Origin of the sequence: Paenibacillus sp. FSL L8-0333, from assembly GCF_037965665.1 — a bacterium.
GTDB lineage: Bacteria > Bacillota > Bacilli > Paenibacillales > Paenibacillaceae > Paenibacillus_AQ > Paenibacillus_AQ odorifer.
On the sequence record NZ_CP150186.1, the window covers coordinates 1,268,773 to 1,730,145 of the forward strand.

General features: G+C 44.6%; 411 protein-coding genes, 6 tRNA genes, 7 pseudogenes, 2 riboswitches and 1 other annotated feature (2 of these 427 cut by a window edge). Of the genes and pseudogenes, 323 read left to right on the plus strand and 101 right to left on the minus strand.

The genetic code is table 11. From position 1 onward, the window contains the following. Both NYE72_RS05470 and NYE72_RS05475 read left to right on the plus strand, forming a co-directional pair. Positions 1-1,418: the 3' portion of a Tex family protein gene (locus NYE72_RS05470; RefSeq protein ID WP_076100050.1), read on the plus strand. Its footprint begins 811 nt before the window's first position; 1,418 of the gene's 2,229 nt are visible here — the last part of the coding sequence; its start codon lies beyond the left edge, outside the window; the stop codon is at positions 1,416-1,418. Positions 1,419-1,603: 185 nt separating this feature from the next. Then, complete coding sequence (locus tag NYE72_RS05475; protein WP_038569050.1) at positions 1,604-1,942, plus strand: hypothetical protein; 339 nt, start codon at positions 1,604-1,606, stop codon at positions 1,940-1,942. Positions 1,943-1,971: 29 nt separating this feature from the next. Here NYE72_RS05475 and NYE72_RS05480 read toward each other — a convergent pair whose 3' ends face one another. Together NYE72_RS05480 and NYE72_RS05485 are read right to left on the minus strand one after the other, a co-directional pair. Beyond that, complete coding sequence (locus NYE72_RS05480; RefSeq protein WP_339212130.1) at positions 1,972-2,820, minus strand: DNA helicase UvrC; 849 nt, start codon at positions 2,818-2,820, stop codon at positions 1,972-1,974. Between the two features lie 3 nt (positions 2,821-2,823). Continuing rightward, positions 2,824-3,027 (minus strand): annotated as a pseudogene (locus tag NYE72_RS05485) (GIY-YIG nuclease family protein); the annotation flags it as partial. Positions 3,028-3,196: 169 nt separating this feature from the next. Here NYE72_RS05485 and NYE72_RS05490 point away from each other — a divergent pair. Then, on the plus strand, positions 3,197-3,973 hold the full coding sequence (locus tag NYE72_RS05490) for a hypothetical protein (RefSeq protein WP_036686786.1): 777 nt from the start codon (positions 3,197-3,199) through the stop codon (positions 3,971-3,973). A gap of 286 nt (positions 3,974-4,259) precedes the next feature. On the opposite strand, the gene NYE72_RS05495 is transcribed toward NYE72_RS05490, so the two are convergent. The 5 genes from NYE72_RS05495 to NYE72_RS05515 all read right to left on the minus strand — a co-directional run bounded on the left by NYE72_RS05495 (position 4,260) and on the right by NYE72_RS05515 (position 9,778). Continuing rightward, on the minus strand, positions 4,260-4,517 hold the full coding sequence (locus NYE72_RS05495) for a hypothetical protein (protein ID WP_339211445.1): 258 nt from the start codon (positions 4,515-4,517) through the stop codon (positions 4,260-4,262). 1,002 nt (positions 4,518-5,519) lie between these two features. Then, complete coding sequence (locus NYE72_RS05500; RefSeq protein ID WP_081386716.1) at positions 5,520-6,968, minus strand: DHA2 family efflux MFS transporter permease subunit; 1,449 nt, start codon at positions 6,966-6,968, stop codon at positions 5,520-5,522. Beyond that, positions 6,937-7,251, minus strand: a complete 315-nt coding sequence (gene trxA / locus NYE72_RS05505; RefSeq protein ID WP_038569055.1) for a thioredoxin — start codon at positions 7,249-7,251, stop codon at positions 6,937-6,939. Before trxA ends, NYE72_RS05500 begins: the two co-directional genes overlap by 32 nt. Positions 7,252-7,926: 675 nt before the next feature. Then, complete coding sequence (locus NYE72_RS05510) at positions 7,927-8,901, minus strand: S-layer homology domain-containing protein (protein WP_051491481.1); 975 nt, start codon at positions 8,899-8,901, stop codon at positions 7,927-7,929. An 85-nt stretch (positions 8,902-8,986) separates the two neighbouring features. Then, positions 8,987-9,778 carry an SDR family NAD(P)-dependent oxidoreductase gene (locus tag NYE72_RS05515; RefSeq protein ID WP_036686790.1) on the minus strand — a complete coding sequence of 264 codons (792 nt, stop codon included), beginning with the start codon at positions 9,776-9,778 and terminating at the stop codon, positions 8,987-8,989. 175 nt (positions 9,779-9,953) lie between these two features. Here NYE72_RS05515 and NYE72_RS05520 point away from each other — a divergent pair, with 175 nt between their 5' ends. From NYE72_RS05520 to NYE72_RS05530, 3 genes are all read left to right on the plus strand, one after another. Then, a complete protein-coding gene (locus NYE72_RS05520; protein ID WP_339211447.1) occupies positions 9,954-11,933 on the plus strand; it encodes a translation factor GTPase family protein in 1,980 nt (659 codons plus the stop codon). Between the two features lie 359 nt (positions 11,934-12,292). Beyond that, entirely contained in the window at positions 12,293-12,817 is a 525-nt protein-coding gene (locus tag NYE72_RS05525; RefSeq protein WP_076296834.1) for a GNAT family N-acetyltransferase, read from the plus strand. 307 nt (positions 12,818-13,124) lie between these two features. After that, a complete protein-coding gene (locus tag NYE72_RS05530; RefSeq protein WP_038569064.1) occupies positions 13,125-13,604 on the plus strand; it encodes a hypothetical protein in 480 nt (159 codons plus the stop codon). Positions 13,605-13,745: 141 nt separating this feature from the next. Here the strand turns inward: NYE72_RS05530 and NYE72_RS05535 are convergent, their stop codons facing one another. Next, complete coding sequence (locus tag NYE72_RS05535; protein ID WP_038569066.1) at positions 13,746-14,309, minus strand: CGNR zinc finger domain-containing protein; 564 nt, start codon at positions 14,307-14,309, stop codon at positions 13,746-13,748. A 220-nt stretch (positions 14,310-14,529) separates the two neighbouring features. On the opposite strand from NYE72_RS05535, the gene NYE72_RS05540 reads away from it, so the two are divergent. From NYE72_RS05540 to NYE72_RS05570, 7 genes are all read left to right on the plus strand, one after another. Next, entirely contained in the window at positions 14,530-15,024 is a 495-nt protein-coding gene (locus NYE72_RS05540) for a DinB family protein (protein WP_036686798.1), read from the plus strand. A gap of 299 nt (positions 15,025-15,323) precedes the next feature. Next, the gene (locus NYE72_RS05545) at positions 15,324-17,084 is read left to right on the plus strand and encodes a sensor histidine kinase (protein ID WP_038569068.1); all 1,761 of its coding nucleotides are present in this window, start codon (positions 15,324-15,326) and stop codon (positions 17,082-17,084) included. Continuing rightward, positions 17,081-17,869 (plus strand): response regulator, encoded by a 789-nt coding sequence (locus NYE72_RS05550; RefSeq protein WP_036686801.1) that lies wholly within the window; start codon positions 17,081-17,083, stop codon positions 17,867-17,869. The genes NYE72_RS05545 and NYE72_RS05550 overlap by 4 nt, the downstream gene beginning before the upstream one ends. Before the next feature lie 111 nt (positions 17,870-17,980). Continuing rightward, the gene (locus NYE72_RS05555) at positions 17,981-19,303 is read left to right on the plus strand and encodes an extracellular solute-binding protein (protein ID WP_076100035.1); all 1,323 of its coding nucleotides are present in this window, start codon (positions 17,981-17,983) and stop codon (positions 19,301-19,303) included. A 101-nt stretch (positions 19,304-19,404) separates the two neighbouring features. Beyond that, positions 19,405-20,286, plus strand: coding sequence for a sugar ABC transporter permease (locus tag NYE72_RS05560; RefSeq protein WP_036686803.1), 882 nt, complete (start codon positions 19,405-19,407; stop codon positions 20,284-20,286). A gap of 13 nt (positions 20,287-20,299) precedes the next feature. After that, positions 20,300-21,190 carry a carbohydrate ABC transporter permease gene (locus NYE72_RS05565; RefSeq protein WP_036686804.1) on the plus strand — a complete coding sequence of 297 codons (891 nt, stop codon included), beginning with the start codon at positions 20,300-20,302 and terminating at the stop codon, positions 21,188-21,190. Between the two features lie 122 nt (positions 21,191-21,312). Further along, entirely contained in the window at positions 21,313-21,507 is a 195-nt protein-coding gene (locus NYE72_RS05570; RefSeq protein WP_036686806.1) for a hypothetical protein, read from the plus strand. A gap of 26 nt (positions 21,508-21,533) precedes the next feature. On the opposite strand, the gene NYE72_RS05575 is transcribed toward NYE72_RS05570, so the two are convergent. The 3 genes from NYE72_RS05575 to NYE72_RS05585 all read right to left on the minus strand — a co-directional run bounded on the left by NYE72_RS05575 (position 21,534) and on the right by NYE72_RS05585 (position 22,674). Then, positions 21,534-22,019 carry a hypothetical protein gene (locus tag NYE72_RS05575; RefSeq protein WP_076100033.1) on the minus strand — a complete coding sequence of 162 codons (486 nt, stop codon included), beginning with the start codon at positions 22,017-22,019 and terminating at the stop codon, positions 21,534-21,536. A 96-nt stretch (positions 22,020-22,115) separates the two neighbouring features. Further along, positions 22,116-22,247, minus strand: a complete 132-nt coding sequence (gene cmpA, locus NYE72_RS05580) for a cortex morphogenetic protein CmpA (RefSeq protein ID WP_094903512.1) — start codon at positions 22,245-22,247, stop codon at positions 22,116-22,118. Between the two features lie 64 nt (positions 22,248-22,311). Further along, complete coding sequence (locus NYE72_RS05585; RefSeq protein ID WP_036686808.1) at positions 22,312-22,674, minus strand: hypothetical protein; 363 nt, start codon at positions 22,672-22,674, stop codon at positions 22,312-22,314. A gap of 120 nt (positions 22,675-22,794) precedes the next feature. On the opposite strand from NYE72_RS05585, the gene NYE72_RS05590 reads away from it, so the two are divergent. Continuing rightward, positions 22,795-23,256, plus strand: a complete 462-nt coding sequence (locus NYE72_RS05590; RefSeq protein WP_080742673.1) for a SprT family protein — start codon at positions 22,795-22,797, stop codon at positions 23,254-23,256. On the opposite strand, the gene NYE72_RS05595 is transcribed toward NYE72_RS05590, so the two are convergent. Continuing rightward, complete coding sequence (locus NYE72_RS05595; RefSeq protein ID WP_036686811.1) at positions 23,246-23,884, minus strand: pentapeptide repeat-containing protein; 639 nt, start codon at positions 23,882-23,884, stop codon at positions 23,246-23,248. The two genes, NYE72_RS05590 and NYE72_RS05595, sit on opposite strands and share 11 nt — an antisense overlap. Before the next feature lie 203 nt (positions 23,885-24,087). On the opposite strand from NYE72_RS05595, the gene NYE72_RS05600 reads away from it, so the two are divergent. Next, positions 24,088-30,933 carry an S-layer homology domain-containing protein gene (locus tag NYE72_RS05600; protein ID WP_339211449.1) on the plus strand — a complete coding sequence of 2,282 codons (6,846 nt, stop codon included), beginning with the start codon at positions 24,088-24,090 and terminating at the stop codon, positions 30,931-30,933. Between the two features lie 421 nt (positions 30,934-31,354). Here NYE72_RS05600 and NYE72_RS05605 read toward each other — a convergent pair whose 3' ends face one another. After that, positions 31,355-31,783, minus strand: coding sequence for an Lrp/AsnC family transcriptional regulator (locus NYE72_RS05605; RefSeq protein WP_038569079.1), 429 nt, complete (start codon positions 31,781-31,783; stop codon positions 31,355-31,357). 129 nt (positions 31,784-31,912) lie between these two features. On the opposite strand from NYE72_RS05605, the gene NYE72_RS05610 reads away from it, so the two are divergent. From NYE72_RS05610 to NYE72_RS05675, 14 genes are all read left to right on the plus strand, one after another. After that, positions 31,913-32,665, plus strand: a complete 753-nt coding sequence (locus NYE72_RS05610; RefSeq protein WP_038569081.1) for an MBL fold metallo-hydrolase — start codon at positions 31,913-31,915, stop codon at positions 32,663-32,665. A gap of 143 nt (positions 32,666-32,808) precedes the next feature. Next, positions 32,809-32,884 (plus strand) — tRNA-Asn (locus NYE72_RS05615). A gap of 7 nt (positions 32,885-32,891) precedes the next feature. Further along, positions 32,892-32,980 (plus strand) — tRNA-Ser (locus NYE72_RS05620). 177 nt (positions 32,981-33,157) lie between these two features. After that, positions 33,158-33,604 (plus strand): hypothetical protein, encoded by a 447-nt coding sequence (locus NYE72_RS05625; RefSeq protein WP_038574166.1) that lies wholly within the window; start codon positions 33,158-33,160, stop codon positions 33,602-33,604. Positions 33,605-33,706: 102 nt separating this feature from the next. Then, positions 33,707-34,312: a class I SAM-dependent methyltransferase gene (locus tag NYE72_RS05630; protein ID WP_038569083.1), complete on the plus strand. Its 606-nt coding sequence runs from the start codon at positions 33,707-33,709 to the stop codon at positions 34,310-34,312. Between the two features lie 242 nt (positions 34,313-34,554). Beyond that, a complete protein-coding gene (locus NYE72_RS05635) occupies positions 34,555-35,100 on the plus strand; it encodes an O-acetyl-ADP-ribose deacetylase (protein WP_212592233.1) in 546 nt (181 codons plus the stop codon). Positions 35,101-35,134: 34 nt separating this feature from the next. Continuing rightward, complete coding sequence (locus NYE72_RS05640; protein WP_038569085.1) at positions 35,135-35,596, plus strand: DinB family protein; 462 nt, start codon at positions 35,135-35,137, stop codon at positions 35,594-35,596. Positions 35,597-36,067: 471 nt separating this feature from the next. Beyond that, on the plus strand, positions 36,068-36,973 hold the full coding sequence (locus NYE72_RS05645) for a branched-chain amino acid ABC transporter permease (RefSeq protein WP_038569087.1): 906 nt from the start codon (positions 36,068-36,070) through the stop codon (positions 36,971-36,973). Positions 36,974-36,984: 11 nt separating this feature from the next. Beyond that, a complete protein-coding gene (locus tag NYE72_RS05650) occupies positions 36,985-37,953 on the plus strand; it encodes a branched-chain amino acid ABC transporter permease (protein ID WP_036681661.1) in 969 nt (322 codons plus the stop codon). After that, complete coding sequence (locus NYE72_RS05655; protein ID WP_076106951.1) at positions 37,922-38,704, plus strand: ABC transporter ATP-binding protein; 783 nt, start codon at positions 37,922-37,924, stop codon at positions 38,702-38,704. The genes NYE72_RS05650 and NYE72_RS05655 overlap by 32 nt, the downstream gene beginning before the upstream one ends. 6 nt (positions 38,705-38,710) lie before the next feature. Then, a complete protein-coding gene (locus NYE72_RS05660; protein ID WP_076317341.1) occupies positions 38,711-39,412 on the plus strand; it encodes an ABC transporter ATP-binding protein in 702 nt (233 codons plus the stop codon). A gap of 71 nt (positions 39,413-39,483) precedes the next feature. Beyond that, positions 39,484-40,674: an ABC transporter substrate-binding protein gene (locus NYE72_RS05665; RefSeq protein ID WP_036681667.1), complete on the plus strand. Its 1,191-nt coding sequence runs from the start codon at positions 39,484-39,486 to the stop codon at positions 40,672-40,674. 138 nt (positions 40,675-40,812) lie between these two features. Then, positions 40,813-40,884 (plus strand) — tRNA-Glu (locus NYE72_RS05670). Positions 40,885-40,890: 6 nt separating this feature from the next. Continuing rightward, positions 40,891-40,973: transfer RNA gene (locus NYE72_RS05675), tRNA-Leu, on the plus strand. Positions 40,974-41,060: 87 nt separating this feature from the next. On the opposite strand, the gene NYE72_RS05680 is transcribed toward NYE72_RS05675, so the two are convergent. Next, positions 41,061-41,684, minus strand: coding sequence for a hypothetical protein (locus tag NYE72_RS05680; protein WP_051491199.1), 624 nt, complete (start codon positions 41,682-41,684; stop codon positions 41,061-41,063). A gap of 227 nt (positions 41,685-41,911) precedes the next feature. Between NYE72_RS05680 and NYE72_RS05685 the strand changes: the two genes are divergently transcribed. Together NYE72_RS05685 and NYE72_RS05690 are read left to right on the plus strand one after the other, a co-directional pair. Then, on the plus strand, positions 41,912-42,277 hold the full coding sequence (locus NYE72_RS05685) for a helix-turn-helix domain-containing protein (protein ID WP_036681672.1): 366 nt from the start codon (positions 41,912-41,914) through the stop codon (positions 42,275-42,277). A gap of 88 nt (positions 42,278-42,365) precedes the next feature. Continuing rightward, positions 42,366-42,448, plus strand: a tRNA-Leu gene (locus tag NYE72_RS05690). Positions 42,449-42,515: 67 nt separating this feature from the next. Here the strand turns inward: NYE72_RS05690 and NYE72_RS05695 are convergent. Then, a complete protein-coding gene (locus NYE72_RS05695) occupies positions 42,516-43,025 on the minus strand; it encodes a GyrI-like domain-containing protein (protein WP_339211452.1) in 510 nt (169 codons plus the stop codon). 171 nt (positions 43,026-43,196) lie between these two features. Beyond that, positions 43,197-43,676, minus strand: a complete 480-nt coding sequence (locus tag NYE72_RS05700; RefSeq protein WP_036681674.1) for a glutathione peroxidase — start codon at positions 43,674-43,676, stop codon at positions 43,197-43,199. Between the two features lie 180 nt (positions 43,677-43,856). Between NYE72_RS05700 and NYE72_RS05705 the strand changes: the two genes are divergently transcribed. The 15 genes from NYE72_RS05705 to NYE72_RS05775 all read left to right on the plus strand — a co-directional run bounded on the left by NYE72_RS05705 (position 43,857) and on the right by NYE72_RS05775 (position 57,268). Further along, positions 43,857-44,279, plus strand: coding sequence for an organic hydroperoxide resistance protein (locus NYE72_RS05705; RefSeq protein ID WP_036681676.1), 423 nt, complete (start codon positions 43,857-43,859; stop codon positions 44,277-44,279). A 190-nt stretch (positions 44,280-44,469) separates the two neighbouring features. Continuing rightward, positions 44,470-44,748, plus strand: coding sequence for a hypothetical protein (locus NYE72_RS05710; protein ID WP_036681678.1), 279 nt, complete (start codon positions 44,470-44,472; stop codon positions 44,746-44,748). Positions 44,749-44,842: 94 nt separating this feature from the next. Then, positions 44,843-45,262: a thiol-disulfide oxidoreductase DCC family protein gene (locus NYE72_RS05715; RefSeq protein ID WP_038569098.1), complete on the plus strand. Its 420-nt coding sequence runs from the start codon at positions 44,843-44,845 to the stop codon at positions 45,260-45,262. 79 nt (positions 45,263-45,341) lie between these two features. Further along, positions 45,342-46,253 (plus strand): copper amine oxidase N-terminal domain-containing protein, encoded by a 912-nt coding sequence (locus NYE72_RS05720; protein ID WP_076224657.1) that lies wholly within the window; start codon positions 45,342-45,344, stop codon positions 46,251-46,253. A 31-nt stretch (positions 46,254-46,284) separates the two neighbouring features. Then, on the plus strand, positions 46,285-46,719 hold the full coding sequence (locus tag NYE72_RS05725) for a DUF6526 family protein (protein ID WP_036681683.1): 435 nt from the start codon (positions 46,285-46,287) through the stop codon (positions 46,717-46,719). Between the two features lie 185 nt (positions 46,720-46,904). Beyond that, entirely contained in the window at positions 46,905-48,068 is a 1,164-nt protein-coding gene (locus NYE72_RS05730) for a hypothetical protein (protein ID WP_076224660.1), read from the plus strand. After that, a complete protein-coding gene (locus NYE72_RS05735) occupies positions 48,061-49,293 on the plus strand; it encodes a CpaF family protein (RefSeq protein ID WP_076224663.1) in 1,233 nt (410 codons plus the stop codon). Before NYE72_RS05730 ends, NYE72_RS05735 begins: the two co-directional genes overlap by 8 nt. Before the next feature lie 29 nt (positions 49,294-49,322). After that, complete coding sequence (locus NYE72_RS05740; RefSeq protein WP_076224665.1) at positions 49,323-50,126, plus strand: type II secretion system F family protein; 804 nt, start codon at positions 49,323-49,325, stop codon at positions 50,124-50,126. Positions 50,127-50,139: 13 nt separating this feature from the next. Further along, complete coding sequence (locus NYE72_RS05745; RefSeq protein WP_076224668.1) at positions 50,140-51,012, plus strand: type II secretion system F family protein; 873 nt, start codon at positions 50,140-50,142, stop codon at positions 51,010-51,012. A 13-nt stretch (positions 51,013-51,025) separates the two neighbouring features. Continuing rightward, the gene (locus NYE72_RS05750; protein WP_036681690.1) at positions 51,026-51,214 is read left to right on the plus strand and encodes a Flp1 family type IVb pilin; all 189 of its coding nucleotides are present in this window, start codon (positions 51,026-51,028) and stop codon (positions 51,212-51,214) included. Continuing rightward, on the plus strand, positions 51,211-51,882 hold the full coding sequence (locus NYE72_RS05755) for a TadE family protein (RefSeq protein WP_235219464.1): 672 nt from the start codon (positions 51,211-51,213) through the stop codon (positions 51,880-51,882). The genes NYE72_RS05750 and NYE72_RS05755 overlap by 4 nt, the downstream gene beginning before the upstream one ends. 27 nt (positions 51,883-51,909) lie before the next feature. After that, a complete protein-coding gene (locus NYE72_RS05760; protein WP_339211456.1) occupies positions 51,910-54,138 on the plus strand; it encodes a hypothetical protein in 2,229 nt (742 codons plus the stop codon). An 18-nt stretch (positions 54,139-54,156) separates the two neighbouring features. After that, positions 54,157-55,137: a TadE/TadG family type IV pilus assembly protein gene (locus NYE72_RS05765; RefSeq protein WP_076272060.1), complete on the plus strand. Its 981-nt coding sequence runs from the start codon at positions 54,157-54,159 to the stop codon at positions 55,135-55,137. Between the two features lie 25 nt (positions 55,138-55,162). Continuing rightward, positions 55,163-55,672 carry an A24 family peptidase gene (locus tag NYE72_RS05770; RefSeq protein ID WP_076316888.1) on the plus strand — a complete coding sequence of 170 codons (510 nt, stop codon included), beginning with the start codon at positions 55,163-55,165 and terminating at the stop codon, positions 55,670-55,672. Positions 55,673-55,690: 18 nt separating this feature from the next. Continuing rightward, positions 55,691-57,268, plus strand: coding sequence for a DUF6382 domain-containing protein (locus NYE72_RS05775; RefSeq protein ID WP_339211459.1), 1,578 nt, complete (start codon positions 55,691-55,693; stop codon positions 57,266-57,268). Positions 57,269-57,295: 27 nt separating this feature from the next. Here the strand turns inward: NYE72_RS05775 and NYE72_RS05780 are convergent, their stop codons facing one another. Both NYE72_RS05780 and NYE72_RS05785 read right to left on the minus strand, forming a co-directional pair. Then, on the minus strand, positions 57,296-58,198 hold the full coding sequence (locus NYE72_RS05780) for a TIGR01777 family oxidoreductase (protein ID WP_305953632.1): 903 nt from the start codon (positions 58,196-58,198) through the stop codon (positions 57,296-57,298). 48 nt (positions 58,199-58,246) lie between these two features. Then, positions 58,247-58,708, minus strand: coding sequence for a DUF2621 domain-containing protein (locus tag NYE72_RS05785; RefSeq protein ID WP_036681700.1), 462 nt, complete (start codon positions 58,706-58,708; stop codon positions 58,247-58,249). 172 nt (positions 58,709-58,880) lie between these two features. Between NYE72_RS05785 and NYE72_RS05790 the strand changes: the two genes are divergently transcribed. The 14 genes from NYE72_RS05790 (at position 58,881) to NYE72_RS05855 (ending at position 74,439) form a co-directional block, all read left to right on the plus strand. Beyond that, positions 58,881-59,990, plus strand: a complete 1,110-nt coding sequence (locus tag NYE72_RS05790) for a deoxyribonuclease IV (protein ID WP_038569120.1) — start codon at positions 58,881-58,883, stop codon at positions 59,988-59,990. Positions 59,991-60,055: 65 nt separating this feature from the next. Continuing rightward, entirely contained in the window at positions 60,056-60,955 is a 900-nt protein-coding gene (gene purU, locus NYE72_RS05795; protein WP_036681703.1) for a formyltetrahydrofolate deformylase, read from the plus strand. Positions 60,956-61,130: 175 nt separating this feature from the next. Then, the gene (locus tag NYE72_RS05800) at positions 61,131-61,880 is read left to right on the plus strand and encodes an SAF domain-containing protein (protein WP_339211462.1); all 750 of its coding nucleotides are present in this window, start codon (positions 61,131-61,133) and stop codon (positions 61,878-61,880) included. A gap of 12 nt (positions 61,881-61,892) precedes the next feature. Further along, entirely contained in the window at positions 61,893-62,957 is a 1,065-nt protein-coding gene (locus NYE72_RS05805; protein ID WP_038569124.1) for a hypothetical protein, read from the plus strand. After that, positions 62,954-64,399: an ATPase, T2SS/T4P/T4SS family gene (locus NYE72_RS05810; protein WP_036681708.1), complete on the plus strand. Its 1,446-nt coding sequence runs from the start codon at positions 62,954-62,956 to the stop codon at positions 64,397-64,399. The genes NYE72_RS05805 and NYE72_RS05810 overlap by 4 nt, the downstream gene beginning before the upstream one ends. 12 nt (positions 64,400-64,411) lie before the next feature. After that, positions 64,412-65,461, plus strand: coding sequence for a hypothetical protein (locus NYE72_RS05815; RefSeq protein WP_339211465.1), 1,050 nt, complete (start codon positions 64,412-64,414; stop codon positions 65,459-65,461). 11 nt (positions 65,462-65,472) lie between these two features. Further along, entirely contained in the window at positions 65,473-66,342 is an 870-nt protein-coding gene (locus tag NYE72_RS05820; RefSeq protein ID WP_076274600.1) for a hypothetical protein, read from the plus strand. A gap of 57 nt (positions 66,343-66,399) precedes the next feature. Next, positions 66,400-66,609 (plus strand): hypothetical protein, encoded by a 210-nt coding sequence (locus NYE72_RS05825; RefSeq protein ID WP_076316894.1) that lies wholly within the window; start codon positions 66,400-66,402, stop codon positions 66,607-66,609. A gap of 5 nt (positions 66,610-66,614) precedes the next feature. Next, positions 66,615-66,758: a hypothetical protein gene (locus NYE72_RS05830; RefSeq protein ID WP_155288092.1), complete on the plus strand. Its 144-nt coding sequence runs from the start codon at positions 66,615-66,617 to the stop codon at positions 66,756-66,758. Between the two features lie 15 nt (positions 66,759-66,773). Then, the gene (locus NYE72_RS05835; protein WP_339211467.1) at positions 66,774-67,154 is read left to right on the plus strand and encodes a hypothetical protein; all 381 of its coding nucleotides are present in this window, start codon (positions 66,774-66,776) and stop codon (positions 67,152-67,154) included. 20 nt (positions 67,155-67,174) lie between these two features. Continuing rightward, positions 67,175-67,672 (plus strand): hypothetical protein, encoded by a 498-nt coding sequence (locus NYE72_RS05840; RefSeq protein ID WP_339211469.1) that lies wholly within the window; start codon positions 67,175-67,177, stop codon positions 67,670-67,672. Between the two features lie 36 nt (positions 67,673-67,708). Further along, complete coding sequence (locus NYE72_RS05845) at positions 67,709-68,368, plus strand: hypothetical protein (RefSeq protein WP_339211471.1); 660 nt, start codon at positions 67,709-67,711, stop codon at positions 68,366-68,368. Positions 68,369-68,373: 5 nt separating this feature from the next. Then, entirely contained in the window at positions 68,374-70,632 is a 2,259-nt protein-coding gene (locus NYE72_RS05850) for a PKD domain-containing protein (RefSeq protein WP_339211473.1), read from the plus strand. A gap of 12 nt (positions 70,633-70,644) precedes the next feature. Then, entirely contained in the window at positions 70,645-74,439 is a 3,795-nt protein-coding gene (locus NYE72_RS05855) for a hypothetical protein (RefSeq protein WP_339211476.1), read from the plus strand. 87 nt (positions 74,440-74,526) lie between these two features. On the opposite strand, the gene NYE72_RS05860 is transcribed toward NYE72_RS05855, so the two are convergent. Continuing rightward, positions 74,527-75,159: a hypothetical protein gene (locus NYE72_RS05860; RefSeq protein WP_036681725.1), complete on the minus strand. Its 633-nt coding sequence runs from the start codon at positions 75,157-75,159 to the stop codon at positions 74,527-74,529. Between the two features lie 303 nt (positions 75,160-75,462). On the opposite strand from NYE72_RS05860, the gene tkt reads away from it, so the two are divergent. Together tkt and NYE72_RS05870 are read left to right on the plus strand one after the other, a co-directional pair. Continuing rightward, a complete protein-coding gene (gene tkt / locus NYE72_RS05865) occupies positions 75,463-77,505 on the plus strand; it encodes a transketolase (protein ID WP_036681727.1) in 2,043 nt (680 codons plus the stop codon). A gap of 33 nt (positions 77,506-77,538) precedes the next feature. After that, positions 77,539-77,856: a pyrimidine/purine nucleoside phosphorylase gene (locus NYE72_RS05870; protein WP_036681729.1), complete on the plus strand. Its 318-nt coding sequence runs from the start codon at positions 77,539-77,541 to the stop codon at positions 77,854-77,856. Positions 77,857-78,867: 1,011 nt separating this feature from the next. On the opposite strand, the gene NYE72_RS05875 is transcribed toward NYE72_RS05870, so the two are convergent. Further along, positions 78,868-79,770 carry an NAD(P)-dependent oxidoreductase gene (locus NYE72_RS05875; RefSeq protein ID WP_076215746.1) on the minus strand — a complete coding sequence of 301 codons (903 nt, stop codon included), beginning with the start codon at positions 79,768-79,770 and terminating at the stop codon, positions 78,868-78,870. Positions 79,771-80,005: 235 nt separating this feature from the next. On the opposite strand from NYE72_RS05875, the gene NYE72_RS05880 reads away from it, so the two are divergent. The 3 genes from NYE72_RS05880 to NYE72_RS05890 all read left to right on the plus strand — a co-directional run bounded on the left by NYE72_RS05880 (position 80,006) and on the right by NYE72_RS05890 (position 82,725). After that, positions 80,006-81,361: a glucose-6-phosphate isomerase gene (locus tag NYE72_RS05880; RefSeq protein ID WP_036681734.1), complete on the plus strand. Its 1,356-nt coding sequence runs from the start codon at positions 80,006-80,008 to the stop codon at positions 81,359-81,361. Positions 81,362-81,507: 146 nt separating this feature from the next. After that, positions 81,508-82,140 carry a YigZ family protein gene (locus NYE72_RS05885; RefSeq protein WP_076104841.1) on the plus strand — a complete coding sequence of 211 codons (633 nt, stop codon included), beginning with the start codon at positions 81,508-81,510 and terminating at the stop codon, positions 82,138-82,140. A 3-nt stretch (positions 82,141-82,143) separates the two neighbouring features. Then, a complete protein-coding gene (locus NYE72_RS05890; protein ID WP_036681739.1) occupies positions 82,144-82,725 on the plus strand; it encodes a TetR/AcrR family transcriptional regulator in 582 nt (193 codons plus the stop codon). A gap of 146 nt (positions 82,726-82,871) precedes the next feature. On the opposite strand, the gene NYE72_RS05895 is transcribed toward NYE72_RS05890, so the two are convergent. Then, on the minus strand, positions 82,872-83,273 hold the full coding sequence (locus NYE72_RS05895; protein WP_339211479.1) for a secondary thiamine-phosphate synthase enzyme YjbQ: 402 nt from the start codon (positions 83,271-83,273) through the stop codon (positions 82,872-82,874). Positions 83,274-83,481: 208 nt separating this feature from the next. On the opposite strand from NYE72_RS05895, the gene cysT reads away from it, so the two are divergent. The 7 genes from cysT (at position 83,482) to NYE72_RS05930 (ending at position 91,163) form a co-directional block, all read left to right on the plus strand. Beyond that, complete coding sequence (gene cysT / locus NYE72_RS05900) at positions 83,482-84,297, plus strand: sulfate ABC transporter permease subunit CysT (protein WP_038569140.1); 816 nt, start codon at positions 83,482-83,484, stop codon at positions 84,295-84,297. After that, complete coding sequence (locus NYE72_RS05905; protein WP_036681745.1) at positions 84,294-85,091, plus strand: sulfate ABC transporter permease subunit; 798 nt, start codon at positions 84,294-84,296, stop codon at positions 85,089-85,091. The genes cysT and NYE72_RS05905 overlap by 4 nt, the downstream gene beginning before the upstream one ends. 1 nt (position 85,092) lies before the next feature. Further along, entirely contained in the window at positions 85,093-86,157 is a 1,065-nt protein-coding gene (gene cysA, locus NYE72_RS05910) for a sulfate ABC transporter ATP-binding protein (protein ID WP_076104838.1), read from the plus strand. Between the two features lie 316 nt (positions 86,158-86,473). Further along, on the plus strand, positions 86,474-87,541 hold the full coding sequence (locus tag NYE72_RS05915) for a sulfate ABC transporter substrate-binding protein (protein ID WP_076099033.1): 1,068 nt from the start codon (positions 86,474-86,476) through the stop codon (positions 87,539-87,541). A 139-nt stretch (positions 87,542-87,680) separates the two neighbouring features. Continuing rightward, positions 87,681-88,466, plus strand: a complete 786-nt coding sequence (locus NYE72_RS05920; RefSeq protein ID WP_076099032.1) for an MBL fold metallo-hydrolase — start codon at positions 87,681-87,683, stop codon at positions 88,464-88,466. 313 nt (positions 88,467-88,779) lie between these two features. Next, the gene (locus tag NYE72_RS05925; RefSeq protein ID WP_076099031.1) at positions 88,780-89,361 is read left to right on the plus strand and encodes a GNAT family N-acetyltransferase; all 582 of its coding nucleotides are present in this window, start codon (positions 88,780-88,782) and stop codon (positions 89,359-89,361) included. 17 nt (positions 89,362-89,378) lie between these two features. After that, positions 89,379-91,163, plus strand: a complete 1,785-nt coding sequence (locus NYE72_RS05930) for an ABC transporter ATP-binding protein (protein ID WP_052096828.1) — start codon at positions 89,379-89,381, stop codon at positions 91,161-91,163. Between the two features lie 71 nt (positions 91,164-91,234). Here NYE72_RS05930 and NYE72_RS05935 read toward each other — a convergent pair whose 3' ends face one another. Both NYE72_RS05935 and NYE72_RS05940 read right to left on the minus strand, forming a co-directional pair. Further along, positions 91,235-92,038 (minus strand): Cof-type HAD-IIB family hydrolase, encoded by an 804-nt coding sequence (locus tag NYE72_RS05935; protein ID WP_038569149.1) that lies wholly within the window; start codon positions 92,036-92,038, stop codon positions 91,235-91,237. Positions 92,039-92,050: 12 nt separating this feature from the next. Then, complete coding sequence (locus NYE72_RS05940; RefSeq protein ID WP_339211484.1) at positions 92,051-92,998, minus strand: DMT family transporter; 948 nt, start codon at positions 92,996-92,998, stop codon at positions 92,051-92,053. Between the two features lie 228 nt (positions 92,999-93,226). Here NYE72_RS05940 and NYE72_RS05945 point away from each other — a divergent pair, with 228 nt between their 5' ends. The 6 genes from NYE72_RS05945 (at position 93,227) to NYE72_RS05970 (ending at position 100,365) form a co-directional block, all read left to right on the plus strand. Beyond that, the gene (locus NYE72_RS05945) at positions 93,227-93,940 is read left to right on the plus strand and encodes a metal-dependent hydrolase (RefSeq protein WP_038569151.1); all 714 of its coding nucleotides are present in this window, start codon (positions 93,227-93,229) and stop codon (positions 93,938-93,940) included. Positions 93,941-93,999: 59 nt separating this feature from the next. After that, the gene (locus tag NYE72_RS05950; protein WP_339211486.1) at positions 94,000-95,811 is read left to right on the plus strand and encodes a sensor histidine kinase; all 1,812 of its coding nucleotides are present in this window, start codon (positions 94,000-94,002) and stop codon (positions 95,809-95,811) included. Then, complete coding sequence (locus NYE72_RS05955; protein ID WP_051491207.1) at positions 95,804-97,003, plus strand: response regulator; 1,200 nt, start codon at positions 95,804-95,806, stop codon at positions 97,001-97,003. Before NYE72_RS05950 ends, NYE72_RS05955 begins: the two co-directional genes overlap by 8 nt. Before the next feature lie 189 nt (positions 97,004-97,192). Beyond that, complete coding sequence (locus tag NYE72_RS05960) at positions 97,193-98,524, plus strand: extracellular solute-binding protein (RefSeq protein ID WP_076104830.1); 1,332 nt, start codon at positions 97,193-97,195, stop codon at positions 98,522-98,524. A gap of 107 nt (positions 98,525-98,631) precedes the next feature. Further along, a complete protein-coding gene (locus NYE72_RS05965; RefSeq protein ID WP_339211488.1) occupies positions 98,632-99,507 on the plus strand; it encodes a sugar ABC transporter permease in 876 nt (291 codons plus the stop codon). 30 nt (positions 99,508-99,537) lie between these two features. Next, positions 99,538-100,365: a carbohydrate ABC transporter permease gene (locus NYE72_RS05970; protein ID WP_036681776.1), complete on the plus strand. Its 828-nt coding sequence runs from the start codon at positions 99,538-99,540 to the stop codon at positions 100,363-100,365. A 90-nt stretch (positions 100,366-100,455) separates the two neighbouring features. Here the strand turns inward: NYE72_RS05970 and NYE72_RS05975 are convergent, their stop codons facing one another. Next, entirely contained in the window at positions 100,456-101,457 is a 1,002-nt protein-coding gene (locus NYE72_RS05975; RefSeq protein WP_036681778.1) for a lipoate--protein ligase, read from the minus strand. A 227-nt stretch (positions 101,458-101,684) separates the two neighbouring features. Here NYE72_RS05975 and NYE72_RS05980 point away from each other — a divergent pair, with 227 nt between their 5' ends. From NYE72_RS05980 to NYE72_RS05995, 4 genes are all read left to right on the plus strand, one after another. Next, on the plus strand, positions 101,685-102,773 hold the full coding sequence (locus tag NYE72_RS05980; RefSeq protein WP_076274608.1) for a threonine-phosphate decarboxylase: 1,089 nt from the start codon (positions 101,685-101,687) through the stop codon (positions 102,771-102,773). A 124-nt stretch (positions 102,774-102,897) separates the two neighbouring features. After that, positions 102,898-103,635, plus strand: a complete 738-nt coding sequence (locus tag NYE72_RS05985; protein WP_036681780.1) for an adenosylcobinamide amidohydrolase — start codon at positions 102,898-102,900, stop codon at positions 103,633-103,635. Positions 103,636-103,684: 49 nt separating this feature from the next. Then, entirely contained in the window at positions 103,685-104,644 is a 960-nt protein-coding gene (gene cbiB, locus NYE72_RS05990) for an adenosylcobinamide-phosphate synthase CbiB (RefSeq protein WP_339211492.1), read from the plus strand. 8 nt (positions 104,645-104,652) lie between these two features. Further along, positions 104,653-105,333 carry a histidine phosphatase family protein gene (locus tag NYE72_RS05995; RefSeq protein WP_076274610.1) on the plus strand — a complete coding sequence of 227 codons (681 nt, stop codon included), beginning with the start codon at positions 104,653-104,655 and terminating at the stop codon, positions 105,331-105,333. 98 nt (positions 105,334-105,431) lie between these two features. On the opposite strand, the gene catA is transcribed toward NYE72_RS05995, so the two are convergent. After that, positions 105,432-106,091 (minus strand): type A chloramphenicol O-acetyltransferase, encoded by a 660-nt coding sequence (gene catA, locus NYE72_RS06000; RefSeq protein ID WP_038569162.1) that lies wholly within the window; start codon positions 106,089-106,091, stop codon positions 105,432-105,434. A 302-nt stretch (positions 106,092-106,393) separates the two neighbouring features. Here catA and NYE72_RS06005 point away from each other — a divergent pair, with 302 nt between their 5' ends. From NYE72_RS06005 to NYE72_RS06050, 10 genes are all read left to right on the plus strand, one after another. Further along, entirely contained in the window at positions 106,394-106,621 is a 228-nt protein-coding gene (locus NYE72_RS06005; RefSeq protein ID WP_339211494.1) for a hypothetical protein, read from the plus strand. 401 nt (positions 106,622-107,022) lie between these two features. Then, positions 107,023-107,916, plus strand: a complete 894-nt coding sequence (locus NYE72_RS06010) for a tyrosine-type recombinase/integrase (RefSeq protein WP_339211496.1) — start codon at positions 107,023-107,025, stop codon at positions 107,914-107,916. An 88-nt stretch (positions 107,917-108,004) separates the two neighbouring features. Then, complete coding sequence (locus tag NYE72_RS06015; protein ID WP_339211498.1) at positions 108,005-108,352, plus strand: hypothetical protein; 348 nt, start codon at positions 108,005-108,007, stop codon at positions 108,350-108,352. 33 nt (positions 108,353-108,385) lie between these two features. Beyond that, the gene (locus NYE72_RS06020) at positions 108,386-108,613 is read left to right on the plus strand and encodes a hypothetical protein (protein WP_339211500.1); all 228 of its coding nucleotides are present in this window, start codon (positions 108,386-108,388) and stop codon (positions 108,611-108,613) included. 36 nt (positions 108,614-108,649) lie between these two features. Then, on the plus strand, positions 108,650-108,811 hold the full coding sequence (locus tag NYE72_RS06025) for a hypothetical protein (RefSeq protein ID WP_339211502.1): 162 nt from the start codon (positions 108,650-108,652) through the stop codon (positions 108,809-108,811). A gap of 44 nt (positions 108,812-108,855) precedes the next feature. Then, the gene (locus NYE72_RS06030) at positions 108,856-109,416 is read left to right on the plus strand and encodes a hypothetical protein (RefSeq protein ID WP_339211504.1); all 561 of its coding nucleotides are present in this window, start codon (positions 108,856-108,858) and stop codon (positions 109,414-109,416) included. A 155-nt stretch (positions 109,417-109,571) separates the two neighbouring features. Continuing rightward, complete coding sequence (locus NYE72_RS06035) at positions 109,572-109,793, plus strand: hypothetical protein (RefSeq protein ID WP_339211507.1); 222 nt, start codon at positions 109,572-109,574, stop codon at positions 109,791-109,793. Between the two features lie 81 nt (positions 109,794-109,874). After that, positions 109,875-110,675 (plus strand): hypothetical protein, encoded by an 801-nt coding sequence (locus tag NYE72_RS06040; RefSeq protein ID WP_339211510.1) that lies wholly within the window; start codon positions 109,875-109,877, stop codon positions 110,673-110,675. An 88-nt stretch (positions 110,676-110,763) separates the two neighbouring features. After that, positions 110,764-111,243: a hypothetical protein gene (locus NYE72_RS06045; protein WP_339211511.1), complete on the plus strand. Its 480-nt coding sequence runs from the start codon at positions 110,764-110,766 to the stop codon at positions 111,241-111,243. A 133-nt stretch (positions 111,244-111,376) separates the two neighbouring features. Continuing rightward, positions 111,377-112,126 (plus strand): hypothetical protein, encoded by a 750-nt coding sequence (locus tag NYE72_RS06050; protein WP_339211513.1) that lies wholly within the window; start codon positions 111,377-111,379, stop codon positions 112,124-112,126. Positions 112,127-112,481: 355 nt separating this feature from the next. On the opposite strand, the gene NYE72_RS06055 is transcribed toward NYE72_RS06050, so the two are convergent. Then, positions 112,482-113,819 carry a hypothetical protein gene (locus tag NYE72_RS06055; protein ID WP_339211516.1) on the minus strand — a complete coding sequence of 446 codons (1,338 nt, stop codon included), beginning with the start codon at positions 113,817-113,819 and terminating at the stop codon, positions 112,482-112,484. Between the two features lie 333 nt (positions 113,820-114,152). On the opposite strand from NYE72_RS06055, the pseudogene NYE72_RS06060 reads away from it, so the two are divergent. From NYE72_RS06060 to NYE72_RS06110, 11 genes and pseudogenes are all read left to right on the plus strand, one after another. After that, positions 114,153-114,305: pseudogene (locus NYE72_RS06060) on the plus strand (recombinase family protein); the annotation flags it as partial. A gap of 647 nt (positions 114,306-114,952) precedes the next feature. Next, positions 114,953-115,204: a hypothetical protein gene (locus tag NYE72_RS06065; protein ID WP_339211518.1), complete on the plus strand. Its 252-nt coding sequence runs from the start codon at positions 114,953-114,955 to the stop codon at positions 115,202-115,204. Between the two features lie 76 nt (positions 115,205-115,280). Next, positions 115,281-115,445 (plus strand): hypothetical protein, encoded by a 165-nt coding sequence (locus NYE72_RS06070; RefSeq protein ID WP_339211520.1) that lies wholly within the window; start codon positions 115,281-115,283, stop codon positions 115,443-115,445. A 729-nt stretch (positions 115,446-116,174) separates the two neighbouring features. Further along, positions 116,175-116,711 (plus strand): ATP-binding protein, encoded by a 537-nt coding sequence (locus NYE72_RS06075; RefSeq protein ID WP_339211522.1) that lies wholly within the window; start codon positions 116,175-116,177, stop codon positions 116,709-116,711. A 124-nt stretch (positions 116,712-116,835) separates the two neighbouring features. Then, positions 116,836-118,287 carry a PLP-dependent aminotransferase family protein gene (locus NYE72_RS06080; protein WP_339211524.1) on the plus strand — a complete coding sequence of 484 codons (1,452 nt, stop codon included), beginning with the start codon at positions 116,836-116,838 and terminating at the stop codon, positions 118,285-118,287. 13 nt (positions 118,288-118,300) lie between these two features. Beyond that, complete coding sequence (locus NYE72_RS06085) at positions 118,301-119,233, plus strand: D-alanine--D-alanine ligase (protein ID WP_076224705.1); 933 nt, start codon at positions 118,301-118,303, stop codon at positions 119,231-119,233. Continuing rightward, entirely contained in the window at positions 119,226-120,389 is a 1,164-nt protein-coding gene (locus tag NYE72_RS06090; RefSeq protein WP_036681793.1) for an aminotransferase class I/II-fold pyridoxal phosphate-dependent enzyme, read from the plus strand. Before NYE72_RS06085 ends, NYE72_RS06090 begins: the two co-directional genes overlap by 8 nt. A gap of 95 nt (positions 120,390-120,484) precedes the next feature. Next, positions 120,485-121,546: a nicotinate-nucleotide--dimethylbenzimidazole phosphoribosyltransferase gene (gene cobT / locus NYE72_RS06095; RefSeq protein ID WP_339211527.1), complete on the plus strand. Its 1,062-nt coding sequence runs from the start codon at positions 120,485-120,487 to the stop codon at positions 121,544-121,546. Then, positions 121,543-122,091, plus strand: coding sequence for a bifunctional adenosylcobinamide kinase/adenosylcobinamide-phosphate guanylyltransferase (gene cobU, locus NYE72_RS06100; RefSeq protein WP_036681798.1), 549 nt, complete (start codon positions 121,543-121,545; stop codon positions 122,089-122,091). Before cobT ends, cobU begins: the two co-directional genes overlap by 4 nt. Then, complete coding sequence (gene cobS / locus NYE72_RS06105) at positions 122,088-122,903, plus strand: adenosylcobinamide-GDP ribazoletransferase (RefSeq protein WP_339211529.1); 816 nt, start codon at positions 122,088-122,090, stop codon at positions 122,901-122,903. Before cobU ends, cobS begins: the two co-directional genes overlap by 4 nt. A gap of 154 nt (positions 122,904-123,057) precedes the next feature. Next, complete coding sequence (locus NYE72_RS06110) at positions 123,058-123,384, plus strand: YnfA family protein (protein WP_036681801.1); 327 nt, start codon at positions 123,058-123,060, stop codon at positions 123,382-123,384. A gap of 956 nt (positions 123,385-124,340) precedes the next feature. Here NYE72_RS06110 and NYE72_RS06115 read toward each other — a convergent pair. Further along, positions 124,341-126,029: a methyl-accepting chemotaxis protein gene (locus NYE72_RS06115; RefSeq protein WP_076147460.1), complete on the minus strand. Its 1,689-nt coding sequence runs from the start codon at positions 126,027-126,029 to the stop codon at positions 124,341-124,343. A gap of 367 nt (positions 126,030-126,396) precedes the next feature. Further along, positions 126,397-126,442: riboswitch (PreQ1 riboswitch) on the plus strand. A gap of 10 nt (positions 126,443-126,452) precedes the next feature. Between NYE72_RS06115 and NYE72_RS06120 the strand changes: the two genes are divergently transcribed. The 10 genes from NYE72_RS06120 (at position 126,453) to NYE72_RS06165 (ending at position 135,023) form a co-directional block, all read left to right on the plus strand. Then, positions 126,453-127,166, plus strand: coding sequence for a queuosine precursor transporter (locus NYE72_RS06120; RefSeq protein WP_038569171.1), 714 nt, complete (start codon positions 126,453-126,455; stop codon positions 127,164-127,166). A 278-nt stretch (positions 127,167-127,444) separates the two neighbouring features. Beyond that, positions 127,445-128,926 (plus strand): AMP-binding protein, encoded by a 1,482-nt coding sequence (locus tag NYE72_RS06125; RefSeq protein WP_094902891.1) that lies wholly within the window; start codon positions 127,445-127,447, stop codon positions 128,924-128,926. Beyond that, entirely contained in the window at positions 128,923-130,074 is a 1,152-nt protein-coding gene (locus NYE72_RS06130) for a thiolase family protein (RefSeq protein ID WP_339211532.1), read from the plus strand. The genes NYE72_RS06125 and NYE72_RS06130 overlap by 4 nt, the downstream gene beginning before the upstream one ends. Next, a complete protein-coding gene (locus tag NYE72_RS06135) occupies positions 130,071-130,472 on the plus strand; it encodes a MaoC family dehydratase N-terminal domain-containing protein (protein WP_038569177.1) in 402 nt (133 codons plus the stop codon). Before NYE72_RS06130 ends, NYE72_RS06135 begins: the two co-directional genes overlap by 4 nt. After that, entirely contained in the window at positions 130,447-130,788 is a 342-nt protein-coding gene (locus NYE72_RS06140) for a MaoC family dehydratase (protein WP_094902893.1), read from the plus strand. Before NYE72_RS06135 ends, NYE72_RS06140 begins: the two co-directional genes overlap by 26 nt. A 2-nt stretch (positions 130,789-130,790) precedes the next feature. Then, the gene (locus tag NYE72_RS06145; RefSeq protein WP_080742418.1) at positions 130,791-131,612 is read left to right on the plus strand and encodes an SDR family NAD(P)-dependent oxidoreductase; all 822 of its coding nucleotides are present in this window, start codon (positions 130,791-130,793) and stop codon (positions 131,610-131,612) included. Beyond that, positions 131,613-132,413: an energy-coupling factor transporter ATPase gene (locus tag NYE72_RS06150; protein ID WP_036681818.1), complete on the plus strand. Its 801-nt coding sequence runs from the start codon at positions 131,613-131,615 to the stop codon at positions 132,411-132,413. Then, the gene (locus NYE72_RS06155; protein ID WP_038569181.1) at positions 132,398-133,255 is read left to right on the plus strand and encodes an ATP-binding cassette domain-containing protein; all 858 of its coding nucleotides are present in this window, start codon (positions 132,398-132,400) and stop codon (positions 133,253-133,255) included. The genes NYE72_RS06150 and NYE72_RS06155 overlap by 16 nt, the downstream gene beginning before the upstream one ends. Then, positions 133,248-134,051 carry an energy-coupling factor transporter transmembrane component T gene (locus NYE72_RS06160; RefSeq protein ID WP_339211538.1) on the plus strand — a complete coding sequence of 268 codons (804 nt, stop codon included), beginning with the start codon at positions 133,248-133,250 and terminating at the stop codon, positions 134,049-134,051. Before NYE72_RS06155 ends, NYE72_RS06160 begins: the two co-directional genes overlap by 8 nt. A gap of 6 nt (positions 134,052-134,057) precedes the next feature. Next, positions 134,058-135,023 (plus strand): nitronate monooxygenase family protein, encoded by a 966-nt coding sequence (locus NYE72_RS06165; RefSeq protein ID WP_038574185.1) that lies wholly within the window; start codon positions 134,058-134,060, stop codon positions 135,021-135,023. Positions 135,024-135,107: 84 nt separating this feature from the next. On the opposite strand, the gene NYE72_RS06170 is transcribed toward NYE72_RS06165, so the two are convergent. Continuing rightward, complete coding sequence (locus NYE72_RS06170; protein ID WP_036681827.1) at positions 135,108-136,202, minus strand: Xaa-Pro peptidase family protein; 1,095 nt, start codon at positions 136,200-136,202, stop codon at positions 135,108-135,110. 225 nt (positions 136,203-136,427) lie between these two features. Here NYE72_RS06170 and NYE72_RS06175 point away from each other — a divergent pair, with 225 nt between their 5' ends. Then, on the plus strand, positions 136,428-137,270 hold the full coding sequence (locus NYE72_RS06175; RefSeq protein WP_076104813.1) for an SDR family oxidoreductase: 843 nt from the start codon (positions 136,428-136,430) through the stop codon (positions 137,268-137,270). A 25-nt stretch (positions 137,271-137,295) separates the two neighbouring features. Next, positions 137,296-137,799, plus strand: coding sequence for a GNAT family N-acetyltransferase (locus NYE72_RS06180; protein WP_076104812.1), 504 nt, complete (start codon positions 137,296-137,298; stop codon positions 137,797-137,799). Positions 137,800-137,816: 17 nt separating this feature from the next. Here the strand turns inward: NYE72_RS06180 and NYE72_RS06185 are convergent, their stop codons facing one another. After that, the gene (locus tag NYE72_RS06185) at positions 137,817-138,161 is read right to left on the minus strand and encodes a helix-turn-helix domain-containing protein (RefSeq protein WP_076104811.1); all 345 of its coding nucleotides are present in this window, start codon (positions 138,159-138,161) and stop codon (positions 137,817-137,819) included. Between the two features lie 91 nt (positions 138,162-138,252). Between NYE72_RS06185 and NYE72_RS06190 the strand changes: the two genes are divergently transcribed. The 10 genes from NYE72_RS06190 to NYE72_RS06235 all read left to right on the plus strand — a co-directional run bounded on the left by NYE72_RS06190 (position 138,253) and on the right by NYE72_RS06235 (position 146,397). Next, entirely contained in the window at positions 138,253-138,513 is a 261-nt protein-coding gene (locus NYE72_RS06190) for a YqkE family protein (RefSeq protein ID WP_076104810.1), read from the plus strand. A gap of 228 nt (positions 138,514-138,741) precedes the next feature. Further along, positions 138,742-139,689, plus strand: coding sequence for an ABC transporter permease (locus NYE72_RS06195; protein ID WP_339211541.1), 948 nt, complete (start codon positions 138,742-138,744; stop codon positions 139,687-139,689). Positions 139,690-139,691: 2 nt separating this feature from the next. After that, complete coding sequence (locus NYE72_RS06200) at positions 139,692-140,636, plus strand: iron chelate uptake ABC transporter family permease subunit (protein WP_339211542.1); 945 nt, start codon at positions 139,692-139,694, stop codon at positions 140,634-140,636. Then, the gene (locus NYE72_RS06205; protein WP_339211544.1) at positions 140,630-141,385 is read left to right on the plus strand and encodes an ABC transporter ATP-binding protein; all 756 of its coding nucleotides are present in this window, start codon (positions 140,630-140,632) and stop codon (positions 141,383-141,385) included. The genes NYE72_RS06200 and NYE72_RS06205 overlap by 7 nt, the downstream gene beginning before the upstream one ends. A 122-nt stretch (positions 141,386-141,507) precedes the next feature. Then, positions 141,508-142,512 carry a siderophore ABC transporter substrate-binding protein gene (locus tag NYE72_RS06210; RefSeq protein ID WP_339211546.1) on the plus strand — a complete coding sequence of 335 codons (1,005 nt, stop codon included), beginning with the start codon at positions 141,508-141,510 and terminating at the stop codon, positions 142,510-142,512. Positions 142,513-142,678: 166 nt separating this feature from the next. After that, entirely contained in the window at positions 142,679-143,182 is a 504-nt protein-coding gene (locus NYE72_RS06215) for a sigma-70 family RNA polymerase sigma factor (RefSeq protein ID WP_038569189.1), read from the plus strand. Continuing rightward, on the plus strand, positions 143,175-144,368 hold the full coding sequence (locus NYE72_RS06220) for an anti-sigma factor (protein WP_038569190.1): 1,194 nt from the start codon (positions 143,175-143,177) through the stop codon (positions 144,366-144,368). Before NYE72_RS06215 ends, NYE72_RS06220 begins: the two co-directional genes overlap by 8 nt. Positions 144,369-144,570: 202 nt before the next feature. After that, positions 144,571-145,077, plus strand: a complete 507-nt coding sequence (locus NYE72_RS06225) for a metallophosphoesterase (RefSeq protein WP_036681852.1) — start codon at positions 144,571-144,573, stop codon at positions 145,075-145,077. 102 nt (positions 145,078-145,179) lie between these two features. Next, complete coding sequence (locus NYE72_RS06230; RefSeq protein ID WP_339211548.1) at positions 145,180-145,641, plus strand: GNAT family N-acetyltransferase; 462 nt, start codon at positions 145,180-145,182, stop codon at positions 145,639-145,641. Between the two features lie 33 nt (positions 145,642-145,674). Further along, a complete protein-coding gene (locus tag NYE72_RS06235) occupies positions 145,675-146,397 on the plus strand; it encodes an HAD family hydrolase (RefSeq protein WP_339211550.1) in 723 nt (240 codons plus the stop codon). Between the two features lie 321 nt (positions 146,398-146,718). On the opposite strand, the gene NYE72_RS06240 is transcribed toward NYE72_RS06235, so the two are convergent. Both NYE72_RS06240 and NYE72_RS06245 read right to left on the minus strand, forming a co-directional pair. Beyond that, entirely contained in the window at positions 146,719-147,825 is a 1,107-nt protein-coding gene (locus NYE72_RS06240; protein ID WP_076272021.1) for an FAD:protein FMN transferase, read from the minus strand. A 173-nt stretch (positions 147,826-147,998) separates the two neighbouring features. Further along, a complete protein-coding gene (locus NYE72_RS06245; RefSeq protein WP_036681860.1) occupies positions 147,999-148,931 on the minus strand; it encodes a glycosyltransferase family 2 protein in 933 nt (310 codons plus the stop codon). Positions 148,932-149,167: 236 nt separating this feature from the next. Between NYE72_RS06245 and NYE72_RS06250 the strand changes: the two genes are divergently transcribed. Next, positions 149,168-149,890 carry a DsbA family oxidoreductase gene (locus NYE72_RS06250; protein WP_076099013.1) on the plus strand — a complete coding sequence of 241 codons (723 nt, stop codon included), beginning with the start codon at positions 149,168-149,170 and terminating at the stop codon, positions 149,888-149,890. Between the two features lie 140 nt (positions 149,891-150,030). On the opposite strand, the gene NYE72_RS06255 is transcribed toward NYE72_RS06250, so the two are convergent. The 9 genes from NYE72_RS06255 to NYE72_RS06295 all read right to left on the minus strand — a co-directional run bounded on the left by NYE72_RS06255 (position 150,031) and on the right by NYE72_RS06295 (position 158,684). Beyond that, a complete protein-coding gene (locus NYE72_RS06255; RefSeq protein WP_339211553.1) occupies positions 150,031-151,611 on the minus strand; it encodes an oleate hydratase in 1,581 nt (526 codons plus the stop codon). 157 nt (positions 151,612-151,768) lie between these two features. Further along, on the minus strand, positions 151,769-152,338 hold the full coding sequence (locus NYE72_RS06260) for a TetR/AcrR family transcriptional regulator (RefSeq protein WP_036681438.1): 570 nt from the start codon (positions 152,336-152,338) through the stop codon (positions 151,769-151,771). A 19-nt stretch (positions 152,339-152,357) separates the two neighbouring features. Further along, positions 152,358-152,753 carry a hypothetical protein gene (locus NYE72_RS06265; protein ID WP_076099011.1) on the minus strand — a complete coding sequence of 132 codons (396 nt, stop codon included), beginning with the start codon at positions 152,751-152,753 and terminating at the stop codon, positions 152,358-152,360. Between the two features lie 47 nt (positions 152,754-152,800). Continuing rightward, positions 152,801-153,322, minus strand: a complete 522-nt coding sequence (locus NYE72_RS06270) for a hypothetical protein (RefSeq protein WP_036681441.1) — start codon at positions 153,320-153,322, stop codon at positions 152,801-152,803. A 153-nt stretch (positions 153,323-153,475) separates the two neighbouring features. Continuing rightward, entirely contained in the window at positions 153,476-154,456 is a 981-nt protein-coding gene (locus tag NYE72_RS06275) for an RluA family pseudouridine synthase (RefSeq protein ID WP_076099010.1), read from the minus strand. Between the two features lie 95 nt (positions 154,457-154,551). Then, positions 154,552-154,740 (minus strand): CLC_0170 family protein, encoded by a 189-nt coding sequence (locus tag NYE72_RS06280; RefSeq protein ID WP_038569199.1) that lies wholly within the window; start codon positions 154,738-154,740, stop codon positions 154,552-154,554. Between the two features lie 18 nt (positions 154,741-154,758). Continuing rightward, complete coding sequence (locus NYE72_RS06285) at positions 154,759-155,982, minus strand: Ger(x)C family spore germination protein (RefSeq protein ID WP_038569201.1); 1,224 nt, start codon at positions 155,980-155,982, stop codon at positions 154,759-154,761. After that, positions 155,975-157,078 (minus strand): endospore germination permease, encoded by a 1,104-nt coding sequence (locus tag NYE72_RS06290; RefSeq protein ID WP_036681452.1) that lies wholly within the window; start codon positions 157,076-157,078, stop codon positions 155,975-155,977. Before NYE72_RS06290 ends, NYE72_RS06285 begins: the two co-directional genes overlap by 8 nt. After that, positions 157,026-158,684 (minus strand): spore germination protein, encoded by a 1,659-nt coding sequence (locus tag NYE72_RS06295; RefSeq protein WP_076099009.1) that lies wholly within the window; start codon positions 158,682-158,684, stop codon positions 157,026-157,028. The genes NYE72_RS06290 and NYE72_RS06295 overlap by 53 nt, the downstream gene beginning before the upstream one ends. Positions 158,685-158,853: 169 nt before the next feature. Between NYE72_RS06295 and recQ the strand changes: the two genes are divergently transcribed. Both recQ and NYE72_RS06305 read left to right on the plus strand, forming a co-directional pair. Then, positions 158,854-160,689: a DNA helicase RecQ gene (gene recQ, locus NYE72_RS06300; protein WP_036681455.1), complete on the plus strand. Its 1,836-nt coding sequence runs from the start codon at positions 158,854-158,856 to the stop codon at positions 160,687-160,689. Positions 160,690-160,704: 15 nt separating this feature from the next. After that, positions 160,705-162,612, plus strand: a complete 1,908-nt coding sequence (locus NYE72_RS06305) for a B12-binding domain-containing radical SAM protein (RefSeq protein ID WP_339211555.1) — start codon at positions 160,705-160,707, stop codon at positions 162,610-162,612. A gap of 1,534 nt (positions 162,613-164,146) precedes the next feature. On the opposite strand, the gene NYE72_RS06310 is transcribed toward NYE72_RS06305, so the two are convergent. The 4 genes from NYE72_RS06310 to NYE72_RS06325 are packed head-to-tail and all read right to left on the minus strand — an operon-like array spanning position 164,147 to position 167,700. Next, positions 164,147-165,097 (minus strand): alpha/beta hydrolase, encoded by a 951-nt coding sequence (locus tag NYE72_RS06310; protein WP_036679539.1) that lies wholly within the window; start codon positions 165,095-165,097, stop codon positions 164,147-164,149. A gap of 27 nt (positions 165,098-165,124) precedes the next feature. After that, complete coding sequence (locus tag NYE72_RS06315; protein WP_339211557.1) at positions 165,125-166,093, minus strand: type I phosphomannose isomerase catalytic subunit; 969 nt, start codon at positions 166,091-166,093, stop codon at positions 165,125-165,127. 48 nt (positions 166,094-166,141) lie between these two features. Next, the gene (locus NYE72_RS06320) at positions 166,142-166,744 is read right to left on the minus strand and encodes a class I SAM-dependent methyltransferase (RefSeq protein WP_339211559.1); all 603 of its coding nucleotides are present in this window, start codon (positions 166,742-166,744) and stop codon (positions 166,142-166,144) included. Beyond that, positions 166,744-167,700 carry a TIGR01212 family radical SAM protein gene (locus NYE72_RS06325; protein ID WP_076107276.1) on the minus strand — a complete coding sequence of 319 codons (957 nt, stop codon included), beginning with the start codon at positions 167,698-167,700 and terminating at the stop codon, positions 166,744-166,746. Before NYE72_RS06325 ends, NYE72_RS06320 begins: the two co-directional genes overlap by 1 nt. Positions 167,701-168,024: 324 nt before the next feature. Between NYE72_RS06325 and NYE72_RS06330 the strand changes: the two genes are divergently transcribed. Both NYE72_RS06330 and trmB read left to right on the plus strand, forming a co-directional pair. Further along, positions 168,025-168,204 (plus strand): hypothetical protein, encoded by a 180-nt coding sequence (locus tag NYE72_RS06330; RefSeq protein ID WP_036679526.1) that lies wholly within the window; start codon positions 168,025-168,027, stop codon positions 168,202-168,204. A gap of 196 nt (positions 168,205-168,400) precedes the next feature. Then, positions 168,401-169,117 (plus strand): tRNA (guanosine(46)-N7)-methyltransferase TrmB, encoded by a 717-nt coding sequence (gene trmB, locus NYE72_RS06335; protein WP_036679523.1) that lies wholly within the window; start codon positions 168,401-168,403, stop codon positions 169,115-169,117. A gap of 86 nt (positions 169,118-169,203) precedes the next feature. Here trmB and NYE72_RS06340 read toward each other — a convergent pair whose 3' ends face one another. Both NYE72_RS06340 and NYE72_RS06345 read right to left on the minus strand, forming a co-directional pair. Beyond that, positions 169,204-170,319 carry a UDP-N-acetylglucosamine--LPS N-acetylglucosamine transferase gene (locus tag NYE72_RS06340; protein WP_036679519.1) on the minus strand — a complete coding sequence of 372 codons (1,116 nt, stop codon included), beginning with the start codon at positions 170,317-170,319 and terminating at the stop codon, positions 169,204-169,206. 51 nt (positions 170,320-170,370) lie between these two features. Then, on the minus strand, positions 170,371-170,898 hold the full coding sequence (locus NYE72_RS06345) for a phosphatase PAP2 family protein (RefSeq protein WP_036679516.1): 528 nt from the start codon (positions 170,896-170,898) through the stop codon (positions 170,371-170,373). Between the two features lie 405 nt (positions 170,899-171,303). On the opposite strand from NYE72_RS06345, the gene NYE72_RS06350 reads away from it, so the two are divergent. The 4 genes from NYE72_RS06350 to rplT all read left to right on the plus strand — a co-directional run bounded on the left by NYE72_RS06350 (position 171,304) and on the right by rplT (position 173,972). Continuing rightward, entirely contained in the window at positions 171,304-172,542 is a 1,239-nt protein-coding gene (locus tag NYE72_RS06350; RefSeq protein WP_036679513.1) for a glycosyltransferase family 2 protein, read from the plus strand. A 78-nt stretch (positions 172,543-172,620) separates the two neighbouring features. Next, positions 172,621-172,765, plus strand: a sequence feature (ribosomal protein L20 leader region). A 57-nt stretch (positions 172,766-172,822) separates the two neighbouring features. Beyond that, entirely contained in the window at positions 172,823-173,320 is a 498-nt protein-coding gene (gene infC, locus NYE72_RS06355; protein WP_036679510.1) for a translation initiation factor IF-3, read from the plus strand. Positions 173,321-173,380: 60 nt separating this feature from the next. Continuing rightward, positions 173,381-173,581, plus strand: coding sequence for a 50S ribosomal protein L35 (gene rpmI, locus NYE72_RS06360; protein WP_036679507.1), 201 nt, complete (start codon positions 173,381-173,383; stop codon positions 173,579-173,581). A 31-nt stretch (positions 173,582-173,612) separates the two neighbouring features. Further along, a complete protein-coding gene (gene rplT / locus NYE72_RS06365; RefSeq protein WP_036679505.1) occupies positions 173,613-173,972 on the plus strand; it encodes a 50S ribosomal protein L20 in 360 nt (119 codons plus the stop codon). A gap of 129 nt (positions 173,973-174,101) precedes the next feature. Here the strand turns inward: rplT and NYE72_RS06370 are convergent, their stop codons facing one another. Then, positions 174,102-174,644 carry an acyl-CoA thioesterase gene (locus NYE72_RS06370; protein ID WP_051491073.1) on the minus strand — a complete coding sequence of 181 codons (543 nt, stop codon included), beginning with the start codon at positions 174,642-174,644 and terminating at the stop codon, positions 174,102-174,104. A 309-nt stretch (positions 174,645-174,953) separates the two neighbouring features. Between NYE72_RS06370 and NYE72_RS06375 the strand changes: the two genes are divergently transcribed. From NYE72_RS06375 to NYE72_RS06395, 5 genes are all read left to right on the plus strand, one after another. Further along, positions 174,954-176,003 carry a BMP family ABC transporter substrate-binding protein gene (locus tag NYE72_RS06375; RefSeq protein ID WP_036679503.1) on the plus strand — a complete coding sequence of 350 codons (1,050 nt, stop codon included), beginning with the start codon at positions 174,954-174,956 and terminating at the stop codon, positions 176,001-176,003. A gap of 179 nt (positions 176,004-176,182) precedes the next feature. Continuing rightward, positions 176,183-177,721 (plus strand): ABC transporter ATP-binding protein, encoded by a 1,539-nt coding sequence (locus NYE72_RS06380; RefSeq protein ID WP_036679500.1) that lies wholly within the window; start codon positions 176,183-176,185, stop codon positions 177,719-177,721. Further along, entirely contained in the window at positions 177,714-178,787 is a 1,074-nt protein-coding gene (locus NYE72_RS06385) for an ABC transporter permease (protein ID WP_036679498.1), read from the plus strand. The genes NYE72_RS06380 and NYE72_RS06385 overlap by 8 nt, the downstream gene beginning before the upstream one ends. Next, complete coding sequence (locus NYE72_RS06390; RefSeq protein WP_036679496.1) at positions 178,788-179,744, plus strand: ABC transporter permease; 957 nt, start codon at positions 178,788-178,790, stop codon at positions 179,742-179,744. A gap of 184 nt (positions 179,745-179,928) precedes the next feature. After that, positions 179,929-180,258, plus strand: a complete 330-nt coding sequence (locus tag NYE72_RS06395) for a hypothetical protein (RefSeq protein ID WP_036679494.1) — start codon at positions 179,929-179,931, stop codon at positions 180,256-180,258. 22 nt (positions 180,259-180,280) lie between these two features. On the opposite strand, the gene NYE72_RS06400 is transcribed toward NYE72_RS06395, so the two are convergent. Then, the gene (locus NYE72_RS06400) at positions 180,281-180,727 is read right to left on the minus strand and encodes a GNAT family N-acetyltransferase (protein ID WP_036679492.1); all 447 of its coding nucleotides are present in this window, start codon (positions 180,725-180,727) and stop codon (positions 180,281-180,283) included. Positions 180,728-181,318: 591 nt separating this feature from the next. Between NYE72_RS06400 and ilvB the strand changes: the two genes are divergently transcribed. The 5 genes from ilvB to NYE72_RS06425 all read left to right on the plus strand — a co-directional run bounded on the left by ilvB (position 181,319) and on the right by NYE72_RS06425 (position 190,629). Next, on the plus strand, positions 181,319-183,061 hold the full coding sequence (ilvB, locus tag NYE72_RS06405; protein WP_036679490.1) for a biosynthetic-type acetolactate synthase large subunit: 1,743 nt from the start codon (positions 181,319-181,321) through the stop codon (positions 183,059-183,061). Next, on the plus strand, positions 183,058-183,546 hold the full coding sequence (gene ilvN, locus NYE72_RS06410; protein WP_170914191.1) for an acetolactate synthase small subunit: 489 nt from the start codon (positions 183,058-183,060) through the stop codon (positions 183,544-183,546). Before ilvB ends, ilvN begins: the two co-directional genes overlap by 4 nt. Positions 183,547-183,723: 177 nt before the next feature. Continuing rightward, a complete protein-coding gene (ilvC, locus tag NYE72_RS06415) occupies positions 183,724-184,716 on the plus strand; it encodes a ketol-acid reductoisomerase (protein ID WP_036679485.1) in 993 nt (330 codons plus the stop codon). 102 nt (positions 184,717-184,818) lie between these two features. After that, positions 184,819-186,360, plus strand: coding sequence for a 2-isopropylmalate synthase (locus tag NYE72_RS06420; protein ID WP_036679482.1), 1,542 nt, complete (start codon positions 184,819-184,821; stop codon positions 186,358-186,360). 288 nt (positions 186,361-186,648) lie between these two features. Continuing rightward, the gene (locus NYE72_RS06425) at positions 186,649-190,629 is read left to right on the plus strand and encodes a collagen binding domain-containing protein (RefSeq protein WP_339211561.1); all 3,981 of its coding nucleotides are present in this window, start codon (positions 186,649-186,651) and stop codon (positions 190,627-190,629) included. A 67-nt stretch (positions 190,630-190,696) separates the two neighbouring features. Here NYE72_RS06425 and NYE72_RS06430 read toward each other — a convergent pair whose 3' ends face one another. After that, entirely contained in the window at positions 190,697-191,842 is a 1,146-nt protein-coding gene (locus tag NYE72_RS06430) for a response regulator (RefSeq protein WP_051491105.1), read from the minus strand. Positions 191,843-191,926: 84 nt separating this feature from the next. Then, positions 191,927-194,890 carry an ATP-binding protein gene (locus tag NYE72_RS06435; RefSeq protein WP_339211563.1) on the minus strand — a complete coding sequence of 988 codons (2,964 nt, stop codon included), beginning with the start codon at positions 194,888-194,890 and terminating at the stop codon, positions 191,927-191,929. Between the two features lie 259 nt (positions 194,891-195,149). Between NYE72_RS06435 and NYE72_RS06440 the strand changes: the two genes are divergently transcribed. From NYE72_RS06440 to NYE72_RS06455, 4 genes are all read left to right on the plus strand, one after another. Then, positions 195,150-195,716 carry an RNA polymerase sigma factor gene (locus NYE72_RS06440; protein ID WP_051491104.1) on the plus strand — a complete coding sequence of 189 codons (567 nt, stop codon included), beginning with the start codon at positions 195,150-195,152 and terminating at the stop codon, positions 195,714-195,716. After that, positions 195,713-196,165 (plus strand): zf-HC2 domain-containing protein, encoded by a 453-nt coding sequence (locus tag NYE72_RS06445; protein ID WP_038569222.1) that lies wholly within the window; start codon positions 195,713-195,715, stop codon positions 196,163-196,165. Before NYE72_RS06440 ends, NYE72_RS06445 begins: the two co-directional genes overlap by 4 nt. A gap of 75 nt (positions 196,166-196,240) precedes the next feature. After that, positions 196,241-196,738 (plus strand): hypothetical protein, encoded by a 498-nt coding sequence (locus NYE72_RS06450; RefSeq protein WP_036680114.1) that lies wholly within the window; start codon positions 196,241-196,243, stop codon positions 196,736-196,738. 17 nt (positions 196,739-196,755) lie between these two features. Further along, the gene (locus NYE72_RS06455; RefSeq protein WP_038569223.1) at positions 196,756-197,847 is read left to right on the plus strand and encodes a DUF5668 domain-containing protein; all 1,092 of its coding nucleotides are present in this window, start codon (positions 196,756-196,758) and stop codon (positions 197,845-197,847) included. A 75-nt stretch (positions 197,848-197,922) separates the two neighbouring features. Here NYE72_RS06455 and NYE72_RS06460 read toward each other — a convergent pair whose 3' ends face one another. Then, complete coding sequence (locus NYE72_RS06460; protein WP_339211565.1) at positions 197,923-198,903, minus strand: aldo/keto reductase; 981 nt, start codon at positions 198,901-198,903, stop codon at positions 197,923-197,925. A gap of 226 nt (positions 198,904-199,129) precedes the next feature. On the opposite strand from NYE72_RS06460, the gene leuB reads away from it, so the two are divergent. From leuB to NYE72_RS06490, 6 genes are all read left to right on the plus strand, one after another. Further along, positions 199,130-200,212, plus strand: coding sequence for a 3-isopropylmalate dehydrogenase (leuB, locus tag NYE72_RS06465; RefSeq protein ID WP_036680106.1), 1,083 nt, complete (start codon positions 199,130-199,132; stop codon positions 200,210-200,212). 171 nt (positions 200,213-200,383) lie between these two features. Next, positions 200,384-200,923 carry a peroxiredoxin gene (locus tag NYE72_RS06470; protein ID WP_036680102.1) on the plus strand — a complete coding sequence of 180 codons (540 nt, stop codon included), beginning with the start codon at positions 200,384-200,386 and terminating at the stop codon, positions 200,921-200,923. 225 nt (positions 200,924-201,148) lie between these two features. Continuing rightward, the gene (locus tag NYE72_RS06475) at positions 201,149-201,556 is read left to right on the plus strand and encodes a hypothetical protein (protein WP_036680100.1); all 408 of its coding nucleotides are present in this window, start codon (positions 201,149-201,151) and stop codon (positions 201,554-201,556) included. Between the two features lie 391 nt (positions 201,557-201,947). Further along, positions 201,948-203,051: an ATP-binding protein gene (locus NYE72_RS06480; RefSeq protein ID WP_036680098.1), complete on the plus strand. Its 1,104-nt coding sequence runs from the start codon at positions 201,948-201,950 to the stop codon at positions 203,049-203,051. Positions 203,052-203,157: 106 nt separating this feature from the next. After that, positions 203,158-204,663: a leucyl aminopeptidase gene (locus tag NYE72_RS06485; protein WP_339211567.1), complete on the plus strand. Its 1,506-nt coding sequence runs from the start codon at positions 203,158-203,160 to the stop codon at positions 204,661-204,663. 82 nt (positions 204,664-204,745) lie between these two features. Beyond that, positions 204,746-206,322 (plus strand): IS3 family transposase gene (locus NYE72_RS06490; RefSeq protein WP_339212053.1). Its coding sequence is split into 2 segments (ribosomal slippage): positions 204,746-205,397 and positions 205,397-206,322, totalling 1,578 coding nucleotides; the frame shifts between segments, so codons are not numbered across the junction. A 102-nt stretch (positions 206,323-206,424) separates the two neighbouring features. Here the strand turns inward: NYE72_RS06490 and NYE72_RS06495 are convergent. The 4 genes from NYE72_RS06495 to NYE72_RS06510 form a co-directional block, all read right to left on the minus strand. Then, complete coding sequence (locus NYE72_RS06495; RefSeq protein ID WP_176462669.1) at positions 206,425-206,571, minus strand: hypothetical protein; 147 nt, start codon at positions 206,569-206,571, stop codon at positions 206,425-206,427. 103 nt (positions 206,572-206,674) lie between these two features. Next, the gene (locus tag NYE72_RS06500; RefSeq protein WP_038569228.1) at positions 206,675-206,854 is read right to left on the minus strand and encodes a FeoB-associated Cys-rich membrane protein; all 180 of its coding nucleotides are present in this window, start codon (positions 206,852-206,854) and stop codon (positions 206,675-206,677) included. 44 nt (positions 206,855-206,898) lie between these two features. Then, positions 206,899-208,911, minus strand: a complete 2,013-nt coding sequence (gene feoB, locus NYE72_RS06505) for a ferrous iron transport protein B (RefSeq protein WP_036680095.1) — start codon at positions 208,909-208,911, stop codon at positions 206,899-206,901. Then, positions 208,908-209,150 (minus strand): FeoA family protein, encoded by a 243-nt coding sequence (locus NYE72_RS06510; RefSeq protein WP_036680093.1) that lies wholly within the window; start codon positions 209,148-209,150, stop codon positions 208,908-208,910. The genes feoB and NYE72_RS06510 overlap by 4 nt, the downstream gene beginning before the upstream one ends. Positions 209,151-209,388: 238 nt before the next feature. Here NYE72_RS06510 and NYE72_RS06515 point away from each other — a divergent pair, with 238 nt between their 5' ends. From NYE72_RS06515 to NYE72_RS06530, 4 genes are all read left to right on the plus strand, one after another. Further along, positions 209,389-210,348: an aldolase catalytic domain-containing protein gene (locus NYE72_RS06515; RefSeq protein WP_170914180.1), complete on the plus strand. Its 960-nt coding sequence runs from the start codon at positions 209,389-209,391 to the stop codon at positions 210,346-210,348. Between the two features lie 244 nt (positions 210,349-210,592). Further along, the gene (locus NYE72_RS06520; protein WP_094903481.1) at positions 210,593-212,719 is read left to right on the plus strand and encodes an EAL domain-containing protein; all 2,127 of its coding nucleotides are present in this window, start codon (positions 210,593-210,595) and stop codon (positions 212,717-212,719) included. A 64-nt stretch (positions 212,720-212,783) separates the two neighbouring features. Next, positions 212,784-212,857, plus strand: a tRNA-Gly gene (locus NYE72_RS06525). Between the two features lie 147 nt (positions 212,858-213,004). Further along, entirely contained in the window at positions 213,005-213,895 is an 891-nt protein-coding gene (locus NYE72_RS06530; protein WP_036680071.1) for a cation diffusion facilitator family transporter, read from the plus strand. A gap of 302 nt (positions 213,896-214,197) precedes the next feature. Here the strand turns inward: NYE72_RS06530 and NYE72_RS06535 are convergent, their stop codons facing one another. Continuing rightward, on the minus strand, positions 214,198-215,553 hold the full coding sequence (locus tag NYE72_RS06535) for a dipeptidase (protein WP_036680069.1): 1,356 nt from the start codon (positions 215,551-215,553) through the stop codon (positions 214,198-214,200). A 158-nt stretch (positions 215,554-215,711) separates the two neighbouring features. Further along, on the minus strand, positions 215,712-216,395 hold the full coding sequence (locus NYE72_RS06540; protein WP_038569235.1) for an SDR family NAD(P)-dependent oxidoreductase: 684 nt from the start codon (positions 216,393-216,395) through the stop codon (positions 215,712-215,714). 115 nt (positions 216,396-216,510) lie between these two features. Here NYE72_RS06540 and NYE72_RS06545 point away from each other — a divergent pair, with 115 nt between their 5' ends. The 4 genes from NYE72_RS06545 (at position 216,511) to NYE72_RS06560 (ending at position 218,908) form a co-directional block, all read left to right on the plus strand. Next, positions 216,511-216,906, plus strand: a complete 396-nt coding sequence (locus NYE72_RS06545) for a helix-turn-helix domain-containing protein (protein ID WP_244886429.1) — start codon at positions 216,511-216,513, stop codon at positions 216,904-216,906. 42 nt (positions 216,907-216,948) lie between these two features. After that, positions 216,949-217,902 carry an RNA methyltransferase gene (locus tag NYE72_RS06550; protein ID WP_036680063.1) on the plus strand — a complete coding sequence of 318 codons (954 nt, stop codon included), beginning with the start codon at positions 216,949-216,951 and terminating at the stop codon, positions 217,900-217,902. A 33-nt stretch (positions 217,903-217,935) separates the two neighbouring features. Further along, positions 217,936-218,553 (plus strand): NUDIX hydrolase, encoded by a 618-nt coding sequence (locus NYE72_RS06555; protein WP_036680055.1) that lies wholly within the window; start codon positions 217,936-217,938, stop codon positions 218,551-218,553. 202 nt (positions 218,554-218,755) lie between these two features. After that, a complete protein-coding gene (locus tag NYE72_RS06560; protein WP_155288093.1) occupies positions 218,756-218,908 on the plus strand; it encodes a hypothetical protein in 153 nt (50 codons plus the stop codon). Positions 218,909-219,009: 101 nt separating this feature from the next. Here the strand turns inward: NYE72_RS06560 and NYE72_RS06565 are convergent, their stop codons facing one another. From NYE72_RS06565 to NYE72_RS06575, 3 genes are all read right to left on the minus strand, one after another. Further along, a complete protein-coding gene (locus NYE72_RS06565; RefSeq protein WP_036680053.1) occupies positions 219,010-219,477 on the minus strand; it encodes an ASCH domain-containing protein in 468 nt (155 codons plus the stop codon). Between the two features lie 29 nt (positions 219,478-219,506). Beyond that, positions 219,507-221,468 carry an ABC-F family ATP-binding cassette domain-containing protein gene (locus NYE72_RS06570; protein ID WP_036680051.1) on the minus strand — a complete coding sequence of 654 codons (1,962 nt, stop codon included), beginning with the start codon at positions 221,466-221,468 and terminating at the stop codon, positions 219,507-219,509. A 120-nt stretch (positions 221,469-221,588) separates the two neighbouring features. Then, positions 221,589-221,756: a hypothetical protein gene (locus NYE72_RS06575; protein ID WP_162636617.1), complete on the minus strand. Its 168-nt coding sequence runs from the start codon at positions 221,754-221,756 to the stop codon at positions 221,589-221,591. A 178-nt stretch (positions 221,757-221,934) separates the two neighbouring features. Between NYE72_RS06575 and NYE72_RS06580 the strand changes: the two genes are divergently transcribed. The 22 genes from NYE72_RS06580 (at position 221,935) to NYE72_RS06685 (ending at position 248,709) form a co-directional block, all read left to right on the plus strand. Further along, positions 221,935-222,312, plus strand: a complete 378-nt coding sequence (locus NYE72_RS06580; protein WP_036680049.1) for a PH domain-containing protein — start codon at positions 221,935-221,937, stop codon at positions 222,310-222,312. Positions 222,313-222,943: 631 nt separating this feature from the next. Continuing rightward, positions 222,944-224,521 carry a gamma-glutamyltransferase gene (gene ggt, locus NYE72_RS06585; protein ID WP_339211569.1) on the plus strand — a complete coding sequence of 526 codons (1,578 nt, stop codon included), beginning with the start codon at positions 222,944-222,946 and terminating at the stop codon, positions 224,519-224,521. A 318-nt stretch (positions 224,522-224,839) separates the two neighbouring features. Continuing rightward, the gene (locus NYE72_RS06590; RefSeq protein ID WP_326047399.1) at positions 224,840-226,276 is read left to right on the plus strand and encodes an amidase family protein; all 1,437 of its coding nucleotides are present in this window, start codon (positions 224,840-224,842) and stop codon (positions 226,274-226,276) included. Positions 226,277-226,826: 550 nt separating this feature from the next. Beyond that, positions 226,827-227,039, plus strand: coding sequence for a hypothetical protein (locus tag NYE72_RS06595; protein WP_339211572.1), 213 nt, complete (start codon positions 226,827-226,829; stop codon positions 227,037-227,039). A gap of 738 nt (positions 227,040-227,777) precedes the next feature. Continuing rightward, entirely contained in the window at positions 227,778-229,352 is a 1,575-nt protein-coding gene (locus NYE72_RS06600; protein ID WP_036680042.1) for a PucR family transcriptional regulator, read from the plus strand. Positions 229,353-229,419: 67 nt separating this feature from the next. Then, the gene (locus NYE72_RS06605; RefSeq protein WP_326047400.1) at positions 229,420-230,544 is read left to right on the plus strand and encodes an XdhC family protein; all 1,125 of its coding nucleotides are present in this window, start codon (positions 229,420-229,422) and stop codon (positions 230,542-230,544) included. Beyond that, on the plus strand, positions 230,486-231,058 hold the full coding sequence (locus tag NYE72_RS06610) for an NTP transferase domain-containing protein (protein ID WP_162164265.1): 573 nt from the start codon (positions 230,486-230,488) through the stop codon (positions 231,056-231,058). The genes NYE72_RS06605 and NYE72_RS06610 overlap by 59 nt, the downstream gene beginning before the upstream one ends. 242 nt (positions 231,059-231,300) lie before the next feature. Next, positions 231,301-232,461, plus strand: coding sequence for a BMP family ABC transporter substrate-binding protein (locus NYE72_RS06615; protein WP_036680038.1), 1,161 nt, complete (start codon positions 231,301-231,303; stop codon positions 232,459-232,461). 109 nt (positions 232,462-232,570) lie between these two features. After that, positions 232,571-234,103, plus strand: a complete 1,533-nt coding sequence (locus NYE72_RS06620; protein ID WP_339211574.1) for an ABC transporter ATP-binding protein — start codon at positions 232,571-232,573, stop codon at positions 234,101-234,103. After that, positions 234,100-235,242: an ABC transporter permease gene (locus NYE72_RS06625; RefSeq protein ID WP_326047403.1), complete on the plus strand. Its 1,143-nt coding sequence runs from the start codon at positions 234,100-234,102 to the stop codon at positions 235,240-235,242. Before NYE72_RS06620 ends, NYE72_RS06625 begins: the two co-directional genes overlap by 4 nt. A gap of 3 nt (positions 235,243-235,245) precedes the next feature. After that, on the plus strand, positions 235,246-236,175 hold the full coding sequence (locus tag NYE72_RS06630) for an ABC transporter permease (protein ID WP_038569247.1): 930 nt from the start codon (positions 235,246-235,248) through the stop codon (positions 236,173-236,175). Between the two features lie 58 nt (positions 236,176-236,233). Then, positions 236,234-237,181 carry an FAD binding domain-containing protein gene (locus tag NYE72_RS06635; protein WP_326047404.1) on the plus strand — a complete coding sequence of 316 codons (948 nt, stop codon included), beginning with the start codon at positions 236,234-236,236 and terminating at the stop codon, positions 237,179-237,181. Further along, on the plus strand, positions 237,168-239,462 hold the full coding sequence (gene pucD / locus NYE72_RS06640) for a xanthine dehydrogenase subunit D (RefSeq protein WP_339211577.1): 2,295 nt from the start codon (positions 237,168-237,170) through the stop codon (positions 239,460-239,462). Before NYE72_RS06635 ends, pucD begins: the two co-directional genes overlap by 14 nt. Continuing rightward, positions 239,449-239,985 (plus strand): (2Fe-2S)-binding protein, encoded by a 537-nt coding sequence (locus NYE72_RS06645; protein ID WP_339211579.1) that lies wholly within the window; start codon positions 239,449-239,451, stop codon positions 239,983-239,985. Before pucD ends, NYE72_RS06645 begins: the two co-directional genes overlap by 14 nt. Before the next feature lie 3 nt (positions 239,986-239,988). Then, the gene (gene uraD / locus NYE72_RS06650) at positions 239,989-240,501 is read left to right on the plus strand and encodes a 2-oxo-4-hydroxy-4-carboxy-5-ureidoimidazoline decarboxylase (RefSeq protein WP_036680026.1); all 513 of its coding nucleotides are present in this window, start codon (positions 239,989-239,991) and stop codon (positions 240,499-240,501) included. A 43-nt stretch (positions 240,502-240,544) separates the two neighbouring features. After that, positions 240,545-241,495 carry a factor-independent urate hydroxylase gene (gene pucL / locus NYE72_RS06655; protein WP_254924561.1) on the plus strand — a complete coding sequence of 317 codons (951 nt, stop codon included), beginning with the start codon at positions 240,545-240,547 and terminating at the stop codon, positions 241,493-241,495. Beyond that, a complete protein-coding gene (uraH, locus tag NYE72_RS06660) occupies positions 241,495-241,899 on the plus strand; it encodes a hydroxyisourate hydrolase (protein WP_038569253.1) in 405 nt (134 codons plus the stop codon). The genes pucL and uraH overlap by 1 nt, the downstream gene beginning before the upstream one ends. 33 nt (positions 241,900-241,932) lie before the next feature. Then, complete coding sequence (locus NYE72_RS06665; protein WP_038569254.1) at positions 241,933-243,327, plus strand: allantoinase; 1,395 nt, start codon at positions 241,933-241,935, stop codon at positions 243,325-243,327. Then, positions 243,324-244,580, plus strand: coding sequence for a M20 family metallo-hydrolase (locus NYE72_RS06670; RefSeq protein WP_339211582.1), 1,257 nt, complete (start codon positions 243,324-243,326; stop codon positions 244,578-244,580). Before NYE72_RS06665 ends, NYE72_RS06670 begins: the two co-directional genes overlap by 4 nt. A gap of 34 nt (positions 244,581-244,614) precedes the next feature. After that, complete coding sequence (locus NYE72_RS06675) at positions 244,615-245,847, plus strand: alanine--glyoxylate aminotransferase family protein (protein WP_339211584.1); 1,233 nt, start codon at positions 244,615-244,617, stop codon at positions 245,845-245,847. Positions 245,848-246,081: 234 nt separating this feature from the next. Continuing rightward, positions 246,082-247,899 (plus strand): adenine deaminase C-terminal domain-containing protein, encoded by a 1,818-nt coding sequence (locus NYE72_RS06680; RefSeq protein ID WP_038574201.1) that lies wholly within the window; start codon positions 246,082-246,084, stop codon positions 247,897-247,899. 357 nt (positions 247,900-248,256) lie between these two features. Beyond that, positions 248,257-248,709 (plus strand): IDEAL domain-containing protein, encoded by a 453-nt coding sequence (locus tag NYE72_RS06685; RefSeq protein ID WP_036680123.1) that lies wholly within the window; start codon positions 248,257-248,259, stop codon positions 248,707-248,709. Positions 248,710-248,800: 91 nt separating this feature from the next. Here NYE72_RS06685 and hemH read toward each other — a convergent pair whose 3' ends face one another. Beyond that, on the minus strand, positions 248,801-249,814 hold the full coding sequence (gene hemH / locus NYE72_RS06690) for a ferrochelatase (protein WP_179088415.1): 1,014 nt from the start codon (positions 249,812-249,814) through the stop codon (positions 248,801-248,803). A gap of 453 nt (positions 249,815-250,267) precedes the next feature. On the opposite strand from hemH, the gene NYE72_RS06695 reads away from it, so the two are divergent. Both NYE72_RS06695 and NYE72_RS06700 read left to right on the plus strand, forming a co-directional pair. Beyond that, the gene (locus NYE72_RS06695; protein ID WP_339211586.1) at positions 250,268-252,565 is read left to right on the plus strand and encodes an FMN-binding protein; all 2,298 of its coding nucleotides are present in this window, start codon (positions 250,268-250,270) and stop codon (positions 252,563-252,565) included. Between the two features lie 197 nt (positions 252,566-252,762). After that, positions 252,763-253,719, plus strand: coding sequence for an HD domain-containing protein (locus NYE72_RS06700; protein WP_036680004.1), 957 nt, complete (start codon positions 252,763-252,765; stop codon positions 253,717-253,719). Positions 253,720-253,789: 70 nt separating this feature from the next. On the opposite strand, the gene NYE72_RS06705 is transcribed toward NYE72_RS06700, so the two are convergent. Then, a complete protein-coding gene (locus tag NYE72_RS06705; RefSeq protein ID WP_036680002.1) occupies positions 253,790-254,446 on the minus strand; it encodes a 3'-5' exonuclease in 657 nt (218 codons plus the stop codon). A gap of 111 nt (positions 254,447-254,557) precedes the next feature. On the opposite strand from NYE72_RS06705, the pseudogene NYE72_RS06710 reads away from it, so the two are divergent. From NYE72_RS06710 to NYE72_RS06725, 4 genes and pseudogenes are all read left to right on the plus strand, one after another. Continuing rightward, positions 254,558-255,073, plus strand: a pseudogene (locus tag NYE72_RS06710) (TerD family protein); the annotation flags it as partial. Positions 255,074-255,184: 111 nt separating this feature from the next. Further along, a complete protein-coding gene (locus tag NYE72_RS06715) occupies positions 255,185-255,856 on the plus strand; it encodes a VWA domain-containing protein (RefSeq protein WP_256717363.1) in 672 nt (223 codons plus the stop codon). Positions 255,857-256,039: 183 nt separating this feature from the next. Beyond that, complete coding sequence (locus NYE72_RS06720; RefSeq protein WP_076099514.1) at positions 256,040-256,657, plus strand: DNA-3-methyladenine glycosylase; 618 nt, start codon at positions 256,040-256,042, stop codon at positions 256,655-256,657. 22 nt (positions 256,658-256,679) lie between these two features. Beyond that, a complete protein-coding gene (locus NYE72_RS06725; protein ID WP_036679998.1) occupies positions 256,680-257,390 on the plus strand; it encodes a DNA alkylation repair protein in 711 nt (236 codons plus the stop codon). 28 nt (positions 257,391-257,418) lie between these two features. On the opposite strand, the gene NYE72_RS06730 is transcribed toward NYE72_RS06725, so the two are convergent. Further along, a complete protein-coding gene (locus NYE72_RS06730) occupies positions 257,419-258,111 on the minus strand; it encodes a PspA/IM30 family protein (protein WP_076099515.1) in 693 nt (230 codons plus the stop codon). Between the two features lie 59 nt (positions 258,112-258,170). After that, entirely contained in the window at positions 258,171-258,389 is a 219-nt protein-coding gene (locus NYE72_RS06735) for a PspC domain-containing protein (RefSeq protein ID WP_038569266.1), read from the minus strand. A 286-nt stretch (positions 258,390-258,675) separates the two neighbouring features. Here NYE72_RS06735 and NYE72_RS06740 point away from each other — a divergent pair, with 286 nt between their 5' ends. Next, positions 258,676-259,089, plus strand: a complete 414-nt coding sequence (locus tag NYE72_RS06740) for a zinc ribbon domain-containing protein (protein ID WP_036679993.1) — start codon at positions 258,676-258,678, stop codon at positions 259,087-259,089. 557 nt (positions 259,090-259,646) lie between these two features. Here NYE72_RS06740 and NYE72_RS06745 read toward each other — a convergent pair. Next, the gene (locus tag NYE72_RS06745) at positions 259,647-260,750 is read right to left on the minus strand and encodes an endospore germination permease (RefSeq protein WP_038569268.1); all 1,104 of its coding nucleotides are present in this window, start codon (positions 260,748-260,750) and stop codon (positions 259,647-259,649) included. A 145-nt stretch (positions 260,751-260,895) separates the two neighbouring features. Here NYE72_RS06745 and NYE72_RS06750 point away from each other — a divergent pair, with 145 nt between their 5' ends. The 18 genes from NYE72_RS06750 to NYE72_RS06835 all read left to right on the plus strand — a co-directional run bounded on the left by NYE72_RS06750 (position 260,896) and on the right by NYE72_RS06835 (position 281,308). Then, complete coding sequence (locus tag NYE72_RS06750; RefSeq protein WP_076099516.1) at positions 260,896-262,410, plus strand: spore germination protein; 1,515 nt, start codon at positions 260,896-260,898, stop codon at positions 262,408-262,410. Next, on the plus strand, positions 262,407-263,630 hold the full coding sequence (locus NYE72_RS06755) for a Ger(x)C family spore germination protein (protein ID WP_038569271.1): 1,224 nt from the start codon (positions 262,407-262,409) through the stop codon (positions 263,628-263,630). Before NYE72_RS06750 ends, NYE72_RS06755 begins: the two co-directional genes overlap by 4 nt. A gap of 6 nt (positions 263,631-263,636) precedes the next feature. Then, entirely contained in the window at positions 263,637-263,867 is a 231-nt protein-coding gene (locus tag NYE72_RS06760) for a hypothetical protein (protein ID WP_036675888.1), read from the plus strand. 287 nt (positions 263,868-264,154) lie between these two features. Further along, positions 264,155-265,714: a response regulator gene (locus tag NYE72_RS06765; RefSeq protein WP_339211589.1), complete on the plus strand. Its 1,560-nt coding sequence runs from the start codon at positions 264,155-264,157 to the stop codon at positions 265,712-265,714. Continuing rightward, positions 265,711-267,501: a sensor histidine kinase gene (locus NYE72_RS06770; protein ID WP_339211591.1), complete on the plus strand. Its 1,791-nt coding sequence runs from the start codon at positions 265,711-265,713 to the stop codon at positions 267,499-267,501. The genes NYE72_RS06765 and NYE72_RS06770 overlap by 4 nt, the downstream gene beginning before the upstream one ends. A 184-nt stretch (positions 267,502-267,685) precedes the next feature. Further along, entirely contained in the window at positions 267,686-268,987 is a 1,302-nt protein-coding gene (locus NYE72_RS06775) for an extracellular solute-binding protein (protein WP_036675885.1), read from the plus strand. Positions 268,988-269,215: 228 nt separating this feature from the next. Then, the gene (locus tag NYE72_RS06780) at positions 269,216-270,028 is read left to right on the plus strand and encodes a sugar ABC transporter permease (RefSeq protein ID WP_235219373.1); all 813 of its coding nucleotides are present in this window, start codon (positions 269,216-269,218) and stop codon (positions 270,026-270,028) included. After that, entirely contained in the window at positions 270,028-270,849 is an 822-nt protein-coding gene (locus tag NYE72_RS06785; RefSeq protein ID WP_076141119.1) for a carbohydrate ABC transporter permease, read from the plus strand. Before NYE72_RS06780 ends, NYE72_RS06785 begins: the two co-directional genes overlap by 1 nt. Positions 270,850-270,886: 37 nt before the next feature. Then, a complete protein-coding gene (locus NYE72_RS06790) occupies positions 270,887-273,958 on the plus strand; it encodes a glycoside hydrolase family 2 TIM barrel-domain containing protein (RefSeq protein ID WP_326047417.1) in 3,072 nt (1,023 codons plus the stop codon). A gap of 187 nt (positions 273,959-274,145) precedes the next feature. After that, positions 274,146-274,856 carry a lantibiotic protection ABC transporter ATP-binding protein gene (locus tag NYE72_RS06795; RefSeq protein WP_326047419.1) on the plus strand — a complete coding sequence of 237 codons (711 nt, stop codon included), beginning with the start codon at positions 274,146-274,148 and terminating at the stop codon, positions 274,854-274,856. After that, the gene (locus NYE72_RS06800) at positions 274,853-275,599 is read left to right on the plus strand and encodes a lantibiotic immunity ABC transporter MutE/EpiE family permease subunit (protein WP_036675878.1); all 747 of its coding nucleotides are present in this window, start codon (positions 274,853-274,855) and stop codon (positions 275,597-275,599) included. Before NYE72_RS06795 ends, NYE72_RS06800 begins: the two co-directional genes overlap by 4 nt. Positions 275,600-275,601: 2 nt before the next feature. After that, positions 275,602-276,363 (plus strand): lantibiotic immunity ABC transporter MutG family permease subunit, encoded by a 762-nt coding sequence (locus NYE72_RS06805; RefSeq protein WP_038569276.1) that lies wholly within the window; start codon positions 275,602-275,604, stop codon positions 276,361-276,363. Positions 276,364-276,378: 15 nt separating this feature from the next. Further along, positions 276,379-277,038 (plus strand): response regulator transcription factor, encoded by a 660-nt coding sequence (locus NYE72_RS06810; protein ID WP_036675961.1) that lies wholly within the window; start codon positions 276,379-276,381, stop codon positions 277,036-277,038. Between the two features lie 101 nt (positions 277,039-277,139). Continuing rightward, positions 277,140-278,402: a HAMP domain-containing sensor histidine kinase gene (locus NYE72_RS06815; RefSeq protein ID WP_051490884.1), complete on the plus strand. Its 1,263-nt coding sequence runs from the start codon at positions 277,140-277,142 to the stop codon at positions 278,400-278,402. A 289-nt stretch (positions 278,403-278,691) separates the two neighbouring features. Then, positions 278,692-279,465: an SDR family NAD(P)-dependent oxidoreductase gene (locus NYE72_RS06820; RefSeq protein WP_036675873.1), complete on the plus strand. Its 774-nt coding sequence runs from the start codon at positions 278,692-278,694 to the stop codon at positions 279,463-279,465. A 499-nt stretch (positions 279,466-279,964) separates the two neighbouring features. Beyond that, positions 279,965-280,324 (plus strand): hypothetical protein, encoded by a 360-nt coding sequence (locus NYE72_RS06825; protein ID WP_036675871.1) that lies wholly within the window; start codon positions 279,965-279,967, stop codon positions 280,322-280,324. Positions 280,325-280,542: 218 nt separating this feature from the next. Continuing rightward, on the plus strand, positions 280,543-280,719 hold the full coding sequence (locus NYE72_RS06830; RefSeq protein ID WP_170914185.1) for a hypothetical protein: 177 nt from the start codon (positions 280,543-280,545) through the stop codon (positions 280,717-280,719). Continuing rightward, complete coding sequence (locus NYE72_RS06835) at positions 280,712-281,308, plus strand: zeta toxin family protein (RefSeq protein ID WP_036675867.1); 597 nt, start codon at positions 280,712-280,714, stop codon at positions 281,306-281,308. The genes NYE72_RS06830 and NYE72_RS06835 overlap by 8 nt, the downstream gene beginning before the upstream one ends. A gap of 124 nt (positions 281,309-281,432) precedes the next feature. On the opposite strand, the gene nrdF is transcribed toward NYE72_RS06835, so the two are convergent. From nrdF to NYE72_RS06860, 5 genes are all read right to left on the minus strand, one after another. Then, entirely contained in the window at positions 281,433-282,392 is a 960-nt protein-coding gene (nrdF, locus tag NYE72_RS06840; protein WP_076099522.1) for a class 1b ribonucleoside-diphosphate reductase subunit beta, read from the minus strand. A 39-nt stretch (positions 282,393-282,431) separates the two neighbouring features. Next, positions 282,432-284,516, minus strand: coding sequence for a class 1b ribonucleoside-diphosphate reductase subunit alpha (gene nrdE / locus NYE72_RS06845; RefSeq protein WP_076099523.1), 2,085 nt, complete (start codon positions 284,514-284,516; stop codon positions 282,432-282,434). Further along, entirely contained in the window at positions 284,503-284,862 is a 360-nt protein-coding gene (gene nrdI, locus NYE72_RS06850) for a class Ib ribonucleoside-diphosphate reductase assembly flavoprotein NrdI (RefSeq protein WP_036675861.1), read from the minus strand. The genes nrdE and nrdI overlap by 14 nt, the downstream gene beginning before the upstream one ends. Positions 284,863-285,266: 404 nt before the next feature. Next, positions 285,267-286,916 carry a helix-turn-helix domain-containing protein gene (locus NYE72_RS06855; protein ID WP_052096847.1) on the minus strand — a complete coding sequence of 550 codons (1,650 nt, stop codon included), beginning with the start codon at positions 286,914-286,916 and terminating at the stop codon, positions 285,267-285,269. A 30-nt stretch (positions 286,917-286,946) separates the two neighbouring features. Beyond that, positions 286,947-288,770: a sensor histidine kinase gene (locus tag NYE72_RS06860; protein ID WP_081382494.1), complete on the minus strand. Its 1,824-nt coding sequence runs from the start codon at positions 288,768-288,770 to the stop codon at positions 286,947-286,949. A 227-nt stretch (positions 288,771-288,997) separates the two neighbouring features. Here NYE72_RS06860 and NYE72_RS06865 point away from each other — a divergent pair, with 227 nt between their 5' ends. From NYE72_RS06865 to NYE72_RS06880, 4 genes are all read left to right on the plus strand, one after another. After that, positions 288,998-290,341 carry a sugar ABC transporter substrate-binding protein gene (locus tag NYE72_RS06865; protein WP_038569278.1) on the plus strand — a complete coding sequence of 448 codons (1,344 nt, stop codon included), beginning with the start codon at positions 288,998-289,000 and terminating at the stop codon, positions 290,339-290,341. A gap of 98 nt (positions 290,342-290,439) precedes the next feature. Beyond that, positions 290,440-291,378, plus strand: coding sequence for a sugar ABC transporter permease (locus tag NYE72_RS06870; RefSeq protein ID WP_036675858.1), 939 nt, complete (start codon positions 290,440-290,442; stop codon positions 291,376-291,378). Between the two features lie 15 nt (positions 291,379-291,393). Continuing rightward, positions 291,394-292,233 (plus strand): carbohydrate ABC transporter permease, encoded by an 840-nt coding sequence (locus NYE72_RS06875; RefSeq protein WP_080742424.1) that lies wholly within the window; start codon positions 291,394-291,396, stop codon positions 292,231-292,233. 149 nt (positions 292,234-292,382) lie between these two features. Further along, positions 292,383-299,087, plus strand: a complete 6,705-nt coding sequence (locus tag NYE72_RS06880) for an S-layer homology domain-containing protein (RefSeq protein ID WP_339211595.1) — start codon at positions 292,383-292,385, stop codon at positions 299,085-299,087. A 160-nt stretch (positions 299,088-299,247) separates the two neighbouring features. On the opposite strand, the gene NYE72_RS06885 is transcribed toward NYE72_RS06880, so the two are convergent. After that, positions 299,248-300,090: an AraC family transcriptional regulator gene (locus tag NYE72_RS06885; RefSeq protein ID WP_038569280.1), complete on the minus strand. Its 843-nt coding sequence runs from the start codon at positions 300,088-300,090 to the stop codon at positions 299,248-299,250. A gap of 180 nt (positions 300,091-300,270) precedes the next feature. On the opposite strand from NYE72_RS06885, the gene NYE72_RS06890 reads away from it, so the two are divergent. From NYE72_RS06890 to sigK (NYE72_RS06910), 5 genes are all read left to right on the plus strand, one after another. Beyond that, positions 300,271-301,413 (plus strand): DUF2264 domain-containing protein, encoded by a 1,143-nt coding sequence (locus tag NYE72_RS06890; RefSeq protein ID WP_038569282.1) that lies wholly within the window; start codon positions 300,271-300,273, stop codon positions 301,411-301,413. A 73-nt stretch (positions 301,414-301,486) separates the two neighbouring features. Then, a complete protein-coding gene (locus NYE72_RS06895; protein ID WP_038569283.1) occupies positions 301,487-303,298 on the plus strand; it encodes a heparinase II/III family protein in 1,812 nt (603 codons plus the stop codon). Positions 303,299-303,370: 72 nt separating this feature from the next. Beyond that, positions 303,371-304,507, plus strand: a complete 1,137-nt coding sequence (locus NYE72_RS06900; protein WP_038569285.1) for a glycoside hydrolase family 88 protein — start codon at positions 303,371-303,373, stop codon at positions 304,505-304,507. A 10-nt stretch (positions 304,508-304,517) separates the two neighbouring features. After that, positions 304,518-306,377, plus strand: a complete 1,860-nt coding sequence (locus tag NYE72_RS06905) for a DUF2264 domain-containing protein (protein ID WP_076178991.1) — start codon at positions 304,518-304,520, stop codon at positions 306,375-306,377. Between the two features lie 206 nt (positions 306,378-306,583). Next, on the plus strand, positions 306,584-307,285 hold the full coding sequence (sigK, locus tag NYE72_RS06910) for an RNA polymerase sporulation sigma factor SigK (RefSeq protein ID WP_036675850.1): 702 nt from the start codon (positions 306,584-306,586) through the stop codon (positions 307,283-307,285). Positions 307,286-307,504: 219 nt separating this feature from the next. Here the strand turns inward: sigK (NYE72_RS06910) and NYE72_RS06915 are convergent, their stop codons facing one another. After that, positions 307,505-310,663, minus strand: a complete 3,159-nt coding sequence (locus tag NYE72_RS06915) for an amidase family protein (RefSeq protein WP_081383551.1) — start codon at positions 310,661-310,663, stop codon at positions 307,505-307,507. Between the two features lie 909 nt (positions 310,664-311,572). Here NYE72_RS06915 and sigK (NYE72_RS06920) point away from each other — a divergent pair. Continuing rightward, a pseudogene (gene sigK, locus NYE72_RS06920) lies at positions 311,573-312,085 on the plus strand (RNA polymerase sporulation sigma factor SigK); the annotation flags it as partial. 392 nt (positions 312,086-312,477) lie between these two features. On the opposite strand, the gene NYE72_RS06925 reads toward sigK (NYE72_RS06920), so the two are convergent. After that, entirely contained in the window at positions 312,478-313,443 is a 966-nt protein-coding gene (locus tag NYE72_RS06925; RefSeq protein ID WP_076098918.1) for a nitronate monooxygenase, read from the minus strand. A gap of 309 nt (positions 313,444-313,752) precedes the next feature. Here NYE72_RS06925 and NYE72_RS06930 point away from each other — a divergent pair. From NYE72_RS06930 to NYE72_RS06960, 7 genes and pseudogenes are all read left to right on the plus strand, one after another. Further along, a pseudogene (locus NYE72_RS06930) lies at positions 313,753-313,941 on the plus strand (sigma factor); the annotation flags it as partial. A 204-nt stretch (positions 313,942-314,145) separates the two neighbouring features. Further along, the gene (locus NYE72_RS06935; RefSeq protein ID WP_179087385.1) at positions 314,146-314,298 is read left to right on the plus strand and encodes a hypothetical protein; all 153 of its coding nucleotides are present in this window, start codon (positions 314,146-314,148) and stop codon (positions 314,296-314,298) included. A 339-nt stretch (positions 314,299-314,637) separates the two neighbouring features. Then, a complete protein-coding gene (locus tag NYE72_RS06940; RefSeq protein WP_076297792.1) occupies positions 314,638-315,045 on the plus strand; it encodes a toxin C-terminal domain-containing protein in 408 nt (135 codons plus the stop codon). 1 nt (position 315,046) lies between these two features. Next, a complete protein-coding gene (locus tag NYE72_RS06945; RefSeq protein WP_036675845.1) occupies positions 315,047-315,574 on the plus strand; it encodes a hypothetical protein in 528 nt (175 codons plus the stop codon). Positions 315,575-316,522: 948 nt separating this feature from the next. Continuing rightward, positions 316,523-316,798 carry a DUF5071 domain-containing protein gene (locus NYE72_RS06950; RefSeq protein WP_076178993.1) on the plus strand — a complete coding sequence of 92 codons (276 nt, stop codon included), beginning with the start codon at positions 316,523-316,525 and terminating at the stop codon, positions 316,796-316,798. Beyond that, complete coding sequence (locus tag NYE72_RS06955) at positions 316,734-317,342, plus strand: DUF5071 domain-containing protein (RefSeq protein ID WP_143766842.1); 609 nt, start codon at positions 316,734-316,736, stop codon at positions 317,340-317,342. The genes NYE72_RS06950 and NYE72_RS06955 overlap by 65 nt, the downstream gene beginning before the upstream one ends. 101 nt (positions 317,343-317,443) lie before the next feature. After that, positions 317,444-317,599 (plus strand): annotated as a pseudogene (locus NYE72_RS06960) (sigma factor-like helix-turn-helix DNA-binding protein); the annotation flags it as partial. 470 nt (positions 317,600-318,069) lie between these two features. Here NYE72_RS06960 and NYE72_RS06965 read toward each other — a convergent pair. Continuing rightward, on the minus strand, positions 318,070-319,119 hold the full coding sequence (locus NYE72_RS06965) for a LacI family DNA-binding transcriptional regulator (protein ID WP_076178994.1): 1,050 nt from the start codon (positions 319,117-319,119) through the stop codon (positions 318,070-318,072). Between the two features lie 200 nt (positions 319,120-319,319). Here NYE72_RS06965 and NYE72_RS06970 point away from each other — a divergent pair, with 200 nt between their 5' ends. The 8 genes and pseudogenes from NYE72_RS06970 (at position 319,320) to NYE72_RS07005 (ending at position 326,014) form a co-directional block, all read left to right on the plus strand. Beyond that, positions 319,320-320,318, plus strand: coding sequence for an ATP-binding cassette domain-containing protein (locus NYE72_RS06970; RefSeq protein ID WP_051490878.1), 999 nt, complete (start codon positions 319,320-319,322; stop codon positions 320,316-320,318). Further along, the gene (locus tag NYE72_RS06975) at positions 320,318-320,980 is read left to right on the plus strand and encodes a methionine ABC transporter permease (RefSeq protein WP_036675839.1); all 663 of its coding nucleotides are present in this window, start codon (positions 320,318-320,320) and stop codon (positions 320,978-320,980) included. The genes NYE72_RS06970 and NYE72_RS06975 overlap by 1 nt, the downstream gene beginning before the upstream one ends. Before the next feature lie 24 nt (positions 320,981-321,004). Beyond that, positions 321,005-321,859, plus strand: a complete 855-nt coding sequence (locus NYE72_RS06980) for a MetQ/NlpA family ABC transporter substrate-binding protein (RefSeq protein ID WP_036675837.1) — start codon at positions 321,005-321,007, stop codon at positions 321,857-321,859. Between the two features lie 83 nt (positions 321,860-321,942). Beyond that, positions 321,943-322,320 carry a tautomerase family protein gene (locus NYE72_RS06985; protein ID WP_036675836.1) on the plus strand — a complete coding sequence of 126 codons (378 nt, stop codon included), beginning with the start codon at positions 321,943-321,945 and terminating at the stop codon, positions 322,318-322,320. A gap of 20 nt (positions 322,321-322,340) precedes the next feature. Beyond that, positions 322,341-323,336, plus strand: a complete 996-nt coding sequence (locus tag NYE72_RS06990) for an aldo/keto reductase (RefSeq protein ID WP_076178995.1) — start codon at positions 322,341-322,343, stop codon at positions 323,334-323,336. Between the two features lie 21 nt (positions 323,337-323,357). Then, positions 323,358-324,785 (plus strand): Sapep family Mn(2+)-dependent dipeptidase, encoded by a 1,428-nt coding sequence (locus tag NYE72_RS06995; protein ID WP_076178996.1) that lies wholly within the window; start codon positions 323,358-323,360, stop codon positions 324,783-324,785. Between the two features lie 171 nt (positions 324,786-324,956). Then, positions 324,957-325,220 (plus strand): annotated as a pseudogene (locus tag NYE72_RS07000) (sigma factor); the annotation flags it as partial. Positions 325,221-325,354: 134 nt separating this feature from the next. After that, positions 325,355-326,014: a hypothetical protein gene (locus NYE72_RS07005; protein WP_235219370.1), complete on the plus strand. Its 660-nt coding sequence runs from the start codon at positions 325,355-325,357 to the stop codon at positions 326,012-326,014. A 55-nt stretch (positions 326,015-326,069) separates the two neighbouring features. Here the strand turns inward: NYE72_RS07005 and NYE72_RS07010 are convergent, their stop codons facing one another. Then, positions 326,070-326,486 carry a MerR family transcriptional regulator gene (locus NYE72_RS07010; RefSeq protein ID WP_036675831.1) on the minus strand — a complete coding sequence of 139 codons (417 nt, stop codon included), beginning with the start codon at positions 326,484-326,486 and terminating at the stop codon, positions 326,070-326,072. Between the two features lie 120 nt (positions 326,487-326,606). Here NYE72_RS07010 and NYE72_RS07015 point away from each other — a divergent pair, with 120 nt between their 5' ends. From NYE72_RS07015 to NYE72_RS07040, 6 genes are all read left to right on the plus strand, one after another. After that, a complete protein-coding gene (locus NYE72_RS07015; RefSeq protein WP_036675829.1) occupies positions 326,607-327,656 on the plus strand; it encodes an NAD(P)-dependent alcohol dehydrogenase in 1,050 nt (349 codons plus the stop codon). Between the two features lie 567 nt (positions 327,657-328,223). Beyond that, on the plus strand, positions 328,224-329,627 hold the full coding sequence (locus tag NYE72_RS07020) for a sugar ABC transporter substrate-binding protein (protein WP_076178997.1): 1,404 nt from the start codon (positions 328,224-328,226) through the stop codon (positions 329,625-329,627). Positions 329,628-329,703: 76 nt separating this feature from the next. Next, on the plus strand, positions 329,704-330,627 hold the full coding sequence (locus NYE72_RS07025; RefSeq protein ID WP_036675826.1) for a sugar ABC transporter permease: 924 nt from the start codon (positions 329,704-329,706) through the stop codon (positions 330,625-330,627). Continuing rightward, complete coding sequence (locus NYE72_RS07030; RefSeq protein ID WP_076137964.1) at positions 330,624-331,493, plus strand: carbohydrate ABC transporter permease; 870 nt, start codon at positions 330,624-330,626, stop codon at positions 331,491-331,493. Before NYE72_RS07025 ends, NYE72_RS07030 begins: the two co-directional genes overlap by 4 nt. 281 nt (positions 331,494-331,774) lie before the next feature. Continuing rightward, complete coding sequence (locus NYE72_RS07035; RefSeq protein WP_036675823.1) at positions 331,775-333,172, plus strand: MATE family efflux transporter; 1,398 nt, start codon at positions 331,775-331,777, stop codon at positions 333,170-333,172. Between the two features lie 322 nt (positions 333,173-333,494). Beyond that, positions 333,495-334,301, plus strand: a complete 807-nt coding sequence (locus tag NYE72_RS07040) for an ATP-binding protein (protein ID WP_176462605.1) — start codon at positions 333,495-333,497, stop codon at positions 334,299-334,301. Positions 334,302-334,405: 104 nt separating this feature from the next. Here NYE72_RS07040 and NYE72_RS07045 read toward each other — a convergent pair whose 3' ends face one another. Continuing rightward, on the minus strand, positions 334,406-335,443 hold the full coding sequence (locus NYE72_RS07045) for a LacI family DNA-binding transcriptional regulator (protein WP_076098905.1): 1,038 nt from the start codon (positions 335,441-335,443) through the stop codon (positions 334,406-334,408). A gap of 465 nt (positions 335,444-335,908) precedes the next feature. On the opposite strand from NYE72_RS07045, the gene NYE72_RS07050 reads away from it, so the two are divergent. The 18 genes from NYE72_RS07050 to NYE72_RS07135 all read left to right on the plus strand — a co-directional run bounded on the left by NYE72_RS07050 (position 335,909) and on the right by NYE72_RS07135 (position 359,272). Beyond that, complete coding sequence (locus tag NYE72_RS07050) at positions 335,909-336,829, plus strand: ABC transporter permease subunit (protein WP_076098922.1); 921 nt, start codon at positions 335,909-335,911, stop codon at positions 336,827-336,829. 17 nt (positions 336,830-336,846) lie between these two features. Continuing rightward, entirely contained in the window at positions 336,847-337,728 is an 882-nt protein-coding gene (locus NYE72_RS07055; protein WP_036675818.1) for a carbohydrate ABC transporter permease, read from the plus strand. A gap of 61 nt (positions 337,729-337,789) precedes the next feature. Beyond that, on the plus strand, positions 337,790-339,403 hold the full coding sequence (locus NYE72_RS07060) for an ABC transporter substrate-binding protein (RefSeq protein ID WP_051490876.1): 1,614 nt from the start codon (positions 337,790-337,792) through the stop codon (positions 339,401-339,403). Between the two features lie 57 nt (positions 339,404-339,460). Next, a complete protein-coding gene (locus tag NYE72_RS07065) occupies positions 339,461-340,942 on the plus strand; it encodes a glycoside hydrolase family 32 protein (protein ID WP_076098904.1) in 1,482 nt (493 codons plus the stop codon). Positions 340,943-340,963: 21 nt separating this feature from the next. Beyond that, the gene (locus NYE72_RS07070; RefSeq protein ID WP_076098903.1) at positions 340,964-341,857 is read left to right on the plus strand and encodes an ROK family protein; all 894 of its coding nucleotides are present in this window, start codon (positions 340,964-340,966) and stop codon (positions 341,855-341,857) included. Positions 341,858-341,943: 86 nt separating this feature from the next. Beyond that, positions 341,944-345,747, plus strand: a complete 3,804-nt coding sequence (locus NYE72_RS07075) for a GH32 C-terminal domain-containing protein (protein ID WP_052096862.1) — start codon at positions 341,944-341,946, stop codon at positions 345,745-345,747. 310 nt (positions 345,748-346,057) lie between these two features. After that, positions 346,058-347,047: a LacI family DNA-binding transcriptional regulator gene (locus tag NYE72_RS07080; RefSeq protein ID WP_244886434.1), complete on the plus strand. Its 990-nt coding sequence runs from the start codon at positions 346,058-346,060 to the stop codon at positions 347,045-347,047. A 21-nt stretch (positions 347,048-347,068) separates the two neighbouring features. Beyond that, complete coding sequence (locus NYE72_RS07085) at positions 347,069-348,049, plus strand: BadF/BadG/BcrA/BcrD ATPase family protein (protein ID WP_036675810.1); 981 nt, start codon at positions 347,069-347,071, stop codon at positions 348,047-348,049. 43 nt (positions 348,050-348,092) lie between these two features. After that, entirely contained in the window at positions 348,093-349,391 is a 1,299-nt protein-coding gene (locus NYE72_RS07090) for a 6-phospho-beta-glucosidase (protein WP_038569389.1), read from the plus strand. A gap of 24 nt (positions 349,392-349,415) precedes the next feature. Continuing rightward, complete coding sequence (locus tag NYE72_RS07095) at positions 349,416-350,342, plus strand: ABC transporter permease subunit (RefSeq protein ID WP_036675807.1); 927 nt, start codon at positions 349,416-349,418, stop codon at positions 350,340-350,342. Positions 350,343-350,401: 59 nt separating this feature from the next. Continuing rightward, positions 350,402-351,292, plus strand: coding sequence for a carbohydrate ABC transporter permease (locus NYE72_RS07100; protein WP_036675805.1), 891 nt, complete (start codon positions 350,402-350,404; stop codon positions 351,290-351,292). Positions 351,293-351,325: 33 nt separating this feature from the next. Next, a complete protein-coding gene (locus tag NYE72_RS07105; protein WP_038569391.1) occupies positions 351,326-352,972 on the plus strand; it encodes an extracellular solute-binding protein in 1,647 nt (548 codons plus the stop codon). A 38-nt stretch (positions 352,973-353,010) separates the two neighbouring features. Further along, positions 353,011-354,741: a family 10 glycosylhydrolase gene (locus NYE72_RS07110; protein WP_038569392.1), complete on the plus strand. Its 1,731-nt coding sequence runs from the start codon at positions 353,011-353,013 to the stop codon at positions 354,739-354,741. A gap of 265 nt (positions 354,742-355,006) precedes the next feature. After that, positions 355,007-356,290, plus strand: a complete 1,284-nt coding sequence (locus NYE72_RS07115; RefSeq protein ID WP_038569393.1) for a hypothetical protein — start codon at positions 355,007-355,009, stop codon at positions 356,288-356,290. A 165-nt stretch (positions 356,291-356,455) separates the two neighbouring features. Beyond that, positions 356,456-356,785: a PadR family transcriptional regulator gene (locus NYE72_RS07120; RefSeq protein ID WP_036675798.1), complete on the plus strand. Its 330-nt coding sequence runs from the start codon at positions 356,456-356,458 to the stop codon at positions 356,783-356,785. Positions 356,786-356,799: 14 nt separating this feature from the next. Beyond that, a complete protein-coding gene (locus tag NYE72_RS07125) occupies positions 356,800-357,666 on the plus strand; it encodes a pentapeptide repeat-containing protein (RefSeq protein WP_038569394.1) in 867 nt (288 codons plus the stop codon). Positions 357,667-357,742: 76 nt separating this feature from the next. Then, positions 357,743-358,501, plus strand: a complete 759-nt coding sequence (locus tag NYE72_RS07130) for an ATP-binding cassette domain-containing protein (RefSeq protein WP_036675796.1) — start codon at positions 357,743-357,745, stop codon at positions 358,499-358,501. After that, on the plus strand, positions 358,502-359,272 hold the full coding sequence (locus NYE72_RS07135) for an ABC transporter permease (RefSeq protein WP_038569396.1): 771 nt from the start codon (positions 358,502-358,504) through the stop codon (positions 359,270-359,272). A gap of 66 nt (positions 359,273-359,338) precedes the next feature. On the opposite strand, the gene NYE72_RS07140 is transcribed toward NYE72_RS07135, so the two are convergent. Continuing rightward, complete coding sequence (locus NYE72_RS07140; protein ID WP_244886435.1) at positions 359,339-361,270, minus strand: ATP-dependent DNA helicase; 1,932 nt, start codon at positions 361,268-361,270, stop codon at positions 359,339-359,341. Between the two features lie 284 nt (positions 361,271-361,554). On the opposite strand from NYE72_RS07140, the gene NYE72_RS07145 reads away from it, so the two are divergent. From NYE72_RS07145 to NYE72_RS07180, 8 genes are all read left to right on the plus strand, one after another. Then, on the plus strand, positions 361,555-362,736 hold the full coding sequence (locus NYE72_RS07145; protein ID WP_038569398.1) for an ATP-binding protein: 1,182 nt from the start codon (positions 361,555-361,557) through the stop codon (positions 362,734-362,736). Positions 362,737-362,918: 182 nt separating this feature from the next. Then, a complete protein-coding gene (locus NYE72_RS07150; RefSeq protein WP_036675792.1) occupies positions 362,919-363,365 on the plus strand; it encodes a V4R domain-containing protein in 447 nt (148 codons plus the stop codon). A 149-nt stretch (positions 363,366-363,514) separates the two neighbouring features. Continuing rightward, positions 363,515-364,774 (plus strand): MFS transporter, encoded by a 1,260-nt coding sequence (locus NYE72_RS07155; RefSeq protein ID WP_038569399.1) that lies wholly within the window; start codon positions 363,515-363,517, stop codon positions 364,772-364,774. Next, a complete protein-coding gene (locus tag NYE72_RS07160; RefSeq protein WP_052096864.1) occupies positions 364,771-366,075 on the plus strand; it encodes an ectonucleotide pyrophosphatase/phosphodiesterase in 1,305 nt (434 codons plus the stop codon). The genes NYE72_RS07155 and NYE72_RS07160 overlap by 4 nt, the downstream gene beginning before the upstream one ends. 28 nt (positions 366,076-366,103) lie before the next feature. Continuing rightward, the gene (locus NYE72_RS07165; protein WP_036675789.1) at positions 366,104-366,976 is read left to right on the plus strand and encodes a YitT family protein; all 873 of its coding nucleotides are present in this window, start codon (positions 366,104-366,106) and stop codon (positions 366,974-366,976) included. A 167-nt stretch (positions 366,977-367,143) separates the two neighbouring features. Further along, positions 367,144-368,232 (plus strand): nucleotidyltransferase domain-containing protein, encoded by a 1,089-nt coding sequence (locus NYE72_RS07170; RefSeq protein ID WP_254924584.1) that lies wholly within the window; start codon positions 367,144-367,146, stop codon positions 368,230-368,232. A 129-nt stretch (positions 368,233-368,361) separates the two neighbouring features. Next, positions 368,362-368,688, plus strand: coding sequence for a DUF6442 family protein (locus tag NYE72_RS07175; protein WP_036675787.1), 327 nt, complete (start codon positions 368,362-368,364; stop codon positions 368,686-368,688). Position 368,689: 1 nt separating this feature from the next. Next, positions 368,690-368,899 (plus strand): helix-turn-helix transcriptional regulator, encoded by a 210-nt coding sequence (locus NYE72_RS07180; RefSeq protein WP_036675786.1) that lies wholly within the window; start codon positions 368,690-368,692, stop codon positions 368,897-368,899. A gap of 101 nt (positions 368,900-369,000) precedes the next feature. Here the strand turns inward: NYE72_RS07180 and NYE72_RS07185 are convergent, their stop codons facing one another. Both NYE72_RS07185 and NYE72_RS07190 read right to left on the minus strand, forming a co-directional pair. Next, positions 369,001-371,673, minus strand: coding sequence for a cation-translocating P-type ATPase (locus NYE72_RS07185; RefSeq protein ID WP_038569401.1), 2,673 nt, complete (start codon positions 371,671-371,673; stop codon positions 369,001-369,003). 344 nt (positions 371,674-372,017) lie between these two features. After that, complete coding sequence (locus NYE72_RS07190) at positions 372,018-373,424, minus strand: MFS transporter (protein WP_038569402.1); 1,407 nt, start codon at positions 373,422-373,424, stop codon at positions 372,018-372,020. Between the two features lie 111 nt (positions 373,425-373,535). On the opposite strand from NYE72_RS07190, the gene NYE72_RS07195 reads away from it, so the two are divergent. The 6 genes from NYE72_RS07195 to NYE72_RS07220 all read left to right on the plus strand — a co-directional run bounded on the left by NYE72_RS07195 (position 373,536) and on the right by NYE72_RS07220 (position 383,549). Then, positions 373,536-374,423, plus strand: a complete 888-nt coding sequence (locus tag NYE72_RS07195) for a LysR family transcriptional regulator (RefSeq protein WP_038569403.1) — start codon at positions 373,536-373,538, stop codon at positions 374,421-374,423. 405 nt (positions 374,424-374,828) lie between these two features. Beyond that, on the plus strand, positions 374,829-379,406 hold the full coding sequence (locus NYE72_RS07200) for an endo-1,4-beta-xylanase (RefSeq protein WP_038569405.1): 4,578 nt from the start codon (positions 374,829-374,831) through the stop codon (positions 379,404-379,406). A 243-nt stretch (positions 379,407-379,649) separates the two neighbouring features. After that, positions 379,650-380,207, plus strand: a complete 558-nt coding sequence (locus tag NYE72_RS07205) for an RNA polymerase sigma factor (protein ID WP_036675772.1) — start codon at positions 379,650-379,652, stop codon at positions 380,205-380,207. Beyond that, positions 380,189-381,322: a hypothetical protein gene (locus tag NYE72_RS07210; protein WP_038569407.1), complete on the plus strand. Its 1,134-nt coding sequence runs from the start codon at positions 380,189-380,191 to the stop codon at positions 381,320-381,322. The genes NYE72_RS07205 and NYE72_RS07210 overlap by 19 nt, the downstream gene beginning before the upstream one ends. Positions 381,323-381,403: 81 nt before the next feature. Then, positions 381,404-382,276, plus strand: coding sequence for a hypothetical protein (locus tag NYE72_RS07215; RefSeq protein ID WP_038569409.1), 873 nt, complete (start codon positions 381,404-381,406; stop codon positions 382,274-382,276). Between the two features lie 259 nt (positions 382,277-382,535). After that, positions 382,536-383,549 carry a stalk domain-containing protein gene (locus NYE72_RS07220; RefSeq protein ID WP_051490872.1) on the plus strand — a complete coding sequence of 338 codons (1,014 nt, stop codon included), beginning with the start codon at positions 382,536-382,538 and terminating at the stop codon, positions 383,547-383,549. A gap of 130 nt (positions 383,550-383,679) precedes the next feature. On the opposite strand, the gene NYE72_RS07225 is transcribed toward NYE72_RS07220, so the two are convergent. After that, positions 383,680-385,122 (minus strand): DHA2 family efflux MFS transporter permease subunit, encoded by a 1,443-nt coding sequence (locus NYE72_RS07225; RefSeq protein WP_235219372.1) that lies wholly within the window; start codon positions 385,120-385,122, stop codon positions 383,680-383,682. Positions 385,123-385,416: 294 nt separating this feature from the next. Here NYE72_RS07225 and NYE72_RS07230 point away from each other — a divergent pair, with 294 nt between their 5' ends. Beyond that, positions 385,417-385,998: a TetR/AcrR family transcriptional regulator gene (locus tag NYE72_RS07230; protein WP_036675766.1), complete on the plus strand. Its 582-nt coding sequence runs from the start codon at positions 385,417-385,419 to the stop codon at positions 385,996-385,998. Between the two features lie 98 nt (positions 385,999-386,096). Here NYE72_RS07230 and NYE72_RS07235 read toward each other — a convergent pair whose 3' ends face one another. Genes NYE72_RS07235 through NYE72_RS07245 form a run of 3 tightly spaced genes read right to left on the minus strand, consistent with a single transcriptional unit; the run spans position 386,097 to position 389,121 of the window. Next, positions 386,097-387,362: an ABC transporter substrate-binding protein gene (locus tag NYE72_RS07235; protein WP_038569411.1), complete on the minus strand. Its 1,266-nt coding sequence runs from the start codon at positions 387,360-387,362 to the stop codon at positions 386,097-386,099. A gap of 38 nt (positions 387,363-387,400) precedes the next feature. After that, a complete protein-coding gene (locus NYE72_RS07240; RefSeq protein WP_036675762.1) occupies positions 387,401-388,240 on the minus strand; it encodes a carbohydrate ABC transporter permease in 840 nt (279 codons plus the stop codon). Then, positions 388,240-389,121: a sugar ABC transporter permease gene (locus NYE72_RS07245; protein ID WP_038569413.1), complete on the minus strand. Its 882-nt coding sequence runs from the start codon at positions 389,119-389,121 to the stop codon at positions 388,240-388,242. Before NYE72_RS07245 ends, NYE72_RS07240 begins: the two co-directional genes overlap by 1 nt. Before the next feature lie 263 nt (positions 389,122-389,384). On the opposite strand from NYE72_RS07245, the gene NYE72_RS07250 reads away from it, so the two are divergent. The 4 genes from NYE72_RS07250 (at position 389,385) to NYE72_RS07265 (ending at position 393,001) form a co-directional block, all read left to right on the plus strand. Continuing rightward, positions 389,385-389,855 carry a VOC family protein gene (locus NYE72_RS07250; RefSeq protein WP_038569415.1) on the plus strand — a complete coding sequence of 157 codons (471 nt, stop codon included), beginning with the start codon at positions 389,385-389,387 and terminating at the stop codon, positions 389,853-389,855. Continuing rightward, on the plus strand, positions 389,855-390,553 hold the full coding sequence (locus NYE72_RS07255) for an SDR family oxidoreductase (protein ID WP_038569417.1): 699 nt from the start codon (positions 389,855-389,857) through the stop codon (positions 390,551-390,553). The genes NYE72_RS07250 and NYE72_RS07255 overlap by 1 nt, the downstream gene beginning before the upstream one ends. 303 nt (positions 390,554-390,856) lie before the next feature. Then, the gene (locus NYE72_RS07260) at positions 390,857-391,690 is read left to right on the plus strand and encodes a metallophosphoesterase (protein ID WP_038569419.1); all 834 of its coding nucleotides are present in this window, start codon (positions 390,857-390,859) and stop codon (positions 391,688-391,690) included. Between the two features lie 150 nt (positions 391,691-391,840). Next, positions 391,841-393,001: a serine hydrolase domain-containing protein gene (locus NYE72_RS07265; RefSeq protein ID WP_339211617.1), complete on the plus strand. Its 1,161-nt coding sequence runs from the start codon at positions 391,841-391,843 to the stop codon at positions 392,999-393,001. A 182-nt stretch (positions 393,002-393,183) separates the two neighbouring features. Here NYE72_RS07265 and NYE72_RS07270 read toward each other — a convergent pair whose 3' ends face one another. Continuing rightward, positions 393,184-394,392 (minus strand): MFS transporter, encoded by a 1,209-nt coding sequence (locus NYE72_RS07270; protein ID WP_052096867.1) that lies wholly within the window; start codon positions 394,390-394,392, stop codon positions 393,184-393,186. Between the two features lie 117 nt (positions 394,393-394,509). Then, positions 394,510-395,685 (minus strand): serine hydrolase domain-containing protein, encoded by a 1,176-nt coding sequence (locus NYE72_RS07275; protein ID WP_052096869.1) that lies wholly within the window; start codon positions 395,683-395,685, stop codon positions 394,510-394,512. Between the two features lie 172 nt (positions 395,686-395,857). Between NYE72_RS07275 and NYE72_RS07280 the strand changes: the two genes are divergently transcribed. Further along, positions 395,858-396,316: an Lrp/AsnC family transcriptional regulator gene (locus tag NYE72_RS07280; protein ID WP_038569421.1), complete on the plus strand. Its 459-nt coding sequence runs from the start codon at positions 395,858-395,860 to the stop codon at positions 396,314-396,316. A 123-nt stretch (positions 396,317-396,439) separates the two neighbouring features. Here NYE72_RS07280 and NYE72_RS07285 read toward each other — a convergent pair whose 3' ends face one another. Further along, positions 396,440-397,288, minus strand: a complete 849-nt coding sequence (locus tag NYE72_RS07285) for an AraC family transcriptional regulator (protein WP_036675751.1) — start codon at positions 397,286-397,288, stop codon at positions 396,440-396,442. A gap of 270 nt (positions 397,289-397,558) precedes the next feature. On the opposite strand from NYE72_RS07285, the gene NYE72_RS07290 reads away from it, so the two are divergent. The 4 genes from NYE72_RS07290 to NYE72_RS07305 all read left to right on the plus strand — a co-directional run bounded on the left by NYE72_RS07290 (position 397,559) and on the right by NYE72_RS07305 (position 401,613). Further along, the gene (locus NYE72_RS07290; RefSeq protein ID WP_339211622.1) at positions 397,559-398,938 is read left to right on the plus strand and encodes a sugar ABC transporter substrate-binding protein; all 1,380 of its coding nucleotides are present in this window, start codon (positions 397,559-397,561) and stop codon (positions 398,936-398,938) included. Positions 398,939-399,002: 64 nt separating this feature from the next. After that, positions 399,003-399,905 carry a sugar ABC transporter permease gene (locus NYE72_RS07295; protein ID WP_036675748.1) on the plus strand — a complete coding sequence of 301 codons (903 nt, stop codon included), beginning with the start codon at positions 399,003-399,005 and terminating at the stop codon, positions 399,903-399,905. Between the two features lie 14 nt (positions 399,906-399,919). Continuing rightward, the gene (locus tag NYE72_RS07300; RefSeq protein ID WP_036675746.1) at positions 399,920-400,774 is read left to right on the plus strand and encodes a carbohydrate ABC transporter permease; all 855 of its coding nucleotides are present in this window, start codon (positions 399,920-399,922) and stop codon (positions 400,772-400,774) included. A gap of 38 nt (positions 400,775-400,812) precedes the next feature. Then, positions 400,813-401,613 (plus strand): histidinol-phosphatase HisJ family protein, encoded by an 801-nt coding sequence (locus NYE72_RS07305; protein ID WP_036675745.1) that lies wholly within the window; start codon positions 400,813-400,815, stop codon positions 401,611-401,613. Between the two features lie 6 nt (positions 401,614-401,619). Here NYE72_RS07305 and NYE72_RS07310 read toward each other — a convergent pair whose 3' ends face one another. From NYE72_RS07310 to NYE72_RS07335, 6 genes are all read right to left on the minus strand, one after another. Further along, positions 401,620-402,546, minus strand: coding sequence for a HAMP domain-containing sensor histidine kinase (locus NYE72_RS07310; protein WP_256715473.1), 927 nt, complete (start codon positions 402,544-402,546; stop codon positions 401,620-401,622). A gap of 20 nt (positions 402,547-402,566) precedes the next feature. Next, a complete protein-coding gene (locus NYE72_RS07315) occupies positions 402,567-403,328 on the minus strand; it encodes an ABC transporter permease (protein WP_038569425.1) in 762 nt (253 codons plus the stop codon). Further along, positions 403,321-404,244, minus strand: coding sequence for an ABC transporter ATP-binding protein (locus NYE72_RS07320; protein WP_339211625.1), 924 nt, complete (start codon positions 404,242-404,244; stop codon positions 403,321-403,323). Before NYE72_RS07320 ends, NYE72_RS07315 begins: the two co-directional genes overlap by 8 nt. Positions 404,245-404,326: 82 nt before the next feature. Further along, positions 404,327-405,019: a response regulator transcription factor gene (locus NYE72_RS07325; protein ID WP_038569427.1), complete on the minus strand. Its 693-nt coding sequence runs from the start codon at positions 405,017-405,019 to the stop codon at positions 404,327-404,329. A 209-nt stretch (positions 405,020-405,228) separates the two neighbouring features. Next, a complete protein-coding gene (locus NYE72_RS07330) occupies positions 405,229-407,862 on the minus strand; it encodes a DsrE/DsrF/DrsH-like family protein (RefSeq protein WP_339211627.1) in 2,634 nt (877 codons plus the stop codon). A gap of 6 nt (positions 407,863-407,868) precedes the next feature. After that, on the minus strand, positions 407,869-408,153 hold the full coding sequence (locus NYE72_RS07335) for a metalloregulator ArsR/SmtB family transcription factor (protein ID WP_339211629.1): 285 nt from the start codon (positions 408,151-408,153) through the stop codon (positions 407,869-407,871). Positions 408,154-408,254: 101 nt separating this feature from the next. Between NYE72_RS07335 and NYE72_RS07340 the strand changes: the two genes are divergently transcribed. From NYE72_RS07340 to NYE72_RS07365, 6 genes are all read left to right on the plus strand, one after another. Then, positions 408,255-408,575, plus strand: coding sequence for a rhodanese-like domain-containing protein (locus tag NYE72_RS07340; RefSeq protein ID WP_038569431.1), 321 nt, complete (start codon positions 408,255-408,257; stop codon positions 408,573-408,575). A 4-nt stretch (positions 408,576-408,579) separates the two neighbouring features. Next, entirely contained in the window at positions 408,580-408,999 is a 420-nt protein-coding gene (locus NYE72_RS07345; protein ID WP_076098864.1) for a rhodanese-like domain-containing protein, read from the plus strand. 1,169 nt (positions 409,000-410,168) lie between these two features. After that, positions 410,169-410,846 carry a winged helix-turn-helix domain-containing protein gene (locus NYE72_RS07350; protein ID WP_036675732.1) on the plus strand — a complete coding sequence of 226 codons (678 nt, stop codon included), beginning with the start codon at positions 410,169-410,171 and terminating at the stop codon, positions 410,844-410,846. Between the two features lie 51 nt (positions 410,847-410,897). After that, positions 410,898-411,536, plus strand: coding sequence for a hypothetical protein (locus NYE72_RS07355; protein WP_339211632.1), 639 nt, complete (start codon positions 410,898-410,900; stop codon positions 411,534-411,536). A 160-nt stretch (positions 411,537-411,696) separates the two neighbouring features. Continuing rightward, complete coding sequence (locus tag NYE72_RS07360) at positions 411,697-414,528, plus strand: glycoside hydrolase family 3 protein (protein ID WP_094903247.1); 2,832 nt, start codon at positions 411,697-411,699, stop codon at positions 414,526-414,528. Between the two features lie 46 nt (positions 414,529-414,574). Then, positions 414,575-414,991, plus strand: coding sequence for an HIT family protein (locus NYE72_RS07365; RefSeq protein ID WP_038569451.1), 417 nt, complete (start codon positions 414,575-414,577; stop codon positions 414,989-414,991). Between the two features lie 50 nt (positions 414,992-415,041). Here NYE72_RS07365 and NYE72_RS07370 read toward each other — a convergent pair whose 3' ends face one another. Together NYE72_RS07370 and NYE72_RS07375 are read right to left on the minus strand one after the other, a co-directional pair. Then, on the minus strand, positions 415,042-415,362 hold the full coding sequence (locus tag NYE72_RS07370) for a hypothetical protein (RefSeq protein ID WP_339211634.1): 321 nt from the start codon (positions 415,360-415,362) through the stop codon (positions 415,042-415,044). Positions 415,363-415,390: 28 nt separating this feature from the next. Next, a complete protein-coding gene (locus NYE72_RS07375; protein WP_038569457.1) occupies positions 415,391-416,329 on the minus strand; it encodes an MBL fold metallo-hydrolase in 939 nt (312 codons plus the stop codon). A 148-nt stretch (positions 416,330-416,477) separates the two neighbouring features. Next, positions 416,478-416,585: riboswitch (guanidine-I (ykkC/yxkD leader) on the plus strand. Positions 416,586-416,669: 84 nt separating this feature from the next. Here NYE72_RS07375 and NYE72_RS07380 point away from each other — a divergent pair. The 3 genes from NYE72_RS07380 to NYE72_RS07390 all read left to right on the plus strand — a co-directional run bounded on the left by NYE72_RS07380 (position 416,670) and on the right by NYE72_RS07390 (position 418,382). Beyond that, complete coding sequence (locus NYE72_RS07380; protein WP_036675723.1) at positions 416,670-417,032, plus strand: multidrug efflux SMR transporter; 363 nt, start codon at positions 416,670-416,672, stop codon at positions 417,030-417,032. Beyond that, the gene (locus tag NYE72_RS07385; RefSeq protein WP_036675721.1) at positions 417,033-417,347 is read left to right on the plus strand and encodes a multidrug efflux SMR transporter; all 315 of its coding nucleotides are present in this window, start codon (positions 417,033-417,035) and stop codon (positions 417,345-417,347) included. 135 nt (positions 417,348-417,482) lie between these two features. Beyond that, on the plus strand, positions 417,483-418,382 hold the full coding sequence (locus tag NYE72_RS07390; RefSeq protein WP_038569459.1) for an aldo/keto reductase: 900 nt from the start codon (positions 417,483-417,485) through the stop codon (positions 418,380-418,382). A 544-nt stretch (positions 418,383-418,926) separates the two neighbouring features. On the opposite strand, the gene NYE72_RS07395 is transcribed toward NYE72_RS07390, so the two are convergent. After that, the gene (locus tag NYE72_RS07395; protein WP_038569461.1) at positions 418,927-420,000 is read right to left on the minus strand and encodes a M42 family metallopeptidase; all 1,074 of its coding nucleotides are present in this window, start codon (positions 419,998-420,000) and stop codon (positions 418,927-418,929) included. A 247-nt stretch (positions 420,001-420,247) separates the two neighbouring features. Here NYE72_RS07395 and NYE72_RS07400 point away from each other — a divergent pair, with 247 nt between their 5' ends. From NYE72_RS07400 to NYE72_RS07475, 16 genes are all read left to right on the plus strand, one after another. Further along, the gene (locus NYE72_RS07400; RefSeq protein ID WP_155288103.1) at positions 420,248-420,424 is read left to right on the plus strand and encodes a hypothetical protein; all 177 of its coding nucleotides are present in this window, start codon (positions 420,248-420,250) and stop codon (positions 420,422-420,424) included. A gap of 139 nt (positions 420,425-420,563) precedes the next feature. Further along, positions 420,564-421,067 (plus strand): stage V sporulation protein AC, encoded by a 504-nt coding sequence (gene spoVAC / locus NYE72_RS07405; RefSeq protein WP_036675716.1) that lies wholly within the window; start codon positions 420,564-420,566, stop codon positions 421,065-421,067. Next, positions 421,064-422,095, plus strand: coding sequence for a stage V sporulation protein AD (gene spoVAD, locus NYE72_RS07410; protein ID WP_339211637.1), 1,032 nt, complete (start codon positions 421,064-421,066; stop codon positions 422,093-422,095). Before spoVAC ends, spoVAD begins: the two co-directional genes overlap by 4 nt. 2 nt (positions 422,096-422,097) lie before the next feature. Then, entirely contained in the window at positions 422,098-422,448 is a 351-nt protein-coding gene (spoVAE, locus tag NYE72_RS07415) for a stage V sporulation protein AE (RefSeq protein WP_036675923.1), read from the plus strand. Between the two features lie 155 nt (positions 422,449-422,603). Continuing rightward, positions 422,604-423,560: a MoxR family ATPase gene (locus tag NYE72_RS07420; protein ID WP_036675712.1), complete on the plus strand. Its 957-nt coding sequence runs from the start codon at positions 422,604-422,606 to the stop codon at positions 423,558-423,560. 1 nt (position 423,561) lies between these two features. Next, positions 423,562-424,806, plus strand: a complete 1,245-nt coding sequence (locus NYE72_RS07425; RefSeq protein WP_076317308.1) for a DUF58 domain-containing protein — start codon at positions 423,562-423,564, stop codon at positions 424,804-424,806. Between the two features lies 1 nt (position 424,807). Then, positions 424,808-427,048: a transglutaminase domain-containing protein gene (locus NYE72_RS07430; RefSeq protein ID WP_339211639.1), complete on the plus strand. Its 2,241-nt coding sequence runs from the start codon at positions 424,808-424,810 to the stop codon at positions 427,046-427,048. An 87-nt stretch (positions 427,049-427,135) separates the two neighbouring features. Next, positions 427,136-427,657, plus strand: coding sequence for a YqeG family HAD IIIA-type phosphatase (locus NYE72_RS07435; RefSeq protein WP_076213420.1), 522 nt, complete (start codon positions 427,136-427,138; stop codon positions 427,655-427,657). A gap of 2 nt (positions 427,658-427,659) precedes the next feature. After that, positions 427,660-428,787, plus strand: a complete 1,128-nt coding sequence (gene yqeH, locus NYE72_RS07440; protein WP_076104718.1) for a ribosome biogenesis GTPase YqeH — start codon at positions 427,660-427,662, stop codon at positions 428,785-428,787. A 17-nt stretch (positions 428,788-428,804) separates the two neighbouring features. Then, complete coding sequence (gene aroE / locus NYE72_RS07445) at positions 428,805-429,677, plus strand: shikimate dehydrogenase (protein WP_339211641.1); 873 nt, start codon at positions 428,805-428,807, stop codon at positions 429,675-429,677. A gap of 67 nt (positions 429,678-429,744) precedes the next feature. Next, positions 429,745-430,038: a ribosome assembly RNA-binding protein YhbY gene (yhbY, locus tag NYE72_RS07450; RefSeq protein WP_036675703.1), complete on the plus strand. Its 294-nt coding sequence runs from the start codon at positions 429,745-429,747 to the stop codon at positions 430,036-430,038. A gap of 36 nt (positions 430,039-430,074) precedes the next feature. Next, complete coding sequence (locus NYE72_RS07455; RefSeq protein WP_036675702.1) at positions 430,075-430,677, plus strand: nicotinate-nucleotide adenylyltransferase; 603 nt, start codon at positions 430,075-430,077, stop codon at positions 430,675-430,677. Further along, positions 430,649-431,227 (plus strand): bis(5'-nucleosyl)-tetraphosphatase (symmetrical) YqeK, encoded by a 579-nt coding sequence (gene yqeK, locus NYE72_RS07460; protein WP_076144513.1) that lies wholly within the window; start codon positions 430,649-430,651, stop codon positions 431,225-431,227. The genes NYE72_RS07455 and yqeK overlap by 29 nt, the downstream gene beginning before the upstream one ends. Then, positions 431,224-431,571: a ribosome silencing factor gene (gene rsfS / locus NYE72_RS07465; RefSeq protein ID WP_076213395.1), complete on the plus strand. Its 348-nt coding sequence runs from the start codon at positions 431,224-431,226 to the stop codon at positions 431,569-431,571. Before yqeK ends, rsfS begins: the two co-directional genes overlap by 4 nt. Beyond that, positions 431,568-432,491, plus strand: a complete 924-nt coding sequence (locus NYE72_RS07470) for a S1-like domain-containing RNA-binding protein (protein ID WP_036675697.1) — start codon at positions 431,568-431,570, stop codon at positions 432,489-432,491. The genes rsfS and NYE72_RS07470 overlap by 4 nt, the downstream gene beginning before the upstream one ends. A 56-nt stretch (positions 432,492-432,547) precedes the next feature. Beyond that, positions 432,548-433,318 carry a class I SAM-dependent methyltransferase gene (locus NYE72_RS07475; RefSeq protein ID WP_038569469.1) on the plus strand — a complete coding sequence of 257 codons (771 nt, stop codon included), beginning with the start codon at positions 432,548-432,550 and terminating at the stop codon, positions 433,316-433,318. A gap of 737 nt (positions 433,319-434,055) precedes the next feature. Here NYE72_RS07475 and NYE72_RS07480 read toward each other — a convergent pair. Together NYE72_RS07480 and NYE72_RS07485 are read right to left on the minus strand one after the other, a co-directional pair. Beyond that, positions 434,056-434,214 (minus strand): hypothetical protein, encoded by a 159-nt coding sequence (locus NYE72_RS07480; RefSeq protein ID WP_036675694.1) that lies wholly within the window; start codon positions 434,212-434,214, stop codon positions 434,056-434,058. Between the two features lie 133 nt (positions 434,215-434,347). After that, a complete protein-coding gene (locus NYE72_RS07485; RefSeq protein ID WP_036675692.1) occupies positions 434,348-435,304 on the minus strand; it encodes a winged helix-turn-helix transcriptional regulator in 957 nt (318 codons plus the stop codon). Between the two features lie 376 nt (positions 435,305-435,680). Here NYE72_RS07485 and NYE72_RS07490 point away from each other — a divergent pair, with 376 nt between their 5' ends. The 5 genes from NYE72_RS07490 to NYE72_RS07510 are packed head-to-tail and all read left to right on the plus strand — an operon-like array spanning position 435,681 to position 441,087. Continuing rightward, entirely contained in the window at positions 435,681-437,051 is a 1,371-nt protein-coding gene (locus NYE72_RS07490; protein ID WP_094903237.1) for an arabinan endo-1,5-alpha-L-arabinosidase, read from the plus strand. After that, the gene (locus NYE72_RS07495) at positions 437,048-438,523 is read left to right on the plus strand and encodes an alpha-N-arabinofuranosidase (protein WP_339211645.1); all 1,476 of its coding nucleotides are present in this window, start codon (positions 437,048-437,050) and stop codon (positions 438,521-438,523) included. The genes NYE72_RS07490 and NYE72_RS07495 overlap by 4 nt, the downstream gene beginning before the upstream one ends. A 4-nt stretch (positions 438,524-438,527) precedes the next feature. Further along, a complete protein-coding gene (locus NYE72_RS07500) occupies positions 438,528-438,800 on the plus strand; it encodes a DUF6171 family protein (RefSeq protein ID WP_076101283.1) in 273 nt (90 codons plus the stop codon). A 31-nt stretch (positions 438,801-438,831) separates the two neighbouring features. Beyond that, positions 438,832-440,109, plus strand: coding sequence for a glycoside hydrolase family 27 protein (locus tag NYE72_RS07505; protein ID WP_076101288.1), 1,278 nt, complete (start codon positions 438,832-438,834; stop codon positions 440,107-440,109). Positions 440,110-440,121: 12 nt separating this feature from the next. Further along, positions 440,122-441,087: a family 43 glycosylhydrolase gene (locus NYE72_RS07510; RefSeq protein ID WP_036675689.1), complete on the plus strand. Its 966-nt coding sequence runs from the start codon at positions 440,122-440,124 to the stop codon at positions 441,085-441,087. An 80-nt stretch (positions 441,088-441,167) separates the two neighbouring features. Here the strand turns inward: NYE72_RS07510 and NYE72_RS07515 are convergent, their stop codons facing one another. Then, positions 441,168-441,695 (minus strand): hypothetical protein, encoded by a 528-nt coding sequence (locus NYE72_RS07515; RefSeq protein WP_036675687.1) that lies wholly within the window; start codon positions 441,693-441,695, stop codon positions 441,168-441,170. A gap of 236 nt (positions 441,696-441,931) precedes the next feature. Here NYE72_RS07515 and NYE72_RS07520 point away from each other — a divergent pair, with 236 nt between their 5' ends. After that, the gene (locus NYE72_RS07520; protein ID WP_339211648.1) at positions 441,932-444,607 is read left to right on the plus strand and encodes a YhgE/Pip domain-containing protein; all 2,676 of its coding nucleotides are present in this window, start codon (positions 441,932-441,934) and stop codon (positions 444,605-444,607) included. Between the two features lie 82 nt (positions 444,608-444,689). Here the strand turns inward: NYE72_RS07520 and NYE72_RS07525 are convergent, their stop codons facing one another. Beyond that, positions 444,690-445,664: an aldo/keto reductase family protein gene (locus NYE72_RS07525; protein ID WP_339211650.1), complete on the minus strand. Its 975-nt coding sequence runs from the start codon at positions 445,662-445,664 to the stop codon at positions 444,690-444,692. 66 nt (positions 445,665-445,730) lie between these two features. On the opposite strand from NYE72_RS07525, the gene NYE72_RS07530 reads away from it, so the two are divergent. Then, complete coding sequence (locus NYE72_RS07530) at positions 445,731-446,438, plus strand: SGNH/GDSL hydrolase family protein (RefSeq protein ID WP_051490864.1); 708 nt, start codon at positions 445,731-445,733, stop codon at positions 446,436-446,438. Positions 446,439-446,479: 41 nt separating this feature from the next. Here NYE72_RS07530 and NYE72_RS07535 read toward each other — a convergent pair whose 3' ends face one another. Beyond that, positions 446,480-447,250 carry a DeoR/GlpR family DNA-binding transcription regulator gene (locus tag NYE72_RS07535; protein WP_036675683.1) on the minus strand — a complete coding sequence of 257 codons (771 nt, stop codon included), beginning with the start codon at positions 447,248-447,250 and terminating at the stop codon, positions 446,480-446,482. A gap of 241 nt (positions 447,251-447,491) precedes the next feature. On the opposite strand from NYE72_RS07535, the gene NYE72_RS07540 reads away from it, so the two are divergent. The 4 genes from NYE72_RS07540 to fucU are packed head-to-tail and all read left to right on the plus strand — an operon-like array spanning position 447,492 to position 451,844. Next, complete coding sequence (locus NYE72_RS07540) at positions 447,492-449,258, plus strand: L-fucose isomerase (RefSeq protein WP_076215876.1); 1,767 nt, start codon at positions 447,492-447,494, stop codon at positions 449,256-449,258. 29 nt (positions 449,259-449,287) lie between these two features. Further along, the gene (locus tag NYE72_RS07545; protein ID WP_036675679.1) at positions 449,288-450,733 is read left to right on the plus strand and encodes a rhamnulokinase family protein; all 1,446 of its coding nucleotides are present in this window, start codon (positions 449,288-449,290) and stop codon (positions 450,731-450,733) included. A 20-nt stretch (positions 450,734-450,753) separates the two neighbouring features. Continuing rightward, positions 450,754-451,404 (plus strand): class II aldolase/adducin family protein, encoded by a 651-nt coding sequence (locus tag NYE72_RS07550; RefSeq protein ID WP_038569477.1) that lies wholly within the window; start codon positions 450,754-450,756, stop codon positions 451,402-451,404. An 11-nt stretch (positions 451,405-451,415) separates the two neighbouring features. Then, positions 451,416-451,844 (plus strand): L-fucose mutarotase, encoded by a 429-nt coding sequence (gene fucU / locus NYE72_RS07555; RefSeq protein WP_036675675.1) that lies wholly within the window; start codon positions 451,416-451,418, stop codon positions 451,842-451,844. 75 nt (positions 451,845-451,919) lie between these two features. Here fucU and NYE72_RS07560 read toward each other — a convergent pair whose 3' ends face one another. Then, complete coding sequence (locus tag NYE72_RS07560; RefSeq protein WP_339211653.1) at positions 451,920-453,911, minus strand: beta-galactosidase; 1,992 nt, start codon at positions 453,909-453,911, stop codon at positions 451,920-451,922. A 264-nt stretch (positions 453,912-454,175) separates the two neighbouring features. Here NYE72_RS07560 and NYE72_RS07565 point away from each other — a divergent pair, with 264 nt between their 5' ends. The 5 genes in view from NYE72_RS07565 to NYE72_RS07585 are tightly spaced (at most 51 nt apart) and all read left to right on the plus strand, a layout consistent with a single transcriptional unit that may run on beyond the window. Then, positions 454,176-455,147: a sugar ABC transporter permease gene (locus NYE72_RS07565; protein ID WP_036675672.1), complete on the plus strand. Its 972-nt coding sequence runs from the start codon at positions 454,176-454,178 to the stop codon at positions 455,145-455,147. 17 nt (positions 455,148-455,164) lie between these two features. Further along, a complete protein-coding gene (locus NYE72_RS07570; protein ID WP_036675671.1) occupies positions 455,165-456,049 on the plus strand; it encodes a carbohydrate ABC transporter permease in 885 nt (294 codons plus the stop codon). Positions 456,050-456,083: 34 nt separating this feature from the next. Further along, entirely contained in the window at positions 456,084-457,670 is a 1,587-nt protein-coding gene (locus NYE72_RS07575; protein WP_339211656.1) for an extracellular solute-binding protein, read from the plus strand. 51 nt (positions 457,671-457,721) lie between these two features. Further along, on the plus strand, positions 457,722-460,136 hold the full coding sequence (locus NYE72_RS07580) for a helix-turn-helix domain-containing protein (protein WP_081389379.1): 2,415 nt from the start codon (positions 457,722-457,724) through the stop codon (positions 460,134-460,136). Between the two features lie 37 nt (positions 460,137-460,173). After that, on the plus strand, positions 460,174-461,373 hold the 5' portion of the coding sequence (locus NYE72_RS07585; protein ID WP_339211659.1) for a hypothetical protein. It continues 1,428 nt past the right edge of the window; only the first 1,200 of its 2,628 coding nucleotides appear in the window; the start codon lies at positions 460,174-460,176; the stop codon falls past the right edge of the window.

Below are 461,373 nucleotides of genomic sequence, written 5' to 3' on the forward strand. Positions count from 1 at the left end.
TTATTAAAGGGCCATCCCCGGTGAAGGAACTGCTGGAAGCAGTGACTGAGGATGCCTACAAACGTTTGATTGCTCCTTCAGTAGAGCGCGAAGTTCGTGGAGAGATGACCGAACGTGGGGAGAACCAGGCGATTTCGATCTTCTCTGGCAATCTACGTAGCCTGCTGCTGCAACCGCCAGTCAAGGGGCGTTGTGTTCTGGGGGTTGACCCTGCATACCGTACTGGATGTAAGCTAGCCGTTGTAGACGATACTGGTAAGCTGCTAGAGGTAGCCGTGACCTATCCGACGCCGCCGAATAACAAGAAGCGCGAAGCTGCTGCTAAGTTCAAAGAGTTGATTGCTAAGTACGGCATTCAGCTCATCGTAATCGGCAATGGCACAGGCTCGCGTGAAACGGAGCAGTTTACGGCAGAAGTGATTGCCGAGATTGGCAATCCAGAGCTGGCGTACCTGATCGTTAATGAAGCGGGAGCGAGTGTCTATTCTGCTTCCAAGCTGGCGCAGGAGGAATTCCCGGATCTGGATGTAGCGGAGCGCAGCGCGGCTTCTATCGCCCGCCGTGTGCAAGACCCGCTGGCGGAGCTGGTGAAGATCGATCCGAAAGCTATAGGTGTGGGACAGTACCAGCATGACGTCTCCCAAAAGCATCTGGAGGAGAGTCTTAAAGCCGTCGTGGAATCGGCGGTTAACCATGTTGGCGTAGATGTCAATACGGCATCTCCTGCCTTGCTCTCTTATGTAGCAGGGGTTAATGGAACGATTGCTAAGAATATCGTTAAATTCCGGGAAGAGAACGGCAAGTTCACGACCCGGAAGCAGCTGCAAAAGGTTCCTCGTCTAGGTGCCAAGTCCTATGAGCAATGTATCGGCTTCTTGCGGATTCCGGGTGGAGACAACACCTTGGACCGCACGCCTATTCACCCCGAGTCCTATCCGGTGGTGGATCGTTTGTTCCGTGAGCTAAGCCTCGATGTGAATAAGCTTGGCAGCAAAGAAGTAGCCTCACAGCTTGAGGTACAAAATGCCGAGGAGCTGGCTGTGAAGCTGGATGTCGGCGTGCCTACGCTGCGCGACATCCTGGAGAGCTTGCAGCGTCCGGGCCGCGATCCGCGCGAGGAGCTGCCGCTGCCGATCTTCCGCACCGATGTGCTGAAGATCGAGGATCTGGTTCCTGGCATGGAAATGCAGGGAACCGTCCGCAACGTTATCGATTTCGGCGCATTCGTCGATATCGGCATCAAAAATGATGGGCTGGTGCATATTTCCCAGCTCAGCGGCAGCTTTGTGAAGCACCCGATGGACGTCGTCTCCGTAGGAGACAATGTCACCGTCTGGGTGATGGGTGTTGACCTGAAGAAGGGCCGGGTCAGCCTGACCATGCGTCCGCCGCGTGTTGAGGCGGGAAGCGTGAAGTAGACAGATAGCAGTGATCCTCAAAGAACGACAACAAGAAGCCAGTCTCCTATTATTGGGGACTGGCTTCTTGTTGATTATTTTCAGCTGCAACCCTTTTTGTCATTATAGTAGTGAAGGACGTGCACTCTTTGGGTAAGTTTAGAGTAACAGTTGAACTAAGCGTTTATTACTAGGAGGAGATAGATGTGGGAAATCCATTGAAAGAATTAAAGAATAGTGTGAATGGCCTAAAGCAATCCCTTGATGGAGTTAAGCAATCGGTAGAGGGATTGAAAGAACCTATAGATGAGAAGAAGGGAAATATTCAGGTCACGTTGGAGCAAGCGAAGGACAGATCTGAGGAATTTAAATCGGAGATCAGTCGTATGAAGGAATGTGTGGAGGAAACTAAGCTGGTTGTTAATGAGGCGAAGGAAACGGTAATGGAGGCGGGCGAGGTGCTATACACTCAGAAACGCTATAAAAAATTGTTGAAGCGAAACCGAAAAATGCAGCCTGCAAAGGCAGGCCGCCGTTTACTATAATCCGCCGGAAGTCCAAACACGAAATCTTTTTAATTATAGGAATGAGAGGGAAGCGCATTTAAAAAAATCTGCAACAGCTCATTTACCGAAGCCTCCATATTGGAACGTTGCTCAGCTGCAAGCCAATCCTCTTGAATGATGATGTAGCTGCAGGAGCTGCTTTTTAAATAGCTGTATATTATTTGTGCTTCGTCAATTTCATGGCGCCCGATCGCTGCCGAGGTCTGATTGGGTTCACTGTGAAAAGTGGTCATAATCGCTGACTTTATTGCCGCTTGCAGGTGGGTGATATCCGGTTGATCATATTGTAGCTTGGTATGGGACAGGATACGGTTGCCCTTGAGCAGAATGAGTTTAAGCGTCTGTTCATTCATGGCCTCAAGAACTGCAATATTCTGATTCTCCTGTGCGAATTCGATGACCTTCTCTTTGTGAATCAGGAAGCTGACAGCTCCAATATAGTCCCTGTATTTGGCGGCGGTTTCGAAGTCATAGTGCTCCGCGACCACTGCCATCCGTTGCTCCATTTCCTCAAGGATACTGGAATCTGAGCCGTTTAGTAAGCCAATGACTCGATCAATAATTTTATTATATTGAACAGCGGCATCTCCGCCTGCACACATCCCTATGCATAGGCCAAGCGAATGGTTTAGGCATAGGGAATTTTTAAAGCTAGGGTTACTGCAAAGGATTCTTGAACTTTCTTTAATGCCTTGCACGGCCCGTTCCACGGTGCTTCTGCTCGTATAGGGACCAAAAACCTGAGTGCCTTCTTTGACCGCAGGATCATAGGTAATCTCTAACGAACGTATTTTTTCATCCGCTCCTATTACGATATAGGTATAAGCCTGCGGATTTTTCATTTTTTTATTGTACATGGGTTTGATCTCTTTAATTAATTTGCATTCCAGCATAAAGGCTTCAAATTCGGTATCCGTAAGGATGATTTCCAGATCTTTAATATTTCTTACAAGCTGTTTAACCTTTGGGGAATGAGATTTTGAGTTTTGAAAATAGGATTGGACTCTCCGTTTTAACTGTTTTGCCTTGCCAACATATATAATATGACCGAGATTATCCTTCATGAGATAAACGCCGGGAGTTAGGGGAAGGCTTTTAAGTTTTTCTGTTAAATGAATAGTAACCCCGCCCTCTCATAAGAGTTGTATGATTGATAGTTTTAGTATAAGCTTGCAACCTTCATTTGTTCAAATCAGTCTAAAGAGTGAAGAATCAAAGCTAAGGAGGGATCTTATGTACTTCGCAAAAAAAATCGGTGGGCTGGCGCTTATAGCAGCTATGTTATGGCTTACAGCCTGCAGTGGAACGCCAGAAGCGGGAACGGAGCCGAAGCAGACGCCTGAGCAGTCACAAGAGCAGGCACCAGTGCAGACGCCAAAGCAGACACCAGAGCACACACAAACTGCACAGCCAGCGGCTACTACACAACCACCACAGGAGACGGAACTACCACAGGAGACGAAGACATCAAGTACGGGGCAGCCGCAGGATCTAGAGGGATTGCCGCCATTAGTTGAGGAAGCGGCGTCTACGGTAATGAACTCCATTAAGAATAAGGATATGAAGCAATTAGCGGCGTGGGTACATCGGGATAAAGGGCTACGCTTCTCTCCTTATGCATACGTGGATACAAAAAATGATCTTGTATTCACCCAGGAGGAAGTAGAAGGATTAATGAATGACTCTACCAAAAGAGTCTGGCGAACATTTGCTGGCTCCGGTGATTTAATCGAGCTTACATTCGCAGATTACTACAAGCGGTTTGTCTACGATGCGGACTTCATTCAGAAGGCCGAAATTGCTGTGAACAAGGGGCTTGGACAAGGGACGACGATCAACAACTTAAACGAAGTGTATCCAAAGGAGCAATATGATTTCGTTGAATATCATATTGCTGGAATCGATCCTTCTGTCGAGGGAATGGATTGGCGCAGCCTGCGTCTAGTTTTTGAGAAGATCGGAGAAGACCATGCATTAGTCGGCATTATTCATGATCAATGGACGCCTTAGCTTACGGACTCAGATGACGCTAATATGGACGCCTTAGCTTACGGACTCAGATGACGCTAATATGGACGCCTTAGCTTACGGACTCAGATGGCGCTATTATGGACGCTGTTTGCCTGCTTCAACTGATTATTCACATCCGTTGGCATACGCTGATCCTTACGGACCTAGATGACGCTATTCGCGTTTTTTTAGCGATTAGAGCACAGTTTCGGACTCCAGTGCAGCTATTCATCAGAAAAAGGCATATCTATGGTGCTTTTTGAGCCAATAGCGACGATGGAGTCCTTTAGTAGTCCAAATGTGCGATTATGCAACGAATAAGGTCAACTGGGTCCGATAGTAGCTGCATTCCTATCCGCTGTAGCCCCATCTGTTGCACACCTAACTGGTGCACACCTAACTGCTGGACACCTAACTGCTGCATACCTAACTGGTGCACACCTAACTGCTGGACACCTAACTGCTGCATACCTAACTGGTGCACACCTAACTGGTGCACACCTAACTGCTGCATACCTAACTGCTGCATACCTAACTGGTGCACACCTAACTGCTGTGCACCTAACTGCTGTGCACCTAACTGCTGTGCACCTAACTGCTGTGCACCTAACTGCTGTGCACCTATCTACTACACACCTATCTACTACACACCTATCTGCTGCGTTCGCATAACGCAAACATTGGAGCATCGCTGATTTGTATATTGTTTTTGGCTACCTGCTTCAGCGGATTTTCATATCCGTTGATACACGCTGATCCTTACGGACCCAGATGACGCTATTCGCGTGTTTTTAGCGATTAGAGCATAATTTCGGACTCCAGTGCAGCTATTCATTAGAAAAAGGCATATTTATGGTGCTTTTTGAGCCAATAGCGACGATGGAGTCCGATAGCATCGTAAAAGTGGCATATTTTTGCGTATAAGGTCATCTGAGTCCGATAGCTGCTGCGTCTGTGTAAATATGATCTAATCGCTCGAAGTTTGATGTTCATCACCATCAAATAGCCTCATGCACTCAAATATGATCTAATCGCACGAAGTTTGATGTTCATTACCGTCAAATAGCTTCATGCACACAAATATGATCTAATCGCTCGTAGTTTGATAATCCTCACTGCCAAGTAATCAGCATTTCTGAGCCTGAGTTAGCTTGAGGACCCAGATGACGCTATTCATATGTTTTTAGCGATTGGAGCACAGTTCGGACCCCAGTGCAGCTATTCGTTAGAAATAGGTTCATATTGGGTGTTTTTTAAAGACAATAGCGACGATGGAGTCCGATAGCTAACAACAAGTTGGATTATGAGACGATCTATGGGGAATTACCAAAGACGTCCCACCCCTGCTTAAATATGTGTCAGACCCTGGTGGGGCCTCCTCTGTAAAAGTGGGGGCAAAAATTATAATCAGTACAGCTTTTTTTTCGGGAAATATGCTTTAAGCATGGAGTCTCAAGTGCGCTTCAGGAATTTCCCCCTGCACCGGAAGCCACACCAAAAAAACCGGCAGAGGATTCTGCCGGGTAATACAGGATAGATTAAGAAATTAAATATTAGCAGGTTTAAGCTTTCTCGCTTCTTGCAGATGAAAAGACAAGTATAATCCTAATCCGGCAAGAGCCGTCAACGTCCAGAATGCAATGTGGACCCCTTTGAGCATATCCAATGGAAAGGATAAGGAACTGGCACTCGCAGTAGAAGTCATTATCGTTACAAGCAAGGCGCCTCCTATTGAACCGCTGAGCGAGCGCAGCGTGATTGTCATTGGAGAAGCATGTGCAACCATGGTGTTGGGGATACTTGCCATGGCATAGGCCGTAATTGGAGCCATAACTGCCCCTACTCCAAACATAAGCAGGGCATACATTATAACCAGTAGATTAAAGGACGTCTCAGTTGATAACGTGAGGGCAAGAGCCACTGCCATGATCAGAATGAGCAGAAATCCTCCCTGGGTTACGCGGCTAACCCCAAACCGGTCATATAGTCTGCCTGAGATCAGACCGGAGACACCAATCAGCAGTGCACCTGGCAACAACATAAGCCCGGACTCCCTTGGTGTTAAGCCTCTTATCGTCTGTGCATACAGAGGAAGAAGGAGTTCAACTCCCACCATCACCGCAAATAAGATCACCCCCACAATAGAAGAACGGGTAAAGGAGCGGTGCCGAAACAGCTTGAAATCGAGCAAAGGTGCCGTGAGCTTGAGCTGTCTTTTAATAAACAGCGCCACGATCAGGAATCCGGCCAGAAGGATGATCCCTGCGACAACAGGATTTCCCTTTTCTTCCCCGACAATGCTAAAACCATATAATATACCAGCGAATCCGAGTGAAGAGTAGATAATGGACCTGGTGTCGAGCTTGGTCTGATGAGTCTCTCCCACGTTCCGCAGCGTGAAATGCGCTAAGAATAAATTGGCGGCTGCGAGCGGAGCCACAGCATAAAACAACAGTCTCCATGAATGATTCTGAACCACGAACCCAGACAGAGTAGGCCCAAGTGCAGGAGCCAACCCCAGAACCAAACCGACTACTCCCATCGCTGCACCGATTTTCTCCTTCGGGAAGACTCTGAGTATCGTCGTCTGAAACAGAGGGAACAGCAGACCCGCACCGATGCCTTGAACCAAACGCCCCGTCAGGACTAGGGGGAAACTCCAGGCGATCCCGGCAATCAGTGTTCCTGCTGTGAACGCTCCGACAGAGGCCATGAACAAGGCCCTCGTAGTAAACTTTCCGATCAAAAATCCAGCAACAGGAACAGTTATACCTATCATCAGGTAGTACACCGTAATCAGCCACTGCGCTTGATTCTCATGAATGGCAAGATCCTGCATGACACGCGGCAACGCCGTATTTAACATCGTTTGCATTAATTGGGCTAGAAAATTGGCAACCACCAGAGAGGCTACAATAATGCTGGGTTTATTAGTCAAGCTGTCTTCACCGCTTTCAGAGGTATTATTCGGATGCAGTGAGCTGCTGCAAGGCATGTATGGATAATATCCCCACCTCTTGTTGCCGTGGTTGTCCATCCTTGAATATGAGTGTGGCCGGTATACTCATCACGTGGTATTTTCCAGTCGTCTCCGGGTTGTCATCCACATTGACCTTCACTACAGTTATTGTAGCATCCGACTCCCGCTCAAACTCTTCCAGCACAGGTGCAAACATCCGGCACGGTCCGCACCAGGGCGCCCAGAAGTTGACTACAGTTATTCCTTTCGGTTGAATGAGTTGTGCAAAAGTAGCATCTTCCGCATGGAGAACTGCCATTATGAATCATCCTTTCAAGATTAATAAAATATATTATAGATCCATTATATCTATAATTAGGATAAATAATAGACTTAGTGTATCCACAATATATCTAAATCAGTATTTTGTCAAACCGATTTTCACTTACTCCTGTGCTTGTACATATAAAACAAAAAGATCCGTTAATTGCGCTTGAAGCAGTTGATAGATCTATGATTGTAAATGATGCGGTCGAGAGGACTCGAACCTCCACGATATTGCTGCCACACGAACCTGAATCGGGCATGCAATTCGGTCACTAGCGGGTTGTGAAATCCTTGTATAATCAAGGATTTTTGCGGTTTTTCTGTTTTTCTCAAGCACAACAAGGGGATGCCGGGTTCACCCAAAACGCAGTCAATTTTGTAAGTTTGAAAGAACTCAGAGAGAACTCAGAGAGAACTAGACAAGAAACAGCTGTGTTAAGGTCATCTGAGTCCGATAGCGGCGTTACTTAATCAATTAGAGTTCGGAGTTGGGATAAAGGGGGAAGGAACAACAAACAGCAAACAAGGGATGCTTCAGCAGCCATATGATGGCTTTTGAGGCATCCCTTCTCCGTATCTCAGCCGTCATAAACGGTAGCTGGAAGTCCAAATATACACCGCAGTTGCGTTGGACTCTTAACTCTAAAACCTTCAAGTTGAATTTATATTATTGTGCCGCGCTAGAAGACGAATAAGAAGCAGAGCCAGTTACAGGTTGAGCGACAGCTTTGTATCCATCTGGCAGATAAGTGGCAACAGATGCCTTTGTGATCACCTGCGCGTACATTTTCCCTGGTTCAGGAGCAGTCACGTTAAAGTAAATCACAGCCGTATTGTCTTTACCAAATTCGATTCGCTCAATCACCAGCCCATACCCGGGGTTAGGCAGATTATTAACGGTAAGTGTGGCTTTATTTACGCCTTCACCCGCTTTGGTCAACGTAACCTCTGTTTCGTAGGTGGGAGTAGTGGGACTGCCATTAGATACAATTACACGTTTAGCAAAAGCGGCTGCATCATAGATGAGAGCGGCTGCTTCAGAGCGGGTAATAGCATCATTTGGCCGGAAATTACCGTTCTTATCGAGTGTGGCAATATGTGTATTCAGCAGGATCTGGAGACTATTTATAACCTCCGTAGAGAGTTTATCGCCATCCTTAATGTCTACATACATCAGCGTAACAGGGAAGTTACCTTTACTTTGCAGCGCTTGCGTCAATAAGTGAGCGAACTGAGCACGGGTGATGGTTCCGTTAGGATCCACTGTCCGGTCGAGTGAAAGACCATTTTGCTTGGCAGTCAGGAAAGCCGAAGCATACCAGGCTTTGTCGTTTACTTTATCGAAATAATCACTGGCTTTGGAAGAATTACTACCTACCGCTGGTTGCGGAGTCAGATTCAGACCCCCAACGATGAATTGTATCCCTTGCGCAAAGCTTACCTTAGATTTAGGGGCAAACTTATCTTTGTCTACTCCGTTTATAATCCCCTCTTTATGCAAAGAGTTGATTTTTGCTTCCGCAGGATCACCTTTCAAATCTGAAAAAGCAAAAGCGGATGCCCCAAAAGACACACTCGCTGCCAAAATGCCGCAGGCTATAGTCATTTTTTTAGCGTTATTTATGAATAATGGTTTTTTCATTTGCGTCACCTCCATACTCTTAGATGGTAGATTAGACCAAAATGTTGCATAGATTTTAAAATATTATAACGATTCGAGTAAAAACTTATCCGCGCAGGAGTGACTCGGCACCATCTACATAAATCTCAGTTCCCGTAACATGAAAAGATTCATCCGATGCGAGAAATAATACCAGATTGGCAACCTGCTCAGGCTTACCCGGTGCATTTTCCAGCGGATGATTACCTTCCGGAAATTCCACAGGAATCTTCACTTTTTGAAGATCATCGCTTTTATACGTATTATCTCCAATTTGTGTATCGATTGATCCAGGACAGATTGCATTTACACGGATGCCGTATTGCGCCAGCTCTAGTGCAGCCATTTTCATAAAAGCAACTTGTCCTGCCTTGGAAGATGAGTAAGCGGAAGCGCCAATGTTCGAGAATACTCGGTTGCCGTTAATGGAGCTGGTGATAATGATGCTGCCGCCATTTTCTTTCATATGGGGGATGGCATATTTTACTGTGGCAAAGGTGCTGCGTAGGTTGGTATCCAGTGTCTGGTCCCAATCTTCGATTTCTAGTGTTTCGATTGGAGACCATGTACCATTAATGCCAGCATTGGCAAAAACAATATCAATCTTCTCGGCCGCCTCCCCAACCTTACGAATACTTTCTTCGACCAGACCTGGATTGGAGACATCGCATTCAATTACTGTTGCTGTACCGCCAATAGATTCAATCTCACGTTTAGTTTCATAGGAATCCTCGGGAGTGCGGTCAAGCATATATACCTTAGCTCCGTGTTGGGCAAACCTTATGGCTGTAGCTTTTCCAATACCGGAACCAGCACCTGTAACCACTGCAACTTTATCCTGCAAACGTTTATCTGTCATGATGAATTTCCTCCTCGGCGTTAGATTTCTTATTAGTAATTACATACCCGGCATAGCTGAATCTAACCAATTGAACTGGAGGGTGGAACAACGTGGGTGGATATATTACTATGGAATATAAGGATGTAAATAATATAAATTCAGATAAATCTAGCTCATGATAGGGGAACTATAGATGATTCAGCAGCAGGGAGCAGAACGGATTAATGTGGGGATATTTGCCCATGTGGACGCCGGGAAGACGACAACAACGGAGCATATTTTGTATGAAAGCGGTCGCATTCGCGCGCTTGGCAGCGTAGACACTGGGACGGCATTGACGGATTCAATGGATGTGGAGCGGCAGCGGGGGATATCCGTACGGGCGGCATTGGCTTCTTTTGCTTGGAAAGGTGTGCATATTAATCTGGTCGATACCCCGGGGCACGTCGATTTTCTGTCCGAAGTTGAGCGGTCTTTGCGGGTGATGGATTGTGCGGTGCTTATCCTTACAGCCGTGGAGGGTGTGCAGGCCCAAAGTGAGATGATCTGGAACGCGCTGCGGAAGCTGGGAATCCCCACGCTTATTTTTGTGAACAAAATGGATCGCGTAGGCGCTAACCCTGAAGCTGTGCTGGCAGAAGCGCGAAATTATTTGTCTAGTGATATCATTCCAGTTCAGCAACCCATCGGCAAAGAGAAGGGGTACATAGGAGCAAGAGATTTATGGGAGAACGAAGCTGATGCTAGCGCACGAACAGAATTATTAGAGGCGTTAGCGGAACGGGACGAAGAGCTGTTGGAGAAGTATATGTCAGGTAGCACTATTGATTTGGCTGAATGGAAAAAATATATGAAAACAGCCTCCTCATCAGGCCGCTTTTTTCCGATGGTTTATGGCGTCGCCGCCAAGGGGCTTGGGATTACTGCCTTGCTGGATGCGATGGTTGAGTATTTTCCGCGCGCTGGTGGGAATGTGGAGGGGGCGGTGTCAGGCATCGTATACAATATTCAGCGTGATAAAAGTATGGGACGGATGGCGTTTGTCCGCCTTTATGAAGGGACGATCCGTAACCGCGATACGCTGATGAATTATACGCAGGATATTCAGGGGAAAGTGACCCAGATCCGCAAGGTCGAAGGTGGTCGGACCGAGGATGTCGGAGCGCTTGAAGCCGGAGATATTGCTGTTATCTATGGCCTTTCAGGGGTGCGCATCGGAGATGTGCTCGGCCATCCGGGGGCCATTCCGGAGGAGGCGAAGCTGGCTGTGCCGCTGCTAACGGTGCGTGTATTCTGGGAACCAGATGTGGATGACCATAAGGTTTTCGGAGCGCTGCAGGAACTGGCGGATGAAGATCCGCTTTTGGATGCGCAGTGGCTGCAGGATGAGCGGGAGCTGCATATCAAAGTAATGGGACCGATTCAACTGGAGATTCTGAACAGTGTTCTGGAGGAGCGATATGCGCTGAAGGTTACTTTCGGTCAGCCTTCTGTCATATATAAAGAAACGCCAGCCCGTGCCGGGGAAGGTTTTATCGCTTACACGATGCCGAAACCGTGCTGGGCGATTCTGCGCTTTCAGATTGAGCCGGGATCTCCGGGCAGTGGTTTAGTCTACGATTCGGTAGTGCGGAGTTCCGACCTGCTGCCGCAATATCAGAGCGAAACCGCACGCCGAGTACCAGAAGCCTTACAACAGGGTTTGTATGGCTGGGAGGTTACCGACCTTAAAGTGACCTTGATCGAGGGACAGCATCATGTGTGGCATACCCATCCGCTGGATTTTGCGGTGGCGACTCCGATGGGAATTATGGACGGACTCGCTCGGGTAGGCACTAAACTCCTAGAGCCGATTCTGCAGGTTCGCATCGTGGTTCCTGAGGAGAATGGCGGACGGGTGATGAACGACCTTGTGCAGATGCGTGGCACGTTCGAGCCTCCCGTGCTGCAAGGCGAGCGGATGATCATCGAAGGACGTCTGCCGCTGGCAACATCGCTCGATTATCCCGTCAGCTTAAGCTCCTACACGAAGGGGCGCAGCACGTTTACTTCTTTTTTTGCCGGCTATGAAGAATGTCCACCAGACGTATCTGCTGAGCGCACCCGCCGGGGCGTGAACCCACTTGATCAGGCGAAATATATATTAAGTGTGCGAAAGGCACTGCAAGGTTAAATTGAGCTTGAGTGTTAAATAGGCTGACGGGAAATAAAAAGCTAGAGAGTGTGCGAGGATGTTGGTACTAAGATATACTCAGAAAACTATTAGAAGATATGAAAATAGCTCCAGTAGAAGTAGAAGTAGAAGTAGAAGTAGAAGTAGAAGTAGAAGTAGAAGTAGAAGTAGAAGTAGAAGTAGAAGACATCTCCTCGTTTTTTAGTTGGCATGTGAATATTATACAGCTCAGAAAAACATATCAATTCGGTAGCCAAAAGTGATTTCAATAGTTTGTTTGAGAGGAATAAGTGGTTGAACACTAGTCAATGTTGGACTAGCTGAAGCTTTTATCGGAAATCTAAGGGGGAATTAAATTGATGATTAGAGAAGCAACAGCTAGTGATATAGACGGGATCGCTTTTGTCCACGCTACGAGTTGGAAAACCACATACAGAGGGCTAATATCAGATGAGTTTCTCGATAAAATTACAGTGGAAGCTAGAAGGAAGCTCTGGATTCGGAATTTTGAAACGCCCAATAAAGACGAGGTTATGTATGTGGCTGAAGATGAGGCTGGGACGATTATTGGTTTTGCAAATGGAGGAGCGCGAAGAGGGCCAGATCTCTCAGATCTCTATGATGCGGAGCTATATGCACTCTATTTGCTTAAGGAACAGCAAGGAAAGGGTCTTGGAAGGCAACTCATAAGAAGCGTAGCACAGAATTTATTGGAGGAAAATTATAGCTCGTTCATGACTTGGGTGGTAACAGGAAATCCCGCGATTCATTTCTATCACAAAGTGGGTGGGCAATCTGTTGCGACAAAAGAAGTGAAGATTGGGAATGAGGTCGTCGAAGAGATCATGATTGGATGGAGGGATATTGGAGTTGTTGGGGGTTAAGAGCCAAGGGGAGCGATGTACAGAAGCTTTTAACTGTATTTTGTACAACTATAATCCTGCGAATAACCCGTCAAAAAATATAACTGTATTTCGTACACCTATTTTCGTGATTTATTACTCATTGGGCACATTTTCTAGTTTTAAGTGTACAGAATACAATTAAAGTCTTGAAGATCCCATTTGGATGCGGAATAAGTGTATGAAATGCAGCTATTTCATGAGTTCATAAAGCTCCGTGCACAAAACTATCTAGAGAAGGCCAGGTTTTTTTCACTAAAAAATAGGATGAGTTAAAGGTTGTGAGAAAGTGAGTGATAAACAAGCACGGCTATTTCGTATGGAGCAACTGAAAAAAAGAGTGAAAATAGAGAACCCACTAGGTTCCCTGTACAGTGAGTGTATCGAAGCTTTAGGTCCCAACACAAGAATATATAGTTTAGAAAAGTCGTCCGAGATTGTAGCTATGATGGAGAGTATAGTTAATTTCACACAGTGGGCGCGGATTGACTGGGAATCTATTGATCAAAAGAAATCCCTTAAGACACCGGAAGAACTGAAAGACATAGAGTCTATTTTATTGCGTGATAACTATTTTATTGTGTGGAATGAGTTCAATCTTCCGGTAGTGGAGACTAATTTAAAAAATATTATAAACAATTTCAATGATGTTATTGCTGTTGGATTTGATACATGGATTGTAAATTTGGATAAAGGAATTATTATTGAAAGTCATCACGAGGGGGATTTAACAGTGGGTTGGATCTCGCCTCCTCCACTACCAGCTTAACCATAGGCTCTAATGGATGCACAGAGAGTAAAAAATGTACGTAATTCACACTGCGCTAATAACCTCAAGTTTATCCTTCATACACATAACAAGCTTATATTAAGTATAAGAGTCTTAATATGATCTATTAGCCTATAGACTTTATTCCCCCTCAGACTCAGCCTTCTTCCGCGCCCGGAAACGCCGCACCTTCATAAGGTTGCCACAGGCTTTGTCATCGCAGTACCGCTTGGAGCGGTTGCGTGTATCATCGTAATAGACCCAGAGGCAATCGGGATTCTCGCAGATACGGAATCTTGTGGGTTCTTTTTCAAGTAATGCCTCGGCAAAAGACGCTGCAATCTCCGCCATTACCTGCTCCCAGCCACTATGGAGTGGCAATAGCTTTATTTCCGCTTGCTCGTCGCTTTTCCACACAATTCGCCGTATAACAGGACCCTTGTCCATATAGACATTGAGCTGTTCCAGTATTTCTCCATACACCGAGTTTCCTTGCACAATGGCCTGTACCCAGTTCCATAGTAGTGAGCGAAGCTTTTTAAGCTGCGCCATTTCTATCGTGTTCGGCATCTGTGTTTCTAATAGAGCATACTCCTTCAGCCATTTAAAAACCCACTCTTCTTCATCGAGTCTGTCCCGGTCTTTATTCTTATCTCCTGTTCGCCAATCCCGCCAGTAACTGTTAATGAAATCCTCCCACAACACGGTCTGTTCATCCTTTCCGATTCAACGCTCATTACAAATCATTGTAACAGTTAAAAATAAGTTTAGCTAGTTACTTGAATACAATCTGGAAATATGCTACATTTCTTTTGTAACCACTATATTATGGTTTAAGTCGTTACATATTAGTTCGCTTTGAAGTAGTTCTTTTTGAAGCTACACCATGAAGTTTATGTTTACACAAATTTTTAGGAGGTTGAACATGCAAAATAAAATCAGTGAGGTCTTGCTCCAAAATTGGGATTATTGCATGGATATCGAGGATTGGGCTCCGCCGCTTAGCGATGCGCTGGAAGGTGTGGATAGCAAACAGGCTCTCTGGAAGCCAGAGGGGGGGGCGGCCAATTCTATCTGGGAAACGGTTAACCATCTAACTTATTATAAGGTGCGTTTGCTGCGAAAGCTAAAAGGGTTGCCCAAACAACCCGATGCTGAAAGCAACGATGATACCTTTACTGTAACAGCTGAAGGAGAAGAAGCATGGGCGAAAGCCGTTGCAGACCTGAAAGACGTGCATGCTGCTCTTAGAGAAATCATTGAAGCGCTGGAAGAAGGCGCGTATGATTGGGGCGGTTCGGGTCATGCGCCAGGGGAAGAGGTAATGAGCCTTATCCTACACGATTCTTACCATACTGGACAAATTATTATGCTGCGTAAATTGCAGGGTTCGTGGGTGTCCAACCGTAGTTTTAATTAGAACCTCCATATTTAAAAATATAAGCCGTACACTGCTATTCCGGTATACCCGGGTCAGCGGAGGTACGGTTTTTTTGTGCAACTCTGGTAGGCATGAGTATATATTCTATATTGCTTTTTTTGGTTGATTTGGATAAATTAAAACGCGATATGGATATGGGCTCAGAAACTAATCACTGATATCATATAATCCAAAGGCTGAATTAACAAATAACTAGAGCTGTAGATGATTCCTGAAGATTCAAGGGTCATCTTTTTTGATGAGGAATCAAGTCTATCTGGCGGAGGGGAGTGTAAAGATTGACGAGGTTTGGACAGTTAAACACATTGCGTAATCAAATTTTCCTGGGTTTTATGTTTGTCATGGTGATCGTACTCGCCACGGTTGGTTTTTTTATGTACGGGCAAGTTTCGGTTCTATTACGCAATAGTGCGGAGAAGCATATTGAACAGACTGCAGTTCAGGCAACGGGCAAATTGGATGTACTGATCCGGCAGATTAACACGTTGACGGCGCAAGTGGCAACCAACGCCTCCATTCAGCGATTACTCGCTCAAGAGGCCGAAGGAAAGCCGATCAGCTTCGCCGAACGTCAAACCATCCAGCAGGAAGTACGTAAATATGAGGCGTATGCGACAGGGATTCGTTCCATTGAGCTGTATGCAGGTGATTATCAGAAATTACTTTCTGTTGATGACGCCAGCCTGAACAATCGAGTATCAGAAGAATGGATCAGCCGGGTGGACGAGGGCAAAGGACGTCTCGTATGGTTTGGACTTGACCCGCGGAATTCGGATATCGTCATCGCGATTCGTAATATTAGACTGATTGATCATTCATTCACGAAAGCTGGCTATATTATGGTTCAAATTGAGAAAAGTTACTTCCAGCTTACGGATGAGGTGGACAGCTCACAGGCGGAAACGCGTGAATTAATGAGATTATTTGATGAAGCGGGACGGCAAATTTCTTCCGATTTTTCCGTAAATGTTAATGCAAATAAGATACTGGATCATGGAGGAGAAAAGGTTGAGGTTGGCGGTGAAGACTACATTGTGATTCAGAAGCAGTCCAAGGCAACAGGTTGGAGGCTAGTAATCCTCACTCCAGTTGACTATACGACAGAGGGGATATCTGTCCTTCGTACAGCGATCATCGTATCCGGTGTTGTTGGCAGTTTATTGTTTCTCATTTTTACTTTTATTTTATCCACGATGATTACACGTCCTATACTGAATTTGATAAAAGTGATGCGCGGTTCGCGATTTGGAACCTTGAAACCGATTTCAGTCACTTCTACCACCATGGAGATCAATGAGCTCAATAATACTTATAACCAGATGGTTCACTCTCTGAATGAACTAATTGAAGTCGTCTATCAGAAGGAGATCGTCCAGAGTCGCACAGAATTAAAGGCACTTCAGGCTCAAATCAATCCGCATTTCTTATTTAACACATTAGAAGCATTCTATTGGGCCCTCGATGAAAAGGGTGAGGAGGAATTAGCTCAAATTGTGGTTGATATGTCGGGGCTTTTTCGTTATGTCATCAATCGAACTGATGATGATGAATGGGTGACTATCGGCGATGAGCTCGACCATGCCGAAAGATATTTGAAGATTATGGAGATGCGTATGCTCGATAGGTTATCCTGGCGGATTGAGTCAGATGAAGCTTGCCGAAGTGTCCCGCTACCGAAGCTGTTAATCCAGCCTCTTGTCGAAAATGCGATTCTTCATGGCGTAGAGCAAAGGGTTGGACCGGGGACAGTCATGCTAATTGTCAGGCCCTCAAGTCGTCCGGGATATACATTGGTTACGGTAACTGACGATGGTCCAGGGATGGATGCAGCAAAGATATCGTCTATCTATCACACCATGGAGAAGGGGAGCATGAGGTCTTCCAAAGGGACTGGGATTGGTATTGCTAATATAGAGCGGAGACTGAAACTCAGTTACGTAGACAATACGGACGGGCTTGAAATACGAAGTGAAGAAGGTTATGGAACTAGCATTTCTTTTGAAATACCGAATGAACCTGGAGAGGGGAAAAACACGTGAAAACTATACTTATCGTAGATGATGAACCTAGAACAAGAGAAGGGGTTCGTAAAACATTAGAAGCCTGGTCATCCGGTCAATATCGCATCGAAACCGCAGCAAGCGGTGTTGAAGCACTGGCATGGCTGCAAAATAACGAAGTTAATCTGCTTATTACCGATGTGCGCATGCCTGAGATTGGAGGGCTAGAATTAGTTGAAAAGCTGAACGAAATGCCTCATCCTCCAGTGGTTATTGTGATCTCCGGCCATCCTGAATTTGACTATGCACAGAAAGCCTTGCAGTTTGGTGTGGTTGAATATTTACTGAAGCCACTCGACAAAACGAAGCTGGTCCGAGCAGTGGAACTGGCATTGAAACGCAAGGAGGATATATATCGAATCGAACGAATGGAGAAGCTGATCGATCCCAAGCTTATGGAAACGGTACAGCAGGAGAAAGTGTATAGCACTCAAGTGCGTGAGGCACTCCAATACTTAGACGAACATCTTCACGAATCGATATCCATGCGTGATATAGCGGATCAATTACACATGAATGCCAGCTATTTCAGCGTCCTTTTCAAAGAGCAGACGGGATTGACTTACAGTGAATATGTAACGAGAAGGAGAATACAACGAGCCAAAGAACTACTGGTGAGCACACGGCTGTCCATTGCTGAAATCGCGGAACAAGTAGGCTATCAAACGGCCAAATATTTTGTGAAGGTATTTCGTGCACTCGAAAATGTTAGTCCAGGGCAATACCGCCAGAACGTCATGACCACGGAGGAAAGAATCCAATAATAGTGGTATTAGTCCCAATCCTTATGACCTTACGACATCATGGGATCCAAGCTACAATTTAGTTAAGCGGTTACAAGGCCGCTAGACAACAATAGAAAAGGGGTTGTAAGCGTGCGCAATAAAAAATGGACAATATTGTTCTTAACGATGTGCCTCGTTCTTGTCACAGCTGGTTGTGGTCAAAAAGATAACAATGCAGGTGAATCTAAAGGTAGTGCAAATGGGGGAAGCGACAAAGTCACCGTTAACTTCATGCATTTATGGCCAGAAGGTGTTTCTGCCGGGCAAAATAAAATTGTTAATCAAATCATTAAAGAATATCAAACAGAGCATCCCAATGTTGTGATCAAGCAAGAGGTTCTGGACAACGAGCAATACAAAAATAAGCTGAAGGTATTGTCTGCTTCTAACGAATTGCCAGACGTTGGGGTAACTTGGGCCGCTGGCTTTTTACAGCCTTACGTTGAAGGAAATCTCTTCGCTCCTGTAGATGACTTGTTGAATGGTGAATTAAAAGACAAGTTCGTCGCAGGAACTACAGAAGCTTATGCTATTAACGATAAAACGTATGCGCTTCCACTTGAGTTTAACATCGCACCTATCTACTACAATAAAGCTATTTTTGAAAAATATAATCTTGAGGTCCCACAAACCTACGATCAGTTTAAGCAAGTTGTAAAAACACTATCTGAAGGGGGCATTGCACCGATTGCTCTCGGCAATAAGGATCGCTGGACAGGATCGCTTTGGTATATGTATCTGGCTGATCGGATCGCAGGCCAACAGGCACTTGCAGGTGCGATCAGTGGATCAGGCTCATTTATGGATGAAGGATTAGTAAAGGCGGCTTCTGAGGTTCAATCACTTGTTGACAGCAATGCATTTGTTAAGGGTTTCAACGGTTTATCAAATGAAGAGGCAAAATCAGAGTTCGTAAATGGCAAGGCAGCAATGTACATGATGGGATCATGGGATCTGCCAAATTTCACAACCAATGAAGAAATTCCACTGGAATTCCGTAATAGTGTTGGTTTCTTCAAATTCCCGACAGTTGAAGGCGGGAAGGGCGACATTAACAGCTGGGTAGGTGGACCAGGCGTAGGATTATTTGTTGCTGAGAACTCTGAGGTAAAAGAAGAAGCAAAATTATTCGTCGAGTATTTCGTATCCAAATGGGGAGAGCAATCCGTAACTGGAGCAGGCGTTATTCCAGCTACGAAGGTGGACACCGCCACACTGGATCTACCACAGCTGTACATCGATTTGTTTAACGAAATGAACAAGGCTAGCAGCATCACTTTATTCGCAGATGTTCAAATGCGTGCCAATGCAGCAGAAACGCATCTGAATATGATCCAGGCTCTTTTTGGCAAAGCGGTGACGCCAGAGAAGTATTCCGAGGAGCATGACGCAGCCATCTCCAAAGGCAACTAAAGCTTCGACAACTAGGTGAAGGGGACAATTAGCTTATCCGGCAGCGTGATGCCGGATAAGCCTTTCCTCAAACGGTTTATGAAGGAAAGGAGTCGGACACTTTGGATAAAGTGATGTCTAACAAAAAAATAATCGCGTTATACGTATTTCCCGCCTTGCTTCTCATTCTGGCTATTGTATATATTCCGATTGTTCTAACGGGTTATTACGGACTGAATAAATGGAATGGTATAGGCGCTCTGACTTTTATCGGATTTGATAACTATAAAGCTTTGCTAACAGACCAAACCTTCTGGAATAGTGCTTGGCACTCTCTGCAGTTAGCGTTGTTTTCTACCCTAAGTCTCATTATTTATTTGGCAATTGCTATGGTATTAGCCGCCCGGATCAAGGGAGCTAACTTGTTTCGCAAAATATATCTGATTCCGATGCTGCTATCGTCCGTTGCGATTGCGCAGCTTTGGCTAAGAATTTATCATCCGACGAACGGAATTGTGAACAGCTTATTAGTATCCATTGGTTTTGCTAATCCTCCTGCATGGCTTGCAGAGCCTACATTAGTTTTGTTTGCTTTATTTATTCCCATTCTGTGGCAATATGCTGGTTTCTATATTCTGATCTATTACGCAGCACTCAAGAATATCCCGACCTCTCTGGAAGAGGCAGCAAAGATTGACGGAGCCTCTGCCTTACAAATCGCTTGGAAAATTAAGCTTCCACTCGCAATGGAAGTCATCAAAGTTACGATTGTTCTAGCCGTTGTAGGTTCTCTGAAGTATTTTGACTTAATCTTTGTTATGACGGATGGAGGTCCTAATGGCTCTAGTGAAGTGATGGCGTCTTATATGTATCATCAGGCTTTTCGGGCTTATGATTTCGGCTACGGGAGTGCAATTGGATTCTTCCTGCTCGTCATCTGTCTCGTCATTACTTGGGTCATTCGCAAATTAACTGCTACGAAAGATTCGATCCAATACTCATAAGGAGGGGCGCTTCATGATGTCTGGAACTGCAGGAAGGCTAGAAATCGGGCCAAAGACAGGCGGCGCAGGTGCGGAGATCACACGTAAATTCGGCTACTCATTGCTATATATCGTGTTGATTGCCGTTGCTGCTCTGCAATTGTTTCCGCTTGTATGGCTGCTGTTTTTCTCATTAAAAAATAATCAGGAAGTGTTCAACCTTCCTGCTCTATCGTTGCCGATGAATCCTCACTGGGAGAATTACGCGAAGGTCTGGAATGTAGGGAACATCAACGTGTATTTCTTCAACAGCGTATGGATTACCATCGTGGCTACGGTGTTAACGGTTATCTTCGGGAGCTTGGTTACGTATGCAGTTACCAGGATGAAATGGAAGGGAAGCTCGTTCGTACTGGGTTTGTTTATGGTAGCGATGATGATTCCTGTTCACTCCACGCTTATTCCGTTATTTAGTATATTCAATAAGATTGGCTTAACGGATCACCCTTTGTCACTTATTTTGTCTTATGTCGCTTTTAACATGCCGATAACGATTATGATTTTGCTGGGTTTCTATTACGCACTGCCACGCGAAGTGGAAGAGGCCGCGGTTATTGATGGTTGTTCCGTGAACAGAATGTTTTTTAGAATTATACTTCCTATGACAAGCTCGGTGATCGCGACTACAGCCATTATTAATATGATCTATAACTGGAACGAATTTATTTTTGTAAACACATTTATTAGTTCTGATTCTTACAAGACGCTGACCGTGGGGGTGCAAAACTTCATTGGTCAATATACAACGGATTGGGGTGCGATCGGGGCAACGCTTATGATCAGTATTTTGCCTATCCTGATTACATTCCTGTTCCTCAGTAACCGTATCGTTGAGGGAATTGCGGCGGGTTCGGTTAAAGGGTAAGTAGAAAGAAGACCTGAATTTCTCAGCTCGAAAAGCTGAAGAGAATTCCGGTCTTTTTTTTTAATCCAATCTAGAATTTTGATTCAATCCTGAAAGCCTCGGGTTAATGGAGGCTATCAAAGATGAACATTCGAAAGGAGAGATTGCTGATGGAACCGGGCTATAAGGATAGAAGTGTTGAAGTGGAGCATAGGGAGGTACAACGGAAATCGGATTCCAGCGTTGTCGCATCTACCTTTATTAAATATGCTGCTTACATTATAATATTTTTTGGTTTTCTGTTCTTTTTGGTTAAATATGTATTTCCTAAGTTTTAATAAGAATTGATTCTTAAGGCGGAGTTTTATTGTTTCTCTGCGATGATCTTTTTTATTACTGCTATAGTTTCTGGTGCAGCATTCTCCAGCATAAACTCAATTGCAGCGAACTGCCGCATAACGTACCTGTGCTCAAGCTTCTCTAAAGGGTTGAAAAAGTCTTTCGGATAATCGATAATCTTCAGATCCCGCTCCGTGACCTGTCCTATGTATTCAAAGTTGTATTCGAATGTACCTTCTGAAATATATAAATCGACGACTTCTTCAATTCGCTTGCGATCAATATGATCCACGACAGTTAGATAATTAGGTGCACTCCAGTAGGCCCCATTTAGACAAGCACCACTTTGGATGTAGTCTTGTCGGATCGCTTCGATGTTCTTGAAGGTGTAGAAATCCGATGCCCAGCGGGAGCGGTCAGGGAATGTGACTATGACATAGAGATTATAATTGTCTTCTTCCTCAGTCCCACTTTCCGGAGACAGCTGTATATGTCTTGTTCTACTGATCATGATTATAAGTCCCCTTTCTTAACAAAAACGGATACCGTCTTCTTAAAAGACGATATCCGCTGCTTTAAAGATGTCCTAGATCTTAATCATCCGAGGCTATAACTTCATCTCATTACTCGATTCCGCAGAATTACGATAAAAGAACCAGCACTCATTCAGCAGCTTGATCTGACGGCGGTCTTTTTTGTAATAGGCTTTCATTAGCTGATGGCAGAGCCACTGTGGCAAGCGAATCCCTCCTCTAACAACTTACGTAAGTTAGAATATGGAGAAATAAGCCTAAAGGTGCGGATTACAGTAGGCTTTCTGCTTCCTCTTCGTACCACTGCTCCAATTGAGCCTGTAGCGCTCGGATCTCAGTAAGCAGGGAGATCAGTGGGTAGTTCTTCTGCTCTTGAACAGAGGCGAAGGCCTGTTCCAATCTATTGATATAATCCAGACCGGACTCCAGGGAGTAATCCTCACGTAACAGATCCAGCGAGTCACATTCGGCGATGGCTAAGGGCAGATCCGGAACATTATCGGCTGTCAGCTTATCGATTTCTTTGTTCAGGCGTAAATTGAGCGCACTTAGTTGGTACGCATATTCCTCAGGCATTTCCACGAATTGTAATTCTTGATTTTGCTGCAAAATTACATACCGCATTTTCGGCATTGTTCATTCTCCCTCCGTACTTGTCTTCCTTCTTGACAGTTTAGCCTATGCACAAGTTACAATTCAAGTAGAGATCTTATTTCCCGTGGAAAGGACTTGTGATAGAACGCTATGGAAACTATGAGCAACGAAGAGCTGCAGCTGTGGATTGAGCAGGTATCACGGGACAGCTTTGGCGTGCCGTTTAGACACAAGGCGAGCTTTAACAGCCGGTTGTCCTCAACGGGCGGCCGATATTTTACCAAAAGCCATAATATAGAGATTAATCCCCATCAGCTTGCCATGTTTGGCAGAGAAGAGACGGAGCGGATTATCAAGCATGAGCTCTGCCATTATCATTTGCATTTGGCTAAGCGAGGGTATATGCATCGTGACGCTGATTTCAAAAGCCTGCTGGCGCAAGTCGGCGGAAGCCGCTACTGTCAGACACTGCCGGGTGCAAAAGCTCGGAAGTCGCTGCCCTATCGATATAAGCTTGTATGCAGTGCCTGTGCCATGGAGTATCCGCGTAAGCGAAAAGTAGACCCTAAGCGTTATCGCTGCGGTAAATGTTCGGGCAAGTTGAAGTTATTTATTTTATAACCAAACCTAATAATCCGACAAAAGAAACAGCTTGCTGAGGCGAAATGATGCATCCTTCTAAATCTTTGATATCCACGATCAAGCCACTGAACTCGCAGTCACTAAGATCGATCCCATTAAGCTTTGATCCTGACAATGTGGCTTGATCCATATTACACTCGCTGAAGCTGATTTTTTGGAAATTTGACTGATAGTAGTCGGAACTCATTAATGAACTGCTCTCAAAAGCAACCTGCTTCAGATTAGCGAATCGAAACGTAGCAAAATCCCCGATACAATCTACTACACGAACATTTTGGAATCTGCCTCTTGTAAAGTCTGTGCCAATAAGCTTGCAGTTTCTAAATTCAGTTCGATGAATAATGCCATTCGTAAAATCCACATTAGATAGATCACAGCGATCAAAAATCACGTCCATAAGCTCGATCCCAGTTAGGGAGCACTCCGTAATCGTTACATTTTTAAAAATCACGCGATCAAAGCTGACCTTATTAGCCTCTTGATTATCAATAACCGTATCGCTGATGCTGCAACAGCTGAATTCGTCCTTGGTTTGCAGCGAATATATTTGCTCAGGAAGAAGAGAGTCTGGATCTGCTATTTTTGGCGAATCAATTTTGAAATTCATATGTACCTCCGTTTGTTTACTCTTTGCGGGTAGCTAAAACTAACTATCATCGCGTTAAACCGATTTGTCAATCTTCATGAAGGTTGTAGGGATTGGATATCCGTACAAATACACCTTTTTCTGGATAAAATCGCACATCGTTTTGTAAGCGTTCCCAAACTAATATGAAAAGGAAGTCCATATTAATTAGAGGGGGCACATGTATGAAACGAATCAGGTCCGCAATGGCGGGTCTGCTCGCGCTGCTGCTGATTTTTTCAAGCTTGCCTGTAATGGGAACCGGTAAAGGTTCCGTAGGAGCAGAAGGGGTTGGAGGAACAGGCGCTGAGCAAATTCCATCAGATACGGTACTCATCAAGAATAAGTGGAAAAACAACTTTTTATATGAGACATCCGCAGGAATCGTGCGTTATGGCATGACCAATCCAGCCGATACTTCAGCGCATTGGACGGTTGAGACGGTGAATGGGCTGTCACGAATCAAGAATGTGAAGACAGGCCATTACATTACAATGGATGGTAACAACGGCAAAGAGGATTCACTTAAGGCGGCAGAACGCCAAGGTTCAGGAAGTGTTGCGGATCAGTGGCTGATCGATACTTCCAATCGCAATGGATACATGATCATCCGAAGTGCGACTGTGCCAGAGGGGAAGTTGGTTATCCACGAGGAGAATCAGCTTGGTTATGCGCAAGTAAGCTCGGATATCAATGTTACGTTTGAGAGTCCGCAGTGGGCTTTTATAGATCCAAATGCAGCACCTGTACGGCTAGAGAGCCGTCTCCGCCCCGGTCAGGTAATGTATGAAAGTGAAGGGAACGTTCTTTACGGTAAACAGCCTGTCAGCAATGAAGCAGCACAGTGGTATCTTGAATCAGGGACGGATGACGGAACAGTAATGATTCGCAACCGTGCGACAGGCCATTATATTAAGCAAAATGAAGTGACCTGGGCTGGGGTTTTTTCGCAGGAAGTCGATATGGATCACGTGAAGCTAAGTGAGTGGACCCAAGAGCATGCACCAGGCCCTGATGGAACGGGCTTCATTACCCTTCGTAACAGTGGTTTAACTGAAGAGGGTAGTCCATTATGGCTAAATCCGCAATTCAGCGATGACAATAATGTGCGATCTAACAGCTGGCCGGGTTCAGCCTCTAATCCAAGTGCACAGTGGAGAATCGTGCCTATTTCCGAATTACAGCCTGTACGACTGGCAACTTATACGGATGCACAAGTGGCTACAGATTTTTTATATGAATCCGTAAACGGCGAGCTTAAGCATGGAATTATTGCGCCAGATGCCGCCAACACCTCTGACTATCTATGGTATATAGAGGATTATGACGGCAATAAGCGTATCCGTAATGCGGCAACCGATCATTATGTTTCTTATAGTGAAGGTACCGCCAAGGCCTTGCAGATTAGCGGAAGTCAGCCGTCGGATCAATGGATTTTTAATGATTCCGATGATTATGATGATTACCAGACGCTTCAGAATCTCGAAAGCACAGGCATTTATTTGTCTACATTGGGTGGAGAACAGGCTGGTGCGATTGGGGATGCGACTTCTTTGAGCGCTCAGTGGCAGCTTTTAGATCCTAACACACCGACTGACGGCACAATGCCATATTACCGGATTCAGAATGGCTGGAAGTCATTTTATTGGTATGAGAGTGTTGATGGTCTTTTAAAATATGGAAATATGCAAAAGGACGGCTCCGATCAATGGCTCGTGGAGAAATATAACGGCCGCAAGCTGTTCAAAAACAAGAAAACGGGCCATTACATGAACACGATGAACATGCCAAATGGCCACCTTCAGGTCACAGAGCTTCCAGACAGAAATCATGTGGAACGAGAATACATCTGGACAGGCAAAAATGTTGGGAACAACACCTACGTAATCAGTAGCGTTCTAGACAAGGAACTTAATAAAATCCCAGAGAAGTATATTTCACTTCAGAACCTCACTAAATATGCTGAGTACGGAGTGATCAATCCAGGTTGGGGCAGTCCGCAGTGGAGATTTGTACCGGTTACCGAGATAAAACAAGACTTGTTCCGTTTTCAGCTAGATGCTGTAAATGGAGAGGATCAATATCTTAAGGACGGTCCTTTGCTGACTTCTCCAGCTGCACTAGAGGAATTGCCAGAATCTAAGACGGTTACTGAAGCTGTCTATGCTGACCAGGACTCTGCTCACTCTAACCAAAATCTTGCACCTCTAGCAGCTGCCAACGAGGATGTAACAGTAGGCCAGGCTACTTATGGTCCACTTGATTTGAATGACGATTCCTTTGTCTGGCAGTTGCAAGAAATAGCCGGCAGCAATGGATCGGTGAAGATAAAAAATAAAGGCACTGGACGCTATCTCTCCCTTGAGCATATAGGTGGGGCTGTAGATGAGATTGATCCTAAAGTTAGCGTTCAGACTTTGCAAACAGTGTACGATGTATGGGCCAGCATTAAGTGGAAGGTTGATATGCAGGCGTCCGGTGTGACTACCATTATGAGCTCATGGGCTGGTCACTATATCTATGGTGCGCCGGATGATAACGGCAACCCAATTCTCCGAATCAGTAAAGCTGCAGATACAGCGGAAAAAAGCAGTGCACATTTTACTGCTGAAGCGGTTGAAGCGATTGCTCCGCCATTGCCTGATTACCCTGTAAGATTCAAGAATGCAAGCAGTGGAGAGTATTTATACGAAAATGAGCATGGGGTTGTTCTGTACGGGCAGCCGTCAGCAGACAATGGATTTTCGCACTGGAATGTATCTGTGCAGGAGGGTAAACAGACGATCACCAACCGGGCAACAGGTCATTTTTTAACGCTGAATGGTGATTATTCATATTTGGAGAGCAGTAGTACAGATCCTGCTGTAGACGGAGCATCCGCCTGGGAAGTGAGCTTGGCTTCCGATTATACACATTACACCATTCGTAGTCTCTTTGGAGAATACGACGATGAATTAATAAACATTGCCAATAAGACAGGATATGCTGAACGTGCGCTTTTGCTAGAAAGTGAGGGTACGGCACTATGGACACTTGAGGCGGCTCCACAGGAGTTTACTACTCCATCTGGAGAACTGCGCAATAACAATACAACAACTCCAGTTCAAAATGATACCAACATCATAACCATTGTACCGAAAGGCATGGCTGGTAAAGTATTGGCCGAAAAAGAGGGGGCTGTCCTATATGCAGATGCTTCCGATGTGGCGGCTCAATCCCAGTGGCTGGTGCAGGAGATAAACGGACGCAAACGAATTATGAATGTTCAGACACAACATTATCTTTCACTCAATGAATCGGGCCAAGTGGTCTTGTTAGCTGCTGGAGATACAGAAAGATCCCAATGGAAGCTGGAAGAGAAGTTAGGTTATGCTGTTCTGCTAAGTGCGAATGGAACAGGTCTTCTTTCTCACAGCGCATCGGCTGTTCAGCTTGGTTCTGCTGCAAATGGAACTGATAGTGAGCTCTGGAGCTTCTTACCTATCCCTGCTGATGCAATTTATGCAGGAGGAGAAGCATTCAAAGGGGAACGTGTTATACGGTTTGCAGTCAACGCCCAGCAGGCTGGGGAATACGATGCTGTTATTCGATACAAAAATACCGCTGCTGCCGCAACGGATCTGGCACTAGAGGTGAATGGATTAAACGAAGGGGGCAAGGTTAGTCTTGGCAAGTCTGCCTCTTGGAAGACTGTAGCGGTAAAACTGCAGCTTCGCGCAGGCATCAACACGGTTTCTCTAAGCAGTGACAACGTGGATTGGAGTAAAGTAACCCTTGATAGCCTGACCGTAAAAAACAGCGTAAACAAAACATACCGTGGAGCAACGGTTCCATATATCAGCTATGAAGCTGAGGATGCGGCAACAAACGGAACGTTGATTGGTTCGTCGCGGAAATATCTCAGCATGGCTTCCGAGGCTTCTGGACGACAAGCGGTGGCCTTAAAGAATACGGGAGATTATCTAGAGTTCAAGCTTGCAGAATCAGCTAACTCCATCGTTCTTCGATATTCTATTCCTGATAGTCCAGATGGGGCTGGTGCGGAAGAAACCTTGACTCTATATGTGGATGGAGTTAAGAAGCAGCTTAAGCTGACATCCAAATATGCTTGGGAATATGGCAGCTACCCATGGTCAAATGACCCTCGCCAAGGCAGTGGACACCGCTTCTTTGACGAAATCCATGCTCTGATCGGCGATGCTCCTGCCGGAGCAACTATTCGCTTAGAGAAGGGAACAGGAGACAACGCAGCTTCTTACGTCATTGACCTGGTGGATATGGAGCAGGTTGCCCCTGAGTTGGCTCGCCCGGACGGATTTATTTCCGTAACGGATTTTGGAGCGGGAGCGAATGATGAGGGAGATGATACCGCAGCCTTCAAGGCAGCCCTTGCCGAAGCGAATGCGACAGGTAAAGGTGTGTGGTTCCCGGCGGGTACCTTTAATGTCGGTGAGGGTCTGCTGGATCTGGATACCGCTGAAATACGTGGTTCCGGCATGTGGTATACAGTTCTGAATGGAGCTAAGTTTTATGGTCACGGCGGTAAGGTTGGTGTTTACGATCTGATGATTGAAGGCGGCATTAACGAACGGGATGATGAAGCGATCACCAACGCTTTCCATGGTGCTTTTGGCCAAGGTTCGATTATACAGAACGTTTGGATAGAACATACCAAAGCAGGCTTGTGGTTAACTCAGCCGATGGGTGAAAAGGCGCGTACGAATGGTCTGTACATGGCAGGTCTGCGGATCCGCAATCTTATGGCAGACGGAATTAACTTTGCCGTAGGGACTGGCAACAGCATGATGGAACAAAGTGACATCCGCTATCCAGGGGATGATGGAATCGCAATGTGGTCGTTTACTGACGGCAAGTTGACGGATGTGAATGGTACGGAACGTACACCGAGCTATAACAACACGGCACGTTTTAATACGGTATCCTTGCCTTGGTTAGCGGATAACATTGTAATCTTTGGGGGGAAAGATAACAAAGTCCAGGACAACGTGGTAAAAGACACTGTGACTAATGGAGCCGGGATTGCAGTCTCTACCCGTTTCACCGCCGAGCCCTTCCAAGGAACAACGGTTGTGGAGCGAAATACCTTGCTTAGAACTGGCAGTTACGATTCCGGTTACGGCGTGAATCTGGGTGCGTTATGGCTTTATGCTGGTGAGAGTGATCTGAAAGGAAAAGTACTCATTCGCAACAATACGGCACTGGACAGCACTTATTCGGGGTTGATTGCTCAAGGTGATCTAGAGGGAGATACTCTCACTTCCATTGATGGAGTTGTGCTGACGAATAATGTATTGGATGGCGCAGGTACAAGCGGTATAGAAGTTACGAAAAATCTGAAAGGGAGTCTGTTGGTCGACAACATGATTATTCGTGGTGAACGGATGAACCTACTGACCAATGCCTCTCCTGACTTAAGCATTAAAGAACAAAATCAAGGAATAGCCTCAGCCATTAAACCGTTCTCTATCAAACTAGCAGATGGACAGAGCGGGCCTGTGATATTAGAGCAGGGTAAGTCAGCTACGCTTAAGGTACTAGATAAAGAAGGCAGAGATCTTACCGCACAAGCTACTCTAAATATTATGAGCAGTGAGATTGCTACATTTACCAACGACAGTCTTAATGGAATTCAAGCGGGAATCACAGACTTCACGGTAACTGTGGGCAACGAGAAGAGGGGATATACAATTGAGGTGCTATCACCTGGCGGGACAGATCCTGTAGATCCGATCGATCCTGTGGACCCAACAAGTACTCCTAGTCCGACGAGTACTCCAGAACCAACAAGTACTCCTGGTCCAACAGACCCTACAGGGTCAGTGAACCCTGTTCAACCCGGCACACCGACGGCTACACCAGCACCTACGCCAGCAGCTAATCATGATGTGCAGCTAAAAGCTAAGGCGACTGCAGGGCAGGCTGTTATCGAGATTTCAGCTAACGGTGACGGCACAGCCCGGTTTAGTGCAGATGCTTTACGTAAGGCGGCGGCACTTAGCCCCAAAGCTGTGCTTGTTATTGAAAGTGGGGGGATGAGCTACCGCTTCCCGTTAGAGCTTGTGGAGAGTGTGCTCAAAGCCGCACAAATGCCGGCAGGCACACTGGAGTTCAATGTAAATTCGCTAAGCGGAAAAGGATTGGAACAACTGCTTGCCAAAGCTAAGCAGCAAGGCTTTACTGTGCAAGGAACACCGGCTAATTTCACTCTAAAGGTAACGGATGGAAAAACCTCTGTAGCAGCAAGCGGGTTCGGTACCACTTATGTAGATCGTACATTTATGCTTAAGGAGGCGCTGGATGCGAAGACAGGTGTAGTCCTTATTTACGATGAACAGACGGGTTCCTTCCGTTATGTACCTGCATTGTATGAGCTCGTTAATGGGATGACCAAGGTTACGGTTAAGAGCAGTATTGCGAGCGGTGTATTTGTCGCTGCGCTGCACCCTGTGACTTTTGGAGATATTTCCACACATTGGGCGAGAAATGAGATTGAGAGACTTGCCAGCCGACTGATCTTGACCGGACAATCCACAGATACCTTTGCACCTCAGAAATCTGTCAGTCGTGCCGAGTTCGCAGCTATGCTGATTCGATCGTTAGGTCTTGTAGCTGCGAATACGACGAAGACCTTCAGTGATGTGTCCGATTTATCTTGGTATGCAGCGGACGCCAGAGCTGCTGCAGCCTTAGGACTGGTTCAAGGCTATGAGGATGGAACCTTCCGTCCGAACGTCCCTATTACACGGGAGCAAATGGCTGTTATGGCAGCCAGAGCAATGAAGCTGCTGAATCTAGAAGCTGAAGGATCTAGAGCAATCGTTGCTACAGATGTTTTCAGAGACGCTTCAACTATTTCCTCATGGGCTAAAGAAGCAGTGTCTGACCTGGCTGCAAAAGGCATTATGAAAGGTCAACCATCAGGCAGCTTTGCACCTAGCAGTGATACTAGCCGTGCAGAAGCCGCCGTAATTCTTGTACGGTTGCTTAGAGCAGCTGAATTATTGAATTAGCTACCGTAGTAGAAGCTACAATATGGCATAAGTAAAAGGACAGCAGAGCAACGATCCTCCGGTTATTGGAGGATCGCTGCTCTGCGTTTTTGACGATGGCTGGCCTGCTATAAAAGCTTATGAGCAAGCGAAAGCTCATTGACTTTGAGTAACCCAATCACTTGCATAAACACCAACACCAACATCGCCGAGCTATCATTGGCTGAGGCTTGCGGACCCCAATGACGCTATTGGCAAGTTTTTAGCCTTTTGGGCAGGGTTTCGGACTCAAGTGATGCTATTCGTTCGAAAGAGGCTCATATTTGGTGTTTTTCGTGCCAATAGAGGCAATGGGGTCCGATAGTATGCCAAATATGCGATTATGCTGAGTATAAGGTCAACTGGGTCCGATAGTAGCTTCATATCCGATTCCGATACAGACTTATTTCAGTTTTCCCATCGATAGATTGACTCTGTAATTTCCGAACTTCAGCAGTTCGTCGAGAAAGCTATTCAACTCCTTTTGGCTTCCGGTACGAACACGTATCCAGTAGCAGCCTTCTCCGCTGACCCTATGTATTTCTTTTACACTATCATGCTGCTTTGCGAATGTCTGAAAGGCTGGGTGAACCGTATTCGAACCCAAAAAAACAGTAATAAAGGCATGAATAGTCTCCCCAACCTTATCCGGATTCCAGCGGACCGTGTAGCCTTCAATCACTCCGGTGTCCTGCATTTTGCGAATACGTGCGCCCACAGCCTGACCGGTCATATGCACTTGCTGCCCAATATCTTTGTGACTGATCGTGGAATCTTCAATTAGAAGCTGCAGGATGCGAAAATCCACATCATCTATAAAATAAGAACTCATTATTATCTAAAATCCTTTCTGCGTGAAAGTAGAACAGGCCAATCTTTTTCCAATCTCAATGTATTCTGTTTCAAGGTCCAACTATAATTAATTGTAGCAGAAGATATCTGAAAGAAAGAAGGGCTTCCGATGAAAATACAGCATATTCGCAACGCGACCCTATGGCTAGAGTATGGTGGCAGTACATTTTTAATTGATCCTATGTTGAGTGAACAGGGTGCTAATCCACCTATTTTTAATACTGACAATGATCGCCGCAATCCGCTCGTTCCTTTGCCGGGAGCCGTAGAACAATGGCTGAGTCCTAATGCAATTCTTGTCACACATCTACATCAGGATCATTGGGATGCCGCTGCTATTTCTTTGTTGCCGCATGATCTACCACTATTATGTCAGGAAGGAGATGGAGATAAATTAGCGAAGCAGGGGTTTGAGCATACCACGGAAATTAGCGGTTCACTGACGTTTAATGGAATAACTATAACACGTACTGATGGACGGCATGGCACTGGAGTGACTGGTAAACTTATGGGTAAGGTATCCGGGTTTGTGTTTCAGGCGGAAGGCGAACCTGTTCTATATGTGGCTGGGGATACGATTTGGTGTGATAAGGTGAGAATGGCATTGGAGGTTTTTAAACCTGAGGTGACCGTTGTGAATGCTGGTGGTGCGCAGTTTTTAAGCGGATGCCATATTACAATGAATGAGCAGGATGTCGTAGACCTATGTGAATATGCTCCTTCTACTAAAGTGATTGCTGTGCACATGGACGCCATTAACCATTGTTTGGTTACCCGAGATAAGCTAAAAGCTCATTTAGAGAAGGAATCGTTGGGGGATCGGGTACAGCTTCCGCAGGATGGAGAATGGTGTAATCTATAGACGGAGAGGGATGGAAATCTCTTTAAAAAATCTAGCAAGCGGCCGAATAATAGCATAAATTTGAAAACGATCACAAAAATTATTTTGCCCGCTTGACTAGACCTTGAAATCATGATAAATTAATTCATGTTCACTTGTAATGTTCCCTGATAGCTCAGTTGGTAGAGCACTCGACTGTTAATCGAGTTGTCACAGGTTCGAGTCCTGTTCGGGGAGCCATTTTCATGGAGAGATACCCAAGTGGCTATAAGGGGACCCTCTGCTAAGGGGTTAGACTGCGTAAGCGGTGCGTGGGTTCGAATCCCACTCTCTCCGTTCTGAATTACATAAGAAGAGCTTCCATTCTGGGAGCTCTTTTTTGTTGTGTGTGAATTTATTTTTCGGTTGCTATATGCGATTCTGAGAAACGGTGTATTCAATATTTTGGAAGGGGAATGGTGTGGAGGGATCGAATGTTTAATTGATAAGTGTGAAGAGTTTAAAGGAGGGAGCATGAAAACAATAAATCAAATACAAACAAAACCGTCAAGCCGATATGATAGTTTTGATCCGGATCAAGAGGGGAATAAAAATACTATTTTTGCCGACGTAATAATTGATGGTAGATCTCTTTACCAAATGTTAAAAAAATATGATAGGGTTCCTTCCCTCGGGTGGGGTAGTGAAGAGCATCAAAGGAAAATGATTAATTATTTTTTGTTAAACGAAATGCATGAATATTTGTACTACAGGTACCCAATATTAGTCTGTCCCTGGTGTGGCGATGAAGAGTGTGGCTTTATATCCGTATTTATTGAGAAAGAAGAGGATCTTATCATATGGAGAGATTTCAAATTAGAATCCGGTAATAAGACTATTGATATAGGCCCTTTTTGCTTTAAATGGGATGAATACGAAAAAGTTATTAAAGAGACATTTGGAACTGCGGGGATTCAATAAAGTAAACCTGAAAACCCATGGAAGAGATGTGCTCAAATAATTTATATGGGAAAGATCTATGAGTAAATCCAATAACTACATGGTCAAAGGAGTGGAATCAACATGGAACTGTTTAAGCAAATCCCCTTGTACAGATTTTTGGCATTATGCAATGAAAGTGGTATGGAAAAAAACATATTAGACTGCGGAGCGGGAGGGGATTCACCTCCACTAAGTTTGTTTGCGAACTATGGATACAGTACAAACGGAATTGAGATGAATGACGAACAAATTAAAAGAGCTAATCAGTTCGCAACTGAAAGGGGACAGAATCTAAATATACAACAAGGCGACATGAGACAGTTGGCGCTAAGTGATGAGTCGATGAGTTTTGTGTATTCATATAACTCTATTTTTCATATGAGAAAACAAGATGTGGAAAAAGCGATAAATGAAATGAAACGCGTTCTAAAACCTAATGGATTATTATTTGTGAATTTTTTAACCCTAAAGGATTTTAGAGTCGGCGATGGAGTTGATTTGGGGGATAATCAGTTTGAACAAATGGAAGACGATGAATTCGTAATACACTCATATTATGATTATCATGAGGCGGATTCTATGTTTGATGATTTGCAGTTATTATACAAAGAAGATCGAGTACTGGAAAGAAAGTTTGAAGGCGAATGGATACGACAAGGATTTATCGATTACATATATAAAAAATAGCTGGATGCTGAAGAACATATTAGTAGCTCCGAAAAAACTAGATATCTGCGAACAATACGTTCACGCTGTGGACCACGAGGTGTTGGTTCGATAGAAGGTAAAGGTTTGAAGAAGAGTTAGCCAGGTGGACAACCCCACGAGTCTAGTGCAAACTACTGTTTCCTAGGGTGATTTAAGCCGCTTGAATGTCAATCAGCACTTGATGCTTGTTCGCAACCATTATACTTCGGGGGGGATTTCAGATGGATGTAATTATAAATAACTCAATGATTCAGTTGATTCAAGGAGATATAACTAAATTAGATGTTGATGCTATCGTCAATGCAGCAAACACAAGCTTGATGGGTGGAGGCGGAGTAGATGGAGCTATCCATAGAGCTGGTGGAAAAGCGATATTAGAGGATTGCATGAAAATTCGTAACCAAAGGGGAGGTTGTGAGGTTGGAGAAGCGGTAATAACAACAGGAGGAAATCTGAAATGTGAATTTGTTATTCATACCGTTGGTCCTGTTTGGAATAGTGGAAAGAATAACGAAGAAGAGAAGTTAAGGAATTGCTATAAAAATTTATTAATATTAGCTGAATCTAATGAAGTAACAAGTATTGCGATACCTAATATAAGTACAGGAATATATAATTTTCCGAAAGATCTTGCTTGTAGCATAGCTATAGATGAAGTTTCAAAATATATTATAAATAATAAGTCGGAAATAAATAAGGTTATTTTTATATGTTTCGATGAAGCGAACTATGAACTATATAGGAATGAATTAAAGAGATTTTGTTAGAATTTTGATGTTTACCAGAAAAGGAGATGTGCCAATGAATAACAGATCAGATTTGCTAAATCAGTTTAAGGAATGGAATGGATTTGTTCTAGAAATTATTGATTTAGATTGGAAAACACCCATCGCTGAAGGAAAATGGACCATTCATGATGTTGTTAGTCATATTTTGTTATGGGATAAATACTTCTATGAATCGACGATCGAACCGATAGCATGCGATAAAGCGATAACACTTCAACTTATTGATTTCGATCAATTCAATAATGATGCTGTTATATATGGTAAGACAAAAACCAAAGACGAATTAATAGAATTGACTGTGAAGTATCGTAACTTAATATTAGATTGTATAAGTAGTCTTGAGGAGGGAAAATACTCAGGCAAATATGTGGACGGAAGGTTTTCCTTTGAGTCCTATTTAAAGGATTTTATATCGCATGACCTACATCATATGATGCAGATTAAAGAATTAAAAAAGAAAATGATGAGTAATTGACTCGTGACGGAAGTGCAAAGAATGGAACTGACCACCCTAATTAGCTTTCTCTCACTCGATTATTGTGTGGGACAGAGCTTTTTTTTGCGCAAAAATAGAGATACAACTTGACCAGGAACTCATAATAAACTCGAAAAACACATATCCAAAGAGACAAATGTTATATTATTTATCATTAAATGCAATCTGTAGGTAAAATCAAAGACTCCCCCTCTGAAAATCAAACTTTAAAAATCTCCATAATTCTCCTGTTTTCTTCTCTTTACCCACTTTCTATCTATATACGTCCCAAAGGATTAACTCAAAATGTTATGTAATATAACATAAAATATTGAATATTATAGTAAAAACCACAAATTTTACTGACGAATGTATAGTGCTGTGTTAATATAAGTGACATAAAATAATGAAAATGAATGTAAGCTAAAGAAAGGTGTTTTTAAAAATAAATATGGGGATTGGGGGACGGCGATGGAGTATTTCATTCAACAGTTAATTAACGGGATTTCTGTAGGGAGCATCTATGCTCTGATCGCACTTGGGTACACCATGGTTTACGGGATTATTAAATTGATCAATTTCGCCCATGGGGATGTGTTTATGGTTGGGTCGTTTATTGGATTGTTCAGTGCCAGGTACTTGGCTTCAGCAGGGCTTCCTCCGATACTGGTCTTACTTATCTCATTGGTGATCTCTATGACAATCAGTGCGTTGCTGGGGATGTCAATCGAACGGCTAGCATACAAACCTCTACGAAAAGCTTCGCGAATCGCTGTGTTGATTACTGCAATTGGCGTTTCTTTTTTACTGGAATACAGCGGAGTGTTTGTGCTTGGTCCTCAGGCTAAAGGATTTCCGGAGATTCTTAATAAGCAGCAATACAACTTGTTTGGTTCCTCGATTCAGGTGGACTCCAATCAAATCATGATCTTGGGGACGACGGTTATTTTGATGATCATCCTTCAGTATATTGTGCACCGAACAAAGATTGGTAAAGCGATGCGGGCCGTTTCCTTTGATATGGAAGCAGCACGGTTGATGGGGATTAATGTAGATCGGACCATTTCAGCCACCTTCGCGATAGGATCTGCACTTGCGGCAGCAGCAGGCGTTATTTTCGGAATGACTTACAATTCAGTGGATCCGATGATGGGGGTACTTCCGGGGCTTAAAGCTTTTGTGGCTGCGGTTTTAGGTGGCATTGGCAGTATTCCTGGTGCTCTGGTAGGGGGACTTCTGCTGGGCACAGTCGAGACAGAGGTTTCTTCTCTGGGATACTCTTCGTGGCGTGATGGTGTGGCATTTGCTGTACTCATCCTAATCCTTATCTTTAAACCATCCGGGCTATTTGGTAAAAATGTCCGCGAGAAAGTGTAGGGTGATGCCGTATGAAGAAGATAAACAAGTCATTTTGGATAGGCATTGTCTTTTCTATCATGCTATATATCGTCATTCAAGTTCTTCTAACAACGGGAATATTTGATGATGTCATGGAGTCTACGCTAATTCTAATTTGTATAAATGTCATGCTGGCGGTGTCTTTGAATCTGATTAATGGGATAACGGGACAATTCTCAATCGGGCATGCTGGATTTATGTCCATTGGTGCTTATGTTTCTTCCATTTTAACTTTGAACTTTGATATGCCATTCGTGCTGGCGCTAGTGATCTCTGGACTGGTTGCTGCATTTTTCGGTGTGCTTATCGGGATTCCGACCTTGCGGCTGAATGGAGACTATCTGGCGATTGCTACGCTGGGATTTGGTGAGATTATCCGGATTGTCCTGCTCAATACAGAATATGTGGGCGGAGCTTCAGGCCTAAGCGGCATCCCTAATCAAACGACTTGGACGATTATGTTTCTATTCACATTGGTCACGATTGTTGTGATCAATAACTTTATACGTTCCACTCACGGCCGGGCTTGTATAGCGATTCGTGAGAATGAAATTGCTGCTGAAGCGATGGGGATTAATACAACTTTGTACAAAGTCATTGCTTTTTCACTTGGAGCATTATTTGCGGGGATAGCTGGTGGTCTCTCTGCTCATAAGTTCTACGTCATCAATCCTGGAAGCTTTAATTTTCTAAAATCATTCGAAATTCTAGTCATGGTTGTGTTAGGTGGACTAGGAAGTACAAGCGGGGCCATCGTGGGTGCGATTGTACTGACGGTGCTCTTCACGGTGCTTCAGGAATATCCGGAGCTGCGGATGATTATTTACTCGGCGATTCTAATTCTGATGATGATTTTTCGGCCTAAGGGGCTGCTTGGCAGCACGGGTTTTTCTTTCTTGAAATGGTCTAAAAAGGAGGTCAAACCAAGTGACAGCATCAACAGTGGAAGTGCTTCTTGATGTTCAACAAGCAAGTCGTGCATTTGGCGGGCTTAAGGCGCTTAACGAGGTATCCCTCCATATTAATAAAGGCGAGTTGATTGGGCTCATCGGACCTAATGGCGCAGGAAAAACAACCCTTTTTAACTTGCTGACAGGTGTATACCCGCCTTCCAGTGGCGATATTATCCTCAGTAATCAGGCAGTAGGCGGGATGAAGCCTTATCGGATTAACCGAAAAGGGGCAGCACGGACATTTCAGAATATCCGTCTATTTACTTCTATGACGGTGCTGGATAACGTTAAGATCGCATTTCACCAGCATGCCAGACATTCGATGTTCACTTCCATGCTCCGCCTGCCTAAGCATTTTGCAGAAGAAAACGAAATTACGCAAAAGGCTATGGATATTCTCAAAATATTTAATCTTGCCGATCAATGTGATGAATGTGCCGGGAATCTTAGCTACGGAAATCAAAGGCGTTTGGAAATTGCGCGCGCGCTTGCAGCAGGACCTAAGCTTTTGCTATTGGATGAACCAGCCGCAGGGATGAACCCGAATGAAACTCGGGATCTAATGAATCTTATTGCCTGGATCCGTGAAGAGTTTGAGCTGACGATCCTGCTTATCGAGCACGATATGTCCCTGGTTATGGGGGTGTGTGACCGGATTTATGTGCTGGATCGCGGAATGTTGATTGCTGAAGGTACGCCCGTTGAAATACGGAATCATCCCAAAGTCATAGAAGCCTATTTGGGACAGGAGGCGTAGTGGACCATGCTTAGCGTACAGGGGATCAATGTATATTATGGGGCTATTCATGCCTTGAAGGATTTAAGTATGAATGTAAAAGAAGGCGAGATTGTAACTCTAATCGGCGCAAATGGAGCGGGTAAGTCCACATTGCTTAAGACGCTTTCGGGACTACTGAAACCCAAAACAGGCTGTATAGATTTCATGGATAAATCTATTACGAATCAGAGTGTTCAGTCCATCGTAAAACAGGGGCTTATTCATTGTCCGGAAGGCAGGCGTGTATTTGCTAATATGTCTGTGGAAGAAAATCTGGAGCTAGGAGCTTTTTTACAAGATTCGGGCAGCTTAGCTGCTGATTTTGCCAAGGTCTACTCCACCTTCCCGCGTCTTTTAGAAAGAAAAAAACAGCTTGCCGGCACATTATCCGGCGGGGAGCAGCAGATGCTTGCTATGGGGCGTGCGATGATGGGGCATCCCAAGCTTTTATTATTAGATGAACCCTCGATGGGGCTTGCTCCATTACTCGTTCAGGATATTTTTCGGATCATCCAGGAAGTAAATGCCTCTGGAACAACAGTGCTTCTTGTAGAACAAAATGCCCATCAGGCGCTTAAAATTGCTCATCGGGCTTACGTTCTTGAGACGGGCAGAGTCGTGCTTGAGGGAGATGCCAAGGAATTGGCAGATTCGGAAGAGATCAGAATGGCTTATCTGGGACATTAATTCATCGGCTAGTTCATAACAGCATCACAGAAAGAACCTATAAATTATTTATTTTGGGAGGCTGGAAGAGGATGAAGAAAATCGGGGCCATATTGCTGACTGCGTTACTGGCTGGTGGATTGCTGGCAGGCTGTGGGAACAAGACAGACAACACTACTGCTGAAGGTGGGAATGCTGGCGGAGGGACCATCAAGATTGGAGCAGACCTTGAGCTTACAGGCGGCCAGGCTTCCTTCGGTGATTCTGCACTCAAAGGGGCAAAGCTGGCGGTAAAAGAAATTAATGACGCAGGTGGAATACTAGGCAAAAAACTTGAACTGATTGAAGCGGATAATGCCTCCAAGTCAGAAGAGGCGACACGCGCAGCGCAAAAGCTGATTACTACCCATAAAGTTGTAGCTATTATCGGTGCAACTACATCTACGAATACCCTCGGGATTGTTCCCGTTGCTCAAGAAAAAGGCATCCCGCTGGTTAGCTCCTCAGCCACCAATCCCAAAGTGACAGTTGATGAACGTACTGGAGATTTGAACGAATGGGTATTCCGGGCCTCTTTTATTGATCCTTTCCAAGGTGAAGTAATGGCTAACTTTGCTAAGGATACACTTAAAGCGAAGACGGCTGTTATTTATACGGATGCTTCAAGCGATTATTCCAAAGGGCTGCAGACCTTCTTTAAAGCAACGTTTACTAAGAACGGTGGCTCTATCTTAAGCGAAGAATCCTATCAACAAAAAGATTCTGATTTTAAAGCTGTATTAACACGTATTAAAGAAGCTAATCCCGATGTTATTTATCTTCCAGGCTATTATGAGGAGGTCGGCAAAATCGTAAAGCAAGCTCGCGAAATGGGGATCACCGTTCCGTTTATGGGCGGGGATGGCTGGGATTCACCTCAACTGGCTGAGATTGCCGGAGCGGATGCCCTAAACAATACGTTTATGTCCAATCACTATTCACCTGAAGATAGTTCGCCAGAAGTAAAATCGTTCGTAGATGCCTTCAAAGCTGCTAACGGTGATCTTGTTCCAGATGGGATGGCTGCGCTTGGATATGACGCCGTGAAACTAGTGGCAGACGCCATTACACGTGCGGATTCCACAGAACCTGAGAAGCTGAAGGATGCACTGGCGGGGACGAAGGATTTACAACTGGCCACGGGTAAAATCACAATGAATGAAACGCATGACCCGGTAAAAGCAGCTGTGGTGCTAAAGTTTGTAGATGGGGTACAAACCTTTGAGGCAAAAGTAAATCCATAAGCGTTGTGATTAGAGGCGCGTACCTTTATTGGTGCGCGTTTCTTTTAGTTTAAACTTTTTTTTAAAAAAGGCTTGTCAAAATTCTTATGGTTTGATATACTCATTTTTGTTGTGACAAGAAAATAACTTGTAAAGCATGGCCCGTTGGTCAAGGGGTTAAGACACCTCCCTTTCACGGAGGTAACATGGGTTCGAATCCCATACGGGTCATATTATGCGGTAGTGGTGGAATGGCAGACACGCTATCTTGAGGGGGTAGTGGGTGTATACCCGTGGAGGTTCGAGTCCTCTCTACCGCATACAAATAAAAAGTAAGAAACCCTTTGTTCGCAGAGGATTTCTTACTTTTTTTTATAAGATCAGAAGTGAAATTCAGTGGCCTCAGGTCATCTCTTAAAAGCCCCAGCATACTGGGGATAGAGCTGTCTTATGCAGTCTGGGCAGATATCATGGGTGAATTGCAAAGAAAGCTGATGCTTTAAGAAATGTTCAATGGTGATCCATTCATCCTTGGGATTACGAATACATTTACAGGAAGCACAGATTGGGATTAGCTCAAAAGATGATGGTAAGGTTGAACGGAGGTTTATGATCTCCGGATGAAGAGGTTCTTCTTTATAGGGGCCCACATCATATAGTGAAATTATAAAAGTGGCTTCTGGGTGCGGATCTGAGAGAAATGGATAGATCTCCAAACGGAAGATTCGTTTCCCTTTATTAGCGGTTTGTATGGAGAATTCGGAAGTATAAACCTGATGCTCTCTGCGGAGTATATATTTCACTGATTCATAAAGCTTGGCCCATTGATCGGGATCGATAATCACATCTTGCATGAGCTCTGAGTAATACGCACCAATCCATTTCTTATTAGTAGAAAGACCATATTCATGACTAAAGGCCTTCCACCTACTGTTGGTGAACTGGATAATCCCATGACTGTTGATCACCACCGCATTGTGCGGTAAAGCTTCAAGTGAATGGATAATGGAAGATGATAAGCATTTTGACAAAAGTCACCGCTCCCTCCTAGAGATCATTCAGGATGATAAGTTAACAAAGGGGGCCAGACGGTATTCTAACAGATACTTGTCACCTGAGTCGCCTCTTATCGTCACTCCAGCCATATGATATAATCGGATAATACATAACAATACTAATTATATACTTATTTACGTTATTTTGCAATAGGAAATTACGTAAATAAGTAATTTATTTTTAGATGGAGGGCGATTCACCGATGCAGACCATATACGAACGTATAGAATACCTGATTAAGCAGAAAGGTTTGACCAAAAAATCATTCTGTGAGCAGTTAAATATCAGCACAGGTAATATGGGAGATTGGAAGCGGGGGAAGACTACTCCAGGAACACATAAGCTGATTGAGATCGGTGATTTTTTTCATGTTAGTCTGGACTGGCTTATTCTCGGCAAAGATACACCGGATACTGTACGAGAGAGCGGCGTAGACTATGATTTGAGTGATGTTCAGCTATCGGAAAGCCGAGTAGATGAATTGCTTCCAGCAGAAAAGAATTTTATCAAGGAATATATAGCTTTTGCTGAATATCGTAAACAGAAAATGGTCGACGAAGAATCTTAAAATCTGTATCTTTACTTTTGAGAAAAGTACATTTATAATAATGAATGTTGACCTCAAACAAATTTATGTTCTATGTTTAACACACCGCGCGGTAGTGGTGGAATGGCAGACACGCTATCTTGAGGGGGTAGTGGGTGTATACCCGTGGAGGTTCGAGTCCTCTCTACCGCATACAGAATGAAGAAAGAGGCCTTGCGATGCAAGGCTTCTTTTTTTGTACATTCCTCAATCACATAACCTACTTCTTTACAAGCGGCACGCATAGATTGGCTTCGAATCCTTCATCATCCGGACCGGACTTCTCCGTGTATTGGATGTAAAAGACTCCATCAGGGTTGAACTTATAACCGGAATCCGGCAGCCATTCATTATGTATATAATTCCAGGTGTGTTGAAAAGCCAACTGAGGGAAACCGTTTGCAGTAAATATAGCATAGGTAGACGCAGGAATTTTCTTATGAACAAGGCCTTCAGGGATACAATCTAACTGCTCGACTTCAACACCAAGGAAAAAATCAGTATCCCATGCGGTATGCTCCCACAGTTTAGGCACGGATGTACGGTTCTGAAATAGACCGAGATAACAACCGCTGCTTTGAACTTTTGTGGGTATAGCATCAAATTTTGCATCAATATCCAGCTCGCCAAAAACATATTCCCAAAGATTCGCGTATGGCTCCCCAGATGAGTTTAGATTTGCCCAGCCAATAACATTTAGTTCGGGTATATCAAGCAGTTGAACAGTCACCGATTATCCCTCCCAGAAAAAATATTCCAACAATATTATAAAATATTCCAAGAGATTAAAGGGTGCTGATATATAGCGATATTATGACGTTCTTTCAAGTTGAAAAGGATACTTTACCGCATAACAACAGGGGGGGCTGTGTGATGTGGTGAGTATCCTTTTACTAAAGAATTATTTTAAAAGCTTGGAAATATCGGATTCGATCTGCTGTGGAGTGGTTTTAGGAGCAAACCGTTTTAGAACACGGCCATCTTGGTCAACTAGAAACTTCGTAAAGTTCCATTTCACGTTTTTTGAGCCTAAGACACCAGGGGCTTCCTTAGATAAGTATTTGAATAATGGATGTGCTTCATCACCTTTTACATCAATCTTCTCGAACATAGGAAAGGTTACCCCATAATTAATCTCACAGTATTCCGCAATTTCATCACTTTCGCCAGGCTCTTGTCCAGCAAATTGATTGCTTGGAAATCCTAATACTTCGAACCCGCGGTCCTTAAACTTCTCGTACACTTCCTGAAGACCTTTATACTGGGGAGTAAATCCACATTTGCTGGCAGTATTCACAACCAGGAGTACTTTACCTTTGTACTTTGACAATGATTCCTCTTCACCCTTAAGAGTGTTGACCTCAAAATCATAAATACTCATGGATGACACCTCCATAGTTAATTTAAGTTTTTAACAATTTAATTGTACACTATTTATGGTCTGGAGCCAAATAAGAAAGTATTATGAATCATTCCTCATCTTCGTTTCAAATCATACCTGTTGTTTAAAGTATAAAGTATGAGCATGACCAATACAGCTTGATGAAGGAGAAGATGACTCATGAAAGCATTATACACAGCAACTACAACAGTCCATGGCGGTCGTGAAGGCTCCATTGAATCCTCGGATGGCGTGTTAAAGCATAATCTAAGCATGCCTAAAGAGCTTGGAGGACCGGGAGGTTCTGGTACCAATCCAGAGCAATTATTCTCGGCTGGTTATGGAGCGTGTTACGAGAGTGCACTAGCGAATATCGCTCGTAAAGAGGGCGTGAAACTCCATGACGTGGAGGTAACTTGTAATGTGTCCATTGGGAAGGATGACAGTGATGGAGGCTTTAGACTAGCTGTGAGAATGGATGTGAAGCTGCCAGGGATTGAGCATGACAAAGCAGAGGAACTGGCGAAGAAGGCTCACGAATTCTGTCCTTACTCCAAAGCAACCAGAGGTAATATCGAGGTTGAATTAAAGATTGTTGATTAAATGTATCTGTATATATTTTATGGAAATAATGGCTAAATAGAGACGTAAATCATAAAAGAGTAATAAATAGCTGCCGTGTTAGGCGTCTTTGGTTGACATCACCCTTAAAATTCTTTAATATGTCTAAGTATCTGAGAATGTGCCTGCGTGTGCAATTTACAACCAAAAATTTAAATAATGGGTGATGAAGATGTCTTACAGACCGAATATTACGAATGTGACCAAAGCCAGCAGCAACGATAAGGAAGGATTGTACGAGTTCATTATCAAGCTTGCTGATGGAACGGAGTGCCGCGCGTTTTATCATCGGTTTCCGGAATGGAAAATGACGAACATCAGCCGCCTGCTTAAAACTCCATGTCCAATTTGCCGCAAAGATTTCATCTGCAAATGCATGGAGGCATTCACTGCTGATTTCGAAGGGCAAATGATCGGGGATCAATGGATTGAGAAAGCAATCGCAGAATAATTAAAGAACGGCACTTGATGGCGCGGGAGGATATCCCGCGTTTTTGTTTACCCAAAAAAGCAGAAATTTACGCCTTTAAGACGGAGGGGGAGCCATGAACGAAGAACTGAACCTTATGAAAGATAAGTCCATTGTATTGATAGACGGAGTGTGTCATCTTTGCCAGGGGGTAGTTCGTTTCATTATCCCGCGTGACCCCGAGGCTAAATTTCTATTCGCACCTTTACAGAATGAAATTGCGGCAAATCTAATGAAAGAGTCCGGACTTCAGCCTGGACAATTAAACACGGTGATTTTACTGGAGAACGGAGTGTATTATACAGAGTCGGCCGCTGTGCTAAGAATTGCCCGTAAATTGAGATTTCCTTGGCCTGCCGCATACGTGTTCATCTTAGTACCACGCCCATTGCGCAATGCCCTTTATCGGTATGTAGCTAAGAACCGCTATCGTTGGTTCGGACGTGATGAGCAGTGTATGCTCCCTACCCCAGAGATCAAACGGAGATTTTTGTAAACCATAATCTGGGAGAATGTTATAATGAAACTATAAATTGGTATAGTTTTTTCATATTATCACTAGGGGTGAACGAATAGTGAAACGGAAAGGGCTTCTGCTTTTTATAGTCATGTTGTTATCTTTAAGTATGATCGGTACGGCCTCAGCTGCCCCCAAGCTTCGTATTATGGTGAACAATTCAAGTGTGGATGTTGGTGTGCAAATCGTGTCGGGGAAGACGCTGGTTCCGCTGAAAGCTTTTGAAAGATTCAAGAATACTTCTATTCAATGGGATGCCAATACCAAGCAAGCTACGATTGCTAGAGATTCTATGAAGATTAAGCTTACGGTTGGTTCACGGACGGCTTGGAAGAACTCGGAAGCTGTACAATTGGATGTATCGGCCAAAATAGTGGATGGAAGAGTAGCGGTACCCCTGCGATTTATTGCGGAGGCTCTTGGAGCGAGAGTAACAGTAGATGCTGCTACGAATACAGTCTGGGTTCAGGAACGGGCCAATGCTAAACTTGTGCAGAATTATAATAGTAATGACTTAGTTGTTTCCCGCATAGCTGCTTTGCAATTCCCGGTTGAAGAAAGAGAACCCTCCAAATTGACGGGTGATAATGAAGCATTGTCCATGACGTATTATTTTCCTGAAGGCAGATCTGATGGTTATTTTATAATGTATGGACATTTCGTAAAGTATTATGAGATCAAGGATAATATTGTAAAAGTAGTTTGGGAAGCTGATCTGGATATGTCCAAAGAGGCTACAAATAAAGATTTTACCGCGATATTCGGTTACCCAGTTGCGAAGGAATATGGTAAAGCACCTGTTCTAGCTCCATCTTATGCCTCTTTTTATACGAGTGTTTGGGGAAGTCAGATTATTTATGGAATGGTTCATGCGGATGGAACTACTAAAGTTTCAGGACAGTCTCTGACTTGGGACGATACTAGAAAACCATTTGTCGTGGCTATACCTGGAGAGACCAAGCTTCAGTAATATATAAGTCAAATAAATATGGAGATGAATTATGAATAAGGGGAAACCTAAAGGTTTTATGCGTTTTGATTGGCCTTATCATTTTGTAACTATGCCGCTTGCGCTGATTATATTTGTATGGTCGGGAATTTATGTCGTTCAGGTGTTACGTGATGATGGTGCTTTAACAGTGCCCTTGCTATTATTTGGTTTATCTCTATGCCTGTTATTTGCGATTACTCGAATTCGAATTTATGCGACAAAAAATCAGGATCGAGTAGTGAGGGTGGAGGAGCAGTTCCGGTATTTCCGATTGACAGGTGAAGCATTAAATCCAGAGCTTGAATTAGCTCAGATTATTGCGCTTCGGTATGCAGGAGATGAAGAGTTTCCGGCACTATGTCAGCGGGCGGTGAAGGAAAAGCTTAGTCCTGCCGATATCCGGTCTGCCATCAAGAATTGGCGCGAAGATACGATGAGAGTCTAAAAACCACTTGATGTGCGAAAAAACTTATTGCTGCCTTCTTATATATATGCTACTATAGCTGTAAATTAAAGGGATAGTAACGGAAGCACCGTTCAATGTACCGTATCCACGGTTATTGTCGGTGCTTTTTTGCTGTCTTTTTTTTGATAATATTTATAAATTTCTTACGAAAGGAGAGAGGTTTTATGGCGGCAAGGATTGTACTCGCAGTGCGTGAAAGCCAATATATCGAACCATTGCTACACTATCTTCATCATAGTGAGTATGGAGAAATGCTGCGAATTACGGCTTTTAGCCGGCTGGATGCTTTTATCGAATTTATGAGGGGAGAGGATATGCCGGATGCTGTTGTAGGTGACGTTACTTTTATCGAGGCTTGGCTTGTGGAGGGAAGAAATAAGGTGCCTTGGGCAGTTTTGAGTGAGGAGGGTGCTTATCTTAGCAGGAGTTCTAAGAGCTTGGCTGGAGGCATTATGATTGCGAAGTATCAGGCGCTGCCTTCTCTGCTGGGAGCATTTCTTCAGCTATGTGAAGTGAAACGAGCTAGAGGTTCCTCTGTATTAGATGAAACGCTGCTGCTCGGTATCGTCTCCTCAAGCGGGAACACGGGCAAAACCACAGTAGCTATGAATATGGCTAAGCAGCTAGGTGAAATGGGGCTTTCGGTATTTTATTTGAATCTTGAAAGTGTGGACAGCAGTGGATTATTTTTGCGCCCCCCTGCAGGGGATACGCCTGGACTAGAGCGGCTCCTTTATGAAATCAAAGCTAGTCGAGATAAGGGCGGAGCCGATACGATTGATTTGGGACAATACGTCATCAGGTATGATCACCTTCGAAGCGCTGCATTTAGGCCAATTATTAATGTAAAAGAAATGCTGCAGATGACTACGCAGGATACGCTAGATTTATTGGGGCTGTTGGTTGCCGAAAGGAATTTTGACGTAGTGATTGTAGATACCGGCAGTATTGAAGAAGAACGTGCCAAAGCTGTGTTACATAAATGCGGAATTCTATTGTGGGTAGTTAGAAATGATGAGGTAAGCATTCATAAGACCATGAGATGGCTATCCCATTGTAATGCTCCTAATTCTGGTATGCCCTCCCAAGTGATGGATAAAAGTAGATTTGCAGTGAATTTTGCTGCAGATGGTTTGGAGGTGTGGGCACCTCCCGAAGGGATAATCGTTGAAGGTGTACTTCCATATATCCCATCTTGGACACTGCAGCATCGTGAGGAGCTTTTTCTGAACTCACCACAATTCCAAAGGGAGATCTTACAGCTGTGCAAGCAGATTATAGAACCGTCGCTTCCGCAAGTATTCACTGGTAAGGGTTTACATGAATGAGGAAATGTTTAAGGCACTTCGTAGTGACATCCGGGCAGGATTAGATGTTACTTCTGCAGTTGGAAATCGTGAACTCACCCAATATATTGAAAGGACAATTTTGGACAGCGAAAATCTGCGTTATTTAACAGCACAGGAGAAACATGAGCTCGTGAAGAGATTGTTCGATTCTTTTCGAGGGTTGGATGTGCTTCAGCCCTTAGTGGATAATCCGTCGATCACTGAGATTATGATTAACAGCCATACTGAGATTTTTGTAGAAGAGGAGGGTCAGATTCGTCGCCTTCATTTGGAATTTGAGTCCAGCAGCAGGTTAGAGGATATTATCCAGACGGTTGTATCCGGTGTGAACAGGGTTGTAAATGACTCTTCTCCTATCGTTGACGCTCGGCTAAAAGACGGATCGCGTGTAAATATCGTGCTTCCGCCAGTAGCTCTGAAGGGCCCGGCGATGACCATTCGTAAATTCCCTGAAACACCGATGACGATGCAGGATTTAGTCCGTCGTGAAGCCTTAAGCTTGGAAGCCGCAGAGCTGCTGCAAATCTTAGTGGCTGCTAAATACAATATTTTTATTAGTGGCGGGACCGGCTCTGGGAAGACCACATTTCTTAATGCGTTATCTCAGTATATCCCCCCACAGGAGAGGGTCATTACGATAGAGGATTCCGCTGAACTCCAGATTGTTACGGTGCCGAACCTTGTTTCACTGGAGACCAGAAATGCCAACACGGAAGGTAGAGGGGAGATTTCCATCCGGGATTTGATTCGTACTTCCCTGCGAATGCGCCCAAACCGGATTGTTGTGGGGGAGGTACGGGGAGCGGAATGTCTCGATATGCTGCAGGCGATGAACACCGGACACGATGGAAGCTTGTCTTCGGGCCATAGTAACAGCGCACACGATATGGTCAGTCGACTGGAGACGATGGTGCTGAGTGCTGCGGAGCTTCCGGTAGCTGTTGTTCGCCAGCAAATTTCATCGGCAATTGATATCTTCGTACACTTATCACGTCTCCGTGATCGTTCCAGGCGGGTGATGGAGATCAGTGAGGTTGCGGGGCTGAAAGACGGGGAAGTAATCTTGAATCCTTTATATGAATTTCAAGAAGCTGGTGAACGAGAGGGACGGGTGCAAGGGGGGCTGCTTCCCTGTGGTAATCCATTGTTGCATACAACGAAGCTTAGGATGGCTGGCGTAACCTCCTATCCATTGGCTCAATAGAGATTCAAAATTCCAGAAGGGGGGAGGTCATGCTTAAGTTTAAATTTGTTGCTGCAAAGCCTGTAGAAGCGGATCCTGATGGTCCTTCTTTGTTGCCAGATTATAAGGTATACGAATTGACCTTGCTGCAGAGGATTCTGACCCTTACTGCAGGTGGACTGCTGATGTATGGAATTGGATATCTTTTTTATCATCATTGGCTGCTGTCGTTGCTGCTTATGCCATGCGGAGCTTATGCCCCGCGTATGCTGCGTAACTATTTGCTGAAAAGACGTCGAAATGCACTGAATTTACAATTTAAGCAGACGTTATTTTCGCTTTCTTCCTCCCTTTCAGCTGGGCGTTCGGTGGAGAATGCATTCCGAGAGGCGGTTCAGGATTTACGTATGCTCGACCCGGAGGGAAGCAGTGATATGATCTCCGAGTTAAACATTATCTGTGCACGCATGGAATATGGACAGCCTGTGGAAGAAGCGCTGCGGAACTTTAGTGAAAGAGCGGGAATGGAGGACATCGAGCGATTCGCGGATGTGTTCTCGGTCTGTAAACGTACTGGTGGTGATCTTGTAGAAGTGGTGCGCCGTACATCAACGATTATCGGTGAGAAGCTGGATATTCAGCAGGATATTGCTGTAAGTATTGCTCAGAAGAAATTTGAGGCTAAGGCACTGCTGATATCTCCGCTGATCATGGTGATGTTTATGAGTTTGACGGCTGGAGAATATATGCAACCTATGTATACAGGAGCGGGTATAGCCATATCGACAATAGCGCTTGTTGCTTTATTCCTATGTTATCTCTGGACTACTAAAATAATGGACATTCCACTGTGAAGGGGGTGAAAACATGCGCTGGCTATGTGCGGTGGTTACTGTTATTTTGCTGATAGTCTGGGTTCTACTGCGAATTCAATGCGGCAACAGATATGTCGCGTTACGCAGTCTTCCTATGGAAGGATTACGGCTTCGGAAGTTAGGCGAACCGTTATTACTGCTTATTGAGAAGAGTGGTATCGCCAGTCGGTTTCCCTCACTGCTGTTCAGAATTCAGCGTTCTCTACAGCGCAGTTATGGGATGCGTTATAGCGCAGAGCGGACCCTGCTGTTCATGGGTGAGATGATAAGTTACAGCTGGCTGTTGCTTGTAGGTGGAAGCTTGATCACAGCATTTAGTGGCGAACAGGCAGGTATGATATTGGGTGCTTTTTTGGCAATTGCTCTACCAACCGCTATGGTCAGTGATCTGCACAAAAAGGTGAGGGTAAGGGAGCAGAGTATTATGCTCGAATTGCCAGAGCTGCTGAACAGTATTGTGTTGTTGGTTGGCGCAGGAGAGACCGTGCAACGAGCTATTATTCGCTGTGTGGAAAGCCACCGGGGGGATACGAATCATCCTCTGTATAAGGAGCTAATGATTATGACTAGTGAATGGGAGGGCGGATATTCCTTCCAGCAGGCGTTTGAAAATTTCAGCAAGAGATGCGCTGTGCAGGAGATATCGGTATTCACAACGACAGTTCTGCTGAATTATCGCAGAGGCGGAGCGGATTTTGTGCTATCGCTACGTGATCTGTCGCGGATGCTGTGGGATAAACGAAAGGCACTTAGCCGGACGCGCGGAGAGCAGGCATCCTCCAAATTAGTTTTCCCGATGGTAGTTATCTTTTTAATAGTAATTGTACTGGTGGGAACGCCAGCATTTTTGATGTTAAAAATGTAGGAGGCTGAAGCTGATGGTATCAACAATGTTGGACAGTATGAAGAACTTTTGGGAAGACGAGGAAGGTTTAGGAACTTTGGAGATGATTTTGATTATTGCTGTCTTGATTGCGGTTGTTCTTTTGTTTAAGGACAAAATTCAAGAGGTAGTAGAAGCCTTAATTAAAACGGCGGGTGAAAAGAGCCAGGAAGTATTCGATTGAACAAGCTTAAGGGTGATCAAGGCAGCTTTACCATTGAAGCTTCACTTCTGTTGCCGATCGTCATGTTTATTACGATGCTTCTTTTGTTTTTTTGCTTGTATAGCTATCAGAAGTCCATGCTGTTGCAAGTGGCCTCAGGAGCTACTGAGCGGGCGGCTTACAACTGGGACAACAGTCACAAGGAGGTCTCTGGTTCTTACATGGCTGGTGAGTATGACTCCCTTTATTGGAGAATTGGGGATGATGCCTTGCTAGCCTCATTATTCGGTGCAGAAGCTGGCAGTGCTGGCGTGACAATAGAGTTGCCCGGTGAAGTATCAGATAAGGGTGATTTGCCAGTGCTTAAACTGGGCCATTCGTCTACCATGATTCCGGACAATATGCCAGGAACTATGCGTTATGCTCACAGCCTTACAGGACGGAGAGTAAGTGCTGAGTTAAACCGTCTACTGAGCTTACCTGTGCTTGATAAGGTTCTATCGGATGAGGCTAAACCAACTGTTGAAGCCCAGTCTATCATTGTTGAGCCTGTTGAGTTTATTCGTACGGTCGACCTGATGCGTTATTTCGGAGCTAAATTTAAAGGGGGCCCTGAGGGCAGTGGATCAGCAGTTTACATGGATAAGAAGGATGCTTCTGCTATGCTGACCAAGCTTCAGGATAAGTAAAATCTCTGCTCAAGGGAGGGGGTTTTAATGAAAAGTAAATTTACCGGTTGTCCTGCTAAGGGCAAAACAGAAGGCTCAGTTACAATTTTTCTAATCATGGTGCTGGCTTTCGTCTTTCTTTTTACTGCTGTGCTGATTGATTATGCGCGAATTGCTGCGTTCAACGTTCAGGAGGAACGATTAGCGAGAGCCAGTGTCCGCTCTGTTATGTCTTCATATCATGTTGAATTACGAGAGAAGTACGGTTTGTTTGCATTTGGTGATAGCAATGGAGATATGCTGCTGTCCAAAGTGCTCAACGAAAATTTGCATAAAAGTGGGCGGGGGGATACGTTCAATCTCTTACCCTTTGCACTGGAATCCTCCTCCTTGGAATGGAGCCGGCCGCTGGGAAGTTATGATGTTTTTCGTCATCAAATACTGGAAGAGATGAAGTATAAGGCTCCGGTAGATTTCGCCTTGGAGCTGGCAGGTAAATTCAAACCGCTGTCAGGCGTAATGGCAGAGGCCTCAAGAGCTACCGAATTACTTAGTAAGCTGCAACCTTTATATGATGAACGTGAAGAGAATTTGGATCTAATGTTAGAGCGGAGAAGCCAAGCGTCGGAGAGTGGAAGAAGAATACTGCTATGGATTATGAATCCGCCCGGGGATTCTATCTCGGCCCATTCGCTCGGAAGCATGCAAGCAGCCGCGGATATACCAGCACAGTATAGTGACTATCTCGGGAAATATTACGACGATCTGTATCGTGATAGTAAAAAGCCTGCAAAGTACACTTATCAGTTGGCACTTTATCAGAGCCGAACTTCAGAAATGTTATCGCGGCTCCCAGCCTTATTAACAACCTTTCGTGAAGAACATGGACAATCAATGGAGGAAGCGAAGGATGCGTTAAACAAGGCGCAGCAATTGAATGACGAGATGAGAGATGTTTTGGCAGCTTCCCGAATAAGTGGCGTAAATCTGGCGGACGATCCTGCTAAAGACTGGGATATTCCGGGAAGTTCAGGGGAAATAAGTGCTGAGCCACTTAAAAAGCTGCATGAACAGGAAGATGCCTTGATCCTCTCTTCGGCTGACATTAGTAGTATGGAGAATAGTTTATTTATGCAGCAAAGTGTGTACGAATCCATTGAACCGACGGTAACAGGATTGTCAGCAGAGCTGCAGGAAGCTTTGGGAGTCAACGGCGATTCCTACCAAATGATTTCCTCTGTTCTAGGGGCTTCGCATGTAGTGGACAACTATTATAAAAAATACGGTAAGAAGGGAAGTGTAATCGCTAGTGATTTGGCTTTTCTTGAACAGCATCGCAGCTCGGATAAAGCACGTAAGCAAGTAGAGTGGGAAGCTAAATCCAAGCTGGGCGAGGTTAGAGCACTGCTGGACAAGATTAGAATGCTAGGTAGCGGAGCGGCAGCTTCGATGGAACGTTATCAAATCCTTCATCAATTTTATGAGGACAATGTTTCATTTAACAACGGATTGGAGTCTCAATCCTCTGATAAATCTGAAGTATCCTCAGATCCCTATGCTGCTGGAAGTTCGGCGATGAAGGATATTGACGGGATTTATGCAGCAATGAGTGGCATTATGGGGGGCGCTAGAGACAGGCTTTTTCAAACGGAGTATTCCGCGCTTTATTTTCAGCATTTTGATGTTTCAAAGTTAGCTAGTCTGGCACTGAATTCTCTGGAAGACACTAGTGAGCTCACAGATCAGCTTGATCCTCGCGCTCAGGAGCTGGAATACATTTTATACGGATTTCATAATCCCGCGGGTAATGTGGCTGCAGCCTATGCCGAAATATTCGCGATGAGGTTGTCCATTCGCACGATGGAAGGTTTTATAGAGAAGGCAACCTTGGGAAATCCACTGGCTGTTCTAGCGGCGGCACTGTTGTATGGAATCCAGCATGCCATTCAGGATATGTTGCAGCTTTGTGAGAAGGATGCGATTCCTTTATCTAAATATATGCCGGCGCAGCTGACTTACCGTGATCATCTGCGACTGTTCATGATAATGCATGGAGGCGGGGAAGTGCAGCTGTCGCGGATGCTGGCTCTGATTCAACTGAACACAGGAATAAATCCAGAGGAAAGAAACACCTATGTATCATCGGACATTAAGCTCCAAATGCAGTTATGGTTTCTGCCAGGTGTAGTTAAAATGTTGAATTATACTGCTGGTTTTCCGGGAGATGTACAAGGAAATAAGTATCTGAGGGCAGTAAAAGCTGATTATTCTTATTAGCGGGAGGTTGGTAAGGAGATGGGGGATGGGTATGGAATCAGAGGGGAGGACAAGGAAGAAGGTAGCATGGTAGTAGAAGCGGCGATGATTCTTCCGTTCTTCCTGCTATTCGTCCTGTTCCTGATATCTATCGTACAGATGACCTTGTATTCGACAGCTTTGCAAAGTACAGCATCAGACACTGTAAAGTCTATTTCAACTCATATGTATCCTGCGGCTTTGGCGGTGCAGAAATGGGGAACATCCAGCGAAGTAAGTGATGATTCAGGGTGGGATGACAGTGATCATTCTGCTGGCCTGAATTGGACTATTCCTCGCTTGTCACTTACTGATTGGGGCAATAGTTATGCTGAGTCTTTACCCAATCCGTTAAATGAGTGGGTTATGTCCGCTTTAGAAAGTGGTGAGGGACCGTTGCAGAAGCTTCAGGCAGAGACCAGTGAAAGTGTACTTGATCTTGCGATCAAACCTTTATTGAAACCATACCTGACATCAGATTTACTGGATTATGAGCGAATTCATGTATCCAATGTTATGGTGCCGGAGCTAAAAGAGGGTACTTGTCCATACCTTGGGCTAGTGGTTAGTTATAAGCTGCCGATGAAAGTCCCCTTTCTAAACCAAAGTATTGTATTAGAAGCAAGTGCTGTTGAACGTCTCTGGATCGGGGATACAGGAGAAGGCACAACCAAGGAGGGGAACGGTACTGGCCAACCAGAAGAATTCATTGAAATCTTAGAAAAGCCGAACCCGGCTGTAGCGAATAAGCAAGGCAAGGTTCGTGCCAGAATACCGCCGGATGCTTCTGCCAGCTTGTCAGTCTTTTATAAGAGCGGGGGCAGTACTGCCAAATATTTAGGCTGGAAACAAGCGGATGCAGATGGATATATCGAGTGGGAATGGAAAATTGGCGTAAATACCACACCGGGCTCGTGGCCGTTTGTTATACAACTGGATGACGGTAGATCTGTTGAGGTTATGTTCACAGTAGTGAAGTGAAAGGGTGGAAAAAGGAGTGTAATAAATGGCAGAGTGGGCATTTTGGGGATGTCTACCGTTTTTAGCAGCGGCACTTATTACAGATTTAAAGTCGATGAGAATACCAAACTGGATCACCTTGTCAGGCTTTTTCACTGGTCTGCTCGCACAAGGGGTGATAAATAGCTGGCATGGACTGCTGAGGGCTTTCGGGGGAGCTGCTGTAGGATTTACAGTCCTTCTGATCATGCATTTAATAGGGGCGGTTGGCGCGGGGGATGTTAAGCTTTTTGCTGGAATCGGCGCGTGGACAGGGATGTTTTTTACGCTGCAAGTCGTGATGTACTCCGTACTATTTGGAGCTTTAATAGGCTGGCTAATTGTTTTAAAGAGACGGGAGGCGATCAGTCGTTCGCGTAAGATCATCAGCAGAATTTCTGGATTCATTTTATGGAAGAGTCCGTTTCTATTAAAAAATAACGATAGTGAACTGTTGAAATTCCCTTTCATGCTGGCTGTTATCCCTGGTTCCATATGCGCTTATCTATACTTTTAGTTCGGGAGCTGATGTTTGTTGTTCGGATTAACCCATGATTTTATACAACAGGATGGTATATATATGATCCTTGGTGAACCCGAAGGAATACCTGCGGAGAAGCTTAATTTGATTCAGGCACGCATGCTGATGAACACCGACATTCCTCATCATTTGAGGCTGTTACTTAGAGAAATAGATATGAAGGTTACTATGGAATACGCTGTTTTACGCAAAAAAATGCTTAGTCATCTACTCAAAGGAGAGAAGCTAAGTATGAACTCGTTTTACGGGTTATTGCTGCAAATTGCCCAAGGCATGGAAGATGGCAGGTTATATATGCTGCGGGCGGAACAGTATGCTTTGCATACAGATTACATTTTTATTGAAGGGTCGTTACAGAGCGGTAAAGTATACCTAACCTACATACCCATTCAGGAGAGTAAGTCTGTTTCAAAGCTTGGAGAGTCACTCAAGACACTGATTATGGTGTTAATGGCATCTATCACAGAGCTTACTGGCAGTGGTGTGCAAAGACTATTGCAATATTGCAGTGAAGAGGGATTTACTCCAGCTGGCTTAAAGATTCTTTTATCAGAGTTGCTGACAGAAAGAGAGCCCGTTACACCTGAAAGACAGCTTCATGAAGGTGTAAAAGAATATCTAGTGAAAGAGGCAGCAGCTCCACCATTAAGAAAAATATATGAGCATCGCGAAGATAAGGAATTGGAGCTGCAGCCGACTGCTACTCCTTGGATCAGCAGCTATCCTAATCTTAAGATAAAAGAGGAGGAGAGCCTGTCTCTAAGCTTGGAGGATGAGCAGGTAACGAATCCACAAGCCTCAAGCTCAAGAACCTATATAGTGCTAGGGTTTCTATTAGGCGATGCACTACTGTGGAAGTTTCTATATTTGGATAGTCCCAAGCCGTTATGGCTTGCCGTCTGTGGAGTTGTGACGATTGTATTGGCTGTTTTAAGCTGGATGGTTTGGAGCGGAAGGCTAAAGGTTGGTAAAGAAGATGTTGATGGCCTGGGTGAGGATTCTGAAGATACTAACTGTAATCCGAGTCGAAAAGAATTGGAGTGGAATTTTGGCAGGAACCCTGTGACTTCTACGCGTTCTCCAGCAACAATTCCAAAGATAACTCCGCAATCCTCGGATTCAGCAGCTAGCGTTCCGGCGACACGTTATGAATCACTAGCAGAGGAACAAAGTTCTGTTAAAGCACCAGAAGCAATAGCTCCAACAACCTTATTATCACAGGAGAAACCGCCTGAGCAAGGACGACAAATCGAAAAGCTGGATCGGAGTATTCCTTATCTCCAAAGAAGCGGTGAGGAGGGCGAAGAGGCAGAGATGATCGAGTTAAATCGAACTAGCTTCATTATCGGCCGATCGGCAGAGGTGGCTCAATATGTGGAAAGATCAGAAGGCGCCTCTAGAGTACACGCTGAGATATCTAGAAGCACCAGCGGATATATTCTGAAGGATCTTGACTCCAGAAATGGAACGCTTTTTCAAGGTGAAGCCATGGTCCCGTATAAAGAGTATCCACTAACAGAGGGGACCACATTTAAAATTATAAAAGGAAGCTACACATTTCATACAGTATGAAGGTGAGTTCTAACGATGAATGTGGCTCTACAATTTTTGTTTTTTCAAATCTTCTAAAGCGACTTGAAGTGTAGGGAAGGTAAAGTCAAAGCCATGATTTAATGCCGCTGCGGGCAGGACGCGCTGACCTTTAAGTAAGATTTCGGATAATTCTCCGGCTGCTGTTTTTAACAGGAAGGCTGGTAAAGGGAACCAATGTGGCCGTTTGTAGACTGTGCCGATCGTTCTGCCGAACTCTTCGTTCGTTACCGGATGTGGAGCAGTCGCATTAACAGGTCCGTTAATCGTTGGATTTTGCGTACAGAAATCAATTAGACGGATGATATCCGTCAGATGGATCCAAGAGAGCCACTGCTTTCCAGAGCCAATGTTTCCGCCAAAACCTAATAAATAAGGCAGCTTCATTTTGGGGAATGCTCCGCTCTCATTGCCGAGCACAACTCCGGTACGCAGCTTGACCACGCGGATATCATGGTAGGTTTCATCTGAAGCCTCTTCCCATGTCTTAACTACTTCTGAAGGGAAATCCATGACCTGGGCTGGTGAGGACTCATTAAAAGTATCCTCTAAAGAGGTACCGTAAATCGCCACGGCGGAAGCCTGAATGATTACGGAAGGCTTTTGCTTCATTTGATCTACTAACTTAGCTGCTGCGGAAACGGTTGCAAGTCGGGACTGCATAATCGCTTTTTTGCGACTTGGACTCCAGCGCTGGCTAAGGGAAGCTCCGGCGAGATTAATTAGGGCAGCTGCATTTTCCACTGGAGCGGGATTAGAACTTAGACTGTCCCAGGTGTGGTAACTCAGCTTAGGATGAATTGTTGTTGCGTCTTTTGGTAAATTCCGACCTACAATAGCAACTTCATTACCTGCTTGCAGCCAGTATTTTGCTAGTTCGCTACCTATAAAACCGGTGCCGCCACATATCACATATTTCAAAGGAGGGCCTCCGTTCTAAATCGTACAATTCATTAAAAATTACTTAAACAAATGCTGGTAAGCAGAGTAATCGATTTTATTCTTTTCGAGAAAATTGACAAGAAAACGGTTATCGCGCCGCGGTGTGGCAACTATGTAACCTTTAATGCAGTGATCGCGAGTAACTTCTTTTGCATTGCTCTCGACTGCGATTTTTCCGATCTCGGCAGCAATAGAATGCTTCGCAATATCACGAAATGGCCCAGGTACAGGTTGAACAAGCTGGTCCAAAAAGGCCTTTGTTTCGTCACTCCAGAGCGGGCGGCTACGTTCCACCCAGTAATTTTGCCAGTCTAGCTTTGACTTTCCATCAGCTTTGGGCAGGACCTTTAGGAATTTGCGGAACATAAAAAAACCGCCGATACACATGGAACCAAGCAGCATAAATGTCCAGAAAGCGATAGAGTTCATAAACCAATTGCTCGGTGTGGATAATAAACCAAGTCCTGATTGGATAAACATGCATACACCACCTTTTGGCAATGAGGATTCTCACACGAATTATTCTCATATTAAAGTATAGCTTATTTCCAAAGTTTTGCGAAGCAGAACCCGGCATATTGGCCTCGTCTAGATTTATTTTTCCGATCACGGTAGAATAGGGGTTAATTCGTGAAGGAAAGAGGGAAGAAGTATGCTGAAAATAGGTTCACACGTGTCTTGCTCGGACAAGGGTCTTTTGACCGCAGCAAATGAAGCAAATGAGTATGGTTCCAGCTCGTTTATGATATATACAGGAGCGCCGCAGAATACGCGCCGCAAGCCGATTGATGCCATGTATCCCAACGAAGGGAAGCAGGTTATGAAAGAGAATGGTGTAGAGGAGATTGTTGTCCATGCACCTTACATTATTAATCTCGCTTCCTATAAAGAGAATACGTATCAACTGGCTGTTGATTTCCTGCAAGAGGAAATTCGCCGTACCCATGCACTTGAGGTCAAGCATATTGTATTACATCCAGGTGCGTTCACTGATAAAGATGCTGAATATGGTATTCAGCGGATTGCAGATGGTCTGAATGAGGTGCTTGGAGGCACGAACGAAACGGAAGTGCATATCGCTTTAGAAACTATGGCTGGTAAGGGAACAGAGATCGGCCGCAGTTTTGAAGAAATCGCTTCTATTATTGCTAAGGTCGAACATAACGAACGTCTGTCGGTCTGTCTTGATACTTGCCACATTCATGATGCTGGCTATGATATCGTTAATGATTTGGACGGTGTTCTCAACAAATTTGATGAGACTATCGGATTGAACCGTCTTGGTGTAATCCACATTAATGACAGTAAAAATCCATGTGGCGCTCGCAAAGACCGTCACACTCCAATTGGCTCGGGTTGGATTGGCTTTGATACGATTAACAAAATCGTACACCATGAAAAGCTGGAAGGTCTGCCTTTCATTCTGGAGACCCCATGGATTGGTAAAGATGCTAAGACACAACGTCCGATGTATGAGGTGGAGATCGCTTTGCTGCGTGGTAATGTAGCTGAACGGTTTGGAGCGGAATTCGTGCAGGATGTTGAAACATTACGTGAATTTTTTGCCAAGCAGGAGATCGATTCCCGTCAATATGTACTTAATGTCTGGGAGCTGCTGAAGAACGATGCCAAAGCTAAAAAAGCTGATCCACGTGAACCACTGGAGCGTCTATACGATGAAGTTGTCGCTGCCCAGCTGTTCCCGCAGCTAAGCGAGGAAGCTATTAATCATCGCTTAATTGCTTGGTTAGCAGGCAAATAAGTGCTCGTGAACGCTTAAGCTATACTTCAGATTGCGTATGTAGATGAGAGGATGGGAAGAGGGTCATGGAATTACACGTAAAAAGAAACAATTCGTCAGGTGTCGAGCATTATTCCAACCGGGCACGTATGCTCATTTCCTGTCCTGACGGACCGGGAATTGTGGCGGCTGTATCACACTTTCTGTATCAGCATGGCGCAAATATTGTGCAGTCAGATCAGTATACGATGGATCCAGATGGTGGAATGTTCTTTATGAGAGTCGAGTTTGACCTACCTGAATTAGGCGATCGTCTGGAAGAGATTCGCTCTCAATTTGGCGGAGTGGCGGAGCGTTTTAAGATGGACTGGAAGATCTTTAATGTTCGTCATAAGAAGAAACTTGCCATATTCGTCTCTAAAGAAGACCATTGTCTTGTTGAACTGCTCTGGCAGTGGCAAGCGGGCGATCTCGATGCCGATATTGCCCTCGTCGTTAGTAACCATTTGGATATGAAATCTTATGTCGAGTCGTTTGGCATTCCATTTCATCATATTCCAGTCACAGCGGATACTAAGGCTGAAGCAGAAAAACGCCAGTTAGAGGTCATCGGAGACGATATCGATGTTATTATATTGGCACGGTATATGCAGATTATTTCGCCGTCCTTTATTGAGCATTATCGCCATCAGATTATTAATATTCATCACTCTTTCCTGCCTGCCTTTATTGGCGGCAATCCATACGCCCAAGCGTATCAACGTGGGGTGAAAATTATCGGGGCAACTGCTCACTATGTTACTGAAGAACTAGACGGTGGACCGATTATTGAACAGGATGTACAGCGGGTAAGCCACAGTGATGATGTTATTGAGCTGAAACGGATTGGACGTACCATTGAACGTGTTGTTCTGGCTCGTGCGGTGAAATGGCATATCGAGGACCGGATTCTCGTCCATCAGAATAAAACTGTAGTATTTAAATAAAGGTATTCTCCGGTGAAAGCAACGATTATGCCCGAGGGCTTTCACCGGAACCCTTTAATTTAATAGTTCTCTAAATCTCTATGAGGTAAAAAAGCATTTTACCAGCAGCTTGGCTATTTATGCCAAGGTGCTTTTTGTCGTTCTCAAAAATCATGTAGTTAAGGAGGTGGAAGGTTTGTCGTTACAGCGGGGACGTTTGTTAAAACGTAATTATTTCTTCGCAAGTCTCATTTTGATTACTGGATTCGGGGGATTGCTAGGTTATGATCTCTATTTCAAGCCCTACGTGCTTTCCCAAACCGTGGTCAAAGTTAAGGTGGGAGCTGGGGAGTCTCTACCTAAAAATTATGAGCTGAAAGCAAGTGATTTGTATCTGGATTCTGTTCAGACCAAGGATATACCCTCTGGTGTAATTACGGAAATCGCACAAGTGGAGCACAAAATTACGAATGTGAATCTGACTAACGGTAGTATTTTGACAGCATCACTGGTGGATGTTAGTGATTTAGAGCCTTTGCGGGATGAAGGTATATTTCCTATTCCGAAGGAGGCCATCTATGCCATTAATGGTTCGTTGCGAAGCCGGGATAAGGTAGACATTTATCTTGTAGAAGGTGATCGAGAGAAGCAGCGAGAGGCGCTCGTTTCAAATACAGGGGAAAAAGAAAACGAGGAGCAGGTGAAAGAACAAAGCTGGCTTAGCGATCCTGCTAAAGAGATCTTCTTATCTGGAGTTACCGTGAACTATGTGCGAACAGAAGACAATAATGATGTGCAGGATTCTGAGAAAGGTAACAACAATAACCGATTCACTTCTACTGGCAAGGTGGCGACACCAGAATTGAAGCTGAAGAAAAATGAGGGTCAAAGGCTAGGGAAATTTTTGGAGCAGGGCAAAATGCTGTGGATCGTACGGGTAGAGTAGGGGGAGATTGCCTTGAAAATATTTAGTCTGGGCATAGATCAGTTAACGATTAATGATATCAAAAACGCGGGATTTAATGTAGTTACACAAAACGTGTATCCCGATCCGGCGCATACCGAAGGTCATATGTTAATGGTTACTAGTGACCAGGTACCTGTTCAAGCGCTTAGCGAGCTGCGATACAAATATCCAAGCTCTATGATCCTGTATTTATATCTGCAAAAGGGAATTCGGGGCTATCAAGCTGTGCATATGTTATGTGAAAGCTTAGGTCTATATTTTATTCCTCCTCGTTCTACCTCGTCAGCAGTGATAGAGAAGATTCGTTTTATCCTGGAAGAGGATGGGGAGGAACGGAGCAATTTGGTTGGTTTTTTTGGCTCAGGTCCAGGCATTGGTTGCACAAGTGTGGCGAAGCTGTTTGCAAGACGAATTGCTGCGGCAGGTCTACGTGTTCTTGTACTTGGTTTGGATCTATATGATCCCGGGTATGAGCGCAAAGCTACGATCAGTCTAGACAAACTGCGCCCCAAGCTTACAGGGAAGATGATTCATGATGAAGATTTCCAGCAATTGATTAGACAGGATGGCTATTTGTATCTACCGGGAAATTACGACTACTTAAGTGTTCAGGATTATCTGGAGGAGGAGATCGAATATTTCTTGGCTAGAGCTGGAGCAAATGCAGATGTGGTTATTGCTGATTTCGGTTCAATTCCCGAGAGTGCTGCGTGGTATGTCGGTATGCAAAAGTCGTCGTTACGCATGATTGTCACTCATCCTAAACATGAATACAGATTAGAACCTCTTTTCGAGCTTACGGGGCATATAGATCTGCGTCCGCATGATTTCCAGCTGATCATTAACCGCAGTAATGTGGAGGAAATATCTTCGTCCAAAAATATGGCCCTTAGATTTGGTACTGAAATCTTGCTGGAGTTACCGTATTACCAGCCCTTGCAGGAAAGCTTGCCTCTAGGCAAAAAAGAGCTGCAGCATGTGGATGATAAGGTACATTCTCTATTGGTGTCGATGGGATTAGCGCCAGAGGCCAAAAAGAAAGGGATATTTCTATGATTGAAACTCTCGCGAGTCGTCCACTCTTTTCTCTAAAACAAAGCGTGTTACGCACTAGCAAACCGGGCAAGGAAGATTTTTATGCTTTTTTACAAAAAATGAAGACCGAGATGAACGAAGGATTAGAACGTGAGGATGACGCTTACTTCGAGCTAAATGCAAAGGCTTTGATTGGCGATCCGCAGGCAGTTAGTTTTTTTATGAATGAGATTGAGAAGTACTTACGAAAAACACCTTTTACTGGAAAGGTTCCAGAAGCGTACCGAACGGCGGCAGAGGCGCTGTATCACGAGTGGAAGGGCTTTGGGCCAGCGTATCGTTGGTTTACTGATCGTGCATACAGCGAGTCAACTGGATTACAAATGATTGGGAAGCAAATTTTTTATAACTATAAAGGTGAATTTATAGCTTATCCGTATGAGATGCCTTCACTGGATCGGGTGGAGCAGCTGAAGCGTTCCTTACTAAAAAGTGATCCCAATAAAAAGCTGAACAAGGATAATCCTTCGGTGGAGTTCAAAATGGATGATCCGCTCTGGCCAGGTAGATTTATTCGGCTTGCGATTTGGGTATCACCTAGGGTCTGGGAGGGTTTTACTACGATATCACTGCGGCGACAGGTTGTAGAATTCCTGGATTTGGAGGATCAAGCGGGTACGGAATGTATTCCTGCAGAGGCGGTTGAGTTCATTCGTGCTTTATCGTCCACGTTTCGCAATACCATTATTGCAGGTGCTGTAGGGTCAGGAAAAACAACCTTTGCCAATACGATCGTTGGTGAGCAACTACTTGGCTCTTCATCCTGCATGGGAGTAGTGATGATAGAGAAACATCCGGAATCCATTTTACCGTATCAAATTAAAGGCCATCGGATTATTCCAATTCAAGCTGCGAATGAGGAACTGATGGAGGTGGGAGTAGAGTCGCTGCGGCATGACCCAAATATTTTGTATATGACAGAGATGCGTTATAACGAGTGGGAATTTTATTTGTGGAGTGGGGAAAAAGGATACGACGGGATTACCGGAACCTTCCACACCGTGGATTCGGAGGACATTCCTTATCAAGGTGCGTTTGCTGTGTCGACAAGAATTGGCGGGAGTCTTAAGGGGCATTTGATCTCTGCGCTGAAATCATGCGAGCTAGTGTTTATTTTGGAGAGTGTTCCGAACGGGAAGAAGCGGCTGGCGCGAATATCAGAAATCTTTTACGAAGAGGATAGAAATTCAGTGTTTGCTAATGATCTTATGCGCTGGGAGCCGCAGGAAATGTGTTGGTCTTACAATGACAAGCTGACGAAAAATCTGATGCTGAAAATGACTAAGAAAAATGCGCAGGCTACGCAGATTGTCCAAAAAGAGCTGGGACGACTTGCTTCAACAAAGCCGATGGATCAGCCGCTTAAAGAAAGCTTGAAATCTAAGATAGTACTTAATGAGTGAGGAGGTGCAGCTATGGATTTACTATTGTATATTTTTCGTTTTGTCCTTCATTTATGGATTGCGTGGGGACTGTGGTTACTCACCAAACTGCTCATCGAAAGGCATTTACGGCAGGTAGTCCAGAAAGTGGATTTTCGAATTAAACATAAGATGAGTATTTTTGGCAAAAGAGTCAGCTCGGTTAAAAAAAGGCTGTGGCTCTACCGCCATCTGGACAAGCTTCTCTATTTCGTACACCGGAAGTATGAACCGGGCATTAGCGTTATGCGTTTTGTTATGCGTACAGCCATTTTGTTTATTGCGGTTTTCTTATCAGGACTACTGACACTTAGTGAGCTCCCTGGAAGGTTGCGTTTTAACAATCCTTTTTTGGAGGGGATTACTTTTAATGAGGGACAGCCGATTCAGGGGGCGTGGAGATTTCCGCTTTTTATAGCTGTAATATCTGCGACGATTCCTTATTTTCGTATGAGATACATCTATGCACAGCGGAAGGTACATGGAAGCTACGATCTCCTCGATGTAGTCAAAATCTCCACCAAATTCACACATTTGTCGGTAGATTCGATCCTTGATCGGACAGCGGATTTTCTTACGGATAAAAATGTACTAAAGAGCCCTCTGAAGCTGCTAGGTGCCGCATTTTCTAATTACAGTAATGAGAAGGAGCTTGTTGAGGAGGCAGGGAGATTCTCCAGCGCGATTGGCACCACCTTCGCTTTAGAGTTTATATCAGATTTGCTCTATGCCGAGAAGGAGGGAACCCGTTATTTAAAAAGCTCGCTAATGCTGTTGAATCGTTCTATGGAGCAGCAGAGAGAGACGATTTTGACTGTAAAAACAGGAAGCAGAGATGCGATCAGCCTTGGCTTATATGGGAATCTTCTGGTGCTGGTATCTACGGTTGGAACCTTTATGTATATGCTGAAGCCCGATGTCTATTTTCAACTGCAGTTCGAAACTACGGTAGGTCTTTCCTTTTTGATGGTGATCGTCTCCGGCCTTTTTATCTCTTTTGTGATCAGTACTATTCTTGCCAGACCCAAACTGGACTACCACTAAGGTGATGAACTATGGATAGATTATTACTACTAATTACAGTGATCGGGATCGTGTATATCGCATTACTTGTGTTTGTGAGCAGCAGCAGTAAGCAGGAACGATATCTTGTCCGACTGGGCATACGGTGGAATGCGCTGGGTGAACGCGTGCAGAGTGATAGATTTCAGCAATTATTGAATGAATGTGGTTTATCAATTTCAGCTCGAAAAGTTACGCTATTTCGTTATTCAGCGGCAATCATCTATTTATTTAGCCAAGTCGTCAGCAATTTCATCCGATCTGTTCCTTTTTCATTCTATGACCCTCTAATTGCTCTACTTATTCTCGTAATCAGCAGTCCGATGCGTTATCTTCCGCTTGGTTGGGTGTTGGCGTGGCTTCACCAAAAGACGAATATTCAAAAAGATGGCGAGTTGATCTCCTTCATTCGCCTCTATGAGAATAATCGCCTACGTAAGCGCGGATATGTGCAGTTTGGTGCTTTTTGTGGGAGTACAGCGGGACATTTTCAATATATACGTCAGGACTTGTATGAGCTGTCAGAACGGGCAGTAGATGAGGGTGTGGAGGGGGCGATTGAATGGTTTTGTGCCAAATTTCCGGATAACCATCACTTTATTAATGACATCCGGTCCATTTTGCTGGCTACAGAAGGTATGGATGATGATACGGAAGCTGCAAACTATTTGCGTGAACAAGGCAAAGTTATCTCCAAAATCTCCAGCGATCAGTATTTAAAAAAATGGTCATTCATCGGTGATCTATCGACGATTATTAATGTTATTCCATCGATTGCTACTTTTTTGATGATCGTTGCGATGGCGATGCAGTACATTTTGCTAATCAAAGGAAATTTTAATGGAGTCGGCATGTTCCAGTGAAAAATTGTATATTCAACCTTATTTTTAAAACCTAAAATAAAAAGGGAGAAATTAACAATGAAAAAAGACGCTATTTCTACAGGTTTGTTTATCGCTATCGGTTTTTTGTGTGTGGCCATCGTAATTGCCATTTTGATTCCTCTGGTGCGTGACGTGATTAATGCTGCCGATGATAATAGACCGACGATCCCGGGGGTATCTCTAACTCAACCGCTGGTTCCTAGCCAAACTGCTGTAACTATGTCCATGACTTACGTTTCGGTATAAATCAGATGAAAAAAGACTCTATTTCCGTCGCTATGTTTTTGGCCATTGGATTTATAATTGCGGGGATGTTTGTCACGGTAGCTACGCATATGATCGGCAGCAGTCAGGACGACATCATCTCACATACTAAGCAAGTGGAACAGTATTAGAAGGAGGCGTATCTAATGAAGGAGACCGTCCTCCGGGCATTGTTCATGTGGCTAGTCCTGTTTATTATCCTGCAGCCTATCTTCACCTACATAGATTATCTGCTAGATTTACAGGTCAAAGCTAATACGTCCTATATCACACAAAAAGCAGCAACAGAGGGGATGGTTACAGCTTCTATGCGGAATGAAGTAATTTCAAATCTGAAGGCGATTGGATTTTCTGAAGCTTCGATAGAAATTATGAGCAGTACAGACACCGTTCAAGAGCGAAAGCAACGAATTGATGTGTATGTAACCGCGCCGCGGATAAATCTGTTTCCTTATAATTTTTCTACGGTTTCGCAGCCGACTCGATATTATGGGCATGGATCAATTATGAGTGAGTATCTCGATTGACTAAGGGATGAGCGTAATTTATGGATTACATTATTAAGCTGGCATTTGTCCTACTGATCTTTATCTACTCCTGGTTCTTTCAGATCCAGAATCAGGAGTGGGACCAGCTGCGCAGCATGTTAAAAGACGCAAATAATATCGCTGTTCACGATGCCGCACAGGAATTAGATGAGACCGAATTGACTCGTGGTCGTCTGATTATAGATCCCGAAGATGCGTACGATACTTTTCAGCAAACCCTACAGAACAATCTAGGCCTTGATAGCGGCCTTTCCCCCCAAGGGGGCAGTCGTTTTAAGACACAAGTAAAGATTGTGAAGTTCGATATTATTGACGATTCCGATGGCGTGAATTTTCCACTTTTATACGAGGATAGCGAATATGGCATAACCAAATACATCGCAGGTCCTTCGGTTATTGCCGTCATTGAGACGGAGCACCCGGTTCTGATCTCCAGATCCAAAACGCAACAGCCCATCAGGGTGCCAGCAGTTCAGGAGTATAAGATCAATAAGTAGTGAAAAGCCAATTAAAGAAAAGGGAGAGATTCAGTGATGAAGAAGACCATTGTAAGGGCAGTTTTGACTACGACAATGTTACTTAGCATGGTATTGGGGCAGAACGTGATTACTAACGCAGCAGCGGTTACACCAATAGCCGCAGCTACACCAACAACTACAACTACAGTAAAATCTACTGCTACACCAGTACCTATTATGAGGGATAACTTAAGTAAATATGGTTTGAAAAAGGATTTGGAGTTACCGATTACGGTTACGGCGGGTGGGCTTAGTTATACGCTGGAGAAGTTTATGATTTATGATTTCAAGTCAAAAGATGCACAAAATCTAGTGAAACAATTTAAATATGACTCATTTGGAGGAATGGTTAGTAATCCTAAACATTTCATTTGGACAAAGATTACGATTAAGAATAACAGCAATAAAATTGTTAAAAGATCCTTAAATGATCAAAAAGATAAGTGGAGTTTAACCCTTTCCTCAAGTGGTGGGAGAATAGATGCAATTTGGCCAAAGGCAAATGTGGAAAAATTGAACAATAAAGATGCTTTTTATTATTATTCTCTTAAGCCAGGGGAACAATTAACCACTTACCAAGCCTTCTTATATGATCAGGATTTTAAATATCTTGTCATTCGTTTGTTCCATGAAGGCGGATTCGACGAGAAATTTGTAGTCAACTCACAGGAGTAGTAGGAATGAAAAAAATAATCATCTCATGTCTATGCATTATGCTAATCAATTCGTTAATGACAACCATTTCAGTAGAAGCAGCCGAGACAAAATTGACCTCGGTTGCTGTCCCTATTACTACAGGTTTACAAGGATCAAATAATGCTGCGAAAGACTTTTATTTGGAACTTCCTAATGGCGTATCTAGCTCATCAGTTAAGACAAATACTTTAAAATATAGTGGATCTAACGAAAAAAACAACCTCTCTCTTGAGAACGGAAAAATTAAGATTACATTAAAAGGGGTTGCAAATCAAAAATATATAAAGGAAGTCCAGGGTTATAGAGGCTCTTTTGAAGAACGTTATTATACTCAAATCTACAATTCGATTTGGTTATACTCAGACGGAAGAAGATGGCAAATAAATCAGTATGATGAAAAAAAAGATAGTATGGTGACAGATGATAAAGCTGCAACGGATGGCTATCCTTCAAGAAATCCACCAACATCAGTAGTAACCGCAGGACCTTATCAAGATAAAGAATACCTAAAATGGTACAACGGATCGAAAACTGAGGTCATCGATACACATGACGTTATTCAGTCTACTATTAAACCTCAAATATTTAAGAAATCTTCTTATGCTCAAGATCCAAAATTTAAAAATGGAAGAATTATTTTGAATTATACGATTCCTGCGGGAGTTCCTTGGGATCCTGAAGATAACACAGGTTTAACTGGAAAAGCAGAAGGACGAAGATATATGGCATTTACGGAGTATTATTACACAGCTGACGCCAAAGTAACCACCTACAGCTACGGGGGAACAGTCAGCTTTGAATACGGTCTCCCAGATGAAGCTACACTCACAGGTTCCGCAATTATAGAACAACCTAATCCAAACCCAATTAAGTTTGATAATAAGAACGTGCCAGTTAAAATCGCTTTGAAGGGCGAACTCGTATCCTATAAAGATACTTCGAACATTTCAGAATGGATTTTTTATGCCAAAGAAAAAGGGAATGACAGTTCACTCCAGACAAAAAAGGTGTATACCAAAACCCTAACGGCAAACGAAACTTTCAAATTTGAAATTCCAAAGGAGAAAGTGGCAGGTAAAAGTAACTACAGTCAAGAGTACGAACTAAGTATAGTAGTGAGATTTAAGAATGAAGTCGTGACCAAAAGAAGTAAGTTCGACTCGTTAAAAGAATCTTTTACAGTCAAAGCAGGAGTGTATACAACCTCAGATCCTCCGGGAGGAGGGTTTCCAGGTCCTACATCACCGCCAGAACTACCGAGAGAGTTAAAACCTCCAGTAGCTCTTATAAATGCACCCAAAACTGTAAAAGCAGGACAAGAGTTTGTAGCCAGTGCAGCAGGGTCGTATGACCCTGATGGTTATATTACGGATTACTTTTGGGATACGCCTAATGCTAAGGGAGAATTGAGCACTTTGCCAAGGGGAACGCTTTGGTATGATAAAGACCATTTGGGGGAACAAACACTTGCTTTGACTGTAATAGACGATGACAAAATGACTGGAAGTACTAGCACTGAGATCAATGTCATCGAGCCAAAACCAGATGCATCTATCAGGGTAGATGGTACATTAAAGCAAAATCGAAAGGTTATCATACAAAGTTACGTTAGTAGCCCGACTCACTATCCGTTAGTAGATGCTAAGACTAAAATCACCATCACAGCCGTATCAGGTGGAACGAATTCTGATATTAAATATAGCGGATCCCTGAACGGAGTATATAGCAAAGATGTGCTATTCAAGAAGCCAGGGAAATATAAAGCAACCATTTTTGTGGAGAATACATTAGGGCTAACTGCGAGAAACGAAACAACTTTTGATATAGCACCAGACCAGAAACCTTTTGCGTACTTTACGATGGCTGGAACTGCGTATCGTAATCCTTCAGATGGTAATCAAGCGACCATATCAATAGATGATATGTCTTACTCTCCAGATCAAGATATTGTGGTTAGTAGGCTTTGGGAATACCGCTACGATTCAGATAACAACGGTAGTTTTACAGGTGAGCCATGGGCTATTTTTAGCAATGAGAATTTAGATCGTTTGAATCTCAAGGTAAAGGAAGTCGGAAAATACGAAGTAAGACTAACTGTATTTGAAGAGTTTGGTCAGCCGACTATTGCTGAGTTTGTGACGCAGGCTGATCGGCAATCCATAGATTCGGAAGCTACACAAAATGTAATCGAACGAATCTTTACGGTTAAAAATCAAGCACCTGATGTCGATTGGTCATGGTAGAGAGGATTAGAGATGCGGAAATTAAAAAAAACAATTTCAACGTTTATGGCCCTTGTATTACTACTTCTTTCATTCCCTGAATTTTATTCGGGGAGTGTTAAGGTAGAGGCGGCAGGTGACCCAAATATCGTCAATTTTATGGATATTCGTCTTGAAGGATTTAATAAAACAACTCCTTGGGAGCCTGCTATGGGGAATATAGGATCTTTGAATTTGAATATGCCTGCTATGACCCTAACCAATATTACTTTTAATCTAACAACAAGAATACTGCGCTACGATTATGTACCTGATGCGCCTGTAGTTTTAACATCAGGGGATATTAATTGGTACTATGATACGCAGCGTACTAGATTTCTTAATATTTACAGTTATATGTACAGGACAGATGGAAGTGGTAATACTGATTATGCTACTGATGCCTCATGGAGAATTGAAGAAATGCCACCTGTGAAAAGTTCGGATAGTCTTCAGTTTAACCTTGACAGAAATACGACCGCTTTTTATGAAAGTTATGCTTATCCAACGAAGTATGGAATTCCAAAAGCTCTTAAAGTCGCACTAAGAGCAAGTGATGCGCAACACCAACCTAACGAATGGATGAATGGTTGGCATAACAACGTATATTATGATTGGGATAACATACCTCTAATAATAAATTCAGCACCTACGCTCACAGTGACTACACCAAGCGAGCAGCAGCTACTGAATGAGCCAGGATTCAGTGGTATGAACATCGAGGGATATGTTCGAGATGTGGACAATAATGATCTAGTCGTTAGTGCTGAAATCCCTAATGTGTTCTATAAACAAGTCAATATCCAACAGGCATTAAATAATAAATGGTTTTCCATCCCAATAGATGTTTTGGCAGACGGAATTCCTCCTGGACAGCACAATATCATTATCAAGGTTGTGGATCCTTATAATTATAAGGATGAGAAATCGTTGGTCGTTAATGTATCCTATAGGCTTAGGAATAAATCCTTTATATTGATCAACACTCCTATAGACATATCAACCACATACAAGGACTATGAAGGAGATTTTAAATATCAAGAACGCTATAGATACGATCATAACCCGTATTTCTTCGATAATTCGATGGGTATCATTTCGGATAGTGGGTTATGGCGTTCAGAAAGGTATACCTCCTTTCCATATAGCGGACTCTATAACGCAACCTTTCAAGCACGAGATAATCCTAAAAACGATGACCGATTCGATAACTATCGTTTATGGAGTCGAGATAATTTATCCTCAATGACCTATCATGTTCATCGGAAGCCCATTGCATTGTTTGCTGCCAAACTGGCGTGGGGATCTCTTCAGCTAACAGATAGTTCCTACGATTTGGACCACATCATGGCTGTTAATAAGGGACTTATAGCTTGGCAATGGCAGTATAAAAAAACTGATTCTGAAATATGGACAGATGGTCAACCGCCAGCTCAATTACCGAGTTCTGGACAATATGACATACGCCTTAGAGTACGTGATGTCGATGGCGAAAATGGGTTAGGGGTCTGGAGCGACTGGTGTGTAAGGACGGTGGGGGCTGCAGGTAATCTACCTCCCGTAGCGCTATTTACTGTTGATCCTAATATTGTTTCCTATCGCAAAGCTACTACCATAACAGACAAATCGTTTGATCCGGATAATGATCCATTAGATATGTATTACTGGACGGTTATCAAAGATGGTTGGAACAAAGTTTGGGAGCATTGGGGTGGAGCTACAACGCCACCTAATATCGCAGCTTTTGGAATCGGTAATTATCAAATTAGTTTACAAGTGCATGACAACCGAGGTTTATGGTCAGATTGGTATCGCCAAAATGTCCAGGTGATTAATCACCCACCTGCAGCAGCATTTAACATGCCAGCTGAAGTATATCGAGATACTGTAATTACAATGGATAATCTAACACCAGATCCTGATGAAGATGGAGATTCGCTTGCTTATTTATGGTACGCCAAACTCAACAATAGTCCTTATTATTATGCTGGCAGCAACCGCAACCAATCTTTGACGATACGAGATCTTATTGCTGGAAACGGAATTTCACCGCAACAGGCTATATCAGAAGGATGGGAAATGCGCCTTAAAGCAACAGACGTACCTAATCCCTCAAGTATTGGAGCTTTAAGTTGCAATGCAACACGTGTATTTACTGTTAAAAATCATGTTCCAACAGCTGCTATTAATGGTCCATCGGCAGTATTCCAATATGATACCCGACAATATACATCTTTTGATGAGGATGGAGATCCCTCAGATCTCGCTAGTCTGCAATACTTCTGGAAAGTAACAGATAGTGATGGCATTACGCAATGGTTTCGAACTCCTAATATTGATGTTAATTTTCCTGAGTCCGGTATCTATACATTGGAACACTGGGTTATCGATCAGATCGGTGATAAGTCTAATATAGCTACGTTGAAGGTGAATGTTACTAAGAATCTAGCGCCCTCGATGACATTGATAACCCCGTCGGGAACCGGAACCAATCCATCCGTAATAGATGCCGAAATACAAGGAGATCCATTAATTAAATGGAATTATACAGATCCAGAGAGTGATCGGCAGGAGAAGTACCGTTTAGAATTTTTTTCAAAAGACGGACTCTTAGTTAGGACAGTTGAGAACCTTGACACCACAGGTCAGCTGCGGCAATATCAACTCCCTAACCATACATTCAATCGATTTGAATACTTCACTGTATATGGGCGGGCTTATTCCAAGTTATCCTGGTCAGAAATATCTAACGAAAAAACGTTTATCATCGACAATCCGCCGCAGCCTGGATTCACATTAATCACGGATACAGGTAGAGATGCTGCCAAAGAGCCGATTTATCGGACGGATCTTCTTAATATCAAGAGCAAAGCGACGGATCCAGACCTTCCAAAAGGAGATACGATCAGCCATAAGTATGATTTGAAATCATCTAACGGGACGGAAGGATTGGCTAGTACTCAAGCTGAATTTACGAAGAAATTCACCTCAAATGGCGTCTTTACCTTGAAACAGACCGTTACGGATTCTCTAGGACTGTATCGAGAGCTATCTCTGATTATCACCGTAGCCAACCGTAAACCGACCGTAACGATAACGTACCCAACAAGTACTGACTCAAGTAAGCCTATGATCGCAAGTACGCTTACACCAATCATCAAGTGGGATTATCAAGATGAGGATGGAGATGAACAACAGCGGTATAAGGTACAAATTATCAACTTGGCGACAGGGATGGTTAAGGTTCAATCTGGCGAACAAAATTCAAGTGCCAAACAGTGGCAAGTGCCCGCGGGAATATTGGTTGAGAACGAAAAATATGCCGTGGAAGTGGAAGCTTTTGATGGTTATAACTGGAGTAATATCTCAGCGCGTAAATATTTCATGGTTAATCTGCTGAATATTAAAGGTAGGGTCCAGCACACAGAGGAATGGAATAACAACCGTAAAGGCTACAATTTGAACAAGAGCGGTAATGAGGAGAGTCCAAGAGGCTACAATGTGTTTTGGGCAGGTGAGCGATTTATATTGCAAGGGATAGCAACCGGTCTACCTGATACTGTTGAGGTAACGATGACGGGAGGTTATTTTACGCAACTAAATCCAACGAACAGTGACAAAACCTTGTGGACAGGCGAATTATATGATCCAGCATTTGTGAAACTTCCCGATGGTCCAGTGAAATTTACCTTCACAGCTAAGAATGAGTACAATACCAAAATAGATACAGTTACTGTTGTGATCGCTGGCGATTGGTCCGAATATTTTCGGAACCATCGTGTGAAGTAATGATACATCTACGACTTTATCCTTTTTCCATCTAAAAAGGGCTACGCGGAAATACGATCCGTATAGCCCTTTTTTACGAGCAACAACTTATATAACTCCTTCAGTCCGTTCTTCATTCATTCTCATCATTCTTGTCGCAACAGAAGGTGTATGTAAAGGTATATTCGTCGAACGTGCCGAGGCTCTTTGAGCTCTACGCACATAATAGGATAACTTGCCGCTGAATATTTTATGGGAACAGAGTGAAAGAGCGAAATCCTCCGGGGTAACAAAGCAGGAAGGCTTATTCACAGGCTGAACTGCGGTATTTTCAAATAAGGAAGCAACAAAATGAGAGCAGAAATAAGCGTTCTCTCGATCTATTTTAACATTTAGAAGTACGCCGATCAGGCCTAAAAGATGGTATTTATAACGTTCCTGATTTTTCATCATCCCTTGGACATGATTGTACATGGCATCGTATTCCGTGGCACTAACACGTAACTGATAAATAGAGCAATTTGCGCTGCTATAAAAAGGGTGAATGAAATTTTCTTGAATCAGACCCGCGACGAATGGATTGTGCATTTTTTTTCTTCCGAAGCTGTACACCTCACGTAGTTCACTATCAAAGGCGATCGAAGCATGGTTCAGATCAGCTTTTGTAAACCACTTAATGAAACCACTGAAGGCTGTACCTGTACCGGTAAGCACAATATAAACATCCTTTTTCGAAGTCATGTTCAGAATTCCTTTCCACTTGGAGATATTGGATAATGAATGAAAATTTTACTTGAGTAACTCCATCTTACTTTATATTCGAGCATTGTAAAACAAACTTTAGTCGCAATAGAAAACTAGACCATAGGCTAAGTAAAAACCCGTCTCATGACATAGTTACTTTTGCGTATATAAATGCGTAGATATTGCAAAACATAAGCTGTCAAACAAAGAGTTTTTAAAAACAATTGGAATTGCTTCCACACTAGTGATACAATAAGAGTCAAAATGACATTCTTGAGATTTCAGAGGAGGAACTATTAAATGAGTGAACAAGAACAAGCGATCCAGAAGGAAGAAAACTCAACAGTAGATAACCTGTCTATCACAACAATTCGTACGTTGGCTATTGATGCTATCGAAAAAGCGAATTCCGGCCATCCAGGTATGCCAATGGGTTCTGCACCAATGGGCTACCAACTGTTTGCAAAAACAATGAATCATAACCCTGATCATCCAACATGGGTAAACCGCGATCGTTTTGTATTGTCCGCTGGACATGGTTCCATGCTTCTGTACAGCTTGCTGCACCTTAGCGGCTATGATCTTCCTATGGAAGAATTGAAACAATTCCGTCAATGGGGTAGCTTGACTCCTGGTCACCCGGAAGTTGGTCACACAGCTGGTGTTGATGCAACTACAGGTCCGCTTGGACAAGGTATTGGTATGGCCGTTGGTATGGCTATGGCCGAAGCTCAATTGGGCGCAACCTACAACAAAGAAGGACATAACGTAGTTGACCACTATACTTATGCTATTTGTGGTGATGGTGACCTTATGGAAGGGATCTCTTCTGAGTCCGCTTCTCTTGCTGGTCATTTGAAACTCGGAAAATTGGTTGTATTGTATGATTCAAATGATATTTCCCTTGATGGTAAATTGAATCTTTCTTTCTCCGAAAATGTAGCTCAACGTTTTGATGCTTATGGTTGGCAAGTTCTGCGTGTAGAAGACGGAAATGACCTTCCGGCTATTGAAAAAGCTATTGCTGAGGCGCAAGCTGAGACTAGCAAACCGACTTTGATCGAAGTGAAAACAGTTATTGGTTATGGTAGCCCTAACAAACAAGGTAAAGGCGGCCATGGCGGTACTCACGGTTCCCCACTTGGAGCAGAAGAAGCTAAGCTGACCAAAGATTTCTACAAATGGGTATACGAAGAAGATTTCTATGTGCCTGACGAAGTTCGTGCACATTTTGCAGAAGTGAAGAAAAACGGAATCGCAGCTAACAAAGCTTGGGACGATAAATTTGCAGCTTACAAAAAAGCATATCCAGAGCTGGCTGCACAATTCGAAACAGTAATCAATGGCGATCTTCCAGAAGGCTGGGATGCTAACCTTCCAACTTACACTACTGAAGATAAAGCAGTATCGACTCGTGTCGCTTCCGGTAGTGCGCTTAACGGTCTGACTGCTGGCGTTCCTCAGCTAGTGGGTGGTTCCGCTGACTTGGAAAGCTCCACTATGACGCATTTGAATGGTTTGACATCTTTCACACCAGAATCTTATGATGGCCGCAACATTTATTTCGGCGTACGTGAGTTTGGTATGGCTGCTGCAATGAACGGTATTGCTCTGCACACTGGTCTTAAAGTATTCGGAGGAACATTCTTCGTATTCACAGACTACCTGCGTCCAGCAATTCGTTTGGCATCGATCATGAAATTGCCAGTAACCTATGTACTGACACATGACAGTATTGCAGTTGGTGAAGATGGTCCTACGCATGAACCAATCGAACAATTGGCTTCCTTGCGTATCATCCCAGGTCTAACTGTTATTCGTCCGGCTGATGCTAACGAAACTTCTGCAGCATGGGCTTATGCTATGGAAAACAAAGAGAATCCGGTTGCTTTGGTTCTGACCCGTCAAAACTTGCCAATTCTTGCTGGAACCGTAGATGGCGTTCGTGAAAATATCAAACGTGGTGGTTATGTTGTCTCTGATTCCAAAAATGGCACTCCACAAGCACAACTTATCGCAACTGGTTCTGAAGTACAGTTGGCAGTTAAAGCGCAAGCTGCTTTGGCAGAAGAAGGCATCGATGTTCGTGTAATCAGCTTGCCAAGCTGGGATCTGTTCGAAAAACAAGACAAAGAATATCGCGATTCCGTAATTCTTCCAGGAGTCAAAGCTCGTCTTGCTATCGAAATGGCACAAACCTTCGGCTGGGAACGTTACACTGGTGACCAAGGCGATATCCTAGGCATCACTACTTTCGGAGCTTCCGCCCCTGGCGATAGAGTTATGAAAGAATACGGCTTTACTGTAGAGAACGTAGTTAGCCGTGTGAAAGCACTTCTGTAATTAACTGAATAATCATTAGGGGGAGAACAAGTAATGAGTCAGTTTAACAACGCAACGATCGAAAAAGCAGCCAATGTATATTATGGCGGACAAGTAACCAGCCGTACGGTAATTTTGCAAGATGGATCTAAGGTGACACTGGGCATCATGTTGCCGGGTGTGTATGAATTTGGTACTGATGGTCCTGAAATTATGGAGATTCTGTCCGGCGATCTTAAAGTGCTGCTTCCCGGCACTGAGGTATGGCAGGAGATTAAGGGAGCGTCAACGTTCAATGTTCCTGGCAACTCTAAATTTGCGTTGGAAGTATTTGAAGTAACTGATTATTGCTGTTCTTACCCGGTTCTATAGAAAACAGACTTTTCTAAGGGCTGTCCTATAAGTAGCTTTTTTCATTGAGTGAGACGACCCGGATACACTTTAAAAATCGTAGAAGTCAGCAAAGCAGCGGTTCTCCCGTTATTGGAGGATCGCTGCTTTTTGTTGTGGCTGGTGATTGCTTGATGTTCAATTATGTATTCACCATTCTCTTTTGGAGCTTAAGGACTCAAATGACGTTAGAGCTGAATCGGATAATCACTAAATTAGCACTGAGTCAGCACCATTCCTACCACTTAAGGACCCAGATGACGCTATTAGCAAATTTGTAGCCTTTGGAGCAAGCTTTCGGACTCCAGTGCAGCTATTCCATAGAAACAGCCTCATAATTGGCATTTTTTATGCCAATAACGACTATGGAGTCCGATAGCATGCCAAATGTGAGATTATACTGCGAATAAGGTCAGCTGAGTCCGATAGCGCTGTGTCATCACCAACTTTAGGCACCCGGTTAGCGCCAACCCACCGCGTACGGACCCAGATGACGTTAACACTAGATCAACACCAATGTAGCACCGGGTCGACACCAATCCTACCGCTAAGGACCCAGATGACGCTATTAGCAAATTTATAGTCTTTTGAGCAAGTTTTCGGACACCAGTGCAACTATTCCATGGAAATAGGCCCATAATTGGCGCTTTTTATGCCAATAACGACTATGGAGTCCGATAGCCAGCGACTAACTAGCCTAACCAGTAACTAACCAGCATTTCACCACTAATTCAGTAACTTTTTGCGACTAACCAGTACTTCGCGACCTTCTTAGTAACTATCCCACCAACACCGCCACAACGTCCCGAGTAACTCTACAGCAACCAATATTTTCTTGCACTACAACTGTTAATTTGGTATTATAAATATACAAACAAACGTTCGTATATTTGATTTAACAATGGAATTCTCCATAAAGAAAAGACCGTATCGCAATATCATGTGCGGGGCGGTCGTAAATGTTCTTATGAAGGAGGTATTGAGTTCTTGAATTTATTTATCGGATACATTTGCACCCATCTTTTGGCCGATCCACTCTTCGTAACATTTCACTACGGCAGAGAGATCTTCTTCACCATAACCTTGGGTGAATCCAGCTTGGAACATGCTTTTAGCCAAGCCCAGCATAGGAGAAGGAACGCCTGTTGAATCGCTGTGGGCAGAGGCAAGCTTCAAATCCTTAAGCATTAGAGCGAGGGAGAATTGATTGCTGAAATCATCTTCTATGATTTTACGGCCTTTAAGCTCAGCTTGTTTGCTGCCCGCAGAACCAAGTTGTACCAGTTCCAGGAACTTGTCTGCTGGTACGCCTGATTTAACGGCAATGGCGAACCCTTCGGCTAGGGCAACATTATGAATACCTACCATAGCATTGTGAGCCAGCTTGGCCACAGCGCCGCTGCCGTTATCACCCATATGTAGCAGCTTCTTACCCAAAGTATCAAAGATATCACGATGTTGTTCTATGACCTCAGCACTACCGCCGACCATGAACACTAAGGTTCCTTCAATCGCTGCTGGTTTGCTTCCAGTTACTGGCGCGTCTAGGAAATGTCCACCGCGAGCTTCTACAGCAGCGGCAATTTCACGAACTAGTCCTGGTGAAATTGTGCTGGAATCAATAATTAGTCCACCAGGCTTCACAGCATCAAGAATACCATCTTGACCATAAAACACTTCACGAACTGAATCATCATTGCTGATCATGGTAATAATAACATCCTTACCCTCAGCCGCTTCGCGGGGCGTGAGAGCAGTCTGGGCACCTTCTGCTTCAAGAGGTTTACATTTGGCTGCCGTACGGTTGTATACCGTAACCTGAAAGCCGCCACGTAGTAAATTGGAGGCCATAGGCGCACCCATTGTTCCGAGTCCGATAAAACCGATTTGTTTCATTTATATAGCCACCTTCCGTTTTCTTTATTCTATCACGGCACTTTGTCCAGCACCACAGCACACCTATGTCTTTTGATACAGGAAACGCTTCCAAGGAACTTTGAAAAACTTGGTTCTAATGCCCTCTATGTGCCCTAAGACCTTGCCAGTCAAGGCAAATTAAAGTATCCTAATTATAAAGTTGTAACAAACGGTTTTAAATTTAAAGAGATAAAACAGGAGGTTACCATTACCGATGTCTAAGAAGATTAATTTTGACTACACAAAAGCTCTTTCGTTTTTTAACCAACAAGAAATCGACAACCTTGCCGCCCCAGTTAAGCTAGCACACGAACAGTTGCATAACAAAACTGGTGTAGGTTCTGACTACCTTGGATGGATCGATCTGCCGACAGCATATGATAAGGAAGAATTTGCTCGCATTCAACAAGCTGCTAAGAAGATCCAAAGCGATTCCGAGGTACTGATTGTAATTGGTATCGGAGGTTCTTATCTGGGAGCACGCGCAGCTATTGAGGCGTTATCGCATTCTTTCTACAATAACCTTTCTAAAGATAAACGCAAAACTCCAGAAGTTTATTTCGCTGGTAATAACATTAGCTCTACATACATCACGCATCTGCTTGATCTAGTAGAAGGTAAAGACTTCTCCGTGAACGTAATCTCCAAATCTGGAACTACTACTGAGCCAGCGATTGCTTTCCGCATTTTCCGCGCTGCTCTGGAGAAGAAATACGGCAAGGAAGAAGCTCGTAAACGCATTTACGCTACTACAGACAAGGAAAAAGGTGCCCTTAAGAAATTGGCAACTGAAGAAGGTTATGAATCCTTCATCATTCCAGACGATGTAGGCGGACGTTACTCCGTATTGACACCTGTAGGCTTGCTGCCGATTGCTGTAGCTGGCATTAACATTGAAGAAATGATGCAAGGTGCTGCTGCCGCTGCGGATGAGTTCAACAATCCAGATGTAGCTACTAACCAAGCTTATCAATATGCTGCAGTTCGTAACGCTTTATACCGTAAAGGTAAAACAACTGAAATCCTCGTCAACTATGAGCCTTCCTTACACTTTGTATCTGAGTGGTGGAAACAATTGTTTGGCGAAAGTGAAGGTAAGGACTTCAAAGGAATTTATCCTTCTTCCGTTGATTTCTCCACAGATCTACACTCCATGGGTCAATTTATCCAAGAAGGTAACCGCAACATTTTTGAAACGGTTATCCAAGTAGATCAAGTAGCTCATCATGTTACGATTGAGAATGATCCGGATGATCTGGACGGCTTGAACTTCTTAACAGGTAAGACTATGGATTTCGTGAATAAGAAAGCTTTCCAAGGTACAATGCTTGCACATACAGATGGTCAAGTACCTAACCTTATCGTTACTATTCCTGATCAAACACCATACACCTTTGGATATTTGGTGTACTTCTTTGAAAAAGCCTGCGGTATCAGCGGATACTTGCTCGGTGTTAACCCATTTGACCAACCAGGCGTAGAAGCATACAAGAAAAACATGTTCGCATTGCTTGGCAAACCAGGTTACGAAAAAGAAAAAGCAGAGCTAGAAGCAAGACTTACTGAATAGTATTGCAGTAGGTTTTACAATAGCTAGTTATCACAGAACATTCATACTAATGTAAGTCACCAGGAGCAGTCCATAGGTAATCCAATACCGGGACTGCTCCTGACATTATATGAAGACATCATATGTAAATAAGGACTGGAATAATTATGTTAGAACACTATCGAACGGTCCGCTCTTCCGGCTCAAAGGAAGTTGTGATCCGCAAATCTCGCTTCATTGGTCATGTTATGCCAGTGGAGAATGAAGAAGAAGCTTTGTTGTTTATCGAGGACATCAAGAAGAAACATTGGAACGCAACGCATAACTGTTCTGCTTATGTGATTGGGGAGAGAGACGAAATCCAGAGGCAATCGGACGACGGGGAGCCGAGTGGTACAGCCGGCAAACCGATTTTGGAAGTAATCCGCAATCAGGGAGTTAAAAATGTCGCAATCGTAGTTACCCGTTATTTCGGAGGCATTATGCTGGGTGCCGGTGGGCTGATTAGAGCTTATACGGATGGAGCAGTGCTTGCGCTTGAAGCAGGAGAAGTAATCACCCGTGTACTGAGACGAGAGGTATTCGTAGAGATCGAGTACACTTGGCTGGGCAAGGTTGAGAACGAACTTCGAGGAAGAGGGATTCAGACTGGCGAGACTTTGTTCACCGACAAAGTAACGTTGTTATGTTTGCCGCGAAATGATGAGGGTGAGACTTTTATGGCATGGATAACAGATCTAACCCAAGGGCAAGCCCTGATAACAGAAGGGCGGCGGATTTACTACAGCGAAGGGGATTAGTATATGGCAAGGAGAGCAGTGGAGCAGGAGTTGTCGAGGGAAAGGATTCTAGAGGCCGCTAGGCATCTATTTATAACCAAAGGGTATCGGGCAATTTCAATGCGAAGTATTGGTCAGCATTTGGGATATAGCCACGGCTCTCTCTATTATCATTTCAAGGAAAAGGCGGAGTTGTTCTACGCTATTGTTGTAGAGGATTTTAATCATGTGGCTGCTTTACTCAGCCAAGTAATGAATAAACCGCCTGAAGAAGGAATGACAAGGGTAGAACAGCTGATTATGGAATTTATTAGATTTGGAATAGATCATCCCTATCAATATGAAATTATGTTCATGATTCGCGATGAGGAATTGCTAGCTTATTGTAGAGCAGAACAGGGACGATGTTTTGATTTATTCTCAAGTATTGTACGCCGTCATATGAAGGAAGAGGGATATGTGTCTGAGGACTGGCAGAATGTGCCGTTAACAATGTTCTTGTCTGCACACGGATTTATTTCTTATTATATCCAGGATAAAGTATCGTTTGACGATGTGAAAGAGGCAGCGTTAGCTCATATAAAGGTTTTATGTCGCAGCCTTTAACATGCTGTTTTTTTTATAGATCTTCACTTTAAAGCTGTGCATTGGTATAACACTGCTTCTCTGCTTGATGAAAGTATTACTAGACTCTAGTTATAGTCTAAATGGCCGCTCCGTAGCGATAACGGAAGCGGCCATTTGTATGTTTATTATCCCTCTACTATTTTTAAGAAACATTGCCGGCGTCTAGGTCCATCGAACTCACAGAAATAAATACCTTGCCAACGACCGAGAATTAATTCACCTTCGTGGATGATCAGGGTCTGGGAAGGCCCGGTAGTAATAGATTTAAGATGAGAGGCAGTATTGCCTTCCGCATGCCGATACTTCGGATGCTCCCAAGGGTAGACCTCATCCAGACGCATCAGAACATCATGCTTCACATCAGGATCCGCATTTTCATTAATAGCAATACCAGCAGTGGTGTGAGGACAATAAACTACAATTAATCCGTCTTGAATTCCACTTTTTTTTACATAAGAAATGACTTCCCGAGTAATATCACGCAATTCATCCCGCTTTGTAGTAGTGATCTCCATAGTATGCAACATAATCATTCCCCTTCCTGTGAGGTGCCATTTTTTAGTGTACCTTTGATACATATATTTTAACCCAAATTCACTTGAAAGTAATTGACGGCGGTGAGAAGGATTTGGTAAAGTAGTAATAATATAAAACCAAGTATATAAATAGGAATAATTAATGAGGATTTTGGTTAGTATACCGACCGGTTATCCGGAGGTGGGAGGGCAAAAATCATTGAATTCGCTGCTTAGACACAAAGGCTGGACTTGGGGTTTCCGAACTACAATTTTGCTCTATTTTGTAGTATTGATCGTGTTGCCCATACTCGGGGTCTATTACAACTCTTTTTCTCTTGGTTTTGGCAATTTTGTGGAAAGCGTCAGCGACCCAATTGCTTGGAAGTCGGTGCTGTTAACCTTAAAGCTGGCGATTATCGCTACTTTAATTAATGTCTTGTTAGGAACTATGATTGCTTGGGTCCTTATTCGTTATCAATTTGCTGGTAAAGCGCTGCTAAACAGTCTGGTCGATTTACCTTTTGCACTGCCAACAGCTGTCGGAGGTTTGATGATTCTACTGCTGCTTGGACCAGGGAGCCTTATCGGCAAAGCAGCTGAGGCACTTGGATTTGAAATTGTTTTTCATCAACCGGCTATCGTAATTGCTATGGTGTTCGTGACGTTTCCATTCGTGATTCGAGCGGTTCAGCCCTTGCTGGAGGAGTTGGATCCATCCGAAGAGGAAGCAGCATATACAATGGGTGCCAAGGGAGCAAGGGTATTCTGGCAAGTTATTCTTCCATCTATGGCGCCTGGGATGATCAGTGGTGGGATGCTCGCATTTTCAAGGGCACTTGCGGAATTTGGTGCAGTGGTACTCGTCGCAGGTAATATTCCGGGCCGTACGCTTGTATCTTCTGTTTTTATTTTTGGTGAAGTTGAAAGTGATAATCCGGTCTCCGCCGCTGCGGTTTCTGTTATTCTCTTGACCTTATCCTTTCTCATTCTTTGGCTGATTAATATGCTGCAGATGCGGGGGAGACGCTCATGAGAAAACTATGGATTGCTCTTACTTATTTAGTGTTTTTTTTGCTGATTGCTGCTCCATTAGGAAAAATGGCTATGGGTGCTTTTAGTGAAGGATTTGGTGGTTTCTGGAATGCTCTGACTAGGCCCGAAGCGCTGCATGCGCTAATGATGACTGGGCTTGTTGTGATAGTAGTTACGTTATTAAATACATTGTTCGGTATTATGATGGCTCTGTATCTTGTTCGGGCGAACTGGATCGGCAAGCGTCTAAAAGGATTATTGAACAGTATTGTAGATTTGCCTTACGCAGTATCCCCTGTAATTGGAGGATTGATGATTGTCCTGTTGCTGGGTCCCGATAGTACCTTGGGGGCGATTTTTGAGGGGATTGGACTAAAGATCGTTTATGCGATTCCCGGAATGATCATTGCCACTTTATTTGTTACCTTTCCTTTAATGGTGCGCGAGGTGATGCCGGTGCTTCAGGAGATTGGTTCACAGCAGGAGGAAGCGGCTTCGACATTGGGCGCTCGTAGCTGGACTATTTTTTGGAAGGTAACTTGGCCTTCGATTCGTTGGGCGGTTGTGTATGGTGTCATTCTTACGGTGGCACGTTCACTTGGAGAGTTCGGTGCGGTGCTCGTGGTCTCGGGGAACATTATGAATAAAACCCAGACGGCGACAACTTTAGTCTATCAGGATGTTGAGAATTTTAATGTAACGGCTGCTGGAGGAATAGCGCTAGTTCTGGCTGCATTTTCCGCAGGTCTGCTGCTGTTGATGGAATGGACCAAGAGAAGAAAGGAAGTGCAGTAATATGCATGTAGAAGTGCGGGGGTTAAACAAGCATTTTGGAGATTTTCATGCGGTCAAGGACGTCAATTTCACCATTACAAAAGGTCACCTGATTGGATTGCTCGGCCCAAGTGGAGGCGGGAAAACCTCAATTCTACGTATGCTGGCGGGACTGGAGTCACCGGATACCGGAGAGATTATTTTTCATGGTCAAACGGTGAACAATCTTCCTCCTCAAGAACGTGGGATCGGCTTCGTCTTCCAGAACTATGCACTCTTCAAACATATGACTGTATTTGATAATATCGCTTTTGGTCTAAAGGTTAAAAAGGCTAACAAAACAGCCATCCGCGATCGTGTTATGGAACTTGTGGAGCTTACAGGGTTAAAAGGGTTCGAGAAACGTTATCCGCATCAGCTATCAGGGGGACAACGTCAGCGTGTGGCTTTTGCACGTGCGCTTGCGCCTGAACCACAGCTGCTGCTTTTAGATGAACCTTTTGCCGCTATTGATGCGAAGATCCGCCAGGAGCTGCGCGCTTGGCTGCGTGAACTGATTGAACGTGTAGGTATCACCTCTATTTTCGTAACCCATGACCAAGATGAAGCGATTGAAGTAGCGGATGAAATCATGATTATTAATCAAGGACGCTTGGAACAAAAGGGTACCCCGTGGGATATTTACAAGGAGCCTAAAACACCGTTCGTGGCAACATTTATCGGTGAATCTACGCTGATTGAGAACGCTTCTGAGGTTAAAGGCTTTACAGGTGCGGGGGACGGCAAGCCTACCAAAGCACTGATTCGTCCTGAATATATTGAAGTGGGTAACCTGCATGAGTTCAAGATGGCTTCTGCCACGGAAAAAGGTGTTGTGAAACATCTGCATTTCCGCGGAAGCGAATGGCTCGTTGAGGTTGAAGTAAATGGCCACAAGCTGGTCACCTACCGTTCGTTGGAGAAAGAAACCTTGCAGCCGGGTCAGGAAATTTCAGTACTGGTACATCGGGCTTATTTATTTAATGATGAGCGCAGCTGGATCCAGGAGAACAACCTGAAAGAAGATCCAATGCCGATTTTTATTTAAAAATAAATAAAATGATTTTCAATTTTTTTGATAGTAGCGAATGTGATGAGCTAGGATTAGAGGAACTGATGTGAAGGTAAGAAGTAATGAAGTGGAAGTTTGGAACTGTAGGAGCGGAGTGACCGCCTTTGTTTCCGGATTTAATCCGCTGAGATTATAAAATCAATAAATCTGGGAACAACAGCGGCCGAAAGTCCAAACATTCCACGTAATTACGGCAAAGACCAAACGTTGGTTACTTGAATTTTAAGTTTCAGCCATAGAGCTACTTTCAAGGAAATATTAAAAATCATTACCTCGAAGGATGTGGGCCGCAATGAATGTCAAAAGGAGCAGACAACTGCACGGATGTTTTGCTGCCCTAATGCTGGCCATACTCACGCTGACAGCAGTCGGTTGCGGGAATGTGAAGGCAGTTACGACGATGGCAGAGCCTTCGAAGCAAGGGGATGTTACGCTGGTAATTGGCGCATACAGTGTGGCTAAGGATGCAATGCAGGATATTTTGCCGTTATTTGCTGCGAAGTGGAAAGCGGATACGGGTCAGGATATTAGTTTTCAGGAGTCTTATGAGGCTTCAGGGACACAGGCACGAGCGATTGTAGGTGGATTTGAAGCGGATGTGACGCTGCTAGCCATGGAAGGTGATGTCGAGAAGCTAGTTAAGGCTGGACTCGTAGCGTCAACATGGAAAGAGCAGGGTGAACAAGGTATGGTGACACGTTCAGTAGTTGCTCTTGGTACCCGCGAGGGAAATCCCAAAGGCATTCGCGATTTTGCGGACTTAGCCAAGCCGGGGATTAAGGTGTTATATCCAAACCCGAAGACCTCTGGTGGTGCGCAATGGGATATCAACGCGATCTATGGGGCTGGTCTGAAGCTGTCAGAGGAGCAGGAGGGGGCAAAGGATCCAGCAGCAGCCAAAGCTTTTTTGGAAAGCATCCATGCCAATGTAGAGTCTCTGGATAAGAGTGGCCGCGCTTCTATGGCAGCCTTCGAGTATGGAGTGGGGGATGTAATTGTCACCTATGAGAATGAACTGCTGGCGCGGATTGCTCAGGGAGTCAAATACGAAGTCATTATTCCTAAAAATACAATTCTGATTGAGAATCCGGCGGCTGTTATAGAGAAATATGCGGATGAGCATGGGACACGCATAGCATCAGAAGCACTGGTTGATTTTTTGATAACCCCACAGGCACAAGAGATCTTTGCAAAATATGGCTTTCGTCCCGTGGATAAACAAGTCTATACTGAGCACAAAAGCGATTACCCTGATCCGGCGGGCCTCTTTGATATTAACTATTTAGGAGGCTGGGATGAGGTGCGAAGTTCACTTTATTCCAAGCGTGGAATTTGGTATCAGGTACTTGCCGGAATATAAGGTAGAGGTATAACAAAAGAGTCATCCCAGCAGTTCTTCTGTGGTGGGGATGGCTTTTTTTGGTGGGTCTCTTTAAGATAGAGAGAGGGTAATTTTGATTTATTACTTCGTTGAAGAGAACCTGAAGGAGAGATAACAGATGGATACGTTGGTGTTTTTGGGTACAGGGGATGCCATGGGGGTTCCTCGGGTATATTGCAGCTGTGAGACCTGTACAGAGGCAAGGGAACAGGGTGAAAATATTCGCCTGCGCTCTTCTGTACTTATAGATAATGGCAGTGACTTTTTAGTGATCGATTGTGGGCCTGACTGGCGGCGTCAGATGGAGGCGCAGGGAGTACGGAATATGCGCAGACTGCTGGTGACACACGCTCATTTTGATCATATTGGTGGGCTGCCGGAATGGGCGGATTCTTGCCGTTGGATGGGATATAAGGGCCAGCTCTATGCACCAGCGGAAGTGATTCCGATTATTGAGCGGCAATACCCGTGGCTGCGCAATCAGATCGAGATGATTCCTTGTGATGAAGGTATAGAGCTAGACGGCTGGACAATAGATACCTGGAAAGTGAACCATGGCAAGAATGGATACTCGTATGCTTTTCGTCTGGAGAAGGAGGGCTATGTATGGGTGTATTGTCCAGATTCCATTTCTCTTGGAGCTGAAGAGACACGCCTGATGCATGGAGCTGACTTGCTGGTATTAGGTACAAGCTTCTATTACGAAGCAGCGGAGTTATCGACTCGTTCTGTGTACGATATGACGGAAGCAGCGGAGCTGCTGCAAACTGTGAAGCCTCAAAAGGCAATCTATACCCATATGTCGCATGATGTGGATATGAGAAAATCATATATTTTACCGGAAAATGTTACGCTGGCCGAGACGGGGATGAGAATACCCTTAGGATCTTCGGAGATCAGCTGAAATTTAGATAAAAAGAAAACTCCCTTTTGCTGGAAGGAAGTTTTCATGATCCTATTTAAACCTGTTAAATTCCGCCTTGTTGAATATGTTTAATGAACTCTTCAAGCCAATAAATGGAGTGGTCCGCTTTAGTTGAGATATTCACTAAATCAAAAAGGGACATCATTCGGGCAACTTCAGCCTGTTGATGTTCCTTTTGTGATTTCTATTGCATTCAGTATTCAGATCCCGATATATACTATATAATCAAAAAGCATATCGTATTATTTTTACATATTTAGAATAATTATCATCGCCAAAGGAGGAGTACGAAGTGGCTGACTCCAAGGATCCAATCCTGCTTGATTTTCCCGAGAGTTTTGAAACAGAGAGGCTGCTCATTCGTGCCCCTTTATGGGGAGATGGAGTTAGCATGAATGAGGCTATCCGTGAAAGTATAGATGAATTGAGACCTTGGATGGCTTTTGCTCAAGTAATACCCACATTAGAAGAATCAGAGAAAGTTACTAGAGAAGGCAGACTGGAGTTTCTAAAAAGGGATAAGCTACATATGCGTATTTTTAGAAGGGATACGGAGGGTTTTATCGGCTGCATTAGCCTGCATCATCTAAACTGGGAACTCCGCAATTTTGAGATTGGTTATTGGATCCGGAGCGCCTGTGCAGGCAAAGGATATATGACAGAAGCCGTAAATGGAATCACCAATTTTGCCATACGGGAATTAGGGGCGAATCGTCTCGAAATCTTTTGTAGTGCACGAAATATCAAAAGTGCCGCGGTAGCCGAACGTGCGGGTTTTACACTGGAGGGGATCCTGCGCAGTACGAGTCTTGGGCATGATGGGGAATGGCATGACAGTAAGGTGTTCGCTAAGGTTAGAGGTATAGAATTTTAAGTGAGAGGGCTGGTTCTTTGAAGCAGAAAGGCGTATTTTCAAGATTAAGTACATATATGTTAAGGCACAAGCTCTTATATACGATTTTATTATTTACGACTTTATTTGGGATTGTTCTGGATTTAACGATTGCTTGGCTGCTCTCAGTAATTACGGATGCTGCGGTTAGACTCGATGTGAAAGCTTTTAAAGGGCTGGTTATTTTCGGATTAATCTACTTATTAGTGAGTGCAATTAACGGTTTCATCGATCGATATTTCAAAAATAAAATCTCTGCCAAGATCAGAAATGAGCTGCGGTTGGATATGATGCGGCATGCCTTAGCTCTTCCTCAGTCTTATTTTGACCGTAATCATTCTGGGGATTTATTGTCCCGCTTTACTAATGATAATCAATCTGTTGGTAATGCTGCAGGCGAGGTAATGATTGATCTAATCCGTAACCCTTTACTAGCCCTCGCGGCTTTTGGTTATTTGCTCTATATTAACTGGTTACTGGCATTGATCTGTTTTGCAATGGGGCCTTTGATGTTCCTTACGGGAAAAATCTTCGGTTCAGCGATGCGTGAGAACAGTGTGAAGATTCAGACTAATATGAGTAAGATTACTTCCTTTTTACATGACATTCTAGGCAGTAGTATGGTGTTTAAATCCTTTAGCATTGAACGCAGACTAATGAAGCAATATCAGGAGCATAGTGAGAATATTACTTCTGAAGAATTAAAACGGGGAAGAATTGAGGGAGCTACTGGCTCATTCTCCTCTTTTTTGGGAAACTTTACGTTTCTTCTGGCGCTGGTCGTGGCTGGTTATTTTGTGGCAAAAGGATCACTTGAGGTCGGTGCGATGATTGCTTTCATCCAGCTCATGAATTATTTAGTGATGCCGTTCTCGTCATTGCCGGGACTGATCAATTCGATGCAGCAATCACTTGGGGCGGCGGGACGGATCTTTGAGGTGTTGGATAGCCCGGTGGAGGTTGAGACCCTTCCAGAAGTGGAGACAAAGCAACCAGAATTTGAGAGTATGGTTATGTCGTCGATCTCTTTCTCGTATCCGGGAGCAGAGAGACAAAGTATAAACAAGATCAGCTTAGAGCTTCAAAAAGGAACACAGATGGCGGTTGTGGGACCGAGTGGTGGAGGTAAATCTACGCTTTTCAAACTATTGCTGGGATTGTATGAACCCGATGAAGGCGAAGTAATAATCAATGGGCAGCGGATCAACGAGATGAGTCTGGCTAAGCTTAGAAGTTATTTTTCCTATGTGCCGCAAGAGGCAGGTCTTTATACGGGAAGCATTCGTGATAATATCCGGAATGGAAATCCAGAGGCGGATGAGCAAGAAATTCTGGAAGCTTTGCGAAAAGCGAATGCCTATGATTTTGTAATGGAATTGCCTGAGGGACTGGATACTGATATTGGTGAGGAAGGCTCACGACTGTCCGGGGGACAACGTCAGCGGCTTTCCATTGCAAGAGCAATTCTGAGAAACGCTCCTATTCTGCTGTTGGATGAAGCTACTGCTGCACTTGACAATGAATCAGAAAAACTGGTGCAGCAGGCCATTCGTAAACTAATGGGAGACAAAACTACACTCGTTATCGCGCACCGTTTATCTACGATTCAGAACGCTGATATCATTCTCGTGATGGAGAATGGTGAAATTGTGGAGAGTGGAACGCATGATGTACTGCTTGCTGCTGAAGGAAGATATAATGATTTGTATTATTCTCAGCTAGAGCAGGAAGAAGAGAGTGGAATGGGACCCGAGAAAGTGGAATTAGCTTCTACAGGTGTTTGAGTGTTGGAATAAAAAAGGGTGCAGCAACGTCATAAAATATGGCGTTGCTGCACCCTTTTGCTTAAGGAAGTTTAGTTCACTTTATTAAGAATGAATTTATCAATCGCATATTTCACGCCATCGTCATTGTTGCTTAAGGTCACAAAATCAGCAATTTCTTTCAGAGCAGGAATAGCATTCTCCATAGCGACGCCAAGTCCGGCAGCTTCCAGCATCTCATGGTCGTTCCAAGAATCACCTACAGCGATAGTCTCGGAAAGCTCACAGCCGTAATGTTTGGCTAGGAATTCAAGTGCAATGCCCTTGGTTCCTTCATGATGCATGATTTCCAGGAAGTGTGGTTTGGATTTGGTAATATGCACGGAATCACCAAGCAATTCATGCAGGATTGGAGCCAGTTCATCCAAGAAATCAGGATCATCGATAATTAGCATTTTTGGTGTTTTTTGCGGGACAAGCTTTTCCCAGTCAGGCTCAATAAAATATTGCGTTTTATTCAAGTCCGTATAGTCTTTGATCTTTTGGTTGTCTTCACGGGCATATAGCTTGTCGTCAATGTAAGTTTGCAGATGCAGATTATGCTCCACGCAGTAAGTGAACAGCTTGCGGACTGCATCTTGCGGGACGTAACGCTCATACAGTACTTTTTCATCGAGCAAGTTCTTAACGAGTGCACCCTGGTAAGTAATGATAGGTACGTTTAGTCCAGTTTGACGGGCAATGGCTTGAGCGGAAGCGTAAGCACGGCCTGTAGCAAGGGTTACAACAACACCTGCGGCAACAGCCTCTTCAAGCGCAGTTTGGGTAGCGGGTGTTACTTCCTTGTCATCATTAATCAGAGTGTCATCAATATCAATCGCGATCAATTTGTACATTTGTCTCTCTCCTTATCTCTTTCTAAATAGATGTAATTTGGAAAAATAACTCTTCTTATGTTGATTCTGACCCGGTTCCGGGCTCAGCTCTGCCATAAGCATAGCCCCCAGAATACAACCACAACCGAGCAGAGCGGACAACCCGAGTGTTTCCCCGCCAAAGGCTAAACCCGTCAGAACGGCAAATACCGGTTCTGTGGCATAAATAATGGCTACCCGTGATGGGGTAGTATATTTCTGACAGGCGGTTTGAATCCAGAAGGCAAAAGCGCTGGTTGGCCCGATGGAGATCAGCAGAGCCCAAAGCACATCTGGGTCCTTAATCAGCTCCCCGCTGTGGGCGAGCGGTGTTGCCCCTTCAAAAATAAGCGAGGCAGCAATACTGAACAGCCCAACGAAAGCAAGCTGCAGAGTAGCTAGCGGCAACGCCGGATAATGAGGTGCATAAACGCCAGTATAGGCTACCTGTAACGCAAAAGCTATGGCACACAGAAGAATCAAGGCATCGCCTTTATTCAAGGATAATGCAGAGCCCGTGAAGGTCAACAGATAAAGCCCGATTGCGGCGAGTGCCGCACTGAACCAAGTGTATCGTGAAATCGCATGCTTCAATAAGGCTAGAGACAGAAAGGGTACTAGGACAACTGATAGCCCGGTAATAAAGCCGGTATTAGAGGTTGTTGTATATAGAAGTCCCATAGTCTGAAAGCCATAGCCCATAAACAAAAAAAGGCCAAGCAGCAGAGAATCGCGTACCATGCGGAAACTTAGCTGTTTCCAATCCTTGCGGTAAGAAATAACTGTGATTAGAGCCAGCAACAGGGCAGCGCCCATAAAGCGGATGCTATTAAACGCGAGCGGTGGCAGCACCTTGACAGCATTTTGTACAATCAGAAAGGTACATCCCCACATCATCGCCACTAATAGCAGGCTAAAATCGGCTATACGGGAACGCTTCACTACTTAGGTCATCCTTTCTTCAGCAGCTGTCGCCTCTATGTAGACGACAAGGTCAAGTTGTCCAAATTGTATCGTATATTCATGGAGAGGACAAGATAGAAATCGCGTAAAGGCTTATATACTAAGCGATTTCAGCGTTTTATGTAGACAAAAAATCCGGGTCTTGATATACTTCGATAACCGCACATTTGTTCTTGTTTTTGCATCTTAGAAAGGAGCGGTTTCACTATGATGGGCAGATCCCATTTAATTATCAGCACCGGGGTTACCCTATCTGTTATGAGTTTGATGGCCCATGAGATTACAATCCCGGTTATTGCCGTCGCGGCATTAAGTTCGCTCCTGCCAGACATTGATGAACCGAATTCGTTACTGGTACGCAAGGCGATTCCTGACTTTCTGCTCAGGATACTACAGGTTGCTTTGATAGGAGCAGCGATTTATCTTTATTTTGCAGGAATCGTTGAAAGCCCGTGGAATATTGTACTGGCCCTACTTGTGGGGAGTGTAACTTTCCTGCCGGGAAGAAAGCTGCGGCATCTGGTGATGGTACTAATCGCTACTGCGGTATTTGCATACGGAGGGGCGTATGATCCTTGGAACTACATAGTAGCTTGTATACTCGTAGTTACATCACTTGTCCCGCATCGTGGATTGACTCATACCTTATATGCTGTTGCAGGCTGGAGCACTTTATTGTATTTTGCTTCATCGGGTATACAGGATGGTGGCAGTCTATGGATAGCAGGCGGCATGTCTTATGCGCTTCATCTATTGGCCGACTCTCTCACCCAAAGGGGAATTACGCCCCTGCCGCCCATTCCATTTAAGCTGCGTCTAAAGCTAATGAGTACAGGCACGAAAAAAGGTGGAGCTGTAGAGAATGTTTTTATCCTGCTCACACTCGCCCTAGTTGTATATGTATTTATACTTTCTCCTTGAGATTTACGGATATGAAGCACATAATGAATTACCGCTAGAACACACAGGAGGCGGCTGTTATGCGGGGGGATTCCTTAGTGAAGTGGTTTGGAAGATTGCAGATTCGTAATAAAATAATCCTTATTTTTATACCGTTGATCATTTTTCCATTGCTTGCTTTAGGCTTGCTCTCAGGGCAGATGTTCAGCCGTTCGATGATCGAAAAGGCTAAGTACAATTTTAAAGATGAATCCAAGCTCATCATGCAGCAAATAGATACGATTGTAAAAAATACGGAGAGCAGTGCCAACATTATAACTACCGACATCCATCGGATGTATGCTGAACGTCCGTTGTTATCCTCGACAGTGGAGCAGACGCGGTTTCGCAATTTAATGCAGAGCCAGCTTTCTATCGATCTGATTATTTTTCCGGATGTCGATTCTGCTGTATTTGTGGATACGGAAAGCCAGATTTATTCCTCTTACGCCTACGGTAATCCTAACGAGCAGAAGGTATTTACCAGCGATATGCTGGAGAAGGCTAAAGAAAAAGGCAGCTACGGTGTCAACCGTTGGCTTCCCATGGAACAGAGAGATTATCTGGTTAGTGATCCGGCAGTTCCGGTGCTCACACTAAGTAAAGTCGTGTACAATCTTAAAACGGGCAACCTAATAGGTACATTATTTGTGAACGTAAAAGAAGATGCTCTCTCTGCTTTTCTGGAAACCGCTAGAGAAACCTCTTCGGACAAGAAATATTTTATAGTAGACGGAACGCAAAGGACCGTGTCCACCCCTGATAAATCAAAGCTTCTACTGAAGCCTGAGGACAGACTGAACGGCAGTCTTAGGAAGACGGGAAGCTCTGTCTCGGAAATTATCGGCAAGGGGAGCGGGCGAGAGCTGGTCACTGTGACGTATTATGATAAGCTGAATTGGAAGCTTGTGAATACGATTTCGCTGCAGAAGTTAACTGCGGATATTCACCGTAATATAACGTTAACTATATTCGTGGGAATAGGATGCCTGTTACTGTCTCTGCTGCTTGCAGGAAAGCTGTCACAGATTATCGTAAATCCGCTTCTTCAGGTGACGAAGGCGATGCGTAAAGTAAGGGAAGGCGATCTGAATGTCACCTCACCAGTGACTACAGAGGATGAGACGGGGCTGATCTCCACCGTATTCAATTCCATGGTTGGTCGTATTCAGGAGCTGATGCGGACGATTACGAACGAACAAGTCCGGAAACGTGAATATGAACTAGCTCTGATTCATGCCCAGATTAAACCCCATTTTCTGTATAACACACTGGATACGATTTATGTACTCAACGATTTGGAGCTTAATGAAGCAGCTCGGGATACGACCAAGGCACTGGCAGACTTCTATCGGGTTGTTCTTAGCAAAGGGAACGAGGTTATTCCACTGTCCGAGGAAGTATCAAATGCAGCTGATTATTTGGCTATTATGCAGGTTCGCAACCCCGACGTATTACGTTACGAGATTAATATCCCGAAATCTCTCGAAGGAGTCAAGGTACCCAAATTGTCCCTGCAGCCGCTCATCGAGAATGCAATCTACCATGGATTAAAAACAAAGGGAAGTCAGGGGCTAATCTCAATAGAGGCTTATACACACGGAAGAGAAGTTATCATTACCGTGGAGGATAACGGTGTTGGCATGTCCGGGGAGCAGGTGTCGCGGATTGTAGAATACCGCTCACGAGAAGGAAAACCGGCATCCATTGGCATTTACAGCGTTCATGAACGGATTAAGCTGTATTTTGGAGAACCATATGGCCTATCGGTAGAAAGTAAACTGGGAAAAGGTACTGTTATGAAAATGACGATTCCCGGTACGGAAGCGCAGGGGGGCAGCATAGATGTATAAAGTGATGGTTGTAGATGACGAGCCGCTGTTTCGTTATTATATGCGGACCAAGCTGGATTGGAGTAAATATGATTTCAGTGTCTGTGGTGAAGCGTCAAATGGCAGAGAAGCGCTGGAAGAAGCGGAACGGACGAAACCAGATTTGGCTTTAGTGGACATTAGTATGCCCTATATGGACGGTATGGAGCTGGTTACCCGGTTACAGGCCAATGCTCCTGATATGCTTATTGTTTTTGTAACAGGGCACAATGAATTTGATTATGCGCAAAAAGCGATTCGCTTAGGTGTACAAGATTATTTATTGAAACCGTTTAACCAGCAAGAGTTTAACGAGATGATGATCAAGGTGAAGCAGCGCCTTCAGTCACATAAAATAGGTGCACGCAAAGCTGGGAAGCCGGAAATAATTGCAGAAGGAACGGCTTCCAATAAGCTCTTTCCACTCCAAATGGACGAGCAGAATTCCTCTGAAGGGATAGAGGAGTTCTCCTTTCCATCCAAAGAAATCACTCATCTTGGAATTCAGGATGCCATGCTGATGGCGTTAAAGATGGGGGATGGCGATGCAGCGGCGAAGGACATAAGCAAATTAATTGAGATTCTACGACGCCAGAGAGGGGGAGGCAGCTATTCCTTTACTCTATTAATGAGTATAGTATCCCTTTGCCTTGCCTATGCTGGAGAAAGAGGGATCAATCCGGAAAGTCTCTGGAAACCAGCAGGTTCACCGGAGCAGCGGCTACGGGAGATGGATAACTGGGATGAGACTGAAAGCTGGATAAAAGGCTTGTACAGTAAAGTCATTGATCAAGGTCGTGAGCACCGCCCCTCTAAGTCGTACAATTTATTCATTGCCGCCAAAGAGTACATCCGGGAGCATTATTCCGATTGTGAGCTGACAGTTGACCAGGTGGCGAATGGCGTTTATGTAGATACCAGCTATTTACGGAAGGTTTTTCGAAAAGAAGGTGGAATCTCTGTACTTGATTTCATTACCTATACTCGTATGAAGCAGGCCAAGGAACTGCTTGCTGGAGGAAATGTGAGACTGTCTGAAATCGCCGGTAAAGTGGGCTATAATGACCCGAATTATTTCAGTAAATGCTTTAAAAAACACTATGGCATGCCGCCGTCTGAATTTGAGCAGCTGGCTGCCCGTTCCCGCCATATTGGCGTTAATAATGAAATTTAATAAACATATTTGGTGGCGGCTCTCTGGTGAGGCCGCTTTCATTTTGTCCTGTTTATTACCGATTGTGCCCGATATGGCTCTTTTTGGGTCTTCAAGGCTCAAATATAATAGAAACAGGACGATGAAAACGCTAACAAATAGCGGATTCAACTAGCTCCACTAAATAGAGCATCAGAAAGGGGATTCATTATGAGCAACAAGCTATTCAGAACACTGGGGGTTGCAACCGTTTTATCCTTAGCTTTCTCACTTACAGCCTGTGGTGGTAACAATGCCGGAAACGGTGGTTCAACCTCTGAAGGTTCCAATACGACCGCTGGGAATACCGATAAGAAAATTCAAATAAAAATTTATGCACAGCATTTTGACGAAGATACTTCAAAGCCATTTGATTATGCCGTAGAGGAATTAAAAAAGGAAATGCCGGAGGTGGAGATTGTACTGGATGAGGCTGTTCAAGATGGCTACCAGAAGCTGAAAACATATGCCGCGACTGGGAACATGCCGGATATTTATGAAACAGACTGGCCTACGCTGCAAACCTTCGCCAAATCTAAAAATGTTGAGCTGCTTGATGAATACCAAGCCACCAAAGATTTCAAAGCGAATCTAAATACAGGGAATGAATCCCGTCTGATTGCCCCAGACGGTCATGTATATGCATTCCCATATACGGGAATTGAATTCCAAATGTTGTTTTACAACAAGGATATCTTTAAAGAGGTAGGCATCGAGATGCCGATCAAGACGATCGATCAGCTGGCTGAAGCGGCTAAGAAGCTTTCTTCAGCAGGTTATACACCGCTCTCAATTTTCGCGAAAGAGAAATGGATCACTACTTCTTTTTATAGCGGACTTGTGACTCGTGAGGAGACGAAAGGGTTTGGCCCACTCGAAACGAAGGGAACGACAACATTGCCTTCGCCTTATGTAACAGCAGCAGAACAAATGAAGAAGCTGGAAGAAGCAGGCTTGTTCGACGTCAATGCTACGAATACCAATTATGATCAAGCTTCATCTTTGTTCTACCAAGGAAAAGCTGGCATGTTCGTCAACGGTCAGTGGGAAATCTACAGCAGTGCTGAGAAGCTTGGGGATAAAGTGGATTGGATGTACTGGCCAGCTAAGGACGAAGCGACTTATGAGAACAACAAAATGTACATTAACGGTGCAGGAGGTCCTGGTGGCTTTGCCGTTTCTCCAAGCAGCAAGAATGTAGAGACTGCAGTGAAAGTAGCTAGTTTCATCGCACAAAAATATAGCGAATACAAATATACACAGCTGGGTAGCCCGATCGTAGCGACTAAAGTGGATAAAGAAATGACCGGTGAAGTGCCTGCCATGATGAAAAGAATCGCTGAAGAAGTGCTGCCAAACGTGAAGGGTTACGCCAATGCGGTAAGCAGTGTTCAAATTAAAAATGCACTGGACGACAATACACAAAATATGTTGATTGAAGGATTCTCGGCTAAGCAGTTCACGGATAACATGAACCGAGTGCTGAACAAAGAAAATAAATAATTAGAGAAATAAAATAAATAAAAATTGGTCCATGCCAAGCCGCTCACCCGGATCGAGCCCTTATATCGGGTGAGCGGCTTGGCAAGGAAGGAGTGGAATCTTACCGCATGCATAAATACTTAGGTAATAAGAAAGCCATAATGCTGTTTCTGCTTCCCGCTCTGCTGATTTATAGCGTAGTGATTATCTATCCGGTGCTTCAATCCTTTTATCGTAGCTTTTTCGAGTGGGACGGGCTCAGTACGGCTACTTTTAACGGATTGTCCAACTATGTAGAGTTGTTTGATGATCCATTGCTTTTGACTTCCCTTCGTAACGGCCTTATTTTTGCACTGGTACTCGCTGTATTTCAGATCGGATTGGGAACCATTCTTGCGCTTGCCTGTGCCGATCCTCGAATCAAAGGGCGTAAATTGTTGAAAACAGCTTATTTTATTCCCGTAGTTCTGTCGGTTACGGTTGTTTGTCAGCTATGGATTGCCATCTACGATCCGAATAACGGATTGATCAATAGGCTTTTTGAAATTTTGCATATTCCTTATCAACAAAACTGGCTTACTTCTCCAACCACATCCATAATTGCGATTGCCTTTGTTAATGCCTGGCAGTTCATGGGTTACCAGTTCAGTCTTTTATATGCGGGGGTTAAATCTGTCCCTGAGCAGTACATGGAAGCTGCCACGATTGACGGTTGCTCCAAATGGATGGCGCATCGTAAGGTGACAATTCCAATGATGAAGGAGACGTTCAAATTCTGTCTGATCATTGCCATTACTTCAGGAATCGGTGCTTTTGTACAAATGTTGATTATGACTAACGGCGGACCGGGAACGAGTAACTATACGCTTACCTTTATGATTTATCGTTATGCATTCTTGGAAAGCAACTACGGCTATGCCTGTGCGGTATCGGTTGTGCTTGTCCTTCTGTCGCTTCTGGCCACCATTATTATCAACAAGACATTTGACCGAAATGAAGCATAAGGCAGTACGCCGGAAAGGAAAAGGAACGTTATGAAAAAAGTGAGAGCATTGCTCATACAGCTTCCCTTATGGATTTATTTTATCATTTCCATCTATCCGCTATTATGGATGATTTCTTATTCTCTGAAAAATAACGATGAGATTTTTGTCACCAACCCTTTCGGATTTCCGACTAATTTCCGGATTGAAAACTATGTGGCCGCTTGGTCACAGTTCAATATACCGCGATATTTTACGAATAGCTTGGTAGTCTCTACGATTTCAACGCTACTTATTATCATATTATCGCTGATGTTCTCATTCGCAATTTCCCGGCTGCGGTGGAGATTCCGTGAAGGGGTCAGATTGTATATGACGATCGGAATGTTCATGCCGCTGCAGGTAATTATGATTCCACTTGCCATACTCGTACGGGATTTACATCTGACTAATACCTACGGTGGGCTGATTGTTCCTTATGTCGCCATTGGATTGCCGTTCTCTTGTCTGGTATTCTACGGCTTTATGAAGGGTATCCCTGGGGAGCTGGAGGAATCCGCTTGTATGGACGGCGCGAATGTATACCGGATGTTTCTGCAGATTATTGTGCCGGTTGTAACGCCAGCTGTCGCAACAGTAGCCATTTTTCAATTTCTGAACAACTGGAATGAATTTTTGCTGGCTTATATTCTGATCTCTGATGAGGGGATGAAAACACTGCCGCTGGGTCTATTGTTCTTCCAAGGCCAATACAGCACAGACTGGGGTGGCATGGGGGCGGTTATGACGATGGCGAGTCTGCCAATGGTTATTGTCTATTTGTTCTTTAGTGAGCAGGTGGAACGGGCAATGACAGTTGGATCTGCTGTAAAAGGATAAAGCGAAGAGTATTAATTCATGCAAAAGAGGACTTCTGGCGAATGCGCAGGAGTCCTCTTTTTGATTCAAATCATGACCAGTGAATTCATCCTATTCCTCTAGGAAGACCAATCCGATAAAATCCTCCGGCTCAATACGACCGAAATAATGCTTCAAATCGAGATCAGCTAATGCTTCTCTAACCTCAGCCTCGTCATAACGTTTGCCACGAAGTGCATTTTCAACATCTACTACGTCACCGACTCCGAAGAAGTCACCATAGATTTTGATGTCTTTAATGAGGGAATCTTCAATATCCATCCGAATATCAATAATTCCGGCAGGGAATTTGCGCGTGTGCTTAACGTTGCTTTTTGGTGACAGACCGTAGTTCCAGTCCCAGTTCTGGTAGTGCTCCTTGGAGATCTCGTTAATTTTGTCCCAGTCGGCTTGTTGCAGCTTGTACTGAGGAACCTCAGAAGAATCCATGCCAAAGATCGAACGCAGCAGGCCGGCGCGGAACTCCTCGATCGTCATATCTGTACCCAGCAGCTCTTTGATATTCGCTACACGACTGCGTACGGATTTGGTGCTCTTTGATTTAAACTTCTCTGGATTCACTTTTAGAGAGGCTTGTACATCATCTAAATTAAGATTGAACATCAAGGTACCATGGCTGAACATACGTCCGCGTGTGGAGAACTGAGCGTTACCGGAAATCTTTTGCTCACCAACTTGCAGATCATTCCTTCCGCTTAGCTCGGCGTTAACGCCCATGCTTTGCAGGTAATCGATGACCGGTTGGGTGAATTTCAAAAAGTTATGAAAGGATTGGCCGTCATCCTTGGTAATAAAGCTGAAGTTCAAATTTCCAAGATCGTGATAAACAGCTCCACCGCCGGATAGACGACGTACGACCTGAATATTATTATCTTTTACATACTCTTGGTTAATTTCTTCGATAGTATTCTGATGTTTCCCGATGATGATGGATGGGCTGTTGATATAAAAAAGCAGGTAACTCTCGTCCATCGGCAAGTGCTTCAGCGCATATTCCTCAATCGCCAAATTGATGGATGCGTCAGTAATCCCTGTGTTATCAATAAAAAGCATAGTGAATTCCTCCGTCGCAGCAAAATTGATTACAACCTTCATTTTAAACCAAAAGCGGTTTTTTAACAAAAGAGATCACATCTTTGAGATTCATGTCGGTTTGGGGGAAGCAGGGGATTTAGCTGGTTCCTTCTGCGAAAGCATTGACGTTCTTCCGGCAAAGAGTCAATAATGGTGGCAATGACATACATATCGTGCTAGAGAAAGTAGATAGAGGGAGTGTAATTATGCTTGAAAAATATGGACATGGCGGTGATTTGCTGACGGCAGCGGAGCTCTATGGAGAAGCTGGGGGCACATTTCTCGACTATAGTGCCAACATCAATCCACTCGGTCCTCCACCGGAAGTTTTGGAGCTGCTTAGAACAGCACTGTCAACGGTGGTTACATATCCGGACCCTGGACACCGACGCTTTAAACAACTACTGGCGGAAAATCTTGGCGTAGATAGTGGCTGGTTAACCGTGGGTAACGGAGCAGCGGAATCTATGGCTTTGCTGCTGTTGGCGATAGCTCCGCAAAAGGTTGGCATCGTGGAACCTTGTTTCTCTGAGTATAGGCAGCTTTCCGGGCAATTTGGTGCTGAAGTATTGTCGGTCCAGGGGACTAGGGAACAGCATTTTCGCGCTGGAGTGGAGGAGATTGCCGGGCTGCTGGAACAGGTGGAGCTGTTATTTCTCGGACAGCCGAATAATCCCAATGGAGTTCAGTATGCTGTGGATGAACTGCGCTTGTTAGCGCAGAAGGCTGAAAGCTGCGGGACTTATTTGGCTGTGGATGAAGCTTTTATTGACTTTATCCCGGAGTCAGAGCGAAATACACTCCTGCCGGAGCTGGAGCAGTTTCCGCATACGGTTCTGGTGCGGTCGATGACGAAGTTTTATGCGATTCCCGGACTGCGTCTCGGGTTTGCGATTTCGCATCCGAAGCTGGCGAAGGCGATGAGCGGAAAGCAGGTCACCTGGAGTGTGAACGGCTTGGCGCTGCTGGCAGGGGAAGCCTGCCTTACAAGCGGACGTGACTATGAACAGCGCACGCGTGAGCTTATTGCAGCAGAACGCGAAACGCTGCGGCAGGGTCTAGTGCAGTTGGGCTGCGATGTCCCACCGGGAGAAGCCAATTTTCTGCTCTGTGGCTTGCCGTCACCGTGGAGTGCGGCTGAGCTGCAGACTAGGCTTGGCCGCGTAGGTATACTTGTGCGCAGCTGCGCTATGTATGCAGGGTTAGCTTCAGGGCATATTCGAGTTGCTGTTAAGGGACATGAGGATAATGCCCGCCTTTTGCTGCAGATGGCGGAGATTCTAGCGACTAAGTGACAGGTGCACGTATTCTTTAATGATGTGCGGAGCGAGCTGACAGCGCTATTGGCGGGGCATCCTTTCGAGGATGGTTGTAAGTATTCAATGAAAGAAATGAGCGGTGAAAGGAGCGGGATCGGCTATGGTGGAAGTGAAGATTCCATTTAATCTTGCAGGGGGAATCAGGGAGTATCGTCCGGCCGTCTGGCCAGGACTTGCTCTGCAGTGGAAGGATAAGCATCTGCTGCTGGAGCTGCCAGCAGAAGCGGATGGTTTATCGAGCGCGTTCTACGGCGGAGGAATGAACCGGCTGCAGCGGGCGGTCAATTTATATGTTGATCGCAATTACGAATGTAGTGATCCTGTCCAGGATATGGAGAATAAGCTGCGCGATTGGGGTTATCCTTTATCCGGCTGTGCCGGTCTGATGACGGCTGTACCGCTAGAGCATGCAGCGGTAGCTGAAGAGGACACGGGTTCAGCGGGGATTTTTGTTTGCGTTACAGCCGCCGCAGGAAATGCTGCGCGCTCAGGCGTGGAACGCAATGTATTGGCTGTGTATCGGCCGGGTACGATTAACATCATGCTCTGCATTGATGGCCGCCTGACACCGGCGGCCATGGTCAATGCTGTGCAGACAGCTGTCGAAGCCAAAGCTGCTGCGCTGGCAGATCTCGGGATTACCGATCCGGAGAATGGCCTAATCGCAACCGGCACAACTACGGATGCTATTGTACTCGCTGTGAGCCAAAGCGGGAGATACAGCGCCGAGCATGTCTACGCCGGAACAGCAACCGATCTCGGAGGCGCTATCGGCCGGCTTGTATATAGCGCTGTGACGGGCAGCCTGCTGTCGGTGCAGGCAAGGAAGGACAGCTAATGACAATGGATAGCTGGAGAAGTAGAAGATTGTTCAGAGGTGATTGCCTGTGACAATCGCTTTGGTGTTGCTTGCGGCTTATGTGATTGACCGGATCGTAGGTGATCCGCGTAACCTGCCTCATCCCGTAATTGGTATGGGCAAAGCAATTACGGCTCTGGAGTGGGCGATCCGTCGTTTATGGTGCCGCCCGCAAAGCCTGCGCAGAGCTGGGGTGTTACTTCCGCTATGTGTGGCGGGCGGTGCTTGGGCACTGACAGCCATCCTGCTATGGCTGCTGTCATATATCTCACCTTGGCTCGTCTGGATAGCCGAGGTTTGGTTGATTTCAACCACGATTGCCTCCAAGGGACTAAAAGATGCAGGAATGGCGGTGTACGTGGAATTGCAGAAGGGCGATCTCCCTGCTGCCCGCAAGGCTTTGGGGATGATCGTGGGACGTGATACGACTTCGCTAGACGCCCCTGAAATTGTCCGTGGAACGGTGGAGACCATAGCAGAGAATATTGTCGATGCGATTATTTCTCCACTTTTCTACGCGCTGATTGGCGGTGCGCCGCTTGCTATGGCTTATCGGGCGGTCAATACACTCGATTCAATGGTTGGTTATAAGAACGATAAATACCGTGATCTCGGCTGGGCATCTGCCCGGCTCGATGATGTTGCTAATTTCATCCCGGCACGGATTACGGCATTACTTTTGGCTCTATGTGCAGGGATGCTTCGTCTGGATTGGCGTAGTTGCCTGCAAATGGTGAAGCGGGATGCACATCTACATCCAAGCCCTAACAGCGGTTATCCAGAATCAGCTGTGGCTGGCGCACTTGGCATCCGACTCGGAGGCGAAAATGTGTATCATGGCGTCGCTTCTTTTCGGGCTTATATGGGTGATCCGGTACGTACGATGGAACCAAATGATATTATCCAGACCTCGCGGATGATGATGCTCTGCTCTTCAATATTTGTAGGTCTATGCGCGGTTGCGGCATGGATATGGATTGGAGGCTGAGCGTCGGTATGGCAATTCCCTCTATAGAGCTTGAGCTAGTGCTTATCCGACACGGGCAGACGAAATGGAATGTTGAGCATCGTTACCTGGGACATACGGATCTTCCATTGCTTCCTGACGCAAGTGAGCGGCTATCCCAACTTCAGCAGCAGATCTGCATGCAGGCTGAGTTATCAGGTGGTTTTTGGCGTGTGTTCTGTAGCAATTTGCTAAGATGTCAGGAGACCTTGGCTTTCGTAGCACCTTCACTAGAGCAGGACGCTATTTACGATCAGCGGCTTCGTGAAATGAACTTCGGAGCTTGGGAAGGCTGCACCTATGAGCAGTTGAAAGATAACTCTCTATATAGACGTTGGATTGATGATCCTTCAAAGGTTACACCGCCAGAAGGAGAATCGTGGACAGAATTCGATGCACGGTTGCGTAGTTTCCTGTTAGATCTAGGTCAAGCTGCTATGGCTGCATTTGGATGCTGTGCTATCAAGGAGAAAAAAAGTGAGGTTACATCGAATAGAGTAATGGTAGTGACGCATGGGGGGGTAATCAGGAATTTACTTGCACAGTTAGTTCCTGACCTCACATTCTACAGTGCAGTGGCTCCTTCTCCAGGGAATGTAATGGTACTAAAAATACTCTGGCAGCATGGACAATGGTCAGCTGATAAAGCTGATATTGTGGAAAAAGGATGATTACATGAAAAAAGGGTTCCACATCATTAGGAAAACCTAATAGGTGGAACCCTTTATGTTTGAACTATCGTTTGCTGTCAGCAGAATAACGTGGTTAATTAGAGGTTAGGTAACCATTCCGTATAGGTATCTGCACGTGATTGTAATTCATTATACAGCATGCTGGCATGGTAACCGTCGCACACAGCATGGTGGAATTGCCCCGAGATGGGTAATAGTATTTTTTTGTCTTGCTGAAAATATTTCCCTATCGTAAAGATGGGAAGTAGGTAGGTTCCCTCGTTATACACGTTCAGGTTAAAGCTCGTGAAGCTGACCCACGGAATGCTGGAAATAGGGAAGGTGTTCGATGGTTCGTTTGCTTTAGCGATAAATTGTTTCACACTTCCGTACATTTTCATATCATCGAGATAACGGTTATAGAAATCATTAAACTGTTCACCGTACGAAGTCCAGATGCTTGAGAAAGTTTTATCATCATCATGGAAAATTGTAAAACTAGGTGATAAGCTATCCCAATAACCTAATCTACCTTCAGAATCAAAACATGTGCGGAATTCACTATGACGGTTCACCACCGTAGTTATCATGTGGATTAGTGCTGGGTACAGCTTAATTCCCTTATGCTTAAGCTCTGACAGTAGAAGGGTGATATCAATATTTACGGTCATGCTATAGGTGCATCTGACATTGTTTAAATAATGTTCAAAATAGGGTTTTCTACTCCAGTTATCAATGACAATCGGGTTAAAAATCATTTATTATGACCTCCTAAAATTATTTCATTTTTCATTTTTAGGAGGTCTGCTGGACTGATTTCACCATAACGGTGGACATGGGTATAACGAATTCAACATTGAAAAATTCATGGTATTGCTTACTCACTTCTAAACAGTGCGCCCTTTCTGAATGCTTTGAAATACAATCTTGAATAGTAGATGGGCAAAAAAACCTTGGAGATTTCTCCAAGTGTTTTTTATTTCTTGTGATTCTTTCATTTAAATGGAAGAACGATGCTTTCTGCGGCGAACTCTGGTTTGTTGCTTCGGGGGCATTCTCCTTGACTGCACAGGAATGGGGGGGAAGGTACACTTTTTCTGCAGATGACTTAGAAGCGCTTAAAAAATTTAACCTGCTGGCTGCAAGGGTAAATATAACGCTGAGTAAGGTAATGATAGTTGGCGAACAGATAACAAAGTTGTGGCATGATTTTAACTTTTTCATTTCGTTATATTCTCTACACAAGAAAGACCACTTCAGTCATGAACTGTTTTCTTATGCTTTATGAGTTTTTGATTTTTGACCAGTACTGCAGCGTGAATGGTGAACGATATTCAATGACAATTAAATCCTCGTTATATAACTCAGTTGTACCAACAGGATACCCGTTGGGTGAATGAAATTCACCCAATTAACTACTGTCCACTTTTTATTCTAGCTTCAAGAAGACTGCTAACCTGTTAACAGTAGAAATTAAAAATAACAGAAAATAATTTCGGTAAAAACTATTATCGTGAGAGTTATGTTCTACAGAAATCATACTCGGATAGTATATCGCAACTCGTCATCTTCTCTATACAAAGGACGACGAAATGAGATATAATGGAAATGTAGAGGCCGCATTCTACCGTTTCATAACGTCGATTTATTTCGTCGTCCTCTATATTTTGAATAAAAGAGAGGTTCGCAATGTTTGAAGAATTTTTGAATCAATATAAACAACTGGGAAAAGCAGATAAGACGATTCAGAATTATTTGACAACCTGGACCACCTTTGAAAAATGGATACGGTTAAGTGATCCGGATTTGGAAGACGCAGGTTTTGCAACGCAAAAGGATATTTCAGACTATAAGAGATATCTGCTACAGTATGGCGGCAGGAATGGGGGGCCGGCCAAACCATCGACCATGCAATTAATATTTGTCCAACTAAACGCGATTTTCCGTTTTTTTGCTCAGAACAATTACATACCCGATAATCCAGTAGGACCGATCAAAAAGCCTCCTGCAGCTCGTCGTCTTCCGAAATGGCTTTCCCGGAATGAACAGAATGCTTTGCTTCGGGATGTCAGATACAGGGCAGACAAAAGGGAAAATGCAATTATACTGACTTTTCTCCGGCTCGGACTAAGGGTGCATGAGCTTTGCGATCTGCAGCTCACGGATCTAATCATGAGCGAACGGAAAGGGAGTGTATATATTCGTGGTAAAGGAGACAAGGATCGTGAGCTTCCTATTAATGCAGAGCTAAGGACCGCCTTACAAGGCTATTTAGCAGAAAGAACTTCTTCTAGTCCTTATGTGTTTGTTTCTAAGCGATCTTTAAAATGCTCTGAGCGCGGAATTCAGCATATCGTTGAGAAATATCGAGCACGAACTCGAATCAAGGATCTATCTTGTCATAGCCTCCGACATACGTTTGGCCATGATTTGGTAGCTGCCGGTAATGATCTGCAGAAGGTGGCCATGTTGATGGGTCACTATAAGGAGGACGGAACACCGAATATTGCAATGACCATGATTTACACTACGCCGGGTGTTGAGGATCTGGAGGCTGCGGTGGAGTCGATCAGCTGGACGTAATAATTCGAAATTGTGAAAAGTAGACGCATAGTGCGCAATAGAAAGGTGACACTTTGGAATTTGAATTATTTGGGAAGGTGTTGAAGTGATGCCGAAGACTGGATTGTATTATTTACGCAAGCATGTGGTTGACCCCGAGAGCTACGTAATGACTGACTTGGTTTGTTGGTGTCCGTATGAACACAAATTTACTACTGAAGAAGAATCGTATGAGAATGATATATTAACAATTCATGTTTTTAGGTATAAAGATGGTTTGCATTACCTTTCGTATAGCAATATTTTTGGGAATCGTGTCAATGTACTGATTGACAACAAAAACAAAATCAATGGAATAGGCGCTAGAACAGACAAAGAAATCATTTATAAATTCATAGAATGGTATCGTGAAAATGGTGAGGCTTACCACAAGGAATACGGCTTACAGATAGAATAGACGCATATAGCGCACAAAGGAGTGAATCACGGTATGGGATTTAAAAAGAAATTTGAATTAGATGATTTTGAGCAAACAGCCATTAGAATTGCTTTAGTAGCGCAAATTCAAACATACGAGAATATCTTAACGAATGCTACTAGTTTGCTCGATAAAAAATACTGGGAACGTGAATTAGAAAGGTCTAAAAGTGCTTTTGAAAAAATCAACGGCGAGACAATTGAGGAGTATCGTAGAATCATTGAAGAATCGAAAAAATGATTAATGCACAGTACGAAGAAAAGGAAGGTTATCCGTATGAAAAGGAAAGTTAGGTTTTTATTAGACGGCATAGACACGGTTGAAACAGTAGATGTTGATAATGATAAAGAAATAAAGGCGTATTTAGTCGAGGAACATATGACGGACGAAATTCTGATTTATCACGTTACGAATGCGAGTATGACGCATACGGCGTAATAAAGGAAAACTTAGGAGGCAAATAGGAAGGAGTAGACAATTATATGAAACATTACGAAGCATTTGAAATTAACCTGAATAAAATACGCATTACGTACCAATATCAAGAAATTGTTCGGGTTACATACATTGAAATTGGAAACACATATTGGGTTCATCCAGATAATCCATTAAAACTTAAGCATCGCGGAAAACAATGTGTAGTTACGAACTTCTATCGTAATGATCTTGGACAAGCTATTGATGCTTCTGTCCGCTTTTTGACGGACAATCGCAAAGGACGCGTCGATCTTAATGATCTTGTTGACGACGAACCTGAACATGCTGTCAAGCCATTATGCGAAAAATATAATAATACTAAACAATATTCACCTGATAAAGTTCCTGACTACTTGTTTACGAAAAATGAACTTAAACGCATGGGACGCGTGCCTATTAAAGAAGATGCGACCGCTAGTGTTTATTATTCAGATCAAAATCGATCATTCCCTTTATTTGATCTGCAGGTTACACGGGAGACCCGTAAACAGAAGGGATTATCTTTAGTTAATAAAGAGATGACTCCTGAAGATATTATTTCACGACGTAAGCGCATTTCTGGTTAGTATACAGGTGGTTCTCTATAGCAATAGTTTATCTAATATCGATGGAACACCTAAAATTGAAATGACTATGATTTACACGACTCCTGGAGTGGAGGAATTAGAAGCTGCAATGTAGTAGATCAGATGGACGTAAACAGACGAAAGGATGTATTTGAATGAGCGAAGAATTCAAACGTGCTCTTGAAGCCCAAATTCAGGAATTGGCAGCTGGTATTAAAGATGTTAAATGTCCCTGCTGTGGCGAGACAACAAGTACAGGTTCTGAAGTAAACGATCCTGAAGACGATACCCGAGGGATTGTAACTTGTGAGGTAAATGGCTGCGAATTTTATATCATTGAATACACGGACGGCACGACATTGCTTGAGCCAAGATAGGCCGCAGTGGAGTCGATCGGTTGGACCAAGAAGCGAGGCAGAGAAAAGTTGAGTAGCATTAATATAAAGGGAGGGGAAAGTTTGGGTATTACTTTGAATATTAAAGATCTAGTCCCCAAGTGGGTAGTAAGTATTTCTGGTAGGTTTACAAATGATATCCTGTTCGATCCATATTCATTGAAGGTTTGGAAAAAACTCATTATCACAGTAGGGCAGAAAAACTCTAGTTTTGAACCATGGTTTATCGAGAAGCTTGCAGGTTGTCGATCAATGACTAGATTATTATATTCTCAATTCCATCTTTCTAAAGAGTTGACCATTGACAGCATCGTTTTTACGGTTGGGATGGAAGCACTAGATCGAGGAGAACTAGCTAAGAATGAAAAAAGAGTCATTCAATATTCTCAAGCCTTATTAACGAAGTGGTACAGTGAGCTGTCGGATAACAATATTTTAAAAGAGCGGTTTGAAACTAAAATAGGGAAAACCGTACCAATAATAAGTCCTGTTGGTAAGAGAAGGGATGAAGAATTATTATCGATATTAAAAGACCCTGAGAAATTGAGAAGAGAGTTTTTCAGAACTTACTCTACTGAAAAGGCTACAGATGATAAGTTCAGAGTTTTCTTACCTAAACACGGATGCATAGATTGGAAAGATGAAAATAGTATTATTATTAGTTTAAATACCTTTGAAACCTTTGAATTGGGCTTTTTTAGAATCGGATACGACTATAATTCACTAGATGAAACGCTAGAGAAAAAAGCACATGTTAGCTGTGCAGCTGTATCTAAAGATAAACGAAAAGAAGTTGCTAATTTTTCTGATGGTGAGACGTTTGGAGATGAAATTAAAGAATCTAGAGCTATCTGGATGACATAGAGGAGATGTTTATTTGTCACTGAAACTGAAAGAGTCGTCTTATAAGATTCAATAAACAATCAAACAATGTGAAAGGTAGATTAGTACTATGATGAATGAAAATCCATTTTTAAAGGAATCACCCTACATACTTAGGGTAGATAAGTTCGTTGAACCAACGGAAAAAGAACCCTTCCAAGTTGCGGCATCCTTGGAATGTAGGGACACGCAATTCAAGGAGCGATTAGAAAATATTTTACCTGAGAGAATAATTTCCTATAGAAACCTACTATGGTTTGAAAAAACGTTTCGTCGGCAGCCACCGTATTATAAATTCATTACTACCTATGATGGCGTACTTGGGTCCTTATATGCAACACACACCCAGTCGCTTAATCAGCTTTTATCAGAAAATGGATTACGCTATAAAAGGAGAACGGACAAAGAGATCGATCTTATTCAATATGGTTTAAAACACGAACTTAACTCTTTTTTGGACATGGAATATAGATATCTAAAGAGATTAATAGACAAACAAGAGGACTATATGAATGATAATAGTATAAAGGAACGTGCCAGGATAAGATAATGATAATAGAGTCGAAAAAACTGGAAATAAGAACGGAATCCAAAGACTACACTCGTTATCTTGTGAATCGCCGGTGGGAGTGAGCTGAGATGTTGCTCAGTAATGAAACGTAATATTATTAGGAGGGAATTTTGTGCCGTCAATAGATTTTGCTAAATTGCAAGGAGTAGTTAGAGACACTACTTCATCAGCGAGAAATGTTAAAGATTCGAATCGTTGCTATCCTGAATACAATTCATTGGTTTCTAATTATATGACTAAACATAATACTTTTAAAGAAAAAGAGTCTGCTTTACATATTGTTTCGATGCAAAACTGGATTCAGAAAAAAGAAGTAATAACTTCGACTATTACCCCTGATTACGGACAAATCTGGCTTACAGATCTAGGGAGTAATTACAAGCCTGAATGTTCTTATGCCCACCCAACTGTAGTTGTTGAGATGGTAGGTAATATGGTAATGATTATTCCGACTACTACCTCACCACAATTGCTTGCTGATGCCTATCATCCAATCGATAATCCTACGGGTAATAAGTTTTTAAGAAAAGTAGGGGCAGCCGAAGGCTTTGCTAATCCAGGTGTTTTGCTTATCTCTAACATGCGTGCTATTTCAAGAGGTCGGCTACTCGATTTAAAGGGAGTTATGACAGGAGTAACCGATAAGAGCTCAGTCTTTTGGGAGATCAAAAACCGTGCATTTGAGTTTACTTTCCCTAAAAAAAACATTGAAATATACAACTTAAATCAAGCGAATCAGCAAATAACGGAGGAACGAGACAGATTACAACAAGAGAAAGAAGAATTAGATCAAAAAAATCAGGACTTAGAAAGGCAGTTAGATGATTTGAAGAAAAAGTTTGGAGAAGTATCTATTGAATAACAACTTGAAAATAGCGTCATTAAGCTGTATAATATGGTTGTAAGTTAAGTAATATAAGCCGAAATGGCAATCCTTAATTAATCGTAAGCCGAAATGGCAAGCAATACTAATAACGAAGAGAAGAGTAGTCAATCACATTTTGTGCATGGACTACTCTTTATTCGTTAAAAAACACATTAAAGTTAATTTTTTTGCGTATACTACTATTAAGCCGAAATGGCATTTGTTTTTAACGTTAAGCCGAAATGGCAAAAAGATGGCCACCAAGCATATGCTTGGTGGCCATTTCTTTTATATATGTGAGGAGCAAACTGCAAAAATAACGCTGAATTTTGCTCCTGGTGGATTACTTCTATTATATAAATGCCTCAAATATAAGTTCGAGCTTGGCAGAGATTTCTTCCTGAATTTCGTCGTGAATGTCTAGGTCGAGTTGCGTCTGATACATCTTCGGAAAACTTCCGAACAAACCTTCGTTTTCCGTTACAGCCTTGTTGACGAGTCGGTCAAACTCTTCTTGTTCAGAATCTGAGAACGCTGAATACTCTTCATAAGCTTCTGTCAATCTACCGTCCGTGTCCCAGTCTAAATCTAAATGCACAGCGAGCACGATTTTATATATCGAATGGATATTCATGGCCCCACTACTCCTTTTCATATTTTCATGAAATCGTTGAGCAACTAACTCTATAGCTATTGGAAAATCATCTGGACTATCTGCATTTTTTCGAAGAACAAGAGTATTCCGGTATGCCTCAACTGCGCGAATTAATGTGTCTTCGCTTGAGATTCGGTGAGGAATCTCCGTCTTAGAATCTATACCGCTCGGCACAAGGAGCTTGCCAAACTCTTTAATCTGCGTTTCCTCCCAAATTTCGTACATTTCTTTCTTCACTTTGGATAATGCTGAGTACTTATCTCTTGAAAAAAGGCCCGAATCTCTGAGTTGTTCGGATTCTGCTACGAGTTCTAAGTACCTGTCGTGCTTATTCAGCGCAAACTCCAGCTGAATCTGATTTTTGAGTTGGTCCTTCGCATTAGGATCCTGTCTGAATAGTTCCAATCCGATTGTTAAATCCTCTTGGCTACGATCGGAATCCATGAAGTGGAATAAGTATCGTGTTCGTTCGCGTAACGAATGCAAGTACGACCCAAGATCACTTAGCAGAACAATTGAATCCGAATAACGTATTTCATCTACTTCTTCAGCAACATCTTCTAAAATTTGATTGATGTCATCCTTGATACCTTCCATCAAGGCCTGTATCTTCTGCAGTTCCACAGCAAGCTCATAGCTTGTGTGGCGCATCATTATCTCTTTCTGCATCTTCATGACATCCGGATTGATATCCAGATGTTCGAGAAGAGTGGTAAATGTCTTCAAATAGGAACGCAGGGATTTAACAGGAACTTCGAGATACTTTCCTTTACGCATGAGGGAAAAACTATCACTTGTAAAGTCATCAAGCAGACTGAATACCAGGTGTTTATCGCATTCAGCAAACTGGTATGAACGTTTATTTTGCGGATCTTTTAAGAGAGTGGAGTCTATTCCCATGACAGCCAGGATGTCATTGAATTTTTGACGACAACCCACAATATGAACCGCCTTGCTTTTTTCCTCATCTTCGTTTTGTTGATTGCGGTATTCTACGTACTCCTCCAACAACTTTTGCAATGTGATTTTCTTCATCGTGTCACTCTCCATTCTGAACGAGGTGTCCTTCGTTGTCCCTATTATCGCCCGAGTGGTTTGGTGTTTCAATTCTAGAATTTTAGGCTTGAAAATTACTATATTAATTCTAGCTTAGAACTTAATAAAGGGTACTGTGACGGACTATCGCTATACGACAACAGCTGCCAGATGGAACACACGTTGCTGGCCGCTTACAATGACCGTAAAAGCATGCTTTTGTAGACACGTTAAAAACGCTTATTATAGTGTTCGTAAATGTCGTGTAATTACTTTAGGAACATCCCGAAAATAACAGGCATATTTTAAAACACAATAAGGAGTTTTCTGGCAATGAAAATAGCATATGGACGGGTATCGTCTAAAGATCAGAACCTGGAACGACAACTTGTGAAGTTTCGGGAGTTGGGCATCGAGAAACGGTTTATTTTTGTGGAAAAGCTAAGCGGCAAGGATTTTGAGCGGCCACGCTATCAAGCCATGCGGATGAGCTCTCACTGACATCGAATACGAACGAACTTGGTAATGAGGAAGATATATATTTACCGCATGTTTTATATCATGAAAAAATTCGTGAAATGTACAACATAATTGATACCAAATATGAGGAAACGGTAAAGGAGTGGAGACAACTACTTTTAAAGGATGGGATTATTACGGGGAGAGAGGATTCCCATTTTTACGAACAAACTATCTGCGAGAGTGATAGTCCATTTGCTGGTACAGACCGATTGATTACTAATATCCAGAATTCTGAGTTAACTCCGGAAGAGTAGGAGAGGCATATAAAGCTGGTTCAAAAGCAGCGGAGGCTACAGGAAAAGTTGAAGTCCAAAATTGTTTGTGGGACGGAGAAAAGTGTCATGTATTGTCCATTCGTAAGAAAGAAGGTTAAATAAAAATGTCTTTCAAAAGACTACCCCAATGGAAAGACGAAAATCTTATTACGTATGAAAAATGCGAATTTCAATGAAGTTGGGAAACTTGCGAAGACGACCGAATGCAGATCAGGATGAAATTAAAATTCTTGAAGAACGGTATGTAATGTTAGAAAAACAAACTTTGAAAAAAAAGTAGCTGAATGTTGCTGAAGTGAGATGCACTTTCTAATCAAGCGAATGGTGGGACAGGGAATGAAGTTACACAAAAAAAATCGTGACATGTACCAATCGGTTTTTTTTGCAAAAACGTTGTCCAATCTGGATTTACATACCGAATTCGAATCCGGATTCTGGACGGTCGGGATTGTGGGAGAAAACCTGATCTACCTCGACGAGGAGAATGCTGAGCACAATCGGACGGAATACCTTGTATCTATGGCTCCTGGTACACCGGAGGAATGTCGCTATCAAATTATCACCCTCGATCTTTTTGTACAATTTTGATGCATAGAACGAAGACACTGTCCAGTAGATAGTGAATACGACCATACATAAGAAGGAAAATCATGGGAAGAAATCTTTGGAAATAAATAATAAAGAATATAGGATGGTAAGCGAGCCAGATGAAACGGATCAAGAAAGAACTGATAATGGGTATTTAAAAGTAACAGATGCTCAGTTTGATGAAGCATTCAATTTATATACAAATGTACAGAAAAATGATATTACTTACAAGATGTTTTGAAAAAAATAGAGGTACTGTCATAAAGCAACTCGATGATTAAGTATATGAGAATAAACAATAATTTAAAAGTTTACAAATTTGATGAAGAAAAATAACGGTTTTTAAAGGATAATCCCCACAAAATAGCTTGAGATAATTTTAAAAGAGGTATAAATGATTTTCCAGATTATGCACAAATAAATAATCCAAAAAGGCAGTTCAGATTATTGGTTTTGGAGAAAATTTTTCAAGGAATTCTTTAAAACTGAGCGTTGTCAGTTTAAATTTATATTTCGCCTTATCAATTCTTTTATGATTACAGGTGAAGAGCATATTGCAACAAAATGAACTAGGAGAGTGTACTGAATGAAAAAAAGACAAATCAAAAAGAACATCAGAAAATACTTTAGATTGTATGGAGATTAAGGAAATTTAATTCTATATACACAAGAAGAATATGAGGAACCCATCGCAGCTAGAAAGAAAGAAGCAATTAGAATTGCTAAATTGGGTTATAAACGTATTAAAAGTATGGGAACAATTTCATATTTTATCGAACACCTAAAAGAGCGACACGATTCCTAACGGAAATAAGTAAGAGATCAAGAAAACAAACTATTGGATCTCATACACTGTAATACAAACACTAGATGACTTCAAACCAAGAGTAGAATAAACAACATACAATCCCTTGAGAAAGTATTTTGTAACGATGAGTATACCATCAATTGGAAGGGAGATGCATTTATAATGCTGAGCGAAAAGTTAGTTATTGAAAAATTGCTTCAGCAAAAGCGTACGAGTGTTGCTTCCATCGTAGTGATGATGTGCGGTGTAGCGGGGTCGGGTAAAACAACTTTTGCTAAAAAGCTGGAGAAAGAGGGATTCGCCAGACTTTCGATAGATGAAGATATTTGGACCACGCACGGCCGTTTCGGGGTGGATTATCCAGAGCAGAATTATGAGTTCTATAAAGAAGAGTCGGAGATAAAACTGCGGGGGGAGCTGGTGAATCTGCTTCAGGCAAAACATCATGTTGTCATCGATTTCAGCTTCTGGCAACGTCAGAGACGGAACGATTACAAGCAACTTATTGAGGATTATGCTGGCGTGTGGGAACTGATTCACTTAAAGGTTCAGCCGGATGAATTACGTCAGAGACTGCTTATCCGGAGTGAACGTTTTGACGCCAATGCCGCATTTCCGATTACTGAGGACATATTAACCCGGTTTTTAAATGGTTTTGAGATCCCTGCTGGAGAAGGGGAGCTTGTGATCGAAGCATAGATCTGTAACTTGATTTTTGGGCATTTGTCCCCTCATAGAACCACAGCCGGATTAAAATCCCATGGCTGTGGTTCTTTTTTTAAGCGAGTGATTGTGCCATGATAGTCATGGGGGCGATTGAGAGATGTTTAAGGATTTTAAGCTCATAGCCGGACGGCCGGTGTATATACAAATTAAAGACTATATGAAGCACTTAATCATAAAAGGCGGTCTGCAAGGCAATCAGAAGCTGCCTTCCACACGAGAGCTCAGCACATTGCTTAAGGTTAGCCGCAACTCCGTAATCTCTGCTTATGCAGGGCTTGAGGATGATGGCTTTGCTTATGCCGTGCAAGGGCAAGGAAGTTATGTTGCAGCTACGCCGCCCGGCAGTGAAACGATCTCTTCCTGGACGATGGACTGGAAGTCACGTCTCAATGATCACGCGGTGCTGGCAGAGGAACTGGATATCATGAAGCGCGGGATTCGAGCGGAGAAGGGGACGATCTCCTTCACCAGCATAGCGCCTGATGAGAGTCTTTTTGATCTGGATAATGTGAAGAGATCCTTTATGGATCGGATGTCGGTAGAAGGCAACGTTCTGCTAAATTACGGCTATGCCAAAGGGTATAGACCTTTAATAGACTATTTGAAGCAGTATATGGAGCACAAGGGCGTTGAAATGAGGGGCAAGGATATATTGATCACCAATGGTTTTACAGAGGGGTTCGATATTGTATTGTCTGCTCTGAGTAAAAAAAATGGTTCGGTCATTTGTGAGAATCCGACGCATCATACAGCGATCAAAAATTTGAAGCTGAACGGTTTTGAGATCACCGGGATTTCGATGGAGCGTGATGGGATTGATTTGGCGGAGCTGGAGAAAGCATTGCAACAGCAAGCTTTTGACTGTGCATACTTCGTCCCTTCTTATCATAATCCGACCGGAATTGTAATGTCTCCAGAGAAAAGACAGCGGCTAATGAAGCTGATGAATCGCTACCAAGTCCCGGTGATTGAAGATGGTTTTAACGAGGAATTACGATATTCGGGCTCACATGTGGCTCCACTTATCGCAGCAGCAGGCAGCGGCAACAGCGTGATTTATCTCGGCAGCTTCTCCAAGGTATTATTTCCGGGACTACGTGTAGGTTGGGTGCTGGCGGATCAGGAGTTGATTAATTCCCTCGAAAGCGTCAAGCGCGCCCGTACCATTCATACCTCGACGCTGGATCAATCCATTTTATATCAGTATTTATTGGGTGGCCATTTAGAGAAATATTTGAAAAAAGCCAGAGCGGAATACAAACGAAAGTATGAATTAACCCTGCAATGCTGCAAGGATTTTATTCCTTATACGGCGCTGTCAGGGGACGGTGGCCTGCATCTTTTTGTAACCTTCGCGGAGGGCTTTAATACAAGGACGCTGTTGGCGGCCTGTCATGAGCAAGGGGTTATTTTTACAGCAGGAGATATATTCTTCACAGACGGTAAAGGGCAAAATACGATACGGATCGGTTTCTCCAGAGTGACGGATGAGGATATCCGCAAGGGGATCGAGGTTATTGGCAGAACAGCTCGACAACTAATGGGATAAAGAGGTGCTTGAGATGAAAGTAGGCGTAATTATGGGCGGGGTATCCTCAGAGTATGAGGTATCCATGAATAGCGGTAGAGAAATATTGAAGAATCTAGACCCCAATAAATATGAAATTATTCCAATTGTGATCACCAAGCGTGAGGAGCTTATTGAGCAGGCAAAAGGGATCGATATCGCGCTGCTTGCACTTCATGGAGCTTACGGCGAGGATGGTACGGTTCAGGGAACGCTGGAGACGATGGGGATTCCGTATACGGGCAGCGGGGTTTTGTCTAGCAGCATTTGTATGGATAAAGATCTCTCCAAAAAGCTTATGCGCTGCGCAGGCGTCAACACAGCAGATTGGCTATGCTGGGACAGCATGAAGGATTATTCGGCTGAAGCGGTGGAACGGCTCGGATATCCGGTTATGGTGAAGCCATGTTCAGGCGGCTCGAGTATCGGAATGGAAAAAGTGAGCAGCAGCGAGGAGCTGTTGTGCGCAGTGCAGAAGGCTTTTGCCTGTGATCAGGCGATTTTGATTGAAAGCTACATTCAAGGCCAAGAAATCACCTGTTCTATTCTAAACGGAGAGCTGCTGCCTATTCTGGGAATTACCTCAGCAAATGCCGAGTGGTTCGATTACAGTGCTAAGTACGAAGAAGGCGGAGCAGATGAACGGGTCATTGAATTGCCTACTGAAGTGCATGAACGGGTACGCGAGGCTGCCTTGAGCTGTTATAAAGCACTAAAATGTAGCGTGTATGCACGGGTTGATATGCTGCTTAAAGAGGGTATTCCTTATGTGCTGGAGGTGAATACGTTACCAGGCATGACGAAGGCCAGTCTTTTACCCAAAAGCGCGCAAGCGGCAGGCTACACCTTCAGCGGACTACTGGACGAAATCATCTCCCTTTCCCTAACGGAAAAGAGTGCAAAAGAAGAGGTGTACAGCCATGCATAATGAATGGATTGCTCCACGAGTGCGGGAGATTGCGCCATCGGGGATTCGGGCTTTTTTTGACCTAAGTACGGGGAATCAGGATATTATATCGCTGGGTGTAGGGGAACCAGATTTCGTTACACCGGAGCATGTAAGAGCTGCCTGTATTCGTGCCTTGAACAATGGGGAAACGATGTATACGCCAAATTCCGGTTTACTGGAGCTTAGAGAGGAGATCGCTTCTTATCTGCACACAAGTTTCAAGCTTCGCTATGAGCCAAACGATGAGATTATGGTTACGGTGGGAAGCAGCGAGGCTGTGGACTTGGCATTACGAGCTTTCATTACACCTGGGGATGAGATTATCGTCCCTTCTCCGAGCTATATCGCATATTCGCCGATTACCCATTTGAACGGGGGGGTTACGGTGGAGGTAGAATCTTCGGCCGAGCAGGGGTTTAAGCTTACTGCTGAAGCGTTACGGAAGGTGATTACCCCGCGTTCCAAGCTTCTTATGGTGAATTTTCCGACTAATCCTACAGGTGCAGTAATGACTTATGAAGACTGGCTGCCTATTGCACAGATTGTAAAAGAGAATAACCTACTGGTCATTTCAGATGAAATTTATGCCGAGCTTACGTATGACAGTCAGCATGTCAGCATCGCCTCTCTTCCCGGGATGCTGGAAAGGACGATTGTGATTAGCGGCTTCTCCAAGGCTTTTGCAATGACTGGCTGGAGAGTGGGTTATGCTTGTGGCGATCGAGAATTAATTGCTGCGATGCTAAAAATCCATCAATACACTGCGATGTGTGCCCCGGTGCTCGGTCAAATTGCTGCGATTGAATCATTGCGCAACGGAATGCAGCATAAGGAACACATGAAGCAATGCTTCGATGAGCGGAGAAAGCTGCTGGTTAGTGGATTTCGATCCATCGGACTACCTTGCCACGAACCGGCGGGCGCTTTTTATGCCTTTCCTTCCATCGCTCATACCGGAATGAAATCAGAAGACTTCGCTTTGCAGCTGCTCAGGGAGGTCGGTGTCGCTGCGGTTCCGGGTCATGTGTTTGGAGCAGGCGGAGAGGGGTATATCCGCTGCTCCTATGCCGCTTCCTTACAAAAATTGACGGAGGCGCTGGAGAGAATCGAAGATTTTATGAAAGTGAAGTTGTAATTCTAGAAGTCCCCCTCTATCATAGATGGGGGCTTTTCTGCGAATATGAGATAGAATAGGTTATACGGATACATTTAATAGGAGGTTGTAATTTTATGTTTTCAGATATTCAAGAGGTAATTAAACAAATCATACCGGCTGATGATCAGTCCATCCTCAAGGCGGAGCATCGGCTGAACATTCTGACCAAACCTCCGGGCAGTTTGGGACAATTGGAACCTCTCGCTGTTAAGCTCGCTGGAATTTCGGGTACAGAGCAGCCTAGTTTCACCAAACGAACAGTTGTTGTGATGGCTGCTGACCACGGGGTATGCTGCGAAGGGGTTAGCGCATTTCCACAGGAAGTCACGCTGCAGATGGCCCATAACTTTCTCAGCGGTGGAGCGGCTGTGAATGTATTGGCACGTCAAGCTGGGGCAGAGGTACAGTTTGTTGATATCGGCATAAACGGCGATCTCGGTCATGTTGATCTGATTGATCGTAAAGTGCGCCGGGGAACGGATAACATGGCTGTGGGACCTGCGATGAGTCGTGAGGATGCCATGAATGCTCTTCTTGTTGGGATAAGAGTTGCGCAGGAAGCGGTTAAGAACGGAACGGAGATTTTTATAACAGGCGAAATGGGCATTGGGAATACTACGGCTAGTGCTGCCATTCTATGTGCTCTCAAAGGAATAGCCCCTGAAGTAGCTGTGGGACGAGGAACGGGAATTGATGATGAACGTTTACTACATAAAATTGCAGTGGTGGAACGCGCCTTAAAGGTAAATCAACCGAATTCAGCAGATCCGTTGGATGTATTATCTAAAGTTGGCGGACTGGAAATCGCTGGCTTGGCGGGACTGATTCTTGGTGCGGCTGCTAATCGGACACCTATCATTTTGGATGGTTTTATTTCGGGGGCGGCAGCGCTTGTGGCAAAAGCCCTTGCACCTGAATCCATCGCTTATATGATAGCCTCTCATGTATCAGGAGAACGGGGTCATAAGCTAATGCTAGAGCAGCTTGGACTTGAACCGCTGCTTAATCTCGGTCTGCGATTGGGTGAGGGAACAGGGGGAGTATTATGCCTTCATTTAATCGAGGCGATCTGCCGCATTTTGAGCGAAATGGCAACCTTTGAAAGTGCAGGCATCTCTGGAGCTGGTCAACGATGAGCATTCTTGTAACGGGAGGCGCACGTAGCGGTAAAAGTGGTTTTGCAGAAAAATTGATGCATTCACTGGCAGATCAGGCCTTCTATGTAGCAACCGGACAGGCTTTTGACGACGAAATGAAGGAACGGATTGCTCTGCATCAGCATCAACGAATGGAAAGTGGTTACGCTTGGGAGACGCTTGAGGAACCGTATGATTTACCAGATCTGCTAAAGCGATTATCGGGTGAAAAAGCGGTGCTCGTAGATTGTTTAACCTTATGGTTATCCAATGCATTATTGGCCGTGGAAGGTTTTGAAAATAGGCAAGAGCTTGTTGAGAGTGAGATAACAAGACTTGAAGACAGTGTGCGTTCTTTTCAAGGGACGCTTATTCTGGTCACTAATGAGGTTGGCGACGGGATTGTTCCGGAGTATGCGCTTGGCCGATTGTATCGTGATCTGGCGGGACGAATGAACGCCCTGATCGCTCGGCAATGCGAACAGGTCTTTCTAGTAACTGTTGGAATTCCGATTGAGCTTAAGAGCAGGGAGTATCGTTTATGAGGGAGCGTAGGGATGCGGCCGTAGCTGCCTTTCAGTTCTTATCCCGATTTCCTGTAAAAGGTGATCCGGGGTTCTCTCCTGAACTGCTGCGCCGCAGTGTGATCTTCTATCCCATGGTAGGCGCAGCAATTGGGCTGTGCGTAGCTGCTGGAGCAGCCCTGACGGGATTGCTTTTACCTGCTTGGCCAGCAGCAGTGATCACTCTGATTCTGTGGGTAAGCCTCACAGGCGGGTTGCATCTTGATGGCTGGATGGACAGCGCAGATGGTCTGCTCAGCTATCGGCCACGGGAGCGTGCCCTGGAGATTATGAAGGACAGCCGTGTGGGTGCGATGGGCGTACTCGCCTGCGTGCTGCTCCTGCTGTTTAAAGCTTCTTTGCTGGCAGCTCTAATCGAAGGCTACGCCTACTACGAGCTGCCGCTGCTCTTGGTACCAGCGGTCTGGAGCCGCTGGTATATGGTGCGGGCAATGGTGCGTTATCCCATTGCCCGTGGAGACGAGGGGCTGGCCGCGAACTTCGCCGGCCTAGCTTCCTCGCATGAGCGGCGCGCGCTGGCAGTCGCCGCGCTGCTCTCGCTGGCCGCCGCCGCTGCGCCACTGGCGCTCGGCGCTGGCTTAGCCGCGTGGCCGCTGCATCTGGCGGCAGCTCTGCTGCTGCCGGTCGCGGCTTTGGCCTGCGGCACCGCAGCTGCGCGGCGGATCAGCAGCCGGCTCGGCGGGCTCACCGGCGACGTGTACGGCGCGCTGAACGAGCTGCTGGAGGTTGTGCTGCTGCTAGTGTTATTGCTGCTCCAGTACAATTTAATGTAAGCTCCACGGATGAACCTTGAGTAGTTTGCTGTAGGTAGCTCTACGGGTGAACCTTGAGTAATTTGCTGTAGGTAGCACCACGGATGAACCTTGAGTACAATTTGTTATGAGTAACCTTTGCGTTTTTAGGAGATTGACAGGGAAGAGGGATGACATGTTATTTGCCATTCTGCTATTTATAATTGCTGGCCTTGCTGAGATCGGTGGCGGATATTTAGTGTGGTTATGGTTGAGAGAATCAAGGCCACTTTGGTACGGCTTAGTGGGGTCCTTGATTCTGATAGCGTATGGGATTATCCCTACGTTGCAGAAATTCCCTTCCTTCGGCAGAGTGTATGCGGCTTACGGCGGGGTGTTTATCGTGCTCGCGGTCTTATGGGGATGGCTTGTAGACAAGAAGACACCAGACGTATATGACTGGGTCGGAGCAGGTATTTGTGTGATCGGTGTATCGGTCATCCTCTGGGCACCGCGACACTAAGTTGAGTGATGTTTGCTTAGCCATAAAAGCTGAATGAAAGCTGAGTAACCTAGTTTTTACTGAGTGAGTAACTTGGCTTCGGACTCAGGGGACCTTATTTGCGAAAAAAGGGTTATTTTGGAGCGTTTTCGGACACCAGAGGCGCTATTTGAACAAAAAAGGCTGAGTCTGGGTTGATTATGAGGCCATAGCGTCTCTCGAGTCCGAAAAAGCCTCCAAATGGTAGTTTTTCGAGTAATAGCGGCATCTGAGTCCGCAAGCCAGCAGCAAATAGCGTGCTGAGGTCTAAGTGAGAGCTTCGCGCAAGCTAGTGCATGTAGCTGATTCTATTGCTGTAGGTAGCATCCACGGAGGAACTTTGAGTAACTTGCTGTAGGTAGCATCCACGGAGGAACTTTGAGTAATTTGCTGTAGGTAGCATCCACGGAGGAACTTAGAGTAATTAGCTGTAGGTAGCATCCACGGAGGAACTTTGAGTAATTTGCTGTAGGTAGCACCACGGATGAACTTAGAGTAATTTGCAGTAGGTAGCATCCATGGAGGAACCTTGAGTAACTTGGCTCCGGACTCAGGAGACCTTATTTGCGAAAAAAGGGTTATTTTGGAGCGTTTTCAGACACCAGAGGCGCTATTTGAACAAAAAAGGCTGAGTCTGGGTTGATTATGAGGCAATAGCATCTCTCGAGTCCGAAAAAGCCTCCAAATGGCATTTTTTCGAGTAATAGCGGCATCTGAGTCCGCAAGCCAGCAGCAAATGGCGTGATGAGTCTAAGCGAGAGCTTCGCGCAAGCCTAGCGCAAGCCTAGCGCATGCACCCTGAGTCTAAGCGAGAGCTCCGCGCAAGCCTAGCGCATGCAGCCGAGTCTAAACGAGACCTCAGCAAGCGCTAGCGAGCCATAAACTAAAAACCCCCCTTCAACACTTTCGTGTGAACGGGGGTTTTTAGTTTACAAGCGTTAAATCTTAAATTGCTGCACAGCTTCTTGGAGTTTCTTGGCTTGCTCATACAGATGTTTTACGGTTTCTGCATGGCCTTCCAGTTCGACGCGCTGCCGCTCTGAGTTAGCAGCGAGTGTGTCCGCACTTTCTTGCGATCTTGATGTAATTTGTGCAGTTTCTTCGACGGAAGCACTGACTTCTTCTGTACTTGCCGAGATTTGCTGTGTAGCCGCAGATACGGATTGGATGCTGTGATTGATGCTTTGGATAAGGATCAAGAGGTGATTAAAGGCATCACCTGCTTCTGCTACCTTGCCGACTCCAGAGGCAACCTCAGAATTCACGTGGTTCATCTCAGTAACGGAGCGGCTCATATCTTCCTGAAGGCCAAGTAGGAAGTCACGGATCTGTTCGTTTGCGTTACGGGATTGTTCAGACAGCTTGCGTACTTCTCCGGCAACAACAGCAAAGCCGCGTCCATGCTCTCCTGCGCGTGCAGCTTCGATTGAAGCATTCAGCGACAGCATTTGGATCTGTTTCGTAATTTCAGTAATGCTGTGAACGACTTCTCCGATCATTACTGAACGCTCATTCATGATTTGTAACTGATCCAGCGACTGTAGGGAAGCACGTTCAACCTGGCGCATTTGCAGCACAGCGCTTTGAGCAATTTCATTACCGCCACTTGCTTCAGCGGAAGCCTCACTGATTTGCTCCGTGACTTCATTCGCTGCTGAGGCAATACTTTGAATGCCTAAATTGATTTCTTCCATTGCTCTCGAGTTATCTGATGCACTGCTAGCGATAGTCGTACTACCTTTGCCGATTTCTACTACCGATGAGCTGGAGTGTTCTGCCATATCATTGAGAACCTCAACACGTTCTTTTAAAGAGTTGGAATCTGCAACGACAGTATTAGAGGTTACCAGTACATGTCCGATCATTTCTTTCAGGCGTTGGGTCATCGCTTGGAAGCTTACGGACAACTGTGCAACTTCGTCATTTCCTTTAATTGATAATTCTTCGGTGAAATCTCCCTCTGCGAGCCGGGCACTATAAGCTGCCAGTTTTGAGATTGGACGTGTTATACGCACACTCATAAACCATGCACCAGTTAGGCCGATGATCAACGTCAGAAGTGTGATGCCGGCACTTGTCCATAGAATGCTGTCTGTTTTTTCTTGAATGAAGCTTACGTCACTGCTTACACCGATGATCATCGTACTTCCGGGAATACCGATATAAGCTGTTTTATGTATACCATGCGCGTCGCTATATGTATCGCTTAGTCCAGTTTTTCCTTTAGAGGCTTGTTGCATTGCAGAGGATACGGTGACACTTTCTGCCCGTTGCAATTTTGCATCGTGATCTGCGGATAGAATCTCAGCTTCTTTCCCTTTCAGATTGACCAGAAAAATGGTTTCCACTCCATGTTGTTTCCTCTTATCCTGAAAATAGAACTCAAGATTGGTGGCAGATTGTTCGTTCTTATTTAGCGTTTGCTGGGCGTGCATTACGTTGAGATTCTTATATACGTCCTGAGCAGCGGCAGTAAGGATTTTGTTAATCTGTGGCATAACATAGCTGTTGAAGATATTGATGGAGATAAAGTAGAAGCTGGTGCTTAACAAAAGAGACGTGAGCAACAGAACAACAAATAATAAACGCGTGAATTTGCGACTGATCGAATGCTTGATACGAAACATATCGTTCTCTCCTTTTTTTATGGACGGTGAGGTCATTTCTTTTTTTGGTCTTCACTAGATACTCCATGCCAACTGCTGGAAATTGGCGACCCGAGATATATTCCATAGTTATGTCATATTTCTACTAAATGGATCGGGAATAAGGTGTTTGATACTATTCTATAGAATTAACCTCTGGATGAATAGTGAAAGTTTTGTCCTATAGAGCATTTTTTTCTGAAAAAAATGAATTATTGCTGACTATTTTAGATAATTGTCGAAAAAAAAGAACTGGAACTACCAATTTCATATAAAAATATTATTTTTATGGATTGTTAAGCGCTATTGTGATAGAGTATTAATGTTTTGTTCCAAAAATTTAATAATGTAAGCCGCGGTTCGTAACCATCCCGCGTAAACAAAACTAGGAGGAGTTTCAGTAATATGTTTAATTTGTTGTGGGGAGTTTTATTTGTTATTGTCAATTTTGCCTTTTTTCTACTCTGTTACCGCCTGTTCGGGAAAAGTGGAATGTATGCCTGGGTAGGTATTGCTACTGTAATTGCTAACATTCAGGTAGCTAAGACGATTGCTATGCCATTTGATATTGTGATGACACTCGGAAATACGATGTATGTCACTTTGTATATGACCAGCGATTTGCTTAATGAGAAGTACGGAAGAGCGGAAGCACGTAAAGCGGTCTGGTTTGGTTTCTTCACCTTGCTTATGACTACAGTCATTATGCAGATGGTACTAGTATTTAAGCCACAGGAGACCGATATCGCTCAGTCTTCTTTGGAGACGATTTTTGGGCTGATGCCTCGACTAGCTTTGGGTAGTCTTACTGCTTACTTCATTAGTCAGTTCCTAGATGTTCGGTTGTACTCTTGGATTCGTAAATATTACAGCACCTCAAGTCAGCTGTGGATTCGTTCCAACGGCAGTACGATGATTAGCTCCTTTGTGGATACACTTATCTTCTGCACCATTGCGTTTGCGGGCTTGTATGACTGGAATGTATGGCTTGAAATTTTGCTTACAACTTATCTAGCGAAGTTCTTACTAACCGCAGTAAGCACACCTATCTTATATATCGCCCGAACCTTTACTTTTTCTGAAGAGGGTACACCATCGACCGTTCAAAAGAAGGACTAAACAACAATACAGCCAGCGCGTACCGATCATAATCGATGCGTGCTGGCTATTTTTTTAGTTGTAAGATGGACTTAATAGTTACATGAAAATGTGTACATAAAAATAATATAAAGCTAAAATAAGCTATCATAGCAATTCTAGCGGGTTAGTTTAACAGGAGCGCCTGCGATGGCGCTTAACACATATACTTTAGTCTGGGCTGGACTTGCGGGGCAGTCCGATTGAAGAAAATGTATATAATTGGTAGTCACAGAAATTACGAACAGGTGTGATCAAGGATGAATCTAGTAGTTCCTATACTGCGTCATGCAGCACAGCAGCCCGACAGCATTGCCTTAACCCATGACCAAGCAAGTCATACCTATGCCACATTAGTAAAAACGATGCGGAGAATCGCGAATGGCTTACAGCAAAAGGGTCTGAGGCATGACAAAGTCGCGATTTTATCTACGAATCGTATTGAATTTGTTGAGGTTTTCTTGGGGGCGATTTATGCGGGCTGTGTTCCCATCCCCTTAGATCCCAAATGGAGTGCTAATGAACTGCAGGTTATTATAGAGCAGTGCCAGCCGACAATGATTTTTGCCGAGCCGGAAGCCGCAAAGAATCTGGTCTTCAAGGATCAAGCGATCCCAACATTGACCTTCTCAAATGAACGAACAGGTTCCTATGATCAGTGGCTGGCTGCCCTGAAGCCGGAGGCTGAGTTGGATGAGACGAATGAATTATTATTTATTGGCTTTACTTCAGGCACAACCGGGTTGCCCAAAGGTTATATGCGTACCCATTTATCATGGTTAAAAAGCTTTGAGGTCTCGAATATTGCTTTTGAATTGGACGCTATGAAGGATGTTTTGGCACCAGGTCCATTTGTGCATTCCCTATCCTTATTCGCCGCAATGCAGAGTCTATATTGTGGAGCAACCTTTCATATCACACAAAAATTTAGTGCCACGCAGGTGTTAGAGCTGTGCCGGCAAATTCCGGGCGTGGTGCTGTTCGTCGTACCAACAATGATCGAATCCATGATGTTGCAGGCTGTACCTGGGCAGATACAGATGGATGCGATTATTAGCTCAGGTGCAAAGTGGTCGGAGTTGTCCAAGAAAAGGGGCATGGAAGTGTTTGGTGGAGCGCGTCTTTATGAATCCTACGGTTCTTCAGAAGCGAGCTATATTAGTTATTTGGATGTTCTGACCGAGCATAATCCGACCTCTGTAGGCAAACCTTATCCCGGGGTGCAAATTTCCATTCGTGATGACCAGTTCCGGGAAGTCCCTCCTGGGGAGATTGGGCAGCTATATGTGCGTAGTGATATGATATTTTTAGGCTACCATCAATTGCCGAATGAGACAGCAGCAGCTTTTAGAGAGGGATGGCTTGTTTTAGAAGACTATGTTTATCAGGATGAAGCTGGTTATTTATATATGGCGGGACGTTTGAAGAATAAAATCATATCCGGAGGGCTGAACGTTTATCCGGAAGAAATAGAGAGGGTGCTGGAGTTTCTTCCGGAAATAGATGAAGTGATGGTGCTTGGCGTGCCTGACGATTACTGGGGAGAACAGCTGATAGCCCTCGTGAAGTGGAGCGGAGAGCAGCATTTATCTGTCGACGAAATTAAGAATTATTGCCGCCAGTATTTAGCGAGCTACAAAGCGCCGAAGCAGCTGCTAACCCTGGATGAATTTATCTATACAAGCAGTGGCAAAATTGCCCGGCAAGCGATGAAAGACTATGTGAAAAGAGCGATGGTATGATAGAAGCAGTAATTGTCATGGCAAAACGTACACCGATTGGCAGAATGGGTGGCTTATTAAGTACACTTGAGCCGGAAGCATTACTGGCGCCGCTTATTCAGCATATTGTAGCCGAAACGAACTTGCCTAAAAAACTGATCGATGATGTCATTATTGGGAATGTTGTGGGCCCAGGAGGTAATATTGCCCGGGTAGCTGCGCTTGAAGCGGGGCTGCCTGTTTCGGTTCCGGGAGTCACCGTGGATCGTCAGTGCGGATCTGGGATAGAGGCAATTAATATAGCAGCAAGACTGATTCAAAGCGGCGCTGGTGAGATTTATTTAGCGGGTGGTGTCGAAAGTACGAGCCGTGCTCCATGGAAAATGGCTAAACCACAGACGTTAATGGGGGTTCCACAGCTATATACCCGTGCACATTTTACGCCTAGCTCTTACGGTGATCCGGATATGGGAATTGCTGCAGAGAATGTAGCTAGGAAATACGGGATTTCTCGAGAAGAGCAGGATCAATATGCCTTAAAAAGCCATCAAAAGGCGGTTCATGCTCAGCAAAGTGACCGGTTTCAGCAGGAGATAGTACCTCTTCAGGTAGAGGGGCAGTGGGTGAACACCGACGAATGTCCTCGGGCAAATACGAGTCTGGACAAGCTGCAAAAGCTGCCGCCAATTTTTGAAGAAAAGGGTACCGTCACTGCTGGAAATGCCTGTCCTATTAATGATGGCGCAGCGCTTCTATTAATGATGTCTCGGGAGAAATGCCAGCAGCTTAAGCTGAAGCCTATTTTACGGGTCGTGGATGCGCAAGCTGCGGGTGTAGATCCGAACTATTTAGGGATAGGGCCTGTACCAGCTGTGCAAAAGGTGTTAAAACGCCAAAAGCTTACCGTTGCCGATTTAGATATCGTAGAGTTTAACGAGGCTTTTGCTTCACAAGTATTGGCTTCACTGAATGAGCTTCAAATTCCACAGGAAAAGGTCAATCTTGGCGGGGGGGCATTAGCAATAGGCCATCCATACGGAGCTTCCGGGGCTATTTTAATGACTCGGTTATGTGCTGAAATGCAAAATGCTCCTTACCAACGAGGGCTTGCTACTCTGGGAATCGGCGGCGGGATAGGTCTGGCAACACTCGTGGAGGTTATAGAATGAACAGTGTCCGACATCAGATCCATATGACTGCTGAATGGATTTCGGACTACGCACAGAGTATTGAAGCACCCTTGCAGACGATAAATGGAAAGCTGATCGCTCCTACGACGATGCCTATTATTTTCTGGCAAGACTTCGATATTCCTTGGTTAATCATCGGTGAACCCTTGCTTCACGGCACTCAGAAATTTTCATATCAGGCTCCGATTACGGCGGGGATGATTTTGGATTGTGAATTAGCGTTAACGGGCGAGGTGCAAAAAGAAGGAAGACAGGGTAAACTGACTTTTTACACACATACGCTGGTTTGTAGGTGTGAGGGTGAGCTTATAGTCACCGCAGAAACGGTGTTAATTCGGGTAGGTGATGATCATGATAAAAAAGTGCATAACTGCTGAGGCACTCCGGCAATATGCAGCTGCTTCCCAAGATTTGGCGCCTATACATCTAGATGCAGAGGCCGCAGCTAAGGCTGGTTTGGAGCGACCCATCGCACATGGGATGTATCTTATGGGATTAGCTCAATCCTTGTATATTGCTGAGCACCCTACACAGTGGATCACTCAATATGATATGAAATTTCATAAGCCTATAGAGGTCGATAGTGTCGTGATTTTTGATTTTGCAGCTGACGACTGCTTTGTGAAAGTGATCCTTACAACAGAAGCTGGCGATGTTATTGCTGCGGGAGCTTTTGCAGTGAAAGAGGTGTAGTGATGAATAGAGTAGCCTTAATTACTGGTGCAACAAGAGGGATCGGACGTAGTATTGCCATGCAGCTTGGCAAGTCAGGTTATATAGTGGTTGTAAATGGTACGAAACAAGTCTTAATTGATGAGGTTGTGCGCGAGATCCGCCAGGCAGGCGGAGAGGCGCTAGGGTACGCTGCTAATGTAGCCGATCCAGTCGCAGTCACTGCCATGGTAGATGAGGTCATTGCCCGATACGGTCGTATCGAGGTGTTGATAGCTAACGCGGGGATTTTGCAGGATCAGAAATGTCAGCGTATGACGGATGAACAGTGGAAGACTGTTCTGGATGTGCATTTAAATGGCACCTATTATAGCATTCAACGAGTATTACCACATATGCGTGAGACAGGTGGGGATATCCTGTTGATGACCTCTGCTGCTGGACTAGCAGGTTCCGTGGGTCAGGTGAATTATAGTGCAGCCAAGGCTGGAATACTCGGCATGATGTGGACGCTCGCAGCAGAGCTGAAACGTGACCAGATTAGGGTCAATGCGATTTCTCCAGCGGCGTTAACGGATATGACCAGACCTATAATTGACCATCTGAGGGAAAAACATGCCAGTCGGAATGAACCTTTGCCTGACTTTTGGAGAATAGGTGACCCGGAGGCTATTGCTTCCTTCGTGACTGCATTATTGAGGGAGTCCGACGCGGATTTAACCGGTGAAATCTTTGCTGTGAATGGATCAAAAGTGACAAAATGGGAGAAGCCTGCACCTGCATTTTCCGAGAACAGCATTGAGGCATTTTTTGCTGCTTGGCACCTTCAAAAGGGGAGTGAATAAATGCTTACCTTCGATCAAGTTTGTTTTTATTATAAAAAGGGACAACCTCTCCTGGAGGATATTAGCTTTACGATAGAAGCAGGGGAGTTTGTGGCGATAGTTGGCGCGAATGGTTCTGGCAAATCCACTATTGCAAAGCTCATGGACGGACTGCTGCTGCCACGAAAAGGGGCTGTACAATTTAAGAGCTTGGACACGGCAAAACCAACGGATCTTGCGGAGATCCATCAGCAAATCGGTTTTGTTTTTCAGAATCCAGAGGATCAGTTTATCACCACAACCGTTATGGATGAGGTGCTTTTTGGTTTGGAGAATATCCGTGTGCCGAGGGAGGAAATGCGCAGCCGATTGGATCATGCCTTGCAGGCCGTTCAAATGGAGGATTATCTGGAGGCTATGCCACATCAGTTATCTGGAGGTCAAAAGCAACGTGTCGCTATCGCAGCTATATTGGCGATGCGCCCGCAAGTCATTATTTTTGATGAGGCTACCTCAATGCTTGATCCTCAGGGAAGACAGCAGGTTCTTTCCATCATGCAAGAGCTGCATCGTCAAGGCCTGACCCTTATTCATATCACCCACCATATGGAGGAAGTGCTTGCAGCAGAACGCGTATTGCTCCTGCACCAAGGACGACTTGAGTTTGACGGCGATCCACTAACTTTTTTTGAAACCATGCCTGTTGCGGACTATCAATTACATCTGCCCTTCGCAGTGCGTGTACATACATTGCTCCATTCAGCAGCACCGCTAACAGCCGATTGGAAGGGGATAATTCGATCACAATGGTCTACCAATTAAAAAATCTAAGTGTGAACTATGCCGATCATGTGGCTTTGCACAATATAAACTGCACTATTCCTGAGGGCAAATGGATTTCTATTATCGGTCCAACAGGCGCAGGAAAGTCTACCTTTGTCAAAGTGCTGAAGGGCTTGATTCCCACCGTAAAAGGAGACTATTGGATTAATCAGCAGCCTGCCAGCAGAGATGCCAAAGGGCGCTTAAAGGTTGTCCCTGAGTTGGGTTTCGTTTTTCAATATCCGGAGCATCAGCTATTCGAAACAACGGTGTATAAGGAGCTTGCTTTTGCTCTGAATCAACAGGGCGCTTCACGTCAGCAAATTACAGAGGCGATTGAAACGATTTTGCCACAAGTGGGTTTGCCTGAGGGAATTCTCCCCTTAAATCCATTCCAGTTAAGCGGTGGTGAAAAGCGCCGTGTAGCTATTGCCTCTGTACTGATGACAAATCCGAAGCTGCTGATTTTGGATGAACCGACAGCGGGTCTCGATCCTGCTAGCCAAGTGTCTTTGCTGAAGCTACTAAAGGAATGGCAGCAACAAGACAATCACACGATCCTCTTCGTTTCGCATCAGATGGATGATGTTGCCGAATACTCGGATGAGGTCATTGTTTTTCATGAAGGTCAGTTAAAAGGGCATCATGATATCAGAACATTGTTTCTGGAAAAGGAAGAATTACTGCTGGAACTTGGACTATCCTTGCCTGAACCCGTACAGCTCTTGAAGCTAATGGAGGAATTATCTGACCAGAAGATTGAAGTTGCCAGCTGTAAAGAGCAGGATATCCTCGAAGCGATTTTGCCGATTTGGCATTCGAGGGGGCAAGAGCATGGCTGATTCCGTATTAGTCGGTCAATATGTGGAGACACATTCGATTTTTCATCGTTTAGATCCTCGTACAAAGCTTGTAAGTATCGTGATACTCATGCTTAGCTTTATGATGCTTGGAACGGGGATTAGTTATGTTGTTGCAACCTTTTTTGTACTGGGAATGTTGTTACTGTCGAAAGTTCCTGTGCATTTTTTTTGGCGAGGGCTGCGGCCGGTATTATTTATTTTATTGTTTACTTTTGTTTACAATGCCGTGTTCACCAAAGGGACGGTTCTCTGGTCATGGGTTTTTATCGAGGTGACTGAAGAGGGACTGCGAACAGGATTACGTTTTGTATGGCGTATTATATTGCTCATCTTGTTAGCCTCAGTTCTAACCTTAACTACTAAGCCGCTGGACTTAGCTTATGGTCTGGAAAAGCTGCTTGCCCCTCTATCCAAATTGGGGGTACCCGTAGAACAGTTCTCTTTAATGATAGTGATTGCGATCCGTTTTATCCCTACCCTCAAGGAGGAGCTTGATCGTATCTTTCTCGCACAAAAGGCTAGAGGTTATGATCTTACAGTATTGTCACTGCCTAAACGGATATACGCGTACATTCCGATCATTATTCCTCTGCTCTTCACAACGATTCAACGTGCTGAACAGCTGAGCTATGCAATTGATGCGCGTGCTTATGGTAATGGTAAAGGAAGGACTTCTTTTAAAAGACTGCAATTTCAGCAGATAGATTATCTGGCAGGGGGAGTTGCCCTTTTATTTGCCGTGATTCTGCTTTGCTTAAAGATAGGAAAGGTGTAGATGAAGATGAAATGGAACACCCGTATTACGGAGTTATTGCACATAGAATATCCTATTATTCAAGGAGGACTTGCTTATTTAGGTTATGCAGACCTCGCGGCTGCGGTTTCAAATAGCGGTGGACTGGGTCAGGTCACAGCAATGAGTCTTCCGGATGCTGAGGCCTTACGTGCAGAAATACGGCGGGTACGAACACTAACAGACAAGCCATTTGGTGTTAATTTTGCTATCGGCATGCATGGGATTGGTTATGAAGACCGGGTGCAGGTCGCCATCGACGAGCAGGTTCCCGTGGTGAGCCTCACTGGAGGGAATCCAGCCCCTATACTGGAAATGTTACTGCCCACCGATATTAAAACGCTCGTGCTCGTCTCCTCACGCAGACAAGCCCAAAAGGCCGAACAATTAGGCGCTTCTGCAGTTATTGTTGTTGGGCAAGAGGGCGGGGGTCACTTAGGGCGTGACGATGTTGGAACCATGGTGCTCGTTCCTCAAGTGGTCGATGCGGTTAATATCCCTGTGATTGCTTCAGGAGGGATCGGAGATGGCCGTGGATGGATGGCTGCTCATGCGCTTGGGGCTGAGGGAATCGAAATGGGCACTCGTTTCGTTGCTACAGTGGAATGTGTGCACGCGGCTGTTTCTTATAAAAAAGCTTTAGTAGAAAGCTCAGAGTCGGATACGGTTGTAATCAAACGTTCTATTGGAGCACCCGCACGAGTGTTGCGTAGTGACTACATTGATCAAATTCTTGAAATCGAGCGCGTGACACCGACCTATGAAGCATTAAAAGAATATATCAGTGGTGCAGCCAACAAGCGCTGGATTTATGATGGTATCAAAGAAGAGGGCATCGGCTGGGCAGGTCAAGTAACAGGAATGATCCAAGATATACCTACAGTCGCGGAGCTGGTCGGCAGGATGGTTAAAGAGGCTGGGTCGATTCGCGGGATGTGGGGAACACAGGTTTAAATAAAAACAAACACAGAGCGGTGATTCTCTCATTATTGGAGGAATCGCTGCTCTGTGTTTTTGACCGTGGCTTGTAATTCTTTTCTACAAATGAAGAATAGTCAGTTCCTTAGGGAAGCTTGTTAAGGTCTCTGCGCCTTCAGCTGTAATAATCAGATCATCTTCGATACGCACACCCGCTAGTCCAGGCACATAAATTCCTGGCTCAACGGTGAACACATTGCCGATCTCGATAATGTCATCGTTCTGTCCGTGAAGTGATGGATATTCATGAACATCCATACCCAGTCCGTGTCCGACACGGTGCAAGAAATATTCCCCGAATCCAGCTTCCTCAATTACATCACGTGCAGCTTTGTCGACTGAGCCGAAAGGTGCTCCAGGATTGGAGGCAGCGATCCCAGCTTCGTTGGCAGCCAGCACAGTGTTATAAATAGTGATTAGCTTGTCGTCCACGGATTCAATTGCAAAGGTACGTGTAATATCAGAAGCATAACCATCGGCATACACCCCGATATCAAACATCAGGAAATCGCCTGGTTGAATGACCCGGTTGCCAGGAACACCGTGAGGTAGGGCAGTTTTCGGACCAGAAAGCACCATAGTGTCGAAGGAAGGACCGGAAGCGCCAACCTTTTTCATTAGATATTCTAGCTCCGCTACTAGATCGTTTTCTGTAACGCCTGTTTTTACGTGGGTAAGAACGCGGCGCAAGGCTTCCTCAACTAGCTCAGCGGCATGTTTCATGCGCTTAACTTCATCCGGGGTCTTTTTGGAGCGCATGCTGCGCAGCAATGGACCAATATCACTAAACCGTTCAGCTGGAACAGCAGCGGTTAGGTGTTCAAAACGGGCTACTGAGAAATGTTCCTTCTCTATGCCAAGAGTTCCAAGCTTGCTGCTGCCGAAACAATCTTTAAGCAGGTTATAGGGATTATCAGTGTCACTGTGAGTTAGGATTTTGGTGACCGAAGAAGCCGCTTGAGCCGCTTCTGCATCCAATGCAGGCAGAATGAGCATAGGCTCTTCTCCGCGTATCAGCAGCAGACCCAGAAAACGTTCATGCGGATCGCTGGCGAAGCCGGTTAAGTAGTAGACATGCTTGGGATCTGTTACGAGCAGGGCATCCAGGCCTTCGCCCGCCATTTGCTGCTCTAGGCTTGTCAGAGCATTATTCATAGTTGGTGTTCCCCTTTCAACTTCACGATTAGAACTGCAATATTCCTATTATAGATCAAAAATAGACCAGACGCACCTGACGAACTATAACTATCGTTGGCTAATCATGACATGAAGCTTTTCTTAACCCTACTAGTTGGTGTAACATATCTTTAAATATACTTCTCCTAAGGTTAGGCTAAAGCTTATTCAGGTACGGTTGTTGAGAGAGGAGTGATTCTTGGAATGAGAGGAACAATCGCACTTGTTACCGGAGCGAATTCCGGTATGGGGCTGGCTACAACAGTTGAACTGGCTCGCAAGGGAGCCAAAGTCATTATGGTTTGCCGTAATCGCCAGCGGGGAGAAGAAGCACTTGCTGCCGCCAAACAAAAGAGCCACTCCGAGGATATCGAGCTCATGTTGTGTGATCTGGCTTCACTTGAGAGCATTCGCAGCTTTGCTGAGGAATTTACTATGAAATATCCGATGCTAGACATACTTATCAATAACGCCGGGGTAGTCACGATTAAGCGTCAGCTTACGAAGGACGGCTTTGAGATGGATCTTGGCGTAAATCATTTGGGGCATTTTCTACTTACAAATCTGTTACTTGAGTCGTTGCAGGCAGCAGAGCAAGGCCGTATCATTGTGGTTGCCTCCGGTGCTTACAAAATAGGTGCGCTCCATTATGAAGATCCAACCCTGGCTCGCCGTTTTAATCCTGCAAAAGCCTATGCCCGATCCAAGCTAGCCAATATTCTGTTCACGCGGGAGCTGGCTTCGCGTCTTCACGGAACAAGGGTGACGGTGAATTGCTTGCATCCAGGTGCAGTGGGGACGAATATAGGTGTAAACCGGCAGACAGGCTTCGGCAAGTCGGTACTTAAGTTACTCTCATACTTTTTCTTAACACCTGAACAAGGCGCCGATACAGCGATTTATTTGGCTACAGATCCTGATCTTGGAGAGGTAACCGGTCAATATTATTATCGAAGAAAGATTAAACAACTGTCTCCCAGAGCGCAGAATACAATAGAGGCCGAACGGCTGTGGCAATGGAGCCAGGAGCAGGTCGGCCTGAGTTAATTAACACATTTGGAGGAATTAAGGGATGAATTGGGAGAACAGCAGAATTGAAGATGCGACATCTGCAGACTTAGCAGCTATTGTAGATATTTATAACTCAACGATTGCTGGGAGGATGGTAACTGCAGATCTGGAACCCATTACTGTTGCAGACCGGGAGAAATGGTTTCTTGAGCATAACAGCCATCACCGTCCCTTATGGGTACTGAAGCAAGGAGATGAAATTGCAGCATGGTTCAGTTTTCAATCCTTCTATGGTCGTCCAGCGTATAATGTAACAGCAGAAATCAGCGTATACGTGAATGAAAAGTTCCGTGGTGGTGGTGCTGGCAGAATTCTTCTGACAGAGGCCATTGAGAAAGCTCCTAGTCTCGGAATTAAGAATCTAGTCGGCTTTGTGTTTGGACATAATGATCCAAGCCTTGGTTTGCTGAAAAAATTTGGTTTTAAAGAGTGGGGAATGCTGCCTGGTGTGGCTGAACTTGACGGTATAGAGCGCGATTTAGTCATTGTAGGCCTTAAAGTCTAAAATACCAGATAAAACGCTTACATTTTGAGAGTTGGATCTAGGTTATCGGTGTCGCAATCGACCCATTCTTTGGACCAACTCTGTAAGTCTCGGATGACTGATTCCAGGGCAAGACCTTTATCCGTCAAAGAATATTGGATTCGCACGGGGGTCTCTGGGAACACTTCTCGAAGAACGATCCCTTCCTGTTCCAGCTCTTTGAGCCGTTCGGAGAGCAGTCTTCCACTGATGGGCAATGCCGCTTCAATTACATTGAAACGTTGGGGTCCTTGAAGGAGCTGGTAGATAATTAAACCAGTCCAACGCCTGCCGATAATATCCATACTTTTTTGTAGCCGGGGACATAAATCATTGGACTTCATAGGGCTCACCTCTTAGTAAACATTATAAACGAAAAGACCAATAACTTAAACAAATTCCAATTTAATTCAGTACTAGAAAGGATGATGGACAGTGGCTAAAAAAAAGAAAATGCCTACCACACCAAGAGCCGCTACGAATGATGGTCCTGCTACGTTAAAAGACCTGCTAAGCAGTGATGTTCTAGGAAAGCTGAAGGCGCAATCTGATGCGTTGAAAGCGGAGGAAAATGACCGTAAAGAAGCTGCCCGTAAGGCAGTGGAAGATCAGCGCAAGGCTGAGCAGAAGCGGTTGGAGAATGATTTTGCACATCTGCTGGAGAACAGTAATCAGGATTGGAAGAAATTTAAATAAATCCTATGGCTTAGCGCTAAAAATATGGCAGAGATTAAAGAGGCACCCGTTAGGGTGTCTTTTTTTATGTAACTTAAGCAGATAAGCCTAAGTCTTAATTATTTTAAATTTAAGTATATGAAAGGGTTGACCCTCAAAGTGGGCTTAGGTATAATTTAAAACATTGCGAATGAAAATCATTATCATAATATCGCATTTGTAAACTATTAAACAGATAAGGAACAACTCATGAAACTAAAATATTTGTCCCTACTTCTAATAGTATTTTCATTTATTTCTTTGTTTATAGGCGTTAAAGATATATCCCCATTAGATCTCTTTCATCTTACGGAATCTCAAGCACAGACCTTGCTGGTAAGCCGGATTCCCCGGTTAGCCGCATTGATTACCGCTGGAGTCAGCATGAGTATTGCCGGATTAATTATGCAACAGCTGTCACGCAATAAATTCGTCTCACCGACTACGGCAGGGACGATGGATTCCGCAAAATTTGGTATTCTCGTATCCCTCATGTTATTCACAGGCGCAACGCCAATGCAGAAATTGCTTGTTGCTTTTGTTTTTGCGCTATTGGGCACCTTTATTTTTATGAGAATCCTGGATCGGATCAAGTTCAAGGATAGTATTTTTATCCCGCTGGTCGGACTCATGTTCGGCAACATTGTAGGCTCGATTACAACATTTTTTGCGTATAAAAATGATTTGATTCAGAATATCTCATCTTGGATGCTTGGGGATTTCTCGACGATTATCAAAGGCCAATACGAATTAATTTATATCAGCATTCCACTTGTCATTCTGGCGTACCTCTTCGCTAATAAATTTACGGTAGCCGGTATGGGCGAGGATTTCTCCGTTAATCTTGGCATGAACTACAAAGCGGTGGTCAACGTGGGATTGGTAATTGTAGCGTTAATCTCTTCTGTTGTCATTTTAACCGTAGGTACGATTCCATTTCTGGGTCTAGTAGTACCTAACATTGTAACGTTGTACATAGGGGATAACCTCAAAAAAAATCTGGCGCATACAGCCATTCTCGGAGCGGTGTTCCTCCTGTTCTGCGATATTCTGGGCAGGCTCATTATCTATCCATATGAAATATCAATCAGTCTCACGGTAGGCGTCATCGGTAGTGGTCTGTTTATCTACTTGCTGATGAGAAGAAAGGCGAACTAGAGATGAAGACAAAACTAACTATATTATCAATAAGTGCTGTCGCCCTCATCGTCTTGTTTATGACGTATCATGCTTTGGGAAATTGGGACTACGTTCTGCCCAGCCGGGGAAGAAAGCTGGCGGCCATTCTGATTACCGGAGTTGTGATAGCTGTCTCTACCGTAGTTTTTCAGAGCATCACGAACAATCGTATTTTGACACCAAGTATTCTCGGGCTCGATTCCCTGTACATGTTAATCCAGACGTTCGGTGTTTATGCCTTAGGTTCATCGAATATGACCTTTATGAATAAAAACATCAACTTCTTGTTCTCTGCGTGCCTCATGGTCCTGTTTTCAGGCGTATTGTATAAGCTAATGTTCCGTAGGGAAGGACAAAATATTTATTTCCTGCTGCTGGTAGGGCTGATCATGGGGACGATGTTCCAGAGCGCGTCTTCTTTTATGGAAGTGCTTATTGATCCGAACGAATTCCTGATTCTACAGGGGAAAATGTTCGCCAGCTTCAACAATGTCAGCAGTGACCTATTGATTCTTTCCACCATTGTTCTGACGTTAACTACGTTGTACTTCCTGCGATTTGTTAAGTATTTGGATGTTATTTCGCTTGGAAAAGACGAAGCCATTAATCTGGGGATCAATTATGACTATGTAGTCAAAAGGCTGCTAGTTATTGTATCTATCTACGTTTCGATCTCGACGGCATTAGTGGGGCCAATCACTTTCTTAGGTTTGTTGGTAGCTAATGTAGGACACCAGTTGTTCCGTACCTATAAGCATGCCTATCTGATTCCTGGAACGATTCTGCTGAGCATTGTTGCGCTTGTCGGCGGGCAGTTCCTGGTCGAACGTGTTTTTGGATTCAATACTACGGTTAGTGTGATTATCAATTTTGCAGGCGGCGTCTACTTCGTCTATCTGCTGTTAAAGGAGAATAAGTCGTGGTAGAAGTTAAAAATTTAACCAAACGTTATGGCGGAGTAACCGTCGTTGATGATGTGTCCTTGTCCATTAAAAAGGGCGCAATCACCTCGTTTATCGGACCAAATGGTGCGGGTAAAAGTACACTGCTCTCCATGATCAGCAGACTTATCTCCAAAGACGCGGGAGAGGTGCTGATCGAAGGTAAGGAAATCGGTACCTGCAAAAGTAATGAGCTTGCTCGTAAAATATCGGTATTAAAGCAGTCCAATCATATTAGCGTACGCCTCACTGTGAAGGAGCTCGTTTCTTTTGGGAGGTTCCCGTATTCACAGGGGAAGCTGAGCTCTGAAGATCGGGCGTTCGTTGACGAAGCGATTGCTTACATGGATCTCCAAGAGATGCAGGATAAATATATTGATCAGGTCAGTGGAGGGCAACGCCAGCGGGCATATATTGCCATGGTCATGGCTCAGGATACAGAGTACATTCTGCTCGACGAACCGCTCAACAACCTTGATATGAAGCATTCCGTCCAAATTATGAAGGTGCTTCGCCGCTTGGTGGACGAGAAGGGGAAGACGATTGTGCTCGTTATCCATGATATTAACTTTGCTTCTTGTTACTCTGACTACATTGTTGCGCTTAAAAATGGAAGAGTAACTTCCTCGGGTACAGCGGATGAAATTATAGATTCTGCAGTTCTTAAAGAGGTATATGACATGGACATTCCTATTGAAACTATAGGAGGCCGAAAAATCGGTGTCTATTTCTAAAAAGGTAACTATTACTATGCGGATATTATTATGACGTAACGTAAGAAGTGAAAGGCGCCAGCTTCTTAACGCATACGCGAATAATTCAAATAGCTTCACTATAAAAATTAGGGGTGAATACATTGAAGAAGAACTTATCTTTACTGATGATGACAGTATTTCTTGCGGTAATCTTGGCGGCTTGCGGCTCCAATAATGCAGCAACTTCAAATAACAACACAGCAGCGGCAGGCAATTCGGAGGCTACTACTGCACCAACAACGGAAGCAACTACAGCACCGACAGAGCTTACTTTCAAGCATGCGCTTGGCGAAACAACTATCAAAAGCAATCCGCAAAAAGTGGTTGTTTTTGACTTCGGTACACTGGATACGCTGGATAAACTGGGCGTAGAGGTGACTGGAGTGCCTCAAAGTAATGTACCGGCTTATCTCTCTAAATATAACGATGCTAAATATGAGAATGTTGGTGGTTTGAAAGAGCCTGACTTCGAAAAAATAAACAGTCTTTCTCCGGACCTGATCATCATTTCCGGCAGACAACAGGATTCTTATGAAGAATTCAGCAAAATTGCACCTACTCTGTATGTGGCTGTAGATAATGCAAACTATATGGAATCTTTTACGAATAACGTGAAAATGCTGGGTCAAATTTTTGGAAAAGAAGCAGAAGTAGAAACTGAGCTTGCGACTATCAATGATTCCATCAAAGCTTTGAATACGAAGGCAACAGCTGATGGCAAAAAAGCACTTGTTATTCTCGCGAATGAAGGAAAAATCAGTGCTTACGGTGCAGGTTCCCGTTTTGGGATTATCCATGATGTGTTCGGATTTGCACAGGCAGATGATAAAATTGAAGTATCCACTCACGGACAAAGCGTATCTTACGAATATGTAGCGGATAAGAACCCGGATTATCTGTTTGTAGTAGACAGAGATGCGGTTGTGAAGAGTGATGGCGGTGAATCCGGTTCAGCTAAAAAAGCAGTTGAAAACGATCTAGTGAAGAATACAAATGCCTTTAAAAACGGTAAGATCATCTACTTGGATCCTAACTACTGGTATTTGTCCGGTGGCGGTTTAATATCCGTTAGCGAAATGCTCAAAGAAGTTGAAGTTGTTCTGTAAGCAGAGTAACTTGGTGAATTAAAAAGCCTGTTGGCGGGAGTAATACTCCTTGCCAGCAGGCTTTTTTCGCTTTTTTCCATAGATTTACTGGTATATTCATACTAGTTGCTAAATTTATCTGTAACTTTTCAGGCTGGGATACGTGGTTAGGTTAAGGGGGGAGTGCATGAAGCGAAATTCATTGGATGAAATATATCAGATGTATGTGATGGATATTTACCGCTATTTGCGCTCCCTTTGTGGTGATCATTATGCGGCTGAAGATTTGATGCAAGAAACCTTTTATCGCGCTTATCTACATTTGGAGAATTGTAAAGAAGAGAAGATTAAACCATGGCTGTTCCGTGTCGCTTATAACGCCTTCGTAGATTACAAGCGAAAGGAAGGTCGCAGTACAGTTCAGAGTGAGGATTATTTCAAAAAGCTTGCTCATCCAGATACCACAGAAAGCACACTGCTTCATCAGGAACGTTGGGAAGAGATGAGGATAGCGGTAAGTGAGCTACCGGACAATCAGAGAAATGCACTGCTGCTGCATGATTTTCATGGGCTGAGTTATCGGGAAGCATCGGACATTATGGATGTGGGCTTGTCCCAATATAAGATATTGATCTTTCGGGCCAGACAGAAGCTGCGTGAGGCAGAGCGGAGGAGAAATGAACATGAGTGAAGAGTTTAAGGAGAAGTTAAGAAGGTATGGCGAAGGCACTCTTGCTGATGAGGATAGGGATGAGGTTGAGCGTGAGTTAGAGAAGATGGAAGCTTACCAGGCTTATCTGGATGAACTCATGGGCGAAGAAAAGCCGGCTCCAGATGAGGAGAAGAGCATAAAATTCGGAAAGGGTAAAAGAAACAGACCCGGCAAAGAAAAAAAGATCATCCGCCGTGGCAAGTGGAAAGCACGTATATCGAATACTTTAACGGTGATTTCTGCGTTTTTGATTTTTTTGATTGTCAGCAGTATCATCACAGCGGTATTTTATAGCACTGGAGAAAGAGGAGAGACTTACCGTGATGTCGTTTCTTCCGCAATTGCTGTTTCACAGCCGAATACGATCGTCCATTTGAGTAGTGATTCCGGACCGTTTTTTAGTATGAATCTGCAGGGTGAAATAATAAAACAAATTGGTGATGCGCGGATTAATGTTGGAGATTATTCGATGAAGTTTCTATTAGGCTGGCCTAGAATCTATAGTTATTCATGGACATATGAACGCAGTGGGACAGGTAATTACTTTATCTATCCCATTGAGAACCAGTCTGCAGAAAATAGGATGGATGACAGCAGTGAGTGGGAAAAACTAGAGAAGCTCCCTGAAGGTACGGTAGGAGAAGCCTATTTGTCTTTTGAACAATTTTTTACGACAGATGAGCTATTGAAGAAGTTTCAGCATAAAAATCTTGAACTTTTATGGTTCGCAGCAGATACAGGTCCAAGGACACAAGAGCCAGTAATAAATGATCCCTTAGGATTTCCAAGTATGCCTATCTGGCATGCTGATGATATGAAGGTGACACAAGAATCAAAGAAAAAGTGGGGTTGGTTTGGAGGGGTGACTAGCCGCACGAGTGTTTCTCCATCTGTTGACTCATATGGGGATGGTGAACTGCGTAATGCGAACTTCCTTAAGACACTGCACTTAATGCAGGAGCATAAATCGATCGCCAACAAGGTAATTCCGTTTATTGATCTGGATGACTCCATTAGCTATCTGGAGAAGAACGGAGTTAGGCTGTATGGAGCTGTCGTAACCGGTCCGGTTAAAGAGTTGCTCAAGTTAAAGGAAGAAAAATGGGTCAGTAATATTCATGTTGAAGAAGTAAGATTATGGAATTGGCAGGATAGAGAGAACTGAGTTGGGATGCTAAATACTGTAGAAGGTAGTAAGCGTAAATGATTTCTTCGTAATTACTTAATGGCAGTCGGATATGCCCTGTGTTAGTGGGGTGTACCCGGCTTTTCTGTGTGGGAGAAGTCACAGAACTTGCTTCTCGTTTAAGCAAATCGTACAATTATTTGAATATGAGATGAGTATGATAGATTAGGAGCTGAGTTATATGAAAGTAGGCGTGGTATCAGATACACATATGACAAGAATGGCTAAGTCTCTGCCCAAAGCGCTTGTTGCTGAATTCCGGAATGTAGACTTGATTCTGCATCTTGGAGATTGGGTGAGTATGGGAATCTACGATTTGTTGGCTGAATTAGCTCCAGTGGAAGGGATTGCTGGAAATAACGATGGAATAGAGATCATTGAGCGTTTCGGGGAGCGTAAGCTGCTAACGCTTGAGGGAGTCCGGATCGGAATGGTCCATGGGCATACGCCACACTCCCGCAAAGGAACGGACGGGAATGCGCTGCTTGCTTTTGCGAACGATAAGGTGGATTGTATTCTTTTTGGTCATTCGCATCAGCCTTTATTGCGGGAAGAGAATGGGATTCTGCTCTTTAATCCAGGATCGCCAACAGATAAACGACGTGAGAAACTGTATTCCTTCGGAATTTTGGATATCGAAGAGGGTAAAGTCAGTGCCCGGCATGTGTTCTACGATTCCAAAGAATAAGAATAATTGTCCAAATGATCTGGCGTTCGCTCCATGGTGCACGGTACGGCTGAAATATACAATAACGTTAAAACGGCCCAAGCCGGAAAGTGAGCGCTGAGGATGAACAACTATCGTATTGAACGTGTGATCTATGATGATTTGGAACGGCTTATCCCATTGTTTGATGAGTATCGGGTATTTTATGGGGCAGTCTCTGATCTGGATGGTGCACGTGCTTTTTTATCAGATCGATTGAAGCTGAACGAATCGGTAATCTTTATTGCGGTGGGGGGAGAAGGCGAGGAGAAAAGAGCGTGGGGCTTCACTCAGCTCTATCCCTCTTTTTCATCGGTTTCTATGGAGCGTCTCTGGATATTGAATGATCTATATGTAACTGCGGAACTGCGAGGCCATGGGCTCGGCTCCAAGCTGCTGGAAAGTGCCAGAGCTCATGCGCTCGCTACGAATACGAAGGGCTTGTCCATGACAACAATGACGGCGAATGTGGGGGCACAGCGTTTATATGAAGCGCATGGCTACATTCGGGATGATGATTTTTATACCTATAACCTTTTTTTCTAAAGCTAGAGAGAAAGATGAGTAAGGGGCGTTAAAGTGGATACAAGTAATAAGCTGGCAATCTTTTTTGACCTTGATGATACTTTATATGATCATTTGGTTCCTTTTAAAGAAGCGGTGCGTCAAGTGCTTAGACCGGATGAGAACAGTCTGGACTTTGCAGAATTATTTTATAAAGTAAGACATCATAGTGATGTATTATGGCCTATGTATTTACGTGGAGAAATTCCGCTGGAGGAAACTAGGGTACGCCGATTGGAGCTTGCTTTTGCAGAGTATGGTTTACAGCTTGATCGTGACCAAGCCACGGCGGTACAAGCGGCATACATTGGCCGTCAGTACACCATTCAAATGATAGATGGAGTCCGGGAGCAATTGGAAAGGTTCATTGCTGCTGGTCATAAAGTAGGCATCATTACGAATGGACCCAAAGATCATCAAATGAAAAAGATTCGCGGATTAGGTCTGGATCAGATGATCCCCGAGGAGATGATTTTTATTTCTGACGCGGTAGGTCTGGCCAAACCAGATCCGCAACTCTTTTTGCATGTAAATCAGAAGTCTGGCACTTCACCAGACCATTCACTTTATATAGGCGATACCTGGGCTAATGATGTAGTAGGAGCGCTTGCGGCTGGCTGGAAGGTCTGCTGGTATAATCCGAGAGGCAGACAGCCGGCTACGGATCATAGGCCTAGTTATATTTTTACGAATTATAAGGAATTTAGCGAGTTGCCTTTGGTGCTGCAAAAATCTTGATCGGGAATTAATTAGGGAAAAACTCCCTGAAATTAACCGGTTAGAGCGCGAAATTGAGGTTATTGGGGAATTCCTCCCTAATAAAACCGAAATAAACATGTTTATAGCCATATTCGGGTGATTTTTAGGGAGGTTTTCCCTAATCGAAGGTTTACATTGAAAAAATCTAATGATTTTAGGGAGGAATTCCCTAATTATCAGGCTGCTGGGCGATGAATGGGCAATGAATATCCCTCAGCCACGCCAAAGAACCTTTATCCACAACAAAAGAGCTTGCCTCCCAAAGCCAACAACGGCCTTATGGGGGCAAGCTCTTTTCGTTTAATCAGCGAAGCTGTACGTAGGATCAGTCAGATTCATTCTTTCTTTAATGCCTGGTGTGGCGTAGATTTTGTTGTCATCGGTAATAAAGAAAGCTTCTACATCTTCAGGTAACGACTCCAGATATTTCATACCTTCTTCGATCCCCATCAAGAACACCCCAGTGGACAAAGCATCCGCATCTGTTGCATTAGGGCTCATAATGGTCAAGCTTTTGAGACCGTTCTGAGAAGGGTAACCTGTGCGTGGATCAAGAATATGGTGATAACGAACATTGTCTTGCATAAAATAACGTTCGTAAACACCAGAAGCATCGATGACCTCATCCGCGATTTTAATCGTTCCTAGTTGTGTGCCGCGGCTTTGGTCAGGGTCTTGCAGACCAATATTCCAATCCGTTCCGTTTGGTTTCGTACCTAACGCAATAATACTGCTGCCGCCGAGGTTGATCATTGCACTGTTAAGGCCTTGCTCTTTTAAATAATCAGCGATACGGTCAGCAGCATACCCTTTGCCGATACCTCCAAGATCCAGTACCATATTTTCCTTCAGTAGCTTCACGGTCTTAGCAGCTTCGTCAATTTCAACGTCCCTGTAATTGGTTAGGCTCTTGGCTGCATCGATAGATGCTGGATCAGGGACTTTATCTCCGCCACTACCGATGTTCCAGAGGTCGATCAGCGGACCAATCGTGGGATCGAATAGCCCGTCCATTTCTTTTGCATATTGCACGGATTGTTTTACAACATCTAAGGTCTCGTCCGAAACGACAACCGCTTCTTTTCCTGCTGCTTGATTGACTGCGTAAACCTCGCCGCCTTCTTTTGTACGGCTAAGCTCCATATCCATGCGCTCCAGCATTTGCTGGATATCATCCATATTTTTTTGGGCTACATTTTCTCCGAACACTTTGATATTCACGACCGTGTCATAGATATAAAAGGTCTGTGAGAGTGACTTGGCTTCGCCTTTTCCTGAAGCTGTTGCGCCACCCGGTGTTTCCGTCGCTTTGTCATCCTTATTTTTAGTAATTAGCCAAGCGCCGACAGCTATGACGACGATGACGATAACAACGAGGATCAACGTCGTTTTTTTGTTCTTGAACATATTCCACCATCCATAAAGTTAGTTTCTAAAACACATTATTACTATCATACCCTAGATCAGAAGTTGATGGAAATTAATTTCATGGCGTATTTAGGTACAACTCCGTCTGCACGAAAAAAAAGCCCCGCAATCTGATTCGGAGCAACGCTGTGGATATAGAGGTAGCTATTAAGCTAATCTAGCATGTATTCACGGTATTTGTTTTTACGAGGATTCATTACGAAAAGGATTCCTTTGGCATAACCGCTAACGGCTTTAAAATTTCGTTTGAGAGTTTCTTTACCTGTAAGACAGGTTAACGTCCAGATCAATGCGGCATAATTCATAGGGGGTGCTTTACGTAAGTTGAGCAGATAATAATGATTGATGGCAGTAGCTCTTGCAACAACGCCCGCCTTATCCCGAGATCCCGGCGACTCATGATGAATGATTTTCATAGCCGGGTTAATGACAAGCTTGCCATAACGGCTAGCCAAATGAGACAAGTAAATATCCTCGGCAATGGAGTAACTTGTCATCCAAGGATAGGGTTTCATATCTTGTAATGCTGAGCGCCGGAATGACATATTACAGCCGTGAAAAAAATCCGTCTCAAAAACCTGCTCCTTCTCTCCCCAGAGGAATAGGGAGCCTGCAAACATGCTTGGGGATAATCTGCCCGGGGATCCGGACATTTGTCCGGTCAGCATGCCAAACAGCCGGCCCGGTTTGCTGCTGCGCATGCCTTTAGCCACCCCGCCTACACCTACAATTGAATCGTCCGCTGCATAAGTATCAAGTAATCGTCGAATATATAAGGAATCATCTAATTCTGCATCATCGTCTAAATGAAGCACAATTTCAGCATTTACTAGTCCAAGTGACTCATAACGGGAAAGCCAGAGTCCCGGATTAGTCTTACGATGATATCGAAACTCAGCCTGTGGCAATTTGTTCAGTATGTTACGATAATAGGTTAATCTTTCTTCAGGAATCTCACCGTCATCCACAATCCAGAGCTCGATGGAGACATTCTCTAGCTGTGTCTGCTTGCTAATAGACTCTATGCACACTGTAAGGTCGTTTATACGGTTACGGGTAGGTATCACTATAGATACATCATGCATATGGGGATCTCCCTTCGGAATTTCTGGTGTTAACTTTATTCTATCTGCCCTGAAGGGGAGCGTATATACCACTTTCGTTTACTTTTTGCTTTAACATTCACGTCTATAAATGTTATTTTAATAAAAGTTAAGTTTGTAATTTTGAGTTTTTAACTATATAATAGTAAGCGACGTATATTTAGTTATTACTCTTATATGACAGCTACAAATTATCAATAATATTAGGAGGTTTTTTCGTGAGAATAGATATCTGGTCCGATTATGCATGTCCTTTTTGTTATATTGGCAAAAGACGTTTGGAGAATGCGCTAAGCCAATTCCCGAACCGTGATCAAGTAGAGGTAGTATTCCGTAGCTTTCAACTGGATCCACATGCAGAGGTAAGTACAGACAAGAGTATTCATGAGCTGCTGGCTGCCAAATACGGGATGACCGTCGAAAAAGCAAAAGCAATGAACGCACAACTAGCGGAGCAAGCTAAAGATGTGGGTTTGGAATTTAATTTTGATACAGTAAAGCATACCAACACTTTCGACAGTCACAGACTGAGTCATTTTGCAAGCACAAAGGGAAAAGGTGCAGAAATGTCCGAACGTCTGCTGCGCGCCTACTTTACGGATTCATTAAATCTTGGAGATCGCAGTGTACTGGCTTCACTCGCTGCTGAAGTTGGTTTAGATCAAGTGGAAGCTGCGGCAATGCTGGAAACGGATGCTTTTGCGAATGAGGTTAATGGCGATATTGAAGAAGGAAGCCGTCTTAATATTACCGGTGTACCTTTCTTTGTATTCAACAATAAATATGCTTTATCTGGTGCACAACCAGGTCCTGTATTTACAGAGGTACTGGATACTGTGTGGGCGGAGGAACAAGCAGGACCAACATTACAAGTGGTTGGTAAGGGGAATTCTGAAGTATCTACCGATGATGGCTGCGCAGATGGATCTTGCAATATTTAAAGTTTGGATTCGAGTAAAACAAAAGAGCTGAGGGAGCCCTCAGCTCTTTTTTGTTTTGATAAAACTGTTCTTTTGTTACTCACCACTCCCAAAAACAAACGCTCCCGATATCCGGAAGCGCTTGTCGCTGAATTGTGGTTTTATCTGAAAGATGTAACAAAGCTTGAGAATAGTGTGCGTACATCGTATTGATATTGGTTGATTGGCTCGATAGGCCGTTCGATACCAAGTAGAGTATATACCGCAATTCTCGCTGCTCTCACGGAGTATTCTTCAGTGAATACAACGTCATCTGGAATTTCACAGAATTGTCCAATAAAGGCCAGGTTCGTGGAACCCTCAGGGACAACTTTTGGTCGGTCACTATTGAGTCTAGGCATGAACTGAGAAGTGATATAAGGCATCATGCAAGGAATACAATTGGCGGTAGCCATGATCTCGTCCTTATGTTCTTCAAAGTGAAGATGACCGATCAATTCTTGCATAATTTCTTCGCCGGTACAATCACACATTCTCTTTTTCACGAAATCTCCAACTTTGTCTGGATACAGTCCGTAACCCCAGAACACTTTAACATGCTCAGGCTGATTGCGGAAATGCGGTTGGAAGGCCAGTACAACGGACATAAACCAGCTCGAATCCTTAAATGTGACCAAAGCGCCTGTGCCGGCACGGTTACGTGTGAATTTTTCCATCAGATCGAAGAATTTGGAGTCATGGAAAGTTACAGTAAAGGACTCCCATTTCGAACCGTCTACATGATCATCGAACGAAGAAGGATTGCCAAGACTTGGTTTCTTGGAAGCGATGTTTTCCCATAATTTCCACGAGCTTCCCTTGCCGTTAAGGCGTGGAGCAGAAGTCATAGAGCCAAGGCTGGAGCCTTCGGTCATAGAACCGTTTGTGATAATTACGAGATCATCTTCTTTTACATCAATCACATCTTTGACACCTTCGCGCACTACATTCATTTGGGTTACGGTAATTCCGTCACCTTTTTTGAACTGCAGATCAGTAACTGTACATTTCAGTGTGAAATCGACACCGAATGGTTCAAGATATTTGTGCAAAGGCAGAATGATGGAATCATATTGGTTATAAGGAGTGCGAGTTACACCTTCCAGTGTTTGAATTCTTGGGAATTCATGGAAGAAACGAAGCATATATCTTTTAAACTCTACAGCGCTGTGCCAAGGTTGGAATGCAAAAGTAGTAGCCCACATATACCAGAAGTTTGTTGTGAAAAAGTGAGGGGCGAACCAGTCGTTGATACGCGCTTTACCCATTTTATCTTCTTGTGTAATAATCAGCTTGCCCATAGCGAGACGATCAGCCATATCAAAACCCATGGACAATACATCTTCTACTTTGCCGTCTTTGTTTACAAGTCTGGCGTTTGAGTGTGTTGGGTTTGCGGTATCAAAAGCAATAATTTCATCCCGCACAGACAACCCCGGACGGTCGACAGAAGGAATCGTTGTTAATAGCTCCCAGAGATTCTCATAAGCTTCATCGTTGAGCATACGGCCGCCGCGGACAACGTAACCATGTTCAGCGTCACCTGCGCCGTCATTGCTACCACCAAGAATCTTCATCTCTTCAATAATGTGAATGTTTTGTCCCGGAAAATCACAGTCTCTGACCAGGTAAGCAGCGCCCGCTAAGGATGCAATTCCGCCACCGACAAAATAAACCTGTCTATTACCGTACTCTTTTTTCACAATGGTCGCCTCCAAGTAGTTGTTTAAATAATCACACTCTTAATGTAAACCAACTCCTATTTTGAAGGTATAATCAAACTCTTTAGAGTGTCTGGATTTTTGTCATTATGGGTGATCTGTCTAGTTTTTAGACAAAAAAAACCGCTGCAACCAAAGGTTACAACGGATGGTTCTCATATTTGTGTAAAGCTTTCAGAAAATTTCCTTCAATTAGATCACTTAGCTTCTCAATCATATGGTGCGGCTGTTCCTTCATGCCTTCTCTCATCCACTGAATGATTAGGCCTGTGAAGGCTAGCGTATAAAAATTGGCTATAAAGTGCTTGTCTTCTTCGCAAACCTCCATCCCGGAGGACAGCTCGTTTATAACCCCCATGATGAGATCGTTTGTCACCTCGTACAGATATGCATCCAGATGATTTCTGCCTAATGAATTTAGCGTGTTACAGCAAAAGGATTTATTCCGCTCAATGTAGCAGAAGATTCTATAAAACCCGTCTGTCCAAGTGCTGTAGCTGCGATACTGGGCGAGGCTTTCGACAGCCTCAGTCTTATAAATCCAACCTAGCAAATCAAATATATCCTGGAAATGATAATAAAACGTTTGTCTGTTTAGTCCGCAATGGTCCACTAGTTGTTTAACAGTAATTTTATTGAGCGGTGTATGCTCCATTAGCTCTTTTAAAGAATGCGACAATGCATTTTTGGTTAGAAAAGAATTGGACAACAGCGTTCACCTCTTCCATTCAAGACTTCGATGCTCGCTTATACAGCAGACGAATACCTTCGGCTAATAAACCCAGTGCAAATCCGGCGCATGAAAATAAGGAAAACGCGAGGAAGCCTGCGAGATCCTCCCAACCGGACATCTCTTGGTAGGTGTAGCCCAGCATAAATGCCGCACCTATGATTATTCCCGCCGTGCTAAATACCCAGAGCAGACGCGCTCCGAGCCAGCCTAATGTGTTGACGATCCCAGCCACTACAACGGAAAAAAGAGCAAAGCGCAGTAAGAGTGTGGCATCCATTTCCTGGGCCAGCATCACGAATCGGTGTAGAGGGAAGAGAAGCCATAGAAGAATGGCATAAACGGTCATCCAGAGAAACCAACTTTTACTTTTGGCAGCAGGCAGGAATTTCATTTCATGCACACCTCTTTTCCCATAGTACGAACGTTAAAAAGTAGGGATTATACCGTGAAGGATTCTAGTTCTTCCGCACTTTGCAGCAGGTGGCTTAGCAGGTTTGGAATGTCCTCCATTTGCTCTTCTGTGAGTTGTCTTTTGAATTGCAGCTCGATGCAGTTATTGTAAGTTTCACTTTCCTGGCCATATATGAAGCTTAAAGATTGCACAGGCTGGAAATCAGGTCCCCAGATCGCTTTTAGAATACTGTCTATCGCCTGACATTCGCTAGGAATATCTTCGACTTCCATATAAAAACGAAGTGAAAGATTACAGCCGGGATCCGTATTAGGAACCTCCAAGATTTCATCGCTGAGATCTTTCGTGGACGAAGTGAGCAGGATTTCGGCGGTTACTTTCCTGCCTGCAGTTAATTGGAAGGAGAGACTGAACTCTCTGGACATCAGCGCCATATTCAGAAGGTCGGAGCGATCCGTAACCACCAATATTCCGTCTAAATTATCGTAGTCATAAATCTGGTTCTCAAAGGCGATCTTAATATTATCGAAAACTGTAGGGTGGAACAATAAGAGCACCTTCTTTGTTTATTTATATTGTAACATGATGTGATAGGAAGTTAAAAAAAGACGCCCAGGACCAAATGGACCGGGCATCTTGTGTAGAAGTTACGGCTTCCCATAAGAGGGAATACTCCTCGGTTGTGGGTATACGTTCACTTCTTAGTTTGTAGGCGCAGGCGCAGTATATTTCAGGAACGTCTTCGGAATCGGGCTCTCAAAGGTCATCAGTTCTCCAGTGGTTGGATGAATAAAAGAGAGCACTCGAGCATGTAGGCCAAGTCTTCCTACCGTTTTGGTCTCTGCACCATATTTCTTGTCACCTGCGATAGGGTGGCCGATATCTGCCATGTGCACCCGAATCTGATTTTTTCGTCCGGTTTCGAGCTTAACCTCTAGCAAGGAAAAATGGCGGTTAGCCTGAATGAGTTTATAATGTGTAATTGCATGTAGTCCATCGCCTTCATGAGGACTGGAATACATTTTAAGGGTTGAGGTTTCTTTGAGCCACGAGCTTATCTTGCCTTCAGGTCTTTTAACCGCGCCTTCCACGAGCGCTACGTAAGAACGTTCCTTCACGGTATCTTTCCAAGTAGTTTGTAGCGCTTGCTGAATCCGTTCGCTTTTGGCAAACATCATTACACCTGATGTATCTCTGTCCAAACGATGTACGACAAAAATCCGATTTTGTGGATTGCTAACACGGACATGCTCCATGAGCTGGCGGTAAGCCGTCAATTCATTTTCTTCCGCAGTGGCGATAGATAGCAGTCCAGCATCCTTTTGAACAATAATCAGGTCTTCATCCTCATGAACGATTTTAAGTCCGATCATCTCTGCTGTTTGTACAGGCTTCTCTTGATCAATAGTAACGTTTTGACCCGGATGCAGTTGGAAATTATGCTGTGTAACTACCTTATTATTCACCGACACTTGTCCACGCGATAGGATGGATTTAATCGCATTTCGTCCGCGACCCGTGACGTGGGTGAGTAAGAAGGGCAATAGTTCAGAAGGTTCGTTTACAGTAAATGTTTTGGGTGCTGCGGGTGCTTTAGTTTTATGATTAAGCTTGCCAGTAGGCTTGCTGTGAGAACGAGTACCTCTTTTGGCTGTTTCTTTAGGATTTCTTCTTGAGTTCATGGATGCATTCTCCGTCCTTTAATATTGTACTCCTCAATATACCATGGGCTGTTAAGAAATACTATGGAGAGGCAGGCGTACTGGTTTGCTGCTGCTCAAAGATAGAACAGCTGTGCTAATCCAAGAAGCAGGAATAAACCGAGATATACCCAGCCTAACCTGCGGGCATATTTCTTTTCCCGGGGCATGGCGCTTACAGCATAGATCTTGGTATCCACAGTAAGCAGGAATAGTCCGGAGAGCAGGAGCACGAGAGTTAAATAAGTTAGTTGATGATAGATCATTTGAACACATCCCCATATCTAGTCTTCTTTAAGACCGACTCTTTCAATATTCGTCTTCACATTAAGTTCTATAGAGAGATCAGAATACTGTTGCTCCCAGTCATGTTTGTCACGAACATTAGCTTTCCAGTAGGAAGGAGCATATGCACGAACATATTCACCCATGCCAAAGATATCCGAGTGAGCCTGTTGCGTCTGTTTAATCAGATGGTCGAAGATGGTGAGGACTCCTTTTTGAAAGTTGGCCTCAAGTTTTTTTAAATCCTGGCTGGAATCAATACGAATATTATTACCTAGGTGCTCATCTAGCGCTGCTTCTAAATAAATATTTATAGTGATATGGGGTTTGCCGTCTTTGATTTTAACTTTAGACCTTGTAAATCGGTCGTTAACTTTAAGAGTCAGTGGGCCAAAGTCCTCTGAATTGAACATGACGGAATAGCCCCCAGGATCAAGACCTTTCATGGACATATATGCGCCAATCTCAATGGGAGTAGTCGAACCGACCATAACGCCTCCGCTAAAGTAAGCAAGACCTTTTATCAACATATTGTCTTTTTGATGTAAAGACACATAAGGCAGATAACCGCTCTCTCCCCATTTAGATTCAGCTGACCAGAATACGCCTATATAGTTAGCAGGGAACTTTCCGGATCTCACGGCTTTTTCCATGGTGGATAGGATATAGAGGGTTGGAACTCGCTGAAGTGGTGGATTAATATTCATAAATTTAGAAGCCTCGCCTTCGGACACTAATAACCAGGTACGGCGACGGACTTCAGGGTTGCGGCGTAAATAATCATTTAAATCCGACAGGTTTTTGCGTGCAAAATCCTCGCTGATGATAATCACCCGAAGATGGATGAGGTAACGTGGGTCAGAGATCTGTTGTTGCAAATTGTTTAAGGCATCATCTAGTGAGTAACCGTAAACTTGTACAACCCAAACCGGATTTTGATTCCCCCCGCTACCTTCTCCCCCGCTGCTAGGACCTAACGGAACTCTCCCTGGAACTGCAATTTGGGCGGTCACACGGATTTTGGGCAAATTAATATTTGCGCTTTTTAGATGTGTCGTTTGATCATCTTCGGTTTTACTATTTGCCGGCACTGAATCTATAGACAATCCCAGCACTAATGCACGATCTTCAATTTCGAGCTGGTCCCAGCAGCCCGTAAGGAATACAAATACCAGAGAGAGAAGGAGGAGAAGACTAATACGCTTGTTAATTACTTTATTCATTCGATAGCCCTCCTTTTTGCCGAATCAGAGCTATTAACCATAAAAGAAGAGGGTAGAGAGTCAAAAAAATTAACCCGATAATCGCTGTGACGGAAGAAAAGGTATAAACCTGGTAAATATTTCTTGGCAAAAGTGAAAAGACGAAGATAAGTGGAAGTGAGAAGCTTGATACAAGGCGGTGATCTTTGTACCGAAATACTTGCTGAAGTGAATATGCTGCTAAGTAGTAGTTCGTAAAAATGGTAGTAAATATAGATATTACCCAAACAGTAATAAACAGCGCATCGAATCGTTCTAGTAGTCCTGCACCAATAGAAATGGAGCGGGCGGTTTCTAAGGTTGGATAAGCGAGTAATTTGGTTTCTTGCGCTCCGAACATTCCTAAAGTGGCCGCAACAATCATTACATAGATGAAGCCAATAATAAAAAGGGCAGCAGCTCCTGCTTTAAGCACTTGCTGAGGTTTTTTCATTAAAGGAACCAGCAGTGTGATGACAAATGTGCCCTGATAAAGGGCAGCTGAAGTGACAGTCCCTTTGGAAAAGCTTGAAAAGGTGATGTAATTTCCAGTGAGTGGAAGTAAGTTTAAAGCATCTACATTTTTCATGGCTACTAATATAATGCTGAGAACGGTTAACAAGATGAAAGGCAAATAAAAAATATGTACATAGGTGAATTTCACAATGTTTCTGCGGATAGATAAAGCAGCCAAAATAAGCATTAATAGAATGACCGCTTCGATAGGTGTTTTTTTAAACACGACCGCAACACATACCTCTCCGAATTGACGCATGGTAATCCCGGCAGAGAAAGCAAAAAACAAAGAGATAAGTACATTGAAAATATCCGCGATGCTTCTCCCGACTAACCGGCGGCTGAATACAAACAGAGTTTCATTGGGGAATTTCCGACATACAGCGGCTGTAAACCAGCAGCCTAGAAATGCAACAGGGATGCCTGAAGCCGAAACCAGCGGCGCCCCGCTGTCTCCGGCTTCAGCCATATAACGGGGAATACTCAAGATACCTATTCCAATAATCGTACTAACGACTACTGCGACGACTTGGATCGTTGTTATGGGGCGGTTGTTGTTCATCGAGTTCACCCTTCTCCTTAAAAATCTGATCTGAATACGTCGTTGGTAACTCATGAGCGAGACGAGTAAGGTCTTGAGTGTTCAAGAAGCTCGGACGTCTTCTCATCCACCATAAGGGGACACGAATCAGACTGTCCTTCAGATCTCTCCATTTCGTGGGCACATATGGTGTCATGTAAGGAACGCCAAAGGATTCCAAGAATAATAAGTGATTCACGATAACGATGGTACCTAACATGACTCCGTAAAGACCAAAACAACCGGCTAGAATAATCAGTGGAAATCTTAGCATTCTGGATGAGATAGCGGCATTATAGGCAGGGGTGGCAAAAGAACCGATAGTGGTTATAGCGACAATAACAACGGTTGTCGGACTTGCTAGGCCTGCTGAAACAGCAGCCTGACCAATAACAAGAACACCTACAATAGAAAGGGCGCCCCCAATCATTTGTGGTAGACGAATAGTTGCTTCGCGGAGCACCTCCATGAAGACCTCCATAATCAGAACTTCCAAGACCGCTGGAAAAGGAACGCCTGCTCTACCCCCTGAAATCGCTACGGCAAATTCGGTAGGCATAAGCTCCGGGTTGAAGGAGATGACGGATACATATAGAGCAGGGAAAAAAAGAGAGAACAACAGGGCAATTAGTCGAATCCCCCGGATTAGGCTGCCTACAATAAAACGTTCCGAATAGTCGTCTATGGTCTGAAAAAATTGATTGAACAATGCAGGGACGATGAGCGAGAATGGGGAGCCATCTACCAGAATGATGACTCTTCCTTCCAATAAGGCTGCCGCTGATTTATCCGGACGTTCTGTTGGTTGAACCTGAGGAAAAGGAGATAATGGGTTATCCTCAATGAATTGCTCGATGTACCCTGCATCAAGGATGCTATCTGTGTTTATCATGGATAATCTCTTCATCACTTTTTCAACCAATTCAGGATCTACTATCCCTTCTATATAGCACACAGCAACCTGTGAGCGTGTCCGCACACCAAGCGGAGCAGTAATAACCCGGAAATCTGGCGTTTGCAGCCGATAACGGAGTAAGGAAAGGTTTGCCTCCAAGTTTTCTATAAAACCTTCGCGTGAGCCACGAATTACCTGCTCGGTCTGTGGCTGTTCAATGCTGCGATGTTCGATTTTACGCAAATTGAAGTGAAGTGCTTGATCCATACCATCTATAAGGAGTACAACGCTCCCTTCTAATAGAGCGAGTGGCAGAGAATTTAAGTCCTTCGTTCGGTTCCCAGCCGCTATTTGTATGGTCGTATTCCAGATGAAATCAGGCAGATCCTTGCGCTCTTCAGGAATTGTCGAGAGATCAGCGGGAGGGCTCATTAACGGTTTAAGCACATGCTCATGAATTTGATTTTGGTCCACCAAAGATGAAAAAAAGATAATTACCGCATCATATAAACCGTATACCCGAAAATTACGCACAACGAGATCTGCATCTTCTCCAAAAATTTGGCTAATGGCTTTAATATTATTTTTTAGGTCGGGATCTAGTGGCTTTTCCGAACGCTGATCAGGAATGGTGGGATCTTCGTGCGTTTTTTTTTGCTTAAAAGAACTATAGTTTTGCTTCCAGTTTTGCACGGCTATTCCCCTTTCCTAAAGAATGATGATTTTTAAAGCTTGGCTCAAAAGCGCTCCTTTTATGTAATTTTTCCAAAAGGAGAAACGAAAGAAGGACTTCTAGAGTGTTGCTCATTACACCATTGACCGCTAAACTAAAGATAGAAACGCCTAAGGAGTTATGAGAGATATGAAGATGCAAGCACCTACTATTGAACAGGCGCAGGCTGAGCTGCAAAAATATTACGGTTATCCAGACTTTCGGGATGGCCAGAAAAAGATTGTTCAGAACTTGCTGGAAGGACGCGACACACTGGGAATCCTCCCTACGGGTGGCGGGAAATCGATCTGTTATCAGGTTCCTGCACTGCTCCTGCCAGGGCTGACTTTGGTGATATCACCACTGATCTCGTTGATGAAAGACCAGGTGGATGCGTTAACTACTGCGGGTATTCCGGCAGCCTTTATTAATAGCACGTTAAGCGGAAAAGAAGTGAATGAGCGGATTCGGGCTGCCCGGCGGGGCGATTTGAAGCTGCTCTATGTTGCGCCCGAAAGACTTGAGCTGGACTGGTTCCGTCTGGAAATGGCTGAGCTGTCTATTTCCTGCGTGGCTGTTGATGAAGCGCACTGTGTATCCCAGTGGGGACATGATTTTCGGACAAGTTATCTGTCGGTATCTCCATTTGTAGATGAGCTGCCTGAACGTCCGATCCTGGCAGCATTTACCGCCACGGCGACGCCGGAGGTTATGGAGGATATGGTCCGGCTGCTGCGCTTGCGTGAGCCGGGTATTTTCATGACGGGGCTAGGAAGAGATAATCTGGCAATGTCCGTGCTGCGGGGAGAGAACAAGCGGGAGTTCGTTATGGATTATGCGGCTACGCATTCCCACCAGCCGGGGATTGTATATGCGGCAACCCGCAAAGAAGTGGATGATCTGTATCAGAGGCTGCAGGCCTCTGGTATAGCAGCAGGTCGCTATCATGCGGGTATGAATGATCAGGAGCGGGCAGATAGCCAGGAAGGGTTCCTCTATGACGATATCCGGGTTATGGTGGCTACGAATGCCTTTGGGATGGGGATTGATAAATCCAATGTCCGATACGTAATTCACTACAATATGCCCAAAAATATGGAAGCTTATGTTCAGGAAGCGGGTCGTGCTGGACGTGACGGGGAGCCGAGTGAATGTATTTTGCTGTTTAGTGCGCAGGATATTATGACGCAAAAGTTCCTGATCGAGCAGAATCCACAGGATACTGACCGTAAAGCTAACGAATATCGCAAGCTTCAGCAAATGATTGATTATTGCTATACTACTCGCTGCTTGCGCAGTGCCCAGCTGGATTATTTCGGGGAAGAACATGGGGACAAGCCATGTGGTATCTGCAGCTCATGTACGGATGAACGAGAGCTAGTGGATATGACCGTCGATGCGCAAAAGATCTTCTCCTGCATTCACCGCATGCGGGAGCGTTATGGTGTAGCGTTGGTAGCATCTGTGCTGAAAGGCTCTCGCAATCAAAAGGTGATGCAGTACGGCTTCGATAAGCTGCCCACACATGGGGCGATGTCGAGCCGGACGGAGAAGGAAATCTCAGAGAGTATCAATGTGCTTATCTCAGAAGGGTATCTTGCCTTGTCGGAAGGCCAGTACCCTGTAGTACGGCTCCAGCCTCTAGCTGCCGAGGTCCTGCGCGGACAGCGTGAGGTGATGCAGCGTGTGGCGCGGCCTTCGCGGGCAGGCACAACATCCGGTACGAGAGTTCGTAGTCGGGGACATGACCTGTCGCCATCAGCCGTCAATGAGACTGTCTTTGAGCAGCTGCGTCTTATCCGGCGTGAATTGGCAGGACGCGAGCATGTGCCATCGTACATTATTTTTAATGATGCCACGCTGCGTGAGATGAGTGTGGTTTGCCCGCAGACCGAAGCGGAAATGCTGAGGGTAAAGGGTGTTGGGGAAGTGAAATACCGGAAGTACGGTAAGGCATTCTTAGAGTTTTTTCAAAATGAAATGTAGAAAAGGTCGTGTAGCATGAAAATCGTCCTGACCACGTTAAACGCCAAATATATTCATACCTCACTCGCAATCCGCTTGCTAAAAGCGTACAGTGAGCATGAATTTAAGGATATTCATTTGGCAGAGTACACCATCAAAGATCCCGTGATGAATATCGTGTCCGACTTGTTTCAGAAACGGCCAGATGTGATTGGCTTCTCCTGTTATATCTGGAACATCGAAGAGACGCTGAAGCTGATTGGTATTCTTAAGCAAGTGATGCCTGAAGTTACGATTGTTCTCGGGGGACCTGAAGTTTCGTATGAGCCGCTTCATTGGATGAAAAGAGAAGCTGGCATTGATTTTATAGTTAACGGAGATGGGGAAGAGACGTTCCACCATCTGCTGCAGGAGCTAAGGGATGATCGGAAGTTTCACTTTGTGTATGGAGCCGCTTATCGCAAGGGAGAAGAGATCATTGTCAATCCACCACGTCCCAAAAGCGATCTGAATACGCTGCCTACGCCGCATCGTTTTCCTGAGGATATTCCAGATTTGAGTAAACGTATTGTTTATTTTGAGACGAGCCGCGGATGCCCATTTAACTGCCAGTTCTGTTTATCCAGTATTGAAGTAGGCGTACGTTATTATGATATTGAACGAGTGAAATCTGATCTGCTTTATTTAATACAGAATGGCGCCAAAATTATTAAATTTCTGGACCGTACTTTTAATATCAACCGCAACTATGCGATGGAAATGTTTCAATTCCTGATCGATAATCATCAAGGCTGCGTATTTCAGTTCGAAATTACCGCAGATATCATGCGGCCGGAAGTTCTGGATTTCCTATCTAAGAATGCGCCTCCGGGTATTTTTAGATTTGAGATTGGGGTGCAATCTACCAACGATGAGACGAATGAGCTTGTTAAACGCCGCCAGAATTTCAAAAAGCTGTCCCGTACCGTAATGAAGATTAAGGCAAGCGGCAATATCGATCAGCATCTGGATTTGATTGCCGGACTACCTATGGAGGATTACAGCACCTTCCGTAAAACGTTTAATGATGTATTCGTTATGGAGCCGGAAGAGCTACAGCTTGGATTCCTCAAAATGCTGCGGGGAACGGGGCTGCGGGCGCAGGCGTCTAAATATGAGTACACGTATATGGAACACGCACCTTATGAAATCCTTAGCAGTCATATGATGCCTTTCTCAGACATTATCCGTTTGAAGCGGCTTGAGGATGTGCTGGAGAAATACTGGAACAGCCACCGGATGGACCATACGGCCAAGTACTTGATCCGTCATGTATTTGATTCGCCATTCGATTTCTTTCAGGAGTTCGGTGACTACTGGGAGGAGAGAGGCTGGCAAAAGATTGGCCATCAGCTGGAAGATCTCTTCACCCGCTTGCAGTCCTTCCTGATAGATCGCGGGACGCCATCTATGGATGTTATAACTGGCTTGATGAAGCTCGATTATTTCCTTGGACACAAGTACAAGCCGCGCAAAATCTGGTGGGATTTCGTGCTGGATAAATCGGATTGGTCGAGCTATTTGAAGGATATCGCGGCTAATCCGGGTCAAATTTCTGCCCAATTGGCTGAAGCAGGACTTAACGAAAGAGAACTGCAAAAGTATACTGTGCTGGAAGTGTTGCCATTCTCGCTGGAAGCGGTGTTGGATTCCATCAGCGGCATGCGTGCCGATGAGGGCCTTGAGGATGGTGAAGCTGATATGGCTAATCTGGAGGCTTTGCCTTCGGCAGACTCGCCATTACAGGGAGCAGCAGATAGTAGTTTAGAAGAGACTGCCCAAGCAGCAAGCTCGGCTGTAGCAGTAGCGGAGCCCGCTTCCATTAGGGAAGGGCGCACGCTACTAATCGTAATGTATCAGCAGAACGAGAGCCAACGCGCTCAGTACTACACACTGCCTTTGTGATAGGCGGGTGGAAGGATAGACCGTTCCTTAATGGGACGGTCTATTTCTTTTGCCTTGTGCGCTAGCGCATCTGAGTCCGGAAGCGGCGTGGGAAGTGATGATGTGTAGTTAGCGTCATCTGGGTCCGAAAGCGGTGAGTAACCCGTCGCAGGCGGACCCAGGGGACCTTATACGTGGAATTATCCTGTTTTTTAGATGCTAACGGACCGCATAGTCGCTATTGGCATGAAAAACACCCAATATGGACCTGTTTCGCTTGAATAGCTGCACTGGAGTCCGAAACCCAACTCGAAAGGCTATAAATTAGCAAATAGCGTCATCTGGGTCCGGAAGTAGCGGGAGAAAGTGATGTGTAGTTAGCGTTAGCTGAGTCTGAAAGTAGCGGGAGAAAGTGATGTGTAGTTAGCGTTAGTTGAGTCTGAAAGTAGCGGAGAATGTAATTAGTGTAATGACTCGGCGCAGGCGGACCCAGCGGACCTTATACGTGGAATTATCCTGTTTTTTGGATGCTAACGGACCGCATAGTCGCTATTGGCATGAAAAACACCCAATATGGACCTGTTTCGCATGAATAGCTGCACTGGAGTCCGAAACCTAGCTCGAAAGGCTATAAATTAGCAAATAGCGTCAACTGAGTCCGGAAGTAGCAGGGGAGAGTAATGATGTGTAGTTAGTGTCAACTGAGTCCGGAAGCGGTGAGTAACCCGTCGCAGGCGGACCCAGCGGACCTTATACGTGGAATTATCCTGTTTTTTTAGATGCTAACGGACCGCATAGTCGCTATTGGCACGAAAAACACCTATTATGCACCTCTTTGGAAGGAATAGCTGCACTGGAGTCCGAAACCCAACTCGAAAGGCTATAAATTAGCAAATAGCGTCAACTGAGTCCGGAAGTAGCGGGGAGAGTAATGGTGTGGCGATAGTGACATCTGAGTCCGTAAGCGGTGAGTAACCCATCGCAGGCGGACCCAGGGGACCTTATACGTGGAATTATCCTGTTTTTTAGATGCTAACGGACCGCATAGTCGCTATTGGCACGAAAAACATCCAATATGAACATGTTTCCCATGAATAGGTGCACTGGAGTCCGAAACCTAGCGCGAAAGGCTATAAATTAGCAAATAGCATCATCTGAGTCCGAAAGTAGCGGGGGAAGGTGATGATATGTAGTTAGTGTCAACTGAGTCCGGAAGCGGAGGGGAGAGTAATGATGTGTAGTTAGCATCATCTGAGTCCGGAAGTAGCGGGGGAAGGTGATGATATGTAGTTAGCGTCATCTGAGTCCGAAAGTGGTTGGGGAGAGCGATGAGCTGAAGACAGCGTCAACTGAGTCCATTAGCGGTGGCGGAAGTTTATTTACTAAAGTTCAGATGCGCGGAGTAACCGGAGATTGAGAAGTCTCTGAGGCAAGCTACCCAAACCGCAAACCGCAAAGAAGCGATCTCCCAAATACCGGGAGCATCGCTTCTATGTTGTCACATTTGTTGCCACATTTCTCGTCTCATAAATTCACTAACAACCGCGTTTTTTTCTTAACTTATCGTAGAAACCTCTGAAGGAAGGTGGCTCTCTAACCAGTTGAGTACATCGGCTGTGACTTGATCTCGATTTACTTCATTTAGCATTTCGTGTCTGCCTTCTGGATAGAGTCGGTACTCAACGTCTGAAACTCCTCGTTTCTTATACAACTCCGCAAGACGGGGAATGCCTTGACCGTTCATCCCGACAGGGTCCTTATCCCCACCAAATATATAAATGGGCTTACCTGTACATAATGTGCTAAGTGATTCCTCAGTATGAATCTCTCTTAGGAGGTGGAAGAAACCACGGAAAAAGCGGGTTGTACAAATAGCTCCGCAGAATGGATCGGAAATGTACTTATCTACTTCCGCAGTATCGCTGCTCAGCCAGTCAAATGTTGTTCTGACCGGGGAAAAAGCACGGTTATAGCTGCCGAATACCAGACTGTTCAGCAGTACACTGCGATGATGCTCCCCCTTTAGCTTAAGCTGTGCGCTAGCCAGAGATTCTCCAATACGCAGCATACTGCGTGGACCATTTGTCCCGCTGAGGATAAACCCTGAATAGATTTCGTTGCCTTCTTCGCACATGAGTTTTTGACCCAGAAAGGAACCCATACTGTGAGCGAATAAAATGATGGGCTTTCCTTCATGCTTGGAGAGTGCTGCGGCACCTACCTGCAGAAGATTGCGCCGCATCCAATAAAATCCGTCCTCCCCAACATCACCAAGCAGATTGACTTGACCAGCGGTTCTACCATGTCCCCGGTGGTCATTGGCATATACTGCATAACCAACCCCGGTTAAAGCTTCCGCAAAACGAGCGTAGCGGGCAGCAGTTTCACACATCCCGTGTGAAATTTGCACGATTCCTCTAACTGGAACATCGGACTCAGGTAACCATTCATAGACATGGATGGTTACACCTATGGGATCCGTTAGAGTAAAGCTGTTTTCCTTCATGGTCCATTCCTCCTAAAGGTTCTCGACTTATGGTAAATAAGAGCGAAGCACAGTAGAATGACCCTCGATAGTATAACGGCCTAGGTTGGAAGGAATCAGATAACATTCCCCTGCGGCATAAGGCTGGGAGCCGCCTTCCCAAGTCAGATGTCCGCTGCCTTCGCAGATAACCAGAATAGTGAAGCTGTCTTCTGAAGTGGTGAGATCCCATGAACCATTTACGATCCCTTTTTCGACAATGAAATAAGGTGAAGCGGCAAGCTGCAGCCACTCTCCAGGCACTGCATGATCGGTCTTCATCGAAGTAGCGCCGGCGCCTTCATAAGCTGTAACATTCAGAGAATCCTCGATATGAAGCTCGCGTGGTTTTCCATCTAGACCTGGACGGTCGTAGTCATAAATACGGTATGTAGTGTCGGAATTTTGTTGAATTTCCGCTACAACGACACCAGCGCATAGAGCATGTACCGTTCCGGCAGGGATGTAGAAGGAATCGCCAGCGGAGACAGATACCTCTTGAAGGCTATCCATAACCGTGCCGTTTTCCAGTGCTTCGCGTAATGTTTCACGGTCTACGCCTTCTTTAAGGCCGTAGATGATTTTTGCATCTGGCTTAGCGTCTAGTATGTACCACATCTCTGTTTTACCCAGTTCACCTTTAGGCAATCCTACATAATCATCCGTAGGGTGGACTTGAACGGAAAGGTTGTCGTTGCAATCCAACAATTTGATCAAGAGTGGAAATCTTCCGCCAGCTTCTGATATTCCCTTGCTTCCGAACCACTCATGACCAAATTGCTCACGAATTTGATCCAGACCTTGTCCAGCTAATTCTCCATTAACCACCGAAGATGTTCCATTCGCATGATCGGCAATCATCCAGCCTTCACCAATATGACCTTCTGGTAGATTCAGGCCGAATTTCTCCAGCGCGCGGCCACCCCAGACACGTTCTTTAAACTCCGGTTGAAATTTTAAAGGATATGGTTGTGTCATTCGTAATCTTCCTTCCCAATTACAAGATTGTTTGATTGTTTACAAAGCTTAAGATGGGGAACCTTTTTTCTTCTCGAGGGCAATTACATAAGGTGCTTCCGTGCGCTGCAGCTGACGGTATACAATGCTCTGCGCTACCTTAGGGGAAACAGTCGTTGCCCAAGCTTCAACAGCGGCGGCTTCGAGATCTCCGCCTGCATGGCCAGGATACAGTACAGCCGTAATAATTCCCCCCGGACGCAGCAGCTGGAGTGAAGCTTCCAGGGCTGCAATAGAGCTATCCGGCTCAGTAATGATATTCTTGTCGGCATCGCCTGAAGGCAGATAGCCAAGATTGAACATTACAGCACCAACGGTGCCTGGCCAGTTAGCCGGGACGGCTTCTGCCATTTCGGCATGGCTGCGTTCCAGTAAGGTAACGCCAGAGAGTGAAGAAGTTTCCTCCCGCGCAAGCCGGAGACGTTCTTCTGCCAGCTTCAGCGCCGCAGCTTGAATGTCAAAGCCGTAGACTTCGCCACGAGCTCCGGTTGTTTTGGCTAGAAAAAGCGTGTCAGCACCAGTACCTACAGTTGCATCAATCGCACGGTCACCTAAAGTCAGCCGCTCAGAGATTAATTTATGAGCAAAGCTTAGAACGGACATAAAGCCCATTAGCCCTTCCTCCAATACTTACCCTGCCAAGTATCACGAGCAACAAGCTCATCGTCAATGGCATTTAGCACTTCCCATTTCTTGAGACTCCACATCGGTCCAACTAAGAGATCCCGTGGGGCATCTCCAGTCAAGCGATGAACAATCATCTCAGGGGGCAGAATTTCAAGTGAATCAGCAATCAGCTTCACATACTCGTCCTGTTCCATGAATCGGAGCAATCCTGCTTCATACTGCTTCACCATTGGTGTTTTGCGCATGAGATGCAGAAGGTGAATCTTAATTCCCTGCACATCCATGCGAGCTACAGCAGATACCGTTTCAAGCATCATTTCGTGCGTCTCCTGTGGGAGACCGTGAATGATATGGGTACAGATTCGAATATTGTGACGGCGCAGCTTCTCCACAGCCTCCACATAACACTGCGTATCATGCGCCCGATTAATAAGCTCAGAAGTGGAGTCATGTATAGTCTGAAGACCCATCTCTACCCAAAGATACGTACGCTTGTTGAGCTCTGCTAAATATTCGACTACATCATCGGGCAGACAGTCAGGGCGGGTAGCAATAGACAATCCAACGACACCAGGCTGCTGCAAAATAACTTCGAAATATTCTCTCAGCTCTTCGACCGGAGCATACGTATTAGTATAGGCTTGGAAGTAACCGATATATTTAGCATTTGGCCATTTCAAATGCTGTCTGTCACGGACGTTATTGAATTGTGTGACTAGGTCATCTCGGCGGCTTCCGGCAAAATCACCAGAACCTCTGGCACTGCAAAATGTGCAGCCTCCCTTAGCAATGGAGCCGTCACGATTGGGACAGGTAAAGCCTGCATCAAGCATAACTTTGAATACCTTGGTGTTCATGTGTTCACGCATTTCGTAATTCCAAGTATGAAAACGTTTATCTCCCCAAAGTTGCGGAGGAGAAGTGTATTGAAGATTAGACACGAGAAGCCCCTTTCTGAAAATATAATTATGGATAAGTTCCCTTATCCTTATATTTTTCTGAGACAGATGGCGTCCTTATCCCAGAGAACGCACAGCCGTTTCTTATAATCCAATACATTGTATCAAAAAACCGAGCTCGGCGTAACATTGACTCCCCATAACGGCATGAAAAATAGGCAGGAAATAAGGCGCTTTCGGCTTGAAAATGCTTACATAGTATGTTATATTCAGAGTGTGAAAAGCTGCTGTGGCATAAAGAAATTCATCCAGGAGTTCATAATTTCGTGTCGTCCGATCCATAATAATAACCGTGAGGTGATAGCAATGAATTCTCAAACGGTATATGCTGAGGGTAAAGATTCGATTGAAGTCCATTTAACGCCAGATGAAGCCCTTGCACTAACGGGCGTGGAATTTAACGGCAACCCTAAGATCAAGACAGATGCGCAGCGTAAAATTCGTAGCGCATTCGAAAAAAAGACATTTGCCACAAACACAAAGTAAATCCTGATCTGCCAGACAAGAACGAAATTTATTTCCAATATACAACAACGAAGGAATTCCTCTGAACAGCTCATTTAAGAGCTGAACCAGAGAATTCCTTTTTCTTTTTTACCGCAATCCCTTTACTTTTTGGGACAATTTCGGCACAATATTGCAAGTGACAGTTATCGTATAAGAGATAATCGGAGGAATACCTATGCGTTTACGCGGAAGAAAAGGAATACGTGAAAGTTTGGAAGAACAGACGGATTTAGTCATTCTAGATCCTCGGAGTTATAAAGGTGAGTGGTCCAAGCTGTTCGGTAACGATCATCCGATCCATGTGGAGTTCGGAATGGGCAAAGGACAGTTTATCAGCCAAATGAGCTTTAAATATCCTGATATTAACTTTATCGGAGTGGATATGTATGATGAGCTGATCCGCCGTGCTGGAGATAAGGCTAGAGCAGTATGGGAGCCGGCAGGACATGAAACACCGCCTAACCTGAAATTGGCACTTGCAAATATCGATTATGCTGAGGAAGTATTTGCTCCGGGAGAGCTTGAACGGATTTATCTTAATTTCAGCGATCCATGGCCTAAAAGCAAGCATGCCCGGCGTCGTTTGACACATCCGCGTTTTCTTGACAAATATCGCGGTTTGCTTAGCGATCTAGGTGAAATTCATCTGAAAACAGATTCCCGCAGTCTTTTTGAGTTCTCATTAAATGCCTTTGCGGACTTTGGCTTGCAGATGAAAAATATTTCTTTGGACCTACATGCAGATGGCATCATCAACGAGGATCATATCATGACAGAATATGAGACGAAATTTGTCGGACGTGGCGTGAATATCCATCGTTGCGAGGCAATTGTAGGCGCAGAAGCACTCAAACAGTATCAGGCTACCCGATTGGATAAATATCGGTTGTAGTTACAAAGCACTGCTCCATAAGGCATGCTTCAATAAAAAAGCGGCAAGTCTCCATGTGGTTTGGAGGCTGCCGCTTTTTTTATTAACTATTCCAATAATTCGATGATACTCTGAGCACATTGTAACGGGTGATAGCGAGCGATTTCTTCAAGGTGGAGTTTGCGCTTGTTTTGCACATCCTCATAGTTGTTCAAGAGGCGCTCCATCCACATTTCGACAACCTCTAAAGATTCGATGGGTTCTCCGAAGCCGGCTGCAGTAAAGTAGCGGCAATTCTCCTCCTCCTGACCGGGAAGAGGGTGATGGAAGAGCATGGGAATACCCTTTGCCAGCCCTTCACTGCAAGTCATTCCACCCGGTTTTGTAACCAGCAGATCGGAGACCTCCATCAGCTTGTGGATTTCACGCGTAAAGCCGATTAAGGAAATATTAGGATGATTATAATGCGGGTCTTCTTTCATTTCCTTTAGCAGCTGCTCATTTTTGCCGAGACAGAAAACAATTTGAATCTTGTCACGCCATTCCGCCAGACAAGCATTTACGACTTGGTCGTTCATGATTCCCCAGCCGCCGCCCATGACTAGAACGGTTGGCATCTCCCGCAGATTGAATTGCTCTCGAATCTCCTGCTTTCCGGGATGCTTCCAAAAATTAGGGTGTATCGGTATGCCTGTTACCTGAATTTTCGTGGCAGGAATATTTCGGCTGCGCAATTTGGATTTAACCTCAGGTGTTGAAACCAGATAAAGGTCTACCTCTGGGCTAATCCAAGTAGCATGCGCATCATAATCTGTTATAACGGTGACGAGCGGCACTTTTAAGGTAGGATCTAGTCTCTTTAGGCGGGATACTACAGCACCTGGAATAAAATGAGTGCAGACAATTACGTCAGGTTTCAGTTGTCTCACAATATTTTTGGCATGCGTATAAAATATACGATGCAAGGCAAGCGTGGTAAGACGATTAAATGATTTCTGGTGACGGTAGACATAACCCATTAATTTTGGCTGTGTCGTTACCGTCTTTCGGTAAGCAGACAGAATAATAGGTGCCATCTTGGGGTTTAGAAAATTCCCAAGTTCTAGCACCTTCGTTTGTAAATTAGGCGATAATTGGCGCAGACTGCTCGACAACGCATAAGCTGCTTGTGTATGTCCGGCGCCAAAACCTTCCGAGAGTATTAAGATTCTTTTTTTACGCAATGTTGATTCACCTATTCTCAAGGGTTTTCCCGGTTATTAACAATAAATGCTTCACATCCATAAGGCTATAGTACCAGCTGCTACGCAGGAACCGATCACTGCGCCAGCTATAACATCCGATGGATAATGCAATCCAAGATAAATACGAGAAAATCCGACAATACAAGCTAGCGGCAGCAGAATAACGGTCATAGCAGGAAACGCCAGCATATAAGGGACCGTAGAAGCAAAGATAGCTGTAGTATGACCAGATGGAAAAGAATGATCCTTTAATGGATTACGAAAAGTATTGGTTTCCGGTAACGCCAGATATGGACGCATTCGCGGGTACAGCTTTTTGGCGATAGCTACGGGTATATGGCTGACAGCTAGTGCTGTCAAGGCTTGTAAACCTGTAGTTCTCCAAGGCTCAGGAGCTAATACCCATATCAGTATATTGATAACAATCGTGCTTGTAGCTCCACCCAAATGAGTAAGGTAAAAGAGCCAAAAGTTCAAAAAACGATTATGCATTCGTCCGTTGATCCACTTAAAAAGATGCCGCTCCCAGAGATGTAGTTTCATGAATAAATGTCTCATATCTAATTCCCTCCGCTAGTCCGGCTACCGTTAACAGATGTTAATGCAGTAATCCGTTCTATAGCTTAGATCTGTCTTAATCATACTTTTTAAAGGTAGTTCATTTCAAGGAAAAGCTCAGGTTTACTCGAAATTTGCCAGTTTTGACTTAGAGCACTATTACGCTTTACAATGATTCAAGCAGACTAAACCTGTTTAAAAGGGTAAGAGATAAATAAGGATTCAAAAAAAGGAATCCATAGAATTCTTTTAAACAGCATATATAAAAATTGTGAAGTCTGCCGAGAATAAGAATACTCTTGGTCTATTGTTAAGGGATGCAACAAAAGGGTCAGAAAGAACGTCAAGCAAGCTAGAGAGAAAAAAAAGAACACCAAGAGTGAAAAAAGGGGGCATCAAAAGGTCATGACAGACGCACTGTTTGTTACGCTCCAAGTGATCTTGGCAGCAATCGCAGTCTATCAGTTTACGTTTTCATTATTCGGGCTGCACAGGAAAAAGAAAAAGACGCAGTATAAGCCGGAAAAATCTTTTGCCGTACTTGTTGCCGCACATAACGAGGAAGAAGTTGTCGGCGCATTAATGGAGAATCTGAAGCAGCTTAATTATCCATCAGAACTGTACGATGTATTTGTAATTTGTGACAATTGTACAGACGGTACAGCTCGCATCGTTAGAGAACACGGCATGAACGCTTGTGTCCGCACCAATGCAAATCTGAGAGGTAAAGGCTACGCAATAGAATGGATGCTTAAAGAGCTGTGGGCTATGCCGCGGCAATATGATGCTGTTGTCATGTTCGATGCCGATAACTTGGCGCATACTGAGTTCCTGATGGAGATGAATAATGATCTTTGTTCAGGTGCACGGGTAATCCAAGGTTATATCGATACCAAGAATCCAGAGGATTCCTGGATTACAGCTGCTTATGGTATTTCGTACTGGTATATTAACCGTTTGTGGCAACTTTCACGCCATAATTTAAATATGGCTAACTTCCTTGGCGGAACCGGAATGTGTTTTGAGACCACACTTCTTAAAGAAATGGGCTGGGGAGCTACAAGTTTGGTCGAGGACTTGGAGTTTACGATGCGTAGTGCAGCACATGGTGTATATCCTAAGTTCAATTATGATGCAAAGGTATTTGATGAGAAGCCGTTAACCTTCAAGGCCTCCTCAAGACAGCGTCTGCGTTGGATGCAGGGGCACTTCACTGTTGCTCGCCGTTATTTTTTTCCATTGCTTTGGCAAAGTATTAAAGAACGCAGCTTAACGAAGTTTGACCTCGCGCTTTATGGAGCGAATGTATATATTGTATTGCTCACTTTTTTAATGACGGCGGTAATGTGGGTGGATATGGCGTTCTTTAACGGACCGAATATCGCTAACATTTACGGCAGCTTGCCGATCTGGCTCAGCTTCCTAGCTATTGGCGCCAATCTGGTGACTTTTGGTATTGCGATGGCATTAGAGAAGGTTACGTTTAAGAAAGTGTATGCTTATCTTGTATTCTTCCCGATCTACTTGATCTCGTGGTATCCGATTACGTTCTATGCGTTCTTCACGCAGAACAATAAGCAATGGAGCCATACCAAGCATACTCGCGTAGTACGACTTGAAGAGGTACAAAGTAAGCAGGTATAAAGTTCGCGAAATTTCTGCATAAAAGGATTGACACCCCAAATAGTGTGGTGTATAGTATTCAAGTACGCAAATCATAGGGATTGCAAGAAGAAGCACCTGCTTCTCACCTGACTGGCATATTCGCCGGCTGGTTTTGATCTCAATGCTTTATGAATGTTAATGTTCATGAACGTTGATCAAACACGGGGTGTCGGGTGTTACCGGCACCCCTTTTTTATGGAGTTACGTGAGAATAGTTGTTAAAAAGATCCGGAGGTGGAGAGTTATCAGTAAGGAACATATGATCAATGATGAAATTCGGGCCAAAGAGGTACGGTTGGTTGGTGCGGAAGGTGAGCAAATCGGAATTAAACCGATCCGCGAAGCGCTGCAAATGGCGATCGATCTTAATCTGGATCTAGTCAATGTAGCACCACAGGCTAAGCCGCCGGTATGCCGCATCATGGATTACGGCAAGTTCCGTTATGAAACGCAGAAGAAAGAGAAGGAAGCGCGTAAAAACCAGAAGGTCGTTGATATCAAGGAAGTCTGGTTCCGTGCTAACATTGAGGAACATGATTATCAAACTAAGTTCCGCAATGTGATCAAGTTCTTGGGTGAGGGCGATAAAGTGAAGTGCTCCGTACGTTTCCGCGGACGTGAGATTACACACGCGAATATCGGCCAAAAAATCCTCGAACGAGTGAAGAACGAAGTGGCTGATATATCTGTTGTTGAGCGCCAGCCAAAGCTGGAAGGCCGCAGCATGATTATGATTTTGGCTCCTAAAGCTCAATAAATCTGGAGTCACTTGCTTATCTGCAATTTGGCGCCGCATAATATTCAAGGAGGAAACACCATGCCTAAGATGAAAACACACAGCAGCCTGAAAGGCCGCTTCAAAATTACCGGAACTGGTAAAGTAACACGTTACAAAGCTCACAAAAACCACTTGCTGTCCCACAAATCTAAACGCGCTAAGCGCGTTCTGAACGGAAATCCAGTAATGGCCCCTGGGGATGTAAGACGTTTGAAACAAGGATTGGCTAACTTGAAATAGTTTATTACACATTTTTGGGAGGTTTATTAATATGGCAAGAGTTAAGGGCGGATTTGTAGTTCGTCGTAAACATAAAAAAGTGTTGAAATTGGCAAAAGGTTATTTCGGTTCTAAACACCGTATTTTTAAAACAGCTAAAGAACAAGTAATGAAATCGATGGTTTACGCTTACCGCGACCGTCGTCAAACTAAACGTAACTTCCGCAGACTGTGGATCGTTCGTATTAATGCAGCAGCTCGTTTGAACGGTCTTTCTTACAGCAAGCTTGTATACGGCCTGAAATTGGCTGGTGTGGAAGTTAACCGTAAGATGCTGGCTGATCTGGCTGTGAATGATCTTAACGCATTCAACTCCTTGGCTGGTATTGCTAAAGAGAAAATCAACGCGTAAGTGTTGTAATATAACCGAAAAGCACCGCCTGCGGGTTGCCCATGCAGCGGTGCTTTTTTGTGCGGTAAGATAGGTAGGAAGCAGCATTGGGTTTCCCTACATAAAAGAAAAAGCTCTGCGGATGCAGAACTATTCCCAATACTTTATGGTATTTAATTGAGCAGCGAGCTTTTTGCTGATGTTGCGGCGTACTTTTCGCAGCTCGGAACGTTCATTAGCGGATTCATTGATCAGCTTCTCTTCGTCTGTCTCTGGGATAATAGCTGGAACCGGAGTAGGTGTGCCATCCTCTTCGACTGCGACAAAGGTTAGAAATGAAGTGGCAGCGACAGCGCGCTCTCCAGTATATAGATTTTCTGAAATGATCTTTACAAACACCTCTATGCTTGTCCGTCCAGTCCAGGAGACGAAGGATTCAAAACATACGGAGTCAGTAGGCCGAATGGGTCTCAAGAAGTCTACAGAGTCTGTAGAGGCTGTGACGACGTTAGTTCGACAATGGCGCATAGCTGAAATGGAGGCTACTTCATCGATGCCGCTCATAAGCTTGCCGCCGAATAATGTTTTGTGATTATTGACATCATTAGGGAAAACGCGTCCGGTTTTGAAGACACGGGATTCACGGCAATATTTGAAGGCCGGTGTTGTTTGTGGATTTATTTCTTCGGTCATGATCTGATAACTTCCTTTCAGTGCAATTACTAAGGAATCATAATAATAGAAAACACTTAAGTGTGCAATAATATTTGTAATGTGTTGGAATACTATACAGAGTAAAATCAGGGTTTCTGACATTAACCAGACATAACTATAACATGCTATGTCATGGAAAGCGGTTACTTGCTAAAAAGTGCAAATTATTATTGACCTGAGGTCATTTATGCACTGGATTTTAGATTTTATTGCAGTTATAATTTGAACTAATGGAATGTCCAAGCAGAACACAGAAGACATCCAATATTTTAAGGGGGATTACATTCAATGAAAAAAGGTTTAAAGCTATCTCTTGCAATGTTGCTGTCTCTTACAGTCGTTTTGACAGGCTGTGGAAACAACAATAACAACGCCGCTAAAGGTGAAACTAATGCAGGAACCAATGCAGGAACAAACGCACCTAAATCCGATTTCAAATTTGGTATGGTTACTGACATTGGTGGCGTAAACGATAAATCGTTTAACCAATCCGCATGGGAAGCATTGCAAGCTCTTGAAAAAGAAACAGGTAGTGGCGTTAAGTACTTGCAAAGTAAATCAAATGCTGACTATGAGCCAAACCTTAACTCCTTCGTTAAAGATGGATACAACTTGACTTGGGGTATTGGTTTTGATCTTGGCGACGCAATTAAAAAAGTAGCTACTGAGAACCCAAATGCTAACTTGGCTATCATTGATAGCGTAGTTGAAGCTCCTAACGTAGCTTCCGTTACTTTCTCCGAAAATGAAGGTTCTTTCTTGGTTGGGGTGGTTGCTGGTCTGACTACAAAAACTAACAAAGTTGCATTCATCGGTGGTCTGGAAAGCCCTGTAATCAAACGTTTTGAAGCTGGCTTTAAAGCGGGTGTAGCAGCAGTTAACCCTTCAGCTAAAGTAACACCTACTTATGCTGGTGGTTATGACAAACCAGACGTTGGTAAATCTCTTGCAGCTACATTGTATAACGACGGAAACGACATTATCTTCCCTGCTGCTGGACAAACAGGAAATGGCGTATTCAACGAAGCTAAAGCTCGTAACAAAGCAGGCGGTTCTAAAGTATGGGTTATTGGTGTAGATAAAGACCAATCCATCGAGTTTGGTACTGACGTTACTTTGACTTCCATGATCAAACGTGTAGACGAAGCTGTTCTTAAAGTTTCTAAAGAAGTAATTGACGGTACGTTCAAGGGTGGTACTACAACCGTTCTTGGTCTGAAAGATAATGGTGTAGGTATTTCTGATACTAAGGACAACGTTTCTGAAGAGATCCTGGCTAAAGTTGAAGAATACAAAAAACAAATCATTGATGGAACAATCACTGTTCCTTCCGAGTAATAGTTAGTCTCCATTTATTGCATTACAATAAGGATCAAAGAATAAGGCCGGTGTTGTGCTGGCCTTATTCCTTGTTAAAGCACTGGTTATGATATGAGGAACATAGATATACCGCCTTACAAAGGGCGGTACATCCGTGTCTATAAGGTAGTTATATATTCTGTGATGAGGGTGATTCCATGAGTGCTGCGGCTCCTGTCGTAGAGTTGAAGCAAATCACAAAACGCTTTCCCGGTATTGTTGCTAACGATTCCATTAGCTTGACGCTTAAAAAGGGTGAAATTCTTGCATTGCTTGGTGAGAATGGTGCAGGCAAGTCCACTTTAATGAATATTGTATTTGGATTGTATCAACCGGATGAAGGCAGTATTGAAATCGACGGGAAACCGGTTATTATTGATAACCCCAATAAAGCTATTGAGCTTGGTATTGGTATGGTTCATCAGCATTTCAAGCTTGTGGAGCCTTTTACGGTGACCGAGAATATTGTTCTTGGGATGGAGCCGAAAAAAGGTCTTAAAATTGACTATAAATCCGCTGCGGAACAGGTTCGGAAGCTATCGGAGCAATATGGCCTGCAAGTGAATCCAAATGCCGTTATTCATGACATTTCGGTAGGTATGCAGCAAAGGGTAGAGATTATGAAGACCCTGTACCGTGGAGCGGATATTCTCATATTTGATGAGCCGACCGCAGTACTTACGCCTCAAGAAATTACGGAACTCATGGCGATTATGAAGCGGCTTGTTGCAGAGGGAAAATCCATTATTTTGATCACGCATAAGCTTAAAGAAATCATGCAAATATCTGATCGGGTCACCATTATTAGACGTGGGAAAGTAATTGATACTGTGAATACCGCAGAGACTAACCCTAATGAGCTAGCTGAAAAAATGGTTGGGCGTGGCGTAACTTTCAAAGTGGACAAGAAAGCTCCTGAGGTTGGTCAATCTGTACTCAAACTGAAGGATGTCAGCAGTAAGAGTAAAGACGGGGTCTCCGTACTGGATGGTCTTAGCTTTGAAGTTAAAGCAGGGGAAATTCTCGGGATTGCTGGCGTAGATGGCAATGGACAAAGTGAGTTGATCCAGGCCATTACAGGTCTGCGCAAAATTGATTCGGGTTCGATTACCGTGTCTGGCAATGAAATTGCTAATTTATCACCGCGGAAGGTTTCAGAGATGAATGTCTCTCATATTCCTGAGGACCGCCACAAGCATGGGTTAGTGCTTGATTTCACCATGAGTGAGAATATGGTTTTGGAAACTTATTATAAGAGTCCTTACAACAAAAATGGCTTTTTGCAAAATGATGTCATTGATAAGTACGCAGCGAAGCTTATAGAGCAATTTGATGTACGTACACCTTCAATAGAGACCAAAGCCCGTTCTTTATCCGGCGGAAATCAACAGAAAGCGATTATTGCGCGGGAAATAGATAAAAATCCGACATTGTTAATTGCCGCACAACCTACACGCGGTCTAGATGTTGGGGCTATCGAATTTGTTCAGAAGCAACTCATAGCTCAGCGTGATCAAGGAAAGGCTGTTCTACTTATTTCCTTTGAATTGGACGAGATTATGAACGTCTCTGACAGAATCGCTGTTATCTATGAAGGGAAAATTGTCGGTGAAGTGTTCCCGCAAGATACGAATGATCAGGAACTGGGTCTTATGATGGCAGGCAGCTTGCAGCGGGGAGGTAAGGCAGTTGAATAAGTTCAAAAAAATCTTCACAACTGACAGCTACATCGTTCCTCTGGTTGCCATCGTGCTTGGTTTTCTTGTGGGAGCAATAGTTATGCTTCTGGGCGGTTATGATCCGATAACTGCTTACTCCGCACTGTTCAAACGGGTGTTTGGTAATTTGTATAACTTTGGTGAAGCTGTGCGCGAAATGACACCATTAATGCTTACAGGGCTAGCCGTAGCTTTCGCATTCCGTTCAGGGATGTTTAATATCGGGGCAGATGGCCAAGTAATGATTGGTATGACAGCGGCAACAGTGGTGGGTATTAAGATGGCAGGTCTGCCGTCCTTCCTGCTTGTCCCGCTTGCTGTAATTATTGCGGGTCTCTGCGGTGGTTTATGGGCAGGGATTGCCGGTTATTTGAAAGCAAAACGTGGGATTAATGAAGTTATTACCACAATCATGTTAAACTGGATCGCTCTTTACCTGTCGAATTATATCGTTAGAAACTTTTTGTTGCTTCCAGGACAAAATCGTTCCGAGGATATTCCGGCTTCACTTTCCATGACCTTTTTGAATTCGATATTTGATAATGCACGTCTACACTGGGGTACAGCTATTGCTCTTGCTGCAGCGGTATTCTTCTATGTGTACTTATGGAAGACCAAGCAGGGCTACGAAATGCGTGCAGTTGGTTACAATCCACATGCTGCCGAATATGCAGGGATGAATGTTGGACGTAACGTTATGAAGGCAATGTTCATAAGTGGTGTATTCGCCGGTCTGGCCGGAGCAGGAGAGGTGCTTGGTGTATTCCATTATCAAGCTATTTTCGCGGCATCGCCAGGATATGGATTTGATGGTATCGCCGTTGCTCTTCTTGGTTTAACACATCCACTTGGTGTTATTCTGGCTGCGATTCTCTACGGTACGCTGACTTATGGTTCTGCGGGTATGAGTTTTGCTGCAGATGTTCCACCGGAGCTTATTCGTATCGTTATTGGTTCAATCATATTCTTTATTGCGGCACAAGGGATTGTGCGCTGGGTGCTTAAGCCCTTTTACTTCAAGCGCAAGAAAGAGAAGGTGTTATAGATGGATCTGCAGACGTTAGGTCAACTGCTTAATACAACGCTTGTTTTTTCCACAGCGCTCATTTTTGCCTCACTTGGCGGCATCTTCTCTGAACGTTCCGGTGTCGTAAACATTGGACTTGAAGGTTTGATGATGTTTGGTGCCTTTGCGGCAGCAGTAGGCGGTTATTATGCTCAGGACGCTGGAATGGGCGAATGGGCTCCTTGGGTTGGTGTACTCTGTGCTATAGCTGTTGGTGTGCTAGGCTCACTAATTCATGCGGTTGCATCTATAACCTTTAAATCTGATCAGACGATTAGTGGTACGGTTATTAACTTTTTAGCTGCAGGCAGCACGCTCTACATGGTAAAGCTCCTGTTTGATGGATCTGCTGAAACTCCGATCATTGACGGATTCAGCAAGGTTGCAATTCCTGGGCTCTCCAAAATCCCAGTGATTGGTGAAGGGATTTTTAATTCCTATCCTACAACTTATCTGGCCATAATACTGGTCATCGTTATTTATTTGGTTCTGTTTAAGACGCCATTTGGATTGCGTTTGCGTGCTGTAGGTGAGCATCCAAGTGCTGCAGATACACTAGGTGTAAAAGTTAATCGGATGAGATATATCGGTGTAATGTTGAGTGGATTGATGGCGGGTATTGGTGGGGCTACAATCACTTTAACAACGACCGGAACCTTTGGACATAATACAATCTCTGGTCAAGGTTTTATCGCCATTGCAGCGATGATCTTTGGGAAATGGAATCCACTTGGTGCCTTTGGTGCAGCGGTATTCTTCGGATTCTCCCAAGCGATTCGCAACTATGTTCAATTGTATGAGTGGTCACAAAATATTCCTCAAGAGTTTATCTTTATGATCCCTTATGTACTGACTATCATCGTACTGGTAGGGGCTGTAGGCCGTTCCTCTGCTCCTAAGGCATTAGGACAGCCATACGATCCTGGTAAGCGATAGAAATGTAACTTTTCAAAGCCGTATTTCCGGTCTTTTCCCGGAAATACGGCTTTTTTATTAGGATCAGCAAGGATAAACATTGAGGTAGGAGGGCAAGTGTACAGGCGAAGGTCCTTTCCAACGAATAGACTGTTTTGTAGATGATGCGAATGAGAGGCGTACAAAACATTTAGGAGGGGATCATATGACTAAGCCAGTTACGAAGAAGCAAGTTATGAGACTCGTAGGTAAGCAGATCATTGCAGTAAAAAAAGACGGTACTCAGGTGACAGGTAAACTGCTGCGTGTATCCGGAAATCGTCTGATATTACAACGCGTAAGTGGTAAAAAAGTACAAACCAAAGCAATCATTCCTTTAGTGTTGTTTGATTTGCTTGCCATTGGTACAGCACCTTATGCTTTTGGTGGTGGCTATGGCGGTGGAGTGCCTTATGGTGGAGGTCCTGGCTATGGCAATCCTTATGGAGGCTATGGGTACGGAGGCACACCCTATCCACCTTTCGGATTCTTTTAAGTTCAGTTGAGTTTTGATTTAATTAGATGAACCTTTTTTCCAGTTCGTAACAGAAGCTTAGGGATTGATAACGGGCTACGCTGTAGCCCAATTTTTGATAAAAGGCAAGAGCTGCTGTATTTCCTAAATCGACGGATACCTTAGCCCGATGACATCCGCGTGATAGTGCAAATCGTTCTGCTCGATCCATGAGCATATTCCCCAAGTGTTTGCGCCGTGCTGCGGGTGCTATGGCTAACATATCGATATAAAGTAAATCACCATGCAGCAGGAAATGGACAAACCCCATTGGATCACTCTCATAGTCGGGACAGGCGACTAAGGTGATACCGTGTCCCAGACGACGGGGGATATCTTTTTTGATTTTGGCAATTTCAGTCTTTGGCAAATGAGATAATGGTACAAGCTGTCGCTCGATTAAATCAAGGATAATGACGTCATCCTGCTTGGGTCGACGATAACGGATCATAGAGCGCCCCCTTTCTACGCATTGTCGTACATCATATGTCGGGAGCGGGGTGGGGGTTCCCAGCACGTAGAAGTAGGAGTTGTGACAATATTAAAAATAAGGGTATTGACTTATCCATGTTAGGAATCATATAATGTGTCTAAACATTTTATCGAACATACATGTATCGGCAATGATGAGGACGAAGTTTTAAGGGCTCTTTTGCTCAGAGAGTGTGAGGATCTGCTGCAACCTCCACCGAAATCCCTTATATACGAGCTCACCTCGGAGCTGTTTTCCTGAAAGGTCCACTGGCTAGAGTGGTGGAATTATTAGGGGAAATCGTTTAGTCCGCGTTAGGGACTTCAGGTTACAGAGATTAGGGCCCTTGCCTACATCGATGGATTTTTGTATACCTGATAAGGCGTTGCATCGCGAGATGTAATGCAAACATGGGTGGTACCACGGAAGATCAACCTTTCGTCCCTCACGCGCTAATACTGTGCGTGGGAGGCGAAAGGTTTTTTTGTTTTATAAGGAACCATTTGCTGATGTATAAAGGACGGTCCGTCATTTGCATAATGAATGTTAAATATCGGAGGAGGAATACTGATGAGCGCGCAAATACCGGAATTACGGTCTACTGAGCAGTTAAAAGAAAAATGGATGGAGCCGGAGGTCATTTCCGGTTCCGAGATATTACTCCGCAGCCTTGTATTAGAAGGTGTAGACACTGTATTCGGATATCCGGGTGGAGCTGTATTGTACATCTATGATGCATTGTACGGTTTTACGGATTTCAATCACGTGTTAACACGTCATGAGCAAGGTGCTATTCATGCAGCTGACGGTTACGCTAGAGCAAGTGGCAAACCAGGGGTATGTATTGCTACCTCGGGTCCCGGAGCAACGAATCTTGTAACAGGTATTGCTACAGCATATATGGACTCCACTCCATTGGTTGTAATCACAGGTAACGTATTCTCCAGCCTGATCGGTACAGATGCTTTCCAGGAAGCAGACATTACCGGGATAACGATGCCAATTACTAAGCATAGCTACTTTGTAAGAGATGTTGAGGATCTCCCGCGTGTTATACATGAAGCTTTCCATGTGGCGAATACCGGTCGTAAAGGTCCAGTGTTGATCGATATTCCGAAAGACGTGTCAGCAGCGAAGACGTTGTTCACACCAGTGAAAACAGTGAATCTTCGGGGCTACAATCCTTGTACAGTTCCAAACAAACTGCAGCTTGATAAATTGGTTCGTGCGATTGCGGTTGCTGAACGTCCGATTATCATTGCAGGTGGTGGAGTTATTTACTCCGGAGCACATGAAGCTATGTTCGAATTCGTGAAACGGACAGAGATTCCAATTACTACAACCTTGCTGGGTCTCGGAGCTTTCCCTAGTGCAGAAGAACTTTGGATGGGAATGCCGGGTATGCATGGTACGTATACCGCGAATAATGCGATTCAACAGTGCGATTTGCTCATTAATATCGGTGCACGTTTTGATGATCGTGTTACTGGCAGACTGGACGGCTTCGCGCCAAAAGCCAAAATCGTGCATATCGATATAGACCCTGCAGAAATCGGGAAAAATGTATCGCCTGATATTCCGATTGTAGGCGATGTGAAAACTGTATTGGAAATGCTGAATCCTGAGGTTGGCCGCGCATCTAATGCTGATGCTTGGAGAACACAGATTGCTCAGTGGAAGCTAGATCAGCCGCTTCGGTATAAGGATTCAGAAACAGAGCTTAAACCACAATGGGTGATTGAAATGATCAATGACACCACTAAAGGTGAAGCGATTGTCACAACGGATGTTGGTCAGCATCAAATGTGGGCTGCACAATACTATAAGTTCAATCATCCGCGTTCATGGATTACTTCAGGTGGTCTTGGAACGATGGGCTTCGGATTCCCGTCAGCTATCGGTGCACAGATGGCACATCCTGAACGGTTGGTAGTATCGATTAATGGTGATGGCGGCATGCAAATGTGTTCCCAAGAGCTAGCAATATGTGCGATTAACAATATACCAGTCAAAATTGTAGTAATTAACAATCAGGTGCTTGGCATGGTTCGCCAATGGCAGAATCTTATCTATGATAAACGTTACAGCTTTACAGATCTCGCAGGCAGTCCGGACTTCGTTAAGCTGGCTGAGGCCTATGGCGTAAAAGGTCTACGGGCGACGAATAAGGAAGAAGCACGTGATGCATGGCAGAAGGCACTGGAAACACCGGGTCCAGTATTGGTAGAATTCGTTGTTCCAAAAGACGAGAATGTCTACCCGATGGTAACTCAAGGTTCAACCATCGATCATATGCTGATGGGGGATGAATAACAGTGACAAGACATACGATTTCTGTACTCGTAAATGACCAGCCGGGTGTGCTTCAACGGGTGTCGGGTTTGTTCGGTCGCCGCGGATTTAATATTGAGAGTATTACGGTTGGCCAGTCTGAAGAGGTTGGATTGTCCCGGATGGTTATCGTTACTCTTGGAGACCAGCATACGCTTGAACAAATCGAGAAGCAGCTCTACAAGTTAATTGATGTAATTAAAGTCGTTGATCTTGGATCTAAGCCAATGGTTGCTCGTGAGCTGGCTCTGATTAAAGTGAATGCTGATCCAAGTGAGCGTCCGGAAATTATGGGCGTTGTAGAAACCTTCCGGGCTTCAGTTGTTGATATTGGCAGCACTACATTGTTAGTACAGGTAGTTGGAGATACAGTGAAGATTGATGCGATGATCGAGCTTTTGAAACCTTATGGAATCAGAGAGCTGTCTCGCACGGGTATTACGGCTATGGTACGCGGTAACTCTTAAATATTTTATTTTGCGACTTTAACGGATTACTGCTTGATTGCATTAATCTGATATGATATGAATGAACTTCCCGCTAAAGAGCGGGAGCTTGAGGAGCAGCTAGATCTTCTATGAATCCAGTTCTCTTGAAGCACCCGCTCTTTATGATGGGTCTCAAATTAAAGGAGGATATTGACAATGGCAGTTACAACGTACTATGAACAGGATGCAGAACTTAGTGTATTAAAAGGAAAGACAATTGCGGTAATCGGGTACGGTAGCCAAGGACATGCCCAAGCACAAAACCTGCGTGACAGTGGTCTTCAAGTTGTCATCGGTCTTCGTGAAGGTAAATCTTTTGAAACTGCGAAAAATGACGGTTTTGAAGTATTGCCAGTTGCTGAAGCAGTATCCCGTGCAGATGTTGTGCAAATCCTAATGCCAGATGAAACACAGGCTTCGGTATATAAAAATGAAGTAGAACCAAACCTCAAAAAAGGCGCAGCTTTGATGTTCTCCCACGGATTTAACGTACACTTTGGACAAATCGTTGCTCCTAAAGATGCAGACGTGCTGCTTGTAGCACCAAAATCTCCAGGTCACATGGTTCGTCGTACTTATGTTGAAGGCTTTGGCGTTCCTGGCTTGATTGCTATCGAACAAGATGCAACTGGAAAAGCTAAAGAAATCGGTCTTGCTTATGCAAAAGGTATCGGCTGTACACGTGCAGGGGTTATCGAAACTTCTTTCCGTGAAGAAACCGAAACTGACTTGTTCGGTGAACAAGCTGTACTTTGCGGTGGTGTATCCGCACTGATCAAAGCTGGCTTCGAAACATTGACTGAAGCAGGATATGCTCCTGAAATGGCTTACTTCGAATGTCTGCACGAATTGAAGCTGATCGTTGACATGGTATACGAAGGCGGATTGTCCAGCATGCGCGATTCCATCAGTAACACTGCTGAGTACGGTGACTATGTAACTGGACCACGCATTGTAACTGAAGATACTAAAAAAGCTATGAAAGCTGTTCTGACAGATATTCAAGAAGGTAAATTCGCTCGTGACTTTATCCTTGAAAACCAATCCGGACGTGCTTTCCTTACCGCTACTCGCCGCAACGAAGCTGCTCACCCAGTAGAAGTTGTAGGTAGCCAATTGCGTGAAATGATGCACTGGATTAAGAAATAATCATAATCATACTTATGATTAAATAGTATTACCTTCAAATGCGGCCGTGACTTTGCGAGCCGCATTTGAAAGTTTCAGCACAATTTTTGGGAGGTGCTTAGCATGCGGAAAATTTATGTGTTCGATACGACACTGCGAGATGGAGAGCAGTCACCAGGTGTGAACCTCAACACGCGTGAGAAAGTGGAGATCGCTTACCAGTTAGAGAAGCTGGGAATTGATCGCATGGAAGCGGGTTTTCCTGCAGCTTCTCCAGGTGATCTAGCTTCTGTTAATGCGGTGGCAAGAGCTGTGAAGAACGTCACGGTAATCGGCCTTTCTCGTTCTAGAGAGACAGATATTGATGCTGTAAAAGAAGCACTACAGGGAGCGCAGGACCCTTGTATTCATATTTTTCTAGCTACATCTCCTATTCACCGCCAGCATAAGCTACGGATGGATAAGGCTCAGGTGTTGGAAACTGCACAGTCTGCTATCCGATACGCTAAAAAATATTTCCCTAAGCTCGAGTTTTCATTAGAAGACGCGGGCCGTACGGAGTATGATTTCATGGCTGAAATGGTCGGCATGGCTATCCGGGAAGGCGCTAATGTTGTTAATATCCCGGATACTGTAGGTTATTTGAATCCTTCGGAGTACGGAGCTATCTTTAAATATCTAAAAGAGAATGTGCCTGATATTGAACGCGTACAGCTTAGTGCCCATTGTCATAACGATCTTGGTATGGCTACAGCAAATACGCTGGCTGCGATTCAGAATGGTGCAGATCAGATCGAAGGAACGATCAACGGTATCGGTGAACGTGCCGGGAACACAGCGATTGAAGAAGTTGCGCTAGCGCTTGAGACACGGGCTGAATTTTTTGGCGCAAAAACATCGCTTACGTTATCCGAGATCTCTCGCACAAGCCGTCTGGTCAGCAAGCTGACAGGTATGGTGGTTCCAGGGAATAAAGCGATTGTAGGAGCTAACGCATTTGCTCATGAATCGGGTATTCACCAGGACGGGATGCTGAAAGAGAAAACTACCTACGAGATCATGACACCGGAGACTATTGGACTTAAAGAGAGCAAGCTGGTACTCGGCAAACACTCTGGACGTCACGCTTTCCGCGATAAGTTGAGTGATCTAGGGTATGATGTGTCCGAAGAAGAGCTGAACACCGCTTTTTCTAGATTTAAGGATTTGGCAGATAAGAAAAAAGAAGTATCAGATGAAGACATTTTGGCTTTGATTGAAGAGAAATTAATTGATACGCCAGAAGTCTTTAAGCTGCAAACGATGTTCGTTACTTATGGTAATGAAGCTGTTCCAACCGCCAAGGTTATTATTGCGGGTCCGGAAGACCAGCCGATTGTAGCTGAGGCAGAAGGTAATGGTTCAGTAGATGCCATCTACAATGCTATTGATAAAGCCACGAATGAGGAAGTTACCCTTGGAGATTATTCGATTAAATCGGTCTCCCGTGGTAAAGATGCGCAAGGTGAGGTTCATGTAGTACTGTCGCAGGGAGAAGTAGCTGCACAAGGCCGTGGACTTAGCACCGATATTCTGGAAGCAAGTGCCCGCGCTTATATTGATGCGCTGAACAAGCTTCTGGAGAAGCGTAAGACTTACACCAAACGTGATCACGCTAGTCTATAAGATGTACAATGTTGTTATTTTTATTTTCCACTAAGTAGTAAATACGACAGGGATATGCGAGTTATTGCGCATATCCCTGTTTTTTTTGCAATAAAAAGATCTCCAAGACTGTAATAGGATGCTGTTCAGATTATGTATAGATGGACTATTTACAATAGTTGTTAGGTTGCAAATTTATATCATGAAAAAGAGTCAAGGAGGTTAATGCGGGGGAGTAGAGTACGGGATTCAAAGGATAAAGCTTAGGAAAGCACGATAAACGGAGTGACAAAGGAGGCATTTTTAATAATGTTATCAAAAAAGAAAATTAGCGCATTGCTCGTAGTATTCTTGCTTGTGACGCAATGGGCTTACAGCTTTGGCTTTGGAGTCAATTCGCAGGCATATGCGAGTGGCAACGGTACTGTAATTGGAGATGACCTCATTACTAGTGTTACGCTTGCTGTATACACCGATGATAAATACACAAATACGGTTACAGAAAGCGTATATGAACTTGATTCCTATTCGGAATTGAACTATACATGGTCACTTCCAGATGGGCATGGATATAAGGATGGGTCCACCTATACCTTTGATCTTCCAACACAGTTTGAACTTTATAACGATCTGAATGGTGATCTTATTTTTGACGATGAACCTGTAGGGACTTATACCGTCGACAAAAATACTAACCGCGTTGTATTTACATTTAATGCTTATATCGAAACCCACGATAAAGTGGGAGGGACTTTCTCCGTAAGGTCGCTTTTGAGCTCCAAGAAGATTACTGGCTCCACGAAGCAAACCCTGATTTTCCCGATACAAGGCGGTACTCAGACCATTGAGCTTAATTTTAAGCCGAAGGTTAGCTCTACTATAGAAAAAGACGGTTCGCCTAAGCCGCAGTATTATAACCCAACAAGCATCGCTTGGACGGTTGATGTGAATAAGGCACTGGAAAGCGTAAAAAATGCAGTTGTCACAGACACACTCCCTGCGGGATTATCACTGAATACGGTATCTATTGCTGTTTATGAGCTTGATGTGAAGGTCGATGGGACTGTGAGTCTTGGCAATATAGTGGACAGCAGCAAGTATGATGTGACAGGATCCACTTTGGGAGAGTTAAAGCTGAAATTTGCGGATAACCCGCTTACTAAGGCCTACCGGATTGGCTTTTCTACGGATATTACTGGTACTGGTGTAGATGCGAAAACCTTTTTGAATGAGGCAGTCTTAACAGGAGATAACGGATTTTCTAAAAAGGCTAGCACTACAGTTACAGTAGGACGTGGCAAACCACTATCGAAAGAGTCCACTAAATACGATGCAGCGAATCAGGTGATTTCCTGGGCTGTTAATTTCAATTACAATGAAAAAACAATTTTAGCGGCAAATGCTATTTTGAAGGATACATTCAATAACACCCAAGATCTGATTCTCAGCTCGGTTAAAGTTTATCCTGTAACGATCGACAGTAATGGCAACGGGGTTAAAAGCGCGGAAATCGCTTCAAGCGAATATACAATAACTCCAACAACTGCAACGGGATTAAATGGTTTTGATCTGAAATTTAACAATGATATTAATTCTGCCTACCGTATTGAATATCAGACAAAGGCAAATGGCAGAGTATTTGATGATGGCAAGATTACGAACAAGATTACTTATGATGGAAAAACAGAAACGGGTTACAGTGATATCAAGCAGCAAATTCTCCATAAAAATTATAGCAACGTTAATTATGCGACTAAGACCCTCGATTGGACTATCCAAATTAACGATGACAGCAAGACTATGGAAAATTTAGTGGTGACAGATACTTTTGGCAATGCCGGATTAAAGCTTGTCCCGGGTACATTAAAGGTTCAACCAACTAAAGGTGGAACTGCTACCGTCCATAGTGTTGTTTACAATGCGCATGATCCGGTTGCAGTAAACGATGGATTTGTGATTACTTTTAATGCGCCGATAAATGAGCCTTACACAATTACTTATACAACAAGCTTTAACTATGATTGGCTGGCTCCGGGCAAAACTCAATTCACTAATACAGGTGCACTCGATTGGAAAGAAACGGTTAATGGGGTGAAGGAGTCTAAGCATAAAGAAGCGACCGCAACCTTTAATCCAAGAGATGAGGTTAAAAACAATGGGAAGAAGAGTGGTTCCTACAATGCTGTAACTAAGGAGATCACTTGGAACATTGGGGCTAATTATAATCAGAAAACGTTAAGCCAAGCTCAACTGGTTGATACCATTTCAGCTGGCCAAGTTGTAAATATGGATTCTGTGAAAGTGAATAAATGGGAGTATGGAAAGGATGGAAATCCTTCTCCGCAAGCTAGTGTGAATTCCGCTGATTATAAAGTGGAGCTGGATGGCAGTGAGCTGAAGGTGACATTTAATAAAACGATTAATTATGCGTTCTACGTCACTTTCAAAACAACGTTCGCGGATCAAGCGATTGATTCAAATGAAATTAAAAATACAGCTACGTTATATGACGGTACGAAAGTAGAGTCCGCTAAACTGCAAGCTTCTGTTAATATCCCTCAGGGCGGGGAATACGTTAACAAAGAAGGTGCGCAGGATGGCAATAAAATTCATTGGACAATTTACATCAACCGTAACCAATCTTTTGTAAAAGAAGCGGTAATTACGGATATTCCAAGCGACAATCAAATCCTGCTGTCCAATACATTCCATGTCTACAAAACGAAAGTTGCGAGCAATGGGGATGTAACATCCACCAACCAAGAATTGGTGAGTGGTACAGATTATAAGCTGGAAATCACAACGGATAATGACGGAAAAGAAAGCTTTAAGCTTAGTTTCCTGAAGGATATTTCCGAAGCTTATATTTTAAAATATGATTCCCTGATCACAGCACAGAACAATGATAAAGTAACCAATCAGGTTAGTTTTGATGGTAAAAACATCAAGGTAGTTCCAGGTGTAAGCACCGAGGAAATTATCGTTAAGCTCTCTAGCGGCTCCGGTACAGGAAGCGGCGTAAGAGGACCGTTGACGATTACCAAAGTAGAAGACGGGAATACGAGTAAGGTGTTAAGTGGGGCCGTTTTTGATCTGTATCGCGTAGTTGATGCCGATAAGATCTGGATTAAGGAAGGCACTACGGATACCAACGGGATACTTGAATTTACTAAACTGACAGGTGGGAAATATGTATTAATTGAGAAAACAGCGCCTGCTGGTTATGTTCTTGATCAAACACCACATGAAGTGACTATTTCTTCGACGACAGGGATAAGCCTTGAGGTAAAAAACAAAGTTCCGACACCAACAGCAACGCCTATACCGACCGTAACGCCAGCACCAACGGTAACACCAACGCCAGCGCCAACAGCAACACCAACACCAACGTCGACGCCGACAGCAACGCCAACGTCGACGCCGACAGTAACACCAACGTCGACGCCAACAGTAACACCAACGTCGACGCCAACAGCAACACCAACGTCGACGCCGATAGTAACACCAACGTCGACGCCAACAGCAACACCAACGTCGACGCCAACAGCAACACCAACGTCGACGCCAACAGCAACACCAACGTCGACGCCAACAGCAACACCAACGTCGACGCCGACAGCAACACCAACGTCGACGCCGACAGCAACACCAACGTCGACGCCGACAGCAACACCAACGTCGACGCCAGAGGAACCGACAGGTCCTATCTGGACACCATCACCGACTCCGGAAGTAGTCGTTACTTCTACGCCAACAGCAACACCAGTTGTGGTGGCAACACCTTCACCAACACCGATGGTAACGCCAGTGTCGACAGCAACGCCAACGGTTACGCCCACAGCTACTCCAAGCCAGCCTGTGGCAACTAGTACGCCTGTTGTTCCGCAGGTAACTCCACCTGTGCAGAAAGAGATTACCAATGAAGATGTTCCTATTGAAGGTGAAATTCCACTTGGGGGAGTGCCAAGCCTGGGAGATGAGCCGGGACATGGTAAAGTAATTATTACTAAGGATGGCAAATGGGTCTACACACCTGATCCGGGCTATATTGGTAAAGATAAGTTCACCATTATTGTTACAGATGAGAATGGAAATGAAGAAGAAATCCTTATAGAGATTGATGTGGAGGAAGTACCAAAGGGTACAGTTACTAAGCCAGGAAATAACAGCAATAAACCGACTCAGCTTCCGAAAACGGGAGAAGACAGCGCATTTCCGATCTACTTGGTAGGTGGAAGTCTGGTACTACTAGGGTTTGTATTAACAAGACGATTCAAACGTAATAACTAGGAAGGTAATAATAAAGACACCCGGATAAAACCGGGTGTCTTTATTATGTCTTGATAGGGTATTTAGCTCATCGCACTCTATGGTTAAACTGTTCCCATTGCTCGTACCAGTGCTCAACGCTGGCTGGAAGGCCAAGGTTAAGTTCCTTTTGGAACAAATCCTTGAGCAGCTTGTACTGCTCTTCCACAGCGGAACGTTCTCCAATACTGTCGTAGACCTTCATTAATCCTAAATGCCCTTGTTCAAAATAAGGCTGCAGCTGCACTACTCGTTGATAGACAGTAACGGCTTCGGCAATTCTGTTGCTTTCTATATAAAATTGGGCAATGCCCATTGCATGGTGCAGCCAAATGGTACGAAGGCGTTGCCGCTCACTTTCGGCCCATAAATAATCATAATCGTCAAAGTAATCTCCAGAATAAAGCTCGAATAAAACTTGATGCTCCGCACAATTAACTTCACTAATGGTTTCCAGAGCCAGAATCCCCTGTTCCCACTTATCTACATCGATCAACATTGATCCGGTTTCAAGGGTATAGCCTTCCCCCCCGCTAAGGTTGCTGATATGCAGGTCGACTTCATTCTGCTTTAAGCATTGCCGGACTTGATAAATTGTTGTATAGAGATGGGTAGAAGCCTTTTTCAGATTAAAGTCAGGCCACAGCAGTTCAATCAGCATGTCTTTACTTACAAAGCGGTTGCGATTATGGAGCAAAAAAGCAAATAACTCTTGGGCCTTAGAGGTTCTCCAACGCAGATTATTCAGAGATTGTCCACCTCGTTCAAAACGAAGCGATTGAAGACAACGAATGGTTACCTCTTCTGTTGCAATGATGAGTTTTGGGGCAAGTGACAATCTTTCTTCTAACCGTTGGACGGCCTTCAGTAGTCGGTCATTTCGCACAGGCTTCAAAATATAATCGAGCGCATTGATCTCAAAGGCTTCCACAGCATAATGGTTATACGCGGTAACAAAGATAATATTTGCGTTTGGACAGGTCTCTTGGAGCATCTCGGCAGCTTGAAGACCATTAATTTCAGGCATTTCAATATCAATAAAAATAACGTCAGGATGATAAGACGGAGCCTCTTGAATGGCCTGCGAGGGGTCCGTATAGGAAGCGGCTATATGTATGGATGGTATTTTTTTTAACATAAACTCTAATTTCACAAGGGCAAGCCGTTCATCGTCAACTAATATTGCCTGAATCATTATTAATCACCACTCAGATATAGTATTTTAGCCAAAAATACGTCGAATCCTTACTTGATATTTGGGTTCACAATAGTTTGTCTGTTAATCAGAAAGTTTTCGAATCGGATTTTTTTTGTCAGAAGGAATAATAAAACTCACAGAAGTTCCTTTCCCTTCGGAGCTTTTAATCTGCAGCCCTTTTCCGTAGACCCGCAACAGCCGTTTATGTGTATTTAAAAATCCGATTCCTCGTACATCATTAGACGGATTGCTGAGCAACTGCTGGAGTTGTTCGTTTTTCATGCCTTGGCCATTGTCTGATATCGTGATTTCAATATCGCCAGCTTGTTCCTTGATGGTTATGGACACCGTTCCTCCTTGGGAGCGACTCAAAATACCGTGCCGGACAGCATTTTCAACCAGTGGCTGTATAGTCAGAGGCGGCAGCTGAAAATGCAAGCTTTCCTCATAATCCCAATGAATGGTCATCCTATCTTCAAAGCGCTCCTTCTCTATGTAGAGGTAGGCATGAACAAGCTCAAGCTCTCGTTCAATCGGTATCATAGGCTCAGCATTCAGGAAATTGAAGCTTAAACGCAAATAAGAGCTGAAGGCATCCACAAGGTGACTCATTCTATTAATATCAAAAGAGGCCAGCGCGGATATTGAATTTAATGTGTTGAACAAGAAATGTGGTTGTATTTGCGCTTGAAGATAGGCAGCTTCCACACGAAGCCGTTCGTTTACGGACTGTTTTAGATCTGTTAAGGAGCGTACACGGGCCTTCAGCTCTATTGCATTCATAGGCTTCATTACATAGTCATTTGCACCTGAAATGAATCCGGTATAAATATCTTCTGGTTGGTTTCGTGCCGTCAGAAGCAAAATGGGAAGCTCAGCAATGGTGTAACGTTCACGAATTCTATGCGCCAGTTCATACCCGGACATTTGTGGCATCATTACATCTGTAATAATTAAATCCCACTGAGCGGTATCCAGCAATAGTAAAGCATCGTTTCCGCTGGTCACCGTAACGATTTCATAGTCCTTGATGGAAAGTACGTTGGTAAGTATTTTTAGATTAACCGGATCATCATCTACAGCCAGAAGCTTGGGTCTCCTGCCATGGGCTGATGAAACGATACCCGGCGCGGTTAATTTGGATAAAGTGATCATAGATGGCGTGTCCGAGAATTCAGTCATAGAGGGCAGTTCTGAATTCAATACCCGGCTGGTTGAATCGTATAACGGCATTGTGAATGTGAAGGTAGTACCTTCTCCAAGTGTAGAGACTACACTTATTTTCCCGCCGTGAAGTTCAACTAACTGCTTGCTGGTGCTTAATCCAAGCCCGATGCCACCGCTAACTTCGTTCATGCTGGAGTCGCCCTGTTCATAGGGCTGGAAAGCTCTGAGCAACGTCTCCTCGTTCATGCCAAGACCAGTATCCGTAATATGAATCTGCGCCGATTTTTTATGAATATCTGCATGGATTCTTATCGTGCCTACAGTCGTATATTTAACAGCATTTTGAAGCAGATTGAACAAGATCTGAATGAGTCTTTTTTCATCAGCCACAATAGAAGGGAATGAATCTGGTATTTCTGAGATTAAGGTTAAAGATTTCCCTTCTGTTAAGAATTTGAACATATCAAGCACACCCACTGCGAAGGATTGAATCTTAAGTTCTCTGAGCTGCAATTGTATATTGCTTTCACGGAGCTGGGATTGATCCAGCAGATCGTCTACCAGAAGGGACATACGTCTTCCAACGGTAATGAGCAGTTTTAAATTCTCAGCATTTTGATGCGTTACAGTGTCACGCTCGCTGTCCAGAACAGTTTCGGCAATGTTAATGATACTGTACAGCGGATTTTTTAATTCATGTGAGGTGTTAGCCAAAAAAACATCCTTTTGCGTAACACTTCTCTGCAGGCTGTGCGCCAGTTTTTCTGTCTCCTTAGTATTCCAGTGATATCGCTTAAATCCAAAAGTCGCAAAGCACAAAAAGGCGATAATTAGATCAAAAGGATAATAGGTAACGTTGACCCAGTTATAATTCTTGAACATTCCCCAAAGTGTGCTGTTAACGATGGCAAGCATGGATAACAACAGGAAAATAGAGCCTTCGTAATTTTTAACAATAGATCTCAGAAAAAGAATTACGACACCTAATGCTAAAACTAATAAATTTATGCCGAAAATCAGTGTGTGAAATTCATAATAGTGAACAACGGGTCCAAATAATATGAACAGGATGTCTACTATGGACAGGATGGTTAGGATACGAATACTTTTTATTTTTAAATCCGCGAACAAAAGATGTTTGCTTGTCTGCAGGATAAAAATAAATACAGCAATATAAGAGATAAAAAATAGTTTGAAATTCCATTGATAGTTCAAGGGAAGTACGTGCAATAAAAGCCTGTCATCATCTATAAGTACAGTAGTTATAGCGGATATTACCAGCAGAAAAAAATAGATCAACATCTTTTGCCGCAGCCCAATTATATATAAAATAACAGCATATACAGCGTGCAGCAGCAGTACAACACATAATAGCAACTGTAGGCTAATAGAGAGCAGTCTTTCCTGTGTTAAAGCTTTTTCGCTGCCAAATACAATCGTTTTAGAAATGCCTCCCGTTTGGGAAAAGGAATAGTTGGCTACATGGATCACAATTTCAAGTTCACTTTTATCGGTTGTAAAGGATACTGAATAAGGCAGTATGTATGGGATATAGTGCTCTTTACTCTCAGCAGGAGTGCCAGAGCTGCCCAGCTGTTCACCATTGATATACACTTCTGAAGAAGAGCGAGCTCCGGAAATGAGAAGACTATAAGATTGCTTCTTATTATTATCTGTAAGCACACGTAGTCGATAGGAGCCGTAGCCATAAGCCGATTTATCACTATCGCTATCGCTAAGTGCATCTTTCCAGTTCCCCGGGACTTGTATATATTTTGTAGGAGCAGAAGTTAGAGATTGTTCGTTGAATGAAGGAAGCAGCATACCCGGGTAGAACTCCCACTGCCCATTTAAAATAAGAAGTTTGTCCGGATTCAAATTTTGATCCCGTAAATCCAACACCCCATTGATCAATGGTGGTTGTGTGGTGTGTGGAGAAATCATTACCCATAGGATACGAAATCCAGTGAGTATAATAAGAAACAATGCGATAATTAAGAAGAGTTTTCTTTTAGTCATAGTAGTTAAACATTATTCGACAACAAACTATATATTCCTCTCTTCGGCCTATTTCAAAAAATTCAAAAAAATTTATGCATAGGTTGCAGGGGGGAAGGATTGTCTGGCGTCTAACGTTATGAAGGTGAAGGAGGGGAGAAAGCTGGAAGAGGCAGAATGGATTGCTGCTGTGCTGAACGGTCAACATCAAGCCTTTGGGCATTTGGTGACACGTTACCAAGGCATGGTATACAGAGTATGCGTCAAAATCACAGGGGAAGCCGAATCGGCCAAAGATATGGCCCAGGAGGTTTTTATAAAAGCATATAAAGCGCTCCCCTCTTTCAGAGGACAGTCCTCCTTCTCGACATGGCTGTATCGGATTGCCTACCGCACCTGTCTGGACTGGAAACGGGCCAACGATAGGGAGTGGAAGTACCGAAGTGCAGCTGATTACACAGAAAATGATTGGGTAACGTCTCAAACTCCGGAGCATGAGGTACTTGAGCAGGAAACATCAGCTGAATTAGGAGAGAATGTGAACAGTCTGGCGGAACCGTACCGGTCGGTCGTCCAGCTGTACTATTTTCAGCGGAATTCCTACCAAGAGATTGCAGAGCAAAAGGGAGTTTCCGTGAAAACAATCGAATCGCAGCTTTATCGAGCCAGACAGATGATGCGTAAACAAAGGGAGGAATGGCGATGAATTGTGCAATAGTGAAGGAATGGATGCCACATTATATAGACGGCCTACTGTCTCCAGAGATGGAGCTGAGTATCCGATTGCACATAGAGTCATGTCCTGATTGCGCAGAGTGGCTGGAGGAAGCCAAAGCAATGTCGGAGTTGTGGTCGGAAATGGATGCTGACAGAGAACAGCTGCAGGCGCAGATGGACTTCCCGGATCTCGCAGCAGATGTTATGACACATATTGAGCAGCTCGAAACAGGGCGCAGATCACGAGCGACTAAGGCGACAAATGTAAGACGTCGTTCTGCCCCAAAAACCTCATGGATTCATTATGGAGTGGCTGCTTGCCTCAGTTTGTTATTGTTGCAGTTTGGGGTATTTGAGAATTTGGCCTATGGCATTACCGAAATAAACGGCCATATGTCGAATTCAGTAACCCAGTGGTTTGGTGGCTTTGGGAGATAGAAATAAAATAATTGACCATTAATAGATGTTTAAATTGGCTAAAGTTTTGCTACCCAAATTTTAGGAGGATATATTATGATTAAGAAGAGACGTTGGCTCACTTTTATGCTGGCTATGGTACCTGGAGTAGGTCATTTGTACTTAGGCTTTAAAAAGCAGGGTTTACAGTTTATGATCGGGGCGTCCTTATGTATAATGTTTATTCCGTCCGAGCCCTTGATCTTCCCGTTTGCCCTGGCGGCGCTGTGGTTTTATCAATTGTTTGATGCCCTGCAGAAGGCGGCTTGGATGAAAATAACTGCTGCTGAACACGAACGAATGATGTTTCATCCAGACAGCTTCGGAGCCCCTTGGACCATGGGTATGTCCTCTATGCCTGGATATCCGCATGAAGAGATCAATCCAGCTTGGGTGGGAATCGGCTGTGTTGTTGCTGGATTCCTCATGTTGGTAATCACAGCTTTCCCTACCCTTTGGGATATGCTGACTGAGATCAACATCGGCACGATCTTATTATCAGTGGGTCTGATTGCGTACGGACTAAAGATGTTAAGGAACAATACGAGAGCATAAGAAACGGGGATTTAACTATGGGGAGATGGAAAATAGGAAGTTTCACAGCAGCCTTGGGCTGCATTGCCCTTGGTGTCATTATCGTGATGGCTCAGTATGATATGATCAGCTATGAGGTGCTTGGTTTTTTATGGCCAGCGTTGTTGGTCTTATTCGGACTTGAGATGTTGATAAGACTTTTTATCAAATCCGATGTCAAAAGCCGTGTAAGCGGCTGGGCCATCCTGTTAATTATTGTACTGATCGGAGCAAGTGGTGCTCAGACAGTAATGGCGGGAGGTTCACTCAGCAATCTGATCGGTAATACACATCTAACTCCGCTTAGTGGGAATGTGGAAGTGAAAGAGAATATTACGACGCTCAAAATCGTACTTCCGAGTGGAAAAGTAAAGGTTGAGGGTGTAGCTGGAAGCTCTTTGGATTATGAGGGAAGTTTACTGCTGCCTGGAAAATCGCAAAGTGATGCTGAAAGTGCACTGGAAAAGAAATGGAAGGTTAGTACTGAAGGAGATACACTGATTATGGAGCTTGATTCCGATCATAATTGGTTCTCTAACATTCAGTTTGGATTCAATACCAAAAGTCCTTATCTAAATGTAAGTGCACCCAATAACCTTGCTGTTGAGGTTGAGACAAGTGATGGCTCTATAGAAGCCTGGAATCTAAAGTCAGGTATAGAGGTTGAGACAAGTAATGGTGCATTAAATATTCATGATATTGTCGGCGAAGTGGATGCGCATACCAGCAATGGGTCACTATCCGTACAGAATATCCAAGGTGAAGTTGAACTCGTGAGCTCTAATGGAGCCATAGTATTGGATAACATTGATGGGGCGTTGTCAGCCAAGAGCAGCAACGGCAAAATTACTATAAACTCAGCAGTGACCGGAAACTGGAAGTGTACATCCAGTAACGGAAAGATTATAGTGGGCTTGCCGGCCGTGTCGGATGCGAAGATTATTGCAGATACAAGCAATGGCTCGCTGAAGGGGAATGTACCCTGGGATCGGGACGGCGATAGCTATGGTACCGCTGTGCTTGGTAAAGCCACTTATACTGTGGACTTAAGCACGAGTAATGGAAGTGTGACCGTGGACACAGCTGAATAAGAATGAATAAAAGGGAGCTGGGGCTTCAGCGTATTGATTCTGCTGAGGCCTCAGCTCCTTTGTGATAGAACTTACCTACCAAGCATACGCTTTAGGGGCTTCACCGCCGGGTCCAGGGAATATTTCATCTAGTCGTTTAAGCACAGCTTCATCTAGCACAATCTCAAGACTGCGCAGCGCACTCTCAAATTGCTCCAGGGTGCGGGGGCCGATAATTGGAGCAGTTACAGCAGGATTAGCCAGTAACCAAGCAAGAGCGACATTATCCTGTGGTTCTCCCAGCTCCATACATAAGCTGGCAAAAACCTCAAGCTGGCTCTTGTGCTGCTCTACACGATCTGCATTTCCGCCACTTCGGCTGCCCTCTATTTTTTTGAGTGCATTTCTTCCGAGAAGACCTCCATCGAGTGGGCTCCAAGGAATAATACCTAGCCCCAGATGGCGAGCGGCTGGCAAAACTTCAAGTTCAGGAAGCCGACAGGTCAGGCTGTATTTATGCTGCTCTGAGACTAGTCCAAGAAAACCACGAGCCTTAGCTTCTTGTTGAGCTATGGCGATATCCCAGCCTGCAAAGTTACTGGAACCGACATAACCAATCTTGCCTTGACTCACAGCCAGCTCGAAAGCCCCCCAGAGCTCTTCCCAGGACGTACTGCGGTCTATATGATGCATCTGGTACAATTCAATATGATCGGTCTGAAGACGCTGCAGGGACCCTTCAAGATGGCGGCGAATGATATATGAGGATAATCTTTCTTCATCATTAGGACCATCAAGTTTATCATTCATGGCTCCATAAACTTTGGTGGCTAGTACAACCTTTTCCCGCCGCCCGCCGCCTTGCTTAAACCAGCGTCCAATAATGGTTTCAGTCAGGCCAGAATTTTCACCCCAGCCGTAAATGTTAGCGGTATCAAAAAAATTAACACCTGCATCCAGTGCAGCGTCCATGATGCGGAAGGCTTCTTTTTCATCCGTCTGTGGGCCAAAATTCATCGTTCCTAGACATAGGCGACTGACCTTCATGCCGGATTTGCCAAGCTTTGTATAATGCACTTCGCATTCACTCCTTTGATAGATGACTTCATATTAATTGTAAACATCTTCAGAACTAAGAGCAAATGTGCTCAGCATTGACGGTGGTGGTCTGATCCTCTCTATTTATAGGCTATACCTATCAGCTCAATAGAATCTATATCTTTGTCCTTTACGACTGGGTATGATACAACAATATAAAGAAGAACTATGTCTGTTAGAGCAGAAAACTTGAGGAGTGACTGAGATGAGTGAAGTTAAAAAAATCGCCGTAATCGCAGGGGACGGTATTGGACCAGAAGTTGTAGCAGAAGCGGAAAAAGTATTAAAAGTAACAGAAGAAGTATTCGGTTATGCTTTTGAAACAGAGCACGCATTATTTGGCGGTATCGCAATAGACGAGAAGGGCACTCCGCTGCCGGAAGATACCCTTGAAATCTGTCGTAGCGCAGATGCTGTGTTATTGGGTGCTGTTGGTGGACCAAAATGGGATAATAATCCAAAGGAGCTTCGTCCCGAAACCGGACTGCTTGGAATTCGCAAAGCACTGGGGTTGTTCTCCAACCTGCGTCCAGCTGTCGTATTTGACTGTCTTAAGGATGCTTCGACTTTGAAGCCTGAAGTCCTGGAAGGCACAGATCTTATGGTAGTTCGCGAACTGACTGGCGGGATTTACTTCGGAGATAAATTGCGCCGTCAAGGAGAACATGGTGAAGAAGCTGTGGACACCTGTGTGTATAACGTAATGGAAGTAGAACGAATTGTCCGCCAAGCTTTTGAGATTGCCGGCAAGCGCCGTAATAAACTGGCGAGTGTTGATAAAGCGAATGTACTTGAAACTTCACGTTTGTGGCGTGAGGTTGTGAATAAGATTGCTCCAGAATATCCGGAGGTAGAGGTAGAGCATGTACTGGTTGATAACTGCGCAATGCAGCTGCTGCGCCGTCCATCTAGCTTTGACGTTATCGTTACTGAGAACATGTTTGGTGATATCTTGAGCGACGAGGCTGCTATGCTGACAGGTTCTATCGGTATGCTTGCTTCAGCTTCGATGGGTGACGGCAACTATGGTCTCTACGAGCCCGTTCACGGCTCTGCTCCTGATATTGCCGGACAAGGGCTTGCGAACCCGATCGCAACAATCTTGTCGCTGGCCCTGATGTTCCGCTTAACCTTTGGTTATGAGGATGCTGCTGCTGCAATCGAAGCGGCAGTTGCTGCAGTATTGGATGCAGGACACCGTACAAGTGATATCGCCGTGGATAAGAGCAAAGCGATCAGTACAACTGAAATGGGCGACCTGATTGTTGCAGCAATCCGCAAAGCCTAATACTTTATTTATAATAATTATAAATAAATAATTGATCTAATCTTGACTTTGATTTTGTGCGATGATACCATTTGTTAAGTAGACAAGATATTGTCTATTTCAGCATTTTTCAGTATATTGAGAGATACAAATGGTATTTTTTCTTACATAATCAGAGGGAGGATTCTAGCAATGGCGGAACGTTTAGTAGGTAGACCGGCTCCCGATTTTACTATGGAAACCGTATCAGGTGATGGTAAGGATTTTGGTAAAGTAAGCTTGTCTGATTATCGTGGCAAATGGCTTGTATTCTTCTTCTATCCGCTTGATTTCACATTTGTATGTCCAACTGAAATCACAGCTCTCAGTGACGCAGCAGCACAGTTTGAAGCACTTGATACAGCGATTCTCGGCGCAAGCATCGATTCGATCCACAGCCACAAAGCTTGGATTAATACCCCTAAGGATTCCAACGGCCTGGGTCGTTTGAATTTCCCGCTTGCAGCTGATATTACGAAACAAGTCTCTAAAGACTATGGCATTCTGATTGAAGAAGAAGGTATCGCATTGCGTGGCTTGTTCATTATCGATCCTGAAGGCGAATTGAAATATCAAGTCGTTAACCACAATGATGTAGGCCGCAGTGTGGAAGAAACTCTTCGTGTTCTGCAAGCCTTGCAATCTGGTGGTTTATGCCCAATGAACTGGAAGCCGGGCGATAAGAATCTGTAAATTTTAGACCGTTATCATAGTGATCTTTGATATTCTGATTTCTACCTCCTTGCAGAAAATTTTCTGTAAGGGGGTTTTTTGCACCAAAAGATCTTGTATATCTAAATAGATTTGAAAATAGGCGCGAAAAGTTATATTATGTCCTCGAGTGGAGGAATCTCCATTGGGGTAATGTAATACAATAATAAACAATCAAAGGGTTATTTCTAAGGAGGGCGAACAAATATGAGCTTTTGCTGTGGAGCGAGTATGGTAGGAACAAAGGGGACCCTAAAACATTATCGCACGCAAGTCCATAATGTTCCCCTGCTTTTTTGTCCGGTATGTCATCGTGTGGAGGTTCACTACAAGGTCGAGAATGAATATGAGATCTTAGCGGAATATGCACATGGAGATGGTGTTACCGACGTGGACTTTCAGGACTATGTCATGGAAGACGAAACTGCAATTTTCGAGAACGTCATTAACGTCGAGAGTGAAGATCCTCTAGCCGTTGTACGCAATCAAATCGATATGGCGCTTGATCTGCTAGCTGTAGCCAAACAGATCGAGGATACCAAGTGGGAACGGGAATTGAAAAAAAGGTTAGCTGTGATGAGTCAGCGCCGTCTACGCCTGCAACAAAAGGCATAAGTTTATTACTAATTTTTTTGGCATGCCCCATTTTTCCATGTAAGCCTCCGCAATCGCGGGGGCTTTTTAGCTTTTTATAATCCTTTTTAGTTTTTCGTGATCCTTTTTAGATTTTTTTAAATCATTTAGGCGAATAAATAGCGATAAATATAATTTGATGTGATGTTTCATATGTCTTTGGAATCATTTTATGAATTTTTTTACCATTCGACAGTTTCTCCGATTGCGTTGTCTAGTTCTCTTGGATATGATTGGAATATAATTGAACCGGTTGGAAAAAGTGCAACGATTACCGAATGTTCTGGCGGCTTCGTCATACACTCAAATACATAGTAATTTGATGTCGCTTAAGCGTCTTCGTCAAATGCAGTAAAAGGGGGAACTTCGTATCGTGATTAGCCAATATCAAGAAAGTCTTCTATTACCGGGAAGAACCTATCAAACTGGACCTGTGGATACTACATACGAGGATGTTCTAGAGAATATTGACAGCGGAATCATGCTTTTTGATGAAGAGGGAGTTATAAGTTTTGTAAATAAGCAAATGTACGGGATGCTTGAACTTACCCGTCACTCTCTTGTGGGCTGCACATTTTCCCATCTGCTGTCTAATGTTCGACTGAGCCGTTCCAAGAAAAAACAAGTACTGCAGAGCTACAGAGAGATGGTATACAAAGGAAAATCAAATTATGAGTTTCTAGACGAGTATGGCCGTTACTGGAAGGTTACTTTATGCTGCGGAGAGCAAATGAAAGGCTGTTATTTGTTCACTGTCAAGGAAATCTCGGATTATAAGTTAATCGAACAAACGGCTTACCAGAACGATAGCTTAGCTATGCTAGGCAAATTATCCGCATCTATTGCCCATGAAATCCGGAATCCGTTGACCGCGATCCGGGGATTTATTCAACTGCTTCATCCATACTTGCACCAACTGGGGAAAGAGGAATATGCCAAGATTATATTGGCCGAGATCGATCGTGCGAACGATATAATCCATGAATTTCTGTCCTCCTCTAAGCCGTCAGTTCCGCAGGTGGGGATGATACCCGTGTCGGCATTGCTCAAGGAGGTTGTTCTCCTTACAGAGAGCGAAGCTTTAATGAAAGGCTGCCAGATCAATCTTCATCCTCTTCAAGAGGACATGGTGATTTCTGGCGATGTCAAACAGATGAAGCAAGTCGTGCTTAATATGATTAGAAATGCAATGGAGGCTGTAGCGGATCGAGAAGATGATTCGATGGGGAAAATCGAGGTTGGTGCCCGCAGAGAAGGCTCTGAGGTCCGTATGTTCATATCTGACAACGGTAAAGGAATGGATATTCGTACACTGGACAGGTTATTTAATCCTTTCTTTACTACCAAAGAGAATGGTACAGGATTGGGTCTTTCCGTAAGTGACCGCATCATCAAAAATCATGGCGGATGCATTTCTGTTAGCAGCAGAGTTAACGAGGGTACTCATTTTGTGATCTCTTTGCCATTAATCCATTAGAATAAGTAATAAGAGGCTGATCCCTGCGGATAATACAGATGCGGAGATCAGCCTTTGTTATGTTACAATGGGTGTTGGTTTTGGGAAACAAATGGAGGTAATCACAATGAATATAGAATACAACAGTGGTGTTGCCAACAATGTGCAGGGTGATGCCCTTATCCTTATTATTTCTGAGTCTGAGGTCGAGAATGGAGGCTTTTCCGAGGGCTGGGATGACAGAATTCGCCTATTGGGAAAGGCAGGTCTATTTAAAGGCAAGCTTAATCAGACTTATGTACTACCTGCTGAGAATTCATCTGGTTGTCCTGTTGTTATTTTAGTTGGCAGGGGGGACCAACTTCTCACGACTGAGGATCTAAGGCAAATGGGGGCTCAGACAGCCCGTGCAGCGCTTCGTTTGAAGGCGCTCAAGCTGGTATTTGAAGTACCGGACACCTTACAGGAGCTTACCGTAGAGAAGGATGTGACTTCTATTGCTTATGCGCTGACGGAGGGGCTAATGCTAGGTTCCTATCGTCGGGCTACCTATAAGCAGGTGCAGTCTTTTTATACAGGCCCAACAGCAGTTGTTTTCACTATAAAAGAGAAATTAGAGGGTAATGCCGGACGGGATTGGACTCAAGGCATTCAGAAGGGGCTAGCTTTCGGTGAGGCCACGAATTTGGCGCGGAGCTTGACCAACATGCCTGGTAATCTATTGACCCCCTCAGACCTTGCTGTGGCCGCTATAGAGGTTGCTGAGCGATATGGCTTTCCTTCTGAGGTGCTGGATGAACGGGAAATTGAGCAAAAAGGAATGGGCGGATTGCTCGCAGTCGGAAAAGGAAGTGTAAACCCTCCGCGAATGATCGTCATCCGTTATCAGGGGACAGGGAATTGGGATAACGTAGTGGGGCTTGTAGGGAAGGGAGTTACCTTTGACACCGGCGGGATCTCCTTAAAAAGAGCACCAGGTATGGAAGAGCTGATTAGTGATATGGGCGGGGCAGCGGCTGTACTCGGAGTAATGGAGGCGCTTGGCCGCTTACGTCCACGAATTAATGTCGTTATGGTTATTCCATCTGCGGAGAATATGCCATCGGCCAATGCTTTTAAGCCTGGAGATGTTATTACCTCCATGAGCGGACGAACGATAGAAGTGTTGAATACCGACGCTGAAGGCAGAATTGTCCTGGGAGATGCGCTGACTTATGCTCGGGAATGGGGAGCGAAACGTATTATCGATGTAGCTACACTGACAGGCGCTGTGTTGTCCACTTTGGGAGATTTAGCAACAGGTGCTGTAACTAATGATGAAGCGTTTCTGGAGCGATTTCTGGCCGCTTCAAGCTATTCAGGGGAAAAGGTCTGGCAGCTTCCGGCATACCCGGAATTTCGTGAGATGCTAAAGAGCGAGGTTGCCGATATCCGTAACACTGCTGGAAGATATGGTGGAGCCACTACAGGCGGATTATTTGTAGGTGAGTTTGCTGAGGGCTTGCCATGGATTCATCTAGATATTGCTGGCACTGCATATGTATCTAAAGAACGTGGAGTTAATCCTAAGGGAGCAACAGGTGTCATGGTTCGTTCTATCATTCAGTGGCTGCTGAGCGAAAGCGAGATCTAAACATCCGGGGAGCTGTCCGTTCTAAACAACAAGGTGATATGCTCCCCATATAGTAGACAGGTGAAATAATAAAAACCTGTCGCTGTATGGGGAGCATTTTTATGGAACAAAAGAGTATACAGCACTGGAAAAGTTAACGATTCTCCAAGAAATTGAACGGGGCGACATTGGTTTGAAAGCTGCGGCCCGGAAGTATGGAATATCCAAAAACTCTATAGTGAAGTGGCGGCAACGTTATCAATTGTATGGATACGAAGGGCTGGAAGTCCGAAGCTACAATCGTACGTATTCTGCAGAACTTAAACTCTATGCCGTTAAGGATTATCTCGAGGGAGGATTGTCGCAAAACCAAATCATCTGCAAGTATAAGATTGCAAGTGCAACCCAACTCGCCAACTGGATTAGGAAGTATAATGGTCATAGCAACAGCTTAACAGCTCATTCAGGAGGAACTAAAGCTATGACCAAAGGACGCGTAACCACTTGGCAGGAACGGATAAATATCGTGCTGTACTGCCTTTCGAACGGAGAAGACTATGCGAAGGCGGCAAGCCATTTTCACGTGTCTTACCAACAAGTATATAGCTGGGTAAAGAAGTACGAAGCAGGTGGTGAAGAGGCATTACGAGACGGTAGAGGACGCACCAAAGCGCCTGAAGAACTTACGGAAGCAGATCGCCACAAACTCGCGATGCAAAAGCTGGAATACGAGAATGCACGCCTGCGTGCGGAGAATGCTTTTCTAAAAAAGTTAGAGGAACTCGAAAAGAGGAGGCGTTAAGAACCATTCGCCAGGTGAATATCTACCTGGCCATTCAGGCTGTTCAGCAGGAACAGTCTTGCTCCATTCGGCTTTTGTGTGACATCGCAGGGATTTCACGGTCAAGTTATTACAAATGGTTGAATCGCAAACCCAGTTTTCGAGAGGCTGACAACGAGAAACTGACAGAGGCCATGCTCCTCTTGTATGAGAAGGTGGAACGAACCTTTGGGTATCGCCAATTGACCCTGCATTTGCGCAGACAAATGGATAAATCTATTAACGCAAAGCGAGTGTACCGGCTGATGAGATGCCAAGGTATCCAGTCAGTCATCCGCAGAAAGAGAAAGAAGTATGTAGGCTCCACGCCTCAGCAGGTTGCAGAGAATGTGCTGAACCGTAATTTTGAGGCTGAAGCTCCAAACCAAAAATGGGTAACGGATGTAACGGAATTCAAATACGGCAACGGCAAGAAGGCGTATTTAAGTGCAATAAAAGATCTGTATGACAAGTCCATTGTTGCTTACGTTCTGGGTCATTCCAATAATAATTCGCTAGTTTTTAACACACTGGAATTAGCTTTGCAGGCAGCACCGGAGAGCCGAACCTTACTCCATAGCGACCGTGGTTTCCAGTATACCTCTCTGCATTTTAAGAAGATGCTGGACGATGCAGAACTGAAGCAAAGCATGTCCCGAGTAGGCTGCTGCATTGACAATTCGCCGATGGAATCCTTCTGGGGAACATTGAAATGTGAGAAGTACTACTTACATACCTACCAGACCTTTGAAGAACTCCAAACAGATATTGATACCTACATTCACTTTTATAATAACGAACGGTTACAGGCAAAACTAAACGGCCTCAGTCCCATTGAATTTAGGACTAAGGCCGCTTAAACTACTTTTATTTTTTGTGCTGTCTACTTGACGGGGTGCAGTTCACCTAAACCAGACTCTGGTTTAGGGAACACCCCTTTATTGAAATCCAAGAGCAGAAGCTTAAACAGTACCACTGGATTTTTTGGCCTTCGATTGGGAAGTGTAAGATTGAATGCCGTTCATAATTTTATCGCGAGTTCCCTTATTCTTCAGTAAATATGCTGCTCCCAATGCGACCGTTGTAAATAATGTCTTTTTGGTATTCATAGGAATTACCTCCTTGGTATTGTCTGTAGTTGCTTATAACAAACATACCCGTTAGTTAAGGAGGCTAAACGATAAATCACTATTTATTGCCCATTTTACAAGCCTACTTCTTGTTGTTAACCGGTGTTGAACAACAAGAAAGCGGGGAATCCATCGATGCTGCCGAGCAGCTTTTTCCTTTATCACAGCCTGCACAAGCGCCCTGCTTTCCCTTTTGCACATGTCGATAGATGGTCCAGCCAGAATAACCGAAAATTAAGGCGACAATCACAACATTTATCATAATGGTACCCCACTTTCATCATGAGAATCTTATAATTTACAAGTTTACGACCATCCTAATAACCGTCCGCCTTGAAAAATAATTAAAGATACGATATACGCCAGAACGAGAGAATACCCCATGGAGAAGAAGGTCCATTTCCAAGACGCTGTTTCTTTTTTGATTACCCCTACAGTAGCCAAACAAGGAATATATAGCAGGATAAAGGCCATAAAGCTGATCGAACTCAATGGTGTGAAGACTTGAGAAATTTGATTTTCTAAACCAGCAGCATCTGGTGCATGATAGATGATATTCATGGTTGAGACTACGACCTCTTTTGCCAAAAATCCCGGAACCAATGTAGAGCCAGCCTGCCATGTTCCGAAACCAAGCGGTGCCAGTAGCGGGGCGATCATACCTCCAAACTTAGCCAGGAAGCTGTGATCCATGTCCACATCAAACCCGCCAGGACCGGCATAAGACATAAACCAAATAATTGCTGAGCCTGCAAGAATAATAGTTCCAGCTTTTCGCAGGAAACCCTTGCCCTTTTCCCAAGTGCTGCGCGATAAGGTCTTGATCTGCGGCATACGATAAGGTGGAAGCTCGATCATGAAAACTGAGGATTCATTTTTGAATAAATATTTAGAGAATACCTTACAAAGAATCAGAGCAAACACAATACCCATCACATACATGGACAGAACTGCTACGGCCTCTTGCGCCGGAAAAAACACAGCTGCGAATAAAGCGTAAACAGGCAGTCTCGCAGAACAGGACATCAGCGGCATTAGCAAGGTGGTCAGCATGCGGTCTTTGGGCTGTTCGATGCTGCGCGCCGCCATTATGGCAGGTACATTGCAGCCGAAGCCAATGATGAATGGAATAAATGCTTTTCCGTTTAGTCCCATACGTTCCATGGTGCTGTCCATTAATAAGCAAACCCGAGCCATGTATCCTGAATCCTCCAAGAAGGAAATGATCAGGAAGAGAATGAAGATTTGCGGGACAAAGACGAGGACGCCCCCTACACCGCTAATTAATCCATCGACAATCAGGGCATGCGTGAAGCTGGATGCTCCAAGCGTCTGAAGCAGGGAATTGGCTCCATCACTAATCGGTCCGGAGATCAGGCCATCGAGGAGATCTGATAGAGGTCCGCCGACCCAGTCAAATGTGGTCTTAAAGAGAGCATACATAAAGAAGATAAATAAGGGCAGTCCTAGAAAACGATGCGTCAATATGGAATCTAATCTTTCTGTTAAGTTATGAGGTTTCTGCGTTGTTGTATCAAGTACAACCTCACAAATGGAGTGGATATAATCCATCCGCTGTGAGCGAATCCATTGGGGGAGCGTCAGGGCCAGCTTTTTGATCTGTAGCTCACTCTGACAGGATTCACAGATGTTTAGCAGGCGAGTGGTGTCCATACGTGTCTTCAGAAAATGAAGAATAACCGGATTCTGCTCCATAAGCTGTAAAGCAATCCAGCGGTGATTGGGCAAGTCCTTGATAGGAAGTAATTCCTTTTCTATAGAAGATATCGCATGCTCTACAATCTCACCGTAGTTCAACTTGAACTTTACAGCGGGAATCGCAGAGGATTTCTCTAAAATACTGAGGACTTGTGCGCAGCCTTTTCCCGTTCTTGCAACAAGCGGGAGGACAGTTATACCCAGTCGTGATTGTAAGACTTCATGATTGATGCGAATTCCACGTGCATTAGCGACGTCAATCATATTAAGTCCGAGTAAGGTAGGTTTGCCATACTCAAGTAATTGAAGCGTGAGCAGCAGATTTCGTTCCAGCTGTGAAGCATCCACGATATTAATTAAGGCTTCTGGAGATTCTTCTATTAGATACTGGGCAGCAACCCCCTCATCGCGTGAGAGTGGGTGCAAGGAATAGATACCCGGCAAATCAATGAGCTTGCCAGCGCCGTTCTTCAGGCTGCCGATCTTCTTTTCTACCGTTACCCCTGACCAGTTACCAACATATTCGTATGAGGAGGTTAACGTATTGAAAAGAGAGGTTTTACCTGTATTGGGGTTACCTACAAGAGCTATTGAACTCAAGACACGTTCACCTCAATCAATGAAGCTTCCTTCCGGCGGATGGCGAACAGTTGTCCATTGCATTCCAAGGTAATAGGTCCTAAAAAAGGTCCTTTTCCTTTCAGGCGAATGCTCACACCCTCGGACACTCCAAGATCAGCCAGACGACGACGCAGGATGGGGTTGATTCCTTCTATTTTATGAATATATCCGGTCGAACCCGGTTGTAGTCGCAGCAATGAGCAAGAGGTAGAAGCCATTTTTATCCCTCCAAAAGAGACTGATAATCAATCTCAATGATTTTCTTGTAATGTAGCATTTTTAGGGCTTATTTACTGTGATCATTGTCGCTGACACGATGTGGTAATAGCATTAAGGAGAAGAAGATGAAATTCCTTTACATTTTATTCTTCATTAAAGTATGATTATACGATATAAATTGCATAGTAAAGCTATATTCGCGGTTATAATGATTGCAATAGTTGAAGGGAGATAATTATGAAGACTAATCAATGTAAGATTGTTGACTGCACCATCCGAGATGGGGGCCTAGTGAACAACTGGGATTTTAGTGTGGAATTTGTACAAAACTTATATGCCGGCTTGAATGAAGCTGGTGTTGATTATATGGAAATCGGTTATAAAAATTCACCAAAATTGCTCAAAGGAGCAGAGGGTGCCGGACCATGGCGTTTTCTGGACGATGATTTCCTGCGTAAAGTGATTCCGCAAAAAGGTCACACCAAGCTATCTGCTTTGGTTGATATCGGCCGCGTGGATGAGAATGATATTTTGCCCCGCAGCGAAAGTATGCTGGATTTGATTCGTGTGGCATGCTACAGCAAAGATGTAGAGAAAGCCCTCCAATTGGTACAAACTTTCCATGATCTAGGCTATGAGACAACGATCAACATTATGGCTTTGTCTAATGTTATGGAGAATGAATTGTTGGAAGCTTTTGAAATGATCCGTGAGAGCGTTGTTGATGTGGTATATATTGTAGATTCATACGGCAGCTTGGATCACAATGACATGAATTATCTGGTTGAGAAGTTCAAGACACATCTGCCAAACAAACGTCTAGGCGTACATACTCACAATAATCTTCAGTTGGCGTTCTCCAACACGTTGATTGCTGCTGAGAATGGTGTAGAGTTACTGGATGCTTCTTGTTATGGGATGGGACGAGCTGCAGGAAATTGCCCTACAGAGCTGTTAGTAACTCATTTGAAGAATACACGTTACTCCTTGCGCCCTGTGCTTGATATTATTGAACGCCTGATGATTCCTTTGCGTGAGAAAGAGGAGTGGGGCTATATCATTCCTTATATGATCACAGGTACACTTGATGAGCATCCACGTTCAGCAATGGCACTTCGTGCATCTGCAGACAAGGATAAATCCGTTGATTTTTTTGATAAGCTTACAACACCAGAAGTAACCTTTGGTGACAAATAAACCTGAGTTTCTTAGAAGCACTGAACCCTTTCGTAGGGGGAAGTGCTTTTTTGGTTGCCTGCTAGCAGAAAATGGTTTATATTTATGCAAGATTTATGAATATATAACTTATAAACGCGCCTTCCATTTGAATGCCGATAAAAGAAATGTAACTTAAAAGTCCTATCCCGCCGATATTTATACGTAGGACATAACTATACTTGAATGTTAATTAATAGATATTATTTTCAGACGCGAGGGACTTATGAGACAAGAAGAGAAAAAGACAATTCAAGCAGCTGCTGTAGGCGCCTTGCTGTTCCTTTTAATTCAAATTTTCCATACATCGCTTAACCGATTGGACGATTGGGATATTATTTCTTCTCTCTATCTCATTGTCGGCTGCTGTAATGTTGCTTTTGGATTTGCGATATTTGCACAGGGCTGGTTATTCTTCTCTAGCAGATTATCTAAAGGAAGATTATATGCTGCTGCTCTTTTTGGTGGAATATGTATTATTGATTTCTTGCATACACTGGGTTTTGTCGGCGTCCCGTTGATTTCATCATTCATAACTTTCGAAGAATCGTTGTGGCTGCGAACCCTCTCACGACTAATCAGCGGTTTAGGAATGTTGTTTATTTTTAGCAGGGAAGATAAGCCCGTGTCTGTCTCTGAAAAAAGAAAATTGTTTAGAATAGCCTTCATGCTGATTGTGCTTTCCATTGTTTTGTTTATTCTCAGCCACTCGGCGTTGCCTCAGTTATTAACTAAGCCTTGGATGAATCCTTTGAAGCAGATTGCTGATTTAGCAGTTCTTTTTGTTTACTTGGCAGGTGTTGCAGTTATTGTATTTCCTGAAAAAAGTGAAAAGTCAGCCTCACTGCTTATTATTATTCGAGCACTTATCTTTTTCTCTTTGGGCCAAGCCTTTTTTATGAGTCCATTCAGTAGTGGCAATATAGATGATCTTTTTGGAATGGTGTGTAGCGGAGTTGCTTACTACTTGCTGCTTACCGGAGTATATCGTCTGACGATTGAAGAACCCTTTTACGAAAAGCAGTTGGCTGAGGAGCGGATCAATTATTTAGCCTATCATGATGATTTAACGGGACTTCCCAATAGACGTCGTCTGACGCAGCGTGTAGAAGAGATGATTATTGCTGGAGAGAAGAAAACGAGCGATAAATTCTCAGCGTTAGCTATTATGAATATTAATCATTTCAAGAATATAAATGACTCCCTGGGCCATTTTGCCGGAGACCATTTACTGAAGCTGGTGTCTGAGCGCCTTGTGAATGAGGCTAAATCTACTGAAGAGCTTTATAGTATGGGGGCGGATGAGTTCGCTTTTCTTATGATGGAGAGAGCAAGTCTTGGAGAATGTTTGGTTCGAGCTACGGAGCTGCATCGATTGTTTGAGGTACCTATTGCCTTAGAGTCGGGGGAGTACCATATTTCGCTTAGTATGGGGTTAAGTATTTATCCCGGTGACGGTGAAACTGCGGAACATCTAATTCAGAATGCTGATACGGCGGTACATAATGCCAAGGAACAGGGAGTGGAGATTCGCCGGTATATTCCAGCTATGCAGATGAAAGCAAAGGAACGTCTAAAGCTGGAAAATGACCTCCGCAGAGCGCTTGAACGCAATGAATTCTTTCTGGTGTATCAGCCAAAGGTTTTGCTGGAGACGGAAGAGATCGTAGGAATGGAAGCTCTGCTCCGCTGGAATCATCCGAAACGTGGTCTGGTCTCTCCTGCGGAATTTATCCCGTTAGCTGAAGAGAGTGGACTCATTGTTCCGATTGGGGAATGGGTACTCAAAACAGCTTGTCTGCAGAATAAAAAATGGCAGCTGGCCGGCTATGTGCCGATTTGCGTCTCCATCAACCTATCTATGCGGCAATTCCTTCAGCCCAATCTAGCAGGGAGGATTCATACCATCTTAACCGACATTGGATTAGATCCGTGTTATGTCGACCTTGAGATTACTGAGAGTATGACCTTGGATAAAGAAACAGCCTTTGATCAGCTGAAACGTCTGAAAGAGCTTGGTGTCTTCATCAGTATTGATGATTTTGGTACAGGCTACAGCTCCCTGCATTATCTAAAGAACATGCCGATCGACAGATTGAAAATCGACAGGTCGTTCGTATCAGAGGTTATGGAGGACAGCAACAATGCTGCTATAGTCTCTACAATCACTTCTATGGCGCATCATTTGAAGCTGAAGGTTACGGCTGAGGGTGTGGAGAACAAGGAGCAGCTGCAATTTCTGCGGGAGCAGCATTGTCATGAAGCTCAAGGATTTCTGTTCAGCAAACCTATTCAACCAGCAGAGTTTGAGGCGATATTTTTAAAAAAGGCACCCCTCGGCGCTTCCCTGTAAACTAAAAAAATGTTGATTTTTACTTGTAGAGATGATACAATAACTCTTGTATTCACTTTCTAGTGCGGGTGTAGTTCAATGGTAGAACTTCAGCCTTCCAAGCTGATAGCGTGGGTTCGATTCCCATCACCCGCTCCATAATTCAAACTTCCAAATCCTTGCGATGCAAGGGTTTTTTTATATCCCATCAGCCTATATTGGTTGGTGGGATTTTTTTTGTTTATACTATTTGCCTAATGGAAAAACTTTAATATAGCGTACTTTTAAGAAAAGGTTGTGAAAATTTTGAATGGTGCAAAGATTGCGTTCCTATCTGTACTTAGCAATACATTTATCGTTTCTTTAAAGCTTATAGTCGGAGTACTTACAGGTTCAGTAGCAATTATCTCGGAAGCGATCCACTCCTCCTTAGATTTAGTTGCTTCGTTGATTGCTTTTTTCTCGGTCCGATGGTCAAGTCGTTCTGCGGATAAAACTCATCCTTATGGTCATGGCAAAGTGGAGAATATCTCAGGGACGATTGAAACGTTGCTTATTTTTGTAGCTGGATTCTGGATTATAGATGAGTGTGTTCATAAAATAATGAATCCAACCGCGATCGAACTTCCCTTTTTGGGCATTATTGTGATGGTGGTCGGAGCGGGGATCAATTATATGGTTTCACGCAAGGTTAAAAAGAAGGCAGACGAACTTCACTCTGTGGCTATGAAATCGAATGCTCTGCATTTGCTTACGGATGTTTTCACCTCTTTGGGTGTTGCATTCAGTTTATTATTGGTTACCCTCACTGGATGGACGATACTCGACCCTGTCATTGGGATTGTGTTGGCTCTGTATATTATGGGTGAAGCCTATAAGCTTCTAAAGGAGTCATTTCCTCCGCTGTTGGATGCACGATTAACTGAGGCAGAAGAAAATGAAATATTACATGTCATAAAGTTATTTCAAGGGCGATATATTGAATTTCATGATTTTCGTACCCGCCGATCTGGTCCAGAAGAGTATGTCGACTTTCACCTTGTGATTCCTTCTAAAATGAGTGTTGCTACTGCGCATCAATTATGCGACGAAATTGAACTAGCCATTCAAGGCATATTTGAACGTGCCCAGGTGTTGATTCACATTGAACCCGAACATGAACAGTTGGCTAACAAACCGGTATTACATGAAGGGTAATAATGGTGATTACTCACAGAGTTTCTCTGCTATTTCAATATTTTGTATTAAGTGATATGGTGATTATATCTCTTTTATATTCATTCTATATGGGGGACGGATAATGATCGCTTATTTAAGACCTTTAATAATAAGTAGCTCAGTTAAAAGCCTGATTTTTCTTTTAATAATAATGGTGATAGCAATGGTATGGTGGTTTTATAAATGGACTAAGCAATGATGCTCTTTTGTTTGGCCGCATACTAAAAAGCCAGGCTCCCAACTTAGGGAACCTGGCTTTATTTGTTTGTAGCTTGTGTATCTTAAACAGTCTTTAGGAACTCAACAATGGTGAGTAATCCCTTGTCGAAGTTCTCCAGGTTGAAATGCTCATCCGGTGCATGCAGGTTCTCATCATCGAGACCAAAGCCCATCAGAACGACAGGTGCTTCCAGCACACGGGAGAAGCTCTCCATGATCGGAATGGAGCCGCCGTCTTTGGTGAAGAGGGCACGGGTTCCATATACTTTGCCATATGCGTCTGCTGCAGTTTGCAGAATAGGATTCGACGGATCGATGTTAAAGGCACGTGCCTTCTCCATTTGCTTAACATGCACTTTCGCTCCGGTCTGAATATTAGCCTTCAGATGTGCTTCAACGGCATCGAGGATATGCTGTGGATCCTGATCGCCAACTAAGCGGCAGGTAATTTTCGCATGTGCTTCTTTAGGGATAACCGTCTTACTGCCTTCCCCTTGGAAACCGCCGTATACGCCGTTAAGCTCAAGCGTAGGACGAGCGCCAATCCGTTCTACAAAGGAATAACCTTCTTCTCCGTATAACGATTCCAATCCAAGACCTTCGCGGATTTTATCTTCATTCACACCTTGCTTCACGAATTCTTCCCGCAGCATTGGGGAAAGTTCAGGAACGCCATCATAGAATCCGTCTACAGATACGCGTCCTTTGTCGTCATGAAGCGAGCTTAGCAAAGATACTAGGGCATGCAATGCATTCGGAACGCCACCGCCGTAAGAACCAGAGTGCAGGTCTGTCAAAGCGGTAGTTACATCAACTTCAAGGGAAGCTAGACCACGTAGCCCAGTGCAGATGGCAGGACGACCGCGTTCCAATAGGGATGTATCGGAGACTAACACCGCATCCGCAGCGAGCTTTTCTTTATTGGCTTCAAGGAACGGAGGCAGATTCACACTGCCGATTTCTTCTTCACCTTCGATGCAAAGCTTGAGATTCACAGGAAGAGTACCTTCTTGTTTCAGGATCGCCTCAATGGCTTTGAGGTGAACGAATACTTGTCCTTTGTCATCTGTTGCTCCGCGTGCATAAAGCTTGCCATCACGAATCTCTGGTTCAAATGGAGGTGTGGTCCATAGGTTTAATGGATCTACTGGTTGTACATCGTAGTGACCATACACGAGAATAGTTGGTTTGCCTGGAGCATGAAGATAATCGGCATATATAACGGGATGTCCCGCTGTCGGATGCAACTCAATGTTCTCAAGTCCGGCTTTTTTCAGGGTGTCTGTCAGCCAATGGGCTGCCTTCAGTACATCGTCCTTATGTTCAGATAAGGCAGAAATACTTGGAATTCTGAGCCATTGTTTTAGTTCTTCGAGATGTTCATCCCGGTGGGTTGAAAAATACGTTTCGTATGACATAGTGAGTATGTACCTCCTTAAGTTTTGCTGCGCAAAACCGGCTTTGTAAGCGCCTGGGCATAAGCTTATTGGCCATGCGTGACCGTCTTGTTTAGCATTCTATAGGAACCATTATACTGGAGAACTCACTATGGATCAAAAGCGATGGGGCAAACCTCTCACCAGATGATTGTAGCCGGTGTCACACCTTGGGGAAAAGTATCCTCAGCTTTGCTTTTGTTCATATACATCTCATACCAAACATCAGCGATGAGTCCTGGATCTGTAGCGGTGCCGGGTTTAATGAATACACCAAGTGCTAAATGACCTACATAGATTCCTTGTGGAGCCAAATCTGCATGCAGGTTAAGTGCGTAGTTTCTTAATCCGCTAAGCGCAATGCCTACATTACCCATCATCTGCATGGGATAGATGGAGGACAATCCGGTTGTGAACAGCAGTGCGCCGCTGCGTTTCTCCAGCATCTCAGGCAAGACCTGTGCTACGCTGCGGATAGCGGCTACAACCAGTGCCTGAAAGGCATCCTGTGCATTTTCTTCTGTTACTTGTGAAGCAGGAGTAGGAGGGTAATTTCCACTTGTCGGGCTGAACTCGAGCACATCGATAAAGCCGTATTTTTTCTTGATATTATCGAAGGCTGTGGCTACTTGTTCTTTATTGTATACGTCGGCAGGAAAAGCAGCAGCCTCGATATTCAGTGCTTGCAGTTCCTGAACAAGGGTGTTCAGCTTCTCTTCATTTCGAGAGATTAATGCCACTTGAAATCCGTTGGCTCCGAATTTTTTGGCGATTGAGAGTCCTAAGCCGGGTCCAGCACCTATGATGGCAATGGTCTTTTTCATGATTTATTAGTTCCTTTCCGGTTGTTGATTACTAACAGTAACCATGATAAGCTGAATAGGCTTGAGGGACAAGAAGGCACTATTACATGCTTAAGTTACATGGAGGTAACCACAGTTGGAACATTCAAAGGAAGAACCCACCCGGTTCATGCCGATGCTGGAGGATTGCTCCATTACCCGCCAGATTCTGGACAGGGTCGGAGATAAATGGAGTGTACTGATCATAGTCAATTTAGGTGCTGAAGCTTTGCGGTTCAAAGAGTTGCAAAGGCGCTCTGGAGGGATATCACAACGGATGCTGACCCAGACCCTGCGCCATTTGGAACGGGATGGATTAGTTTGGCGTAAAGCGACGCCTACAGTCCCATTGACTGTGGAATACGGTCTGACGAGCATAGGAGAATCATTGTTGGGACCTTTAACCTCGCTTGTGGACTGGGTCAACAAAAACAATGGGAAGATCGCCAAAGCGCGTATAGATTATGACCACCAGCACGACACACAGGAGTAACAAGACAGCAGAACAATTCACTGGGATAGAGGATGGATTATATTGCATAAGGAAAGTGGAACAAACACATTTATTTATACTTACACCTGTTCAGAGGACGAGTTATCGCTGTGTCAGATGGAGCTGCGATGTCTTTTTGGTGAGCAGGTGCCGACTGTTCTTTTTAAGAGTGAGGTTGAGGTGGATGTCAGCCGCAGTCCCTTCATTAAAGAGCGGATAGATGTAATGTATGAAGGGGACAGTCTGCCTGAGATTTATGATCAAACGGAGCAGGTGGAGCTTGGCGGCAAGACGTTTAAGGTTATTTTTGTGAAGACCAACGATCTGGGCCCTGCAGACAAAATAGAGTATGATGAGCGCAGAGTGATCGAGCGGGAAATTGGGTTGCGGATTGAAGGAGAAGCGGATGTTAACCATCCGGAGCTGGTATACGGCATTGTTACGCTGGGTGGACGCTGGTACTTCGGATCTTATCATAAAAACAAGGCAACTTGGTTCCGCCAAATGAAGAAGCCACGCAGCTATTCTATCGCGCTTAGTACACGTGTTGCCCGTGCCGCGGTTAATATGGCTATTCCGAATCCTGAAGGTATACGTGCTATAGATCCTTGCTGCGGTATTGGAACTGTAATGGTAGAAGCCTTGTCAATGGGAATCGATATGGTTGGACGTGATATTAACCCTATGATTGCTATCGGTGCGAGAACAAATATTGCCCATTTTGGATTCACCAGTGAGGTTACGCTCGGGGATATTGCGGATATCACTGATCATTACGATGTAGCCATTGTAGATATGCCATATAATCTATATTCTAGTATTACACCTGAGGAGCAGTTCGCGATTCTAGTGAATGCGCGCCGGATTGCAGATCGGGTGGTTATCGTTGCGATTGAACCGATGGACGAGATGATCACTGAAGCTGGATTTACAATCATAGACCGTTGTGAAGCTAAAAAAGGAGCCTTCTCGCGTCATTTAATGCTTTGCCAGTAATCCTAATCAAGGTACCGAAAAAGGGGTGCAGCAATGGAGCAGAAATGGTTAACGTGGGCCAAAGAAATTCAGGCCATCGCACAGACTGGATTAACTTATGCTAAGGATGTTTATGATATAGAACGGTATCAAGCTTTGCGTGAGCTCAGTGTAGATATCCTCGCTAATTATACCTTCGAAAGCAAGGAGAGAATTAGACTCTCCTTTGCGGGTGAAGGGGGTTATGCTACCCCAAAAGTTGATGTCCGTGGTGTTGTATTCCGGGAGGATAAAATTCTACTTGTTCGCGAGAAGTTGGACGGGAATTGGGCGCTTCCTGGTGGCTGGGGGGACATTGGACTGTCGCCGAGCGAAGTTGTTGTGAAAGAAATCAAAGAGGAATCGGGTTTTGAGGCAGAAGCAGTTCGCTTACTGGCTGTACTGGATAAGAAATTTCATAGCCATCCGCCGGAGCCTTATCACGTGTACAAGTTCTTTATTTTATGCCGCATCGTGGGCGGAGAGGCAATGGAAGGGGTAGAGACAAGCGAAGTTTCGTTTTTTGCTGAAGATAAGCTGCCTGAGCTTTCAGCAGAGCGGAATACAGAGGCACAGATTCGGACGATGTTTGAATATTTACGAAATCCGGAAAAAGTAGTAATATTGGACTAAGAATCTGCATATACTGTATGACTTCCGCAAATTTAAGTTTTTAATTATTCAAAATTTGGTTAATAACTAATATGTAAGCACTTACAACGGTTTGGCCGCTGAGCCTTTATATCTACCAAAATTCAAAATTTTAATTTTTTGGGTCGAGCGGTCTACATTTTTTCCTCTACTGTGACGATAAGATATTTTAGGAGGGGATCGCATGGAACAAGAAGAATTGAGCATTCCATTGAAACAGGAAAATGTGGTGCGTCCTGCAGAAGGCAATATTGCCACTGGGCTGGTTTGGGGTATTTTAATCAGCATTCCGTTATGGATCTCTGTTATTGGCTGGATTTTGGGATTTTGGCACTAAACCATAAATTAATGAGGATCTAATTCTGTTGATTTTATAGTATACACAAAAGGCTGTCCCTTCCTTGTGGAAGAGACAGCCTTTTGCGTTTTCTGAAGATCTTAGTCTTTTGTATATACCACTCTAAAGTTCTCACAAACAACTTTCATCTTTGGATCAAAGGGTTTGTTTAAGAATTTTAAGGATTCTCTGGTGAAGAACTGCTCATGATCATGACGCCATGACTTAAGCGTCCGGTCACCTTCTCCTTCAGTATAGGCAAACTCAGCGCTAACCTCATCAAAAGGTATAATTTGTACATCTGTAGTAACAATTATTGCCCGCGGATCACCAGATCCATCCAGCACGATACTGTGACCGCCAACTTGCGGAAACGTCTCGTCACAAGTTTCAAATATATCATAATTTGAAGCAGTTCCTGTCTTGATCCCACGAATCACCAGATCGAGCAGTTCATCGGCCATCTGGGGACTGTCACCAAAGGCCCAGGCGTCATAGTTATCCGCTGTTTGTGGATGAAGCTGGGTGTATTCTTTCCACAATAACTTAATCTTCTCTTTGTTGCTCATATGCTCATCTCCTTATAGATCAATCTATTCTATAGACCAGTTGTCTCCATCCATCCTGTATAGAGCTCATCCAACTGCTCCTGTATCGCATCACGTTCTTGTTGCAGCTCAGCAAGTTCAGCTGCATCGCTGCTGATCAGGGGATCTAACATCTTAGCATCGATCACGCCAAGGCGTTCCTCTACCTCTGCAATGGCCGTTTCCCAGTCGAAGGTGGTGTTTTTCCTACGGGAACTGGTGGATTTAGCGTTGGTTTCTTTCCCTGAATCGTTAGATTGAGGCTTATCAGGGCGTGAACTTGTTCGTTCTGCAGAGACAGGTTTAGCTTGATCCGCAAAAGAGGGAGCTAGTAATGCCTTTTCAGCTTGTTTTTCCTTGTAATATTCATAGTTTCCGTTGAACACTCCAAACCGCCCGTCTTCAATGGACCATAGTTTGTGAAATAGGCGATTGATGAAATAACGGTCATGAGATACCGCCAGAACCGTGCCTGGAAATTCCTCTAATGCTTCTTCGAGTGCTTCACGAGAATCTATGTCCAGATGATTGGTCGGCTCATCCAGAATCAGCAGATTTGGCTTGCGATGCATTAGTACAGCGAAACGCAGGCGGGTCCATTCACCACCGGACAGATTCGTAATGTCTTTGAATACATCGGGACCATAAAATAGGAAACGTGCAAGCTGCCCGCGTGCTTCACCTTCTTCAAGTCCAGCTTCTTCGCGGAAGTAGCGGAGTACAGACTGTTTGTTATTTTCAGGAACAGCCTCTTGTGCGAGGTAGCCGACCACAGTTCTTGAGCCGAGTGTACAGCTTCCGCTGTCCGGGGTTTCCTGCCCTAAAATAATTCTTAAAAGTGTACTTTTACCTGCCCCGTTACCGCCGATGAGTGCCGTAGTCTCTCCGTAGCGAAGTACTTCGTTTGCCTCTGCGAAAAGGCTTCGCTGACCATATGCTTTTCCGATATCCTCCAAAATGACAACCTGATTACCGGAACGGTCATTTTGCTGTAGCTGCAAATCCATCGATTTGCGCTCCAAAATAGGACGTTTAACCTTCACCATACGATCCAGTGCTTTTTGCATGGATGCTGCTCTCCGGTAAAAGGAAGGGTTAGGAGGTGTCCCGCGATTGCCAAATTCAATGAGACGTTTGATGCTTTCCTGCATTTGTTTTATTTTTTTCTGCTGCTCTTGATAATCGGCAAATTGTTGAAGAAGTCGTGTTTCCTTCTCCACTTGGTAGCCGCTGTAGTTGGTATGGAAGGTAAAGGCCTCGCCATCCTCAATCTCGATCACTTTCTTGACTACAGCGTCCAGAAAGTAACGGTCATGGGAGATCGCAAGCACTGTTCCATCATAACTCTGTAAAAATTGCTCCAACCATTCAATGGCGTTCATATCGAGATGATTGGTTGGTTCATCCAATAGAAGGATGTCTGGACGGCGCAGCAGCAGCTCCGCTAGTCCGACTTTTGTTTTTTCTCCTCCTGAAAGAGAGGCGAACAATCGGCTGTATTGTCCGGTTCCGATCCCGAGACCCGAGGCTACGCGCTGAATAGAGGATTCGATCTCGTAACCTCCGGCATCCTCGAACTTATCCTGCAAGCTGCCATATTCTTTCAGCAGCCGATTCCAGAGGGTTTCATCCGTTCCGCTGTTAAAGCTGGACATTTCCAGCTCAAGCTCCCGCAGGCGGTGCTGCCATTGCAAAGGTTCGGCAAAGCTGCGCTGCAGAACATCATATACGGTTTCTTTTTCGTTAACTTCTTGAATTTGAGCTAACAGACCTACTACGCTGCCTTTGCGTATTGAGATTTGCCCTTCATCGGGGCGTTCCTCCCCGTTCAGCAGGTGGAATAGTGTCGTTTTGCCACAGCCGTTACGGCCGATCAGGCCAATTTTTTCCCCTTGGCGGATATCGAAGGTAATGCTATTCAGCACGAGTTGTGCCCCGTGGTATTTTTGAACATTTTGGCATTGGATGATCATATATATTCTCCTTTAAGAATGCCCTTCGCACCGCCAGTACCCTAAATGGCTCCGAAATCCTGTAAAAAACCATAAAAAAAGACCGTAGGGAAATTTCCCCACGGCCTTATCATTCTCCGGTTAACTGATCCGTCCGGGTGATGGCAGGAAAGGCATTTCACAATTGTGTAGTGTTATTAAATTCATACAAATGGACAGACTTCTCCCGTTATCGCCATTTACATGAGCAATGCCAGCTATCGCTTTAGGTAGCCGACTCATAACACTGTTGGTCCAATTGTGATCCATTCCTTCCACACCCCCCTCTTAGTAAATTTAATGACAGTGTAATCAAAAATCAGAAAATAAGCAAGTAAAAAGATGTCAGAGAGTATTTTTACACAGCATAGAATATGAAAAATAGAATAATATGGTTCTGTAGTGGGGGGCAAGTGGCTAAATTTAACGGATGAAAAGAGGAAGAGATATGGCACTTTTTGACGGATTAATGGGCAATGCATCACAAGTAAATCTTACGGAGGTCCAGCGGGAATACGCACAAATTCTTGCTCCTCAGGAGAAAATCGAACGCGCCTATAAGCTGATTAGAGATATGTTCATTTTTACGGACAAGCGGCTTATTCTGGTAGATAAACAAGGTCTGACGGGCAAGAAAACAGAATATCATTCGATCCCTTACAAAAGCATCTCGCATTATTCCGTGGAGACGGCAGGGCATTTTGACCTGGATGCGGAGCTATGTATCTACATTTCCAGCAGCACGCTTCCGGTGAAGAAGACCTTCAATAAATCCGTAAATATTTACGAGGTGCAGGCCGTGTTATCGCAATATATTTTAAAATAAATTGTTTATTCGGTGTTTCAAAGCACAAGCCCCCCTCTAAAAGTGGCTAAGATTACTAAGGTTAGATGCAGCTAGATATATTTGAGATAGGTAGCCACAAGACATAACCGAGATAGACAGCTATATGGCGGCAAAAGGTGACTAGACATATCCGAGATAGGTAGCCATTTGGTGGCAAAAGGTCACGGTAGTACGCCATGGCAGTATGCGGCTCCCTGTAATTAAAATGATTTTATAATATTCGTAGGTGTGAATCTACAAGATTAAACAAAGATGACCTCTTATTTGTGCATAGCTCACAAAAAGAAGAGGTTTATTTTGCGTTTCAGCGTAACCGATTGACAAAGGATTTTCGTGTAATGTTAAATGACACTAATTAAGTCAGAAGTTATAGGGAGCTCGCAGCTGAACCCGCCGCAGAATATAGGAGATTGAATATGTTGAAGAAACCCGCCGCAAAAAATAAGGAGTTGGGACATGGCGGAAAAACCCGTAAAACATAGGGGGATGGGCATGGTGGAGGGGAGAAACCCGTAAAACGTAGAGGAATGGCATGGGGAAGAAACCCGAAAAAAATAGAGGGAAGGGCATGGCGGAGCGGAGAAACCCGTAAAAGATAGGGGGACGGAACATGGCGGAGAAACCCGTAATAGGCACAAAAACTATGGTAGTTAGCCCCCATTATTTAGCCTCGGCTGCTGGTGCACGTATGTTGGAAAAAGGGGGTAATGCCTTTGATGCAGCGGTGGCGATCAGTGCGACACTAGCTGTTGTATATCCGCATATGACGGGGCTAGGCGGAGATTCCTTTTGGTTGACCTATAACACGCAAGAGGCGCGTGTTCGGGCCTATAACGGAAGCGGGCGCTCCGGGTACGGAGTCCGCAGAAGCAGCTATGCCGGGGAAGCTTTCATCCCGCGGCGGGGGATTCGCAGCGCCATTACGGTGCCGGGGATGGCGGACAGTTGGGATGCCATACTGAGTAAGTATGGCCGCTTTATGCTGGCGGAGGTACTGGAGCCTGCCATTGGTTATGCTTTGGAGGGATTTCCGCTGTCGCCGGATCAGCGGAATAACACGGCTGTTGCGGGCTCTGCGCTGTCGCCGGAGGCGGCAGCGATTTACACGCCAGGCGGCGTGATTCCTTGTGCTGGATCGCGATTCCAGCAAAAACAGCTGGCGGCCACCCTGCGGACATTGGCGGCGGGTGGGCGGGATGCTTTTTATAAGGGGAAGATTGCGGAGGACATCTGTGACTATATGCTGGCAACTGGCGGGTATTTGACTCGGGATGACTTTGCGGATCATCAGGGGGATTGGGTCGAGCCGATTCATACGGATTATCACGGGCATACGGTATATCAAGTGCCGCCTAATTCTCAAGGTTTCACTGGACTAATGAGTCTTAATTTATTGGAACATTACAATTTTGAAGCAATCGGGCATGGTTCGTATGAATATTATCACCTGCTTGTTGAAGCGTTGAAGCTAAGCTTCCGCGATCGGGATAGGGTGCTTACAGATCCGGATTTTAGTGCTATTCCTTTGGAGCAGCTGCTGGATAAACGTTATGCAGGACAATTAGCGTCTACTATCTCGATGCAAAAAGCTGCGCAACTGACAAGTCAGCCTATCGGCAGTGATACAGCTTATGCTGCGGTTGTGGATGAGGACGGGAATGCGGTCTCTTTTATTCAGAGTCTGTATTTTGAATTTGGTTCGGGCGTGGCCGCTGGGGATACTGGGATTCTGCTGCAGAATCGAGGTTCGTTTTTTTCGCTGGACCCCGGGCACATCAATACGCTTGAGCCGCATAAGCGCAGCTTCCACACACTGATGCCAGCGATGGCCTGCCGCGAGGGCAAACCTGCGATTCTGTACGGGACGCAAGGTGGCGAAGGTCAACCACAGACTCAAACCCTGCTGCTCACACGGATGCTGCATTATGGCATGAATCCACAAATGGCTGTGAATGAGCCGCGTTTTGTGTGGGGGAGAACGTGGGGAGAGCCTACGCAAGAACTGAAGGTGGAGAGCAGGGTAGCTGATGAGGTGCTGGCAGATTTGGCCGCAGCCGGTCATATTGTCCGGAAAGTAGATGACTATGATGGGATTATGGGTCACGCTCACATGATTTCGATAGATGACAATGGATACCGCAGTGGGGGAACGGACCGACGCTGCGATGGTGCGGCGATTGGGTGGTAGGTATAGGTGTGATGGAAGGATTGGAAGGACTCTGAAGGAATCATAGGTGGAATGATGGATGGAAAAGCTGCTGATGGGGTCGTAGGAGGAAAAATGGAGAATTGGAAGGACTGCTGGAGGAATCGAAGGCGGTATGGTGTGGGATCCGAAAGGCTGATGGAAGAATCGTAGGTGGAATGATGGATGGAAAAGCTGCTGATGGGTCGTAGGAGGAAAGATGAGGAATTGGAAGGAACGCTGGAGGAATCGTAGGAGAAGCGTGGGATCCGAAAGGCTGATGGAAGGGTAAAAGTAATGGTCTAGGGAGGAGGGGGAATTATGGTTTTGGATAATCGGTATGGTGCGTTTATAGATCCTGAGCTTACGGTTGAGAGTTTAGGAAGCGGGATATTGGATGGACTGACCTTTGCAGTAAAAGATGTATTTGCTGTAACTGGACACAGCTCTTCTGCAGGTAATCCTGATTGGCTGCGTAGCCACCATCCGTCCACGGAGCATGCGGTGGCTGTACATCGTTTACTGTTGTCGGGTGCTACACTTCGTGGTGCTGCCTATACGGATGAGCTGATGTATAGTCTGGGCGGCGAGAACCATCATTATGGAACGCCGATTAATCCGCGTGCTGTAGGTCGTATCCCAGGCGGATCTTCAAGTGGTTCGGCAGTAGCGGTAGCTTCTGGTAGTGTTGATTTTGCGCTCGGAACAGATACCGGTGGCTCAATTCGAGTACCTTCCTCTTATTGCGGAGTATATGGCTTCCGGCCAACGCATGGAGCTGTGGATTTTCAAGGTGTTATTCCATTATCTCCGGCTTTTGATACAGTTGGCTGGGTGTCGGATCGCTTGGATGTGCTCCAGAAGGTAGGGGAAGTGTTACTTGTGGCTGGGAGTACATCTGTAAAGACGTCGAAGAAAATAGGAAGTAGTCTAGAAGAAACTGTAGGGAAGAGCATAGAGAAGAATGTATTGGAAAATTTGAAGAACAACTTAGAGGGAGACATGGTGAAGACTGATAAAAATAATTTAGAAAAGAGCCAGAAGGAAAGTTTAGAAACGATTTTGGAGAAACGTATTGAGAAGAGTGCTGAGAAGAGTACGGAGAAAATTTTAGAGATTGGCCCGGAAAACAAGGTAAAAAAGAATATGGAAGACAAAAATAAAATGGGTACTTTATTTGTTGCTACTGACTGCTGGGCTTTGGTTAATCTGGAGAATGCAGCTATTTTATCGGAGGGATTAAGTTGTTTGCGATCCGGGGCAGATCATCTCATGGAGATAGAAATTGCTTTGGAGGGGTTAAGGGTCTGGATGGATGTTTTTAGAGAATTGCAGGGGAATGAAATTTGGGAAACTCATGGCGTTTGGATTGAGAACGAGAAACCAGTCTTTGGGCCTGATATTGCAGCGCGATTCTCGTGGGCTGCCAGTTTGGCGGAAGAGGATCATAGCGTTGCACAATGTAAGCAAAAAGAGATTTCTAATCATTTGCGCTTGCTGCTAGGAGAGGACAATTGTCTTGTGATTCCGACAGTTCCGGGACCAGCGCCGCTGCGTGGAGGGGATTTGCGCCAATTGGAGGTGAATCGTAGTGGTGCGATGATGTTGAGTTGCATAGCTGGGTTGGCAGGTTTGCCTCAGGTAACATTACCTATGCTCTCCACAAGTAGATTGCCACTGGGATTATCCGTTATTGCCGGACATGGTCAGGATCTCCGGTTACTCTCTTGGGTGAATGAAGTGTGGCAGCAGTCTTGAGAGGCTGAGTGCAGTGGTCTTGAAAAAGCAGCGATACTAAACAGACCGTAGCTACGAACAACATATCTTGACACTTTTCTAGTTACATTTCTAGTTACTGTTAACCGATACTCCTCCATTACTCTCTTGGAATACACTCTAGAAATACATTCTAGGAAGACGCTTTAGGATTACACTCTAGAAATTCACTCTGGGAATACACTATAGGATTACACTCTAGGATTACATTCTAGCAATACACTCTAACGCCACACTCACTTATTGATTCACAAATTAACGAAATACACATGTCATTCCCGCCTACTCTTAGTTTTATTTACACCGGGGAGCCCAGTGGAGTTGCTTTAAAAACTAAGGTAGCTTAAGTTGGCTCAATAGTGGAGTGGTAGAGTGAAAAAGATAAATTCAGCGCTCGATTGTGTGGTATAAGACCAGTAGATTTAAGTGAATACGTCGCTGGAGAGAAAAGAACGGTATAAATCCCACAGAAATCGGGGGAAGTGCTTAAGTAACTAAAAAGAACGGTATAAATCCCGCAGAATCTGGGAAAGTGGCCCAAGTAGCTAAAAAGAACGGTATAAATCCCGCAGAATCCGGGGAAATGGCTCAAGTAACTAAAAAGTACAGTATAAATCCCGCAGAATCTGGGGAAATGGCTCAAGTAACTAAAAAGTACAGTATAAATCCCGTAGAATCCGGGGAAATGGCTCAAGCAGCTAAAAAGTACAGTATAAATCCCGTAGAATCCGGGGGAAGTGCTTAAGTAGTTAAAAAGAACGGTATAAATCCCGCAGAACTCAGGAAAGTAGCATAAATAACTAAAAAGAACAGTATAAATCCCGCAGAATGTGGCGAAGACGCCTATGTAGTCAAAAAGAAGGGCAAAAAGGCCCTTCATCCCGGCAATTCCGGCCGAATAGCCAAAAAGAAGTGCAAAAGTGCCCTCCACCTCTACCGGCAGCAGTGGATCTATAAGAGCTTGTACCTCCGCCACAGCTACAGTGGGGTGGTATTATCTCTACTTGTACGGATCTTCTACACTGCTCAATTCCCCGTCTTGCAGCGCTGGTGTGCCTGCGACTTCGATCTTGATGGCCAATTCGAATAGCCTGAGAATACCCTGCCACCTATTCCGACTCCCTATTCCGACTCCCGCGTGAACCCGTAAAAACTTGTTTTTACTCGAAAGCCCTCCCTCAACTCCACCTACTATTTTCCAATCCCCTTATACAGTTCACATGAACGATATGAGCTAAAGTTCAATAATTCATCATTCATCATTCATCATTCATCATTCATCATTCATCATTCATCATTCATAATTAATAATTAATAATTAATAATTCATGATCCATGTTCATTTTGTGTTAAGTTTATTAACATATAAATCATGAAAATTTAACTTCCCTCTATTCAACACGGTTCATTTTAATTATAATGTTACATAAAATAACATTATAAATCAGAAATGGTTCTATTGATCCTAATAAGGAGGGGTGGCATGCATCTTACGGTTGAAGAAGCGTTGTCCATTTATCCTTTGTCCGAGGCGAAGCTTATCGCTGGGTCTAAAGGGAAACATCGAATTGTGAAGTCAATTAATGTGATGGACGCCCCCGATATCTCGGATTGGATCAAAGAAGGCGAGATGCTGCTGACGACAGCCTATTTGATAAAGGACAATATGGAGGAAGCCTCTGCCTTGCTGCAGACTTTGAATCGCCGGGGATCTTCGGCCTTGGGCATTAAGCTGGGGCGGTTTTGGGATGAAGTACCAGAGCAACTGGTTGCAGAAGCGGAGAGTCTTAACTTCCCACTAATCCAGCTACCGTTCGAGTTTACTTTTTCGGATCAGATGAATGGTCTGTTTCGCGCCGAGCTTAGCCGCAGCACTCACGTTCTGCAGAACATTATGGAGAAGCAGAAAAAGCTGATGCAATTCGCCCTAAGATCTGTCCGCAGCCGTCCGTTGTTTGATTCGGTGTCTGAAGTGATTGGCCATTCACTTGTGGTGGTTAGCGCACGGGGGGATGTGATCTACAACAACTCTGAATACTATCCTTCACAGCTGCTGGAGGGGTGGCCGTGGCAGAAACGGAATCAGCGCTTTCGTGTTGGAGATCATGTGGGCTACCGTACACCACTTTTGCAAGGAGAGAAGTGCTCCGGATATCTATTGTTTTGTGCCATCGACCCTTTATTGCTCCCAATGGAAGAAAGTTTGTTCGTTCAGGGAGCTGAACTTATTTCATATCATATTCATTCAGGATACGAAGATTATTTTGAACAGGCAGAACACAGGGAGTTTAGCGGATTGCTGAGACGTTGTTTGAGCGGTAATTTATCTTACACAGATTTGGCGCAGGCTGCTCTCGACTTGGAGATTGAGCTGCTTCAATCACCATTTTTTCTCTTATTGACCGATACAGCTGCGACTGGGGAAGAACGCCAAGGTGAGCTGCTCAGACTAAAAGAAGAATATCTTGAACATCCCGGGCTACGGGAAGTAAAGGGAATTCATGTGATCATAGATCAAGGACTTTTGTCTATATATCCGGGAGATCGTCAGCGTCCTGAACAATTCCGGGATATAATCCAGGTTTGTTTTAACAACATGAAGTTTGATAAGGGATATTATCCGCGAGCTGCGATAAGCAGTTGTAAAGCGAAGCCGGAGGGGCTGAAAGAGGCTTTTGCGGAGGTAAAGGATTGTATGGGAATGCTTCAGGGCGGGGGAGTAAAAGGGAATGTTGTGCATTACCGGCAGCTTGAGCTTAACCTGCTACTCGGGCAAATTCCGGCAGAGGTTATGGAGAAATATTGTAATGGAAGTCTTAGAGGGTTGCTTAACCGAGAACCGGAGTATGTCAGGGAAATGCTGCGGACGCTGGAAGTTTATCTAGAGAACGATGGTCATGTTAATGAGACGGCTAAGAAACTGTTTATTCATCGAAACACGGCTACCTACCGGATCGAGAAGCTTAGTGAGCTGCTGGACGTCGATTTTAAAAAAATAAATGATCTAATGAGGTTGAAGTTAGTATTCATGTTTCGGAGGATGCTCGGAAGGGACTAAGGTCTAAGGTCTAAGTTCTAAGTTCTAAGTTCTGGGTTGAAATGCAAACACGGAGGAGGGGAACCTCGTGAATACACATGAAATCGCAATGCATATTCAAACCCATCAGGCGCCTGCGGTGCTGGCAACGCTGATAGAGGTGGAGGGACACTCGTATCGTAAAGCCGGAGCGGTGATGTTGTTTTTTGAAGAAGGTACGATTGGGAGCCTGAGTCCAGGTTGTCTGGAAAACGATCTGCAGCTGCGAACTTCTGAGATCTGGGAACGAGGGCTGCCCGAAATTGTGGAATACAACATGCTGTCTCCGGATGATCTGTCCTGGGGTGAGGTTATCGGCTGTGGAGGCAAAATCAAAGTAGTGCTAGAACCCGTGCAGGGTCAGCTCTACAAGCTTTTAGTGCAGGCGAGTGACAGATTGGCTAGGGGAGAGAAGCTAATTTTGTTCCGCGAAGCAGTGGAGAAAGGTTTTATCTATAAGCTGGAGCTGGATCCAGACATTGTACTGCCGCAGAGCAAGAAACATCCGAAATTATCCCACTCGGCAAAAGAAAGCCTGGCGGCAGGTCGCTTTATGGCCGCTCCAGCAGAATTGACAGCATTCCATACGTCTTTCGTGCCCAAACCGCGGCTTGTGATTTTTGGCGGGGGACGTGATGTGGTTCCTATTGCGAAACTTGCTGACAGAGTTGGCTTTCGGGTAGCGGTTGCGGATTGGCGTGAAGGAAGCTTGCACAATAAGTTTCCTCGAGCTGAACAAGTAATTTGTTCCCCTATGGAGGTTGTTCAGCGATTGGGCGTAGCCCGGGAGGATTATGTATTGATTTGCAGTCATCAACTTGGGCGGGATAGACAGTTTCTGGAGAGTGTGATTCCGCTTGCTCCTCTATATATAGGGATTATCGGTTCGAAGGCGCGGATATCTCTTTTACTGGAAGGGTTTGAGGTTCCTGCATCTTTGCATGCACCTGTAGGGTTGCCAATTGGAGGAGAAGGTCCGGAGGAGATTGCGGTCAGTATTATAGCGGAAATTATTCAAATTAGAAGGGTGGGCTCACGAGAGCTGCCCAAAGGAGCGGATAGTATTGAAGGTAGCAGGAATATATTTGGCAGCGGGGCAGAGCAGGCGGATGGGCGTGTCCAAGGTTTCACTGAAATTGTCGCAGGAGGTCTCACTCGGGAGCGTCGCGCTTAGTGAATTGGATCGTTGCAATCTAGAACCGCTAATCGTGGTAGTGCGTGCGGATGACAACTTGGAATGGCTGCCACCCGCGATTGAACCGCAAGCATCCAGACGTACCGAAACTTGCTTAACCGCACATCTAGGATTGTCTTTTTCACTGCGCTGTGGCCTTAATGCGGTATTACCTTTACAGCCCGATGCAGTAGTTGTGGCGCTTGCGGATCAGCCATTTATTACTACAGCATTAGTGAACCGTCTAATACAAACGTTTGAACAATCTCCGGAGATGGATTATGTCGCTAGCGTCAGCAATGGGTCGGCTATGCCCCCGGCTTTGTTCTCGAAGACGTTGTTTCCAGCACTACAGGGATTAGATGGAGATCGAGGAGCGGCGGGGATATTGCGTTCACCTGATTATAAGGGGATTGTTCTGGAATCTGAGTCTGCCCATTATTTCATGGACGCAGATACAAAAGAAGATTTTGGTGAGATTCAGGAGCAATGGATTCTGAGAAATGGAAAGTGAAGTAAAGAATAGTCTGAAAAGTAATCTGAAACAGTGTTCCTTTTCCACCTTTGGTCATATAATATGACACGAAACTCACCATACCAAAACCAATTAGTGCATTACACACAAAAAAAGTTCTGATTCTTATATTCATATACAAACGTATGTTATATAAATTTACGCCAAGGCCACCTCTAAGTATAGTAGAAGTACATTAATGGTTGCAGCCATGATGAGAGATGATTTGGAGGAGGAGAATTATGAAAAAAAGGGGTCAGTTCATAACATCTTGTCTTGCATTAATGGTTCTAATGACGGTGGCTTTGGTGGGGTGTGGCAGCAATAATAATACTTCTACAAATGCAACGGAGGCACCAGCGACAACTACAGCGGCAACAGAGGCAACTGCAACAACAGAACCGGCTGCAAAGAAACCGACGGTTGCTTTTGTTTATATCGGACCTCCAGGGGATGGCGGCTACACATACCAACATGATCAAGGACGGCTGTATATGGAGAAGGAGCTAGGGATTAAAGCTGACTTTGTAGAAAATGTCCCTGAAAGTGCTGACGCCGAACGAATCATCACCGAGCTTGCACAATCACACGACATCGTGTTTACAACGAGCTTCGGATATATGGATTTTACATTAAATGTAGCGGGCAAATTCCCCAACGTGAAGTTCCTGCATGCTTCGGGTTACAAAACCGCAGAGAACATGGGAACCTACTTCGGGAAAAACTATCAGGCCAGCTATCTGAGCGGCATAGCGGCAGGAAAAATGACCAAAAACAATCAGCTTGGTTATGTGGGCGCTTTTCCGATCAGCGAAGTGATCTATAACTTGAATGCTTTTACCCTTGGAGCACAAAGTGTCAATCCTGATGTAAAGGTGAATGTGGTATGGACGAATACATGGTATGACCCGACGACTGAACGTCAAGCGGCAATCAGCTTGCTGGATAAGGGTGCGGATGTGCTTTTGGCCTATCAGGATTCACCTGCAACACTGCAGGCTGCTGCTGAACGAGGGGCATTTGCCGGGGGAAATGACTCGGATATGAGCAAATACGCTCCGGACAATTATTTGACGAACCCGGTATGGAATTGGGGGCCGTATTACGTAAAAGCTGTGCAGGCAGTTATGGATGGAACCTGGAAGAGCGAGCAATATTCCGGTGATATGGCTGACGGTATGGTGGAGCTGGCTCCTTTCGGGAACAAGATCCCAGATGATGTGAAAAAGCTTGTCGAAGACGCCAAAGCCAAAATTATCAGTGGTGAGCTGGAGGTTTTCACAGGTCCGATCTCAGATAATCAAGGGAATGTGAAGGTTCAGGAGGGTCAGAAGCTGACCTTGGAGGAAGTGCTGGGCATGAACTGGCTCGTAAAGGGTGTGGAAGGAACTATCCCGCAATAATGTTTAAAAATAGGGAATAAGATGTGCACAATCTATGGGTGGGGCGGGTTCTGTTAAGCGGAAACTTCCCCACCCGTACTACAACTTGAAGGAAGGAGGGGTTCAGGCCATGCGGGGAACTTCAGTTGAAATGCGGGAGATTGTGAAAAAATTCGGCTCGGTAACCGCCAGTGATCAAGTCGACTTTTCGGCAAATGCGGGTGAGATTCATGCGTTGCTTGGGGAGAATGGGGCCGGGAAGAGCACGGTGATGAGCATGCTGTCAGGGGTGTATAGAGCAGACGAAGGAGAAATCTTCATTCATGGGAAAGGTGCTCAGATCCGTTCTCCTAAAGATGCTGCGCAGCTGGGTGTAGGTATGGTGTTTCAGAACTTTAGGCTGGTGCAAAGCCTCACAGCAGCAGAAAATATCGTGCTTGGCGAAAAGTCGTCTTTCTGGCGCGGCCGTAAGTGGATGAAGAACAAACACAAGGAGATAAAGGCATTAGCGGAACGGTTTGGACTGAATTTCCCGGTGGATCGCCCGATCTGGCAGTTGTCCGTGGGTGAGCAGCAGCGTGTTGAAATCGTTAAGACGTTGTATCGCGGGGCTGACATTATTATTCTGGATGAACCAACCTCTGTACTGACCCCGGGAGAGGTAGAACAGCTATTTGAAACGCTTCGGGTCATGAAGCAAGCAGGAAAGACGGTCATTATGACTACTCATAAAATGAAAGAGGTTATGGCGTCCTCCGATCGGATTTCCGTCATGCGCAAAGGAAAAATGATCGCCACGCTGACCACAGCAGATACAGATGAACTGGAGCTGGCTCGTCTGATGGTGGGCAAGGAAGTAACCATCACCCGTCAAGAACGGGAAGCCACTGAAGGGGATTCTTTATTAGAAGTGAAAGATGTGGACGTATATGCCGATCACGGGCGAAAAGCACTGGATCACTTCTCTCTGAACGTATGTAAAGGAGAGATTGTAGGCGTAGCTGGGGTAGCTGGCAATGGGCAAAAGGAACTGGCTGAAGTGTTAACTGGTCTTAGAGGCTGGAAAAGTGGTGAAATCACGTTTGATGGAAAGACGGTGAAATCCGCTTCGGTTAGAGGGGCAATTGATTCAGGAATCTCCCACGTGCCGGAGAACCGGATGAAGAGCGGTTTAGCTGGACGCCTCGGATCGGTGGATAATCTTTTGTTTAAGTCTTACCGCTCAGAGGAGCACTCCAAATTTGGTTTCTTGAAGTCCGCGAAGAACCGTTTGTGGTCACAGGAGCTGGTCCAGCGCTTTAATGTCAAAACACCTGAGCTGGAGACGCCAGTACAACAGTTGTCAGGTGGTAATCAGCAGAAGCTGCTCTTTGCACGTGAGATCAGTCATCGGCCGAAGCTGATGGTCGCCGTTCATCCGACACAAGGGCTGGATGTAGGTGCCACGGCAGGTGTTCACGACCTTCTTATGGAGCTGCGTGGTTCAGGTAGTGGCGTGTTGTTAATTTCGGAGGATTTAGATGAATTGCTTCAGTTGTCCGACCGGATTCTAGTGATCTATAACGGCTCAATTATTGGTGAGAGTACACATGAGGAAGCGAATCGAGAGAGCATCGGACTACTAATGGCTGGTATTCATAATAGAGAGGAGAGCACCGTATGAGTCTGGAGAATGGAAGAAATACCGCAGCAGCTGTACTGGAACCCCTCCCCTCACACTCCGGAAAACGATTCTCTTTACGTTTCGAATACGATGCCAGCCGCATCCGTTCTCCTTGGTGGACACCTATTGTATCTATAATTTTAGCGCTATTGTTGTGTGCCCTATTTATTGCGGCGAATGGCATGAATCCGGTGCTGGTCTATGAAAAAATGTTCCGTGGCGCATTTGGCACTGCGTATGGGCTCACGGAAACGATGGTTAAAGCGATCCCGTTACTCTTATGTGGGCTTGGGATTGCTGTGGCTTACCGCATTTCGGTATGGAATATTGGAGCAGAAGGTCAGCTAACCGTTGGGGCTATGGCGGCCACAGCGGTCACGATTTATTTTCCTGACTTACCTTCATTCTGGTCCCTGAGCTTAATGCTGCTGTTCGGGATTGCCGCGGGTGCGTTTTGGGGACTACTGACTGCTATTCCGCGGACGTTTTTTGGAGTGAATGAGCTAATCACTTCATTAATGCTGAATTATGTTGCCCTATTGGCGCTCGATTACGTGGTATTCGGACCCTGGAAAGATCCTAAAGGATTTAATTTCCCGGGATCACCTATGTTTACTGCGGCTCAGTCGCTGCCCGTTCTCGGAAGTACAAGATTGCATATTGGATTGTTATTTGCACTTATCGCCGTTGTGATTTATTACTTAATGATTCGTTTTACCAAGTGGGGTTACGAGCTCCGGCTGATTGGGGCCAATCCTGTTGCAGCCAGATACGCGGGGATTCCTATCAAGCGCCATATTATTATCGTCATGCTGATCAGTGGGGGGCTCGCCGGGATCGCTGGCATGGCGGAGGTCTCCGGTGTTACACACAAGCTGATGCAGGGCATTTCACCGGGTTATGGATACACCGCCATTATTGTAGCTTGGCTGGCTAAATTGAATCCACTCGGTCTAATCGTTACTTCTATTTTATTCGGTGGCTTAATTGTTGGCGGATATAGTGTTCAAACCATCGGGCTGCCCTCATCGATATCAGAAATGCTGCAGGGCTCCATCCTGTTTTTCTTGATTGCTGGCGATATGATCTATCGTTTCCGCATTCGCCGTAGCCGGGTTCAGCTGAAAGAGGGGAGATAGACAATGGATTTTACAACACAGCTACTTATTGCCGCTATTTCCGCAGGGACCCCGCTGCTGCTGGCTACGCTGGGAGGCATTCTAAATGAACGAGCCGGCATTATACAGCTTGGGGCTGAAGGTCTGATGCTGATGGGAGCGGTCATCACTTGTATCGTGTATATTCGCTCCGGAAACCTGCTGCTGGCTCTGCTGGCTACCGTAGCTGTAACGGCTGTGCTTGGTTTGCTGCATTCTTTTCTCTGTGTGACCTTGCGGGCGAATCAAACGATGTCCGGTCTTGCGATGACCCTGTTCGGCAGTGGGTTGAGCGCTTATCTTGGTAAACCGATCAGCGGCATTCCTTTGCCGGGAACCTCCCCTAAGCTGCATCTGGCTTGGCTGGAAAATGTACCGTTCATCGGAAAAATATTCGGCAACATGGACTACCTAACCTGGTTCAGCCTGCTGCTAGTGCTTGCTCTGCATCTGCTAATTCACCGCACTTCATGGGGCCTGCATTTGCGGGCAGTCGGAGACAGTCCGGCTACCGCAGATGTGATGGGGATCCGTGTACAGCTTATCCGCTACAGCTATGTGATCACCGGTGCTGCTCTCATCGGCCTGGCCGGAGCGGATATGGTATTGGCCTACGCGCCAACCTGGAATGAAGGGCTGACAGCCGGCCGGGGCTGGATTGCGGTAGGGCTGGTGATTTTCGCCAGATGGAATCCGCTGCGTGCCTTGTTCTGCGCCTACTTTTTTGGGGCATTGGATTCACTTGGCTTCCGTATTCAATTGCTGGGCAGTGCAGTTCCGCCCTATTTTCTCAAAATGATTCCGTACCTTGTGACCATTCTGGTCCTGATGTACCTGGGGTACCGCAATCGCAACAAACCATCCGGCACACCGGAGGCGCTCGGAGTTCCTTATATTCGGGAACAAAGGTTTTAAGGCAGGCTATACGAGAAGGGAAGCGGCAATCTGGTACTCAAAAAGGGAGGCGGAGTGTATGGGAGCTATACGGGAAGAGGAAGGAAGGCTACCTGAAGTAATTCAACCCCGCAGCCTGCACGAAGCTTGGGAGAGAAAAACGGCGTTTGGAGACAGTGCCCGATATGTCGCAGGAGGAACACTGCTGAGAACAGGGTGGGAAAATGGAACAGCTCTTATGCCTAAACAGCTGATTGATCTTCGGCAAATTACAAATCTCGGCGACATTACCTTAACGGAATTTCACTTATCTCTGGGCGCTCTTGTTCCACTCTCCCAGTGCCGCAGTAATGAGCATTTGCAGGCCGTAGCTCCTGCGCTGCAAGAGGCTGCACGTTGCATAGCGGCTCCGTCGGTGCGTAATCTTGCCACGCTCGGGGGCAATATCGCTTCTGGCTTCGGAGATATTCTACCTGCGTTACTGGTCTATGACGCGGAGTTAATCTCCTTTGACGGCAAATTTATGACGGCACTACCTTTGATAGAGTGGCTAAACAATCACTGGAGCGGGATAAAACCTGCGGCGGATCTTGTGGCTGAGATTCGCATCTCACCTACTCGCTTAGAGAGTCCGTTAACGGATAGGCTAGAAATTTTTCGTAAGGTTGGCCGCAGGGAAGCGTTCACCCCTTCACTTGTAACGGTAGCAATCTCAGCATCAATCGATGAGGAACACCGTTTCCGTGAGGTGCGTATCGCCGCAGGTGGGGGCTCTGGTCGGCCACAGCGACTAAGTAGGGCTGAAGTTATGCTTGAAGGTGTGAGGTATACAGATGAGCTGTTGGCTTCTTTATATGAAGGGGTTGAGAACAGCTTTGAGACGTATAGTGATCCCTTTGCAACAGAACTTTACAAGAAAAAGACTGCTGGGAATTTGGTTGTATCTGAGCTGTGGAAGGCTATGAATATACGGAGTTTAGAGGTGAATAACCCGACGAAAGGAGAGAGGGAAAATGCTGCTGAATAAGGAATCCAGCGGTAGCCGCTGGCGTACACGACCTGATGGAGAGGGCAAGGTATCCGGTAAGCTGCAGTATTTGACCGACATGAGGGCAGAAGGAATGTTGATCGGCCGCGTGCTCCGCAGTGAGCAGGCACATGCTCGTATTTTGTCCATACGCATTGAGAAGGCCGTTGAAGTCCCTGGTATACACGCTGTAATCACTCATGAGGATGTGCCCGGACTTAACGGCTTTGGCATAGCTTTGCCGCATCAACCGGTATTTTGCAGTGACCGTGTGCGTTACACTGGCGATGCGATTGCGGCAGTTGCGGCTGAGACGGACGAAATTGCGGAATACGCCTTATCTCTTATCGAAGTGGATTATGAGCTTCTACCCTTGCTGGAGAATCCGGAAGAGGCGATGAAAAAGGACGCAATTTTGCTGCATGCCGAGGGAAACGTGCTTCATCATACGGAATATCGGAAAGGGGAGCCGGAAACGGTATTTACGGATTGCTGTCATGTGGTAGAGGAGACTTACTATACACCACGCCAAATGCACACCTATATGGAGACTGAAGGTGGACTGTTTATCCCAGAGGATAACGGACGGCTTACCGTATATTCAGCTACACAACATGGGTTGATGGATCGCCTGCAGCTATCCAGAATTCTGGCTATTCCTCAAGAAGATATTCGCGTCATCTCGAGTCCTATCGGCGGGTCCTTTGGAGGAAAAGACGAGCTGAATGTACAGCCGTATGGAGCGCTGCTCGCCTTGCGGACACTCCGTCCGGTAAGACTGCATAATTCGAGAGCTGAATCGGTACGTGCAGGACTAAAACGCCATCCCATGAAAATCACCATGAAGACTGGCTGCGACCCCGAAGGAATCATCAGGGCACATCAGGTCAGAATTATTTCGGATACGGGAGCTTACGCAACACTGGGGGCGGAGGTGCTCAACTTTGCGACAGAACATGTGATGGGCCCCTATATCATCGATCATGTGGATGTGAAGGGTTTTGCTGTATATACCAATAACGGTGTATCTGGTGAGTTTCGCGGTTTTGGCGGCAATCAGGCGATTTTCGCTTTGGAGGGACAAATCGATCGGTTGGCTGAGCGATTGCAGATCGATCCGTGGGAAATGCGCCGCCGCAATTTGCGTAAATATGGAGATCTGGGGCCACTGGGTCAGGAAATTGCTCAGACCGATGGTGCCTTTCAGGTGTGGGAAGCGCTGGCGGGTTCGCCTCTTATGACTGAGGCCGCATCTACAGACAGTGATTCAGGTGTTGTGGAACCTTGGATCGTAACTGGAACGGGTGCTGCTATAGCTATGCATGGTGCAGGACTTGGTTATGGTATTCCCGATCCGGCGGGTGGCAGGCTCTCTTTGACGCTAGAGGGCAAGATTGAGGCGGTGTTTGGTTACGAGGAGTTTGGTCAGGGGTTAATCGCAACAATGGAACAAATGCTGATTGAACAGTTTGGCTTGGCGGCAGAGGATCTAAGCATCGTCATTGGCGATACGGATGTTGTGCCCGATAGCGGATCTAGTACGGCTTCCCGATCAACCAGCATGATGTGGATGGCCTTGAAACGGCTGCGTCCAGACTTCACCGCTCGAGTGCTGCAGGCAGCTGCGATGATAAAGCCAGAGCTGGATAACTATGAAATGAAGCTCGGCCCTGGCGGCATTTGGCTAAAAGACGGCGGTCTGCTTCTGACTTACAAGGACTTGGCACAGCGTATTTCAGAACCCATTGTCTGTAATACAAAGTTTACTTATCCAACCACACCCTTTAAAAGAGCGGGGGCACATTTCCTATACACCTATTCTGCAATCGCAGTCCGCGTGGAAGTTAATCTGCTTACTGGACGTGTTCGTGTACTGGACCAATATCATGCGGTAGCGGCGGGACCGGTGGCTAATCCGCAAGGTTATCTTGGACAGATCGAAGGTGGCAGCAGTATGGCGGTCGGCTTCACCTTGTCAGAGGATGCTGTGATGTCTGGAGGCAGCTATGTCACCAAAAATTTAGACACCTATTTGGTGCCGACCATTGCCGACATGAATGGCAGCATTCAGGTGCAGCCGATAGAGGATTTGCCGGATCATGACACGTACGGTCCTCGCGGCATTGGAGAGGTGGGTTCCGTCAATTTAGCTCCGGCAGTCGTGTCCGCCATATTTCAGGCTGTAGGGAAGCGGGTAACCAAGCTGCCCATTGATCCCGAATGGCTGCAGTCTACACCGTTTATTCCACAAAAGGTGGTGAACATCCATGCCGAGTCATAATTCAGATCCCAATCTAGATGAAGATAACCTTGCCCCCTTATCGTCTGAGGAAGCTTTTGCAGAAGAAAGGTTCACCTTTAATTGCAATCTTAATGGGAAAGCGATATCCACAGAGATTCCACCCTCCCGCCGGCTTTTAAATGTCATACGTGAAGATTTGGAGCTGACCGGCACAAAACGTTCTTGTGAGATTGGCCGCTGCGGGGCATGTATGGTGCTGGTGGATGGACGTCCAGTGAATTCATGTCTGGTTATGGCCTATCAATGCTCAGGTGCGGAAATTACAACAATTGAGGGTCTTAGTGAAGTAGGCCTGCATCCCGTTCAGCGGGCTTTTTTAGAAGAGGGGGGGTTCCAATGCGGTTATTGTACACCAGGGATGGTTATCTCGGTGGTTGCTCTGCTGGAAGAGAACCCGCATCCTACTCCGGCTGAAGTGGAAGAAGCTTTATCGGGTAACATTTGTCGCTGTACAGGGTACGGAGGCATTTTACGAGCTGTTAACAAAGCTATTGGAGGTTGAGTGGTGGTCGTTTCTGAAGGCAGGTTTACGTTGGAAGAGATAAATGCCATGAGTATAACGGATTTCGTGAAGCATCTAGGCGGCATTTTTGAACATTCACCGTGGGTAGCAGAGGAGGCATATAAGCAGATTCCGTTCCATTCTTTAGAGCATTTGCATAGCACAATGATGCAGACCGTACTGAGTGCTGACCGGAGCCGAATGGAGGGACTATTAAAAGCTCACCCAGATTTGGCGACTAGGCTTCAAGTTACGGCTTTGTCTGCCTCAGAGCAGCAGGGAGCTGGACTGGATCGGCTAACAACGGAAGAGTTCAATCTATTAAATGATCTGAATCGAAAGTATACGGACAAATTTCATTTCCCTTTTATTCTAGCTGTTCGTGGCAAAAACAAAGATGACATTATCAGCGCCATTGGAGTGCGAGTAGAGCGTTCCCCTCAGGAGGAATGGGTTCAAGCCTTTTCTGAAGTCGGTACAATTACGAGATTTCGCCTAAGTGATTTAATTATTTAATTATTCATTCATTCATTCATCATAAACGGGGAGGGTGTCAGCCATGCTGGAACCAATTAACGGACGTACAATGTTTTATGGAAAAAGTGATGTGCTAACTTATCGTACCTACGCTAAACCGCTGGCCGTTACCCCCGTTCCCGAATCTTCCTTCACGGGCTGCGACAACATTATATTCGCACATAATATTACATTCGCAGTCACGGGCGAAGCGTTTCTTCCTTCTTTTTCAGAGGGGGATAATTCCATGGTCGTTGCTACCGATTCTATGAAAAATTTCATCCTGCGCAATACCGCGGACTACACTGGAAGCACAACGGAGGGGCTACTGCAGCTTCTAAGCAGCCGTTTTCTCGATAAATACGATCATGTCACCGCAGTTTCAGTTTCCGCAGACCGGTTACCTTTTGAACAGGTGATGGTGCCCGGGGTTGACGGGCTTAAACAGAGTCATTTAGTACTGCGTCACTCCAATAATGAATCTTATTCGGCTTCGTTAACTATAAAACGTGGAGAGAATGGGACTGAGGTTATCGCTCATGAATGCCGATTGAAGGATTTACAGCTGATAAAAGTAAGTGGAAGCTCGTTTTATGGATTCGTCCGTGATGAGTATACAACATTGCCGGAGAGCTTTGACCGTCCGCTTTATATTTTTCTGAATATTAACTGGACCTACAGTGATGTTGAACATGCTCTGGATGGAGATTTAGGCCAATATGTGGCTGCGGAGCAGGTTCGCGATATCGCCCATAGTGCTTTTCATGAGCTGAACAGTCCTTCAATCCAATCGTTGATTTATCAAATTGGGCTGCGCGTATTGTCCCGTTTTCCACAGCTGGCTACCGTTTCATTTGAGTCCAATAACCGGACTTGGGAAACCATTGTTGAGCCTGAAGAAACTAAAGGTGGAGTCTTCACCGAACCTCGTCCACCCTATGGTTTTCAGGGCTTTTCTGTCAGCCGTGCAGATCTGGCCGGAGAGACAGCGTAATGAGCGGGCGTCTTACCACCCATGTGCTGGATCTGTCGCGGGGGATTCCTGCTACAGGTCTGACGCTTCAGCTCTGGAAGCTTACGGATGGGATGAGCAAGCTTCTGTGTGAAGAAGTCACGAACAGTGACGGGAGGCTGGATGCTCCGCTGCTGGAGGGAAACGAAATGGAGGCTGGATGTTACGAACTGCTGTTTATGGTTGGCGATTACTACCGTAGAGCTGATGCCAAAGCGTCAGCAGCTGGCATAGAAGTAACAGAAAGCTCAGTAGACACTCAACGTGAGATGTCTTTTTTTCTAGAACAGATACCTATTCGCTTTCATATAGAGAGCTCCATGCAACACTACCATGTACCTTTGCTAGTAGCTCCTGGTGGATATAGTACGTATCGGGGAAGTTAGGAGAAAGTTGACGACCGGAGGAGGTGGCAGCTCATGAAGGAATCCTATGAACTTGTGATTAAGAACGGGAATGTAGTGCTGCCCGATCAGGTACTCAAGCTGGATATTGCAGTATCAGAGGGTAAGATTGTCGCACTTGGAGAGGAACTTTCGCTTGCGCCGCTAACCAAAGTCATCGACGCAGATGGGTTCTATGTCCTCCCCGGTATGATTGATATGCATGTCCACTTTAATGAACCAACGTTTGGACATTGGGAAGGTTTTCGCAGCGGTTCTGCGGCGTTGGCAGCTGGCGGCTGCACAACCTATGCAGATATGCCGCTTAACGGCAATCCACCGACTGTGAACGAGGCTGCACTTCGTCAAAAGGTAGATGCTGCGGCTGGAAACTCTGCCGTTGATTATGTGCTGTGGGGTGGGCTCGTTCCCGGCAATCTGGATGATTTAGAAGTTTTGGCAGCCTCTGGTGTCACTGGGTTTAAAGCCTTTCTCTCCAATCCTGGAGGGGAGGGCGAAGGCAGATTCCGTGAAGTGGATGAGGATACACTCTATCAAGGGATGCTGCGAATCGCTTCTCTGGGCGGGATTTTGGCGCTGCATGCAGAAAGTGAGGCTATCACGGCGGTGTTGACCGCAGATGCAGTGCGAAATGGCAGAACCAGCGCAAGTGATTTTGCGGCTTGCCGCCCTGCTGAAGCAGAGCTGGAGGCAGTGTCCAGGGCGCTGCTGTACAGTGAACGAACGGGCTGCCGGTTGCATTTTGTTCATATCAGCACGGCCGCCGCCATTGAGAAAATCTATGAAGCTAAGCTTCGAGGTCTGGACGTTTCGGCAGAAACCTGTCCACATTATCTGGTCCTCACTGAAAATGATATGAAGGCTTTAGGTCCTGTGGCGAAGTGTGCGCCTCCGCTGCGAAGTGCGGTGGAGCAGGAGAAGTTATGGGAGATGCTGGCCCAAGGCAAAATCGATTTGATTGCTTCGGATCATTCCCCCTGTCCAACGGAATTGAAGGTGAAGCCGGACTTGTCTTTTTTTGCAGCGTGGGGTGGGATCTCGGGTGCGCAGAGCAGTCTGGAGCTTATGTTCCATGAAGGCGTGAATGTGCGGGGGCTGGCTGTTACATTAATTTCTAGTCTACTCGCAGGGCAACCCGCAAAACGTTTTGGAATAGAGCATCGCAAAGGCGCTATAGCTCTAGGTCTAGATGCCGATCTAGTTCTGCTTAATCCAAGCACAACCTATACGCTGACTGCGGAGGATTTATTGTATCGCCACAAGCACAGCCCCTACATTGGAAGAACTTTATCCTGCAAGGTAGTTGCTACGATCTGTCGCGGGAATGTGGTCTATACCTCTGAAGAAGGAGTGATCAGTGAGGGGGGGGGACAGTGGCTGCGAATTAGGAAGGAGCAGTACAGCCTATGAATGATTCCAGAGTTCAAGCATCGACTCAGAAACTGCTGGACCTGCTGGAGGAGCTGGCGGCATTCAGCACAGCTGGGCCAGGAGTTACTAGACTGCTATATACGGAGGAATGGAGCCGGGCGCAGATTTTTTTGCAGGAAAAAATGGCTGGGCTCGGCTTAGAAGTTTCCGTAGACAAGGTTGGCAATGTATATGGACGATTGAGTGGACGCGATCCGCAGCAAAAGGTTATTTTAACCGGATCGCATATCGATACTGTAGTCAATGGCGGAAAATATGATGGTGCCTATGGGATCGCTGCGGCTATGATTGCGTTTCAAGATTTGCAGAGGAACTTTGGCCAGCCGCAGCGGACGCTTGAGGTCGTATCTTTTTGTGAAGAAGAGGGGAGCCGATTTCCGCTTGCTTATTGGGGTTCGGGCCATGTCACGGAAAGGTATGACGGAAGCGAGGCCGAGACCTGTATGGATGCAGAGGGCGTGACGTTAAAAGCAGCAATGGCACAATCCAGCTTCTTACAGGACATAACGGGGGAGAAAGCTTCTAAGCGGACTGGAGTCAGAAATGATATTGGTGCTTTTGTAGAACTGCACATCGAGCAGGGGATTATTCTGGAGAAGACGGACACTCAGATAGGCGTAGTTCAGGGGATTGTTGGCCAGAGACGATATGTGGTCAAGGTCAGTGGTATTGCTAATCATGCGGGCACGACACCGATGTTTATGCGGCAGGATGCACTGGCTAGTGCGGTTGAAATGCTGTACGTGCTTGAAAGTTCTGCTAAAACGGCTGGTGAACCTCTTGTAGCAACCTCGGGTAAGTTTGAGGTGAATCCGAATACGCCAAATGTGATCCCGGGTGAGGTTCTTTTTACATTAGATATCCGCCATAGTGAAGAGGACGAATTGGAACGTTTCTGTGAGAAGCTTCTTGCGGAATGTAATGAAATTGCCGTTAAACGTGGGGTAACTCTGGAGGTTACATCCGTGCTCCACACAGTCCCTGCGCCTATGGATATGAAGCTATCTGCAATGCTGGAAAATATCTGCCGCCAACAGGGGAAGACGTACCGCACGATGGTAAGTGGAGCGGGACATGATGCCCAGCTATTGGCGCCGCGTTGCCCTACTGCGATGATATTTGTGCCAAGCCGAGCTGGCATCAGCCATTCTCCGGAAGAGTATACCTCCCCTGAGCAGCTCACGGCTGGGCTTGAGGTTCTGACTGCGATGTTATATGAGTTAGCTTATTAAAAAGAGTTCGCCGAACTTTTAAGGGAGGATCATCATGAAGCGTTACGAAGATTTGTCGCCGTCCCAACGCTGTATTATGACTCCGGGTCCGGTCGAGGTAGATCCGCGTGTACTGCGGGCGATGTCTTTTCCGGTGCTGGGTCAGTTTGATCCAGAGTTCACCTCTATTATGAATGAAACGATGGAAATGCTGCGGGAGCTGTTCGCTACTCGTAATTCATGGGCTTACCCTATCGATGGTACTTCTCGTTCTGGAATTGAAGCCGTGATGGTTAGTTTGATCCTGCCGGGTGAGCGTGTGCTGATTCCGATCTTTGGCCGCTTCGGACATCTATTGCATGAGATTGCTGAAAGATGTGGCGCTGAGGTGTTCGTGCTGGAAAAGCCATGGGGGAGTGTGTTTGAGCCGGATGAAGTGATAGCAGCTATGGAGACTTTTAAGCCACATGTGGTGACAATGGTTCATGGGGAGACCTCTACAGGACGTGTGCAGCCACTCGCGGAAATCGGTAGAGCTTGCCGCCGGATGGATGCTTTATTCATAGTTGATGCAGTTGCAACCATTGGGGGCCTTCCTGTCGAGACAGATGCTTGGATGTTGGATGCCGTCGTTGGCGGTACACAGAAATGTCTGTCCGTCCCTTCCGGAATGGCACCGATAACGTATAATGATCGTGCTGAAGCTAAGCTCATGACCCGAAAACGAGTAGAACGAGGGATTAGAACAAGTGATGTCCAGCCAGGTGACTTATCTTTTGTCCGCAGCAATTATTTCGATCTCGGCATGCTTCAGGATTACTGGAGTCCACAACGTCTCAATCATCATACAGAGATGACCTCAATGCTTTATGCACTGCGGGAGGGCTTGCGGCTTACCCTTGAAGAAGGGCTGGATGCCAGATTCGCCAGACATATCCTCCATGAAAAAGCACTTGTAGCTGGATTAAAAGCTATGGGTTTAGAACTATACGGGGATCCTTCCTGCAAGCTTACTGTTGTTACCTGTGTGCTGATCCCTGAGGGGATAGATGGGGAAGCTGTCCGTTCGCTGCTGCTGGGGCGGTTCGGAATTGAAATTGCCAGTTCTTTTGGACCGTTAAAGGGAAGGATCTGGCGCATCGGTACGATGGGTTTTAGCTGTCGTGAGAATAACGTGTTGCGGCTGCTTGGAGCGCTGGAAGCCGCATTACAGCGTCATGGATTTAAGGGGCCTTGCGGGTTTGGGGTTCAGGCAGCACTTGACGTATATGAGGCAAAAGTAAGATAATCGTTGGAATAGAGCGGATGGCGGGAGAGTAAAAACAGGGGCATGTCCGGATGGTTTGGACAATCTTTGGGAATAAGTAAACGGCTATCATCTACAGGGATGATTGAGCCGTTTTTTCTTACAAATACAGACCTGCGCAACTATATTATCCTAGGCTTAATAGTTAGGCAATCCTCTATGATTACGGATCTATTCACTACATCAAGACAACACTTGGATACTAACGGGGGAGAGATGAAGATGACAACTTTTACAAGAAAGCCTTTAGCAGATTGTGTACCTGAGCTTGTGGCTACGGCAAGAGGCGATAAACCGGCAACACTGGTAATTACAGGTGGAAAGCTGGTTAATGTATGCTCTGGTGAAATTCTAGAAGGAATGTCTGTTGGTGTTCAAGGTGGACGAATTGCTTATGTTGGTAAAGATGTGACACATATGATTGGCGAAGGAACGCAAGTTATTGATGCGAACGGCAAGTATATAGCTCCGGGATTGCTCGATGGCCACTGCCATATTGAGAGCACCCAGCTAACCGTTACTGAATTTTCCCGCGCTGTTCTGCCGCTTGGCACAACAGGTGGTTTCTTTGATGCGCATGAGATTGCTAATGTATTCGGGCTGAAGGGTATTCAATTGATGCTGGATGAGATGCGGGGTACGCCGTTAGCTGCTTACATGCAGGTGGCTTCTTGTGTGCCTGCGGCAGGTGCGGAATTCGAGACAACGGGTGCCTCAATGGGTCCTGAAGAAGTTGCCGAAGCTTTTACTTGGGGCAAAGATGTGATTGCTCTGGGCGAAGTGATGAATTTCCCTGGCGTTGTTTACGGCGATGAGAAAATGCTTGGAGAGATTCAAGCTACGCTGCGGGCAGGCAGATTTGTTGACGGTCATTTCACATGGCCTTCCAGCGACTGGAGACTGCCAGTGTATGCTGCGGCAGGGGTGACTGGTGATCATGAGTGTGTTACAGCAGACGATGTGATTGAGCGCGTTCGACTGGGCATGTATGCCAAAATGCGCCGGGGCTCGGCTTGGCATGATGTTGCCAAGACCATCACCGCTCATACAGAGCGTGGACTTGATCCGCGCCGCATGATGCTGGTAACTGACGACCGCAGCTCGGAATCGTTACGCGACGAAGGTCATATGGATTTCGTTGTTCGCCATGCGATTGCTCAAGGCGTGAAACCAGTAACAGCCTTCCAAATGGCAACTATTAATACAGCAGAGCGTTTTGGGTTGTCTCAGGATATCGGATCTATTACTCCAGGTTCTTTTGCGGATATTATTCTGCTGGACGGGAATTTGGCCGATGTTCACGTGGTACTTACGATTGCCGCGGGTGTAGTAGTTGCCGAAAATGGTGTGATGACGGCAGAGCTTGCTAAATTCACTTATCCAGAGGAAGTTTTGGCTTCGGTTCATTTGCCACAGCGTCCTACCGCCGAAGATTTCATTATCGCGGCTCCAATTGAAACAGGTGAACTTACTGCAAGAGTTATTAAAGTAAGAGAAAATCATGTAGAGACCATTGAACGTATAGTTTCGGTACCTGTAGTGGCAGGGCAGTTGGATGTAAATGCTGTGGAGGGTCTGTGTAAAATCGCTGTGCTCGAACGGCATAAAGGAACAGGAAATAAATCAGTGGCTGTTGTGGAAGGCATCGGTTTTAAAGAGCCGGCTGCTATCGCAATGACTGTTGCTCATGATAGTCATAATGTACTCGTCATCGGCAATGATAATGAGTTAATGGCTAAAGCTGCGAATGCGGTGGCGGACGCTCAAGGTGGGGTTGCCGTAATTACTTCTAGTGGAGAAACGTTATTCCCGTTGGCCATTGCAGGCCTAATGTCTACAGAGCCATTTGAAATTGCTGCTGAGAAATCAGCTGCGATCAGCAAAGCGTTGTATGATGCCGGCTGTACTTTGAATTACGCGTTTATGACTTTATCGCTGCTTGCTCTGGCGGTTATCCCAACGTTACGTATCACCGATAAAGGACTCGTGCGGATTTCACCTGAGGGAATACAGTTAGTGCCACTGTTTGTTTAAGTAAATTAACTGAAGCATAATCCTAATGCGAAAAACTGTTCTGAGGTCGTAATGACCATTCAGAACAGTTTTTTTGTTTAAATATAAGAAAGTAAAAGCTTCACATGATGCGTAATCTTTATACATCTTATTGTAATGAACAATAATATTAAACAGATTTTTAGAGAATGAAACATTTTTCTGAGCGAAATCCTAAAAAAATATAAATAAAGCATAGTCAGGTGACGATAATAATGTTAAATTAGATAAAATTAAAGTGAATTAATGGAGTTAATTTTACAATAATGGCATATAAAGAATTATAGATAATGGCAGGTTTCGAATAACCCAACTAAGAGGGACGAGGTGCATGGAGAGATGATCAGACTAGAAACGCAAGATATTTTGAATATTAGCATGAAGCAAATTGCTACTATTTTTAAGATGAAGCCGCTTGAACTGAGATTTGTCACCGATTTTCAGGGTGAGAAATATCTCTTAACTAATGATAAGTTACACCTCAACAACCAGCAATATTGGGCAAAGGTTATGGAATGTGTCTTTGATGATCATGTTAGACCTGTGTTAATGTGTGAGGTATTATATTTCCTTCGTAATGAATTTCTGGAAAGTGACATTAAGTTATGTTTTTCTTATGATTACGCAGAGGATGGGAATGGCGCAGCTACAGCTATGGCTGAAGTATCCTTTAATGACTCAGCAGATTTACAGCCGAGTGAGATTGCCGAGCTGATTGATTTTGCGTTGACCTTACAGGACAAGCAGTGGTTCCATGAACTGACTACGAAATATAAGCAGCTTACAGCATAAGTATCCTTTCGATTCTTCATGCTTAACAATTGATATAGCTAACCGTCTTGTCTGCAACAGAGATGATCTGTGGACAAGACGGTTTTTTGTTTTACCACCCTTGGGCATTTTTTTCTACATGTTCAGCCAAAAAATCAAGCCAATCCTCATGGTTATTCAAACAGGGAATTGCCATAAATTCCTCTGCTTGTCCTCCACCAGCCTCGAATTGTTCTCGTCCTTCTATGGCTAGCTCATGCAGCGTTTCCAGACAATCGGTCACAAGACCCGGTGAAAAAATCAGAGGTCTACGTATTCCTCGTCCGGCAAGCTCTCCCAGAACATCCGCTGTAGACGGTCCTACCCATTCTTCTCGCCCGAAACGTGATTGAAAACTAAGCTGCCAGCGTTCGGGCTCCCAATTCATAGCAGAAGCAAGAAGACGCGCGGTTTCCATACATTGCTGCGGATAAGGATCACCGGTATCCGCATACCGTTTGGGAATCCCATGGAAGGTCAGTACAAAATAATCAGGTTCTTTGCTCAGAATCTCCATTTGACGCAGCAGGTGTGACTTCAAGGCTGAAATATAACCGGGCTCATTATAGTAGGCATCAATAAATCTTAGAGCCGGAATCAGACGTTTAGTTACAGGACCAGTGGAGCTTTGGCGACCTAAGGCTGCAAAGCTGGCCTGATCGAATACGGATGCGGTAGTCGTGGACGAATATTGCGGAAACAGCGGCACAATGATAATTCGGGTAACTCCGGCCGTGTCGAATTTCGCCATCGCTTGCTCCATGCTGGGTTCGCTATAAGCCAATCCAAGCTCTACCTGATACCTTGGACCCAGCAGTTCTTGCAATCCAGATTGCTGAGCTGAAGAATGAAGGAGCAGTGGTGATCCTTCGGTTGTCCATATTTGACTGTACAGCTCAGCGGACCGGCGTGGACGTGAACGCAGAATCACGCCTCGCAGCAAAGGCTGCCACAGCAGAGGAGAATAATCTATGATTCGGCGATCTGATAAAAAACGTTTCAGATAAGGCCGTACAGCTTTTGCAGTTGGTGCAGTAGGGGTGCCGATTTGGGCGAGTATAACTCCAATAGGTGGCTGTTTGCTCAAAGCACAGAACTCCTTTCCCATATAAGAGATCGTTCTAAAATAGCATAGCTAACCTTGAATGCACAGTTATTGAGATCACTTTGCGTGTATAAATTAATTTTAATCGCAAATAGTGATGTTTCTTATAGGGTGTGTGATTTTCGATACAGAAGAACCGCAGAAAGGTCTGGTAGTATCAAACCAGAAATTGATGGAAAACGGGTGTAAGTGTTTTTATAATAACTTATGTGAATTATTTCACCTTTTATGCAGCTTTGTGTTAAAAGGAAGAAATGAAATAGATTCAAGATATTTTTTTATTGAAAATCGAGCGTGCAAAAGCATGAGAGGGGGGATGAGTTCTTATGAAGAGAGAAGTTATGCTTCATAAGAAGAGAAGGGGCGCATCGTACGAAAAAGGTTTGGTTAACAAAAAGCTACATATCACTGGGGTTTGGTAAAGGAGAATTTTCATTGAAAAAACTAATTTCTTTAACGGTTAGCGCGGCTATATTGTTAGCGCCGTTTGCTTACACACTTAATGTGCCTGCTGTAAACTTGAAGGTGGATGCAGTATCGGCAGCCTCCGAAGAAGCGGATGTACCGGCAGCAAAACCAACAGCAAAACCAACGGCAAAACCAGCAGCAACACCAAAAGCAACGGCAAAACCAGTAGCAACACCAAAGCCAACAGCAAAACCAACAGCAACGCCAAAGCCAACGGCAAAACCAACAGCAACGCCAAAGGCAACAGCCAAACCAGCAGCAACCCCAAAAGCTACAGCAGCACCAGTAGCAACCCCAAAAGCAACCGCTGCACCAGCAGCGACAGTAGTACCAGCGGAAACTGTTAAGCCTGTGGCTACAGCAAAGCCTGTTACAGTTAATGAAAACGTATACCAAGATGGAGTTTACGTAGCTTATGGCGATGCATACTCCAAAGGCACGGAAGGTGCCAAGATCGAAATTAAAGATGGCAAAATTACTAGCATTGAGCTTTTGAGAACCAGTCCTAAGCTGATTGATAGAGATGCCCGTAACAATTATAGTGCTTTATGGCAAGCTTATGGATTGATGAAGGATAGATTGCTTGGCAAAACAAGAGATGGAGCAGCGGCAGTTGATGCTGTTTCGGGAGCTACCCGCTCCAGTAATGGCTGGAAATTGTCTGTAGATAGAGCGTTTGAAAGAGCTCTAACAGTGAAAGATACAAATGCCGTTTACTTTGATGGAGTTCATATGGGCGTAGATCCTACAGGTAAATATTCTGTATTTGCGACCTACGAATCCAACAAGCTCACAGATGTTAAAGTGTATCCTATGAACAGCGCTGGTGATTTCATTGAGGAGAAAGCTTACACAGCTGAGCAAGCGGCAGCGGTTGCAGCTATAGCTCCAGCCTTGCTGGCCAAAGGAACAGAGGCACAACCTGTTGCAGGTCTTGAAGCCGACTTTAAAGCAGCGATTAACGCTTTCTGGGATGCTGAGCAGAATGCAATAATCAACAATACATCTGCTTATGTAGACGGATTCTATTCCTCTTATGGTACGGCAAGAAGTGTTGGCGTTGAAAGAGCTGACATCGTGATTCGCAACGGTAAGTTGGTTGATGTGAAGCTGTTTAGACTTGGCAACAACCTGATTGACAGAGGGGCAACAGCTTATGCGGAAGTAGTAAAAGCAAATGCTCCTATGACAGCTAAGCTGCTAGCGAATGGTTCATATATCGCTAACTATGATGAAAAGGTTGACGGAATTTCCGGAGCTACGGAAAGTAGTCACAGCTGGAACCAAGCTGTAGAAAGAGCATTTGAGAAGGCGCTGAAGGTTCCTGCTGAAGGTCAATATTTTGACGGCAAATTTGCCGGAGTAGATAATCAATCTAAAGTGCTGCTGCTAGTTGATGTTGATGCAGATGCGGTAACAGGCATTAAAGTAAGTCTGTTTGGAGCTGACGGCAAGCTGATTGCTGACGATAAACTGAGTGCAGAACAAAAAGGATGGGTAGCTACACTCACATCCGGGCTGTTAGAAAAAGGTGTGCAAATGGCCGATATTACAGGCCAAGAAGCATTGTCGGTAGCAGCTAAAGCAGCACTGACAGATGCTTTGACCAATGCATCCAAAGTCCAAGGAACCTATAAAGACGGAACCTTTACTGCATTTGGTGATGCTTATGATAAAGGAACGAACAGAGCGGACGTTACCCTGCGTAACGGCAAAATCGTAAATGTAGCATTGTATCGTGTAGGAATGAACCTTGTAGATAGAGGGAACGCTGCTTACCCTGAGGTGGTAAAAGCAATTCCTCAGTTGACGGCTAGCTTCCTCGCAGCAGGTACTAGAGAAGGCGTGCAGGAAGTAGATGCTGTGTCCGGTGCAACTAGCAGCAGCGTGGCTTTAAAGACTGCGGTGGATAGAGCATACGGAAAAGCTGAGGTTGTAGAAGCTAATAAAGCGGCTTATTTCGATGGAATCTTCATTGGTGTAAGTGCCGATAAGCTTGTAAATGTTATGGTGAATGTAGAGTATGGTGTTCCTGTCAAAATGCTCGTTTATTATTTGGATAAAAACGGAAGTGTAAGAACAATCAATCAGTTAACGGACGCGGAGCTGGCAGTGAAAGGTGAAATCGAGTCGACATCGACCGGATATAGCCTGCACAAATATGGTTACCGTCCAGCAGTCTTCGGAAAAAATGATGCAGAGAAAGAAATATCCGCTAAAGCGGTAGAAGCTATTAAATCAGCACTTGAATCGGCTGGTAAATAATTATCGTTTTATAATAAAAGGAGGATATTCCAGTGCCAGAATATGGCCGGGGAGTAGCCTCCTTTTTCAAATATTCTTGGCTTGTACATAAATATGAAAATAGATCGTATAGTGATTTAAAGGGATTTTGGAGGTGAGTGTCTAAAGTTTAATATAGAGAGCAGGCCGAAAGCCTGTTATTAATAGGAGGCTCCAACATGACACAAATTAAACAGCTCGCTCCACAAGATGAATTTGTTGGCTTTTATCTTTTAAGAGAGCTGGCAATTAAACAAACGAACGGCACTCCTCCAAAAGATTATTTTGACATCGTTCTGGGGGATTCCACTGGACAATTATCCGCGAAATATTGGGATGCCAGCACAACCGATAAAGAAACTTTTTTTCCTATGGCGCTTGTGAAGGTACGCGGGATTGCTCATACTTATCGTGAGAAATTACAAATAAAAATTACTAAAATCAGGTTGGTTAACGATGAGGATGGCGTTGCACTTACGGATTTCATCCGTTCTGCCCCAATTCGTCCAGTAGACCTTATTCATACGATTAAAGGGGTTATGGCAAGTATTTCGGATCCGGAAATTGCTTCAATTGTCTCTTTTTGTGTGGGTAAAGTGGAAGAGAAATTGATGCATTATCCGGCAGCCAAAACACATCATCATGCTTATTTTGCCGGACTTGCTTATCATATGGTGCGTATGCTGGAAATCGGTGATTTTCTGTGCAAGCAGCGTCCGTTCTTGAATCCAGATCTAATGAAGGCCGGGATCATTCTGCATGATATCGCGAAGCCGGAGGAGATGGTCTCCCAGCTTGGGATTGTCTCGGAATACAGCGTTCAGGGCAAATTAATTGGCCATATCTCGATGGCGTCTAATTGGATCACGGAAGCGGCTATCCGCTTAGATATTGATTTGAATTCGGAAAAGGTTATGGCGTTACAGCATCTCGTATTGTCACATCATAATCTGGGCGAATGGGGGAGTCCTGTTCAGCCACAGACAGCTGAGGCAGTCGCTCTGCATCATATCGATGCGATGGATGCGAAGCTGCAAATGGTGGAGGATGCTTTGGATACCACACCGGAGACCGAGGAATGGACACCGTTCATCAGAGGTCTAGAGAATAAGGCTGTGTATCGTTTGAAGATTTAAGAGATACCCTGTAAAACCAAACCCCCAATCAGCAGAAAGGAGCTGGTTGGGGGTTTTTGATGTTCTTTGGTTATTTGGACAAAGTGGCGCGGCTGCTATAAATGGAGGGTTTATGTTTAGTGCCTTGTTTCTTAGCAGGCTTTTTCGCGCGAGTCGAAAATGGGGTATACCCACCGGCAAACATCGTTCCGCTAGTATATCCTTGACTGGCAGAGAGCAATAGAGGATCATAGTGCTCCTCTTGCTCCATAAGTTTTACTAGAATTGCAGCGGCTGCGCGTGCGTCATCCAAGGCATCATGGTGCTTTAGCGTAATGCCGAAAAAATCGGAGACTACATTAAGTTTATGGGAGGGCAGGTCGGGCAGCATTTTTTTGCCTAATAAATAGGTACATAAGTATTGGAAGCTTGGGTAGCTCAGGGACATTCCATCGAGACAATAACGCAGGACGCTCATATCAAAAGCAGCATTATGCGCCACGACGATTTGTCCGTGTAGTAAAGGTTCAACGGTGGGCCATAGCTCTTGAAAAGTAGGTTGGCCGATTACCATTGATGGTGTGATGCCGTGTATCGAAATGTTCATGCCATCAAACCGCTGCTGCGGGTCAATTAGCCAAGAATGCTCTGCGGTTATATTTCCAGCTTTAACTTCCACAAGTCCCAAGGCACATGCGCTGGATCGACTGGAGTTCGCGGTCTCAAAGTCAATTGCTATAAAGTCCATTCGTAAAGCTCCTTATCTATCATATATACGTTTCATATTAAAGTAGTAAAATGATAAATACAATCTAGTGAATCACAATGAGCTGTTCAGTAAAAATAAGGAGATGGTAGAGTGCGGCTTATAAAGGGGCAAAAGGTGGATATTACGAAAGGGAGAAACGTGAACAAGCTTTTGCTGAAATTTGGGTGGATGACTGCTGATATTAGGATTGGCATAGACTCTGCTGCTTTTTTACTGTCAGAACAGAACCGTTGCGAACGCGATGAGAACTTTATCTTTTATGGCAATCCGTTGTCTATAGACGAAGCTGTAACTCATTGTGTCTTACAACAAGGGGATAAAGAAGCTATCGCCATTACGCTTTCTCGACTTCCTAAGGATATTACTAGAATAGCTTTAACTTTAACGATCTATGAAGGAGAAAAATTAGGACACTCTATGAAGCAAATAACCTCTCCTTATCTGCGCTTAGTGGATGCTGCTAATGGTGAGGAATTATTCGTTTTCGAGTATGGCTCTGACCTGTCGACGGAGACAGCTATTGTGGTTGGAGAGCTATATCGCTATGGTTCAGAGTGGAAATTCAGTGCAATTGGAAGTGGCTTTGAGGGAGGATTGGCTGCTTTATGTACAAACTATGGGCTCGTTATTGAAGAAGACGAAGGAAACCTTGAGGTAGCGGCCACAGCTGAGTTAACCTTACCTTTAGAGACGATCCGTTATGAAGAGAAGAATGTACTGTCCTCTATTGATTTACGTAAAAAAATTGTTCAGATCACCTTAGAAAAAAAGAATCTGACAGGAGTCATCGCAAGGGTAGGCGTTGTCCTGGATATTACAGGATCTATGAGAAATCTTTATAATAATGGAACCGTTCAAGAAGTAGTTGAGCGTATATTAGCCGTTGCCTGCAAATTTGATGATAACCAATCGTTAGATGTGTGGGTGTACGATACGGAGTTTAGCCGGCTGCCACCTGTGACAGAGCAGGATTTAGGAAGATATGTGTTTACACATATTTTAAATAATCGTACCATTCATAAGTTTGGCCGCAATAATGAACCGCCAGTAATGGAGGATATCATTAAAAAATATACGGAGGAAGAACCCGATTCTACACCGGTATTTATCATATTTATTAACGATGGTGGTGTAGTGAAATCCACTAAAAATGTGATTATGGCTGCTTCGGTCCAACCAATTTTTTGGCAGTTTGTCGGAATTGGTAACTCGGATTTTGAAGTATTGAAGCAACTTGATACGATGAAGGGACGTTTGGTGGATAACGCCAATTTTATTCATCTGGACCAAATTGAAAAGGTGACTGATGAAGATCTGTATGATCAGCTACTGAATGAATTCCCCATATGGCTAAGGGCAGCGAAAGAAAAAAGAATCCTGCGAGCATAAAAATACATTATTCAGAATGAATAAGCCTATGCGCTACAATAAGCCATAACCACCTATCTTAGGGATGTTATGGCTTTTTCCAGTTTCGCTATCTTGCTATTCTATTCAACAATCCGTACACTGCCAAATAGGTATTGTATATTAGGATTAGGGTCATCACTATCAGATACGGGAGGAAACACTTTGAGCAGCGTAATTACTAAGTTTTTTGATTATGGGCAAGAAGACATAGATTATCTCCGAAGTGTGGATCCAGTACTTGGCGCAGCTATGGCACGGATGGGCAGAGTGGAACGTGTAATTATACCGGATCTTTTTACTGCGCTTATCTATGCTATAGTAGGACAGCTTATTTCAGTAAAAGCGGTTCGGACCATTTGGAACAGAATGTTGGCTCAGTTCGGAGACATCACTCCGCAGCAGTTAGCGTTACATACGGCGGATGAGATTCAAAGCTGTGGGATGACGATGAAAAAGGCACTATGTATCCATGAGATTTCCAATTTGGTCGCTCAGGGTGATTTTAAGCTGGAGGAATTGCCTGGGTTATCAGATCAAGAGGTTATACAAAAACTTATGACGTTAAAGGGCATTGGCAAATGGACGGCAGAAATGATGTTAATCCATTCTATGGAACGACGGGATGTGGTCAGTTGGGGAGATATTGCGATTCGTCGGGGGATGATGAAGCTGTATGGACTTGATAAGCTTACCAAAGATCAATTTGAACAATACCGGCTAAACTATTCTCCTTTGGGTTCTGTGGCTTCTATATATTTATGGGAAATTTCATTTGAATAATGGACGGGTAAGGAGTACTACTATGGAAAAAACAATAAGAGAACAGCTATTGAATTTGGCAGAGGTGGACTACCAGAAGTTTTCTGCGGCCTTAATTCCGACGATAGATAATGTTATAGGCGTCAGGCTACCGGAACTGCGCAAGCTTGCCAAAATCATTGCAAAGGGTGATTGGAGAGCCTATTTGGAGCATGCCGAGACAGATTATTTTGAAGAAGTGATGCTGCAAGGTATGGTGCTTGGCTACGTGAAGACAGATCTTGAAGAAATCCTACGTTATATCGCAGACTTTATTCCCAGAATTGATAACTGGTCCGTATGCGATAGCTTTTGCACAGGCCTGAAGTTTACCGTAAAGAATAAAGAACGGGTGTGGGAGTTTATAATGCCTTACCTATTGTCAGATCAAGAATATGAAATCCGTTTTGCTGTGGTAATGATGCTTAATTTCTTTATTGAAGAGGCGTATATCAGCCGGATTTTACAATTGCTCGATAAGGTCAGTCATGAAGGCTATTATGTAAAAATGGCGGTTTCTTGGGCGCTTTCGATTTGTTATGTGAAATTGCCAGAGCCTACGATGAGTTATTTGAGAAACAACAGCTTAGATGATTTCACTTACAACAAAGCTTTGCAGAAAATCACTGAGTCTTATCGTGTGGATCCAGAAACGAAAAAATGGATTCGCGGGATGAAAAGAAGTAAAAAACAAGCCCCTTATTCAGCACAATAGCTGAGTAGTAAGAGGCTTGTTGTCCTATTTATTTTTTCTCAGTGTTTACTTCAGTGTTGGTTTTACGGTTGCGGATTCGCTCGATTTCGATGTCAACGGCGCTACGCAGGTTAGGATCGATGGAAGGACTTATTCCTGTGCCTGTATTGAATTTATTTTTGGAGTTTTCCGCCAATGCTTCCCACTCGAAAATCTTTTCTTCCATTCGTTCGAAACCTTGTGAAGCTGATCCTACATTTAGACCTTTCGTAGAAGAACGTGGAGCAGAGTTGAGTGTTTCTGTCGCTTGTTGAGCGCGAGCGATAAGTTCAGTTCTTTTCGCTTTGAGATGTTCACGCTCTTCTTTTGCTCTAGCGATATTGATCTCAAGCTCTGCAAGGGATTGCTTAGTTTGTACTTGGCTATTTATGGACTCTTCCAACTGTTCTACGTACCGTAACTTGGCTATGAGTGCCAGACGAGCTCTTTCTTCATTTCCTTGTTCAACTGCTTGAACGGCTTCGGCTTCACTTTGCTCTACTAACTGAGTATATTCTTGCTTACGGCGTTCCAACACACTTGCTGTAACTTGCAGATCACGCTCATTGCGTTCCGCCTTAGCGATATCATTTTCAAGATCACGTAAATACTGACCTGTCAGCAACACCGGGTTTTCTAATTTGTTTAAACCTTCGTGTAGGGCTGCTTTAGTAATTGTGGAAATTCTTTTTAATAGACTCATGTTCTATCTCTCCTTTTTTATGGTTGGATTAGGGTTAGTTTGTATTAAACGACGATTTATTAATAGAAATCATGTCCATCTGAAAAGCTGTTAAAAGGTTCTTTAGGAACGATGATACTAGCGATGACGTAGAAGATAAGTACTGTTCCGAAGCTGAACAATGCTGCGGCAACAGCAACGAGACGGATTACTGTAGCATCAATACCAGACCAACGAGCAAGACCTCCGCACAAACCACTTATCTTCTGATCACTTTGGGAACGATATAATTTTTTCATTTATTGTTTTCTTCCTCTCGTATGGGTGTGATTGTTATTGAATCCTGCAACCCGTTTGCTTATGTACTCATTCTAATGTCTTTTTGCATGCGAAAAAACGGCCTGGAGGCGGTTTTGTATACCAGACCTGAGTCGAGGTTCGTTCCCGCAGGAAGGCGGGGAAAGGGGTAGTAAATCGGTTATAGGCTACAAACCATGGACGAAGTTAGGTACAATAAAGAAAGGAATACTTCTGGCGGTGTCGAAATATGCTTATATATGACTACTACGGAATTGGGGGCTGAATATGAGTTTTTTTAACAAAGTAAAAGCAGGGGTAAGCGAGGCTGGGAATAAAGCAAAAACAGTGGTGGAGATTAACCGGTTGAAGCTGCAAAATAACGGTAAGCAAAATGATATTGACCAGCAGTATCAGGTCATGGGCAAACTGTTATTTGAAGCCGTAACTCAAGGTGCAGGACCACTGCCAAGTGAGCAAATCGAGACTAATATCAATCGTATTCTCGAATTGAAGGCTGAGATTGAGACGAACCTTCAGCAAATTGCTGAGTTGTCCGATGTAAAGCATTGCAAAGCATGCGGTGGGAATGTGGCGATCGAGGCACGCTTTTGTCCGGCCTGCGGATCCACTTTTGAAGTGGCAAAAGAACCTGTCAGTGATGTAACTCCGTCCTCGATTTCTTTGGATAAGAAGGAATAGATTTACTTCATACAAGAAACTTATGAATAAAGAGGCTGTCTCAAAAGTAGTGAATACTACTTATGAGGCAGCTTCTTTTTAGTAAAAAGGCTATAAGCGGATTCTTGCTGTAGCCAATAGACTATGGGCTACGCACACAAAGTATTCTATGCCATTAGGTTGGGCGGCGGAATATTCATTTTGTGTGATACCTGTTGGGGACGATATCTATTGGACGGTGCGATAAGCAGTATGCGGGGGCCGTTTGTGTTGTCTGCGTTTATGAGTGTGCGAAGCCGGCCTAAAACTAATTAGGGAAAAACTCCCTGAAAACAACCAATATTCGCTCTAAATGAACGAATTTAGGGAATTCCTCCCTAATAATAAGGGGAATTTCTTTAATTGCTAACGAATCAGCTGAAATTTAGGGAGGTTTTCCCTGATCATTAGTCTAATGAACGAAAATCCCAGAAATTTCAGGGAGAAATTCCCCAATTATTTTAGCGGAGCGTAATTAGATCATTAAGCGGGATTCGTATCTACAATCTTAATTTCACTTGTCCATAATCTAATGTCGTTTAAACCTTAGAAGCACGGCGTTTCTTAAATTGATACACAATTAGCAACATAAGCGGCAGAACAAATGCACAGGTGAAATCCCAATCTACCCAGTAGGCGGGGATCTCCTTTACATAGAAAATGATGTCTTTGGCAATCAGTTGTGACATACCGAATAACAAAAATCCAGTAGGTATGATCAGAGGACGGTGGCTTTTGAGTTTAAATAATTGGGCTGTACCTAAGGTTAAAGCATAGTAATAAACTGCTGTTTTGAAGTACGTGCTGATAATCCATGCTGTAGCCATAAGCGCTTCAATACGTTGCAGAGAATTAGCAATATTAATTTTTTGAGCAAGAATATAAGCGGCATAAAATTGATGTTCAGAAGCGTAAACACCTAGAACGGTAAGGGAAAACAATAAGATGAGGTTAAGGCCCAGAGCTCCGATGATCAAGGCTATGAAAATATCCCGGCTTGTTTTGCTATTTTTCTGAGCATAAGGATATATCATTAGAAACACGCACAATTCGCCAAAAGGATAAAAAACACCATACATCAAAGTATGAAGCATGTCCGGTACTGGTGTGTTTAAGATGGGGTATAAACGTTCCATTTTGACATCGGGGGTCAGCAGGAGCAGCAGACCGATCAAAAAAACTGCAAATAAAGGAAAAAAAAGCTGAGCTGCCCGGCCCAATGTTTCTAGGCCAAGTCGTACCCCATATACCAGCAGGAAAATGGCCATGAAACGAATAACCCCACCGGGTGTTTTCTCGTAAATCTGTGTACACATGAAATCTTCAATTTCTCTTATGTAGGTGGAGGCAGCAATCAGGAAGAACCCTAAATAGAATAAGGCCACAGCAGTTCCGACCCATTTTCCTAAAATTTGTAGGCTAAGCTCGATAATATTCTTGTTGGGTTCAAGGTCTGCTAAGCAGAGTAACAATTTTATGGTCACTAGACCCAAGGGAATACTAATCAAAGCAGCAATCCATGCATCTTGTTTCGCTCCTGATATCATTAACGCCGGATACACAAGCGCCATATCCCCAATAAATGTGAATAGCCCGAGTATAATCATTTGATTGGTACTAATTCGATCTTTCTCCAAACTCATATACCCCCTCAAATTTATTGGACTAGTTTTAGTATGGTTGTAGTTACCAGAATTATGCCATCCCGATTTTTTAATCCGAAGGAATAATTATCATAATTAACATCAAACTATACTCATCTATCTATGGAGAAGTGGAGGCTGCATCATGAAAGATACGGAGATTGGTACATTATCAAGCCGGTTGGAAGTTAATATTGCTAATTTGTACCAATTGATGGGTGAAAGCTCTGATGTAGTGATAAAAGAGTTGCAGATAGAAGAGAACACTCATATTTCTTTGATTTACATAGATGGTCTTGTGGATACTCAGGTGCTGCATAATTCAATTTTGTATTCCTTGCAGGAACACATTCCTTACGAACAGCTGAGGGGGCTTTCTCCCGAGCGGAAGTTTGAGATGATTAAGAAACAGATATTAATAGCCGGCGATATAGCCGTCATTGACGATTACAGCCAATTTATTCATCATTTATTGTCCGGTAATATAATGCTGCTGCTTGACGGGTTATCCAGCGCTCTGCGGATCGGCTTACCAGGCTGGGAAGATCGTAATGTAGGGGAGCCTAGCTCACAGTCGGTTGTTCGGGGTCCAATGGAAGGATTCACTGAGAATTTACGGACGAATACGGCACTGGTTCGGCGAAAAATCAAAGATAGCCATTTATGGCTGGAAACCGTTCAGATCGGAAGGGTGACTCAAACCAGCGTATCCATTATGTATCTAAGTAACATCGCGAATAAGGAACTGGTGCAAGAGGTAAAGCGCCGTCTGAATAAAATAGATACGGACAGTATTCTCGAGAGTGGATATATTGAGGAGTTTATTCAAGAGACGGCAGTTACACCTTTTCCTACCGTATACAACAGTGATCGTCCGGATACGATTGCAGCGGGTATTTTGGAAGGAAAAGTGGCCATTCTTGTTGATGGAACTCCTTTTGTACTGCTGGTGCCCACATTTTTTGTGGCATTTTTCCAGTCAGCTGAGGATTATTACCAAAGGGCTGATATTGGAACATTGCTGAGATTAGTTCGTTTTATTTCATTTTTTATTACTTTGCTTGCCCCTTCATTGTATGTTGCGATTACTACCTATCACCAGGAGATGATACCGACCAATCTTGTAATCAGTTTAGCTGCCCAGCGGGAGAGTGTTCCTTTTCCTGCTTTTGTTGAGGCGCTGATCATGGAAATGACTTATGAGATTTTGCGGGAAGCCGGGGTGCGGATACCCAAAAATATTGGTCAGGCGATTTCCATTGTCGGAACGTTGGTGATTGGACAAGCCGCGGTAGCAGCGGGTTTTATTTCATCCGCAATGGTCATTATTGTATCGCTAACAGCCATTTCTAGTTTTGTTATTCCGGAGACAGGAATGTCTATAGCTGCGCGGATGATCCGTTTTGTGCTTATAGCTTTGGCCGGATTTATCGGATTATATGGAATTCTCTTCGGTATTTTCATCATCGTATTGCATTTGTCGAGTCTGCGTTCTTTCGGAATGCCTTATATGAGTCCGCTCGGACCGTATAATTCCAAAGATTTAAAAGACTCTATTTTTCGCTTTCCGTGGCCGTTTTTAAAGACAAGGCCTGCTGAGAATAAGACGCAGAACCTGTTTCGTCAAAGCACATCCAGTGATAAGGAACCAACCAAATGAATAAAAAATTAGTTAGAGGCGTTCTTCGATTAATGATAGCTCTCCAATTTACGTTAGTGCTAAGCGGCTGTTGGGAAAGAAATGAGCTGAATGAGATAGCTTTTGTCTTGGGGATAGGGATTGACAAGGCAGAAAAAGGTTATACCGTTTCGATGCAGGTCGTTATTCCATCTGCGATTTCCTCCCAAACGAATGGAGGAGGGGGAGGCAGTGGAGTCCCAGTGGTTGTATATAAATTTACTGTACCTACGTTTTATGATGCGCTGCGTAAGCTGAATCTGGATAGCTCTAGGTCAAGTTATCTCGGTCATATCCGGGTGTTGGTGATTGGGGAGGAGCTTGCCCGCACCGGAGTGGGTGAGATACTCGATGTATTTAAAAGAAGTCGGGAACCCCGGATGGATTTCTACGTTATGGTTGCCAGAGATACAACCGCCAGCAATGTCTTGAATGTCCTTACACCTATGGATAAATTACCAGCGAACAAATTATTTAGCTCTTTGGATAATTCTTATAAAGATTCAGCAAAAACAGTCGCTGTCACGCTGGATGATTTTATTGAGAATTTATTGTCTGAAGGTGAGAATCCTGTGCTAACCGGAGTGAAAATTATAGGAGATCCCAAAGATGGAGAAGACAAAAGCAATGTAGAGCGAACAATGCCTAAGGCAAGATTGGAATACCATACTGTAGCTGTGTTCAAAAAAGACAAGTTGATCGGTTGGCTAAACGAGGGAGAAACGATTGGTTACAATTATATCAACGATAAGGTAACCGCACATTCTGGCTCGATCGCAGGGGAAGACGGAAAGCCCATAGTAATCGAAGCGATCCAGGCTACAACTAAACGCAAAGTGAAAATCATTAATGGGGAGCCGCATATTTACCTTAGTGTTAAGACGCTTTGCAATATTGAAGAAGTGCAAAGTGTAGAAAATTTGGAATCGGAAAGCACTATAAAACGTTTGGAAAAGGAAACAGAGGAGCGGATTATAGAGCGGATGCAAAAAACTGTGGAGCATGTAAATGATCGTTTCAATGTTGATATTATGGGATTCGGACAATCGATCTACCATGCCAGCCCTAAAGCTTGGGCAAAGCTGCAGCAACAAAAGGGTGACGATTACCTTAAATCATTGCGCATCCATTACAAAGCCTCAGCAGTTATTAACCGCGTGGGTCTCACAGATAATTCTTTTCTTGAAAAAATCAAGGAGTGAAGTCAAATGCTAGTACTGTTATTCTTGGTGATTGCTGTAGGTTGTATGGCACTTGATTTGCCTAAATTAATGCGAAAGCGCCGAGTGCGTGATCTTAGCGTATATTTTATTTTTTGGATTTTGGGTCTTGGCGCGACCTTCTGCTCGTTGTTAAAATTGAACATCCCCAGTCCGCTGTTTCTTATTATCTTTATCTATAAGCCAATAAATAATTTATTTGGCTTATTGTTTCATTAACAATGAAGCTGCAATTATCGCGGCTTTTTTTGTTTTATCATGTAGAAGTTCTTGTCCTTAACTTAAGAATATTTCATAGAATGAAAATGAGAGGTTGACCATATTTGTCGGTGGGGCATATTATTTGGAATGAACAATTTTTAAGTAAGCTTACGGCTTTACTTGTATAGGAGCTTGCTCCTTGTTGGATGTATTGTATACTAACGAATAAAAAGAAAACGGTTACAAAGAGATTTTCAATTCAAGGAAAAAGGCATAATCATTCTCAGGGCTGCAAGGGGGAAGAAATGAAACCAATATTCAAAATTATGATTGTTGATGATGAGATGCTTGTAAGACAAGGAATCAAACATCTTTTGGATTGGGAAAATGAAGGGTATCGAATTGTTGGTGAGGCTGCTAACGGTCTTGAAGCACTAAATATGATGGATGAGGTTAATCCTCATGTGATCATTACAGATATTGTTATGCCAATAATGGGCGGGGAGAAACTGGTCAAGATCGTTAAGGAGAAATACCCTCATATTGAAGTAATCGTCTTAAGTAGTTTCAGTGAATATGATTATGTCCGATCCACATTTCAAAGTGGTGTAGCGGACTACATTCTGAAGCCAAAGTTGGAAGCTGATTATCTGTTAACCATCCTAAATAAAACCACTGCTAAATTGGTAGGGATGGAGATGACCGATCAAGGAAAGGATCCTGGGGAAAAGCAAGTTTTGCTAGTTATCGAGAAGCTTATGACCGGATATGAGTCTGGGCTTGAGTCTGCTTTGCTTCATGCAAAGTTTCCACACACACTATTCGCGTTTTTCGGAGCGGATATGAAACATATTAAAGATTCTGGGGATAGGTTAACTTTCACACAAAAAATAGAAAAAGGGCTTAGTAAGCTCCCTTTGGGCGATACAGTGTTTATTCGGCTGAAGTTTGTCAATGATTCGGTTATATATTTGCTTAATGCAAAGCCGGAACAGTGGGACGAGCTTGTTATAGAGCTCCGATATCTAGTCTCGGAGATGGACCATTGGGCGAGAGAAACACATTTCGTTATCAGTCAAAGCTTTACGGATTTTAATAAGCTGGGGGAGATTTATCGAGACAATTATTTAAAGCTTACACGATACAGTTTCTACTTGCCGGATCGAAGCTTAATTGAAAATGATCATTTGCCCAGCCTTCCGAGTGCATATCAGGAATATGATATGGGCGAATTAATGGAACAACTGAAACGTAAGCAATACCAGAAGGCATTCACTGGATTTCTGGAATATGTTCATCTCCGTTCGATGGATTATCGGACCGATATTTTCGAATTCAAATCGTTATTGGGGAATTTTATATTTAACGTAGCGACCACACTTGGAAAAATGAAGTATGAGACCGGAGGCTTGGAGGAATCCAAATACGACTTCTTTCGAAAAATAGATGAAGCGATGTATGCCGGAGACGCAATCGCTGTTGCTGAAGCCTTTATTCGCGAAGCTGAACGTGCGATTGGTGAGACGAACCTAACGATCAATCCCAATATGACGCGATTGCTTGAATACATTCAGACTCATTACGCTGATCCCATCTCGTTGACTGGGGTTGCGCGGCAGTTTCATTTCAACGCTTCTTATTTATCGAGCCATTTCACTGCTCAGAATGGTGAAGGATTTAATGAATATTTGAACAAGGTCCGGTTGGAGAAAGCCATGGAGTTACTCGTGACGACGGAAAAAACAATTTCTGATATCAGCGCTAGTGTGGGGTATTCGGATCAGAGTTATTTTACTAAAGTGTTTAAGAAACAGGCTGGTATTTCTCCGAGCCAGTACCGAAGACGGGACGTAGAGCGACCATGATTGGAACTATCATTAACAAGATTAGAAAGCAGGGCCTATTTCTCAAGCTTTTTCTTGTGACCCTCATAAGCATTGTTGCTGTATCCCTGCTGACTTTGTCTATTACCATCCGTATGTCAGAAAATTTATTCTTAAAGACCTTCAGCATAACGAATGGCAAACTACTAAATCAGATGAAGACAAACTTGGAGTCCTACAACAACGTTGTAGCTACGGGTGCTACAATGACAGCTCAGAAAGGTGCCATCCGCAGCTATTTGTCTGGGGGAGAGACGGATTCATTGACACTCGCTATCAAAACCTACCAGATGACAGAAAGCATGCGGGCAGTCCGCTCCAACCTCAGTGCTTTTGATGTGGGGATTATGATTGTAGGTGCGAATGGCAGAAGTTACTCAACTGACCCTTGGTATTGGTCTGCTACTGCTGAAGAATTGAAGAACCACCCGATTACGAAAGCGACAGTGGCTCATCCTCAGCAAATTCTGTACCAGCTTTATCAAAAAGAGGATGGTCAAACCCATAAGAAAGAGATCATGTTAGTGGCTTCTAAAGCTCTATTTGATCATTCGACCGGCAGTATCTATGGCACTATGTACATTGCAATTCGTGATAGCGATTTCAAGGCCTTCTATGCCAATTTTACGAGTGAAGGTAATGATGTTGTGTTGCTGAATGCAAAAGGGCAAATCGTATCCAGCAACAGGACAGAGCTGATTGGGCTGAACGATCAACATCTGCTTCAAGAAGTAGTTGATGAACAGAGCACAGGAGACAATGGAGAATCTGTCTATGTGATGGGGAATGAACGGGTAGTATTCTCGGAATACTTGCCTGAATTTGATGTTTATTTGGTAAATCTGATCGATAAGAAAGCTGTGACTGGGCAGATGGTTAATGCCAAAGCAGTGTCGTTGACGATCATGGCTATCGTAGCCATTTCGCTTATTATTGTATTTTTAATTACAAGGAAAATGACGAAGTCCCTGCGTGTACTCGTTGAACAGATGTCGAGTATTCCTAAGGGAGGATTCGATAACCACGTGGATGTCGCCACTAGTAGTTATGAAGTTAAGGAGCTAGGCAATGCCTTTAATTTTATGCTTGATTCCCTACATGATTATGTTGATCGGTTGATGGAGACCCAGAAGCAGCAGCGTAATGCGGAGCTGGCCGCCCTTCAAATGCAGATCAATCCCCATTTTTTATACAATACACTGGCTTCTATCAAATTTCTGGTGCAACAGGGCAACAAGGAAAAAGCAGCTGGCACGATAAATTCGCTAATCTCACTCCTGCAAAATACTGTCAGTGATGTTCAATCCACTATACCTGTTAGTCAGGAATTAGAATCGCTGAAGCATTATGTGTATATCAATCATGTAAGGTACGGTGAAAAGATCCGCGTGAATTATTTTGTGGAGCCTGAAAGCTTGGATTATCATATGCCAAAGCTAATTCTGCAGCCTTTTATCGAAAACGCGTTCTTTCATGCATTCAATCTTAAAGATGAGGGAAGAATTCTGATCATGATCGCCGTTCAGGAAGATCAGCTTGTATGCGAAGTTGTAGATAATGGTGATGGGATGGACCTTGATCCGAATTTGATGAAAGAAGAACAGCTGCCAGCCTCGAAGCACAAACGCCAATTATTCTCCGGGATCGGTATACGGAATGTTGATGACAGAATCAAATTGTTGTACGGAGAGCGCTATGGTATTAACATTACAAGCAAACGAAATGAAGGTACGAAGATCATAATTACGCTTCCATTGTTAAAAAGCTAAAATTTTTACAAGAACCTAAAAATAGTACCAGAGTCGATCTTAGAGTAAAAATAGAATCCAATAATAACACCAAAGCTAACAAAGATACTGCCAAAGAAAGCGAATACAAAATGATAAGATGGAAGCGTAGCAGAGAAAACGCTTCCATCTTTATTATTTTACAGATTATCAAGGGGGTTACGAAGTGAAAAAATTATTATCCGTAATGCTGGCTAGTGTGGTTCTACTTTCGGCATGTTCCTCAGGTGGAACGAAAAACGAAACGAGCAACTCCGGAAGCGAAGGTAGCAGCAAGCCACAAGAGATCACAGTTTGGGCTTGGGACCCAGCGTTTAACATTGCAGCCATGAATGTTGCTAAAGAAGCTTATGCGAAAGTCAATCCAGACGTAACGGTAAACGTCGTTGAGAACGCGCAGGCTGATATCGTGCAAAAGCTGAACACAGGACTGAACTCTGGATCTACGAAGGGTCTTCCTAACATTGTATTGATTGAGGATTACCGTGCGCAAAGCTTTTTGCAAGCGTATCCGGATTCCTTTTATGAATTGACGGATGTTGTAAAAGCTGCTGATTTTGCGGATTACAAAATTGGCCCGACCAGTGTTGACGGCAAGCAATATGGTGTTCCGTTTGATTCTGGTGTAACTGGAATGTATGTACGTACAGACTATCTTGAGCAAGCAGGCTATAGCCTGGATGCACTACAGGATATCGACTGGAAGCAATATATCGAGATCGGTAAGGCTGTAAAAGAAAAAACCGGCAAAAGCATGATCACACTGGATCCCAATGATCTTGGACTTATCCGGGTCATGATTCAATCGGCGGGTGCATGGTATACGGGTGAAGACGGTCAAACTCCGACCATTGCAGACAACGCTGCTTTGAAAGAGGCGCTTGTATTGTACAAAGAAATGATGGATTCCGGCATCGTGAAAGTTAACTCAGACTGGAGTCAATTTGTAGGCGCATTCAATAGTGGTGAAGTGGCTACTGTGCCAACGGGTAACTGGATTACACCTTCAATTAAAGCCGAAGCTTCCCAATCCGGTAAGTGGGCAGTAGCTCCACTTCCTAAGCTGGCAGCCACAGCAGGCTCCGTCCATGCATCCAACCTTGGGGGCAGCTCCTGGTATGTAATGAATGTAGATGGTAAAGAAGCTGCTGCGGAGTTCCTTGCAAAAACATTTGCTTCTGATGCGGAATTGTATCAGACGTTAAATACAAAAGTTGGTGTTATCGGCACTTTAAAAGCTGCGGCAAGCGGAGAAGCTTATTCAGCTGCGGATGAATTTTTCAAAGGTCAAAAGGTCGTATCCGATTTTGCGGCTTGGACCGAACAAATTCCTAACGTCAACTATGGCATGAACACTTACGCAATAGAGGACATTATGGTTGTAGCAGTGCAATCTTATCTTGGTGGAAAAGATGTAGATACTGTTCTGAAGGATGCCCAGAAGCAAGCAGATACCCAAGTTCGCTAATCACACTTAGGCTGTACAATCTAGGCCCTTGCTTCTTCTTCTCCTGTAAATTGGATTTCTACAGAAGGATGGGTAGCAGGGGCTTTCATCTCTAATTTATCAGACAGAAGGGTGTGGAGTGGAGTGGAAACTGTAAAGCCAGGGCTAAGCCCTCAAAGACATAAGAGCATTAAAGGTAAACGGCAAATCCATCTGACAGGCTGGTTATTCGTTCTTGTGCCGGTCATTATGATCAGTATTTTCTATTTTTATCCAATGATTCAAGCTTTAATTCTATCCTTCAAGACAGGCAGAGGCAACAATCTTCAGTTTACCGGCCTTGATAACTATATTCGTCTGTTTAGCGACACCACTTTCCTTACAGCCGTCAAAAACACCTTTATTTACTTGATTATTCAGGTCCCAGTTATGCTGGTACTGGCACTTTTTATCGCTGTGCTGCTGAATGACGAAAGATTGAAATTCAAAGGATTTTTCAGAACGGCCATATTTCTGCCAACGGTAACTTCACTTGTAGCGTACTCCGTTGTTTTCAAGTACATGTTTGGAGCCGAAGGTATCGTCAATAAATTTCTGGTGAATCTGCATCTAATCAGCGAACCGATTCAATGGATTACCGATCCCTTCTGGGCCAAAGTTACTATCATTATCGCTATCACTTGGCGCTTTACTGGCTATAATATGATTTTCTATTTGTCCTCACTGCAAAATGTCGACAAATCAATATATGAGGCTGCTCATATAGATGGAGCGAGTGCATTTACACAATTTTTCAAAATTACAATTCCCCTATTGAAGCCGATTATCTTGTTCACGACGATAACATCGACCATTGGAACACTTCAGTTGTTTGACGAGGTGGTTAACATCACGAAAGGTGGACCCGGCAATGCAACCATGTCGATTTCCCAATATATTTATAACCTTTCCTTTGAATACACACCTAACTTTGGATACGCTGCAACCGTCTCCTATTCGATTGTTGTAATGGTGCTCATTCTGACGCTTATTCAGAACAAACTAGGAGGGGATAAGAGATAATGAAAACCAAACGCATGTTTACTTACGTGTTTCTAATCATCGCTGCGCTGATCTCTATCTTTCCATTTATCTGGATGGTTATAAGCGCCACGAACCAGTCGGTTGATGTAACCAAAGGGACATTGTTGCCGGGTACACATCTAGTGGAAAATATAAACAATCTATTTAGTTCAGTGGATATGTGGCAGGCTCTCTGGAACTCTGCAAAAATCTCTGTGGTGACTACTGTGCTTTCACTGCTAGTAGCATCGGCGGCTGGATATGGTTTTGAAATGTACCGCAGCCGGAGTAAAGATATCGTATTCAATATTTTGCTGGCTTCAATGATGATTCCATTTGCGGCGATTATGGTACCTCTATTTCAAATGTTCGCCAAAGTATCTAGTGTAGTGCCGTTTCTCGGTATCGATACAGCATCGGCAGTCATTCTTCCGACATTTACAACAGCATTCCTAATTTTCTTCTTTCGTCAAAGTACAAAAATGTTTCCTAAGGATATGATGGAGGCTGGGCGCATCGATGGTCTTTCGGAATTTGGCTTGTTCTTCCGCATTTATATGCCAACGATGAAATCAACTTACGCCGCCGCTGCGATTATCACATTTTTAAACAGCTGGAACAATTATCTGTGGCCTTTGATCGTATTGCAATCACCAGAAAATATGACTGTGCCCCTTCTTATCTCGAATCTAGGCTCAGGTTATGCCCCTGACTATGGTCTGATCATGTCAGCGATTGTCATTACGACCTTGCCGACAGCATTAGTGTTTTTCATGATGCAAAAGCAATTTGTAGCTGGGATGACGGGTTCGGTTAAATAAGTTAGCGTTCATGTGAAGAATAGAGGAGGAAGTATAGATGAAGCAGCAGGTTGAACGAAACCTCACTCCAAGTCTGGAATGGTTATCAGACCCGTCCATTTATGCAATAGGCAGAGTGCACGCGCATTCTGACCATCGATATTACCAAACGAAAAATGAAGCCGAAGCGCTTGGAGAAATGCCCTGGCGCCATAGCCTGAACGGCAGCTGGAAATTTAGTTATGCCCAAAATGCCATGGAACGACAGGTTCATTTTTATAAGGAGGACGTGTCTTGCAGAGGCTGGAAGGATATTAAAGTTCCCGGTCATATCCAACTTCAGGGTTATGGGCAGCCTCAGTACGTGAATACGATGTATCCATGGGACGGTCATGAGCATCTTAGACCTCCGATGATCTCTGAGGACCACAATCCTGTAGGCAGCTATGTCAAATATTTTGAAGTTCCTGCGGGCTGGGAGCAACGTCCGGTGTATATATCTTTTCAAGGAGTTGAATCGGCTTTTTATATATGGCTAAACGGGGAGTTTGTTGGCTATAGCGAAGATAGCTTTACACCGAGTGAATTTGATTTAACATCGTACTTGACGGAAGGCGAAAATAAGCTGGCGGTTGAAGTCTATCAGCGCAGCACGGGGAGTTGGTTGGAGGATCAGGACTTCTGGCGTTTTTCGGGAATTTTTCGTGAGGTGTATCTATACACCGTGCCGGATGTTCATGTGCGGGATCTCCACGTTCAAACCGATTTGGATGAAAAGTTTGAGCAAGGAACGCTGACGGCTGTCATGCAATTGATAGGTAAGTCTGCCTCAAAAGTGCTCCTTGAGCTTAAGGATAGAGCAGGTAATCTTGTGGCTAGTACTGAAAGTGAAGTTTCAGGAGATTCCCTTTCGCTTACGCTTGCGGCAACAAAGGTGCAGCTGTGGAGCGCAGAAGCTCCTAATCTGTATACCCTTTACGTATCAGTTTACAACGCATCCGGGGATCTTGTAGAAGTTGTGCCACAAAAAATTGGTTTTCGGAAATTCGAAATGATAGATAAGATTATGCACTTAAACGGCAAACGTATTGTATTTAAAGGCGTTAACCGGCATGAGTTTAATCCGCGCTTTGGACGCAGTATTACAAAAGAAGATATGCTGTGGGACATAAAAACCTTGAAGCAGGCGAACATCAACGCGGTTCGGACCTCGCACTATCCGAATATGACACTGTGGTATGAGTTGTGTGATGAATACGGAGTCTATGTCATTGACGAGATGAATTTAGAGTCGCATGGATCATGGCAGAAAATGGGGGCAGTTGAGCCGTCTTGGAACATCCCCGGCAATAAGCCTGAATGGCAGGATATCGTGATAGATCGTGCGATTTCCATGGTGGAGAGAGACAAAAACCATCCCTCCATTCTAATTTGGTCTTGTGGGAACGAATCTTTTGCAGGAGAAGTAATCCTGAACGTAGCCAATTATTTTCGAGAGAAGGACCCTACTCGGTTGGTTCATTACGAAGGGGTGTTCCATAACCGTGAATATGATGATTCGAGCGATATGGAGAGCCGGATGTATGCGAAAGCAGCAGATATCGAAAGGTATTTAACAGAAGATCCGCTAAAACCATATATTAGCTGTGAATACATGCATGCGATGGGCAATTCCGTCGGGGGGTTGCATAAATACACAGAGCTAGAGCAGAAGTATCCAATGTATCAGGGTGGATTTATCTGGGATTATATGGATCAGGTGATTGTGAAAAATGATCGATACGGTAAGCCCTTCATGGCTTATGGAGGAGACTTCGATGACCGTTCAACCGACTACAACTTCTCCGGTAACGGAATTGTGTACGCGGATCGGAGATGGTCGCCAAAAATGCAGGAAGTGAAATTTCTGTATCAGAACTTCAAGCTGCTCCCGGACAGTCAGGGTTTTACAATCAGAAATGAAAACTTATTTGTGGGCTTGGATGCTTATGAATTACAATACGCTCTGAACTATGAGGGTAGGGTCATCCAGCGTGGAACTGTCTTCGCTCAGGTTAATCCGGGCGAGGAAAAATATGTAGAAGTTGATCTACCCGATATTAAGAATCAGCCTGGCGAGTATAGCTTGGATGTTTCACTTGTCCTGAAGGAAGATTCTTTATGGGCGAATAGCGGTTATGAAATCGCTTTTGGCCAGCATGTTTTTCAAGTGGCAAATACGTCAGCCGAGGAGTCTTTAACAGATGCTAAGATAACATCTGTCGTGAATGATTTTCGCGTGGTTGAAGGAGATGTGAATATTGGCGTACATGGTCGTGACTTCTCCGTAATGTTCTCAAAGCAGGCGGGTACATTAATTTCTGTTAAATATTCAGGGCAGGAAATGATCTCTTCACCGCCGGCACCGCTCTTCTGGAGAGCAATGACAGACAATGACAAGGGGGCGGGAATGCATTTTGACTCTTCCCCTTGGTATGCAGCAAGCTTGACCCGTAGAACGTTAAGCTTCGAGCTCGTGGAGGAGAAGGACCGTGCGACGGTGACTTACGTGTATAAGCTTAGTGTATCAGAGGGAGTACGGGTAAGTGTAACTTACACAGTGTTCTCCGATGGAAGCATAAAGGTGAAATCAAGCTACCATGGAGCAGCGGGTTTACCAAAGCTTCCGCTCTTCGCTTTAAGCTTTAAGGTGCCAGCGGATTATCATCAGCTGAATTGGTATGCAAATGGGCCGGAAGAAAATTATATCGACCGTGCGTGTGGGGCGAGATTGTGTCGCTTCCAGAATCATGCGGTGGATAATGTGTCGTCCTATTTGGTGCCGCAGGAATCGGGCAACCGCACAGGTGTGCGCGAAGTATCCATAATGAATGATTATGGCCAAGGCATTATAATATCTGCATCAGCTGCAGCCCCTGTTGAAGCCAATATCTCGCCTTACTCGGCAATGGAGCTGGAGAATGCGACACATCATTATGAGCTGCCGAACGTTCACTATACCGTTGTTACCATTGCTGGACGTCAAATGGGCGTAGGCGGGGATGACAGCTGGGGAGCTCCAGTTCTTGATGAATATCAAATCAATCCGTCCTTAGATATGGATTTTGAATTTACAATTCGCAGAGCATGATTTTTTTGCAATATTTGAAGTTCATGTATTAGATGATAAATATTCCAGGCTCGGTTCAACGTTAAATTTGAACCGAGCTTTTTTATGCTCGTTATAATCCCGTATAATTTGAGCTCAGTAAAACCTTATAAAGTCCTTAGATTTGCTATATATGATCAACGTATAGCAAATGAGAGGATGATAAAGGATGGGAGAGTATATTTTACAAACTAATAATTTATGCAAGAATTTCAGGGGGCAGCATGCGGTTAACGATATCAGCATAACCGTAAAAACTAATTCGATTTATGGACTGTTAGGCCCAAACGGCGCAGGTAAATCGACGACTCTAAAAATGATAACAGGAATACTTCGAGCGACGTCAGGACAAATTTTATTTGACGGTCATCCATGGACACGTAAGGATTTACTACACATTGGAGCGCTGATTGAGTCCCCGCCACTTTATGGGAATCTGACTGCTGTCCAAAATTTGAGGGTACACACGACAATATTAAACTTACCGGATTCTCGGATTCGGGAAGTTCTTGAAATTGTTGATTTAACAACAACAGGCAAAAAAAGAGCGGGACAATTCTCTATGGGCATGAAGCAACGTCTCGGGATTGCGATCGCCTTGTTAAATCAACCTAGACTCTTGATTCTGGATGAACCGACAAATGGGCTTGACCCGATTGGAATTCAGGAATTACGTAAGCTTATACGCTCATTTCCTGCACAAGGGATTACAGTTATTTTATCGAGTCATATTCTTCATGAGGTGGAGCAAATTGCCGATCATATTGGAATCATTAGTAATGGTGTTCTAGGGTATCAGAATGCAATATTTCCTGGTGATGATTTGGAGAAATTGTTCATGGAAGTCGTGAGTCGGAACAGACAGGAGGTAACCAGATGATCCACTATCTTTTATCCGAAAATATTAAATTCAAACGAACATTTTCGCGAAAATTGATTGTCGTGGTGCCACTGTTTTTTCTTCTATTTTCATTTTTCACACAACAGAACCTGCAAACTGAAGACCACTATTTTATGGAAATGGTCTTTAATTGGTGGCCGCTGTTATTCATGACCATAGGATCTGCTTTGTTGTCTACACTATCGAATAACAAGGATCGTAAGGCTGGAGGATACCGCAGCTTAAGCAGTCACGGAATTAGCATCGTTAAACTTTGGCTCAGTAAAATTATTGTGGTGTCATATTATTTGCTGTTGTCTTCGCTGCTCCTTATTGCAGTAATGTACCTATCTGGTCTTTTGTTTCCTTTGGGTGCAGCACCCTTATCTGAAATTACAACAGCCGCTATGGTTGTTTGGTTGACCTCTTTGGGGATGATTCCAATCTATCTATTCTTAGCTGAACAATTTGGGTCTGTAGTATCTATTCTTGCAGGTCTGTTTGGGATGATTGTGAGTGTACTAGCAGCGGATCAACCTTCATGGATTTATGTTCCGTGGAGTTGGGCTTTAAGGTTAATGTGTCCCATTGTTGGTGTACGTCCAAATGGTGTGGCTCTTTCAGCACAGGATGCTCTAAGAGACTCTTCGGTTATTTTACCTGGAATTGTGGTGTCGCTTGTATTCTTTTTGGTAACCCTCACCTTAACTAGCTGCTGGTTTAGTAGAAGAGAGGTGCGATAGAGATGGTGATACTTCGGCTATTACAAGCTGAATGGTTGATGACTAAGCACACTGCAATTCGTTGGTTGATATTCCTTGTTCCTGTTCTATATCCGATGATGGTACTTTGGTATTTTTCACAGCGTGCGGATCAGTTTCACATCTATGATGGTTATTTTTCATTAATAGCCTTTGGGTTGCCTGTTGGGATAGGATTATTCTCTGCTTTAATGAGTGGTTTAGAGGAGGGGGCAGGGGGATTCTATAATCTATTAAGTGCTCTTTCACGTCCGAAGTGTTATATAAGAAAACTCGGGTTCATAATCTTGGCGATGATATGGATCGTATTCGGTTCAACATCAATTCTAATACTGGGCATGAAACAAATTTTGCATATAGAGCAGATACAATATCTAATATTCTGGCAAGGAGCTTGTTGGGTAGTAGGCACTGCTCTAATCTTAATGATCTTTCATCTCATCTTAAGTTATGCTGGAGGTTTGGGACTTTCTCTAACGGTGGGTAGTGCAGGTACGCTAATTGCAGCCATCGTAGGTGGAACCATTGTAGGAGATAAAGTGTGGTTATACATACCGTGGGCCTGGTCGATGCGGATGATTCAACTTCCCTTGTTTTATGCACAACCCAACGGGTTCATTGAAACGGAAGTATTGAAGCTGCAACTTCTTCATTCCGTACCTGCTATACTTATTAGTACAATGATAATGGCAATGTTAGGCTTGACATGGTTTCATTACTTTCAGGGTAGGAAATCATATGAATAAATAGGAGTGAGGTCACTGGCTAATATTTTAATAATAGATGATGAACCTGATATTTTGGCGCTAGTAAATAATATTCTTAGCAAAGATCACCATAGGGTTACGGTAAAAACAAGTGCACGACATATGCCTTTGAACGAGTACTCGACATTTGATTTAATCCTGTTGGACGTGATGATGCCAGATATCGATGGTTTTGAGCTCTGTACTCAAATCAGGGATATCGTAGACTGTCCGATTCTGTTTCTAACAGCTAAATCAATGGAGACAGATATTATGTTTGGACTTAGTGTAGGGGCAGATGACTATATCGTGAAGCCTTTTCGCGCAGGCGAGTTGAAGGCTCGGGTTAACGCTCATTTGCGGCGTGAGAATCGAGGGAAAAATCATATGTTAAGCGCATCTGGAGTGAAATTCAATCTCTCGGCAAAGGAGATTTCTATTGATAAAGAGAAAATAAATCTCACTAAAAGTGAATATCAGATATGTGAATTTCTTGCTAGAAATAAAGGTCAGGTTTTTTCCAAAGAACAAATTTATGAATCGGTTTATGGCTATGACAGAGAAAGCGATAGCTCAACTATTACAGAACATGTAAAAAATATCCGCAGTAAGCTGAGTGCGAGGGAGGTTTCACCGATTGAAACCGTTTGGGGGATAGGTTACAAATGGGTGTGAAACGAATACGGCTCCGTACAGTCTTCATTCAATATTTATTATCATTAGGTGCGTGTACTCTATTATTGGCATTTCTGTGTTTAGGGGTATTTACTCTCTTAATGCAGTATGGAATGATTGTTCCAGCAAACCATACTGAGCAATCCATTGCAAAGTCTTGGGATGTTTTGCAGCGTGCGCCAGAAATTACGCAAGAAATGATCCCTTGGGGAGCGGAACATGCGGTATTGGATCAGCAAAAGAACTATATTTCAGGAAATATTCCTAAAGAACGCGCTCTAGATATATTGCAGAAGAATCAAAGCAGTTGTAATCTCATGGGTACAAACTGCACCGATGTGATTGAGCGGGAGCATGAGGTTATCGTACTGCAATATGCAATCGTACCGCAGTTCACCTCGAATTTTCTGCATAACACGCTGCCTAATCCGCAATTAACGTTATTGCTGTTTTTTGTAGTTCTGATGTTACTGGAAGTTATTCTGATTTCTGGATTTTTCGCTCGAAGACTGAGTCAAAAAATGGCTTCCTTGCAAGAAGCTGCACATCACATTGAAGCTAAGAATTTGGATTTTACTGTCGTGTATTCTGGGGTCAGTGAAATTGATGAGGTGCTATCATCCCTGGAACAGCTGAGAGAGGAATTGAAAAAGTCGCTAGAACAGCAATGGAATTTGGAACAAATGAAAAAAGAGCAGATTTCTGCGCTTGCCCACGACATTAAGACTCCTCTTACGATTATTCAAGGAAATGCGGATTTGCTGATAGACTCAGATTTAGCGGAGAATCAGCAAGAATATATAGGGTATATTTCCAAAAATGCGGATCAAATCGAACAATACATGGCAACACTTATTGAGATTTCTAATACGAGGAAACAAATTTCTCCCCGCTCTAAATGGGTTAGAACGGAAGCTTTTATCCAGCAAATTCGTACGCAGTTAGATGCGTTGGTTGTCCCTAAGCATCTTCGGATAGAATTCCACCAGGACAATAATCTGCCCCCTGAGGTGTTGATAGACAATGAACTACTTCATCGGGCTGTGATGAATGTACTCGCTAATGCGGTAGAGTATTCCCCGTATGAGAGTGTGATTTATTTGCAGGTTGAGGCAAAACAAGATTGGTGGAGTATAACGGTAGCAGACAGTGGATCAGGATTTACGAGTGAAGGACTCCAATCTGCAGTTAAGCAGTTTTATCGAGGGGACAGTAGCCGTACCTCCAAAAGTCACTATGGATTGGGACTTTATATTGCCGACACCATTGTCAGGCAGCATCAGGGCAGTCTGCATATTAGCAATTCTCCCCTGACGGGTGGAGGTCAAGTTCGAATCGACGTCCCAGTTCGTGGAGTTAGGTAGAGGTTTATTACACCTCTTAGATTAACATTGGATAAAACTTCTAGTTTATCTGATGAAATTCTAAGGGGTGTATTTTTTATGACGATCAAAACCAAATTCTCAATTGTTGGAAAAGTAGATTAAAATATTGATTGCTATATACAATTAAATACAATAAAGTTGTCATATAGAGGATAATTTTGTCGATTTTTCTGCAAAAATGTTCCAATCCACATTGTATCAGGTGACATTAGGGTCTATGAGGTTCAAATCCTCTTCCTGAAAAAGACATAAGAAAGTGGTGCGCATAATGAGTAGCAACAGATTTGAAAACAAAGTAGTTATTATTACGGGTGCTGGTACCGGAATCGGAAAAGCTACAGCATTGAGAGTAGCAAGAGAGGGTGGTACTGTAGTAGTTGCCAATCGATCAGATGCTGGCGCTAACACAGTCGAAGAAATCAAAGCTTTAGGTGGAGAAGCGCTGTTTGTGCGGTCAGACGTTTCAGTTGAAGCAGACTGCAAAAATATCGTAGATCAAACCTTAGCAGCTTATGGAAAGATTGATTGCCTTTATAATAACTCAGCAATTACAGGAGATAATGCGGATGTTACAGAATATGATCCGATATTGTTTCAAAAGGTGATTCAGACAAATCTTAATGGCCAATTCTACATGTTGCATTATGCATTACCACATATGAAATCCGGTGCTTCCGTTCTAAACTGTTCCTCCTTGCATGGTATTTTTATTGGGATGGCAAATGATGCAGCTTATTCAGCAAGTAAACACGCCATTGTGGGCATGACTAAATCGGTTGCTAAAGAAGTGGGTCACCGTAATATCAGAGTAAATGCTATTTGCCCTGGTCCTATCCCTACACCAACCATGAACAGATACGAAAAGCTGTTGTCTGATGATGTAGAGATGCTTCAATCTCTTATCGCTTCTGGAACGGCTTTGGGCAGATATGGTACGCCTGAGGAAGTAGCTGCTTTTGCATGTTTCCTTCTAAGTGATGAGGCTTCATTTATTACAGGTACAGCACATGTGATTGACGGGGGCTACTCCGCAACTAAGTAATTAGTCGGATTAATTTACTTATATAAGCATCTAGTATCGAAGGCTTTGCGGCGTATTCCTGTTCGAAAATCCTGTAGGATGAATGGACTGGAGTTGGAAGGCGCACGCAGAGCCTTTTTTAGTTGTTTCTAAATGATAACGGAATTACACAAGTGTGAATGAAATTAAGGCAAATATAACCATCGATATGTTGGAATTTGTAGAAATTTGTATTTTAATATAAATAAAAAAAGAAATTTGTCGATAATAATATAGGTAATAGGTATGAGTTAAAATATATTAGAAAGGATGTTGCAATAAAACGATACAGGAAATAGATGTCATTAACTATTGATTGTAACGATATGGCATCATTTAAACAAGGCAGTTTGTTCCAAACCCAGTTGCCAAAAGTAGAAGTTACTGAAAAGCCTGGGCAGAAATTTTTTTGTCTGTTGGAGTTACATACATTACTTTCTATTATTAAAAAATAACTATTAAAACTTGGAGGAATACAATTATGTCATACACAATTAAATACAACAAAAGTGAAAACCACATCGATGTAGTATCTATCGATTTTTCTGCTGAGGATGTTCCAGGATACTTGAAAGATTTTGAGAATATCATGAAGCTTGTTAGTCCTAAATTTACGGGTACAACTGATGTAACTGAATCTGCAAGTGTACTTTCTCCTGAAGTTGCAGCAATGTTGGCTCCAACAGGTGAGATGGCGAAAGCAGCTGGTCAAGCAGGATGGGCTTATGTAACTAAAAACCCAATTTGGAAAATGCAATTGAAACGTATTTTTGGCAGAGATTTTGCTGATGCTTACGATACCTATGAAGAAGCTAGAACAGTACTGAAAAAATTGCAATAATCTAATAAATAGAGTTAGCAAAAAGTGCGGAGAGCTTTCTCCGCACTTTTTGTTTTTCTTTGGAAAACTTATGCCTATATAGTGGAGATACTATGGATATGAATAGCCAGTAGAGCAAGCTTGTTTTGTTTGAAGAGGTTTATTCGGCTAGAGTTTAATCCAAAAAGAGTATGCTATAATGATGATAAGAATGCCTACAGGATGGAAGGTGAATGGTTATGAATCTTGTTCAAGATTTGCATAAATTAATCAAGCTTACAGGCGAACGAGCCAAGTTGGATGCAAAAGCAAACGGAACTTACATTGTATATAAAACGAAAAATGGTTTGATTGTTAAGGAATATCCAAATGGTGTGATCGTACCTATAGATAATCAGGAGACATCTCATGAGTGAGCCCTCTGCGATGATGTATGTATTTGCTGGGAATAATGGCAGCGGGAAAAGTACAATTAGGAATTTGATTGTAGATCGACTTGGAATTAGTGTGAATATCGATCCTGATGCTTTAGCTCGCCGCATTGATCCCGATGATCCAAACCGTCGGAAGATATCCGCAGGTAAAGAGGCGATAAGACTAGCTAGGAACTGTATAGACAATAGGCGTGATTTCACAATAGAGACAACATTGGCCGGTGGAAATGTAATTCGACTCATGCAGAGTGCTAAGGAAAGCGGTTTTGAGACAACTATGTTCTTTGTAGGACTTGGTGATTATCAGCTAAATATCGAACGGGTTGCTTTGCGCGTTCGAAATGGTGGCCACGATATTCCAACTGAGGATATTATTAGAAGACATACAACATCAATTCAAAACTTACTTTCTAATTTGTACCTTATTGATCATTTGATTGTTATCGACAACAGTAAGTCGGATGGAGAAATTGTTTTGGAAGCAGGGTATTGCTCTATAAAATATCAGGTTGATCCTCTCCCAGCTTGGGTCCATAAAATTAAGGAGAATTTAAAAGTTGAACCATTATAAATAACCTTAGTCCGAAAGCCTACTGGACTAAGGTTATTTAATTTAGACATGAAACATTTATTGTAAATAATATAATACACTTGAGCTGGCATCTATTAGATACAACAACCTCTGATGATTTTATTTAAAATTGAAAATCTTCATCCTTCAGTGGCTCCACATTAAGCGCCCGGACATATCCGTTGCCTTTCTTCGAGAAGAAGTCATGCTGCTTGGTGTGGGTGCTGATCCCGTTCTGAACAATCGGGTTGATCTCTTCCTCGTCAAATAGCGGATCATGGCCCAGATTCATCATCGCTTTATTGGCATTGTATCTTAGGAAAGTCTTAACCTCGTCCACCAATCCGATAGGGGCATAGATCTGCTCGGTATAACGCTCTTCATTCTCATGCAGCAGTCGAAGCAATTCTACCAGCGTATGGTGAAGTTCGCGTTGCTCGTCTTCTGGGAGCCCGTCAAAGATCTCTTGTGCCAGCACGCCGACATATACCCCATGGATGCTCTCATCCCGTAGAATAAGGTCGATGATCTCACCGCTGCAAGTCATTTTGCCCTGCCCAGCCAGATATAGGGGATAGAAGAAACCACTGTAGAACAAGTAGCTCTCGAGCAGGACGGAGGCTGCCATGGCAAGGTACAGGTCTTTAGGTGAGTCTATGTTTTTGTAATATTGTGATATGGTCTCCGCTTTGAACTGGAGGAAGGGGTTCTCTTCTACCCAGCGGAATACACTGTCGATCTCCTCTGTAGAGGACAAAGTGGTGAAAATACTGCTGTACGATTTGGCGTGAATTTGTTCCATCATGCCCATGAAGCCCAGTACGGCTTTACGTTGAAGGCCTTCGACATGCTCCATAATCTGCGGCATTCCGACTCCGCCTTGAATCGTATCCAGCAGTGTCAGACCGCCCAGCACCTTCATATAGGAGTCCTTTTCTTGCTCACTGAGCGTGAGCCAGGACATTTTATCATCGGATAATGGAATTTCATCGTCCGTCCAGAATTGCATAATGTTCTGATTCCAGAACATCAATGAGAAATCGTCGTCGGGACGGTTCCAGTTAACGGCTTGGATAGCGGTCATAATATTGCAATCTCCTTTTCTGCGGCTATAGCCTTCCTTTTAGATCGAGCAGGTGAGGCATTCCTCGACAGACAGCTTTTTGGTCCGGGTGTAATACAGCGACTTCAAGCCTTTATGCGCCGCATACAGGTAGGAGCGGGCCAGTTCTCTGGTGGAAACATCACTGTTAACATGCAGAACGGTCGAGATACCTTGGTCGATATGGGGCTGAATTTCCGCGATCAGATCGATTACCTTGAACTGGTCCATCTGGTAAGCCGATTTATAGAAAAACACATTGTCCGGCCGCAGGTACGGCATCGGATAATAAGTAGTTGAATTAGCATAAGTCCGAGTCTCAATCTGCTCAACAATCGGCATAACGCTTGAAGTGGCGTTTTGGATATAGGAAATGCTGGCCGTTGGCGCAATCGCCAAACGGTAAGCATGGTATAGGCCATTTGCTTTTACCGCATCCCGCAATTGTTCCCAGTCAGCTGGGGATGGGATATAAATATCTCCGAATAACTCTTGTACCCTTGGGGTAACCGGACGGTAATCGGTAGTCAGGTAACGCTCAAAATAAGCTCCCGTAGCATAATCAGAAGCCTCAAATCCATGGAAAGATCGGCCCGTCGCGGCAGCGATTTCCATGCTTTTCTCCAGCGAGTGGAAATTCATGGTCATAAAGAAGGTCCGGGCAAAATCGCGGGCCTGCTCGCTTTCATAAGCAATGTTGTTCTTAGCCAGATAGCCGTGCAGATTCATGACGCCAAGACCGACAGAGTGCATTTCCTTGTTTGCTTTGGCTACGCCTGGGGCATTGGAAATACTGGTCATATCGCTAACAGCGGTCAGGGCGATCATGCCCTCATGTACGGATTCACGGATTTTGCCATGTTCCATCACGTTAACAATGTTCAAGGAAGCCAGATTGCAGCTTACATCGCGGCGGATTGTACTCTCCTGTCCGTAGTCGGCAATCTCTGAGGTCTCCTGCAGCTGGAAGATTTCAGTACAAAGGTTGGACATTTTGATCTGTCCGACGTTTTTCAGGGCATGGGCCGCATTGGCATTGCTCTTGTTCATGATATATGGATAGCCAGATTCCAGCTGGATCATGGCAATTTTGGTCAGCATATCCCGTGCGCTCATAGCTTTCTTCTTTTTGACACGTGGATCGGCCAGCAGCTTATCATACATGTCATCCAGATCCATATCGTCGAGATGCGTTCCGTAGGCTTTGTACACACTGTAAGGAGCAAATACATGCAGCGCTTCATTGTCCTTCGCCAGCTTATAAAAGCGGTTCGGAATAATCAGGCCGATGGACAGGGTTTTGAGTCTTGTTTTTTCGTCGGCGTTGATCTTCTTGCTGTCGAGGAATTCCAGAACGTCCCAGCCAAAAATGTTGTAATAGGCTGCTCCTGATCCTTTACGCTGACCCATCTGATCTGCATAGGAGAAGCCGTCTTCCATCAGCTTGAGTACAGGTATAATTCCCTTCGCAGCATCCTCAACACCCTTGATAGTTTCACCACGGGAGCGTAGCTTGGATAGGTTGACGGCCACACCGCCACCGATCTTCGACAACTGCATGCAGGTATTCAGCACATAGTTGATGGAATTGAGCGAGTCGTCCATTTCGATTAGGAAGCAGGAGACGAGCTCACCACGCCGGCTCTTACCGGCATTTAAGAAGGTTGGGGTCGCAGGTTGTAGGCGCTGTTCCATCATCGAACGGGCAAGTACCCCGGCAGTATCGGCGTTGCCGCGTCCCAGGTGAAGGGCGACTGCCGCCACACGGTCCGGGTAATGCTCCAGATATTGTTTGCGGTCATTGGTTTTTACAGCGTAATCCGTGTAGAACTTCGAAGCTGCCATATAAGATGGAAAACTGAAGTTGTAGGCGTGGGTAATCTGGTAGACTTCTTCAATCTCCGCCGTGCTGTACTGTTCGTAAAAATTCTCGTAGAAATCCTGTTCAATCATATAATCAACCTTGGCTTTTGTATTCGCAAAAGCCAGACTCCGGCGCTCTACATCCCGCATAAATTCGGCTACTGCCTCAAGATCTTTGTCTAACTGAAAGAAGCCACTTTCGTCTCTCTTCATCAACATGTTGTTTAATTCAATATGCCGCAACCCGGCTCACCTCCTGTTTAATCCGTTCTACATCGCCAAATGTACCCGATAACTCAAATTTACCGATAACGGGCACGTTATACCGATCTGCAATCAAGTCCGCGCTGTGCGCGAACAGCTCGCCCCAGTTCTTATTGCCGCTGGCGGCGATGCCTTTCAGATTGGCATTATTGTTCTTCAAGAAAGTAGACACCTTTTCTGGAATCTGTCCAAAGCCGGTGGTATATGTAATAAGCACATAGGGCTCGTCAATCGTCATATGCTCCTCAATCTGCACAGCCGGCAACTTAAGTTTGCTGATGAAGCGTCTGACATTTCCTGTTTTTGAATCATACGCGACTAGCATGGTGTCTGTCCCCCTGTAAATATTAAAAACTATTGAAAATAGTATGAAAACTGAATGGATAAGCTTTAAATACTGAAAAATTGTATCTATACTATATTTAGTGTGCGTTGTTTATTTTAATTACTATATGTTGAAAAGTCAATATGGGAACAGCCGTCTTAATAGCTGGGAAAGTGTCTCGTAAGCGGTTTTTTGGCAGGCTTTTAGGGCAGAAAGACCGGAGTATTAGTATTTTGCTAGTTTAAAAATAAAAATAAAAAAATTTGCAGGAGTAAGGGTGATACTTTGGGATGCTGCTGAGGGTGATGGCAAGCCAATAAATCTGCAAGGAACAGAGCCTGCTCCTTGCAGATTTATTGGCTTTATTTTTGCGAAGTGGGGTTATTCTTAATAATCTCTTGATCTCAAGAACGGTTGTTTACTCCGAGGCTTCGGTCAGGCGGTGAATCTGCTTTAAGTTGCTGCATGTATTCTCTGGGGGAAATTCCGGTTACCTTTTTGAAGACCTTGCTGAAATAGAAGGCACTCTCATATCCCAGCTTCTGTGAGATTTCGTAGATGCGACCTTCCCCGCGTGCCATCATTTCTTTGGCTGTCGTGATTTTGATCTCCGTGATATATTCCACATAGTTGACCTTGGCAACCTTGGAGAAAAGGTGGCTCAGATAGTTGGGACTGAAATTGAAGACATCCGCCACTTGATTGAGCGAGAGCTTAGTTCCGAGATTTCGTTTAATATACTCTTGGACATTTTTGACGAGCTGCTCCTTGTAGCTTTGTCTGCGGGTAGAGAGGATGTCCGAGCAACCGTCCCTGAACTGGATCAGCCAGCCGGCGATCTCTTCAATCGTATGCATCTGGTAGATAGCCCGGTAGCCCTCCGGTTCATTTTCGAAAATTTGCTCCACAATATTCTCACCGTCTGCAAGTAGTGAAGTGGCCATATACAGAATGTTGCAGGCGGCATCAGTGGCGGGAACCAGCAGGTCGGCCCGGCCGTCGAAGATTTCGATCATTTTGGAGATAATGGCGTATAAAGCTTGGGTATCCATTTCTTCAAAAGCACGGCGGATCTCTGTACGCAATTCGGAGAAATCAAACAACAGATGATCCTGCTCCAGCGACTCTCCTTCGGCAAAAAACACAAACGACTGTGCTTTAACCGCAGCAGGAAGCGCTTTTCGCGCAGCGAGGTAGCTTTCCCGCAGCAAATAAGGATCCTCGACCGCAAAGCCGATCGCGCCGATGATCCTTACATTGAAGTAGTTATGGAGTATGGAGGCCATATGGGTCAATAGCATTTCAATCTCAGGCATCCATTGCCGTGAATCCGTCCCGTTGACGGGCAGGGTTACAGCAAAATTGCGCAAGTCCAGACTGGTCACATAACAAGGTCTTATGGAAGTAAGCGTATCTTTGGCCATTTGGACGGTACTTGAGCACAGAGCAACCATTTTATCGCCGCGGGGCGGGACACTGTCTGGTCCCAAAATACGGCAAGTGCAGACTAGATAAGCAGGTTCCTTGAGCTCAAGGTTTAAATCATCTCTCTGCAGAAGGTACTGGTTTTTATTTGCGAATAAGTTATTGAACAGGCGGATGAAAAATTTATCGCGTTGGGCTTGTAGATTGCCTCTATGAGCAAGCATGGGATAGCTGTCTAGGGTTTGAAAAGCCTCCAATTGGGAAATTGCTTTCCGAATGGAGGCATCAAGTGCCTCTGGTGTCAGTTCCAGCTTCACTAGATAATCTGTGGCTTGCACTTCAATCGCTCCACGTGCGTATTCGAATTCCTCGTAGCTTGTTAAGATGATAAACAGCGGAAGCCGGCCGTGTTTTTTGCGTACCGCATTGGCAACTTCTAAGCCGCTTTTAATTGGCATTTTTATATCGCTGATTACAATGTCAGGACGGAGGGTGTCAATCATTTCTTCCTCTTGAGCCCCGTTGTGTGCAATGCCGACAATTTCTATATTATATTGCTCCCACTTCAGCATGGACTGCAAGCCGATACAGACCAGCGCCTCGTCATCAGCGATTAACAACTTGATCAATTCCATCACATCCTTGCTTGGTATGCTACTCTATTCCTTTTGCAGGAACGGCAGAAGAATCTTCATCCGGGTATATTGGCCCGACTCACTCTCAATCGAAAGACCGTAATTATCCCCAAATGCCAGGCGCAAACGTTCATTTACGCTGCGGAGTCCAATATTCTCGGGCATTTCTTTGCTTCCGTCACCTGGATTCGACAGAATCGTGGAGATTTCTTCTTCCTTCATCCCTACACCGTTGTCTTCAATCGTAACTAGAATATCGGCGAATCCACTTTTTGCCACCTTAATGAGAATTTCTCCTCTGCCTTTGGGCTCAATGCCATGGAAGATGGCGTTCTCGACCAGGGGCTGGAGCGTGAATCGTGGAATTAGGCCGGTTAGCAGTTCCTCGTTGTCAATCTCCTTTACCATAGAGACCGTACTGCCATAGCGGTATTTCTGAATCAGAAAATAATCATCCAGCAGGCTCAGCTCATCCTTCAGGGGCATCAGTCTACGGTTGTCTTTGGCGATGCTGCGCAGCAGTCTAGATAGTGAAGTGGTCATTTCTGCGATGCCGGTAGCATTCTGAATTGTAGCCATCCATTTGATCGAATTCAGTGTGTTGTACAGGAAATGGGGATTGATCTGACTCTGCAGCATCCGGTATTCCAGCTCCTGCTTCTGTTTCTCGTCAGCGAGCCGGCTGTCCATAAGCGCTACGATATCTTGGGACAGGCGGTTAATACCCCGTCCGACATCGCCAAGCTCGCTGTTCCATTCGATATTGCGGTCCAGCAGGAAATTGCCCTGGGCGATCTTATCAATCCGCTTCTTCAGTTTTTCCACCGGAAGACTGATGGTACGGGTCAGATACAGCGTAATGATAGCGCTTAAGACAATAACCAGGAGACAGACGCCGAGCATAACCAGAATCCATATATTTGTCTTGGGAGCGAACAGGTCATTGGATAAAGTCTGTGACAGAATGACTCCGCTGCGTACGGGATAAGATACCACGATATGGCTCTCTTTCTCGTCCGCCAGCTTGACCATGGACAGCTCGGTTTGCGGACCGACAGGTTTATCATTGGTATAGGCCACCGGTTCATACGGCTCTGCAATGGCGATGACCTGATCGCCGATGAGCTGATAATGATGATTGCCGAGCGTCAGCAGCAGCCGGGAATTCTTCGGCAGGGAGTACCCTTTCAGCTTGTCGGTAATAACAGTTGTATTCGCTAACAGGTACACTGTTCCAACGCGGGAAGCTCCTTTGCCGTAAATAGGAAAAACAAAAGGAATTCCGTTCGTGTTGGAGAGCGGGTCCTTGATCACCCGGTCCCATTTCTCCTCGGCATCGTTGCTAAGGCCGGTAATTTGACCGATATTGTGTATGGTAAGCGGAACAGAGGTGCCGGTTTTATCCACCTGCAGAAACTTTCCGTTGCTATCCGTAACAATCAGACGGCGGGCATAGCTGTTGGAGCGGTTGTTCAGGAAGTCCTGCTGCATCGAGTTGAATACATTAACTGCTTCCTTAGAGCTAGCCTTAGGTGAGCTGAAGTAGTCTGTGATCAGGGTATTAGTAGAAGAGTTAGTGCTGCAGGTCATCGCCAGCGATGACAGATCAATCAAATCCTGTTCAATAATATGAGATACCAGCTGCAGATTGAACTCGGTCGCCTGGATGGTTGTTTTACGCTGATAATAAGTAATTAATTCATAGCTAAAAAAAGACAGCAGCGACGCTATCAGCAGTGCGAATACGGCCATGAGCAGAATAATGCGACTTTTAATGGTGGATTTTCTTACCGTATTTAACACTCCTCTACAAAATGTGAAAACATATAAAGCGTTTTCATATACCATAGCATATTCCTGCGTTCCGATACAGGGGGAGGTACATAAGCTGAATATTTTACATGTTTTAGATAGAAAATTACAGGTTTGAACCCGAGCAGGGAAGAAGAGCACAGAAAAGTGAATGAACTTTGTTTGATAATGCATGCCATTCTTGCGGAAAAAGCTATAAACTTTGAACTAAGCTCAGAAGAGCCGATCGTAGTTACACAATCAGAAGAAAAGGGGATATTTAAATGAAACTGAAAAGATTCTATGGCATAACCCTCGCCACAGTATTCTCCATGAGTCTGCTGGCTGGATGTTCTGGTAATAACAACAACGAAGGTGCTGCTGCAACGACAGCTCCAGCAACGGGGAATTCTGCAAACGCTTCCGCTGAACCGAGCCAGGAGCCTGTGACTTTGAAATGGGCCTTGTGGGATTGGGAAGCTACCGCTTACTACAAGCCACTGATCGATGCCTACAAAGCTGAGCATCCGAATGTAACGATCGAATATGTCGATCTGGGGTCGACGGACTATATGACCATGTTAAGCACACAACTGTCCGGTGGCGCAGATCTGGACGTACTTACAATTAAAGATATTCCGGGCTACTCGAACCTTGTGAAACAGAATCACCTGGAGCCGCTTAAAAGCTTTATGAGTGGCAACGCTATTGATCCTTCGGTATATGGAGGTACTGTAGAACAAATCGAAGTGAACGATGAGGTGTATGCGCTTCCTTTTCGCAGCGATTTCTGGATTCTCTACTACAATAAAGATTTGTTCGACAAAGCAGGAGTGGAATATCCAAGCAATGATATGACATTCGAGCAATATGATGAGTTGGCCAGAAAAATGACTTCTGGCAGCGGTTCTGAAAAAGTGTACGGAGCTCACTACCATACTTGGCGTAGTGCGGTTCAACTGTTCGGTATTCTGGACGGCAAGAACACTGTTGTTGACGGAAACTACGATTTCTTGAAGCCAACCTATGAGCGGATCCTGAAAGAACAGGAAGACGGCATCGTAATGGATTACGCCACACTGAAGACTTCAAGCACGCACTATTCTGGCGTATTCTACAATAATTCCGTTGCTACTATGAACATGGGCAGCTGGTTTATCGCTACACAGATTGAGAAAGTGAAGAGCGGCGAGTCCCAATCGGCTAACTGGGGCATTGCGAAATACCCTCATCCGGATGGTGTGGAAGCCGGTACAACCCTGGGTACAATTACTTCTCTGGCTGTAAATCAGAAATCCAAACATAAAGAAGCAGCACTTGATTTCATGAAATTCGTGACTGGTGAAGAAGGCGCTAAAGTTATTGCTTCCACCGGAACCATTCCAGCGATTAAGAATGATGAAGTTATCAATTCCATTACTTCCATCGAGGGCTTCCCTGCGGATGAGAACAGCAAAGCGGCACTGACTACTGTTAAGACTTATCTGGAAATGCCTATGCATGAAAAGAGCGCGGACATCGAAGTTATTTTGAATGAAGCGCATGACAATATTATGACTAAAAATGCTTCGATTGACGAAGGTTTGGATGATATGAATGCTCGCGTACAGCAGCTCTTGAATAATTAACCTTAAGAGAGCCGGTTCTAAGGGCGGGTGAAAGCCCGCCTTTTATATTAAAGCGTATAGATTTGTGGGGAAGTTTTAGAAGGTTTGGAGGAGAAAGAATGCAGAACGAAACCATATTGGGTACAAAAAAGATCCCTAAACGTCATTTGTCAAAAGGTGTCCGGGAAAACCTGGTAGCTTACAGCTTCATTGCGCCGAACTTTATCGGATTTGCCCTGTTTACGCTGGTACCTATGTTTTTTGCCTTTATCCTTGCTTTTGTGAAATGGGACGGGGCCAATCCAATGAAGTTTATCGGGCTGGACAATTTCACCCGGCTGATCAGAGATACAACATTTCACAAAGCATTATGGAATACCATTGTTTACACTATTGGCGTAGTACCGTTCACCATGATTGTCGCGCTGGCGCTGGCGATTCTGCTTAATCAGAAGATAATGGCCCGCAATTTCATGAGAACCGTATTCTTTTTCCCTTATGTAGCATCCCTGGTAGCCGTTGCTGCCGTATGGAACTTTATCTTCAGTCCTACGATGGGTCCGATCAACAATATCCTGCATACCCTTACCGGTATCCCGCTGGAGGATCTTCCCCGCTGGGCGGCGGATAAACACTGGGCGATGTTCACAGTAATACTGTTCACAGTGTGGAAAAACATGGGTTATTACATGGTTATTTACTTGGCAGGTCTGCAGGGCATCAACCCTGAATTGTATGAGGCTGCTGAACTTGATGGTGCGGGCGCGTGGAGAAGATTCCGCAATGTGACGGTCCCTCAACTGGCGCCTACCTCTTTCTTTGTTCTGATGATTCTAGTCATCAATTCGTTCAAAGTCTACGATATCTTTATCAACCTATTTGCCGGCGCCGATAACCAGTTGAATGATTCTACAAGGGTTATGGTGTATCAAATCTACAATACGGCGTTCCGCTCGCTTGATTACGGATATGCCAGCGCCATGGCCATTGTATTGTTTCTGCTGGTACTTGGCATCACCATCGTCCAGTTCCGCGGCGAGAAGAAATACGGACAATAGGAGGATTCAAAAGATATGGTTGGTAAAAGTAAAGGACTTAGAATCAGCCTTATGGTTCTTGTGTATATTTTGTTGTTTGCGACAGTACTGGCGATGCTGGTTCCGTATATATGGATGTTGTCTTCTTCACTCAAGATGAACAAAGATGTGTTTTCCTTCCCAATGCAGTGGATTCCACAGAATCCGCGCTGGGAGAATTTCGCGGATATCTGGACACGCATTCCGCTGGGCCGTTTTATTTACAATACGGCGAAATTATCGATTATCGTAACGATTCTACAACTACTGACTTCCAGCTTTGCTGCGTATGCGTTTTCCAAACTGCATTTCCGGGGGAAAAACATTCTATTCCTTGGATATATTGCAACAATTGCGATCCCTTGGCAGGCTTACATGGTGCCGCAATTTATCCTGATGCGTTACATGGGGCTTAACAACACGCATTTGGCAATCATACTGCTGCAGGCATTCTCGGCATTTGGAGTATTTCTGATGCGCCAGTTCTATCAAGGTGTTCCGGATGAATTATGCGAGGCTGCCCGTATTGACGGCTTGAGCGAATATGGAATTTGGGCGCGAATCATGCTGCCGTTGTCCAAGCCAGCATTGTCTACATTGACGATCTTCACCTTTGTCGCCACCTGGAATGACTTCCTGGGGCCAATGATTTATCTGACGGATACGAAACTCAAGACCATCCAAATTGGACTAAGAATGTTCATCTCGCAATATTCCGCCGAATATGGCCTGATTATGGCCGCAAGTGTGGTTTCCATTATTCCGGTTGTAATTGTTTTTCTGGCTCTGCAAAAGTACTTTGTACAAGGTGTTGCAGCATCGGGCATTAAGGGCTAGAACCGTATTTCACCTGGCAGTTGCATTTTTTATAGGCTGCCAGGTTTTTTATAAGTCAAAGGGGTCTGTATAAATCTAGTGATTATTCGTTTAACAACGAAATGAATACGCTTTCTTTTATTGATTTACAATCAAAGGAGGAGAAGAGAATGAACAGAAGGCACTTTCGTAAAAGGTTTTTCTCAATAACGATGACTACTGCGCTCGTAGTTGGGATGTTTCCGGCATTCACTCTGTCTGCAGCCTCTGCTGCTACCGTAAATTCTATCTACGCTGCCGCCCATATGGGGGCGACAACAATTGCAGATACTACTCTGCCATCCAGCATTGATATCGGAGGCCAGAGCACAGCAGTGAACTGGAATATTGGTGCAGATACCTTTGCCGTGCCATACGATGCCGTGACCGTCAGCGGTACAGCGAACGGGGGGCCGGTCGTTGCCAGTGTGGAAGTTATTCCGCCCGCAAGTAATCCGTTGGTTTACTTTGTGGATAGCGGCAGAGGGGGCGATTCCGTAGGCAACGGGCCTACTTCCTCGCCGCTGTACGAAGCGGTTCGCACGCTGAGCGGCAGCGATTTGCTCAACCAGTCCCCCGACCAGAAGTATATCAGCGGTACGGCGGACTGGGGATTTGATGATTCCGTAAACAAGGTTAAGAATTCCAAAGACGGGGGACTTACCGATCCAGCTACTGATCCGTCCCTATGGACTGTCGGACTTCGTGCCGACCCTGCCAGCAATCATATCGTGTATAAATTAAAAGCGCTTGAAGCTGGAACCTATACGCTCAGCAGCGGTTTCCATGATTGGTATGGCAGCCGCTCCCGTGTAATACGTCCTCAGATCGAGTATAAGGATGCTAGCGGGGCAACCAAGACGATCTTGTTTGACCAGTTCAACACTAATGTGACTAAGCTAATTTCAGGCGAATTCACCATTCCTGGAGACATTGACGTTAGTAGTCCAATGACGTTGACTTACGCCTATGTTGCTGACGAAAAACCTATTTTGAGCTGGTTCGCCGTTGCCAAGGGCGGAATCAAGAAACAGATCGAAGAAGCTACACAGAGCGCAGCTTCTATGGTCAAGGTTCTGCTTGACGGCAACGATATCCAAGCTGACAATGTCAACGGCCTCACATTTAAGGGATTTGGCGTACTAAGCGCTAACAGCACCAGTGCGCTTTTGCTGGACTATAAGTCAGAGCATCCAGAGGCTTATGCAGAAATGCTACAGATCTTGTTCGGTGGAGAACATCCGCTCATGACGCATGTGAAAATCGAGATGGGCAATGACCGCAATAACTCCACGGGACCTGACCCGGCGACTATGCGTACGGCCGATGAAGAGGCAAATGTTACCCGGCATCCCGGCTTCCAGCTTGCCGCAGATGCCAAGGCAGTGAACCCTGATCTTAAAGTGAGCATCCTGCGATGGAGTGCTCCGGCCTGGGCGAATAACAACGACAAAATCTATACCTGGTACAAAAAAACCATTCTGGCCGCTTATCGTGAATACGGTTATATGGCCGATTACGTTAATCCTTATATCAACGAGCACGCTCCAGATTTGGCGTGGACCAAACAGTACGCTGAGAGAGTCAAGACTGACAGCGAAGGCTTCAACAGCACCGAAGAGCGGGAACTGTACAACCGGATCAAGTCTGTGATTTCCGATGAAGTCGGGATTGGCAGCTTCGGTGCCAGTATGGTGAGTGATCCTTCTCTGCGGGAAGCTGTGCCGATTGCTGGATACCACTACAACACGGACGACGACAGCGCAGGCAATTTCAAAAAACTCGCAGAACAATATGATATTGAGATCTGGAACAGTGAGGCGCAGTCTACCTTCAGTAATTCCTCTTTCCGTCCTAACAACAATATGAAAGATCCTACAGTGGCAGGAACCGGCATTGGTGGTGTCGGCAGTCCGCTGGAGATGAGTAACACGATTATTAAAGGATTTGTTAACTCCCGCCGGACGCACTTTATTTACCAGCCAGCCATTGGTTCCTTTTATGAAGGCGGACAATATTCCTTCAAGGAATTGGTCAGCATGCGCGATCCGTGGTCAGGCTGGATTCATTATGATGCGGGTCTTGTCACTTTGCAGCATTATAGCTGGTTTGCGAATGTAGGCTGGGAGAACGAGGATAATACTGCTGGGATCTGGCGAGCGGTTCCTCAAGCCAGCTCCACAGGTGCGACAGGCACCAATCCGGTAAGCGGCCGCAACGGTTCTCCTAGCTATATAACCCTTGCAGCACCTGATAAAAAAGATTTCTCGACGGTTATCGTGAACGACAGCGAGTATTCCAAAATCTACAAGCTGCAGACAGTCAATATGGCTTATACGGGTAATCCATCCATGGAAGTATGGGAAACCCGTGCCGCTGATGCAGGAGAAGCGTTCAACAGCAATTATATGCAGTATCTTGGAGACGTCACTGCAGACGGTAGCGGGGTATATACCGTTAAGATTAAGCCGTATTCGACCGTGACTGTGTCTACTTTGAAGAACAAGGATAAAGAAGAATATAATACACCGCTGCCTGTAGAAGGCGAGCGTACCGTACTGGATACTGATGCTACAGGAGCGGGACACAGTACTGGGGACAACATTCTGTACGCTGATGATTTTGACTATTCTAAGCAAACAGTCGTGAAGATTGGTGCAGGCGGCCAATATGAGGGTACCCAGAGCTATATTGAATCCCGCGGCGGTTCCCAAAGCGTTACCCCGCGTTATACCCATGACCGCAATGGGGCATTTGAGGCCTATCTTCCGGACGGGTCTGATAATTATGTCCTGCGGCAGCAGCTGGACACGGGAACCATGGGGCTTGGCGGCACATGGAACAGCGGAGATCCAGTAACGGCCATCGGCGACAACCGGTGGATGAACTACAAGGCCAGTGTTGATGTTTCGTTCGAAACAAACAATACTCAGGGCGGAGCCAATTATGCTGCGATAGGTGCCCGTTATCAGGGAGGTGGCAGTTCCCACTCCATAACCGGTACACCGTATGTGCTGAAATTCTGGTTCGACGGCGGCTGGCAGCTGCTGGTCAACAATAGCGCAGTTGCGAGCGGAAATGCCGCGAACGGTTCCGGCGGCGTGAAGATCGACGGATTCGATACCGCATATGACGCATGGCATAATATTGCCGTTCAGGTTGCGGGCGATAAAGTGACCGCCTATCTGGATGGGGTGAAGCTGGCTTCCTATACCGATCCTACTCCTGAATTGTCCGGCCGGGTAGATCTGGCCAGCGGCTACTATCACGTCCGCTTCGATAATTTGAAGGTGGAGAAGGTTGAGGGCTACACGCCGTATTATTCAGAGCTTCTAGACAATCTTGAAATGTATGACCTGGCTGCTGCTCCGAACCCTAAATTGATATATACCGGGTCGTGGAGCCATATAAACGGAGCGGGCATGTACATTTACCAGCGTTCTCTTTCTACCAGCCAGGCTGTAGACGCTGCAATGGAATACACGTTTGAAGGTACCGGACTGGATATTCTAGGAGCGAATAACGGATCGGCGAAGCTTGAGGTAACGGTGGACGGAAAAGTTATTACTCTATCGGCTGATACATTAGCTTCCAAGGAGCTGTACCAGACGTACACACTCCGCGGGCTTAAATATGGCCAGCACCATGTGCAAATAAAGGTGGTAAGCGGCACCTTGGTTGTCGATGCGGTGGCGGTTGTTTCCGGGGAAGTAACCGGTACTGTAGATACTGCTGCTCTTCAGGCGGCGGTAACAGCCGCGAAAGAAATGAACAAACAGGATGAATATTCGGACAGAGACTGGCAGCTCTTCGTAGATGCACAGAGCGCTGCACAGGAAGCGCTGGATAATCCTATTTTATACAAATTGGATCAGGAAGGAGTTACTCAGCTTGAAGCACGCCTGATCTCCGCCCAGAACCAGTTGACTACGGGAGATATACGGGAGCTTGTCGCTCCTCAGGATTTGGCTACTTATGCCGGAAAACTGCCGAATCTTCCAGACAAGGTGGAAGCCACTCGGGCAGACGGATCCAAATTGCTGGTATCAGTAAAGTGGAATGTAAATGCGGCCAGCTTCAATAATCCGTATGAACGGGTAGCTGTAACCGGCACTTATGGAAATCTGAAAACAACTTGTTATGTGGAAGTGGTGCCGGAGGGGCTCTTATACTTCCTCGATGCTGGTGTATCGGTGGACGGTATCACGCCGCCGTATACGTTAATCAAGGATTTTGTAGGTGACAGCTTGTTTAATAACAAGGCGGATCAGCCTTCGACAGGCAATAGCGTATGGGGGCATACCAGTACTAAGTACCTCCTCAAGGGGCTTGGTGGCGCTGTAGTTCCTTCTGATAAAAGTCAGACAGGTGTTTATGGTTCGGATACAAAAAATAATCCACTTGTATACCTGCTCCCTTTGAACGCAGGCAAATATACGATTACGTCATTCCATCGGGACTGGTGGAACAACACCAACCGCACGATGGATATTACGCTCAGCTATATTGACTCTGAAGGGAAAGAAGTGACCAAACCGGTCCGAACCGGCCTCGTCGCAGGTCCTAATGGCGCTATGATTAACTATGACTTCACGCTTCCGTTGAGCGGTACTGTGAAATACTCAATAAACAATACGTATTCAGGCAATCAGGCTGCATTGATCAGCTATGTGGCTGTAGCTAGAGATAAAGCCAGCGTTGCTAATGAGCAGGCTGTAAATGAGGCTAAGAGTATCATAGAAGGTGCGGTATACAGCGTGCAGAAGGAAGCGGCAAACAGCGAAGAAGCTGTCCAGACTTGGCTGCTGCAGACGATAGGCGCTCTGCCCGGTCTCAATGATACTGGAGTTGCGATCGGTGAGATTACCTTGGCTTCCTTCCAAGAAGCAACCGATGAGACTAACGGAAGCTTCAGCTTTACGGTATCACTGAGTAAGGGAGAGGCTACAGCGGACAGTTCAGCGAGCGGAACAATCAAGCTGCCGGAGCCGGATACTGTTCAGCCTTTGATTACTCTGTTAGGTGATGCGACAGTGATTTTGCACATCGGTTCTGAATATACAGATGCAGGAGCGACTGCTTATGATGACAAGGATGGTGATATTACAGACCGTATAACTACAACAGTTAGCAGTGAAGTATACGGCTTGACTGCTCTCGATACGGCGAAAGCTGATATTTATACCTTCCATTATAATGTCAGCGATACTGCAGGCAATGCGGCTGCGGAAGTGACAAGAAAAGTAGTCGTTGCACTTGATCCGGATGTAATGAAGCCGGTGATTACACTGCTTGGTGAACCATCCATTCAACTGGAAAATGGCGCAAGCTATACGGATGCCGGAGCCACAGCGGTAGATGACCGTGACGGCGACATTACGGAGCACATTGTAGCAACGATTACGAAGAATGAGGAGAATGTGCTGGCACTGGACACTAAGGCGGCAGGCATCTACACCTATCATTATAATGTGAGTGATGCGGCGGGCAACGCGGCTATCGAAGTGACTAGAACCGTGACAGTGGGCGAAGCAGAGCAACCTCCGGTAGTGACACCAACACCAACACCAACACCAACACCAACACCAACACCAACACCAACACCGGAACCGGAGCCGGAGCCAACAACAGTACCAACATCTCCGCCGGCGCCAACGGAAGCACCAGTGTGGACGGCAGCACCAACGCCAGCAGTCACCCCGTCCCCGGCGCCAACACCGCTGCCGCAGGCCGAAAAGGTTCTTGATCGAAAGGATTTTGCGGCACCGGTTGGAGGAGTAATAACGGTTCAGCTCACTGAAGCTACAGAATCCATATTGCTTCCAGCAGGATTATCAGGAATCATCGGAGAGAACACTCTACGTCTGGATTGGAGTAAGGTTGCTATCTATCTGACCCCAGAAGTGTTGAAGAGCATTCAAGAAAAAGCTATTGGAGGTCAAACGGAGGGGGCGCGAATTAAGCTCTCAGCAGTGAAGGTATCCAGAGATGCTGTGGAACAGTTAATCAATAATCGGGCTGCTAATGGTTCCGTACATTTATCTGCGGCAAGTGATGTGATCAACTTCAGCTTGGAGGTTGTTGCTGCGAACGGCACTGCTGTAACGGTAACTGCTTTTGATAAACCGTTGACACTTACGTTCAACGTAGATCCGGATGCCAATATAAGCTTGCTAGGCAGCTACTATATTTCTGCAAATGGTGCGCTTGATTTCATGGGCGGAACGTTGACTAATGGTAAGTGGACTGCTGAAATACGGCATTTCAGCCAGTATGCGGTCCTGGAATACGATAAGCTGTTCACGGATGTCAGCAGTGACAGCTGGGCCACTAATGTGATTAAGACCATGGCCGCGAAGCATATTATCGAAGGCATTTCCAGTACGGAATTTAATCCGCAAGGGGATGTAACTAGGGCACAATTCGCTGCTATGATTGCACGCGCGCTTGGGCTTAAGGCAGGAAGCCATGCAACATTTGGTGATGTGGATTCCAAGGCCTGGTATGCCGAAGCCGTTGCAGCTGTTAGCGGAGCTGGCATCGTGCTCGGACGAAGTGCAGATTCGTTCGCACCGGATCAGAGCATTACCCGCGAGGAAATGGCTGTGATGATCGTTCGTGCTTATGAATATTTGCAGGGAAGCGGGACCAATGAACCTGCTGTAGGATCGTTCAGTGATTATTCCCGGATTCATGACTGGGCGAAGAGCGCAGCAAATATCGCCGAACAGGCGGGACTGATCAAGGGACGCGGCAATAAGCAATTCGCGCCACAAGAGACGATGACCCGTGCCGAAGGTGCGCAAGTTATCTCCAATCTGCTGGGATATTTGTAAGTAGCATTTCAAAGAACCTGGCAGGCTGCATTAAGCGGGCTGCCAGGTTCTTTATAGATTTGGAGAGGCAGGGAGTGCTTAGGAAAACAGCGGCCGGAAGTCCAACTATTCACCGCAGTTGCGAGTGCATCTTTTTTTGAAAAATCCTTGAATTTGAGTTTTATAGCTCAGCTCTTTTACCATATTTCCCAGGTGGAATGCCCGTGATGTTCTTGAAGGTACGGATGAAATTGGCATAATCGTTAAAGCCGGACAGATAGCAGGTATCGGATACGGAGTTCCCGGCGGACAAGAGCTGCTTGGATAACGCTATTTTTTTGAGCAAGACGTAACGGTAGATGGTTCCGCCTGTCTGCTGTTTGAACAGATGGCTGAGATAATATTTATCGACGTTCAGTTCTCCAGCGATTTGCTCCAGTGACAGATTTAGATGCAAGTGGTTGTCGATATAGCTCATGGCTGATTGAATATGTGAGGAAATAATGCTGGGCACGGTGGATCGGGTACGGCTGTACAGCTCATTGATGAGGACGAGGATCTGAACCAGGTAGGTCAGAGCCAGAACTTCGCTCCCGTACTGCTGATTCTCTAATGTCTCAATCAGGCGGGAAGCAAGGGTTGTATACTCTGCAATCAGCGGTTCATCCATTTGCGCGAGATTATGTTCTCCGGGCTGGCGGTTCTGGAAACAAGCGAGCAGATTTGTAGATGCGGTACAGAAGGGATAGACAAGTGGAGCTTTGAAATGGATTGTCAACCGTTCATAAGGCTCTGGAGATAAATTGATGATTTTATGAATCTCGTGATTGTTGAACAACAGAACATTGCCCCGCTGCAGGGGATAGCTGAACTGATCTACAAAACCGTTCACCTTGCCGCCCAAGAACAGGAAAATCTCATAGTGATCATGGATGTGAAAATCCCTGGTAGGTGAGATGGGCGAGTTTCCGATACCTGCCAGAATATCTCCATCGAACGGCTCATAATACTGGGCATGCTTCATTGGAATTGCCCCTTTCAGATTGATCACAATATACGCAACAAAACATCATTATTCGCAAAGACATTGCAATAATACAACACTAAACTATAGTAGAAGATTACGCAATATAACAAGATTCAGGCGGTAGGCAAGAGAAATAGCTGTAGCTGATTAGACGCAATTGGAAGGGTGGAATTGTGCATGAATGGGAAGGAACAGCGTAAATACTGGCTGGATACAATGCTGCTGATCGGGGGGCCTGTGCTGAATGCTTTGGCTGAGCGGAAATTAAAGGAACAGCTGCCTACAGAGTTTCATAGGGATCGGAGCCAGTTTGCCCATTTGGAGGCTTTTGCGAGATTGGCTTGCGGAATGGCCCCTTGGCTTGAACTAGAGGGACTTGAGGGTGCGGAAGAACAGCTTAGAGCACGTTATGCAGGGCTAATGCTGGAAGCCATTGATGCCGCTGTTGATCCGAATTCACCTGATTATATGGAATTCAAGACCGAAGGCCAACCGCTGGTTGATGCGGCATTCCTGGCACACGCGCTGGTGCGTGCGCCAAAGCAGCTTGCCGGCAAGCTGAGTGCGCGGGTCAAAGGGAACTTAATAACAGCGTTGAAGCAGACACGCCGGACAGCGCCAAGCGGAAGCAACTGGCTGCTGTTCAGTGCAATGGTGGAAGCCGCTTTGTATATACTCGGCGATCCTGAATATGACCGGATGCGCGTTGGTTATGCGGTCCATATGTTCATGGATTGGTATAAGGGCGACGGAGTTTACGGGGATGGCAAGGACTTTCACTGGGATTATTACAACAGCTTTGTTATTCAGCCGATGCTGGTGGATGTAGTAGCACTTTTTAAACAGGAGTCGGAGCAATATTCCGCATTGAAACCGCTGATTCTGGAACGGGCACAGCGATACGCTACTGTTCTCGAACGGAGCATTGCACCGGATGGAACCTATCCCTTTATCGGGCGTTCGATCGTTTACCGTTTTGGGGCGTTTCAACTGCTGTCGCAGGCGGCGCTGCAGCATTTTCTCGAGGAAGCATTGCCTCCTGCACAGGTACGCTGCGCTTTGACAGCTGTGATTACGCGAATTATGGAATATCCGGGTACGCTGGATGAGTCCGGATGGCTACGTCCGGGGGTATACGGTTATCAGCCGGAGCTTGCGGAGAGCTATATCAATACAGGCAGTCTTTATTTATGCGCCTCCGTATTCCTCCCGCTGGGGCTGCTCCCTTCTGATCCTTTCTGGTCAGGGGAAGAGATGAAATGGACTTCATTAAAAATTGCAGCCGGTGAGGATGTTATGAGAGATCATGCCTTGGAATAAAAAGTATTCAGCCATATTAGTGAAGAATAAGATGCTTCGCGGATCTGACTGATCTATAAGGAGGAAAAAAGGCATGAATAAACAGATGCTTTTGGAAATAGTGCATAAAATGAAGCCAGTCGATCTGAGCTTGTATTATCCAAAGGGGGATGCGGTTGCTTTTTGGAAACGGGCGTTATCATCGGGAGTACTACAGGTAGATATCAGCGAAATCCGCGCGGAGGCGGTAAGGCTGGACGGGCAGTCTATACCTGAACTGTCGTATACGTTATTTTCCATTTATTCGCGTACGGGTTCGAGGCTGGAATATGAACGGGTCTATTTTGAACGGAGAAGAAGGCTGAATACTTATGTATTTCTGGCTTTGCTGGAGCCGGATCATCCGGAAGTACTGGAGAAGCTGGAGGACATCCTCTGGGCTATATGCGATGAGTACACCTGGTGTCTTCCGGCCCACCTCCCAGCGGATCATAATGCAGCTGATATCAACCGGTATATTGATCTGTTTTCTTCCGAGACCGGATTTACTTTAAGTGAAGTTTTACTTTTGCTCGGGGAACGACTTTCGCAGCTTCTGAGATCCCGAATCCACCATGAAGTAGAGCGGAGACTGTTTCGTCCATTTCTTGAAAATGGCCCTTATGATTGGGAGACAGCGCGGCATAATTGGGCAGCGGTCTGTGCGGGATCAATCGGGGCTGCTGCCTTGCTGTCTGTGGAGGACCCGGCCATGCTTGCGGATATTCTGCTGAGGACAGAGCGCGCCATGTTGTATTACCTGGAAGGGTTCGGTGAGGATGGTGCCTGTCTGGAAGGCCTTGGGTACTGGAATTATGGGTTTGGTTATTTCACTTATTATAGCGATCTGCTCTGTTCCAGAAGCGCAGGCAGACTGGACTGGTTCAAGCAAGAGAAGGTAGCGCAAATCGCGCGCTTCCAACAAAAATGTTTCATTGACGGAAGTCATGTAGCCAATTTCTCTGATTCAGTGCCTCAGGTGCTAGTACATATGGGATTGTCCCATTATCTGGCGGAAGTCTGTACGGATGTCGAACGCCCCCCATCCGCTTTGCGTGCTCCTTACACTGAAGATCATTGCAGCCGCTTTGCACCGGCTTTCCGCAATCTGATCTGGACCAGGGCTGGCAAGGAGGACGAAGCTTGGCGAGCCGCCAGCTATTTTCTCCCTGATGCCGCTTGGCTTGTCTCGCGTCATATGTCGGAGGCGGGTTCATTCGGATTCGCCACTAAGGGCGGGCACAATGCTGAACCGCATAACCATAATGATCTGGGACATTTCATTCTGAGCGGCCGGGGAGAAATCTATGCATCCGATCTTGGGAGCGGAGAGTATACTGCTGATTATTTTGGGGCTGGCCGTTACCAGTATGACTGCAATGGATCGCAGGGTCATTCGCTGCCGATCATTGATGGCCAGTATCAGCTGGCCGGTCGGGAGTTCAGCTCCACAGTGCTGCATGCATCGGCGGCGGAGGAGAGTGATGAGCTGACACTGGATCTGACACAGGCTTATCAGGTAACAGGACTACAGTCCTTAATCCGTTCGTTCGTCTGGCATAAAGAGGAACGTCCTCGGCTGGAGCTGACAGATACTTACCGGTATGCGGGAATTCCGGCGAGCTGGACGGAGCGGTTTGTCACCTGGCGTGAGCCTAAGCTCCTTCATCCGGGTACCTTGCTGCTGCCGGGGACTACGGCTCGCGGCGTTGAAGTGACATACGATTCACTGAAAGTTGAGCCGGAGATTACTGTGCATGTGTACCGGGATCATTTTGGCATGGAGAAGCTCTGGTATAGTCTGGACTTCCATGTGCTTCAGCTTGGCGCGGAGGGCAAACTGCTATTCACTTTTCAATTTCTATAAAAGATGGGCATGAGCTTATAAAAAGTCCTCTATCAGAGGGTAGAGGCTAATTCGAATAAAGGCGGGATTTAGATGAGTAGATTAGTAAAGCAAGCTTGGGTAGACGAGGCTTGGGGCAAAGCCTTGGAGAAGACTAGAACGAACAGCCGGAGAATCGGTGCAGAATTCCCCCATGCGAGTCAAGGCGGCAAATACGTGCTTGAAGCACCAAACTGGTGGACAGCCGGCTTTTGGCCGGGAATGCTCTGGCAGCTCTATGCTGAGAGTGGTGATGAGGATTTGAAAGCGGTTGCTGAGCGGTGTGAGGAACGGCTTGACGAGGTGCTGGATGGTTATGTGAAGCTGGACCATGACCTAGGCTTTATGTGGCTGTTGACCAGTGTTGCGAACTACAAGCTCACGGGCAGAGAGGCATCACGAGTCCGGGCGTTGAAGGCAGCTAACTATCTGGCGGCCCGCTTCAATCTGAAAGGAAGCTACATCCGGGCCTGGAATCCATGGAGTGAAGGCGAGGATAACAGTGGGGTAGCCATTATCGATTGCTGCATGAATACCAGCCTGCTTTTTTGGGCCTCCGAAGTAACAGGGGATCCACGTTATCGACATATCGCTGAGGCGCATATGGATACGGTGCTGGAGCACTTCATCCGGCCGGATGGTTCGGTTTATCACATCGTCAACTTCAACCCGGAATCGGGCGAAGTGGTTGAGAAGCTTGGCGGGCAAGGTTATGCGCCTGAGTCGGCTTGGTCGCGCGGGGCGGCCTGGGCACTCTACGGACTGTCATTGGCCTATCATCATACGGGCAAGCAGAGTTATCTCAATACAGCCAAGCAGGTTGCGCATTTTTTCTTGACCCGTCTGCCCGAAGATCATGTTCCACATTGGGATTTTCGTGCTCCCGGTGAAGTTGGGGAGATTCGGGATAGCTCTGCTGGTGCCTGTGCAGCGAGTGGCTTGCTGTTGTTAGCTAGCCAAGTAGATGACTCGGAGGCGCATGTATATCAGAACGGGGCTATAAGAATTACAGAATCCCTTTATAGGAATTATGGAACTTGGGACAATGCAGAAGAAGAAGGATTGCTGCTTCATGGTACGAGTAACTATCCTGAGAATCGGAATATAGATGTTCCGCTTATCTATGGTGATTTCTTCTATGTCGAAGCGCTAGCCCGGCTAAAAGAAGCCGGACCGTTCTACTGGGAATAGGGGGCACATAATGCAGACTGAGAAGACATTTACGACTATTGCTAAAAATCCGCTAAAGACCCGGGAGGATCTGATCTCTGCTCTTGAACAGCTTACAGATCCGCTTCGGCCGCTCTACAGCAGAGGCGGTGCACGGCTGGCAATCGGCGGAACAGGAGCGAGCTATCCGGCTGCAACTGCAGAAATGGAAGGTTTCTCCCGGGTATTGTGGGGCTTAGTGCCCCTGCTCATGGGAGGCGGTGAAAGCGGGCTTTGGGATACTGTGCTGGATGGCATACGCCACGGCACGGATCCTGCCCATGAAGAATACTGGGGTGTAGTTCAAGATTATGACCAGCGTCTGGTAGAGATGGCGGTCTTCGGTTTCGCCTTAGCCGCCATTCCTGAACAGATCTGGTCACCACTTACCCAGAAGGAACAGGAGCAATTGTACAGTTGGCTGAATCAGATTAATTCCCATCCTTGCTATGACTGCAACTGGCTGTTCTTCAACGTGCTGGTTAATGTCGGATTCCGCAGAGTCGGCCGTCCCTACGACGCGGAGCAGCTGGAGAACAATCTGAAGCGAATGGATGATTTCTATCTGGGTGATGGCTGGTACAGCGATGGAATTAACGGGCATAGCGATTATTATGTTCCTTTTGCCATCCATTACTATGCGCTACTGTACGCGAAGCTGATGGAACAGGAGGACCCGGAACGTTCACAGGTGTTCAAAGAACGGGCCCGGCTTTTTGCCACCGAATTGTTGGGCTGGTTCGCTCCGGACGGATCTGCCCTTCCTTATGGAAGGAGCTTAAGCTACCGTTTTGCCCAGTCTGCTTTCTGGAGCGCACTCGTCTATGCAGGCGTTGAAGTATTCCCTGTAGGTGTGGTCAAAGGATTAGTACTGCGCAATTTGCGCTGGTGGTTCAGCCAGCCGATCTTTGATGCCGGAGGCGTTCTGACGATTGGTTATACCTACCCCAACTTGGTCATGGCGGAGAATTATAATGCTCCCGGTTCCCCCTACTGGGCGTTAAAGACATTCCTGCCATTGGCTCTCAGCGCGGAGCATCCATTCTGGAAGGAAGAAGAACTGCCGCTGCCGGATATTCCTGCAGTTATAGTCCAGAAGCCGGCGCATCTTGTCATTGTCCGCGAACCTGCTTCCGGCCATGTGGCTGCCTTCAACAGCGGTCATCTATATACGAATGAGCATACCCATACGTCTGCCAAGTATGAGAAGTTCGTTTACTCAACAGGCTTCGGGTTCAGTGTACCCCGCTCCGAATGGGGATTGTCTCAAGGGGCATTTGATTCCATGCTCGCTCTGAGTGAGAGCGGGGACAACTTGTATCGGGTCAGACGGCGGAATATGGAGTCAAGAATTGTGGATAATGTGCTGCACTCCGTCTGGAAGCCATGGACTAATGTTGAGGTTCGGACCTGGATCGTTGCTGGGCTGCCCTGGCATATTCGGATACACCGGATCGAGACCGGACGACCGTTGGACGCCGCAGAGGGCGGCTTCGCGCTTGGTCAGGAAGTGGGGGTGGAACAGCAGATCGGTCTTACAACCGCGGCAGTATCTACAGCATGGGGAATAAGCGGAGTCAAGGGGTTGATCGGCTACGAAAAGGCTGAGCTAATTTGGCCTAATGCCAACACAAACCTGCTTCATCCCCGGACTGTTTTGCCTACACTGACGACTTTCCTTGAGTCTGGAATCCACTGGCTGGCTTCGGCTGTATACGGTGATCCGTCCGGAGATTCTTGCGGCGGTATTATAGAACAATCACCTGAGTCTATTTTGAAGGTTACTTTTGATAAGGACATCATAAAGGTTTTTACGTCTAGTGAAGCGGAAGTTATTATCAAAAGAGAGTGAGAATTACCGCTAACAACATCGTGTTAAAAGACAAGTGAATGAGTAGAGTATGACTGATTTCTCGTATAAAAAATAAATTTCTGTGGTTGTACAATTTCCCCCGTACAGGCACTTCTAGGCGCACGCCCACATACAATAAGGATGACCATGAACCCGTAAGGCAAACAGATCGGTTTCATTGTACAAGTGCGGGAGGTGTCGCCAAGTTGCCTGGATTCTTAAGCACGATTGCGTTGCTGATCAAAGAACTGACGCTGCTGGTATCATACGTAAGGAATAATGCATTTCCACAACCGCTCTCGGAGCAGGAGGAAAGCCGATACTTAGGGATGATGGCTGAGGGAGATGCCAAGGCCCGCAATTTGTTGATTGAGCATAATTTGCGGCTCGTTGCCCATATAGTGAAAAAATTCGATAATACCGGAGAAGATATGGAGGATCTGATCTCCATCGGCACGATCGGCTTGATTAAAGCTATCGAGAGCTACCGCCCGAACAAAGGCACAAAGCTGGCCACTTTTGCTGCCCGTTGTATCGAAAACGAGATTCTGATGCACCTAAGATCCTTGAAGAAGACTCGTAAAGACGTATCTCTCCACGATCCGATTGGGACAGACAAGGAAGGTAATGAAATTACACTCATTGATATCCTCGGTTCGGAAGCGGATGATGTCATTAAAGAAGTAGATCTGAAGATTGAGAAGAGCAAGATTTATCGCAATCTCGATATTTTGGATGATCGGGAGAAAGAAGTTGTGGTGGGTCGTTTTGGATTGGACACGGGTGGGGAGGAACGAACACAGCGGGAGATTGCCAAGGAGCTTGGAATCTCGCGGAGTTATGTTTCGCGGATAGAGAAAAGGGCGCTGATGAAGCTGTATCATGAGTTTTATAAGGCTAAGCGGTGAGACTGATGACAATTACACAGTAATAATCTATTAATAATAAAACTTAAAAAACGACTTGTCTACGGATGAGTCGTTTTTTGTGTGGATAGGGTTCGCCCTACTTATGATACGGTTCATCGCACCATCTGTAACGGCAAGTTATAAGGCCATCCCTTTCGGGATGGCCCTTCCTGTAAACATGGTTACTCAAGTACTCTGTCATTTATAATTGAACTTATTTTAATTATTAGTTTCTAGTAATCTGGATACAATAGTTGCAAACTCAGCTCTAGTAATATCTTTTTCAGGCTTAAATGTACTGTCTGCGTACCCTGTAATAATATTATTGGATGCGAGTGCGTCGATGGAATCATAATACCATGCATTTCTTGTAACATCTTTGAATGATGTGTTTCCAGTACCAGTTAGCTTAAAGGCTCGAGTGATTAGTGCCGCTAATTCACTACGGCTAATCTTCTCATCTGGACGGAAGCTTCCGTCGCTATATCCGTTCATCAAGCCTGATCCGGCTGCTGCACCGATAAACTTATTCGCCCAATGAGTTGGAGATACATCTATAAAGTTACTTTCTTGTCCTTCAAGTCCCATGTAAGTTGCAATTACTATAATTGCTTCGGCACGAGTCAAACCTGAATTTGGACGGAATGTTCCATCGGAATAACCGGTCAATAATCCCTTAGCAATTAGTGCGTCAATGCTTGCTTTTGCCCAATGATTCATTGTATCTACAAAACTAACAACTTTCGGCTTATCTGCTGGTGTTATTGTTTCTGCAGGTGCCGGTGTTTCTATAGGCGTTGTTATTGCTGGAGGTGTCACTGTACCTCCTCCAGTATTTGGATGGGTTGGTCCATTATCTGTGTTTGGATCAGGATTAGTAGAGTTTGAAACGTATTGAAGTGCTGGAGCAAATGTTGTAAGTAGTCTAGCTTGACTTTGTTGCTCAAGAGCGTAGCTCATGCCTAAAACTTTTGCATCGTCCCATGCTCTACCAACCAGTTGCATAGAGATAGAATATCCGCTGTCATTCGTTCCTACAGGAACAACTACCGTAGGTAGTCCCATAGTAGAGGTTAATACGCCTGTGTTACGGTCTGAACTTAATTGAGAAGCTGCTGCGTCATTGTTATATACGTCGCTAATAAAACCTGCATAAACAACAGCATCAACACCATTCGCGTCCATCCATCCTTTGATAACTTCCTTATAGTCAGTTCTATACTTAATGTAATCTTGTACAGCCTGTTCAGTCATGCGAGTTGGGGTACTATATCCTCTTTGGTTATAGATAAGCACTTTATCTGAAGCTAGTACACTTGCTCCATCAATATAAGGGAAGTCCTTATGCAACTCAATATAACGTGCCCAACCTTCAGTAGATCCATTAATACCTGAAGGACGACTAGGGCCTGATGGTACAGCTGACATTTCAACCATAGTCGCACCCGCTGCTTGAAGCTCTGAGAACTTATCCATCACTGCCTGTCCAGTATCATCATCAGCATATGCAGATACAAAGGATGCAGGAATGTATCCAATTTTCTTTCCTTTCAATGCATTAGCATCCAGAGATTCCTTCCAATCCACTGGACGCTTATGATCTGCATCAGCAGTGACTGTGAAAATATCCTGTGGGTCCGTACCCGTTGTAGCATTCAATATAATGGCTAGGTCAGTTACTGTTTTGGCAATGGGACCTGCATAATCTTGTCCCCAAGTGAGTGGCAGTACACCTGTAGTACTTGCCATACCGTCTGTACCCCGGAAGCTTTTTAAGCTAGCGCCTGTAGTTGGTGCATATAGAGATACCCCTGTTTGCGATCCCATTGCTGCTGCTGCAAAATCAGCTGCAACAGATACTGCAGACCCGCCGCTTGAGCCAAAAGATGTTTTCGATGGATAGAGTGCATTCCATGTTTGCTGCCAGCCGCTTTCACTAAAGCTTCCGCTGTTAGCAAACTCAGAAGTGTTTACTTTACCAATAATTACAGCTCCAGCTTCCCGCAGTTTTTTCACTTGGAATGCATCAGAATCAGGCTGCCAGCCTTCAAGAGCTTTACTGCCACCGGTAGTAGGCATATCCTTTGTATCATAAATATCTTTTATCGCAATTGGAATACCCAATAAATCACCTTTTACACCTTGTGCACGGGCATCGTCAGCAGCTTTTGCTTGGTTAAGCGCAGTTTCAGATACATGCAGGAATGCATGGAATCCCAATTGTCCCTCATCGTATACCTTGATTCTATCTAAATAGGCTTGAGTAATTTGTACAGAAGTAGTTTTGCCATTAATCATATCCTGCTGCATTTCTGCAATGGATTTATTCTTAACATCATACGGCGATGAAGTTACTAATTCTTTAGGTGCAGGAGCATTTGGAATAACCAGATGATCTCCAGTATCAAGTCCCTCTATAGCAGATATATCCCAGTTGCTAATTGAACGAATTTGTGCGTTTGTTAATCCGGTTACGTCTAGCAGACTATTAAGTCCATCTAGACTAGCAACCAGATTTTTTAATCCTTCTTCACCAGCTTCTCCAACTTGTACATAATTTACTAGGGACTTCGACTCACCCGGCCTAATATTTAATGTGTTAATGAACCCATAGAAATTCGCTTCATTTCCATGCTCAGCTAAGGGTATTGTGAATGGATCCTGTTGCTGATTACCTAGACCGGTTAATCCATTATCAAACGGCTTTGGAGATCCCACTGCAACGCCTAACGGCTTATTGTTTTTGGCGCTACTATCTACAACAATCCATGAATCATCTGTAGTTACCTTTAGATCGCCTGAATAGGTTGCCTTAACTACTGAAGCATTTGTTGTTGTACCATATCCTAAAGAGCCACCGAATGATACATCAACTTTTATTGCCACATCATTTTTATTAGTGAAAGTATCAAAGAATCTCGTTCGATTATGAATAGTATCCACATACACCTCACGTGTTACAGTTACATTTCCTAGATTTACAGATTGAGCCGAAGTAAACTTATTAACGCCGTCATATTTCAAGTCAAACCCACGCATCATTTGACCATTCATCAGTGGAGCTGAAGGCGAGGACACTTTAACAAAGATATTGCCGAAACCTTGTACTTGTGTAGCACCAACTGTACGTAAACTTCCTGTGTCTAAGCTAGGAGCAAAGACATCGTGAATCTCCCATACTGTGCCACTTTCTGAAGTAACTCTAGTTAAAGCGTCAGCTGTTTGGAACGGAATTACACTCGTAGCAATAACAGATAACACAATTGAAGTAGCTATAAATTGCTTTTTACTCCAATTTTTTTTTGCTGGTGAATATTCAGATCGGGTGGAACCAGAATGCTCTCTTTTAGTTTCACGTAGACGTTTGAACTTATTCATGTGCGTAATCTCCTTTTCCTGTATGTATTTTATTATTTAATGTTAGGAAATATAACACTAGTATTTGTTTCAGTCAATGAATATTATGAATTTAATATATTTTAAGTTTGTAAAAAGAAAAAAATAGCTCTTTTAATTATATAATGTAATGTATATGTAAACTATTGCGTTAAATATATTACATTTTATGATAGTTTTTGGAGAATCCATAGGATATTGAGTATCATCATCCAGCTGCATCACCAAAAACCTTGAATTTTACTTAACTTTATGTGAATTTGACGAAATGAAAAAGAAAAGGAATAGCTAAAAATTAACGGAGAATATTATGTTTTTCATTTCATGAAAGTGGAAGATTGAAGATTCTATATCGGAGCATGGCATAAGGCAGAATCACTGATGATTCCAGATGCATAGCCGCAAGATCACTAATGGGCATCCTGAAAAGAGTAAAGTATCTGCTGGGAAAGAAGCCATAAGAATAGCCAGGTAGTGTATCTGGAATAAGTGAGATTTCATTGTGGAAACCCTTTAGCGGGTGGTAACGTTATAAGGCAGATGAGGATGCAAAGGAACAAGGCTTTGAAATTATTGTGTTTTATATGGGACTAGCAGATGTTCGGCTAAATATTGAATGTATTGCTCTACGTGTGAAAAACGGTGGCTATCATATTGAAACCGAGGATATTGTTAGACGCAATTTAACAAGTATGAATATTCTGATATCTCACTTAGAGTTGATTGATCAAGTAAAGCGTTATTTAAATGGATTACCAGGATGTACACAAGAAATCAATCGGAAACTACAAATTAAATATAATATGCAAAAGGAAACCAATTCGAATCAGAATCGATCGTAATTGGTTTATTTTTTTGACCTCACATCGTTGTCCATAACCTTAAGAAATCGATAATACTGTGGAAGACATGGAGGATTTGATCTCCATCGGCACTATCTGTCAAATTAAAGCTATTGAGAGCTATCGTCCAAACAAAGGAAGCAAACTAGCCACATTTGCAGCACGTTGTATTGAAAACGAAATTCTGATGCACCTGCGTTCGCTCAAGAAAACACGTAAAGACGTATCCCTGCATGATCCAATTGGGACGGACAAAGAAGGTAATGAAATTACACTTATCGATATCCTTGGCTCCGAAGCTGATGATGTCATTAAAGAAGTCGATCTGAAGATCGAAAAGAGTAAGATATATCGTAACCTTGATATTCTGGATGACCGGGAAAAAGAAGTTGTGGTTGGGCGGTTTGGATTGGATACAGGTGGGGAAGAGCGGGCGCAGCGGGAGATTGCCAAAGAGCTGGGGATCTCGCGGAGTTATGTTTCGAGGATAGAGAAGAGGGCGCTCATGAAGCTTTATCATGAGTTTTATAGGCTAAGCGGTAAACTCATAATCACAAGGTAGTATCCGTTAACCGGCATACATAGAAAGCTTCAAGGACCATATTAGAATTTTTTAGAGAAGATATAGTTCAGCGAATTTTTGTATTAAACCAACTCATAAAAATACATGAGAAAGGGAGAGGGCAAATTGTTAAGTGGTGCTCTGAAGAGTACATATATCCAGTCATCTTTTGCGATTATCCTGGGTATTGGGCATATTGCATTTTGGCTGTGAAGATATTTAGCTGTTGTTGCAATTAAAAAGAAAGGTACGGAAATCTTTAGTTAAATACAACACAAAAGCTTATTAAATATAACTAAATTTGAGTATCAAGCGAAATGAAAAACCACTTATGCTCGGAAATCCCAAGCTTGCTTAAGTGGTTAATCGTGCTTTTGAATCTTATAACAACCTTAAGTTGTCGGGTTCAATGCCCCTTGATACTCATCCATTAAATTGTCGATAATCTGCTGTACGGACAAAATCTCTTTAATCTCATGAACTCTGGACCCAGCAAAAACCAATCCGTTCTTAACATCTCCTCTAAGGGAAGTGAGCAGGGATTCCATTGTACAGAAGCGATGTGAACAAACCTTTAGACAATTATAGCATTTGACTATCTTTAATTTGGCATCATTACTGATCCGGTCCGTAAATTCATTCCGAATCGCTCTACCTTCTAGACCCACAGTAGACTTGATTAGGACAGTATCTCCTTGCTGAGCATCTACATACTTTTGCTTGAAGGCTAAGGGAGCATCACACTCAAGGCTAGCCACAAAACGGGTACCCATTTGAACACCAGATGCGCCGATCCGAAGGGCTTTTGCGATATCATCCCCTGTTAGAATTCCACCCGCAGCAATAACAGGAATCGAAACGGCCTCTAAGACTTCAGGAAGGATATCAAACATGGATCTGTCTGTACCTAAATGGCCTCCAGCTTCGAACCCTTCCACAACGACTGCGGAGGCACCAAGTCTTTCGGAAATTCGGGCTAATTTGGCGGATGAAACAATAGTTACGACAGGAGTACCATATTCTTTACCCCAAGCATAAATATCTCTAGAAATTCCGGCTCCGGAAATAATAAAGTCAACCTTTTCCTCCAAAGCAATCTTCATTTTTTCGGCAAAGTCCTTCACTGCGAATAGTACATTCACACCGATGTAGCCATTCCCTTTAGAGAGTTCTCTTGTTTTGCGAATATGCATTCTCAGCTCATCAGGAGTGATCCCTGTACCAGAGATGGTGCCGATCCCGCCTGCATTGGCTACAGCAGCGGCTAGTCCACTTAAGGATATGCCTACACCCATTCCACCTTGAATAACAGGAACTCTCGATTTAATATGTCCGAATTGGATTGTTGGAAGTTTCAATTACACACCTCTTTTGCAAGTTGTTGACATTATTAATACTCCTCTAGAGTAATAAGATATATCGTAACACAGCTAATTCTTTCCCGGATGTGACTGTAAACATGCTCAAACTATGTTAAATATCATGTCTTTCAACTGTTTTCTTTAAGTTGTTGATATCAAGTGAAAATTTAAGAAAACGAAGTGACTATTAAAAAAAGGACAATGAATAACAAAAAAAGAGCCATCCATCCGGTAAAACCTTCATACTTCTATCAACGCTTTTCTATCAAGAAAGTGGATTTTGACATCGTATCGTGTCCACAACCTCAAAAATTCGATAATGCCGGAGAAGACATGGAGGACTTAATCTCCATCGGAACCATTGGCTTGATTAAAGCCATTGAGAGCTATCGTCCGAACAAAGGAACCAAACTGGCCACATTTGCAGCACGTTGTATTGAAAACGAAATCCTAATGCACCTTAGATCCTTAAAGAAAACGCGGAAAGACGTATCCCGCGGCTGTCCTCGCAGTGGGCGCCATCCAGTTTTCCGCTGGCGAGAGGCTTGGCGTATTTCACTGTTCAGCGAATACGGGTCAGAACACTGGCTTGCAAGCAAGCTTGTTGCTGTTAGTCTGGCAATAGTGCTTGGTGTTATTACAAGTATTTTGCTGTGCCATCGGCATTATTACAAGCAATATGGATAGGAGGGAAGAGTGGTGCGAGGAGCTGAGTTAAAACTTACCGCGGTTGAACTTCTTGCAGATAATGGTCACCTGCTGCTAGGGAATGTGAATCTGGCTTTGCCGCCAGGCTGGTATGGTCTGGAGGGAGCCAATGGCAGCGGAGAACAGCATTGCTCAAAGCGATAGCTGGCCTCGGCCTCTAACTGGCGGGCAATGGAGACTTTTCTACCCTTATTATTTGCAAAATAATGTATAGGGCGGTTTTTAAATGAGGATACGTATGAAGGGCAGATTGATAATCCGCTGACACTGAATTTGTATACGTATGTGGAGAACAATCCGTTAACTCATGTCGATCCAACAGGACACTATACTGAGAACCAAGTGGATTTGATGCTTACAACAGCTTGAATTTCTGGGAGTAAATCACAACTCTATTGGGATATTCGTAGCGATCTTGGTTCATCAAAACCTATTCAATATTTAGATGAAAAGGGCAGAAAGCAATGGCTGAATCTCTTTAATATGGCTACATCAGCTGAAAGTAGCAAGGAACAGGTTACATCGGCAAAGAATCAATTAATGAGAGATTATGGAAGAGTCCAAGCTATGGACGATGCTATGCTTGGCGCTGCTTTAAGTCTATTTGCCGGTGGAAGTAAAGATAAAGTTCTAAAAACTCAAGTAAGCGGTAAAGCCTTAAGATTAATAAATAAAGAAACAGATATGTTAGCGGAATATTTGGGTTTTACAAAGACGAAATTAAAAATTAAGGATAAACCAGTGTATAAAAATGGTAAACTCTATATTGTCCAAGATCTTGATTCGCATATCGAAGGTATATGGAAAATGGCTACAAAACCAGAATATTTAGCTAGTAAAGATACTCGTTTGGGTACTTATGATGCGTTATTAAATAGGATTGGAGATTGAAATGTACAAATTCTTTTGGAGGATTACTAAATTTGACCCAACTAATCGTATAAAAGGAGTGTATAAAAATGAAGAATGGACTTCAATAAGTGAAGTGGGAAGAGTATTTTCAGCTGAGAAATTCCTGTTAGAACATTATTTGGAAACTGAATCATTATATATAACGGCTATAAATTTAATAATGAATGAGAATAACTTAAACACAATTCAAGTAGTAGATCTAGAAAAATATTATTTTGACGTGGAGAAAGCTGAATTCCGTGACATCTACACTGACGAGATGAAAAGTGTTTATAACAGTGTGAAAAACGGCGACTATATCTCTATGTATGAATTGAAATTACTTTCTCAATTAATTTTAAGAGAAAAGATTTGGTGTAAATTTCAAAGTAGGGAGATGTTTGTTCACTTTGGTTTTGATTATTACATGTATATTGGGAGTGTGAAGGAATGTAAAGATTCTTTAATAAAGATCAGTAGTTCAGGTTTATTTGTTGAGAGTTTTGAATCACCTTATTTGGAAGAATAGTAGTGCTTTAGCCACATACGAGTGTAATAACTCTATGTGGCTTATTTTTTGTAATTTAGCATTTGACATTCTGAGTATGGCGGTTGTTGAGATTATAGTTATGATGCTCTAAATCGTCTAACCTCCGTCTACGATGCATTAAAGCACACACGCTTTACGTACGATGGGAATGGTCAACTTGCGAAAGTCACAGTGCAAGATAAAGGTGGAACGGAGTTTTGGAAATACAGTTAATAAAATTATTAGAGAGACAGCAAAAGCGCAGCGTGCAGCTGAAAGATCAAGGAATGTAGCAATTCGTGAGCAATAAAGGAATTTAAGGCTGCAACGTCAATATGAATGTGAGAATGAGAGCATGCCATTAAACAGTCGATACGTGAATAAAAGGCATATGAAAAAGAAGAAAAAGCGCTATACATAGAAGGACGTAAAGAAGAAACTAAAGATAATAATGAAGAAGTTCATTACCGATTAAATGAATTTAAATCCATTATTAGTGAAACGCTCAGCCTTGATGACAAAATTTCTTTCGAATCACTGTACAAGAAGGATGATTATCCCGAGTTTGTTGAACCTTACGTTAAGCCACTTCCGGCTAATCCCTTACCAGTGAGAGAAGGCTTCTTTGCAGGAGTTGCTATGGAAGCCTCTTATGTGGAAAAGGTACTTGGCCTCGGGAAAAGAAGCGCTTCTAAGATCTATTGAAGCAGCGAAGAATGCATACCACTATGCCCTTAATAATCATGAGTCTATTCAAAATAAAATAAATGATTTAATTACGGGAAATACCTTATTTCCGCAAAATATCCATATAAAAACAAATGCTAATAAAGTCCATACTATTTAACAGAAATACTTATGAAAATATCAGTTCCAGTCCAAGTTCAAAAATAGTTTTAAATTTGATTGAAAAAATGAATTTTTTACCAAAAAGGGAGGGAATCAATTATGGGGAATTTACCTCTAAGTAAAATGGATTATGAGAGTATTAAAAAATTAAAGCAATTAAATAAAAATGATCTTTTAGATCTGATTGAAGGGTTATCGATATATTTAAAGGATAGGAATTTTCCTATATTTGAAGATGTTGTGGATTTATTACTTAATTTTAATAAGGAACTTATTCCACTCATCAATAGAATATTCGAAGGGGAGGAAAGTGATTGGAAAATTAAATGTTTTAGAATATTTATTGCCTCAGTTTCCTATTGGAGTTCTTATTGAACTAGAAGTCAGTTTAATCAAGCTTGTTGAAACCCCAACTACATTAGATAGGGAATTAGAAGTTGATATGGCTGCTAAGGAAGTGTTAAAAAAACTCAGGCTTAAGGATGGAGCCGACCCTATCAATATGATTTTAGGTAGGAGGATAAAGATGGAGATCAAAAGATTAATCCCGAAAGATAAAATGGATATCGAGTCAGTAAATAAATTAAAAGCATTGGATATAAATTTAATTAAACCGATTATTCCTGATTTATTAGAGTGGACCGCAGATGCAAATTGGCCTACTTCAAAAGAAATTGGGAAGTTGCTGCTTCCGTTAGGCAGGGAATTAATTCCTCATCTCAGGAAAATTCTCGCTTCTGATGACGACTGTTGGAAATATTCAATACTTGTAAAGTTGGTTATAAATCTACCGAAAACTGTATTATCGGAGATGGAAGCTGACCTTAAAAGATTAGCCTTTAACCCAACTGAACGTGAAAAACAAGAATTAGTCGACGAAGAAGCAGCCGATATTTTATCACTTCTATATCAAATATGAAGAGTACTGAGGAGTGTTTTCCTATATTTCAATATGCAAGGGCACGTTTATTGTTTTATCAATAAATGATACTCTTGTATTTTGAAAATATTCTAGATAATATTGTCTTTGGCCAATTTGGATTGGATACAGGTGGGGAAGAGCGGACGCAGCGGGAGATTGCTAAGGAGTTGGGGATCTCGCGGAGTTATGTTTCGAGGATAGAAAAAAGGGCGCTGATGAAGTTGTATCATGAGTTTTATAAGGCTAAGCGGTAGGGTCTTAGATAATAACTAAATAATCACTATTGAGTGTTTTAGAAGCGACTTGCCAATAAGGGAGTTGCTTTTTTGTTAAGAAAAGTAAAGAGCAGTGAAAGTGATGATATTTCAATGTAGAGACGGACTAATGGGTTTAATAATCAAAGTTTAACAGTCGAACCGAAGGAGATATTAAAGCTCAAAAAGAATGGGGATTAGGCAACTTGTTGATGAGATCTCTAAGAGGATTGTTTAACATAAAAATGGACAGCATGTACTTGCTTTATCAATAATGTGGAATTAACTAGATATATATGTAAAAATAATTAATTTCTTTTATAATGTTCATTTGAGGTAAGAGGTTCGCTTGAGAAGAAATTCAGAAGACCGGTAAGAACAAAGACCAAAAGTATTAATAAAGAATTTATTAGTATTGGAGTTCCCGGAAAAACAACACAAGTCCGGAGAATGAATCCGGATTGTGTCGATTATAAAGGGCTGGATGAATGGAAGCCGCTATAGCTGGTGGAAGACTCACGTATAATCAGCTGAGGCGGAATAATAATTCTGGTAGGTTCTGACTGATCGCCGTTGATTCGTTTGAGCAGCAGCTTGGCAGCCTCGCTTCCCCATTTATCCTGGAATACGGAAACGCTGCTTAGACCAGGCTTGGCAGTCTCCGTTTCCTGTACATTGTCAAAGCCAACGATGGCCATATGTTTCCCAGGCGTACGTCCTTGCAACTGCAGGCCGATCATGGCGCCCAGGGCAATGACATCATTGTTGCAAAAGCAGGCGGTTGGCGGATTGTTTAACTGCATCGCCTCTTGCACAGCGCGGGTGCCGCCGTCACGGTTGATCGGGCTTGTAATGATTAGAGCGGGATCGATCTCCAATCCAAATTGCTGCAGGGCTTGGCAGTAACCGGCAAAACGCTCCTTGTAGGATGTGTTTCCCTGAGGGCTGCCGCCCAGATAAGCGATGCGCCGGTGCCCTTGCTCGATGAGATGGCGCACGGCCATTTCGGCTCCCAGCCGATAATCCGTCCCGACATAGTCGGTATTCACGGTATCAACCTCACGTCCAATCAGCAGCGTGGGGATGTTTAGATTTTGCAATTTGGTGAACAGGGCGGGCGATGTAGAGGCGACAGGAGTCATAATAATGCCGCACACACGGTGCTCAAGCATTGTTTCCAGCACACGCTCCTGCTTTTCGGTTGATTCAAAGCTCATGCCCAGCAGCACATTGAACCGCTGTTCGTATAGAACATGCTCAATATGCGTCAATATATGTGGATAAAACGGATTTTCGATATCAGTGACAATAACGCCTATCGTTGAGGAACGCTGTAATCGAAAGCTGGCGGCTACGCGATCATATACATAGCCGAGCTTTTCCATGGAGTCCAGCACCTTTTTGTGTGTACTAGGTTTAATGGATTTGCTGCCGCGAACGACAAGAGAGGCGGTTGCTCTCGAAACGCCGGCATCCTCGGCAACATCTTGTAGTGTAACTCTTTTTTCTCTAGAAACCACAAACTTATCCTCCTCTCAACTACCTTCCAGTATATCATAATTCATTTGACAGAAAGGTTTAAAAAATAGTGTTGACAGGCTACTGTAGAGCTGATAACATAAATCAAAGTAAACTGATAGGAATTGTTTTAGGTTGAAATTAGATCGATCTAATTTATTTAGAAAAAGCATTTTCTGGGTGCATGAAAGGAGTGGATAGGATGGTCGGACAACTGGAGGGCAAACCTACGGAGCTTGTCGGTTCAGGCATAGAAATTCGTGATTTATTTAAATCATTTGGAGGTAGGGAGGTTTTGTCTGGTATTAATGTCAACATTACGGACGGGGATATTTTCGGACTTGTTGGGGTGAGCGGCGCGGGCAAGTCAACGCTTTTGCGCTGTATCAACGGTCTGGAGACCTTTGACCGCGGCAGCTTGCATGTCAACGGAGTTGAAATCCGCAGCATGCGGGGAGCAACACTACGCAAGTTTCGCAGCAATATCGGCATGATCTTTCAGCATTTCTCTCTGCTGGAGCGAAAAAATGTGTATGACAACATTATGTTTCCAATGAAATGCTTTGGCTACAATAAAGCGGTGGCTGATGCGCGCGTGAAAGAGCTGCTGCAGCTCGTGGAATTGACAGACAAGGAAAAGGCACTGCCGCGCGAGCTTTCCGGCGGACAGAAGCAGCGGGTTGCCATCGCCCGGGCGCTTGCTATGAACCCACGCATTCTGCTTTGTGATGAAGCGACAAGCGCACTTGATCCCAACATCACCAAATCCATTCTGGGTCTGCTCAAAAAAATTAACAAAGAGCTTGGCATCACCATTGTCATTGTGACGCATCAAATGGAAGTGGTAAAAGAAACTTGCAACAACATCGCGGTGCTTAGCAAGGGTCAGTTGCAGGCTGCCGGAGCGGTGCAAGATATCTTCCTGGAAAACTCCGGTCATCTGAATGATTTCCTGGGCGCACATGAAGTGAAAACTGGCGAGGATAACATTCTGTTTGAGCTTATTCAGCGACCAGGTCAGGAAGACATGCTTTCCCGCTTCGCCTTGTCAACAGGGGTGCCGTTTGAAGTTGTATGGGGCGGACTGGACCGTTATGTGGACAGTATCGCGGGGTCGTTCACCTTATCGGTCAGCAGGCAAGATTTTGACAAGGTCAGGGCCTATCTGGAGCAGAGCGGCATGGAATGGAGGAACTTGTAATGTATCAGTACGATTACCAGACTCTGCTCGATAAAATCATTTTTCCGGGGCTGCGCGATACGCTGATTATGTTGGGCGGCACCGTTGTGACCTGTACCCTGTTCGGTTTCATCTTGGCACTCATTCTCATTACTACAGATGCCAAAGGACTCAGGCCCAACCGAGCAGTCTACGAGACCTTCAGCGCCATCATTAATGTGCTGCGTTCTGTACCCTTTATTATTCTCATTATTACAATAATTCCGTTAACTCGCTTTGTTGTGGGGACGACCATTGGTACAACAGCTGCCATTTTCTCCATTACCATTGTAGGCTCTCCGTTACTGGCGAGATTGCTGGAGGGCTGCTTTAAGGAGGTGAATCCGAGTCTGATCGAGGCTGCTAGGTCATTTGGCGCATCCGATTGGCAAATAACATTTAACGTTATTGTCAGTGAGGCGATTCCATCCATCATTTCAAACTTAACGATTGGTTTTATTTCGTTGCTGGGCTTTACAGCTATGGCAGGGACCGTTGGAGCCGGCGGGCTGGGGGCAGTTGCGCTTTCCTATGGCTACCAGAATTTCAATGACACGATTATGTACACAACCGTTGTTATTTTAATTGTTATTGTTCAATTTATACAACTGGGCGGGAATATGTTGTACCGCAAGTTGAAATAAAACATCAGAAATGAGGAGTTTTACATGAAAAAACAGGCAACTGCCAAGCTGATTCTGATCATGACCACTGTCATTGTGCTGCTGGTCGGATGCTCTCAGTCATCCAGCTCATCCTCCGACGCACAATCGGATGCAAAGTCCCAAAAAATTGTGATTGGCGTGATTGCCAGGGAGCAGCCGGATATTGATTATGTGGCCGAAAAGCTGAAGCCGGAAGGCTATCAAATTGAGACGCAAGTCTTCAATGACAATATTGCCTTGAACAATGCGACTGCAGACGGCAGTATCGATGCCAATTATTTTCAGAATGAAAAATATATGAACAGCTTCAATGAAAGCAACGGTACAGAGTTGGTCGCTTATGGCCCGAATATTTATACAACACCGGTGCTGTTCGTATCCAAGAAATACAAAACTGTGGATGAGCTGCCGCAAGGAGCGAAGATCGGCATTGCCAACGATTCCGCCAACCGGGCGCGAGAACTGCAACTATTGGCGGACAATGGGCTAATCCAATTGCGCGAGGGTATTGACCTGCCAACAGTACTCGATGTTGTCGAGAACAGCAAGAAGCTCGAATTCGTTGAAATTGATCCGCGCAGCCGCGTAGGGGCTTTTGCTGATCTGGACGCCATGACTGCGCCGGCTATTACGGTAGCTCAAATGAATGATCCCCAGGTGACGATTGATACGGCGCTGCTACAGGAAACACCTGAGGTGTACAAACAATATGGCGGTATTTTGCTGGCTATTAAGAAAGGAACTGAAGAGAAGAATAAGGAATGGCTGGATGCTATCGTATCGGTGATGACTTCGAAAGAATATTCGCAATGGCTGCTGGATACGTACAAGGGAGTCAAGAAACCGTATAACGAATAATGCATCCTGAGTAATGGGAATGCGGAAATAAGCAAAGCGTTTGTCTGAAAAAACTAACTATAATGATAAAGGAGTGCTGAACCATGGCAACTGTATTGGCATACGCAACGACATCTCTGAAGGAAGAACAAAAGACAAAATTGGTAAGTGAGTTGGGCACGGCAGTAACAACGGGTCTTCGCCTGCCTCCGGAGCTAAGAACTATCTCCTGGATCGAACTTCCACAGGCATCGACAACACCTAAGGACTTTTATGAAATTACATTTTTTGTATACACCGCACCAGGAAAACCAGTTGAGGCGAAGCGGGACTTGGTTCGTAATCTGCAGGAGACTACGGATCGGGTGCTTTCCGGCTTGCAGGTAAAAACGATTGTCATCATTAAAGAACACGCCGATGAAAATGTGGGTGTGGGTGGGCAGCTCCGGTTGGATATTGTTGCTGCACAGGCGAATCAATAAAGTGGGAGGATACAGTCACGATGAGATATAAGGAGATTGGACAGAGCGGCATACAAGCCTCTGTCGTTACTTTCGGCGCTTTCGGTATTGGTGGAGGATTCCAGTTCCCAGATACCAATGATACGCAATCGATTCGCGCCATTCATGCCGCGCTGGATCTGGGCATCAATATAATTGATACTGCCCCGGTTTACGGCTTTGGGCACAGTGAGGAAATCGTTGGGCAAGCGATCAAAGGCCGGCGGGATAAGGTCATTGTTTCGACAAAATGCGGCTTGTGGTGGGGTGACGAGGAAGGCAGTTATCGTTTTACCTGGGACGGGCATCGCGTGAAGCGGAATTTGAGCCCGCGAACGATTCGCATGGAGGTGGAGCAAAGCCTGAAGCGGTTAGGGACGGATTATATCGATATTTACTATACACATAATCCGGCGATGGAGCCTTTTCTAACACCAATTGAAGAAACGATCGAGGTGCTGATGCAACTGAAGCAGGAAGGCAAGATTCGCGCCATAGGCGCGTCCAATTGCGAGCCGCATCACGTGCAGAGCTACATCGATTATGGTGAAATCTCAATCGTGCAAAAAAAATTCAATATGCTGTCCAGAGAACCCGAGCAGGCGATCCTGCCTCTGTGCAACGAGCACCAGATTAGCTTCCATGCGTATTCGCCGCTGGCGCAAGGGTTACTGACAGGACATATTCGGCCTGATCATGTGCTGGAGCCGAACGATCCCCGCCAGAACGATGCCTGGTGGCATGGACGCAACCTGAAGCTGGCCACTGAGTTTGCCGGCGGTCTGGTTGAGATCGGAAGTGAATATGGGGTTAGCGCCAGTTCTATTGCCGTAGCCTATTTGTTGAACAAGCATGCCAATGTCAATGTGATTTGCGGCATTCGCAAGGAAAAGCACCTTCATGAGAATATTGCCGGTGCCGAGGTAGTACTGCCGCCAAATGTCATAGCTGAGCTGGATTTCCGTCTACAAAAGCTGGAACTTGCAGCCGAGCTGTAAACCTGAAAGGGGTGAGCGATTATGACCAGTATGGAGCTGGACAAGCAGGTTGAACAGTTTCTAGCCGATCATCAAGCGGCGATTCTCGAAGATATCAAACGTCTGATTCGTGTGCCGAGCGTGGGCACCACCTTTCATCCGGATAGCCCGGAGCCTTTTGGTGCCGAATGCGCTGCTGTATTGCGTGAGGCGGAGCAGTTGGCCGCGCGGGAAGACTTGTCGGTAACGGCTTTTGCTGGCTATGGCATTAAGGTGCAGCTGGGAGACAGTGAGGAAGGCATCGGCTTGTTCGCCCATCTGGACGTGGTGCCCGCAGGGCGGGGCTGGAGCTTTCCGCCCTTCTCCCCGTTCGAGAAAGATGGGTTTCTATTTGGCCGAGGTGCGATGGATAATAAATCGGCTGCTGTGCTTGCGCTTTATGTACTGAAGTTTTTCAAAGAGACCAACGTGCGGCTGGATCATAATGCTTATGTATTTCTGGGCGTCAACGAAGAGAGCGGCATGCGGGATATCCGCTATTTCCTGTCCCGGCATCAGTCGCCGTCCTTCGGGATTGTTGCTGACGCTTATTATCCGGTATGCTATGCGGAAAAAGGGATTGTGCGAGCCGATGTGACTGGAAGCGCGTCTGACGACAGGTTGCTGTCCTTTCAAGCTGGCGAGGATTACAATATGGTGCCCGCCGTTGCGGAGGCCCGGTTGCGCGGATTAACCTCATACGAAGTGCAAAAGCTGCGGTCGGAGGGGTTTGAAGTCGCGGAGCTAGAGGGGATAGCGGTTGTTCGCGCGCAGGGTAAGGCCGGGCATGCGGCGTTTCCTGCCGGGACGCAAAACGCGGCAAGAAAGCTGGCCGGGGCGGTCCTTGCGCATGAGCTGGTTGAGGATGCTGCGGCGCGTGCTGTGCTCACTTTTTTGTCACAAGCGCTGGGTGACCCTTACGGGGAGGGGCTTGGTATCACCCACAGGGATGAAACGGGTCCTACCACCAGCAATGCCGGCATCGTAGCGTGGGATGAGGGAACCGTTCGGATCGGAATCGATGTCCGTTACGGTCTGTCGCAATCCGCGGATGCGCTGCGGGAGCAGTTGGCAGCCTACTCGCGGCAGCATGGACTGTCACTGACTGAGTGGACGGACAGTCCGCCACACTACATGGACAAGGATGACCTGATCATAGCGGCCTTATGCAGGCTTGCCAACAGTGAGCTGGGCTTGTCGCAAGCGCCCTATGCAATGGGTGGGGCAACGTATGCCAGATGGCTGCCGCGCACAGTAGCCTTCGGCCCGCTTCGCACCGATGTACAGACTCCTTTTCCCGAAGGAAAAGGGAGCAGCCATCAGCCGGACGAGGCCATGCGCATCAGCCAGATCTGGGACGCATTCAAGATTTATATTAAGGCAATTGTGGAAATTGACCAGCTGCTGAGTGACCAAGAAGAGACTGGGTGAGGTGAGCAGCGCGGCGGGTTTCAGATAAGAAAATAAATATACACTTTTTATGCCCACGCAACTTGGCTGCCAAGGTTTTTAGCAGACATTAGAAGCTGGGCCTATTTTCATTTTCTGTGATAATAAAAAGACTTGGCTTCGAACTGGACAACTCTTTCTGTTGGGGTGTGGATTTCCATTGGCACAATCGGCCTGATTAAATCTATTGAGTGCTATCGTCCAATCAAAGGAACAAGGTTAGCCGCATTTGCTGCTCGTTGTATTGAAAACGAAATCCTGATGCACCTGCGTTCGCTCAAGAAAACACGTAAAGACGTATCCCTACATGATCCAATTGGGACGGACAAAGAAGGTAATGAAATTACACTTATAGATATCCTTGGCTCCGAGGCTGATGATGTCATTAGAGAAGTAGATCTGAAGATCGAAAAAGCAGTGTTCCCTTCAAAATAATGCTCAGTGCTGACCGATCTGCTTATCCAAATCATTGAATACTATCAATAAAGATAACCGTCAAACAATAGAATATATGATATAATGACGTGGTTGTTGCAAGGTGCAATTTTAATATGAAAAATAGGATGGGCAATATGAAGGGTTATCTTTATAACGTTGATAAAAAACGATTGATTATTATGGTTATCGGCAATGTATTTCTGGGCATGGGAATCAGTATTTTTAAGCTGTCCGGCATGGGGAATGATCCCTTTAGCGGCATGGTAATGGCACTTGCAGAGTGCGTCGGTATAACATATGCAAATTTTCTGATCTTGCTGAACCTGGTATTGTTTGTAATCGAATTCATAACCGGACGAAGGTTTATTGGAGCCGGGACTTTTGTAAACGCAATCTTTTTGGGATATATCGCTACGTTCTTTCATAGTACTTGGCTATCTCTGTTGGGCGAACCTCAGCTGTTATGGCAGAGGGTGGTCGTCGTAGCGATTGGCGTGGTGGTATGCAGTTTTGGGGTATCCTTGTATCAGACATCGGCTGTGGGAGTAGCTCCTTACGACAGCCTGTCCCTGATTATGAGGGATAACTTCCCGAAAATATCTTATTTTTGGCACCGGATGTTTACGGATGCACTTTGTGCTTTGATTTGCTTCCTGGCAGGAGGCGTTATAGGCTTAGGAACTCTAGTGTCCGCACTTGGTCTGGGACCCATTATTCATTTTTTTGATGTGAATTTTACGGAGAAGCTGCTGGCAAAAAAGCGTCCAAATTAAGAAAGGCGGGGCAGATCAATCTGCCCCGCCTTTACTGTAATTTGAAGGTTCATTTCTAATGAGTAAATGCACTCTTAATGTTATTTTTTTTATGAACATCTTCCGTGCCGCTATCCAAGGCGGTCTTGTAGTAGAAGCATTTATGTTCTATGACTTCCATCGTTTTTCTTAATTCTTCCATCTGTGCTTCTACGGAAGCTTTTCGCTCCAGGAACATGTCATATCTCTGCTGCAAGGTGGAGTCCCCTTCAGAGCACCACTCAATGAAATGTTTTATTTCCTTAATTGGCATCCCGGATGACTTCAGGCATTCAATTACTTTTAAAGCGTCCATATCCGTTTCTTTGAAAACGCGTTTCCCGCTGGGGGTTCTTTCTATAAAAGGCAAAAGCCCCTCCTTGTCATAGTAACGCAGGGTATGTGATGTCATATTAAAGTATTCTGCAACTTCACTTATGGAGTATGTCTTCATCATCTATCTCCAGTCTTAATTATATTTTGTGCTTGACTTAGAGTTAACTTTAAGTAATAACATAGGTTTTGTAAAGTCGGCATTACAGTTTTTTATATTAACTAGAAGAGAGGTTTCACTATGATAAAAGTTAATGCACGCGCTACATTCAGTCAGGAAGGCCCGTTCAAGCTAACTACAATCGAACGCCGGAATCTGCAGCCGCACGATGTTCTTATAGAGATTAAATACGCGGGCATTTGCCACTCGGATATTCATACAGCCCGCGGGGAGTGGGGACCGGTTAAGTATCCACTTGTTCCAGGGCATGAGATCGCCGGTATTGTCAGCCAGGTCGGTTCCGAAGTTACAAAGTACACAGTTGGCGATCGTGTAGGGGTAGGTTGTATGGTTGACTCCTGTGGAGAGTGCAGTAATTGCCAGAAAGGTGAGGAGCAGTATTGCCTGAGTGGAAATACGGGCACCTATGGAGCTATCGACCGGCACGGTCACTATACACAGGGCGGATATTCCACGCACATCGTTGTAACAGAAGACTTCGTGGTCCGGATTCCTGACGCTATTCCGCTTGACGCGGCTGCACCGCTTTTGTGTGCAGGAATCACCACCTATTCACCGCTGCGCCATTGGGGAGCCGCTCCCGGCAAAAAAGTAGCTGTAGTGGGTCTTGGCGGGCTTGGACACATGGCTGTGAAGATTGCTCATGCTATGGGAGCTGAGGTTACTGTGTTATCACAGTCACTGAAGAAGAAGGAAGACGGATTGCAATTAGGAGCGGATCATTATTATGCCACAAGCGATCCGGAGACATTTAAGCAGCTTGCCGGTTCATTCGATCTTATTGTGAATACAGTAAGCGCACAGATTGATATCGATGCCTATCTTTCACTTCTGGCATTGGATGGTACATTAGTCAATGTCGGTGCGCCCGCTGATCCATTGGCAGTTAACGTATTTTCGCTGATCGGCCACCGCCGTTCGTTTGCCGGATCGATGATTGGCGGAATCCGTGAAACGCAGGAAATGCTTAATTTCTGCGCTGAACATAATATTGCATCTGAAATCGAGGTCATTTCTGCTGACCGGATAGATGAAGCCTGGGAGCGTGTGCTTGCTTCAGATGTCCGTTACCGGTTTGTCATCGACATCAGCACGATGGGGAACGAATAAAAGACGTCCTCTTTCTTGACATCGGTTCGTGTCCACAACCTCAAGAAATTCGATAACATAGCGGGAAATCGCAAGGAGCTGGAAATCTCACGCAGTTGTGTTTCGAGAATAGAAAAACGGCGTTGCTTCATACAGCAGCGTAGTGTATAAATGCTAAATAGGCAGAGCAGTGCTTCTACCATTGGGGTAGGAGGGCGGCTCTGCTTATTGTCGTTACTGCAAGTGAATATTTTGGATCAGCTGATTCTGCTGTTTTATGAAAAAGATGATTCTTTAAAGGTTGGAATTTTTAAAAATCAGGTTGAAAAATGCTATTTTCCCTAATAGAAAATCATGACACAATAACAATAAAGCGCTTACTTCATTAAAACATCCCAAGTTCATGAAGACTCTATACCACTTTTTGAAAATATTTACGATATTAAAAGTCGTATCGGCTGGCCGAAATTTCGGATTCCAAGCAAAGGTTGGAATTATTAAAAAAAGTTGGTACTAAACGTTTAACTCAATAACTTAGGGGGTCAAACGGTTGGACATATCTATGTGATTATGAAGGGGGAGAGGGAAATGAAGGTAGGTAAAGCATTCGGGGTAGGTATTCTTTCAACTGCACTAGCATTAAGTGTCATTGGCTGCGCGAAAGATGAGACAAACACAGCAACCAAGGCAACTGATGGACCCAAAGCATCTGAGAACGCCACCTCCAAGCCTGAGGAGAAGGTCAAAATTATCTATTCGATGTGGGGAAGTGCGGAAGAGGGAAATGTAACCCAGGGAGTGGCGGATAAGTTTAATGCTTCTCAAGACAGAATTGAAGTAGAAGTACAAGCAATTCCTTGGGAAAACTACATGACCAAGCTGAATACAATGGCTACGGCAGAGCAATTGCCTGATACAGGGATGCTCAGAGAAGATGGTGTCGTTCAGTGGTCTACCCAAGGCATGCTGAATGATGTAAATACAATGTACGAAGGAAGCGACAGCAAACCACTGGATAGCCTAGCCTACAAATATCAAGGGAAAACCGTAGCCTACGCGGCTGCCAATGAAATCTTACTCCTCTATTACAACAAAGATATGTTCGACAAAGCCAATGTACCCTATCCCCCAGCTGCTCTGGATAAAGCGTGGACATGGGAGGAATTTGTAACAACAGCAAAGAAGCTGACCCTTGATAAAAATGGTAAACATCCTGATGAGAGTGGCTTTAATGAGCAGAGTATCGTTCAGTTTGGCGCATCCGTTGAAAACTTACCATGGCAGCTTGAGACCTGGGCGCTTGGTAATGGTGGGGGGTTCTATTCGGGTGATGGGACTGAGGTGAGAATTGGAGAAGACGCCAGTATAGAGGGAATTCAGAAGGTTGCAGATCTTTACTTGAAGGATCATGTTGCTCCGTTGTCTGTCGGACAGACTGATGATGGCATTCAACGAACCATTATCGCAGGGACTGTTGCCATGGCTACTAACGGTGCGTGGAACGTGGGAACTAGTCTCAATACGGCTAAGAATGAAGGCCTGAACTATGGCGTTGCAGTATTGCCTTACATGAAGGATAAGGTTACCCTCAACACGGGTGGCGCCAATGTCGTGTTCTCCCAGACTAAGCATCCAAAAGAAGCGATGGAATGGCTGAAATGGTACAACTCAGAAGAAAATAACTGGGGCCTCATTAGCTCGGGAATCTGGATGCCGACACTGGAGAAGTGGTACACGGATGAGACCCTTACCCGTAAATGGGTCGAAAATCCTAACTTCCCTGTTTATGACGAATATAAATCTGCAGTAGTCGATTATGCGCAATCACCTGCTGTGAAGCCCGCAGCGTGGTTCTATACGAATCATACGACGGAGTTTAACACCTTACTCGGGTCGGTTCTAGGGGATGTATGGACGGGAAAGACGACCGCTAAGGATGCTATTTCTAAGAATCTCGATGCGTTGAAAGCAGCTCATTCAGGCAATAAGTAAAGTCCGTAAAAGAATGGCCGCTGCCAAGCTCACACCCGCGGCGGCCATATTATGATCTTCAGGTGGGGATATAGAGATGGAAATAATTAATAGATCTCCGAAACGTCGTTCACGTATTCATGCAGGTGAGGCACGAGCCGCGTATATATTATTGATCCCTGCCTTCATTGGGCTGATCTTTCTAACGTATTTACCTCTTATTGGGGTGCTCGGGATCAGCTTAACGAATTGGACGGGACTTTCAGACCCCAAATTTATTGGCTTCGAGAATTATATTAATCTATTTACCACTGATCCTTATATTAAAGATTCTATTATAGCTACGGTCTACTTTGCCGTTTTATCGGTAGTTGGAGGCATGATTTATTCACTTTTTATCGCGATGCTACTGAATCGTAAAATTCCGGCAAGAGGGTTTTTCCGAGCTGTTTTCTATGTACCGTACGTTTTGCCGGCAGCCGCGATATATGTAGGATGGTCTTGGTTATACGAAGCTAATTTTGGATTTTTTAACTTTATTCTCTCTGAGATTGGTTTGAACAAAGTTTCTTTTATCGCGGATTCCAGCTATGTTGTTCCATCTCTATCCTTGATTTCAGTTTGGCTGTCAGGTAACTTAATTGTTATTTTCTTAGCGGGGCTGCAAAATGTTCCGGTCGTCTACCATGAAGCGGCTGAAATGGATGGTGCGAATGGATGGAAACGATTCTTGCATATCACTTTACCGTGCATGTCGCCCATTATCTTTTATAATTTGCTAATGAGCTTGATTGCCAATCTCCAAATTGTTACGCCGGCTCTTTCATTAACGAATGGCGGCCCGGGTAATTCTTCACGATTTTTAACTTATCTGATGTATGATCAAGCTTTTGTAAATTATAAATTAGGGTATGCTTGTGCAACAACGGCCGTTATTTTTGTTATTCTTGCAGGCTTTACTGGTGTATTATTCAAAACCTCCAATCTATGGATTTTTAATGAAGGAGGCGATGACAAATGAGTGTAGCCACATACGGAAGATTAAAGAGTAAAAAACGTAATAATCAATGGATGAACCTGATCTCGTTTGTCGTCGTCATTTTTTTTACTATACTCGTGCTCTTTCCAATCTGGTGGATATTTCGCACGTCGCTCATGTCGAATGCCGAGATATACAAATATCCGCCTTCACTGCTGCCAGGAAGTTGGTTGTTTTCAAACTATGCAGAAACGCTAGAGATTTTTAAGTTTTGGAAATATTTATGGAACACCATGATTATTATTGTACCCGCTTGTTTGGCAGGAACCTTTACAGCGACCTTATGCGGTTATGCCTTTGCAAGACTGCGTTTTCGGGGCAAAAAATTGATTTGGGCGCTTTGTGTCGGTTCGATGCTTCTACCTGCCATGGTTACTCTTATTCCGCTATATATTGGGTGGACGAGAGGCTTAGGAATCCATGACAGCTATCTGCCGTTGATTTTGCCTTATTTCTGTGGTGGTGGCGCTTTTAATATCTTTTTGATTAGGCAGTTTATCATGTCTATTCCAAGAGAGCTTGATCAAGCAGCAACGATCGATGGTGCTGGATATTACCGCATTTTGTTCAGCATTATTATGCCGGCCATTAAATCTGCAATGATCGTTGTGGCATTATTTATCTTTATCGGTTTATGGAATGATCTACTTCAACAGATGATTTACATAAACTCAAGCGATAAGTATACGATAGCCTTGGGACTAACCGCTTTTAGAGGCCAACTAAAGCAGGACTGGTCGCTGACGATGGCGGCTACGTGTATGTCCTTTGCGCCGGGCGTCATTTTTTATCTGATTGGTCAAAAATATTTCGTAGAAGGAATCACGTTGACAGGACTGAAAAATTAGCTCCAATGGCTAAAGATAGCGCACTGTAATCTGCTCTGAAGTGTTAATGGGGGCACCTTTCTGCTAAGGCTTAAGTTCCGAGCCTGGCGGTATAAGGTGCCCTTTATTTGTGCTGTGAAAATATAAATTTAAAGATAAAATCCTTTATGAGATAGAAACAATCCCTTTTGCGGTAGTTGCTAGCCATCCTGTCTTATAGACTTGTTAATGTAAGGAGTCCCGTAAATCTTTGAACGAGGACTTCGCATATTCAGTCAAAAGAAGGAGAGAAAATCCACATTATGAACACTGTAACACAGATAAACAACAGCAAAGACAAGCAGACGCATTTTATTCTCAACGGTAATCTATGGAATATTATGGTCCAGTTATCATGGCCCGCTATCATCGCAATGGTTCTCTATGGCTTAAATGCGGTTATTGCCGCTGTATTTGTGGGAAGGTTTGTCGGAGAGGAAGCACTGGCTGGGGTTTCGGTAGCTTATCCTTTAACCCAGATCAGCTTGGGACTGGGCTCCTTGATCGGGGTGGGTGCCGGTTCTGCTTTAAGTTTAGCCCTCGGCAGGCAGGACAAAGAAATGCAGAAACGTTTGATGGGGAATGTTAATTATCTGTCCATCCTTGTAACGCTTGTCTATATGGTGTTAGGTTTACTTTTCTCCACACAGCTGGTGCGAATTATGGGAGGAGAAGGGGAAACTCTGGCTCTTGGAGACAGCTATTTTAGAATTACGGTGATCGGTTCATTTTTCTGGATTTATGGACTGGCTGCCAATATGATTGTGCGTGCCGAAGGGAAAATGAAATCGGCAGCCGTGGTAATGGGCATTGGACTGGCAGTTGATGTATTGTCCAATTATATTCTGGTAGCCTGGCTGGATTTTGGAGTAGAGGGTGCTGCCTGGGCTACAAATATCGGGATGCTGGTCTACACCTTGCTGGGATGGATTTATTTTGGCAAAGGATTTGCCTCATTCCGAACGAATGTCTTTGCAATCTATCGGGATGCTGCCACAATCAAATCCATAGTTGGACTGGGAATGTCCTCTTTCATTATGAACTTTATGAATCTGGTACAGGCTGTTGTAGTATTTAATGCACTGTCGAGATACGGGACTACAGCAGATATTGCATTTTATGGTGTGGTTTTCCGTGTATTCACCTTCCTGTTGACGCCGATATTCGGATTAATGCGCGCCTTGCAGCCAGTCATCGGCATTAATTTTGGAGCAGAACAGTATGAGCGCGCCATCAAAGCCTATAAAATATTCACACTCGTCTCCATGCTGCTGACTTTGCCTTTCTGGATAATTTCCATGATCTCGCCGGCTTCCATTCTGGGACTAATGCTGCCGGATCAAATCTTTAAAACCAGCGAAATGTTATATTTCCGGTTGAACATGGCGGTTCTGCCGTTATTGTCGCTCATTTTTATGGCCATGACCTTTTTCCCTGCGATTAATAAAGGGAAGCCGGCGGCCGTTATCGGCATCACCAGACAACTTGTTTTTTATGTGCCAGTGATGCTTGTTTTGCCAAGATGGTTAGGCGTCTCCGGAGTATATTGGGGTTCGCTTGTGATTGATACTGTGGTTGTAGTGTGGACGGTAATCCTGGTAACTAAGGAATTCACCCGGCTCAGAGCTAAGTCCAAGCTAGCCAGGACTTACAATATGTGAAGGTAAGATGCTGGAACTTCTGCTTTGCCTGGATGGACAATTTAATAGATATACCCCAAAAGAGCCTTGGAACTATAAGGCTCTTTTTTGTGCTACTGGTTGACATTATAAACAAAAAGAAAGTATGATATTTTAAATCGTAATAATTACGAATAAATATAATTTGGAAGTTGAATTGATTTGTGGATAATGAATGGTCAAAAGCGGACTCTATCGTTCCTCACGAGGACTTCGAGCGGCAATTAGCGCAGGTTGAACTGGATTCAGAAAGGATCTTTTGGATTTCTTGAAAATAACCATTTTAAAGGAGCTTTAATAAATAATGAACAAAAGCAGCAACAATCAACGTCTACCCAGAGCAAAAGGGATTGATATGGGTACCTATTATACACCCAAAGAATGTGCCAAAAAGGTTAGACATCTCGTCCTACCCGATATGAATCGAAAGATTGTCGAAGAATTCATTACGATCTTAGGTATGAGGGGAAGCTTTGAAGAACATCGAGTTCCCATTCCCAATAAAGTGGTTATGTATGGTCCACCGGGCACAGGGAAAACACTTACTGCATTTTATATGGCGCAAATGCTGGAGCTTCCACTTATCCTGGTTAGACTTGATGCAATTATTCACAGCCATTTGGGTGAGACAGGAAGTAATATCCGGAAAATATTTGAGTATGCCAAAGCATCTCCTTGTGTTCTTTTCCTGGATGAGTTTGATGCCATTGCAAGAACACGGGAGAGTAATGACGAGGTTAAAGAAATGGCCCGTGCGGTGAATACACTGCTGCAATGTCTCGATGATTTTGGTGACAATAGCATTTTTGTAGCAGCGACGAACCTAGAAAATGAACTGGATAGAGCTATTTGGCGAAGGTTTGATACAAAAATGATTTATTCCAACCCGGATGAATCAAGTAGGCGTCAATATGTTGAACTGTTAATTAATGACTTTGAAAGTGAAGCTGGGTTGATGGAGGAGGCATGCGAACGTCTTTCCGGTTGCAGTTTTGCTGATATTGAACAAATTGTCCTGAAAGCGAAACGTAAGGCGATCATAGAGCATTGTCTGCTAAAACGAGAGCATATTGTTCTATCCTATGAAGAATACAATCCTTCCATAAACTAATTGTGGGCGATTATATATACAGGATATTGTAATTGGAACAATTCAACGAAAAAAAAGAACCCCAGCGACGGAATTATTAATCGCTTGGGTTCTTTTTAAATTCATCAACTGATATTAGGTGTAGAGTCTCTTATGATGAGTTTGGTATAAATATGAGAAACCTGATAGGGTTGCTTCGGATCATGAATTCGGGAAAGTAGCATTTCGGCTGCTTTGACACCCATCTGATTACTATAAATATGAACAGTAGTGAGATGGGGTTCAACAATGTTTGATTCAGGACCATTATCAAAACCACAAATGACGATGTCATTAGGAATGGAAAGCATGTTTTTGAGTGACTTCATAAAGGTAACCGCAATATAATCGTTAGCACACACGAAAGCAGAAGGAAGCTCATTGATTTGACTCAGCCTAGTATCTGCCCACTCCGGATTCGAAAAAAATAGTCGATCGTCATCGAGAATACATTGTGAGAGATCAAGCTGGATGCCAGATTCTATCAATGCGCGATTAAAGCCCACCCATCTTTCATTAAAGCTCCTACAGTGATTATAGTCCCCGATGAACCCCAGTGATGTGTAACCGCCATCAATTAACTTTTTTGTAAGTTGATATGTGCTATGTTCGTTTTCCATGAGAAGTACATCTGCTTGGAATTCAGGGTAGCAGATATCTGCAGAACAGTCGATGAAAATAGTTGGAATGCCTAGACTTGTAATTAGCTTACTATATTCCGAATTGAACAACTCAATACAAATAATTCCGTCTACATTGGCGACATCAAAATTATTTGGAAGAGACAGGGACTCCTGATCAATGTCTCTTATAATGTGCATGGATAAATTATATCCTTCTGCACTGATTCGTTTCTCCATGCCACTGATCAGTTTCGATCCAAAGTGGGAAGTGTTAGGTAAGTTTTCTGTTAATAAAGCGATATTTCCAGAGTTTCTTGGTTGAACACTCTCGGTGTCCATAAAAGCAAATTGTTTATATTTTAACTCTATCGCTTTCTTTATAACCTTGTTTCTAGTTTCATCAGGTATACCATTCGTTCCATTTAAGGCTTTGGAAGCTGTATTTCTGGAGATTCCTAAAGCATCCGCGATGTCTTGTATGGTTACTTTTTCCCTGGCCATCTATGTAATTCACCTCTATATTCTTGTTCTTAACCTTCGCCACAAATAGTGTACTATTTGGCATGATTCCAACTCTCTTTAATGTATATTAGTTTACTCAAAATAGCAATATGATATTTACAAATGCACAATTTAGTTTACATTTTATCGGCGGATAAGTGTGCAAAAAAGGTATTATTCTTTTCATCTTCATGAGAATATGTTGACTTTAAAGTATATAATCCTATTTAAATTGGCTGTATTTGTAATTATGTAAAATTATATGCATCATTTATGAACATAATACTTTGTCATATGCACATAAATATTTTTACAAAATGTATTGACGAACGATTAAGTGTTTGGTAAATTGTAAAAGCAGCAGGACATAAGCCAATTGAAAGCCCTTACTGCATCAAGATATAAACATTGATAAGAACGGAGGTAAAGGCATTGCAAAACCTAATAGAAGCTGAACACAGAACAATGGTGACCAAACATAAGAGCTCCTTACTAGACTATCTAAAGAAGTACTACTTTCTTTATATTTTGCTCGCACCAGCTGTGATCCTGACCCTGATTTTTAAATACGGTCCTATGTATGGTGCGATTATCGCCTTTAAAGATTTCAGCCCAATCAAAGGGATTATGGGAAGTGAATGGGTAGGCTTTTACAACTTCGAGAAATTCCTGTCATCCCCCAACTTCGAAGTTATCTTTATGAATACGCTTAAATTAAGTTTCTTCGGATTAATTCTGAGTTTTCCAATTCCTATCCTGCTTGCGTTGATGTTAAATCAAATTCGCCGTGCAGGCGTCAAAAAGAACATTCAATTGTTCTTGTATGCACCTAACTTTATTTCTGTTGTCGTTGTGGTCGGGATGTTGTTTATCTTCTTGTCCCCAACGGGACCGATTAACCAGTTTTTTACCTGGCTTACAGGTGAACCAATCATGTTCATGTCTCGTCCGGAGTACTTCCGTTCGATCTACATTCTGTCCGATATTTGGACCGGAGCCGGTTGGGCATCCATTATTTATGTAGCAGCGCTTGCTAATGTCGATCCTGAGTTACATAATGCAGCCAATCTTGACGGCGCTAATCTTCTACAAAGAATACGCCATATCGATTTGCCAACCATTCGTCCAATTATGGCTATTGTATTTATCCTTGCAGCTGGTGGGATTATGTCCATTGGCTTCGAAAAAGCCTATCTCATGCAAACGGCGATGAACTTGCCAACCTCAGAAATCATTCCGACTTACGTTTATAAAATTGGTTTGCAGTCGGGCGATTATGCCTATTCAGCCGCAGTAGGATTGTTTAACTCTATCATCAACATCGTCCTGCTCATCACCGTTAACTTCACCGTGAAGAAACTGAATGAGGGCGAAGGTCTTTACTAAGAAAGGAGCAACAAGCTATGCCCATTAAACATTCCGGATTAGATCGCTTTATCGTCGTGCTTAACGCGATCTTCCTGACGCTGGCCGTACTTATCATTGTACTTCCTTTGATTTATGTAGTGATTGCATCTTTTATGGATCCATCAGTTCTGCTCAGTAAAGGATTATCATTCAACCTTTCGGATTGGTCATTAGAAGGGTATATAAAAATTCTTTCTAATCCGGCCATGATCCGAGGTTTTGGAAACTCTGTTTTATACTCTGTTTCATTTGCTATGCTTACCGTTCTCGTCTCTATCTGTGCAGGGTACGCACTGTCTGATGACAGGCTCAAAGGAAAAGGATTCTTCATGACCTTGTTTATTATCACCATGTTCTTTGGGGGTGGGCTTATACCAACCTATCTGCTCGTTAAGAATCTTGGTCTGCTTGATACAGTCTGGGCGGTGATTATTCCAGGGGCAGTTAATGTATGGAACATCATTCTCTCTAGAACTTTCTTCAAAGGAGTACCGAATGAAATGAAGGAAGCCGCTAATGTAGACGGAGCTTCGGAGATGCGGATCTTCTTCAGTGTCGTATTACCGCTCTCCAAACCGATTGTTTTCGTGCTCGCTCTTTATGCCTTTGTGGGCCAATGGAATTCCTATTTTGACGCGATGATCTATTTAGATAATCCGAATCTTCATCCACTGCAGCTCGTGTTGCGTTCCATCTTGATCCAGAATCAGGTAGATCCGGGCATGATCAGCGATCAACTCGCCATGGCGGAAATGAAACGATTGTCTGAAATCATCAAGTACGCTGCCATCGTTGTTTCCAGTTTGCCACTTATTGTTATGTATCCGTTCTTCCAGAAGTACTTTGAAAAAGGTGTTATGGTCGGTTCCCTTAAGTAGGAAACAGGCTGCACATAGATAAAGATTAATTCATTCATATCTAATTTGGAGGTCATACCCTATGAAAAGAATTAAGAAATCAAGAGTATCAACGAAAGTAGCTTCTGCATCTGTACTTGCTTCGTTTATGTTCCTTACTGCATGCGGTGGCGGAGGAGGAGGGGGAAGTGCGGCTAGTAAAGAACAGGACGCCAGCGGTAAAGTAACTTTGAACTTTATTACGCAAAGCTCTCCACTTGCACCAGTTGATCCAAATGAAAAACTGATTAATAAGCGTCTTGAAGAAAAGACGAATGTTCATATTAATTGGAAGAATTTCACGAAAGACGTATTTGTTGAAAAAAGAAACTTGGCTGTGGCAAGCGGTGATCTTCCTGATGCGATTTTTAATGCGGACTATAGCGACTATGAGCTGCTCAAGCTTGCTAAAGACGGTGCCATTATTCCGCTGAATGATCTCATCGAGAACAATATGCCCAACTTCAAAAAGGTGCTGGAAGAAGCACCGGAATACAAGAGTATGATTACGGCACCAGACGGTAATATTTATGCCTTTCCGTGGATCGAAGAGCTGGGCAATGGCAAAGAAAGAATCCAGGCGGTAGACAGTATGCCTTGGATCAATGTGGAATGGCTTGAGAAGCTGGGCCTTGATATGCCTACGACAACAGAAGAATTAAAAGAAGTATTAATTGCATTCAAGACAAAAGATCCAAATGGCAACGGTAAGGCTGACGAAATTCCTCTGTCCTTTATTAACAAGCCTGGAGCAGAAGATCTGGTTTTCCTATTTGCTTCGTTCGGATTGGGTGAGAACCCTGACCATGCGGTTGTGAGCAATGATGGAAAGGTAATATTTACGGCGTCACAAGATGACTACAAAGAAGCCGTTTCTTTTATTAACGAGCTGTATAAAGAAGGACTCATTGATATTGAAGCCTATACACAGGACTGGAGTACTTACCTTGCAAAAGGGAAGGATCAGAGATACGGACTTTACTTCTCATGGGATAAAGCCAACATCACTGGAGCAAATGACACTTACGAGGTTATGCCTCCGCTTGCTGGACCAGATGGTGAAGTTAACGTAACAAGAACGAACGCGCTTGGTTTGGGCAGAGGCAAGATGGTTGTTACTAGCGCCAATAAGAACTTAGAAACGACAGCGAAATGGGTTGATCAACTCTACGATCCGATTCAATCTGTACAGAACAACTGGGGAACGTATGGAGACGATAAACAGCAAAATATCTTCGAATTTGATAAAGAAAAAGAAATGCTGAAACATTTGCCGCTGGAGGGTGCAGCTCCTGTAGAACTACGTGAGAAAACAAGTGTCGGTGGACCATTAGCTATCCTTGATTCCTATTATGGCAAATTCACAACCATGCCGGATGATGCCAAAGGCAGAATGGATATTATCAAGAACATCATGGCGCCAAAAATGAAAGCAGAAAACGTAATGCCGAGTGTATTCCACTCCATTCAAGAGCTTGATCGCCTAACGACAATTGAGACGGATCTTTTTGCCTACGTGCTTAGAATGCGTACTGAATGGTACCAAAACGGTAAAGTTGAAGCGCAGTGGGATGAATACCTGAAAGAATTGGACCGTCTGGGCTTGCAAGAATGGCTTGAAATTAAACAAGGCGGCTATGACAGAGCAAGCAAATAATAAACTATAAATAATATACGGTAAAGACCGTGTTCGGGAGTAAAGGAGAAAACAATAATGTCTACGATTGCGAAACAAAATTACCGCGGAGTGTATCATTTTTCGCCTAAGGAAAAGTGGATGAATGATCCAAACGGAATGGTTTATTTTGAGGATGAATATCATTTGTTTTTTCAGCACCATCCAGGTGGAATGACTATGGGCGCTATGCACTGGGGCCATGCGGTCAGTAAGGATCTTGTTACATGGGAGGAGCTGCCTATCGCTCTTGCTCCAGATGAATTAGGTATGATTTTTTCCGGCAGTGCCGTAGTCGACTGGAACAATACGACTGGATTTTTTGAAGATAAACCAGGTCTAGTAGCAATTTTTACACACCATTTGGATATGCCGGAAGGCAAGCCAGCCATTCAGCGTCAAAGCTTGGCCTATAGTAAAGATAACGGAAGAACCTGGACGAAATATGATGGGAATCCGGTACTTGAACATGATACATTCATTGATTTCCGTGACCCGAAAGTATTTTGGAATAAAGATACTAATAAATGGGTGATGATTGTAGCTTGTGGCCAAACGGTGTGTCTATATCATTCTTCTGATCTGATGAACTGGACATTTGCCAGTGAATTCGGAGAAGGAATCGGTTCTCATGACGGGGTATGGGAATGCCCGGACTTGTTCCCGCTGGCCATTGATGGCGATCCTTCGAACACGAAATGGGTGATGCTAGTGAGCATCGGTGCGGATCCCGCTTTTGTGGAAGGATCAAGAACACAGTATTTTACAGGGGATTTTGATGGAGAAGTGTTCACGCCAGATGAAGATTCGATTAAAGTTCGCTGGCTTGATTATGGAAGAGATAACTATGCAGGTGTAAGCTGGTCCGATATACCGGCTGAGGATGGAAGAAGACTATTTATCGGCTGGATGAGCAACTGGATGTATGCTAACAAGACGCCAGCAGAAGAATTCCGTGGTGCGATGACAATTGCAAGAGAACTTCAGCTCGAATCAAGACAAGGGGGAACTTTTCTTGTGCAGAAGCCGGTACAAGAGTTGGAATCAGCTCGTGTACAAGTCCTTTCTATAAAAAATGCAACGGTGCAAGAAATCAATACTCTTCTTAAAGAGATTCGCTTGGAATCTTATGAGATTATAGCTGAGTTCACTCGGGGTAAATCTGTAGGTTTCAAAGTAAGAATTGGTGCGGATGAACAAACAGTGATCGGTATCAACGGTGACACAGAGGAACTTTATGTAGACCGGAAGGCTTCGGGCCAGCATGATTTCCATGAACATTTCGTAGGACATCATTCAGCCAAACTCGCAGCGCTTGATGAGTCAAATGATCTCCGTATTTATGTGGATTGCTCTTCCGTTGAGGTGTTTAGTAATGGAGGTCAGGCAGTAATTACGGATCTTATATTCCCTGGACTAGAATCTAAAGGTATTGCTGTATTTGCAGAAAATGAGAATGACTTGCTGATTTCCCTGGATATCTATGAGCTTACTCTCTCTGCTGAGCAAGACAAGAATTAGTCACCGAGAGGAGTCTTGTATATGCGTATAGGAGCGATTGAAGCTGGCGGGACGAAGTTTATATGTGGCATCGGGAATGAAAATGGGATCATTGAAGATCAGATCAGTTTCCCGACAGAACATCCTGAGTTGACGTTGCCCAAAGTTATTCAATATTTTCAAGACAAACCAGTAGAAGCTATCGGAATTGGATCGTTTGGTCCAATCGATATACGCCCAGATAGCCCGACGTATGGTTACGTTACAACAACACCAAAACCAGGTTGGGAAAATTACGATATGCTGGGCACTTTGAAAAGATACTTTTCGGTTCCCTTTGGCTGGGACACGGACGTCAATGCAGCGGCATTTGGTGAAGCCAAATGGGGCGCTGCCCAAGGGTTATCCAGCTGTTTGTACTATACAGTTGGCACGGGTGTTGGTGTGGGAGTGTATTCAGAAGGCAAACTTATTCATGGTCTTGTGCATCCTGAAGGGGGTCATGTTCTTACAAGACGCCATCCTGAAGATGAATTCCCAGGGGGATGTCCCTATCATGGGGACTGCCTAGAAGGGATGGCGGCAGGTCCTGCTATTGAAGCAAGGTGGGGGAAGAAGGGACATGAACTTCCTATAGATCACCTTGCATGGGAAATGGAAGCATTTTATATTGCGCAGTCGATTACGGGTGCTATATTGCTTAACTCTCCTCAGAAAATCATTCTGGGTGGTGGTGTTATGCAGCAATCACAATTGTTTCCACTTATTCGGCAGGCCGTGCTTCAGAACCTGAACGGTTATGTTAGCTCAAGTACTATTTTAGAACACATAGATGAGTATATCGTTCCACCAGGTCTAGGCCAACAGGCGGGATTATGTGGTGCTCTGGCTCTTGGACTCACAGCACTGGAAAGTCAGATTTCTGCTCAATTGTAAAAGAATATAGAGAGGAGGTCAGTGCAGTAATGAATTGGCCTCCTTCTTGTTTTTCAATATTAATGATAGAAAAGAGGCTGAAGAAGATGAAAAATAAAGGAAAATTAGTTTTGTCCTTTCTCATGGCAACAGGATTTGTTATGACTTCAGCAGGCATTTATGTAGCAAATCCCGGTACTGGGTGGGCTGCGCCCGCTGATCAGGAGGTAAGTAAACAAGCTAAGGAGGGGCTTTCTATTTTTGAAAGCGTAACCAAAACAAACACAAACTTGACAGGTTGGCAAATAAAAGGAAAAGGTAAGTTGGCGGATACTGTTGAAGGGATTTTACTGACTTCCGATCCACAAGAAAATGTAATGGCAATCTCCGAAACGGTGTCAGAGGATTTTATCTATGAAGCTGATGTCATGATCAAGGATATGCAAGTGGACGCGACCTTATTGTTCCGTTCTAATGAAGATGGCTGGGGTTCCTACATGCTCCAAATTGTTCCGAATGCAGGTATGATCCGCTTACGAGACGCAAGTGATGGTGAAGGGAAATTAAAAGAGGAGCGGAAGGTTACTGTTAAGGCAGGAGAGATCTATCATCTCAAGGTAAAAGCAGAGGGTTCATCACTGAAAGTATATTGGGACAACGAATATAAATCTGTGATTGAGGTTCAGGATCATGCGTATCGTACTGGTAAGCTAGGGCTCAATGTATGGAATGGTTCTGTTTTGTTCCAAAATATTATCGTAAGCGACCTGAAAGGAAATCTGGGTGCTGTGGTTACAAATAAAGGACAATGGCAGCCTAATATCAACGGCAAAAAAGGAATGGCAGTAAACCAGATGAAGTCACAGCAAATTTATAATAAACAAGCTGCTGATTTTGTATATGAAGGAAATATATCTCTTCGTCCTGATTCTGTTGCAGCGCTCGCATTTCGTTCATCGGCTGATGGAACAAAGGGATATGAAGCATCCCTGACAAAGGAAGGAAATCAGGTTCGTGTAAGTTTGACGAAAGCTAACGGAGCAACAATTGCAAGTTCACAGCAAACCTATCCAAGTCAGACCGGAGCAAAACATCATGTAGAGATAAAGGCGAAGGGAAACAGAATTCAGGTCTTCCTAGACGGATACACCCCGGCTGCGATCGATCTAACAGATAAAACCTATACCGATGGATATGCAGGAATCGTCGTTAAACAGGGAACGGCTTACTTCCAGGATACCTATGTGACGGATGCCAGCAGTTATTATAATGAAAAATATCGTCCTCAATACCACTATACGCCAATTCGTGGTTCTGCCAGTGATCCTAACGGACTTGTCTACTTCGATGGAGAATATCATCTATTCCATCAGGACGGAGGCACATGGGCACATTCTGTCAGTAAAGATATGCTGAACTGGAAGCGCCTTCCGATTGCGCTGCCGTGGAATGATCATGGGCATGTCTGGTCTGGATCAGCTGTGGCAGATTTGACGAATGCATCAGGTTTGTTCGGGGATTCAGGAGGCAAGGGGCTGATTGCCTACTACACTTCCTATAATCCCGATGGCCCGAATGGGAATCAGCGTATCGGTCTTGCATACAGCAAGGACCAAGGTCGTACTTGGGAATATTCCAAGACGCGTCCTATGGTTATCGGAAATCCAGGCGATAATGGAGGGCAGCCCGGAGGTTGGGATTTCCGTGATCCGAAAGTGATTCGTGATAACGACAATAACAGATGGGTAATGGTTGTATCCGGTGGAGATCATATTCGTTTCTTTACTTCAACAAATCTACTTGATTGGACCCTAACAGATAGCTGGGGATACGGGGAATATGTTCGCGGCGGTGTATGGGAATGTCCGGATTTGCTTCAGCTTTCGGTAGACGGAACATCACAGAAAAAATGGGTTCTGATGATTAGTACAGGAGCGAATTCAAAAACAGGCGGATCAGATGCTGAATATTTTGTGGGTCATTTAACAGCGGAAGGTAAATTCGTTAATGATAATCCAGCAGGGAAAGTTTTGCGAACAGATTTTGGAAAAGAATTCTACGCTTCAATGTCTTTTTCGAACATGCCAGATCATCGCAGCGTAATGATGGCGTGGATGACAAACTGGGACTATCCGTTTGCTTTTCCAACAACCCATTGGAAAGGCGTACTGTCAATCCCAAGAGAAGTCTCATTAGTAACGACAAAAGATGGGATTCAGCTCGCTCAAAGTCCGATCAAGGAGTTGGAATCGCTGCGTAATCAGCTGTATTCTACTGCTAACAAAGAGGTGAGTCCTTCTTCTCAGAATCTATTGAAAGGGGTTACCTCTGGTGCATACGAAATTGAAGCTGAAGTAGAAATTCCAGCAGGTAGTCAGGTTAGTGAATTTGGCTTTAACGTTCGTGTAGGGGGAAGTCAGCAAACGGTTGTTGGATATAAACCTAGTGAGGGTCGGATTTTCGTGGATCGGTCTGCATCTGGTTTGACGGATTTTTCGAATCTATTTAGTACAAGACATGAAGCGGCAATGCAAACGGAGAACAAGCGAGTTAAGCTGCGTATCCTTGTAGATGAGTCTTCTGTTGAGGTTTTTGGCAACAACGGTAAAGTTGTTTTCTCTGACGTCATTTTTCCGGATCCAGCCAGCAGAGCTTTGAGTTTTTACACCAAAGGAGGCAACGTAAAAGTCGTATCTCTGAAGGTGAATCAGTTAGGCTCTGTATGGAATCAGGAGACGGGCTCAGCTACCAAGATAATGATGGATACAAGTGATCGCGAACTGAGCAAGGGGCAAAGCGACATACTTTTGGCGATGGTAGAGAATGGTACCGGTAATGGGGCACAGCCGCTTAAATGGAATTCCAGTAACAAGGATGTAGTTGAACTAAACGTGGTGGATAAATCCCAGGCAACCCTTGTAGCTAAAAAAGAAGGCGAGTCTATCATTACCGTCTCTACTCCAAATGGGAAGACATCAGCTAGCTTATTAGTTAAGGTATCTGGGGGTGAATTTCATACGAACTTAAGCGGGTGGACTAAAGATCTATCTGCAGCCTCCTGGGTCATTGGTGAAAATGGGATTCGTGGAAATTACTTGAGTGACGCGAATTATATCGCAGAGAAGCAGGCAGGAGATTTTACTTATGAAGCAGATATGATGTTAGGGAAATCCGGAGGAGCAGGCTCTATGTTGTTCCGTGCCAGCGAAGATGGACGCAGCGGATACTACTTAAATCTGGATCCGAATATGAAGTCCATCCGTCTGTTTTATAAAATCGACGGCCGTATTGAAGAGCGTCAGATTCTAGCAAAAGTTCCGACGTTCATTCAGCCGGGTCAAACCTACAAAGTGAAAATCGAAGCGAAGGGCCCGCATATCGTGGTTTATGTGGATGGGCAGAAAGTCATCGACCTCCAGGACGGCACATTTGCCGAAGGCCGCTTTGGACTACATGTATTTGGCGGAAATGCTTCATATCAAAACGTTAACGTGAGCGGAGAAACACCTGCCAATTTAACCACTTCCAGTCTAGTAAATGCAGAACTACAGAAATCCCTTTATACAGCAAATCTCGCAAATGGTGAAGCTGTTACACTGAAGGATGCAAATGATTCTACGGATCAGAAGTGGGTATTCGTGCCGACGGGGGACGATGCAGGTTCTTATTCTATTCGTACAACAGCCGGTCAGGCGCTTGATCTCGACACAGGGCAAAATAAAATCCAGTTATACCCTTATCTTGGATATAACAATCAGCGTTGGATTTTTCACAAGAATGATGATGGTACCGTAAGTATTATTTCTGCTCATCATAAGAAAGCGCTGGAAGTATCGGCGGATGGGACGACACTGTCTCTAAGCGAGCTTGATCCTACTCTTGATCGACAAAAATGGGTAATTACCAATTAACCTGAGGAAGATAGAAGCAAGGGAAGGGGGGAATAGCGTGTCTAAAAAGCAACTTGTCTGCGGATGAGTTGCTTTTTGTTTTGGCTGCATTTTATGTATTGACGGATATTGGAAATGTAAGTAGAATGTAAATTAGTTAAAACCTTAAAACTTTTGTAAAGAATTTTGGTGTTCTTGATAAAGGCAAAGCTGACATTCAGTGTGCAATTTTCAATCAGAACATAGAAATATCACGAAAGGTAAGGTTTTTTTATTTACCTAAAAAGTTTAATCGTTTAAACTTTCGGGTGACGGAGGTATGGAAGCTAAGATGAATATACATGATGTAGCCAAAAAGTCGGGACTCTCTGTAGTGACCGTATCCAGGGTGCTTAACAATTTACCCTCTGTACGGGAAGCTAATAGACAGAAAGTGCTGAAAGCTATGGAGGAATTGAATTATCAGCCCAATTCAGCAGCGCGGAGTCTTGTGAGGGGCAAAACGGGAGTCATCGGGATGTCGATTACCAACTTTAACGACTCTTTCTATGACCGGGTTATTCGCGTGGTGAACCGGAAGCTGGCAGCGCAAGGGTATTTTTTAGCCCTATCGATCGCCGAGAATGAGGATGAGGGCGACAATTTCCTGTTTCAGAAGGATCGCGTTGACGGAATTATCCTGTTGTCCCCACTTGAAGAAAAGGCATATGTAGAGGAACTGAAAAGAAAAAACATTCCGTTTGTATTGCTGGATAACCAGTTTCAGCATGAGGATGTGCCTAGCGTCGTGGTCGATAACTATCAAGGCGGGTATGAGGCTACAAAGCACTTGATCGATCTTGGGCACACTCAAATTGCCTATATTGGCGGCCCTTCGGTATTTCTAAGTGTAGCGGAGCGTAAGCGAGGTTATGTCCAAGCGCTCGAGGATGCCGGGTTAACGCCATTCGGAACGGAATACTGCAGCTTTACAGTAAGCGGCGGCTATGAGGTGGCCAAGAGATGGATCCGCGAAGATAAGCTGCCGACAGCTTTTTTTTCCGGGGATGACTTTATTGCTCTTGGAATGGTTCAGGCGCTCCGGGAAGAGGGAATTCGAGTACCCCACGATATCTCAATTGTTGGATTTGATGATCAGCAGTTCGTAGGTGAATTTTACCCGCGGTTGACGACTGTCAGACAACCTGAGGCACAAATGGGCAATATAGGCGTTGATTTACTACTAAAAATGATCAATGGGGAGGTGATGCCGCCCGCTGTAACGAAGCTCGCTCCGCAGCTACTCATTCGTGAATCCACCGCATCTGTTAGATTACCTTGAATTTTAGGAGTGAAATCATCCGTGAAGTATTTTTTGGGAGTTGATGCAGGAGGCAGTAAAACCCACGCAATGATTGCAGATGAACAAGGGAAGGTCATCGGAGTTGGCAAGGGTGGGATCGGAAATCATCAAATAAACCGTGAGCAGGCGGTGAACAGTTTGCAGCAGGCCCTATCGGAAGCAATTATGGCGTCAGGGCTGACCAAGGATCAGCTGGATTACTCCTGGTTCGGCTTAGCGGGAGCGGACAGAGAGGCTGATTTCCGGATTTTGCGACCGATCATCAGCAGCTTTGATCTTCCCCAAACTGAGATTTCCTGCGATACATGGATAGCCTTGCGGTCAGGTACAGAGAAGAACTACGGGATCGTGCTGATTTGCGGATCGGGCGTGAACTGTAGTGGTAAAAATCCGTTGGGTGCTACATACCAATGTGGTGGATTCGGCTACCGGTTCGGGGATTATGGCGGTGGCTATGATTTAAGTATTGAGGTATTCCGTAGCGTCCTTCGGGCGGATGAGGGAAGAGAGAAGGAGACGGTCCTAACCGAACGCTTAACGCAATTGTTGGGCTATTCCAATGTGTCGGAATTAAGAGAGGATTACCTGGATCATTTCAGAGACCTGCCTCCCCATATTGCTGAACTATTATTTCAAGCGGCAGAGGAAGGGGACCAGGTTGCCACCGAGCTGCTGGTCAAGCAAGGGGATGAGCTGGGTTTGGCCGCGGTATCGGCCATCCGTCGCTTGGGCATGGAGGAGGACTTCTTCGACATCGTACTTGCAGGCAGCCTGCTGACAAAGGGAGACCGCTCAGGCATCATCCGGCGGGCCATTGAGAGAAGAGTGAAGTTGTCGGCTCCGAATGGCACTTTAAGGATTTTGACCCGGGAGCCGGTTGTAGGATCGGTCGTTCTGGCTATGGAAAGCAGCGGTATGCGTGTAGATCAGAAGGTTCTAGATAATCTATCACAGGGGAAAGTACCGAACACAATAGGCTAGTTTTTATAAGACCAAAATGAAAAAGATGAAGGAAGGGTCTATCATGGAGGAAACATTGAAGCTGGTTGTCATCGGAGCGGGATCATCGTATACGCCTGAGCTTATTGAAGGCATCATCCTGCATCACCAAGAGCTTCCCATCCGCGAAGTATGGCTGGTGGATATTGAGGAGGGAAGGGAGAAGCTGCATACGATTGCAGAACTGAGCAAACGCATGATCGCTGAGTCCGGACTGCCGATTACCGTGGTCCAGACGTTGGAACGCAGGGAAGCCATTGCCGGAGCGGACTTTGTATGCACGCAAATCCGGGTAGGCATGCTGGAAGCGCGCAAATGGGACGAATTAATTCCGCTTCAATACAATGTCATCGGCCAGGAGACGACAGGTCCCGGAGGGATGATGAAAGGCCTACGGACCATCCCGGTCATTCTGGATATTTGCAAAGACATTGAGGAGCTGGCTCCGGATGCCTGGTTGCTGAATTTTACGAATCCGGCCGGTATGGTGACTGAAGCTGTTCACAAATACTCATCGGTAAAAAGCGTAGGATTGTGCAACTCACCGATCGGTTTTCAAAAGTGGCTCTCCGAGTTCTTCGGACTTCCTATGGAGAAGATCTACGCGGAGTTTGTCGGCATCAACCATCTGCACTGGGTATCCGATATCGTGATTGACGGTAAAAGCAAGCTGCAGGAGCTCATTGATTACCCGCAGAGCTACAAGGCGAGCAATGTGCCGTTTGATTCCTGGGACTACCGGTTTCTGAATGCTTTGAAAGCGATTCCCTCTTATTACCTGAGCTATTACTATATGACGGACGCGATGCTTGCGGAACAGAAGGAAGCAGCAGCAACGACTGGATCGCGCGCTGAGGTAGTGAAGAAGGTGGAGGAAGAGCTGTTTGAACTGTACCGGAACGTAGAGCTGAAGGAAAAGCCCAAGCAGTTGGAACAGCGCGGCGGAGCCTACTACTCGGAGGCGGCAGTGCTGCTGATGCGCTCCATTTATAATGATTCCCGCGATATCCAGACGTTGAATGTAAGGAATAACGGAATTATTGACTTCTTGCCGGACGATGCCTCCATTGAGGTGAATTGTATGGTCACCAAGCAAGGTCCGCTGCCGATTCCGCTGCGCATAATTCCTCAGCCCGTAAAAGGCTTGCTGGCTGCAGTCAAACAATACGAGAGCCTCACCATCGAAGCGGCTGTGCACGGAGACCGGGATATAGCCCTGCAGGCTATGGTTCATCATCCGCTCGTGCCTTCGGTCACCGTAGCTGAACAACTGCTGGATGAAATGCTGGAGAAGAACAAATCGTTGTTGCCGTTGTTTCACTAGAATCGTCCAGAGGAGGAAAAGCGGATGAACACGGCCGAGAAACCGCGTAGATGGAAGAAATTTATCAGTCAATTGGATTTGCAGTCCATGGTTTGGCCGGGAATTATCTTTGTATTCATTTTTAGCTACATTCCGATGTATGGCGTGGTTATGGCATTCCAGCAATACGATATTTTTGGCGGCATTATGAAGAGCCCCTGGGTTGGATTTATGCATTTCAGAATGTTCTTCGAGGCGCCGGAGTTCTGGAATGTGATGCGAAATACCCTTGTGATCAGCTTGCTTAAATTGATTATCTCTTTTCCTGCCCCGATTCTTCTTGCGCTGATGCTGAATGAAATCGGGAATATGGGCTTTAAACGTATTATCCAGACCGTCAGTTATTTACCTTATTTCCTGTCCTGGGTTATAGTATCCGGTTTTGTATTTTCGCTGTTATCCGTTGACAACGGGACGGTGAACTATGTGCTGGAGCGATTCAATCTGGTAGGGGAACCAGTTAACTTCCTGGCGTTACCCAAATACTTCTGGTCGATTCTAGTAAGCGTAAATGTGTGGAAAGAGGTCGGATTCGGGAGCATTGTCTACCTGGCCGCGATTGCAGGCATTGATCCAACCCTATATGAGGCCGCTTCTATAGATGGAGCAAGCCGGTTTAAGCAAATTCACTTGATTACACTCCCCAGCATTACCCCCATTATCATCATCTTTATGATTCTTGCCATCGGCAGTCTGCTCAGTGCGGGCTTCGAGGACATTTTGCTGCTGGCAACCAATCCAATTCTGCGACCCTACTCCGATGTTATCGACACCTATGTGTACCGTGTTGGGATTTTAAATGCCAGATTCTCTTATGCGACAGCGGTAGGGCTATTCAAGGCGGTGATCAGTGTCATTCTGCTAGTGACGGCCAACAAAATCGCTCGCCGGGCAGATGTTAGTCTCTGGTAGTACTACTACTCATAGCGAATGCTTCCGATGCTCCATAAACCTTTTAGGAGGGGTGAACAATGAGACTAAGCCTAGGCGACAAAATCATGCAGCGGAGTATGTATATCCTTTTGACGCTGCTGGCGTTACTCATGCTATACCCGTTTTGGAATGCGCTGGTCATTTCCTTTAATCTAGGGAGCGATACGGCGCTCGGTGGTGTAACCTTGTTACCGAGAGCTTTTACTCTGGAAAATTATTATATTGTGTTTCAGGATCAACGCCTGCTGAATTCTTTTCTGATCACCATTCTTAGAACGTTATGCGGCACGGCATTGTCTGTCTTTTTCACGGCACTGTTAGCCTACGGAATGTCCAAGAAGACATTGCTATTTCGAAAACAATATATGGTGTTCTTCATGATTACGATGTTCTTCAGTGGAGGGCTCATCCCTAGTTATTTACTAGTTCGCTCTTTGGGTATGCTGGACACCTTTTGGGTGCTGATTATCCCCGGCATCATCAGTGTCTGGAACATGATTGTCATCCGCACCTTCTTCCACGCTCTGCCGGAGGGGTTGGAGGAATCGGCCAAAATCGACGGCAGCAGCAACTACGGCATTTTTTTCCGAATCGTCATTCCCGTCTCCGGTCCGGTGCTGGCCACGATTGCCTTATTCACCGCAGTAGGTTACTGGAATGACTGGTTTACGGGAGCGATCTATATTACAAAGGATCACTTGCTTCCTATACAGACCCTGCTGCGCCAGATTATGAACTCCAACATCATGACCCAAATAGGCTCATCGAATGCTATCGCGCTGGATCATATGAACCGAAATCGGACGATTACCACGAAGTCACTGACTATGGCTACGATGATGATCGCTACCATTCCAATTATCCTGACGTATCCTTTTCTCCAAAAGTACTTTGTTAAGGGCGTAATGATCGGTTCGATGAAAGAATAGCAGTCTCCATATTATGTAGAAAGAAGGGAAAAGATGCGCAATCGTATGAAATGGGTATCTCTTTTGCTGACTTCACTGGTGCTTCTTCTCGCTGCCTGTAGCGGAGGAGGAAATTCTAACACTTCACCAACCACAAGCGAGAAAAATCTGAATACTGAGGCCGCCACAGATGACGGCAGCGGGATCAAGCCCGTCACCTTCAGCTTCTATGGAAACTATGACTGGCTTACGACATCACCATGGGGGGATAATGAGGCGACAAAATGGATTCAGGAGAACCGTAAGGTTACTGTTGAACCCATACAATCCGGAGGAGCGGCCGGAGAAAAGCTCAACACGATGATCGTCGGCGGTGATTTACCGGATGTCATTTTTACTGACCGGGGATCGTCAGTGGAACGGCTGGTGCAGGCAGGACAACTCGTTGCGCTGGATGATTACTATGAGAAGTATCCGAACTTCAAGAAATATGTGAAGGAATCCACCCTGAATTTGCTCCGTTCAGAAGACGGGAAAATCTATCAAATTCCGAACTGGTATACATCCGGGCAATTCGGCAACGGCGGATGGATGGTGAATAAAGATATTTATAACGAACTCGGCAGACCGTTGCTGGAGACCTTTGATGATTTGTATCAATATTTGCTTAAGGTGCAAGAAAAGTATCCGGATGTAGTACCTCTGGAGGTTGGGGAGAAGGGGGCAGGTCTGGAAATTATGTATGGTGGTTTTAAGGAGAACTCCACCAGTAAGTTCATTTCACTCATGGGATATCCGGATGGCGACAAGCTGTCATCTATCTTGGACGATCCCGCTTACGAGGAGATGGTGCTGTATATTAATAAGCTGTATCGTGAACGGCTGATTACGCAGGATGCTCTGCAGCAAACCCAGGATGCGGTCAAAGAAAAGGTCAATACCAACCGGGTAGCAGTCATGGTCGAATCCAATATCACTACGTATGGAGCCGAGGGACACCGGGCACTGACAGCGAATAATCCGGACAGCGGTTATGAGATTATATGGCCGATTCATAAAGCCGGTCTAGACAAAACACAAGTGTTTGTAAGCGGCTTTGAGACGCTGGGTTGGAACGTTAATGTCATTACGAAAAAGGCCAAGGATCCAGAGGCCATCTTCGCTTATTTTGACTGGATTACGGGTCCGGAGGGACAGAAGGTGCTTTTCTTCGGTCCTAAAGGCTTGTACTGGGATGAAGAGGATGCGGACGGAGCGCCAATCCCGAACGAGAAATACAAGACGACTCCTGCTAACGAGCGCACGGAAACGATGCGGAAATTCGAGGACTTTAACTGGGCGGGAAATACAACCTTTATTGATACGGCGAAAATGAGCCTCGAGGCGCTGCTTTCCGCGAACCAGAAATCCTGGGAGACCGTGGCGCAGTCCACGGTGACCTGGAAAACCGCGTTGGATATCACGGAGTTTGTAAATACCGATCCGATTCCGGATACGGAAATCGGCATCATCGCACAGAATATCGGGGATATTTATACCCTTGCTTACGCCCAGATGGTTCAGGCGAAGTCGGATGAAGCGGTGCTGTCGGCGCTGGAGACAGCTAAAAAGAACACCGAAAAAGCGGGGCTGGCTAAGCTGCTTGAATTCAGAACCGAAAAATGGCAGGAAAATGTTAAGAAAATCAACGCGACGAAATAAGACTATTTATAAAATCTTATACTAGTGGAGGCGAGATTATGGCATTTGCGTTGAGTTCGAGGTTCATAGCACTGTTAAGCATCGTGTTGGTTTCTTCGATAGCCGGTGGTTCCGTTCCTGTTATGGCCGAGGAGAGTAACCCCCCTTTCGAAACGGAAGTTATTGTACGGACCGTAAACCAGTTTAAGAACATGACGGATGTCCAGAATTTCATCGCGATGTCTACAAGCTATGGCGTCGATGTTATTAGCATGAACGTGAAGCAGGATGAAGATGATGAGGTTCCGTCTGGAAGTGTATTTTATCAGAGTGATATCGCACCAATTGCCCAAGGCTACCAGAATTTCGACGCCCTGCAGGCTGTCATTACGGCAGCCCATGCTGCAGGAATCAAGGTTCATGCCTGGATTCCGCAGTTCCATGATCAGCAGGCCTTCCTGGAGCACGATGAATGGCAGATGCAGGCGCTGGTTGACGGGGTTCAGACTCCGTTTACAGGTTCTAACGGCAACGAATACTTCGTCAATCCGATTCACCATGAAGTGCAGCAGTATGAGCGTTCCATTATTCAGGAAGTGATCGAGAATTATGATGTGGATGGCGTTGTGCTGGATTGGATCCGCTTCGACAATTACAACATGGACGTCAGTGATTACACGGTTACGAAGTATCAGGCGCAGTTCGGGTATTCACCGCTCAGCATTGACTTCGAGACGGATTCTCCTCAGAGAGAGCAGTGGAATGAATGGAGGACCGATCAAATTGGACAGTATGTGGGCGATATCCGTCAGGATATCACCCAGTCCTCGAAGCCGGATGTGCAGCTCGGCGTGTATATTTTGCCGCCAGAATTCATTGAAGTTGGGCAGAATGTAGCCAAATTCAAGGATGATATCGACTTTGTTGCACCAATGGCGTACTTTGATGACTGGGAGTTCAACAGTGATTGGGTATACAGCACTTCCTACGGCATCCTGAAGGATACGAGCGACCGGATTAGCGGCAGTGACGTGGAAATTGTTGCGACGCTGGATAATGACTGGACAGATGATCAATATCAGGAGATTTACAAGGGAATCCGCGAGAATTATCCAGGTGTGAAGCGTCTGTCGTTCTTTGCTTACGGGGCCTGGCCAGAAGATGAGCTAGCCAATATCAAAGAACGTGAAACCTGGCCTACGACAGGCTGGACGCCTCCGGTAGAACAAGACTATCCGGCTCAATTACCAACAGGATGGAAGGCGCGGAATATCGGTTCCATGCCGGGGAACGTTACCTACAATTCTTCCAATAAGCAATTTACACTCAGCAGCAGCTCTACGGATATTTGGGGAAATGGAGATCAACTAAATTATATATACCAATCCGTGCGAGGCAATGCGGAGATTATTGTTAAAGTGCAGTCCACTAGCCGATTGGACGGCTGGGCCAAGGCCGGCATTATGATTCGGGAGTCGCTGGGTCATAATTCGAAGCATGCAGATATGATGCTTACCCCCGAAAATGGGGCAACCTTCCAGTATCGTGCAGAGACTGCCGGCAATATGGTTGATCAGACTGCGGCTGCCTCGGCTCCAAGATGGCTAAAGCTGACCCGAAGTGGAAATACCTTCAAAGGGGCTATTTCGACGAACGGGAATAACTGGCAAACGGTCGGAACTGTTCAGATTCCGATGAACCGCAAGGTGTATATTGGCATAGCACTTAGCAATCCTGGGGATGACTCGAGGAATAAGGCTGTGTTTGGAAATGTGAAGATTACGGATTAAGCTTAATACAAGGGCACCGGTTCTTATTTATCCGGGGGAGTTTTCGTTTATCAGGTTAACCAGAAATATCTGGTTAACCTTTTTTATTTCGGTATAAGGTGATGGTGGGGGATATATCCAATTGAAATCTGAAATGAATTTAAAGCTGCTAAATCCGGTGGTATATTTAATGCAGCTAATTCTATAATATAGCTAATTCTATAATGCAGTTTAGCTTATTAATAATAGTCTTTGAGAATAACTTATACAGAATAGGAGAGATACGATGAGCGAGCGTATACCCTGCCAAACCTCAGGCTGCAAGGGAAGCATACTTCCTGCAACTGCTTTAAAGACAGGTGGAATCTGCATGCCCTGTCATCAGAGGAAGCTTGCGCTGGAGGAAAAGGCTTATATTGAACAAAATCGAAAAGACATTGATTTGTACGCAGGTGTGAATGATCCGGTTGAAATTCTTAAAATCATGCACAAACCGCGGAGATTGAGCCCGCTTGAACACGTAATTCCCTATCACAAAACCGCGCAAGAGTTATATCGTCAACTGACTGAAAGCGAAAGGGAGCGATTGGAAACCTACGCCATTGAATTGATGGAAGAAGATGATTTTGACCAGGCTGAAACCATTTTACTGTCGCTTATATGTTTTTCAAGTGCATACATTGAACGGGGGCTGGAGGCTTTTTTTCTTAACGGGAAGTATTATCCCGGCATTCTCTATAAAGAAGCGGGTCAGGAGATCCGTGATAAGATCATTCATCAGTTAGAGCATGACTCGGAAAACCGTAATCATTTGCTGCTTGCAATGGCCTGGATTGGTGATGAAGAGGTTGTTCGGCAGTTCGAGACATGGCGGCAGCATCCGCCTCGATGGACATCGGAGTTAAATGTGTCTCCGGAAAGCTATGCTCACGAAGCAGGATGGGAATTAGATCCCGACGGTGGGAAAAGGCTGCTTTTTTACCCCGAGAGTTATCATTTTGAAGTAAACAGGGACGGAAAAAATGGGATGGATCGGGATCATACGGCGGTAGCGGCGCTACAGGCGGGTGAGCATTCCTGCCCTTGGTGTGGCGGTAAGTTGACAGTGCTGTTTGATTACGATTTGCAGAATCCACTGGTTCAATTTATGAAGCTTTCCGGCCAGCGGTTAAGGATTGCAGCTTGCATGCATTGTAATTGTTATGGCACCGTGTTTATGAAAGCGGAGCTGGATGGCCAATATTCGTGGAGTGAATATAATACCGTTCCTGATTTTTTGCCTGCAAATGAAGACAGGGAAGAAATAGCATGGCATGCCATGCAGCTATCGGAACGACAGATGGGAACCTATGAAAATTCATATTGGATGCTTGAGGCGCCTGCGTCGCAGATTGGAGGACATCCGGCTTGGATTCAGGATGCGGAATATCCTGTGTGCCCTTGCTGTTCGAAGACGATGAAGTTTATTGCCCAAATGGACATGGAACAGGCCGAGGACAGCGAGGGGATTTATTATGCATTTTTGTGTGAGGGTTGCCTGCAGGTAGCTGTGAATTACCAGCAGACGTAAATCAACTTATTTCTGGTTAGCGTAGATTGGAACTTCAGACTTAAAAAGAAAAATGCTGCCTTAGACAACTAAGGACGGCATTTTTTTATTTTGTATAAACATGATGATCAAAGTACCTTGACTGTCACAGTAGTATGATATACAATGCGATTATGAGGTGATGAAATGAGTGAGAACAAAATCACATCCGATCTGCTGCGAGGACATACCGATACGATGGTATTGCGGCTCTTGTCCGAAGCCGATCGTTATGGATATGAAATCGTCAAATTGATTGCTGAGCGTTCCGGAGGCGAGTATGAATTAAAAGAAGCTACGATGTACTCCAGCGTCCGGCGGCTTGAGGCAGACGGTGACATTGAATGGTATTGGGGGGATGAGTCTCAGGGGGGACGACGGAAGTATTTTCGGATTACCGAGAAGGGGAAAGCTGTTTACGCCAATAACAAGACTAATTGGGAGTATGCAAAGCGTGTGCTTGAAAACTTATTATAAGGAGACTTGATAATATGAATGAGAAATTAAACATGTATTTAAATGGCGTATTCGCACCCTATGACGGGATAAAAAGCGTTGCTGAATTAAAGAGTGACCTCCTTTCCGATTTGCAGGAGCGGTTCAGTGAACTCAAGGCTGAAGGCAAGGATGATGAAACGGCGTTTAAGATGACGATAGACAGCATCGGCGACATTGAACAGACGGTGCAGGAGGTTGCCAATCTCTCCCGTTCACTTGAGCGGCAGGTGGTGACGAGCTTTAGGGCGAGCAACTTATCGAAGAGCGATTTTGCAGGCGTTACCGCCCATAAAGGGGATTTTAAAGTGAGCGCGTTGCGGGGTTCCGATTTTACAGGCGCTGACTTGACTGGCAGTTCTTTCGCGGGCAGTGACGTAGGCGAGGCCAAGTTCGACAGCGCTAATCTCACCGACTGCAATCTGTCCGGCATTGAACTGGCAAATGCGAGCTTTCACAAATCTATTCTTGTTCGCACCAACTTTAGCTCATCAGGACTTACAGGGGCGAAATTTATCAGTGCAAGACTGACCGACGTCAAGCTGTGTACGACTGATCTTACGAAAACAATCTTTGAGAGCTGTATCTTTGACGGTGTGGAATTTAAAACCTCAGATCTGCGGGGATTATGTTTTGACGGCCAGACCTTTATCGGGGTCAAGTTTGAAAAGTCGGCGCTGAACGATATTTCGTTTAGAGGTGCGACGTTAAAAAATGTGTCATTCCTCTCCGGGTTTTCGTTATCCAAGAAGTTTTATCGTGCAATTAAAACGATCAACTTTGACGGTGCAATGATGGATAAGTTGACCTTCGCTGCGCTCAAAGGCATGGAAGCTGATTTGACAAAGGTTACAGTCCTATAAGCCGGAGCTTCCGAAGTGAGTTTTGCGGGGAGAATTCCATGAAGATATGCTAACAAAACCTTGAGGAGGGAATGCAATGAACAAGTCCATTAAAGTGGTTGGGTTGGAAAAGTCCTACAGACAGCTTCAAGTTTTAAAGGGGGTGGATTTTGAAGTGGAGCAGGGCAGCGTTTTTGCCCTGCTTGGCTCCAATGGCGCAGGCAAGACCACCATTGTCAAAATCCTCACCACTTTGCTAAATCAAGATGGTGGGACTGCTGCAGTGAACGGATTCGATGTCGCCACAAAGCCTGATTATGTACGCCAGTCCATCAGCCTGACGGGTCAATTTGCCGCCGTGGATGAGATTCTGACCGGCCGGGAAAATCTGATCATGATTGCGAGGCTCCGCCATGAGAAGCATCCGCGTCAAGTTGCGGACGATCTGCTGGAACGCTTCACTTTGACCGATGCCGCGGATCGCAAGGTATCCACTTATTCAGGCGGGATGCGCCGGAGATTAGATCTCGCGATGAGTCTTGTTGGAAAACCGCAGATTATTTTCCTCGACGAACCAACCACTGGACTTGATCCTGAGGCAAGGATTGATGTATGGAAGATGGTTAAGGAGCTTGCCGACGGCGGTACGACTGTCTTTTTGACGACGCAGTATTTGGAAGAGGCAGAGCAGCTTGCTGATCAAATCGCCATTCTACATGAAGGTAAAATTATTGCGAGCGGTACACTCGAAGAACTAAAAAAGCGATTCCCGCCCGCAAAAGTTGAGTACATTGAAAAGCAGCCGACGCTGGAGGAGATATTCCTCGCAATCATCGGCAAAAAGGAGGGAAAGTAAATGGAAATGATTAAGAAGCACTTTTTCAGTGACATGAGTGTAATGCTTGGACGCTCTATGCGCCATATTCTCCGCAGTATGGATACCATCATCACGGTAACTATCATGCCAATTGCATTTATGCTGTTGTTTGTTTACGTGTTCGGTGGGGCCATCCAGGCGGGTACGGATAACTATGTGAATTATTTATTGCCCGGGATCATACTGATCGCTATTGCAAGTGGTGTAACTTATACGGCTTACCGCCTGTTTAACGATGTGCAAAAAGGGATTTTTCAAAGATTCCATTCTATGCCGATTGCACGTTCTACCATGCTGTGGGGACATGTGCTGACCTCCCTGATATCCAATGCGATTTCAGTTAGCGTCATCATTCTTGTTGCATTGATTATGGGGTTTCGTTCATCGGCAGGAGTGCTCTCATGGCTGGCGGTTGCTGGCATCCTCATATTGTTTACGCTGGCTCTAACTTGGGTCGCGGCAATTGCTGGACTATCCGCAAAATCGGTGGACGGCGCGACTGCTTTTTCCTATCCGATTATTTTCCTTCCTTTCATCAGCTCGGCCTTTGTGCCTACCGAATCGATGCCGCCAGTCGTTCGCGCCTTTGCTGAAAACCAGCCCGTTACATCTATAGTAGAGGCGGTTCGCTCCCTCCTGATGGGGCAGCCTGTCGGCAATGATATTTGGGGAGCCATCATATGGTGCATAGCCATTCTAGTAGTTGCGTATTTATTAGCGATGCGGGTATACAAACATAAAGTTGTTTAATTGCCAGATAACGTTACAGGATTTAGAAGCGACTTGTCTGCGGATGGGTTGCTTTTTTTCATTTCTCTACGTATCACTAAGCTGTATCCCTTTTTCTTTCACAAACTTCTCCAGAACCTTGAAATCCTCAGTAACCTTTTTAAAAGGTAAGGCTTCCAGTACCTGATCCCGGTAATCCTTTTTGGCGGCAATGGACAGGCGGGAATCAAGTATGCTGAGCACACCAAGGTCAGTTTCACTGCGGATCAGGCGCCCGGTTCCTTGTCTTAACCGAAGCAGCATGTCCGGTACAAAAACCTCCTTCAAGGGATTCTTTGCCATCGAAGTCTTATATTCATAGACAGGATCGGCAGGAACAGGGAAAGGCAGACGGAAAATGATTAACTGCGACAAATCGGAACCCTCGATATTCACACCTTCCCAGAATACACCGGTACTAAGTAGAACGCCTTTACTGCCCCGAAAGTCAGCGATCACCCCGTCCTGGGACGAGCCTTCCCTTTGAACATGTAATGCCCATGCAAGCTTCTCAGAGTTTAACTTCTTATGAATATACTTCATATCCTCTTTAGCTGAAAAAAGAACTAATGTCCGCCCGTCTGTTAAATTACAGAGCCTCATCATTTCCTTGTATGCCGCTTCAAGATAATCTTCCCGCCGCCGATGGTTATAGTAGGGGATGTCCTTGGCAATATACAGCATGGTGTGGTTGTCATAATCAAACGGTGAAGCTTGGCGCTCCATATAATCTCCCCTGTAACCGAGGGACTCAGTGAGATAAGCGTATTGTTCCTCCAGCGTTTCTCCGCTTTGACACATGGTTGCTGACGTTAAAATAACTGAGGTTTTCCCGTTAAATAAGGTATATTTCAGAAACTGGCTTATCCCTTTAGGGCAGATACTAAGGGTACTCTCCCGCTGGGTATTACTTGCCCAGATCAGATAGTTATCCTCTACTCCGGCGAGTACATCAAAGAGGTCGATAAGTCCGTTCATGGCTTCAAAAATATTGTCAATCTCCCGTTCATGCCGTGAAGTTAAGACGGAAAGGCTGAGATTAAAATCTTTTAAAACCTGTGCCGCTCGTCTTAAGGGGATTCCTGTGATCTGCGATATTTTTATACGGTCATTGTCCTGCTTGGCTGTTTGCAGTAAGTCTGCCTCTACTTGTTTAAAAATATGGCCAACGCATCTTTTTATAAATTTAAATTGCGGCATAAGCTCCGTATCGGCAGATTGCTTGAAGAGAATCTGTAAGGCGTCATCCAGAATACGGCAGGTTCCCCGGTAAGTAAATTCGAGCGTTCTTGCATCTCTAACCTTTGCTTCCAGATTATGCGCTTCATCAATTACGATCAGAGCCGGCCGTTCGGTGATTAACCCCTTCGTTCCTTCCTTTTTCTTGATTAAATCACGGATGAGCAGATCCTGGTTTACGATAATAAAATCCATGTCGCTCGCGTTGGCATTAATTTTAGCTCTCATCTCATAAAACGTACATGTACTTTTATAATGGCAACGTTCAAATTTGCAATCATTCACACAAACGTTAGACCATACAGCATCACTAACCCCGCCCTTAATATCTGCCCGCTCATCAATTTCATAATTCACAATCTGTTGAGCAAGCGCAGACAGAGGAGTGTTTGAATCATCCGCTTGGAACAGATCTGCTGCCCTATACCGGCAAGCATACTGCCCCATGCCTTTTCCAACTACCGAACGTACCCTTGTAAATCCGAGACGACTTCCGATGAATCTCAGATCTTTATGTATTTGTTCTGAAAGTTGTATGGAGGATGTCGCAATAATAACCGGTTGCCTTGAGATTTGGTTAATAAGCAGGCTGGGAATGAGGTAGGCAAAGGACTTGCCGATACCGACTCCAGCTTCAATCATCGCGTTACGACCATTTATATAGGCATCAGCGATATCTAGAGACATATCCTGCTGGCCGATCCGCTCTTTAAGTCCAATCCTGGGGAATTTATCATACATTCGAAAGATAGCATTGACTAAAGAGGGCTCGATGTCCTTCTTTAGCTCCTGCTTCTGTAATTTATAGAGATCACTTAACCAGCTAATGACGACCGCCCCTTTTCAAAATCAATGATCTTCCTAATTATAGTTTTTTTGGTGAGGTTGTAATTATCTTCGATGCTACTCTAACAGTCAAGTGTCAGAATATAATATAGTGATTAAAGCAAAGTGAATTACTGTGTTTTTGAAGCAGGAAAATATACACATATCTTGAATACAAACTACAAAGAAGGAGGATGAAAATGTCATACAAAGAAAATGAATTGCGTTCGTCATTAACCTTAGCAGTTCCAATCATTTTAAACAGGCATTATCATTCTATGACTATGAAAAACATCGAATTCTCCTGGTTTGTAGAGGCGCATAAGGAATTGTTAGATTCATCATTCAGTACGATATTAATGAGTATGGTAGAAGCCTTGTTTTTTGATTCTTTTGGTTACGATCAATACTTAAACCTGCTAGAAAAAGAGGGGGCTGAGCAAGGGGTTTATACTGCAGAAATATTCGGTGATCATTTTGATATTTTACTTGATATGAGCAAGGATTTAAATTTAACCGCTCAGAATATTATGTTTAAGATCATTGAAGAGTTTGTAGATGATTCCGCGATCCGATTGTTTTTTTATAATCGTTTAATGGAATGCAACTGGACCCGTTTTACTGGCTTTGCACAAGGTTATTTGTCTAATAAAAATCAACAGATTGACAATTTACATGAACAAAAAATTGCTGTTATGGGACAAATGGCAGCAGGAATGGCGCATGAAATAAGAAATCCGCTAGCTTCGATTAAAGGTTTTGCTCAGCTTGTAAATATCAGGCTAAATGAGCCGGAGATCAAAGCGGATGAATTGCGTGCATATCTGGATATCACCATCAAAGAGATTGATGCTCTGAATGGATTAGTAACGGACTTTCTAATACTGGCTCGAAAAGGTGACAGTACAAAAAATAACGGCGTAGTATTTAACGTTATGGAGGTTATACATAGAGTTAATAACATTGTGAATCAACTCATACTTAGTGATGATATTATACTTTCAGTAGAGTGCTCTTTAGAAAAAGTACTAACGTTTGGAAGCGCCTCTCAGCTAGAGCAGGTAATTCTTAATATTTTGAAAAATAGTATCGATTCCTTCACAGCTTTTAGAGGCAGAATAGATATTTCTGTTACCACAGCTGCTGAGACAAACGAAATTATTCTACTCTTTAAAGACAATGGAGAAGGAATTCCACAGGATAAATTAAAACGGATATTTGACCCTTTCTTTACTACCAAGCAAAAAGGGACAGGGATTGGATTATCGATTTGTAAACAATTAATTGAAATGTATGGGGGGCATATTAAGGTAGATTCAGAGGTTCAGGTTGGAACTAGCGTGAAGGTTATTTTGCCTTGGGTTTATGATTATCATATTTGAGATGCTGCTGCATCTAAGGAATGAAGGAGCGACTTGCCAACTGGGAAGTTGCTTTTTTTGTTATAGTTCTACAAAAAATCAGGATGTGCGTAAGATCACAAAGCAATTATTGGATACGTTTATACTCAATATATCAATTAAATTTGAAATATAAATTACATAAGTAATTGGAGGTTACTGGCATGGATCAATTTACTTTTACAGATATGAAAAAAATAAAGAGAAAAAATTTAGGTAATGTCGTACCTTTAGAGCTTTTCAGAACGATTAGACTGATTGGTTTATATCAAGCGTTACCCATGAATGGTAAGGGTACAACGTTGACTATAGGAAGAAAAATTGGGGAAGAATTTGGTGTTACCTCGGTTAATGAACTATTCGAGTTATTCGAAGAATTGAAGATAGGGATTCCTATAATAACCCATGAAGATGACAAGGGGATGACGATTGCAGTACACGATTGTTTCTGCGAAGGGTTACCTATTATGGAAGGAAAAATGGTTTGTGACCTGGAGGGGGCCATTATTGAAGGAGCACTTACTAAAATTCGTGGAAAGCGGGTTTCCGTCCGGGAAATAAAATGTAATGTTAATGGGGATGAATATTGCGAATATCTCGTCAAATATTAAATTCATATATAAATGCGAGTAAGCGACCTTTCGATTTTAAAAGGTCGTTTTTTTTATGAAGAAGTTGTGATGGAATTAACATTCATTTAACATGCCTCTTATGCTGAAATGATATAACAGTTACAAATAGGTGAAAAGGTGGCTGTTAGATGAAACTTAGCAAAGAGGAAAAATCATGGATTTTATATGACTGTGGGAATTCGGCCTATTCGATGGCGGTTACAACTGCTTTATTGCCTATTGTATTTGGCATGTTTTCAAATGTTAACAGCAGCATGGATTTAGGGTACTTTAATTCCATTGCGAGTATTCTAGTGGCTATCCTTAGTCCGATTTTAGGCACGATCGCAGATTACAAAGATAAGAAAAAGCGCTTTTTCTTATTTTTCTCTTTGATAGGTGTGCTGGCTACGGCTTCGTTGGCATTCGTTGCACCTGCGAGCGGGCAGTGGCAGTTATTGATTGTGTTTTATATCCTGTCTGTTATAGGTTTTGCCGGAGCCAATATTTTTTATGACTCTTTTCTTGTGGATATAACCACTGATGAAAGGATGGATAAGGTATCCACAAAAGGTTTTGCTTATGGATATATCGCCAGTGTCATTCCATTTGGCATCAGCCTACTATTGATTCTGTTTATGGGGATGGAGAAGTCGATCGGTTATCAGATTGGGTTTATCATTACTGCCCTTTGGTGGGGGCTGTTGACCATACCCATGATCAGAGATGTGAAGCAGAGATATTATATTGAGCCTGAACCAAGACCTGTAATCAACAGTTTTAAAAGACTGGGAGACACCTTTAGGAATGTTAGACAGCATAAAGTTGTATTTGTTTTCTTAATTGCGTACTTTCTTTATATTGATGGGGTAGATACGATTATTAAAATGGTGGTGCCCTATGCCACATCGGTTCTGGGTGCGGATGCTTTTGACACCTTTACCTTACTGGGGATATTATTAGTTATCCAGATCATCGCTTTTCCTTGTGCAATCCTGTATGGTAATCTCGCCAAAAAATACTCCGCCAGGACTTTGATAATCGTGGGGATTGTTACATATATCATTTCCTGCATCGCGGCTTTTTTTATCACTTCAGTGTGGCATATATTTATTTTAGGTGCGCTAATTGGTTCCGCTCAGGGAGGCATTCAGGCGCTCAGCAGGTCTTATTATGCGAAGATCATTCCAAAGGAGAATTCCAATGAATTCTTTGGTTTTTACAATATTTTTGGCAAGTTCGCGGCCATTGTTGGTCCTGCTGTAATGTCTTTAACAACAACCTTAACAGGTAATGCTAAATTTAGTATTTTAGCGATTATCCCACTTTTTATTATTGGATTATTCGTATTTATAACTTTACCTAAAGAGCAGCCTGAACATGACGAACCTAAGGGGCTTATTCTATGAAGTCAATTAAAGCACAAACGGCTATGGCCAAGCATTTGATCGTCATCTCTTACGATGCCTTTTCAGAAGACCACTGGGCATTGGCCAGCCGGCTTCCAAACTTAGCGGAATTAATTAAAAACGGAGCCCATAGCCATAAATTGAAAAGTGTGTATCCGACACTCACATATGTAGTGCACACGACCATAGCAACCGGTGTATATCCGGATAAGCATGGCATCCACCACAACAATCCGTTTCAGCCCTTTATTAAGGAAGAGGAGCAAAATTGGTTCTGGTTTAGAAATGCGATCAAGGTGCCAACGATTTACGATGTTGCGCGCGAGCATAAGATGAGCACAGCCGGAATCCTATGGCCAGTATCGGGTAAATCCTCCATCCAATACAATATACCTGAAATCAGAGCCATCAAAAACGAAAATCAGGCACTGAAGATATTAAAAAGCGGAAGCCCCTTATACTGCGTGGATATGGAGCTGAAATATGGCCGGATCCGCCAAGGGATTGAGCAGCCCTATCTGGATGACTTCACGACCAAATGTGCTATAGACACGATTAAGCGCAAAAAACCTAATCTTCTAATGATGCATCTGATCGATCTGGATGATGCCAAACATGCTTATGGAACTGACAGTGACGAAGTGAAGCAGGTAATCACACGTATGGATAAAAGGTTAGGCGATATTATGCAGGCAGTGGATGAAGCGGGGATAAAGGATGATACGATTTTTTTAATTTTGGGGGACCATGGCCAGTTTAATGTTAGGTACAAGGTGCATTTGAACAACCTTTTGCAGGAAAAAGGCCTGATCTATGAAGAGAACGGCGAAATGAAGTGGAGAGCTTACCTACAGTGTGGGGGTGGAGCGGCTTACTTGCATATCCGGCAGGGTGATGAAGAAGCTGAGCAAATAGCATTAGCTGTTATTGGAGATCATATGAGAGATGAATCCTCAGGTATAGAGAAATTGTATGCTAGAGATGAACTGGATTATTTTCATGTGGGCCAAACCACAAAGTATATGCTTGAGGCTAAGAGAGGTTATTGTTTCGACGAAAGTATGAATGAACCAACGATTGTTGATTTGGACAAACAAGGCGTTAAATTTGCCACGCATGGCTATTCTCCTGATAAAGACGGCTATAGATGCAACTTGGTTGTCTCTGGGGAAAAGATTAGAAATGGGCATCCTATAGGGGACATCGAAATGGTAGATATAGCCCCCACGATGGCAAAGATTTTAGGGATTGATTTTAATCCAGGTGACGGAAGACCTTTAGAGGAAATTTTTATGGACTAAATTAAGCAATGTGAAACGGAGAAATTCAATGATTGAAACGCGAAAACAGAAATCAAATAAACTCAAGATATTCTCAAAAGTATTCATGATTATTATTGGGGCGCTAATAGCTGCCTATGGTCTAGAATCTGTATTGATACCCAACAATGTCTCAGATGGAGGTGTCACAGGTCTAAGCATCGTTGGCTCTGAACTGTTTGGCTTACCGCTAGGGCTGCTAATTGGCATAATTAATATCCCTTTTGTGTGGCTAGGATATAAGCAAATTGGTAAAAGCTTTGCTCTTTATTCCGTTATCGGTATTGCTTCACTGGCTATTGGCACTAGTCTTATGCATCATGTACCGACGATTATAGAAGGTGATACCTTATTAATTACCGTTGTTGGCGGGATTATTATCGGTTTTGGTATGGGGTTAGCCTTACGTAATGGTGGAGCATTAGATGGGATAGATATGTTAGCTGTCTTACTTTCACGAAAATTACCTTTTGGGACCAGTGATTTAATCTTATTTCTAAACATGTTTGTATTTATTGTTGTTTCAACAGTATTTGGCCTACAAGGGGCTATTCTATCAGCACTTGCTTATTTTATTGCTTCTAAGGTCATTCATATTATTGAAGAAGGTTTGAGTGGCTCTAAAACGTTTAAAATCATCACTATTCAACCGGAAATCATGGTCGAGACTATTCGTGACCGATTGGGTCGTGGAGCAACTTATACAGATGCTTATGGCGGCTACTCAAATGAACAATTCAAAGAAATCACTTGTGTCATTAACCGTCTGGAAGAAAGTAAAATAAAAGATATTATTCGTGAAATTGACCCGAATGCTTTTGTAGTAGTCTACGATGTTGCAGAAGTTAAAGGTGGCAGTTTCAAAAAGAAAAATATTCACTAATGACTATAAATCGCGTTGGAGAGAAGCTAATTATGCTCTTGCCAGCGCGTTTTTTGTTTTCTTTGAAGGAGAGGAAAGGCTTGGTATAGATTTAATATAATTAAAGTTGGAATACCTACTCTAACAACATGCTTATACAATAGAATTAATAAGGTTGGAGAGGGGACATGGATATGGATGCTGTTCATAAAGAAAAGATCTTAATCAAAAATGAAAAGCTTATTAGCATGGTCATTGAACGGGCTAAGAGAGATTTTTCTGATGATATTGCAATTATTGGGCTTACAGGTTCTTTTAGTACTGGGGATTTTCATGAAAAAAGCGATCTTGATCTAATCATAATTAATAACACAGAGCAAGGCTGGGGAATATCTTCGTGTTTTATCTTGGATGATATTGGATACGATCTATATTGTACGCCATGGGAAACAAGGATAGAAGATCAAGCCAATCTCGAGAGTCCAATGATTTCATGTCTGGTGGATTTACAGGTGTTATACTGTGCAAAACCCGAATATTTGGAAAAGCTAAATTTATATAAACAGAGAGCACTCGATGCTCTGGCCATGCCTATAGGGAGAGAATGTATCAGTAGAGCGAAAAAGTGTATAGACATAGCAAAACAGGAATATGCGAATACATTACTTTCTGAAGATATAGGAGCAGTAAGGTATGATTCAAGCGAAGTTTTATACAATTTGTTAAATGCGCTAACTCATTTGAACAATACTTATTTCAAACGGGGAATTAAGAGATATTTGGAGGAAATAGCTACGTACCGTTATGTTCCTGATGATTTTGAAAAGACATATATGGCTGTGATAGAGGCGAAGACTATCGATGAAATCAGAAGTGCAGCATATAAGGCCCTTAAAAACATCAATGATTTATATAATAAAATGTATAAGGATTTTGTAGTGCAGCCTGTCCCAAGTTATGATAATCTTGGCGGAACTTATGAGGAATTATGGTGCAACTACCGCAATAAGATTATAGCAAGTGTAGAATCGGGTGATAGATCGTATGCGTATCTTGCAGCAATGGGCATACAAGGTTTTCTTGATGAAATGACAGAATGGAAGGGAACTAAAAAGTTTGATATCATGCAGTATTTTGATTCTGACCATCTTCAAGTCTTTAAAAATGAGTTTCTGAAGGTCATGGATGAATATCTGGAGGAATATAACAAGGTAGGCAGGAAAGTCGAACGATACAATACTTTCGAGCAATTATATAACCAATATATGAAGGTATAGAAAATAGCCCACTACCAATCTTTGGATTGGAGTGAGCTATTTTTTATTTGACAAGAAAACTTGGCGTATTATAATAATGATGACAAGAAAACTTGTCATCATCTTTTCAATTTGAAAGGAGAAATTTTTATGAAAAAGGAAGAAATATTAGAAAAAAGCAGAAATGAAAAAGGAGACGAAGGAAAAGAATTTGTATTTGCTAAAGGCAGAAAAAGCGGATTCATTGGAATGTTGATTGTATTTTGCATTCTGAGTGTCTTCAGTTTATATAATCATAGTCAAGAAACAAATCTTGCATTAAAAGCCTTGATAGCCATGTTTTTTGGATATTTGAGCTGTGAAGGTCTTGGGATGTATTCTGTAACTAAGAAAAAGATGCATTTACTCAATTTCATTTTAGGATTAATTATAAGTGTTTCGTTTTTGTTTATTTACTTTTATGGGATGAGTGATTAGTATGAGTGAACCTTTGGTTTTAAAAAATAAACTGCGCGAAGCAAGAACGGAACAAAAATTATCGCAAGCACAATTGGCAGAAATGGTGGGTGTCTCAAGAAATACTATAAGCTCGATTGAAACCGGACAGTTTAACCCTACTGCAAAATTAGCTTTGATTTTATGTATTGCGTTGGATAAAAAATTCGAAGAATTATTTTATTTTGATTAAAATCAACAGAAGCTTTTCTGGGTTTAACTCTAGATGTCAGAAAAACAGCGATACTCCATCATTGGAGATCGCTGTTTTTTTTTTAGTCAATTATAGCTTACTCAGGAATTTACAGGGTTCTGTTCAACAGATTTGGGTGTAAAAGCTCTTCGAACAACCTTCGTTAATTCCATTAGGATGAGGGAGCCGAGGGCTAAGCCTGCTGCAATCAGCCACTCTGACATTCCAAATGAAGCCGGAATCGAGAAGATTTCTCTAACTCCTGGCAGAACCGCAATGCCGTAAAAGGCAAAGCAGACCAGAACGGCTCCGATGACGTATTTGTTGCTGAAAAGGCCAGCTTCAATAGCAGTTTGACTGTTCGAACGGGCGGCAAAGGTCTGCAATGTACGAGACAAGATCAGGGTTGTGAATGCCATAGCTACGCCCATATCAGGTGAATCCTGAAGTCCGATATACAGGGATATGATAACAGCTATACCTATGAGTAGACCACGAGTGACAATGGCCTGCATCATTCCTCCTGCGAATATTCCTTCCTTGAGCTCTCTTGGTTTTCTATTCATCACATTAGGTTCAGGTTTTTCCATCCCGAGAGCAATGGCGGGCAGAGAATCATTCGCCAGATTGATGAATAGAAGCTGAATCGCTGTGAAAGGATTAATCCAGTTGAAAATAAGGGCAAATAGGATGGCGATAATTGCACCCAGGTTACCTGAGAACAAATAGGCGATCGCTTTTTTAATATTGTCAAATACCGTTCTGCCCACAGATACAGCATTGACAATGGATACAAAATTATCATCGGTCAAAATCATGGCAGCCGCATCTTTGGCAACATCGGTTCCACTGCCCATGGCAACTCCGATATCTGCTTGTTTCAAAGCAGGCGCGTCATTTACACCATCACCGGTCATGGCTGTTATTTTGCCTTTCCGCTGCCACGCGCGGACAATTCTGATCTTGTTCTCCGGAGAGACACGGGCGTAGACACCGATCTGTTCAAGTTTTTGATCAAGTTCCTCGTCAGACATGGCATCGAGTTCTTGGCCGGTTACGGCAATTTCATTCTCAGTCATCAGACCGATATCGCGGCCGATCGCTTGTGCGGTTGTCTTATGATCACCGGTAATCATGATGGTTCGGATTCCAGCCTTCTGAGACTCTGCGATCGCGCCGTAGACAGCTTCCCGAGGTGGATCAATCATAGCTGTCAAACCTACGAGCACTAGATTTTGTTCATCCTCCAATCCGACTTCAGTAACTGTATTTGGTACGGTTTTGTAGGCATAGGCAAGTACACGGAGTGCTCTGCTGGAGAACTCCTCATTGGCTTCGAAGAAGCGTTCAAGAACTTCTGGTGTCATCGGCACTTCTTTTCCACTTAACAGTACATGCGAGCATAGACCAAAGAGCACATCGGGTCCACCTTTAGTAATCATTGCTTTTTGTCCGTTAAAAGTATGCAAGGTCGTCATCAGCTTGCGATCCGAGTCAAAAGGTAGTTCGGCTTCGCGAGGGAAATTATCGCGTATTTCCTTATAATCTTTATTCTTGCTGTTGCTGAAGGCAATAAGTGCTACCTCTGTAGGATCACCCAGCTCTTTACCATCCTCATTAATGTTAGAGTCGTTGCAGAGCACGGCAATATGCAGGAGCCGCCGGGCTTCTTCAGACCATTCTTCAGGCGCTTGATTGAATTGATCACGGTCACCTTCTGGTAGAAAGTAATCTACAACAGTCATTTTATTCTGGGTGAGGGTACCGGTTTTATCTGTACAGATGACACTGGTTGACCCAAGGGCTTCGACAGCGGGTAGCTTACGAATAATCGCATGTTGCTTAGCCATCTTATTAGTACCTACGGATAGGACAATAGTTACTATTGAGGAAAGAGCTTCGGGAATCGCAGCAACCGCCACAGCGACTGCAAACATTAACGCATTCAGGATAGCTTCTGTTGTATCCACAGTCTCATTCGATAACCAAACACGTCCGGCCTGGATGGCAAAGATTACAATGGACAGGAGTATAATTGCTACCCCCAGCTGCTTGCTGAATGTTTCGAGCTTGCGCTGCAGCGGCGTTTGCTTGGCTTCGGCGCTTTCAATGAGTTCAGCAATTTTTCCGATTTCGGTAGTGAGTGCAGTTCCCGTTACTACTAGCGTTCCGCGGCCATATACAACTAGTGAACCGCTGAACGCCATATTACGCCGGTCTCCAAGCGGAGATTCTTTCGCGATGATATTTGTATGCTTTTCCACAGCTTCGGATTCTCCGGTTAGCATACCCTCATTTATTTTTAAGCTTTCCGATTCTATAATCCGGCCATCGGCGGGTACAAAATCGCCGGCTTCCAGCCAGACGATATCACCGCGTACAAGTTCCCTTGCCGGGACGGTTTTTAATTCTCCATCACGCAGCACTTTGGCCTCGGGGGCTGACATCTGCTGCAAGGCATCCAGTGAACTCTCCGCTTTACGGGTCTGGATGACACTTATAACTGCATTGAGAATCAACACGAGGAAAATAATAAGCGACTCCATAACTTGTCCCATAACAATCTGGACAATGGCGGCTATAAGCAGTACGACTACCATAGGGTCTTTGAAGTTTTCAAGAAAAAGCTTCCAAACAGGATCTTTTTTCTTTCCTTTTAATTCGTTAAAACCATAATCTTTTAGACGATTGTCGACTTCTGCCGAAGTAAGCCCGTTAGCTGAACTCTGAACATCCTGTAAACTGTCGGCTACATTGTTGCGGTAATATTCCACTAATGATAGCTCCTCTCTGCTGTGCTGTGTCTTTGTTCTTAAAAATTACGGTTCAAGCCGGGACAAGTTTCAAAATATCGAGCTGCATAAACTGTTTTTACATTATAAATGTGTCTTTTGAGCTTGAAATTGGACGGAAAAATATATGTAAATCTGGTTTCTTCATTATGTTTTTGGCTCACCGAGCACAAGTTTACTATGGGCGCTTTATTTATTATCCTATTTATGAATCGAGTTTATCCCCACCTTGAAGAGTTAAATAAAACTCATAAAGGGTTGAGGCTACGCATTAAAAGAACAAAACAAGACCTGTCTGATGACAGGTCTTGTTTGTCTGCCCTTTCCTATTTGCTAGCGCCCGAATTAGCCGACTCCTGCAATTGCCCTGATTCACGGTGCTTCCGACTCATGAATACCAAAGACAATGCAATTATCGTGAGGATAACCCCAAGGACTTGAAATCCCGCGAAGCTAAACTTACCTCCCATTATGATACCTATTAACAATGAAGAGAGAATGGTTCCCAGGTATCTCGATGTATTAAATAATCCGGAGGCTACACCGATGATTTCTTTTGGAGAACTTTGGAACAAGGCTGCTTGCAGGCCGACATTGTTCAATCCGTTGCTAATACCAAATGCAGCTAAAGCCACACATACACTGATCACCGGTGAAGTCTGATTTAAGGTCACAAGCCACACTGATCCCAATGTCATCAGGACCCCGGACACCAGCAATGCTGGCCGGGGTCCTGATCTATCGATCCAGCGTCCTGCTATTGGAGCAGTAACCAGCGAGCATAATCCCAGCGTTAGCATGAGAATCCCAGTTTGGAATTCACTGACATGACGTACCATTTGCAAGTAGGATGGAATCCCGAAAAAGAGTGAGTAAAAAAGTACATTAACGAGCATGAATTCAACATTAACCCAAGTCATTGCCGGATATTTGGCAAATGTACGTAAAGGAATAAAGGGTGACGCCGCTTTTAGCTCATGCCGGACGAATGCCCCCAGCAGAATGAGTCCTGATAGCAAGGTAATGACATGTATTAATGAGATATGTCCGGATGATTTTGCTGAAAGCAATCCAAGGAGCACGCCAACCAGCCCCACAGTGAAGAGCAGGATTCCTGACGCGTCAATCAAATCAAACCATTTGCGCAGGGACATTCCCCGGGTAATGGTTGTTGACGGTTCGTGCTTGGGGATATGCCTCCAAGATAATAGAAAGCTCGCCACCACGAATGGAATATTGACGAAAAAGATAGCTGGCCAGTCCCACCAGTGAATAATAACCCCGCCAATAAAGGGTCCAATTGCTGCCGCGCCGGATAGGAAGATGGATAAAACAGACAGTGCGGTCGCTTGTTTCTCCGTAATATGAATCCGCACAATGGCCATTCCAACGGCAACCATCATGCTAGTTCCAATGGCTTGCACAATACGGAACACGATGAGACAGCCAAAGTTTGGGGAGAGAGGAGCTAATAAACCTGCAATGAAGGATACGACAAGCCCGGTAAGAAATATTTTCCTCCGGCCGAATAAATCGCTGGCCTTTCCCATGACAGGTTGAGCGATGCTGCTTGCAATGTAAAAAGAAAAAATAATCCAGGAAACACCTGTATAGTCAAGCTGGAATACATTTTGCAGCCTTGGAATAGCCACAGACACCATCGAAGAATTTAAAGGGTTCAATAAAATCCCCAGACCTACTGAAATCATTAACCACCTGTTGCGAACACTCATTTTAAATCCCCCTAAAGCTTATTAATGTCATCGTACTTGAAATCGATTATTCATTCCAACGCATTTTATGTTATGATCTCATTGACTTGAGGGAATGAATGGAGGTGCGAAATGGAACTTCTGCAACTGCAATATTTTCTCGCGGTAGCTCGGTTGGAACATATGACTGAAGCTGCACGAAATCTACACGTTACTCAATCTTCACTAAGCAAAACGATTCAGCGTTTGGAGGAGGATCTGGGGGTACCTTTATTCGATCGGGTAGGAAGAAAGCTGCGACTGAATGAGTCCGGAAGCCGGTTCCTTCGCCGAGCTGAAAGGGCATTATTTGAATTGGAGCAGGGAAAACAGGAGCTTAGCGATTTATCCAGTCCTGAACATGGCACACTCGAATTAGCGGTGACGACCGCAAGCACATTACCCAATATCCTGCGAGAGTTTCGGAAAAAGCGGCCTGATATTCAATACCATGTGCAAATGTTGACCACGCAGGAAATGGTTACACTTCTTAATAGAGGAGAGGTTGATTATTGCTTATCCTCACCTCCAATAAAAGGGGATGACATCGAATGTCAAATCGTCTTTATCGATCCGATTCTTGTGGCTGTTCCAAAGGGGCATCGGCTGGCTAATCGAAGCAGCGTATCTTTGACAGAGCTAAGGGATGAATGGTTTGTTGGTGTAAAGAGTGGCTATGGTACTCGCGATTTAATAGACTCTGTATGCAAATCGGTTGGATTTGTGCCTAAATATGTGTATGAGGGGGATGAACCTGCAAGGCTTAGCACTCTTGTGGAAGCTGAAATTGGCTTAGCTTTCATACCAAGCACGGCACGGAATTCACGGGAAGATATCCAATACCTCCAAGTAGAGAATCACGAATTGGAAAGGGAGATAGCTCTATTGTGGCACAGGAGCCGGTACATTTCTCAGGCTGCTTTGGAATTTCGGGAGGTAGTTGTAGAATATTTTGGAGCGTTATCCAAACAGACAATTTAATTACGCCGCAGAACAAATAACAAACCAAGTCCCCGTTACCTTCCGTTACGTTCAACGGTCCGTAAGTGGGGTTTTCTTTTGGGTTAAATACGTAGAATCTTTAATCATACATACGTTTTCCTATAATTATGGGGGGTAACACCTTTAATATTAGCGTAGTAGTGCGTAGCAGCGAGGCTGTAAAATAGTGTGAGTACACATGAAAGCGTTTACATAAAAGGAGGGGGTCTGTAAGTAAAAAGATTCATTTGTGATGATGTTCTACTGCTCTTCGGAATGATTGTGCCACTGTTGAAATTGAGGATTTAGCAGGTAAAGAAATTAGCGTGGGAATATAGGGCTGGTGCTAATAAGGTAGGTCATTAACTGATTTGTATGAAAATCACTAGAGGAGGAATGCATTAAATGAGTAGAATGCTTAAACAAGTAATCTCGATTTTACTCGCAGCTGCCTTGCTTATTCCGACAAGCTGGATCGCTCCGGTTACTGAAGCTGCGGCGCAGGATACGACAGTATCATCAGATACGGTAACGGTATATCACGAAACTTTTGCGAGTGGCAAGGGTATTGCAGCTCAAGCAGGCAGTGCTAGCCTTACACCTGTGACTGATAAAGTTTTTACTGGCAATGCTGACGGCGCAGCTTTATATGTAAGCAACCGAGCGAATAACTGGGACGCGGCTGATTTTAAATTCAGCGATATGGGCCTAGAAAACGGCAAAACCTACACGGTAACTGCATCCGTGTATGTAGACGCTGATGTGATTGTACCTAGCGGTGCCAAAGCTTATCTTCAAGCGATAGGCAGCTACGCTCTTTTGGCAAATGTGAATTATGAAGCAGGCCAAGCGGTCACCTTGACGAAAGAATTTACCGTGGATACGGACAAAGATACAACGCTGCGTGTTCAATCCAACGATGACGGGAAAACGGTTCCGTTCTACATTGGGGAGCTCCTCATTACAGCAAAAAAAGCAGTGACGGAAACGGATAAAGAAATCTATCACGAAACTTTTGCGAGTGGCAAAGGTTTAGCCTCACAATCAGGTAGCGCTAACCTAACCCCTGTCACCGATAAAGTTTTTACTGGCAATGCTGACGGGGCAGCTTTATATGTAAGCAACCGAGCGAATAACTGGGACGCGGTTGATTTTAAATTCAGCGATATGGGCCTAGAAAACGGCAAAACCTACACGGTAACTGCATCCGTGTATGTAGACGCTGATGTGACTGTACCTAGTGGTGCCCAAGCTTATCTTCAAGCGATAGGCAGCTACGCTCTTTTGGCAAATGTGAGTTATGAAGCAGGCCAAGCGGTCACCTTGACGAAAAAATTTACCGTGGATACGGACAAAGATACAACACTGCGTGTTCAATCCAACGATGACGGGAAAACGGTTCCGTTCTACATTGGGGATGTATTGGTCACAGAAAAGGTGGCTACAGTAGAGCCAACTCCAACACCAGAAACACCTAGAGACCCAGCTTTACCTTTTACCACTGTTACTTTTGAGGATCAAACGGCAGGTGGTTTTGAAGGCAGAGCAGGTACTGAAACGCTTACGGTTACTAATGAAGCGAATCATACGGATGGTGGTTCATACGCTTTGAAGGTTGAGGGAAGAACCAGTACATGGCATGGGCCGACATTACGTGTGGAGAAGTATGTGGACAAAGGCTACGAATATAAAATTTCGTTATGGGTCAAGCTGATCCAGCCAGCAAGCTCGCAGCTTCAGCTGTCCACGCAGGTTGGCGATGGAAGCAGCGCCAATTATGTGCAGCTCGCACCTAAAACCATCAGCGCAAGCGATGGCTGGATTCAGTTCGAGGGAACTTACCGTTATAACAATGTAAGCAGTGAGTATTTGACCATTTATGTGGAAAGCTCCAGTAATAGCGCGGCCTCATTTTATATCGATGATATTAATTTTGAAAAGGTAGGCTCTGGCCCGGTTGATATCGAAAAAGATCTTGTGCCGATTAAGGATGCTTACCAGAGTGATTTTCTGATCGGAAATGCGATAACCGCTGAGGATCTGGAAGGTGTCAGACTTGAGCTTCTGAAAATGCATCACAATGTTGCTACGGCAGGTAATGCCATGAAGCCGGACGCGTTGCAGCCTACGAAGGGCAACTTCACGTTTACCGCGGCAGATACAATTGTAGATAAAGTACTGGCTGAGGGCATGCAGATGCATGGACATGTGTTGGTATGGCATCAACAATCGCCTGCATGGCTGAATACAACAACAGACGCAGCTAACAACACGATCCCCTTGGGACGGGATGAAGCTCTTATGAATTTGCAGACCCATATCCAAACCGTTATGGAGCATTTTGGTGACAAGGTGATCTCCTGGGATGTTGTAAATGAGGCGATGAGCGATAACCCATCCAACCCAACAGATTGGAAAACTGCGCTGCGTTCCGCCCCATGGAAAAGTGCTATTGGAGCAGATTACGTAGAGCAAGCCTTCCTGGCGGCAAGAGAAGTGCTGGACACGCATCCAGATTGGGATATTAAGCTCTATTACAACGATTATAACGAAGACAATCAGAATAAAGCGCAGGCCATCTACAGTATGGTCAAAGAAATCAATGATAGGTACGCGCTGACTCACCCTGGCAAATTGCTTATCGACGGGGTTGGCATGCAGGGGCACTACAGCATCAATACGAACCCAGAGAATGTGAAGCTATCCTTGGAAAAGTTCATTTCCTTGGGTGTCGAAGTAAGCATAACTGAGCTGGACATTCAGGCCGGAAGCAACTATCAGCTTTCTGAAAAGCTTGCTAATGCGCAGGGTTATCTGTATGCACAGTTGTTAAATATCTTCAGGGATCACGCTGATTCTATCAAACGTGTTACCTTCTGGGGAATGGATGATAATACAAGCTGGAGAGCTTCATCCAATCCGTTGTTATTCGATAAAAATCTGCAAGCTAAGCCGGCTTACTATGGCGTTATCGATCCTGATACCTTCATTGAAGAGCATGAGCCTGAATCAGTAGAAGCCAATCAATCTACTGCCAAATTCGCTGCACCTGTTATAGACGGAACAGTTGACGAGATCTGGAGCCAGACCGCTGAGATTCCGGTCAATCGGTATCAAACCGCTTGGCAAGGAGCGAGCGGAGTAGCAAAAGCACTCTGGGATGATCAATATTTATATGTCCTAGTCCAGGTGAGTGATACGCAGCTTGATAAGAGCAGCGTGAATGCACATGAACAGGATTCGGTCGAAATCTTCGTAGACCAAAATAATGGGAAAACGACGTTTTATCAAGATGATGATGGCCAGTACAGAGTCAATTTTGACAACGAGACTTCATTTAATCCTTCAAGTATCGCAGCCGGCTTCGAATCGGCAACCCAGATTTCCGGAACAAACTATACGGTTGAAGTGAAGATTCCACTTCAAGGGATCACTCCGGACAACGATAAAAAGCTTGGTTTCGATGTACAGATCAACGATGCTAAAGAGGGCTCACGTCAAAGTGTCGCGGCTTGGAACGATACGAGTGGAACTGGGTATATGGACACATCCGTTTATGGTGTGCTTACTTTAAAGGGGAAATCTGCCGGTCCGGAACCAACCCCAACACCGACAACAGCACCGACACCGACACCAACGAGCCCAACCGATCCAACAGACCCAACTGACCCAACCGATCCAACGGATCCAACAAACCCAACGGAACCATCGGCAACCCCGACACCTGTTCAAACAGTGACGCCAGCGCCAACAAATGCACCAATGGGTAGCAGCACCGGTAATGTTGTATCAACTCCACAACCTGGAGCCATTACAAACAAAGATGGTATTGTTACGATTAAACTGGAGGTAAAGTCCGATAATGGGTATGTCATAGGTACGATCTCCAGCGACAACATGAAAAAAGCGCTTGAACAGGCTAGTGTAGCGGCAAACGGCAAGAAACAAATTATCATTGAAGTGCCAAAGCAAACGGACACGAAAGGGTATGATATACAATTACCGACCCAAAGTCTAATGGGGAAAGAAAACTATGAACTATTGCTTAAGACGGAAAATGCCACAATTCAAATTCCAAGCAATATGTTGTCCAATGTAACAGACAGTGCTGAACAAGTATCCATACGAATAAATAAAGTCACCACGGACAGCTTGGAAGCAGCTACCCGCAATATGATCGGCAACCATCCAATTATCGGTCTAAGCTTAGTAGCAGGTGACAAAGTTATTCCTTGGAATAACCCTAACGCACCTGTAACGATAGCCATTCCTTACGTGCCGACAGCGGAGGAGCTTAACCATCCAGAGCTTATCGTCGTTTGGTACATCGATGGCAAAGGCAACGTAATGCCGGTTCCGAACGGTCGATATGATGCTGCAACCCAAACGGTTGTCTTTCAAACAACCCACTTCAGCACTTATGCAGTAACCTTCGTAAAGAAAGACTTCGGAGATCTGCAGAATCTGTCATGGGCTAAACAAGCTATAGGCGTTATGGCGGCTCGCGATATCATCAAAGGAACGTCGGTGAACAGCTTTTCACCTGCAGATTCAATCAAACGAGCGGATTTCATTGCTCTCCTCGTAAGAGCACTTGAACTGAAGGGAACGGGCAAAAGTGCAATAATGTTCAACGATGTCCAAAAGACGGACTATTATTATGATGAACTGGTCATCGCGAAGGAACTGGGAATTGCTACAGGTTTTAAAGATGATACGTTCAGACCCAATAGCAATATCTCCAGACAAGATATGATGGTGCTGACAGCACGCGCGCTGGCGGCAGCCCGCAAGCAAGTTAAGGCGAGCGGTACTGTAGCTGCTTATCTAGATGAAGCAAGTATATCCAGCTACGCAAAAGACAGCGCATCATTGTTGATCAAATCCGGAGTTGTAAACGGAAAGAATAATAGAATTGCGCCGAACGATACGCTTACCCGTGCTGAAGCGGCAGTCATCCTGTACCGTATCTGGAAGCTGTAGTCCCGGCAGCAGAGAAAAAAAGTCTGAATTGGCTCATGTTCATTTTTAATCTGAAGAGCGGAAATACGTGTATATCCATCCCTTGCGTTCTTCTGTTTTAAGCATCGCTGCTCACCTCCCTGCGGAGAGGAGCAGCGATTTTTTTGTGTATGTTCCGTTAAATTGGAGCTAAAACGGAAAAAAATGTCACGAAACAGACCGCTCAAGTGTTATAACTGTACTGATAGTAGAAAGGAGACAGTCGTGGACTCTATTGAAGAAAAGATAAAGCGGGTACAAGCGGGGGAAGTCTACCTTTTTTCAGATATTATCAGACTCTACCAACAACGGATCTACCTCTACTGCTTTCGCTTGTTGAACAATAAGGAAGAAGCCGAGGATGCGGTTCAGGACATATTTATTAAGGCTTACCAGAACATCGGCCATTTTGAGTCTCAGGTGAGTTTTAACTCATGGCTCTACAGGGTTTCTTATAATCATTGCCTGAATCAACTGCGCCGGAAGAAATTTCAAAATCAGCTGCGAAAATTACTCAGACAGGATGTAACCACTAAAAGCGCTGAACAAATGGTAGAAAATCAGTTGTTCAGTGAATCCGTGGCCTCTGCCCTGGAAAAGCTTAGCGTGGAGGAACGCAATCTGTTGATTTTGCGCATTTTTGAAGATAAATCATTTGCAGAAATTAGTGAAATTCTGGGTAAAAGTACGGTCACAGTTAGGAAACGGTACGAGCGGACAAGGTGCAAGCTCAGAGAAGTCATTGAAAGAAAGGAGAAACAACTATGCGCAAGGACGAATTGACTTCCGAAGAGTTGTTTCTGAAGGAGGGGGATAATTCTGCCAAACTTCCGCTGGTTGATGTTCATGATTCTGTAATGCAAGCCATCGGGCTAGGTAATGGTCACCTTGCTGTTAAGCCTGTACCTCACCAACAGGAGGGGGACATCCCAGATATTATGCATAGAGTGGAGCCAGAAACCTATGCCAAACGATACCGTAAGCGCATGTGGAGCAGGCCTGTAAGGAGATGGGCAGCGGTGCTGATCCTGGTTGTCTTGGTAGGAGGCAGCTATTCCTTGTTTAAGGAGAGTCCCTGGCAAGCTGCCAAATTTCAATATGAGGTGCTGCCATACGAGCCGCTTCTTGCAACGAAGGAAGGGGGGACGATTGAAGTATCTAAGAATCCGTTAGTTCCTTCAAAGGTAAAAATTCCTCAGAGAGTGGCGACCAAAGAAGAAGAGCTGCTGAGTGAAAAAAATTTAGAGGCATATAGAGTTGTAGAGAAATTATTACTACCGGGAGAGGGCGCTTCTTACGTGTTAAAAAAGGAAGGTGCTGGAGATGAACGTCCTCAGCTTGGCAGAGTTATTCCTGCGATGCTATTTAATGATTATTCCAGTTATTTAGCCAAAGCAGAAGAGTATAAGGTGCCATATTTGCCACGTCCGGAGTATCTGCCAGAAGGGTATGTTTTTGATCAAGCATGGATACAACCTGATTTTGAGGTCAACGAGAATGAACTGCTTGCCCTGACTGATGGTATAAAGCTGGAAGGCGGTTACCGGGTTATGTGGAAAAAAGAAGCTACGGCCAGTATTAATTATGACTATTCGTCGATGAGATACAAAAAAGGGGAGAGTATGGTAAGAATTAATGCCAAACACATCAAGGCAAAGTCCGGAACGGTGGAAAGCTTACTAAGGACGAACACCACAATCGTACAGAATATTCTTGTTAACGGAACCCAACTGATCTATACGGAAACTACAAACAATGAAATAAAGTTGGGGTATAGATACAGACTTGTCTGGACGGATACAGAACAAAATGTAGTATACGATATGACTGCTGCACCGGAGTCTTCTTCTTTAACCAAAGAGGAGGTTATCCGAATTGCTGCCGACATGATGAAATAAGTATAGAAATTTGATGTCACAAATCCGGTAACGTAAGTGTTATGTAAGAGTACTACATATACAGGAAGGTGAGGTATTTTAATGAATAATAGAAAAACACTCATTGCCATGACCAGTATGACCCTAATGTTCGGTTTAGGTTATGGCTTCAAAGGAGAAGCTTACGCCGAGAAGTCTGTTGCTCAGTCTGTGGAAGAAACCGCCATTAAGGCGGAAGTCAAATATATAGCTCAGGGCATCGATGAAGCTGCCAAAGCGAAAACAGATCAGGAACAAAAAAAATTCAAAAATCTCAAAGATCTGCAGCAGAAAGCATTAAGTGAAGAGCTTAAACCTGGAGAAATCAGATATGTGTATATTAATGACAAGGAATATCAAGCCTATGCTAAGGGATCACCCACTGCGGGTGCATATTATTCCCTTTCGTTTAATACGTATAATGAATATGTGGAAAAGTATGCTGCCGGCAATACCTCCATGCCACTGCAATTGCAAGAGCCTCCGGAAGGCTACAATTTTTTCAGGGCAATTGTTTCTCCATATATGACGAAAAAAGAACAGGATAAGATATACTATCAAGTGATCGCCGAGGGTAAGGCGTCCGATAAGAAAATATATGTAAAGAAATTGCAGGAGAAGCGTACAGCTATCAACATCATCTATAATATGACCACAGAGAAAAATGGTAAAAGAGGAGTTCTTGCCATCGCTGCCGAACCTGCAGGACCTAAGGATACGACTGTTGAATCCGAACCAGCAAATGCACAGTCGCAGAAGCTAAAAGTGAGTGGCCAAGAGGTGGTATACACACCTATTGATAAGATGGAGTACAAGTCAGTTGCATGGATGAATCCAAAGACCCGTGTCAATTATATTATTCGGGAAACCGGTGGACACCTGACCAAGGAGGATTTGATTGCTTTGGCAGGACAGATCATTGAAGCTTCGGCGTAGAATGATTCTAAGACACTTACTAATTAATTTGATTAAGGCAGCCCCCAGGGCTGCTTTTTGGTTTGAGTATAAAGATCTATAGTATTCACGCTGTTTAGGAGATTAAAAGCGAAATGTGGCGTTGGCAATGGAAATGTGTCTTTTTTAAGTATTCACAAATAAAGAACGAATATCCTATCATTCCAATATTTACAATATTCGATATAAAGTGATATAATTTTCGAGATTCATATACATAAACATGAAAGAAGAGTGTAAGATGCTAAAGGTAACAAGTAAAAAAGTCATGTCAATTATTACAGTTAGCTCAATGCTGTTGGCTGTGGGTGCAGTCGCTTACGCAGACACGACATTGAAGAAGATTTCTGCATATCAGAATGCGGCCATCAGCATTGAAGTGGATAATCAGAAAGTGAACCTGTCAAGTAGTGAAGGAACAATGTACCCAATTATCTATGAGGGACATAGCTATGTATCCGCCAAGGCTGTATCTGAAGCACTGGGGGCAACCGTGAAATGGGATAACAGTCGTCAAGCTGTTGTGATCACATCGGCGAACGGCGGAACATCAACATCTGTTGTACCGGATAAGGACAATACCGTTGCACAAGCTACTGCGAAGCCAGCAACCGTATCTACTCCGCCTGCAACCGAGTCCACACCGCAGGCAACACCAAAGCCTGCTGCCTCATCTTCCGCTACGACTTCCAGTAACAGCGGCGCTTCGTTTGCAGATGCAGTGAAGTTAGGTACTTCTTTTACTTATACGGACCTTGATAACAATTATAGCCCTAAAGGTGATTCAACATCTGTTCAATATACTTTCACTATCAATAAGGTTACGTCGACTACTCTCGGACAATTACATGCTCTTGGGTTTGAGGAACATGTCACTGATCCCGATGTAGCTGTAGATTATGTCCTGCTTGATGTAACGCTTAAGGTGAAGAACGCCACTCTTGTAAAAGGTAGTCAGGACCAAGGGCGGAAGTTCCTTTCAAGTTTTACACCTACCATTTGGGGGGTAGAAACATCCAGTGGACAATACTATATTGGTGGCTCTAGTGATTATTTTGAGGGATCTCTCGGAGAAAATATCGAAAAGTTGTTAGCTGATTTTCCTGAAGTCACCCCAAGTAAACCGGGTTCTTTTGAAGCTTCGGGTAAAGTTATTCTGCCAATAATCAAAGGCAAGGAGAACAACCTTGTTCTTTATAGAAACGATAGCAAGCTTGAGTCCGACAAAAGGTCCATCTATTTTAAACTGAAATAGTTATGCAAGTTAGCAGATGGTTTGGTCGCTAATTGTTGTAATAAAGATCAAACTAAAAAGAGATCAACGATGTCATTCATCGTTGATCTCTTTTTTATGATTCTTAAACAGTGCTGATAACTTCTATATATCAAGCTTCTTTGGCAATGACTTTTTTTAGCTTCACTTTGGGTTCTTGCTCAGGATCAGGCGCTTGCCCAACACGTTTAATAAAGAAAGATAGCAGCAGACCGAGGATGCCAATTCCCACAATCACTAGATAGGAATCATTGATCCCTTGAATGGATGCTTCCATAATCATATGTTCCTGTGTTCCGTTCTGTGTGCTGCCAGAGGCCAGCATATCCTTCATATGCGTTGTAGTACGGCTCGTCATTACGGTGACGAGCAGGGAAGTCCCGACGGCGCCAGCTACTTGTCGAATGGTATTTGAAATCGCTGTACCATGCGCACTAAGCTTGGCGGGGAGTTGATTTAGACCCAAGGTTTGTATAGGCATGAGAAGGAGAGCCATCCCGATCCGGCGGCCTGTTGACATGTATACCAGATACATGTAACTGGTTGAGTCGGTTAAGTTCACAAAGCTTAGAGTCGTTGCAATTGTAATTAACAATCCGATGATGGCGAGCCATTTCGCTCCGAACCGGTCGAACAGCTTTCCGGTTACCGGCATCAACAATCCCATTACGAGTGCACCGGGAAGCAGCAGCAAACCGGACTCCATCGCTGTAAAACCGCGGGCATTCTGCAGGTACAGAGGCAGCAGCATCATATCCGCATACATCACGATTGTAACTGCGATACTGATGACAGTCGTTAAGGAGAACATATTGTATTTAAAGGCCCGGAGATCAAGCAGTGGATTTTGGGAAGCCAGCTGTCTCCAAGTAAATAAGCCAAGGGAAAGCACACCTGCCGCTAAAGACAATAACACTTCTGCGCTCGACCAGCCTGCACTGGCAGCACGGCTGAAGCCATACAGCAAGGTTCCAAAACCAATGGTAGAAAGAGTTACGCTAACAATGTCCAACTTGGGAAAGATGCGTTCTGATACATTTTTTAAATAAATAAATCCGCATATGATTACAATGACGGTCAAAGGAATCATGCCATAAAACATAGTCTCCCAAGAATAATGTTCCAAAATATATCCAGCCAGAGTAGGTCCAATCGCAGGTGCGAAAATAATGGCTAGCCCTACCATCCCCATGGCAGCCCCTCTCTTTTCAGGAGGGAACAGGGTCAAGATGACATTCGTGAGCAGTGGCATGATAATCCCGGCACCAGCTGCCTGAATCATACGCCCGGTCAACAGAACAGGGAAGTTTGTCGCGAGGGCCGATACGATCGTTCCAGCCAAAAATATAAACATAGAAGCTTGAAAAAGCTCTCGCGTCGTAAATCGTTGCATTAGATAAGCTGTAATTGGAATTAGAACACCATTAACCAGCATATACCCCGTTGTCAGCCACTGAGCTGTAGCCGCCGAGATATTAAAATCATGCATTAACTCCGGAACGGCAACGCTCATTACCGTTTGATTCAGTGTCGCAAGAAAGGCGCCCAAAATCATAATGAATAAGATGGGGCCCTTTTTCACGGAACTGCTTGTTACTTCTGTCTTTGTACTCACTCCACTCCATCCTTTCAACTCGTCGATCATGGACTAAATTTACAGTGTGTTGTATAGTTTACAATGCATGAATTAGATTATAAATGAAATTTTCATGTAATCAAGCAACAATTTGCAAAAAAATGTAAAGTAGTTTACATTCGTTCTAAAAATGTAGTTTTTTCTTTTTAAAAAACAACAATTATCTAAAATATGTAGCTTACAATATGAAAGTAAAAGATTGGAGAGTACAAGATGAATAACACAACGCAACGTACAGATCCCCGGGTACTTCGAACACGTCAATTGCTTAGAGATGCTGTGATTGAATTGCTTGAGGAAATGGATATTGAGAAAATATCAGTAAATCGTATTGCAGAGCGGGCTAAAATCAATCGGGTTACTTTTTATCTGCACTATCGGGATCTCCCGGATATGCTGGAAAAGATGGCGGATGAGATGGTGGAGGACATTCTACAAGTGGTGAACAACGATGACAACCATCACCAGTCGGTTGATGAAGAGAATTTGAGGATATTAGAAAGTCTGCTTAAGCATATTGCGGAAAATGCAAAATTCTACAAAGTCATACTCACATCCAAACGAAGCCCGATTTTTACAGATCGCCTGTTTAATTTGATGGCGGAAATCATTTCTGCGCACCAGGAGAAAAAGGAGGGGACTGCTGATCATTCAAAGACGCCGATACAAAAGGACATTGCCGTTTGGTACGGTTCAGCAGCTCTAATCGGCACGGTTATTTCTTGGCTCCGAGATGACATGCCCTATACGCCTGTGTATCTTGCCAGACAAATTAGTATGCTGCGTGCGAACTAGCAACGGGTTCCGACTAATGAACGGAGAGGAATTAAATGAACATGAACAAACAGCCACGCATCGTTGCGCGGCTGTTTGTCGTATTTAGAGCAGGTAAATCACTGCACACTGAGATTATCCCAGTTGACTTGGAATTCCTTCAACATCCCTTCTTTGGTCAGCTTGCCGCCGAGATACCCTTGTATGCTGCTGGATAATTCCTGTGGCATCCCGTTCGGCAGACGGGTCCAGTTCCAGGTCAGCGCTTGATCTTTATCGGTATAGGCCAGCACCTCAGCACCTAGTGCTCCAAGATCTTCTTCGGTTCCCTTAATGTTGTCGAGCGCAGGGATGAATTGGAATTCCTTGGTGATATATTTTTTTCCGGTCTCGGAGGTGACGAGCCAATTCAGGAAGACCTTGGCCTCCTCCTTAACGGGAGAGTTTTTATTGATAACCCAATTGCTGGGTACGCCTACATAAAGCTTGTCGTTGTCTTCGGGAGTGTCGTCAATGGGCATGGGCAGGAGGCCCAGATTAAGATTGGGATCGATGCCGTCGATCTGTCCTTGTGTCCAGTTACCCTGCTGCATCATCGCAGCTTCACCGCTCGCTAGCATAGTGACTTGAGTATTATAGTCGGTCGAGAGCGGGTTCTTATTGCCGTACTCTACAGTAAGGTCAAGTAGATCGATCCACTTGGAGAAAATAGGGTCTCCGGCGAAGGTTTTGGAACCGTCTGTAAGTCCGGCGATGAATGCCTCCGGATCAGGCTGCTGGGCGAAAGGTACGTTTACATTATGATTGCCAAGCACGAACCATTCTTGGTAACCATTCGCAAAAGGTGTGATGCCTGCCGCTTTTAACTTCTCGGAGGCTTCGCGCAGAGCGGTTAGCGTCAATGGCTTCTCGGTGATTCCGGCTTTCTTAAATAGATCCTTATTATAGATGAAGCCGTATCCTTCCAGATTCATCGGCATCCCATAGAGTTTGCCATCGATGGTCATTTGTTCTGCTGCGAGTGGCTTTACATCCTTGGCCCAAGCTTCGCCGCTCAGGTCCTCCAGATATTCCAGCCACATATCACGTTCATTGTTGCCGCCGATGGTGAAGATATCCGGCTCATCTCCGGAAGAGAATTTGGCACGCAGCGAGGCGCCATAATCGGTCCCGCCTCCCACGCTTTGCACCTCAAGCTTAATATCGGGATGTTCTTTCTCGAATTCGGTCTTGAGCGAAGCCAGCGCTTCGGATATTTCAACCTTGAATTGGTAGATATGCACGGTTTTTACTCCGTCTGCATTGTCGCTGCTGCGTCCGCAACCGGCTGTCAGAGCAGCCAGCAGCAGGGAGCATGCGAGGAGAATTCCACGTTTTGTTCTCATATTTATTCATCCTCTCTGGCTGAAAGCAACATGTATCGTTAGCCCTTTACGGAGCCTTGGGCAATGCCTTCAATAATATATTTTTGCATTACTAGGAAAAAGATGACCACCGGCGTAATCCCGAGCACAAGTCCTGGAAGCGCCAAATCCCACTGCTTCGTATATTGTCCGAAAAAGCTATAAGTGGCGATGGGAATGGTGCGGAGCACCGGATCCTGCAGAATAAGCGATGGCATCAAGTAATCGTTCCAGATCCACAGGGTGTTCAGTATGATGACGGTGACGATAATCGGTTGCATAAGCGGAAGAACAATCCGGAAAAAGGTACCATAAGGACTGCTTCCATCTACTCTTGAAGCTTCCTCTATATCGAGAGGTACCGATTTGACGAAGCCGTGGAATAGAAAAACAGTCATCGGGGCGCCAAACCCAAGATACGCTAAAATCAAACCGGCGGTTGAATCCATAACGCCCAAGCCGCTGACGACCTGCACCAGCGGGATCATAATAGATTGAAATGGGATAACCATGGCGGCTACTAATGCAATATAGAGCACACGGTTATACAAGCTGTTGTTGCGGACCATTTTGTAAGCGCACATGGAGCAAAGGAATGCTAGCAGAATATTACTAATCACCGTGATGATAAAAGAGTTCAGGAAAGCGCGAGGGAAATTGGTAGCTTTCCAAGCTTCCGCGTAGTTGCTCCACTGGAGTGCTGAAGGCAGCGCAGCAGAGTCTGATAGTATTTCACTATAGCTTTTCACTGAGTTAGCCAGCAAAAAGTAAAATGGCACTAAAAATAGAAGTCCCAGCAGGATTACAATCACTTCGATGAGAAGCAGGGGAACATTAAATTTCTTGGCGGTAGTCTCCATTACAGCTCCACCTCTCTTTTCTTGGTTGCTCTAACCTGTAATAGGGAAATCAAAGCCACGATGACGAAGAAAACCATCGCTTTGGCCGAGCCCATTCCGAACCGACTGATGGTATAGGCTTCATTGTAAATATTCAAGGCTACAGATTCGGTAGCTTTAAAGGGTCCACCCTTGGTCAGCGACAGGTTGAGGTCAAACAGCTTAAAGGACCAAGAGATAGATAGAAATAGACAAACAGTTACAGCGGGCATGACCAGTGGAAGAGTGACATGGCGCAAGGCCTGAAAACGTCCGGCTCCATCCACTTTGGACGCTTCAATTAGGCTTTGGGGAACATTGTTGATAGCAGAGATGTAGATCACCATCAGATATCCCGCATTTTGCCAGACAAATACGATAACAATCGCCCAGAATGCTGTCCCTCCGGTGCCTAACCATGGAAGATTAAAGAAGGACCAGCCGGTGGCCTGCCCAATAGAGGAGAATCCTCTGACAAAAATAAACTGCCAAATAAACCCGAGCAAAAGTCCGCCAATGACATGCGGTACAAAAAATACCGTTCTCAGGACATTGCGTGTGAACAGTTTACGCGTCAGCACATAAGCGAGTGTGAAGCCAAGCAGATTGGTCAGCACTAGACCGAAGATAGTGAACTTCGCCGTGAACCAGAATGAATTAAGAAAGGAAGGGTCCTTGGTGAAAATATGTAGATAGTTCCGCAGCCCGGTCCACTCCACATGCCGCGAGATTCCGTTCCAGCTGGTAAATGAATAATAGAGTCCCAAAAAGAAAGGAATCAGCACAATAATAAAGAAAAATAAGGAAGTTGGCCCGACAAAAATAAACTGCTGCATCAGGCGTGATCTTTTTCTATGGTCCATCGTTCCTCACCCCTTTTGTTAATTTAAACTTTTCATTCTATAACCGAATTGGTCATTAACCGAAACAAAAAGTAACATCGCGCACCAAATATTCTTAACCAGTTGCGGCATCTGGAGAGGTATAAATGCCTATGATAGCGCCGAAGTCGGCTGGACTTTCTCTGGATAATTTTCACTGGCCCGGAGCGATTTCTTTTCAGGCTTGACAGCCTTTTCAAAGAATCGGTATGGTGGACTTGTCAGACAAATGGGAGGTAGAGTACATGTCAGGATGGCTTGGGAATCATTTTGTTACGCAGATTGGAATTTTGGTGAATGATGTTGAAAAGGTAAGCACGGCTTATGCGGAGTTTTTTGGACTGGAGAAGCCGGAAATTATCGTTACAGATACAGAAGATAAGGCGCAGACTCGGTATAATGGCGAGGCGACGGTGGCGCGGGCTAAGCTGGCTTTTTTTGATATGGGCTCCCTGCAGCTTGAGCTGATTGAGCCAGATCAGCAGCCCAGTACGTGGCGTGATTATTTGAATGAGCATGGTGAGGGACCTCATCATATTGCTTTTGTGGTTGAAGGAATGAAGGAGAAGATTATGCTGCTCGAAGGCAAAGGGTTCCCACTCCAGCAAAAGGGTGAGTATACCGGGGGGCGTTATGCTTATCTGGACACGTTCAAGGAGTTAAAGATGATTGTGGAACTGCTGGAGAACGATAAGGATAAAGGAGAGGATTTATAGTGAATATACTAATTACTGGTGCCGGACGTGGATTGGGTTATGAGCTGGCGGCTGAGGCATTGAAGCGGGGGCATGGAGTCATTGCCGGGGTTCGCCGTCCTGATCAGGAACAAACAGCACTATCCCAGCTTGCTGCGACCTATGGCGAGAAGCTGACTGTGGCCGCGCTGGACGTGACGGATGAAGAAGGAATCGCAGCGCTTGCTGCGATTCTGCAAGGACAAGGCCGGACGCTTGGTGCCATTATTAATAATGCGGCGGTGCTGACCGCCAGGGACACACAGATTGAAGAACTTGATTTCCAAGATATGCTTACCACGATGGATATTAATCTTTACGGACCGATGCGGGTGGTTAAGCATTTCTTGCCGCTGCTCACTGAACCCAAACTTTCGATTATCAATATATCGTCGGAAGCAGGCAGCATTACTAATGCTTATTCGGGAGACTATCCATATTCCATCTCCAAAACGGCACTTAATATGTTCTCACAGCAACTGCATGTGTATTTAAAAGAACGAGGGGTACAAGTACTCGGCGTACATCCTGGCTGGATGCATACGGAGATGGGCGGGGCAGAGGCGCCAACGAATCCGACCCAAAGTGCTGAGGGCATCATGGACTTGATCGAGAAGCGGACAACACCGGAAGGTCATTTCATGTTTGTAGATTATACGGGTAAGGATATGAAGATTTAAGTAGAGTGTTCTAACTAAAAGAGGTAACTCAATAGCCATTCGTGGCTTCTGAGTTACCTCTTTTTGATTTTTCTATATGCTTATTTATTTCTTAATCAATAAATAAGTCTATGAATGGTATTATATTATTCATTTCTATGGGACTAATTATAATCTCCCGTTTGGGACAAGCCGCATAAATGACCACAAAGTATAAGAGGAACTAATCTCCTAGATGAATCCATTGGTCCAAGAGTCCCTAAGGTAAAGCGAATATAAATACTACTATGATCCTTCATCCATTTTAAAAGAGGTGAATCTAAGATGAAAAGACAGGTGAAACCTAGTAGGAGAAGAAGACCTGCCTCCAGACTGCAGCCTAAACGTAGTTTAATTCTTAAGGCAAAAGCACAAATCATTAACTTTGCGGTTATTGGTGATAGTCATGTGGGGTATGGAAACAGCGCAAGCATTTTTAGGAATCTTTTGCCTAAAGCTGTGAATAGCGGGAATAAGAGATTTGTTATTTTTGGAGGAGATAATACGCAAGCGGGAGCTAATCATGGAAATAATGCGAATGCTTACTACAAGGACTTCAAGGATACGGTAACAAGCACGCTCGGGAGTATTCCTTATAAAGCATCTATAGGAAATTGGGAGGCAAGTACACAGTCCTTATTCAGACAATATTTAGGTGCTGATGAAGGGCAAATGAATTTCCCGGGTACTCAGGGGAAGGTCAAGTATGTATGGCTTAATTGTGCGCTTGGACGGTTCACTCCGGGTAGTATAAATTTGTTGAAAAATTTAGATGATAGTCTTTATTATATTATAGATTTTCATTGGCCCCTCAAAGTGAGCGGGATTACGGTGGACCCAACCCATGTATTAAGCGCATCGGAGACGAATAAGTTTTTTTCATCCATTCCTACAAAAGTGAGAGATAAGGTGCTAGCTATTTTTACGCATCATGGACATCTGTTTTACCAAAAACTTAGTAATATATATCCCGGTTACAATAAAACTAAATTTTTTGTATGCGGATGTTCCGGGGAATATAAATGCAAAACAAATGGCGATCGGGGTTATTACAATGCCACATTATCCATCAACGGGACAACATTTAATGTGGATGCTTTTAAGGTAGCGGTCAATTAGTAAAACAAAGCTAAGCTGATTTTCGGGAGAAACCGGGGTCAGCTTTAGCAACAATTCAGTCACAGGATAATAGTAAGCTAGCAGGATTATTTAATATATTTGTATAATAGTTTATATATGTATTAAATGAATCATATTGGAGGGCTACCGATGAGAGGGTTAGTATTTAATTCTTTAGAACAGGCGGGTGTCTCGACCTTTGGTGTGGAGCGCATTCGTACAGCCGCCGCGCAAATGGTTGAAGACAATATCACACCTGCGCAAGTTATTGTTGCTGCGAGAAAGGGGACGCTGCTGGTCCATCAAGCGAATGGAAAAACCGGCCCTGAAGCAGACGCAGCGGAATTAACCGTGGATACTATATTTCCACTCTGTTCCATAACAAAACTATTTACTGCAACCGCTATTATGATGTTAGTGGAACAAGGGAAAGTGGGTCTAAATAGGCCGGTTTCTGATTACATCCCCGAATTTACAGGGGAAAACAAAACAAAGGTATGCGTACATCATTTGTTGACACATACCTCTGGAATTGAGGTTGATGTGATTCGTTCTAATGGAATTGCCAAACAGGCGCAAGAGGAATATCCTCCACCCGAACCTAATCAAGATCCAGAACTGCATAGTTACTTATATGGCGGTTATGATGCACCACTTAGCCATGAGCCAGGTACTGTGATGTCTTACTGTGGATATGGTTATGAGCTGTTGGGTGAAATCATACGGCGTGTTAGTGGACAAGCTTATGATGTATTCGTAAAGGAAACCATTTTTAAACCGCTGGGAATGGAAAATACATATTATCGTGTGCCAATGGAAGTGCGGAACAGAGTAGTTAGACGTGCTCCTGAGGCAGCATGCGCGGAATGGGTAGACAGCGAATACAATTTGAATTCTGTATCTGCGGGGGGCGGCGCTTACTCAACGGCTATGGATTTGGCTGTTTTTGGCCAGATGTTCCTTAACGGTGGAATTTATAACGGAGTACGATTCCTTAGTCCGGTAACAGTAAAAGAAATGACCCGCAATCAAATTCCGGGCGTATCCTCACAATATAGAGATGAAGTTTTTCCTGAAGCGTACTGGGGATACGGATGGGCGATTAATGGCACGAAGCGTGACGGCGGAGATCTGCTCTCTCCTGATGCCTATTCACACTGGGGGGCGGCAGGTCCATTCCTCTGTGTGGATCCGATTTATCAGACGGTGACGGTTCATTTATCCGTAGAGCTGGATCACCAGAAGCCATTTAAAAATATGTATGTTGATTATTTCAATAATACCGTTCTGGCAGCGATCACAGATCTGTAATTCGGCCAAGGATCTGCAAGAATTTATCAAGGGTTGATTTTATAAAATCTAATATAAGAAAGCCAGTGGCATATATTAGTCCTATCTAATATGCACCACTGGCTTATTTTTTAAAAAATCTCTTGTTCAGCTACTGTTATCTGTAAACTCGATGATTGTGGCAGGAATTCTTATGTGTGTGCTTAACGCTTCCTTGAAGGAAATCCGTAATCTTTAGCACGCCACGCTACTAGCAGCGCAAGAATCAATAGTATAAACATTACCCACGGGAAGGAGCGGACACCAAGTGTTTCAATAAGAATCCCGCCCATCACGCCGCCACCGCCAATAGCTAGGTTCCATGCCGTCACCAACATCGATTGGGCCACATCTGCACTTTCGCCAGCGGTTTCGGCAACGGCTGTCTGTAGCAAAGTAGCCGCTCCTCCAAACGTCAACCCCCATACACCAACCACTAAATAGATCACTACGGGCTGGCTGCTACTAATGCCTAGTACAATGGATGACAAGGCGAAAGCAGCGAGGCTGATCAGAACCAATGGACGCAGCTTGCGGTCGATCAAAATACCGATGACCCAGATGCCAACAAGCGCTGTAATGCCGAAAATAAGCAGTACCAAGTCAACGCGCTGGGTTAGCCCGGCCTGAGTAAGATAGGGGGCAATGTAGGTATACAAGATGTTGTGTGCCAGTACCCATGCCAGAACAACAAACAGTACCGGCCGTACCCCCGGAATAACAAAAACCTTGTAGAGAGGGAGTCGCTTATCAGGGGCCTCTCCTGGATAGTCCGGTAGCTTCCAAAACACCCAAGCGATTAGCATCAGAGCCAATAGCGACAGGATCCCGAAGATAGAGCGCCAGCCTACAAGGGTGCCAAGAAGTGTTCCCGCAGGGACACCGAGTGCCAGAGCGAGAGGCGTGCCAACCATGGCTACGGCCATTGCTCGTCCCTTGAGTGACTCCGGAACCATGCGCCGGGCGTAACCTGCTATCATCCCCCATAAGACTCCAGCGGATACGCCTGCGAAGAACCGAGCTATCAGCGTAAGTATATAATTGGAAGAAAAAGTGGTGACGGTGTTGAATATGAGAAAACCAAGGATGCACATTAGTAGCAGTGGTCGCCGCCGCCATCCACGCGTCACGGTAGTTAAGGGAATCGCCGCCAACAGTGAACCCAGGGCGTACAAAGTGACAAGTTGACCTGCAAGGGCCTCGGAGACTCCAAGCCCCTCACCTATTTGGAGCAACAAGCCGGCCGGAATCGTTTCGGTAAGAATACAGATAAACCCCGTCATGGCTAGGGCGAGTAATCCAGCCCATGGCAGACGTTCAGAAGAGGGAGTGCTGGAGGCACTTTGTGTGGCAGAAGATGTGTTTTGGCTCATAGAGAAGCCCCTCTCTTATATAATTTTAGCAAACTCATGATACACACGACGAATAGGTCTACTAGACAGAGCGCCTAGGCCGGTTCATTCCGGACCCAGGCACCTTGTTTTCTTGCTCTATTTATTACGTCTATCATAAATGGCATCACAAAGGTCAACAGTAAACTGACCCGACATGCCTTCCAGTGCAGTATTAGTGAAAGCCACGGCACTGAGGCGTTGCTTCGGATCGACGAACCACGAATGACCATAAGTGCCACCCATGCGCCAAGTACCCGGGGATTCCGGAGTGTCTGCGGCGACAGGATCCTTTAGTACAGTAATGCCTAGGCCAAAGCCTCGTCCTGGCCAGAAGGCCATTGGCAGATCACCGATCTGGTTGGTCGTCATATCGTGAACCAGTGACTCTGGTAGCAGCGGCGCTCCGCCCTTACGTAATGTTTCCAGCAGTTGCAAAAAGTCTCCGGCGCTGCCGACCATGCCAGATCCTCCAGAAGGATAGGCAGTAGTGTCAAATGCTCGGCTAGGGGCAAGCAGGAACCCAGCCGTTCCCTCCACAAAGGCAATACTGTCGGGCTCAAGTAAGGGCCGTGGCTCTGGAGTATCATTGGCATAGGAAGTGGCCAGCCGTTCTCGGTCAACTGCAATAAAACCCGTGTCGCTCATGCCAAGCGGCTTTGTCACGAGTGAATGTACAGCTTCACTAAGCGGTGTTTCTGTGACCTTTGCAATTACTGCTCCCAGTACATCTGTCGCGATGGAATATTTCCACTCGGTACCTGGCGTATAAAGGAGGGGGACAGAGGCAAGACGACGCAGGTTCTCTTCCAACGTGATGCCGGGCTGATCCATACCATCTGATACCCCTGCTGACTGATAGGAACCCTTCTCTTCTTGAAAAAATCGGTAAGACAGGCCTGCGGTGTGCGTCATCAAATGACGAATCGTCAAGGTCGCGAACTCGCCATTCTGCAAACGCGGCTGAAACTCTGGAAGCCAACGATCAACGCGGTCGTCCAGCTGTAGACGACCTTGCGCAACTAATACTAGGGCTGCCGTTGAAATGATAGGTTTAGTAACTGAAGCTAGCCGGAATAAGGCATCTTCTCGCATAAGTCGGCCTATCTCACGGTCGGCAAAACCGGCAGCACGGCTATAAACCAGTTCCCCATCTATCATCACTTTAATGACAGCACCGACCAAACGCTTGTCAGCGAGGGTTCGATCGATTACTCTATCGATGCGACCTGATAAACATTCTGTATTTATTTTGTTTGAATCCAATATACTCATCTGTCTTCATCCCTTCGGAATAGTTAAAGCCAGGAACACTTTACTATTGTAGGGTTATTATATATAACGAGTTATCTTGATTACATAAGGCAACTAAGTTAAATTAGCCTTATAACGGTTAATTACAAGCTAGTTAATATAGAACACCTTAAATTTAAAGGAGGCGATTTTGATGGACCATGTTGATAAGCAAATTCTTTTCCATCTTCAAAATCAAGCAAGAATTTCTATGACAGAGCTGGGGAAATGTGTCGGTTTATCGCAACCTGCGGTTACGGAGAGAGTTAGGCGTATGGAGGAAAAAGGCATCATCAGCGAATATCGCACCATAATTTCTCCTGAAAAGATTGGGAAACATGCTGCTGCCTACATGTTATTTCATTCTAGGGATTGTAATGCATTCCTTGATTTCTGCCGCTCAAGTCCTGATGTCGTCGAATGTAACCGTATAAGTGGGGAACACAACTACTTATTGAAAGTAGTAACCGACTCTACACGAGCCCTCGAGGAATTCGGAAATCAATGTGATAAATACGGTACCTACACCATTCTAATCGTGATGTCATCGCCAATCGATCATAAATTTCTTATACCATCGCTTGAAGAAGCAAGCCTAAACTTACTGAGTTAGATTTTAAACATAATCCGTTAGCCTGTCGCAACAAAAAAAGACTCTTCTATATAAATAGAGGAGTCTTTTTGGTGTGGATATTGTAATAAAAATGATTGCAGCTGCTCCTTTTTCGTAGATACATCATGGACTCTCTATTTTATAAGTCTGGCGGTATTTTAATGGAGAAAGCCCGGTGATTTCCTTAAATACCCGACCAAAGTGAGTCATATTATCAAATCCAACATTTTCAGCTATTTTGGCTACTTTAAAGGCAGTATTAATTAACAAGGCACGAGCTTCCTTTATCCGCACATTATTCAAATATTCTGTAAAGGTGAAGCCTGTACTATCACGAAAAGTTTTGCAGAAGTAGGAAGGACTGATATAGAATCTGTTGGCAATATCGCGTATGGAATGACGTTGGTCGTAATAACGGTTGAGATAGTCAACAATTTCAAATATTTTTTTGTTCACTACACTGATTTCTTCAGTGATTGCAGGAGGCATCGCTTCCTGGTGGCGATAAATATAAATAAGCAGCTCAAACATAAGTGTTTTTAGATAGAATTCATAGCCGGGAGGTTGCTTCGTAAATTCAGAGACCATTTTATTGAATAATTTCTCGATAAAGTTTTGTTCAGAACCATTAAATCGAAGCAGATGACAATCTCGTGTAAAAGTGGACAGCAAATCAAGCGTCTTATTGTTCGGAAACAGATCTTCGAGGAACTCGCGTTTAAATACAAGTGTTATTCGTTCAAAGGTCTCCCCACTCGAATTGACAAGCTTATGAATTTTATTGATGTCAATCAGCAATAGAGAACCCCCGACAACCTGATAAGCCTTATCCTCTATGAAATAGCAAATATCTCCCGAAACCATGTAAAAAACCTCATAACCGTTATGGTAATGTCGTGTAGGCATGCTGGATTGACTTTTTTTCTCTCGACTGATGTCGAATTTTTGTACTTCATAAAAATTGGTTTCCATTTGCTATCCCTCCCAATTCAGTTGTATGTCAACTATATTAACAAGAATATATGCAGAAAAACAATATATTTAGTGAATATATGTGCTGAAAATCATATTTTTAGACGCTATGATGAAGTTGTTCCGAATGGTTTAGCAAAGGGGGTGTGAAGAGAAAATTAGAATGTTATATAAATTATCGAATTGTGTAATCTATATGTAAACTTATGCTGAAATTAGAGATACTTTGAACGATTTTAAACGAAAAATGAAAAAAGGTGGGACATAAAAATGAAATCTCAATTCTTAAAAAAGAACCTTCTTTCTACATTTCTACCCGTTGCAGTTCTCGGAATGTCATTGTCGACATGTGCCGGATCTGGTGATAAGGAATCTACTATCGATCCTTCAGGTGTGCAGAGTAATAAGGGAGAGACAGTAGAGATTAATTGGGTGATGGCTGCAGATCCGGATAAAAAAGCTTGGCAAGACGAGACGATTGCTTCGTTCGAAGCCACTCATCCTAATATTAAAGTTCATCTTGAGAATATTCCGTATGATCAGTTCGATCAGAAATTGACCACTATGATCTCAAGCGGCAACGCTCCTGATGTGTGGAATCCGAACCAGGCGGACAGCGGCTTTGCTACTTATATGAAGATGGGTGCCCTGAAGGACTTAACGCCTTACATTGAAAAAGGGGCTCCAGAGCTGGATACGATGGATAAGGATTTGCTGGATGTATATAAAATTGATGATAAATTTTTCGGAATTCCGCTTGTCAGCAATGCGACGTATCTGTTTTACAATAAGGATTTATTCGATCAGCAGGGTATTCCTTATCCAACAACGGACTGGGATGACACTTCATGGAACTACGATAAAATGTTAGAAATTGCTCAAAAGCTTTCTCATGATGTAGGTAATGTGCGCAAGCAGGTATTCGGATTTGCAAGCGGCCTTAGTCCGAATGCTATGGCTTGGTCATTTGGCGGTGATTTTTTTAAGCCAGAAGCGTATACCTCAGGGGTTATGGGGGAGCCGGATCTACTTAATGACAAAAATATTGAAGCGTTACAATTTAACCTCGATTTAATTAACAAGTATAAGGTTGCACCGGACCAACAGACTGTGTCTGCCGCGGCTCAGCTTGGAGATGTGTTCATGACGGGGAAAGTTGCCATGTACATTAATGGAGGTTGGGGATTGGGTTCTTATGAAAAAGCGGACTTTCGCTGGGGTGTCGCAGCTGTTCCCTACCATGATGGCCGCAAAGTGACACTTTTTGTGGACCCATGGAGCATCTCAAACTCAAGTAAACATCCGGATGAAGCCTGGGAATTTGTCAGATATCTGGCCGATCCCAAAACCGATGGAGGCGCCTATCGCTATATGAATGATGTCGGTAGAACGCCAGCGGACAGCAGCTTGTTTGAACTGTGGTACGAAAAAATATCCTCGCAGATTGGGATGGATAAAGCGGAATTCAAACAAGTCCATGAGGGTGCTATTAAGTATGGACGTGAAGCTGAAAATCATCTGATCGTAAAGTTCAATACGATTCTAGAAACCATGAACCAGACCATGTCTTCTGTATGGAATGGAAGTAAAGATTTGAAAGATGGACTGAAGGAAGTGGATCAGAACCTCCGTTCACTCAAACTGGATTAACTAGAACTGGAAGGATAAGCGGCCGCTAATCGCAGACTAGCCGGCCGCGTAAGGAGGATGATTCATGAAGCGAATGGCAACTGAGAGTAAGCGGGAGGAACGCGCCTTCTGGATGTTTATTATGCCGTGGTTTATCGGTTTCATATTGTTTACTGGCGGACCGATCATCGTGTCGCTAATGTTAAGTTTCTCCGAATACAATGTAATTTCGTCTCCTGAATTTATAGGGTTTGATAATTTCAGGCTGTTATTTCAGGATAGGCTGTTCTACAAATCGTTATCTGTCACCATCTATTATTCCTTATTGTCCGTACCCTTTACCATTGTATCTTCGTTGGTGATTGCCCTGCTGCTGAATCAGAAGGTTCGAGGACAGTCATTACTTCGTACGCTGTATTATGCGCCAAGTGTTATTTCCGGGGTGGCTGTGTCTTTCCTGTGGTCTTGGCTGCTTAACCCGACCTTCGGGGTAGTCAATTCCTTACTCTATGACTGGTTTGGTGTGGAAGGTCCAGGCTGGTTCACGAGCCCGGGGACGGTCGTCCCATCTATGGTTCTGATGCAGTTAACGGCGTCAGGTTCAACCATGGTGATATTCCTAGCTTCCTTGCAATCTCTTCCGAGTGATCTATATGAAGCGGCGTCAATCGAAGGAGCAGGTGTGTGGAAAAAGTTCTACAAAATTACACTTCCGCTCATTTCGCCGGTGGTTTTGTTCAATACGATTATTGCAATGATCGCTTCCCTGCAAGTATTTACTGAATCCTACGTCATTACGAAAGGCGGACCGGACTGGAGTTCATATTTCTATGTATACTACTTGTTTGATACAGCCTTTAAACAATTTCGGATGGGTTATGCCTCTGCTCAGGCCTGGATTCTATTTATCATCCTTTTTACACTGACTCTTGTATTCATGTGGAGTTCGAAGCGGTTTGTCCACTATGAATATGACTCTAAAAGATAGGAGGGATTCACATCATGAGACAGCGAAGTTTTTTACACGGCAAGCTGAAGCCCATTCAGAAGATACTGTTATATCTAATCCTTTATGGCGGCGTTATTCTTTTCGCATTCCCGTTATTCTGGATGTTGGTCACCTCGCTAAAAACCATGGGCGACATTCATAAAGTCCCGATGATATGGCTGCCATCCTCTATTCAATGGAGTAATTATAAGCAAATTTTCATAGATGCTCCAATGGGGCGATATTTATTGAATTCGGTAGGCTACACATGTATCTCAGTATTTGGGACTGTGCTTGCCTCCTCTATGGCTGCGTTTGCGTTCGCTCGTCTGCGTGCCCGTGGAAATATGCTTCTGTTTGTGCTTGTACTCAGCACAATGATGATCCCGTCACAAGTGACTTTGATTCCTCAATATTTGTTATTTAATCAAATTCATTGGACAAATTCTTATTTGCCGCTTATCGTTCCGGCATTTACAGGCAGTGCATTTGTTATCTTTTTGCTACGCCAATTCTATCTTGGGATCTCTAGGGAAATGGATGAGGCAGTTAAGATAGATGGTGGAGGACATCTGGTCATGTATTGGAGAATTCTCCTGCCCTTGTCGGCACCGGCACTCGCTACATCGGCTGTTCTAGAAATCATGTCCCGTTGGAATGATTTATTTGGTCCACTTATTTATTTAAGTGAAAGCAGTCAATATCCTCTTTCACTAGGATTAGCAAATTTCACAGCCGCATATGGACAAACACCATGGAATCTGTTGATGGCAGCATCTGTGGTAACCGTCTTTCCGTTGCTGTTATTGTTCTTTTTTGCTCAAAAAGTATTTATTCAAGGAATTGTTATTTCTGGATCGAAAGGTTAACGCGAATCATAAAAAAGTTTATTACCTGGAGGGAACTTATGAAGTTTGATTATCATACACATCATAATCGTTGCGGGCACGCAACAGGAACAGTAAGAGATTATGTAATTGCAGCCATTGAAAAGGGATTACAGGTTATTGGAATCTCAGATCATACTCCTGCATTTGCGCTGGAGGAAGACCTGCCCTGGCCCGGAGGAGCTATGGCGAAGAGTGAATTTCCTGCATACGTGGATGAGGTTCTAGCTTTAAAAAAAGAATTTGCGGGACAGATTGATGTAATGCTGGGGATTGAAGCGGACTTTTTGCCTGATTCCCTGGATATATATCGTAGTGTCATCGCCAGTTATCCCTTTGATTATGTGATTGGTTCGATTCATAATTTCGGCGGAATCAGCATTTACGATGGAGAATACTGGGACGGATTGGATCAGGCGGGGAAACTTGCGACCAAAAATCTGTATTATGATTATGTCTCTCAATCGGCTAAAAGTGGCTTATACGACATACTAGGCCATGTGGATGCTTTAAAGCGGTATTTTCCCGGTTATTCCGGCTTGTGGACAGAAGCGCTGGATTTCACCCTGCAAACCGTTGCAGCAAGTGACGTAGTTCTCGAAATTAATACTTCTGACGATAACTGTGTCCCAGATACGGCTTTTCTAGAAAGAGCTCTGTTTCATGGTGTGAAGGTCACGATTGGATCAGATGCACATGAACCCGAACGGGTGGGAGATCAGTTCGAAGAAGTCCGGAAAAACCTGCAGGCCATTGGCTATCGGGAATGGGCTACATTCCATAAACGGGTTAGAACAATGGTTAGTCTAGACCAAATATAAAATGAATTAAGTAGCCAAGCTAATGCCGGCATCACCTAGTTTCCAACGGCAGGTCATTATCAGCTGATCATCCTCCAGTTCGGCTGTCAGCGTGCCACCCATTTTATTCATCAGACTTTTGGCGATGGAGAGACCCAGCCCGGAGGCTTGAGAAGATCGGGTACGGTCTGCGGTATAGAATCGGTCAAATAAGAGGTTAACGTCGCTTCCGGCTAGTTCCTTCGCATCGTTTACTATCGTTAAATCAGCTGTTTCCTGCCGTCGTTCGAAACGGATTTCCACATACCCGGTCGCGTGTTTGACCGTATTGACAAGTAAATTCTCGACAACTCTCCGCACAGCGGATTCATCGGCGTATACGGGTACATTTTCCTCAGGTAGCCGTATATCCGGTGTAATATTGCGTTCGTTGAAGGAATCGTAAAATCCGACCAGAATTTCCGAGAGCAGGGCCGTCATCCCAAGCTTTTCGGTATGTAGAGGATAATCTAGCGATTCGATCAAGGAAAGCTCAAAAAAATCATTCAGCAGCGCCTGCAGCCGTTTCGTCCGATTTTTAACGATGGCAACATATTCAAGCTTTTCATCAGGGGTAATAGACTCATCCTCCAACAGTTGAATATAACCGAAGATGGAGGTGAGGGGTGTACGGATATCATGTGAAATATTCGCAACAGCCTGACGGAATTCTTGTTCGACACGTTTTCGCTGGGCATCCGCTTCGACGATTAAATCAGATTGACGATTGATTTGTCCCGCAAGCGCCTCAAGCTTCTGGTCGAATAGAGCCACATCAATTTTTTTACCGGTTGCTCGCTCATTGTAGGTATGCAATTGCCCTGTTATCCGCCCTAGCTCTCGCCTTAGCATCAACAAACGGAAAAGCAGGAGAGCTCCTGCCGCAAACAATATGATTGTCAGAATAAGCAACACTCTCCTGCACCTCCTATTTGTTATTTGATTTCTTTTCGGTGGAATACGAGAATACCGAGTACCCCGGAAACGGCTATTGTCAACAACGGTACAAGTAAAAGCGCTGGCCAATCTCCACTGTCGATACTGGGCTTACCGATATCGCTCACCAGTTTGAAGATGGAATAATCATACAAATTACTAAAGAAAGAGATCTTTGAACCTATACTAGCCAAAACCGTATCAATCATAAGGAAGAAAATCATTGAGAAGCCGATAGTTTTGCCGCTGTCGGTTAGGATTACGGTGAACAGCGCCCCGATGGCTGCGTAACCAGCTGTGTACAACAGGGTTAGCCCGAGGGCTCGCGGTATAAAAAGTGTAGTGCTTCCTTCCGGCAGATGACCGAAGCCCGAAAGCAGCGTGACTTCGACTGTGCTGACAATAGGAAAGACGAGCGAAATCGCCATGGCCCCAACTGCGAATACGATTAGTTTTGCCGCGAACAGCCGGCCTCTGGTGTTGCCCGAAGATGCGATCGTCTTCATGACCCCTGTGGAATATTCGTTAGAGATAAAGAATCCAGCCAGAATGGCTACGCCGAATTTAATAATGTAGGCATTGCTTGAAATAAAGGTAGTCAGAAATTCAGCACCGGTGATCTGAGGTTCCCCATTGGACCGATGATCAAAATAATATAGCAATGGGTAAGCAAGTGAGAGGACGGAAAGTGCCAATAGAAAAGTCCAAAATGATCTATTCTTACGGAGCTTGAAAAACTCAACTCTGATCAGATTATACATTTGGATTCCCCCCAATTCGCTTCGTAAAATAACTTTCCAAGTCTTCACCCATAGGCATAAACTTCTCGATCTCGAGGCCGGCAGAGAATAACGCTGTTGATACTTTGCCTGGCTGCTCAATGCGGCTATACAACTTGATGGTTCCATCCTGCATCACTTCGAAATCGGCCGTACCCAGCTCGTTCTGAATGACGGCTGTTGCCTTGCCGGGATCATCCACTTTGATAAACAAATACTGCTGACATTTCTCGTTTAATTCCTCCGCAGTGAGTTGTTCAAGCAACTGACCGCGATGAATAATGCCATAATGACTTGCCATTAAATGCAGCTCACTTAGAATATGACTTGAGATCATTATCGTAATGCCAAGCTCACGGTTTAGTCGCTTGAGCAGTTCGCGCATTTCGACGACACCCATCGGATCCAACCCATTGGTCGGCTCGTCCAGAATCAGAAATTCTGGATCTCCCAGCAAGGCGATGGCAAGACCTAACCGCTGCTTCATTCCAAGTGAGAAATTTTTGGCTTTCTTCTTGCCGGCGCCCTGCAGTCCAACTTGTTCTAGCATTCTAGGAACGCAATCTTTGCCGGGAATACCGCGTAGAATCCGGTTTGCTTCTAAATTTTCGCTTGCAGTCATATGGGGGAACAAAGCGGGGCTCTCGATAATCGAGCCGATTCGCTTACGAGCCTGGATCAAGGCCTGCTCTTCACTGGCTCCGAACAGCTCGATCGTCCCCTGAGTCGGAAAAGCAAGTCCGGTCACAATCCGGATTAATGTTGATTTTCCAGCTCCGTTTTGCCCAATAAAACCATAAATAGAGCCTTTACGGATTGACAAATTGACTTTGTCCAGCACCGTATGGCCCTTGAACTTTTTGGATAGTTGATTTGTTTTTAATACATACTCGTACATCTCGTCTTGGCCTCCTTTTCGTGATAGACCAAGTATAGAATTGAAAACATAAGAAGAGCTAAAGCCAAATCTTAAGAATGTCTTAAGGCTTGAGCCGATAACCTATGCCCCATACCGTCTCGATAAATTCGCTTCCTGGTGCGGCCTTGGTTAGCTTGCTGCGCAAATTGCTCATGTGGACATTGACCGTATTGTCGTCCCCAAAATATGGCTCGTGCCAGACTCTTTCATACAAATTCGCTTTCGTAAACACCTTTTTTGGGGCCGACAAAAGTAACGAGAGAATCTCAAACTCTAGAGCTGTGAGCGTCAGTTCCGCACCATTTGCCGTAACCGACATCGCATCTCGATGAAGTACAAGGCCCTGATGCTGGAGCACGTTAGGCAAAGCCGATTGCGCAATCCGCGAATACAAACGTAGATGAGAATCGATCCGTGCAGAGACTTCTTCAACATCGAAGGGTTTTGTAATGAAATCATCCGCCCCCGCCCGTAGGGCAGACACCTTGGTCTGGGGCTCACCCTTGGCGGAAATGATAATTACCGACATATCGTCCCGCCCGGCAATCCTCTCAAGTAGTTCCTCTCCCGACATGCCAGGCAGCATCAGATCCAGTAGCAGCATGCTCCATTGACGTTGCTCCAGATAGAGAAGTGCCTCCGTTCCCGAGTAAGCGGGTTGGGGAATGTAGCCGCTTTTCTTAATAATGTTGCACAGCAATCGGTTGATGTCGCTGTCGTCCTCAGCAACAAGAATATGTATCGGGTTATTCATTTAATCTCCTTTTTCCACCTAAAATAGGTCGTTATTCGGATGAATGCCTATTAAATAGGATAGCAGGTTTTAGATTCTGTATCCAGATCCAGCCAATTTCTGCATTTTGGTTATTCAAATCTATATCACCGATTCTCGTGAGTTCATTTTTATATAAAAAAGAGACTCTTCTATTTAAATAGAGGAGTCTCTTTGCTATGTTAAGGTATTTAGATAAATAGATTATGACCCGACTGATCGGCTTGGCCGAGGTAATAACCAACGCCGCCGATTCCGACACCGTCAATCAGTTCTTCACGAGTGATGCCCATAAGATCCATGGACATTTGGCAGGCGACGATTTCCACACCTTGGTCGATAGCCATCTGAATCAATTCTTCCAAGGAAGAGATATTTTTGCTCTTCATTAGAGAGCGGATCATCTTCGAACCCATGCCCATCATGTTCATATTTGAAAGCGTCAGCTTCCGGCTGCCGCGTGGCATCATGGCACCGAACATTTTACCGATGAAGTTCTTGTTCACATGCACCTTCTCATCCTTGCGGATAATATTGAGGCCCCAGAAGGTAAAGAACATCGTGACTTTTTTGCCGCTGGATGCTGCTCCGTTGGCAATGATGAAGGAAGCGATCGCTTTATCCAAATCCCCGCTAAAAACAACCATTGTGCTTGCGTTGCTAGTTTGAATTACTTGTTCGCCTGCTCCGGTTGGTGCTGATGCTGAAGCCTCGATAACTCCTTTGCGCAGATAAGCTTCGATCATACCAGTAGGCAGCTTTGTTAGCTGCAAAAGCGTATGGTTGGACATACGAGCCCAAGCCTTGATATCCTCATAAAATCCGGGATCGGAAGCAGTTACCTTCAGGACTTGGCCGTCCAAGAGCGGGTCCATACTCATTTTAACTTGGATCAGCGGCCCTGGGCAGCACAGTCCGCAGGCATCAAGCACGGAATCAGGTGCTAGTTCCGTTTCTATTTTGGATGAAGGGGCACCTATTGTGCTGGAGTTAGCTGTGAAAGCTGTAGCATTGACGGTTGGTGTAACTGTGCCAGTCCCAGTCTCTGTCCCAGTCCCAGTCCCAGTCCCAGTCCCAGTCCCAGTCCCAGTCCCAGGCTCCGTCATTGCTCCCGTTGCTGCGATTTCTTTACTGGCTACGGCTGTATCAACGTTTGGCGTCAAGTTATCTTTTTTTTTAGGCGTAAATTGGCTCATCTGATAGGTTTTATACCCCCCAGTCAGATTTTTCACACGGTAACCTTTTTGCTGCAAAATCCGGGAAGCGGTGTAGCCTCTGAGTCCAACTTGGCAATACACCCAAATTTCTTTACTAGGGTCAAGCTCGTTTAGCCGACCACGCAGATCATCCACAGGGATATTAATGGACCCTTCAATATGACCGTTGGCATGTTCGATTTCCGAACGTACGTCAACTAAAATGGTGTTGTTTTTGTCACGACCCTCTAAATCCTTAGGGACGAATACCGTAGTCAAACCTTGCAAAATATTTTCAGCGGCAAAGCCGGCCATGTTCACCGGATCTTTTGCGGAAGAATAAGGAGGGGCATAAGATAGCTCCAACTCCGTCAAATCAGTGACCGTACCTCTAAAACGAATAACTGTAGCGATATCGTCGATACGTTTATCTACACCGCTGTAACCCACAGCTTGTGCTCCTAGCACCGTACCTTTTGGATCAAAAATCAGCTTCATAGATATCGGAGTTGCCCCCGGATAATAGGTTGCGTGTGAGCTTGGATGTATATAAATCACGTGATACGGCAGACCCAAACGTTGTAGTGTTTTTTCGTTATTTCCAGTAGAAGCACCTGTGACTCCAAAAACCTTAATAATAGAAGTCCCTTGTGATCCTTTGTAAGTTGTGCCGAGACCACTGACGTTGTCCGCAGCAATGCGCCCTTGCTTATTGGCAGGACCAGCTAGTGGAATGGCAGTTTTTGTTCCGTTTACGAAATCAACCACCTCAACCGCGTCACCTACAGCGTACACTTGATCCAGATTTGTCTCCATCCGCTCATTGACTACAATATGGCCACGGGGACCGAATTCTAAGCCACTGTCCTTCAGGAAAGAGGTATCCGGAGAAACGCCGATAGCCAGCAGAACCATATCACTTTGCAGTACAGTGCCACTTGCTAATTGCACCTGTATTTGTTCTCCCACCTCAGCAAACCCTTGGACCATATCGGAAAAAATAAGATTAACGCCATGGTCGTCAAGTTCTTTTGCCAAAATAGAAGACATTTCAGTATCGAACGGAGCTAATATTTGTGGTCCTGCTTCAATTAAGGAAACTTCCAGACCAGCTTCTCTAAGATTCTCAGCCATTTCCACACCGATAAATCCACCACCGATCACCACGGCCGAACGTGTGCTTTCCGCAGCGACTTTAGCTTTGACTTTGTCAGTGTCGGGAATGTTACGCAACATGTGTATTTTGGAACTCTCGATACCAAGCAAATTCGGACGAATCGGTTTAGCACCTGGCGATAAAATAAGCGCATCATAACTCTCTTCATAGGAGCCTTTTTCTATACTTTCTACTCGCACTTTTTTGTTCACGGGGTCGATAGACACTACTTCACTTTGAATCCGGACATCGATGTTAAAACGTTTATGCATCGCCTCCGGTGTCTGCACTAGCAGCTTGGAGCGGTCCTGAATGGAACCCCCGATATAATAAGGAAGTCCGCAATTGGCAAAAGAAATGTACGGATCACGCTCAAACATTACAATATGCACATCTTCATCTAATCTCCGAAGTCGTGCTGCTGCTGATGCGCCTCCTGCAACTCCACCAACAATCAATACTTTTTTACTCATGATGACTTATTCCTCCCCTAAAAATAAATGAATCAGATGTTTGATTTTTTCGTCTTTAACAGAATAGTTAATTTCCAGCCCATTACGTTCGGTTTCAACGATGCCTAGTGATCTAAGCTTCTGTAAATGCTGGGACACCGTAGATTGGGGAAGGTCGAGACAGTCCTGCATGAAGCTCACGTTGCAGCTGCCCTTTTCCAGAAGTCCTTTGATGATGCACAAGCGCACGGGATGAGCTATAGCCTTTAAGGTTTCGGCGGTTTGGTTATAAGCTTTAAAATTTTTGTCCATGGTAACGAACACCTCGCTTTACAATATCCTTATATCGTAATATTATGATATAGTGATATGGAAATCAAGTTATTTTTATAAAGGTGAAGGAGAGATGCTCGATGTCTTTTAAAATTTCAAAGGAAATTACCCCACAGCAAGTTGCGGAACGCTTGAAGAATGGCGAGACTCCTACCATGTTGGATATACGCGAACCAGCCGAATGGGTGGAGGGACATGTAATGGGTGCTAAGCATATTCCGCTTGGACAGCTATTGATGCGCATAGATGAATTGGATTCTCATGGCGAGATAATTGTGATGTGCTTAAGTGGTGGCCGTAGTGGACTGGCTTGTGAGCTGCTGAGTGAAAAGGGGTATAACGTTGTGAACATGACGGGTGGATTAGGGGCTTGGACGGATGATTTTTTGGTACGGGAGTAATGGCATGAGCATGATGGTACGGATCCTACTGAGTATCTTAATTGTCTTTAGTATTTTGAGGTTTTTACGTTATGCATGGCCTGTTCGTTCACTTTCTTATATAGAAGTCCGTGAGGTTCGCGAATTAGCAGATCAATCACTGGCTATGAAAATGCTCGATGTCAGGGATGCCGTTGATTACCAGAAGGACAGTATCCGTGGTTCGATAAATATATCGCTTGGGCGGTTACCCTATGTCTGGCAGCACTGTCTATCTCCAGGCGATTCGGTCTTAATTCTTGCAGGAAGCTACTACAATAGAAATAAAGCTGCGCGAATTCTTTATAAGCAGGGATTTCGTAAGTTATATGCGGTAAACGGTGATTTGTTAGGGAACAAAAGAACGCTCTCCGACATTTCTGTGAAAGGTTGTTGTGAAGGATAATGGATTTATGATCATTGATTTCCCGTCTCGGATTGAAGCTAGGGTGTCGAAGTCAGGGTGTCGATGGAATGATCTCTTATGATGCCTATGGGCGAGGCGCTCGGCATGCACATTTGCTAGGTGAGGGAGAGCAGTGAAGAGGAGCAATATGTCACTCTAGTTGAGCCGCTATATTAATGGTGCTAAGTTGTGATGTTGTGGCTAGGTCGCTATATTAATGATGCTAAGTCGCGATGTTGTGGTAGGTCGCAATATTAATGTTGCTAAGTCGCAATGTTGTAGGTAGGTTGCTACATTAATGTTGCTAAGTCGCGATGTTGTGGCTAGGCCGCTAAGTCAATGTTGCTAAGTCGCGATGTTGTGGCTAGATCGCTAAATCAATGTAGCCAAGTCGATGTTGTAGCTAGGGCGCTAAGTGATGTAACTAAGACGCAATCCAGCCAGCCTCACTCGAACTCAGTTTTAATTGCATTTTGTGCAGCTAAACTTCAGTAGTTTTAGGAAAAGTAACAATTAACTGCACTTTGTACATCTAAATTTGATCATTTACGCTTAACTACCTAATATCTCCTTTTTTAGTTGTAGAAAGTACAACTAAATGGACTTTTAGGGGGATAAGGGTTAAATAGTTGCATGAAATACAATTAAATAGAAAAATCACAGGTCGATAGCCAGTGAATAGTGGAGAATGGGAAACGATTTTGGGTAATTTCAGAAGGGAGGGCGAATAACATTATTCTAGCTAAACTTAGTCAAACCGAGATTACTTTAACTGAACTTACTATACAAAACATACTATATTGAGCTAAGTCTAGTCGTCTAACTCAAAAGTAGTTTACTTAACCGAGATTGTTCTTGCTGAGCTAATACTAACTGAACTGTAGTGATCTAACTGTAGCTAAATTTAGCTGAACTCACTGTAGTGATCCAATTCTAGCTGAACTCACTGTAGTGATCTAACTGTAGCTGAAATTACTTTAATGCAACATACTCTAACCAATGTGATTTTTTAATAGGCAAGTATATTTAGCTCGATGCTAACGTTGAATGTAGAGTGTCATTGACAGCATAAGAAGGCGAATACTATACTTTTGAGTAATAGGACGAAGCACGTCCCGCATCCATAATTGGGTGCGGGATTTTTTTATGCCAAGGAGGAGGGGAACGTTATGGGATTTACGGAAGAACATCGTAAGTGGGTGGAAGATCATATTAGTCGAAGAACGGGAGAAAGACGGGGGAGATTGGAGCGGGGACATGGGCATGGTGAGCGAATGTTTGCGGAGAAGGTTTGGTGGCCGATGATGGGTCATTTTGATGATCTCCATCCTGAATATGAAGTGTTGGATTGGCGGGGATGGCCTTATTTTGTTGATTTTGCGTGGAAGCCTGGGCAGGTTAAGTTTGCTTTTGAGGTAAAAGGTTACGGCCCACATGTGCAAAACACAGATCGGACGCGTTATCGGCAGGAATTGAATCGAGAGACTTATCTACAAATCGCGGGTTATCGGGTAGTGGCGATACCATATGATGATCTGGAAGCCAATCCTGAGAATACTATTTTTTTGTTGAGATCATTGCTGATGCCGTACCTCGCTTTGAGGACAGAAGAGAAGGAGGCGTTTAGTCGACTGGAGCGTGATATTTTGCAAATTGCGGTGCGTTCGAACGGGGACATTCGGCCTGTTGATTTGGTGAGGGAGCTTGGCATTGATCTGCGTACAGTTAGGAAATGTATGAGGTCGCTTTGTGAGAAAGGTAAGTTTAAGCCGATAGTTTCCCAGGTGAGTGGGAGGGTTTGTCGCTATGAATATGTACATTCACTTAACGATATTCAGCTGTGGTGAATAAACGGTATAAATCCCGTAGATTGTGGGCCTACAGCGGGAAGTGGGCAAATGAACGGTATAAATCCCGTAGATTGGAGGCGTGGAGCGAGAAGTGAGCAAATGAACGGTATAAATCCCGTAGATTGTGGGCGTGGAGCGGGAATTGGGCAAATAAACGGTATAAATCCCGTAGATTGTGGGCGTGGAGCGAGAAGTGAGCAAATAAACGGTATAAATCCCGTAGATTGCGGAGATGGAGCGAGAAGTGAGCAAATGAACGGTATAAATCCCGTAGATTGGAGGCGTGGAGCGAGAAGTGAGCAAATGAACGGTATAAATCCCATAGATTGGAGGCGTGGAGCGGGAATTGGGCAAATGAACGGTATAAATCCCGCAGATTGGGGGCGTGGAGCGGGAAGTGGCCAAATGTACGGTATAAATCCCGTAGATTGTGGGCCTACAGCGGGAAGTGGGCAAATGAACGGTATAAATCCCGTAGATTGTGGGCGTGGAGCGAGAAGTGAGCAAATGAACGGTATAAATCCCGTAGATTGTGGGCGTACAGCGAGAAGTGAGCAAATAAACGGTATAAATCCCGTAGATTGTGGGCGTACAGCGAGAAGTGAGCAAATAAACGGTATAAATCCCGTAGATTGTGGAGATGGAGCGAATAACGAGCAAACCTACGTACTCACATCATCCCCCTAAATCTCTAATTATGACCTGATTTCTATTTAGATTGTTAAGGTGTTGCGGAGGAGGGGAATCTTCTATGATTAGATGGATAGGACGTATAGGAGTTTTTTTGAAGGATTGTCCTCGGGAATGAATGAAACCGCTATCAACAAGAGACGAAGGAGCGATTTTGATGGGAACAGATATAGCTAAATATCCATTTCAACAGATTGATTTACCTTTAAATGAGCGAGTGCAGGATCTGATCTCCAGACTAACACTTGATGAAAAAGTAAGCCTGATGCCTCAGTATCAAGCTGCCATAGAGCGTTTGGGTGTTGGGGCCTACAAGCATGGTACGGAAGCGGCGCACGGGATTTCTTGGCTTGGAAAAGCGACTTCTTTTCCTCAGCCAAGCGGACTGGCTTGTACTTGGAATCCAGAGCTGCTGAAGGAAATTGGTTCGGCCATCGGAGATGAAGCTAGAGCCTTTTATAAAAAGAATCCAACGGTGAACGGTCTGACGTTATGGGCGCCAACGGTGGATATGGAACGTGATCCACGTTGGGGAAGAACTGAGGAAGCTTACGGTGAAGATCCAGAGTTGACCGGCCGACTCAGCACATCACTAGTGCAGGGAATCCAAGGTGATCACCCGGTCTATTTGAAAGCGGTAGCAACGCTGAAGCATTTCCTCGGCAACAATAATGAGATTGAACGCGGGAACTGCTCCGCGAGCATCGATCCGAGAAATATGCGGGAGTATTATCTGGAAGCGTTTAAGCCTGCTTTTCAAGAAGGTGGCGCACAGTCCATGATGACCGCTTATAACTCGGTGAATGGCGTGCCTGTTATTCTTCATCCGGCAGTAATGGATGTGGTTAAAGGCGAATGGGAAATGGATGGCTTTATTGTAAGCGATGCCGGCGATCTTTTTGGGATCGTGAAGGACCACAAGTATTATGAATCTTTTGCACAATCGATGGCTGAATCTATCAAAAATGGAATTGACAGCGTAACAGAAGAAACCGCAGAGACAATCAAGGTTCTTCACGAAGCGCTAGACCAAGGCCTCTTAGCAGAGGAAGATTTGGATCGTGCACTTGCCAATACTTTCAGAGTTCGTTTCCGTTTGGGAGAGTTCGATCCGGTTGAAGGTAACCCGTACGCAGCAATCGACGATTCCGTTATTCTTAGCAAAAAACATACGGCACTCTCTTTGGAAGCTGCGAAACAATCTATAGTATTGTTGAAGAATGAACAAGGCACATTGCCATTGAACAAAAGCAGTCTGAGCAAATTGGCGATTATTGGTCCGCTTGGTGATGAAGCCTTTAGAGATTGGTATTCTGGCACATTACCTTATGGAGTGACTCCTTTGCAGGGTGTTAGCAAAAAGCTGCCTGGTAAACACATTACTTTTGAGAGTGGCGCAGATCAGATCATTCTTACTTCAGCTGCAAACGGCCAAGCCATTGGAATCACAGGTGAGGACGGAAGACTGGCTGTACAGCATGACATAGCAGAGCACGGAGAATTGTTCCAACATACAGCCTGGGGTTGGACTAGCAATACTCTGAAGGCGACAAGTCGCGGTCAGTATGTAACTTTAAGCGAAGCAGAGACTCTCACAGCATCTGCTGATGAAATTTACGGCTGGTTTGTAAAAGAATCGATTAACATCGTTCCGGAAAGCGAAGATACGGTATCTTTGCGGACCTGGAATGATAAAATGATCTCGGTGAATCCGGAAGATGGAACACTGCAGGTGGCAGATCAGGATGCTAATGCGGAAGCACGTCTTTTCAAAAAGAACATCGTAACTAACGGCATAGAGGCTGCAGTAGAAGCTGCCAAGGCTGCGGAAATCGCTGTGGTTTTTGTGGGCAACCATCCACTCCTTAACGGAAAAGAAGAAATCGATAGACCGGATATTGTGCTTCCAGAGGAGCAAGAGCGACTGGTCAAAGCTGTCTATGAAGCGAACCCGAATACAGTTGTAGTCATTGTCGGCAGTTACCCGATAACTTCCACTTGGATTGACGAGAACATCCCGGCTGTATTGTATACCTCCCACAGTGGACAAGAGCTGGGCAATGCGGTGGCAGAAGTTCTTTTCGGCGATTACAGTCCTTCCGGCAAGCTGAACATGACTTGGTTCCGTTCTGTAGAACAGCTGCCTGAGCTGATGGATTATGATATTATCAAAGGCAAAAGAACATATATGTACTTTGACGGAGAGCCACTGTATGCGTTTGGACACGGCTTAAGTTATGCCCAAGTTTCCTACAGCAACCTAAGCCTAAGTGCTAAGGAGCTGCAAGCGGATGACACGTTTAAAATTTCCGTTCAAGTAGAGAATACAGGCGTTGTTGATGGGGACGAAGTGGTGCAGCTATATGTGCAAGCTCTGAATTCCCGGGTGAAACGTCCGATTAAACAGTTGAAGGGTTTTGAAAAAGTAAACCTAACCGCAGGTCAATCGCAAACCATAGAGTTTACGTTGCCGGTTGCCGATCTGGCATTCTGGGATGTTACCCGTGAGCAATATTGCGTGGAAAATGGAGAGTACATGGTTCTGATCGGCCGTTCATCTGCTGATATCCAATTATCCGCTCAACTATCGGTTCAAGGGGACGTTATTCCGTCGCGTAATCTGTATATCAATACCAAAGCAGAGAATTACGATGACTACGAAGGCGTATATCTGGACGAGTGCAAAGCAGGCGGTGCTTCCATACATCCAGTAAAAGATGGCGCTTGGATCGCTTTTAAAGATGTATTGTTCGAGCAAGGGGCAGGAGCTTTTGAAGCCTTGGTATCCTCTGCAAAAGGTGGCACCCTCGAGATTAGAACGGGCAGCCCAGCAGGGACAATGGTTGGATCTGTGACTGTACCATCGGGTGACGTGTTGCAGCAGTGGAACACACTTACTGGTGAAGTATCCGTGGAATCTGGAACTACCGATGTTTATCTCATCTTTAATGGTGAGGTACTGCTTAGCCGTTTTCAATTTAATCAATAAGATAAGCTAGAGCGCTCTTAATTTCTTTGGATGGAGAGGTGCCTGTATGGATTGTTTAGGATGTCGGATCGCTAACGGGATTGAGCCTAACGTAAACGTAGTATACGAGAATGAAATTGTAACTTGTGTGCTCGACATTGCTCCATTTAACGAAGGACATCTCTTAATTCTCCCTAAAAAGCATTATTGGGATCTCGAAGATATCGATTCAGAAACATCGTATGCGATTATGGACGCTTCAAAGAAGCTATCAGTTGTCCTGAAGGTTTTGTTTGCACCTGATGGCATCAGCATTTGCCAAAATGGTGGGAAGTTTAACGACCTGACTCACTATCATATGCATCTTATTCCTAGATACGAAGGAGATGGCTTCGCTTGGAGCGAACCAATCCATCCGCACGGTGCCGAAAAGTTATTAAGCCAAACTCAAGCTGAAATTCTCAGTATCATAAATGAGTATTAAAAAAAGGACATTCCTGAAAGATCAGGGATGTCCTTTTCGTTTCTTTTCATCTAATCACAACCGCCCCCGCCAGCATCTCCACCACCACCGAAGTCTCCACCGCCACTATGTCCGCCGTCTCCACCCCAGCTATGCCCCCCGCTGTCAGGTCCAGAGTGGTGATGCGAGTGATCTCCAGGGTGATGATGATGGTGGTTAGAGTGGTTTGGATCCAGCAGATCCGGATGACTGGCAGCCATAAAAGACATGTTGGCGGCATCATTTTGCCTATTTCTATCAAAGGTACTTCTGTTCGGGCTCGAGCCATTCCGTATAACGGCTTGTATAATAATAAATACAGCGACACCTACAAATAGTATCCCAAAAACCATAACGAACCTCTCCCTTCAACTCCAAAAATTAGTTATTAGCTGCTTTCGTCAAAAACTCAAGATTTCTGTAAAAAATACTCCCATAATTCCAGCCCAGATAAGGCTCAGGAATTTCTATATGGTTCACATTCACATTCATGTCTTCGTGTATTAATGATTCGCTAATATGGATTATATCATTTATATATCGTTTTATTTGCTGTAGATAATGTTTTTGAGTAACGGGCCCGTGACCGGGAACAATTATGTTCACATCTAAGCGCTCGACATAAGTAAGTGCCTCCAACCGGGATAAGGGATTACCGTCTACTAATAATGGATGATTATCAACAGCGACAATATCTCCAACAAAAGCTAAAGAATCGGAAGGAGAAAATAGAATAGAATCGCATTCCGTATGGGCAGCACCCACCGATAAGAGCTCAACGGATCTAGCCGAGCCATGTATGGTCATTTTGCGGTCATAAGTTAGTTGGGGAAGCGTTACTTCAAGCGTTAGTATAGACTCTTTGATTTCTTGTAAATAACCTATTTGCGAAAGGAGCTCTCGTTGTTTGGAAGCGTTCAGTTCGAGCTCGAGAGAGGTATTAAGCTTATTAAGATCCTCATCAAGATTAGGAAGCAGTTTCTTCATTCGGGCTAGCCAGTCGGGTTGAGTTTTTATCATGAGCTCTCTAGTTCTACTGGAGGATATGATTACTTCTTCCGAGAAGAATTGGTTCCCTCTAACGTGGTCTCCATGCCAATGGCTGTTGATGACGTATTTGATAGGTTTATTAAAATAATACAGAGCGGCATCCCTAAGATCTTTGCCAGCTTGTGGAGTGTTGAATGTATCAAAGATTAATGTGTAATCACCCATATCTATCAAACCGGCATTGCTCATGGCTCCGCCTTGCTCCTTCGCTTCAAGGCAATAAATGCCTTCCACTAGAGGGACGCAGTTAAAATGTCTGGAATGAAACATAAATTAACCTCTTTTCCTAGATAATCGAATGAAATTTATATCTATTTTATAATTTTATGGAAGTTTATACTATGATTTAATTACTCTCGGAATAGAAAAGGTTGCTTTTATACGCCCGATTTGCTACCATACGATGTAACTTAATCATTTATTTGTTTTCTAGGGTTCCGCAGCGAGTGCACAGCTGGTCTGGTCCGAGGGAAAACGCACGAACATTAAGTTTGTGTCTACACGGAGGGATAAAAGCCCGGGAGGTATCGCCATTTGGCGATGACCTTCCGGGCTTATTTGTTTGTCCGTGGGCAATCATAAGATATGGTGAATTGAAGGAGGGCTTGAAATGAAAAAGAATTCAGAGTGGCTGAAGGTAGTTGGCGCTGCGATTTTCGAAGTCATGTGGGTCATAGGTTTAAAGCATGCTTCAAGCGTGTGGGAGTGGCTGATCACAGTTGTAGCCATAATAATAAGTTTCTATGTCATTATTTCAGCAAGCAGTAAATTACCGGTGGGTACCGTATATTCTGTATTTGTTGGGCTGGGGACAGCAGGTACAGTCATTGCGGACATGGTTTTATTCGGTGAACCCTTCAAGCTAATGAAGCTGGTACTGGTGGTTATTTTGCTGGCAGGAGTAATAGGTCTGAAAATGGTAACTAACGAAACCAAAGATATCAAAGAAACTGAAATAAAGGGGGAGTCTTAAATGGCATGGGCATTTTTGGTTGTTGCTGGATTGTTTGAAATGTTCGGAGTGGCTATGATCAACAGGTTGAATAAACACCGGAATCTGCAGTCGTTTTTGCTGCTCTTCCTTGGTTTTGGTGGAAGTTTTCTTTTTCTATCATTTGCAATGAAAAGTTTGCCTATGGGTACAGCTTATGCGGTATGGACGGGGATCGGTGCATCTGGTGGGGCGATTTTGGGGATGCTTTTATATGGAGAGGCCAAAGATTGGCGGCGGGTTATCTGTATTTTTATGATACTGGGAGCCGCAGTGGGGCTGAAGTTGATAGCGTAGTTAGCAATCAATTTGTTGCTTTTTCTCTCCTAAAGGAAAGATAAGTTATAAATTAGACACGATTCAGATGTTTCGAAAGGGTCATAAAGGTCGTATAAAGTAAGTATACAATTTATCGGTAAGGAGATTTTTACAATGACTAAGGATTCAATCGAGCATTTGGCTGAAATTGTGAAAGTGAACCGAGCTAACCGCATACTTCTTCCAGATGGTACCTCTCTGCCTAGAATAGGACAGGGAACTTGGAATATGGGTGATGATGTTTCCCGTAGAGAGGAAGAAATTGCTGCTCTTAGATTAGGCGTGGAACTAGGCATGGATTTGATAGATACGGCTGAGATGTATGGGGAAGGAAACTCAGAGCTTTTAGTAGGTGACGCTATTAAAGGAATTCGGGATGACGTTTTCCTGGTGTCCAAAGTATACCCACATAATGCCGGCAACGAGAATCTTATTCGCAGCTGTGAAGAAAGCTTGCAACGACTGAATACGGATCATCTGGATCTCTATTTACTGCACTGGCGGGGAGATATTCCGCTTGAAGTGACTGTGGAAGGCATGGAGAAACTGGTCTCTCAAGGTAAAATAGCAAGATGGGGTGTATCGAACCTTGATGTTGACGATATGAAAGAGCTGCTTAGTATAGCTGGGGGAACTCACTGTGCTATGAATCAGGTGCTGTATCATTTAGGGTCGAGAGGCATTGAAGCTGAATTGCTGCCATGGCAGAAAAGTCACCGCATGCCCGTAATGGCGTACTCTCCGCTTGCACAAGCAGGCGCGCTCCGCAAAGGGGTTATTGAGAGTGAGGCGGTTCAGGAAATTGCCCGTGTTCATAACGCAACACCACTGCAAATAATGTTAGCTTGGACGATCCGCGAGGAGGACATTATTACGATTCCGAAAGCTTCTTCACGTGAGCATGTAATTGAGAATGCTGCTGCAGGTTTAATTACGCTGAGTGAAGAAGAAAGATGGAAGCTGGATGAGGCTTTCCCGATACCTTCGTGGAAAGTGCCACTGGATATGAGTTGATATAGCTGTCTGAGAATGGTCAAGGAGCTCGCCGTGAGGCGGGCTTTTTTTATATGGGACGGGGGATAGGGGAGTATCTATAGGACACAGATGATCTTAAACGCAGAAATATGCCACTTTTGGAGGAGTATCGGACACCATAGTCGCTATTAGCATGAATGACACCAATTATGAGCCCATTTCTATGGAATAGCGTCATCTGGGTCCGGAAGCAACATTGGGGGCGTAAATAGTAAACAACATGGGTGCGTTAGCAAGCAACTTGGGGGACATAAACAATAAACAACGTGTCGCCGTAAGCAAGCAACTTGGGAGCGTAAACAATAAACAACGTGGGTTCGTAAGCATCATGGGTCCGTCGTAGTACCTATAGCGGGATCAGCGGGCAATGGGGTTCATAAGCATAAGCACAATTGTTTTTTAGAAGTAATATCGGGGTTTGTAAACACCACTGGGGCGCAAGTGACACAGGTCCGTAAGCCACGACCCCAAAAAAGAGCAGCAATCCTTCAAAAAGGATTGCTGCTCTTTTAAAAATAAGAACCTAGCTGTTCTCGATAATCGTTTGCAGTGTAGTGCGGTCGAGGCCTTCTACGAGTTTAACTAACAGCTCTTTAGCAGCTTCGTAGTCATCGCTATGAATAACTGATGAAGCGGTATGAATGTAGCGGGAGCATATTCCGATGACTGCGGAAGGAACGCCGATTCCACTTACATGAACCTGACCTGCATCTGTTCCACCTTGGGAGACAAAATACTGGTATTTGATCTTGTGAGTATCCGCTGTGTCTTGTACATATTCGATCAGGCCGCGATGTGTAACCATCGTTGGATCAAAAATGCGCAGGAGAGCGCCTTTACCCAAATGGCCAAAGGCTTGGCTATCACCGGTCATATCAGCAGCAGCGCTCGCATCCAAGCCAAAGAAGATGTCTGGGGACAGAAGATTAGCGGCTGTACGTGCTCCACGAAGTCCAACTTCCTCTTGTACGGTAGCTCCAGCATAAACAGTATTAGGCAGCTTTTTGCCGTGTAATGATTTAACCAGCTCAATGGCGAGACCTACGCCGTAACGGTTATCCCACGCTTTAGCCATGATTTTTTTAGGGTTGGCAAGCGGGGTGAACGGACAGATTGGCAGTACTTGTTGACCTGGTCTGACGCCAAAGCTTTCTGCCTCTTCACGGCTGTCTGCACCGATATCAATATACATTTTGCTGATTTCGCCCGTCTTGCCGCGTTCTTCAGCGCTTAGTAGATGGATAGGGGTGCTGCCAACAACACCAGTCAATGTGCCTTTTGGTGTAATGATTTGGAGACGCTGGGAAGCAACAGCAGAAGCAAGCCAGCCGCCTAGCGGTTGAAAACGAATCATCCCGGTGTTAGTAATTCCGGTGACCATAAAGCCCACTTCGTCAAAATGTCCAGCGACCATAATTTTTGGCCCGTTTTCCTCACCGCGCAATACGCCGAACAGACTTCCGAGACGATCCTGCACGAACTCTTCGGTATAAGGTGTCATAGCATCCTTGACGTAAGCGCGGAGTTCGCGCTCAAAGCCCGGGGCTGCAGGGAATTCGGTAAGTGTTTTGAATAGATCCAATGTTTCTTGATTCATTTGAAATCACTCCTTTATTAAAATATAAGGACGTATAAGCTTTGCGTTATACATCATCCTTATAGTTCTACGAGAAACGGTTGCCATCCAAAATGGACGACAACGTTATTTCTTCCTGCCACTTAGTATGAACATTGTGAGCTCACTTGTCCATGCTAAAGAGACAAATGAACACCCGGTGAACGCTCCGCGAATACAATGCAATAGGGGCTCTGGTGGCAGGAGCTTTAGAAAGGATGCGAAGGAAATGAGGGTAGCAGGTAGTGTACCCAAAAGAAGGGTGCAGGGAGGATACTCCAAAAGAAACCTAAAGGTTAGCGGAGCGCGCAGACGTTACTGGCGCCACAACTCTCTGGAAAAGGAAGCGGTGCTTATTCTTGTGCTGTTCCTGCTGCTGATAGTTGTGTTACTGTATTTTTCCTGAATTGGAGGGACATAACGAAGCGGGGTATGGCAAACAATAAGGAAAACTTCTAAGCGAAGAAACAACTTGAGGGGCTCAAAGTGAGTACTACTATGATGCTTGTCAGCCCCCTTCGCCTAACTTTCAGGAGGTGCTCTCAATGCCGGCGAAAACGAAAAAATCGGGTGTCAAGCTGAAGCTTGATACCCTGACCCCGCAAGATTACGAGAAATTGTCCAAGCCCTTTGTACCCGCTAGGCCCGTATTCAAAAACTGTGTGCGAGCATTTCTTGCTGGCGGCCTAATCTGTGTAATTGGACAAGGGATTCAGGAGGCTTATATGGCCATATTCGATATGACCTCCAAAGAAGCTGCAAGTCCAACTGTAGCGACGATGATTCTACTCTCTGTAATTCTGACCAGCTTTGGCGTTTATGACAAAATGGCCCAATGGGCCGGTGCAGGAACTGCGGTTCCGGTTACTGGTTTTGCGAACAGTATGTGTTCAGCAGCTCTGGAACACCGTGCGGAAGGACTTGTGCTCGGTGTGGGTGGCAATATGTTCAAGCTGGCGGGTTCAGTCATCGTATTTGGTGCTGTCGCTGCTTTCATAATTGGTATCGTCTATCTCTTTTTAGGCGTAGGTGGAGGTGCACATACATGAAACAGCTTGGCAGTCAGACTTGGGAGTTCACGAGCCGTCCCGTTATTTTAGGCTCTTCCGCTGTAGTGGGGCCTGAAGAGGGAGAGGGTCCATTAACGTCAGATTTTGATTTTATATTTGACTCCCTGGAAATGGGAGAAAAAACATGGGAAAAGGCCGAGCGGGCTCTTTTCGAAAAAGCTTCCCTACTGGCACTGATTAATGCAAACCTCGATAAGGAGAAGCTGGAGTTTTTTGTTGGCGGAGATTTGATGAACCAGATTATCAGCAGCTCCTTCGCGGCAAGAAAATTAGGTGTGCCTTATCTTGGAGTCTTTGGTGCTTGCTCCACTTCCATGGAGAGCCTGGCGATTGCCTCTATGATCGTTGATTCCGGAGGGAGCAAATACGTGCTCGCGGGAACATCCAGCCATAACTGTACGGTGGAAAAGCAATTCCGTTATCCTACCGAATACGGTTCACAGAAGCCGCCAACAGCGCAATATACGGTCACAGGCTCGGGCTGTGCTGTAGTAGGTCAGAATGATGGGACTGGCAACAATCCGGTAGTGGTCTCGGCTACCCTTGGACGAATAATGGATCTCGGTTTGACAGATCCTTTTAATATGGGAACAGCGATGGCACCGGCGGCAGCGGATACGATTACTGCGCATTTTCGGGATACCGGACTATCCCCCGGGCATTATGACTTAATTGTAACAGGCGATCTTGCATCTGTAGGCTTGCCCATTGCGAAAACCTTATTAGCTAAAGAAGGGATTCCAATGGAGCAAACAACCTTTGATGATTGCGGTTTGCTTATCTACGATTTGGAGAAACAGAAGTATGTGATCGCCGGAGGAAGTGGTTGTGGATGTTCCGCGGTAGTGACTTATGGTCATATACTCAAGCGTATTAAAAAAGGTGAGCTTAAACGGGTGCTGATTGTGGCAACTGGAGCCTTATTATCCCCATTGTCATACCAGCAGGGAGAGAGCATTCCGTGTGTGGCTCATGCTGTTGCTATAGAAAGTGGAGGTGGAATTTAATGATGATTTACTTATGGGCTTTTCTGATCGGAGGAGCCATTTGCGTTATAGGCCAGCTGATGTTTGATGTATTGAAGCTGACACCTGCACATACGATGAGTACATTAGTTGTAGCCGGAGCGATTGCTGATGCTTTTGGCATCTACGATCCACTTGTGAAATTTGCGGGTGCAGGCGCAACCATTCCAATCACAAGCTTCGGTAACTCTTTGGTCCATGGGGCATTGACAGAGCTGGAACGGGATGGCTGGATCGGTGTAGTTACAGGGATTTTTGATATCACGAGCGCAGGGATTTCGTCAGCGATTGTGTTCTCTTTCCTGGCTGCATTGGTTGTCCGGCCTAAAGGATAATGGGATTCTAGCGCTTTAGATTAGAACCTGCGGGACATTGTGTCCTGCGGGTTTTTGGTTTGTTTACACTTCGTAAGCTTCAACAATGTACTTTGGGTCCCCTAATCATGTAAAATATAAATATTACTGCTTATTCTGACCTAGGAGGATCATATATGCCCGTTCGTCAAGAATCAATGCACATCATGAATGCTGTCCGTAATAATCTAGAATCCTGCATACTTGGAAAATCATTTGAAATACAATTGCTGCTAACAGCGCTGCTTGCCGGTGGTCATGTTCTGATCGAGGATGTACCGGGAACAGGAAAGACCCAGCTTATTCGCGCACTTTCCAGATCAATGTCCGGGGAGTATCGCCGGATACAATGTAATCCGGATATTCTTCCGAGTGATATTACCGGTGTATCTGTGTATCATCCGAGGGACGAGATGTTTCATTTCCGCCCAGGTCCGGTGATGACGAATATCCTGCTGGCTGATGAAATTAACCGAGCCACGACAAAGACACAATCCGCCCTTCTGGAAGTGATGGAGGAACGTAATGTAACCGTAGATGGGGAGACCTATCCGCTTCCGCATCCATTTATGTTGTGCGCCACCCAGAATCCGATAGATTTTGAGGGAACCTACACGCTGCCGGAAGCTCAGTTGGATCGTTTTATGCTAAGAATTAGTCTTGGTTATCCTGATGCAGCAACCGAAAAAAATCTATTGTTGAGCCATCAAGAAGGTCAACCAGTGGACAGGCTTACAGCTGTCACTAGTATGGAGCAGATCGCTAGTATTCAAGAGGAGATTCGTGAGATTTATATGAGTGATCCTGTACTGAATTACTTGTTAGATATTGTACGCCAGACAAGAGAGCATCCGCTTGTATTGCTAGGTGCAAGTCCACGTGCTTCGTTATCGTTTATGCTGGCTTGTAAAGCTTATGCTTTCCTACAGGGAAGGGATTATGTTCTTCCGGATGACGTAAAGGTGCTTACTCCATTTGCCTTGGGTCATCGTATATTGCTGCGTCCAGAGTCGCGCCTAGATAATATTAGCGTAGATTCGCTGCTTCAAAAGCTTCTGCAGAGCATTCATGTGCCTGTTACGATGAGGCAATAATATGAGACGTTATTTGTCTACGGTGGCAGCTCACATTCAGCCTACCAAATTCGCCAGCATCCTTGTAATTTGGAGTATTACTCTCTTATATGTACTATTTCAGGGCGGCAAAACTGCATTTATGTTGTTTATTATGGTCTCTGTACTTATTGCATATCTGATTGCTGGAGGTTTAGGAGGCGTTCGGCGGGCTAAGGGTGTTCGCAGTTTTTATGCCGAACAGGATAAGGGAGATTTGCTCTCTGCCGGTGGGTATCTTCGTGTAGGTCTGAAGGTCACAATCCCGGGAATTTTGCCTTTACCTTATGTGGTTGTAAGGGAAGTTCTGAAACGGCATAATGGCGAATCATGGGTATTTGAGGAAAGCCTGATTCCCAGCCTCAGAGGGCATGGGGAACTGCGGTTTCAGACACCGGTTCTGGAACGGGGCACTTATACATTTTCAGATACGGATATCATCAGCCAAGATATTTTTGGCCTTGTCGAGCATAAAGGTACTTTTCTGGCTGAAGGACAGTTTCAGGTGTTGCCTCGTGCAATCTATGTTCCGCGCTGGCAGTTATATGAAAGAAAATCCCGTCTTTCTGGACCACAGACCTCTGTTGTTCAATCACGTCGTGAGACCACCCAAATTAACGGTGTACGCGACTACGTATACGGCGACCGCCTAACACGCATACATTGGAATGCAACGGCAAAGACAGGCTCGTGGAAGTCCAAAGAGTTCGAGCATGAGTCGATTCCCAAAACCATTCTAGTTCTGGACGGCTCTGCTTCTGCTTATATGAATTCGAATCAATTTGAACTCGCAGTCTCTGTAGCAGCTTCACTTCTTGGATTCGGTATTCGAGAGCGGATAGGGATCGGTCTTTGCTGCTTGGATAAGACCACGAAGGTATTTGCACCAGTTGAAGGTGCTGCTGAACGTCAGAAAATGATTCAATATTTGATCGATCTTAACGCCGAAGGGCATGGTCCACTCATTTCCCGTTTGGAAAAAGGATATCGTATGTTCCCTAAAGGCTCATACTTCGTGCTAATTAGTCCTCAAAGTGGCCAACCTGTACTGGATGCATTACGTTGGGCTGACAGCAGAGGGATGACTCCGTCTCACATTCATATAGGGAATTTATCAGAAACGAACAGCAGCACAGATTGGACAGACGTTCTAAGATCTCGGGGGATTACAGGCTACAGCATTAATTCACTGCAAGAGCTTCCCATAGTATTAGGAGGGGAAGTCTGATATGAAAAACTGGTGGAATCAGATGAAATTCTCCTGGCACCGTTCTTTAGGTCTATTGTGGCTTTTGATTATAGCCCACCAGTGGGTCTCTTATACGGAGCCTATCTGGTTAAGACAGACAACTGCTGTTGTGTGGGCTGCATTAATAACGATCACTGTTATTGAAATCATAATTCCTGTTAAAGTTCAAATAAGGCTCTTTATTGAAGCGGCAGCTATTATTTATATCGTTTATCGTATACTTATCAATTATGGTATATACGTCGCTGATCCTTGGGCAACAACCCTCCCGGACAGACTGCAGGATATTGCAGTTCATATGGTGCCCTATATCTGGTTTGCTCTCGGGGCCTCAGCCCTGCTGCTGTTGTCGTCTTGGTGGGCATCCTCAAAAAGACGTATTTTATGGTTTATAGGAATGAACATAGTGGCTTTTGCTGCCTTGGATTCCTTTACATCTATCGTTTTGTGGCAGGAAGTAGCCTGGACGGTATTTGCGGGGATGGGCTGGCTGGTCAGCCATCATCTGAGAAGCTTCCAGCTACATTATCCGCGTGGTTGGGTGCATCTGCTGAAATATCCCATGAAAATTGTCATTAATATTGCCATCGTCTTCTCTTTGGTCATCCTAATTGGAGTGAATATGCCTGGGGTAAGGCCTACCCTAACCGATCCTTATACCGCTTGGCAAGAATGGAATGGGATTGGGAAGTCTTCTGGGAAGGGCACAGTTGGGACCACGAAATCTGAGATGGGTTCTGTCTCCCCTACTAACAATACTTCGTCAGGTTACAGTCTGAATGATGATCAACTAGGCGGCGGCTTTACCTTCGATTATACACCGGTGATGACAGTGGTTTCTGATTTGCGTATTTATATGCGGGGAGAAACGCGCAGATTATATTCCGGAAGAGGCTGGGTCGATAGAGATCGGTTAAATCGGGGACCTCTAGAAGCGGTGGATGTAGGTGAATCTTTAGAGAGCAGTGTGGGTTCTAAAGTGAATACACGAACACTGAAACAAACAGTAACCGTGCTTAATAATAATGAATTTCCTGTGCTGTTTGGCACTTATTCAGTATCTTCGGTGGATTCTTTAAATGGGGAAAAAGCTGGAAATGGACTCTCCTGGAGAAGCCGGGACAGCGAGCTGATCTGGGATGTGGATGGGAAGAAACTCGCTTATCCGTCTACCTTTGAGGTGACGTCTGAGGTTCCTGTAATTCCTGTTCAAGAATTGACAACAAAGACGTATGAGGAGCTATATAAAGGGAACGATTTGGAGAAAATGTTTCTTCAACTGCCTAACGATTTTCCTAAAAGAGTCAGGGAGCTGGCTGAGGAAATCACGGCTGAAGGAAAAACGCCGTATGAAAAAACAGCGCTTTTGCAACAATACTTACAACAAACCTTTCCATATACCAATAATCCAGATATATCACGTGTCACAAGCAACGATTTTGTAGAAGGGTTTTTGTTTGAGTTAAAGGAAGGTTACTGTGATTATTATTCTACGGCACTGGTTACTATGGCGCGCTCTCTGAACATCCCTGCACGATGGGTTAAGGGGTACGCACCTGGGGAACAGCCAGAAATCCCAATGAATCCGGCACAACAGCAATCAGGCACAGTGAATAATAATTATACAATTACCAATGCGGATTCCCACTCTTGGGCTGAGGTTTACTTTGGTGATTATGGTTGGATTCCAGTTGAAGCTACACCTGGATTTAATATTCCGCTTTTAACTCAGAATGAGCAAACCCCTGAGGTCGAGTCAGAAGATCAAGAAGAACAGGCAGAACCTACACCAGCGCCTGTGAGTAACGCACAAGAAGATCAAGGGTTTCATGTAGGTCTTTGGGTTGTTGTGGCAGCTGTAGTGGTGTTGCTGTCCTGGACGATTTTTATAATTTGGCATAGACGCTTTAAGCTTCGCTTCTTCATGCAGCAGCTGCGCAATGGCCGGCCTTTAACGCCAGATCAGAAAGTAGTGGCGGAAACTGAGCGTTGGGTAAGGTATTTGCATCGCAAGGGAATGCTAAAAGAAGAGCACGAAACTTTGCGTGAAGCCGTAGATCGCTGGAGTGGAGAACGTCCGGCAGTGGCTGATCATCTATCCTCACTACTAGCAATGTTCGAAAAGGCGAAATATAGCCCTGAGGTTATTGAAGACAAAGACTGGCAGAGCGTGTATACTGAAGCTTTGTGGGTGCGGAGAAAAATGAGATCCAAGAAATAACACTTTGCGTGAAAGCATAGATACAGATTTATTTGCGATGCGCAAGGAGTATGTTATAGTTTTTTGTATGAAATCGAGGTGAACGTATTGTTTGAAATGTTAGTTCCCAAACTCCGGGTGAATACGGTATTCGATATTGCTCTGGACGAGCTGTATAGACAGGGATATCGCGGAATCATCACGGATCTGGATAACACACTGGTCGGTGCCAAAGCGCCTGTGGCTACTCCGGAGCTGTTGTTATGGTTCGAAAAGGTGAAGGAACTGGGCTTTAAGCTCATCATCGTATCTAACAATAACATGGAACGGGTGTCACGCTTTGCAACACCGCTTAATATTGAATTTGTGCACCAGGCTCGTAAACCGAGTAATGCTCCTTTTCTCAAAGCGATGAAGCAGATGGAGCTGCCACCTGAACAAACGATTGTGGTGGGAGATCAAATGCTTACAGATGTATACGGCGGCAATCGCCTTGGCCTGTATACTGTTTTGGTACTGCCAATCTCCGTCAAGGATGAGGGGTTCGGCACAAGGTTTAATCGCCGGGTAGAGCGGGTTGCTCTGACACGGCTTCGCAAAAAAGGATTGTGGCACGAGGAGGAAAAATAGTAATGAACGAACAAAGCGAAACACAGCGTCCTGAGAAGTGCAGCGGTTGCGGCATCAAGCTTCAGACGGAGCATAAGGATCAACCAGGATACCTTCCGGAGGTTGCACTTGAACGGGACCCGGTGATTTGCCAACGCTGTTTCCGGATTAAAAATTATAATGAGGCTTCATCTGTTTCGGTGAATCAGGATGAATTTCTTCGCCTGCTGAGTGGAGTAGGAGAGAAGAATGCGCTTGTTATTCATATTGTCGATATCTTCGATTTTGAAGGCAGTCTGATTTCCGGCCTGCAGCGCTTTGTTGGCAATAACCCTGTTATTCTTGCAGTGAATAAATGTGACTTGCTGCCGAAAGTTACAAACTGGAACAAGTTGCGTAACTGGATGCAGCAGCGCTGTAAAGAGGAAGGCTTGCGGACGGCTGAAATCGTACTTTGCAGTGCGAAACGCAATCAAGGTTTTGACCGTTTGCTGGAAGCCGTAACGGAGTTGCGCGGCCAACGTGACGTATATGTCGTGGGTGCTACCAATGTGGGCAAATCCACACTTATTAATCGTCTGATTTCGGACTATAGCGATTTGGAGCAGGAGTTAACGACTTCACGTTACCCTGGCACAACACTCGATACGGTCAAAATTCCATTGGATGATGGCCACTACATTATTGATACTCCAGGGATTGTGTATCCTTGGCGTTATAGTGAATTAGTAGAGCGTCAGGATCTGGATGCAGTTATGCCTGCCAATCCTTTGAAGCCAACAGTCTATCAGTTGAACGAAGGACAGACTCTTTTCTTCGGTGGACTGGGACGTTTTGATTTCGTACAAGGCCCGCATCAATCCTTCACTTGCTTTATTAGTGGTACTTTAAAAATCCATCGCACGAAGCTGGAACGCGCAGATTCCCTCTATCAGGATCATCGCGGTGAAATGCTGTCTCCACCGGGAAGTGACCGGATGGACAAGCTGCCACCTTGGCAGCGGCATGAGTTCCGGATTAATCGGGGCAGCCGAACCGATCTGTACATTTCGGGTCTGGGCTGGATTAAGGTTAATGGAACTGAAGGTGCAGTTGTGGCCATTCACGTTCCGCGTGGTGTGAAGGTGCTTACCCGCCCTTCGATGATTTAACGAGGGAGGATAATCTATTGTCTACAACAGCAGTCGAAGGCTACAATAGCGGTAATATTCTACTCGGTGTAATGGGAGATCCTATTATACAATCCAAATCTCCAATTATGCATGAAGCAGCACTGCAAGCGCTGGGAATTCCGGGTGCTTATGTACCGCTTCATATCCTCCCGGAGAAGCTGGGCGATGCGGTGCAAGCGATCCGTACGCTTGGTTTCCGAGGAGTGAATGTGACGATTCCGCATAAGGTTGCGGTGATGGAGTATTTGGATGTATTAGATGAGAGTGCAGTAGCCGTTGGTGCAGTCAATACGATTGTTAATGATAACGGAGTGCTCACCGGATATAATACGGATGGAATCGGTTATGTGCGTTCGCTCAAAGCGGAAGCTATTTCTGATTTGTCTGGTGCGAAGATTATGGTTATCGGGGCCGGTGGAGCAGCAAGAGGAATTGTTGCCGCACTACTTCAAGAGAAACCTTCTTCAATCATTATTGCTAATCGCAGCGCTGACAAGGCAGAGGACTTGGCGACACTTTGCCGGAGCAAAGGTAATGTCATCGGGATTAGCATGAACGAAGTAGCAGAAATGCTAAGTGGTGTAGACGTGCTGATCAATACTACCTCCGTAGGTATGTATCCTCATATGGATGAGACACCGATAGATCCTGAACTGCTTCGTGAAGGAATGGTCGTAAGCGATCTGATTTATAATCCGCTGCGCACGCGGCTATTGTTGGAAGGACTCGAACGGGGCTGCACGATTCATGGAGGCCTTGGTATGTTTGTCTATCAGGGAGCTTATGCTCTGGAGTATTGGACAGGGCAGCCTGCTCCTACAGAAATCATGCGGCAGACCATTCTGGATTGTTTGGGTGGAAATGAGTAAGAAATGGATTCATTAAGTTAGGGTAATAATAGGTAATAATATATGTTAATTAAGGAGTTATTCATTTATGTTAACTGGTAAACAAACACGGTATCTTCGTTCATTGGCGCACCATCTCGATCCTATTTTTCAAGTGGGCAAAGGTGGAGTAAACGATCACCTCGTACGCCATATTGAAGAAGCTATTGAGAAGCGCGAGCTTATGAAGATTAGTATACTGAGCAATAATATTGAGAATCCCAAGGAAATCGGTGCTGCTCTGGCTGAACAATCGGGTTCTGAGCTTGTGCAAGTGATCGGTAAGACTGTCGTTCTATACAAAGAATCACGTGATAACAAAACCATTGAGCTGCCGCGTTAATAGCTGTAAGTATACCTTACCGAGGAGGTCGTCCTCTTGAAAGTTGGAATTATGGGAGGTACCTTTGATCCTCTTCATATCGGTCATATGATGGCAGCGGAAGCCGCAAGAGATACTTATGGTCTGCAAGAGGTATGGTTTATGCCTTCACATATCCCGCCTCATAAACATGAGGCAGGTGTATCTGGAGAAGACCGGCTAGCAATGGTGCAGGAAGCGGTGAAGAATCACGAAGCTTTTTGCACATTAGATTGGGAAGTTGTCAGAGGTGGCGTCTCCTATACCTATGAGACCATAAGACGTCTGCAAGAGGAGTATCCGCATTTCGATCTTTATTTCATCATTGGAGCGGATATGGTCCAGTATTTGCCGAAATGGAACGAGATTGAAGAACTGGTGCAGCGGCTTACATTTATTGGTGTGGGTCGTCCGGGAACACCTCTTGATCTAGATGCATTGCCAGACTTTATAGCAAAAAAGGTATTGCTTGCAGATATGCCACTGGTTGATATTTCGTCAACGATGTTAAGAGAACGGGCGGCAGCAGGTAAATCTATTCGTTATATGGTTCCAGAGGCAGTGTTCGATTATGTTCAAAGGAGTGGATTGTATGGCATACGGCCGCGAAGCGCTGATTGAGGCGGTCTCCACACAGATGCCTGATAAGCGCTGGAAGCATACACTCGGCGTGATGGAGACATCTATTCAACTGGCGAAGCAATATGGTGCTGACCCTGAACGTGCAGAGACAGCAGCGATTCTGCATGATGTGGCCAAGTATTGGCCGGTTGAGCGAATGAAGGAGATCATTGAACAAAATCATTTGAATTTGGATCTTCTGGTGTATGACAAGCAGATGTGGCATTCGGAAGTAGGCGCCTTTGTAGCTGAGAAAGACTATGGGATTACGGATCCTGATATTATCAATGCGATTCGTTTCCATACCTCAGGCCGTGAAGACATGAGTTTACTTGAAAAAATCGTCTGCCTAGCTGACTACATCGAGCCTGGGCGTGATTTTCCCGGGGTTGATAAGATACGCGAGAAGGCACAAGTAAGTTTGGAAGAAGGATTAGTCGCTGGGTTCGATTCTACGATTAGTTTGTTACTGGAGAAACGCCGGGTGATTTTCCCCTTAACGGTACTGGCGCGTAATGATTTAGTTAGAATATTGGAGGATAAAATATGAGTGTACAACCAAGCAAGCTGTTAGAACTGGCCCTTAAGGCTGTTGAAGATAAAAAAGCAATGAACGTCGTGGCACTAGATCTACGTAATGTTTCACCAATCAGTGATTACTTTATCGTATGTCACGGTAACTCGGATATTCAGGTACAGGCGATCGCTACCGAAGTCCGTAAAGTAGTTCATGAAGCAGGCGGAATCATCAAAGGGATTGAAGGCATGGATTCAGCACGCTGGGTGCTGATGGATCTTGGCGATGTTATCGTTCATATATTCCACCGCGATGAGCGTGAATATTACAATATCGAGCGTCTGTGGTCCGATGCCAAGGTTGTGGAGACTGTATGAGCCTGATTGCAGGAACTACGGTTACACTTCATGTAGAGCGGGAAGTTTCCCCATACGGATTCTTTTTAAATGCTGGAGACCAAGATGTTATGCTGCATTATACGGAGCTGACAGAGAAGGTAAAAGCCGGTGATAAAGTTGAAGTTTTCATTTTCTTTGATACCGAGGACCGTCTTGCGGCAACGATGAAAAAACCATTTCTGACGCTGGGCGAGATGGCGTTATTGGAAGTGGCTGATATTCATCCGCGTCTGGGCTGCTTTTTGGAAATGGGCCTTGGACGCCAGCTGCTGCTGCCTATTCGTGAGCTTCCAGAACTTCCAGAGCTGCGTCCGCAGGTTGGAGACTATGTGTTTGCGATCATGGAGCATGATAAACAGGGGCGTCTGCGTGCCAAGCTGGCCGGAGAACAGGAGCTTGCTCCACTAGCTCTGCCTGCACCTGAATCTTGGATGGGACAGACTGTAACAGCCCGAGTGTATAAGCCGCTGCAAATGGGTACTTTTGTACTTGTGGATGCGGGTGTTCTAGGCTTTGGGATTATCGGTATGGTCCATTCATCTGAGCGGAGCCGTCTGCTGCGTCTTGGTGAGCAGTTTGAAGCACGTGTCTCTCATATCCGTGAGGATGGACGTGTTAACCTTTCTATGGGTCTCCGTAAAGAAGTGGGGATGGATGTAGATTCTGCCGCACTTTTGGAGTTCTTAAATGCTCGTCCAGGTGGAGCGATGCCTTATTCGGATGCTACGCCGCCAGATATTATCAAACAACGGTTCGGAATCAGTAAATCCGCCTTCAAGCGTGCACTTGGGAAGCTGATGAAGGAAGGCCATATTACTCAAAAAGAGAATTGGACTTATCTTGTTGCTAAGGATAATGAAGAAGGAACAACCGAAGGGCAAGAAGAAACGACGGATTAAGCTTACGATTCAATAGACGTAATTTATAAAATGTTGTTATAGAAAGCGGTGTAATTGTGTCTTCCTATGGGAAATTTGCTTATGTATACGATGAGCTTATGGCAGATATGCCGTATCCAGATTGGATATCCTTTGCTGAAGCCGCATGGAGTAAATACGGCAAGCCGTTAACTGTAGCCGAGCTTGGCTGTGGTACAGGGAGTATTACAATTCCTTTGGCGGGTTCAGGATATCATATGACCGGAATCGATTTATCTTCTGACATGCTCTCAGTGGCACAGCGCAAAATGGAGGAGCATCCCCAGGGACGGCGCTTTTTGCGTGAAGGCAGTGTTCGTTGGATTAGACAAAACATGAAGGAATGGGAGCTTCCGGAGCTGGTGGATTCTGTGATTTCCTTTTGTGATTGTCTGAATTATGTGTTGGAAGAGGATGACATCAGCGCTGTTTTTGCCAGTACCTATGCAGGGTTAAAGCAAGGCGGAACCTTTCTGTTCGATGTGCATCATCCAAACACACTAATTCGTTATGAAGAAGAACAGCCCTTTATTCTGGACGAGCCATCTGTGTCTTATATTTGGACTTGTGAGATGGATGTTCCACGCCGCGAAATTGAACATCATCTGTCCATTTTTGCCCGTGAAGACGGACACAGCGATCGCTATCGCCGATTCGAAGAGACCCATATTCAGCGTGCCTACGATCCTAACTGGATGAAGGAAGAGCTGCTTAAGGCTGGGTTTAGTGATGTGAAGATCTATGCCGATTTCGAGTGGGTAGAGGCAGAAGATGATGCTGAACGATTATTTTATGTAGCTATAAAATAAATATTCAAAATGCTAAGAGGGGCTGTCCCATAAGCTATGAAAATAGCTGCTGGGACAGCCCCTTTTTTGACCTTAGCTGATTGCTGGCGGAAGCGAGTGGAATACTGCTGTTGGAAGCACCTAGGTTGACGCTGCCGGAAACAAGTGTGTTTCCGCTATCGAATGCTCATGCATTACCGCTGACGTGAGCGTGTGGGTTCTCGCTCTCGAAAGCTCATATATTGCCGCTTTGCGGAAGCGTGTAAGTTCTCGCTCTCGAATGCTCATGCATCGCCCTTTTCGGATGCGTGTAGGTTTTCACTATCCAACACACATACATGCACAACTACCATCAGATATACGTATTAGTAGTAGCTATCGGACACAGCGGACCTTATACGCAGCATTTGCTAATATTTTGGGTGCTATCGGACTCCATTGCAGCTATTGGCTTGAAAAACGTCCAATATTGGTCATTTTCCAAGGGATAGCGTCACTGGAGTCCGAAAACATGCTCCAAGGGCTAAAAATATGCAAATAACGTCATTTGGGTCCGTGAGCCACGTGAGATACATGTGAGATGATGGAGACAAGGTTGGAGTAACCAGCCAGCGACCCAAACATAAACAGCGATTCTCCGATATCAGGAGAATCGCTGTTTTTATGACTTCATTCGTTGGAGCAGCTTGTAATTGCGCCAACATAATAAATACAAAATAAACCGGGCAGTGTTCATACCACCCGGCATCTTCCAATCCTTACCGATGCTCAAACAGATCAATGGCACCCAATACGACATGAGCCAGACCAAATCCAAGTACGCCTGTTGCTGCCATCTTATACTTGCTTCCAAGAAAAGCGGCGCTAGAAGCGGTTACGACGGTTCCAAGAACAGCGGGAATTAGACCTTCACGCATTCGAAACACTCCTTCTCGGTGGTTTGGGAGACAAAGTTATTATGGTTCAATATCGAAAAAATATACGAAGCTCAAAAAGACCCTAAATCAGCGTTAGCTGAATTTAGGGTCTTTTTATTTAGATTAGGGTTGGTTACTCTGCTATTATAACAGCGTTACGAGGGAGGCCCTCTCCAACTTCATGTACATCATACAACACACGTGCCAGTAGGTCCTGGCTATAATTGCCGAAATGTTTTCCGTAAATCGTGAGTCCACGTTTGTTTGTAGGCTTGTCGGTTACTGCGATACGGAATGTGAGTTCACTTTTGTAATCCAATTGAATATCATCAAGGGTCACATCAGAAATCCGACAGCCATCAATGAAGCTGCCTTCATTATTGATACGGATCAGCTTCAGCATGCCGTATTGGTTTAGGTGCGGAGGCCACCAATCGGGGTTAAACGTTCCCCGGGTATCTCCGAAATCGCCAGGGCTAGTCCAGAATCCGATTTCAATTCCATTTAAATAGAAATAAAGGTCGGACGGATAGTTATCGTTAGACCCAGGAGCTTCAGAGCCGATCTCCATCGAGAACTGAATTTCGCGGAACGTTTGGTTGGCTTTAAGGTAGTTTGGAATTCTATATTCGAGGAACCCTTCAGCCATCCAAATAATTTCGGATTCAATTCGCTGCGGATCTGCAAAATAACGCGGCTCGTCGAAATCCCCGATGATGCTATCTTTGGTAGCCAGTCCACAAGTTGGAACAGCCTGATAGTTGCTGTAATGACCTACTTGAATTTCTACTTCGTAAAGATTATCAACATCCTTGCTGCGAAGGTCAACAATAAGCTTGTCCTTATTTAAATAGCAGACCTTTTGAATACCGTGTTTGCCCACTGATGTGTTTATCTCAATGAGACCGCTTTCTTCTAACTTTTTAATATGCATGGTAATGGCGCCGTTGCTGAGGTTCAGTTTTTTGGCAATTTCATTCAGGTTCAAGGCTTGATTGGTGGCAAGGAGCTCTAAAATGAGGATTCTGATTTCTGAGCTTAGTGCCTTGAAAATTTCTAATCCACTCATTAAATCTTTAATATAGATCATTTTATCAATACCTTCTTCCGATTACGTCATAAATTATACTATTTTATAAAATTATAAACTAATAAGGCATATAAATAAAGTATACTTCCTTATTTTGTAGAATGGTCAAATATAAGAGGGATTTTTGGCATGATTTTCTTTTAATTTAGTAAAATTTAAACAAACAAAGGATTAAACTAAAGAAAAAGACGATTATTTCGCCATAATTCATTTATTTCGAGTTTAATTTCATATAAATATGAAAAGGTTTATAGAAATATATTTACAAGGCTTTTTATATATGTTATTTTATATTGTAAGCGAATACATATTTTTTCATTTTAAATTTAATATTTATTGCTGCTCAATCTGTTGCTATTTCTGAGGTGATAATTTAATGGTAAAAAAAACAACAGATCTTGTCTTTCCAAGTTCCCCAGGGAACATGCCAATGTATGATCTATCAGTGATTGATATTGAGTCTTTATGGACGCTTCACAACACACATGATCCAGGCATTATTAAAACAGATGAGGGTTACTATGTTTTTTCTACCGACATAAGAGTCGGAGGAGAATTACGACCAGGCGTAATGGTTCGAAAATCACAGGATCTTATCCATTGGGAATGGGTTCATTATGCGCTGCCGGGAATTCCCCGAGTTGCGAAGGAATGGGCAGGGGCTACTAATTTATGGGCACCAGATGTGGTGAAATACGGTGATCAGTATCGAATGTATTACTCGGCCTCATCTTTTGGAAGTAGACAATCGCTAATCGGACTTCAAACTTCATCTTCTATTGAGGGACCTTGGACCGATGAAGGTGTGGTGATTCAGACGCGTGCTGAAGATTCACTGAATGCGATTGATGCAAATGTGCTTACGGATGCAGATGGACGGATGTGGATGGTGTATGGTTCTTTTTTTGGTGGAATTCATATCATTGAGCTGAATGCGGAAACGGGCAAACCGAAGCAAGAAGGTTTTGGTACGCTGATCGCTAAACGGGATAACACCATTAAAGATGGAGCAGTTGAAGGACCGTACATAGTGTATAACGAGCAATTCAAAAAATACTATTTGTTCGTCTCCTATGACTCCCTGTTTGAGGATTATAACGTTCGTGTCGCTCGTGCAGATACTATTACCGGCCCATATGTGGATTATAACGGACGAGATATGAGTGATAGTGCGCATCAACCACGATATGAGGTCGGCAATAAAATACTGGGTGGCTATCGCTTTGGACAAGATCCAGGTTGGATTGCTCCCGGCCATAACTCAGTTCTTCATGAGGATGGCAGCTATTATATAGTTCATCATGCACGTGGTGAAATCGATAAACATTGGTCCTATCTACAGATTCGTCGAATTCTGTGGACAGAGGATGGCTGGCCTGTTGTATCTCCAGAACGGTATGCGGGTGAAGTGGAACAGGATATTCCAGAACAGCTAATCGCAGGACAGTGGGAATGGATTGTAATGGACCCCTCAGTGGATGGCCAGATTCAGTCTGCCCTCATAAGTCTATCCTCTGACTTTAAGCTGGAAGGTGCGAATGGAAAAGGAAGCTGGTCTTTTGATGGACGCAGAGTCCTGACCTTGGTCTGGAATGACGTTATCGAGGGTAAAGGCCGGATAGAGAAGGTGCAATTGCTTCCGTCATGGGATTGGGAGAAAGAAACTCAGACCCTTGTATTTACTGGATTAAATGAAAATGGAATTTCCATCTGGGGTAAGCAAAAGAATGGAGAAGAGAATAGATGACTACTATCAAGCTACATGCAGGTAAAGGAATTAATATGATTAGCAAGTATCTATATGGTCATTTTGCCGAGCATTTGGGCAGATGTATCTATGATGGGATCTATGTGGGGGAAGATTCGCCGATTCCGAACACCAAGGGCTTTCGCAACGACATCCTAGCAGCACTCAAAAAAGTTAATATTCCTGTCCTTCGTTGGCCGGGGGGCTGTTTTGCCGATGAGTATCATTGGAAGGATGGCGTCGGTCCAAAAGAAACCCGTAAGCGGATGGTGAATACGCACTGGGGCGGTGTCGTCGAGAATAATCATTTTGGGACGCATGAATTTTTTGAATTATGTGAGTTGCTGGATTGTGAACCATATATCTGCGGGAATGTTGGCAGTGGCACTGTTCAGGAGATGTCGGAGTGGGTTGAATATATGACCTTTGAAGGCGAATCACCGATGGCGGATTGGCGTCGTGAAAATGGGCGTGAAGAGCCGTGGAAGTTGAAGTATTTTGGTGTAGGTAATGAGAACTGGGGCTGCGGCGGCAATATGCGTCCAGAATATTATGCGGATTTGTACAGACGTTACCAGACATATGTGCGTAATTATGGTGAAAATCAGATCTATAGAATCGCTGGTGGCGCCAACGTTGATGATTATAATTGGACAGAAGTGCTAATGCGCGAAGCTGGACGGTTTATGGATGGTCTCAGTCTTCATTCGTATACGATTCCTGGAAGCTGGGAAGAGAAACGTTACGCTTTAGGTTTTGACGAAGCCGAATGGTTTGAGACTATGCAAAAAACCTTGCATATGGATGAACTGATTACCAAACATTCAGCGGTAATGGATAAATATGATCCGGATAAGCGGGTTGGAATGATTATAGATGAGTGGGGAACCTGGTTCTTAAATGAACCTGGTACGAATCCGGGGTTCCTGTATCAGCAGAATACACTCAGAGATGCATTGGTAGCAGGGGTAACGCTGAATATTTTCCAAAAGCATAGCAGTCGTGTGCAAATGGCGAATTTGGCTCAAGTGGTCAATGTACTGCAGGCTCTTATCCTGACGGAGGGCGACAAGATGATTCTAACGCCTACCTATCATGTATTTGAAATGTACAAAGAGCATCAGGATAATGAACTGCTTGAAGTAACTGTTGAGAGCCCTGATTATACGTTTGGGGAGCTAACAATTCCACAGATTAGCGTTTCTGCTTCTCGCGATACGAATGGCAATGTATATGTTTCTCTCTGTAACTTGAGCCATAATGACAGCGCATCGCTAAGTATTGGTATTGAAGAGGTTACCTTTAGCAAAGTGACAGGTCAGATCTTAACGCATTCCGTGCTGGGTGCGCACAATACGTTTGAGGCACCGGATACAGTTACTCCAGTAGCTTTTGAGGGTGCATCTTTATCGGGTGAAAAGCTGAGCTGCGAGCTTCCACCTGCTTCTGTAGTAGTCTTGACTCTGGAATAATATCATGTCAGAGAATCAAGAAAAAAACCGTCGCTGCAAAAGCTGTGATGAGAACATGAGAATAAGCCCAGAAAAACTGGAGCGTTTAATAGAAATAGCCACTAGAGAAAGACCCTTAGCGCCGGAGGAGCAATATTTGCAGCGTATTGAACATTGCCGAGATTGCTCTGGCCTGCAATTTGGTAGCACTTGCCGTTATTGTGGCTGCCTCGTAGAGGTGAGAACAAGATTACAGGACTCTACTTGCCCTTATCCCTCGGCACCTCGCTGGGATTGAATACTAAGTTTTTGAAAAGGACGTGAAAATCATCAAACAAAATTTGTTAGCTGCTACGCCCCCGATGGGCTGGAATAGTTGGGACTGTTACGGAGCCAGTGTAAATGAAGAAGAAGTAAGAGGCAACGCAGAATATATGGCTACCCATTTGAAGGACTTTGGTTGGGAATATGTAGTTGTGGATATTCAGTGGTATGAGCCTGGAGCGAATTCTTCGCAGTATCGCAACTTTGTACCGCTGGTTATGGATGAGTACTCCAGACTTCAACCTGCTGAGAACCGGTTTCCTTCCGCAGCGGGAGGCAAAGGGTTTGCGCCACTCGCTGAATATGTGCATGGATTGGGTTTGAAATTCGGCATACACATTATGCGCGGAATTCCGCGTCAGGCTGCTCATGCGGCCAGTGCCATACTAGGATCTGAGCAAACCGCACGCGATGTGGCTCACCCAAATTCTATTTGTCCATGGAATACGGACATGTATGGAGTAGATGCTTCAAAAGAAGGCAGTCAGGCGTATTATGACTCGCTGTTCCAGTTGTATGCCAGTTGGGGTGTGGATTATGTGAAAGTGGATGATATTGCCGCTTCTCGCATTTATGGATACCACAAAGAAGAAGTTGCTATGATCCGTAAGGCTATTGACCGCAGTGGTCGCGAGATGGTGCTCAGTCTTTCGCCTGGACCTGCTCCAGTGGAAGAGGCTGAACACTTAGCCGGACACGCTAACCTTTGGAGAATGACCGATGATTACTGGGATCATTGGCATTTGCTGCGCGGGATGTTTGAGCGCTGTGAGAAATGGGCTCCTTATGTGCAGCCGGGCCATTGGCCGGATTGTGACATGCTGCCGTTAGGTCATCTGGGCATTCGTTCTGTAGATGGCGGGGGAGACCGGTTCACGCGGTTTACTCATGACGAGCAGGTCACCATGATGACACTTTGGAGTATTTTCCGCTCCCCGTTAATGTTTGGAGGAGAACTTCGGGACAATGATGATTGGACATTATCTTTATTGACCAATAAGGAAGTGCTTCATCTGCATCGTTATGGTAAAGGCGGCAGACAGGTAGCGCTAAATGAGGAGCATGCGATCTGGACATCTGAGGATGAACAAGGAAACCATTATGTAGCTTTGTTTAATCTTAGCGATGAAACATTAACGCTTAAGGTATCATTCGAGCAGCTTAATGTTTCAATTCCTAATACTATACGTGATCTATGGCAGAGCCGCGATTTGGAAGTAGTTAACGAAGGTATTTCTCAAACTCTTCCACAGCATGGTTCTGTATTGTTAAAGTTTAAATAGAGGAGAGAGATTATGAATACGAGTGTAGAATATAAAAATCCATTGGTGGAGCAACGTGCTGATCCATGGGTATATAAACATACAGATGGTTATTACTACTTTATTGCTTCTGTTCCAGAATACGACCGGATCGAAGTGCGGAGAGCAACAACAATCGAGGGATTGGCTGCTGCAGAACCGGCTGTAGCTTGGCGTAAATATGAGACGGGTCCGCTTAGTGCAAACATTTGGGCACCAGAGCTCCATTATATTGACGGGAAATGGTACATTTATTTCGCAGCGGCGCGTACTACGGAGACGAAGGATGGATTATTCGATCACCGTATGTTTGCTCTTGAGAATGAATCTGCCAATCCTTTAGAAGGAACATGGGTAGAAAAAGGCCAGGTGAAAACCGCTTGGGAATCCTTCGCTTTGGATGCAACCACCTTCCAGCACAAAGGAAAATTGTATTATGTATGGGCACAGAAGGACCTGAATATTGAGGGGAATTCTAATCTGTATATTTCTGAAATGAGTAATCCATGGACGCTAACGGGTCCTCAGACGATGATTGCTACTCCTGAATATGACTGGGAAATTATTGGGTACAAGGTAAACGAAGGAGCTGCAGTGCTTAAACGTAACGGCCGTATCTTTATCAGCTTCTCGGCTAGCGCTACGGATTTCAATTACTGCATGGGACTTTTGGTTGCGGATGAAGACAGCGATCTGCTGGACGCCGCTTCATGGACCAAACTGCCGGAACCGGTATTCCAGACCCACGAAGAGAATGGACAATATGGTCCGGGTCATAACAGTTTTACTGTAAATGAAAATGGGGAAGATGTACTCATCTACCACTGCCGCAATTATAAAGAAATTACTGGCGATCCGTTGTATGATCCGAACCGTCATACTCGTGCTCAAGTCTTCCATTGGAATGAAGATGGTACGCCGAATTTTGGGGTTCCCGTTAAGGATGCTGCTAAACAATAATTCGTTGAGTATATAAAAAAGAGGGTTACTCATAAGCCATGTAGATGGCTGCTGAGTAACCCTCTTTCTTATGTTGCACCTTAAGGTATATATTGTTGAACGATCGAAGTAATTACGCCGTCCTGAATAGTGATGTGATACGGGAACTGGCTCAAGTCGATGACATCCGTATTATTAAATTGATCCATAAATTGCTGTAAGGTGATGGACTCATTCCAGTTGATATCCAAGTCTTCCATGTTGCCAGTGTGATCAAAAATTTGCAACGTCACTGTGGCGTTATCCGCTATCGGATAAGTTGTTAGAGTATCAACATCATTTACAATATAATAACTGTCTGGAGCTCCGCCGATTTCTGCTGCAGCTTCTGGATCTCTTTCAGCAAAGATTCGATCGGCATCAGCACCCTGATACCAGTTTATTTCATCGGTCGTACCGGAGAGCTTGCCATGGTCGGATTCAATAGTATGAAAGTAAACTGTTTGATGCTGGGTCTTGTCACTATCTTGCGCATCTACCCGTGTTCCAACGGTACTTGCAGAAGTAATGAGGGAAAGAAACAACAGAACAACAACCGGTAACACATACGCTGACTTTTTCTTAAACATTATTAATCTCCCCCTTGAGATATGTAAGACGTTGTATAAAACTTATTACCCGCTCCGTTTTTTCTTAAACGGGTTATATATTACTCTTTACGTGAAATGAGCAGTTTTTGTTGCATTTTTTTAAAAGTTTTTTTAAAAAGCAATGAGAAGTCACGAGTTCCCTAAAATGAATAGTAAAAGCTTATCTCCTCGGGCATATTAAAATATCAAAACATGCAGATTAGGGGGAGCAGCGAATGGGCGGAATACTACGGATTTATAGGAACGATTGGCGTAACTTATTCAGAGTTCCTGTGGCCGTATTGCTGGTTGCCGCTTTGGTGGTATTGCCCTCCGTGTATGATTGGGTGAACGTTGCGTCAGTATGGGATCCTTATAGCAATACTTCTGGCATTAAAATTGCTGTTACCAGCTTAGATGAAGGTACTAAGGTGCAGGAGAAGGATTTTAATATCGGCAATGAGGTCATGGAAAGTCTTCGGAGCAATAAAAACCTGGGCTGGACCTTTGTAGATGCAGAGACTGCACATAATGGTGTCAAACGCGGAGACTACTATGCCAGTATTGTTATCCCTGCTAATTTCTCCAAACGAATGACTGGAATTCTTGAAGGAACGATTGTGAAACCAGAGATCGAATATACCGTCAATGAGAAAATAAATGCGATTGCTCCTAAAATCACGGATAAGGGCGCCACTTCAATCACCACACAGATCAGTGAGAATTTCACGGAAACGATTAGTGAGACGGTATTTACTGTTTTAAGTCAAATCGATAAGGAATTTCAATCTGAATTGCCCATTATACGCAAGGTAGAAAAAGGATTGTTTAAATTAGAGGCGAGCCTGCCAGAAATTGAAACCGCAGGTAAACGTGTATTGAAAATTCAGGAAAATTGGCCGCAGATTCATGCTTCAGCAGAGCGTATTTCCACATTGGAGAATAAGCTGCCAGAGGTGGAAAAAGCGGGTGAGGCTTTAGAGAAAATTGCTGAGCATTGGCCGCAAATCGCGAGTGCCTTAGATCATTTAGGAGGGCTACAGGACAAGCTGCCCAAGATTGAAGAAGCGGCACAGCTAATCGTTCAACTTGATAACCATTATGGTGAAGTTGAACAGATCATGGCTCAGGCCTCGCAAGGTCTTACGGAAGCGCATAAAATCGTTAATGCTGCCTTAACAGCACTGCCTGAGGCAGAAAAGATTGCCACTGCCGGAAATGATTTTGTTCTGGAGCTCCAACAATTTTTGGAGAAGAGCAGTGCTGCATTTGAAGCTGTTCCAGCAGCTATCAAACAGAATCTTAATCTCCTACAGCAAACGGAGAACTCAGTGTTCAAGCTTGCTGAACAGTTAAAGGGAGAGGATAACGAGCCGCAAGCTGTACGTGAGCAGCTGGAGGTACTCTCAGCACAGTTGGCTGCAGGAAGCAGCGTGATTGAACACACACTTTCTATATTAAATGCATTGAACACATTTTCGCCTGAAACAGTGTCTATTGCTGAGATTGCGGCATTAAAAGGTGTGGACAGTGTTTTGAACAGTCAGAAGTCTTTGGTAAATGCTATGATTACTGACCTTCAGAATAAGGAAGACGCTGATTCCAGTGCAATTAACGAATTGTTCCTAAAGTCAGGTCTTGGGAAGCTGGCGATTGCGAAGCTTATCTCAGGGTATGATTCGTCGACAATCCCTGCCATAAAAAATACACTGGAGCAAATAACTTCGGCGGCAGATGTCACAGCCACCGCATTGCAGCAGGTGCCAGATCGCTTACCCGCGCTGGGTACCCTGCTGGAAGAGACAATGTCGGCGATTGAGTTTGGGCAGACAAGCTTAGCTAGTCTGCAGCAGGATTTGCCAGCTATACGCGAAGCGATCCACACAGCAGCCAGTGGGGTTGCCGATCAGACCCAGGGCTTTGGTGCCTTCATCCGAGATACACTTCCGCTATTGGAGAGTAGCTTGCCTACTGCAGGGGAAAAGATACAGCAAGCTGCGAACTTCGTGCGTCAGGATCTGCCTACTGTAGAAGAGCGGGTTCATCAGGTCTCGGAGTTGATTCGTACAGGACTCCCCCGTGCGGATAAAGGAGTGGCGCTTGCCGCAGATTTGGTGAGAAATGATCTTCCAGTACTGGAAGACTCGATTCGAAAAGCCGCTTCCACGATCCGCCAAATTAAAGAGGAGATTGATCTGGGGGAGATTGCACAACTGCTCGGAGGAGATATTAAGAGCAAAAGTGATTTTTTGGCCAATCCGGTAGTGTTAAAAGAGAATAAGTTATATCCCATTCCGAATTATGGCTCGGCAATGACTCCTTTTTATGTCGTACTTTCCTTATGGGTCGGAGGCACACTGCTTGTCTCCCTTCTCCGCACAGGTGTGGATACGGGTGGGCTAACGTACAAAAGATATCAATTGTATTTTGGCCGCCTGCTGACCTTCCTTACGGTGGGAATTCTTCAGGGGCTGGTGGCTGTCCTTGGCAACATTTTTATTCTGCACTGTTATGTGGTGAATAAGGTGTGGTTTGTACTTTTTGGAGTGTTAATCAGCATCGTGTTCGTAACCATTGTATTTACGCTTGTCGCTGTATTTGGCAACCTGGGAAAAGGAATAGCGATCGTGTTCATGGTGCTTCAATTCTCTAGCTCCGGCGGTACATTTCCGATTAGTACGACAGGGCGTTTTTTTCAAATATTAAATCCGTATATGCCGTTTACCTATGCAATTAGTCTGATGCGGGAGGCGGTTGGGGGAATTCTGCCAGAAGTGGCGATTCGTGATGTGATCTATCTGATTATCTTCGGTGTGCTGGCACTCTTGCTGGCATTACTCCTCAAGAAACCACTGGAGCCTTTTATCCATAAGGCTTCTGAACAAGCCGAAGAGTCTAAATTGATTTCTTAAAGAAAAAGAGAATGTGCCTAAGCCATGGTGATGGCTTTTGGCACAACCTCTTTTGTGTACTATATGGCAAGTGTGCAATAGGTTATCTTGCAGGAGCAAAATCAGCTACTGGCTTAAGAATCTCCTCGATCTGCTGTAAAGTATCAGCGGAGAGTACCGCATCTACAGCTTTGGCGTTTTCTGCAACTTGTTCTGGCTTACTGGCACCAATTAATGCTGAACTTACACCAGGCTGGCGCAGGATCCAAGCCAATGCCAATTGCGACAGCTTCAGGTCTAAACTGTGAGCGAGTTCAACCAGCTGTCCAACCACAGACAACACATCATCACGGAGGTAGCTGGAGATTACACCATTAACTGAATTATCCGCAGCACGGGATCCTGCTGGAGGTTGTTGTCCCGGTTTATATTTGCCAGTCAGAATTCCTTGCGCCAGTGGAGAGAAGACCACTTGGCCCAGCCCCTCACGCTGGGATACTTCAAGGACCTCGTCTTCAATATAACGTTCGAACATATTATAGATGGGTTGATTGGAGATCAGTGGACGCAGATTCAGTCTGCGGCTGATACCAGCAGCATTGGAGATTTGGGCTGCGCTCCATTCGCTAACAGCGGAGTAGAGAATCTTACCTTGAGCCGTCAGATCATCCAGCGCGCGTAGAGTCTCCTCTACAGGGGTCTCTGTATCAAAGCGATGACAAAAATATACATCAATATAATCGGTGCCTAAGCGGCGGAGGCTGGCTTCACATTGCTCCATAATATGCTTGCGGGACAAGCCACGGTTATTAACATCGTCTCCCATGGGAAAAAAGACCTTTGTACTTAGCACATAAGATGATCTTTCATAGGAACGTAGAGCAGCACCTATCGCTTTTTCGCCTTCGCCACGGTTATATGCATTAGCCGTATCAAAGAAATTGATACCGCATTCAAAAGCTTTGCTTATACAAGCATCAGCTGCCTTTTGCTCTGCTGCGGTTCCATATGTAAGCCAACTGCCTAGTCCGATCTCACTGATTTTGAGCCCTGAATTGCCTAGTCTTCTATATTTCATTTTTCTCTTTCCTCCTTGTATTCTATATGATAACTTTACTTGTATTATAGGAGACATTCAAGTTGAATGATTAATATACTAGTAATCAAGGAGATGAAAGATTCAATGACTAATCCAGCTACTAAAAAATCAAAAGTGATCTTATTTCAGGGTGACTCCATTACGGATGGGAATCGAGGTCGTGATGAAGACCCGAATCATATTCTTGGACATAGCTATGCGTATATCATCGGAGGCAAGCTAGGGAATGAGCGGGCAGAAGAAAATCTGGTATTCTATAACCGCGGAGTGAGTGGAGATCGAATCTCCGATTTATATGCACGCTGGAATGAAGATGCAATTAGCTTGCAGCCTGACATCATTAGTATATTGATTGGGGTAAACGATATTTGGAGAATGATGAAAGGGGAACCAAGTGGAGTTACGGACCGTTTTGAACGCGCTTACCGTCACGTACTTGAAGAAACACGTGAAGTTCTGCCACATACGAAGCTGGTTTTATGTGAGCCTTTTATTTTAAATACCGGAGCTCCAGCTGAACAGTGGACAGAATGGGAAGCGAAGATTACACATTATCAGGGAGTGGTTAAGCAGCTGTCTGAGCAATTTGATACGGTTTATGTACCTCTACAGGATGCTTTCAACGCAGCTGCAGAGAGAGCAGAGGCAGCCTATTGGCTGTGGGACGGCGTTCACCCGACGACTGCCGGGCATGATCTGATTGCTGGGGAATGGCTGAAGGTCGTTTTGGAAAGTGGTCTTTTAAACAATTAAGTTATAAAGTCATTATCTCTCTTTATCTATGCACCTACTGATCACTCAGCGGGCGCATAGATAAGAGATACATGGTAATTATTTAAGAAATCGATCCATTCCTCAGAAGGCTTCTGATCTGTAACGATATAATCCACTCTATCAAAGCTGAACAACTTAATGAACGCGGTCCGGTCAAATTTGGAGTGATCTACGAGCAGAACCACTTTATTCGCCTGCTGCTGCATAAGCACCTTCAGTTCGCTTTCTTCTTCATTTGAATCACTTAGACCGCCTGTCATGGACAATGCTTTACAGCTGAATATGGCTACATCCACATTATATTTTCGAATTGTCTGTGAAGCGGTATTTCCAACAAAGGAGCTGGTCTCGGGGCCTAAAATTCCACCTGTGGAAATCAGCTTTTGACCGGAGTGTTGAAATTCAGATAATACCACCAGAGAGTTCGTAATAATTGTCAGATTGTTTTTCTCCTCAATAATTCTACGCAAGGCTTCAAACACCGTTGAGCTCGTATCCGTCACCAAGCTGTCTCCATCATTGATTAATTGCAGTACATTATCGGCTATGATTCGCTTCGCTTCAATATTGACCTGATGCCTGCTGGTATAGGAAGGATCTTCATTGGTATGGGCATTGAGAATGGCCCCACCATAATTTTTTTTGGCAAGACCTTCTTTGTCCAGTTTATCTAGATCCCGCCGAATGGTCTCTTCCGAGACGTTGAATTTTTGCGCTAGCTCTGCGACATGGACCTTCTTCTGTCTGTAAAGCTCTTTAATAATTAGATCCCGTCGTTCAAATGCTTTCATTCGTTCACTCACCTTTATATATAAATCGTCTGCTTTCTAGTGTACTACATTGTTGTTTAAATCTAAAAATAATTACATATTCACATAAAACCACAATATATAATAATTATATCACATAAAACCACACTTTTGTTTAGGTAATATGTTGTTTTGTGTTGACTAAAGCGCTTGCAGATTTTATGATGAAGGAGAAATAGATCTATTAACGATGACTCTAAGATGATCTTGAGGAGGAACGGCATTGATAGAAAACTATCCGAAAATTGGTATCCGCCCAACCATTGATGGCAGAAGAAGAGGCGTTCGTGAATCACTGGAAGAGCAAACGATGGGCATGGCTCAGCGGGTGGCTAAGTTTATTGAAGCGAATTTAAGGTATCCGAATGGAAGTCCTGTAGAGTGCATCATCGCCGATTCTACGATCGGTGGTGTTAAAGAAGCTGCTGCTGCGGCTCAGAAATTCTCCGGGGCTAACGTAGGGGTGTCGATCACCGTGACGCCTTGCTGGTGTTATGGCTCAGAGACAATGGATATGGATTCATCCATTCCGCATGCCGTGTGGGGATTTAACGGAACGGAACGGCCGGGTGCTGTGTATCTAGCTGCTGTTCTCTCTGCGTATGCTCAAAAGGGAATTCCTGCGTTTGGTATCTATGGTGAAGAGGTTCAAGAGTCTAGCAGTGAAGAGATTCCAGCGGATGTGCAGTCTAAATTGCTACAGTTTGCTAGAGCAGGCTTAGCAGTTGCTCAAATGAAGGGAAAATCATATTTATCTATGGGTTCTGTTTCGATGGGGATTGCGGGTTCCATTGTGAATGAACAATTTTTCCAAGAGTATCTGGGCATGCGCAATGAATATATAGATATGTCTGAATATGTCCGGCGCTTTGAAGAAGAGATTTATGATAAAGAGGAATTTAAGCGGGCGCTTGCGTGGACTAAAGAAAACTGCCAAGTTGGCGCCGATAATAATCCGCAGCATCTGCAAATCAGTGCAGAAGAGAAAGAGAAGCAGTGGGAGACCTGTGTGAAAATGACATTGATCGCCCGCGACCTGATGATCGGCAATCCGGTTCTCGCTGAGCTTGGTTTTGCGGAGGAAGCTAACGGCCACAATGCGATTGTTGGCGGTTTCCAAGGCCAGAGACAATGGACGGACCATTTCCCTAACGGCGATTTCATGGAGACGATGTTGAATTCTTCTTTTGACTGGAACGGCAAACGTGCTCCTTATCTCGTAGCGACAGAGAATGACAGCCTGAATGGGGTAACGATGCTGTTCAATTATTTGCTTACGAATACAGCACAAATCTTTGCTGATGTCCGGACCTTCTGGAGTCCTGATGCTGTGAAGCGAGTGACGGGTCATCAATTGGAGGGAGAAGCAGCTCACGGAATACTGCATCTGATCAACTCTGGTTCGGCTGCGCTTGATGGCACAGGTGAGCAAAGGATAGAGGGTAAGCCTGCAATCAAACCTTTTTGGGAGATTACAGACGAAGAGGCTAAGGCTTGTCTAAGCAATACACAATTCCGGCCAGCTTCTCAAGAATATTTCCGGGGAGGCGGCTTCTCTACCGATTATTTAACCCAAGGCGGAATGCCGGTTACTATGGCTCGCTTGAACCTGGTGAAGGGGCTTGGACCTGTTCTTCAGCTTGTTGAAGGTCACACCGTAGAGCTGCCTGAAGAGGTTCATCATACTTTGGATCAAAGAACAGATCCGACCTGGCCGACGACCTGGTTCGCTCCTAAGCTAACTAACAGTGGTTCATTCCAATCGGTATATGATGTCATGAATAATTGGGGCGCGAATCATGGGGCGATCAGTTATGGCCATATCGGGGCGGATCTGATTACGCTGGCGTCGATTTTGCGTATTCCAGTAAGTATGCATAACGTTGAGGAATCACGTATTTTCAGGCCACGGGTGTGGTCGTTATTTGGGACGGAGAATCTGGAAGGAGCAGATTACAGAGCCTGTCAGAATTTCGGACCGCTATATTAAAATCTTCTTGTGGAGCAGGTGTGCTTGAAATGGGTGATACGATTAAGCTTCTGGCTATGGATCTTGGCGCCAGTTCCGGAAGAGTGATGTTGGGATTGTATGACGGTAACACCCTTCGCATGGAAGAAATTCATCGGTTTGCTAATACCCCGGTGTATATTGGCGGGCATTTGTATTGGGATGTTTTGAAGCTCTTTCACGAAATGAAAAAAGGAATCCAGAGAGCTTATAGGGCGCGTGGAAAATTGAGGTCTCTAAGCGTGGATACGTGGGGAGTCGATTACGGTTTTATTGATAAAAGAGGGATGTTGCTCTATTCCCCCCATCATTATAGGGATAAGAGAATGGGAAGTCATCGTCAAGGGTTGGAAGTACTGCTTCCGCCAAGGGAGCAATTTAGCGTTACTGGTATTCAACCGAGCTTGATTAATACGGTTTATCAGCTGTTTGCTGATTTTCAGGATAATGATTCTCTGCTAGAGGTCGCAGATACTATTTTAATGATGCCAGACCTGTTCCACTATTTGTTCTCTGGTATCGCGGCAGCAGAAAGCACGATTTGGAGTACAAGTGGCTTAATGGACGCTGTATCTGGTGAAGTCTCTACTGAAGTATTTAGCAGGCTTAGTATCCCGGTTAGCCTAGTGCCACAACAGGTTCAATCGGGGACGGTCATTGGTCCTATCCTTCCGGTAATTCAAGAGGAGCTTAGCGTTGGTCCAATGGAGGTAATTGCGGGTGCTTCTCATGATACGGCTTCAGCAGTAGCTTCCATTCCGTATTCTCTTAAGGATAATGCAGCATTTATAAGCTGTGGAACATGGTCGATAGTGGGCATGGAGACGCCTGAAGCTGTCATTACAGAGAAAAGCTATGAATACGGATTCACAAATGAGCAGTGTTACGGCCAATCTAATCGTTTGCTCAAAAATATAACGGGACTATGGATTTTGCAGGAGCTGCAAAGGAATTGGGCAGAAGCGGGAAAATACGTCAGCCAAGGCCAAATGGTTGAGCTAGCTGAAACCATAAATCATGCCCCAGCAATTATTGATCCGAATGATGAACTGTTTAGTACACCCGGTGTGATGACCCAACGGATTAGAGAATATTGCGAACGAACAGGCCAGCAAGCCCCCTACACGAAAGCTGAGATTATTCGCGTCATACTTGAGAGCTTAGCAGAGTCCTATCGCCATACGATTAACGAAATGGAAGAGATCACCGGCAAAAAAATCAATATCATTCATATGGTCGGTGGTGGGATTCAGAATGAACTGCTCTGTCAGCTTACCGCTAATATTACGGGGAGAAAAGTTGTAGCAGGGCCTGTGGAAGCTAGTGCAATTGGCAATATAATTATTCAACTGGCTGCCCTAGGGGAATTGGAAATCTCCGAGGGCAAGCAGGTAGTGGAAAGATCTTTTGCCTTTAAGACATATCAGCCTTCTTTGATGAAGGTTTGTGAAAAATAGGATGCGAGGAGAGAAACCCTATGGATACATTGGAACAAAAATTACGTTTGCAGATTTGTGATATCGGGAGAAACCTGTTTAATAAAGATTTTATCGCGGCTAATGATGGGAATATTTCTGCTCGCTTATCAGAGAATGTAATTCTGACTACCCCCAGAGCGGTGAGTAAGGGATATTTAGAGCCTCATATGCTTGTGAAAGTGAATCTGCAAGGTGAAGTCCTTGAAGCAGCTGAAGGCTACAGACCCTCAACGGAAGCGAAAATGCATCTAAGAATTTATAATGAGCTGCCAGAGATGAAGGGTGTGGTCCATGCACATCCCCCGTATGCTACTGCATTTGCCATAAAAGGTGAGGCGCTCGACAAGATGATGATGCCAGAGTCGGTGATTATGATCGGAGATATTCCGTTGGCGGAATATGGAACACCATCGACGGAAGAAATTCCAGATTCACTGATGCCTTTCCTGGGCAAAAAAACTGCGGTCCTGCTCGAGAATCACGGAGCCCTTACTTGGGGAGAAGATGTTATGGAAGCATATCTGAATATGGAACGGCTTGAGTATACGGCCAAGCTCACCTTCATTACCCGGATGATTGGCGGGGAGAGAGAATTGCCGCAGCATCGGATTGATGAGCTGGTAGCGTTGCGATCATTTTATGGGAAGTAAAGAGGTGCCTTATGTTAAAAGGAATTCCTAAGCTGCTCTCTCCGGAGCTGGTGCGCATTCTGATGGAAATGGGTCATGGGGATGAGCTTGTATTGGCTGATGCTAATTATCCCGGACATTCGTTGAATCCGAGGGTACTGAGATATGATGGCATCGGTATTCCTGACCTGCTGGATGCCATCTTAGAGTTGTTACCTCTGGATCATTATGCAGAGCAACAGGTGGCTTTTATGGCAGTGGTGGCTGGAGATCCAACTGTGCCGGTCATCTGGTCCACATACGAGACTATCATTGCCAAGCATGATGCTGAAGCGACGATTAAACATGAGGAACGTTTTGATTTCTATAACCGTTCTAAGCAAAGTTATGCGGTTATAGTTACTGGTGAAGAAGCATTGTATGGGAATGTTATTCTTAAAAAAGGCGTTATTAAAAGTTAAAATAACGGAAATGAAGCCGCTAACCGCTTGGGTGACCAAGGAGTTAGCGGCTTTTTATGCTGTAAGGATAAGTATTTATAACCGGATTACTCTGTACTCATATGCACCAAGGGAGAGGGGGCCGCAGGCCACGGATTTGCCTGAGAGAACATCATGTCCGTCCCGCGGGAGTGTGAGACTTCCCCCGTGTCCATCCATATTTACAATGGTCCACACTTCGGTACCTTGGTCATTGCTTCTAGGGCAGACAAGGGTTCCCTTAGTGACATCACTGCGTACGGTAACACCAGTACGTTCTGCATAATGATCAATAAGTTTACATAACATTAGGTCACCTTCTTCACCGGCAGGCATTGAACCCAGCATAACAATAGTACCTTGTCCGTAAGGCTGCTCCGTCAGAAAGGACAAACCCGGCGTCACCCCCTCCGTAATCATTCCGAGACTGGAAGCGGACTCTGAAACGGGTTCAAAAACAGAACTCCACATGGACAAGGGAGCAGATACCCCAAAAGCGTGTCCAATCGTGCCTGTTGATTCCAGCGGATAGATAAACTTAGTTTTGACTCCTGCTAATCGCTCCAATTCCCCAAGTCCGGCATTCGTATGAAGGGTATGCTCCTTCGTTCGTCCTCCGGTAAGAGGACCGACAATCCAAATCCCGCCAGCTGCTGTGAAGGCCAGCGCACTTTCCACATACTCGGGGGACAAATAATGTACGAATGGAGTGAATAACAGCTTGTATCCGGTTAAGTCACCGCCTTCGGGCAGCAGATCCCGGTGAATACCCATATGTAGAATTCTTTTGTAGAAATCGCCCAGCAGACTACGATAATTTAGCTTCCGATGAGGTTCAGTTGCGAGATAAGCTTTGGTTCTGTCCGAATAGGTAATCGCAACATCTGCCCGAAGGGGCCGGGTGGAGAGCATAATTTGTTCAATTTCTTGCCGTGCTTGATTGGCCTCCAGCACATTATCGTACCCTAGAGCGGGTTCTCCCCAGGCACTAAGGATCGAGCTATGTGTTTGTTCACTTCCGGAAGTATGCTGGCGCCAGAGCCAATAGCAAAATGCACCTGCACCCAGCGCATAGGCGGCAACCGCTTCTGCCTTCAGATATCCGTTCGGATGTGGCACACCAAAACTTACTAGAGATGCGGCAAACGAGGGTCCTGTCTCCATTATCCAGAAATCTTTTCCCGGCTTGAAATTTCGCCATAGATCACAGTTAAGCAGATAAGCATGCATATTTTCCTGTGAGGCATAAGTGTCGTAGGCGGCAAAGTCGAGATTCTGAAATAGCCGCTCATTATCTAGATGAAAAGCGACACTGCTGTTGTGGGTAATTGGTGCAGAGGAGTGGCGGCGGATAATATCAGCCTGCTCATCGGCGAATTCAGCGATTTTTTCCATTGAAAATAAGCGGTACATCGTCCGCAGAGATGAATTGTGGAGGAAAGGTGCGGGTCCTGGCTGTGGCACCTGATCAAAACGTTGATAAGTTTGGCTCCAGACGGCTGTTCCCCATGCCTCATTCAACTTTTCAATGGAGCTGTAGCGCTGCTGCAACCAGATATGCCATAAGCCATTACAGGTTTCACACATGCACTCCGCCACATGCGCTTTGAATTCGTTATCGAGCTGCCAGGCGGTTAACCCCGGAAGTGCTCCGGTCTCCTTGGCAATATGCTCCGTAATGATGGCAGCCCGCTCACGAAAATAAGGATTGTTCGTACAGATATGCTGCCGTGCTCCATGTCCCATTACCGTTCCGCTCTCATCCACATAACAGCGCTCAGGATGTCCATGGGTAAGCCAAATGGGGGGTGTAGGTGTCGGCGTACACATTACTGTGTCAATTCCGTTTCTATGTAACCTTTCGATATATTTCACGACGGGACGGATATCAAGCTTATCTTCTTCTGGCTCCAAGGCAGACCAAATGAATTCTCCGATTCGTACGATATTAATCCCCGTTTCTTTCATTAGAAGGATGTCCTGCTCAAGCACCTCTTCACTCCATAGCTCGGGATACCAAGCAGCACCATAGTATAACTTGTTCTTCAATTCAGCTCCCCCTTTAAGGCAAACATTTGCTGGAAATCATCACTTGGAATCATAGGTTGTTAGGGTCTTGCGGGCAATAGTAAACTTTTGCGCGGTTTGGACTTTTTAGATAAAATGGGATTTTTAGCTTATATAGAGCGTTCAAAAAAGTCCGATTGCTGGAAAAAATCACTCGCAGCATAATAGGAGTCGCAGTAAGGGTGATTGCAGTAATCCATGGCTACAGTAATCGCGAGCTGTACATGACAAATGGAGGTGAACAGGATGAAGCACGTAACAGTTCCGGGAACTGCAGAACAACAGCCAAAACCGCAGACCTATCGAAATATCCGGGTAAGAAGATGGAAACGTTTTAAACGTGATAAATGGTTATATATTCTGCTGCTCCCTGGAGTCCTTTATTTTCTTGTTTTCAAATATGTTCCGATGTGGGGCGTGCTGTTGGCTTTTAAGAATTACCAGCCGTTTCTTGGTTTTCAGAAAAGTGAATGGGTAGGTTTTGAGCATTTTCGTGTTTTTTTCCAGAATCCCGATTTCTTTATGCTGCTGCGCAATACGTTATTGTTATCTTTTTATAATTTGATTTTCTTTTTTCCGGCGCCGATTATTCTGGCACTGCTTCTAAACGAAATACGGCTTTCCTTCTATAAAAAGACGATACAAACGATGATTTATGTTCCGCACTTTATATCCATGGTCATTGTGGCCAGTATGAGCTATGTATTTCTAACTACGGAAGGCGGGACTGTAAATGAGTTTTTGTATACGTTTACAGGCAGGAAAATAGACTTTCTAGCTAATCCCGACTGGTTCCGTCCATTGATTATTCTCCAGACGATCTGGAAGGAGTGCGGTTGGGGGACAATTATATTCCTGGCAGCGCTGGCCGGTGTAGATGTGGAGCAATATGAGGCTGCGGTAGTAGACGGTGCGAACAGGTGGCGGCAGATTTGGCATATTACGTTGCCTGCTATTCGCAGTACAATCGTTATTTTACTTATTCTTCGGATGGGAACGATTTTGGATAACGGTTTTGAACAAATTTATTTAATGATGAATGCTCTTAATCGTGAAGTAGGTGAGGTGTTCGATACCTATGTATACGCACTGGGAATCACCCAGGGAGCTTTTAGCTACAGTACAGCTGTTGGATTATTCAAATCAATAATCGGTGTGACGCTTGTGCTCGGGACGAATTGGATCGCCAAAAAATTTGGTGAATCCGGACTTTATTGAGAAGGGAGTAGCTTGCTGTGGCCAAACAATACAAGAGTACGGGTGGAACTGCATTTGATGTATTCAATTATATATTTTTAGGGATTATCGGAATCGTAGCGATTCTCCCTTTCCTCTTTGTGGTTTCGGGCTCCTTCGCTACAGATGCGGAAATTACTAAACGTGCCGTATTCCTGATCCCGACCACGATTTCATTTGACGCCTACCGATTTATCTTTTCAACAGATACGATTATGCGCAGTATAGGGGTTTCTATTTATGTTACGGTAATCGGAACTGTCGTTAATTTATTCTTCACGGTAACAATGGCTTATCCGATGGCAAAACGATATCTGATGGGCCGTAATTTGGTACTCAACCTTGTTATTTTTACGATGCTGTTCGGTGGAGGAATGATTCCAACCTATCTCGTCATTCGGGAACTGCATCTGCTGGATACGCTCAATTCTCTTATTTTACCGGGAGCAATTAGCGCCTTTAACCTGATTATTGTCAAAAACTTTTTTCAGGAGCTGCCTATAGAAATGGAAGAAGCGGCGCGTATTGATGGTTGTTCTGAGCTGGGCTTGTTGTGGAAGATAGTCCTTCCTTTATCCAAACCGGTTCTTGCTACATTTACGTTGTTCTATGCTGTGGGACATTGGAACAATTTCTTCTCGGCACTGCTCTACATTACGGATCCGACAAAATGGCCTTTGCAGGTGATGCTGCGACAGATCGTAATGTTGTCCCAATCTGCGGCTGGCGATATGAGTTCTATGGATCCGAGCTTTGTGCAGCCACCGGAGCAGTCGATTAAAATGGCGGTCATTGTAGTAGGTACTCTACCAATTTTATGTGTGTACCCATTTCTGCAAAAACATTTCGCTAAAGGGGTGATGCTGGGTTCTGTTAAAGGATAGCAAACTTAACTTATTCCAATTTGGAGGTATAATAATGGAAGCTAATCGTTCGGTAAAAAAGAAGCGCTGGTTGTTACTTTTACTTGTGGCTATGATGGTTACCACTGTTGTTGCAGGTTGCTCAGGTAATGAATCTGCAGGTTCTAACAGCAAAAGTGAGGGGAGTAGTAATACTGGAGAAGAGAAAAGCGAGTCCCCGCTGGATCTGACCCTCATGCTGCCGATATTCAAAACAAATTATCCGAAGGATGGCAGTCCGGTTGCTGCTGAACTGGAGAAACAGACCCACACAAAAATCCACTTTGAGTGGGTCCCGAACGCATCTTATGCAGATAAATTTAATATTACGCTAGCTTCTGGGAAACTGCCGACTATTATCTACGTGGGGGATGTTAAGGCTTCTAGTTTTGTGAACGCTGCCAAATCGGGCGCATTCTGGGAAGTAGGGCCTTATCTTAAGGATTATCCGAATTTAAGCCAAGCGAACCCGGTTATTCTGAAAAACTCGGCTATTGATGGGAAGAATTACGGAATCTATCGGGGGCGTGTACTCGGCCGTAACGGTATGGTTTTCCGTAAGGATTGGCTGGAGAAGGTGGGGCTGCAAACACCGCAGACGGTAGATGATTTCTACAATATGCTGAAAGCGTTCAAGGAAAAAGATCCAGACGGCAATGGTAAAGAGGATACTTATGGCATGGTGCTGGTCAAATGGAGCGGCCAGTGGGCCAGCGGTTTTGATACCATTAAGTTATGGTTTGGAACACCGAATAAATGGGGCGTGCAAGATGGCAAGCTACTGCCTGAGCATGAATATCCAGAATATTTGGAAGCGCTTAAGTTCATGAAGAAGCTGTATGATGAGAAATTGATCAACTCCGACTTCGCTGTGATGGACAGTGCCAAATGGACAGATCCGATCGTGAACAATAAGGCAGGAGTAATCGTCGATGTGGTCGATACAGGCGCCCGGGTGGATGATAAAATTCACGCTGCGCTAGAAAAAGAAGGCAAAGACGAACCGGATAAACATTATGTAGATGTAAGCGGGGGCGTAACAGGTACGGATGGCAAGCTACATACATTGCCGACCTCTGGTTTCTCGGGCATGCTGGCTATTCCAAAATCATCTGTGAAGAGCGAAGCAGAACTGAAACGGGTACTGGCTTTTCTAGATCAAATCAATAATCCGGAATTACAAACGATGTTAGGTTTTGGTCTGGAAGGTACTCACTACACTATGGTGGATGGTTTTATTGAACGCTCCAAAGACACTGTCCTTCTGGAGTCAGAAGTGGAAGGGTTAAACCAAATTCTGGCCTTTATACCTGAGGACAAATCCAAGACTGTAGCTCAGACACCGCTGCGGCTTAAACAAATCGAAGTTCAGAAAGCAAATGAAGCTTCGATCGTGGTTAATCCGGCAGAGGCCTTTATTTCCACAGTATATTCCCAAAAGGGTGCTCAACTCGACAATGTAATTAATGATGCACGCATAAAATATATTGTAGGACAAATTGATGAAGCTGAATTGAAATCAGCATTTGATGTATGGAGAAAAACAGGTGGAGATGATTTAGTTAAGGAAATGAACGAGTTATACGCTAAGGCTGACCGCTAGATCCTTCCTAGTGCTTTTATCCGGCTGGAAAGGATCTGAGGAGCAAAACGAATGTGGTTCGATTGCACTTCAAATTTATCTGATTCGGCTGGTGAGAGCATAGTGATGAGAAATGTGGCGAAATGGAAGCGTTATACAAAAGGCTGGTCAGGCTGTAAGGGCCGATATTATCGTAAAAATCTGATCATTATGCTGGTGGTGTCATCCATTCCGGGGTTTATTATTGGTGCGCTTGTCTACTGGATGGCAGGGGGACGCCTGGAGAGCGAGCTGCTGCAGATGCATAACAGGCAGATTGAACAGCGGGCGGCTAATATTGATGATCAACTGTCCAATCTGGAGCTGATGCTGGCACATTGGGCCTTTGATCCCAAGTTTGATTACAGCTTGAATGGCCTTGATTTTATTCAGGATCATGAGCGGGCTTGGGATATTACGAAGACACTCGTAGTGATGCAGGGCTCGAACACGATGACGAGTAACGTTGAACTCTATCTATCAGGAGATCATCCATTACTATTTAATCCCGAATATGGCACGATTGACTCCAGCGCGGTATCGGGTCAATATGACAAATTGATTGATACTGAACAAAGCACCTATTGGACGCAGTGGGCATTCGATCCCAATAAACCAAATGTCAAAGAATTAACGCTTGTCCATCATATTCCGGGCGGAAGCTTGAAGCCCTTCGGGGCTCTTTTGCTCCGCATGGATACGGAGAAAGTAGCTGCGATGCTACGAACTATGACACCTTATAATAGCGGCGAGACATTTTTGCTGCAGACGACGGGGGATTTGTACGTATCTGCTGGAGACAGTGCCGAGGATTCTCCCTTACTTACCGCATTGCATAATGAGATTGTGAAACGGAGCGCGAACCATGAGTCAAATCTTGAGTCCTCTTTTCTCTTCGACTGGGGTAAGGCTACATATGCAGTGACTTATGGTGAGTTTTCCCGACTCTCCGCAGATTGGCTCTATGTGTCCGCTTCACCGATAACCAGCATAACTTCACCTGTCGTCTTCATTTCGAGACTGATATTTTTAGTTAGCTTTAGTGCTTTGCTGCTGGCGGCGATTCTGTCTTGGTTTGCTTCCCGTAAAATCTATTCACCGATAGGACGGTTGCTGCAGACTTTGTTGCCTGACCAAGCGGCGGCTGCGAGTAGGGAGGATGAGTTCATTCTGATTGAACGGCATTGGCAGAACTTGCACGGGGAGAGCCATGCCCTGAAGTACACTCTTTCCGAGCAGCTTCCACATGTGAAGGAAAGCTTCCTGCATCAGCTGTTTCAGGGGTATTTATATTCTTATTCTGAGCAGGATCTGCAAAGCCGGATGCGGCGTTTTAAGTGGGAAGTAGAGGATTGTCATTATATTATTCTTTATATTCAGCTTACAGGCATCTCCAGCCAGGAGGGGAAGTTCCGCAACGGTGATGAAAGTCTTGTATCATTCGCCGCCGTCAATATTATCGGAGAATTGTCTGCCGAGCACTTTAAGCAGGCTGATATTATCAATTTCCATGATCTCACGGCAGGATTACTTCTTATCGAACCCGTTGCGAATCCATCGCTGGAAGCGGTGCAAGCCTTTAGCGAAGAACTGACAGGAACGATTAATCGCATGTTAAAAATGAGGGTAACAGTGGCGTTTAGTGCACCGGTTGGAAGGATATCCGGTATTCCGCTAGCGTTCGAGGCTGCGAAGCAAGCCGCTAGTTATCGCCAGTTTGGTGGTGAGAACCAGATTATTAATATGGAGCTACTGGATCGTGAGGGGCAAAGTACGCCAGAACCGCAATATTCGTTCACTTTGGAGCGCGGAATGATTCAGGCCCTGCGCACAGGAGAAGCGGAAGAGGCTTACCGGCTGTTGGAGGAATTTCTGGAGGCACTGTGTGCCAATGGGGCAAAAGTGATTGATGTGCAGCAGGGCATGCTTCATTTGTTAGGCAGTATTCAGCACGCCATTATGGTCTCAGGCATTCATCCAAACCAACTGTTCAAAGGGGCTAATCTGTACGCGGCACTGTCGCAAATTCATGAGCCGAAGCTTATCCTTGCCTGGTTTCAGGAAAAGGTAGTCGCACCGTATCTGACGGAGCTGAGCGAGCGTTCTGATGCCGGAATCAAACGGACGATTGAGCATGCCATGATGTATATCAATGAGCATTATATGGATAATATTTCGCTGGATGGATGTGCGGATTATACAGGGATCAGCCCATTTTTACTGAGTAAATCATTCAAACGGGTCACCGGGAAAAATTTCATTGATTATCTGACCGAATTGCGGCTTGATAAAGCCAAGGAGTTGCTGCGTGATACCTCGCTGCGAATTAACGATGTAGCTGAACAGGTGGGTTATCAGCATAGCTATTTTAACCGGATTTTTAAGAAACAAGAGGGAATAACTCCAAGCCGCTATAGAGAGCTAAGCCATAATAATGAAGCTCTTTAAAAGTAAGAGGACGTGCGGCGAAGAAGGTATAAAGGAGATGGTTGTTGTGCCTACGGCTCTGCCGATTAGCCTGCATTGGCTAAAAAAGCCCGCTATTGATGTGGGTGTTACCTGGGGGGTTCCTTGGAAAAAAGGAGCGCTCGACAGGGAATCGTTAAAGAATCTCTGCTTAAGTATGCCGAAGAACGAAAAGCTTGTGCCGCTGCAAAGCTGGCCGGCAGCTTTTTGGCCTGACGGGAGCATCAAATGGTCCACGCACTCGGCAGTAAACAAAAATTCGGATATTCAGCAGGATTCCTTAGCGACAATGACAATAAATCAAGCGGCTCCAGCTACGGAAATGACTGAGCGACTAACTGTGCAGGAAACAGAGGAAGCTTTCATTATAGATACAGGTGTTATTATTTGCACGGTTAACAAGCAGGGGAAGGGTCTTATCCGCAGTATTGTGCGCAGAAATCCGGCGGACACGGAAGGAACCGAAGTATGCAGTAATGGAGAGCTTGTATGTATACGTGAACAGAGAGATGAGGGTGCTGGCACCCTGAGCATACGTGAGGAGCGATTCACAGGACGAACGTTAAGTGCCATCCTTGAACAGGACGGACCTGTTCGCGCAGTGGTGAAGCTAGAGGGACTTCACCAAGCTTCACACAATGCTCGTGAGTGGCTTCCCTATACGTTACGTTTATATTTTTATGCTGGGCTGGAGTCTATTCGATTAGTTCATACGTTTCATTATGACGGTAATCCACAGCAGGATTTTATTAAAGGATTAGGAATAGAATTCACAGTGCCGCTGCGTGGACCGCTTTACAACCGCCATGTTCGTTTTGCCGGAGATAGCGGCTTGTTTAGCGAGTCTCCTAAGACGTTGCATACACGGCGAACCAAAGGTAAGTACCGTGATTTATTCGTCGATCAGGTAGCAGGATGTACTGTGAAATTTGATCCAGAAGAGGATGCCTATTTCCTTAGTTTATTGGATGACTCCGCGACTTGGGGCAGCTTTCGGCTGGTTCAAGATTCTTCCGAGCATTATGGGATCTGGAAGCGGACAGAGGATGGGTGCGCTTGGATCAAGGCAGCAGAAGGCCGCCGGGCAGGTGGGCTTGGTTATGTTGGAGCAGAGGGTGGAGGGCTAGCCGTCGGGATGAAGAATTTCTGGCGTAAGCATCCGGCAGGAATGGAGATTGGTTCCACTGCCACAGATGCGGCAGCTCTTACTGTCTGGTTC

Coding starts and splice junctions, on each gene's coding strand:
- NYE72_RS07355 (WP_339211632.1), top strand. CDS start 410,898: ATGAACGGTATAAATCCCGTAGATTGGAGGCGTGGAGCGAGAAGTGAG.
- NYE72_RS07335 (WP_339211629.1), bottom strand. CDS start 408,153: ATGGACAAAAATTTTAAAGCTTATAACCAAACCGCCGAAACCTTAAAG.
- NYE72_RS05825 (WP_076316894.1), top strand. CDS start 66,400: ATGAAAAAAGACGCTATTTCTACAGGTTTGTTTATCGCTATCGGTTTT.
- NYE72_RS07240 (WP_036675762.1), bottom strand. CDS start 388,240: ATGGAGACTACCGCCAAGAAATTTAATGTTCCCCTGCTTCTCATCGAA.
- NYE72_RS07065 (WP_076098904.1), top strand. CDS start 339,461: ATGTCTACGATTGCGAAACAAAATTACCGCGGAGTGTATCATTTTTCG.
- NYE72_RS06685 (WP_036680123.1), top strand. CDS start 248,257: ATGATCAGACTAGAAACGCAAGATATTTTGAATATTAGCATGAAGCAA.
- NYE72_RS06275 (WP_076099010.1), bottom strand. CDS start 154,456: ATGAACTCAAGAAGAAATCCTAAAGAAACAGCCAAAAGAGGTACTCGT.
- NYE72_RS06225 (WP_036681852.1), top strand. CDS start 144,571: ATGAAAGTAGGCGTGGTATCAGATACACATATGACAAGAATGGCTAAG.
- NYE72_RS06285 (WP_038569201.1), bottom strand. CDS start 155,982: ATGAATAAAGTAATTAACAAGCGTATTAGTCTTCTCCTCCTTCTCTCT.
- NYE72_RS06500 (WP_038569228.1), bottom strand. CDS start 206,854: ATGATAAATGTTGTGATTGTCGCCTTAATTTTCGGTTATTCTGGCTGG.
- NYE72_RS06045 (WP_339211511.1), top strand. CDS start 110,764: ATGATGAATGAAAATCCATTTTTAAAGGAATCACCCTACATACTTAGG.
- NYE72_RS07480 (WP_036675694.1), bottom strand. CDS start 434,214: ATGCGTGAAGGTCTAATTCCCGCTGTTCTTGGAACCGTCGTAACCGCT.
- NYE72_RS06240 (WP_076272021.1), bottom strand. CDS start 147,825: ATGTTCAAGAACAAAAAAACGACGTTGATCCTCGTTGTTATCGTCATC.
- NYE72_RS06975 (WP_036675839.1), top strand. CDS start 320,318: ATGTATCAGTACGATTACCAGACTCTGCTCGATAAAATCATTTTTCCG.
- NYE72_RS06875 (WP_080742424.1), top strand. CDS start 291,394: ATGGTTGGTAAAAGTAAAGGACTTAGAATCAGCCTTATGGTTCTTGTG.
- spoVAD (WP_339211637.1), top strand. CDS start 421,064: ATGAAACAGCTTGGCAGTCAGACTTGGGAGTTCACGAGCCGTCCCGTT.
- NYE72_RS06995 (WP_076178996.1), top strand. CDS start 323,358: ATGACCAGTATGGAGCTGGACAAGCAGGTTGAACAGTTTCTAGCCGAT.
- NYE72_RS05685 (WP_036681672.1), top strand. CDS start 41,912: ATGCAGACCATATACGAACGTATAGAATACCTGATTAAGCAGAAAGGT.
- NYE72_RS06755 (WP_038569271.1), top strand. CDS start 262,407: ATGAATAAAAAATTAGTTAGAGGCGTTCTTCGATTAATGATAGCTCTC.
- NYE72_RS05860 (WP_036681725.1), bottom strand. CDS start 75,159: ATGACTTCGAAAAAGGATGTTTATATTGTGCTTACCGGTACAGGTACA.
- NYE72_RS06945 (WP_036675845.1), top strand. CDS start 315,047: ATGTACAAATTCTTTTGGAGGATTACTAAATTTGACCCAACTAATCGT.
- yhbY (WP_036675703.1), top strand. CDS start 429,745: ATGTTAACTGGTAAACAAACACGGTATCTTCGTTCATTGGCGCACCAT.
- NYE72_RS07165 (WP_036675789.1), top strand. CDS start 366,104: ATGATTGAAACGCGAAAACAGAAATCAAATAAACTCAAGATATTCTCA.
- NYE72_RS06820 (WP_036675873.1), top strand. CDS start 278,692: ATGAGTAGCAACAGATTTGAAAACAAAGTAGTTATTATTACGGGTGCT.
- fucU (WP_036675675.1), top strand. CDS start 451,416: ATGTTAAAAGGAATTCCTAAGCTGCTCTCTCCGGAGCTGGTGCGCATT.
- NYE72_RS07250 (WP_038569415.1), top strand. CDS start 389,385: ATGTCAGGATGGCTTGGGAATCATTTTGTTACGCAGATTGGAATTTTG.
- NYE72_RS07430 (WP_339211639.1), top strand. CDS start 424,808: ATGAAAAACTGGTGGAATCAGATGAAATTCTCCTGGCACCGTTCTTTA.
- NYE72_RS06170 (WP_036681827.1), bottom strand. CDS start 136,202: ATGAATAATGCTCTGACAAGCCTAGAGCAGCAAATGGCGGGCGAAGGC.
- NYE72_RS05850 (WP_339211473.1), top strand. CDS start 68,374: ATGAAAAAAATAATCATCTCATGTCTATGCATTATGCTAATCAATTCG.
- NYE72_RS07420 (WP_036675712.1), top strand. CDS start 422,604: ATGCCCGTTCGTCAAGAATCAATGCACATCATGAATGCTGTCCGTAAT.
- NYE72_RS05730 (WP_076224660.1), top strand. CDS start 46,905: ATGGCGGCAAGGATTGTACTCGCAGTGCGTGAAAGCCAATATATCGAA.
- NYE72_RS07470 (WP_036675697.1), top strand. CDS start 431,568: ATGAGCCTGATTGCAGGAACTACGGTTACACTTCATGTAGAGCGGGAA.
- NYE72_RS06860 (WP_081382494.1), bottom strand. CDS start 288,770: ATGGTATATGAAAACGCTTTATATGTTTTCACATTTTGTAGAGGAGTG.
- yqeK (WP_076144513.1), top strand. CDS start 430,649: ATGGCATACGGCCGCGAAGCGCTGATTGAGGCGGTCTCCACACAGATG.
- rpmI (WP_036679507.1), top strand. CDS start 173,381: ATGCCTAAGATGAAAACACACAGCAGCCTGAAAGGCCGCTTCAAAATT.
- NYE72_RS06570 (WP_036680051.1), bottom strand. CDS start 221,468: ATGATCATCCAATGCCAAAATGTTCAAAAATACCACGGGGCACAACTC.
- NYE72_RS07220 (WP_051490872.1), top strand. CDS start 382,536: ATGCTAAAGGTAACAAGTAAAAAAGTCATGTCAATTATTACAGTTAGC.
- NYE72_RS05525 (WP_076296834.1), top strand. CDS start 12,293: ATGATTAGAGAAGCAACAGCTAGTGATATAGACGGGATCGCTTTTGTC.
- NYE72_RS07190 (WP_038569402.1), bottom strand. CDS start 373,424: ATGAGTGTTCGCAACAGGTGGTTAATGATTTCAGTAGGTCTGGGGATT.
- NYE72_RS07295 (WP_036675748.1), top strand. CDS start 399,003: ATGAAGCGAATGGCAACTGAGAGTAAGCGGGAGGAACGCGCCTTCTGG.
- NYE72_RS06055 (WP_339211516.1), bottom strand. CDS start 113,819: ATGAAGAAAATCACATTGCAAAAGTTGTTGGAGGAGTACGTAGAATAC.
- NYE72_RS07025 (WP_036675826.1), top strand. CDS start 329,704: ATGGAAATAATTAATAGATCTCCGAAACGTCGTTCACGTATTCATGCA.
- NYE72_RS07175 (WP_036675787.1), top strand. CDS start 368,362: ATGAAAAAGGAAGAAATATTAGAAAAAAGCAGAAATGAAAAAGGAGAC.
- NYE72_RS06940 (WP_076297792.1), top strand. CDS start 314,638: ATGGCTACATCAGCTGAAAGTAGCAAGGAACAGGTTACATCGGCAAAG.
- NYE72_RS05830 (WP_155288092.1), top strand. CDS start 66,615: ATGAAAAAAGACTCTATTTCCGTCGCTATGTTTTTGGCCATTGGATTT.
- NYE72_RS05725 (WP_036681683.1), top strand. CDS start 46,285: ATGAATAAGGGGAAACCTAAAGGTTTTATGCGTTTTGATTGGCCTTAT.
- NYE72_RS06220 (WP_038569190.1), top strand. CDS start 143,175: ATGAGTGAAGAGTTTAAGGAGAAGTTAAGAAGGTATGGCGAAGGCACT.
- NYE72_RS05740 (WP_076224665.1), top strand. CDS start 49,323: ATGCTTAAGTTTAAATTTGTTGCTGCAAAGCCTGTAGAAGCGGATCCT.
- NYE72_RS06380 (WP_036679500.1), top strand. CDS start 176,183: ATGAGTGCTGCGGCTCCTGTCGTAGAGTTGAAGCAAATCACAAAACGC.
- NYE72_RS06115 (WP_076147460.1), bottom strand. CDS start 126,029: ATGTTTCGTATCAAGCATTCGATCAGTCGCAAATTCACGCGTTTATTA.
- NYE72_RS06785 (WP_076141119.1), top strand. CDS start 270,028: ATGAAAACCAAACGCATGTTTACTTACGTGTTTCTAATCATCGCTGCG.
- NYE72_RS07125 (WP_038569394.1), top strand. CDS start 356,800: ATGAATGAGAAATTAAACATGTATTTAAATGGCGTATTCGCACCCTAT.
- NYE72_RS07260 (WP_038569419.1), top strand. CDS start 390,857: ATGAAAAGACAGGTGAAACCTAGTAGGAGAAGAAGACCTGCCTCCAGA.
- NYE72_RS06150 (WP_036681818.1), top strand. CDS start 131,613: ATGCTTACCTTCGATCAAGTTTGTTTTTATTATAAAAAGGGACAACCT.
- NYE72_RS07515 (WP_036675687.1), bottom strand. CDS start 441,695: ATGTTTAAGAAAAAGTCAGCGTATGTGTTACCGGTTGTTGTTCTGTTG.
- NYE72_RS06470 (WP_036680102.1), top strand. CDS start 200,384: ATGGCGGAACGTTTAGTAGGTAGACCGGCTCCCGATTTTACTATGGAA.
- NYE72_RS06395 (WP_036679494.1), top strand. CDS start 179,929: ATGACTAAGCCAGTTACGAAGAAGCAAGTTATGAGACTCGTAGGTAAG.
- NYE72_RS06135 (WP_038569177.1), top strand. CDS start 130,071: ATGAACAGTGTCCGACATCAGATCCATATGACTGCTGAATGGATTTCG.
- NYE72_RS06555 (WP_036680055.1), top strand. CDS start 217,936: ATGGAGCAGAAATGGTTAACGTGGGCCAAAGAAATTCAGGCCATCGCA.
- NYE72_RS05790 (WP_038569120.1), top strand. CDS start 58,881: ATGCTGAAAATAGGTTCACACGTGTCTTGCTCGGACAAGGGTCTTTTG.
- NYE72_RS07510 (WP_036675689.1), top strand. CDS start 440,122: ATGAATACGAGTGTAGAATATAAAAATCCATTGGTGGAGCAACGTGCT.
- NYE72_RS05480 (WP_339212130.1), bottom strand. CDS start 2,820: ATGTACAATAAAAAAATGAAAAATCCGCAGGCTTATACCTATATCGTA.
- NYE72_RS06495 (WP_176462669.1), bottom strand. CDS start 206,571: ATGAATACCAAAAAGACATTATTTACAACGGTCGCATTGGGAGCAGCA.
- NYE72_RS06450 (WP_036680114.1), top strand. CDS start 196,241: ATGATTAAGAAGAGACGTTGGCTCACTTTTATGCTGGCTATGGTACCT.
- NYE72_RS07360 (WP_094903247.1), top strand. CDS start 411,697: ATGGGAACAGATATAGCTAAATATCCATTTCAACAGATTGATTTACCT.
- NYE72_RS07300 (WP_036675746.1), top strand. CDS start 399,920: ATGAGACAGCGAAGTTTTTTACACGGCAAGCTGAAGCCCATTCAGAAG.
- NYE72_RS07325 (WP_038569427.1), bottom strand. CDS start 405,019: ATGAATAACCCGATACATATTCTTGTTGCTGAGGACGACAGCGACATC.
- NYE72_RS07520 (WP_339211648.1), top strand. CDS start 441,932: ATGGGCGGAATACTACGGATTTATAGGAACGATTGGCGTAACTTATTC.
- NYE72_RS06345 (WP_036679516.1), bottom strand. CDS start 170,898: ATGAGACATTTATTCATGAAACTACATCTCTGGGAGCGGCATCTTTTT.
- NYE72_RS07235 (WP_038569411.1), bottom strand. CDS start 387,362: ATGAGAACAAAACGTGGAATTCTCCTCGCATGCTCCCTGCTGCTGGCT.
- NYE72_RS07385 (WP_036675721.1), top strand. CDS start 417,033: ATGGCATGGGCATTTTTGGTTGTTGCTGGATTGTTTGAAATGTTCGGA.
- NYE72_RS05640 (WP_038569085.1), top strand. CDS start 35,135: ATGAATAACAGATCAGATTTGCTAAATCAGTTTAAGGAATGGAATGGA.
- NYE72_RS07365 (WP_038569451.1), top strand. CDS start 414,575: ATGGATTGTTTAGGATGTCGGATCGCTAACGGGATTGAGCCTAACGTA.
- NYE72_RS06010 (WP_339211496.1), top strand. CDS start 107,023: ATGTTTGAAGAATTTTTGAATCAATATAAACAACTGGGAAAAGCAGAT.
- NYE72_RS05635 (WP_212592233.1), top strand. CDS start 34,555: ATGGATGTAATTATAAATAACTCAATGATTCAGTTGATTCAAGGAGAT.
- NYE72_RS06980 (WP_036675837.1), top strand. CDS start 321,005: ATGAAAAAACAGGCAACTGCCAAGCTGATTCTGATCATGACCACTGTC.
- NYE72_RS07280 (WP_038569421.1), top strand. CDS start 395,858: ATGGACCATGTTGATAAGCAAATTCTTTTCCATCTTCAAAATCAAGCA.
- pucD (WP_339211577.1), top strand. CDS start 237,168: ATGCTGCTGAATAAGGAATCCAGCGGTAGCCGCTGGCGTACACGACCT.
- NYE72_RS06970 (WP_051490878.1), top strand. CDS start 319,320: ATGGTCGGACAACTGGAGGGCAAACCTACGGAGCTTGTCGGTTCAGGC.
- NYE72_RS05710 (WP_036681678.1), top strand. CDS start 44,470: ATGTCTTACAGACCGAATATTACGAATGTGACCAAAGCCAGCAGCAAC.
- NYE72_RS05595 (WP_036686811.1), bottom strand. CDS start 23,884: ATGAATTTCAAAATTGATTCGCCAAAAATAGCAGATCCAGACTCTCTT.
- NYE72_RS07160 (WP_052096864.1), top strand. CDS start 364,771: ATGAAGTCAATTAAAGCACAAACGGCTATGGCCAAGCATTTGATCGTC.
- NYE72_RS06025 (WP_339211502.1), top strand. CDS start 108,650: ATGAAAAGGAAAGTTAGGTTTTTATTAGACGGCATAGACACGGTTGAA.
- trmB (WP_036679523.1), top strand. CDS start 168,401: ATGCGTTTACGCGGAAGAAAAGGAATACGTGAAAGTTTGGAAGAACAG.
- NYE72_RS05750 (WP_036681690.1), top strand. CDS start 51,026: ATGGTATCAACAATGTTGGACAGTATGAAGAACTTTTGGGAAGACGAG.
- NYE72_RS06735 (WP_038569266.1), bottom strand. CDS start 258,389: ATGAAAAAATTATATCGTTCCCAAAGTGATCAGAAGATAAGTGGTTTG.
- NYE72_RS07245 (WP_038569413.1), bottom strand. CDS start 389,121: ATGGACCATAGAAAAAGATCACGCCTGATGCAGCAGTTTATTTTTGTC.
- nrdF (WP_076099522.1), bottom strand. CDS start 282,392: ATGACCGCTATCCAAGCCGTTAACTGGAACCGTCCCGACGACGATTTC.
- ilvC (WP_036679485.1), top strand. CDS start 183,724: ATGGCAGTTACAACGTACTATGAACAGGATGCAGAACTTAGTGTATTA.
- NYE72_RS06030 (WP_339211504.1), top strand. CDS start 108,856: ATGAAACATTACGAAGCATTTGAAATTAACCTGAATAAAATACGCATT.
- NYE72_RS07100 (WP_036675805.1), top strand. CDS start 350,402: ATGAGACTAAGCCTAGGCGACAAAATCATGCAGCGGAGTATGTATATC.
- pucL (WP_254924561.1), top strand. CDS start 240,545: ATGCTGGAACCAATTAACGGACGTACAATGTTTTATGGAAAAAGTGAT.
- NYE72_RS06770 (WP_339211591.1), top strand. CDS start 265,711: ATGATTGGAACTATCATTAACAAGATTAGAAAGCAGGGCCTATTTCTC.
- NYE72_RS07055 (WP_036675818.1), top strand. CDS start 336,847: ATGCCCATTAAACATTCCGGATTAGATCGCTTTATCGTCGTGCTTAAC.
- NYE72_RS06185 (WP_076104811.1), bottom strand. CDS start 138,161: ATGAAGTCCAATGATTTATGTCCCCGGCTACAAAAAAGTATGGATATT.
- NYE72_RS06750 (WP_076099516.1), top strand. CDS start 260,896: ATGAAAGATACGGAGATTGGTACATTATCAAGCCGGTTGGAAGTTAAT.
- NYE72_RS06830 (WP_170914185.1), top strand. CDS start 280,543: ATGAATCTTGTTCAAGATTTGCATAAATTAATCAAGCTTACAGGCGAA.
- NYE72_RS05660 (WP_076317341.1), top strand. CDS start 38,711: ATGCTTAGCGTACAGGGGATCAATGTATATTATGGGGCTATTCATGCC.
- NYE72_RS07120 (WP_036675798.1), top strand. CDS start 356,456: ATGAGTGAGAACAAAATCACATCCGATCTGCTGCGAGGACATACCGAT.
- NYE72_RS05765 (WP_076272060.1), top strand. CDS start 54,157: ATGGGGGATGGGTATGGAATCAGAGGGGAGGACAAGGAAGAAGGTAGC.
- NYE72_RS05565 (WP_036686804.1), top strand. CDS start 20,300: ATGATGTCTGGAACTGCAGGAAGGCTAGAAATCGGGCCAAAGACAGGC.
- NYE72_RS06895 (WP_038569283.1), top strand. CDS start 301,487: ATGAATAAACAGATGCTTTTGGAAATAGTGCATAAAATGAAGCCAGTC.
- ilvB (WP_036679490.1), top strand. CDS start 181,319: ATGAGCGCGCAAATACCGGAATTACGGTCTACTGAGCAGTTAAAAGAA.
- NYE72_RS07145 (WP_038569398.1), top strand. CDS start 361,555: ATGTCATACAAAGAAAATGAATTGCGTTCGTCATTAACCTTAGCAGTT.
- tkt (WP_036681727.1), top strand. CDS start 75,463: ATGAGTGAACAAGAACAAGCGATCCAGAAGGAAGAAAACTCAACAGTA.
- NYE72_RS06215 (WP_038569189.1), top strand. CDS start 142,679: ATGAAGCGAAATTCATTGGATGAAATATATCAGATGTATGTGATGGAT.
- NYE72_RS05810 (WP_036681708.1), top strand. CDS start 62,954: ATGATTGAAACTCTCGCGAGTCGTCCACTCTTTTCTCTAAAACAAAGC.
- NYE72_RS06445 (WP_038569222.1), top strand. CDS start 195,713: ATGAATTGTGCAATAGTGAAGGAATGGATGCCACATTATATAGACGGC.
- NYE72_RS06590 (WP_326047399.1), top strand. CDS start 224,840: ATGGTTTTGGATAATCGGTATGGTGCGTTTATAGATCCTGAGCTTACG.
- NYE72_RS06675 (WP_339211584.1), top strand. CDS start 244,615: ATGAAGCGTTACGAAGATTTGTCGCCGTCCCAACGCTGTATTATGACT.
- NYE72_RS06665 (WP_038569254.1), top strand. CDS start 241,933: ATGAAGGAATCCTATGAACTTGTGATTAAGAACGGGAATGTAGTGCTG.
- NYE72_RS05845 (WP_339211471.1), top strand. CDS start 67,709: ATGAAGAAGACCATTGTAAGGGCAGTTTTGACTACGACAATGTTACTT.
- NYE72_RS06540 (WP_038569235.1), bottom strand. CDS start 216,395: ATGAAAAAGACCATTGCCATCATAGGTGCTGGACCCGGCTTAGGACTC.
- yqeH (WP_076104718.1), top strand. CDS start 427,660: ATGAACGAACAAAGCGAAACACAGCGTCCTGAGAAGTGCAGCGGTTGC.
- NYE72_RS06985 (WP_036675836.1), top strand. CDS start 321,943: ATGGCAACTGTATTGGCATACGCAACGACATCTCTGAAGGAAGAACAA.
- NYE72_RS06320 (WP_339211559.1), bottom strand. CDS start 166,744: ATGGGCTTTATGTCCGTTCTAAGCTTTGCTCATAAATTAATCTCTGAG.
- NYE72_RS05880 (WP_036681734.1), top strand. CDS start 80,006: ATGTCTAAGAAGATTAATTTTGACTACACAAAAGCTCTTTCGTTTTTT.
- NYE72_RS07535 (WP_036675683.1), bottom strand. CDS start 447,250: ATGAAAGCATTTGAACGACGGGATCTAATTATTAAAGAGCTTTACAGA.
- NYE72_RS06515 (WP_170914180.1), top strand. CDS start 209,389: ATGAAGACTAATCAATGTAAGATTGTTGACTGCACCATCCGAGATGGG.
- NYE72_RS07315 (WP_038569425.1), bottom strand. CDS start 403,328: ATGTATAATCTGATCAGAGTTGAGTTTTTCAAGCTCCGTAAGAATAGA.
- NYE72_RS07020 (WP_076178997.1), top strand. CDS start 328,224: ATGAAGGTAGGTAAAGCATTCGGGGTAGGTATTCTTTCAACTGCACTA.
- NYE72_RS07095 (WP_036675807.1), top strand. CDS start 349,416: ATGAACACGGCCGAGAAACCGCGTAGATGGAAGAAATTTATCAGTCAA.
- NYE72_RS05970 (WP_036681776.1), top strand. CDS start 99,538: ATGAAAAAAGTGAGAGCATTGCTCATACAGCTTCCCTTATGGATTTAT.
- NYE72_RS06020 (WP_339211500.1), top strand. CDS start 108,386: ATGGGATTTAAAAAGAAATTTGAATTAGATGATTTTGAGCAAACAGCC.
- NYE72_RS06140 (WP_094902893.1), top strand. CDS start 130,447: ATGATAAAAAAGTGCATAACTGCTGAGGCACTCCGGCAATATGCAGCT.
- NYE72_RS05875 (WP_076215746.1), bottom strand. CDS start 79,770: ATGAAACAAATCGGTTTTATCGGACTCGGAACAATGGGTGCGCCTATG.
- NYE72_RS05735 (WP_076224663.1), top strand. CDS start 48,061: ATGAATGAGGAAATGTTTAAGGCACTTCGTAGTGACATCCGGGCAGGA.
- NYE72_RS07200 (WP_038569405.1), top strand. CDS start 374,829: ATGAGTAGAATGCTTAAACAAGTAATCTCGATTTTACTCGCAGCTGCC.
- NYE72_RS07150 (WP_036675792.1), top strand. CDS start 362,919: ATGGATCAATTTACTTTTACAGATATGAAAAAAATAAAGAGAAAAAAT.
- NYE72_RS06615 (WP_036680038.1), top strand. CDS start 231,301: ATGAAAAAAAGGGGTCAGTTCATAACATCTTGTCTTGCATTAATGGTT.
- NYE72_RS05540 (WP_036686798.1), top strand. CDS start 14,530: ATGCAAAATAAAATCAGTGAGGTCTTGCTCCAAAATTGGGATTATTGC.
- NYE72_RS07140 (WP_244886435.1), bottom strand. CDS start 361,270: ATGTATGATAAATTCCCCAGGATTGGACTTAAAGAGCGGATCGGCCAG.
- NYE72_RS07135 (WP_038569396.1), top strand. CDS start 358,502: ATGGAAATGATTAAGAAGCACTTTTTCAGTGACATGAGTGTAATGCTT.
- NYE72_RS05515 (WP_036686790.1), bottom strand. CDS start 9,778: ATGACAGATAAACGTTTGCAGGATAAAGTTGCAGTGGTTACAGGTGCT.
- NYE72_RS06760 (WP_036675888.1), top strand. CDS start 263,637: ATGCTAGTACTGTTATTCTTGGTGATTGCTGTAGGTTGTATGGCACTT.
- NYE72_RS06085 (WP_076224705.1), top strand. CDS start 118,301: ATGAAAGTAGGCGTAATTATGGGCGGGGTATCCTCAGAGTATGAGGTA.
- NYE72_RS06645 (WP_339211579.1), top strand. CDS start 239,449: ATGCCGAGTCATAATTCAGATCCCAATCTAGATGAAGATAACCTTGCC.
- NYE72_RS05700 (WP_036681674.1), bottom strand. CDS start 43,676: ATGAGTATTTATGATTTTGAGGTCAACACTCTTAAGGGTGAAGAGGAA.
- ggt (WP_339211569.1), top strand. CDS start 222,944: ATGGCGGAGAAACCCGTAATAGGCACAAAAACTATGGTAGTTAGCCCC.
- NYE72_RS07215 (WP_038569409.1), top strand. CDS start 381,404: ATGAATAATAGAAAAACACTCATTGCCATGACCAGTATGACCCTAATG.
- NYE72_RS05980 (WP_076274608.1), top strand. CDS start 101,685: ATGCTTGAAAAATATGGACATGGCGGTGATTTGCTGACGGCAGCGGAG.
- NYE72_RS06280 (WP_038569199.1), bottom strand. CDS start 154,740: ATGATCTATCATCAACTAACTTATTTAACTCTCGTGCTCCTGCTCTCC.
- NYE72_RS06165 (WP_038574185.1), top strand. CDS start 134,058: ATGAAATGGAACACCCGTATTACGGAGTTATTGCACATAGAATATCCT.
- NYE72_RS07170 (WP_254924584.1), top strand. CDS start 367,144: ATGGATATGGATGCTGTTCATAAAGAAAAGATCTTAATCAAAAATGAA.
- NYE72_RS05600 (WP_339211449.1), top strand. CDS start 24,088: ATGAAACGAATCAGGTCCGCAATGGCGGGTCTGCTCGCGCTGCTGCTG.
- NYE72_RS07500 (WP_076101283.1), top strand. CDS start 438,528: ATGTCAGAGAATCAAGAAAAAAACCGTCGCTGCAAAAGCTGTGATGAG.
- NYE72_RS05885 (WP_076104841.1), top strand. CDS start 81,508: ATGTTAGAACACTATCGAACGGTCCGCTCTTCCGGCTCAAAGGAAGTT.
- spoVAE (WP_036675923.1), top strand. CDS start 422,098: ATGATTTACTTATGGGCTTTTCTGATCGGAGGAGCCATTTGCGTTATA.
- NYE72_RS07015 (WP_036675829.1), top strand. CDS start 326,607: ATGATAAAAGTTAATGCACGCGCTACATTCAGTCAGGAAGGCCCGTTC.
- NYE72_RS07060 (WP_051490876.1), top strand. CDS start 337,790: ATGAAAAGAATTAAGAAATCAAGAGTATCAACGAAAGTAGCTTCTGCA.
- NYE72_RS05650 (WP_036681661.1), top strand. CDS start 36,985: ATGAAGAAGATAAACAAGTCATTTTGGATAGGCATTGTCTTTTCTATC.
- NYE72_RS06580 (WP_036680049.1), top strand. CDS start 221,935: ATGGCACTTTTTGACGGATTAATGGGCAATGCATCACAAGTAAATCTT.
- cobS (WP_339211529.1), top strand. CDS start 122,088: ATGAGGGAGCGTAGGGATGCGGCCGTAGCTGCCTTTCAGTTCTTATCC.
- NYE72_RS07180 (WP_036675786.1), top strand. CDS start 368,690: ATGAGTGAACCTTTGGTTTTAAAAAATAAACTGCGCGAAGCAAGAACG.
- NYE72_RS06065 (WP_339211518.1), top strand. CDS start 114,953: ATGAAGTTACACAAAAAAAATCGTGACATGTACCAATCGGTTTTTTTT.
- recQ (WP_036681455.1), top strand. CDS start 158,854: ATGAAGATGCAAGCACCTACTATTGAACAGGCGCAGGCTGAGCTGCAA.
- cobU (WP_036681798.1), top strand. CDS start 121,543: ATGAGCATTCTTGTAACGGGAGGCGCACGTAGCGGTAAAAGTGGTTTT.
- rsfS (WP_076213395.1), top strand. CDS start 431,224: ATGAGTGTACAACCAAGCAAGCTGTTAGAACTGGCCCTTAAGGCTGTT.
- NYE72_RS06180 (WP_076104812.1), top strand. CDS start 137,296: ATGAATTGGGAGAACAGCAGAATTGAAGATGCGACATCTGCAGACTTA.
- NYE72_RS07395 (WP_038569461.1), bottom strand. CDS start 420,000: ATGAATCAAGAAACATTGGATCTATTCAAAACACTTACCGAATTCCCT.
- NYE72_RS07155 (WP_038569399.1), top strand. CDS start 363,515: ATGAAACTTAGCAAAGAGGAAAAATCATGGATTTTATATGACTGTGGG.
- NYE72_RS07340 (WP_038569431.1), top strand. CDS start 408,255: ATGTCTTTTAAAATTTCAAAGGAAATTACCCCACAGCAAGTTGCGGAA.
- NYE72_RS05820 (WP_076274600.1), top strand. CDS start 65,473: ATGGATAGATTATTACTACTAATTACAGTGATCGGGATCGTGTATATC.
- NYE72_RS06670 (WP_339211582.1), top strand. CDS start 243,324: ATGAATGATTCCAGAGTTCAAGCATCGACTCAGAAACTGCTGGACCTG.
- NYE72_RS07105 (WP_038569391.1), top strand. CDS start 351,326: ATGCGCAATCGTATGAAATGGGTATCTCTTTTGCTGACTTCACTGGTG.
- NYE72_RS05770 (WP_076316888.1), top strand. CDS start 55,163: ATGGCAGAGTGGGCATTTTGGGGATGTCTACCGTTTTTAGCAGCGGCA.
- purU (WP_036681703.1), top strand. CDS start 60,056: ATGGAATTACACGTAAAAAGAAACAATTCGTCAGGTGTCGAGCATTAT.
- NYE72_RS05745 (WP_076224668.1), top strand. CDS start 50,140: ATGCGCTGGCTATGTGCGGTGGTTACTGTTATTTTGCTGATAGTCTGG.
- NYE72_RS06230 (WP_339211548.1), top strand. CDS start 145,180: ATGAACAACTATCGTATTGAACGTGTGATCTATGATGATTTGGAACGG.
- NYE72_RS06565 (WP_036680053.1), bottom strand. CDS start 219,477: ATGAGCAACAAAGAGAAGATTAAGTTATTGTGGAAAGAATACACCCAG.
- NYE72_RS06740 (WP_036679993.1), top strand. CDS start 258,676: ATGAGTTTTTTTAACAAAGTAAAAGCAGGGGTAAGCGAGGCTGGGAAT.
- NYE72_RS06400 (WP_036679492.1), bottom strand. CDS start 180,727: ATGATCCGTTATCGTCGACCCAAGCAGGATGACGTCATTATCCTTGAT.
- NYE72_RS06200 (WP_339211542.1), top strand. CDS start 139,692: ATGAAGACAAAACTAACTATATTATCAATAAGTGCTGTCGCCCTCATC.
- NYE72_RS06835 (WP_036675867.1), top strand. CDS start 280,712: ATGAGTGAGCCCTCTGCGATGATGTATGTATTTGCTGGGAATAATGGC.
- NYE72_RS06015 (WP_339211498.1), top strand. CDS start 108,005: ATGCCGAAGACTGGATTGTATTATTTACGCAAGCATGTGGTTGACCCC.
- NYE72_RS07320 (WP_339211625.1), bottom strand. CDS start 404,244: ATGTACGAGTATGTATTAAAAACAAATCAACTATCCAAAAAGTTCAAG.
- NYE72_RS07550 (WP_038569477.1), top strand. CDS start 450,754: ATGGATACATTGGAACAAAAATTACGTTTGCAGATTTGTGATATCGGG.
- NYE72_RS06900 (WP_038569285.1), top strand. CDS start 303,371: ATGAGTAGATTAGTAAAGCAAGCTTGGGTAGACGAGGCTTGGGGCAAA.
- NYE72_RS05645 (WP_038569087.1), top strand. CDS start 36,068: ATGGAGTATTTCATTCAACAGTTAATTAACGGGATTTCTGTAGGGAGC.
- NYE72_RS06245 (WP_036681860.1), bottom strand. CDS start 148,931: ATGCATGATGTATCTATAGTGATACCTACCCGTAACCGTATAAACGAC.
- NYE72_RS05570 (WP_036686806.1), top strand. CDS start 21,313: ATGAACATTCGAAAGGAGAGATTGCTGATGGAACCGGGCTATAAGGAT.
- NYE72_RS06815 (WP_051490884.1), top strand. CDS start 277,140: ATGCAGTATGGAATGATTGTTCCAGCAAACCATACTGAGCAATCCATT.
- NYE72_RS05840 (WP_339211469.1), top strand. CDS start 67,175: ATGGATTACATTATTAAGCTGGCATTTGTCCTACTGATCTTTATCTAC.
- NYE72_RS06780 (WP_235219373.1), top strand. CDS start 269,216: ATGATCAGTATTTTCTATTTTTATCCAATGATTCAAGCTTTAATTCTA.
- NYE72_RS06475 (WP_036680100.1), top strand. CDS start 201,149: ATGAGCTTTTGCTGTGGAGCGAGTATGGTAGGAACAAAGGGGACCCTA.
- NYE72_RS06915 (WP_081383551.1), bottom strand. CDS start 310,663: ATGAATAAGTTCAAACGTCTACGTGAAACTAAAAGAGAGCATTCTGGT.
- trxA (WP_038569055.1), bottom strand. CDS start 7,251: ATGGCAGTTCTCCATGCGGAAGATGCTACTTTTGCACAACTCATTCAA.
- NYE72_RS06390 (WP_036679496.1), top strand. CDS start 178,788: ATGGATCTGCAGACGTTAGGTCAACTGCTTAATACAACGCTTGTTTTT.
- infC (WP_036679510.1), top strand. CDS start 172,823: ATGATCAATGATGAAATTCGGGCCAAAGAGGTACGGTTGGTTGGTGCG.
- NYE72_RS06680 (WP_038574201.1), top strand. CDS start 246,082: ATGAAGATGACAACTTTTACAAGAAAGCCTTTAGCAGATTGTGTACCT.
- NYE72_RS05915 (WP_076099033.1), top strand. CDS start 86,474: ATGAATGTCAAAAGGAGCAGACAACTGCACGGATGTTTTGCTGCCCTA.
- NYE72_RS06125 (WP_094902891.1), top strand. CDS start 127,445: ATGAATCTAGTAGTTCCTATACTGCGTCATGCAGCACAGCAGCCCGAC.
- spoVAC (WP_036675716.1), top strand. CDS start 420,564: ATGCCGGCGAAAACGAAAAAATCGGGTGTCAAGCTGAAGCTTGATACC.
- NYE72_RS05665 (WP_036681667.1), top strand. CDS start 39,484: ATGAAGAAAATCGGGGCCATATTGCTGACTGCGTTACTGGCTGGTGGA.
- NYE72_RS06705 (WP_036680002.1), bottom strand. CDS start 254,446: ATGGACTTTATAGCAATTGACTTTGAGACCGCGAACTCCAGTCGATCC.
- NYE72_RS06790 (WP_326047417.1), top strand. CDS start 270,887: ATGAAGCAGCAGGTTGAACGAAACCTCACTCCAAGTCTGGAATGGTTA.
- NYE72_RS06510 (WP_036680093.1), bottom strand. CDS start 209,150: ATGGCTTCTACCTCTTGCTCATTGCTGCGACTACAACCGGGTTCGACC.
- NYE72_RS07040 (WP_176462605.1), top strand. CDS start 333,495: ATGAACAAAAGCAGCAACAATCAACGTCTACCCAGAGCAAAAGGGATT.
- NYE72_RS07580 (WP_081389379.1), top strand. CDS start 457,722: ATGTGGTTCGATTGCACTTCAAATTTATCTGATTCGGCTGGTGAGAGC.
- NYE72_RS07370 (WP_339211634.1), bottom strand. CDS start 415,362: ATGGTTTTTGGGATACTATTTGTAGGTGTCGCTGTATTTATTATTATA.
- NYE72_RS07485 (WP_036675692.1), bottom strand. CDS start 435,304: ATGATCTATATTAAAGATTTAATGAGTGGATTAGAAATTTTCAAGGCA.
- NYE72_RS06990 (WP_076178995.1), top strand. CDS start 322,341: ATGAGATATAAGGAGATTGGACAGAGCGGCATACAAGCCTCTGTCGTT.
- NYE72_RS05995 (WP_076274610.1), top strand. CDS start 104,653: ATGGCAATTCCCTCTATAGAGCTTGAGCTAGTGCTTATCCGACACGGG.
- NYE72_RS05895 (WP_339211479.1), bottom strand. CDS start 83,273: ATGTTGCATACTATGGAGATCACTACTACAAAGCGGGATGAATTGCGT.
- NYE72_RS06725 (WP_036679998.1), top strand. CDS start 256,680: ATGGAAAAAACAATAAGAGAACAGCTATTGAATTTGGCAGAGGTGGAC.
- nrdI (WP_036675861.1), bottom strand. CDS start 284,862: ATGCTAGTCGCGTATGATTCAAAAACAGGAAATGTCAGACGCTTCATC.
- NYE72_RS06110 (WP_036681801.1), top strand. CDS start 123,058: ATGTTATTTGCCATTCTGCTATTTATAATTGCTGGCCTTGCTGAGATC.
- NYE72_RS05490 (WP_036686786.1), top strand. CDS start 3,197: ATGTACTTCGCAAAAAAAATCGGTGGGCTGGCGCTTATAGCAGCTATG.
- NYE72_RS06160 (WP_339211538.1), top strand. CDS start 133,248: ATGGCTGATTCCGTATTAGTCGGTCAATATGTGGAGACACATTCGATT.
- NYE72_RS07275 (WP_052096869.1), bottom strand. CDS start 395,685: ATGAGTATATTGGATTCAAACAAAATAAATACAGAATGTTTATCAGGT.
- NYE72_RS06455 (WP_038569223.1), top strand. CDS start 196,756: ATGGGGAGATGGAAAATAGGAAGTTTCACAGCAGCCTTGGGCTGCATT.
- NYE72_RS05625 (WP_038574166.1), top strand. CDS start 33,158: ATGAAAACAATAAATCAAATACAAACAAAACCGTCAAGCCGATATGAT.
- NYE72_RS07350 (WP_036675732.1), top strand. CDS start 410,169: ATGGGATTTACGGAAGAACATCGTAAGTGGGTGGAAGATCATATTAGT.
- NYE72_RS05815 (WP_339211465.1), top strand. CDS start 64,412: ATGGATTTACTATTGTATATTTTTCGTTTTGTCCTTCATTTATGGATT.
- NYE72_RS06560 (WP_155288093.1), top strand. CDS start 218,756: ATGGAACAAGAAGAATTGAGCATTCCATTGAAACAGGAAAATGTGGTG.
- NYE72_RS06075 (WP_339211522.1), top strand. CDS start 116,175: ATGCTGAGCGAAAAGTTAGTTATTGAAAAATTGCTTCAGCAAAAGCGT.
- NYE72_RS05500 (WP_081386716.1), bottom strand. CDS start 6,968: ATGCCTTGCAGCAGCTCACTGCATCCGAATAATACCTCTGAAAGCGGT.
- NYE72_RS07425 (WP_076317308.1), top strand. CDS start 423,562: ATGAGACGTTATTTGTCTACGGTGGCAGCTCACATTCAGCCTACCAAA.
- NYE72_RS06440 (WP_051491104.1), top strand. CDS start 195,150: ATGAAGGTGAAGGAGGGGAGAAAGCTGGAAGAGGCAGAATGGATTGCT.
- NYE72_RS05920 (WP_076099032.1), top strand. CDS start 87,681: ATGGATACGTTGGTGTTTTTGGGTACAGGGGATGCCATGGGGGTTCCT.
- NYE72_RS05520 (WP_339211447.1), top strand. CDS start 9,954: ATGATTCAGCAGCAGGGAGCAGAACGGATTAATGTGGGGATATTTGCC.
- NYE72_RS06430 (WP_051491105.1), bottom strand. CDS start 191,842: ATGATTCAGGCAATATTAGTTGACGATGAACGGCTTGCCCTTGTGAAA.
- NYE72_RS05835 (WP_339211467.1), top strand. CDS start 66,774: ATGAAGGAGACCGTCCTCCGGGCATTGTTCATGTGGCTAGTCCTGTTT.
- NYE72_RS06175 (WP_076104813.1), top strand. CDS start 136,428: ATGAGAGGAACAATCGCACTTGTTACCGGAGCGAATTCCGGTATGGGG.
- NYE72_RS07495 (WP_339211645.1), top strand. CDS start 437,048: ATGACTACTATCAAGCTACATGCAGGTAAAGGAATTAATATGATTAGC.
- NYE72_RS06350 (WP_036679513.1), top strand. CDS start 171,304: ATGACAGACGCACTGTTTGTTACGCTCCAAGTGATCTTGGCAGCAATC.
- NYE72_RS07290 (WP_339211622.1), top strand. CDS start 397,559: ATGAAATCTCAATTCTTAAAAAAGAACCTTCTTTCTACATTTCTACCC.
- NYE72_RS06600 (WP_036680042.1), top strand. CDS start 227,778: ATGCATCTTACGGTTGAAGAAGCGTTGTCCATTTATCCTTTGTCCGAG.
- NYE72_RS07490 (WP_094903237.1), top strand. CDS start 435,681: ATGGTAAAAAAAACAACAGATCTTGTCTTTCCAAGTTCCCCAGGGAAC.
- NYE72_RS06825 (WP_036675871.1), top strand. CDS start 279,965: ATGTCATACACAATTAAATACAACAAAAGTGAAAACCACATCGATGTA.
- NYE72_RS06370 (WP_051491073.1), bottom strand. CDS start 174,644: ATGACCGAAGAAATAAATCCACAAACAACACCGGCCTTCAAATATTGC.
- NYE72_RS07115 (WP_038569393.1), top strand. CDS start 355,007: ATGAGCGAGCGTATACCCTGCCAAACCTCAGGCTGCAAGGGAAGCATA.
- NYE72_RS06950 (WP_076178993.1), top strand. CDS start 316,523: ATGGGGAATTTACCTCTAAGTAAAATGGATTATGAGAGTATTAAAAAA.
- NYE72_RS05870 (WP_036681729.1), top strand. CDS start 77,539: ATGAGTCAGTTTAACAACGCAACGATCGAAAAAGCAGCCAATGTATAT.
- NYE72_RS06905 (WP_076178991.1), top strand. CDS start 304,518: ATGCAGACTGAGAAGACATTTACGACTATTGCTAAAAATCCGCTAAAG.
- NYE72_RS05935 (WP_038569149.1), bottom strand. CDS start 92,038: ATGTACAAATTGATCGCGATTGATATTGATGACACTCTGATTAATGAT.
- NYE72_RS05605 (WP_038569079.1), bottom strand. CDS start 31,783: ATGAGTTCTTATTTTATAGATGATGTGGATTTTCGCATCCTGCAGCTT.
- NYE72_RS05960 (WP_076104830.1), top strand. CDS start 97,193: ATGAGCAACAAGCTATTCAGAACACTGGGGGTTGCAACCGTTTTATCC.
- NYE72_RS07390 (WP_038569459.1), top strand. CDS start 417,483: ATGACTAAGGATTCAATCGAGCATTTGGCTGAAATTGTGAAAGTGAAC.
- NYE72_RS07210 (WP_038569407.1), top strand. CDS start 380,189: ATGCGCAAGGACGAATTGACTTCCGAAGAGTTGTTTCTGAAGGAGGGG.
- NYE72_RS06090 (WP_036681793.1), top strand. CDS start 119,226: ATGCATAATGAATGGATTGCTCCACGAGTGCGGGAGATTGCGCCATCG.
- NYE72_RS05905 (WP_036681745.1), top strand. CDS start 84,294: ATGAGAAAACTATGGATTGCTCTTACTTATTTAGTGTTTTTTTTGCTG.
- NYE72_RS07305 (WP_036675745.1), top strand. CDS start 400,813: ATGAAGTTTGATTATCATACACATCATAATCGTTGCGGGCACGCAACA.
- NYE72_RS05985 (WP_036681780.1), top strand. CDS start 102,898: ATGGTGGAAGTGAAGATTCCATTTAATCTTGCAGGGGGAATCAGGGAG.
- NYE72_RS07070 (WP_076098903.1), top strand. CDS start 340,964: ATGCGTATAGGAGCGATTGAAGCTGGCGGGACGAAGTTTATATGTGGC.
- NYE72_RS06635 (WP_326047404.1), top strand. CDS start 236,234: ATGGGAGCTATACGGGAAGAGGAAGGAAGGCTACCTGAAGTAATTCAA.
- NYE72_RS06890 (WP_038569282.1), top strand. CDS start 300,271: ATGAATGGGAAGGAACAGCGTAAATACTGGCTGGATACAATGCTGCTG.
- NYE72_RS07110 (WP_038569392.1), top strand. CDS start 353,011: ATGGCATTTGCGTTGAGTTCGAGGTTCATAGCACTGTTAAGCATCGTG.
- NYE72_RS07130 (WP_036675796.1), top strand. CDS start 357,743: ATGAACAAGTCCATTAAAGTGGTTGGGTTGGAAAAGTCCTACAGACAG.
- cysA (WP_076104838.1), top strand. CDS start 85,093: ATGCATGTAGAAGTGCGGGGGTTAAACAAGCATTTTGGAGATTTTCAT.
- NYE72_RS06330 (WP_036679526.1), top strand. CDS start 168,025: ATGAATTCTCAAACGGTATATGCTGAGGGTAAAGATTCGATTGAAGTC.
- rplT (WP_036679505.1), top strand. CDS start 173,613: ATGGCAAGAGTTAAGGGCGGATTTGTAGTTCGTCGTAAACATAAAAAA.
- NYE72_RS06195 (WP_339211541.1), top strand. CDS start 138,742: ATGAAACTAAAATATTTGTCCCTACTTCTAATAGTATTTTCATTTATT.
- NYE72_RS07195 (WP_038569403.1), top strand. CDS start 373,536: ATGGAACTTCTGCAACTGCAATATTTTCTCGCGGTAGCTCGGTTGGAA.
- NYE72_RS07380 (WP_036675723.1), top strand. CDS start 416,670: ATGAAAAAGAATTCAGAGTGGCTGAAGGTAGTTGGCGCTGCGATTTTC.
- NYE72_RS06420 (WP_036679482.1), top strand. CDS start 184,819: ATGCGGAAAATTTATGTGTTCGATACGACACTGCGAGATGGAGAGCAG.
- NYE72_RS05705 (WP_036681676.1), top strand. CDS start 43,857: ATGAAAGCATTATACACAGCAACTACAACAGTCCATGGCGGTCGTGAA.
- NYE72_RS07090 (WP_038569389.1), top strand. CDS start 348,093: ATGGAGGAAACATTGAAGCTGGTTGTCATCGGAGCGGGATCATCGTAT.
- NYE72_RS05630 (WP_038569083.1), top strand. CDS start 33,707: ATGGAACTGTTTAAGCAAATCCCCTTGTACAGATTTTTGGCATTATGC.
- NYE72_RS07345 (WP_076098864.1), top strand. CDS start 408,580: ATGAGCATGATGGTACGGATCCTACTGAGTATCTTAATTGTCTTTAGT.
- NYE72_RS06425 (WP_339211561.1), top strand. CDS start 186,649: ATGTTATCAAAAAAGAAAATTAGCGCATTGCTCGTAGTATTCTTGCTT.
- NYE72_RS06375 (WP_036679503.1), top strand. CDS start 174,954: ATGAAAAAAGGTTTAAAGCTATCTCTTGCAATGTTGCTGTCTCTTACA.
- NYE72_RS06305 (WP_339211555.1), top strand. CDS start 160,705: ATGAAAATCGTCCTGACCACGTTAAACGCCAAATATATTCATACCTCA.
- NYE72_RS06625 (WP_326047403.1), top strand. CDS start 234,100: ATGAGTCTGGAGAATGGAAGAAATACCGCAGCAGCTGTACTGGAACCC.
- NYE72_RS07010 (WP_036675831.1), bottom strand. CDS start 326,486: ATGAAGACATACTCCATAAGTGAAGTTGCAGAATACTTTAATATGACA.
- NYE72_RS06630 (WP_038569247.1), top strand. CDS start 235,246: ATGGATTTTACAACACAGCTACTTATTGCCGCTATTTCCGCAGGGACC.
- NYE72_RS07030 (WP_076137964.1), top strand. CDS start 330,624: ATGAGTGTAGCCACATACGGAAGATTAAAGAGTAAAAAACGTAATAAT.
- uraH (WP_038569253.1), top strand. CDS start 241,495: ATGAGCGGGCGTCTTACCACCCATGTGCTGGATCTGTCGCGGGGGATT.
- NYE72_RS06805 (WP_038569276.1), top strand. CDS start 275,602: ATGGTGATACTTCGGCTATTACAAGCTGAATGGTTGATGACTAAGCAC.
- cobT (WP_339211527.1), top strand. CDS start 120,485: ATGTTTTCAGATATTCAAGAGGTAATTAAACAAATCATACCGGCTGAT.
- NYE72_RS06870 (WP_036675858.1), top strand. CDS start 290,440: ATGCAGAACGAAACCATATTGGGTACAAAAAAGATCCCTAAACGTCAT.
- NYE72_RS07035 (WP_036675823.1), top strand. CDS start 331,775: ATGAACACTGTAACACAGATAAACAACAGCAAAGACAAGCAGACGCAT.
- NYE72_RS05975 (WP_036681778.1), bottom strand. CDS start 101,457: ATGCTTTTTATTGATAACACAGGGATTACTGACGCATCCATCAATTTG.
- NYE72_RS07080 (WP_244886434.1), top strand. CDS start 346,058: ATGAATATACATGATGTAGCCAAAAAGTCGGGACTCTCTGTAGTGACC.
- NYE72_RS07270 (WP_052096867.1), bottom strand. CDS start 394,392: ATGAGCCAAAACACATCTTCTGCCACACAAAGTGCCTCCAGCACTCCC.
- NYE72_RS06130 (WP_339211532.1), top strand. CDS start 128,923: ATGATAGAAGCAGTAATTGTCATGGCAAAACGTACACCGATTGGCAGA.
- NYE72_RS06700 (WP_036680004.1), top strand. CDS start 252,763: ATGACACAAATTAAACAGCTCGCTCCACAAGATGAATTTGTTGGCTTT.
- NYE72_RS05760 (WP_339211456.1), top strand. CDS start 51,910: ATGAAAAGTAAATTTACCGGTTGTCCTGCTAAGGGCAAAACAGAAGGC.
- NYE72_RS07225 (WP_235219372.1), bottom strand. CDS start 385,122: ATGATTTTGGGCGCCTTTCTTGCGACACTGAATCAAACGGTAATGAGC.
- NYE72_RS06575 (WP_162636617.1), bottom strand. CDS start 221,756: ATGGATCACAATTGGACCAACAGTGTTATGAGTCGGCTACCTAAAGCG.
- NYE72_RS05955 (WP_051491207.1), top strand. CDS start 95,804: ATGTATAAAGTGATGGTTGTAGATGACGAGCCGCTGTTTCGTTATTAT.
- NYE72_RS05945 (WP_038569151.1), top strand. CDS start 93,227: ATGATGGGCAGATCCCATTTAATTATCAGCACCGGGGTTACCCTATCT.
- NYE72_RS06310 (WP_036679539.1), bottom strand. CDS start 165,097: ATGAAGGAAAACAGCTTTACTCTAACGGATCCCATAGGTGTAACCATC.
- NYE72_RS07230 (WP_036675766.1), top strand. CDS start 385,417: ATGAATAACACAACGCAACGTACAGATCCCCGGGTACTTCGAACACGT.
- NYE72_RS06265 (WP_076099011.1), bottom strand. CDS start 152,753: ATGAAATTCCTGCCTGCTGCCAAAAGTAAAAGTTGGTTTCTCTGGATG.
- NYE72_RS05855 (WP_339211476.1), top strand. CDS start 70,645: ATGCGGAAATTAAAAAAAACAATTTCAACGTTTATGGCCCTTGTATTA.
- NYE72_RS06880 (WP_339211595.1), top strand. CDS start 292,383: ATGAACAGAAGGCACTTTCGTAAAAGGTTTTTCTCAATAACGATGACT.
- NYE72_RS07005 (WP_235219370.1), top strand. CDS start 325,355: ATGAAAAATAGGATGGGCAATATGAAGGGTTATCTTTATAACGTTGAT.
- NYE72_RS06885 (WP_038569280.1), bottom strand. CDS start 300,090: ATGAAGCATGCCCAGTATTATGAGCCGTTCGATGGAGATATTCTGGCA.
- NYE72_RS05965 (WP_339211488.1), top strand. CDS start 98,632: ATGCATAAATACTTAGGTAATAAGAAAGCCATAATGCTGTTTCTGCTT.
- leuB (WP_036680106.1), top strand. CDS start 199,130: ATGAGTGAAGTTAAAAAAATCGCCGTAATCGCAGGGGACGGTATTGGA.
- NYE72_RS05610 (WP_038569081.1), top strand. CDS start 31,913: ATGAAAATACAGCATATTCGCAACGCGACCCTATGGCTAGAGTATGGT.
- NYE72_RS06080 (WP_339211524.1), top strand. CDS start 116,836: ATGTTTAAGGATTTTAAGCTCATAGCCGGACGGCCGGTGTATATACAA.
- NYE72_RS07530 (WP_051490864.1), top strand. CDS start 445,731: ATGATTAATATACTAGTAATCAAGGAGATGAAAGATTCAATGACTAAT.
- NYE72_RS07565 (WP_036675672.1), top strand. CDS start 454,176: ATGAAGCACGTAACAGTTCCGGGAACTGCAGAACAACAGCCAAAACCG.
- NYE72_RS07075 (WP_052096862.1), top strand. CDS start 341,944: ATGAAAAATAAAGGAAAATTAGTTTTGTCCTTTCTCATGGCAACAGGA.
- NYE72_RS07545 (WP_036675679.1), top strand. CDS start 449,288: ATGGGTGATACGATTAAGCTTCTGGCTATGGATCTTGGCGCCAGTTCC.
- NYE72_RS06315 (WP_339211557.1), bottom strand. CDS start 166,093: ATGACACAACCATATCCTTTAAAATTTCAACCGGAGTTTAAAGAACGT.
- NYE72_RS06485 (WP_339211567.1), top strand. CDS start 203,158: ATGAATATAGAATACAACAGTGGTGTTGCCAACAATGTGCAGGGTGAT.
- NYE72_RS05890 (WP_036681739.1), top strand. CDS start 82,144: ATGGCAAGGAGAGCAGTGGAGCAGGAGTTGTCGAGGGAAAGGATTCTA.
- NYE72_RS05575 (WP_076100033.1), bottom strand. CDS start 22,019: ATGATCAGTAGAACAAGACATATACAGCTGTCTCCGGAAAGTGGGACT.
- NYE72_RS05950 (WP_339211486.1), top strand. CDS start 94,000: ATGCGGGGGGATTCCTTAGTGAAGTGGTTTGGAAGATTGCAGATTCGT.
- NYE72_RS06035 (WP_339211507.1), top strand. CDS start 109,572: ATGAGCGAAGAATTCAAACGTGCTCTTGAAGCCCAAATTCAGGAATTG.
- NYE72_RS06520 (WP_094903481.1), top strand. CDS start 210,593: ATGAGACAAGAAGAGAAAAAGACAATTCAAGCAGCTGCTGTAGGCGCC.
- NYE72_RS06800 (WP_036675878.1), top strand. CDS start 274,853: ATGATCCACTATCTTTTATCCGAAAATATTAAATTCAAACGAACATTT.
- catA (WP_038569162.1), bottom strand. CDS start 106,091: ATGATTTTTAACCCGATTGTCATTGATAACTGGAGTAGAAAACCCTAT.
- NYE72_RS07525 (WP_339211650.1), bottom strand. CDS start 445,664: ATGAAATATAGAAGACTAGGCAATTCAGGGCTCAAAATCAGTGAGATC.
- NYE72_RS06145 (WP_080742418.1), top strand. CDS start 130,791: ATGAATAGAGTAGCCTTAATTACTGGTGCAACAAGAGGGATCGGACGT.
- NYE72_RS06865 (WP_038569278.1), top strand. CDS start 288,998: ATGAAACTGAAAAGATTCTATGGCATAACCCTCGCCACAGTATTCTCC.
- NYE72_RS06745 (WP_038569268.1), bottom strand. CDS start 260,750: ATGAGTTTGGAGAAAGATCGAATTAGTACCAATCAAATGATTATACTC.
- NYE72_RS05785 (WP_036681700.1), bottom strand. CDS start 58,708: ATGTTTATCCAATCAGGACTTGGTTTATTATCCACACCGAGCAATTGG.
- NYE72_RS07400 (WP_155288103.1), top strand. CDS start 420,248: ATGAGGGTAGCAGGTAGTGTACCCAAAAGAAGGGTGCAGGGAGGATAC.
- NYE72_RS06120 (WP_038569171.1), top strand. CDS start 126,453: ATGTTTAATTTGTTGTGGGGAGTTTTATTTGTTATTGTCAATTTTGCC.
- NYE72_RS06765 (WP_339211589.1), top strand. CDS start 264,155: ATGAAACCAATATTCAAAATTATGATTGTTGATGATGAGATGCTTGTA.
- NYE72_RS05590 (WP_080742673.1), top strand. CDS start 22,795: ATGAGCAACGAAGAGCTGCAGCTGTGGATTGAGCAGGTATCACGGGAC.
- NYE72_RS07285 (WP_036675751.1), bottom strand. CDS start 397,288: ATGGAAACCAATTTTTATGAAGTACAAAAATTCGACATCAGTCGAGAG.
- NYE72_RS07575 (WP_339211656.1), top strand. CDS start 456,084: ATGGAAGCTAATCGTTCGGTAAAAAAGAAGCGCTGGTTGTTACTTTTA.
- NYE72_RS05510 (WP_051491481.1), bottom strand. CDS start 8,901: ATGAAAAAACCATTATTCATAAATAACGCTAAAAAAATGACTATAGCC.
- NYE72_RS05585 (WP_036686808.1), bottom strand. CDS start 22,674: ATGCCGAAAATGCGGTATGTAATTTTGCAGCAAAATCAAGAATTACAA.
- NYE72_RS07045 (WP_076098905.1), bottom strand. CDS start 335,443: ATGGCCAGGGAAAAAGTAACCATACAAGACATCGCGGATGCTTTAGGA.
- NYE72_RS07330 (WP_339211627.1), bottom strand. CDS start 407,862: ATGAGTAAAAAAGTATTGATTGTTGGTGGAGTTGCAGGAGGCGCATCA.
- NYE72_RS07265 (WP_339211617.1), top strand. CDS start 391,841: ATGAGAGGGTTAGTATTTAATTCTTTAGAACAGGCGGGTGTCTCGACC.
- NYE72_RS07375 (WP_038569457.1), bottom strand. CDS start 416,329: ATGTTTCATTCCAGACATTTTAACTGCGTCCCTCTAGTGGAAGGCATT.
- NYE72_RS06290 (WP_036681452.1), bottom strand. CDS start 157,078: ATGAACAACAACCGCCCCATAACAACGATCCAAGTCGTCGCAGTAGTC.
- NYE72_RS06795 (WP_326047419.1), top strand. CDS start 274,146: ATGGGAGAGTATATTTTACAAACTAATAATTTATGCAAGAATTTCAGG.
- NYE72_RS06155 (WP_038569181.1), top strand. CDS start 132,398: ATGGTCTACCAATTAAAAAATCTAAGTGTGAACTATGCCGATCATGTG.
- NYE72_RS07050 (WP_076098922.1), top strand. CDS start 335,909: ATGGTGACCAAACATAAGAGCTCCTTACTAGACTATCTAAAGAAGTAC.
- NYE72_RS05715 (WP_038569098.1), top strand. CDS start 44,843: ATGAACGAAGAACTGAACCTTATGAAAGATAAGTCCATTGTATTGATA.
- NYE72_RS06730 (WP_076099515.1), bottom strand. CDS start 258,111: ATGAGTCTATTAAAAAGAATTTCCACAATTACTAAAGCAGCCCTACAC.
- NYE72_RS06535 (WP_036680069.1), bottom strand. CDS start 215,553: ATGTCATACGAAACGTATTTTTCAACCCACCGGGATGAACATCTCGAA.
- NYE72_RS06620 (WP_339211574.1), top strand. CDS start 232,571: ATGCGGGGAACTTCAGTTGAAATGCGGGAGATTGTGAAAAAATTCGGC.